The organism is Acidithiobacillus acidisediminis, assembly GCF_023277115.1.
Classification (GTDB): Bacteria; Pseudomonadota; Gammaproteobacteria; order Acidithiobacillales; family Acidithiobacillaceae; genus Igneacidithiobacillus; species Igneacidithiobacillus acidisediminis.
In genome coordinates, this window is record NZ_JALQCS010000001.1 from 2,098,818 (window position 1) to 2,560,190 (window position 461,373).

General features: G+C 57.4%; 454 protein-coding genes, 7 tRNA genes, 1 other RNA gene, 5 pseudogenes and 1 riboswitch (2 of these 468 running past the window's edge). Of the genes and pseudogenes, 192 read left to right on the plus strand and 275 right to left on the minus strand.

Annotated features, from left to right (window positions below):
* The 8 genes from M5D89_RS10530 to M5D89_RS10570 all read left to right on the plus strand — a co-directional run.
* Positions 1-866, plus strand: the 3' portion of a protein-coding gene (locus M5D89_RS10530; RefSeq protein ID WP_248885786.1) for a TolC family protein. It extends 445 nt beyond the left edge of the window; 866 of the gene's 1,311 nt are visible here — the last part of the coding sequence; its start codon lies off the left edge, out of view; it ends in the stop codon at positions 864-866.
* The gene (locus tag M5D89_RS10535; RefSeq protein WP_248885787.1) at positions 863-2,305 is read left to right on the plus strand and encodes an efflux RND transporter periplasmic adaptor subunit; all 1,443 of its coding nucleotides are present in this window, start codon (positions 863-865) and stop codon (positions 2,303-2,305) included. Before M5D89_RS10530 ends, M5D89_RS10535 begins: the two co-directional genes overlap by 4 nt.
* A complete protein-coding gene (locus M5D89_RS10540) occupies positions 2,298-5,408 on the plus strand; it encodes an efflux RND transporter permease subunit (protein WP_248885788.1) in 3,111 nt (1,036 codons plus the stop codon). The genes M5D89_RS10535 and M5D89_RS10540 overlap by 8 nt, the downstream gene beginning before the upstream one ends.
* A 68-nt stretch (positions 5,409-5,476) precedes the next feature.
* Complete coding sequence (locus M5D89_RS10545) at positions 5,477-6,172, plus strand: AIM24 family protein (RefSeq protein WP_248885789.1); 696 nt, start codon at positions 5,477-5,479, stop codon at positions 6,170-6,172.
* 57 nt (positions 6,173-6,229) lie between these two features.
* Positions 6,230-6,976: a cytochrome b/b6 domain-containing protein gene (locus tag M5D89_RS10550; RefSeq protein ID WP_064218772.1), complete on the plus strand. Its 747-nt coding sequence runs from the start codon at positions 6,230-6,232 to the stop codon at positions 6,974-6,976.
* A 128-nt stretch (positions 6,977-7,104) separates the two neighbouring features.
* A complete protein-coding gene (locus tag M5D89_RS10555; protein ID WP_041638090.1) occupies positions 7,105-7,467 on the plus strand; it encodes a copper-binding protein in 363 nt (120 codons plus the stop codon).
* Between the two features lie 115 nt (positions 7,468-7,582).
* Positions 7,583-7,891, plus strand: coding sequence for a hypothetical protein (locus M5D89_RS10560; RefSeq protein ID WP_163057233.1), 309 nt, complete (start codon positions 7,583-7,585; stop codon positions 7,889-7,891).
* A 562-nt stretch (positions 7,892-8,453) separates the two neighbouring features.
* On the plus strand, positions 8,454-8,660 hold the full coding sequence (locus M5D89_RS10570; RefSeq protein WP_014003705.1) for a cation efflux protein: 207 nt from the start codon (positions 8,454-8,456) through the stop codon (positions 8,658-8,660).
* Between the two features lie 337 nt (positions 8,661-8,997).
* On the opposite strand, the gene ltrA is transcribed toward M5D89_RS10570, so the two are convergent.
* Both ltrA and cadR read right to left on the minus strand, forming a co-directional pair.
* Positions 8,998-10,338: a group II intron reverse transcriptase/maturase gene (gene ltrA, locus M5D89_RS10575; protein WP_346347717.1), complete on the minus strand. Its 1,341-nt coding sequence runs from the start codon at positions 10,336-10,338 to the stop codon at positions 8,998-9,000.
* 523 nt (positions 10,339-10,861) lie between these two features.
* Positions 10,862-11,356 carry a Cd(II)/Pb(II)-responsive transcriptional regulator gene (gene cadR, locus M5D89_RS10580; protein WP_248885790.1) on the minus strand — a complete coding sequence of 165 codons (495 nt, stop codon included), beginning with the start codon at positions 11,354-11,356 and terminating at the stop codon, positions 10,862-10,864.
* A gap of 99 nt (positions 11,357-11,455) precedes the next feature.
* Here cadR and M5D89_RS10585 point away from each other — a divergent pair, with 99 nt between their 5' ends.
* The 6 genes from M5D89_RS10585 to M5D89_RS10610 all read left to right on the plus strand — a co-directional run bounded on the left by M5D89_RS10585 (position 11,456) and on the right by M5D89_RS10610 (position 17,399).
* Positions 11,456-12,412: a cation diffusion facilitator family transporter gene (locus M5D89_RS10585; protein WP_064218663.1), complete on the plus strand. Its 957-nt coding sequence runs from the start codon at positions 11,456-11,458 to the stop codon at positions 12,410-12,412.
* A gap of 516 nt (positions 12,413-12,928) precedes the next feature.
* The gene (locus tag M5D89_RS10590) at positions 12,929-13,513 is read left to right on the plus strand and encodes a cation diffusion facilitator family transporter (protein WP_248885791.1); all 585 of its coding nucleotides are present in this window, start codon (positions 12,929-12,931) and stop codon (positions 13,511-13,513) included.
* A 373-nt stretch (positions 13,514-13,886) separates the two neighbouring features.
* Positions 13,887-15,263, plus strand: coding sequence for an NRAMP family divalent metal transporter (locus tag M5D89_RS10595; protein ID WP_163057237.1), 1,377 nt, complete (start codon positions 13,887-13,889; stop codon positions 15,261-15,263).
* Positions 15,264-15,273: 10 nt separating this feature from the next.
* On the plus strand, positions 15,274-15,489 hold the full coding sequence (locus M5D89_RS10600; protein WP_064217748.1) for a hypothetical protein: 216 nt from the start codon (positions 15,274-15,276) through the stop codon (positions 15,487-15,489).
* Positions 15,490-15,632: 143 nt separating this feature from the next.
* On the plus strand, positions 15,633-16,460 hold the full coding sequence (locus M5D89_RS10605) for a hypothetical protein (protein ID WP_215861471.1): 828 nt from the start codon (positions 15,633-15,635) through the stop codon (positions 16,458-16,460).
* 735 nt (positions 16,461-17,195) lie between these two features.
* On the plus strand, positions 17,196-17,399 hold the full coding sequence (locus M5D89_RS10610; RefSeq protein WP_248885792.1) for an EexN family lipoprotein: 204 nt from the start codon (positions 17,196-17,198) through the stop codon (positions 17,397-17,399).
* Positions 17,400-17,899: 500 nt separating this feature from the next.
* Here M5D89_RS10610 and M5D89_RS10615 read toward each other — a convergent pair whose 3' ends face one another.
* The 4 genes from M5D89_RS10615 to M5D89_RS10630 form a co-directional block, all read right to left on the minus strand.
* Positions 17,900-18,145, minus strand: coding sequence for a glutaredoxin family protein (locus tag M5D89_RS10615; RefSeq protein WP_014003716.1), 246 nt, complete (start codon positions 18,143-18,145; stop codon positions 17,900-17,902).
* 20 nt (positions 18,146-18,165) lie between these two features.
* The gene (locus M5D89_RS10620) at positions 18,166-18,372 is read right to left on the minus strand and encodes a CopZ family metallochaperone (RefSeq protein ID WP_064218044.1); all 207 of its coding nucleotides are present in this window, start codon (positions 18,370-18,372) and stop codon (positions 18,166-18,168) included.
* 62 nt (positions 18,373-18,434) lie between these two features.
* On the minus strand, positions 18,435-18,830 hold the full coding sequence (locus tag M5D89_RS10625) for a DUF302 domain-containing protein (protein ID WP_215880204.1): 396 nt from the start codon (positions 18,828-18,830) through the stop codon (positions 18,435-18,437).
* A 27-nt stretch (positions 18,831-18,857) separates the two neighbouring features.
* Positions 18,858-21,368: a heavy metal translocating P-type ATPase gene (locus M5D89_RS10630; RefSeq protein ID WP_248885793.1), complete on the minus strand. Its 2,511-nt coding sequence runs from the start codon at positions 21,366-21,368 to the stop codon at positions 18,858-18,860.
* A 622-nt stretch (positions 21,369-21,990) separates the two neighbouring features.
* Here M5D89_RS10630 and M5D89_RS10635 point away from each other — a divergent pair.
* The 7 genes from M5D89_RS10635 (at position 21,991) to M5D89_RS10665 (ending at position 29,254) form a co-directional block, all read left to right on the plus strand.
* Positions 21,991-22,368, plus strand: a complete 378-nt coding sequence (locus M5D89_RS10635; RefSeq protein WP_248885794.1) for a hypothetical protein — start codon at positions 21,991-21,993, stop codon at positions 22,366-22,368.
* 184 nt (positions 22,369-22,552) lie between these two features.
* Positions 22,553-24,364 (plus strand): LPD7 domain-containing protein, encoded by a 1,812-nt coding sequence (locus M5D89_RS10640; RefSeq protein ID WP_248885795.1) that lies wholly within the window; start codon positions 22,553-22,555, stop codon positions 24,362-24,364.
* A 77-nt stretch (positions 24,365-24,441) separates the two neighbouring features.
* Entirely contained in the window at positions 24,442-25,602 is a 1,161-nt protein-coding gene (locus tag M5D89_RS10645; RefSeq protein ID WP_248885796.1) for a hypothetical protein, read from the plus strand.
* Complete coding sequence (locus M5D89_RS10650) at positions 25,599-25,874, plus strand: hypothetical protein (RefSeq protein WP_248885797.1); 276 nt, start codon at positions 25,599-25,601, stop codon at positions 25,872-25,874. The genes M5D89_RS10645 and M5D89_RS10650 overlap by 4 nt, the downstream gene beginning before the upstream one ends.
* A 134-nt stretch (positions 25,875-26,008) precedes the next feature.
* Complete coding sequence (locus tag M5D89_RS10655; RefSeq protein WP_248885798.1) at positions 26,009-26,335, plus strand: helix-turn-helix domain-containing protein; 327 nt, start codon at positions 26,009-26,011, stop codon at positions 26,333-26,335.
* A gap of 10 nt (positions 26,336-26,345) precedes the next feature.
* A complete protein-coding gene (locus M5D89_RS10660) occupies positions 26,346-27,659 on the plus strand; it encodes a type II toxin-antitoxin system HipA family toxin (protein ID WP_248885799.1) in 1,314 nt (437 codons plus the stop codon).
* Positions 27,660-27,952: 293 nt separating this feature from the next.
* Positions 27,953-29,254: an ISNCY family transposase gene (locus tag M5D89_RS10665; protein WP_346347697.1), complete on the plus strand. Its 1,302-nt coding sequence runs from the start codon at positions 27,953-27,955 to the stop codon at positions 29,252-29,254.
* Here M5D89_RS10665 and M5D89_RS14480 read toward each other — a convergent pair.
* Positions 29,236-29,739, minus strand: coding sequence for a type II toxin-antitoxin system PemK/MazF family toxin (locus tag M5D89_RS14480; RefSeq protein WP_431307164.1), 504 nt, complete (start codon positions 29,737-29,739; stop codon positions 29,236-29,238). The genes M5D89_RS10665 and M5D89_RS14480 overlap by 19 nt on opposite strands.
* Positions 29,740-30,092: 353 nt before the next feature.
* Between M5D89_RS14480 and M5D89_RS10675 the strand changes: the two genes are divergently transcribed.
* The 10 genes from M5D89_RS10675 to M5D89_RS10720 all read left to right on the plus strand — a co-directional run bounded on the left by M5D89_RS10675 (position 30,093) and on the right by M5D89_RS10720 (position 37,861).
* Entirely contained in the window at positions 30,093-30,887 is a 795-nt protein-coding gene (locus M5D89_RS10675; protein WP_248885801.1) for a L,D-transpeptidase, read from the plus strand.
* Positions 30,841-31,671 (plus strand): hypothetical protein, encoded by an 831-nt coding sequence (locus M5D89_RS10680; RefSeq protein WP_248885802.1) that lies wholly within the window; start codon positions 30,841-30,843, stop codon positions 31,669-31,671. Before M5D89_RS10675 ends, M5D89_RS10680 begins: the two co-directional genes overlap by 47 nt.
* A 222-nt stretch (positions 31,672-31,893) precedes the next feature.
* Positions 31,894-32,256: a transglycosylase SLT domain-containing protein gene (locus M5D89_RS10685; protein ID WP_248885803.1), complete on the plus strand. Its 363-nt coding sequence runs from the start codon at positions 31,894-31,896 to the stop codon at positions 32,254-32,256.
* 70 nt (positions 32,257-32,326) lie between these two features.
* The gene (locus M5D89_RS10690; RefSeq protein ID WP_248885449.1) at positions 32,327-33,535 is read left to right on the plus strand and encodes an IS4 family transposase; all 1,209 of its coding nucleotides are present in this window, start codon (positions 32,327-32,329) and stop codon (positions 33,533-33,535) included.
* A gap of 262 nt (positions 33,536-33,797) precedes the next feature.
* Positions 33,798-34,100, plus strand: a complete 303-nt coding sequence (locus tag M5D89_RS10695; protein WP_248885804.1) for an HU family DNA-binding protein — start codon at positions 33,798-33,800, stop codon at positions 34,098-34,100.
* 62 nt (positions 34,101-34,162) lie between these two features.
* Complete coding sequence (locus M5D89_RS10700; RefSeq protein WP_248885805.1) at positions 34,163-34,507, plus strand: hypothetical protein; 345 nt, start codon at positions 34,163-34,165, stop codon at positions 34,505-34,507.
* Between the two features lie 48 nt (positions 34,508-34,555).
* Complete coding sequence (locus M5D89_RS10705; protein WP_248885806.1) at positions 34,556-35,533, plus strand: hypothetical protein; 978 nt, start codon at positions 34,556-34,558, stop codon at positions 35,531-35,533.
* 12 nt (positions 35,534-35,545) lie between these two features.
* On the plus strand, positions 35,546-36,103 hold the full coding sequence (locus M5D89_RS10710; RefSeq protein ID WP_248885807.1) for a hypothetical protein: 558 nt from the start codon (positions 35,546-35,548) through the stop codon (positions 36,101-36,103).
* Between the two features lie 81 nt (positions 36,104-36,184).
* Positions 36,185-36,619, plus strand: coding sequence for a hypothetical protein (locus M5D89_RS10715; RefSeq protein ID WP_248885808.1), 435 nt, complete (start codon positions 36,185-36,187; stop codon positions 36,617-36,619).
* Between the two features lie 12 nt (positions 36,620-36,631).
* A complete protein-coding gene (locus tag M5D89_RS10720) occupies positions 36,632-37,861 on the plus strand; it encodes a hypothetical protein (protein ID WP_248885809.1) in 1,230 nt (409 codons plus the stop codon).
* A 58-nt stretch (positions 37,862-37,919) separates the two neighbouring features.
* On the opposite strand, the gene M5D89_RS10725 is transcribed toward M5D89_RS10720, so the two are convergent.
* Positions 37,920-38,282: a hypothetical protein gene (locus M5D89_RS10725; protein WP_248885810.1), complete on the minus strand. Its 363-nt coding sequence runs from the start codon at positions 38,280-38,282 to the stop codon at positions 37,920-37,922.
* Between the two features lie 422 nt (positions 38,283-38,704).
* Between M5D89_RS10725 and M5D89_RS10730 the strand changes: the two genes are divergently transcribed.
* From M5D89_RS10730 to M5D89_RS10765, 8 genes are all read left to right on the plus strand, one after another.
* Entirely contained in the window at positions 38,705-38,926 is a 222-nt protein-coding gene (locus tag M5D89_RS10730) for an antitoxin MazE family protein (protein ID WP_248885811.1), read from the plus strand.
* Complete coding sequence (locus M5D89_RS10735) at positions 38,926-39,249, plus strand: type II toxin-antitoxin system PemK/MazF family toxin (protein ID WP_248885812.1); 324 nt, start codon at positions 38,926-38,928, stop codon at positions 39,247-39,249. The genes M5D89_RS10730 and M5D89_RS10735 overlap by 1 nt, the downstream gene beginning before the upstream one ends.
* Positions 39,250-39,548: 299 nt before the next feature.
* Positions 39,549-42,020 (plus strand): DNA methyltransferase, encoded by a 2,472-nt coding sequence (locus M5D89_RS10740; protein WP_248885813.1) that lies wholly within the window; start codon positions 39,549-39,551, stop codon positions 42,018-42,020.
* Positions 42,017-42,217 (plus strand): hypothetical protein, encoded by a 201-nt coding sequence (locus tag M5D89_RS10745; RefSeq protein ID WP_248885814.1) that lies wholly within the window; start codon positions 42,017-42,019, stop codon positions 42,215-42,217. The genes M5D89_RS10740 and M5D89_RS10745 overlap by 4 nt, the downstream gene beginning before the upstream one ends.
* A 61-nt stretch (positions 42,218-42,278) precedes the next feature.
* The gene (locus M5D89_RS10750; RefSeq protein WP_248885815.1) at positions 42,279-42,701 is read left to right on the plus strand and encodes a hypothetical protein; all 423 of its coding nucleotides are present in this window, start codon (positions 42,279-42,281) and stop codon (positions 42,699-42,701) included.
* Positions 42,702-43,076 (plus strand): hypothetical protein, encoded by a 375-nt coding sequence (locus M5D89_RS10755; protein WP_248885816.1) that lies wholly within the window; start codon positions 42,702-42,704, stop codon positions 43,074-43,076. It abuts the gene before it with no gap.
* An 89-nt stretch (positions 43,077-43,165) separates the two neighbouring features.
* Positions 43,166-43,459, plus strand: coding sequence for a hypothetical protein (locus M5D89_RS10760; RefSeq protein WP_248885817.1), 294 nt, complete (start codon positions 43,166-43,168; stop codon positions 43,457-43,459).
* Positions 43,456-43,686, plus strand: coding sequence for a DNA-directed RNA polymerase subunit alpha C-terminal domain-containing protein (locus M5D89_RS10765; RefSeq protein ID WP_248885818.1), 231 nt, complete (start codon positions 43,456-43,458; stop codon positions 43,684-43,686). Before M5D89_RS10760 ends, M5D89_RS10765 begins: the two co-directional genes overlap by 4 nt.
* Before the next feature lie 106 nt (positions 43,687-43,792).
* Here the strand turns inward: M5D89_RS10765 and M5D89_RS10770 are convergent, their stop codons facing one another.
* Positions 43,793-44,278, minus strand: coding sequence for a hypothetical protein (locus M5D89_RS10770; protein ID WP_248885819.1), 486 nt, complete (start codon positions 44,276-44,278; stop codon positions 43,793-43,795).
* A 144-nt stretch (positions 44,279-44,422) separates the two neighbouring features.
* A complete protein-coding gene (locus M5D89_RS10775; RefSeq protein WP_248885820.1) occupies positions 44,423-47,383 on the minus strand; it encodes a hypothetical protein in 2,961 nt (986 codons plus the stop codon).
* A gap of 69 nt (positions 47,384-47,452) precedes the next feature.
* Between M5D89_RS10775 and M5D89_RS10780 the strand changes: the two genes are divergently transcribed.
* The 24 genes from M5D89_RS10780 to M5D89_RS10890 all read left to right on the plus strand — a co-directional run bounded on the left by M5D89_RS10780 (position 47,453) and on the right by M5D89_RS10890 (position 67,427).
* On the plus strand, positions 47,453-49,756 hold the full coding sequence (locus M5D89_RS10780; protein WP_248885821.1) for a DNA topoisomerase 3: 2,304 nt from the start codon (positions 47,453-47,455) through the stop codon (positions 49,754-49,756).
* Positions 49,756-50,055, plus strand: coding sequence for a hypothetical protein (locus M5D89_RS10785; RefSeq protein ID WP_248885822.1), 300 nt, complete (start codon positions 49,756-49,758; stop codon positions 50,053-50,055). The genes M5D89_RS10780 and M5D89_RS10785 overlap by 1 nt, the downstream gene beginning before the upstream one ends.
* A 61-nt stretch (positions 50,056-50,116) precedes the next feature.
* Entirely contained in the window at positions 50,117-50,962 is an 846-nt protein-coding gene (locus tag M5D89_RS10790; RefSeq protein WP_248885823.1) for a BRO-N domain-containing protein, read from the plus strand.
* A gap of 22 nt (positions 50,963-50,984) precedes the next feature.
* Positions 50,985-52,355, plus strand: coding sequence for a hypothetical protein (locus tag M5D89_RS10795; RefSeq protein ID WP_248885824.1), 1,371 nt, complete (start codon positions 50,985-50,987; stop codon positions 52,353-52,355).
* On the plus strand, positions 52,355-52,810 hold the full coding sequence (locus M5D89_RS10800) for a 1-acyl-sn-glycerol-3-phosphate acyltransferase (protein ID WP_248885825.1): 456 nt from the start codon (positions 52,355-52,357) through the stop codon (positions 52,808-52,810). Before M5D89_RS10795 ends, M5D89_RS10800 begins: the two co-directional genes overlap by 1 nt.
* The gene (locus tag M5D89_RS10805; protein WP_248885826.1) at positions 52,800-53,075 is read left to right on the plus strand and encodes a hypothetical protein; all 276 of its coding nucleotides are present in this window, start codon (positions 52,800-52,802) and stop codon (positions 53,073-53,075) included. The genes M5D89_RS10800 and M5D89_RS10805 overlap by 11 nt, the downstream gene beginning before the upstream one ends.
* Positions 53,076-53,118: 43 nt before the next feature.
* A complete protein-coding gene (locus tag M5D89_RS10810; protein ID WP_248885827.1) occupies positions 53,119-53,865 on the plus strand; it encodes a hypothetical protein in 747 nt (248 codons plus the stop codon).
* The gene (locus M5D89_RS14260; RefSeq protein WP_283102987.1) at positions 53,862-55,556 is read left to right on the plus strand and encodes a DUF3363 domain-containing protein; all 1,695 of its coding nucleotides are present in this window, start codon (positions 53,862-53,864) and stop codon (positions 55,554-55,556) included. Before M5D89_RS10810 ends, M5D89_RS14260 begins: the two co-directional genes overlap by 4 nt.
* A gap of 6 nt (positions 55,557-55,562) precedes the next feature.
* The gene (locus M5D89_RS10820; RefSeq protein ID WP_248885828.1) at positions 55,563-56,312 is read left to right on the plus strand and encodes a S24/S26 family peptidase; all 750 of its coding nucleotides are present in this window, start codon (positions 55,563-55,565) and stop codon (positions 56,310-56,312) included.
* 91 nt (positions 56,313-56,403) lie between these two features.
* Positions 56,404-56,946, plus strand: a complete 543-nt coding sequence (locus M5D89_RS10825) for a hypothetical protein (RefSeq protein WP_248885829.1) — start codon at positions 56,404-56,406, stop codon at positions 56,944-56,946.
* Positions 56,943-57,524, plus strand: a complete 582-nt coding sequence (locus tag M5D89_RS10830; protein WP_248885830.1) for an HAD family hydrolase — start codon at positions 56,943-56,945, stop codon at positions 57,522-57,524. Before M5D89_RS10825 ends, M5D89_RS10830 begins: the two co-directional genes overlap by 4 nt.
* An 18-nt stretch (positions 57,525-57,542) precedes the next feature.
* Complete coding sequence (locus tag M5D89_RS10835; protein WP_248885831.1) at positions 57,543-57,851, plus strand: hypothetical protein; 309 nt, start codon at positions 57,543-57,545, stop codon at positions 57,849-57,851.
* On the plus strand, positions 57,826-58,233 hold the full coding sequence (locus M5D89_RS10840) for a hypothetical protein (RefSeq protein WP_248885832.1): 408 nt from the start codon (positions 57,826-57,828) through the stop codon (positions 58,231-58,233). The genes M5D89_RS10835 and M5D89_RS10840 overlap by 26 nt, the downstream gene beginning before the upstream one ends.
* Positions 58,233-58,904: an SGNH/GDSL hydrolase family protein gene (locus M5D89_RS10845; RefSeq protein WP_248885833.1), complete on the plus strand. Its 672-nt coding sequence runs from the start codon at positions 58,233-58,235 to the stop codon at positions 58,902-58,904. The genes M5D89_RS10840 and M5D89_RS10845 overlap by 1 nt, the downstream gene beginning before the upstream one ends.
* Positions 58,905-59,771: 867 nt before the next feature.
* The gene (locus M5D89_RS14485; protein ID WP_431307174.1) at positions 59,772-59,933 is read left to right on the plus strand and encodes a prepilin-type N-terminal cleavage/methylation domain-containing protein; all 162 of its coding nucleotides are present in this window, start codon (positions 59,772-59,774) and stop codon (positions 59,931-59,933) included.
* A 290-nt stretch (positions 59,934-60,223) separates the two neighbouring features.
* Positions 60,224-60,538, plus strand: a complete 315-nt coding sequence (locus M5D89_RS10850) for a hypothetical protein (RefSeq protein WP_248885834.1) — start codon at positions 60,224-60,226, stop codon at positions 60,536-60,538.
* Complete coding sequence (locus tag M5D89_RS10855; RefSeq protein ID WP_248885835.1) at positions 60,538-62,559, plus strand: AAA family ATPase; 2,022 nt, start codon at positions 60,538-60,540, stop codon at positions 62,557-62,559. Before M5D89_RS10850 ends, M5D89_RS10855 begins: the two co-directional genes overlap by 1 nt.
* Positions 62,549-63,586 (plus strand): metallophosphoesterase family protein, encoded by a 1,038-nt coding sequence (locus tag M5D89_RS10860; protein WP_248885836.1) that lies wholly within the window; start codon positions 62,549-62,551, stop codon positions 63,584-63,586. Before M5D89_RS10855 ends, M5D89_RS10860 begins: the two co-directional genes overlap by 11 nt.
* A gap of 60 nt (positions 63,587-63,646) precedes the next feature.
* A complete protein-coding gene (locus tag M5D89_RS10865; protein WP_248885837.1) occupies positions 63,647-64,531 on the plus strand; it encodes a thioredoxin fold domain-containing protein in 885 nt (294 codons plus the stop codon).
* A complete protein-coding gene (locus M5D89_RS10870; RefSeq protein ID WP_248885838.1) occupies positions 64,531-64,956 on the plus strand; it encodes an endonuclease domain-containing protein in 426 nt (141 codons plus the stop codon). Before M5D89_RS10865 ends, M5D89_RS10870 begins: the two co-directional genes overlap by 1 nt.
* A complete protein-coding gene (locus M5D89_RS10875) occupies positions 64,953-65,579 on the plus strand; it encodes a lytic transglycosylase domain-containing protein (protein WP_283102988.1) in 627 nt (208 codons plus the stop codon). Before M5D89_RS10870 ends, M5D89_RS10875 begins: the two co-directional genes overlap by 4 nt.
* 22 nt (positions 65,580-65,601) lie before the next feature.
* Positions 65,602-65,790: a hypothetical protein gene (locus M5D89_RS10880; protein WP_248885840.1), complete on the plus strand. Its 189-nt coding sequence runs from the start codon at positions 65,602-65,604 to the stop codon at positions 65,788-65,790.
* Between the two features lie 171 nt (positions 65,791-65,961).
* Positions 65,962-66,288 (plus strand): hypothetical protein, encoded by a 327-nt coding sequence (locus tag M5D89_RS10885; RefSeq protein WP_248885841.1) that lies wholly within the window; start codon positions 65,962-65,964, stop codon positions 66,286-66,288.
* A gap of 29 nt (positions 66,289-66,317) precedes the next feature.
* Positions 66,318-67,427 (plus strand): hypothetical protein, encoded by a 1,110-nt coding sequence (locus tag M5D89_RS10890; RefSeq protein WP_248885842.1) that lies wholly within the window; start codon positions 66,318-66,320, stop codon positions 67,425-67,427.
* Between the two features lie 135 nt (positions 67,428-67,562).
* On the opposite strand, the gene M5D89_RS10895 is transcribed toward M5D89_RS10890, so the two are convergent.
* Positions 67,563-68,876 (minus strand): RNA-guided endonuclease InsQ/TnpB family protein, encoded by a 1,314-nt coding sequence (locus M5D89_RS10895; RefSeq protein ID WP_248885843.1) that lies wholly within the window; start codon positions 68,874-68,876, stop codon positions 67,563-67,565.
* A 22-nt stretch (positions 68,877-68,898) separates the two neighbouring features.
* Between M5D89_RS10895 and tnpA (M5D89_RS10900) the strand changes: the two genes are divergently transcribed.
* Positions 68,899-69,315, plus strand: coding sequence for an IS200/IS605 family transposase (gene tnpA, locus M5D89_RS10900; RefSeq protein WP_248885844.1), 417 nt, complete (start codon positions 68,899-68,901; stop codon positions 69,313-69,315).
* Positions 69,316-69,350: 35 nt separating this feature from the next.
* Here the strand turns inward: tnpA (M5D89_RS10900) and M5D89_RS10905 are convergent, their stop codons facing one another.
* The 7 genes from M5D89_RS10905 to M5D89_RS10935 all read right to left on the minus strand — a co-directional run bounded on the left by M5D89_RS10905 (position 69,351) and on the right by M5D89_RS10935 (position 77,859).
* On the minus strand, positions 69,351-69,602 hold the full coding sequence (locus M5D89_RS10905; RefSeq protein WP_248885845.1) for a type II toxin-antitoxin system YafQ family toxin: 252 nt from the start codon (positions 69,600-69,602) through the stop codon (positions 69,351-69,353).
* Positions 69,602-69,862: a type II toxin-antitoxin system RelB/DinJ family antitoxin gene (locus M5D89_RS10910; RefSeq protein ID WP_248885846.1), complete on the minus strand. Its 261-nt coding sequence runs from the start codon at positions 69,860-69,862 to the stop codon at positions 69,602-69,604. The genes M5D89_RS10905 and M5D89_RS10910 overlap by 1 nt, the downstream gene beginning before the upstream one ends.
* A 174-nt stretch (positions 69,863-70,036) precedes the next feature.
* The gene (locus M5D89_RS10915) at positions 70,037-71,935 is read right to left on the minus strand and encodes a type IV secretory system conjugative DNA transfer family protein (RefSeq protein WP_346347718.1); all 1,899 of its coding nucleotides are present in this window, start codon (positions 71,933-71,935) and stop codon (positions 70,037-70,039) included.
* A gap of 473 nt (positions 71,936-72,408) precedes the next feature.
* Positions 72,409-74,049: a hypothetical protein gene (locus tag M5D89_RS10920; protein ID WP_219616416.1), complete on the minus strand. Its 1,641-nt coding sequence runs from the start codon at positions 74,047-74,049 to the stop codon at positions 72,409-72,411.
* A 25-nt stretch (positions 74,050-74,074) separates the two neighbouring features.
* Complete coding sequence (locus tag M5D89_RS10925) at positions 74,075-75,676, minus strand: TnsD family Tn7-like transposition protein (protein ID WP_283102990.1); 1,602 nt, start codon at positions 75,674-75,676, stop codon at positions 74,075-74,077.
* The gene (locus M5D89_RS10930) at positions 75,673-77,352 is read right to left on the minus strand and encodes an ATP-binding protein (RefSeq protein WP_215886072.1); all 1,680 of its coding nucleotides are present in this window, start codon (positions 77,350-77,352) and stop codon (positions 75,673-75,675) included. The genes M5D89_RS10925 and M5D89_RS10930 overlap by 4 nt, the downstream gene beginning before the upstream one ends.
* Before the next feature lie 351 nt (positions 77,353-77,703).
* Positions 77,704-77,859, minus strand: a complete 156-nt coding sequence (locus tag M5D89_RS10935; RefSeq protein WP_248885847.1) for an HTH domain-containing protein — start codon at positions 77,857-77,859, stop codon at positions 77,704-77,706.
* Between the two features lie 610 nt (positions 77,860-78,469).
* Between M5D89_RS10935 and M5D89_RS10940 the strand changes: the two genes are divergently transcribed.
* The 5 genes from M5D89_RS10940 (at position 78,470) to M5D89_RS10960 (ending at position 82,837) form a co-directional block, all read left to right on the plus strand.
* Entirely contained in the window at positions 78,470-79,585 is a 1,116-nt protein-coding gene (locus M5D89_RS10940) for a DUF262 domain-containing protein (RefSeq protein WP_248885848.1), read from the plus strand.
* Complete coding sequence (locus M5D89_RS10945; protein WP_248885849.1) at positions 79,575-80,018, plus strand: AAA family ATPase; 444 nt, start codon at positions 79,575-79,577, stop codon at positions 80,016-80,018. The genes M5D89_RS10940 and M5D89_RS10945 overlap by 11 nt, the downstream gene beginning before the upstream one ends.
* Before the next feature lie 45 nt (positions 80,019-80,063).
* Positions 80,064-81,020 carry an IS5 family transposase gene (locus tag M5D89_RS10950; RefSeq protein WP_004871535.1) on the plus strand — a complete coding sequence of 319 codons (957 nt, stop codon included), beginning with the start codon at positions 80,064-80,066 and terminating at the stop codon, positions 81,018-81,020.
* A gap of 148 nt (positions 81,021-81,168) precedes the next feature.
* Positions 81,169-81,861, plus strand: a complete 693-nt coding sequence (locus tag M5D89_RS10955) for an AAA family ATPase (protein ID WP_346347719.1) — start codon at positions 81,169-81,171, stop codon at positions 81,859-81,861.
* Positions 81,862-82,015: 154 nt separating this feature from the next.
* Entirely contained in the window at positions 82,016-82,837 is an 822-nt protein-coding gene (locus M5D89_RS10960) for a hypothetical protein (RefSeq protein ID WP_248885850.1), read from the plus strand.
* 166 nt (positions 82,838-83,003) lie between these two features.
* Here M5D89_RS10960 and tnpC (M5D89_RS10965) read toward each other — a convergent pair.
* The 25 genes and pseudogenes from tnpC (M5D89_RS10965) to M5D89_RS11085 all read right to left on the minus strand — a co-directional run bounded on the left by tnpC (M5D89_RS10965) (position 83,004) and on the right by M5D89_RS11085 (position 107,576).
* Positions 83,004-84,634: pseudogene (gene tnpC / locus M5D89_RS10965) on the minus strand (IS66 family transposase).
* Positions 84,635-84,683: 49 nt separating this feature from the next.
* Positions 84,684-85,031, minus strand: a complete 348-nt coding sequence (tnpB, locus tag M5D89_RS10970; protein ID WP_248885851.1) for an IS66 family insertion sequence element accessory protein TnpB — start codon at positions 85,029-85,031, stop codon at positions 84,684-84,686.
* Entirely contained in the window at positions 85,022-85,351 is a 330-nt protein-coding gene (gene tnpA / locus M5D89_RS10975) for an IS66 family insertion sequence element accessory protein TnpA (RefSeq protein ID WP_215861331.1), read from the minus strand. The genes tnpB (M5D89_RS10970) and tnpA (M5D89_RS10975) overlap by 10 nt, the downstream gene beginning before the upstream one ends.
* Before the next feature lie 629 nt (positions 85,352-85,980).
* A complete protein-coding gene (locus M5D89_RS10980) occupies positions 85,981-87,219 on the minus strand; it encodes an MFS transporter (RefSeq protein WP_346347720.1) in 1,239 nt (412 codons plus the stop codon).
* Positions 87,220-87,647: 428 nt separating this feature from the next.
* A complete protein-coding gene (gene ppa, locus M5D89_RS10985; protein ID WP_064219009.1) occupies positions 87,648-88,181 on the minus strand; it encodes an inorganic diphosphatase in 534 nt (177 codons plus the stop codon).
* Positions 88,182-88,246: 65 nt separating this feature from the next.
* Entirely contained in the window at positions 88,247-89,506 is a 1,260-nt protein-coding gene (locus M5D89_RS10990; RefSeq protein WP_064219008.1) for a class I SAM-dependent methyltransferase, read from the minus strand.
* 100 nt (positions 89,507-89,606) lie between these two features.
* A complete protein-coding gene (locus M5D89_RS10995; protein WP_248885853.1) occupies positions 89,607-90,470 on the minus strand; it encodes a prenyltransferase/squalene oxidase repeat-containing protein in 864 nt (287 codons plus the stop codon).
* A 14-nt stretch (positions 90,471-90,484) separates the two neighbouring features.
* Entirely contained in the window at positions 90,485-92,596 is a 2,112-nt protein-coding gene (locus M5D89_RS11000; RefSeq protein ID WP_248885854.1) for a proton-conducting transporter transmembrane domain-containing protein, read from the minus strand.
* A complete protein-coding gene (locus M5D89_RS11005; protein WP_064219005.1) occupies positions 92,596-93,321 on the minus strand; it encodes an NADH-quinone oxidoreductase subunit B family protein in 726 nt (241 codons plus the stop codon). The genes M5D89_RS11000 and M5D89_RS11005 overlap by 1 nt, the downstream gene beginning before the upstream one ends.
* Entirely contained in the window at positions 93,321-94,898 is a 1,578-nt protein-coding gene (locus tag M5D89_RS11010; protein ID WP_248885855.1) for a hydrogenase large subunit, read from the minus strand. The genes M5D89_RS11005 and M5D89_RS11010 overlap by 1 nt, the downstream gene beginning before the upstream one ends.
* Positions 94,895-96,376: a proton-conducting transporter transmembrane domain-containing protein gene (locus M5D89_RS11015; protein ID WP_163055419.1), complete on the minus strand. Its 1,482-nt coding sequence runs from the start codon at positions 96,374-96,376 to the stop codon at positions 94,895-94,897. The genes M5D89_RS11010 and M5D89_RS11015 overlap by 4 nt, the downstream gene beginning before the upstream one ends.
* Complete coding sequence (locus M5D89_RS11020; RefSeq protein ID WP_064220303.1) at positions 96,366-97,046, minus strand: hypothetical protein; 681 nt, start codon at positions 97,044-97,046, stop codon at positions 96,366-96,368. The genes M5D89_RS11015 and M5D89_RS11020 overlap by 11 nt, the downstream gene beginning before the upstream one ends.
* Complete coding sequence (locus M5D89_RS11025; protein ID WP_064220304.1) at positions 97,046-98,008, minus strand: respiratory chain complex I subunit 1 family protein; 963 nt, start codon at positions 98,006-98,008, stop codon at positions 97,046-97,048. The genes M5D89_RS11020 and M5D89_RS11025 overlap by 1 nt, the downstream gene beginning before the upstream one ends.
* Before the next feature lie 16 nt (positions 98,009-98,024).
* Positions 98,025-98,549: a hypothetical protein gene (locus M5D89_RS11030; RefSeq protein WP_248885856.1), complete on the minus strand. Its 525-nt coding sequence runs from the start codon at positions 98,547-98,549 to the stop codon at positions 98,025-98,027.
* Positions 98,546-98,833 (minus strand): DUF211 domain-containing protein, encoded by a 288-nt coding sequence (locus tag M5D89_RS11035; RefSeq protein ID WP_038471914.1) that lies wholly within the window; start codon positions 98,831-98,833, stop codon positions 98,546-98,548. The genes M5D89_RS11030 and M5D89_RS11035 overlap by 4 nt, the downstream gene beginning before the upstream one ends.
* Positions 98,834-98,856: 23 nt before the next feature.
* Positions 98,857-99,126 (minus strand): hypothetical protein, encoded by a 270-nt coding sequence (locus M5D89_RS11040; RefSeq protein ID WP_064220305.1) that lies wholly within the window; start codon positions 99,124-99,126, stop codon positions 98,857-98,859.
* On the minus strand, positions 99,110-99,520 hold the full coding sequence (locus tag M5D89_RS11045; RefSeq protein ID WP_064220306.1) for a HEAT repeat domain-containing protein: 411 nt from the start codon (positions 99,518-99,520) through the stop codon (positions 99,110-99,112). The genes M5D89_RS11040 and M5D89_RS11045 overlap by 17 nt, the downstream gene beginning before the upstream one ends.
* The gene (locus M5D89_RS11050) at positions 99,517-99,834 is read right to left on the minus strand and encodes a DUF190 domain-containing protein (protein WP_064220307.1); all 318 of its coding nucleotides are present in this window, start codon (positions 99,832-99,834) and stop codon (positions 99,517-99,519) included. Before M5D89_RS11050 ends, M5D89_RS11045 begins: the two co-directional genes overlap by 4 nt.
* 10 nt (positions 99,835-99,844) lie before the next feature.
* Positions 99,845-100,222, minus strand: a complete 378-nt coding sequence (locus tag M5D89_RS11055; protein WP_248886469.1) for a fluoride efflux transporter FluC — start codon at positions 100,220-100,222, stop codon at positions 99,845-99,847.
* A 15-nt stretch (positions 100,223-100,237) separates the two neighbouring features.
* Positions 100,238-102,199, minus strand: a complete 1,962-nt coding sequence (locus tag M5D89_RS11060; protein ID WP_248885857.1) for a proton-conducting transporter transmembrane domain-containing protein — start codon at positions 102,197-102,199, stop codon at positions 100,238-100,240.
* Entirely contained in the window at positions 102,186-102,980 is a 795-nt protein-coding gene (locus M5D89_RS11065) for an NADH-quinone oxidoreductase subunit B family protein (RefSeq protein WP_248885858.1), read from the minus strand. The genes M5D89_RS11060 and M5D89_RS11065 overlap by 14 nt, the downstream gene beginning before the upstream one ends.
* A 9-nt stretch (positions 102,981-102,989) precedes the next feature.
* The gene (locus M5D89_RS11070; RefSeq protein ID WP_248885859.1) at positions 102,990-104,471 is read right to left on the minus strand and encodes a hydrogenase large subunit; all 1,482 of its coding nucleotides are present in this window, start codon (positions 104,469-104,471) and stop codon (positions 102,990-102,992) included.
* Positions 104,472-104,479: 8 nt separating this feature from the next.
* A complete protein-coding gene (locus M5D89_RS11075; RefSeq protein ID WP_248885860.1) occupies positions 104,480-105,943 on the minus strand; it encodes a proton-conducting transporter transmembrane domain-containing protein in 1,464 nt (487 codons plus the stop codon).
* Position 105,944: 1 nt separating this feature from the next.
* The gene (locus tag M5D89_RS11080; RefSeq protein ID WP_248885861.1) at positions 105,945-106,625 is read right to left on the minus strand and encodes a hydrogenase; all 681 of its coding nucleotides are present in this window, start codon (positions 106,623-106,625) and stop codon (positions 105,945-105,947) included.
* 9 nt (positions 106,626-106,634) lie between these two features.
* A complete protein-coding gene (locus tag M5D89_RS11085; RefSeq protein WP_248885862.1) occupies positions 106,635-107,576 on the minus strand; it encodes a respiratory chain complex I subunit 1 family protein in 942 nt (313 codons plus the stop codon).
* A 51-nt stretch (positions 107,577-107,627) separates the two neighbouring features.
* A riboswitch (Fluoride riboswitch) is annotated at positions 107,628-107,691 on the minus strand.
* A 280-nt stretch (positions 107,692-107,971) separates the two neighbouring features.
* Here M5D89_RS11085 and eno (M5D89_RS11090) point away from each other — a divergent pair.
* Positions 107,972-109,267, plus strand: coding sequence for a phosphopyruvate hydratase (gene eno, locus M5D89_RS11090; RefSeq protein ID WP_248885863.1), 1,296 nt, complete (start codon positions 107,972-107,974; stop codon positions 109,265-109,267).
* Positions 109,268-109,342: 75 nt separating this feature from the next.
* On the opposite strand, the gene M5D89_RS11095 is transcribed toward eno (M5D89_RS11090), so the two are convergent.
* Positions 109,343-111,529: a Mu transposase C-terminal domain-containing protein gene (locus M5D89_RS11095; RefSeq protein WP_248885864.1), complete on the minus strand. Its 2,187-nt coding sequence runs from the start codon at positions 111,527-111,529 to the stop codon at positions 109,343-109,345.
* A 3-nt stretch (positions 111,530-111,532) separates the two neighbouring features.
* Complete coding sequence (locus M5D89_RS11100; RefSeq protein ID WP_248885865.1) at positions 111,533-112,378, minus strand: TnsA endonuclease N-terminal domain-containing protein; 846 nt, start codon at positions 112,376-112,378, stop codon at positions 111,533-111,535.
* Positions 112,379-112,560: 182 nt separating this feature from the next.
* On the opposite strand from M5D89_RS11100, the gene M5D89_RS14490 reads away from it, so the two are divergent.
* Positions 112,561-112,734, plus strand: coding sequence for an NrdR family transcriptional regulator (locus tag M5D89_RS14490; protein ID WP_431307165.1), 174 nt, complete (start codon positions 112,561-112,563; stop codon positions 112,732-112,734).
* Between the two features lie 6 nt (positions 112,735-112,740).
* Here M5D89_RS14490 and M5D89_RS11105 read toward each other — a convergent pair whose 3' ends face one another.
* The 9 genes from M5D89_RS11105 to M5D89_RS11145 all read right to left on the minus strand — a co-directional run bounded on the left by M5D89_RS11105 (position 112,741) and on the right by M5D89_RS11145 (position 120,698).
* Positions 112,741-114,180, minus strand: a complete 1,440-nt coding sequence (locus M5D89_RS11105; RefSeq protein ID WP_248885866.1) for a ParB/RepB/Spo0J family partition protein — start codon at positions 114,178-114,180, stop codon at positions 112,741-112,743.
* Positions 114,177-115,280 (minus strand): ParA family protein, encoded by a 1,104-nt coding sequence (locus M5D89_RS11110; protein ID WP_248885867.1) that lies wholly within the window; start codon positions 115,278-115,280, stop codon positions 114,177-114,179. The genes M5D89_RS11105 and M5D89_RS11110 overlap by 4 nt, the downstream gene beginning before the upstream one ends.
* A 13-nt stretch (positions 115,281-115,293) precedes the next feature.
* A complete protein-coding gene (locus tag M5D89_RS11115) occupies positions 115,294-115,593 on the minus strand; it encodes a hypothetical protein (RefSeq protein WP_248885868.1) in 300 nt (99 codons plus the stop codon).
* Positions 115,594-115,596: 3 nt separating this feature from the next.
* Positions 115,597-116,880 (minus strand): TraB/TrbI/VirB10 family type IV secretion system protein, encoded by a 1,284-nt coding sequence (locus M5D89_RS11120; protein ID WP_248885869.1) that lies wholly within the window; start codon positions 116,878-116,880, stop codon positions 115,597-115,599.
* A 3-nt stretch (positions 116,881-116,883) separates the two neighbouring features.
* A complete protein-coding gene (locus M5D89_RS11125) occupies positions 116,884-118,089 on the minus strand; it encodes a TrbG/VirB9 family P-type conjugative transfer protein (RefSeq protein ID WP_248885870.1) in 1,206 nt (401 codons plus the stop codon).
* A 17-nt stretch (positions 118,090-118,106) separates the two neighbouring features.
* On the minus strand, positions 118,107-118,802 hold the full coding sequence (locus tag M5D89_RS11130; protein WP_248885871.1) for a VirB8/TrbF family protein: 696 nt from the start codon (positions 118,800-118,802) through the stop codon (positions 118,107-118,109).
* 58 nt (positions 118,803-118,860) lie between these two features.
* A complete protein-coding gene (locus M5D89_RS11135) occupies positions 118,861-119,985 on the minus strand; it encodes a carbon-nitrogen hydrolase family protein (protein ID WP_248885872.1) in 1,125 nt (374 codons plus the stop codon).
* A gap of 98 nt (positions 119,986-120,083) precedes the next feature.
* On the minus strand, positions 120,084-120,407 hold the full coding sequence (locus M5D89_RS11140) for a hypothetical protein (RefSeq protein ID WP_248885873.1): 324 nt from the start codon (positions 120,405-120,407) through the stop codon (positions 120,084-120,086).
* Positions 120,408-120,419: 12 nt separating this feature from the next.
* A complete protein-coding gene (locus M5D89_RS11145) occupies positions 120,420-120,698 on the minus strand; it encodes a hypothetical protein (RefSeq protein WP_248885874.1) in 279 nt (92 codons plus the stop codon).
* A 177-nt stretch (positions 120,699-120,875) separates the two neighbouring features.
* On the opposite strand from M5D89_RS11145, the gene M5D89_RS11150 reads away from it, so the two are divergent.
* The 4 genes from M5D89_RS11150 to M5D89_RS11165 all read left to right on the plus strand — a co-directional run bounded on the left by M5D89_RS11150 (position 120,876) and on the right by M5D89_RS11165 (position 122,856).
* Positions 120,876-121,178 (plus strand): hypothetical protein, encoded by a 303-nt coding sequence (locus M5D89_RS11150; RefSeq protein ID WP_248885875.1) that lies wholly within the window; start codon positions 120,876-120,878, stop codon positions 121,176-121,178.
* A 9-nt stretch (positions 121,179-121,187) separates the two neighbouring features.
* Positions 121,188-121,388, plus strand: coding sequence for a hypothetical protein (locus M5D89_RS11155; RefSeq protein ID WP_248885876.1), 201 nt, complete (start codon positions 121,188-121,190; stop codon positions 121,386-121,388).
* Between the two features lie 2 nt (positions 121,389-121,390).
* Positions 121,391-122,179 carry a hypothetical protein gene (locus tag M5D89_RS11160; protein WP_248885877.1) on the plus strand — a complete coding sequence of 263 codons (789 nt, stop codon included), beginning with the start codon at positions 121,391-121,393 and terminating at the stop codon, positions 122,177-122,179.
* A 173-nt stretch (positions 122,180-122,352) separates the two neighbouring features.
* A complete protein-coding gene (locus M5D89_RS11165) occupies positions 122,353-122,856 on the plus strand; it encodes an EAL domain-containing protein (RefSeq protein ID WP_248886470.1) in 504 nt (167 codons plus the stop codon).
* Here the strand turns inward: M5D89_RS11165 and M5D89_RS11170 are convergent.
* From M5D89_RS11170 to M5D89_RS11230, 13 genes are all read right to left on the minus strand, one after another.
* Positions 122,829-123,095, minus strand: coding sequence for a hypothetical protein (locus tag M5D89_RS11170; RefSeq protein WP_248885878.1), 267 nt, complete (start codon positions 123,093-123,095; stop codon positions 122,829-122,831). The genes M5D89_RS11165 and M5D89_RS11170 overlap by 28 nt on opposite strands.
* Before the next feature lie 349 nt (positions 123,096-123,444).
* Positions 123,445-123,720 carry a hypothetical protein gene (locus tag M5D89_RS11175; RefSeq protein ID WP_248885879.1) on the minus strand — a complete coding sequence of 92 codons (276 nt, stop codon included), beginning with the start codon at positions 123,718-123,720 and terminating at the stop codon, positions 123,445-123,447.
* Positions 123,721-123,843: 123 nt separating this feature from the next.
* Entirely contained in the window at positions 123,844-124,074 is a 231-nt protein-coding gene (locus M5D89_RS11180; protein ID WP_248885880.1) for a hypothetical protein, read from the minus strand.
* Positions 124,075-124,190: 116 nt separating this feature from the next.
* Positions 124,191-125,786, minus strand: coding sequence for an IS66 family transposase (gene tnpC / locus M5D89_RS11185; protein ID WP_248884013.1), 1,596 nt, complete (start codon positions 125,784-125,786; stop codon positions 124,191-124,193).
* A 50-nt stretch (positions 125,787-125,836) separates the two neighbouring features.
* Entirely contained in the window at positions 125,837-126,190 is a 354-nt protein-coding gene (tnpB, locus tag M5D89_RS11190; protein WP_248884014.1) for an IS66 family insertion sequence element accessory protein TnpB, read from the minus strand.
* Positions 126,191-126,193: 3 nt separating this feature from the next.
* Complete coding sequence (gene tnpA / locus M5D89_RS11195; RefSeq protein ID WP_248884015.1) at positions 126,194-126,523, minus strand: IS66 family insertion sequence element accessory protein TnpA; 330 nt, start codon at positions 126,521-126,523, stop codon at positions 126,194-126,196.
* A 256-nt stretch (positions 126,524-126,779) separates the two neighbouring features.
* Positions 126,780-127,061 carry a hypothetical protein gene (locus M5D89_RS11200; protein ID WP_248885881.1) on the minus strand — a complete coding sequence of 94 codons (282 nt, stop codon included), beginning with the start codon at positions 127,059-127,061 and terminating at the stop codon, positions 126,780-126,782.
* Positions 127,062-127,128: 67 nt separating this feature from the next.
* Complete coding sequence (gene trbL / locus M5D89_RS14265; RefSeq protein WP_283102991.1) at positions 127,129-128,991, minus strand: P-type conjugative transfer protein TrbL; 1,863 nt, start codon at positions 128,989-128,991, stop codon at positions 127,129-127,131.
* A 10-nt stretch (positions 128,992-129,001) separates the two neighbouring features.
* Entirely contained in the window at positions 129,002-129,787 is a 786-nt protein-coding gene (locus M5D89_RS11210; protein ID WP_248885882.1) for a TrbJ/VirB5 family protein, read from the minus strand.
* 254 nt (positions 129,788-130,041) lie between these two features.
* Positions 130,042-130,479, minus strand: coding sequence for a Panacea domain-containing protein (locus M5D89_RS11215; protein WP_248885883.1), 438 nt, complete (start codon positions 130,477-130,479; stop codon positions 130,042-130,044).
* Positions 130,480-130,735: 256 nt separating this feature from the next.
* Complete coding sequence (locus M5D89_RS11220) at positions 130,736-133,384, minus strand: DEAD/DEAH box helicase (RefSeq protein ID WP_248885884.1); 2,649 nt, start codon at positions 133,382-133,384, stop codon at positions 130,736-130,738.
* Positions 133,385-133,386: 2 nt separating this feature from the next.
* Positions 133,387-135,183, minus strand: coding sequence for a site-specific DNA-methyltransferase (locus M5D89_RS11225; protein ID WP_248885885.1), 1,797 nt, complete (start codon positions 135,181-135,183; stop codon positions 133,387-133,389).
* Positions 135,111-135,347 carry a hypothetical protein gene (locus tag M5D89_RS11230; protein ID WP_248885886.1) on the minus strand — a complete coding sequence of 79 codons (237 nt, stop codon included), beginning with the start codon at positions 135,345-135,347 and terminating at the stop codon, positions 135,111-135,113. The genes M5D89_RS11225 and M5D89_RS11230 overlap by 73 nt, the downstream gene beginning before the upstream one ends.
* A gap of 106 nt (positions 135,348-135,453) precedes the next feature.
* Here M5D89_RS11230 and M5D89_RS11235 point away from each other — a divergent pair, with 106 nt between their 5' ends.
* Positions 135,454-135,684 carry a hypothetical protein gene (locus M5D89_RS11235; protein WP_248885887.1) on the plus strand — a complete coding sequence of 77 codons (231 nt, stop codon included), beginning with the start codon at positions 135,454-135,456 and terminating at the stop codon, positions 135,682-135,684.
* Here M5D89_RS11235 and M5D89_RS11240 read toward each other — a convergent pair.
* The 13 genes from M5D89_RS11240 to M5D89_RS11300 form a co-directional block, all read right to left on the minus strand.
* Positions 135,627-136,652, minus strand: coding sequence for a hypothetical protein (locus M5D89_RS11240; protein ID WP_248885888.1), 1,026 nt, complete (start codon positions 136,650-136,652; stop codon positions 135,627-135,629). The two genes, M5D89_RS11235 and M5D89_RS11240, sit on opposite strands and share 58 nt — an antisense overlap.
* Positions 136,653-136,711: 59 nt before the next feature.
* Positions 136,712-136,954, minus strand: coding sequence for a hypothetical protein (locus tag M5D89_RS11245; protein WP_248885889.1), 243 nt, complete (start codon positions 136,952-136,954; stop codon positions 136,712-136,714).
* 31 nt (positions 136,955-136,985) lie between these two features.
* Positions 136,986-137,954: a hypothetical protein gene (locus M5D89_RS11250; RefSeq protein ID WP_248885890.1), complete on the minus strand. Its 969-nt coding sequence runs from the start codon at positions 137,952-137,954 to the stop codon at positions 136,986-136,988.
* Positions 137,955-138,045: 91 nt separating this feature from the next.
* Entirely contained in the window at positions 138,046-138,660 is a 615-nt protein-coding gene (locus tag M5D89_RS11255; protein ID WP_248885891.1) for a hypothetical protein, read from the minus strand.
* Positions 138,641-139,015 (minus strand): hypothetical protein, encoded by a 375-nt coding sequence (locus M5D89_RS11260; RefSeq protein WP_248885892.1) that lies wholly within the window; start codon positions 139,013-139,015, stop codon positions 138,641-138,643. Before M5D89_RS11260 ends, M5D89_RS11255 begins: the two co-directional genes overlap by 20 nt.
* Positions 139,016-139,023: 8 nt before the next feature.
* Positions 139,024-139,299, minus strand: coding sequence for a hypothetical protein (locus tag M5D89_RS11265; protein ID WP_248885893.1), 276 nt, complete (start codon positions 139,297-139,299; stop codon positions 139,024-139,026).
* Between the two features lie 38 nt (positions 139,300-139,337).
* Positions 139,338-140,084, minus strand: a complete 747-nt coding sequence (locus M5D89_RS11270; protein WP_248885894.1) for a hypothetical protein — start codon at positions 140,082-140,084, stop codon at positions 139,338-139,340.
* An 88-nt stretch (positions 140,085-140,172) separates the two neighbouring features.
* Complete coding sequence (locus M5D89_RS11275; protein WP_248885895.1) at positions 140,173-141,435, minus strand: type II toxin-antitoxin system HipA family toxin; 1,263 nt, start codon at positions 141,433-141,435, stop codon at positions 140,173-140,175.
* The gene (locus M5D89_RS11280) at positions 141,416-141,694 is read right to left on the minus strand and encodes a helix-turn-helix transcriptional regulator (protein WP_248885896.1); all 279 of its coding nucleotides are present in this window, start codon (positions 141,692-141,694) and stop codon (positions 141,416-141,418) included. The genes M5D89_RS11275 and M5D89_RS11280 overlap by 20 nt, the downstream gene beginning before the upstream one ends.
* Before the next feature lie 58 nt (positions 141,695-141,752).
* Positions 141,753-142,529, minus strand: coding sequence for a hypothetical protein (locus M5D89_RS11285; protein ID WP_248885897.1), 777 nt, complete (start codon positions 142,527-142,529; stop codon positions 141,753-141,755).
* Complete coding sequence (locus M5D89_RS11290) at positions 142,529-145,105, minus strand: VirB4 family type IV secretion/conjugal transfer ATPase (RefSeq protein WP_248885898.1); 2,577 nt, start codon at positions 145,103-145,105, stop codon at positions 142,529-142,531. Before M5D89_RS11290 ends, M5D89_RS11285 begins: the two co-directional genes overlap by 1 nt.
* The gene (locus M5D89_RS11295; protein WP_248885899.1) at positions 145,102-145,485 is read right to left on the minus strand and encodes a VirB3 family type IV secretion system protein; all 384 of its coding nucleotides are present in this window, start codon (positions 145,483-145,485) and stop codon (positions 145,102-145,104) included. The genes M5D89_RS11290 and M5D89_RS11295 overlap by 4 nt, the downstream gene beginning before the upstream one ends.
* 5 nt (positions 145,486-145,490) lie before the next feature.
* Positions 145,491-145,886: a hypothetical protein gene (locus M5D89_RS11300; protein ID WP_248885900.1), complete on the minus strand. Its 396-nt coding sequence runs from the start codon at positions 145,884-145,886 to the stop codon at positions 145,491-145,493.
* Between the two features lie 274 nt (positions 145,887-146,160).
* Here M5D89_RS11300 and M5D89_RS11305 point away from each other — a divergent pair, with 274 nt between their 5' ends.
* Both M5D89_RS11305 and M5D89_RS11310 read left to right on the plus strand, forming a co-directional pair.
* Positions 146,161-147,093, plus strand: coding sequence for a glycosyltransferase family 2 protein (locus M5D89_RS11305; RefSeq protein ID WP_346347740.1), 933 nt, complete (start codon positions 146,161-146,163; stop codon positions 147,091-147,093).
* Between the two features lie 59 nt (positions 147,094-147,152).
* The gene (locus M5D89_RS11310) at positions 147,153-148,865 is read left to right on the plus strand and encodes a hypothetical protein (protein ID WP_248885902.1); all 1,713 of its coding nucleotides are present in this window, start codon (positions 147,153-147,155) and stop codon (positions 148,863-148,865) included.
* Between the two features lie 8 nt (positions 148,866-148,873).
* On the opposite strand, the gene pilV is transcribed toward M5D89_RS11310, so the two are convergent.
* The 11 genes from pilV to M5D89_RS11365 all read right to left on the minus strand — a co-directional run bounded on the left by pilV (position 148,874) and on the right by M5D89_RS11365 (position 160,012).
* Positions 148,874-150,445, minus strand: coding sequence for a shufflon system plasmid conjugative transfer pilus tip adhesin PilV (pilV, locus tag M5D89_RS11315; protein WP_248885903.1), 1,572 nt, complete (start codon positions 150,443-150,445; stop codon positions 148,874-148,876).
* Positions 150,446-150,458: 13 nt separating this feature from the next.
* Entirely contained in the window at positions 150,459-150,956 is a 498-nt protein-coding gene (gene pilM, locus M5D89_RS11320) for a type IV pilus biogenesis protein PilM (protein ID WP_248885904.1), read from the minus strand.
* Positions 150,935-151,183, minus strand: a complete 249-nt coding sequence (locus M5D89_RS11325) for a hypothetical protein (protein WP_248885905.1) — start codon at positions 151,181-151,183, stop codon at positions 150,935-150,937. Before M5D89_RS11325 ends, pilM begins: the two co-directional genes overlap by 22 nt.
* A 20-nt stretch (positions 151,184-151,203) precedes the next feature.
* Positions 151,204-152,160: an ATPase, T2SS/T4P/T4SS family gene (locus M5D89_RS11330; protein WP_248885906.1), complete on the minus strand. Its 957-nt coding sequence runs from the start codon at positions 152,158-152,160 to the stop codon at positions 151,204-151,206.
* 74 nt (positions 152,161-152,234) lie between these two features.
* On the minus strand, positions 152,235-152,741 hold the full coding sequence (locus M5D89_RS11335; RefSeq protein WP_248885907.1) for a hypothetical protein: 507 nt from the start codon (positions 152,739-152,741) through the stop codon (positions 152,235-152,237).
* 82 nt (positions 152,742-152,823) lie between these two features.
* A complete protein-coding gene (locus M5D89_RS11340; protein WP_248885908.1) occupies positions 152,824-153,927 on the minus strand; it encodes a type II secretion system F family protein in 1,104 nt (367 codons plus the stop codon).
* Positions 153,927-155,579 (minus strand): GspE/PulE family protein, encoded by a 1,653-nt coding sequence (locus tag M5D89_RS11345; RefSeq protein ID WP_248885909.1) that lies wholly within the window; start codon positions 155,577-155,579, stop codon positions 153,927-153,929. Before M5D89_RS11345 ends, M5D89_RS11340 begins: the two co-directional genes overlap by 1 nt.
* Positions 155,580-155,583: 4 nt before the next feature.
* On the minus strand, positions 155,584-156,285 hold the full coding sequence (gene pilP, locus M5D89_RS11350; RefSeq protein WP_248885910.1) for a type IV pilus biogenesis protein PilP: 702 nt from the start codon (positions 156,283-156,285) through the stop codon (positions 155,584-155,586).
* Positions 156,286-156,302: 17 nt separating this feature from the next.
* Positions 156,303-157,685, minus strand: a complete 1,383-nt coding sequence (gene pilO2 / locus M5D89_RS11355) for a type 4b pilus protein PilO2 (RefSeq protein WP_248885911.1) — start codon at positions 157,683-157,685, stop codon at positions 156,303-156,305.
* Positions 157,685-159,316, minus strand: a complete 1,632-nt coding sequence (pilN, locus tag M5D89_RS11360; protein ID WP_248885912.1) for a PilN family type IVB pilus formation outer membrane protein — start codon at positions 159,314-159,316, stop codon at positions 157,685-157,687. Before pilN ends, pilO2 begins: the two co-directional genes overlap by 1 nt.
* Positions 159,317-160,012: a lytic transglycosylase domain-containing protein gene (locus tag M5D89_RS11365; protein ID WP_248885913.1), complete on the minus strand. Its 696-nt coding sequence runs from the start codon at positions 160,010-160,012 to the stop codon at positions 159,317-159,319. It lies immediately after the preceding gene.
* A gap of 95 nt (positions 160,013-160,107) precedes the next feature.
* On the opposite strand from M5D89_RS11365, the gene M5D89_RS11370 reads away from it, so the two are divergent.
* On the plus strand, positions 160,108-160,485 hold the full coding sequence (locus M5D89_RS11370) for a hypothetical protein (RefSeq protein WP_248885914.1): 378 nt from the start codon (positions 160,108-160,110) through the stop codon (positions 160,483-160,485).
* Here M5D89_RS11370 and M5D89_RS11375 read toward each other — a convergent pair.
* The 4 genes from M5D89_RS11375 to M5D89_RS11390 form a co-directional block, all read right to left on the minus strand.
* Entirely contained in the window at positions 160,434-160,859 is a 426-nt protein-coding gene (locus tag M5D89_RS11375) for a hypothetical protein (RefSeq protein ID WP_248885915.1), read from the minus strand. The two genes, M5D89_RS11370 and M5D89_RS11375, sit on opposite strands and share 52 nt — an antisense overlap.
* Positions 160,856-161,698 (minus strand): toxin co-regulated pilus biosynthesis Q family protein, encoded by an 843-nt coding sequence (locus tag M5D89_RS11380; protein WP_248885916.1) that lies wholly within the window; start codon positions 161,696-161,698, stop codon positions 160,856-160,858. Before M5D89_RS11380 ends, M5D89_RS11375 begins: the two co-directional genes overlap by 4 nt.
* 99 nt (positions 161,699-161,797) lie before the next feature.
* The gene (locus M5D89_RS11385; RefSeq protein WP_248885917.1) at positions 161,798-163,840 is read right to left on the minus strand and encodes an ATPase, T2SS/T4P/T4SS family; all 2,043 of its coding nucleotides are present in this window, start codon (positions 163,838-163,840) and stop codon (positions 161,798-161,800) included.
* The gene (locus M5D89_RS11390) at positions 163,833-164,318 is read right to left on the minus strand and encodes a hypothetical protein (RefSeq protein ID WP_248885918.1); all 486 of its coding nucleotides are present in this window, start codon (positions 164,316-164,318) and stop codon (positions 163,833-163,835) included. Before M5D89_RS11390 ends, M5D89_RS11385 begins: the two co-directional genes overlap by 8 nt.
* A 205-nt stretch (positions 164,319-164,523) precedes the next feature.
* On the opposite strand from M5D89_RS11390, the gene M5D89_RS11395 reads away from it, so the two are divergent.
* Positions 164,524-165,357, plus strand: a complete 834-nt coding sequence (locus tag M5D89_RS11395; protein WP_248885919.1) for a Fic family protein — start codon at positions 164,524-164,526, stop codon at positions 165,355-165,357.
* Between the two features lie 31 nt (positions 165,358-165,388).
* Here the strand turns inward: M5D89_RS11395 and M5D89_RS11400 are convergent, their stop codons facing one another.
* The 3 genes from M5D89_RS11400 to M5D89_RS11410 form a co-directional block, all read right to left on the minus strand.
* Positions 165,389-165,760: a hypothetical protein gene (locus M5D89_RS11400; protein WP_248885920.1), complete on the minus strand. Its 372-nt coding sequence runs from the start codon at positions 165,758-165,760 to the stop codon at positions 165,389-165,391.
* Entirely contained in the window at positions 165,757-166,446 is a 690-nt protein-coding gene (locus M5D89_RS11405) for a tetratricopeptide repeat protein (protein WP_248885921.1), read from the minus strand. Before M5D89_RS11405 ends, M5D89_RS11400 begins: the two co-directional genes overlap by 4 nt.
* 191 nt (positions 166,447-166,637) lie before the next feature.
* The gene (locus M5D89_RS11410; RefSeq protein ID WP_248885922.1) at positions 166,638-167,642 is read right to left on the minus strand and encodes a hypothetical protein; all 1,005 of its coding nucleotides are present in this window, start codon (positions 167,640-167,642) and stop codon (positions 166,638-166,640) included.
* Between the two features lie 132 nt (positions 167,643-167,774).
* On the opposite strand from M5D89_RS11410, the gene M5D89_RS11415 reads away from it, so the two are divergent.
* Positions 167,775-168,326, plus strand: coding sequence for a LexA family protein (locus M5D89_RS11415; RefSeq protein WP_248885923.1), 552 nt, complete (start codon positions 167,775-167,777; stop codon positions 168,324-168,326).
* A 169-nt stretch (positions 168,327-168,495) separates the two neighbouring features.
* On the opposite strand, the gene M5D89_RS11420 is transcribed toward M5D89_RS11415, so the two are convergent.
* The 4 genes from M5D89_RS11420 to M5D89_RS11435 form a co-directional block, all read right to left on the minus strand.
* Entirely contained in the window at positions 168,496-168,933 is a 438-nt protein-coding gene (locus M5D89_RS11420) for a hypothetical protein (protein ID WP_248885924.1), read from the minus strand.
* Positions 168,934-169,080: 147 nt separating this feature from the next.
* Entirely contained in the window at positions 169,081-169,440 is a 360-nt protein-coding gene (locus tag M5D89_RS11425) for a hypothetical protein (protein ID WP_248885925.1), read from the minus strand.
* A 163-nt stretch (positions 169,441-169,603) separates the two neighbouring features.
* Positions 169,604-170,374: a metallophosphoesterase gene (locus tag M5D89_RS11430; protein ID WP_248885926.1), complete on the minus strand. Its 771-nt coding sequence runs from the start codon at positions 170,372-170,374 to the stop codon at positions 169,604-169,606.
* 1 nt (position 170,375) lies between these two features.
* Positions 170,376-170,810 carry a DUF3037 domain-containing protein gene (locus M5D89_RS11435; protein WP_248885927.1) on the minus strand — a complete coding sequence of 145 codons (435 nt, stop codon included), beginning with the start codon at positions 170,808-170,810 and terminating at the stop codon, positions 170,376-170,378.
* 330 nt (positions 170,811-171,140) lie between these two features.
* Between M5D89_RS11435 and M5D89_RS11440 the strand changes: the two genes are divergently transcribed.
* Together M5D89_RS11440 and M5D89_RS11445 are read left to right on the plus strand one after the other, a co-directional pair.
* Positions 171,141-171,959, plus strand: a complete 819-nt coding sequence (locus tag M5D89_RS11440; protein ID WP_248885928.1) for a transposase — start codon at positions 171,141-171,143, stop codon at positions 171,957-171,959.
* 462 nt (positions 171,960-172,421) lie between these two features.
* Entirely contained in the window at positions 172,422-174,998 is a 2,577-nt protein-coding gene (locus M5D89_RS11445) for an EAL domain-containing protein (RefSeq protein ID WP_248885929.1), read from the plus strand.
* A gap of 106 nt (positions 174,999-175,104) precedes the next feature.
* Here the strand turns inward: M5D89_RS11445 and tnpA (M5D89_RS11450) are convergent, their stop codons facing one another.
* The 3 genes from tnpA (M5D89_RS11450) to M5D89_RS11460 all read right to left on the minus strand — a co-directional run bounded on the left by tnpA (M5D89_RS11450) (position 175,105) and on the right by M5D89_RS11460 (position 177,816).
* Positions 175,105-175,536, minus strand: coding sequence for an IS200/IS605 family transposase (tnpA, locus tag M5D89_RS11450; protein ID WP_248885930.1), 432 nt, complete (start codon positions 175,534-175,536; stop codon positions 175,105-175,107).
* Positions 175,537-175,938: 402 nt separating this feature from the next.
* The gene (locus M5D89_RS11455) at positions 175,939-176,436 is read right to left on the minus strand and encodes a DsrE family protein (RefSeq protein WP_248885931.1); all 498 of its coding nucleotides are present in this window, start codon (positions 176,434-176,436) and stop codon (positions 175,939-175,941) included.
* A gap of 18 nt (positions 176,437-176,454) precedes the next feature.
* The gene (locus M5D89_RS11460) at positions 176,455-177,816 is read right to left on the minus strand and encodes a porin (protein WP_248885932.1); all 1,362 of its coding nucleotides are present in this window, start codon (positions 177,814-177,816) and stop codon (positions 176,455-176,457) included.
* A 181-nt stretch (positions 177,817-177,997) separates the two neighbouring features.
* Between M5D89_RS11460 and M5D89_RS11465 the strand changes: the two genes are divergently transcribed.
* On the plus strand, positions 177,998-178,477 hold the full coding sequence (locus tag M5D89_RS11465) for a DUF302 domain-containing protein (RefSeq protein WP_248885933.1): 480 nt from the start codon (positions 177,998-178,000) through the stop codon (positions 178,475-178,477).
* A 515-nt stretch (positions 178,478-178,992) separates the two neighbouring features.
* Positions 178,993-179,205, plus strand: coding sequence for an IS66 family insertion sequence element accessory protein TnpA (gene tnpA, locus M5D89_RS11470; protein WP_248885934.1), 213 nt, complete (start codon positions 178,993-178,995; stop codon positions 179,203-179,205).
* 49 nt (positions 179,206-179,254) lie between these two features.
* Here tnpA (M5D89_RS11470) and M5D89_RS14495 read toward each other — a convergent pair whose 3' ends face one another.
* From M5D89_RS14495 to M5D89_RS11615, 31 genes and pseudogenes are all read right to left on the minus strand, one after another.
* Complete coding sequence (locus tag M5D89_RS14495; protein ID WP_431307175.1) at positions 179,255-179,638, minus strand: CZB domain-containing protein; 384 nt, start codon at positions 179,636-179,638, stop codon at positions 179,255-179,257.
* Positions 179,639-179,719: 81 nt separating this feature from the next.
* A pseudogene (locus M5D89_RS14500) lies at positions 179,720-180,265 on the minus strand (methyl-accepting chemotaxis protein); the annotation flags it as partial.
* 87 nt (positions 180,266-180,352) lie between these two features.
* Complete coding sequence (locus M5D89_RS14275) at positions 180,353-180,553, minus strand: GDCCVxC domain-containing (seleno)protein (protein ID WP_283102993.1); 201 nt, start codon at positions 180,551-180,553, stop codon at positions 180,353-180,355.
* On the minus strand, positions 180,550-181,140 hold the full coding sequence (locus tag M5D89_RS11485) for a cytochrome P460 family protein (protein ID WP_248885935.1): 591 nt from the start codon (positions 181,138-181,140) through the stop codon (positions 180,550-180,552). The genes M5D89_RS14275 and M5D89_RS11485 overlap by 4 nt, the downstream gene beginning before the upstream one ends.
* Before the next feature lie 113 nt (positions 181,141-181,253).
* Positions 181,254-181,595 (minus strand): DsrE family protein, encoded by a 342-nt coding sequence (locus M5D89_RS11490; RefSeq protein WP_248885936.1) that lies wholly within the window; start codon positions 181,593-181,595, stop codon positions 181,254-181,256.
* Positions 181,592-182,893 (minus strand): MFS transporter, encoded by a 1,302-nt coding sequence (locus M5D89_RS11495; protein ID WP_248885937.1) that lies wholly within the window; start codon positions 182,891-182,893, stop codon positions 181,592-181,594. The genes M5D89_RS11490 and M5D89_RS11495 overlap by 4 nt, the downstream gene beginning before the upstream one ends.
* Positions 182,890-183,240 (minus strand): ArsR/SmtB family transcription factor, encoded by a 351-nt coding sequence (locus tag M5D89_RS11500; protein WP_215873274.1) that lies wholly within the window; start codon positions 183,238-183,240, stop codon positions 182,890-182,892. Before M5D89_RS11500 ends, M5D89_RS11495 begins: the two co-directional genes overlap by 4 nt.
* Positions 183,237-183,974: an MBL fold metallo-hydrolase gene (locus M5D89_RS11505; RefSeq protein WP_248885938.1), complete on the minus strand. Its 738-nt coding sequence runs from the start codon at positions 183,972-183,974 to the stop codon at positions 183,237-183,239. The genes M5D89_RS11500 and M5D89_RS11505 overlap by 4 nt, the downstream gene beginning before the upstream one ends.
* Positions 183,975-184,164: 190 nt before the next feature.
* A complete protein-coding gene (locus M5D89_RS11510) occupies positions 184,165-186,948 on the minus strand; it encodes a putative bifunctional diguanylate cyclase/phosphodiesterase (RefSeq protein ID WP_248885939.1) in 2,784 nt (927 codons plus the stop codon).
* Positions 186,942-189,218: a putative bifunctional diguanylate cyclase/phosphodiesterase gene (locus tag M5D89_RS11515; protein WP_248885940.1), complete on the minus strand. Its 2,277-nt coding sequence runs from the start codon at positions 189,216-189,218 to the stop codon at positions 186,942-186,944. Before M5D89_RS11515 ends, M5D89_RS11510 begins: the two co-directional genes overlap by 7 nt.
* Before the next feature lie 192 nt (positions 189,219-189,410).
* Complete coding sequence (locus M5D89_RS11520) at positions 189,411-190,184, minus strand: PilZ domain-containing protein (protein ID WP_248885941.1); 774 nt, start codon at positions 190,182-190,184, stop codon at positions 189,411-189,413.
* A gap of 243 nt (positions 190,185-190,427) precedes the next feature.
* Complete coding sequence (locus tag M5D89_RS11525) at positions 190,428-192,077, minus strand: hypothetical protein (RefSeq protein ID WP_248885942.1); 1,650 nt, start codon at positions 192,075-192,077, stop codon at positions 190,428-190,430.
* The gene (locus M5D89_RS11530; RefSeq protein WP_248885943.1) at positions 192,074-193,894 is read right to left on the minus strand and encodes a TnsD family Tn7-like transposition protein; all 1,821 of its coding nucleotides are present in this window, start codon (positions 193,892-193,894) and stop codon (positions 192,074-192,076) included. Before M5D89_RS11530 ends, M5D89_RS11525 begins: the two co-directional genes overlap by 4 nt.
* Positions 193,895-193,897: 3 nt before the next feature.
* Positions 193,898-195,223: an ATP-binding protein gene (locus M5D89_RS11535; protein WP_248885944.1), complete on the minus strand. Its 1,326-nt coding sequence runs from the start codon at positions 195,221-195,223 to the stop codon at positions 193,898-193,900.
* A 303-nt stretch (positions 195,224-195,526) separates the two neighbouring features.
* Positions 195,527-197,674, minus strand: coding sequence for a Mu transposase C-terminal domain-containing protein (locus tag M5D89_RS11540; RefSeq protein WP_248885945.1), 2,148 nt, complete (start codon positions 197,672-197,674; stop codon positions 195,527-195,529).
* Positions 197,671-198,513: a TnsA endonuclease N-terminal domain-containing protein gene (locus tag M5D89_RS11545; RefSeq protein WP_248885946.1), complete on the minus strand. Its 843-nt coding sequence runs from the start codon at positions 198,511-198,513 to the stop codon at positions 197,671-197,673. The genes M5D89_RS11540 and M5D89_RS11545 overlap by 4 nt, the downstream gene beginning before the upstream one ends.
* Before the next feature lie 102 nt (positions 198,514-198,615).
* A complete protein-coding gene (locus M5D89_RS11550; RefSeq protein WP_248885947.1) occupies positions 198,616-198,825 on the minus strand; it encodes a hypothetical protein in 210 nt (69 codons plus the stop codon).
* A 174-nt stretch (positions 198,826-198,999) separates the two neighbouring features.
* Positions 199,000-199,506: a single-stranded DNA-binding protein gene (locus M5D89_RS11555; RefSeq protein WP_248885948.1), complete on the minus strand. Its 507-nt coding sequence runs from the start codon at positions 199,504-199,506 to the stop codon at positions 199,000-199,002.
* Positions 199,507-199,574: 68 nt separating this feature from the next.
* Entirely contained in the window at positions 199,575-199,841 is a 267-nt protein-coding gene (locus M5D89_RS11560; RefSeq protein WP_248885949.1) for a TraR/DksA C4-type zinc finger protein, read from the minus strand.
* A gap of 9 nt (positions 199,842-199,850) precedes the next feature.
* Entirely contained in the window at positions 199,851-200,018 is a 168-nt protein-coding gene (locus M5D89_RS11565; RefSeq protein WP_248885950.1) for a hypothetical protein, read from the minus strand.
* Between the two features lie 78 nt (positions 200,019-200,096).
* On the minus strand, positions 200,097-201,785 hold the full coding sequence (locus tag M5D89_RS11570; protein ID WP_248885951.1) for a DUF4942 domain-containing protein: 1,689 nt from the start codon (positions 201,783-201,785) through the stop codon (positions 200,097-200,099).
* 54 nt (positions 201,786-201,839) lie between these two features.
* The gene (locus M5D89_RS11575) at positions 201,840-202,469 is read right to left on the minus strand and encodes a uracil-DNA glycosylase (RefSeq protein ID WP_248885952.1); all 630 of its coding nucleotides are present in this window, start codon (positions 202,467-202,469) and stop codon (positions 201,840-201,842) included.
* Entirely contained in the window at positions 202,462-202,833 is a 372-nt protein-coding gene (locus M5D89_RS11580) for a hypothetical protein (RefSeq protein ID WP_248885953.1), read from the minus strand. Before M5D89_RS11580 ends, M5D89_RS11575 begins: the two co-directional genes overlap by 8 nt.
* Positions 202,830-203,015, minus strand: a complete 186-nt coding sequence (locus M5D89_RS11585) for a hypothetical protein (protein WP_248885954.1) — start codon at positions 203,013-203,015, stop codon at positions 202,830-202,832. The genes M5D89_RS11580 and M5D89_RS11585 overlap by 4 nt, the downstream gene beginning before the upstream one ends.
* Before the next feature lie 373 nt (positions 203,016-203,388).
* The gene (locus M5D89_RS11590; protein ID WP_248885955.1) at positions 203,389-204,906 is read right to left on the minus strand and encodes a UvrD-helicase domain-containing protein; all 1,518 of its coding nucleotides are present in this window, start codon (positions 204,904-204,906) and stop codon (positions 203,389-203,391) included.
* Between the two features lie 146 nt (positions 204,907-205,052).
* Entirely contained in the window at positions 205,053-205,454 is a 402-nt protein-coding gene (locus M5D89_RS11595) for a HEPN domain-containing protein (RefSeq protein ID WP_248885956.1), read from the minus strand.
* Complete coding sequence (locus M5D89_RS11600) at positions 205,451-205,807, minus strand: nucleotidyltransferase domain-containing protein (RefSeq protein WP_248885957.1); 357 nt, start codon at positions 205,805-205,807, stop codon at positions 205,451-205,453. Before M5D89_RS11600 ends, M5D89_RS11595 begins: the two co-directional genes overlap by 4 nt.
* Positions 205,808-205,880: 73 nt before the next feature.
* Entirely contained in the window at positions 205,881-206,819 is a 939-nt protein-coding gene (locus M5D89_RS11605) for a phospholipase D-like domain-containing protein (protein ID WP_248885958.1), read from the minus strand.
* 247 nt (positions 206,820-207,066) lie between these two features.
* Positions 207,067-207,279, minus strand: a pseudogene (locus tag M5D89_RS11610) (transposase); the annotation flags it as partial.
* Positions 207,267-207,392 carry a hypothetical protein gene (locus M5D89_RS14280; RefSeq protein WP_283103195.1) on the minus strand — a complete coding sequence of 42 codons (126 nt, stop codon included), beginning with the start codon at positions 207,390-207,392 and terminating at the stop codon, positions 207,267-207,269. The pseudogene M5D89_RS11610 and the gene M5D89_RS14280, both read right to left, overlap by 13 nt.
* Positions 207,393-207,896: 504 nt before the next feature.
* Positions 207,897-208,802 carry a hydrogen peroxide-inducible genes activator gene (locus M5D89_RS11615; protein ID WP_248885959.1) on the minus strand — a complete coding sequence of 302 codons (906 nt, stop codon included), beginning with the start codon at positions 208,800-208,802 and terminating at the stop codon, positions 207,897-207,899.
* A gap of 129 nt (positions 208,803-208,931) precedes the next feature.
* On the opposite strand from M5D89_RS11615, the gene katG reads away from it, so the two are divergent.
* The gene (gene katG, locus M5D89_RS11620) at positions 208,932-211,121 is read left to right on the plus strand and encodes a catalase/peroxidase HPI (RefSeq protein ID WP_248885960.1); all 2,190 of its coding nucleotides are present in this window, start codon (positions 208,932-208,934) and stop codon (positions 211,119-211,121) included.
* A gap of 150 nt (positions 211,122-211,271) precedes the next feature.
* A complete protein-coding gene (locus M5D89_RS11625; protein ID WP_248885961.1) occupies positions 211,272-212,069 on the plus strand; it encodes an EcsC family protein in 798 nt (265 codons plus the stop codon).
* On the opposite strand, the gene M5D89_RS11630 is transcribed toward M5D89_RS11625, so the two are convergent.
* The gene (locus M5D89_RS11630) at positions 212,051-213,220 is read right to left on the minus strand and encodes a TDT family transporter (RefSeq protein ID WP_248885962.1); all 1,170 of its coding nucleotides are present in this window, start codon (positions 213,218-213,220) and stop codon (positions 212,051-212,053) included. The two genes, M5D89_RS11625 and M5D89_RS11630, sit on opposite strands and share 19 nt — an antisense overlap.
* 114 nt (positions 213,221-213,334) lie before the next feature.
* Here M5D89_RS11630 and M5D89_RS11635 point away from each other — a divergent pair, with 114 nt between their 5' ends.
* From M5D89_RS11635 to hflD, 5 genes are read left to right on the plus strand one after another with little or no spacing between them, the layout of a single operon-like run.
* On the plus strand, positions 213,335-214,231 hold the full coding sequence (locus tag M5D89_RS11635) for a LysR family transcriptional regulator (protein ID WP_248885963.1): 897 nt from the start codon (positions 213,335-213,337) through the stop codon (positions 214,229-214,231).
* Positions 214,228-214,926, plus strand: coding sequence for a DNA/RNA nuclease SfsA (gene sfsA / locus M5D89_RS11640; RefSeq protein WP_248885964.1), 699 nt, complete (start codon positions 214,228-214,230; stop codon positions 214,924-214,926). Before M5D89_RS11635 ends, sfsA begins: the two co-directional genes overlap by 4 nt.
* A 22-nt stretch (positions 214,927-214,948) precedes the next feature.
* Positions 214,949-215,758: a type I methionyl aminopeptidase gene (gene map, locus M5D89_RS11645; protein WP_248885965.1), complete on the plus strand. Its 810-nt coding sequence runs from the start codon at positions 214,949-214,951 to the stop codon at positions 215,756-215,758.
* Positions 215,759-215,817: 59 nt separating this feature from the next.
* A complete protein-coding gene (gene glnD / locus M5D89_RS11650; protein ID WP_283103160.1) occupies positions 215,818-218,280 on the plus strand; it encodes a [protein-PII] uridylyltransferase in 2,463 nt (820 codons plus the stop codon).
* Positions 218,271-218,939, plus strand: a complete 669-nt coding sequence (hflD, locus tag M5D89_RS11655) for a high frequency lysogenization protein HflD (protein ID WP_248885966.1) — start codon at positions 218,271-218,273, stop codon at positions 218,937-218,939. The genes glnD and hflD overlap by 10 nt, the downstream gene beginning before the upstream one ends.
* Here hflD and M5D89_RS11660 read toward each other — a convergent pair.
* The 8 genes from M5D89_RS11660 to M5D89_RS11695 all read right to left on the minus strand — a co-directional run bounded on the left by M5D89_RS11660 (position 218,922) and on the right by M5D89_RS11695 (position 225,796).
* Positions 218,922-219,608 carry an endonuclease III domain-containing protein gene (locus tag M5D89_RS11660; protein ID WP_248885967.1) on the minus strand — a complete coding sequence of 229 codons (687 nt, stop codon included), beginning with the start codon at positions 219,606-219,608 and terminating at the stop codon, positions 218,922-218,924. The two genes, hflD and M5D89_RS11660, sit on opposite strands and share 18 nt — an antisense overlap.
* Positions 219,605-220,441 carry a 23S rRNA pseudouridine(2605) synthase RluB gene (rluB, locus tag M5D89_RS11665; protein WP_248885968.1) on the minus strand — a complete coding sequence of 279 codons (837 nt, stop codon included), beginning with the start codon at positions 220,439-220,441 and terminating at the stop codon, positions 219,605-219,607. The genes M5D89_RS11660 and rluB overlap by 4 nt, the downstream gene beginning before the upstream one ends.
* Before the next feature lie 75 nt (positions 220,442-220,516).
* Positions 220,517-221,827, minus strand: coding sequence for an NAD(P)/FAD-dependent oxidoreductase (locus M5D89_RS11670; RefSeq protein WP_248885969.1), 1,311 nt, complete (start codon positions 221,825-221,827; stop codon positions 220,517-220,519).
* A gap of 145 nt (positions 221,828-221,972) precedes the next feature.
* Positions 221,973-222,494 carry an SMC-Scp complex subunit ScpB gene (gene scpB, locus M5D89_RS11675; protein WP_248885970.1) on the minus strand — a complete coding sequence of 174 codons (522 nt, stop codon included), beginning with the start codon at positions 222,492-222,494 and terminating at the stop codon, positions 221,973-221,975.
* Entirely contained in the window at positions 222,484-223,263 is a 780-nt protein-coding gene (locus tag M5D89_RS11680) for a segregation and condensation protein A (RefSeq protein WP_248885971.1), read from the minus strand. The genes scpB and M5D89_RS11680 overlap by 11 nt, the downstream gene beginning before the upstream one ends.
* Positions 223,247-224,452 carry a tryptophan--tRNA ligase gene (locus tag M5D89_RS11685; protein WP_248885972.1) on the minus strand — a complete coding sequence of 402 codons (1,206 nt, stop codon included), beginning with the start codon at positions 224,450-224,452 and terminating at the stop codon, positions 223,247-223,249. The genes M5D89_RS11680 and M5D89_RS11685 overlap by 17 nt, the downstream gene beginning before the upstream one ends.
* Positions 224,449-225,111, minus strand: coding sequence for a site-2 protease family protein (locus M5D89_RS11690; RefSeq protein ID WP_248885973.1), 663 nt, complete (start codon positions 225,109-225,111; stop codon positions 224,449-224,451). Before M5D89_RS11690 ends, M5D89_RS11685 begins: the two co-directional genes overlap by 4 nt.
* Before the next feature lie 7 nt (positions 225,112-225,118).
* A complete protein-coding gene (locus tag M5D89_RS11695) occupies positions 225,119-225,796 on the minus strand; it encodes an L-threonylcarbamoyladenylate synthase (protein ID WP_248885974.1) in 678 nt (225 codons plus the stop codon).
* A 17-nt stretch (positions 225,797-225,813) separates the two neighbouring features.
* On the opposite strand from M5D89_RS11695, the gene M5D89_RS11700 reads away from it, so the two are divergent.
* The 3 genes from M5D89_RS11700 (at position 225,814) to M5D89_RS11710 (ending at position 229,593) form a co-directional block, all read left to right on the plus strand.
* Positions 225,814-226,482, plus strand: coding sequence for a 7-cyano-7-deazaguanine synthase (locus tag M5D89_RS11700; protein ID WP_248885975.1), 669 nt, complete (start codon positions 225,814-225,816; stop codon positions 226,480-226,482).
* 18 nt (positions 226,483-226,500) lie between these two features.
* Entirely contained in the window at positions 226,501-227,322 is an 822-nt protein-coding gene (locus M5D89_RS11705) for a ferritin-like domain-containing protein (protein WP_248885976.1), read from the plus strand.
* Between the two features lie 120 nt (positions 227,323-227,442).
* On the plus strand, positions 227,443-229,593 hold the full coding sequence (locus M5D89_RS11710; RefSeq protein ID WP_248885977.1) for a mechanosensitive ion channel family protein: 2,151 nt from the start codon (positions 227,443-227,445) through the stop codon (positions 229,591-229,593).
* Here M5D89_RS11710 and proB read toward each other — a convergent pair.
* On the minus strand, positions 229,580-230,719 hold the full coding sequence (gene proB, locus M5D89_RS11715) for a glutamate 5-kinase (RefSeq protein ID WP_248885978.1): 1,140 nt from the start codon (positions 230,717-230,719) through the stop codon (positions 229,580-229,582). The two genes, M5D89_RS11710 and proB, sit on opposite strands and share 14 nt — an antisense overlap.
* A gap of 425 nt (positions 230,720-231,144) precedes the next feature.
* On the opposite strand from proB, the gene putA reads away from it, so the two are divergent.
* Positions 231,145-234,222: a bifunctional proline dehydrogenase/L-glutamate gamma-semialdehyde dehydrogenase PutA gene (gene putA / locus M5D89_RS11720; protein WP_248885979.1), complete on the plus strand. Its 3,078-nt coding sequence runs from the start codon at positions 231,145-231,147 to the stop codon at positions 234,220-234,222.
* Positions 234,223-234,230: 8 nt separating this feature from the next.
* On the opposite strand, the gene M5D89_RS11725 is transcribed toward putA, so the two are convergent.
* The 5 genes from M5D89_RS11725 to M5D89_RS11745 all read right to left on the minus strand — a co-directional run bounded on the left by M5D89_RS11725 (position 234,231) and on the right by M5D89_RS11745 (position 240,666).
* Complete coding sequence (locus M5D89_RS11725) at positions 234,231-237,302, minus strand: error-prone DNA polymerase (protein ID WP_248885980.1); 3,072 nt, start codon at positions 237,300-237,302, stop codon at positions 234,231-234,233.
* Entirely contained in the window at positions 237,286-238,698 is a 1,413-nt protein-coding gene (locus M5D89_RS11730) for a DNA polymerase Y subunit UmuC family protein (protein ID WP_248885981.1), read from the minus strand. Before M5D89_RS11730 ends, M5D89_RS11725 begins: the two co-directional genes overlap by 17 nt.
* A 9-nt stretch (positions 238,699-238,707) precedes the next feature.
* Positions 238,708-239,334 carry a translesion DNA synthesis-associated protein ImuA gene (gene imuA, locus M5D89_RS11735; protein ID WP_248885982.1) on the minus strand — a complete coding sequence of 209 codons (627 nt, stop codon included), beginning with the start codon at positions 239,332-239,334 and terminating at the stop codon, positions 238,708-238,710.
* Complete coding sequence (lexA, locus tag M5D89_RS11740; protein WP_248885983.1) at positions 239,334-239,942, minus strand: transcriptional repressor LexA; 609 nt, start codon at positions 239,940-239,942, stop codon at positions 239,334-239,336. The genes imuA and lexA overlap by 1 nt, the downstream gene beginning before the upstream one ends.
* A 73-nt stretch (positions 239,943-240,015) precedes the next feature.
* The gene (locus tag M5D89_RS11745; RefSeq protein ID WP_346347721.1) at positions 240,016-240,666 is read right to left on the minus strand and encodes a trimeric intracellular cation channel family protein; all 651 of its coding nucleotides are present in this window, start codon (positions 240,664-240,666) and stop codon (positions 240,016-240,018) included.
* A gap of 129 nt (positions 240,667-240,795) precedes the next feature.
* Here M5D89_RS11745 and M5D89_RS11750 point away from each other — a divergent pair, with 129 nt between their 5' ends.
* The 15 genes from M5D89_RS11750 to M5D89_RS11820 all read left to right on the plus strand — a co-directional run bounded on the left by M5D89_RS11750 (position 240,796) and on the right by M5D89_RS11820 (position 256,840).
* Entirely contained in the window at positions 240,796-241,536 is a 741-nt protein-coding gene (locus tag M5D89_RS11750; protein WP_248885985.1) for an SDR family NAD(P)-dependent oxidoreductase, read from the plus strand.
* A 4-nt stretch (positions 241,537-241,540) separates the two neighbouring features.
* Complete coding sequence (locus M5D89_RS11755) at positions 241,541-243,349, plus strand: ABC transporter ATP-binding protein (RefSeq protein ID WP_248885986.1); 1,809 nt, start codon at positions 241,541-241,543, stop codon at positions 243,347-243,349.
* A gap of 196 nt (positions 243,350-243,545) precedes the next feature.
* Positions 243,546-243,797, plus strand: coding sequence for a hypothetical protein (locus M5D89_RS11760; protein WP_248885987.1), 252 nt, complete (start codon positions 243,546-243,548; stop codon positions 243,795-243,797).
* 114 nt (positions 243,798-243,911) lie between these two features.
* Positions 243,912-244,310 (plus strand): tetratricopeptide repeat protein, encoded by a 399-nt coding sequence (locus M5D89_RS11765; protein ID WP_248885988.1) that lies wholly within the window; start codon positions 243,912-243,914, stop codon positions 244,308-244,310.
* 68 nt (positions 244,311-244,378) lie between these two features.
* Positions 244,379-244,463 (plus strand) — tRNA-Leu (locus tag M5D89_RS11770).
* Between the two features lie 82 nt (positions 244,464-244,545).
* Positions 244,546-244,830, plus strand: coding sequence for a hypothetical protein (locus M5D89_RS11775; RefSeq protein ID WP_248885989.1), 285 nt, complete (start codon positions 244,546-244,548; stop codon positions 244,828-244,830).
* A gap of 284 nt (positions 244,831-245,114) precedes the next feature.
* On the plus strand, positions 245,115-247,049 hold the full coding sequence (locus tag M5D89_RS11780) for a PrkA family serine protein kinase (RefSeq protein WP_248885990.1): 1,935 nt from the start codon (positions 245,115-245,117) through the stop codon (positions 247,047-247,049).
* Between the two features lie 30 nt (positions 247,050-247,079).
* Complete coding sequence (locus M5D89_RS11785) at positions 247,080-248,381, plus strand: YeaH/YhbH family protein (protein WP_248885991.1); 1,302 nt, start codon at positions 247,080-247,082, stop codon at positions 248,379-248,381.
* Complete coding sequence (locus M5D89_RS11790; RefSeq protein ID WP_248885992.1) at positions 248,374-249,855, plus strand: SpoVR family protein; 1,482 nt, start codon at positions 248,374-248,376, stop codon at positions 249,853-249,855. The genes M5D89_RS11785 and M5D89_RS11790 overlap by 8 nt, the downstream gene beginning before the upstream one ends.
* 57 nt (positions 249,856-249,912) lie before the next feature.
* Positions 249,913-250,125, plus strand: coding sequence for a DUF3311 domain-containing protein (locus M5D89_RS11795; RefSeq protein WP_248885993.1), 213 nt, complete (start codon positions 249,913-249,915; stop codon positions 250,123-250,125).
* 4 nt (positions 250,126-250,129) lie between these two features.
* Positions 250,130-251,671: a monocarboxylate uptake permease MctP gene (mctP, locus tag M5D89_RS11800; protein ID WP_248885994.1), complete on the plus strand. Its 1,542-nt coding sequence runs from the start codon at positions 250,130-250,132 to the stop codon at positions 251,669-251,671.
* A gap of 137 nt (positions 251,672-251,808) precedes the next feature.
* The gene (folD, locus tag M5D89_RS11805; protein ID WP_248885995.1) at positions 251,809-252,672 is read left to right on the plus strand and encodes a bifunctional methylenetetrahydrofolate dehydrogenase/methenyltetrahydrofolate cyclohydrolase FolD; all 864 of its coding nucleotides are present in this window, start codon (positions 251,809-251,811) and stop codon (positions 252,670-252,672) included.
* Complete coding sequence (gene ppk1 / locus M5D89_RS11810; protein WP_248885996.1) at positions 252,669-254,750, plus strand: polyphosphate kinase 1; 2,082 nt, start codon at positions 252,669-252,671, stop codon at positions 254,748-254,750. The genes folD and ppk1 overlap by 4 nt, the downstream gene beginning before the upstream one ends.
* The gene (locus tag M5D89_RS11815; protein WP_248885997.1) at positions 254,743-255,390 is read left to right on the plus strand and encodes a nucleotide-binding protein; all 648 of its coding nucleotides are present in this window, start codon (positions 254,743-254,745) and stop codon (positions 255,388-255,390) included. The genes ppk1 and M5D89_RS11815 overlap by 8 nt, the downstream gene beginning before the upstream one ends.
* Positions 255,380-256,840 (plus strand): CYTH and CHAD domain-containing protein, encoded by a 1,461-nt coding sequence (locus M5D89_RS11820; RefSeq protein ID WP_248885998.1) that lies wholly within the window; start codon positions 255,380-255,382, stop codon positions 256,838-256,840. The genes M5D89_RS11815 and M5D89_RS11820 overlap by 11 nt, the downstream gene beginning before the upstream one ends.
* A gap of 15 nt (positions 256,841-256,855) precedes the next feature.
* On the opposite strand, the gene M5D89_RS11825 is transcribed toward M5D89_RS11820, so the two are convergent.
* The 10 genes from M5D89_RS11825 to xseB form a co-directional block, all read right to left on the minus strand.
* The gene (locus M5D89_RS11825; protein ID WP_248885999.1) at positions 256,856-257,158 is read right to left on the minus strand and encodes a hypothetical protein; all 303 of its coding nucleotides are present in this window, start codon (positions 257,156-257,158) and stop codon (positions 256,856-256,858) included.
* 20 nt (positions 257,159-257,178) lie between these two features.
* Positions 257,179-259,782 carry an aminopeptidase N gene (gene pepN / locus M5D89_RS11830; RefSeq protein WP_248886000.1) on the minus strand — a complete coding sequence of 868 codons (2,604 nt, stop codon included), beginning with the start codon at positions 259,780-259,782 and terminating at the stop codon, positions 257,179-257,181.
* A complete protein-coding gene (gene dsbG / locus M5D89_RS11835) occupies positions 259,779-260,624 on the minus strand; it encodes a thiol:disulfide interchange protein DsbG (RefSeq protein WP_248886001.1) in 846 nt (281 codons plus the stop codon). The genes pepN and dsbG overlap by 4 nt, the downstream gene beginning before the upstream one ends.
* 101 nt (positions 260,625-260,725) lie before the next feature.
* Positions 260,726-263,326, minus strand: coding sequence for an ATP-dependent chaperone ClpB (clpB, locus tag M5D89_RS11840; protein WP_248886002.1), 2,601 nt, complete (start codon positions 263,324-263,326; stop codon positions 260,726-260,728).
* 42 nt (positions 263,327-263,368) lie between these two features.
* On the minus strand, positions 263,369-264,541 hold the full coding sequence (locus tag M5D89_RS11845) for an MFS transporter (protein ID WP_248886003.1): 1,173 nt from the start codon (positions 264,539-264,541) through the stop codon (positions 263,369-263,371).
* Positions 264,535-265,632 (minus strand): chorismate synthase, encoded by a 1,098-nt coding sequence (aroC, locus tag M5D89_RS11850; protein WP_248886004.1) that lies wholly within the window; start codon positions 265,630-265,632, stop codon positions 264,535-264,537. The genes M5D89_RS11845 and aroC overlap by 7 nt, the downstream gene beginning before the upstream one ends.
* Before the next feature lie 3 nt (positions 265,633-265,635).
* A complete protein-coding gene (gene folE2 / locus M5D89_RS11855) occupies positions 265,636-266,397 on the minus strand; it encodes a GTP cyclohydrolase FolE2 (RefSeq protein WP_248886473.1) in 762 nt (253 codons plus the stop codon).
* Positions 266,398-266,468: 71 nt separating this feature from the next.
* Positions 266,469-268,337: a 1-deoxy-D-xylulose-5-phosphate synthase gene (gene dxs, locus M5D89_RS11860; RefSeq protein ID WP_248886005.1), complete on the minus strand. Its 1,869-nt coding sequence runs from the start codon at positions 268,335-268,337 to the stop codon at positions 266,469-266,471.
* Positions 268,334-269,239 carry a farnesyl diphosphate synthase gene (locus M5D89_RS11865; protein WP_248886006.1) on the minus strand — a complete coding sequence of 302 codons (906 nt, stop codon included), beginning with the start codon at positions 269,237-269,239 and terminating at the stop codon, positions 268,334-268,336. Before M5D89_RS11865 ends, dxs begins: the two co-directional genes overlap by 4 nt.
* Before the next feature lie 3 nt (positions 269,240-269,242).
* The gene (xseB, locus tag M5D89_RS11870; protein ID WP_248886007.1) at positions 269,243-269,506 is read right to left on the minus strand and encodes an exodeoxyribonuclease VII small subunit; all 264 of its coding nucleotides are present in this window, start codon (positions 269,504-269,506) and stop codon (positions 269,243-269,245) included.
* Between the two features lie 140 nt (positions 269,507-269,646).
* Here xseB and M5D89_RS11875 point away from each other — a divergent pair, with 140 nt between their 5' ends.
* Positions 269,647-270,861, plus strand: a complete 1,215-nt coding sequence (locus M5D89_RS11875; protein ID WP_248886008.1) for an MFS transporter — start codon at positions 269,647-269,649, stop codon at positions 270,859-270,861.
* A 58-nt stretch (positions 270,862-270,919) separates the two neighbouring features.
* Positions 270,920-271,609, plus strand: coding sequence for a histidinol-phosphatase (locus M5D89_RS11880; RefSeq protein WP_248886009.1), 690 nt, complete (start codon positions 270,920-270,922; stop codon positions 271,607-271,609).
* Here M5D89_RS11880 and smc read toward each other — a convergent pair.
* On the minus strand, positions 271,575-275,042 hold the full coding sequence (smc, locus tag M5D89_RS11885; RefSeq protein WP_248886010.1) for a chromosome segregation protein SMC: 3,468 nt from the start codon (positions 275,040-275,042) through the stop codon (positions 271,575-271,577). The two genes, M5D89_RS11880 and smc, sit on opposite strands and share 35 nt — an antisense overlap.
* A 55-nt stretch (positions 275,043-275,097) precedes the next feature.
* On the opposite strand from smc, the gene queF reads away from it, so the two are divergent.
* The gene (queF, locus tag M5D89_RS11890) at positions 275,098-275,523 is read left to right on the plus strand and encodes a preQ(1) synthase (protein WP_248886011.1); all 426 of its coding nucleotides are present in this window, start codon (positions 275,098-275,100) and stop codon (positions 275,521-275,523) included.
* On the opposite strand, the gene M5D89_RS11895 is transcribed toward queF, so the two are convergent.
* Together M5D89_RS11895 and M5D89_RS11900 are read right to left on the minus strand one after the other, a co-directional pair.
* Positions 275,417-276,268 carry a M15 family metallopeptidase gene (locus tag M5D89_RS11895; RefSeq protein WP_248886012.1) on the minus strand — a complete coding sequence of 284 codons (852 nt, stop codon included), beginning with the start codon at positions 276,266-276,268 and terminating at the stop codon, positions 275,417-275,419. The two genes, queF and M5D89_RS11895, sit on opposite strands and share 107 nt — an antisense overlap.
* A gap of 14 nt (positions 276,269-276,282) precedes the next feature.
* A complete protein-coding gene (locus M5D89_RS11900; RefSeq protein WP_248886013.1) occupies positions 276,283-277,536 on the minus strand; it encodes an NAD(P)/FAD-dependent oxidoreductase in 1,254 nt (417 codons plus the stop codon).
* Positions 277,537-277,721: 185 nt separating this feature from the next.
* Here M5D89_RS11900 and M5D89_RS11905 point away from each other — a divergent pair, with 185 nt between their 5' ends.
* From M5D89_RS11905 to eno (M5D89_RS11935), 7 genes are read left to right on the plus strand one after another with little or no spacing between them, the layout of a single operon-like run.
* Positions 277,722-278,984 (plus strand): NRAMP family divalent metal transporter, encoded by a 1,263-nt coding sequence (locus M5D89_RS11905; protein ID WP_248886014.1) that lies wholly within the window; start codon positions 277,722-277,724, stop codon positions 278,982-278,984.
* Between the two features lie 42 nt (positions 278,985-279,026).
* Positions 279,027-280,490 (plus strand): MFS transporter, encoded by a 1,464-nt coding sequence (locus tag M5D89_RS11910; RefSeq protein WP_248886015.1) that lies wholly within the window; start codon positions 279,027-279,029, stop codon positions 280,488-280,490.
* Positions 280,491-280,535: 45 nt separating this feature from the next.
* Positions 280,536-281,456, plus strand: a complete 921-nt coding sequence (locus M5D89_RS11915) for a bifunctional enoyl-CoA hydratase/phosphate acetyltransferase (RefSeq protein ID WP_248886016.1) — start codon at positions 280,536-280,538, stop codon at positions 281,454-281,456.
* A complete protein-coding gene (pfkB, locus tag M5D89_RS11920) occupies positions 281,453-282,418 on the plus strand; it encodes a 1-phosphofructokinase (protein WP_248886017.1) in 966 nt (321 codons plus the stop codon). The genes M5D89_RS11915 and pfkB overlap by 4 nt, the downstream gene beginning before the upstream one ends.
* A 12-nt stretch (positions 282,419-282,430) precedes the next feature.
* Positions 282,431-283,342: a beta/alpha barrel domain-containing protein gene (locus tag M5D89_RS11925; protein ID WP_248886018.1), complete on the plus strand. Its 912-nt coding sequence runs from the start codon at positions 282,431-282,433 to the stop codon at positions 283,340-283,342.
* Between the two features lie 2 nt (positions 283,343-283,344).
* Complete coding sequence (gene pyk / locus M5D89_RS11930; RefSeq protein WP_248886019.1) at positions 283,345-284,817, plus strand: pyruvate kinase; 1,473 nt, start codon at positions 283,345-283,347, stop codon at positions 284,815-284,817.
* Positions 284,801-286,096 carry a phosphopyruvate hydratase gene (eno, locus tag M5D89_RS11935; protein ID WP_283102997.1) on the plus strand — a complete coding sequence of 432 codons (1,296 nt, stop codon included), beginning with the start codon at positions 284,801-284,803 and terminating at the stop codon, positions 286,094-286,096. Before pyk ends, eno (M5D89_RS11935) begins: the two co-directional genes overlap by 17 nt.
* 25 nt (positions 286,097-286,121) lie before the next feature.
* Here eno (M5D89_RS11935) and M5D89_RS11940 read toward each other — a convergent pair whose 3' ends face one another.
* On the minus strand, positions 286,122-287,501 hold the full coding sequence (locus tag M5D89_RS11940) for a dihydrolipoyl dehydrogenase (protein ID WP_248886021.1): 1,380 nt from the start codon (positions 287,499-287,501) through the stop codon (positions 286,122-286,124).
* 107 nt (positions 287,502-287,608) lie between these two features.
* On the opposite strand from M5D89_RS11940, the gene glgP reads away from it, so the two are divergent.
* From glgP to M5D89_RS11965, 5 genes are all read left to right on the plus strand, one after another.
* Positions 287,609-290,134 (plus strand): alpha-glucan family phosphorylase, encoded by a 2,526-nt coding sequence (glgP, locus tag M5D89_RS11945; protein WP_248886022.1) that lies wholly within the window; start codon positions 287,609-287,611, stop codon positions 290,132-290,134.
* 3 nt (positions 290,135-290,137) lie between these two features.
* Positions 290,138-291,016: a PfkB family carbohydrate kinase gene (locus M5D89_RS11950; RefSeq protein WP_248886023.1), complete on the plus strand. Its 879-nt coding sequence runs from the start codon at positions 290,138-290,140 to the stop codon at positions 291,014-291,016.
* 78 nt (positions 291,017-291,094) lie between these two features.
* The gene (locus M5D89_RS11955) at positions 291,095-292,252 is read left to right on the plus strand and encodes a CmpA/NrtA family ABC transporter substrate-binding protein (protein WP_248886024.1); all 1,158 of its coding nucleotides are present in this window, start codon (positions 291,095-291,097) and stop codon (positions 292,250-292,252) included.
* 284 nt (positions 292,253-292,536) lie between these two features.
* Complete coding sequence (locus M5D89_RS11960) at positions 292,537-293,940, plus strand: MFS transporter (RefSeq protein WP_248886025.1); 1,404 nt, start codon at positions 292,537-292,539, stop codon at positions 293,938-293,940.
* A 74-nt stretch (positions 293,941-294,014) separates the two neighbouring features.
* Entirely contained in the window at positions 294,015-295,256 is a 1,242-nt protein-coding gene (locus M5D89_RS11965) for an alginate export family protein (RefSeq protein WP_248886026.1), read from the plus strand.
* Between the two features lie 24 nt (positions 295,257-295,280).
* Here M5D89_RS11965 and M5D89_RS11970 read toward each other — a convergent pair whose 3' ends face one another.
* Together M5D89_RS11970 and M5D89_RS11975 are read right to left on the minus strand one after the other, a co-directional pair.
* The gene (locus tag M5D89_RS11970; protein WP_248886027.1) at positions 295,281-295,784 is read right to left on the minus strand and encodes a GNAT family N-acetyltransferase; all 504 of its coding nucleotides are present in this window, start codon (positions 295,782-295,784) and stop codon (positions 295,281-295,283) included.
* Positions 295,781-296,053 (minus strand): type II toxin-antitoxin system TacA family antitoxin, encoded by a 273-nt coding sequence (locus tag M5D89_RS11975; protein ID WP_248886028.1) that lies wholly within the window; start codon positions 296,051-296,053, stop codon positions 295,781-295,783. The genes M5D89_RS11970 and M5D89_RS11975 overlap by 4 nt, the downstream gene beginning before the upstream one ends.
* Positions 296,054-296,357: 304 nt before the next feature.
* On the opposite strand from M5D89_RS11975, the gene M5D89_RS11980 reads away from it, so the two are divergent.
* From M5D89_RS11980 to M5D89_RS11995, 4 genes are all read left to right on the plus strand, one after another.
* On the plus strand, positions 296,358-296,621 hold the full coding sequence (locus M5D89_RS11980) for an addiction module protein (RefSeq protein ID WP_248886029.1): 264 nt from the start codon (positions 296,358-296,360) through the stop codon (positions 296,619-296,621).
* 139 nt (positions 296,622-296,760) lie between these two features.
* A complete protein-coding gene (locus tag M5D89_RS11985; protein ID WP_248886030.1) occupies positions 296,761-297,531 on the plus strand; it encodes a J domain-containing protein in 771 nt (256 codons plus the stop codon).
* Entirely contained in the window at positions 297,528-298,130 is a 603-nt protein-coding gene (locus tag M5D89_RS11990; RefSeq protein WP_248886031.1) for a restriction endonuclease, read from the plus strand. The genes M5D89_RS11985 and M5D89_RS11990 overlap by 4 nt, the downstream gene beginning before the upstream one ends.
* On the plus strand, positions 298,123-299,361 hold the full coding sequence (locus M5D89_RS11995; protein WP_248886032.1) for a tetratricopeptide repeat protein: 1,239 nt from the start codon (positions 298,123-298,125) through the stop codon (positions 299,359-299,361). The genes M5D89_RS11990 and M5D89_RS11995 overlap by 8 nt, the downstream gene beginning before the upstream one ends.
* A 599-nt stretch (positions 299,362-299,960) precedes the next feature.
* On the opposite strand, the gene M5D89_RS12000 is transcribed toward M5D89_RS11995, so the two are convergent.
* Both M5D89_RS12000 and cas6e read right to left on the minus strand, forming a co-directional pair.
* Complete coding sequence (locus tag M5D89_RS12000) at positions 299,961-300,284, minus strand: type II toxin-antitoxin system prevent-host-death family antitoxin (RefSeq protein ID WP_248886033.1); 324 nt, start codon at positions 300,282-300,284, stop codon at positions 299,961-299,963.
* Between the two features lie 100 nt (positions 300,285-300,384).
* Positions 300,385-300,990: pseudogene (gene cas6e / locus M5D89_RS12005) on the minus strand (type I-E CRISPR-associated protein Cas6/Cse3/CasE).
* Between the two features lie 5 nt (positions 300,991-300,995).
* Between cas6e and M5D89_RS12010 the strand changes: the two are divergent.
* From M5D89_RS12010 to M5D89_RS12045, 8 genes are all read left to right on the plus strand, one after another.
* Positions 300,996-301,154 (plus strand): BrxR family transcriptional regulator, encoded by a 159-nt coding sequence (locus M5D89_RS12010; RefSeq protein WP_248886034.1) that lies wholly within the window; start codon positions 300,996-300,998, stop codon positions 301,152-301,154.
* A 245-nt stretch (positions 301,155-301,399) separates the two neighbouring features.
* Positions 301,400-303,838, plus strand: a complete 2,439-nt coding sequence (gene nirB / locus M5D89_RS12015) for a nitrite reductase large subunit NirB (protein WP_248886035.1) — start codon at positions 301,400-301,402, stop codon at positions 303,836-303,838.
* A 12-nt stretch (positions 303,839-303,850) separates the two neighbouring features.
* Positions 303,851-304,171, plus strand: a complete 321-nt coding sequence (nirD, locus tag M5D89_RS12020) for a nitrite reductase small subunit NirD (RefSeq protein ID WP_248886036.1) — start codon at positions 303,851-303,853, stop codon at positions 304,169-304,171.
* Positions 304,168-306,930 (plus strand): nitrate reductase, encoded by a 2,763-nt coding sequence (locus M5D89_RS12025; RefSeq protein WP_248886037.1) that lies wholly within the window; start codon positions 304,168-304,170, stop codon positions 306,928-306,930. Before nirD ends, M5D89_RS12025 begins: the two co-directional genes overlap by 4 nt.
* Positions 306,927-307,943: a DNA-binding protein YbiB gene (ybiB, locus tag M5D89_RS12030; RefSeq protein WP_248886038.1), complete on the plus strand. Its 1,017-nt coding sequence runs from the start codon at positions 306,927-306,929 to the stop codon at positions 307,941-307,943. The genes M5D89_RS12025 and ybiB overlap by 4 nt, the downstream gene beginning before the upstream one ends.
* A 12-nt stretch (positions 307,944-307,955) precedes the next feature.
* Positions 307,956-308,753 carry a uroporphyrinogen-III C-methyltransferase gene (gene cobA / locus M5D89_RS12035; RefSeq protein WP_248886039.1) on the plus strand — a complete coding sequence of 266 codons (798 nt, stop codon included), beginning with the start codon at positions 307,956-307,958 and terminating at the stop codon, positions 308,751-308,753.
* Positions 308,750-309,109 carry a sirohydrochlorin chelatase gene (locus M5D89_RS12040; protein ID WP_248886040.1) on the plus strand — a complete coding sequence of 120 codons (360 nt, stop codon included), beginning with the start codon at positions 308,750-308,752 and terminating at the stop codon, positions 309,107-309,109. The genes cobA and M5D89_RS12040 overlap by 4 nt, the downstream gene beginning before the upstream one ends.
* A gap of 5 nt (positions 309,110-309,114) precedes the next feature.
* Positions 309,115-309,684: an ANTAR domain-containing response regulator gene (locus M5D89_RS12045; RefSeq protein ID WP_248886041.1), complete on the plus strand. Its 570-nt coding sequence runs from the start codon at positions 309,115-309,117 to the stop codon at positions 309,682-309,684.
* A 32-nt stretch (positions 309,685-309,716) separates the two neighbouring features.
* Here M5D89_RS12045 and ligA read toward each other — a convergent pair whose 3' ends face one another.
* The gene (gene ligA / locus M5D89_RS12050) at positions 309,717-311,726 is read right to left on the minus strand and encodes an NAD-dependent DNA ligase LigA (protein ID WP_248886042.1); all 2,010 of its coding nucleotides are present in this window, start codon (positions 311,724-311,726) and stop codon (positions 309,717-309,719) included.
* A gap of 166 nt (positions 311,727-311,892) precedes the next feature.
* Between ligA and M5D89_RS12055 the strand changes: the two genes are divergently transcribed.
* Genes M5D89_RS12055 through mutS form a run of 3 tightly spaced genes read left to right on the plus strand, consistent with a single transcriptional unit; the run spans position 311,893 to position 316,223 of the window.
* Positions 311,893-312,591 (plus strand): Bax inhibitor-1/YccA family protein, encoded by a 699-nt coding sequence (locus M5D89_RS12055; protein WP_248886043.1) that lies wholly within the window; start codon positions 311,893-311,895, stop codon positions 312,589-312,591.
* Between the two features lie 45 nt (positions 312,592-312,636).
* Complete coding sequence (locus M5D89_RS12060) at positions 312,637-313,680, plus strand: sensor domain-containing diguanylate cyclase (RefSeq protein ID WP_248886044.1); 1,044 nt, start codon at positions 312,637-312,639, stop codon at positions 313,678-313,680.
* Entirely contained in the window at positions 313,677-316,223 is a 2,547-nt protein-coding gene (gene mutS, locus M5D89_RS12065; protein WP_248886045.1) for a DNA mismatch repair protein MutS, read from the plus strand. Before M5D89_RS12060 ends, mutS begins: the two co-directional genes overlap by 4 nt.
* An 82-nt stretch (positions 316,224-316,305) precedes the next feature.
* Here mutS and M5D89_RS12070 read toward each other — a convergent pair whose 3' ends face one another.
* The gene (locus M5D89_RS12070) at positions 316,306-317,607 is read right to left on the minus strand and encodes an ISNCY family transposase (RefSeq protein ID WP_346347697.1); all 1,302 of its coding nucleotides are present in this window, start codon (positions 317,605-317,607) and stop codon (positions 316,306-316,308) included.
* Between the two features lie 128 nt (positions 317,608-317,735).
* On the opposite strand from M5D89_RS12070, the gene ssrA reads away from it, so the two are divergent.
* Positions 317,736-318,102, plus strand: a transfer-messenger RNA (tmRNA) gene (ssrA, locus tag M5D89_RS12075).
* Positions 318,103-318,309: 207 nt separating this feature from the next.
* On the opposite strand, the gene vapC is transcribed toward ssrA, so the two are convergent.
* Together vapC and vapB are read right to left on the minus strand one after the other, a co-directional pair.
* Positions 318,310-318,717 (minus strand): type II toxin-antitoxin system tRNA(fMet)-specific endonuclease VapC, encoded by a 408-nt coding sequence (gene vapC / locus M5D89_RS12080; protein ID WP_248886046.1) that lies wholly within the window; start codon positions 318,715-318,717, stop codon positions 318,310-318,312.
* The gene (gene vapB, locus M5D89_RS12085) at positions 318,714-318,944 is read right to left on the minus strand and encodes a type II toxin-antitoxin system VapB family antitoxin (RefSeq protein ID WP_248886047.1); all 231 of its coding nucleotides are present in this window, start codon (positions 318,942-318,944) and stop codon (positions 318,714-318,716) included. The genes vapC and vapB overlap by 4 nt, the downstream gene beginning before the upstream one ends.
* 170 nt (positions 318,945-319,114) lie before the next feature.
* On the opposite strand from vapB, the gene M5D89_RS12090 reads away from it, so the two are divergent.
* Together M5D89_RS12090 and M5D89_RS12095 are read left to right on the plus strand one after the other, a co-directional pair.
* Positions 319,115-319,297: a hypothetical protein gene (locus M5D89_RS12090; protein WP_248886048.1), complete on the plus strand. Its 183-nt coding sequence runs from the start codon at positions 319,115-319,117 to the stop codon at positions 319,295-319,297.
* Positions 319,298-319,430: 133 nt separating this feature from the next.
* Positions 319,431-319,667, plus strand: a complete 237-nt coding sequence (locus M5D89_RS12095) for a type II toxin-antitoxin system ParD family antitoxin (RefSeq protein WP_248886049.1) — start codon at positions 319,431-319,433, stop codon at positions 319,665-319,667.
* 236 nt (positions 319,668-319,903) lie between these two features.
* Here the strand turns inward: M5D89_RS12095 and M5D89_RS12100 are convergent.
* Positions 319,904-319,979, minus strand: a tRNA-Ala gene (locus tag M5D89_RS12100).
* Between the two features lie 93 nt (positions 319,980-320,072).
* Between M5D89_RS12100 and M5D89_RS12105 the strand changes: the two genes are divergently transcribed.
* The 3 genes from M5D89_RS12105 to M5D89_RS12115 all read left to right on the plus strand — a co-directional run bounded on the left by M5D89_RS12105 (position 320,073) and on the right by M5D89_RS12115 (position 326,080).
* Positions 320,073-321,527 carry an exonuclease domain-containing protein gene (locus M5D89_RS12105; protein WP_248886050.1) on the plus strand — a complete coding sequence of 485 codons (1,455 nt, stop codon included), beginning with the start codon at positions 320,073-320,075 and terminating at the stop codon, positions 321,525-321,527.
* A gap of 93 nt (positions 321,528-321,620) precedes the next feature.
* Positions 321,621-323,735, plus strand: coding sequence for an HAD-IIB family hydrolase (locus M5D89_RS12110; RefSeq protein WP_248886051.1), 2,115 nt, complete (start codon positions 321,621-321,623; stop codon positions 323,733-323,735).
* Positions 323,732-326,080 (plus strand): sucrose synthase, encoded by a 2,349-nt coding sequence (locus tag M5D89_RS12115; protein ID WP_248886052.1) that lies wholly within the window; start codon positions 323,732-323,734, stop codon positions 326,078-326,080. Before M5D89_RS12110 ends, M5D89_RS12115 begins: the two co-directional genes overlap by 4 nt.
* Here the strand turns inward: M5D89_RS12115 and M5D89_RS12120 are convergent.
* On the minus strand, positions 326,064-327,461 hold the full coding sequence (locus M5D89_RS12120) for an MFS transporter (RefSeq protein ID WP_248886053.1): 1,398 nt from the start codon (positions 327,459-327,461) through the stop codon (positions 326,064-326,066). The genes M5D89_RS12115 and M5D89_RS12120 overlap by 17 nt on opposite strands.
* A gap of 206 nt (positions 327,462-327,667) precedes the next feature.
* On the opposite strand from M5D89_RS12120, the gene M5D89_RS12125 reads away from it, so the two are divergent.
* From M5D89_RS12125 to acs, 3 genes are all read left to right on the plus strand, one after another.
* Positions 327,668-327,892: a hypothetical protein gene (locus tag M5D89_RS12125; RefSeq protein WP_248886054.1), complete on the plus strand. Its 225-nt coding sequence runs from the start codon at positions 327,668-327,670 to the stop codon at positions 327,890-327,892.
* 10 nt (positions 327,893-327,902) lie between these two features.
* Positions 327,903-328,910: a L,D-transpeptidase gene (locus M5D89_RS12130; protein WP_248886055.1), complete on the plus strand. Its 1,008-nt coding sequence runs from the start codon at positions 327,903-327,905 to the stop codon at positions 328,908-328,910.
* 297 nt (positions 328,911-329,207) lie between these two features.
* Positions 329,208-331,139, plus strand: a complete 1,932-nt coding sequence (gene acs, locus M5D89_RS12135) for an acetate--CoA ligase (protein WP_248886056.1) — start codon at positions 329,208-329,210, stop codon at positions 331,137-331,139.
* A gap of 27 nt (positions 331,140-331,166) precedes the next feature.
* Here the strand turns inward: acs and M5D89_RS12140 are convergent, their stop codons facing one another.
* Positions 331,167-331,550 carry a DUF4168 domain-containing protein gene (locus M5D89_RS12140; RefSeq protein WP_248886057.1) on the minus strand — a complete coding sequence of 128 codons (384 nt, stop codon included), beginning with the start codon at positions 331,548-331,550 and terminating at the stop codon, positions 331,167-331,169.
* Positions 331,551-331,732: 182 nt separating this feature from the next.
* Between M5D89_RS12140 and M5D89_RS12145 the strand changes: the two genes are divergently transcribed.
* On the plus strand, positions 331,733-332,920 hold the full coding sequence (locus M5D89_RS12145; protein WP_248886058.1) for a multidrug effflux MFS transporter: 1,188 nt from the start codon (positions 331,733-331,735) through the stop codon (positions 332,918-332,920).
* A 72-nt stretch (positions 332,921-332,992) separates the two neighbouring features.
* Here the strand turns inward: M5D89_RS12145 and M5D89_RS12150 are convergent, their stop codons facing one another.
* The 3 genes from M5D89_RS12150 to M5D89_RS12160 all read right to left on the minus strand — a co-directional run bounded on the left by M5D89_RS12150 (position 332,993) and on the right by M5D89_RS12160 (position 334,937).
* Positions 332,993-333,613: a ferritin-like domain-containing protein gene (locus M5D89_RS12150; protein ID WP_248886059.1), complete on the minus strand. Its 621-nt coding sequence runs from the start codon at positions 333,611-333,613 to the stop codon at positions 332,993-332,995.
* A gap of 87 nt (positions 333,614-333,700) precedes the next feature.
* A complete protein-coding gene (locus M5D89_RS12155; RefSeq protein WP_248886060.1) occupies positions 333,701-334,399 on the minus strand; it encodes an anti-sigma factor in 699 nt (232 codons plus the stop codon).
* Positions 334,386-334,937: an RNA polymerase sigma factor gene (locus M5D89_RS12160; RefSeq protein WP_248886061.1), complete on the minus strand. Its 552-nt coding sequence runs from the start codon at positions 334,935-334,937 to the stop codon at positions 334,386-334,388. Before M5D89_RS12160 ends, M5D89_RS12155 begins: the two co-directional genes overlap by 14 nt.
* A 147-nt stretch (positions 334,938-335,084) precedes the next feature.
* Here M5D89_RS12160 and M5D89_RS12165 point away from each other — a divergent pair, with 147 nt between their 5' ends.
* A complete protein-coding gene (locus tag M5D89_RS12165; RefSeq protein ID WP_248886062.1) occupies positions 335,085-335,705 on the plus strand; it encodes a hypothetical protein in 621 nt (206 codons plus the stop codon).
* Positions 335,706-335,736: 31 nt separating this feature from the next.
* On the opposite strand, the gene alaS is transcribed toward M5D89_RS12165, so the two are convergent.
* The 5 genes from alaS to thiL are packed head-to-tail and all read right to left on the minus strand — an operon-like array spanning position 335,737 to position 341,794.
* The gene (gene alaS / locus M5D89_RS12170) at positions 335,737-338,376 is read right to left on the minus strand and encodes an alanine--tRNA ligase (RefSeq protein WP_248886063.1); all 2,640 of its coding nucleotides are present in this window, start codon (positions 338,374-338,376) and stop codon (positions 335,737-335,739) included.
* A 19-nt stretch (positions 338,377-338,395) separates the two neighbouring features.
* On the minus strand, positions 338,396-338,863 hold the full coding sequence (locus tag M5D89_RS12175) for a regulatory protein RecX (protein WP_248886064.1): 468 nt from the start codon (positions 338,861-338,863) through the stop codon (positions 338,396-338,398).
* Complete coding sequence (gene recA, locus M5D89_RS12180; RefSeq protein ID WP_248886065.1) at positions 338,860-339,900, minus strand: recombinase RecA; 1,041 nt, start codon at positions 339,898-339,900, stop codon at positions 338,860-338,862. Before recA ends, M5D89_RS12175 begins: the two co-directional genes overlap by 4 nt.
* A gap of 33 nt (positions 339,901-339,933) precedes the next feature.
* The gene (locus M5D89_RS12185) at positions 339,934-340,800 is read right to left on the minus strand and encodes a CinA family protein (protein ID WP_248886066.1); all 867 of its coding nucleotides are present in this window, start codon (positions 340,798-340,800) and stop codon (positions 339,934-339,936) included.
* Complete coding sequence (gene thiL, locus M5D89_RS12190; RefSeq protein ID WP_248886067.1) at positions 340,790-341,794, minus strand: thiamine-phosphate kinase; 1,005 nt, start codon at positions 341,792-341,794, stop codon at positions 340,790-340,792. The genes M5D89_RS12185 and thiL overlap by 11 nt, the downstream gene beginning before the upstream one ends.
* A gap of 384 nt (positions 341,795-342,178) precedes the next feature.
* On the opposite strand from thiL, the gene gluQRS reads away from it, so the two are divergent.
* Positions 342,179-343,048, plus strand: coding sequence for a tRNA glutamyl-Q(34) synthetase GluQRS (gene gluQRS, locus M5D89_RS12195; protein ID WP_248886068.1), 870 nt, complete (start codon positions 342,179-342,181; stop codon positions 343,046-343,048).
* Positions 343,045-343,575, plus strand: coding sequence for a DUF4124 domain-containing protein (locus tag M5D89_RS12200; protein ID WP_248886069.1), 531 nt, complete (start codon positions 343,045-343,047; stop codon positions 343,573-343,575). Before gluQRS ends, M5D89_RS12200 begins: the two co-directional genes overlap by 4 nt.
* A gap of 78 nt (positions 343,576-343,653) precedes the next feature.
* Here the strand turns inward: M5D89_RS12200 and M5D89_RS12205 are convergent, their stop codons facing one another.
* From M5D89_RS12205 to M5D89_RS12220, 4 genes are all read right to left on the minus strand, one after another.
* The gene (locus M5D89_RS12205; protein ID WP_248886070.1) at positions 343,654-344,067 is read right to left on the minus strand and encodes a type II toxin-antitoxin system VapC family toxin; all 414 of its coding nucleotides are present in this window, start codon (positions 344,065-344,067) and stop codon (positions 343,654-343,656) included.
* Positions 344,064-344,291 carry a type II toxin-antitoxin system Phd/YefM family antitoxin gene (locus M5D89_RS12210; RefSeq protein WP_248886071.1) on the minus strand — a complete coding sequence of 76 codons (228 nt, stop codon included), beginning with the start codon at positions 344,289-344,291 and terminating at the stop codon, positions 344,064-344,066. Before M5D89_RS12210 ends, M5D89_RS12205 begins: the two co-directional genes overlap by 4 nt.
* Before the next feature lie 211 nt (positions 344,292-344,502).
* Entirely contained in the window at positions 344,503-344,922 is a 420-nt protein-coding gene (locus tag M5D89_RS12215) for a tetratricopeptide repeat protein (protein ID WP_248886072.1), read from the minus strand.
* The gene (locus M5D89_RS12220; protein WP_248886073.1) at positions 344,919-345,158 is read right to left on the minus strand and encodes an HP1242/YdcH family protein; all 240 of its coding nucleotides are present in this window, start codon (positions 345,156-345,158) and stop codon (positions 344,919-344,921) included. Before M5D89_RS12220 ends, M5D89_RS12215 begins: the two co-directional genes overlap by 4 nt.
* Positions 345,159-345,237: 79 nt before the next feature.
* Here M5D89_RS12220 and M5D89_RS12225 point away from each other — a divergent pair, with 79 nt between their 5' ends.
* Positions 345,238-346,293, plus strand: a complete 1,056-nt coding sequence (locus tag M5D89_RS12225; RefSeq protein WP_248884234.1) for an IS5 family transposase — start codon at positions 345,238-345,240, stop codon at positions 346,291-346,293.
* 205 nt (positions 346,294-346,498) lie between these two features.
* Here M5D89_RS12225 and M5D89_RS12230 read toward each other — a convergent pair whose 3' ends face one another.
* The 7 genes from M5D89_RS12230 to M5D89_RS12260 all read right to left on the minus strand — a co-directional run bounded on the left by M5D89_RS12230 (position 346,499) and on the right by M5D89_RS12260 (position 354,807).
* Entirely contained in the window at positions 346,499-349,828 is a 3,330-nt protein-coding gene (locus M5D89_RS12230) for a pilus assembly protein (protein ID WP_248886074.1), read from the minus strand.
* A gap of 152 nt (positions 349,829-349,980) precedes the next feature.
* Positions 349,981-350,613: a pilus assembly PilX family protein gene (locus M5D89_RS12235; RefSeq protein WP_248886075.1), complete on the minus strand. Its 633-nt coding sequence runs from the start codon at positions 350,611-350,613 to the stop codon at positions 349,981-349,983.
* Between the two features lie 2 nt (positions 350,614-350,615).
* Positions 350,616-351,758, minus strand: coding sequence for a PilW family protein (locus tag M5D89_RS12240; RefSeq protein ID WP_248886076.1), 1,143 nt, complete (start codon positions 351,756-351,758; stop codon positions 350,616-350,618).
* A gap of 1 nt (position 351,759) precedes the next feature.
* The gene (locus tag M5D89_RS12245) at positions 351,760-352,176 is read right to left on the minus strand and encodes a type IV pilus modification PilV family protein (RefSeq protein ID WP_248886077.1); all 417 of its coding nucleotides are present in this window, start codon (positions 352,174-352,176) and stop codon (positions 351,760-351,762) included.
* A complete protein-coding gene (locus M5D89_RS12250; RefSeq protein WP_248886078.1) occupies positions 352,173-352,721 on the minus strand; it encodes a GspH/FimT family pseudopilin in 549 nt (182 codons plus the stop codon). Before M5D89_RS12250 ends, M5D89_RS12245 begins: the two co-directional genes overlap by 4 nt.
* A gap of 21 nt (positions 352,722-352,742) precedes the next feature.
* Complete coding sequence (locus M5D89_RS12255) at positions 352,743-353,999, minus strand: type II secretion system F family protein (RefSeq protein ID WP_248886079.1); 1,257 nt, start codon at positions 353,997-353,999, stop codon at positions 352,743-352,745.
* A gap of 31 nt (positions 354,000-354,030) precedes the next feature.
* Positions 354,031-354,807 (minus strand): PilZ domain-containing protein, encoded by a 777-nt coding sequence (locus M5D89_RS12260; RefSeq protein ID WP_248886080.1) that lies wholly within the window; start codon positions 354,805-354,807, stop codon positions 354,031-354,033.
* 236 nt (positions 354,808-355,043) lie between these two features.
* Here M5D89_RS12260 and groES point away from each other — a divergent pair, with 236 nt between their 5' ends.
* The 11 genes from groES (at position 355,044) to M5D89_RS12315 (ending at position 364,436) form a co-directional block, all read left to right on the plus strand.
* The gene (groES, locus tag M5D89_RS12265) at positions 355,044-355,334 is read left to right on the plus strand and encodes a co-chaperone GroES (protein ID WP_248886081.1); all 291 of its coding nucleotides are present in this window, start codon (positions 355,044-355,046) and stop codon (positions 355,332-355,334) included.
* 48 nt (positions 355,335-355,382) lie between these two features.
* On the plus strand, positions 355,383-357,032 hold the full coding sequence (gene groL / locus M5D89_RS12270; RefSeq protein WP_248886082.1) for a chaperonin GroEL: 1,650 nt from the start codon (positions 355,383-355,385) through the stop codon (positions 357,030-357,032).
* A 121-nt stretch (positions 357,033-357,153) separates the two neighbouring features.
* Entirely contained in the window at positions 357,154-357,384 is a 231-nt protein-coding gene (locus M5D89_RS12275; RefSeq protein WP_248886083.1) for an AbrB/MazE/SpoVT family DNA-binding domain-containing protein, read from the plus strand.
* Positions 357,374-357,712, plus strand: a complete 339-nt coding sequence (locus M5D89_RS12280; protein ID WP_248886084.1) for a type II toxin-antitoxin system PemK/MazF family toxin — start codon at positions 357,374-357,376, stop codon at positions 357,710-357,712. The genes M5D89_RS12275 and M5D89_RS12280 overlap by 11 nt, the downstream gene beginning before the upstream one ends.
* An 82-nt stretch (positions 357,713-357,794) precedes the next feature.
* Positions 357,795-358,463 (plus strand): ABC transporter ATP-binding protein, encoded by a 669-nt coding sequence (locus M5D89_RS12285; RefSeq protein ID WP_248886085.1) that lies wholly within the window; start codon positions 357,795-357,797, stop codon positions 358,461-358,463.
* On the plus strand, positions 358,460-360,955 hold the full coding sequence (locus M5D89_RS12290) for an ABC transporter permease (protein ID WP_248886086.1): 2,496 nt from the start codon (positions 358,460-358,462) through the stop codon (positions 360,953-360,955). The genes M5D89_RS12285 and M5D89_RS12290 overlap by 4 nt, the downstream gene beginning before the upstream one ends.
* Entirely contained in the window at positions 360,945-362,051 is a 1,107-nt protein-coding gene (locus tag M5D89_RS12295) for a lipocalin-like domain-containing protein (protein WP_248886087.1), read from the plus strand. Before M5D89_RS12290 ends, M5D89_RS12295 begins: the two co-directional genes overlap by 11 nt.
* Positions 362,052-362,131: 80 nt before the next feature.
* Entirely contained in the window at positions 362,132-362,572 is a 441-nt protein-coding gene (locus tag M5D89_RS12300; RefSeq protein ID WP_248886088.1) for a hypothetical protein, read from the plus strand.
* Complete coding sequence (locus M5D89_RS12305) at positions 362,562-363,326, plus strand: HesA/MoeB/ThiF family protein (RefSeq protein ID WP_248886089.1); 765 nt, start codon at positions 362,562-362,564, stop codon at positions 363,324-363,326. Before M5D89_RS12300 ends, M5D89_RS12305 begins: the two co-directional genes overlap by 11 nt.
* A complete protein-coding gene (locus M5D89_RS12310) occupies positions 363,302-363,631 on the plus strand; it encodes a hypothetical protein (protein ID WP_248886090.1) in 330 nt (109 codons plus the stop codon). The genes M5D89_RS12305 and M5D89_RS12310 overlap by 25 nt, the downstream gene beginning before the upstream one ends.
* Positions 363,621-364,436 (plus strand): endonuclease/exonuclease/phosphatase family protein, encoded by an 816-nt coding sequence (locus M5D89_RS12315; RefSeq protein ID WP_248886091.1) that lies wholly within the window; start codon positions 363,621-363,623, stop codon positions 364,434-364,436. Before M5D89_RS12310 ends, M5D89_RS12315 begins: the two co-directional genes overlap by 11 nt.
* On the opposite strand, the gene M5D89_RS12320 is transcribed toward M5D89_RS12315, so the two are convergent.
* Positions 364,345-364,833 carry an LEA/WHy family protein gene (locus M5D89_RS12320; protein WP_248886092.1) on the minus strand — a complete coding sequence of 163 codons (489 nt, stop codon included), beginning with the start codon at positions 364,831-364,833 and terminating at the stop codon, positions 364,345-364,347. The two genes, M5D89_RS12315 and M5D89_RS12320, sit on opposite strands and share 92 nt — an antisense overlap.
* 45 nt (positions 364,834-364,878) lie before the next feature.
* On the opposite strand from M5D89_RS12320, the gene M5D89_RS12325 reads away from it, so the two are divergent.
* Together M5D89_RS12325 and M5D89_RS12330 are read left to right on the plus strand one after the other, a co-directional pair.
* Complete coding sequence (locus tag M5D89_RS12325) at positions 364,879-366,006, plus strand: MlaE family ABC transporter permease (RefSeq protein ID WP_248886093.1); 1,128 nt, start codon at positions 364,879-364,881, stop codon at positions 366,004-366,006.
* Entirely contained in the window at positions 366,003-366,776 is a 774-nt protein-coding gene (locus tag M5D89_RS12330) for an ABC transporter ATP-binding protein (protein WP_248886094.1), read from the plus strand. Before M5D89_RS12325 ends, M5D89_RS12330 begins: the two co-directional genes overlap by 4 nt.
* Positions 366,777-366,864: 88 nt before the next feature.
* On the opposite strand, the gene M5D89_RS12335 is transcribed toward M5D89_RS12330, so the two are convergent.
* The 14 genes from M5D89_RS12335 to rpoE form a co-directional block, all read right to left on the minus strand.
* Positions 366,865-367,503, minus strand: a complete 639-nt coding sequence (locus M5D89_RS12335) for a flavin prenyltransferase UbiX (RefSeq protein ID WP_248886095.1) — start codon at positions 367,501-367,503, stop codon at positions 366,865-366,867.
* Complete coding sequence (mpl, locus tag M5D89_RS12340) at positions 367,500-368,852, minus strand: UDP-N-acetylmuramate:L-alanyl-gamma-D-glutamyl-meso-diaminopimelate ligase (protein ID WP_248886096.1); 1,353 nt, start codon at positions 368,850-368,852, stop codon at positions 367,500-367,502. Before mpl ends, M5D89_RS12335 begins: the two co-directional genes overlap by 4 nt.
* A gap of 6 nt (positions 368,853-368,858) precedes the next feature.
* Entirely contained in the window at positions 368,859-369,437 is a 579-nt protein-coding gene (locus M5D89_RS12345; RefSeq protein ID WP_248886097.1) for a hypothetical protein, read from the minus strand.
* Complete coding sequence (locus M5D89_RS12350) at positions 369,434-370,210, minus strand: thiazole synthase (protein WP_248886098.1); 777 nt, start codon at positions 370,208-370,210, stop codon at positions 369,434-369,436. The genes M5D89_RS12345 and M5D89_RS12350 overlap by 4 nt, the downstream gene beginning before the upstream one ends.
* A 41-nt stretch (positions 370,211-370,251) precedes the next feature.
* Positions 370,252-370,464 (minus strand): sulfur carrier protein ThiS, encoded by a 213-nt coding sequence (gene thiS, locus M5D89_RS12355; protein ID WP_248886099.1) that lies wholly within the window; start codon positions 370,462-370,464, stop codon positions 370,252-370,254.
* Positions 370,465-370,482: 18 nt separating this feature from the next.
* Positions 370,483-371,430 (minus strand): GDP-mannose 4,6-dehydratase, encoded by a 948-nt coding sequence (locus tag M5D89_RS12360; protein ID WP_248886100.1) that lies wholly within the window; start codon positions 371,428-371,430, stop codon positions 370,483-370,485.
* A gap of 56 nt (positions 371,431-371,486) precedes the next feature.
* Positions 371,487-371,560 (minus strand) — tRNA-Cys (locus M5D89_RS12365).
* Positions 371,561-371,596: 36 nt separating this feature from the next.
* Positions 371,597-371,671, minus strand: a tRNA-Gly gene (locus M5D89_RS12370).
* 67 nt (positions 371,672-371,738) lie between these two features.
* Positions 371,739-372,098, minus strand: a complete 360-nt coding sequence (locus M5D89_RS12375; protein WP_248886101.1) for a DUF4845 domain-containing protein — start codon at positions 372,096-372,098, stop codon at positions 371,739-371,741.
* Positions 372,099-372,171: 73 nt separating this feature from the next.
* Positions 372,172-372,966, minus strand: a complete 795-nt coding sequence (gene lepB, locus M5D89_RS12380; protein ID WP_248886102.1) for a signal peptidase I — start codon at positions 372,964-372,966, stop codon at positions 372,172-372,174.
* 29 nt (positions 372,967-372,995) lie between these two features.
* Complete coding sequence (gene lepA / locus M5D89_RS12385) at positions 372,996-374,804, minus strand: translation elongation factor 4 (RefSeq protein WP_248886103.1); 1,809 nt, start codon at positions 374,802-374,804, stop codon at positions 372,996-372,998.
* 61 nt (positions 374,805-374,865) lie between these two features.
* Positions 374,866-376,260, minus strand: a complete 1,395-nt coding sequence (locus tag M5D89_RS12390) for a DegQ family serine endoprotease (protein WP_248886474.1) — start codon at positions 376,258-376,260, stop codon at positions 374,866-374,868.
* A gap of 207 nt (positions 376,261-376,467) precedes the next feature.
* Positions 376,468-377,100: a sigma-E factor negative regulatory protein gene (locus M5D89_RS12395; protein WP_248886104.1), complete on the minus strand. Its 633-nt coding sequence runs from the start codon at positions 377,098-377,100 to the stop codon at positions 376,468-376,470.
* Positions 377,090-377,722, minus strand: coding sequence for an RNA polymerase sigma factor RpoE (gene rpoE / locus M5D89_RS12400; RefSeq protein ID WP_248886105.1), 633 nt, complete (start codon positions 377,720-377,722; stop codon positions 377,090-377,092). Before rpoE ends, M5D89_RS12395 begins: the two co-directional genes overlap by 11 nt.
* A 95-nt stretch (positions 377,723-377,817) precedes the next feature.
* Here rpoE and nadB point away from each other — a divergent pair, with 95 nt between their 5' ends.
* The 4 genes from nadB (at position 377,818) to M5D89_RS12420 (ending at position 381,136) form a co-directional block, all read left to right on the plus strand.
* Positions 377,818-379,452, plus strand: coding sequence for an L-aspartate oxidase (nadB, locus tag M5D89_RS12405; protein WP_248886106.1), 1,635 nt, complete (start codon positions 377,818-377,820; stop codon positions 379,450-379,452).
* 79 nt (positions 379,453-379,531) lie between these two features.
* Entirely contained in the window at positions 379,532-379,834 is a 303-nt protein-coding gene (locus M5D89_RS12410) for a hypothetical protein (protein WP_248886107.1), read from the plus strand.
* A 22-nt stretch (positions 379,835-379,856) separates the two neighbouring features.
* Complete coding sequence (ygfZ, locus tag M5D89_RS12415; protein ID WP_248886111.1) at positions 379,857-380,783, plus strand: CAF17-like 4Fe-4S cluster assembly/insertion protein YgfZ; 927 nt, start codon at positions 379,857-379,859, stop codon at positions 380,781-380,783.
* A gap of 5 nt (positions 380,784-380,788) precedes the next feature.
* Positions 380,789-381,136: a hypothetical protein gene (locus tag M5D89_RS12420; protein WP_248886113.1), complete on the plus strand. Its 348-nt coding sequence runs from the start codon at positions 380,789-380,791 to the stop codon at positions 381,134-381,136.
* Position 381,137: 1 nt separating this feature from the next.
* On the opposite strand, the gene cydC is transcribed toward M5D89_RS12420, so the two are convergent.
* The 7 genes from cydC to M5D89_RS12455 form a co-directional block, all read right to left on the minus strand.
* Entirely contained in the window at positions 381,138-382,904 is a 1,767-nt protein-coding gene (gene cydC, locus M5D89_RS12425) for a thiol reductant ABC exporter subunit CydC (protein WP_248886114.1), read from the minus strand.
* Positions 382,894-384,651: a thiol reductant ABC exporter subunit CydD gene (cydD, locus tag M5D89_RS12430; RefSeq protein WP_248886115.1), complete on the minus strand. Its 1,758-nt coding sequence runs from the start codon at positions 384,649-384,651 to the stop codon at positions 382,894-382,896. The genes cydC and cydD overlap by 11 nt, the downstream gene beginning before the upstream one ends.
* Positions 384,652-384,712: 61 nt before the next feature.
* Positions 384,713-385,831: an FIST signal transduction protein gene (locus M5D89_RS12435; protein ID WP_248886116.1), complete on the minus strand. Its 1,119-nt coding sequence runs from the start codon at positions 385,829-385,831 to the stop codon at positions 384,713-384,715.
* Positions 385,832-385,977: 146 nt separating this feature from the next.
* Positions 385,978-386,053, minus strand: a tRNA-Ala gene (locus tag M5D89_RS12440).
* A gap of 165 nt (positions 386,054-386,218) precedes the next feature.
* Positions 386,219-387,127, minus strand: coding sequence for an extracellular solute-binding protein (locus tag M5D89_RS12445; protein ID WP_248886118.1), 909 nt, complete (start codon positions 387,125-387,127; stop codon positions 386,219-386,221).
* 112 nt (positions 387,128-387,239) lie between these two features.
* Positions 387,240-388,244 (minus strand): class I SAM-dependent methyltransferase, encoded by a 1,005-nt coding sequence (locus M5D89_RS12450; protein ID WP_248886119.1) that lies wholly within the window; start codon positions 388,242-388,244, stop codon positions 387,240-387,242.
* A 19-nt stretch (positions 388,245-388,263) separates the two neighbouring features.
* On the minus strand, positions 388,264-389,043 hold the full coding sequence (locus M5D89_RS12455; protein WP_248886120.1) for a sulfite exporter TauE/SafE family protein: 780 nt from the start codon (positions 389,041-389,043) through the stop codon (positions 388,264-388,266).
* Between the two features lie 84 nt (positions 389,044-389,127).
* Between M5D89_RS12455 and M5D89_RS12460 the strand changes: the two genes are divergently transcribed.
* Entirely contained in the window at positions 389,128-390,039 is a 912-nt protein-coding gene (locus tag M5D89_RS12460; protein WP_248886121.1) for a D-alanyl-D-alanine carboxypeptidase family protein, read from the plus strand.
* Here the strand turns inward: M5D89_RS12460 and M5D89_RS12465 are convergent, their stop codons facing one another.
* The gene (locus M5D89_RS12465; protein WP_248886122.1) at positions 390,040-391,572 is read right to left on the minus strand and encodes a DHA2 family efflux MFS transporter permease subunit; all 1,533 of its coding nucleotides are present in this window, start codon (positions 391,570-391,572) and stop codon (positions 390,040-390,042) included.
* A gap of 100 nt (positions 391,573-391,672) precedes the next feature.
* Between M5D89_RS12465 and M5D89_RS12470 the strand changes: the two genes are divergently transcribed.
* The 3 genes from M5D89_RS12470 (at position 391,673) to M5D89_RS12480 (ending at position 392,959) form a co-directional block, all read left to right on the plus strand.
* A tRNA-Glu gene (locus M5D89_RS12470) sits at positions 391,673-391,748 on the plus strand.
* Positions 391,749-391,936: 188 nt separating this feature from the next.
* Positions 391,937-392,776, plus strand: coding sequence for an energy transducer TonB (locus tag M5D89_RS14350; protein ID WP_248886123.1), 840 nt, complete (start codon positions 391,937-391,939; stop codon positions 392,774-392,776).
* A 12-nt stretch (positions 392,777-392,788) separates the two neighbouring features.
* Positions 392,789-392,959 carry a hypothetical protein gene (locus tag M5D89_RS12480; RefSeq protein ID WP_248886124.1) on the plus strand — a complete coding sequence of 57 codons (171 nt, stop codon included), beginning with the start codon at positions 392,789-392,791 and terminating at the stop codon, positions 392,957-392,959.
* On the opposite strand, the gene trxA is transcribed toward M5D89_RS12480, so the two are convergent.
* Entirely contained in the window at positions 392,956-393,336 is a 381-nt protein-coding gene (trxA, locus tag M5D89_RS12485; protein WP_248886125.1) for a thioredoxin, read from the minus strand. The two genes, M5D89_RS12480 and trxA, sit on opposite strands and share 4 nt — an antisense overlap.
* Positions 393,337-393,421: 85 nt before the next feature.
* Here trxA and xseA point away from each other — a divergent pair, with 85 nt between their 5' ends.
* Complete coding sequence (gene xseA / locus M5D89_RS12490; RefSeq protein ID WP_248886126.1) at positions 393,422-394,771, plus strand: exodeoxyribonuclease VII large subunit; 1,350 nt, start codon at positions 393,422-393,424, stop codon at positions 394,769-394,771.
* Position 394,772: 1 nt separating this feature from the next.
* On the plus strand, positions 394,773-395,609 hold the full coding sequence (locus M5D89_RS12495; RefSeq protein ID WP_248886127.1) for a hypothetical protein: 837 nt from the start codon (positions 394,773-394,775) through the stop codon (positions 395,607-395,609).
* A gap of 17 nt (positions 395,610-395,626) precedes the next feature.
* Here M5D89_RS12495 and M5D89_RS12500 read toward each other — a convergent pair whose 3' ends face one another.
* From M5D89_RS12500 to M5D89_RS12520, 5 genes are all read right to left on the minus strand, one after another.
* The gene (locus M5D89_RS12500) at positions 395,627-396,334 is read right to left on the minus strand and encodes a hypothetical protein (protein ID WP_248886128.1); all 708 of its coding nucleotides are present in this window, start codon (positions 396,332-396,334) and stop codon (positions 395,627-395,629) included.
* Between the two features lie 66 nt (positions 396,335-396,400).
* Positions 396,401-397,375, minus strand: a complete 975-nt coding sequence (gene motB, locus M5D89_RS12505; RefSeq protein WP_248886129.1) for a flagellar motor protein MotB — start codon at positions 397,373-397,375, stop codon at positions 396,401-396,403.
* A gap of 3 nt (positions 397,376-397,378) precedes the next feature.
* Positions 397,379-398,239, minus strand: a complete 861-nt coding sequence (gene motA / locus M5D89_RS12510; RefSeq protein ID WP_248886130.1) for a flagellar motor stator protein MotA — start codon at positions 398,237-398,239, stop codon at positions 397,379-397,381.
* A gap of 11 nt (positions 398,240-398,250) precedes the next feature.
* A complete protein-coding gene (locus tag M5D89_RS12515) occupies positions 398,251-398,751 on the minus strand; it encodes a flagellar basal body-associated FliL family protein (protein ID WP_248886131.1) in 501 nt (166 codons plus the stop codon).
* A 50-nt stretch (positions 398,752-398,801) separates the two neighbouring features.
* Positions 398,802-399,212 carry a hypothetical protein gene (locus M5D89_RS12520; protein ID WP_248886132.1) on the minus strand — a complete coding sequence of 137 codons (411 nt, stop codon included), beginning with the start codon at positions 399,210-399,212 and terminating at the stop codon, positions 398,802-398,804.
* A 126-nt stretch (positions 399,213-399,338) separates the two neighbouring features.
* On the opposite strand from M5D89_RS12520, the gene M5D89_RS12525 reads away from it, so the two are divergent.
* The 3 genes from M5D89_RS12525 to ppk2 all read left to right on the plus strand — a co-directional run bounded on the left by M5D89_RS12525 (position 399,339) and on the right by ppk2 (position 402,681).
* Positions 399,339-400,241, plus strand: a complete 903-nt coding sequence (locus M5D89_RS12525; protein ID WP_248886133.1) for a GGDEF domain-containing protein — start codon at positions 399,339-399,341, stop codon at positions 400,239-400,241.
* Positions 400,242-400,439: 198 nt separating this feature from the next.
* Positions 400,440-401,852 carry a GGDEF domain-containing protein gene (locus M5D89_RS12530; RefSeq protein WP_248886134.1) on the plus strand — a complete coding sequence of 471 codons (1,413 nt, stop codon included), beginning with the start codon at positions 400,440-400,442 and terminating at the stop codon, positions 401,850-401,852.
* A 55-nt stretch (positions 401,853-401,907) separates the two neighbouring features.
* Positions 401,908-402,681 (plus strand): polyphosphate kinase 2, encoded by a 774-nt coding sequence (ppk2, locus tag M5D89_RS12535; protein ID WP_248886135.1) that lies wholly within the window; start codon positions 401,908-401,910, stop codon positions 402,679-402,681.
* Positions 402,682-402,709: 28 nt separating this feature from the next.
* Here the strand turns inward: ppk2 and rnr are convergent, their stop codons facing one another.
* The gene (gene rnr, locus M5D89_RS12540; protein ID WP_248886136.1) at positions 402,710-404,941 is read right to left on the minus strand and encodes a ribonuclease R; all 2,232 of its coding nucleotides are present in this window, start codon (positions 404,939-404,941) and stop codon (positions 402,710-402,712) included.
* Positions 404,942-404,979: 38 nt separating this feature from the next.
* Here rnr and M5D89_RS12545 point away from each other — a divergent pair.
* The 4 genes from M5D89_RS12545 to M5D89_RS12560 all read left to right on the plus strand — a co-directional run bounded on the left by M5D89_RS12545 (position 404,980) and on the right by M5D89_RS12560 (position 407,131).
* A tRNA-Leu gene (locus M5D89_RS12545) sits at positions 404,980-405,066 on the plus strand.
* Positions 405,067-405,202: 136 nt separating this feature from the next.
* Positions 405,203-405,700, plus strand: coding sequence for an AAA family ATPase (locus M5D89_RS12550; protein ID WP_248886137.1), 498 nt, complete (start codon positions 405,203-405,205; stop codon positions 405,698-405,700).
* Positions 405,701-405,749: 49 nt separating this feature from the next.
* Complete coding sequence (locus M5D89_RS12555) at positions 405,750-406,310, plus strand: HdeD family acid-resistance protein (protein WP_248886138.1); 561 nt, start codon at positions 405,750-405,752, stop codon at positions 406,308-406,310.
* A 17-nt stretch (positions 406,311-406,327) separates the two neighbouring features.
* Positions 406,328-407,131 carry an META domain-containing protein gene (locus M5D89_RS12560; RefSeq protein WP_248886139.1) on the plus strand — a complete coding sequence of 268 codons (804 nt, stop codon included), beginning with the start codon at positions 406,328-406,330 and terminating at the stop codon, positions 407,129-407,131.
* Positions 407,132-407,227: 96 nt separating this feature from the next.
* On the opposite strand, the gene M5D89_RS12565 is transcribed toward M5D89_RS12560, so the two are convergent.
* The 32 genes from M5D89_RS12565 to M5D89_RS12720 form a co-directional block, all read right to left on the minus strand.
* On the minus strand, positions 407,228-407,503 hold the full coding sequence (locus M5D89_RS12565; RefSeq protein WP_248886140.1) for an EscU/YscU/HrcU family type III secretion system export apparatus switch protein: 276 nt from the start codon (positions 407,501-407,503) through the stop codon (positions 407,228-407,230).
* Positions 407,487-408,560 carry a flagellar hook-length control protein FliK gene (gene fliK / locus M5D89_RS12570; protein WP_248886141.1) on the minus strand — a complete coding sequence of 358 codons (1,074 nt, stop codon included), beginning with the start codon at positions 408,558-408,560 and terminating at the stop codon, positions 407,487-407,489. Before fliK ends, M5D89_RS12565 begins: the two co-directional genes overlap by 17 nt.
* A gap of 59 nt (positions 408,561-408,619) precedes the next feature.
* The gene (locus M5D89_RS12575; protein ID WP_248886142.1) at positions 408,620-409,426 is read right to left on the minus strand and encodes a flagellar brake protein; all 807 of its coding nucleotides are present in this window, start codon (positions 409,424-409,426) and stop codon (positions 408,620-408,622) included.
* A 25-nt stretch (positions 409,427-409,451) separates the two neighbouring features.
* Complete coding sequence (gene uvrB / locus M5D89_RS12580; protein WP_248886143.1) at positions 409,452-411,473, minus strand: excinuclease ABC subunit UvrB; 2,022 nt, start codon at positions 411,471-411,473, stop codon at positions 409,452-409,454.
* Positions 411,474-411,561: 88 nt separating this feature from the next.
* Complete coding sequence (locus tag M5D89_RS12585; RefSeq protein WP_248886144.1) at positions 411,562-412,851, minus strand: HDOD domain-containing protein; 1,290 nt, start codon at positions 412,849-412,851, stop codon at positions 411,562-411,564.
* A gap of 66 nt (positions 412,852-412,917) precedes the next feature.
* Entirely contained in the window at positions 412,918-413,661 is a 744-nt protein-coding gene (locus M5D89_RS12590) for a flagellar motor protein (RefSeq protein WP_248886145.1), read from the minus strand.
* Positions 413,661-414,383: an RNA polymerase sigma factor FliA gene (gene fliA / locus M5D89_RS12595; protein WP_248886146.1), complete on the minus strand. Its 723-nt coding sequence runs from the start codon at positions 414,381-414,383 to the stop codon at positions 413,661-413,663. The genes M5D89_RS12590 and fliA overlap by 1 nt, the downstream gene beginning before the upstream one ends.
* Positions 414,384-414,389: 6 nt before the next feature.
* Positions 414,390-415,256, minus strand: coding sequence for a MinD/ParA family protein (locus M5D89_RS12600; RefSeq protein WP_248886147.1), 867 nt, complete (start codon positions 415,254-415,256; stop codon positions 414,390-414,392).
* A gap of 16 nt (positions 415,257-415,272) precedes the next feature.
* Positions 415,273-416,409: a flagellar biosynthesis GTPase FlhF gene (gene flhF / locus M5D89_RS12605; RefSeq protein ID WP_248886148.1), complete on the minus strand. Its 1,137-nt coding sequence runs from the start codon at positions 416,407-416,409 to the stop codon at positions 415,273-415,275.
* Between the two features lie 24 nt (positions 416,410-416,433).
* Positions 416,434-418,488 (minus strand): flagellar biosynthesis protein FlhA, encoded by a 2,055-nt coding sequence (gene flhA / locus M5D89_RS12610; RefSeq protein ID WP_248886149.1) that lies wholly within the window; start codon positions 418,486-418,488, stop codon positions 416,434-416,436.
* Between the two features lie 3 nt (positions 418,489-418,491).
* Positions 418,492-419,622 carry a flagellar biosynthesis protein FlhB gene (flhB, locus tag M5D89_RS12615; protein WP_248886150.1) on the minus strand — a complete coding sequence of 377 codons (1,131 nt, stop codon included), beginning with the start codon at positions 419,620-419,622 and terminating at the stop codon, positions 418,492-418,494.
* 3 nt (positions 419,623-419,625) lie between these two features.
* Positions 419,626-420,417 (minus strand): flagellar biosynthetic protein FliR, encoded by a 792-nt coding sequence (gene fliR, locus M5D89_RS12620; RefSeq protein ID WP_248886151.1) that lies wholly within the window; start codon positions 420,415-420,417, stop codon positions 419,626-419,628.
* Positions 420,414-420,686 carry a flagellar biosynthesis protein FliQ gene (fliQ, locus tag M5D89_RS12625; RefSeq protein ID WP_248886152.1) on the minus strand — a complete coding sequence of 91 codons (273 nt, stop codon included), beginning with the start codon at positions 420,684-420,686 and terminating at the stop codon, positions 420,414-420,416. Before fliQ ends, fliR begins: the two co-directional genes overlap by 4 nt.
* Positions 420,687-420,699: 13 nt before the next feature.
* A complete protein-coding gene (gene fliP / locus M5D89_RS12630) occupies positions 420,700-421,371 on the minus strand; it encodes a flagellar type III secretion system pore protein FliP (protein WP_248886153.1) in 672 nt (223 codons plus the stop codon).
* Between the two features lie 23 nt (positions 421,372-421,394).
* On the minus strand, positions 421,395-421,925 hold the full coding sequence (fliO, locus tag M5D89_RS12635; RefSeq protein WP_248886154.1) for a flagellar biosynthetic protein FliO: 531 nt from the start codon (positions 421,923-421,925) through the stop codon (positions 421,395-421,397).
* Positions 421,925-422,359 (minus strand): flagellar motor switch protein FliN, encoded by a 435-nt coding sequence (gene fliN / locus M5D89_RS12640; protein WP_248886155.1) that lies wholly within the window; start codon positions 422,357-422,359, stop codon positions 421,925-421,927. The genes fliO and fliN overlap by 1 nt, the downstream gene beginning before the upstream one ends.
* 2 nt (positions 422,360-422,361) lie before the next feature.
* Positions 422,362-423,375: a flagellar motor switch protein FliM gene (gene fliM / locus M5D89_RS12645; protein WP_248886156.1), complete on the minus strand. Its 1,014-nt coding sequence runs from the start codon at positions 423,373-423,375 to the stop codon at positions 422,362-422,364.
* A gap of 10 nt (positions 423,376-423,385) precedes the next feature.
* On the minus strand, positions 423,386-424,654 hold the full coding sequence (locus tag M5D89_RS12650; RefSeq protein ID WP_248886157.1) for a flagellar hook-length control protein FliK: 1,269 nt from the start codon (positions 424,652-424,654) through the stop codon (positions 423,386-423,388).
* A 48-nt stretch (positions 424,655-424,702) separates the two neighbouring features.
* A complete protein-coding gene (locus tag M5D89_RS12655) occupies positions 424,703-425,149 on the minus strand; it encodes a flagellar FliJ family protein (RefSeq protein ID WP_248886158.1) in 447 nt (148 codons plus the stop codon).
* Positions 425,146-426,531, minus strand: coding sequence for a flagellar protein export ATPase FliI (fliI, locus tag M5D89_RS12660; protein ID WP_248886159.1), 1,386 nt, complete (start codon positions 426,529-426,531; stop codon positions 425,146-425,148). The genes M5D89_RS12655 and fliI overlap by 4 nt, the downstream gene beginning before the upstream one ends.
* On the minus strand, positions 426,528-427,271 hold the full coding sequence (locus M5D89_RS12665) for a flagellar assembly protein FliH (RefSeq protein WP_248886160.1): 744 nt from the start codon (positions 427,269-427,271) through the stop codon (positions 426,528-426,530). The genes fliI and M5D89_RS12665 overlap by 4 nt, the downstream gene beginning before the upstream one ends.
* Complete coding sequence (fliG, locus tag M5D89_RS12670; RefSeq protein ID WP_248886161.1) at positions 427,272-428,276, minus strand: flagellar motor switch protein FliG; 1,005 nt, start codon at positions 428,274-428,276, stop codon at positions 427,272-427,274.
* Complete coding sequence (fliF, locus tag M5D89_RS12675) at positions 428,260-429,963, minus strand: flagellar basal-body MS-ring/collar protein FliF (RefSeq protein ID WP_248886162.1); 1,704 nt, start codon at positions 429,961-429,963, stop codon at positions 428,260-428,262. Before fliF ends, fliG begins: the two co-directional genes overlap by 17 nt.
* 20 nt (positions 429,964-429,983) lie before the next feature.
* On the minus strand, positions 429,984-430,307 hold the full coding sequence (gene fliE / locus M5D89_RS12680) for a flagellar hook-basal body complex protein FliE (RefSeq protein WP_248886163.1): 324 nt from the start codon (positions 430,305-430,307) through the stop codon (positions 429,984-429,986).
* A gap of 54 nt (positions 430,308-430,361) precedes the next feature.
* Positions 430,362-431,714 (minus strand): sigma-54-dependent transcriptional regulator, encoded by a 1,353-nt coding sequence (locus tag M5D89_RS12685; protein ID WP_248886164.1) that lies wholly within the window; start codon positions 431,712-431,714, stop codon positions 430,362-430,364.
* On the minus strand, positions 431,711-432,898 hold the full coding sequence (locus M5D89_RS12690) for a sensor histidine kinase (RefSeq protein ID WP_248886165.1): 1,188 nt from the start codon (positions 432,896-432,898) through the stop codon (positions 431,711-431,713). Before M5D89_RS12690 ends, M5D89_RS12685 begins: the two co-directional genes overlap by 4 nt.
* Before the next feature lie 8 nt (positions 432,899-432,906).
* Complete coding sequence (locus tag M5D89_RS12695; protein ID WP_248886166.1) at positions 432,907-434,013, minus strand: sigma-54 interaction domain-containing protein; 1,107 nt, start codon at positions 434,011-434,013, stop codon at positions 432,907-432,909.
* Between the two features lie 8 nt (positions 434,014-434,021).
* Positions 434,022-434,567 (minus strand): PilZ domain-containing protein, encoded by a 546-nt coding sequence (locus M5D89_RS12700; RefSeq protein ID WP_248886167.1) that lies wholly within the window; start codon positions 434,565-434,567, stop codon positions 434,022-434,024.
* Positions 434,568-434,600: 33 nt separating this feature from the next.
* Positions 434,601-434,978 (minus strand): flagellar export chaperone FliS, encoded by a 378-nt coding sequence (gene fliS / locus M5D89_RS12705; RefSeq protein ID WP_248886168.1) that lies wholly within the window; start codon positions 434,976-434,978, stop codon positions 434,601-434,603.
* 15 nt (positions 434,979-434,993) lie between these two features.
* Complete coding sequence (gene fliD / locus M5D89_RS12710; protein ID WP_248886169.1) at positions 434,994-436,928, minus strand: flagellar filament capping protein FliD; 1,935 nt, start codon at positions 436,926-436,928, stop codon at positions 434,994-434,996.
* Positions 436,929-436,937: 9 nt separating this feature from the next.
* Complete coding sequence (locus M5D89_RS12715; RefSeq protein WP_248886170.1) at positions 436,938-437,291, minus strand: hypothetical protein; 354 nt, start codon at positions 437,289-437,291, stop codon at positions 436,938-436,940.
* 96 nt (positions 437,292-437,387) lie between these two features.
* Complete coding sequence (locus M5D89_RS12720; protein ID WP_248886171.1) at positions 437,388-438,989, minus strand: flagellin N-terminal helical domain-containing protein; 1,602 nt, start codon at positions 438,987-438,989, stop codon at positions 437,388-437,390.
* A gap of 192 nt (positions 438,990-439,181) precedes the next feature.
* Here M5D89_RS12720 and M5D89_RS12725 point away from each other — a divergent pair, with 192 nt between their 5' ends.
* Positions 439,182-439,391, plus strand: coding sequence for a hypothetical protein (locus M5D89_RS12725; RefSeq protein ID WP_248886172.1), 210 nt, complete (start codon positions 439,182-439,184; stop codon positions 439,389-439,391).
* 12 nt (positions 439,392-439,403) lie between these two features.
* On the opposite strand, the gene M5D89_RS12730 is transcribed toward M5D89_RS12725, so the two are convergent.
* The 3 genes from M5D89_RS12730 to M5D89_RS12740 are packed head-to-tail and all read right to left on the minus strand — an operon-like array spanning position 439,404 to position 440,712.
* Positions 439,404-439,859 carry a VOC family protein gene (locus M5D89_RS12730; protein WP_248886173.1) on the minus strand — a complete coding sequence of 152 codons (456 nt, stop codon included), beginning with the start codon at positions 439,857-439,859 and terminating at the stop codon, positions 439,404-439,406.
* 3 nt (positions 439,860-439,862) lie between these two features.
* Positions 439,863-440,357, minus strand: coding sequence for an arsenate reductase ArsC (locus tag M5D89_RS12735; protein WP_248886174.1), 495 nt, complete (start codon positions 440,355-440,357; stop codon positions 439,863-439,865).
* 28 nt (positions 440,358-440,385) lie between these two features.
* Complete coding sequence (locus M5D89_RS12740) at positions 440,386-440,712, minus strand: ArsR/SmtB family transcription factor (RefSeq protein ID WP_248886175.1); 327 nt, start codon at positions 440,710-440,712, stop codon at positions 440,386-440,388.
* A gap of 94 nt (positions 440,713-440,806) precedes the next feature.
* Here M5D89_RS12740 and M5D89_RS12745 point away from each other — a divergent pair, with 94 nt between their 5' ends.
* On the plus strand, positions 440,807-442,117 hold the full coding sequence (locus tag M5D89_RS12745; protein ID WP_248886176.1) for an arsenic transporter: 1,311 nt from the start codon (positions 440,807-440,809) through the stop codon (positions 442,115-442,117).
* Between the two features lie 2 nt (positions 442,118-442,119).
* Here M5D89_RS12745 and M5D89_RS12750 read toward each other — a convergent pair whose 3' ends face one another.
* The 14 genes and pseudogenes from M5D89_RS12750 to flgB form a co-directional block, all read right to left on the minus strand.
* A complete protein-coding gene (locus M5D89_RS12750) occupies positions 442,120-444,843 on the minus strand; it encodes a glycosyltransferase (RefSeq protein WP_248886177.1) in 2,724 nt (907 codons plus the stop codon).
* A 243-nt stretch (positions 444,844-445,086) separates the two neighbouring features.
* Positions 445,087-447,540: pseudogene (locus M5D89_RS14505) on the minus strand (methyltransferase domain-containing protein); the annotation flags it as partial.
* A gap of 36 nt (positions 447,541-447,576) precedes the next feature.
* Entirely contained in the window at positions 447,577-448,869 is a 1,293-nt protein-coding gene (gene flgL / locus M5D89_RS12755) for a flagellar hook-associated protein FlgL (protein WP_248886178.1), read from the minus strand.
* Positions 448,870-448,880: 11 nt separating this feature from the next.
* Entirely contained in the window at positions 448,881-450,893 is a 2,013-nt protein-coding gene (gene flgK, locus M5D89_RS12760; protein ID WP_248886179.1) for a flagellar hook-associated protein FlgK, read from the minus strand.
* Between the two features lies 1 nt (position 450,894).
* A complete protein-coding gene (locus tag M5D89_RS12765) occupies positions 450,895-451,245 on the minus strand; it encodes a hypothetical protein (protein ID WP_248886180.1) in 351 nt (116 codons plus the stop codon).
* Positions 451,246-451,295: 50 nt separating this feature from the next.
* On the minus strand, positions 451,296-452,258 hold the full coding sequence (gene flgJ / locus M5D89_RS12770; RefSeq protein WP_248886181.1) for a flagellar assembly peptidoglycan hydrolase FlgJ: 963 nt from the start codon (positions 452,256-452,258) through the stop codon (positions 451,296-451,298).
* A gap of 2 nt (positions 452,259-452,260) precedes the next feature.
* Positions 452,261-453,391, minus strand: a complete 1,131-nt coding sequence (locus tag M5D89_RS12775; RefSeq protein ID WP_283103002.1) for a flagellar basal body P-ring protein FlgI — start codon at positions 453,389-453,391, stop codon at positions 452,261-452,263.
* An 18-nt stretch (positions 453,392-453,409) separates the two neighbouring features.
* Positions 453,410-454,132: a flagellar basal body L-ring protein FlgH gene (locus M5D89_RS12780; RefSeq protein ID WP_248886182.1), complete on the minus strand. Its 723-nt coding sequence runs from the start codon at positions 454,130-454,132 to the stop codon at positions 453,410-453,412.
* Positions 454,133-454,144: 12 nt separating this feature from the next.
* Entirely contained in the window at positions 454,145-454,930 is a 786-nt protein-coding gene (gene flgG / locus M5D89_RS12785) for a flagellar basal-body rod protein FlgG (protein WP_248886183.1), read from the minus strand.
* A 19-nt stretch (positions 454,931-454,949) separates the two neighbouring features.
* Positions 454,950-455,696, minus strand: a complete 747-nt coding sequence (gene flgF / locus M5D89_RS12790; RefSeq protein ID WP_248886184.1) for a flagellar basal-body rod protein FlgF — start codon at positions 455,694-455,696, stop codon at positions 454,950-454,952.
* A gap of 13 nt (positions 455,697-455,709) precedes the next feature.
* On the minus strand, positions 455,710-456,951 hold the full coding sequence (gene flgE / locus M5D89_RS12795; RefSeq protein ID WP_248886185.1) for a flagellar hook protein FlgE: 1,242 nt from the start codon (positions 456,949-456,951) through the stop codon (positions 455,710-455,712).
* A gap of 10 nt (positions 456,952-456,961) precedes the next feature.
* Positions 456,962-457,657 carry a flagellar hook assembly protein FlgD gene (locus tag M5D89_RS12800; protein ID WP_248886186.1) on the minus strand — a complete coding sequence of 232 codons (696 nt, stop codon included), beginning with the start codon at positions 457,655-457,657 and terminating at the stop codon, positions 456,962-456,964.
* 2 nt (positions 457,658-457,659) lie between these two features.
* Complete coding sequence (flgC, locus tag M5D89_RS12805) at positions 457,660-458,070, minus strand: flagellar basal body rod protein FlgC (RefSeq protein ID WP_248886187.1); 411 nt, start codon at positions 458,068-458,070, stop codon at positions 457,660-457,662.
* A 23-nt stretch (positions 458,071-458,093) separates the two neighbouring features.
* Entirely contained in the window at positions 458,094-458,507 is a 414-nt protein-coding gene (flgB, locus tag M5D89_RS12810; RefSeq protein WP_248886188.1) for a flagellar basal body rod protein FlgB, read from the minus strand.
* Between the two features lie 261 nt (positions 458,508-458,768).
* On the opposite strand from flgB, the gene flgA reads away from it, so the two are divergent.
* The 5 genes from flgA (at position 458,769) to fliW (ending at position 460,989) form a co-directional block, all read left to right on the plus strand.
* The gene (flgA, locus tag M5D89_RS12815; protein ID WP_248886189.1) at positions 458,769-459,476 is read left to right on the plus strand and encodes a flagellar basal body P-ring formation chaperone FlgA; all 708 of its coding nucleotides are present in this window, start codon (positions 458,769-458,771) and stop codon (positions 459,474-459,476) included.
* 87 nt (positions 459,477-459,563) lie between these two features.
* Positions 459,564-459,875 carry a flagellar biosynthesis anti-sigma factor FlgM gene (locus tag M5D89_RS12820; RefSeq protein ID WP_248886190.1) on the plus strand — a complete coding sequence of 104 codons (312 nt, stop codon included), beginning with the start codon at positions 459,564-459,566 and terminating at the stop codon, positions 459,873-459,875.
* A gap of 3 nt (positions 459,876-459,878) precedes the next feature.
* Positions 459,879-460,268 carry a flagellar protein FlgN gene (locus M5D89_RS12825; RefSeq protein WP_248886191.1) on the plus strand — a complete coding sequence of 130 codons (390 nt, stop codon included), beginning with the start codon at positions 459,879-459,881 and terminating at the stop codon, positions 460,266-460,268.
* Entirely contained in the window at positions 460,268-460,516 is a 249-nt protein-coding gene (locus M5D89_RS12830; protein ID WP_248886192.1) for a carbon storage regulator, read from the plus strand. The genes M5D89_RS12825 and M5D89_RS12830 overlap by 1 nt, the downstream gene beginning before the upstream one ends.
* Positions 460,513-460,989 carry a flagellar assembly protein FliW gene (fliW, locus tag M5D89_RS12835; RefSeq protein ID WP_248886193.1) on the plus strand — a complete coding sequence of 159 codons (477 nt, stop codon included), beginning with the start codon at positions 460,513-460,515 and terminating at the stop codon, positions 460,987-460,989. Before M5D89_RS12830 ends, fliW begins: the two co-directional genes overlap by 4 nt.
* Here the strand turns inward: fliW and M5D89_RS12840 are convergent.
* Positions 460,969-461,373: the 3' portion of a flagellar brake protein gene (locus M5D89_RS12840; RefSeq protein WP_248886194.1), read on the minus strand. The gene runs 327 nt beyond the window's last position; 405 of the gene's 732 nt are visible here — the last part of the coding sequence; its start codon lies off the right edge, out of view; it ends in the stop codon at positions 460,969-460,971. The genes fliW and M5D89_RS12840 overlap by 21 nt on opposite strands.

A 461,373-nucleotide genomic window follows, 5' to 3' on the forward strand; every position in this document is an offset into this window, starting at 1 on the left:
TACTATTGCTGCGCCGCGCCTGGCTGCAAGCCCTTTATACCGAAGATGCCGTGGCAACGGTCCAGCATCAGGAACAGTTGGAGGCCGAGAGTGTGCAAGCGGCACTGGCGCTCTACCGGTCCGCTCAAGGGTCACAGGCCGAGGTACTCCGTGCCCAACTGGCGCGCGACAGTTTGGCCAATGACATCACCAAATTGCAGGCAGAGCAGGCAAGCGATCTGGCGCAAATCGCCCAGATTCTGAATCTGTCGGAACCGCCGTCCATAGAAAAGCAATGGCCGAATCTGCCGCCACCACCCACTCTTGCCGAAGTGGAAGCCCGGCTTTCCGGCCAGCCCCTCCTGCGGGCCGCCCGGGCGCAAACCCGTGTCGCGCAAATGGGCGTGCAGGTAGCCAAAACCGGCTATTGGCCGGACGTCACGGTCAGCGTCGGTTATGGCCAGGATTTCCACCCCGGCAGCCCCAACTGGCTGTCAGCGGGGGTTAACCTGAGCCTGCCGATATTCCCGGGGGATCGCCAGGACCAGGACGTTGCCGCCGCCAGGGCCAAGGCCCTGCAGGCGCAATATCGCTACGACGATCAGCATCTGGCCCTGACCCAGCAGGCGCGCGCCACCTTCGCCCGCTACGCAGCCCTCAAGACCGAGTTGGAGCGCACCGATCAACGCCTGCTGCCCAACGCACGAAATGCCTTTTCCGCAACGCTCGCCGCCTATTCGGCGGGGCGCGCCGGACTGAACGCGGTGTTGCGCACCCAGAAGGAAGTGCTGGACTACGCCCTGACCCGCCTGCAATACCGCCGCGACCTGGCCCTCAGCGCCGCAGAGCTGGATTTCCTCACCACCCAAGGAGAGATGCAACCATGAAGTCACGCAACTGGATCATCGGTGTCGGCTTACTCGTCCTTGGCGTAGCCCTCGGGGCTGGGGTGGTGTGGTGGTTGCGGGCCCCTGCCGCGGCACCGAGCGCCAACGTCGCCGCAACCCATCCTCAGGAAAGTACCCCCAAGGGACGGCACATCCTCTACTGGGCCGCACCCATGAACCCCAAGATCCATTCGAATCATCCGATGAAGGACAGTATGGGGATGGCCTATATCCCGGTCTATGCCTCCAGCCCGAACGCAAAAAAAGAGTCCGGTCTCAGCATCGATCCGCGCCTGACGCAAAACTTGGGGGTACGCCTCGTGGCGGTGCAGCGCCGTCAGATGGGGCATGCCATCCACACCGTGGGCACCGTGGCGGTGGACGAGAACCGGGTCTATTCCGTCACTCCGCGTTTCTCCGGCTGGGTGACACGCTTGAACGTCCGCGCCGTGGGTGACCCCGTGCAGCGCGGCCAGGTGCTCGCCGAGATATATTCTCCCGAGCTGTATAGCGCCCAACAGGAATATCTCATTGCCCGCCGCCAGGGTGGAGCGACGGAAGACCCGGCACTGCTGGCGGCAGCCAGGGCGAAATTACGGCTGCTGGGCATGCCGGAAGGCCAGATCGCGGCGCTCGCCCGGCGCGGCACGGCGGAGCGGGACGTGCCGCTCATGGCGCCCGCGTCCGGGGTGGTCGAAACCCTCAACGTGCGCCAGGGTGGTTACGTCTCGCCGCAGACGAATGTCTATGCAATCGCCAATCTCGACCGGGTATGGGTCAATGTGGCGCTCTACTCCTATCAGTTGCCCTGGGTACGGATCGGCAACCCCGTGCGCTTGCATCTGCCCGCCTATCCCGGCAAGACCTGGGAAGGACGTTTGAGCTTCCTCTATCCGACCCTCGACCCCAAAAGCCGGACGGTGACGGCCCGGCTGAGCTTTCCTAATCCCGGGGGAAACCTGCGCCCCGGCACCTATGCCGACGCCACTATTCTGGCCAGCCCCGAGGAGACCCTGGCGGTCCCCAGCAGCGCCGTACTGCGTACCGCTCAGGGGGATTATGTGATGCTGGGTGAGGATAATGGACATTTTCTGCCGGTCCAGGTTGCTCTGGGGCCGGAGGCCGACGGCTGGGTGGCCATCAACAAGGGACTCAAGACGGGGGACCGGGTAGTGGAAAGTGCCCAGTTCCTGCTCTATTCCGAATCCCAGTTCCAGTCCGTCAAGGCCCGTATGTTAGGGGGCAACACGGCGTCCACCACGAGTGCCGCGCCGGGCGTAGGGGTTTCCCAGCCGCAGAACATGACTCAGGGCCGGAAATCCTCTGCACTGGCCGCTCCCGCCGGGAATGCTGGTGCCCCGCCAACGCCACCGGCCTCATCCGGTCCGGGCGCCATGGCCGGGATGAACATGGGTCAGGGAGGTCAACCCCATGATTAGAGCGATCATGCGTTGGTGTATGGAAAACCGCTTGCTGGTCATGATCGCCGTTTTGGTGTTGATCGTTGGCGGTACGTTGGCAGTGATCAATATTCCCCTGGAAGCACTCCCCGACATCTCGCCCACCCAGGTCATCGTCAAGACCTCCTATCCGGGTCAGGCGCCGCAGATTGTTCAGGATCAGGTGACCTACCCCCTGGAGACCACCCTGCAGGAGGTACCCGGTGCCCAAGCCGTGCGCGGCTACTCCATGTTCGGGGACTCCTATGTCTACGTCCTCTTCAAAGGGGGCACCAGCATCTATCAGGCCCGCAATCTGGTACTCCAATACCTGAGCCAGGTGCAGTCCAAGCTGCCGCCGGGGATCACCCCGGCCCTGGGGCCGAACAGTTCGGGGGTGGACTGGATCTTCGAGTATGCCCTCACCGATCCCGGCGGGACCTTGAATCTGGCCCAGCTCACCACCTTGCAGAACTGGTTTCTCAAGTACGAGCTGCAGGGCATCTCCGGCGTCGCGGAGGTGGCCACGGTAGGGGGCATGGTGCAGGAGTACCAGGTGGTGGTGGACCCCCAGAAACTCCTCGCCTATAACCTGACTCTGCCGGAAGTGGAGGCCGCTATTCGGGCGGCTAACGGGGAGACCAGCGGCTCGGTGGTGGACATGGGAGACGCCAGTTATATCGTCCGCACCTCGGGTTACATTCGTTCCCTGAAAGACCTGGAGGATGCGTCGCTGGAGGTGCGCGACGGCGTGCCCATTACGCTGCAGGAGGTGGCCCGGGTGCAATTGGGCCCGCAGTTGCCCAATGGCATCGCCGAACTCAACGGCCACGGCCAGGTGGTGGGCGGTATCGTGATGATGAACCAGGGCGGCAACGCCTATGCCCTCATCCACCAGATCGAGCGCAAGCTGAAGGACATCCAGCCCTCCCTGCCCAAGGGCGTGCAAGTTGTCACGACCTATAGCCAGGCCCCGCTCATCCAGCGCAGCATTCATACCCTGACCGGCAAGCTGCTGGAAGAATCCCTGGCGGTGGCGCTCATTTCCCTGCTCTTTCTGCTGCGCGCGCGTTCGGCGCTGGTGGCCCTCGTCGCCCTGCCGCTGGGAATACTGGCCGCCATCCTTATCATGTGGGGCATGGGTGTCCCCGCCAACATCATGTCCCTGGGCGGCATCGCCATCGCCATCGGCGTGATGATGGATGCCCCCGTGGTCATGATCGAAAATATGCACAAGCACTTGGAGCAAACCCCCGGTGTCGATCCCTGGGCGGCGGCAAGGGCTGCGGCGGAGGAGGTCGGTCCGGCCCTGTTCTTCTCGCTGATCATCATCGCCGTTTCCTTCCTGCCGGTCTTCGCCCTGGGCGGCGAGGAGGGCAAGCTCTTCGCGCCCCTCGCCTTTACCAAGACCTTTTCCGTGGCCGCCGCCGCCATCCTTTCCATAACCGTGGTGCCCATTCTCATGGCATGGTTCATCCGCGGTCGCATCCGCCCTGAAAACAAAAACCCCCTGAATCGGGTCCTGGCTTTCCTCTACCGTCCGGTCATCCACGGTGTCCTGCGCGCTCCCTGGATCATTTTGGTCCTCGCCCTGCTGCTCACGGCCACCCTCTACTACCCCTGGAACCGTCTGGGGTCGGAATTTATGCCACCCCTGAACGAGGGGACGCTGCTCTACATGCCGGTCACCCAGGATCCGGCAGTCTCCATCGGCCAGGCGGCCACGCTCCTACAGCAGACGGACCGCATCCTGAAGACCTTCCCCGAGGTGGAGACGGTCTTCGGCGAGGCCGGAAGGGCACAAACGGCGACCGATCAATCGCCCCTGTCCATGTTTGATACGGTGGTGAATTTGAAAAATCCCGACCAGTGGCCAGCCGGGATGACCATGCACAAGCTGCAAAGCAAGATGAACAAAGCCTTGCAAGTCCCCGGCCTGTCGAATATCTGGACGCAACCGCTCAAGGGACGGGTGGATATGCTGACCACCGGTCTCCAGACGCCATTAGGCATTAAAATCGGCGGAACGGATCTCGATACCCTGAACCGCCTGGGGCAGGAACTCCAAACGGTTTTGCGCAAGGTCCCTGGGACCCAAAGCGCCTATGCGGCCCGCGTCACCGGTGGCCGCTACATCGTTGTCCACACCGACCGCGCCAAGGCCGCCCGCTACGGCCTTTCGGTGGCGGATGTGAACCGTCTCGTGGAGACGGCCATTGGCGGCGAGGTCCTGACCACCGCGGTACAAGGGCTGGAACGCTTCCCAGTGGATCTCCGTTACCCCCGGGAACTGCGCCAGTCCCTGTCCACCCTGATGGAAAGCCGCATCGCCACGCCCGACGGTGCCCAGATCCCTCTGGCCCAGGTAGCCGATCTCCGGATCGAGGGCGGGCCTGCCATGCTTACCAGCGACAACAGTCGCCTGAACAGTTGGATCTATATCGACCCGAAGCCTGGCACCAACATCGGTGCCTATGTACCCCGCGCCAAAGCGGCCATTGCGAAAGCCGTCAATCTCCCAGGAGGTTATACCGTCTCCTGGGTAGGCCAGTATCAGGTCATGGAGCAGGCCGCCAAGCGCCTGGAGCTGGTCATTCCTGCCGTCATTCTGCTGATCGCCCTGCTCCTCTACTTCAACTTTAAAAACTGGGTGGAGGTAGCCATCATCCTGCTCACCCTGCCCCTGTCCCTGGTGGGAGGCTTCTGGCTCACCTACTGGCTCGGCTACAAACTCTCGGTGGCGGTGGCCGTGGGCTTCATCGCCCTGGCGGGAGTGGCGGCAGAATTCGGGGTAGTGATGCTCCTCTACCTGGATCAGGCCCTCATCCGGCGGCAAGCTCGTGGCGCTTTGCAGACCTGGCACGACCTTCGGCTCGCCGTCATCGAGGGGACCATGCTGCGCCTGCGGCCCCTGGCCATGACCTTGACCCTGGTGGTGGGTGGCCTCTTACCCATCATGTTCAGCCATGGCGCCGGCGCCGATGTGATGAAGCGCATTGCCGCGCCCATGGTGGGCGGCATGTTCAGCGCCGCGTTACTGGCGCTGCTGGTGATCCCCGCCCTCTACGCCCTGTGGCAAAAGCGGCGATTGGGCCTGCGGTGATGATGGCGCGCGAAGTGCAGAAGGAGAAGTTCGTGGCAACACTAACGAAGCGTAGGCGTGGAGGATCGATGATGGAACCGAAATTATTGACATCGGCGAAGGTGGAAGGTGGGGGGCATGCTGGGATCCGCTTCCGTTTGGAAGGGGAATTAACCCCGATATTGACGTTGGACTTGGACCCTTTGAGTTTTGTGCTCTTCGAGCATCACACCCTATTGTGGAAAGACCCGAAAACCGTCATTTCGGCCACGTCGCCAAAAACCGTACGAAGTTTCTGGGGCCGTCCGTCGTGGCTGATGATGGCATCCGGACCCGGGTCACTGAGTCTCAGCCGGGATTGCGTCGGCAAGATATTCGGGGTGAAGCTGCATGACGGAAATACCTTGTTGGCACCCGCCCCGCACTTTCTGGCGGCGAGCGGCGCGGTCCACATTGAGAGCTTCTCCGGCGGAAGCGACGGACCTTGGGTTACCGGGGACACCGCGCCAAGCGTTGATCGCTTTTCCGTGGCGGGCGACGCGGAGGGGTTGGTTTGGTTGCACGGTCACGGTGATATCTGGGAACTCACACTGGCAAAAGGGGAGTCTTTGGACCTGGATCCGGGGGCATGGATCGCTCGTGATCCCTCAATCCAATGGGAACCCATCGGACTGGGATCGCTTTCTACGGATATGGCCGCAGGAGCGAACTGGGGCATATGCCGCGCACAGGGTCCCGGGACCATCTGGATGCAAAGCGGCGGAGTCGGCCCTGCGCGATGGTGAGGGCTGTTCCACGGATATTTGTGGCCTGGTCAATGATACGCAGATCCTGGAGGAAGTATGAAATCGACAACGGATAACCGTTATATCCTGCACCCTGTCTGGGACCCGCTGCTGCGGGCACTGCATTGGTGGATGGCGCTTGCCATGATGGCGCAATTCACCTCAGGCGCTACCCTCCTGGCCTTGGGTAACGACATGTCTGACACCCTGATGGGGAAGATCGACATCATCCATTATGTCGGCGGCTATGCTTTCGCCGCCGGGCTGGCGCTGCGCATCCTCTGGCTCTTTGTCGGCCCGCCGACGGCGCGCTGGCGCGACCTCCTGCCCCTGACGTCAGCCCAGCGCCGCATCTGGCGGGAAACCCTCGCCTGCTATCTGAGCGGCTTCCGCCGTCCGATTTCCCCCTATCGGGGACATAACGCTTTCGCTGGCCCCGCCTATCTCGCCTTTTTCCTGATTGCCGTGGCGCAGATCGCCTTGGGAATCAGCCTCTCACTTATGCCGGATAGTGAAGCGATGAACTCCCCTTTGATGGTGATGCATGAATGGGGTTTCTTTCTGCTGCTTGCCTTCGTCATTGTCCATGTGGCGCTCGTGATGGCGCACGAGATCGCGGGCCGCCACGGTTTGATATCGGCCATGATCCACGGCCACAAGGGATTCACCGAGTCGGAACACCAAGCCCTTCATGCCGATTGGGACGCTGCGCTCAGTGTCCAGGCGGACCCGAGCGGCGGGACGGAAGAGCTGGACGATATTACTTCAAATAACGGAGATGTCACAAAAACCAGGCATGAGTGATGGATAGGCGAGTGGTACGGACGCGCAATTTCGCCGTGGGCGGAAAGGAGGGACACCGGAAATTATTGCCATAACCAAGTGTTTAAACTTTGACAAACGAACAGTTCAACAACAGCAAGGAGACGAACATGAAACGTTTTTATCTCACCCTCATCCTGGCGTGTTCGGCGGCGGCCACGCTTCCGGCATATGCGGCCACAGGCAACATGCCGGGTATGGACAATATGCGCACCGTGTCGGGCCAAGCGACCAAGGCCCAAACCTTCATGGGGCAGGGCAAAATCAACAGCATCAGTCCTGATGCGAACTCGGTCAATGTCGCCATGGGCCCCGTCAAGGCCCTTGGTTGGCCCAGTATGTCAATGAATTTCCTGCTCCAGAACACGGCCATGCTCAACAGCCTCAAGACTGGAGAGATGGTGAATTTCGTCTTCGCAAAGGATACCGCCGGGGGGTACGTCATCACTAGGATCACGCTGGTCAGACAATGAAAACACGAAGTAACTGTAATCCGGCCCATCGGGGAATACCACGGGGATATTATCGAGTTATATCATCCACTGGATCGCTACTAAATTCATCTGAATCAATACAGGAGGATTCGCCATGACATTAGAAACATCCCACCAGGAGACATACAAAGAAATACGGATCATGACAATCAGACTTCGCCATGCTGCCCTGCGGGGTTTTATGATGACGATTCTTATGACCGCACCATTATCTGCCTATGCACGCGAAGATCATGCGCCAACCAATCCGAGGTATGAGACAAAAATACTGACAGATAAAGCAGAATATTTAACGTACACCATGATTGTACAGATCAAGGATGGTCACTGGAAGGAAGTCGTTAAGGACGCCCAAAAGGTTGCCGAGATTGGCAAACGAATACAGGCAATAAACACTTATTGATGTGGCCACCAGCGCCATTAGACCTTCGTGACGAGCAGGAACGCTAGCATCTATCAGCCGGGGATGGCTTGGTGTAACGGGACGATGCCTTTGTGGGCGAGGGACGGTCGGGCGGGAAATTGGTCGTGGCGCTGAAAGGTAAAACTCCCGTCATTTTGGCCGTCGAAAGTTCAGGAAAGAATGCATGCTTAATTCTAAAAACAGCAGTTCCCTTTCGCTGAAATCATGAGATTCACCTGATAGGATGGGTTTTTCGTTGTGAAGATGGTTACCCAACGGCTGACCACTTGGCGGTTTGCTTCTCATGGTCTTTGGGGGTGGAAACACACTTGGACGGGCACGGACTGCTTGCGGTGCTACTGCAGAACCGCAAGCCCACCGTCATCGGGTAAAGGCTGCGCGGGATACAGCCAGCAGTGCGCTGCCGCTTGTTGGCGTAAGGCAAAATCACCATAACGGATTTTAGAGTTATTTTGGTGAGGTATTCGGGTATATATTCGTCGAACAGCCGGTACAGAGGTTACGCTACCGCCAGGTACAGCAAACTCAAGGGATACCACAAATGGCTAATTGCTGTGAAGACAAAAGCTGCGAGATCGCCAATGTCGGTGTCTTACTAGCCGCCAGCAGCATTTACCTGCTTGTGCTTGCCTCGCGCTGGCCGGACATCATCGTCGGTGCCCTTATCTCCGGCGTGTTTCTCAGCTCCGCGCTTAATGTCCTGCGGCAATCCTTGCAAGCGCTACGTGCGCCCGTTTCATCCCGTTAAGGCGTGCAGCGGTTCGGCTTGCTCGGACAAGCCGTGACCGAAAGAAATCAGACAACAGCTTTGGACAAGGGGTTAACCGGGCTTTACGTTCCGGGCTCCCCCAAACCCCAATAGCGATAACTCCAAAAGCCAGCTTGAAAACCAAGGTTTTGTGACGGCATGGGCACCCGTTCCCGATGGCGCCCGGTGTCCGCCACTGGCACCCGCATCGTCACCAACCCTTAACCCACGACCACCCTCACACTCCCAATATGCACCATCTGCATGAATGAAGGCCTTAGTCGGAGTAGGAATGTCAGTCACCCAACACCCCCTCCACAGATCCGTACGTGCGGGATTACCGCATACGGCTCCTGCCTCGGGTCGTGACGATCAGACGCTGGTTCGGGTAGGGGTGGCAGATGGAGGGTGTGGGCAACCAATGCGCAATCAAGCGATGCATTCGACGCCATGGCAGGTGATGGGTCTGGCTGCGGCGGCACAAGGTGCGATGCCACAGCCGCCCGACCTGGATGCGGAATACGCTCAGCCGCTCCCCGTTGTCGGGCACGCCGAAGTAACGGCCATGGCCGGCCACCACCGCGCGCAGGTACTGGCCCTGCTCTTTGATGGGTCGGTGCATGCGCCGCATGAGCTCCAGCTTGACCGCCTGCAGTTTGGCTCGCAGGCGTTTGGCATTGGTCAGCCGCAGTACCATGAACTTTCCCTTCCGGGTTTTCCCGCAGCAATGCGTGAAGCCCAGGAAGTCGAAGGTTTGCGGCTTGCCCTGTCCCCGGCGGCCTCGGTTGTCGCGGGCGAAGCGCCCGAACTCGATCAGCCGCGTCTTGTCGGGGTGCAGCTTCAGCCCGAACTGGCCCAGCCGCTCGGCCACCGCGCGCTCAAAGCGCTCGGCATCCCCCCGGAACTGGAATCCGGCCACCCAATCGTCGGCGTAGCGCACGACGATCACGTCGCCTCGGGCATGGCGCCCCCTCCACTGATTCACCCACAGGTCGAACGCGTAGTGCAGGTAGATGTTGGCCAGCAGCGGGCTGATGCTCCCGCCCTGGACCGTCCCCAGCTCACTCTGCGTGATTCTACCCTCTTCCAGCACGCCCGCGTGCAGCCATTTCTTGATCAGCCGCACCACGCGCGCGTCAGCCACGCGGTGCTCGATGAACTTGACCAGCCAGTCGTGCTCGATCGTGTCGAAGAACTTGGCTATGTCCGCATCGAGTATCCAGTTCACTCGCTTGGCCCCCACCCCTACGCTCACGGCGTCCAGCGCGTTGTGCGCGCTGCGCCCCGGCCGGAAGCCGTAACTGAACCCGAGGAAGTCCTGCTCGTAGATGGCGTTCAAGACTTCGACCGTGGCGCGCTGGACGATCTTGTCCTCCAGCGCGGGCACGCCCAGGGGGCGCTTGCTGCCGTCGGCTTTGTCGATGTACACCCTCTTGACAGGCTGGGGCCGGTAGCCCCCTCGGGCCAGCCGGTCGGACAGCTCCAACAGATTGCTCTGCAAGTCCCGCCCGTACGACTGCCAGGTCTGGCCGTCCACCCCGGCAGCCGCGTCGCGCTTGAGCGCAAGGTAGGCCGCCTCAAGGCGTTCGACCGCGTAGATGTGGTGCAGCAGTCCGGTGAACTTCGCACCACGGCGGCCTCTTGCCGTCTGTCGTATGCCATCGAGCGCGGTTCCCATGTCGTATGTCCGCATCGATCTGCGGGACATGCGCGCCGCGATGGCATTTCCCTTGGCCCGCCGCCTTCCCTCCACCACCTCCGCCACCTCGGGAGTTGCACCCGCAGCTTTGTTCGGCAGCTTCTTCGGTACTACGCAGCAGTCCGACTTCCCACGCCTGTGGCTCATCGTCGTACGCCCTTGGGCTTCACGATGCGCTCTGCATTCGTCGCTTCCCAGCGCGATGCAGAAGGACGCGGGATCTCCCGGTTCCCGAGCAAAGTGTTTCCGCGCGTGCGCGGGGTCTGTGACCGCGCGGGGTCCGGCGCTGCCTCGCCAATGCGGCAGCGCCGGTGTGGCCTTCGGCTTATCTCCACAGCCTCGGCACCCCGGACCTCCCGCACCAGGCGGTGCGGGGCATGTATTACGCGGCTCAATACCCGGCCTGCGCGTCCCCCTGTCAACGCTTCGCCCACACCCTTGCGGTTGTTGACGCATGACTCGGGGCCGCCGTGGCTGGCTAAGCCTTCAACGTATGACTCTTTCATTCACAACACTTTGCCGGTTTTGACCGGCGCACGGAGATTTCTATGACCTCCGGGCTGTTCGGGGCCGAACCGCCGTGGCACACACACCCTTCCCCTTGGGCAGCGGTCACCAACTCATGCAGGATACCGCATTCGGCGGTGGTATGCCGCCCGTGGCAGCATCCGCGCAGTTGCTCAAGCTGCCTCGCCAGCGCTTGTAGCGATTGGAGCCGTCCCTGTACATGAGCCAGATGCGTATTGATCAACCGATCCACGTCCAGGCAATCGTCCAGCGGATGATCCAGCAGATGCAAGAGTCGCTGCACGTCCGCGAGTGGCATGTCCAGCGCCCGACAGTGGCGAATAAAGGCAAGCCGTTCCAGATGCGCGGGGCCATAAGCTCGATAGCCGTTCGCCCGCCGAACTGGCGCGGGCAAGAGGCCTATCCGTTCATAATAACGGATGGTCTCTGGATCCACGCCCGTGGCCTGCCTAAGTTCGCCAATTCGCATATCATCCCCCCAAAAAGAGCAGTATAAATCCTTGACCATGTAGTGACTACAAGGTTTTTAATGGCAATTCATTCGGATTTTTGCAGAGAAGGATGATGTATGGCACACGATTCTCATGACCATGCCGGCCATACCGCTGGTCACCATCATACCCACGCGCATAGCCATGCCCACGGTCCGGCAAACTACGGCCGCGCTTTTGCCATCGGGGTGGCGCTCAACCTGAGCTTCGTGCTGGCTGAGGTCGTGTTTGGGATGATTGGACATTCCCTGGCTTTGCTGGCGGATGCCGGACATAACATGAGTGACATCCTGGGCTTACTCATGGCTTGGGGCGCCACGGCACTGTCTCGCCGCCAGCCCTCGGCGCGCTTTACCTACGGGCTGCGCAGCTCGTCTATTCTGGTGGCTCTGGCCAATGCCGTATTCCTTTTGGTGGTGACTGGCGGGATCGCCTGGGAAGCGATTCAGCGCCTGCTGCATCCCACGCCCGTGGCAAGCGACATAGTCATTGGCGTCGCAGCCTTCGGAGTGGCGATCAATACTGGGACCGCCCTGCTGTTCATGGCGGGGCGCAAGGGCGATCTGAATATCCGGGCGGCATTTCTGCACATGGCGGGCGATGCCGCTGTATCGCTCGGGGTGGTCCTGGCGGGGATCGGGATGCTGTTTACTGGCTGGTTTTGGCTGGATCCCACGGTCAGCCTGCTCATCAGCGCGGTGATCGTGATCGCCACCTGGGGCTTGCTGAGGGACTCCCTCAACCTGACCCTGCACGGCGTGCCCGAAGGAATCGAAACCCAGGCGGTACGCGCCTATCTCGCCGCCCTGCCGGATGTGGCGGCGGTACATGACCTGCACATTTGGGCCATGAGCACCACCGAAACGGCGCTGACCGTGCATCTGGTCATGCCCAACGGCTACCCCGGAGACGCGCTCCTGAACCGGATCGGCAATGAATTGCAGAGGCGCTTTCGCATCGACCACCCCACCTTGCAGGTGGAGGCTGGCGATCCGGCCCACCCGTGCGCACTGGCGCCGGATCATCGGGTTTGAGATTTTCCGGAAGGTTTATGCAAGGATCCAAGAATATGGCTTCGAGAAGATTTCTTTTCCACAATTATAGATACTCTGAAGACCAATGTCCTCATGGGATTAGGAAAGAGACAGGATATGCCATCAACACCTTTGAGGATCGGCTTGTCATAAACTCCGGTACTTGGTATTCAAGCGATATCGCCGACCGGCTGATCATATCGCCAATGCAAGCCGATGTTCGGCCCTTCAAATCCTCATCACCTGTACCTAATCAGTACAGATCGTTGAACAGGTATTTCTTCGGTATGGGGGGCTATGGCCTGAATCAAAACTATTGAGGAAAAGGTCATGAACCCGACTGGAGCCCGAGGACCCACCCCCGAAGAAGCCCAAGACCGCCTCGCCCGCTTCGGCTCCCACCAGAAACATCGAGGAAGCAGAATATTTAACGTACGCTACCGCTAGGTACAGCAAACTCAAGGGATCCCACAAATGGCTAATTGCTGTGAAGACAAAAGCTGCGAGATAGACGCCATGCGCGACAGTCACAGGCGTGTACTGTGGATCGTGCTCGCCATCAACGCTGTCATGTATTTCGTGGAAGGCTCGGCGGGCCTAATCGCCCATTCAATTTCGCTGCTGGCGGACGCGCTGGACATGCTGGGCGATGCCTTGGTGTATGGGTTCAGCCTCTTCGCGGCGGCACGGTCGGCGCGCTGGCAGACAGTTGCTGCCTTGGTAAAGGGCGGCTTCATGCTCGCCTTTGGGCTTGGTGTGCTGGGGACTGTGGCCTACAAGGCGTTTCACCCCGTCATGCCGGGTATAGAAACGATGGGAATCGTCGGCATGCTGGCACTCATCGCTAATCTTGCGTGTTTTTTTCTTCTGTACCGATCCCGTGGCCACAACCTAAACATGAGTTCCAGTTGGCTGTGCTCTCGAAATGACTTGATCGCCAATGTCGGTGTCTTACTAGCCGCCAGCAGCATTTACCTGCTTGCCTCGCGCTGGCCGGACATCATCGTCGGTGCCCTTATCTCCAGCGTGTTTCTCAGCTCCGCGCTTAATGTCCTGCGGCAATCCTTGCAAGCGCTACGTGCGCCCGTTTCATCCCGTTAAACCGTGCAGCGGTTCGGCTTGCACGGACAAGCCGTGACCGAAAGAAATCAGACAACAGCTTTGGACAAGGGGTTAACCCGGTTTTACGTTCCGTTGCTCCCTAAACCCCAATAGCAAAAACCCATGGTTGACATCTCCGTTTTCTACCGGTACAAAGGCCCCTGAATTCTTCACACAGGAGGGCCAGCGACTTGGACAGTGACCCTAGTTGCTTTCACAAAGCACCGTTGCAGTTCGTAGATCGGGTCATCCTGGCATAGTTGCTGTTGCCATCACCCGATCCTCGGGTGATGGAATATTTCCATTCGTTATCGTTGTTTTGTGCGCGCCGCCGTGAGTGCGTCCCAGTCGCATGCCCGCAAAGGAGCATACGATGGCGACAGAGGTACAAACCAAAAATATCACTAACCTGTTGGCATCCCTTCCCGATGATCAGCGCCACCGGGTGGCTGACCGCTGGCGGGTCCACCAGCAACGGGAAGCATTGATTCAGCGCCCTTCCTTTTGGAAACGGTTCTGGCTTTTTCTCACCCTCATCGGGCCAGGAATTCTCGTTATGATCGCGGATAATGATGCTGGTGGGGTGATTACCTATGCCCAAACCGGCGCCGCCTACGGTATCGGATTTTTCATTCCGTTTCTCATCCTCATGGTCCCCGTGGCCTATGTGGTGCAGGAGATGACCGTCCGTCTTGGCGCAGTGACACACCGCGGGCATGCCGAAATGATCTGGGGTCGTTATGGCCCTTTTTGGGGCGCCTTTTCCCTCTTCGATCTGGTCGTCGCCAACATCCTCACCCTCGTTACAGAATTCATCGGTATCACCATAGGGATGAAGATGTTTGGCGTGCCCGCTGTTTGGAGCGCATTGGGCGGATTTCTCATCGTTGCAGGAGTGCTTTTATTTTTGCGTTATCACACCTGGGAACGGGTGGCGCTTTGGGTTGCTGTTGGAAACTTGATTTTTGTCCCGCTGGCCATTGCTTCCCATCCACACTGGGGACAGGTGGTAAAGGCCTTGGGGAGCTGGCACATCCCTGCGGGTATCGCGGTAAGCGGCTTTGTTTATGTGATTCTCGCAAACCTGGGCACGACGATTGCGCCATGGATGCTCTTTTTCCAGCAATCGAGCGTGGTAGACAAAGGCCTGACAGAAAAGGATATCCCCATTGGCCAGGCCGACACCGCCATTGGCACCATTCTGATGGGGCTGGTCGCCATAGCCTTGGTTGCCCTGACAGGATCTTGGGTGTATGGGTTGTCCGGCGCGGGAAATTTCGGAATACACCGTATCATGGCAGCTCTTGCACATAGCCCAATCGGGTCTGTCGGTACCGCGCTCTTTGGGCTGGGACTGGTCGAGGCCGGTCTGATTGCCGCCATCGCGATTACCGCAAGCACTTCCTGGGCCGTGGGCGAGGCGCTTAAACTGCCGCGAAGCATCAATTTACGGCCTCAACATGCACTCCCGTTCTATTTGTCTGGGCTTCTAGGTACGGCTTTGGCGGCCTTGATCGTCCTGCTCCCACATGCTCCTTTGGGATTTTTGAACCTCACCGTTCAAGTGGTCGCCTCCATCTTCATGCCAGCGGCAATGATGTTCCTGCTGCTATTGCTGAACGACCCTGAAATCATGGGTCAGCATGTGAATCGTCCTTGGCAGAATATGGCGGCATTCAGCATTGTGGGTTTACTGATGGTCGCCGACGGTCTCTATGGATTTACGGTGGTTTTCCCTCACGCACTTTAGGAGATGGCACATGCAAAATAAAGACTATTATCCTGACCCCAAGGAAACATTGGATGTCTCTGATGACTTTGCAAGCTTTCTTCAGGCAGAAGGGGGCGGAGAGTTGGCGCCATTATCCCGTGCACCCGTTCAAGGTGCGGTGAAAACCGCGTTTTGGGGGCTGCGGCTCTACATCGTCGCCATGCTGATACTGGTGGCGATTGGTTTTACCCGCGGGATGCATTGATTAGGGTGCGGGCTTATTAAGGAGGTGCCACAAATTGGGCAGTAAACGTTATATTTTATATTCATATACGAAAATTGTCTGTTTCTAAGCATAACCGCTGATTCGTGGGAGTGCCCTGGCAGGCATTTTGAAAAGGAACCAACATGAATAAAATAAATTTTTTCCCTATTACCGCCTTGCTGGCAACGCTTATCATGAGCATCCAAGCCGTACGTGCAGATGATGCCGTCCAAAATCCCTGCACCGGACCATCCGCATTACTCGCTCTGCTAGATCGGCCCACGGTGTCTGACAGCGCGTGCGTGGTGCAATACGGCCAAGCCGTACTGGAAGCTGGTTACCAACACGCCAACCTTACGGGAACCGGAGGCGGCACTGCCGATAATTTCCCCGAGGCGGAATTGCGCTTTGGCCTGCCGGGCCACAACGAATTCGTCCTGCTGCCGCCCAACGACAATCTCCAGCAGGTCCCAGGCAGCCCACATCTCCAGGGGTTCTCGGCCACCACGGTCGGCATCAAGCACGAATTGGGCTATACCAAACACTGGCTGGGGGCCGTGGAAAGCTTGTTTACCCTACCCTCCGGGAGCCCGGCGTTTGGCAGCCGGGGGACAGGAGTAGCCTTTAACGGCATCGTTACCTATGCCCCAAGCGACGACACCGGGATATCCTTGCAATTGGGCGTCACATCTCAGACCAATCCCGCACTCGCAGGAGGTGGTCGCTTCACCAGCGTTAATCCGGACATCACCTTTACCTGGTTGCCCTTGTGGAATCTGCAGTTCTATGGCGAGGTCTACGGACAAAGCCGCACGGGGCCGGGCCTGTGGTCCGGTTTTGATGCGGACGGCGGTGTGCAGTACCTGCTGACCCCCTCCTGTGAGATAGACCTCGAAGAAGGTGTGCGCCTGAGCGGAAACCTAGGTGGATTTACCCATTACTTCGGGGCAGGGATGGGTTTCCTGTTCTGATCCGTTAGGGTCCTTAAACAAAAGGGTATCAGATGTCCTGACAATGCAGCCGCCCCTCGCTCGCCGTAACAAGGCATTGCAAAGCGATGGGGGTGCGACAATTTGCCGCATGTAACCGTATCCGTATTAACTGTAAGATAATTTACCTGGGACGAGGAATCTGGTGTCTGTCAGCGATAAACAGCGCGGCCTAACTTTAACACTGTCTTTGGTATCGTGCTGAGGTGAAGGTTAAATTCCAGATCCAACCTGGGAGGTGGACGGTCCTGCTACTGTGGCCAAATATGCTGAACTCCTTCAATAACCCAGGTGTGCAAAGCGAATTTTCGATCAACTGATGGGCATCATACCGATGGTCGCTGGTCTTTTACGGTCAAGTAACATCTTCCGATGCTGGATCTGTGGAGCGGGCGGGAAGGGACCCACATCCATGCTCCAAGTTGCCAGGATTCTGGATGTACAGTGTTCACAGTGTAGACAATACTGGAACCCTCCCCGTGGGGCGCTGTGCGCACGCAGTGAATATCCAAAGTGCGTTGGGGGTGGCGGTGTTCGTCGCGTCGGTTATCCTCCATCACGCCATGCCGCCATCTGACATGCGCCAGCTTGCGTCATCGCAGTCCATCTCGATAGTTAGCCCCATCGAGGTAGTTAAACTAACCATCACTGCACATGATAGCGCTTGAGCCAAGAGTGAGAGCGACTGATCGCATGATAATTGGAAAGGACGCCGTCATGAATAAGCTCCTCGTCGCGCTGTTCGTAATAACCGCCCTTGCAGGGTGTTCGCGTTCCAATAATCTGGATGATAGCCATACCGTGAAATGGTACTTGGCGCACGATGCCGCCGCCTACCCCTCTTTTCTTGTTGGTTTTTTGGGGTCGGCGAAGTCAAATAATAACCACCCGCCCTCTGCGCCCAGGAAACCTGAAGCGTAAAAGACCTCGTAAGGTGTCTAGTATCACAATGCCAACCCCATCCCCGGCGACGCAATGCATAGTGGAGCCCAGCACCTGCCTCCAACGTGTCGAGACATACCCCTCGTGCAACCCAGGTAGTGGCTCTCGACAACCCAATACGTACAGGAACGCGCCGAGCGGTCCCGTAGCAATACAAAGCCCCACTTGAGAACCTTGGACTCTGGTGTGGCGCGAATATCAACCGCAACAAACAGTACTGATAACGCGGTAAGGATAAACCACAAAAGCATCACGCCATTAAACATTTCCCCTCCTCCTGCGCCCATCCCCTTGAGCCACGCCCAAGTGATCGTTGCCGACAGATAGCACTTACATCTGGATCTGGAGCATCTCCAACCACCTTGCCCGAGTCAGAAGGCGCAATATTAAACGAGGAGAAGCATCCAGCTTGCTCTACGGTCCATCCTATGACCGTTTGTAGTCATTCATGTGCTTTTATCCCCATGTTCAGTAAAGTTTTAGGTCCCGGCCAGCAATTCATCAAGCCGTGGCTTCTGATGAGCAAATGTTCCCCATAACGCCTCGCCAGCGATCACCGTGATTGGCGCGACCCGCACTCCGTAGCGTGATTTGGCTTCCTCAGCCACGCCGGGAGCAGTCACGTCACGTTCCTCGTATGCGACATCGTGTTCCTTGAGGTAACGGCGCACGGCGGCGCAGTCGGGGCAGCCGGGACTGGTGTAGAGCAGTACCGGATCAGACATGACGGTCGGTGTGCGGGGCTTCAGCCCCGCACCTCCGCCTCATAGCCTTCTTCCTTGACCGCAGCGATCAATGCGGCGGTGCTTGCCTGACCATGCACTACAGCTTCTCCTGGCGTGAGAGTGACGTCCGCTTTTTCAACGCCGGGCACGCCTTCCAGCGCCTTCGTCACGGCCCGCACGCAATGCCCGCAAGTCATGCCGGTGATCTTCAGATTGATATCGCTCATGGGTTTTCTCCTGTTGAAAATGAAGTGAAAGGGATTACTCGATACGCTCCTATAAGTATTATTCAACCGCGCACGGCATCAGCTACACGCTGGAGTTTGTCGCGCACCTCGATGCCGAGCGTGGTAATTTGCGGCTTGTCCACCATGCCGAGTACAGCGGCAGGATCCATGAACACCACGCTCACCTTGCCATCGTCGTCCTCACGCACCACTACGTTGCAAGGCAGCAGGGCGCCGATGTCGGGCTCGGCCACCAACGCCTGATGGGCGTAGTGCGGGTTGCAAGCGCCAAGAATGACATAGGGCCGTCCCTCAATGCCCAGTTTGGCCTTGAGCGTGGCGGCCACGTCGATCGTGGTGAGCACGCCGAAGCCTTCAACCTTGAGGGCTTCGGTGACCTGCGCCACGGTGGTATCAAAATCGCCCTTGGCGGGTACGCTGAAAACGAACTGACTCATATGGATTCTCCTCGTTTGAACGATTGCTCAGGAATGAGCGGGTTCGAGTGCGGTATTCGGTACCGCGCCCGGCGTTACCGTTGGCACATAAGCCTTGAGCCGTTTAAGGCGCAGGCTGTTGCTGAGCACGAAGACGGAGGACAGCCCCATGGCTACACCAGCCACCATCGGATTCAGATGGATGCCGATAGGCACGGCCACGCCAGCCGCAACCGGGATCAGCAGAATATTGTAGAAAAATGCCCAGAACAGATTGCCACGGATATTGCTCAGTGTGCGCCGTGCCGCCGTCAGTGCCGTGACCACCTCGCCGAGCTGCCCGCGCGTGAGGGTCACGTCTGCTGCTTCGATGGCGATGTCCGTGCCTGAGGCGAGTGCAATGCCGACATTAGCCTGTGCGAGCGCTGGAGCGTCATTGATACCATCGCCGACGAAGGCGACCTGTCGGCCCTGTTCCTGCAACTGGGTGACGACTTTCGCCTTATCCTGGGGTAGCACCTCGGCGTGCACCTGCTCGATCTGTAATTGCCTGGCAACAGACTGAGCGGTAGCTCGCGTATCACCAGTGACCATGGCTACCTGCAGCCCACGCGCGCGTAATGCCTGTACCACCATATACGCTTCCGGTTTGATGCGATCGGCAATGGCGAGCCACCCGATCAGCGTTGCGTCGACCGCGACGAATACCACCGTGCGCCCGTCGTTCTCTATTTGTGCCGCAGTCTCGGCGTTATCCCCCAGCAGTACATTTTCGCGCTCCATAAATCGTCGGGCGCCGACACGCACCATACGGCCTTCCACTTCACCTTCGATCCCATAGCCGGCAATAGAGCGGAAATTGTTGACTGTAGGCAAGTGAATGCCGCCCTCGCCGGCCGCAGTGACAATAGCCCGCCCGAGCGGATGTTCGGAAGCCGATTCCAACGCTGCAGCCAGACCCAGTGCTGTCGCGGGATCGGGGCCACCCTGATCAACGAGGGCGGGACGGCCTTCGGTCAACGTGCCAGTCTTGTCGAATAGTAGGGTGTCGACATGTGATAGCGTCTCCAGTGCCTCGCCTTTGCGAAACAGCACGCCGAGTTCCGCCGCACGTCCGGTGCCCACCATGATCGCCGCTGGCGTTGCCAATCCCATGGCACAGGGGCACGCCACCACCAGCACGGCGACTGCCGCGACCAGTGCGATGCTGACATTGCCCGTCAAGGCTATCCAGACGCCGAAGGTTGTCAACGCGATGACCAGCACGACTGGGGTAAACACCCGTACCGCACGGTCGGTCAGCCCCTGAATCGGAAGTTTGCCGGTCTGTGCGCTCTCTACCAGATGGATGATATGTGCCAGTACGGTGTCGCGCCCGACGGAGGTGGCCTCTACGACCAATCGCCCATCCTGGCAGATGGTGCCACCCACTACGGTGTCATCCATGGTCTTGGCCGAAGGCAGGGGTTCGCCGGTCAGCATAGCCTCGTCTACATGTGCGCGCCCCTCGACTACGCGTCCGTCCACTGGAATGCGTTCACCGGGACGCACCACGATGCGCTCGCCAGTGCGCAGCCGCGATACCGGCACCTCTTGCTCGATACCATTCGCATCGAGCCTATGCGCGGTTTTTGCCTGCAAGCCGGCCAACTTGCGAATGGCCGATGAGGTGCGGCCCTTGGCCAACCCCTCCAAGTACTTGCCAGCGAGTACGGCTGCGATAACGACCGCGGCTGAGTCGAAATACACATGTCGTGCATCGAGTGGAAACCATGCGGGCGCCACCAACACCAACACACTGTAAGCCCAGGCCGCGCCGGTGCCGGTGGCCACCAGGGAGTTCATGTCTGGCGACAGGTGGCGGTACGCGATCAGGCCTGGCCGGAAAAACCGCCGACCGGGTCCGAACAAAACGATACTGGCAAGCACAAACTGCACCCACTCCCAGAAATGCGCAAAGGGACTCGCGACCATCAGCGCATGATCAAAGGCTGGGACGAATGTGGCACCCATGGACAGCACCAAAATCGCCAGGGCCAGCACCGCAGCTACGATGACATCACGACCCATGGCGCGCAAACTCACACGGCGCTGGTCTGCCTCGTTGACATCCTGCTCCCCGTCTTCCTGAACAGGATGCGCGGCGTAACCCGCCTCGCTTACGGTGCTGGCCAATTCGTCCGTACTGATCATCGCCGGGATGTAGCGCACATGCGCACGCTCAGTAGCCAGGTTAACCACAGCCTCCAGTACTCCGGATTGCTGCCTGAGTGCACGTTCTACGCGGCCCACACAGGAAGCGCAGGTCATGCCCTCTACCACAAGATCTATCTCATCGGTCACCGGTACGTAGCCGGTCTCGCGGATCGTCTCGGCGATACGTGCGGCATCGAGTTGCTGTGGGTCGAAAAGTACCTCGGCGCGCTCAGTCGCCAGGTTCACATTGGCCGAGGTTACGCCGGGCAGTTTGCCCAGCGCCCGTTCCACCCGCGCGCTACAAGAGGCGCAGGTCATCCCGTCTATGCCAATCTCAAGGTGTCCACGGGTTTTGTCATCCATGAATATATCTCCTCGGGTGATGCCCGCTGTGTACAGTGTATCACGTCTTAAAGAAGGATTCCGAGAAACTATATGCAACCCACTATCCGTCCATCATAAACCTTGAAGCTTGCTACAATGTCAAGAGTATTTGATTGCGTTTAGCTCTCGCAAACGAAACTCCGACAGTCTGCTAGGGCAGGAGAGCGATGAGAGAGCAGCGATTGAAGGTGCGTCGCAGGCTGCAAAACTGATCCACGGGACCACAGGTCCGGCGGCACGACCCATGATTGTGCTGATTCCTCTGATCCGTCCGTGAATGATCGCGCGCGCCAATTCAGCCAGGAATCTGGGCTCATTTCGGGATTGTTTGAGGCTATGCCGAAGGAGTGGTTGAGTGACCAAGCCAAGATCGATCTGCAGATGACCATACTCTGTTCGCATCTGGAGAAGGGCCACGTTGTCCAGAATTTTGTGGATGTGGTGAGTAAACATACCCAGGATGGGGCATCTGGTTGCGCTGCTCATGTGTCATGGGTATAGCGCAAGCACAAGGGATTCCTGCCGACAGACGTCAGGATGAAACTTTATTGTTCTAGGAATGCGCTATTCTCTCAGAGACACATCGACTCAGGATGGAACATTGTTTTTCCCGTTAAATCCGGAGAGCAATAAATCAATAAGTTACATATTTTCTGGGATGATACTTTTTTGTCCGTTAATATCATCCCCTGCCAATATGACGGCGGTGGATGACCCGGAAGGACTGGGGGAATACCAGCTGGCCATCGATCGTTTGCTTCGGGAGGAATCCCCTTCCCTGATTTACCTGCGATCTGACGATCCAGAGGATTTGTCGGTCGTACGTAAAGCGCTGGAGTATCTGGCATGGACGGGTGGGGAGATTGCGGTCGCAGAGCAGATCCCGGAGGAAGAAATTGCCGAAATGTTTGGGGTCTCTGTTGCGCATTACCGTGCGGCGGTCAAGGATCCAGACGGGCCGGTTGTTTCTTTTGGGTGATCTGCTTCTGTGGCGTGGCTCGCCGTACCCTTTCATCCCTGCTTTCACGGGGCAGACTTTAGTGTTAGGCCAGAAGCAGTGGGATAATTATTAGCGGCATTTTGCCGCCGGTCAACTCTGTCCAGATATACCAGTAACCTGTCGCTATACCCATGGGTCAGACTTTGGGTTGAGGCAGCGGGCAATGTTTATCGAGTCCCCGGATGGTGGTGTAGATTTTGGTTATCTACCCAAAGAGGTGTCGAGGATCATTCGACGCCAGGCAGGACCAATTCGCTTGCTGGAGAGTGACCTTCGGCATATTGAAGAGCGGCATTCTAAGGAAATCATGCAGGCCGGGTATGAAAATGCCATTGAATTTGTTCATCAATCAGCGAACAGTTATAACGCTATATATCGCGGGAAAAAAGGAACGCTGTTCCTCGTTACCGATTTTGATGGAGAAATTCCGAAAAATGTAATAATTCGGTTGACGCCAATGCCTGATATGAGCATTGATTATTGGGCAGTAAAAACTGCGTCAATCATGAGAAGGGAATATTTTAACAAGAGAGAGCTGCTCTTGTTGCGCGACTCGCCATATCACACGCAAACCTTGGATACCAAGGTCCCCTTTAGCGCTAGGCCAAGAGCAGATATTGAGATCGTAGAACATCCCGAGGCGGACGTCAACGGGGTTTATAGAAAACTTCTGGAGCAGGCCGGGCCCAGCCTGCCTCTCGCGAGAGATCCCTTCGACCCTGGGACAGAAAACCCACTTCCGCTACGCGACGCACAAATTGCGAGATCTCTCCTGGAAGAAACGCCATTTGACGCTGGGCCAGAAGCGGATGGTTCGATTCTTGACCGCAGCCATCGGGATGTCAAGCGCCCGAGAGTGGGCGAATTGGTTGCCGATGCAGAGCGATTCCATCCCCCTCCAAGCGGCATACCGCACTCAACCCATGAACAAAGTTTTCTTTCCTTTGCAACACAGGAGCACCAAACCATGGCAACACAACCAGAACCCCTCTTTTCCCATGGCCCCCTGTCCATCGTCGCCAGTGACGATGAACAGAAGTCGGGCATTACGGTCCTGCATGACGAGTGGGACAATGGCGAGTTCATTTCCCAGGAAGACCCTCTCCACAAGGAATTCCTGAATCTCATCCAGAAGAACAAAAACAGTCTGGGCTTCGTTGCCAACCAGATCCAGGCGCGCCTGGAGCAGGTAGGGCGATGGGCAGGACTATCTCTTGAAGATGAGGGAGTCATTTTCGGACCGGCGCGTGGTGTCCAGGAGATTGAAGCAGAGGTGAAATCTTCGGAAGAAGTTGTGGCACCCGCAGAGGGTCAGGTCAAAAGGCCTGTTCCTGGCGAACAGGAACCATCTGTGTCCACGGAATCTAGCGAGAGCCTGGCAAAGCCAGAAAAAGCCGAAGAAGAAAAGCAGACCGAGATCCAGCCTGCTGGGCCGGAAACATCTGCGTCATCTGATCTCTCTGAAAAAACGGCAAAGTCTCAAGAACAAGAGTCAGAAAAAACCAATGCAGACATCCTGCAAAACTGGCCTGAAGGTGCAGCCGAAAAAGGTCAGAAAGCTGAAGAGAAGCAAAAGACTTTTGTGCACCTGGAAACTCCTAATATATTGCTATCTCACAACAAGAGGCCCTTGGTCCTCGACTATGGTTACCAGATTACGGTCACTAACCGTGCCCTGTTCGGTATTGGTCGAGAATCGCAAAAAAAGCGCGAAAATGCCGTGGGAACGGCTTTGAGTGCCGCGGTCGAGCGCTTTGGGGAACCCGTCCATGTTGTCGGTAACAAGGCATTCTTGAAGCAGACTGCAGAGATGGCAGTGAAAATGGGCATCAAGCTGGAGCCTGGCGACGAACAGGCGCGGAAGATTTATCAAGAGGCTCTGGATCGGGCTGCCAAGGAAAAAGGGAACGTGCTCTCCCCTGCCCGTTCCGCACCGAGCAAAAGCAAAGAGCAGGACTTGGGCATAGAGCGGTAATGGTATACCCGCTATCCGGGTCTATACCCAATTGCAAGGGGATGGGCCCGGCGTAATTCAGATGCAGGAGAACAGTCATGCCAGTACGAATGATGCAGCGTAACAACCTGGTCAACGGGTTCATCCCCGTTGGAGATGAAAAGACCAACGAGGCCCTGGCGCAGGCCAAGGCGGAATTGGGCGATGCAGTGTGGAAACAGGGGTACTCCAAGGAGTCCGAAAAGGTCGTTCGCGATGCTTTGAAGGCCAATGGGGTCCGCTATGAGACCGAGTTGTCCGGCAAGCTCACGGGTATCGACCTGGCCGAGACGCAGGCTAATGGCTCCACCTTCAAGAAATTGCGGGTGACGCTGGAAAACGGTGCCGACAAGACCATCTTGTCTGCGGATCTGGACAGTGAGTTTGCCCAGCGCCTGATCGCCAAGCTCGACAATGCCATCGAGAAGAATGCCGGTCAGCAGGTGACCATCGGCGGCTTTGCGGAGACCGTGGAGCGTGACGGCAATACCTTCGTCAATCACATTGCCACGATGAAGGACGCGCAAAAGCAGGAGATCACTGCTGCCAAGGGGCACTTTGAGCAGGCGCAGGAGCGCGTTGCCAAGGCGCAGGAGCCTATGCGCCAGGCGGGTATGGGCGAGAACAAGGAGGTCATGAGCAAGATCGCGAGCGCGACCCGCGAGACCTACTTCGCCGAGGTCGTGCAGGGTCTTGCCGAGCGCATGCAGGAGAAGGGTATTGCCCCCACGCAGCAGTTGCCCCGTCTGGAAAGCCACCAGAAGGATGAGCAGGGCACCTGGCGCACCGTCGGTTTCTATGTGGACCAGGAAGGCAAGGCCCATGGCAGCTTGCGCATCAATAACCAGGAACAGGGACTCGACGAGCGTCACAAGCTGGAGTTCCGTGAGCGCACTTCCCAGTCAGGGATTCCGATGCTGGCCGCATCGGTCACCCGGGAAGATGGCAGCAAGCTCTATGTGAACGTTCTGCCCGGTGAGAACGGCACGACCGGAGAGAAGTTCCTCTCCGCGGCTTTGGGTCATAAGGGGCCGGAGCAGGATGCCGAGTTCCAGCGCATCGAGGGCAGGGGTGGTGGCTTCAAGCCCAATGAGGCGATGATTGCCCGCGGTGACCAGGATCGCACGGCGCAGTTCGTGAAGGAAAAGCTGGGTGTTGATGTTCTCGAAAACACCCGTGCGAAGACCCAGGAAAAGGCTGTGGCTGGAGTTGAGCGGTGAAAAACGAGCAATCCCTGGATCAGTGGGTACACCAGGAACTGGATCGTACCCGTTATGAAGGGCGCCGCAAGCGGCTGGAGAAGCTGCTTGCGGATCTGCACAAACACCAGAGCAGCATGAGCCTGCCGGTTGGCTCGCCTCAGCGCCTCGTGGCCGAGCAAAACGAGCGCAAGGTGCTGCAGCAGGCCATGTCCATGGGATACCAACCACCCGAGCAACAGATCAAGGATCTGGGCTTGCATATTGGCTTGGAATTGGGATTGGGGCTTTAACGAGTAACGGCACTTGGCGGGCTTCGTGCCCGCTTTTTTTGTTGGTGACTCTCCTTTTCCCCTGCGCTGCTCTTGATATAATCAACCAAATATGGTTTATTTTGACTGATATTTTGCCATATTTTGGTGATTCCGTGGATATCCCCTCCTCAGCAGAGCAGTCGCTGATCCGTCTGGCAGGGCGCCTGGAAAACGCCCGCAAGAGGCGGCGGTGGACGCAGCAGAAAATGGCCGATCTTCTGGGGATTGGCCTCAACACCTACCGGCGGATGGAATCCGGCTCACCAAGCGTGTCCATTGGCAGTTGGCTACATGCCCTCTACCTGATGGGCACCCTAGAAGAAGTGGATGGACTTCTGCTTTGGGACAACGACCGGCTTGGTGCAGCATTGGCCCGACAGAAAAAAGCGGTAAGAAAGGGAAAGGCAGAGAGCATCCACGATATTGCTGATCGACTCTAGCCGGGGAACTATGTATCGGGACATATTCGTTTTTGCACATCTGGATACCGAGAAGCCGGTCATTGCAGGGGTTCTGCGCTACGATGAATCTGGTGGGCTGGGGAGTTTCCGCTATGCGAACAGCTATGTTTCCAGAGCGGATGCCCTGCCGATTTCCATACAGCCAGGCCTCATCGAGCTTGGTTCAACCGTGATTACCGAAACCAACAACCAGGGACTTCCCGGGCCTATACGGGATTCTCTCCCGGATTACTGGGGCAGACTGGTGTTCGCCAGCAGGATGAAGATCCCAGCGGAGAAAGTGAGCAACGTCGACCTGTTGCTCTCCCCTATTCCTGAGCGATTTGGGTTTCTGGACTTTTCGGATAGGGCAGATCGCTGCCCAACACCATCCGCACCTGTCGTGATCCCCGTTCTGGAACACCTGGACGCCTTGATCGAGGTGGCAGAAGCCCTACAGGAAAACCGGAAGCTGAACCAGCAGGAAGAGTGGGCGATCGCACTGCTTGCGCAAGGCACCAGCCTCGGTGGCGCAAGGCCAAAAAGTGTCATCCGCGACAATGGAGAGCTATGGCTGGCAAAGTTCCCGACAAAAGACGACAGGTATGATGTCTGTGGGGTGGAGTTTGCGACGCATGCCATGGCAAACGAGCTTGGGATTCGTGTGCCAGAGGCAAAACTTTCTGCATTCCCTGATGGTCGGAGAATTTTTCTGACCAAACGTTTCGATCGCGACAGCCAAGGCAGGCGGCTACCAGCATTAAGCGCCTTATCTGCTTTGGGTCTGGACGAATCAGAAAATGCTCTTGGTTCCTATCCAGCAATCGCCAGAATTCTGCAGAAGCTTGGTGATACGCACGGCAGACAAGAGTTGTTCAAAAGAATGGTTTTCAATGCAGGCATTCGCAATACGGATGATCACTTGCGAAACCATTGCATTCTCTATTCCCGTGCACACTCTGCCTGGAATCTGTCCCCTGGCTTTGATATCAATCCGGGCATCAAGAGAACCGGTATTGGTGAGCAGTTCAACCTGTCCATTGGAATAGGCAAGCATGGTAGATCTGTCACAGCAGAAAACCTCTTGTCTTCTGTTACAGACTTTGGGCTCACAGAAAAAGAGGGCAAGCAGATCATAGGTGACGTGGCAAATGTCCTCTCCAGGTGGAGGGAGCATTTTGCCTCTGCCAAAATTGATAATGGCACGATGGAACTGTTCTCCGAGACCTTTCTTTCCGGGCAAAAAATGCTTAGGGAATGTCTTTCGACGTCGGTGATGCTGAACCGCAAGCATCCCGGGGTGAAACCATCCGGCATCGAATAGCGCCAGGCAGCCGCTGCGCCATGGGCGTATCAGTGCTGCCATTGCTCACCAAAAGCAAAGGCCCCGTCACTGATGGCGGAGCCCCGTTAGACACCACGCTGGATTGCAATCTCCGTGTGCGTAGCGGCCTCACAAGGAGGACTTGTGCCCGATGCCGAAGCAGAGCGGGAACCCTGGCACTGTATATGCTCAGAGGTAACCTGTCAAGCTGGTCAGCCCAAGGTGTTAGCCCCAAGCAGTAATGTCCCCTTTGTCCAATTCTAGAATGTCCCCTTTTGCGTTGTGGGGGCGGCATGGGCGAGGAGTACAACACGATGAGCTATCGAGAGATGGATCGACTGGAGTTGCTGCAGGCTCTGATGGGTAAGCAGCTCCGGCAACGGGAGGTCGCCGAGCGGCTGAGTCTGAGCGTGCGCCAGGTCAAACGCCTTGTCGCACGGTATCGGGCCGAAGGGGCCGCCGGGCTGGTGTCCCGGCAGCGCGGCAAGCGGCCCAACAACCGGATTTTGGACTCGGTCCGTGAATCCGCCATCCAGTTGGTGCAGACGCACTACGCAGACTTTGGGCCAACGCTGGCTCGGGAGAAATTGGAAGAACGACATGGCTATCAGCTCTCTACGGAGACGTTGCGCCAGTGGATGATGGCCGAAGGTCTGTGGGTGGCGAAGCGGCGCAAGGCGGCCCGTATCCACCAACGACGGCCCCGACGCCCTTATCTCGGTGAACTGGTACAGATCGACGGCTCGCCCCACGACTGGTTCGAGGAGCGTGGCCCCCGCTGTACCCTCATCGTCTTCATAGACGATGCTACTAGCCGCCTGATGGCTTTGCATTTCGTACCAGCCGAGACTACCCAAGCGTATATGGAGACGCTGCGAGCGTACCTGAAAGCGCATGGTCGCCCGGTAGCCCTGTACTCCGACAAGCACAGCATCTTTCGCGTCAATCACCCCGATCAGGAGGGAGTACCCACCCAGTTCACTCGCGCCCTGCAGACCTTGGATATCCAAGCCATCCACGCCAACAGCCCGCAAGCAAAGGGGCGGGTCGAACGGGCCAATCAGACTCTACAAGATCGCCTGGTCAAGGAGCTACGCCTGCAGGGCATCTCCGATCTGGAGGCTGCCAACGCCTTCCTGCCGGAGTTCCTGGCCGATTACAACCGGCGCTTTGCTGTCTCCCCGCAACATCCCCAGGATGCGCATCGTCCCGTACTGCACAACCCAGAAGAATTGTCCCTGATCTTCTGCCTGCAGCACACCCGCAAGCTCTCCAAAAACCTGAGTTTTCGCTTCCAGAACCGCGAATACCAACTCACGAATTACAGCAGTGGCTACCGCCTACGCGGTGCCAGTGTAACCGTCTGCCAAGCCTTCGACAGCAGCATTACCTTGCTGTATCAGGGACAGCCCCTAACCTACCGGATCCTCGCCGAGGGTGAGCCCCCCATCCCCTTGGACGATGAGAAAAGCCTGCACTTACGTATTGAGCAAGCTGTGAAGGAGCAGGCCCAACGGAGCCACTGGAAACCCGCGCCCGACCATCCCTGGCGACGATACCCTCAGTCTAAGCCCGCTCACACATCCACCCCCTGAACTCCCTCCAAGGGGACATTCCTGTCTTGCTCAAAAGGGGACATTCCTGCTTTGGGTTGACAGCTGGTCAGCCCAAGGGCGTGAAGCATACATTCTTGAATTTTAAGCAAATCAGATTCATCGATCACTCTAACATCGTACTTTCTTTCCCCTGATGCGTCTTTCCTGTCGAAGGGCAGGTGGAGTCTATCGAACGATACGGTGTACAGCATGTCTGCCTTCACCCAATGAAACGAGGCGTCATACGGTTTTGGGAGAACGGGATCTACATGCAGCTTGAAATGGTAGGGAGCTACTGGGTTCGGGGCCGTGGTGCTCAATGGAACAATTGTGCACAGACGGTCGCGCCGGCGAAGGCGCGGAGAAACGACAACGGCGGGGCGACGTTTGACCATCTCGGGTTGGACGAACCCGCTGAAGTCGCAGATGACAATGGTGCCTTGCTCAGGATGAAAATGGATAGCCATGCGCCATTTTTCCGTCATTCGCAAGAAATGGCAAGTATCGACTCCTTTAGGGCACTGCGGCGACACCACGATCCACGCTGCGCCATGGGCGCTGGCTATACCACCATGGATTGGTTTTCTCGGAGTTCATGGTGGAAAGACGTGTACTCAAGACCCTGCTTTTGGCGAGCGTTATGGCGCTTGGTGGATGCCTTGCGCAGTCGCCAGAACATACGGCTGCCCGAGTTGTTCATGGGCGAACGGTAGCCGCAACGCCTGCGGCTTCGCCGTCTGTCCCTATCCAGCGACCCTCTCCATCCTTTTCCCCATCCCCTGCCCCACACGACTTCTCCGATGTTGTGACGAGGCTGCAGGACCTGGGATACCTGCCGTTGGTACACGCACACATTCACGGCAAAGACAGAAACATCCGGCACGATGCCTGGCTTTGGCCGGTGTCGACGGCTCTCCAGAATGCAGCGGATGAGTACCCATGGAATGCCGGGAATCCGTTTATTCGTGGAGCGGTTATCCAGTTCGAGCGTGCCAACGGGATTCTGGGACCAAAGGGGGTTTCCGAAGGGAAATTGCACAAAACGGTCATGCAGGCGCTGTCCGAGAAGCATGCCAATCCGGATCCTTGGCCGTACGAGTGGGTGTATGTGACCAAGGCGAACGGTACCCGACAGCCAGAGCAGTTGCATGTCTGGGAGCACGGAAAGGGCTGGATCTGGCATACCGTAGTGAACACTGGTGTGTTGGGTTCCACCCAGGATGGCACGTGGCCCATCTATCAGCGGCTCCCCAAGACCACCATGCGCGGAGTGTTTCCGCAGCCGATCTCCTGGGCTTCTTACCACGGGCTGGCCGGACAACGGGTCCCCCAATGGGCAGGAAGCTCATTGATGCAGCCAGCCCGTGGCACCGTTGGCGGCAGCCCTGTGCGTTGGGTACCCTACAACGATCCCGGCATCCTCTGGGTGAACTACTTCGACGATGGCCGCGGCATCCACTACTACCCCAGGGCTGCCTATGGATTCCCGCAGAGCGCCGGTTGTGTCGAGGAGCCGTACCATGCGGCGCCGGTTACCTATCGCCTGCTGCATTACGGGGTTCCGGTGACCGTAAGCGGAGCGCTTTTTGGGCTTGCTATACCTACTCATGGTACTCAAGCCAAAAAAAATTGAACCTGGTTGGGCGCGCCGATGGACGCTGCAGTCGATCGATCTGTTCCGCAGGTCGCCGGCGCTTGCCCTGAGTGTCGGGCTAGCCTTTGTGCTGATCAATGTATTTGTCCCGCAACCGTTGGTGCTGAATGTGCCGGCCATGGTCTTCATGGAGGGACTGCTTTTTTGCTCCCTGCGGGCGGCAGATCAGGATAGCGGCAATGCATGGTCAGCCACATGGCACTATTTTCGCCTGGTTGTGCGGGATTTGGCACAGCTTGCGCGGGACGCATTCCTTTGGATGCTGTTGATATCGATCGCTGTCGGGGTCTTTTTTGCTCTCTATAAATCAGCAACGCATGGGCTTACGGCAAACCATGCCGACCATGCGTTGTACAAAGCACTCCCCTGGTGGATGCGGCAAGGGTTGTCGCAAGAGAATGGCATGGATCTTTTGGGGATATTCCTTCCAGGAGTTCTTCAACTTGTGTTCCTGACGATGAGCGTAGGAAATCAGCCTGTAGCACATTATAACGTTGGTGTTCAGTCTGCAGTATTAAATTTCGGGGTTTGCAGTGTATTTTGCCTCTCCGGGATGGTTTTGTGTGAGTTTTTGCTTGTGGCATTCCCTGATGTGGCATCTCCTGTTGCTGGATACCTGTTATTGATCCTTTACACGGCTTTATTCTGGTGGTTCGGAACGTGGGGTTATCTATGGTGCAGGGAAATGTTTGATGGGCACACCGAGAACTCCAAGGAAACGGTGCGAAAGAAAGCGTTTGTCTTTTCTGAGAATTCAGCTTGATATCAGGAGTTTTTATTGATAAGATTGCAACCAATAAGTAACAAAGCTTCTTTGCTGGCAGCCATTTCTCTTATTTTTTCAAGCAATCAACTGCCACAGGATCATCTTTTGGGATCAAGTAGCGCATTTTTTTCCTGCTACAGTCCTGGTTTTTTTCTTCGCGAGAACCCAGACCGCGTAGATGGAGGCTTGCGCAGGCTCGCCGGTCCATACGCGGTGGCAGTGAAGAAAGCTGCAGAGAAAGCACACGTCCCGCCGAAGCTCGTGGCTGCGGTTGCGTATGTTGAGAATGGCGGCGATTTCCATGGTTCGGCGACCAGGGTGTCGCCAGCCGGAGCGATTGGCGTCATGCAGTTGATGCCTGGCACGGCCTGGGGTTTTCTGCATGTCAATCCCTGGAGTGTCCGGCAAAATATCGAGGGGGCGGCCAAGTACCTTGCGTATCTCCTGCACCAGTTCCATGGTGACCAGCGGCTTGCGGTGATGGCCTACAACGCTGGCCCTACTGCCATTGCACATGGCTATCGCCCCTTGGCAGCGGTTACGTATGCGCAGGAGGTCCTGCAGAAGGAAAGGCTTGTTTAGGTTCAATACTGTTTAGATAGATTACTTTCTGTCAGAATGCTCTCCTGTTCTGTTACTTGGGGGCATGACGATGGCACGAACCAAAGCACAACTCTCTTCGGGCGCTCGACTAGCGGACTATCTGACGGTGGGATATCTGGCAATGCGCTGTCCTATCAGCAAGGTGCGTGAGACCCTGGCGCAATATGAGGTGGAAAGCCAGCGGCGACGTGGATTGCCACACGAAGTATTGGTCTATTTTGTGCTGGCGATGGTGCTGTATGCCAACGTAGCTTATGAGGAAGTTTTGCGCCTGGTAATCGAGGGATTACGATCCGTTCTTGGGGATGATGGGCTGGCCCAGGCCGTCGTCAGCAAAGGGGCCATATCCCAGGCGCGGACCCGCGTAGGGGCAGGACCGTTGAAAACGCTCTATCAACAGCAAGTCGGTCCACATGGTCCCGAGGGCATGACTGGGGTGTGGTACCGAGGCCTACGGATCATGGCCATAGACGGCTCCACGCTGGACATGCCTGATGAAGCCCCCAATGCAGAGCGATATGGATATCCACCCTCTGCGCGAGGTGCATCCGCCTTTCCCAAGCTCCGCTTTGTCGCCATGGCGGAATGCGGTACCCACACTTTGTGTTACGCCGAGTCGGGTCCCTATGCACAAAGTGAGAGAGAACTTGCCCGCGCTGTCATGGCTCATGCCGACGCCTCTATGCTGGTGACAGCTGACCGCGGCTTTTACAGCTACGACTTCTGGAAGCTAGCCCATGCCACCGGTGCCAACCTGCTGTTTCGCCTGAGCAGCACCCTCACCTTGCCCCGTGAACAGGAATTGCCAGATGGATCCTACCTCAGCACGATCTATCCCAGTGGAGCGAACCGAAAGCAGGATCGCCAGGGTATCCGTGTGCGGGTCATTGAGTATACCTTACAAGGTATCCCAGACGCCGAGCCGAGCTATCGACTGATCACCAACTGGATGGATCCGGTACAAGCCCCGGCACAAGAATTGGCAGCACTATACCATCAGCGCTGGAACATCGAGTCCAGTTTTGATGAACTCAAGACCCACCTGGCGGATCGTCGTGTCGCGTTGCGGAGCAAGCGTCCGGAATTGGTCGAGCAGGAGTTCTACGCTCTTCTGCTGGTCCATGCTGCCATCCGCCACCTGATGACCGAGGCCGCAGCACAAACAGATCAAGCGGCTCAGGATCTATCCTTCATCCATGCGGTGCACGTCCTTCATCGCCGTCTACCTGCGGTCGGCGCTATTCCCCCCTCAGGGTAGGGCAGACTGGCTTCTGGGCATCCTGAAGGAAATCGCCACGGTTCGCGCCGTCACGAGCCGGGGTAAGCGCAATCCACGGGGGGTCCGCAGAAAAATGAGCAGCTATCCGATCAGGGATCGCGGCGATCCTCTCAATGTCGACTGTAAACCAGACCCAATGGTGATCGCTAAATAAACAGTATTGTGTTTAGGTTTTTCTGCATCGCAACGGAACGTCGCTATACCAACGCGAGCAATGTAGCTCGTTTTTGGAGTTTGTTCGATGGAAAAAGAAAAAGAGGTTGTCACCCAGGCAGAGCTTGTCGAATTTCTGGCAGAGCACCACGATCTGCCAAAAGCCAAAGCGCTGCGGGTGCTCCACAGTCTGGTCGATTATTGCACGGTGTCTCTGGCCCAAGGCAAGCGCGTTCGCCTGGTTGGTCTGGGGACACTGGAAACGCACGTTTCGCCGGCACGTACGGCACGCAACGTCCTCACCGGAGAGCCAGTCCAGGTGCCAGAAAAGCGCCGCGTCCGTTTGCGCGTATCCAGTGAGATGAAGCGCGCCATTAACAGCGGCAAGTGAACAAGCCATCTTCCTGGCCGCATGGCCGGTTACCAGACGCTTGCTCAATCCAGGATGCCTGGGTGGTGAGCTATGCCGGCTGGTACCGGCATTTTCTGGCAATGCAAAAAGTTCATGATCATCACGCCTTGCGTTGGGCGGAAAACATGGCCGACGCAATAGTGGAGGGGGATTGGTTTTTTCCCTATTCGTCGTCTCCAGATCGTTACCAACGCCTCAAAGAGGGCTTTTCCAGGATGAAAGAACGGTTTCGTGCGGACCAGGAAAAGTGGTTGCGAATAGCACGCGAACATACGGAACTGCCAGAAGCGGAGGCTGCTTTGGATGCAACCGCACCTTCACCGATACCAGACCGTCAATCCCCGCCGGCAACGCCAAAAATTAGACAGATGGATTTGTTTGGCTAGGACTGCCACGGATAGCTGCTATACCCAAAGGTCAGGCAGGAGAAGGTTATGTTGCTACGATTCATTGCGCAAAATTTACGGATTCCGGATCCGGCATCGTCAACCGAAGGCCGATTCACTCAGTGGTACATGGAAGGGCTGACTCGGGAAGAGTCTGCCCGTCTACCCATGGATCAAGCCGATCAAGGGAATGGGTCCAGAGAGCAGGACTTCCCTCCCCTATCCATTCCGCGAAAGGCCTCTGTTGAGGAACCGATGCCGGCAGTTGAGAGTGGCGACGTGGCCCGCAAGCGTTTGGGGGCTTCCCGGAGGTATTCAGATGGTCGGGCAGCAAAGAAAAAGCGTCTGCCAGCTTTCCTTATGGTTTCCGCTATCCCTGTGGCTTTTGGCGCTGCAGGTGTGGCAGCGTATTTCTATGATCCCGCGTTGATTCCGATGGTTCAGGAGAAAATCCAGGCATTGGTCGGCGGGTCGGGTGGTCAAGTGCCGCCGGCGCATGTCCTGGCTCCCAAAGTGGCGCCGGATATTGCCTACAAAAAGCCTGATACGCCACACTTGCCGATGGAGAAGGCCCCTGTTGGGGTCAAGCCTGTCTCTCCGACATCCTCTGTGGTGTCGGCCATGCTGCCAAAAGCAAAAATGCTTTTGCCGCCGCTAAATGTTCCTACACCAGATCTTGGCAATCCAGCGATGGAAACGACGTTACCGCCAGGTGCCAAGATACTGGCCACCACGCGCTCTGTAGCGAATCCGCCTGCAGTAGCGCCCCAGAAGCCGGTAACAGGTTCTTCACTGCCAGAACGCGCCGCAGTGCCTGCTGCTGATGCTCAAAAACCCATTGCAAAATCGTCTGGTGGATCTGGTCAAGCCATCTATAAAACGGCTCCAGTACCGGTACAGGCCCCGGTATATCACCCCGTCTATCACCCGGTTTGGCATCCGGCGCCATCTCCAGTGGTAGCGCCACCTCATGTAGTCCGTCATGCGTCAAGCAGGGCAAGAGAAGCCATAGATTCGGTATTTTAATTAGGGGACTCCATGTTGTCAGAGAAAAAAACGGCTCAGCGAAAGCCGAGCAAACGGGATCGTGCTGGCCGTGTGTTACCGATTTCCCAATTGACCATAAGCATTCTGGAAGCCCGCCTTTTTCTGGAGCAAGGAGTTCCTCCGGTACCCCCTGGGGCCTTGCACCGCGGCCCAATGGTTGGTTTGCTCATGGACGCAGTTATCCGTCCTTCTGTGCGAAACATGGAGTTTTTGGGGGTGGATGTCGACCGGCATGCGGTCGTCATCCGCAATGCTCCGTGGATGGTGGCCCAGAGTGAAAAACCCAGCGTCCCCGACGACTATGTCGATATGTTTTCTGCGCCTGCTGGCTGGATCGTTGGATGCCTGCTGTTCCGCTATCTGGTGGCGCTGACGGATGACAGTACCTTTGCGCATCGCAGTTATCGGAATGCCGCCAAAGGCCAGTCTCTGATAGTGGATGTGGATGCCGGGCAATCGACGATCCAGATCCATCTACCGCGGGAAGTGGCGCTGGCGATCGGCCATGCAGTAGCGTCGCATTATATCCTCGGCAAGAGCGTACCTTAGCAACCATTTCCATTGCCGCCCTGTATCACCCTGGCCTGTCGCTATACACAAGGGAGTATAGGCAGACCGAGGGTGTCTCCGATGTTGCAGACCGACTTTGACGCATTATCCGCTGCTGCCGCGGCGCGCATGTTTTCTTCCCTGTTGTGGTTCTCGCAGTGCACGAATCCGGTTGATGGGCTTTCCGACTTTGAAAGCCGGTCAAGTGAGTTGCTGGCTGACATCGAGGCTGGACTGTCCAAAGGCAATCTCGATGGGGAAGCAGGCGGATTTGCCTGGCAGTTCGAGCATGCGGCGAGGGGTGCTTACGACCACGATGTCGTTGGTGTCGCGGCTGAGCAGATTCTTCGTGATTTGCAGCGGGCTTTTGATGGTCTGCCGCAGGATGCGGCAACGGCCATTTTGGGATGGTTACGGGAATACGGATCTACGGCGCATGGCCAGGCCTGGCTTTTGGAGCAGGCGGCTTCGTTATTGGTGGCGGATGGCATCGCTTCTTCGGATGCAGTGCACTAAGGGGGATTGGCCATGCTGCAAGATACGGTTGGCGTTGTAGGGGACCAGAAGTCTCTCCCAGGGGCCATTCGCCAGGGCGGGCAATCTGGGATGATAGGTCGCATTCTGGAAAGAGCCGAGAGCGCTGGGTACCCAGCTGCTGCGTTGGAGGATCTGCGGTCTCGGGCCGATATGTTGCAACGGGTTGCGAGGATTGCTGAAATCGATGTGGATGCGGAGGCAAAGCTCGTATGGGAGCGCACTGCCGAGATTCGCAGGCAACGTGCAGAGCTGGAAAAAAAGGCCGCAGAAAAGTCCAAGGACCCCGTCGATCGCCTTTCTGGCCTGCAGCGCGCGCAGCAACTGGAGTTGCAGGCGAAGAAATTGGAGAACCCTGGTGTGGATGAGGGCTTCAAGGCTCGTGCTGTTGCTACCGAGTTATCGATCCGGCTGAACGCCAGGATGCGCGGAATCCGTTTCTCTGTGTCAGATGTGGAGCCCTCCAGTTTACGGATTTTCGAAAAGTCTTTTCAGGATCATGCCAAGGGCGTCCAGTCTTTGGGATCGTCGCGCGCAGAGGCGGAGCATACGGCGCGGATGGCGTTTTTGCAGGCTATGGCTGAGGTGGATGCGATGCCTGATGATCCGACTGGGTTGCGGTCTGCGATTGTGCAATATCGCCGCAACACCACCAGGGACTTTGGTCCGGAGTCCGGGCACATGAAGGATCAGCCTTTGGAAGCGACCCCAGAGATCCAGGACATGGCGGCGCCAGTATTGGATGGTGATGAGGACGTGCGCAAGGGATCGCGGGAAGTGTCGCGCTTGCGCAGTGCGTTGGATCTTGCTGCTGCGGTGGAGTTGTCGGACCGGCATTATGCGGTGTATCGAGTTTTGGCGGCGAACACGCACTTGTTCGACTGGAAGATGAAGCAGAACGATTACGGGATCGATCAACTGGTTTTTGTGAAAAGGCAGGGTGCGGATCGCGGGGAGAATATTGCGCAGAAGGTCATGGAAGATGTTGGTGGCTATTCTGGCCGCGGTGCTGCCTATCGGGCTGTACATGAGACCATCGATCGTGTTTCCGAGGCTTTGGAGAAGCTAGGACGGAATGTATCGATCGATGGCTTGACGCAGGATCAGCGTGCGCAGGCTGCGGTTCGTCTGACGGCGAGTCGCGAGCAGATCAACGCTGCGGCAAAAAGCGTTGTCCGTTCCGGTGGTAATCGCAAGGTACGCCAGCGCGAAGAGATCGAGTAATTCGAGTAATCAGGCGTCTCCCACCTGTGATGTTTCCCGCCCTTGTGGCGGGCTTTTTTTAGCTGTTGTTGTCCGCTTCCTGTACCAGAAAGAGTGTGGTTCTTCCTTTTCTGGCGAATCCTGGCTTGAGGATTCCGGTTTCTGCGATCTTCCGTACACAGATTTTGGCGTATGGCCTTGTGCATCCGGCCATGAAAGCCAGGGTCGATATGGGTCCATCGAAGACCCAGTATCCTTTTTCCATCCTTGTTTGGGCGAGTATTTCCATCAGCACCTGCACTGACTTTGTGGTGAAGGTGCCGGTGTTGATGTAGGACAGCATGATGAGTCCCTGTAGCTCTTTGGGCATCAGGATGTGATGGGCCAGTGCCCGACGCCGCTCACGGACTTTTTGTTCTACCGTCATTTGATACCGGTGCATGGGTAAGTGTTCGCCTCCTGGAGGTGTGGTCCCCAAAGTGGGTATAAAAATATACCCGGTTTCTGAAACCGGGTATATAAATATACCCAGTTTGTAAGACATTGTATTCACATCTTAGGTAAAACGTAACGCAAGATAAAGGGAGTACAGAATGGTATAGCTCGCATGGAAAGCGGGCCGGTGGTGCCCACGCGCTTGGCCCGGGCCACGGGGTGGTGCTGTAATTTGTCGCCTATCCCGCCCACGGATCTGCCCCGTGCCATAATCTGGGCAGGGACAGGACCAAACATTCACGCCTGTCCAATTGGGCAACCGCCCTCCCCTTACAGCGCATGTCGAATCGCCGCCCACAACAAATTCTTGTTGCATGTAACGACTTTGCCGAGTAACATGTAACACGCAACTCGTTAGGAGGCTTTGGAATGGCAACGCACGTTAATCAGCGGGTTCAAAAGCACCGCGATGCACGGCGAAAGGCGGGGCTTCGTCCGGTTCAAATCTGGGTGCCGGATACGCGCCGCCCAGACTTCGCGGAGGAGTGCCGTCGCCAATGCCTGCTAGTAGCTCAGGCTGACAGTGCCGACACCGCCATGCAGCAGTTCATGGATGAAGCCTTGGCAGATGTGGACGGCTGGACGGAATGATGCGTGGTGACTTTGTGACCATCGCCATGCAGGGCGACTTTGGCAAGCCACGCCCAGCGCTTGTCGTACAGGCCAACCAGTTCAGCGAGCACAGCAGTGTTACCGTGCTGCTGGTTACCAGCACGCTCGTGGCCGCGCCGTTGCTGCGCGTCACGGTTCAGCCGAACGCAGAGAACGGCTTGCAGAGGCCATCACAGGTGATGGTGGACAAGGCGATGACCGTGAAGCGGGACAAGGTTGGGCCAGCCTTTGGGCACATCGATGGGAATACTCTGGTGGATGTCGATCGGTGCCTGGCCGTGTTTTTGGGGATTGCGAAATGATCCTGTGAGCCGATTTGGTGACGGCTCTGCTTTAAGCTTTTGATACATATTGGCTTGCCCACTGCGATGCAATTTTCCGTATTTTAGTAGGTAAACCCAATTATAACAATAAGTTATCCAGAAACCGGGACAATCAGAACAGCAACCCAGCGCCTGCCCCTTGGCAGGTGAGGGAGTTGTTGCCATGAACTACTTCGATTAGTCGACACCCTGCTCCCTCCCCCGCTTCGTAACCCAGCGTCTTGGCGCCATGAACCCTTGCTATACCCAGTCGTGTGCATTTTTGGGTTGAGTTGGCAATGCAGAAAATCCGACTGGGTCACGTTATCGACCGGCTGCGCGAGATGCCGGACGGCTCCGTGCAGTGCGTGGTGACGAGCCCGCCGTACTTTGGGTTGAGGGATTATGGTTTGGAACCCGTAATCTGGGAGCCCGTCCAGTATTCCCCCATGCCTGGGATGCCAGTAATGGCCGTTCCTGGGCACGCCAACCCCCAAGCGTATGCGACCTGCGAACACGATTGGGGGGAATGGTCCGAGTCGCACGATGTACGGGAGAAGCCGATCAGTGGCAAGACCCGTACCACGGATCGCAGCTACGGCGATGCCTCTCGCCGTTTCGATGGAAACCACCAGAAACACTCCCATGGGCGGTTCTGCCGCATCTGTGGCGCGTGGCGTGGCTGTTTGGGTCTGGAGCCATCGCCGGAACTCTATATCGGGCATCTGGTGCAAGTCTTTCGGGAACTGCGCCGCGTGCTGCGGGAGGACGGCACGCTCTGGCTGAACCTGGGAGACAGTTATGCCTCCGGGAATATGGCTACCCGAGACACCGACAAGAAATTGTCCGCCAGGGGTATGGATCTCCGCCCCTCTGATCCCCCCGGCATCAAGCCAAAAGATCTCATGGGTATTCCTTGGCGGGCAGCCTTTGCGTTGCAGGCGGATGGGTGGTTTTTGCGAAGTGACGTTGTATGGCATAAATGTCTTTCTGGTGGCGTGACAGTTTATGCCAAAGACAACGAAAGAGTATTTTCAACAACAATAAAAGATCTAGTCCGCCACGATCTCGGTAATGTTAGTTTGTGGGATGGGGGAAAATGGAACCCAATCATTTCTGTAACGGAGACTGCTACCAACCCGGAAAGAAAAAACAGGAAGCACATGGAATATCTGGAAATCGTATTACGATCTGGTGAGAGGATTGGATGTACCGAAAATCATAGATGGCCGACGCATCGCGGAGTGCTAGAAACAAAAGAATTACAGGTTGGTGATATTCTGGAATCGTGCGAGCTTCCTGATTCATCATACGACGTTCCAGGATTTTTGATTGACGACGCATTCTGGCTTGCTGGTCTTTTTCTTGCTGAGGGAAGCTATAGTGCGCAAACCTTACAAATTTCATTAAACGCAGACGAATCCTGCTGGTTTGAAAGAATATCCAATGTTGCAAGACATTACGGGAGCTCTTGCAATAAATACCGGTATGGGAACGGTCTACATATTAGTATAAATGGAGGAATAACAAAAAACGTATTGGAGTCAATCGTGGTGTATCAAGGCTCCTATGGATCGCATTTGCATCACAATGTATGGATGTTCCCCAATCGCTTACTACGGTTGATTGCCAGCGGTTATCTTGATGGTGATGGTGGTTATGATGAACAGAATAATCGTTATCGTCTTGGTTTTGCTAGAAATTATTCATTAGAAAGGGATTTACGAACTCTTGCCGCAAGGCTTGGCGCAGTTCTTACATTGAAGCCCACGTTAAGCATATCCACAAATAATGGCAAATCTTTCCCATGTTTCAGAGGTGAATGGCGATGGACGAAGCCGTCTGGCATGAGTTACAAGCCAAGAACAGAGGTTGTCGCTATTGCCAGATCCAGAGCAAGGAAGTTTTACGATATAGTCCTCAAAAACGATCCGCATCTTTTTTCGTTATCTTCTGGTGTGCTTACCCATAATAGCAACCCTATGCCAGAAAGCGTCACGGATCGCCCTACAAGATCGCACGAGATGCTGTTCCTGCTGACGAAAAACCAACGGTATTTCTATGACCATGTAGCGATTCGAGAGCCGCATAAGTCGGATTCCATTGCCAGAATACACCGTGGCCGTGCTGAAAATCACAAGTGGAAGAACGGCCCCGGAGATCAGAGTATCGCCAACAATCTGTCTAAAGCATTACATCCAGATGGTCGCAACAAACGCGACGTCTGGCCGATCTCCACCAAGCCCTACAAGGGCGCTCATTTCGCCGTCATGCCGCCAGATCTGGTGGAGCCCTGCATCCTGGCCGGCACACCGAAAGCGGGGCGTTGTCCGCATTGTGGCGCGCCATGGCGGCGGAGGATTGAGAGAGTCGCCTGCCAGCCTGACGAGGTTCCACCATCATATTGTGGGTCCAGTTTCCACAAAGGGAAGTCCAGAGACGCACGGGTCCACATGGCCGAAGTAAGCGATAAGCCCAGAACCGCCGGAACGCGAACCATAGGTTGGGAGCCCACTTGCCAATGTCCAGAGCACCAACCAACTCCCTCTGTTGTCCTGGACCCGTTTGGAGGGTCCGGCACGGTTGGAATGGTCGCACAGCGATTTGGCAGGGATTGGTTGCTGATAGAAGCGAATCCAGAGTATGCGGATTTGGCAAAGGACAGACTGAGCCAGCCTTCCAAAACCGCAGGCAGGTCAACCGTCAGGTGCGCAAAAACAACAGTAACGAAACATCAACAGGTTTTGTCTTTGGAGATCTTTTCATCGTGAGCGAAAAACCATCTGACCCGCAAACCATCCGCGAGATCACCAAGCATTGGCTGGACGCCATTCCGATGGAGTGGCTGGAAGCCGGTCATGCGCAGGTCTGCCAGGACAAGGCGGCACTGGCCGAGATCCGTGTGCTGGCCGCTCAGGGGTATCGGAGAGCGAGGCTGTTCCTGGCTAATTATTGTGAGGTGTCCTGATGTTCTTTGACTTGAGTTGTAGTGCCAGACAAATCGTTATCGCCCAGCAAAGGAGTTTACCGTGAAAAAGAATCTTGTGTTGACCTCTGTCGTTGTGATTGCCGCAGCATCCCTGTCTGGTTGCAATTTCGGTGAGAGCAATCATCTCCTTGGAAACTGGAAGCTGGAATCCATTTCCGTGTCCAGCAATGCACCCGCCGAATACGCCAAGGTTGCCGCTTTGCTTTCCGCGCAATCGAAGGGAGAACGGCTCACCTTCACTCCGGAGAAGATCGTGTACCACATGCACGGCAACGTCATGAGCTTGAAAGTCTTGAAGTATGAGATCAAGGACGGCGGGCACAAGGTGGTGGTCGTGCAAAAGCAGCACAAGCTAGGCGCGGATGTGGTCGAATACCAGCCGGCGATGTTCCATGATGATTACCACAAGGTGGATCTTACGTCTGGCCTGCTGGTGATGCATCTGAAGCGGGAGCATGATTGAATGAACTGGCAAGAAATTCAGAAAAAATTATTGGAAAGCGGATGGCTCCCGATGGAGTCAGCGCCCAAGAATGTCCCCATCTTAGGATTCTGTATTCATGAGAGTGACCCGGATGTAGATGGAGCGGGAGAAGGTAAAATCTCTACGTATGCTGCACATGCCGAAAGTTTATCGCACGTTCCTGATGGTCCGCACGTTTTGGTATGGGGTGGTGAATATGAAGAAGTTGATTGGGATTCTGGCGCAGGATTTATTATCCCAGCCTGGTGGTTCCGATTTGGCAGCGACTTCGAGGAGCCAGCCGCTCCAATAGCTTGGAGGCCGGTTTTTGATCCATCGAATATCTGCATTTTGCCCCATGGTGTGGCAAGGTAAGCATTGCGTCTCTCTGATATCTGCAACCAGACCAGAACTTGCAAAGGTGGTATGATCGATCGGCGCAAGGACAAAGGACCGATGCACCCGTGGAAGAACAGAAAGATTTTCCAACCCTGTTTCGTGTAGTTGGCCGCCGGCAGCCGCCGGAGGACCATATCTACCCGCTGGACACCCCGGAGCAACGGGAGGCCTACTACGCGCATTGGGCGAAGCTCACGAGGCGCAACGCGGCCTTGCGGCCGGCGCGGATCCTGCAACCCGGGGAACCCAGGGTAAAGCGGTTCCGCACGCTGGAAGAAGCCAATGCTGACCAGGAAGAAGCCATGATGCGGGTCATGGAATGGATGCAACGCAGAGGGTCTAAGGAATTTCCCGGATGAACGATATTCTTTCCAGTTCTATAGATGAATTAGAGCTTACAGTCCGCACTACAAAAAACCTCAAATTTTCTGGCATTTACCGCGTTGATGAATTGGTTCAAAAAACAAGGGTGGAATTATCCAGACTGCCAAATATCGGGGCAAAATCGCTTTCTGATATTGAACAGGTTCTGGAGAAATACAATCTTTCACTTGGGATGAAAATCACGGAGTGCCAAGGGAAATAGCCGTCCTTTTGGACGGCGACGCTCTCATCCCATCCCCTGAAGAGGATCGGTATTCCCGCGCCGTTCTATAAAAGACGACCAGAACAACTCTTGACGCAGGTATGGCTTATGCTATCCGTGTGCTTCGGAAGTTGTTGGATTTTGTCCGTGGGTCTTCCCGAACCTGGCGCATTCTCCTTCTCGCCCAGGACTCCACAGGAGTTTCCCGGATCGCGCGGTCTGCTGCGATACCGCCCAGGAGATCTCCTTGTGGTGGGGCGATGAAGGCCATCGTTGTCTCGGGATATCTTCCCCAGGCACGATGGACCAGATCTCCGAAAACCTTTCCTTTGCGATTGCGCAGGTCTTCTTTCGAGTACGCGCCGCCAGCGATGATCAAGGAGTTCCTCTGGAGGATGATCAACGCCACGCCAGATACCCGAGCTTCTGTTCCCGCCGTGGAAAACAGGACGAAATAGTCCGGACGGGCGATTTGCCCGATCCTCTCCGCTTTCTGCCCAAACAGGACGGGTTGGCTATCCAGAAAATCCGACAGGACGCGCTGCCCGGTTTTCGGTTGTACCGGCAACCAGGAAAAATTGCGTTGTTCCATGACGCCTCCCTCTGGTGAACTGCTCACCACTGCAACAGGTTGGACCATCATACAAAAGTAAAGGTTGCAAAACAAATCGCAACATTATGTTTTTGCGGAATTCACGCAAACAGGAGATTTGCTGCTCTGGCACTTGGAGGTCGATCAAAAAAGCTCGATCTGAGGGTTCGTCTTTTGGGGTAGCTCGTTTTTACCGAAAAGCGACGTCTGCTCAGGCTTGGCGGACAGGCCCTTGCCTGTCAGACCGGGCTCGCGTGCGAGAAGATCGCGCAGCGGCTTCATGTCAGGCAGGCCGAGCGTTGCACTGAGTGCGGCATCGATTTCCGCGCGCACGGGATCGACGTTGAGCTTGGCCAATGCTTGCAATTCCAGGTGGCCCAGACGGTCGTAGTCCTCAGCCAGCCTGGATAGCGCATCGGCTGGCAGGTTGCGCACATCGAGGACGGGCATGGCTTCCCACTGCGGCTGTTTGATCTGCATCCAGGCACCTTGGGTAACAACCCGTCGGGAGAGCATCAACAGCAGGGATGGTGTTGAATTGAGCCACAGCAGAAGGGCTTTTCCCTGTTGCTCATCCAGGCTCGTGCTCAATGCCCACCATGTATTACCAAGAACCGCCTGCCCGAAACCGACCGCCAGAACACGATGGGTGTTCGTCCGCACTCGTTCCACCAGCAAGATGCGTCCGGCTCGCGGCCAAAGGCGAGTCGGCCCGTAATCTGATCCGCGGGGGGAGTCAATCCATGGGGACAGCCACGAATTCGGTTTCTGCTCGATCGTTGTGACGGTTTTGGCGTCGTGGTTCCAGAAACATGGGTATGGAGACCATTCGTTTTCCGAAACCTTGAAACCCTCGTGGATTCTTTTCCGATCGGGTCCAAGCGCCCCCAAATCTTCGATTTGGCAAAGTGGAAGAGGGGTGGGATTGTTGCCCGGAACGGCGAGTGCACCATGCTTGGACAGTTGAACCGCAACGCGCAGCGTCCAGGTCTGTGCGAACTGCACGCCAATCCATTGTTCTGCACACTGAGACGGGGGCATGGAGACGAGTTCGGCGAGTTTGCGCCCGTCGCTTCCTATGATTGAGGTCACCGATCCGGTCTCCACTTCCGCCGCGGGCGTTGCCGTGATGCGTGAGGCCACGTCCATGGCTTCGTAAATCGTGGTTGGGTTATACCAAAGATTCACGTAAAGCGTATGCCCTGGACATTCGTCACGCTTGAGTTTGCGCGCCACGAACATGATCTCCGACAGATCGGTGTTCTCGGAAAAGTTCGGACGTTGCGCGTCATGACTCACGATCACGATTTCGAGGTGGTATCCATCTGCGATGAGTTTGCGGCTCTCACCCCAGGCTTCGCCTGTGGCCAGCGCGGCAGGCAGGATGAAGGCCATTCGCCCGCCCACGCGCAGATGCTTGTCGGCAATGGCCATGAAAACGCTCCCAAGACCCGCTGTGACAGATGCTTTGAGGTTTTTGGCTCGCCGTTTGAGTTCACTTTGCAGTTTGTCGCGCTCATCGTCCGGCAGGCTGCCGAAAAGCAGATTACCCCCCACGGAGCGCACGAACGGCGGGTTCATTACACACAGATCGATGGTGGGTACTTCGGCATTCGTGTAGTGCTCGGAAGCGACGCCCGTCTGCTTGACCTCCATCTGGCTATTGTCGAGTGTGAACTGTGTCTGCACCTTGCGATGTCCGATAAAATCCAGACTCCCCAGGCGCAGGGTTCGGCCCTCTACGCCCATCGGCATAGTGAACAAGTTCATTTTGCGATACGTTACCTCTGGCGCGAGCATTCCCAGAGTCGATGCGGTGAGATGTACTGCAGAGGGAAGCACGTCGTAACCGTAGATGACGTTTTCCATCAGTGTTTCATGCAGGTGTTTGAGGTCTGTTGGCTGGATACTCCGATTGGATGCTACGCGCTCGATCACGAACTTGTCGGTGATAGCCTGGGCGGTTGCCATCAGCAGCGTTCCAGTACCGCAAGCCAAGTCCGCAGCGGCAAAATCGGCCAGCTTTTTCGGTGATCCAAAATCAATATCCCATTTCTGCGCAAAGGTCAGTTTGAGCAGCATCGTCGCCGACGACGTGGCCGTGTAGTAGGTTCCAAGGTATTTGGCGTGATGCAGCAGCCAGTGATAGATGCGCCCCATCAAGTCGTGCCGGAGGGCGGACTGGTTGGCGCAGATTGATTTGGCTTCGTCCTTGAGCCATCGAACCGCCGCAATGGCCCCTTGCGTGATCGGGACTTCTTCGAGAATAGCTTCGCCGATCTGAAAAATCGGGACGTAATTGATGCGCGTCCAGATCCAGTGCCAGTGTTTCTTGATCTCGTTGATGGGATCTGCCGCGTTGTCGTAGACCCGCAGGGAGTCGATGCGTCCATCCGCGTTCGATGCTGCTAACTGTTCCTGGAAGATCATGGCATTGGCCAGCACAAGCGCAGATACTTTGGCCGCCGTTTCGCGGCGCGCATTGCGCTCATCCGCAGTCTCTCCGCGCTTCGGTGGCATGCCCAGAGCGTCGGAGAGCTTGTCACATACACCTCCCGCACCGGCCCACAGATCGGCTATGGATTGGATGCGTTGTGAGAGCCTCTCCGCAGAAGATGCAACGATGTCGTCTTTCGTCATCGCCTCGTGCGCGCGACGCAGAGAGGCAAGCACTTCATCGGGGCTGCCTTCGGCCCAGTCTGTCTCTCCGGTCTCGGAAATGACCAAGTGCTTCAACCTGCTTTTCGACAGCGAGGCCTCAAGCTCCGTGACGCGAACCGTCCGAAGTTGCTTTGGGTAGATCAGCGCTACGGCGATGTGACATACCCCTCTGCGAACGCGCTGTCTGGCGTCGTTGAGCACGACATTTTCTGCGTCGGGGACGTCTGCATACTTACCTTCGATTACAACGCGCACGCCTCCGAGAAGAAACATTACATCTGGTCGATGTTGACCGCCCCGATGAATCGTTTCGGCATCAGCGTTTACGCCATGCTTACTCAAAAGGATTGCAAGCTGTGTATTGATGGTTTCTTCGCGGTGTCGGATTGCCTGAACCATTGATCGTTTTATTCCAATATTTCCAAAAAAGAAGAGAAAAAACACGCCAAATCTAAAAGCTATACCATAAGTGAAACAGCTATACCCCTGCAACTTCGCCAGCAGGGGTTTTTCATGTCCACCGTCATCATTGCCGAGAAGCCCAGCATGGCGCGCGCCATCCGCGAAGGGCTTGGGAGCGCAGCCAGCCGGTACGAAATCACCAATGCCTTTGGGCACATTCTGGAACAGGCGGGGCCAGACGAGTATTTGCCCGGAGACGTGCCAAAAACCGCCAAGGGCAAAAAAATGTGGCGGATGCAGGATCTGCCCATTATCCCTGACCGTTGGGTGAAGTACCCAAAGAAAGACGCCAAAGAACAGCTGGGAAAGATTGGTGCGTTACTCAAAAGTGCAGACACGGTTATCAACGCCGGCGACCCGGACCGTGAAGGGCAATTGCTCATCGATGAGATCCTGGAGCACTTCCACTATCGCGGCAAGGTCCAGCGCGTGTGGCTGAAAGCCCTGGATGCCGAGAACGTGCGCAAGGCCTTTGCCGGTCTGGAGTCCAACGAGAAGTATCGGCCACTGAAAAACGCTGCCGAGGCCCGCAGCCAGTCGGACTGGGTGGTGGGCATGAACCTGACGCGGGCGGTTACCGTGAAGTCCGGTTCCCTGTTCACCATTGGCCGTGTGCAGACCCCTACCCTGGCGCTGGTCGTGCGCCGCGACCTCGTGATCGAGAACTTCGTGCCCCGGGACTACTTCGAGGTCTTTGCCCAATGCCAGCATCCCAAGGGCGCGTTTTTGGCGAAGTGGGAGCCCAAGAGCACCGACGGTCAGGGCTTTGATGAGGAAGGTCGCCTCATCGACAAAACCCTCGCGGAGCAGATGGCGGCCAAGGCCAAGGGTGCTGGGTCCGTCAAGAAATTCGAGGCCAAGGAACAAAAGCAGTCGGCTCCCCTCCCCTTCAGCCTTTCTGCACTGCAGAAGGTGGCTTCCAGTCGGTTTGGCATGAGCGCCCAACAAGTGCTGGATACCTGCCAGTCTTTGTATGAGAAGAAAATCACGACCTATCCGCGTACCGACTGCCGCTATCTGCCCGAAGAGCAACTGGCGGATGCGCCAAAAATCCTGCGCTCCCTGCCGATCCCGGAGGGCGTTGCATCCCTGGTCAACCCCCGGCAAAAGCACGTGGCCTGGAACAACAGCAAGATCACTGCGCACAACGCCATCATCCCGACGGGCCAGGCAGCCTCCGGGCTGAGTGCTGCGGAAGAAAAGCTCTTCGAACTCATCTGGAAGTCCTATGTTGCATTGTTTCTGCCGGAATACCGATACCGTTCTCTGTCGGCCACGGTCGATCTGGGAGGCGAATCCTGGAAAGCGACGGGACGGCAGGATATGGATCTTGGCTGGAAGAAACTCTATGCCGGGGCTTCTCTGGAAGACGAGGACGATGGCGAGGATGGCAAGGCGCCACTGCCTGCGATGCAGACGGGCGATGCCATCCAGGGCAAGGGCGGCCAGGTGCAGGCCAAGCAGACCAAGCCACCGGCACGGTTCACGGACGGCAGCCTCATTGAGGCCATGTCCAACATTCACAAATTCGTCGAGGATCCACAAGCCAAGGCAAAACTCAAAGAGACCTCCGGCCTGGGGACGGAAGCGACCAGAGCGGCCACCATCGAGAAATTGCTGGACACGGACTATCTCAAGAAACAGGGCAAACAACTGATCTCCACGCACAAGGCGCGGACGTTGATTGCCTATCTGGAAAAGCACGGTCTCGCGTCATTCGCTGATCCGGTGACCACGGCCCGATGGGAAGATGCACTGACCAATGTGGCCGAGGGGAAAACCGCGGCGGACCGCTTCACGAACGCGGTCGCCGACAACGTCAAAAAGGCCATAGATATCCTGAAGAACACCACGGCGGTATTGGAAGGTGGCAAGTCGGTCCCTACCCTGCCCTGCCCCATTTGCGGTAGTGACGCGACGATCCGGCGGTTCCAGTCGAAGAAAAACAAGTCGGTGTTCTTTTGGGCCTGTTCCAACAAGGAGGCACATCCTCTCCTGAAAGACGATAACGGCAAGCCTGGGGAACCCTTTGCGCCTCGCGGTTCGGAGCCTGCGGCAGATTCCGGTCCGGAAGGACCAGAGTGCCCACACTGCAAGGGAACCCCTACCCGCGGGCGGCAAACCAGCAGTGGCAAGGACTATTTCCGTTGTCCCTCCTGCGGTGCCGCATTCTGGCCGGACCGTGAGGATCCCCAGAAGCTGGGGGGTGAATGGCCGAAGCAGGAGAAGTCTTCTGGCCCCAGATCCTGGGGAGGATCATCCAGAAAGGGAGCGGCCAAGCCGGGTGGCAAGCCCAAGGCTTCGGCGGGGGGTAAAAAGCCGGCTTCCAGCGGGACCCGCGGGAGGAAATCCTGATGCGCCGCGTATCCAACCTCGCCTTTAACCGCAAATTCACGGAAAGAACGGGAGTCGTAGGCTTTGGTGCGGGATCCGGTGTGCAGATCCGCCGTGATCGGGATAACCCCTACGATGCCGATGCCGTTGGTATTTTCCTGGCGGATTGCCCCGCGGTGCCTTTGGGCTGGCTGTATCGAAAGGATAGCAACCGCGATGCGGTGCTACGCCGGCTCGACGCCGACGGCACGCTCGATGGTCGCCTGGAAGTCCAGAGAAGGGGTGGCAAGGAACAGAAGGTGGTGGTTTTCTGGTTGTGATCGTGGTGCCATGGCCTCTGGCTATACCCCTGTTGAATAGGTCCAAAAACAGGAGTCCAGCATGTCTCAATCGATTGTGCCGTTTGATTTTCAGGGGAACCGGGTTCGTGTCATCGTTGATGAACAGGGTGAGCCGTGGTTTGTAGCAGTGGATGTATGTCGGTGTCTGGGTCTGGATAACTCAACTAGAGCAATTGAAAGGCTTGATGAAGACGAGAAATCGCAAGTCATTGATCCTTCTGTACTGAATAATAATCAGGGTACTGGAATCAATATTTTACTGAATACCATAAGTGAGTCTGGCCTGTACTCTTTGATCCTCACCAGTCGCAAGCCCGAAGCCAAAGCCTTCAAGCGCTGGGTCACCCACGAAGTCCTGCCCTCGATCCGCAAAACAGGCAGCTACTGCATCCCGCAGTCCCGCCCCTTGCCCGAAGTGCTGCGGCAGGAAGCGGACTGGAACCGTGCCGTGGCGGAACTCGCGAAATCCTATTCGCAGATGTACCTCTCCCTTGGGGTGCGTGGGCCTCGCCGCGTGCTGGCCATCGAGAACGCCATGCGGGAACGCCATGGCATCGAGATGGGCAAGGTGGCTCCCCTGCCCGGCCCGCAGACGGCGGACAATCGTTACGCGGTGATCGTCGAGGACCGCATCATCACGCCGACCCAGATTGGCGCCGCCCTGGGGCTCTCGGCCATTGCTGCCAACCTGCTGCTGGAAAAGCACGGATTCCAGGTGCGCCAAGGCAAGGATTGGGTACCGACGGCAAAAGGCAAGCCGCTCTCGGAATGGGTAGATACCGGCAAGCGCTATCATAACGGCGCCCCGGTGACGCAGCTACGCTGGAAAGAGTCGGCCATCCTTGATGCGCTGCAGGCAGAGCAACAGCAGGAAAGCCTTTTCTGATTCTCTCCCGGAGGGTGCATAGGTGAGCATGCACACTCTTCCGCAGGAAACCATGCCCTGCCATGTGCCCGAGTCTTTTTATCGCCGAACCGCACAGGCGCATCGCCATCCCCCGCTGCTATACCAGAAAGAACCCCTTTTGAGGAGCAAGCGCGTGGAAGCAAAGGAATTGGTTAATGTGCGGTTTATGAATGACCATGCCGCCGAGATTGCTCGCCTGGCCAAAGAGTACGGTTTCCCCAAGGCCATGGTTGCCCGTTTGGCAGTGGAGCATGGGATGAATCCTGGACTCGGGTCGCTCGAAGAGCATCTGGCGGCTTTGCGGATCGAGCAGTACCAGGCAAAGGCTGAAGAAAAGTCTGCAGGACAGAATGCCGAAGTGCCGCCCGCTTCTGGTGGTGTGGATAGCCTGTTGTCTACCGTTCTTTCTGATTTGCAGAACCGCATGACGGAACTGTCCATGCAGTGGGCGGCATTTCTGGAGAAGCAGGCGGAAGCTACCAACATGACCATTGGCGGGCATGCCAATGGCGGGCCTGCCGCTGGCAGTCCTGCCGATGGCAGTGCTGAAAACCTGGAAGAAAAGGCGACGGATTCCTTGCCTTTGCCACTCGAAAGCATCCCCTCTGTTGAGGTTCCGGTGCTGAGTGACGAGGATTTCATGGATGAGGATGCTCCGGCAACGAAGGAAGACATCGATGCTCTCCGGGAGATGATTTCCGGTCTGCGGGAGTACCTGAATGATCTGGATTCGCTGGTCCCACACGCGGAGCCGGCCATCGATCCGGTGATGATGGCAGACATGCGTGACCGGCTCTTGCAGATCTGGGAGCGGGTCAACAATCCTGGTTCAGCCTCTGTCGATGCCCCGGACAGCGAGAACGTTGTGACACTCGTGTCTGCGTCCATGGAAGACCTTCGTAACGCTTTGAACAGCCTCGTGGACGCCATGGCGACACAGTTGCCGGAAATGATCTCGGAAGCGGTGGCGCAAAAGATGTCGTCGACTGCCGCCACTGGTGGCGACCTCCCCTCTTCTCTGGAAGGCCGGCTGGAACGGATCGAATCGCTTTTGGGTGATTTGGCAGATAGCCACTTGGCCGGTGGCCATTCGCCCGCACCGGCATCCGTGGTCGACCTGCAACCGCTGGAATCCCGTCTGGACCGCCTGCGTGACAACATGCAAACCCTGTTTGCCGAAGTGCAGCGCATGGCGCCACACGCCAACGACGATTCTGCTGAGCGGATCGCCGCTGTGGAGGAAAAGGTGGATCGGGCCATGGAGTTGCTGCATACCTTGATCGAAGAGTCCGGAAAGCCTTTTTCTCTGGAGCCCAGCAAGGGATTTGGCAAGAAATTCGTCGGCAGCCTGCGGGTCGTCAAGGAAGATTGATGCCTGCGGAGCGATTTCCGATGCGAGAGACAGGGCGCGGATTGTTGATTCTCGCCCGTCCCCATGTATCGCTCTGGGATGGGCCCCGCGTTGCCTGGTGGTTGTCCAAAGCATACGGGGTCCGCAACGCCGTGTTCCCGGTTGACCCTGATTATGCCCGGCATCCCCTATGGGCACGGCTGCTGCGCCGGTACGGGGATTGGGTTGGCGGGCATCGGATGGTGCCCATGGATACCCATAGCCCCTTTGGCTTGCGCCATCTGGCGAAAGCCCTGCATTGCGGGCAGACGGTGGTACTGTTCCCGCAAGGGACCGGGATCAAGAACCCTGGCCGACCAGATTTACCCGGGCATTCCTGGCTCATAGAGCGGGAGCGCCCGCGGGTGGTTCCGATAACCATTTCCCGATTCATTGCTGTTGACCGGCATGCGGAGGATTTCTTTCATGCCAGATAAGGAATTATCTCCAGAGGAAGCAAAAAGGGCATTGCGGTTACTGGAAAATCCACAGTCCTTCTTCCCGTTGTACTATGCTGCCTTGTCGATCCAGTCTGCCGAACAGGCAGCGGACTGGCTGGGCACCAGTGCCGGCAACGAGCCGGAATTGTTTGTGAAGTCGCAATTGCTTGCGGGAATCCGGGATACGTCCTGTACGGACCTGCGGGGATTTGTGCTGTTCCAGCTTCGCCGGCTTCTTCCCCATGCAGAAACCGTCCACTAATCCCTCCGGCTCACGGGGGAGTACGAATGAGCGCCTGCTCCCGATGCCCTTGCGCCAGTTGCGTGGGGAAGATGCGGCTGGCGTATCGGTATCAACCAGGGTGCAGTCGAACAGCCGGCGGGGGCGGATCATTGGTCCCGATGGCGAACCCATCCCGCTCAAAATTTCCCCGGAAGAAACGGTTTGGCAACCGCGCTGGAAATGGGTGGGCAAGCTTCTGGGCCGTTCCGTGCCGGCGGGCCAGGACCCTTCTGTGCAAGCCCTCTTGCGAAGGGTCTACTGGACCGTGGAAGTCCAGGAGACCACAGAAGCATTGCAAGGCAATGCGGCTGCGCCAACCACGACTGCAGAGTCCCCCCAGACGAAATCCACGAGGGCCGCGCCTGCTTCAGGCGGGCCTGCTCAGGCCGCGCCTGTTCCGGCAGAACCCGCCAAGGCAGAACCCGCCAAGGCAGATTCTGCCAAGGATGCCGAGGCTTCGGAAGAAAAATCTGTCTCCAAGGGGTCCATCAAGGAATGGGCGATGCCGTTGCTGGTGGTGTTTCTTGGAGCGATCCTCATCTTCGCCATGGGCACCCTGCTGGGGTATGCCCTGGCGACGGGGCATGCTGCCCCGAATTTCCTGGCGGCGATCGTCTATGCGCCGACAGGATCGTTGTTGCTCCTCCTGGGCGGTCTGGCCTGTCTGGTGCAGGGGCACGAAGAATCCAAAGTCCGGTATTTGTGGCTGGGTAGCGGCTGGATCCTGTTGCTGGTCTTTGCCTGGAGTCTTCTGGGGGGGTACTTTTGAGCGAAAAACGCTCTGAGACTTCGGTTTCCGGGAAGTCTTTCGTCCGCGGCAAGACCATCGACGACGATGAACACCGTGGCCGACCCCAGGCCGCGCGTGTCATTCGCCGGATTACCGCCGAAAGGCGCGCCATGTCGGCGAAAGTCTCCGGGCGCGTGTCCAAGGGTGGTGGCGGACGCCTGTTGCGCAGGCTACCAAAAGGCCCTGCCGACCAGCAGGCCGCCCGGCGGGTCATGATCAAGCTCAGTTATGCGCCGAATCGGAAGGCTGGCCAGTGGGCGGCGCATGGCAGTTACCTGGAACGCGAAAATGCGCAGGTCGAGGGAGAAAAGGGCAAGGGATTCGACGCTTCCGAAGATGAGGTGTCCATCCGTTCGCGCCTGCATGCCTGGCAGATGGCTGGGGACCCCAGACTGTTCAAGGTGGTCCTTTCGCCAGAAGACGGTCAGCGCCTGAATCTTCCGGAATTCACCCGCGAGACCATGACGAGGCTCGCGCCACACCTTTCCGAAAACCCCGAATCCATCGAATGGGTAGCCATAGACCACCACAATACCGGCCATCCGCACGTGCATTTGTTGATCCGCGGCAAGGATGGACTACGGATCCAGAGAGACCTGATCAAGACCGGGATGCGCAATCTGGCCTCGGAAGTAGCGACGGAGCGCCTGGGCTACAAGTCGCCTGCTGAGCAACTGCAGTCCCGGGAAAGACAGGTCGAAGCCAGAAGCCTGACCAGCATGGATCGGGATATCGAGCGTCTTTCCAAGCCCTTGCCGGACGGCAGGGCGGTGTGGATGGAGCAAGTCAAGAAACCCAATGATCGCGGGTATGCCGAACAGAAGCAGCTTCTACGCAGGCTGGAAGCGCTCGAAAAACTTGGGCTTGCGGAAAAGGTCGGTTCTTCTACCTGGACGCTGGATGCCGGATGGACGAAAGCCTTGCGCGATCTGGAAGTGGTGCGCACGCGCACCAAGATGATCGCTGAGTCCCGTGCCCTCATGACTGAGCCACGCTGCCCGCCGCAGGTGACCAAGCTCAAGCCTGGTGAGCGGCTGGTAGGACGGGTGTTGGGAACGGGGCTCGATGAACAGTTTGACCGGTCCTACGTCATTATCGAGGGTACGGACTATCGTGCGCACATTGTCTATCAGAATGCGGCCATCGAGCAGGCCCGTGCCGCGCAGGATCTGCAGTTGCGGCATTTGGTGGCGATCGAGGGGAAATCCTTTGTAAACCGTGAGGGCAAGCCCATCCAGACCCTTTCGGTAGAGGATTATGGCCTGGTGATACCGGACAAGGCAGAGCCTTTTCGTGCCCCCGCAGAAGCCCTGGATGCAGCGCTCGACGCGGGCCAGCAGCCGGCGGGTGCGGAACAGGCAGCAACGGGATTCCAGCGGTATTGGCACGAACAGCTACTGGAACGTTCCAGGGAGCGACAGAGGCAAGCGGAAAAGGCCCGTCTGGAGCAAGTGCGGCTGGAGCAGGCACGCCTGGAGCAGGATCGCCTGGAACAAGAGCGCATCGAACGGGATCGACAGGAAAAGGAGGCGCAGGCTCGCCTGGAGCAGGCTCGCATGAATCAGGTTCCCGCATCGCCAAAGCCTTCTGCGCCAGAGACCCAAAAACCTGGTGTGGGCAGAAACGGTGGCCGTGGCAGCGGTGGCCGCGGGGACGATGAACTCGAATGATGTTTCTTGAGGATCCTTCCCCTACCCGCCAATCGCTATACCCAGACAAGGTTTTGCTTCCGGGTATTTTGGGATATGGCTTTTTTCCGCAAGTTGCCGACGGTTTTCATCTTCGTCCTGTTACTGGTCATTGGATCCCTGGCGGGGCTTTTGGCCTACGCCAGAGTGGAGCACTGGTCGTTGAACAGCACGACCTGCATGCCTCTGGGGTTCTACCAGCGAGGTCCGATCCCCAGGGAACTGAAAGATGGTGACCGGGTGTATTTTTGCCCGGAGATCGGGAATCCCCTGCATTTGTCCTTTGTGGGGTTCCCTGCCTTCCAGAAGTCGGTCAAGGCTGGCGAGAATCCGGCCATGGCGCAGGCCATCGATGGCATGTGGCTGGAGCGCACACCCCAAGGGCACTGGCATTGCCCTCGGGATCTCGTACCCTTTGCCAAGGAGGTCGTTGCAACTGCCGGGCAGACCGTACAGATCACCAAGTCCGGGGTGGTGGCCAATGGGCATTTGTTGCCCAACAGCCAGATCGTTACCAAGGTCGACGGGATGCCCGTGGTGCATCTTCCCATCGGCTTCCGGATGGTGATCCCCAAAGGGTACTTTTGGGACTATGCCCCCGGGACGTTCGCCTACACCAGTGCCTATTACGGGCCAGAGCCGGTCAAAAACATCCTGGGGGGCTTGCGCCCTGCCCTCGTCATTCCGGGGAGCCAATACTGGTACCCAGACCATATCCAGAATTCCGGCGAGCACTAAAGCATGGGAATGCCATGGTCGCCATGCACCACTGGCGCCATGCGTCCCTGCTATACCACTACAGGAACGATGTAGAACGGAGGACGTTATTTTGCACACGCCAAAATCCATCCGGGGGATCCCGGCAATATTGCTTTTGTCCATGCTGGCCGGCTGTGCGGTGAACCCGCCAGCCCAGAACCCAGTAGAAACCCATCCAGCCGCATCGGTGCTGCCTGCCGGGCAGTCGCCTGCCGGGCAGGCCTCGCCCGCCATCCCTGCCGTTCATCCGGCGCAGAAGTCTGCCGCGGATTTCTGCACGGCTTTGCAGGGCCAGACGCAATCCTGGTTGCGAAACCTGGTCGATACGGACAAGAAGCTTGCGGCAGATTGCCTGCAGGGAAAGGGTCTCTGTTGGCGGTTTCTCGCCCATACGATCGGGCGGCAGATCATGGGGATGCAGGCGGCGCCCGCAAGCTGTCCGGAAACCGTGCATCTGCAACAACTGGGCACGGCGTATCTGAACAGCGTCCAGGCGGTGGCGGTGAACTGCGGGGCCCGTGGTGGGGACCTAGCCTGCCTGCAGGGTAGGCAAGTGGAAAAGGCCATGGCTGCCAGGAAAAGGCTGGAAGCGGCCATTGGGGGACAGCCATGAGGGGTACCGTGGTTGCCCTGGATCTCGACGGGGTCCTGCTCAATTTTGAAAAGTCCTGGCGGCAATGCGCCGAGTGGGTATTGCGCCGTACTTTGCCGGATCCCTACGAAGACTACGATCTTGCTGACCGGTACGGACTTTCCCGGCGGGAAGTGGAGAAAGTCTGGGGCGCATTCCACCGGGATAACTGGTGGGAGCGCATCCCGATGTACGAGGAATCGTGGGATGTCATCGAAGAGCTGGAGGCCATGGGCTGCAGCCTGTGGGCGGTAACCAATGTCGATGCGCGGCATCTCGATGCCCGATCGGTCTCATTACAGGGTGCGATCCCCTACGGCAGGATCATCACCCTGGGTGCCGAGGCCACACCGGAGGACCGTGTAGGGGTGTTGCGGGATCTGCGGGCAGTCGCCTTTGTCGACGATCAGAGCAAAAACGTCAATGCGGCACAGCCGCATGTGGCCTGCACGGTGCTTCTGGACCGCGGTTACCGGTGCATGCCGGAACCAGCGCTTGGGATTACGGTCATCGACGATCTGCGGGATTTCCCGGAGACGATTTTTGGGATCGTTTCCTGATTATATAGAGGTGGTAAAATGGGGAAATACACCAGGCAAGACTATATTCGAGCAGTAATTTGTTCCCTGGAGATGCCGGCAATCGTTCTCGCGGTTGCCGTTCTGGCCGAGTTCATCGGATGGCTTTTGGTAACGACATTCCCAAGATTTTTCTTGGGCACAACGTCATTGCCGGAAAGTTCCCTGGGAATGTTCCTTTTGGTCGTGACGTGCGGCATTGTTGGATTTCTGGTTTTGGTTCTGTTGGTAAAGGCTTATGATTTTCTGTCTGGTTACTGGCAAGACTGCCTGCAGGAAGCCAATGAAGCCAATGAAGCCAAAAAATGAAAAGCCTCACTCCGTGAGCGATCTGACCAGATGGCTGTTTATTGTACGAACAATCCTCATTCCCGCTTTGTTCTTCAAGGCCTGGATATATGGATTTGGCTACAGCTTTGTTTATAGCTACAGCATCGTTCTGTCAAGGCTGTCTCCATGCCTGTCCGATTTTTCAGAATGGGGATACACGCACCATCCCCTGGCACTAACTGCCATGGCTGGGGTGCTGGCTGCTTTGGCAAGGCTGCTTTTGCTTGTGCTCCCATGGGTTTTGGCCACGTTGTTTGCTTACGTGGTAGTCCTCGGGCTGTACTGGATCAGCGTGTGGACAGGAATCGTGCCGCCATGGTCTGCACGCTTCACACTTTTCCGCGAAGAAGGCGAACTCTGATGCAGAAAAAGGCACTGCTTTTGGCCACTGCCCTTCTGACCATTGCCACACAAGCCTTTGGCGCAGACATCACTGGCGCCACGAGCAACCGGGTGGCGATGCATCGCATCGTGCAGGATCGGGCAGTGGCGCCCCAGGCGGACTATGCCTGGGACCGGCCCTATTGCCTGCGCTATCGCAGCCAGCATCCGGATCTGTTGATCCTGGGAGACTCCATTTTAGATGGCTGGTCCGGGTATCTGTTGCACGTGTTCCCGCGTGCGTTGATCGATGCACGGGTTGGCCGGCAGTTTTCGTCTGCCATCCCGATTTATCGGGCGTTGTTGGGCTATCCGGGAGTGCGGGCCATCCGCACGGTGGTGGTGGAGTTGGGCACCAATGGTCCCGTAACACCGCAACAGGTAGCCGGATTCCTGCAGCTTGCAGGCCCCGGGAGAACGGTGGTGTTCATCGTGCCGCAAGTGCCGCGTCCGTGGGCGCGTGAAGTGCAGAGCCTGTATGCCTCACTGCCGCAACAGTATCCCAACGTGCGCCTGGAATACTGGAACCGGCTGAGTTCCCTGCCGGACGGTCAGGAGAACATGGCGTATTTCTGGGGGGATGGCGTACACCCCAACTGGGCAGGGATACAGGTGCTGGTGAATGGTTTGCAGGGGGTGCTGGGTGGATGAGTATCTGAACTGTCAAGGATTCCTTGACGGTTGCCATCTGCCATATATAGGCAAGGAATGTAGCGATCAACAGTGGTTTTGGAGAACCTGACAATCGGTTTGCAAAACATGGTGTTGCTCGAAGAGTCTGCCTTGCGCGTGCAGGGATGGAAGGAAGGAGACACGCAGATTCATGACGTACGTGACCGTCGGCCCTGTGCGTGCAGGGATGAAAGGGATGAAGAAGTAGCGACAATTTTTGGCGTTGCCGTTTGCCCTGCGCATGCAGGGATGAAAGAGGCGGGGATTGGCCCAAAGGCGGGGTGACACCTTACGCCCTGTGTATGCAGGGATGGAAGGATCTCTCGCGTTTTCCCGACGCCCGTGGTCGGGTCTGCCCTGTGTGTGCAGGGATGGAAGGTTGCAGTTTGTCAGGGGCGGACTTTTGGAGTTGCCTGCCCTGTGCGTGCAGGGATGGAAGGTCAATCTTGACATGTTCTAAGCTGCCGGATTCCGTCTGCCCTGTGCGTGCAGGGATGAAAGGCAAGGTGAAATGGGCATGAGTGGCGCTCTCATCGTCTGCCCTGTGTACGCAGGGATGAAAGGTTTGTGCGGATAAAAGCCCAGCCAGAAGGGTGGTCTGCCCTACACACGTAGGGATGGAAGATTGGGTGCTAGGCACGCCGGCCGGCTGCTTCTGTCTGCCCTGTATGTGCAGGGATGGAAGGATATGGGGGAATGATTGTGCAATTAATGGTGGCTGCCCTACGCGCGTAGGGATGGAGGTGAGGCTATCGGAGAATCCGTGGCAAAGGGCGTAATGTGCCCTGTGTATGCAGGGATGAAAGTGAGCCGCCATCGCTTCGCCTGCCTCGCCCTTAGTCTGCCCTGTGTACGCAGGGATGGAAGAATCAGGCCGGTTTCACCCTCATCGAGTTGATGAGTGCGCCCTGTGTACGCAGGGATGGAAGGTGCCAGTTTCCGTTGTGCTTCTTGCCCGTTTCGTGCGCCCTGTGTAAGCAGGGATGGGAGAAACAGGCATCGGCTTGACAAAAATGCCGGTTCGTATAAACATACATCCTGAGTTTACTGCCTAACGGCTTTGAATCTATCGAGGTTTTGGCCGCTGGACCAGCGTAGCGAATCAGCGGCCATTGTTTTTTGGGTTGGTCACGTTGGCGGGTCGTCTTGTCCCAGCCTTGCAGCATACGGGCGTCCCAAAAAACGGCAAATGACCCAATTTGCCGTTTGCCGTTTCTCCAGACCAATCCAGGTCCCCGCCCCTCGCCATGCCCTGATGCTATACCCATGCAGTTCCGGTTTGCATGGGAAGGTGTGGCATGGCGTCGGTCAAGATTGCGGAGTTGCTGGAGAAGTACAAGGCGCTGGAAGAGCGCAGCAATGCCTTGCGGGTGCAGGTGGCGCGGGATGAAGCCCGGCGCGAGAGCGACCAGCGACAGTACGACGAGATCCTGCAGCAGTTGCAGGAGCGGTTTCAGACCCGCGATCTGGGCGCCATCCGCGAGAAAATCGAGCAGGAAAAGCAGGCCATCCATGCGGAACTCCTGGCTTTCGAGGAGTCCCTCTCCCGCGCCGAAGTCCAGCGGGAAACCTGCCAGAAGGCACTGGCCGAGATCGACGCGGCGGCATCCTGATGATGCCGGTGTTCCGTCCAGACGAACGTCTGGGGAAATTGCTGGAGGACGTGCATCGCCTGCGTGGCCGGATCGATGCCGCACGGGAAGAAAAGTCGCGCATCCTGCACGCCGTGGGTGTAGCCCGTGCACGGGTCGCCAAAAAAGACGAGGTGGAAGCGGTCCTGGAAGCCCTGGAGCGCCGTTTCCACGAAAAGAGCATGGGGGTTCTGGAATCCCTGCTGACGGCATTTCTGTCCGATGTGCTGCCGCGGGAAGGCGGGAAACAGCGCGTCGAGATGCAGATGAGCACCCAGCGCGGACTTCCAGCCCTGCAGGTGCAGATCAACAATGGCGGCGAGTCCGAAGATGCCTTGCGCGGACGCGGCGGTTCGGTGGCGAACGTCCTGTCCGCGGGGCTGCGGTTCATCGCCGTGGCGCGTTCTTCCGGCATGGCCGGCACCAGGATGGGCATGCGTCCCTTTCTGGTGCTGGATGAAGCCGATTGCTGGCTGTCGCCGGAACGGGTGGCCGACTTTGCCCGGGTGATCGACCAGCTTTCCCGAGACTTGCACTTGCAGGTGCTGGTCATCAGTCACCACGACTCCCGCCTCTTTCACGGATTCCCCGTGCACCTGGAGCGCGTGGAATCCACCGATCCAGAATCTGGGGACCCCTACCCTTCCGTCCGGGTCCGTTATGTGCCGGATCGCATGGAAAGGCATGCTTCCGGATGGGAGCATGATGGAAACGGCAAGGAATACCCGCCACTGAAAAGCATTACCCTGAAAAACTTCCTGTCCCACAAGGACACGGTCATTCCGCTTTCGCCGGGAGTGACGGTACTGACCGGCGACAACGATGTCGGGAAAAGCGCTGTGGCAGAGGCCTTTCGTGCCGTGGCCTACGACGTTTCCTCGGACGCCTTGATCCGCCACGGCGCCGATCGCGCGGAAGTCACCATCGACCTGCTGGACGGCACGGCGGTGCAATGGGTCCGGGTGCGCAAAGGCAACCCCAAAGTATTGTACCGATGGCTGCGCAATGGTGAGGTGGAACAGGAAACCCCAGCCGGACGGGACATGCCGGAATGGGTTTCCCTGCGGCTCGGGATCGGTCTGCGTGACGATCTCGACGTACAGATCGGTGACCAGAAGTCGCCGGTGTTCCTGCTGAACGAAACGCCGGCAAAACGTGCGGCGATCCTCGACATTGGGCAGGAATCCCAATACCTGCGGACCTTGCGGGATCGCTGGAAAAAGCAGCTGGACGAGGACCGCAAAACCATCCGCGATGGCGAGAACCGCCTGCGGATCGTGGAAAGGATCCTGGAGCAGGAGGGAGCCATGAATTCCCTGCTGACCACGACCGAAAGTCTGCAGTCGGCAGCGACACCTCTTGCGCGTCGCCTGGCCGACGTGGAATCGGATGCAGGCCGCCTGGACCGTGCGCAAGCCACATCTCAGCGCATGCAGGTCTGGAGAGCGCATCCGGTCGGGGTTCCGGAATGCCCGGACCGCACGGCAGCACTCGGGCGCATCGCGGATGCCGACCGGTTGTTGCCGAAAATCGCCACACTGCAAGCCCGCCTGCATGCCCAGAGGAGCCTGCCGGACAGTGCGGCGATACCGGATTTGCGGCCCATGCAAGTCCGTATCGAGGCCCTTGCCGAATCCGTACGTATCGGGCGGAATCTGCACGGCTTCCGCTTGCGGGTACAAGCCTGGGCGGCTGGCGTGCCGGTCGACACCCTCCAGGAAATCGAAGAGCGCCAGCGGCGGATCGTGGCCAGCTTCGAGGGGGTCAACGCCGCCATCGACCGATGGGGGGAGATGGCCAAGGCGGCACAACGGTTGAAAGCCGACAGGGAGGCCATAGAGGCCACCAGCAAGGAACTGTCTCTGGCTGTTCAGGAGCAGGAAGCGCTCTTGTCCGGCATGGAGATCTGCCCATTATGTGGGTCCCCCATGGATGCCACTGCTGCGCATGGCATGCACCAAAACGGGCACCACCAGGATTCCGGAGCGCAGCATGTCGAATAAGGGATTGTTGTTCATTGGGGACCCGCACTTGTCTTCCCGCAGGCCTGGGCGGCGAACCGATGCGGATTTTGCCGGCACGGTGCTGGGCAAACTGGACCAAGCATTGATCCTCGCGCGGGAACAGGAATGGGTGCCCGTGGTCCTGGGCGACCTGTTCGACCGCGGGGACGATAACAGCCTGTCCATGCTCACCCGTCTCTTGCGCCTGTTGCGCACGCACAGGGAACAGGGGGGAGAGATTCCTTTGTGCCTGGTCGGTAACCACGATTTGCGGGATACCGATCTCGCGGACGACACGGCCATGGGCCTGTTGCGGGAAACGTCGTGGATCCGCATCCTGGAGACGAAGCACGATCCAGAGCCCGTCACGATCGAGGGAGTCGTTCACCTGTTGCCGGTTTCGTATGGCAAGAGCCGCGATGCGCTTTCCAGCATCGCAAAATCCCTGAAGGCAAAGGACCGCCTGCCGGTCATTGCCCTGACCCACGAGGACTTCGATTTCCAGGGCGCCTATCCTGGGGCGTCGATCATGGAAGAAATCCCTGGCGTGGACATGGTGGTCAACGGGCACATGCACAAGCCAGCGCCCTGGGTGAAGCGTGGCAAAACGCTCTGGTGCAATCCCGGCAACATCACCCGGATGAGCATCGATTGCGAAGGCTATCCGCCTTCGGTGTGGTCGTGGACCCCGGATATGGGAACCACCAAGGGACTGAACCAGCACGTGCTGGTCCACCAGTCCGTGGTGTTCGATCGCACGGGCTTGCGCGTGGCGGCCAATGAGGGCGCCTTGCGCGAGGCCATTGGTGAAGCTCTCGATGCTGGCGCGGAGCAGGCCTTGCAGCAATCGGAGCGGGAAGCGGGCAGCGATTTTGCGGCACTGCTGAAAAACCAGCAGTTCGGCACGGTGACCGAGGATGCCGGCATCCTGCGCGAGGAACTGGATGCCGTTCTGCGCGAACAGCGAACGGATGACGTCACGGCGGGGATACTGCTTTCCCTGTTACAGGGAATCGCGGGTGGATGAACCGCTAACGCCACGGACCCATGCTATACCCTCCAGAAAACATTTTTCTGGGGGTGTCTTTTGGGTATCCGATTTGTGCCGTCTGGCAAAAAAATCCTCGCTGGTGCGACGATTGCCGCGTCCCTGTCCGCAATCGGAATCGTTGCGTTTGCCGATGGTTCGGCGGGTTCACAGGCACGCCCAACGTCTGTCGATCATGTCGTTTATTCCCGCATGGTCCAGAAGCTTTCCCATGGCTCCCTGCGCCTGGTCGATACCTTCAATGGGCCGGATGGACTGACCGGACTGGTGGCCGAGACTGCTTCGGGCAAGGGGCAAAAGACTCTGGCCTGGGGACTGGATGGGAAACTGCTCATTGCCGGTCCCGTGCTGGACGCCCAAGGGCAGAACCTGAGCCTGCAGGCGGCAAAGACACACGGGCTGTTGCCGAAGCCCATCGCTGGCGGAAAGCTTTCCCGGGCCATGCTGGACGCCCCGGGCTTTACCGTTGGGAGCAAGGGTCCACTCACTGCCGTCTTTCTGGATCCCAACTGCATCTTCTGCCACAAGTTCTGGAATGAGGCCTATCCGCTGGCAAAAGCCGGGAGAATCCGCGTCAAGGTGGTCCCGGTGGGCTTTCTGAAGCCGACCAGTCTGTCCAAGGCGGCAACGATCCTGATGCAAAAGGATCCTGCCACCGCCTGGGCACAAAACGAGGCGAAGTTCGATGTGGCTACCGAAGAAGGTGGCACGGTGCCGGCAAAAACGCTGGACCCGAAGATCGTCAGGGAAATCCAGGCCAATACGCAATTGCTTGCCCAGACCGGTGAGGTGGCGACGCCAACCATCGCGGCCTGTGCCAATCCCGGGGAAAAGACTCCACAAATCTTCCACGGCCTGGCGCCGGACATGCTCGGCAGCCTGGCCAAAGGTGGATCGCTCTTGCCTTCCGGTAACTGTTCCTGATGGGGAGAATCACTCTCCAGCATCTTCCCCCTGCCCTGCGTGCCCAGGTTCGCGCGGAACACGGTTTGGTAAGGGAACGGAAGACGGCAGGAGAAAAAAGTGTTTCCCCTTTTGCGGAACGGTTGGGACGCGCTCTCGAAGACCGCTTCCCTGGACTCGTCCAAAGGGAGTACCGGCCACTGGAAGACCGCAGGTATCGCATCGACTTCGCTTTTCCGCAGTCGATGTTGGCCATCGAGTTTGACGGCTACCGCCACCACGGCTTTTCCCGTGAGGGCTTCAGGCAGGGGCTTGCGCGGCAGAACGCCCTGGTACTGGCTGGCTGGAGGGTGCTGCGGTACACCCTTACCGATGTCCGCGACCGCATGGACGGGATCCTTGCAGATATCGAAAAGGTGCTGCGCACGGCAGGGCTGGTTCCTTGATTCCTTTCGATACGCTCGTTGCACAATGTGCCCCGCAAGTGGCGCCCAGAACCATGGCCGCCATCGTGCGGGTCGAGTCCGGCGGCAATCCGCTGGCGATGTGGAACAACAGCACCGGCCAGCGGATCTTGCCCACCACTCTGCAACAGGCGCAAGCCTGTCTGGCGCAGGCGATGGCGGCAGGGCAAAAGGTGGATGTGGGCATCGCCCAGGTGGATACGGAGAACTTCGCGGCCTATGGTTTGAATCTCGACAATGCCTTTGACGCCTGCACCAATCTGCGTGTGGGCGCGGAAATCCTGGCGTCCAACTACCGTCATGCGGTGGCACGTTTCGGCCCCGGTCAGGTAGCCCTCTACCATGCCTTTGAGGGCTACAACTCGGGGCATCTCTGGGGAGACAGCCACTATGCCAACCTGGTATTGCGATCCGCCGGCATCCCCGTCCATGTGCAGTCCTCTGGACGCATGGTATTCCGCAAACTCGCCTACGTTCTCACTTGGGCGGCCCCCATAAGCTACGCAAAACCTTCCGGATCAGTAGCCAAAACCGTTGCTGCTGCCCCGGACACATCCAGCGCCATGGTGCTCCGCCAGGGCGCGGCGTATGTGATGCGGTGGTAATTTCCCTTTTGGAGAATCCGATTTGGCAAACAAAAACCACGGACTGGAGTCCGCACTTCTGCAATTTCTGAAAAACCCGCGAAAAGACAGCGAAATCCGGGCACAGTTCGGCCTCAAGGGCTTCGATGCCCTCAACAACCTGCTGCGCACAGGGCAGATCCGGTATCTGCAGGAAGGCAAATACCAGGTGTCCGCAGCAAACCTATCCTGAGCCGCTCCGAAGCGGCGCCATGAGTCCCCGCTATACACAACTGGGCAGACAGCACGTCTTGGCAGACAGCATGTCTTGGCAGACGGCACATCGCCCGCGCCGGAGTCGTCCTCGTGCATTGACGAGACAATCCGCGCTTTGGTCAGGATGGTTCATTGTGGGGTTCGATCTATGTCTTTTGCACGCGATTACCGCTATCAGGCTGCGCGGGATACCAGAAGAAGGTTCGGAAAGGCCGGGCTTGCCCTGATGGGAAGTTCACTGCGGGATTTCCGCCGCAAAAAGCTGGAATCTCTCCATCTGCAGGTAAACGACCAGGTCTGCTACGACTTCGGCGGGAAGATTCTGGATCTGCGTGTTACCGCCATCGACGGATTCCGCATTGTCACCCAGGACGCCGAGGGGCGCGTGTTCCGCTTCGGCGGGGTCGATGCCTTCGCACCCGGGGTCTGGGAAGGTAACCACAGCACGGTAAGTGCAGAACTTTTCAAGCGGTAATTCCGAGAGAATTTTTTAGGAGATTTTTGGTGGAACGACAATTTTCCGTACAAACGCTGAAAACCTGGGCGCAGGCGTCGAGCCTGCTGGTAAAAACCTCATCGATCCCCATTCTGGAGCATATCCTGATCGACCGGGGATCTGTGGTCCTGGGCAGTCAGGATTCTACCCTCGAATGGCGGATGGAAGATGCCGATACGGTTTCGGAATGGAACCCGGTTGCCATTCCTGCCCGCGATCTGGAGCGCATCGTAAAAGTTTTCCCAGAGGAAGGGGTGGTATCGATACGGGAAGATGGGACCGTCCGTTTTGGGAAGTCCAGATTCCACCTGCCGATCCTTCCGGGCAAGCAGTACCCAGTACAGGGCTGGCAACTGCCGGAATCCTGGATGACTTGCCAGAAAGCGGACTTTGACCGCTTCGCGCCATCCCTGCGCCGCTTTGCCGGCGTAAAGGATGCAAGAATCTTCCTGAACGGGATTCACTGGGCGCTGTCTGGCGGGAAACTGCGTATGGAAAGCACCAACGGACATTGTGCGGTGCGTGTCGAGATCCCCTTGCACGGGAATCTCGATTTGGGCCAGGAATCCGCGCCTCTGGATGCCATTCTGCCAACCGATGCGTTGGCTTCCTGGGGCAAGCTCTTGCAGACGCAGAACGTAGACCAGTTTTCTTTCGGGATGAAAAACGGTTTGTTCTGGTTGCAGGCGGGGAGTTTGCGCTTGCGCTTGTCTCCTATCGATAGCCGGTACCCAGATTTGGGGCATGCCTTACCCAAAGCGGATGGAAGGCCGCTGGTTTTACGTTGCGGGATCGATGAATTGCAGACGGCGCTGTCTGTGGCGGAAATCGCCCTCGAATCGGACAGGACCTTGCTGCTCGATCTCCAACCGGAAGAATTGTGTATCACCGGGCGCAGCCAGGAAAAGATGGCGGAAAGCCGTTTGGGTGCATCCTGGTCTGGCCCTGCGCTTCGCAAGGCCTACGACAACAAGTATTTGCGCTCGATGGTCGATTCATTCCGGGAATGGGAACCGGAAGAAACGGAAATCGAATTGCGGATGGGGCAGGATGACATGGATTCCTGCGTCGTGATTACCCCGTACGGGGAAATGGTGGTCATGCCGATACGGGTTTAACTTCGGCAATCAATGTGGTTGTAAATGCTCTTTGCCATGCTGCCAACTCCGTGACACTCTCAACCCGCTAAAGCGGGTAAGCTTCTTGCTGAATGACGCGGTTCAAGTGCATGCAATGAACTACTCCCGCCAACCTTACGGTATGGCGTGAGTTTCGTGCTTCATCGCAGGAGCCGGGATGACTCCCGGTCTTACCCCGCTCCACACATCGGACAGTTCCTGCCCGGCCCCTTGCGGGGAGCAAAGGCCAGTATCACCGGCCAATCTCTGTTGCAGCCAACGCAGCAACACCAGAGCCGCGTTCTCGTCTCGGCTGCAGGTAACGCCACAATGCGGACACTGATGCTGCCGGTCTGAGAGCGTTTTCCTCTCTTCCGGCAACTCCCAGCACGCATGACAGCGTTGGGTTGGCTTGATCTCCCGCGTCGGCGCTTCCTCATACCACGACCCAGCCTCTTCCGCTTTGGTCTTGGTCATCTGGAGGAATGCCGACGGGGAAGATGACAAAATCTCTCGATTCAGCCCCTTTTTCCGGGAGCCCTTGCCGGATTTCGTCATGGACTGCACGTTCAGAGCCTCCGTCGCCAAGGCTCCAAAGCGTTCCACCAGCCACGCGCTGGTTTGGTGCAAGAAGTCCTTACGGCTTCTGACTATCTTGGCATGGAGACAGGCCAGCGCATGTATGGCCTTGCGCAGACTATGAGAGACTGGAAATCCTTTCTTCCGCCCGCTCATTTTCTGGGCAGCGACGACCTTGCGGGAAACTTCCTTGCTCAGGCGTTTCAGTTCCGCCAACTGGTTGCGCAGATGGCGCGGATTCTTCACCGTTTCGATGCCATGCGGGGCGGCGATGGTCAAGAAGTCTGCCACACCCCAATCGAAAGCGCCCATCTCTGTCCCGCATTCGCGGGGAATGGCCTCGACTTCCAGTGTAACCGACGCAAACCATTTTCCCGCTTTGTGCAGTATCTCGCAGGTTACCGGTGTGCCTGGCGTTCTCGCTTTGCCACGGATCGGTACCAGGCCAAACCCTTGCAGATACATCTTGCCGTGCTTGCCATTTTCGCCCGGATGCAGATTCCAGCCATCCCCGTGAGTCTTGTATCCCCAACCGGGATACCGACGGAGACTCTTGAATCGCGGAAATCCGGGTGTCTCGCCATTCTTCACTCGGCGAAAAAAATGTTGGAAAGCCAGATGCAGGCGCTTGAGTGTCACCTGTTCGGATTGAGCATTGAGACTGGCCAAGGCAGGTACGGTTTTGCGCCATTGGGTGAGCACTTTGCATTGGTCCGCAAAAGACAATCCTTTGCCCGTTTCCCGGTACACATGAATGCGCTCCTCCAGCGCCGCGTTATACAGGCGTTGGTGCAGGCCCAGCGTTTCCTGCAGACGAGCCTCCTGCTCGACATTGGGGTACAGGCGATAGGTGACCTTGCGATTCAGCATGACTCCATTATACTCGGTTACCATGACGACGCAAACACTAAGTACCCTGCATCATTGTGTTTACAACCTGAACTATCACTTGGTTCTGGTCACGAAATACCGCCGCCGGTGCATGACCGGCCCCATGCTGGACCGATTGGAAGTCATCTGCCGGAACACCGCCGTCAAGTGGGAATGCGCGGTGCTGGAGTTCAACGGCGAGGCGGATCATGTGCATTTGCTTCTGGCGCTGACGCCGAAGGTGCTTCCCTCGGCTTTCGTCAACAATCTCAAGACGGTTACCAGTCGGCTGCTCCGCAAGGAATTCAGCGAGCACCTGAAAAAGGTTTACTGGAGCAAGCCAGTGTTCTGGAGCCGGAGCTACTGCATCCTGACCGTGGGCGGCGCACCCCTGTCCGTGCTCAAGCAGTACATTGAGCAACAGGAAAGGCCGGAATGATCGCCCGTTGGGCGATAGCGCCGCTTCACCACCACCTAAATCGCTGCGCGATTATAGGCGGAGCACTGCGGCGCGTTTTGGTAGATCAGCAACCAATCCGGCTCGATATGCGCATCCCGAAAACCGCGCCAACCGCCCTTCAGTGGGTGATCGAGGTAGGTTGTAGGCAACGGCTTGCCCTCGATGAGCAAGCCCAGCAAGGTCTTGAGCTTGTCCATGTCCTTGCCGCGCTTCTGCGCCTGCTTCACGTCGCGCTTGAACTGGCCGGAATAGTCGGGCTGTCGCATCAGATGCCCAACTGGTTGAACAGGTCGTCAGCATCCTTGGCGTGGTGGACATCTTCGCCGCGCTCGCTCTTTTCCAGCGTGGCCGCTGTCAGTGCGTTGGGTACGCGCATTTCAAACGGCAATGCCTTCTCTTTAGCGATCTTGGTCAGTGCGATGCGCACCACATCGGAAACAGTCAGACCCATGCCAGCCAGCACGGCGGCAGCTTCGTTTTTCAGCGTTTCATCAATCCGCGCCCGGACAAATGCAGTTGCAGCCATGATTTAGCCTCCTATCAACATTGAACCTACACTGTAGCTCAATAGAGCAACGAACGCTAGAGACTCATGCCGGGCGAGTTCTGAATCTCCCCACGGCTAAAGCCGGGGGAGATTCAGCGGGAGCGGCTTATCAAGGACGGCTACCAGCCCGCCGCCGTGGATGATGCCGCCGTGCTATCCGCCCATCATTGCCCCCAGGCCCTGCTTGTCCATGGACCGGTCGATGCGGGTCTGGTCCTGCCTCCAGGCGTCCTCTCCCCCGCTGCGCGCCAGCAGTTCCGGCGGTAGCCTGGAGAGCATGGCGGCGATATTGCGGACATTCTGCGCCGACTCGGCAACTTCTACCTCTCCGCTCACCAGACCGTCTTCTGGATCCGGATCGTCGCTGCTTTCCGACGTTTCCCGTGCGGCAACGCCACCACCAGAAGATCGCGCAGACGCTGTTTGCGTTGACGCCGCATAAGATGCTGCAGTCTCTCCCGAAGTCCCGGATGATGCTTCGGACAGGGAATCCAATGGATCCCCGTTTTGTTCTCCATTGGTGCCACCGGACTGCTGGTCTACAGAAACAGAAGAGGCAGAGGCTGCATTCCCTGCATCATTTTCCTCTCCCATGAAATCGGAATCGTTCAACTGCGGGGCAGTTTCTGGTGGTACGACTTCCGCCTTTTCACGTCCCAGCAATTGTGCGTAATAGGCACTGCCTCTCTGGCTGATGGCATCGGACCTTTTGGGCGGTTTGATTTTTGCACGTTTTATGAAGGCCTCATTCTTGAAATAGAGGATCTGCCGCCCATACACGGGCGCAAAGCCCGCCACCATGACGATCATGTCGCCAGCCTTGACGATGTTGGGACCATTCTTGATCGGTCCCTGCAAGCGGAGCACTTCGTCTGGCGTGAGCAGATCGCGCCCCTGGTAACTGATCGAGCGGCTTTGCCCTTTGGGAGAGGGAAGAAAGCCGCCCTCAAAACTCAGGTTCGAGTTTTCCATGGCAACCGTTTTCTTTCCTAGAGTCTTGGAAAGCCACTCCGCGGTCGTCACATCGTTGGGCGCATAAAAAATGCGGAGGTGGCAGTTTTCGATGATGACCGAACCGCCGGCCTTGCCATAGCCATGACCCTCGTCCTCCAACTGCGACTTGCTCTGTGTGATGAGAAAGAGCTTGACGTTGTAGCCGGCAAAAAAGGCGATGGCATCCTGGAAGATGTCCATCTTCCCCAGGGAGGGGAACTCATCCAGCAACAAGAGCAAAGGATGCTTCCCAACGCACATCATGCGGCCACTTTCTTCCTTGAGCCGGTCTTCGCTGGTGAACTTGGAGGCAACCAGATTCAATACCAGCCGGATCAATGGTTTCAGGCGGTTTTTGTCTTCCGGACTGGTCACCAGATAGAGGGAGACCGGATCATCGGCATCCTGCAGATCCAGGATGTGAAAGTCGGAGTATTCCGTCCACTCGGCGACAATGGGGTCACGGTAGAGTGACAGGAAGCTCATCATGGTCGATATGACGCCCGACTTTTCGTTTGCAGCCTTGTTTTTCATTTCCTTTGCGGCCTGTGCGATGGCCGGGTGCACCTCGCTGTTTCCATAGAGGCTGTTCCAGGATTCCAGGAGATTCTTGTTGGCGGGCCGGTGTTTGGTTTGCATCATCTTGTCAAAAGCCTGATCGACGTCTTCCAGTTCGGGGTCGTTCAGAAACGCCGCGACCCCGCGCATGGTCTTATCCGATTCGGCATAGAGGACGTGCAGAATGACGCTGGTGAGCAAGGCAAAGCCCGTCTTCTGCCAGTGGTCATTCAAGCCCTTGCCGTCCGGGTCGACGATCATGGTGGCAATGTTCATGACGTCCTTGACCTCGAATGCTGTCCCAATGCGCACTTCTTCCAACGGATTGAAGTGGCAGCATTGCTCTTTGGTCCCCCGGTCGCCGTTGTTGGTTTCCACCCCGGTCAATGGGTCTGCGACCATACCGAATCCGGGGTTGAATTTGAGGATCCTTTGGCCGATGGATTTGCGCCATCCGGCGGTCAGCAGATAGTTTTCGCCCTTGATGTCGTGGACGACCACCGACTCCTGCCATCCGCCCAGGTGTATAGATAAAAAATAGTTGTATACTTGCAATCTTTTTATAGTCAACAAGTTGGAATTTTTCACCCTCCAGAAAAAAATAATAATGTTGTATACTCAGAAATTTCACGCGCACGCCGGTTGAAGAATAATGTTGTATACTGACTGGGAGATGGGCGGTCGCCATGAAAAGCATCCATCCCCTTCGCCACCGCACGCCTAACCAATGTGACCAAGTCTGCTGCGTATTGCCTGGAACGTCCAGACCTGCACTATAGCTTTCCTGCGGCAGGTGCAGGTGAATCCTGAGCAAACCCGGGACAATGCACAGGGATCCCAAGCTCGGTCTAAATGTGTGGGATTCAGGGGCTGCTACTATTATTGTATGCGCTCTCGCCACTCTAGTCGGGCAGGAACTACAGCGGTAGTCGTACGCCCTCTACAAGGAAATGATGCTCTCCACACCCAGAGGATCACCAACCCCCAAAGGAAATGCTTAACTCGTCCAGCTGCTTCATAATACCAGGCAGCTTTCTGACCAACCGCAAGCCATATTCATAGCCATCTGTCTGCGTATGTTTAGCCAACGCATATCGGATTCGCCCTGCTTGATCCTTTAAAAGCTCCCTGCTGAGAAATCCATTGGCGGCAATACAGTCCTCCACCAATTTTCTGACGACCTTGTCCACCACCACATCGGGCTTAATCAGCTCAAAAACCACCGTAGAAATGCCCTGCCCAGAGGACTGATCCACATCCAGTATATAGCCGGTAGCATCCGCATATTTTAGCGTAATCAACAAATACTCTATAGGCTCTTCGTCGCCCTCGCCAATCCTGGATCTTGCCAAACCAATTTGATATTCAAACTGCAAACGTAAGTGGGCTTCCTGAACACATTCCATTGCGGTGATCAGCTTTTTAAAATTAGGGGGTATATCACCTGACTTATCGCCCCCTGTAAATTCTCCGGCATCCACGTCGCCGCGGCTTCCTTCGTCCTGTAAACTCACAGGCCGTATTGCTTTCGTTCCCATGTCACCCGTCGATGAGGTCCGGTCAGAGCCTCCTGTCAGTTTATTTATGACTACGACCTTTTCTCGTACTGACTGGGGAGTGACGACGGTCAAGCAGCAATGCTCCGCTCGTTCTGTGTAAAGAACGATGGGCCGACCCAAGTGACTGGGTGATGAAACCACATTCTCCACGAGGGTTTCGTCCTCGGCATCCTCCGATACAGGTTTCGATCCCGACACAGAGCGCTCATCCCCGAGAATCCCTTTTTTTAACCTAGGGTGTGAGTATTCAATTTCATGAAAAGGTAAGTTGCCACGATATTTCGTTCCCAATATCTCCAGGACGAGTAACCGATTATTCCAAGTGACTCCACGCACCTTCCAACTGCTGTTCTGTCCTACAGGAGGCCAGCATTCTAACTTTGGATAATTTTTATCCTCTATTTTTAATGCCTTCGCTGCACGTCGGCTCCACACAGCGCGCCATTGATCCGACCATTCCCGATCAAAAAGTATCTTTGCTACTGAAATAATAAAATCTGGTTTTATCATATTTTTAGGAATAAAACTGGAAAATTCTAGAGTCACTTTTCCATCAGAGTGCCAGGCCCGCACAAAGTCGGAGAAACTGTCCGGCTGCAACAATGCATAAGACAAAAATCTAGATTGCGCAAAAAATGACCTTGCTATTTCTATGCATGGGACTAGCATTATTTGATCTTCGTTCTCAATCTTAATACATAACTCATCAAGATTTGATTGTGTATTAAGGGGATAGAAATTTTTTAAAACAACCCCCCCGACACGCCGCAAACCAAATCTCGCGTCATTGAAAAGGCGAACAATAGATATTTGTCCTGCATCTGTAGATCGTGTTTTTGGTCTGCCATTTTCGAATAACATACCCAGCCTGAGGTATGGCAGCATGCCCCACGGCAGAGAGATATCATGACTTTTCCCACTTTCCACGCCACGAAATACAGCGTCGACGCACCAGCCACGATCATCACCAGCCCTATAAGGTGAGCGTAACCAGTGCAATGTCGCTAGTTCGCCCTGCCCAAACGGCCAGTCAGCAATAAGGAGCTTCCTTGCCATACTATATTTGAATGCTAGCCATAGATTAACCAACCAAATCCTGAATGCGTGCTGCCACAGCCGGAGAGTAGCCGGGGCGCAAACCTGCCACCCTCACCAAACGCCAGGACTTAAGTTCCACCGCCTCGGATTGGAGTCTGCAAGCGACGATACCCAGTCGGCGCATCTGAAACTGTTCTGTGGATTCTACCCATTGTCGGAGTTCATCTGCCGTCACGGGCATCTTATCCAGATGACGTTGTATCAGTGTTCGACAACCGATGTGGGTCCCTATAGCCGTCACCGTCACCTGCTTAGGCCGGGCTTCGCTTAGAATTTCCTGCGCTGACCGCCGTACTTCGTTGGCGAAATGTTGATCTCTCTGGTTCCAGTCAACACGCAGGTCCTGAGCCTTAGAACGCGGTAGCGGTGCAGGAAGATGGTCATACAGCCAATCGCGATCATTCCGATATAGCCAGCCAAAAGCCGCCTGGTTGGCCGATCGCAGCTGCTTTCTGCAAACGCCTGAGGAACGTCGTACGATGGCAAGCCACTCACGTCGGCGTTTTCCCAATGGGCTGTTCTGAACCAAAGCTGATCCTTTTGATATTTCAGAACCCACTCTGTCCACGGCCATGGATACCGGTTGGTGGTGCTGCGCGTGTATACCCGACAGGTTGAGCGGATTCGGCACGACTATCTCCGGCTGTATTTGAAGGCATGCACGGTAAAAAACCTCTGGAGTGCTGCAGAGCCATTGAATTAGAAGCAAATGATGTAAAGGGTGCGCAGAATTACGTCGCTTCCGCACCATGGCCGCGAGCCATCCTTGGTGGCCTCCGTTGACAAGGGGGCATCCGACTTCCTGGAGAAAATCTTCACCATAGTAGTTTAAAAATGCCTGACGAAATGCTTCTTGTCGAACATGCCCTTCACCAGTTATCAGACCCCGTAATTTTAGGAAACGATGATATGCATGAACAATTCTACCAAATCCTAATGTGGGTAAATTATTTTGAAGAATCCAGGAGACCGCATTAGCGACGGTAATGTGCCTTTCGAGGTTGTCATGTGACGGATTTCCTGTGCGGACAACGGAATTATAATCTAAGGCTATGAACGCATGTTTATTAACTGGCGCACTTATCACAGCGTCAGAGTCGCTAAGTAGTGAACCGTGTTTATGACAGACCCGCAAGTTAGCTATCTGGTGCGCACGATGCCAGTAAGGTTCTCCGAATTCAGTGATGTCAGACTCTTTGCAAACCGGACAATAGCGTAGGAAACGGGGCGATTTAATAGAGCTGGCCATTACTCCAATTGAGCAGTGAATGGTTCCGCCTTGATCACTGGCTGCCATGTCTTTAGCAATCTTTCCGGCAGAATAGTCCGTTAGAAATGGCTGATAAAGTGGAAATAGTGTGTGATTGCGTATCAGACTCGCCGGTGTATGTGAGCTGCCCCTCGGTAACCGGCCACATAAGGCAGCAAGTCGAGAAGGGAAATCGTATACAGCGCAAGCCTGGCGACAACCAAAAAGGTCCTCTACCGTGTGTCGGAAGTCATTATTCCTACTCATAATATGATAGCGTGCACATATGCTGTAGAGCAACTCGTCAGGGTATGGCTCAGGGAAGAAGGCTATCATTTGTTAGTCCAAAATTCTTCTATTGGCTTAATGACCCCAGCGTTATTTAGCGCCTGATGGGGCGTGATTTTCCCCTTTCGCGCGTTAATCATTTCAGTCAACACTTTTTCCACTGCCGGTTTTTGCGTTTCTTGGTGTTGGTCCTTGCGTGACGGATTTCTCTTTGTACCTCTTGACGGAGGCCGAACGCCGACGGCTCGCAACAGGGCATCCTTTATTACCGGTGCCAGTTCTGTTTCGTCGGCATGCTGCTTCAATGCCTCTTCAGCACATTGGTGGGCCATGTCGACAGGGAACCCCGCTTCCAGCAAAACCTCGGCGACGCGCATCAAAATTTCGTCCGGTTCCTTATGAGCATTTTGTTGCTGTGCGACACGCTGAGCCTTCATCGTGTCAAGCGTTCCTTCGAGTGCTACCCGTTCGCGTGCTCCACGTAAATATTGTTCGAGGTCACTGATGGGCGGCATGATATCCTTGATCCTACCGAGTGCGGCAAGATCTCGCTTCTTGAGCGCCTCAAGAATTGGCCGAGCGAGTTGCAGGCTGTCTCTGGCAACATCACCAATCAGTTCCGGTGAGATTGTTTCATCTTCCTGTCCTATCACTGCCCATTGGGCCAGCATATAGAGTTTCACCGCAATATCTACAATGCCTTGTGATTCCTGGTATAAGGCATTGCGGATCGTCGGCGTTAGCGGGGTCTCCGATTTGGTCCACTGGTAATGCCAAACGCCTTCAATAAAGAAATCCCAAACATCATCCTGAGGCAAGTTGGACCAGACGAGATCTCCTTGTCCCGCACTACGGCGCGCCTGTGCAAATTCACCACTCAGCAGCGGAAGCGCTTTAAATGTCCCTACCAGCACAACAGGAACACTAAACTGATTGACCATTTGGCCAAAGAAATTCAACATCTTGGCTGCACCGCCGCTACTGGCTTCATTCAGTCTTTGGATCTCATCAATGACCAAAACCCCTAGCCCCAGTACTGCAGCCACGTTAGCCATTTCTGGAAGCAATTCGTCGACGGATCGCCGTCGGTTATTACCGAACTTAGGGTAGTAGCGGGTCCCGACAATCTCATCAACGGCTTGAAAGAAATTTAGGCAGAGCCCCCTCAATGATCCATCCTGGGGACACTCAAGTTTCAGCCAAACCAGTTGGACACGATCAAGCGCGTGACCTCCATATTTGCCGGAGTGCTGGATTTGCTGAGCGTAAAGGGAGAGTACGCTTTCAACGGCGGTCGTCTTACCCACTCCACTGGTACCAATTATGGCAAAGCCCGCTGCGGTAGAGCGGACGAGGGGTTGATAATCGGGTTTTCCACGATCCCAATCGAGATCAGGGAAGCCAGAACGAAGCTGTTTGATCCACTCGGCAGAGATCGGGTTGCGGGGTGAATAGCCGTTGCGAAGCATCCGCGAAAACCGTTGCTCAAGCTCCAGGAAAATGGGCAGCGGTTCTACATAGTTCGCAATCCGTTGCACTGCCTCCAGACGTTTACTCGCTGCTAATTCGCGCTCACTTTGGTGATATACCGGGTGCCGCCGCAGAAGACTTGCCACCTTTTCCATAGGCAAGACGGGCGGCAAAGCTTCAATGAAGGGATTATGTCGATACATGGGGTCTTCGCTAGGCGTGTAAACTGCCTGCTCCTTACTGCCGGTCAGCATGCAAAGCGCTCCCAGTTGTCAGCTGCTTTGGCTAGCAGCCAGCGTCTAAAATCGAGCGATCTCCAATGCGATGCAACGCATGTCATCAAGCCTTGAATCTCCGGCGAGGTGCCCATCTTTACCCAGTAAAGCCTATATCATACTTGCCGCTGAGTCATTAATATCCTTTTTGAATGCCTACAGCACGGTGCGATCTCATTCTAAATCGCATTAGAAATAGATTTAATTATGCATTTCCCCACCCAGCGATGGATTAACCCGTTCATGGTCCCTCCCAAGGGCACGGAGAACCGCAACCAACTGCTCCCCAGGCGCCCCCCAGGCTGTCAAAGCCGCAACTGTGAACTCTACTCAACTGCGTGCGCCTTGGTCCTGTAATGTGGCGATATCCCTGTACAATGTGCGCAAACTGATCCCGAGCTCCGTAGCGAGACACGCTCCAGTAACCGCGAATCGATGCCGGCGCAAAATTTGGATTAGGGCGAGGAGGCGCTGGGCTCGTGACATGAAGATTCCAGGCAGTTACTCACACTTGTATGCCAAAGGCTTTCCAGAACCCTTGTTGACCAACGCTCGTGACCGAAATTTTTCGCTGTCCTGCGGGCTTTCGTAGCCACCCGTCTTCTTGGAATCGCATCATCAACGCGGCTCCCAAGGCACCACCGATATGCGGACGACGCTCGCTCCAATCGATACACCGGCGTGCGAAAAGCCGGTGTTGACGTCGCAAGTTCGGAAGATCCAAGCCCAAGGCGGCAAACCCACGCTCACCAACCTCTGAAACCGCTAAGGGTTGTCCGACGCCTGCCCGATAAGTCCCGCAGCACCAGTCGCGCGTGGGCAGGCATCAGACAACCCTTAGCGGAAGCAGACCTTCCCACCGAGATCTGGGACGAATAGTATTAGTCACACGGATGTTCGAGGATAGATGATGACGTTACGAGCGACATGAGCTAGCGCGTTGCGGACGGCTCTCGACTACGAGGGAGATCAAGAGATGAGAAATGAGGCCTGCATGCGGTATTTGTTAATCCCTTCTCAGCCCTTAAAAAATGGCGCATCATTGATCTGTTTATACAAGAAATCAAAAGTGGCCTGATCTATATTCGGAGTATGCATGGAAACAAGCACAGCCAGCAATGATCAGACTGGCGGGCAGTCCGAACAATCCATTGATGGTTACGATGCTCCCATCCCTGGCGGATGGGAGGGCTATCCCCTAGATGAACTGGCGATTCGGGATGAACGTCGCTCAACGTCAGATGTAATCCGGCGTATCAAGAATGAGCGCTTTGTCCTTGATCCGGATTTTCAGCGGGGGTTCGTTTGGGATAAAAATAAGCAAAGCCGGCTGATCGAATCTATCCTTCTACGCATTCCTTTGCCTGTCTTCTATGTTGCTGAAGACGACGGCGGACGCCTTATCGTGGTGGATGGAAGGCAACGCCTCTCCACGCTATTACATTTTCTCGACGACAAACTGGCCCTCCAACTCAAGGACCGACCGGAACTAGACGGCTGCCGATTTAGCGAACTAGATGTGCGTTTACAGAATCGGGTGGAGGATTGTCAATTACTTTTCTATATAATCGATCGCTCGGTGCCTGAGCGGGCACGATTGGATATCTTCGAGAGGGTCAACGGGGGAGAGGTTTTGACCCGTCAGCAAATGCGTAATGCAATATACAACGGCCCAGCAACTGCGTTTCTGCGCAGGGAGGCTGAGACAGGACTTTTCTTGGAAGCGACCGGCGGTAGTCTCAACTCTGGAAAAATGCAGGATCGAGAGATGATCAACCGGTTTTGCTCTTTCCGGTTGCTGCCATTGGACACATACCGGGGTGATATGGACGAGTGGCTTGCTAAGGGTTTGCAGTTCATGAACAATGCCAGGCAAGACGAAATGGAGAAGCTAAGCAGTCGATTCCGACGAGCTATGAAAAACAATCTTTTGGTATTTGGCCGCCAAGCATTTAGAAAACACCATTCCCAAGATCAGCGGCGTAGCACACTCAATGCGTCTTTGTTCGATATTATGAGCACGCACCTTGCCAAGTATTCCGAATCAAGAGTAGAGGAGAATGCCGAAATACTTCGTAGAAGGTTTTTTGAGCTTATGGACGATGAAAGATTCCTCAAAGCTATTAGCTTTAGCACTAACTCAACTTTGGCGGTAAACACACGCTTTAATATCGCTCAATCAATATTTAAGGAAGTGTTTGATGTTGCGTGAAATTCACCTTTCTGGATTCAAGTGTTTTGATACACTAAATCTGCCGTTAGGGCGACTGACTCTGCTAACGGGGCAAAATGGAGGCGGTAAGTCCTCGGTCATACAGGCGTTGGTTCTACTATCTCAGACTTTTACTTATCAGGAATGGGGGCGTTCTTTATTGCTTGACGGCCCAGAACTAGCTTTGGGCAACGTGACTGATGTGCTCAATCAGGAAACGGCTCGCGATAGTTTAGCCGTTGGCATATCCTCTGATGAGCAGAAGGTAAAGTGGTCATTTAAGACCAATGATAGGCATGCACTTTCCATTGAACTGGAGCAATTGGAAGTGGACAACTTACTGATTTCAACAGAGCCAAACACCGCCATACGTTGGTTGATGCCGTTACCCTACGCCGAAAACTCGCCCGTCGTAAAGGAGTCTCTGATTTAGCCATCTGATACAATGGGCTGACCGAGTAGCGAGGAGATGCTATCCATGTCCGGACAGATAACCTTTGCCGAGGAGCCCAGCCTGTCGCGACGCCGCAAGCAGACCAAGCGAGAACGCTTTCTGGCCGAGATGGATGCCGTGGTTCCCTGGGCCAGGCTTGTGGCCTTGATCGAGCCGCACTACCCCAAGGGGGGCAGCGGCCGCAAACCTATGCCTTTGGAGCGGATGCTGCGGATCCACTTTCTCCAGCAATGGTTCGGCTACTCCGATCCGGGGATGGAAGAGGCCCTGTACGAGGTTCCTCTGCTCCGTCAATTCGTCGGTATCGACTTGGGTCGGGACTTCGTTCCCGATGAGACCACGATCCTGAAGTTCCGCCGCTTACTGGAGCGCCATGCGCTTGCCCAGGCCATCTTTGCCGAGGTGCAGTCCGTGTTGCAGGAGAAAGGGCTCTTGCTGCAGGAAGGCAAGACCGTGGATGCCACCTTGATTCACGCCCCGAGCTCCACCAAGAACCGAGACCGCAAGCGGGATCCAGAGATGAGTTCCACCAAGAAAGGGAATCAGTGGTATTTCGGGATGAAGGCGCATGTGGCAACGGATCTCCAAGGTATCGTACAGGCGGTGGACTTCACGGCGGCCAAGGTACCGGATCATCAGCGGCTGGAGGGGCTCCTTACCGGAGAGGAGTCGGTGGTCCTCGCTGACCGGGGCTATGACTATCCCCAGGTGCATGACACGCTGGTGGCCCGAGGCATACGGAACGCGGTAGCGCGGCGACGCTATCCTGGGCAGAAAACCGGCTTGGCGGCCCTCAAGCGCTACAACCGCGCCATTGCCCGGATCCGTGCCCGGGGAGAACACGCCTTCCGGGTGCTGAAGTGCCAATTCGGTTATCAGCGAACCAGATATCGGGGTCTGGCCAAGAACGGTGCTCAACTGACCACGCTCTTTGCCTTGGCCAATCTGTACATGCTGAGGAGATATCTCCTGGCCGCGTAGGGAGTGGTGTGCCCAATATCCAATAATTCTCCAGAAAATGGGGGAATTTGACGGATAAGTGACCTGATAGCAACGTGCTTAGGTCAATACTGGGGACAAGGCGCACCTTTTTAGGCTAGGTCAGAGCTTCCTAAACGCCCTGCACCATTTGAATTGGATCACCGCCGAGCGCGCGGGCCCGCGAGAGTTGCTGCCATTAAGAATCTCAAACGATCATGCTCGAGTTGGTCACCACGGCGAACTGGCAGCCGGACTTCTTTATTGGCGTGGGCAGGACGTGGTCGACTCTTCTCTTCTTTTACACGACACTCCACCAACGCTATTTAATCAGGTCCGAGGGTATATGCAGCGTTTCTTTCCGGGGTGCGACCTTCGGGTCACTCCCATCGACGGGGTAAGCGCTGTTAGTCTCCGCCTGCGTTCCGATAATCGCTCTGATTTTCAGCGGCCGCAAAACGTTGGCTTTGGTCTCACACAACTATTCCCGATCATTGTTTCTCTGCTAGCTGCCCAAGGAGGGGATATGTTGGTGATCGAAAATCCAGAGGTGCACCTTCACCCCTACGCGCAACAGGAAATCGGAATGCTGTTAGCGGAAACAGCTGCGAGCGGCGTTCAGGTGATATTGGAAACACACTCAGATCACGTGCTTAATGGCATACGCCTAGCGGTTAAGCAGAGAAAGTTGCCAGCTACTGACGTCCGTATCCATTTTTTCGCCCATCGGCCTGGTCAACCTGCCATTCCAGAGTCCCCCGCAATGGATGATGATGGAAGGCTAAATTCATGGCCGGAAGGATTTTTTGACCAATTCGATTTTGCTCTTGCGAAGTTGATGTAAGGCGCTAATGGATGTAATCCTCGATGAATCCAGTCTTGCCCCCTGTGTTGATTGGAGCCCTGCCCGACGCATCGAGATATTGGGCTCTGCTCTGAAAGCTCTCGGACAGATAGGATGCTCTCACATTTTGCGCTCAGTACGCGGTGCGGCCGACATGGATATCGGAGAATACCGCGGATTACGAGAATGGTGTTTCGATTGTCGGACAGATCACGATTTGGGGCGGTTCGTTGCCTGGTGTCTGAACAAACAACCTTTTATTGATGGTGCTGATGGTCTTTTCGCTGCTGCCGAAGGCGAGCGTGCCATTGAAGGCAAAGTGTGCGGTACAAGAGTCGTTGGCCTAACTTTCGCAGCGCTCACCGGCGCCCCCGCCTTGGCGCTTGGCAGCACGGTGTTGCCCTCATGTACGTCGGTTACTGTCGAACTCGTCACACTTGACGTTGATGGAGAATTCCAAGAAAAAGTAAATGTCTGCTGCCTAGTAACTGAAGATGACGTAAGACAGCAAAGCAATCTCATCATAAACAACTTAGAGCAATCTGTATTGAACGGCGTGAACTTGCTGGATCAAGCAGACACACTTTTTCAACAACTGCGTTTTGGCCCCAGGGCCATAAGGCAGATTAAAGATCTCAACGGTAACGAGCCGGTATTTCATCAATTATTCCGCCATCTTCGTGCATTAAATAATGGCGCAATAACATGGCCACCAGAAGGGGTTAGCTTTTCCCCTGCCGATGCGATCTCGTGGAGTAGAGAAGACATCGCCACTCTGAGCCATGGGGTCTATGGCCCACAACGTGACTTCCCAATGCCAAATGGCTTCAGGCAACGCCGTTGGAGCTGCCATACTAAGCTAAGTGGCGGTGCTGGAGCCCGGTTATATTTCGATGCCGAAAGAATCGGCGGAACAGCCGTGGTATTGATCGGTTACTTCGGCGACCACCTACCTTCTGTTCAGTTTCCCAGTTAATTTGCAACGGTAATAACCATGCCGGATTTCCGAGAATAGTTAAATGATTGTTGATCGCAACAACAAAGCCCCAACTATTTGTTTATATCAACTCTTAGTGAGCCCATCCTATGACCGCAATCAGTCGTAAGCGTTCAGCGAACCCACGCTTGCGGGTTGGCGCCGATCAGGGTAATGCGGTTTTTTTCCAGTTCCACGGCAAGAGTTCGTGGAGCCGTTTATTGGGCCATGTCGGTAGCTTTTCGAGCATGTCACAGAGGTACGCGAAGGGCTCGATGCCGTTGAGTTTGCAGGTTTCGATGACGCTGTAAAAGGATGCGGCACGCTCGCCACCGGCATCATTTCCAACGAATAAGAAATTCTTGCGACCAATCGCAACGCCCCGCAGTGCCCGTTCCACTGGGTTATTATCGATGCTGAGCTGACCTTCTTCGAGGTAGAGGGTGAGTGCCTTCCAGCGGTTCAGGGCATAACCGATGGCTTTGGCGATACCACTTTTAGGCGCCACTTGCATCTGGGTTTCGCTGAGCCAGGCGCGGAAGGATTCCAGCAGCGGGCCAGCTCGCTGCTGGCGGGCTTCGGCTTTCTGATCCGGCGGGGAGGCTTTGATGTCGGCCTCGATGGCATAGAGTTTGGCGATCCAGGCCAATGCCTTCTGCGCCACCGGACTCGGACCCCGCTGTTCCACGTCATAGAAGTGACGCCGCACATGCGCCCAGCATCCGGCTTCGATAACTTGTTCCTTGCGGTAGAGGGCATCATAGCCCCATAGTCATCGGTCTGGAGTATCCCTTTCCAGTCGCCCAGGAAGTGTTGCGCGTGGATCCCCTTACGGTCCGGGGCATAATCAAAGACCACGACGGGATGCGGGGCATCCGCCTGACTGCGATACACCCAGAGGTAGGCCTTGTCCGTCTTGCCGCTACCGGGATGGAGCACCGGTAAGGGGGTTTCGTCGGCGTGCAGGATAGTGCCCTCCAACGAGGCCATTTTGCAGGCTTTAGCGAGCAGGCTGATCCAGTACTCCCCCTGGCCCAGCCAGCTGCAGAGGGTGGCGCGGGAGATCGGGACACCCGCCCGCAAGTACTGGGTTTCCTGCCGATATAAAGGCAGGTGATCCACATGTTTCGCCGTCATCACGTGGGCCACCAGGCGCGCCGTGGGTAAGCCCTTGTCGATCACCTGTGCCGGTAATGCCGGACTTTCGATGGTACCGCAGGGGCGGCAGGCCAATTTGGGGCGGATATGACGAATCACCTGGAAGCGTCCAGGGATATAATCCAGTTTTTCGCTAATCTCTTCCCCGACGGTTTCCAGGAGGCCGCCGCACTGCCCGCAGGTACAGGTCAGAGGATCGTGATGCACTTCCACTCGGGGCAAGGTGTCGGGCAGCTGCATGCGGCCGGGGTGGCGGCGGGACGGGCGTGCAGGCGCTACGGGTGCTTCGGTTCCTGGGCGGGAAGCCGTCACCGCCGCACTGTCTTCCAGAACGGTTTCGAGGATACTTTCCATCGCGGCGATTTCGGTATCCAACGCTTCTTCCCAGAGGCTGATCTGGTCAGGAGAGAGTTTTTCCGAACGGCGACCGAATCGCCAGCGCTGCAGTTTGGCGATGGTGCTTTCCAGGCGGGCGATGGTTTCATCGCGCAGGGCGATAGCCTGTTCCTGTTGGGCGATATACCGGGCGCGTTCTGCCCATTCCGCTTCCTTTTCCTGTTGCTTCTGCAGCAGGCTCAGCACCAGATCGCGCAGCGCTTCTGGCTCTGTAGGAATGGGGGTGGAAGTCCTTGGATTCATGGAAGAATAGTACCCAAAAATGGGTATTTATACAAGCAATTTCCGTCACTTATAGCAAGGTAGGCAGGCATTTTTCCAGGGCCGGCAACGGGGTCCACGGCCGCCCCTCCACCAACATCGCCCACTGTGCTGTGGAGAGTTCCACGGCGCCGGTATCGGCTCTGGGCCAGTGCAGTCGCCCCTGATCCAGGCGGCGGTACAAGAGCCAAAAGCCCAGACCATCCCAGAGCAATAGTTTCAGTCGATCGCCGCGGCGGTTGCGGAAGACGAAGGCGTGGCCGCAAAAGGGATCGGCAGCCAGCACCCCTTGAACCTTGGCCGCCAGACCATCAAAGCCCAGCCGCATATCCACGGGTGCTGCCGCTAGCCAGATGTGACTGCCTGAACTCAACCACATGGGCTTTCGAGGACACGCACCAAGGTTTGCAACCAGCCGGTATCCATCGGTGCCGTCAGTTTCAGACTGCGGCCCGACAACAGCATAATCTCTACCAGCGAAACAGACGGCCGGACCGGTGCCAGAGTGACCGGCAAAAACCCTTCGGTCCCATGGACCATCGGCCGCGGTTCTACCGCATCGGCAAATCGCTTGCGCCAGTAATGCAGGGTGGCTACGGCGATCCCTTCCTGCGCACAGTAATTCTTGGCGGAAAGGCCGCTCGCCTGAAACCCGTCTACTTGTTGCCGCCAATAAGCGGTCTTCTCGTCCTTCGTCATAGCCATCCCTCCTCGCTGAACGCGGATCAGGATCGGTCAGGCCAGAAAATTTGGGAAGGTGGGTTGCTTAAGCGCTTACAATCAGTCTGCTGCCGACCATCAGGTGTCAACGGCGCTAAGGCAGCGGAAGCGGTCACTAAGAAAGGGGGGAATGTTACATGGTGCGACTAGAAATAGGCGATATTTACTGGGTATAGAAAGATAGGCTGATTGATACTTTTAGGGCCAAATCCAACCCCAGAAGCGTCCAATAAACCAGAGTGTCACAACACCTTTGTTTTGCGATATGATTACGTGTTTCTATCAATCTATTTTGTTCTATTTTTGACGATATATCTGGGTTGTGTTTGCCCGCAGGGGAATAAAATAAACAGCCAGGACTCAAGTTATTAGTTGTTATAGAAGTCATTCTTCTTTAGCTTTTTTAAGGACAGCGATAACTACTCCGCCAATAATAATCTTCACAAAGAGAACCAATATCAACAAATATATGATGTATTTAAAACTGATATCTATCCCCAATAATTTAAATGAAAAATATATGATCACCCCGACAGCCGGGGTGATGCTAAAAAACAAAAAATACTTTATTACCTTCGCTGTGTCTTTTGACATTCCTCTTTTCATCTTTATTTATGGGTTTCTTTTGCTGGGCTTTTTCGGTTGCTGCAAAGAAATACAACCAAAACCGTGACCATGACGCCAGCGATGATCATAAATCCGCTGCGATAACCAGTCCATGCGATTAAAACTCCTGCCATTAATGGACCACAGGCATGTCCCGCATCCCATAGACTACCGAATACGCCCATGGCCGCACCGAAGTCCCGGCTCCTGACGATATCTCCTATCATTGCCGTCGTCGCCGGCGTCACCATGGCCGTGCCTAATCCAAATAACGTGCTTAGGCCGAGTAATGGCAGGAACTGCCCCATATAGGGGATGGTTGCCAGTACCGTTGCACACAGACCGATCCCAGCGACGACAAAAGGCCTTCTCCCAACGCGGTCAGAGGCCACTCCAAAGACTGGGCGGAAGAGAATCGACGCTATCCCCTGAGCGCCGAACAAGAAGCCGATCTTCAGGATGGGGATATGCTGATCCTGCGCATACAGCGGTAGATACGCCTGCAGCGTACCTACGCCGAAATAGAGGGCGGCTTCTATCAGACTCACCAGACGAATAGCCGGATCGCCGGTGATCTGACGCACACCTTGGGCGGCTACGCGGAGGACTTCGCCGGTAGACCGCCGACCATCATGAACCGGCGCATCCCGTGGAAAAGGCAGGATCGTCAAAAGCGCAAGAAGGCCAATGCCTCCCGAGACGACGAAGGCCGCGGCAAAACCCAGATGAGCGAGTGCAACGGCGCCAATTACCGGTCCCAATACGACCCCGGCATTTTCGGCTGCCCCATAAAGACCGAGCCTGCGCCCACGCTGCGACGGAAAGGACTTGGCTACCTGCGCCGATGCGGCGGGGGCGTAGAGCGCCGTGGATAGACCATGGAAAAAGCGAACAGCCAGCAATTGCGGCCAAAACCACACCAGCAGATACAAAAACGGCCCTACCGCGGTCACCATCATTCCGGCCAGCATCAACCGCCGAAAACCAAATTGATCCGCTAGACTACCTGCAGGCAGCTTAACAAAGATCCCGGTGATGGTCACCGCCGCGACCAATAGGCCAATGACCGCCGTTGGCGCCCCCAGATGCCAGGCATAGAGGGCGGTCAAGGGACTGCGGATCATTTCGTAGCTTAGCCGCCCCCCAAAACCCGCGCCGCACAAGAGCGGGAACCACCATGATGGACCATCCGCCCGAGGCGGCGTGCGCGCGCCCTCTGACCTGCCGCCATCATCGGCCATGGGCGCACCTGGAAAAGCGGTCGTGCCTCACCTGCGGCATAGAGGGTTTTCCCGGAACCTCCCAGTTGCCAACATAGTGATATCTTTCGGCCCGTCCTTTACCCATCGCCGACGAACCAGATGATCTCATCCAGAATATCCCGTCCGCAGCAAGACACCCGATAAGTGCTGACCAAGATGCTGCGTGGGCTAGAGATCTGACAGTTGAATGGGCGTTCCGGTAGCACATGCGCGGAATCATTGGGACATATCCACAGATGTATGCTATGTCCCACATAATTCCTATGCCTTCCGCAATACACGCAGGGCTAGGGCGACCGATTGCTTGAGTGTCATGTCTTCGCCCCTCTCCCGATACAAAGGAACAGTTCGGAACACCAGGGCTACCCACGGAGCAGATCCAGACCGTTGGCATCTTCACCACCAAGTCAGGCATGCGTGGCATTGGCCCGCGCAAGATCAGCCAGGATCATGGCGCGCGCATCTTCCGCACCCTGCCAGCCTTGCAACCTTACCCATTTGCCTTGTTCCAACTCTTTGTAATGTTCAAAGAAATGGAAAATCTCGTCGCGTAGATAGCTGGGTAGGTCACCGATATCCTCTATATGATCATATCCACCAGCCACCTCGTGGTGAGGAACGGCGATAATCTTGCAATCAGTACCATGCTCATCCTCCATAAGCAGAACGCCGATGGGGCGCGTGCACATGATGGCGCCTGCCTGTACCGGCTGGGGGGATACCACCAAAATATCGGTAGGGTCCCCATCTGTAGAAAGCGTATGGGGAATAAAGCCATAATTCGCCGGGTAGTGCATGGCGGTAAAAAGGAAGCGATCAACCAGAATCACTCCGGAGGATTTTTCGAGTTCATATTTGACGCTCGAGCCCTGTGGAACCTCGATCACGGCGTTGACGTCATCCGGCACATGCCGGCCAGTCGCTATATTTTTCAGATTCATGATTCACCTTTCTGAATAAATGGAACCCGTATGCTTCGGCCGATTCCGACCGACGCGGGGGCCGGTTAAAGGTCACCCCACTGAGGTTCGGCCAAGCGGAAGCTGTCGTCCTGGTATTGATAGCGCCGCTCCCATGGCCGAGGCGTGAGTTCCGATCGGGTCTGTTTCACCGCCAGCACCTGATGCAGTGCTAACCAGTTACGCCAGAATGCATAGGCGCAACCTGCCATGTAGATGGCCCAGATGCGATAGCGCTTCTCGCCGATCATGGCAAGCGTCTCCGCCTTGCGCCCCTCCATCCGCCGCACCCAGTGGATGAGGGTCTGGGCGTAGTGGACACGGAGATTTTCCACGTCCAACACCTCCAGGTGTTGCCCCGCCATGTCCCGCACCACCCGCCAGAGATGGGGGATTTCGCCGTCGGGAAAGACGTATTTATCCATGAAATCGCTGCCCGAGTGATGGCCGTCCTCATCATCCTGTTGGCTGGCGGTGATGCCGTGGTTCAGGGTCCAGCCGCCCTCCTTGAGCACTCGCTGGATGGCTCCGAAATATTCCGGCAGCATGGCCCGGCCCACGTGCTCGAACATGCCCACCGAGGATACTTTGTCAAAATGCTCCCGCTCGGGGATGTCGCGGTAGTCCTGCAGACGAATCTCCACCCGATCGGCCAGGCCTTCCCGTTCCATGCGTTCCTTGGCGTAGACGTATTGCTGCTCGCTCAGCGTCACACCCACCCCCCGAATGCCATAATTTCGGGCCGCCCAAGACAAAAGCCCACCCCAGCCGCAGCCTATGTCCAGAAGTTTTTCGCCCGGCTGGAGATGGAGTTTGCGGCAGATATGATCAAGTTTTTGCTCTTGGGCCGTATGGATGTCCTCCTCGCCCGTCTTGAAGTAGGCGCAGGAATAGACCATGTTGCGATCCAGCCAGAGGCGGTAAAAATCATTGGAGACGTCGTAATGATAGCGGATGGCTTCGGCGTCCTTGGCCTTGCTGTGGGCGGTGTGATATTTGCGGAAGATGCCGCCCTTGGATTTTTTGGCCGGGAAGGAGTCGCCGAGTTGCTCGGCCACCGCTAGGATGTCCTGATAGCGCCCCTCGATACCAATACCCCCTTCCACATACCCCTCACCCAGCACGTCCAGAGCGCTGCCCATAAGTATGCGCGAGATGAGCTTGGCGGAATGCAGATGCATGGTAACGCGGATGTCCTGGTTGAACGCGTATTCATGGCCATCCCAGAAGAGGATGCGCAGAAACAGCGGTTTTCCGTTAAGACTATTTTTGATGTGGTCCAAAAAGTTGGTGCGTAGATCTTTCACGTTGAGACTCCTGTCCTTTCAAGCCGAATGGCAGAAATACCCGCTCATCAGTGCGAATGTCTGCCCCTAAGTTAACTACTGTCGAACACCCCCCGATCGTTCAAGCTCCCGTCAACGTCTGTAACAGCGGGTTACGGGATAAGCCCGCGGCAATCATCACCGCATGAAAAGTGCCCTCCAGGGTGGCAATGGCGCCAGCGCGGCGTCCGAAACCGCCATTCACTGGCTGGCATGCACGCACATAGGCCATGATGGCCTGCGGATACAACGGCGCGATGTGGAGATGCACCATCTGTAGTAATCCCCAGAAGATGGCCTCCAGACGGGTGCTGGCGCCATCGGGGCTGAGACGCAGGCCGAAAGTGGCATCTTCGCAGGCGTGCAGGAAGCTTTGATCCCGCGGGCGATAAGGCTGGCCCAGAAGCCGCTGCAAGGCCCAGGCGTTGCCGCTGTCGATCAGGTTGGGGTGACTGCCGAAGCCTCCGGCGGCGGCCTCCATGCTGTGCAGAATCGCTTCAGCGCCGCTACGCATGATTTCGGGCAGGGGCGCAACCGGGGCGAGCAGGCGCTGCAGTTGGACGCAGCGCTGCCAGTCCCGCAGCGTCTCGCTGTCGACTGTGTCATTGCGCCCTGCGGCCTGCGTCGCCCAGTTCAGTAAATTGGGACGCGGATCCCAGAGCGGGGCAGCGGCCAGCAGACTCAGGGCGCGCACACCAAAACTGGCATTGGTCAGGCTGGAATATCGCCCCTGATCATCTTGCAGGGATTGCAGCCAGCGGATCAGCTCGGTGCTGCGGGGAATGGCCATGCCCCAGAAGCGGAGTACGGCAATGGCGTAATAGGTATCCGGCGCGGTGGACTCTTCCACCCCCCAGACCCGGTAGAAGCAGAAGCCGCTATCTGCCGACTGACGACTCAGCACGTAGTTTTGCGCCCGTTCCCAGATCTGAGTGTCGTTCTCCATGATCGAGCCTCCCATCAGCGTCCCGTCCCACCGACCATAATCAATACCAGCACCATGACCAGCAGAATGTACGCGGCATAGGTGTTTACCCGGCCCTTGTGCATGCGGGCAAGGCGGTTCGCCACCGTAAACGCCGCGCTGATCATCGGTTTCAGTACCAGTCGATCACTGATGTTGGTAATGACTTGCCGGTGACTGCGGGTGAGGACGAAGGCGCCCTGGCGTTCCTCGTCTTCCTCGATGTGCGGATGTAAGAGCCCCTGAAAGACGACACGCACCGGCGCGGCGAAAGTGGTGGCGGTGTAGGTCATCTCCGGGCGCAGCCGGGTCAGGCCGGCATCCCAGAGGGTGCTGCGGGTGATCCGCTTATGCCGCAGACCCCGCGCCAGCAGCCAGACGCCGCCGAGCATCAGGGTCAACACCACAAAAGTTAGCATGGTCGACATGGCGTAGACGACCGGTGCGCTGGTCTGATCCAGATGCATGACGACGAGGCTGCGCAGGGGCAGGAAAACGGCGCCGACGCTGGCGCCGATAGGGTCCAGTGCGTGCCGCACGGCGAGGGGAATGCTGGACTGCGGGCGGAAGAAGTCTGGCACCAGCGAAGCGGTAGGGTTGGCGCCGACCAAGGGAGCGGCCAGCCGTCCCAACACCGGAATGATGAGAGTGGCGGCCAAGCCCAGCAGCAGGCTGAGCACGGCCAGCATCCCCATCGGGATGATCACGGTACATGGGGCCTTGTGCGCCTGTGCGGCACGTTCCGAGCGCGGCAGGCCCATGAGCGCACTACCGGAGAGCATGATGAAGCAGGTCAGCGCCAGACCGGAGGTGAGGGCGAGCAAGGCGCCGGACAGGGCAAAAGTAATACGTACCGGGATGTCAGGAATTTCCACCACCCGCAGCAGGGACTCCAGCAGCAGCCATTCACTGACAAACCCATTAAAAGGCGGGAGTGCCGCAATGGCAAAGGTGCCCACCAGAAAAAATCCTCCGAGCGCGGGCAGCCGCTTCATCAGTCCGCCCAGATCATCGAGATTGTGGGTGCCCGTGGTAGCGTCGATGCCGCCCGCCCCCAAAAAAAGCAGGGTTTTGAAGGTGGAGTGATTGATCATGTGATAGAGGCCCGCGACCATGGAGGCCCCGCCCAGCAGTGGATGACCGTAGGCGGCGAAGGTCAGCCCGGCACCGATACCCGCAGTGGCGATGCCCATGTTTTCTACCGAACTCTGCGCCAGCAGGCGCTTCATGTCCTTTTCCACCAGCGCGTAGATGATGCCGATGAGCGCGGTCAGGGCGCCACTGCTGAGGATGATCAGCCCCAGATTGGGGGCATGCAGGGCAATGGGGGCATCGATGCGCAAAAAAGCGTAAAGGCCGAGATTCAGTGTGGCGCCGGAGAGGATCGGCGAGGTAGAGCGCGGTGCGGTGCCGTGAGCAGCGGGTAGCCAGACATTGAGCGGGATGATGCCCGCCTTCATGCCGAAGCCGAAAAAGGCCAGCAGTCCCGCGACGAGGATGAGGGTGGGCGAGAGATGCGGTATCGCTGCGGCGATACCAACCAACTGCGGGGTGCTGGCGGCAGAAGCCAGCAGCAGCAGGCTCACCAGCCCGGCGAGGCTGCCCAGCTCGGAGAGGGCCAACGTCAATAATCCCGCCGCCACCGGTTTGCTCTGTCGGGTTTCAAAGGTGATCAGTCCCCAGATGGCTATGGCTGCCAGTTCCCAGCAGAAAATAAAGGAGACGATGGTCTCGGCGGAAAAAAAGCCAATCATCGCCGCCAGGGTGAGCATGACAATGGCGAGGAAAAGGGCACGTCTTCCTTGAGGAAAAGTGCTGGCATCCCGTGCGACGAAGGGCAGGGCAACGGCAAAGACCGAAGCCGTAATCAGGATGAGCAAGCCGCCGAGGGGGGTCTGTACGAAGTCGAATGGCCCAATGATGGGCAGGGCTAACTGAATCAGGGGTTGCGCCGCAGGACCACCGATGGCGATGACGCCCTCACTGCCCATGAGTACGCAGCCTGTGGTCATGGTACTCCAAGCCAAGACGGACGGGATACGGCGTCCGGGGAGCAGGGCCAGCAGCGGGCCAGCGGCGAAGAGCAGATAGGCGATGATATAGAGCATCAGGGCTGTTCCTTCAGGGCCGTCGGTATGGCACGCCCGACCACCGTCAGCAGTCCGTGCAGAATAGCCAGCGGTGGTGGCGGGCAGCCGGGAATCCATACATCCACCGGGATGATTTTTTCCAGCCCACCGGCACAGGCGAAGCTCTCCCCGAAGATGCCGCCATTCATAGAGCAAACGCCCATGCCCACCACCCGTTTCGGTTCAGGCATGGCGGCGTAGGCCTTGCTGATGGCGGTGCGCATGGCGTCGGTGATGGGACCGGCGACCAGCAGCACATCGGCATCCCGGGGGCTGGCGGTGATAAAAATACCCAACCGGTGCAGGTTGTAGGCGGGCGCATCAATCAGCCGGACTTCGTTGACGCAGGCGCCACAGGCCCCGGCGTCGATATAGAGGACATGCAGGGAGCGCCGGAAGCGGCTGCCCAACGGGGGCAACCCAATCCCGCCGGTACTGGTCCAGGTAAAGTCCTCCGACCAGTGCAGCGCGTTGTCGCCGTGGCGGCAGCGTTGACAGTGAATGCAGCGCGCAAAGTCCACGGCCACTCCTGCAGCGACCGCCTTTAAGGCGTCGGTTGGGCAACCCTGCGCCAGTGCCTCGGCATCGGCTACTTGACCTGCACGCGGCCGCCCCGGCGTGATGCCCGGCGTCTGTTCTTCCGTTGCGGGCCAAGGCGTCGTTTGAATGCCACGTTTTAATCCGTAATAGGGCCAGAAGCTCATCAGCGATCGTTCTCCGCTATGGAAAGACCCCAAGTGGCCAGGATGATGGGGAAGTCCTGAAAAGCCGCACCTTCTACCGCCCGTTCAAAAGCATGCCAGTTGCGGAAGCCAGGGGTTCCGAGGCGCAGGCGCAGCACCTGGCCATCGGCAGCGCAGCGCAGCCAGTGGAAGGTTGCTCCTGAGGGTGCCTCTACCCAGGCGAGGGCATGACCTTCCCGAAGGGGGCAGGCAATTCGCACTGGGCCGGTCGGCACGTCCTGAAGTGCCTGGAGGATCAGGACAGTGCTGATCTGGCTCTCGGCAAAAAGGACCCGCAGCCGGGCATAACCATCTCCCTCATGCTCCACCGGGATGTCCATGGGCAGTGTCTGGTAGTTGCCGTACGGCAGGGTACGACGCAGGTCGATGGCCCGTCCCGAAGCACGGGCGATGGGACCGACCACGCCATAGGTGTGGGCGAGCTCCGGGCTCAGGGCGCCCATTTCCTCAATACGGTCGAGAAAACTGGAGCTGTTTTCTAGCAGACGCTCCAGTTCTCGCATGCGCCCATTCAGCGTCGGCAGGGTCTCGGCCAATAGGGTGAGCTGCGCAGGATCCAGATCAAAGTTCAAGCCACCAAGCGTCAGCAAACCGAAGAAATAACGATGTCCGCAAAGCCGCGCGCTGAGCCGCAACAGGTCTTCGACAATTTCCTGGGCCATGGCCTTGGCCACGGACAGTGCCGTGGAGCCGGCGATTTCCGCAATATTGGCCGCGTGATGACGGATGCGTTCCAGTTCTGCGATGATCAGGCGCAGGCTCTGGGCGCGGGCGGGCACCGTGCAATCGCCTATTCGCTCTGCTGCCTGACAATAGGCCCAGGCGTGAGCGAAAGCGGAAGCCCCGGCAAAGCGTTCGGCCAGCAGCAAGGCGCGATCCACCGTCTGCCCTTCGGCAATCTTCTCGACGCCCCGGTATTTGTAAAAGAGGCGAGTGTGCAGATAGCGAATCTGCTCGCCCGGGGTCTCCAGCAGCCACAGGCCGGATTCGTTGAAATCCCCCCAGACCGGACCGATGGGGAAGAGGATGGAGCCCTCCTCCTGGAGAATTTTCGGCGGTACCCAGTTTGCTCCGGAGCCATGCACGTCGGGCCGTCGACGACCATCGAAACGGTGTCGCATGGGGTCGAGGCCCTCCGGCCAGTCGTCGTCATGCAGTACAAAGTCGCCGAGGAAGGGATGCCCGCTGAAACGCAGGCCGTATAAATCCCAGGCCTCGCGCTCGTGCCAGTCAGCGGCGTGGACGGTGTCACTGATGGCGGGCAATTCCTCCCCCGGACGTACCAGAATTTTCAGTTCGATCAGGCAACCGTCTTCCGGCAGATAGAAAAGATAATGCACGGCGAGGGGGGCTTCGGCTGAGGTTTCTTCCACCAGCAGAGTGGCAAATTCCGCCTGCCAGTGGTTGACCAGTGCAGTGGTCAGGGTGACGAGTTGATCGGCCTTACAGCCGAGTTGCAGCCAGCCCGCATAAATCTCGCGTACCGTGACGTCCGTCTGCTGCTGCAACCAGTCACTGATTTTCGCACCAGCCGTCATCCGTGGACTTCCAGCAGGTATGCCGCCTGGTGTACCAGATGGGCGAGGGGCGGTGGCAGATAAAAGCCGAAAATAAAGACCGGAATAATGGCCATGGCCATGGCCGCCAGGCTAGTACTCGGCAGGCGCACCTTAGGCAGCGGTCGGCCATCGGCTGTGGTGGCGGGCTCCCCGAAGGCGATGCGCGAGGCTTGGTAGGCCAGGGCGATGAAGGCCAGCACGATGAAGGCGGTGAGCAACCCGGTGGGCAGATACTGGCCGGTGCTGAAACCCGTATAGAGAATCTCGAACTCCGACAGAAAGAGCGCGAAGGGTGGCGCCCCGGCAATGGCCAGGGTACCGATCACCAGAGCCCAGCCCACCGCGGGTGCGCGACTGATGAGGCCACGCACCTTGGCGATTTCCTGCGTGCCGAAGACGATCCCCGCCAGTCCCGCCGCATAAAAGCACAGCGACTTGGTAAAGCCGTGGGCGAAGAGCTGATAGACCGTGCCCTGCTCGTGGACGGCGGCGCCGATGCCACAGGCGGTCAGAATGATCCCCATGTGCTCGATGGTGGAGTAGGCAAACATCCGCTTGAAATCATGGACCTGCAAAAGCATGAAGGCGGCGCTGCCGACGGTGATGAGTCCCGCCGTCATATACCATGCCGCCGGATCATGAATGCCGGGGTTGGATGCCAGCACCGGATAGATGCGCAAGAGCATGTAGAGGGCAGCACTGGTCTCGACGCCGGAGAGCACGGCACAGACCGAAGCCGGAGCCTGGCTGTGGGCATCGGGCAGCCAGGTATGCATGGGCACCAACCCGGTTTTGGCGCCGAAGCCGATCAGCCAGAGGACAAAAGAGAGGAGCAACAGGGGCGCAGGTATTTGCGGAGCCGCCTTCAGTAGTCCGTCCCAGGTAGGCGGCTGGCCGACGGCGTGGGTGCCGTAATAGAGCATCAGCACCCCGAGCAGGGCGATCATCGCCCCCATACTGGTCAAAACCACATACTTCCATGCCGCTTCCAGCGCCTCGGCACGGTCCTCATAAGCTACCAGAAAGGCCGAGAATACGGTGGTCAGTTCAATGGCAATCCACATCAGAGCAAGGTTGGCAACCAGTGGCACGGCTAAAATCACCAGCGCGAAGATGTTCATCAGGGGGAAATATTCCCGGTAACGAGGTGGCGTTCCTGCGGGATGTTCCTGGCGGCGTGCCCGGAGATAACCAATGGCATAGAGGGATGAGGTAAAATAAACGAAGCTCACCGGCAGCAAATAGAGTGCCCCGAGGGCATCCAGCGCAAAGAGGCCATCCGTTCCGGTCAGCAGGCCATGGCTTTCCACCTGTAGCGCCGCCAGTATGGCGAGTATCGGAGTGATTGCCGCCGCCAGCAGGGTCATATAGGGTGCGGCCCGCCGATTCAATAGGGCGAGCAGCGCCCCGACGAGGGGCATGAGCAGGATGAGTGCCGGTAGCCAGCTAGCGCTCATGGAGTGTATCCATGCCGCCCACCCGCGTGGTGCCGGTCACCCGGCGGATGCTGCGAATCAGCAGGCCGATGACCAGCGCAACAATCGGCACGTCCACCGCCGCGGCAATCTCGGCAATGACCGTCAGATTGTGGACGATGGCGATGGAGCCGAAGAAAGCCCCGTTTTCCATGATCAGGAGGCCCATCAACTGGGCGACACTTTCCCTGCGCAGGGCGACGGTAAAGGCGCCCCAGAGCACCATGATCAGGCCGGTGGGCAAATTCAGCAGCGCAAACGGAATACCATGGAGGATCGGCAGTACCGGCGCCACAGCGAACCAGCCCACCAGCGCAAGTATCGCCGCCACCAATACCGATGCCGAAATGCTCAGGGCCTGATCCACTTCGCGCCGCCCATAGATCTCCTCTCCGGCGGCCCAGCGCAGTACCAGCGGCACCGCGATGACCTTGGTGCTGAAGGTGATCAGCGCCACCCAGAGCAGATTGATGGCCTGCAAAGCATCGGCCAGCACCAGCGCCGAGGCCGTCAGCGCGACGGATTGCCACATGAAAAAGCGCAGGGTCCCCAACATCTGCCGGGATACCATTACCCCGAGACCGAGCACGACGAAGAGGGCGGCGATGGAGCCGTCCAGGCTGAGGGCGATGGAACTCACGGTGGCATCCATCAACCGATTCCCACGAGGCGCACGCTGACGGCAAAGAGGCAGATCACGAAGGCCACCGACAAAAATTCCGAAATCCGGAAGAGCCGCAGTTTGGCGAGGGTGGTTTCGATGAAAGCGAGCACAATCACAAAGGCCAGCAGCTTGATGAGCACCAGGCCGATGGCGGCGAGTATCGCCGTCCATTGCGTACCCTGTGCGAGCCCCCACGGCGTCACCAGTACATTGACGAAGATCATGGCCAGCACCATCAGTTTGGTTGTCCCGCCCCATTTTATGAGTGCTGCGCTGGTACCCGAATATTCGAGGCCTTTGGAGTGACCGATCATGGCGATTTCTACCTTGCCTGCGGCGCTGTCCACCGGAATGCGTCCCTCATCCGCGAGAATGAGCAGGAAAAAGGCGAGAATCACCAGCAAGTGCGAAGGTTGCAGCATACTGCCCCACGAGGCCCCCCAGGTGGCATTCACAAAATAGGGGATGGTGCTGTTCGCTATATAGGACACACTAAAAAACACCATGATGAACACCGGTTCGGCCAGAAAACCGACCATATGGGTGCGGCTGGCGCCCACTGCGGCGTAGACATTGCCCGTGTCCATGCCCGCCAGCGCGACAAAAAACCCGGAAACAGCCATCAGAAAGCCCACCGCGACCATATCCCCCATGAAGGCAAAAAAGAGGGGATAGGCAGTCAGCGCCGGAATCAGCAGCACCACAAACATTGGCATGACAAAAGCGACAATCGGCGCAAAACGGAAAACCCAGGTGGACTCCTCGGAGACGACTTCATCCTTGCCGAATAGCTTCCAGATATCTCGATAGATTTGCCAGATGCTCGGCCCGCGTTTGCCCTCAATGATTTCTTCCAGGCGATGCAAAACGCCTTCGACGAGAGGAGCAAAAATCAGCAAAAAAGCGACCTGCACGAGGTTTAATGCGAAATGCGTCCACAGGGCTGTCATGGGTGCCGCCCGCAGATCATGAGAAACCCACCTTGTAGCCCAGCACCGCCAGCACATTGCCAATACCCATCAGGCCCAGTGCCCACTTCCAGCGCGCGCCTTGTACCCAGTAACCGAGTACCAGACCTACACCCATCAGGGTGAGATTGGCAACAAAAAGTGGCAGATAAATCCACCTCGGAAAGATTACGGCCAGCGTCAGCGGTATCGCCGCCCCGCCGAAACTGCTGGCGGTAGCAAGGCTCGCCATAAACCAGGAGTTACGCAAGGTTTGCAGGCCCAGGTCGCTTTTTTGCAGCGCATGGGCAGAAGCCATATTCAGTTGCTTCGCCATGCGTACCAGATCATTACGCAGCCCGGCGTATTCCGCTACCCATAAGGGCAGGAAGCCCGATGCAGAGGTAATAATGCCAATACGAAAGGCCTGCCAGACGTCGATGCCGCCCGTCATCATCTTTTGACTGGCGAGTACGAGCGCCGTGCAGGTTCCGTCGGCAAGACCGAGCACTATGGGAAATATCTCCCGGCGCGATATTTTCATTTGCTGGCCCGTCGCCGGTAATCGACCATGCGATCACCGACGACAATTTCCTCGACACCATGCACGGCAGCACCACTTTTTTCGATGGCCGCAAGCAGACCGGCGTAATCGATATTGTCACCTTCCACATTGATCAGTGTGCCGACCGTTTCCTGATCGACTTCTTCCACCGAAATATTAAAACCCTCCACACCGCTGACTTTTTCGATAGCGGCGGCAATATCGAACAGACTGGGCTGAGCAAAAGCCTTATCGACATCCAGTACGAGCCTTCTGATACGCATTTTATAAAGTGCTCCCCGTGATTCTAATGTAGCCGTCCCATGCGGACAGCACGTACTACCCACTCAATATCTTCGACAATATTTTCAGGTTCACAAGGTGTCCGATAATGACCAATCAACAGGCAGGGTCCAGCAAAGCCTGGGCCGGACAGTACGGAATCCTTCAAAGGCACAACATGGGCTGATCCGTTGTGGCATATCCACAGCGCTACGCCGATACGCGGGTATTCACTGGCTTTACGGACGACGCGCTCTGCCAGTGCATCCACTGACTGTTTAAGTCGAATGGCCATAGTGATCTGCTCCCTTCTTTGCCAGCAGTTCTCCTGCAGCAACGCGTATTGCATGGGCTTCATGTTGCTGTAATTGCCGTAAGGCAGCGGTTTTCTCGGCGCCGTCCGGCAGCTTGGCTATGGCCTCGACAACGGCCATTCCCTGCACCACATCAATAGGCCAGTTCATGGCGCATTCCGCCAGCGGCCCTGCCGCACCGGCACGTCTGTGATTCTGCAAGCTGAGAATGGCCCCCATTCGCACCTCGGAATGGGGATTTTTCAGCGCCCAAATCAACCGGTCGTAGTACGGTATGTGGCGTTCCCAGCTCTCAACATCTTGCCCGCAGGTCGGGCAGATGATCGAGCCGATGGGTATTTCCGCATAACAGAGCGGGCAGTAATGATGGTTCATTCGCAACCGCAATCGGCTTCCCAGCGCAGAATATGGCCCGGTGGCACCATTTCCCGCAGGTGCGGCATCACGATGTCCACCGTCTCTGGTTCATCAAAAAATTCCAGCACCAGCGGCAGATGGACGTTGAAATGCATAATGTCATCAGCATAAACCTCGCCTTTGTTACCAAAACCCGCGATACCGCGAAAGGCGGTAACACCATGCACCTTGTACTGATCGTGGAGCATGCGGAAAATATCTTGCATAAGATTATGCCCTTCATGTTTATCGCCTTCTTTAATGTAAATACGTACTACAGATACGGTTGTCATGACTCACCTCTCAAATACTGCGCGAAATCCATGCCCCGGCAAATGTCGCACCCAGACATAAAATCATTGTCGAAAATACATAGATCAGGCCCTTAGCCGGCTCGCCATTTTCAAAAAGTACCAGTGTTTCCACAGAAAAAGTTGAAAAAGTGGTGTAGGTACCTAATCCGCCAGTAAGTATGCCTGTGCGTAATTCTGGACTCACAGAGATACGATCCAAGGTCTCAAAAAACAGAAACCCCATGAGAAAACAACCCATCACATTGATACTCAGAATCGCCCATGGAAAACCACGGCCAAACACGGTCTGCACCAGCAAATTTTGACCATAGCGTGCCCAGACGCCAATCAGGGCAAAAAAAGTAACATATCCGAATGTTGCGAACATCATTACTCCTTCCTATTACAAATAAAAGACGCTGCCCAGAATGACGATCAACAGTATCCCGATATAAGCGAGATAGGCGTTGAGTGAGCCGTTTTGCAAGGTCAGACCAATCCGGTCGCTGAGATTCTGCACCAGGCGTACTGCCGGGCGAAACAACCAGGGTCCAAAGACGGGGGCCTGACTGTAATTGAAGTGCACCTCATGAACGAAATAATGGCGGTCCGTATGGCTTTTTTCGGTATTGGTGCTGGGCCGGTACACAAAGCTATAAAATTCCCGCAGTGCATTGGAAAAAGCCAGCGCAGTCACCGCATTGTCCGCCGGTATCCGGCGCAGACCGTGACCCCATACGGGTACCCGGCGGCGGCCGTGACAGCGCTGGCTCCAGCCCAGCAAACCCAGGGGAATCAGTGCCAGTAATACTCCCATGAGCAGCAACAAAGGGGGCGAAATAAAGGCGAAATGAGGAGTCAATGGCACCAGTATCGGGCCGCGCACCATGGCGGCCACAGCGGCGGGAACGGCGGGCCAGCCGTCCCGGACCAGTGCCGCTAATGTCCATGGCAGCGCCACGGCATAGGCCAGCACCAAAAGACCCAGACCCAGAAGCGGCCAGCGGCCCGTGACTTCGGTCGGGTTTTCCTCCCGTCCCAGCAGGCCGATGCCGAAGACTTTGACCATGGTCGCCAGGGCAATGGCAGCGGTCAGGGCCAGGCCAGCACCGCTCAGCGCCAGCGCTACCCGGGCGGCAGAAGAAGTCAGATGGAAATCCTGAAACACGGTTTGAAAGAGGTACCATTCGCTGGCAAAACCCGCCATGGGCGGCATGGCGGCGAGACTCATGGCCCCGAACAGGGCGCCGATGCCTAAAGTCCAAGGGGCGAGGGCCAGTACCCGGCTCTGCGCGATCTGATAGTTGCCGCGCACCGCCGCCACCCGATCGGCGCTGAGCATCATGGCACCCTTGGCCAGACTATGGCCGCCGAGATGAATCAGGCCTACCGTCCAGGCCAGAGTCGTCAGCATGGACAGGCCGTCGGCCCGGAACAGGGAGGCGGCACCCAGCGCGACCACCGCCAGCCCCGCATTTTCCGCCGTAGAAAATGCCAGCAGGCGTCGCCAGTCTTCCTGTTGAAAGGCGTAGAGAATAGCGAGGATGGCGGATACCGTCCCCAGGGCCACCAGCAGAATGCCCACACCGGTGGCGGCGCTGACCGGCAACCAGTCGAGCATGGCCCGTCCCAGGGCGAAATACGCGACGTTCAGCACAATGCCGGAAAGCAGTGCCCCGGAAGCGCCGCTACCGCTGCCATAGGCTCCCGGATACCATTCGTAAAAGGGCAGAATACCGAGCTTGGCGCCGAAGCCGATGATAAACAGCACCGCCACTCCGAAGGCCGCCGTGCCATAAGTGGACCAGCTCGCTGCCCAGACGGCAAACTGCGTATCGCTCGCGCCGAGCAGCACTAGGCAGAGCAACAACGCCACCGCGCCGATTTCCAACAGGGCCAGCATATAGAGACTGGCCTGCCCGCCGCGTTGAGTTTCCTGCAGGCCATCGGCGAGGAGCATGACCGCGCCGCCGAAACTCAAAAACTCCCAGGCCATCAGAAAAGAGACACCCTCCTGCAAACCGGCAACGCCGAGACTGCCCAGCAGGGCAACGGCCGCGCCGGCCATCCAGATGGTGGGGTTTTTGGCGCGACTGGGGGAGAGAAAGGCCGCCAGCGCCGCCAGTCCACCCCAGAACAGCAGCCAGGCCGCAGCGGGCTGGAGCTGCCAGGTCACGGCAATATCGCCCAGCGACCACAGCGCCCCGGTCGCCGAACCGTCCGGCAGGCAGGAGGCGTTGCCAATCAGCATCGCCAGTGTACCCACAATCAGGGTGATCCGCGCCAGCCAGCCCTGCCGCAGCACACCGAGGGCAATGGTCAGAACCAGGAGCAGAGCAGCGATGCAAAAACTATCCAGCACCATAATGGCCTCCCTGAACCCGTTGCGGCATCCGTTCCAGCAGCAGGAGCAGTGCATGAATAAGTGCCGCTGGATTGGGCGGGCAGCCCGGCAGCCAGACATCCACCGGCAAAAGTTCATTCAGTCCAGAGCCACCCGCGTAGCCACCGTCCATGGGCGCACCAGAGACCGCGCAGGTGCCCGTCGCGAGCACCATGCGCGGTTCCGGCATCGCCTCCCAGGTGGCCAGCAGCGGTTCGCGCATGGGCGCCGTTACCGGACCCGTCACCATGAGTAAATCCGCAAAGCGCGGCGATGGGGTAAAAAATATGCCCAACCGATGGAGGTTGTAGAACGGATTGTCGAGGGCGCTGATCTCGGACTCGCAGCCATTGCAGGAGCCCGCATCCACATGACGAATGTGCAGGCTGCGGCGCAGGCTCCGTGCCACCCGCGTGCCCAGTTGCTGTCCTTCGGGGCCATCCAGTGCCGCAGTCCAGATCAGGTCTTCGCGCCGCCGCACGCCGAAGGCCCAGTCATAAGAGCTGGTCATCGCCCCTTCCGGACAATCCTCCACGCAGCGCTGACAGACGATGCAGCGCCCGTAATCGACCACCACTGTGCCGTTGGCGACGGTGATAGCGCCCGTGGGGCAGGCGGCGGCGCAAGTATTGCAGTCGCTGCGACAGGCAGCCGGGTCCCAGCGCGGCATACCCAGCACGCCCTCCTGCCCGTCGGGACCGCGCTGCGGCCAGCGGGTCGCGGCTTTACCCGCTTTTAATCCTGTCCAGGTCCATACCGGCATTTTGTCCTCCTAACGGTCGCAACCGGCGATGGTGAGGCCAAAACTGGCCTCATTGATGGCGTAGTCCATCATGTTGGTGCCATGCACCGTGAGCGGGAACACCCGCCAGTTGGAAAATGAGGGTGATTTGATCTTCACTCGTTCGAGACGGCCATCGCGGATCCGCACGCTGTAATACAGCGAGCCGCGCGGCGTTTCCGTCCAGCCCAGGCCTTCCTGCTGTCCCTGTGGCACGGTGTATTCAGCGCGCACCGGACCCACCTTGAGGCGTCCGGAGGCCTGCATCAGCAGGGCGATAGCCTCGCGCAGGGATTCCGCGCGAACCTCGCTGCGGGCCATGGCGTCGCCCTTTTCGCGCACCGGCACATTAAAGCGCAGGTGGCTGTAGGCGGCGTAGGGATGGTCGCGGCGCAGGTCCCGGTCCAGTCCGGAGGCACGGGCCACCGGCCCGGTAGCCCCCTGATCAAAGGCGGCTTCCTTCGATAAAATTCCGGTGCCCATCAGGCGGTCGAGATGGCTGGCGGTTTGGTGCAGGCGGGTCAGATAGGCTTCACCCTCGTTGACAATGTGCTCCAGCGCACTCGCCAGGTGTTCTGCCCGGAGGTCCCGGCGCAACCCGCCTATGGTCAGCAGGCTGCGCAGGAATCGCGACCCGGTCAATTGCGCGGCCACCTGCTTCACCCGCTCCTCCAGCAGAAAGCCCGTCGCCGAGCCCACTTTCAGCGTCGTCGTCTTCGCCAGCAGGCCGAAATAGTGGAAGTGATTGTAGAGGCGCTCCAACTCCGCAAGAATCACCCGCAGCAGTTGTGCTCGCGCGGGTACTTCGATACCCCAGGCGGACTCCACGGCCTGACAATAGGCCAGGGCATGGCAGACACTACCGACGCCCGACACCCGCTCCGCCAGGAAAACGGCGGCGTCTGCCGGTTGACCGGCAAAGCGTGCTTCCATCCCGCGATGTTTGAAGAACAGCCGGGGATGGTAGTGGAGGATGGCCTCGCCGATGTAAGAGAAGTGAAATTCCCCCGTCTCCACCACATCGGCCCGTATTGGCCCCCAGTAGAGATCTTGCACCTGGTCTCCCCGCACTTCCGGCATGGTGGGTGGTGCATACGCACCGCTGAGGTGGCCTTCCGGCCCCTCCCGCCCCAGCGGCGGGCGCGGCAGCGAAAATCCCTCGTGAATCACCAGGGGATAGGGCTCAGGATGCCCCGTAAAGGTCAGACCACCGAGATCCTGCATCTCCCGCTCATACCAGCCGAGCAGGGGGGCGACGGCGGCCAGGGACGGCCAGGTTTCCTCCGCACGCAACTCCAACAGCAGAAAAGGTGCCCGGTTGCCTTGGCTGATCAGATAGCGCACAAGACAGACACCATCCTCCCAGTCATGCCAGGCCATCTGAAAGCGCATCCCGGCGGCTATGCAGTCGGTGGCGACCGCCGTGAGCTCCGCTGCCGATATCTGGCGCCGTTCGCAATCGTTATAGGTCATGGCCGCACTCATGGTTGCACCCGAAAAGCCTGCTGAAAGAAATGCCACAGCCCTTCCGGCCACCACAGCCCAAGTACCAGAATCGGTACAAAGGCCAGCCACATGGGCAGGGTATTCCAGACGGACAGCCTGAGGGTTGGGGCCGCGCCGGGCTCCGGTTCCGGCCCCCAGATCATGCGCCGGAAGTGGTTCATGAAGGCAATAAAAATAAGGATCAGCAGAGTCGCCATCAGCCACACGGCCCACGGATTGGCACTCAGGATGCCGCCGCGCAGAATGGTGATTTCCGAGAGGAAAAGCCCGAAAGGCGGCGCTCCGGTAATCGCTACCGCCCCCAGCAGCCAGAGCGCGCCACTGACCGGGTAATAACGCAATACCCGTCGCATCTGGCTCATGGACTTGGTGCCATAGGCGCGCATCATGTTGCCAGCGCCGAAAAACATCATGGATTTGGTCAGGGAATGGTTGATCATGTGATACATGGCCCCGGCGAAGGCCAGGGGACCGCCGAAACCGAAGCCGATGGCCAGCACTCCCATGTGTTCCAGGGAGGAATAGGCGAGCATGCGCTTGGCCCCATCCTGCCGGACGATGAACATTCCGGCGATGAAGAGTGAAATGACGCCCAGCACCAGCAGTGCCGTATGCCCCATCACGCTATAACCACCGCTATCGACGATGGACAGAAACCGGTAGATGCCGAGCAGGGCGATATTCAGCAACGCCCCGGAAAGCATGGCGGAAACCGGCGCCGGGCCTTCGCTGTGGGCATCGGGCAGCCAGGTGTGCATGGGTGCCAGACCCACCTTGGTGCCGAAGCCCACCAGGGTGAGCAGAAAGGCGAGAAAGAGCAGCGTCTCCGGCACCTGCGGCGCCACTTCCCGTAGATTAGCCCAGGTCAGGGCATAGGTCGGTCCTAAGGTAAAGGTGCCACCCCAGTAGAAGAGAATGATGCCGAGCAGCGCCAACGCCAGACCCGCGGAAACGATGATCAGATACTTCCACGCCGCCTCGATACACTCCGCCTCGCGCTCAAAGCCCACCAGAAAGGCGCTGACGATGGTGGTGAAGTCGATGGCAATCCAGAAGATCCCGGGGTTGTTCATCAGCGGCGCGATCAGCATGGTCAGGGCAAAACTCGCTTGCAAGGCATAATACTTATGGAGCCGGGGTTTTTCTTCCGGCAGCAGGCGCATGTAGCCAATGGCATAAATGGATGCCAGCAGATAGACCAGACCCACGCAAAACAGTACCCAGGCCCCCAGCGGGGTGAGCAGGATCAACTGGGCACCGGTCACCAGCGTCTTGTCGGGCACCGCCACCAGCATCGCCAGGGTGAGTCCGAAAACTACGACGGAGTTGCCGAAGTTGATGTACTCCGCCCAGTGTGGACGGCGGATCGCCAGCATCAGCAGGATGGCCACTGCGGGTATGATCCACAGTGCTGCGATGAGTGCGTCGAAATTCACCATCTCAGCCCACCAGCTTTTGCAGGCCGCGGCTGCTGGTGGTTCCGGCGTGTACTTTGAGGAGGCGCACCAGCATGCCGAAGGCCATGACAATGATCAGCAGATCGAAAATGATCACCAGCTCCAGGAGGTCCGGCATGCCAGGCACCAGAATCTGCGAGCCGAGAAAAATGCCGTTCTCAATCACCAGCAGCCCCAGAATATGGCTGATGGCCTCGGAGCGCAGGATCATCATCAAAAAGCCGATGAGTTTGAGGCTGAACATGCAGGTCAGGGCCAACACCGCGATATTGTCGGTCAGGTGTAGCGCCACTCCTAGTTGTCTTGCGACTTCATAGGAAAAAATCACCAGCGCCGCGCCGAGGACCATGCTGGAGGAAGGCTTGAGCAGCGGGGTGAACTCGCGTTGAATATCCAGCCGGTTGACCAGTCGCAGCACCAGATAAGGGAGCATGGTCCCGCGAAAAATCGCCGTCAGAACAGCGATGATGTAGAGTTCTGGATAATGCCCGTAATAGCCGATGGAGGCGGAAATGGCCGCGATGGTCCAGGATTCCGCCGCAAAAGCATAAACATGATTCTTCAGCCAATGGGATGCCAGCATCACGAAGGACAGCACCAGCGCCAGAATCGCCAGCAGACTGAACAGGGAAGCGGCCAGGGGACCCAGATGAAAGATCAGCATCGCACCCTCCTAAAGCTGATCAGCCACGATGGCCAGCACGGCAAAGAGAAAGGACAGCGCCAGCGGCTCCTGATAACGGTAGAAGCGTAGTCGCGACTGCAGCGTGTCCACGGCCACCATCACCAGCCCCACCGCGCCATATTTGGCCAGTATGATAAGCAAGGCGAGCAGCACCGAACCCAGGCTGCCCGTCGTGGACAATCCCCACGGAAAGAAAAAGACGTTGAGAAAAATGGTGTAGAGCAAAAACTGCTTCATCCAGCTTGCCCACTTCAGCAGGGCCAGCAATGGCCCGGAATACTCCAGAATCCGCGCCTCGTCGATCATGTAAATCTCGTAAGGGATGGTGGAGTGGATGGGCAGGCGGTCCGTTTCCACCGTCAGCAGGATGAAAAAAGCGAAGATCAGAAAGATATGCGCCGGGCTCCAGTAGGCTACCGGATGCTGCGCCAGCAGGTGATTGGCGACGAAGGGCAGCATGGAGTGATCGAGAAAAGTGATACCCACAAAGACTAGGATCAGGGTTGGTTCGGCGAGGATGGCGAGCATCACCGCGCGGCTGGAACCCAGTCCACCGAAGGGCTGACCCGTATCCAGCCCGGCCAGCAGGATGAAAAAGCCACCAAGGGTCAGGATGAGTCCGCCACCGAGGATATCCCCCATATCGGACAGGGGCAGGGGGAAATTGGTCAGCACCGGAATCAGCATCGGCACGATGAGCATGGCGGTAAAAGCCACCACCGGCGCCCAGAAAAACACCCAGGACGCAGATTCCGGTATCAGCAGAGTTTTGTGGAAAAGTTTCCAGAGATCCCGATAGGGCTGGAAAATGGAAGGACCCTGTCCGCGCTGAACGCGCTCTTCCATGGTGACCATGAAGCCGTGCAAGAGCGGTGATAACAAAAACACCGTCAAGACTTGTCCACACTGCAAGACGATATCGCCGAGCATGCCTTCCCCTTTATATGGCTTCCAACTCCCCACCGCCCGACCTTGCGGTCAGGATCAGTAGCAGTCATTAGCCTATAAAGGCGGTTATTGGGCGGACTCCATCGCCACTCGAATTGCTTATGGTAGTAAAGAGTGATGGCCGGGTCAAGCAGTAAAAAAGTAATTTAAAATAACGTGTTACAATTAACATATAGTGCTTCATTCAGTTGTGCCGTTACTCGCACGTTCGAGTGCTTTTCGGAACTGGGTTTCCATAGATTAGTGATGATGACATGCTGCGCGAGATTCACAGTGCAGTTGACCTACCTCAATTAACCCATGTTTGACACCCTACTAATTTTTCTCGTTTACTACCGATAGTTGCGCCACGCAAAATCGGCGAGACAGGAGCATTTATGGACAGCCGTATTGAAGACATCATCGCCCGCGAAATTTTGGACTCACGAGGGAATCCCACGGTGGAAGTGGAAGTATTTCTGGTCGATGGAACCCGCGCCCGCGCGGCAGCACCTTCCGGCGCCTCCACCGGCAGCAAGGAAGCCGTCGAGCTGCGCGACGGCGATGCTCACCGCTATGGCGGCAAGGGTGTAGAAAAAGTCATTCGGAACATTGAAGAAATCATCGCCCCGGACCTGCAGGATCTGGATGTCCGGGAACAAAAGGCCATCGACGACACCCTCATCGGCCTGGACGGCACTGAGAACAAAAGTCGGCTGGGCGCCAATGCCCTGCTCGGCGTTTCCATGGCCTGTGCCCGTGCTGCCGCTGATTACAGCGATCTGCCCCTCTATGCCTATCTGGGCGGCCCCGGTGCCACCCGTCTGCCCGTCCCCTGCTTCAATGTGCTCAATGGTGGCGTGCATGCCCACTGGCAAGGCGCCGACTTCCAGGAATGCATGCTGGTACCCTACGGTGCCGGCAATTTCCGTGAAGCCCTGCGCTGGGGGGCGGAAATCTACCATGCCCTGCAATCTGTTCTGCTGGGAAAACATCTCTCGGTCGGCATCGGTGATGAAGGCGGTTTTGCGCCGATGGTATCCTCCAACCATGAATCCTATGATTTGTTGCTGGACGCCATCCGTAAGGCGGGCTTTGAACCAGGCCGGGACGCCGGCATCGCCATCGACCCCGCCTCCTCGGAGTTCTTCAAGGATGGCACCTACCAGCTACGCACCGAGAAGCGTGCCATCAGCAGTGCCGAAATGGTGGCCTACTACGAAGAGATCGTCCGTAACTACCCTGTGGTCCTGCTCGAAGATGGTCTCGCCGAAAACGACTGGGAGAGCTGGAAGTTGCTGAATGAAAGGCTCGGCGGCGTCATCGAACTGGTCGGCGACGATATTTTCTGCACCAACCCCAAAATCATCGCCCGCGCCATGGAAGACAATATTGCCAACGCCACCCTCATCAAACTCAATCAGATCGGTACGGTGACCGAGACCATCACCGCCACACGGCTGGCGCAATATCACGGCTGGGGGGCCTTTGTCTCGCATCGCTCCGGCGAAACCACCGATGATTTCATCGCCGACCTCACCGTCGCCCTGGATACCGGGCATCTGAAGTCGGGTGCTCCGGCGCGTGGCGAACGGGTGGCCAAATACAACCAGTTGCTGCGGATCGAGGAAGAACTGGGTACCGCCGCCAGCTTCGCTGGTAAACACGCGTTTTGCAGACCGATCCGTTTCTGAGCACTTCCCGCACAAGTACCTGTACCAGGAACTGGGATTGGTACGGCCCACCTGAGCGAACGCGGAGCCCTCCGTTTAATCGCTCTTCCGCGTTTGCTTCAGGATATTTAAAAACCCTCTTTTGCGCGACTCAACCGTACTCGAAGAAGCGCTTGCATTTGACTGCGAACCGCCGCCGATTTTCCTTGGTGTACCAGGGTGTTCCGCTAGTTCCCATGCTTCCGCCTTCCGGACACGTTCTCGTTCTTCCCGTCGATTCTGACGGATATCCTTTACACGCTTATGGTTGCTCTGGTCAGTGGACACAGCACCCTCAGTCAGATTTTCCTGCGCTGTCACAACCGCATCTACTTGGGCCATAAACTCAGCCCGTTCTTGCAGAATATCCGTTTTGATCTCCGCTTTTCGGAGCTTGCGATCCGCCACGTAGTCCTGCACTTCCTCAACCATATACCCCGCGAAGTCCTGATTCTTCTCCAGTAGGTGGCAAGCTTCAATACCGCCTTTGGGCTGAACAATATAGATCATCTCAATATTTCTTGGATCATACGCCACCGAAACCTTCCATGTGCGCGTCGCCCTTGCACGTATGAACCATTGTTCGCGAATAGCGATCTCGCTGGTGTAATATAATCCCTGCCATTTGATGCCTAAATGGGTTACGGAGGCTTCGCCTCTTGGCATTAGGGCCAGCAACACGGCCTCCTGAGGTCGGGTTCGTAAGAATCCGCTACGATGCTCAATTCCCCAGTTCCAGAGGGTGCGCGGAAAAGGATCCACCGCGGACTGAATTTGAAATTCATCATGGCGATACCATTCCATCCAGTGCATTTTATTATAACTCAGCGTATTATAGATCATAATTTCTGTGAACGCGTTAAGATCCAGTTTTGCGTCTAAACGATAGTCCAGATCACCACGTTCTCTTGCGACACGCCGCACGGCCCCAGGTACCCAATGGATCACTCGTTCATTGGCAATTCGGAACTGCTGCTCCACTATACCCTTCCAGTCGGCACGAAAGGGCGGCGCATTCGCCACCGTAATGTTTAACGAATCTGTCAGTTCATCGGCGTGCCTACTCAGTAATTCGCCGCGATCCGCAAGGATCTCCATAGGAAGATTCTTGCACGGCCAGTCCTCATCCGATATGGAGATTCCATATTTGCTGCAAAACGCCTTTTTATCGCTCGCCGCATTAGCTAACGCCATCATCGCACCTAACCAGCTCGGTCCTTCAAGCCCCACATACAGTCCGGTGATCATGCGACTCAGGACATCGATAACAACATACACTACTGGACGGCCAATAATTTGAGACCGATTCAAGCCGCTCACCAAGTATACGTCCGCTATGGTAGCATCGATTTGGTATATGGAACCCGGGCCAAAAGCCATTTTCGTGGAACTACCCAGCACAGGGCGCCGCTTGAGCGCAAAGCGTCTCGCGCCCTCTCTCTTGGTAAACGAAGCTTCGATGTCCTGCTGTTTCTTGTACCAGTATCGGAATTGCTCCAATGTGGGTAACTGGTGAGAGGGCGGTAAAACGGGTACACGTACGCCTCCCTTTACTTCAAAGCCAACATTGAAATAATTGCTCAGCATTAGGGAATATGCGCGCTTCAGTGTAGGGGCTTTATTGGTATCAACATAAAGGCGAAAGGCTACTGAAAATATTCTACGGATGCTGTCATCGACATTAATTCCCGGCGGGGCATCCCGCAACACCGTCGCCTTTGTTGGTCGCCCCCGCTTAGATGCACTATTGGCAGATTTTTCTTTGCCTGGTCCTCCACTGCGTTCGTAGCTCGGCAGAAGGGCATTTTTCACCATACCACCCCACCAGAACCTGCGAAGATATTTATAGACCGTCATCTTGTGAACGGAGTGCTGATTTGCCGCGTCAGCTACCAAGCCGCCACGGATCGTCTCATCGTAAATATCCGGTACGCGGCTCACCATATCTTCTATGACCTTCCAGGCAGCATCGCGACGCTGTCTATGCTTGAGGAGAAAAGACTCCGGCGGGTGCAATCTATGCGCATAAGGATCCGCTACCCGAATGATGGCAGAACCGTTAGCTAGCGCCTCCTCTATATCCGCCAACCTTTTCCAGACGGGGAGGGCGAGCGGTTCATCCAATTGGATGCTGACCAGGTCGGTTGCGGTTGGGTTCACCCAAAGAATGCGTTCCACCAGAGGCGTGGAGTCCTCTTGTTCACTGATCCACTCCACGATCATACCCACCGAAAGGTTCGACATACCCTATCCCCCCGGAGCCATTTCCGTTGACCCGTGCCCGCGTATGAGAATATGTAGGTTTTCCTCAGTCTTGATCGGTTGATGCAGATCGATATCCCAGCGCCTCGTAGCTATCAGATATTTAGCCACTGCCAGACTGGTGCCATTTTCAAAACCTAACCGCCCATCACAATCTAACGCCGCTTGGAATAGTGGTATCGACTTATCGGATAATGCTCTGTGGAGTTCTGCCTCAATCCGTTCTATTTGGGGTACGGCAACCGCTGGTAGATTGTCTGTATCCCAACAACCCTGAAGGCTTCTTAAGTTCCCCACCAATGATTGAGGTATTTCGCGTTCGGTAACGATGCCCCAGTCTACTCCCTGAGTCTCCCAATATATCCGCTCAATTTCAAATTTTTCAATGACTCGCGGAGAACCAAGATCGGCTGATGGCTTCAGCGTGCGAGCCAATCGCCGCTCTCCGTCGGCAGACGTGACAATGACCAGAAAGTCGGTTGTCATCACGATAGGCTCCCCGGTTTTAGGATCTTTGGGGTGAGGGATGCTCAACATATCCGCGATCTCAAGCGTCGTCTCGATGGGGGTCAAAGGAAATTGCTCACGAATGTCCATAACACAACTGGCTCGTATATCATCCAGCATGAGGAAGTAGCTCAACTCCAACTGGGAGAGCAAGTGGTGCACACGGCCCGTTTTTCGGCCTTTTATACGGACAGACAAGCCCCGAGAAGGTACGTCGCGCACGGTGAGCCACGGTTTATAGCTTTTCTCACTGCCTTGGCCACGTCCTTCTTTCAGACGGCGCGCAATGGCTCCTGACTCGGATCTACGAGAACCTTTTGACATGAGCCTCCACCTCCAATTGAAATTTTACGCTTCACCTGGGGATGAGTATAGATCTTTAATATCGAGTCTACATCTTTATTTTTTAGTATACAACTTTATTATCTAGTATACGTCTTTATTTTATTCATACAATTGCGGGCTTTTTTGGCAAAATGTTTTTTGGTTCCGGAAGATGTGCTGAAATGGATTGTCAACACGAAGAAACAAAGGTTGTGGAATCACGAAAAAAAGAAGACGGCAGGGTTTGCCGCCGTCGGGTCTGTGAAATCTGTGGGCACCGGTTCTCGACAGTCGAGATCCCTGTCGAAGAATATCTGAAGTTTTGCGAATTCAAGAAGAATCTGCCAACAGACTGATTTTTTTCAGGACAGAATCGCCATCCGTACGTTTTCCTCGGTCACCGGCCCGGCAATGCCCGCCCGATCCAGAAGGATCCGCCAGACCGACTCCGGTAAGGCAATGCGGATAGGCTTGTCTTCCTGTGGCGCAATGGCTCCAGACGCTTCTTCTTCCATGGTGGTCTCGGAATCGTCGACATCGTATCCAGGATGGATTTCCTCCTCATCCGTGCCTTCCTGTTCGGTTTCAGGCACGGTTTCCGGTTCGAAAACCGTATCGGTTTCTGATTCGGTTTCTGTGACGATGGGATGCGCCGCAACGTCTGCCGATTCTGGCTCCGTCTGCGGACTCCATCCATCTTCTGGTGTGCCAGGATTTGCCTTGGCAGGCTCTGGCTCAGCGGGCTCTGGCTTGTCAGACAATAACTCGCCAACGGGCACTTGCGAGTCAGATACAGACGCACCAGTAACCGGCTCACCGACAGCCCGGGAACCATCTGGGGAACCGGCGGCTGACCGCATTCCGCCATCGGTACCCATTTGCCCTCCCGCACTTTCAGAAGGTATGCTCGAAGCACCCAGGGTCGCTGCGGGTTCCCGCAATGCGGGCTCCTGCAACGCAGGCTCCTGCAATGTGGGCTCCCGCAAATCCACCGTAGAAAAAGCATTTTCCTCACGGATTTTCTGCGCTTCGATATCCATCAACAGCGATCGGGTAATGTGGTACCCGTCCCGAAGCCGTGAGGTCAATTCATCCAGCCAGTCGTCCCGGCCGTTTTCCATCCAGGTCAACAGCCGGCTGATCTCTGCGCTGGATACCCGGTCCAGGTCCGTATCCAGGCGCTTGGCAAGCAGCTTTGCTTCTTCGCTGGTTCTGGCCAGCACGACATTGATCCACCCGCGGCTGCGCCCCAGCCGTTTGGATAGCTCTTCCTTGGAAAGCCCTTCGCTATCGAGCAGGGCGCGGATCGCGGCGCCAATGTCCTCGATGCGCATATCTTCCCGCGCCAGGTTTTCGACCAACTGCATTTCGAGCCGCTGGCTGCCATCCACTTTGGGCTGTACTACGGCGGGAATGCGCGTGAGGTCGTATTCCTTGCGCGCACACGGTCTCCCGGCGTCTCTGGCTATTCTTGCCGCACGCCAGCGCCGTTCGCCGGAAACGATCTGGTAACGGCCATTGTCCATGGCCTGTACCGTGATCGGCTGCAAAATCCCGTACTGGAGAATGCTTTCCGCCAGTTCCTCCAGGCTTTGACCAGACTCGCCTGCCTCCATGCTGCGTCGCGGCTGGTCTGGGTCCGGCTCCACCAGATCGAGAGGCAGCCGCAAGGCCACCAGGTCTGCAGCGGGATCTGCCGCGGGAGCAGGGGCCGGTTTCTTCCCCAGGGCCTCCCGGGTGATGCTACGCATGGACTCCAGATCGATTCCGGCCAGGAGACTTGGCTTGACTTTGGCGTTCACGCAGCACCCCCTTCTCCGTCGTCTGTGTCGTCTGGATCGAATGTGTCCGAAGATGACGCTTCCGAGCCCAACTCGCCAGCCAATTCGGTCAACAAATCGTCCTCATCCTTCCCTTCCACGGGAACCTGGGGGCCCTCACCAGAATCCGGTTCGCCGGAAGCCGGTTCGCCAGAATCGGGCGATTCGTCCAGACTACCAGCCTCTCTTGCCGTTTCCTCTGCTTCCACAGGCGCGTCAAAGGTCCCACGGCGTGCCTCCTGCGCTTCCAGAATGGCATCCGCTTCTTCGGGGCTTGGGTCCTCCCCCCCATCGGCTTCTTCCCCTTGGCTTTCCGCGGTATCGGACAGGTTCCGCAACAGGCTGTAAAAAGCCTGATACCAGGCATCCTGCTGTTCCTTGTCCCGGCAGGCGGCCCAGTAGGGTTTGCCGATGCGCAAGGCGCTGCGTACATCCTCGCGTTCGAACAGGATCTGTGGCATGACGATCTGGGCGAGATTGCTTTGCAGGTCTTTGGCAATGGCCCAGTTTTTGGTGGAGTTCCCTTTCAGGCGGTTGATGAGCACACGCACGGACAGTTCGCTGTTCAACTGGATCACTTCCCCCAGACAGAGATCCATCATGGAGGAAAGCCCTTGGGTGCCCAACGCATCCGGGGTGACCGGGACGACCAGGGAATTGGTGATGAACATGGGGGCCATCTGCCGGACATTGGGGGCCGGCGGGCAGTCGATGACCACCACATCATAAAGCCCCTGGCCGCTATCCAGGTGCCGGAGCTTGCCCAGTACCCGGATGGCTTCCTTCATGTCGTTGTCCACGGCATCCAGGAGATAGGAAGCCTGCAGAAAGTCGAAACCGAAAATGGCGGACCTTTGCAGTGGTGCGGGCTTGCTGTCGTCCCAGAGGTCCAGCACCGTTCCCTCGCTCGTCTTGTGCAGGTCCCCGTCTCCAGAGACCAGAAAAGTCGAACTACCCTGCTGGTCCAGATCGACCAGCAGGGTGTTGAGGCCAAGTTCATGGGCCAGGATGGCCATGTGCACGGCGAGGGTCGTCTTGCCCACGCCACCCTTCTGGTTGGCAAACGTGATGATGTGCGTCATAGGGGAAATCTCCTCAATGGACAGGGCGGTCTGGATCGTGCCGCAGGATGTTTTGCACAATGGCAGAGACACTGGTGTGTTCTGGCAGTTGTGCGATTTTTTGCGCCGCTTCCCAGGAGAGCCAGATGGCAAAGGGTTCGTAAGGCGGGTCTGGCACCTCGCGGTTCGCCCGCCGCAAGCCCATGTGCGTCAAGTCCTGCATGGAGAGGGTTTCCAGCATGTGGGAAACCCGCGCCGAGCGTTCCTGCGGGGCATCGCGATAGCGCTCGGCAATCTGGTCGCGGCGAAGTCGTGGAATGATGCGGATCTTCAAGGTTTATCCTCCATAGGGATCGAGTTCCGTTGGGGCAGCAGGCTCGCCGCTGGCCGTCGTGCCGACAAAGTCCGCACCGTGTACGTAGGGACCTGGGAATACCAAATCCTGGGTTACCACCACGTTGAAGGCGTAGCCGGGACGGATGGTGATGGTTGGCGCGATGTTGATGTACTTCTGGAACATTTGCGCCTCCGCCTGCCCAAAGGTCTGCGCCAGGGCCTGCTCACCATCCTGCAATGCCTGGTTACCCGTCACCCCTGTGGTATTGGTGGATGTGCTGGTCGGGCTCGCAATCGACATGCCCACGTCGATGAAGGACAGCAGGAGCGCGTTCTTGAAGATTTCCCAGGTATGGTTGTTCACCAGATCCTTGAAGCCCGCATAGCCCCGCGGCGAACTGCCCTCCATTTTCCCAAGCTGGATGTACGTCCCATTCGGAAACTCGATGCGCGTCCACATGACGCCTACCCGGTCCTGTCCCATGGCTGCGCCAGACGCATAGGTTCCAACGAGCTTGCTGCCCGCTGGAATTAGCACATAAGCCCCATTCAGGCTGTTGTAGACCGGGTGGTCGACTACCGCGGTCACCTGCCCGGAGATATCGGACTTGATGCCCGTGGTCAGCAATGCGGGGATGACGGAACCCTGCAGGAGTTCATACGGACTGACTTCCTTGCGCACCAGGTGTGTATCGTACACGGACCCCTTTTTCTTTGCCTTTCCGGTCATCAGGGCAATGGACTTGGCCATTGCCAGTTCCTGATCGGGATTGGACAGGATGGATTGTGCCACGGCTGTTGCTGCCTGTTGTTGCCCGTTGCCCCAGGAAAGCGTACTCCCGCCCGTGCCACCGCCACCGCCAATGGCGGCTTCGAATGCCTGTTGCTGCGGGCTGGGAGTCGCAGGCTGGGCGGGTTGCGGCGCAGTCTGCGGGGCTACCGTGGATGGCGTTGCTCCGGATTCGGCTGGGGTGGAAGCGCCAGAAGCAACCGGACTCGTAACCGGCGCTTCTGGAGCGGCCAGGCCTGGGTTTTGTTTCGGTGGTGGCGCGACATCCGGCGCCCGATGTGGTTGCATGGTCTGCGTTTCACTGCCACCAGAAAAGGTTGGCAGATATTTGACTGCCAGAAACCCAATACCACCAATGGTGGCAACCGCCATGACCGTTGCTGCAGCGATTTTGCCGGATTTCAGGTGTGCGCCGAGTCTTTTTTTGTCTGGGACAATAGACCCGCGCACCTTTTTGCCGCCACCTTCTCCTGTTGGAGTGCTGTTGTCGGCCATGAATCAGTTCCCCTCGTGCACGATTTTCACCACCTTGCCGGAATCGCCTTTACCGGCAATCAGCAGGATCTTTGGCGGTACACCATCGACAATGTAATAACCATCGCGAAACTGGGTGTTGATGATGGCGTTTTGTCCGGCAGCGTTTTCTGCCAGAATCGACGGAATGCCGCCCTGGCTACCCTGCCCTGGCTTGAACTGGATGAAGGTCTGTTTGCCATCATCAAAGACCCGTTCCGGCAGGATGGCCCCGCAATCGCTGTTGCTGAACCATCCACCCCCGGCGCAGCGCATCTTCCAGCGGAAGTCCAGGTCCGCCGCATTGATGGAGGGGAGAGGCGCCACGGTCTCCGCATCCACTTTTTTGTGGAAGGACTGGCTTGTCGCCTGATCCGCCTTCCAGGTGTGCACGATGGCATCCGGGTAATAAAAGCCGATCATCGGGGTGTAGCGATTGGCATCGCTGACCACCTCAATCACATAATTCATTGGCTTGCCGCTTGCCGATGTGCCGCTGATCACGAGGTCCCCATGCAGGCCGGCAAACTTCGGGGTTACCGCGACTTCCGGCTGATCACCAGCCATCAAGGTATTTACCTGCCAAAAAGCCGGAGACAGCCCAATCCCTTTATTGGGCTTCATGCCCGCCTGCAGCACGATGAGTGAGGTGTGCAAGGGCGCGGTGACCAGGGTCGGCAAGGACTGCCCATAGGCATAAAGCACTTCGCCGTTTGTGCCGGCAATGGGGGGCAGGTTTTGCATGCGCCCGGATTGATAGGCCTGCATCAGGGCAATTTCTGCGGCATGTTTGCTGCGCTTGGAAATCACCCCTTCCGGCGGGGCCTTGATGGCCTTTTCCCAGATCTCCGTGGAGCTTCCCCGATGAGGGACGGCTGAGCCGTCGGTCCCCGTAGCCACCACATCCGGCTGGCTCACGGTCGGCACTGCTGGGGTATTCATGCTGGTGGATGGGGTCGGCAGGTATGCCATCTTTTTTACGGGTGGCACTTTCCCGGGAATGCCGGCAGGTGCGCCACTCTCTGGGGCACCAGAAAGAACTGGGGCGACAGAGGTGGCGGACTCCGTATTGCCAGGCGCTCCGGTCGATCCAGAGGTGCCAATAGAGGGAACGTATGGACCGGCAATGGCGGCCTGGACACCCAGGCAGGCGAGGGAAACCGCAACGGCAACAGTTCGGAAACGGCGCATAAAAACTTTCTCCTGCGTCATGGAATCTGGTTCCAGGTAAAGGACACGATGAAAATTCCGAATGGATCGACTTTCAGGACTTTTGGGTTACTGGAAGGCGGCTGGATCCGGTATGTGACCGTTCCCTCGTAATCTTTCTGGTACTTTATGCTTCCGCTCGCGCTGTATTGCGTTTCCGTCCACTGGACCTGCATGGTGCCACCCTTGGCCGTGGAGTTGCCGACGGGCAGAACAGACGTAATCTCCACGGTTCTTCCTCCTTCATTTTTTGAGAAGTTGGAATAGGGGTTGTGCCTTTGGAAATAGGATGTCAGTTGCTGGCTTTCCCGATTGCCGACGATGTCGTAGGTTGACTCGTAGATCTGCTTTTCGGCGGCAACGACCGGCAGGCGTTCACGAACGTCACGAACCCAGTTGGCAATGACGTGGCGCACCACGGGCAGATCGTAAGTGCCCGCCTGTACCTCCTGCGCCAGATGTACGGCTTTTCCGAGATGATCTACCTCGACCACGTAGGGCACTACGTGCACGCGGTCGGCCTCATAGACCATACCGGCACCGAAAATCGCCGCGATGCCAATGGCGCCAAAAGCCATCATGCGCCAGTTTTTTGCTTGTGCGACATAATCGCCATAGCGCTCCATCCATTCGCGCCTGGCGGCCAGGTACCACTCCGGGTCTTTCTTTCCGCTTTTTGCTTCTCGATCTGCCACGTCAAACCCCGCATGAAAAGTTCTGCCTTGGTATAGCAGAGCAATTCCCAGATATGGGTCAGGCGTTCTCGGCCTCGATCTCCGGCACGCCCATAAGCCGGCCCCACGCCCAGGCGGTATTGCGCTGGATGGTTGGGATACCGGTTCCCTGTGCCCACCATTCGTTATTGGTGAGCAACACCACCTGCGGATGCTGGACAATTCCCTCAAGCCACACGAAGGGCAACAACTGGTCATAGCAGATGGACGCCCAGGTTTGCACCCCGTCAATCTTCTTCGCTGGAGTCCACCAGGCGGCTTCGTAGCCAACATTTTGCGACCGGACATAGCCCGTACCTCTCGACCACGGATGCCACATCGAGACCGGCACGGGGAAGGTCGAGTTGAACAGGATATGCGGCTTCCCGCTATGCCGGAGCGCCACAATGGAGTCGGTCATGAGACCGGGCTTGCGCGGCACAGAGAAGCCGACCAGCCAGGTCTGGCCTGGTGGAATGGATTGCTGGATTTGCCACTCATTGCCCAACCAAGCCGTTTCCAACGTTTCCGGCAGCAGGAGCACTTTTGCACCTTTCGACTTCGCCAGCGTTTGCCGGATGATGTCCACCCGCCGTTGCAGGGTGTACGCCAGACTCACTTTGCCTGGGCCCACATCGAGGTGTACGCCGGTCCAGCCTGGCGGGGCCTTGGCAGGCTGCCAAGCCTTTGCGACAGGCTGGACGAGCACGGCGAGGTTGCAGAGTCCCGCAATGACTGCGATAGAAGTCCAAAGCGAGTATTCCCACCAAAGGACCACCAGAAGCACCAGACCAATCACCAGTGCCCCAGGGTTCCCCGCACCAGGAAACAGCACGCCCAGCGATGCCAATGGGGAAAGCCAGTCGAAGAACGACAAGGGCGGAATCAGTGCATCGAAGAGCAGGACCAGCAGGGCTTTCCATGACCGGTTGGCAAAGGTCCACCCCATCGAGAGCAGGGTTGCCGATCCCAGCCAGAGGAAAGCGCCTTCCCATACCGGCGCATGCTGCCCGAAAAACACGGACACTCCGCGCAAAAGGCCAATGCTTCCTGCGGCATAATAGGATAGCGCTACCGCAAAGCGCATCCACCGGCGGTCTTGCCGCAAAACAAACAAAATCATCAGAGGCGAAAGGGCTGGCCCCAGCCAATGTACGGGGGCCATCCACGAGGCCCCGCACAATGCAGAAAGCAGCGGAGACAGAAAAACCAGAACGGATCTCCATCGACAGGGTGGAGACACGGATATCCCGGGGCTGGTGTTCAAAATTCAACTCCGTGCATAGGAAAATCCAGGATGGAACCGAGATCCCGAGAAAAGAGTCCGGCAATGGAATATGCATCCAGCATACTGGAAACGACGGGTATCGACTCGCTGTAGACTTTCCCCTGAAAACCCGAGGACATAGGTACAGCAGCGATCGTTGCCGAGAACGCTGTTCTCCCGGATGCAGACTCAAGGTCCGCTACGAGATATTCGAATGAATCTTGATCACAGTATTCGCGCAGATGCATGATCGGCTCATCGCCAACGGAGTCTCGCGCTGCGGCAACCAGATTCCCCGGGAAATTTTCTATTCTGCACATGATTTCCGGACCCTAATGAATAACTTGACGAGTCTGGAAAACCGCCTCCAGATCGATTCTCGACCACTTCTTCTCCAGACGGTCCAGCGCCGCTTGTGGAGAAATGTCGAGAAGCACCAAAAGGGCCCCGGCAAAGCTGCCACGCAGCCACTGCCTGGCCTTTTCTCCATCGGGGCAGAAAGATTCCTCCACCGCCTGCAACAACACAAGCGCAATCAGATCGCGATCGGACTGCGTTTCTGGGATTTTCGCCAGATCGCGGCTTGCATCCAGGTATGTACTGTCTCTCAAAAAGTCCTCCTTCCCACCGTGTGGTCTCGAGAGGGTATAGCCACCAGTGCTGGCGCTGCCGATCACCACGGTGAAAGCCACCCCCTGTATGCCGGTACCGATAGGCGTGGCATGCCCGCATCCATGAGGCAGCGCGCTATACCGTAGCGGGTGCTACGGAGTGTTGAGGGGGCAAGTTTGCGTACAGAAGGCCTGGCGATCGACAAGGAAGTCAAAAACACCGCGGGCAATTCTGTATCACAGCCGTCGTACGGCATCCGCGCCTCCGGCTGGGTTGCCAGCGCCATCACCATTCTCTGTGCGCTGGTCCTCGCCATCGATCATGCAGCCCCCATGAAATGGCTATTTCTCGGCTGGAGCGTGGCGAACACCCTCTGGGTGCTGTACGGATGGGGAATCCGCTCGGGTTCCGTGCTCTCCAGCCAACTGGTTTTTTGCCTGATCGACGTGGTCGGGATGGTTCACTACTGGATTTTGTAAGGAGCCCGCATGCTGCCGCTGGAAGATCGCATCAATTACTGGAAATCGTTGTTACGGCAAAAATGGACCGGGAATTCCTATCTGGATTCCGCAACTTTTGGAGAATTGCAAACCGCCTTGCGCGATGCGCTGGTGTGCATCAACGACCAGGTCAAAAAAGAAAACAAAAAGTCTGCCGAACCACTTGCTCCCCATCATGAGGATCGATAATCGTGTCCAGCAAAAACTCCGCAACACCGCCTTTTTATCATGCACCCAATCCTTCCCCGTATGGCCGGTTGCAGGCTTTTTACGAAAAAGTGTTCAAGGAGATGGAGGGGGCTATCGAGAAACACCAGACCTTCGGGAACTGGGCCGTTGGCGGAATCCCTCATCTCTCTCCCGTGGCGACCCAAAAGGCATTGGGGCTGTGGTATGCCCAAGGGAGCATCCCAGGAATACCGATCCCCGGGGCCATGAGCATCGCATTGTTGCCCGGAGATACCCGCGTTGGTCTCTTTTTGCCGGATGAGGCCCTGCAGTCCCGGCAGGTAGAATCCTGGCTCGAAGATCGTGTTGCGCTGGCGTACGACGGCAACCACCCGCGGAAAATCCGCGAGGCCAACCGGATGCTTTTCGACCGCACCTTCCCAGACGCCCCCTTCGATGCCCAGACCCTGAAAGCCGCGCTGTCCGACCCGGAAGGCCCAGAATTCCTGCTGATCTTTCAGCGTCTGGCCTATATGGTCACCACCATCTGGGTGACCGCGATCCGTGTTCTCTATGCCGATGGGCGGGTCCGCTCAGAAGAATTCGTGGTGCAATGCCAGTCCCCGCTTTCTCCGGAAGATCTCTCCGGGCTGCCATCGGGCATGCTGATCCAGACCCATGCGATGGAAAACGGTCTGTTTTTCAGTTATGTACGCGCCATGGCAACCGCCGAACAGATTGCTGCGCATCTACGGGCACGTGGTCTGCCCGATCTGGTAGTAGAACCCATCATCGAGGGGGGCGTGTGCTAGGCCCCATACCCAACGACGCGGAAGTGGACGATATCGCATTCCGGCGTGAGCCCATCGTTTGCTTGCAGGATGGCATTGTGGCCGGAGAAGAATGGCTACTGGACCATCCGCTGCCACACGGACGCCATTCCGCCTGGCTGCGGGTGTTGATGTCCATGGCAGAAAAAGTGCCTATGGCGACGCTTCCCGGGAAAAACCGGTGGATAGCCGTTAATGCGAATTCCGAACATCTGGCAAACCGGCACTTTCAACCGGTCTGGATTTCGCTTGCAAGGCGATGTGCAGAAAATAGCCTTGGGTTGGTAATTGAGTGGACAGAAAACCAGCCTGTGTTGTTAGAAGGATTTCAGTTCATGGACGGACTGCGACGGGAGTATGGCGTGCAGATCTCCATCGACGATGTGGGTTCTTCGGGTGCCGACGGGCTTTGGCGCATGACCCAATCCGCCCCGGACTGGGTCAAGATCGATGGAGAATTCTTTCATCGGGCGCTGCACGACGCCTGGGCGCGGGACGTGATCGCGGAAATCGTGCGCCTGGCCCGCCTGCGTGGCGCCCGCAGCATCATCGAGTGGATCGAAACCCCAGACCAACTCGCCTTTGCCAAAGGTATCGGCTGCGAATATGGGCAGGGGTTTCTCTGGCGCGATCAGCCGTCGCAGGCCATCGCACCCTGATTGGCGATTTTCAGAAACCAAAGCATAGTGAATCCTTCACTTGCGTGTTGGTGACGCTTCGGCCCTGCCGGGTGAATCATGGCATACAAACGCTCCGGTATACCGTCCGCCAGAACGTGCAACGCCTCAAAAACCAGGTGGCAGTCGCATTCCTCTCCGCGATGGTCTGGATCGGCAACGCCATGCTGGCGCAGCAGTTCTCGAATCTGGTTTCTTTCCGACTCATACAAAAATTGCATAATGACACACTCTCGTTTTTAGCGAATCGTCCACTCCGGTTTTTCGGATCGTTGCGACTGGAACTTCTCACGGATCGCCAGGCGCAGGTTGTTCTGCGAATCCGCGTTGGTCAAGGCTGTTTCCTCGCTGATCTTCCCGCAACATATCCCCCAAGGATGCATCCCTTGAGGTGGTATAGCGTCAGGGGTGAGGGATAGGGTGGAGAGCAAAAAGCTGAAGCCCCTGCACATCGATGTGCAAGGGCTTCGTAACTCCTTCTGCTCATGGCAGACGAGCTAGAAAAAAACTATACGCTTTAGCCATTACAAAAACAAAGAGACCTGTCCGGTTTTCTAAGCAGTTTATCCCCTATTTAATGCTTTTCTCGATGCTTTTCTTGTACTTAGGCTTATGCTTAGGCTTGTACAAATCATTTAATTTGTCGGCTTCCATGGTCAACAAATTGCCGGTCGAACGCAATGTCCCACCCTTCGTGATTATGGTTTGTTGACTGGAATTTGGACCAAGGAAATCATGAGCAACAATTTGGCTTTGCTTCTCGTTCTCCGTTTCGTTATGCGCAGCGTAACTCAACGCAGGAAAAACCAAAAACGGAATAAGGATGAGATACTTCCTGCTTTTCATCGGTACCTCCAATTGTGAGTCTTGACACCTATTGCACGGATTGTCTCGTCAGCAGTCCCTGCCCGCAAGTAGGGAGAGCCAGAAGGGACGAAAAAGGAACCCCGCCGAGGCGGGGTGACTTCTCTAGTGATACTTGCCGTTATAGTCGAAACGACTGTCCAGTCGGGCGAGCATATCCTGCTGATTCATGGCTTCCTGCTGGGAAGCGCGACTGACTTCATTCGTATTGGATGACTGAAAATTGAGGTGCTCCGCTCCTTCGTGATACGAGAAAGCCCATTTCAGAATCGGTAATAGCATAGGCCCAGCGATAAAAATGACGACCAACCACTTGCCAACAACAGGAATACCCATGTAAAGCGGCAATGTCACTATGGCAGTAACCGGTCTCTCAGCGGCGTTCTTCCCCCCTCCATTGGCATGAGGCAGGATGGCTTATTGCCTGGTCGGGATTGAGGTGGGCGGTGGAATCAGCGGTGTTGCTGGAAGCGGTGCAGATCGGAGCGCAGGGGTGCCTGGGCAAAGTGCTCTTTCCACAGACGAGGGGTGAGTTGGGCCACGTCCTTGGCCGGATGCTGACCGACCCGCTGCAGGACGTCTACGAGATAATCGTAGGGATCGATCCCCTGCAGGCGGCAGGTACTGAGCAGACTCTGGATGATACCGAGATGCTCTGCACCAAGTTCAGTCCAGCAGAAGAGCCAGTTTTTTCTCCCCAAGGGAATGGGTCGGATCTGGCACTCGATGTGGTTGGTGTCGATGGGCACGTCAGGTTCTTCCAGAAAGACCTGCAGCGGCCCCTTGCGACTGTGGACGTAGGCGAGGGCCTTGGTGAAGGGATTGCTGGGTAGCAAGGCCGTATCCGTCAGCTGCTGTTCGACCCAAGTGAAGAACTGGGCGACCCGGGGGCGGCTATGGGTATAGCGATAGTGCCGCTTGTCCGCACCGCTCAATCCTTGGCTGCGAATCTCATCTTCGACGCGATAGAACGCCCGGATCTGCTCCAGGGCCTCGGCCACCCTTTCCGGGGCGTGGGCCTCGGCACGCACGAACTCCCGTCGGCTGTGGGCCCAGCACTGGGCATGGATCAGCCCCGCGTTTTCTTTCTGGAAGCGGGCATAAGCGGCATAGCCATCGCTCAGGAGCACCGTACCCGGCGCCAAGGGGCCCAAGAGCTCCCGGATGTGGATGGTGCCCCGGCTTTCGGCATAGGGAAAGCAGATCTCCTGGGCATCGCCAAAGACCGGCCAGAAGTACCCTTGGTGCATCTTGCCCTTTTCCCGGCGTCCCGCCTTGATGGGGGTCTCGTCCATAGTCAGCACGCGAGACTGGCGAATGCTCTCAAACTGGGCCGTATAGATGGGGGACAGGAGCAGAATGGACCGTTGCACGAGATCGGTGAGCCAAGAGCGACTGACCCGCAGGCCTTGGGCCACCATCCGCTGATGCTGCCGATAGAGCGGCAAGTGGTACAGGAACTTATCCGTCAGGATTCCCGCCAGCAGGCTGACATCGGCCCGGCTGCCGTCCAGAACCCCCATGGGAGCCGGGGCGGTGTGCAGGGTCTCCGATTCCCGGAGCTTGACCACCGGCCGCTCGTATTTGAGGACGACATAGCTGCCTGGCCGCTGGGCCAGGCGGTAGCTGACCTTGGTATCGATGATCTCGCAGGCGTCGGGATCGAGGCCTGCGATCTCGGGAGCCGGGAGGGTGATGGTTTCGGTAGGTACCCGGCTCTCATCGAAGAAGGGCAGGCTTTCGGCCCGATCTTCCGGCCGTTTGGGCGCGGCGCGAGTATGGGCGGCGACGATACGAAGAGGCGCAGGTGCGACTTCCGCCGGAGAAAACTCCTGACCGAGACTCAGCTGCTCGACCGGAGGCGGAGGGACGCGCCGTTCGCTCTTCTGGCCGAAGAACTGCTGGCGGAACCAATCGAGCTGGCTTTGGAGCCCTTGGATTTGGGCTTCAAATTTCTTGTGGATGGTGGCATTGATCTCGACCTGCAGCTGCCAGGCAGCGAGGGCTTCGGGGTAGTTTCTGGGGGTGGGAGATTCTGCCAAATCCATAGCAGAATCATAACACTAACTGCTTAATATCGCAAGCATTTCAGCGGGTTTCAGGAGAATTTTTCTCCGTTTTGGTGCCGATAACGGCGCCTTTTTTGGACGCCATCGATGCCCTCCAACAGGAGTTTGAGACCGGTCCAGTCGATCTCCGCTTTGGGGGGATGCCGCCACGACCAAAAGCCACCCCGCTCCAGGCGCTTGGCCCAGAGACAGTATCCCGTTCGATCCCAATACAGCACCTTCATCTGGGTCGCCCTGCGATTCACGAAGACGAAGCAATGCCCGGACAGGGGATCCTGGGCGAAGGTCGGATGCACCAAGGCCGAGAGCCCGTCGAAGGACTTACGCATGTCCACCGGCACCCGGCAAAGAAAGACCCGGATGCGTCCTTCCGGAAAGAACATCCCTCAGCCTCGCCGAATCGAGAGGACGCAGCCACCCCCCAGGTCGAGGCGAATCTCCAGGGGCAGCGCCCGCGCTGCAGATGGTGGCACAGCACCCAGGCCCAATTCCACGAAGGCAGGAGCCATCGCCTCCCCATCATCCCCGGGAGCTACCACGCCACCGCTCTCCAGGCGCAGGCGACGCCGCCAATAATAAAACTGCGGCAGGGACAGTCCGTGTTCTGCGCAGAACTGTCGGGCAGAAAGGCCACAAGCCTCGTATTCCTGCATCCGTTGCTGCCAGACCTCCGTCCGGGCCTGAACCTTGCCGCTATCTTCTGGGGTGTTTTCCATGACGCCAATCCTTTACAAGAACGATGGCGCCATGCTGGGCAATGCCTGCTCAGAAGGGAAGAACGCCGGTCAGAGATCGCTTACCTATGGCAAGCAACCAAACGAGAAAAATCTTGATCTTCATTTCAGCCATCCTTTCGCAGTGTTTCGACACCCATTGCGCGGATTGTCTCGTCGGCCATCATCGCGTATCACCAGAATGGCTCACCCAAGATCAAGCACAAAGAACCCCGCCGAGGCGGGGTGGTGTTGGTTTTTACCAGCGATGCCAGCTGTCATACTGGCCCATGCGAACCATGTTATCGCGGCGGGCCTTGTCTGAATCGCTTTCATTCTTTTGGGGGAATCTGTGGGGATTGTAGCTACCGAACATCGGCAACACAAAAACGACTCCCAAAGCGCCCAAAATGACGACCCCAAGAACTACATACGCCAGCATAACACCTACGCCGTGCAGGGAAGCAGTATTCAGCAGAGCATGGATCAACACAGGAACAGTGAAGAACAGAACCAGCAGAATGTACTTAAAATTTTTCATGGCGACCTCCGAAACTGTGAGCCTTGACACCTATTGCACGGATTGTCTCGTCAGCCATCATCGCGCATCACTCACTGTGTTTCAAGTTCAAAGGACCAGCAGTAAGGCTAGTATTTTCTGCTTTCCCAGGGGACACCAAACTTTCTGCGATACGGTGCGCTTCAGAAGCCTGTCCATGATGCTTCAAGAACTTGTCTACATTTTCCTCGATCTTCTCACCGCGTGTCTTCTCCCTCGGCGCATTCGCCTTCTCCATTGTCTCGCGGATACCGCTCAAGTGCTCGTTCATGGGCGCTATCGCCTGTTTGAGTGCCTGATGGAAAGCCGCCTGCTCGGGCGTCATGGTAGGCGTGTTGCCGGTGCCACTACCGCCACCACCGCCTGTGGTGCCGGTATCCACAGTGCTCGTGGTGCCACTGCTTGTGGCCTCGCCACTTATGGCCTCGGCGCTCGCGCCTGCATCACTATTGCTGGACGCAGTCCCGTTACTGGACGCAGTCCCGTCGCTGGACGTCGATGCCTTGGCAGGCTGAGATCCTGCGGATGGCAAGGGATTGGCAGAAGCATTGCCAGACTTGGTGACGCCAGCTTTGGTAGGCTGGCTACCGGACGCAGTCCCGGTATCCCCGGGCGCCAGCACCGTATTCTCCGGCAAGCCTGCCAGGGGGTTCTCTTCCACCTGCGGCGCATCCACCGCATTTTCCAACCCAGGGGCTGACGACATCCCCTCTCCGGCAACCGGACTGATTCCCGCACCGGCCCCGCCGGCGGCACCAGCCCCGCCGGCACCGGATGCGCCAGACATCATGCCGGCGGCTCCGCCGGCACCACCCGCGGCACTGGCCGCCTGTGCCCCGGTCATGGCGCCAGCAGCACCACTCGCACCACCGGCAGCCAGGGCAGCACCACCCGTAGCAACCGCCGCCGCCGCAACCGCACCCGCCGCAACCGCAGCACCCATGAGATCACCACCAGACATCGAAGAGCTGCCCGTCATGACGCTCGCCGCAATGCTCGGCAGCTTCTTGGTCAGCCAGGCAATGAGCAGCACAAAGATCAGGACATCGGCATACGCTATCAACGTGGAATCCACATGATTTGATATGCCTGTAATGCTTTCATTGGAAACCTGATTCAGGATATTGGTGATGATGCTTCCTGCGTGGTGCTGCAAAAATCCTATCCATAACAATAACACCAGAAACCTGATCCCCACAGACAATGCATACTTGAGGTATCCTTCGGCATGTTGCACTGTCCAGCGGCTACCTGAGAAGCCCAGCATAATGACGCCAATCGAGGCAACCATCGTCGCCTCGATCTGGATGGCCAGATATTCGAGGGCCAGATAGATCATCGCTATAAGCGCCACAATGGCAACGATGATGCCTACGGCAAGACCCAGGAAGTCCACCAGTAGGGTATGCGGGCCGTTGGTAATCGTATTCCAGATGCTCTGCAAAACGTTACTATGCTGAGGCTTTATTTTCGGCCCAGCCAGGCAGGACGTAAACACATTTCCCGCCGTCGTGAAGATCCAGGAAAGCGCACCGCCGGTAGCACCACCGGCACTGGCCCCGGCACCCTTGAATCCATTTTCCACCATGGAAATCAGCGGAAATGCGTTCATGAGAACCGTGTAGAAAAACCCTACCGTCAACAGTTTCTTGATGAAGGAGGTGAAAATCTCGTGCACATCCTTACCGCCAATGAGCCACTGTGCAACCAGATATACAAAGTCGATGCCAAAAAGCACATAAAATATGCCTTCCGCAATGGACTTCAGACTTTGATACCAGTTTGTGGCCTCTCCATTGAAATCACTCAGAATCGTAGAGGCTCCAGAACCATTGATCTGCGCGGCAGCCATGGCATCCGGAGCGACCAGAAGCATCAGGAGAGAAAGAACGATGACCCAGTAGCGGCGCATATTGATCTCCTTACCCTAATTGATTGGCTTCACTGCTTAGCAGATTGCCGGTTGAATTCAACGTGCCGCCTTGCGTGGAAATGGTCCCGGGATTTTGCGATGTCCCAAAGAAATCGTTGGCAACCTGCTGGCTTTGCTGTGCCTCCTGCGTATCGTTTGCCAACTGCGCCTTTTCCCAGTCCGCTTCCGTTGCCGCCTGCACCTTCAACAACTGGTTGGTCTGGGTGAGCGACGATACGGTCGCCTGCCCGACGGCAACGGCCCCTTGCAGCAAGGCGTTGCGGCTATTGGGATTTTGCATGGCATTGGCAATGGCCTGCTGCGCTTGCGCCTGGTTGGTGAAGGCACTGGGGTTCATGCCCGCCTGCTGGATCAGGGTATTCAACGCATTGTTGAGGCCCTGGCTGATGCTTTCGTAGTTCTGGCTGTACTCGGCCGTGATCTGCGGATTGAAACTCGCATTCAGGTTCTGGAACTGGTTGCCAATATTGATGGCATTGGTTTCCAGCTGTTGGGCTTGGCCCACCATCCCGTACAACTGATCCACCGGCTGCAGCACCTGGTTCATCAGACTCTGCGGCAGGGTGGTCATGTTTTGCACCATGTTCTCGTACTGCTGGATCTGCTCGACCAGCCGTTCGGCGCCAGAGATTTTGGCCTGAATGGCTGTTGCTTCCTGCACGATCTGCTCGGGGAGCGTCGCTCCGCCAGTCATGGCACCACCAGCAAAGGCGGATGCCGGAGCAAAGGGCAAGGCGAGTGCCACCAAGGTAGCAAGAAAACGACGTGTGTGCATGGCTGACCTCCCGAAAACCACATAGGACTTCTTGTGGTATAGCGGGGGTCAGAAGGGATGCGGAGCAGACAGAGGAGGAGGCAACGAAAGCCTTGCGGGATGCGCTATATTCACCCCAGCCAAATGGCCCATCCAAATCTAGACCTGCTGATCGCCAGGAAAAACGCTGATTCCCTGAAGCACCAATATGCGGATGCTTAGTCGGACAAGGATCGGCAGATCTGGAGGGTTGCTTAGGCTTCTTCGCCATCGCTCTAAAGCGAACTGTAATATTCTGCCATGCTGGAGTGGGTTATTTCATTTGTGCAAGAATCTCCAGGGGCATATTCTTTACGAGCATCTTTCCAAGGGGACTCCGACTGGGTCAGATCAATCAGCCACTGGGCAGATTGATCGCCATAGTATTTGAGAACAGCATCAACAGTCTCAAGCTCGACTGGAGTTAAAGCGCCAGCATCACCGTTGATCTCACCAGCATTGACAACATATTTGCCACGGTGCTGAGAATCCAGGTCCGGGCACACAGGGCCATTAGCCCAAGCTTCTATTCTTTCCTGAAACAGAGGCTTTTCATCCCACACCAAAGACCAGGCTTGCGAGTAGTACACCAACTTCTGAAGCTTCATGGTTGTCATGCGACCATGTTTTTGCAGGATATAGGCGGCAACATCACTCACATTCGCCATAGCCATCCCCTCCGCATCCTCTGTTTGCCTGCCCGAGCACCCCTCCGACTCTTTTGCATCGGAGAACAGGTTGGCGCTGAACCGTATCACCTTCCCAACTCTGGGATAAGTATGGCAGTTCGCACTACGACCGAAACCACGGAGCCAGTCTGCCGGAGTTTGCGGAGGCAGTCTGGCGGCCCCGAATCCTGGCACGGCCTAGCCCGGCGCGACGGTTGCGGGGTTTATTTGCAAGCGGCGTGACGGGCGGTCAAACAACTGTCTAGCAAACGGTAACAATCTGATCTTTCCAGCCATCCTCAAGCAGCATCGTAAAGGTAATTTCACTCTGCTCATGCTCTAGATGGAGCTCCCCGGCTCTCACTGCCGTCTTCGCACACTCAGTCAGCAACTCAAACAGCTTGCGCTTGTATTCCGTATCATCATTGCCCTTGAGGTGTTCTCCCTTGGTTTCCAGCACTGAGAAACGAAACTTGCCATCTTCCGTGCCATGCACGCAGGCAAGCAGGTCAGGGAAAACGCGCTGGCGCTGCCAACCCTGAACACTATAGGAACGTGAATTTACTGCGATACGGTGCCACCAATAAATACTCTCCTGGTCATCCAGATACCAGGCGGTATTCTTCTCCAGCTCGTTAAACTCTTTGAGATACACCTCCTCAAAGAAATTACGCTCCAGGGGCTCGCCGTTTTTCTTTCTTAACAATGGATCGGTATCCAGCACATCCAGTTCCAGGGTTTCAGCCAATCGCCAGTTCAACTCCGGGTCATTGGATGAAACCAGGCGCAAACTAATTTCACCGGATTTCAGTTTGCTACGAAACAACGCCTCGGAAGCCTCGCTCACCTGCTGGCGCAAGTCCTGTTTCATTACCTGTAACAGATCCAGGCGGTTCGCATAGATGCGCTCTTCACTCACTCCACGTTTTCGCAGGCTCTCCAGGGTCTCTTCCAGGATACGCATCCCCTGCCAAGGATTAGGCACAACGTCCAGCAACTGGCGCACCAGAAACGGAATATCCAGTCCCTCATCCGGCATACGCTGGCGCTCTTCCTGCGCCAAATCCAGCACCGTCTGGCCACCCTCCTTGCCCTTTTTATCAATATCAATACGGGCTATGGTGCGCTGTAGCTTTTCATCCGCCTCTACGTTGACACTTTCGGCCTGAAGAAAGCGAAAGCACTCCCAATCCAGCTCACCCAAAATATCCCGGTCATAATCCAGGGCACGATAGCCTGCCGGGCTTCCGTCTTTGTGTAGCACGCGAGGCAAAAAGATCGGGGGCAGATTGGCGAACTTATTTTTTCGGTTAATGGTCTTGCGCTTTGCCGCCTGCTTCTGGCTACTCGAACTATCCCCGGCCTTTACGGATGAGGCCAGATCCGCCATACCTTCATCCTGCAAGCCCTTGCGCACACCGTTCACCGCCTCGGTCACATCCTGGTCAAAGGTGTACACGTAACACTCATCCAGGGCCTGATAGTTCGTCAACTGGGCATGGGGCTGGCGCAACACTCGGCCTATCATTTGCGTTAAGGCCGTATTGGCCGTGGTCTTGGAAAGTATCGCCAACACATAGGCAAAGGGACAATCCCAACCCTCCCGCAGGGCATCTTTGGTGATGATGTATTTCACCGCACAGGTTTCCACCAGCAGATCATCATCGCCCAGTTCGTCAGTCTCGGAGGTTTTAAGGCGTATCTCCTCCTCCTTTGCGCCTAGCTGTTCCAGTAAATATTGTCGCGCATCTTCCGCGTGCACAAAGGCATTATCCCGTTGTTCCTTACCGGTACGCTCTACCCGCACCAACATGATGGGGCGAATATAGCGCCCGGTTTCGTTTTGCAGCGCCTGTGCCTCTTTGTGCAATTCATCCAGCCAGGCGTGGGCAACGGAAAGTGTATGTTTCCAGCCACCCTTGTCTTCGTTGATTACATTGATGGGGAGCTTGATCATCTCCTCATCTTTCAGGTCGCGCCCCGGCACATTCACCAGCACATTGGACTGATGCTTGCCATTGGTATTGGGAGTAGCGGAAAGCTCAACAATAAAGCGCGGATTGAACCCGCATAACGTATCCCGTGCCGTATCAGAATATGCCTTATGGCCTTCATCGATAATCACGACCGGCTGAACCAGGCGCAATACATTGCCCAGGCTCATCTTCACTGATCGTACACCTGGGAGCACACCATTGGCATAGCCAAAGTCGGCCAAGTCGTTTTCATCCAGATTGGGCACAAGATTCAGTAAGGCATTATTCGCCTCGCTATCATCTTCAATGGGAAAGAAGGAAGTGAACCGGCCACTATCCCGAAACAGGCGCAAGGTCTCCTTGGACTTACGTGCCGCCGAAGGCAACATCAACAACATCACGCAAAGTTGCTCTTCCACGTCACGCCGGGTAAATGCATCATTTTTTTCCAGCATCTTGACCCGCCCACCGGAGGCACGCTCCAGCATCTGACGGTAAGGGTGTTCGCGGTTGGCCAACTGCTTCCAGGTCTGTTTGTAGATGGCATCCGACGGCACCACCCACAACACAAAGCCGGTTTGGCGCTTAAAGTAATCCGCCTGAATGCGCTCTATCGTCGCCGTCGCCAGCAGGGTTTTGCCTCCACCGGTCGGCACCTTAAAACATACATTCGGAATGGAGCGATGCAGGCCGTCATAACGGGAGAGATACTGCGCTACGACGGCGTTACCCTGGTTATCGCGCAGATAGGGCAACACCCGCTCATTATTGAGCTGGTCCCACGCCTCCCGTGGGTAGTTGGTCAAGCTCGCTTCCTTGCCCCGGCTGCGCTGGAACTCCACAATGGCGACCGCATCATCGCGCTTTTCCGCCAGCACAGCCAGGTAACGGTCGGTTTTGCGCAATACTCCCTGTTGATACTCCTTTAGCTCCATGCTCAATCCCCCAGGATACGGTGAACGGCATAGGGCAACTGGCAGAACTCGATGCGCTGTTTGGTGAGTTCCTTCTGGCTCATGAACTTGGCCACGGCAAAGACGATGGCACGTTTACCACCCTTGTTACCTTTGGCTATCGCCTCCACCCGCTCGGCATTGAGCGCCGCCTCGTTGGAGCGCAGCCATTCCTTGTCGGGTTGATAGAGAAGATGAATACGGAACAACTCGGTTTCACCGATAAATCCATCCGCCGCCGGTTTGGCAACATTCTCTAATGATTGGCCGGTGGCGGTGTAGAACACATAACGGGCCAAGGCCTCGTAACCAGGCAAGCCTTCACCGGTCAACAGGCTTTCAATATCGATTGGCTCTCCCAAAGTACAGAAGGTAAAGCTGCCACCCAGCGCCGGCGTCTTTTCGGTGATCTTGCGCTCACCTGTCACGGTCAGCACGCCATCCTTAATCTCTTTTTGGATCTTGTCGTAATCCCCACCCTGAAGATTCTCTATCGAGGCAATGCGCTCCAATACCTTTTGCTGCTTCTTCTCAAATGTGCTCCATGTGATGTTTTCGCGGAAGAGTTCTTCTTTTTGGTTGCCTTTAAAAGCATAGCCGTTTATTGCACGGCGTACGCGCTCGGCGGTAATGGTGTCGGCGTAGTCTTCACATTCGACGAGGATAAAGCGGCGGTTGCCATCGTCTTTTTTATTGGCTTCGAGGACGGCGTGGGCGGTTGTGCCTGAGCCTGAAAATGAATCTAATACAATTGAATTCTCATCCGTCGCTAATGCTAATACTCGTCGAATTAACTCAACTGGCTTTGGTGTTGGAAATGGAGACTTCCCATCAAACATTTGTTTCAAAGTACTACTTGCATGTCTTGTACTACCAACTTCAGAGGCGTGCCATATAGTTTCTGGCGCTCTTTTATCCTGATCCTTTAAATATATTTTTCTTATAACCTTTGTTTCATTTTCGATAAAACTTGCCTCACCTGAGGCTATTTTCTCTCTAAACGTTTCTTCTTTCCATCGCCAACCATTTTCAGGCGGATCAATATATTTACCCGATGGAGTTTTCAATTTGTATTTAAGATTAGGGCGATAAAGTGAATTTCTTACATCACCAAGCCTCCAGTCGCCGTTCGGATCATTATCCGGATTGGAATAATTCACATTATCGCTTTCTGTTCTATCTAGCCCATCAAAGGAAAAATCCTCCTTGCCATAAACAAGGATGTGATTATGATGAACCGAAAAAATATCACTATATCCTTTACCTTGTACTGAATGCTGCCAAACGATATTTGCAACGAAGCTATCCACACCAAAAACTTCATCCATCATCATCTTAAAACGATGCGATTCATTATCATCAAGAGTAATCCAAATACTACCTTTCGATGACAGCAGTTCTTTTAGCAACTGCATCCTAGGCCACATCATGCAGAGCCACTTATCATGCCGCTCCAGATCATCCTTATCCACCGGATTCGCAGACTTTTTCAACCATTCCTTCATCAGCGGTGAGCGCACATTATCGTTGTAGCACCAACCTTCCTCACCAGTGTTATAAGGCGGGTCGATAAAGATGCAATCCACCTTGCCCGCATGGGTAGGCAACAGCGCCTTGAGCGCCTCCAGGTTATCGCCGTGGATAATCAGGTTGTCATCGAGCGAGGGCTTCTTGCCCTTCTCCGGCAGCGACTTTTTGGCCTCTACCTTCAACTCACGAAACGGCACACTGAGGTGGTGCGAATAAACAAACTGCTTTCCCTTGAATTCCAGTGTGGGCATTTATTTTTTCCTTCGAGTGGGCCGTTAGTTGCCGAATTGACGACAGTGATGCTGTGCTTGGCGCAATAGTCCCGAATCAGCACCTCCACCATATTGGTGATACTGCGGTGCTCCTGCTCGGCGGCAGTGCGCAAGGTCAAGGTGGTGGATTTGCTGGCGGCCATGGCTCCCCCTTGTCGGATATGGCGAATACTGCAAATGTACTGCAATGTACACTAACATCCCATATAATCCAACGGAATCTATAACCGCACGGCTTAGGAGGGAATCATGGCCAGCCAATACCAACACCGTCAATTCTTCCGCCGGGTGCCCAATGCGCTGCTGGCCCGCTACTTCGAGGCGCGGGAGGTGGATCTGGGCGTGGTATTCGGGGATCTGAGCGAAACGCAGGTGGAGCCCCTCTTCGAGGCCTTCACCACTCTTCCGGAGGAGCAGCCGCCTCATCCTTCTGTCCCTTGCGCCGCTGCAATCTCCTTCTGGATCACCTGCACTTCCTGATTGTACTGCAGGAGAGATTGCGTAATCGGCGCCATGTAGCCGGCAATGCCGGTCTCATCAGACGCCAGGGCTGCAACCAGTTGCTGGCGGACCTGGGTGTTCATCTCCGGATAGAAACCATCGTCGATCGCTGGCACTGTCCAGGTGCTGCCGGTTCCCAGGGGCTGCACCATCTGGGCAAGATCCGGTTCATCGGCAATGGCCTGGTTGGCTGCCTGCATCACCTGCCCTTTCAGGGGAATCCTGGGCAGGCTGGCCGTGCCGGTTGGGCAGATATCCTGGAGCCTGGCATAAATCGAGTTTGCTGGCACAAAACTCGCCCAGCCGATCGGCGCACCATTGTTTGGGCCCGGGATGTACTGAACGGCGGACAGATTGGGCGCATCGCCAATGCCCGCCTGCCAATGGGATATGGGCAAGGGCTGCAAGGTGCTGTTGGGGCCCATGGCGTTGCCCAACTGCTCCCCTGTGGTGTTCAGGAGCGTCGTGAGGCTGTTCAGGGCCGAGAGCAACGGGCCTTTTTGCGCCATGATCTGGTTGGCCAGCGCGTTGCCCTGCGGATTGCCGCTCTGTACCAACTGCACCAGGTATTCCGACAGCTGTTGCGGGTAATCCATCGCCACCGCCTGGATCGCGTAGGCTTCGGCTTCCGCATCCCCGGCGATATCGAGTCCGCCAGTCACCAGATTCTGGGTAACGCTATCCCATCGGGTGTTGTGGCATTGTTCCCAATAGCCATACAAGGTCTGCTTTCTTGGCCCTGGCCCTGCCCACGTGGCCGCGGCATACGGCGCCAACTGTCCATAGGATTGCGCGGCAGACTGCAACACGGGCCAGGTCTGCGCCATGGCATTGAGCGCGCTGGCATTCTCACCCAACGCCGGGGGGACATCGGCTTGCGCCATGCTGCCAAAAGACAGTGCGGCCACAACCGCAACCAAAACGGACCAACGAGCTTTCCCGAGCATAGGCCACCCACGTGATTGGAGAACTATCTTCGGTATAGCGTGGGAAGCCGGAGATCCGGCTATCTTGCGGACGGCAAACAATCCGCCCGATCAAAGTAATCCTGAAAACACAGGCATTCCCTGGCATCATAATCGAAGAAGGCATAGGCCAGCACTTCCAGCGCGCGAAGTGCAGGGTAGTCCTGCGGCAAGTCGGCCTGGTTGATAATCAGGATTTTCTGGTTGTCTATCGTCCACCGTTTCGAGGTCGGCAGATGGTCAGAAATCAGAATCCGGTAAGCATGGGCATCCGGGTCTTCCACCCGGAGTCTGACGCCAGATTGCGCACAAAGATCAGTAATCGATGTCAGGCCCTTGGCGCGGTTTTTTGCCGCCCCCATATCCGGGAGAGGATCCCGTAACACGATTGGGGCGGGAAGATTCAGGTTCATGGGCGGTTTCGACATAATCCAATCCTCGCTTTGCCATGCCCCGAAGCTGCTTCGCCAAGTGGACATTGGACTGTGCAATGTCCTGGAACAGTTTCGGGGTATCTGCTATTTCTTTCAGCCTTTTCCTGTCCTCGCCCCGCAGATGATCCAGCGCAGCAGGCTTGCGATCCTCGCTTTCCGAAAGCAGGGCCAAGATCTTTGCGATGTCTTTGGCATCCTTGTGTCCTTTTGCGGAATGCTGACGGTTCTCGAAAGCCCTGAGCTTCAATACAAGAAGATGCTCACGGCATGCGCAACGAATCCCCTCTATCACCTCTGAGAATCGGTTCGCGTCCTCATACGGAACCGCCAAATCGTTGCTTTTCTCGACATAAATATAGAAGTCCACGCCATTCTTGATCAGTTGGTGTTTCCCCAACCTGGGATTTCTAGTGACTTCTTCAATATCCTTGAGCATGGAGAAGTCCTGCAACCCCATGTAGAAATCGGCGTCATGGCTCGTTTGCAAAAACTGTTGGCCCAGAAATTTTTTGGTCTGCAGCCAGACGGCAGCCCCACCAATGACCACGATTCCTTCATAATCTGCGCAAAGTCCACGCACATCCGAAAGAATCCCATCCCAAAAAGACGTACCAGCCGTATCCGTACCGATAACTTTCTCCGGCAAACCATTCTTTACCGCTGCAGCCGCCATACGGATGCCGAGCGAAAGCTCTCCTGCACCTATTTCGCGAAGCGTGCAAATGCTGTCTTGATCGAGGCTCACATTGACGCGACGCAGGCCCACCACTTGATCTTTCGTCTTGCGACCCTGCCCGCGGCCTGCGCCACCGTGGGTGGATTTTTGCTTCTCCGGTTCTCGCTGTTTCATCAGTTGTATCATACACAACAAACAAGAGAAAGCGACCCCCCGATGTGGCACGCTCTCACAACCCACTTCGGCTCAGGCATCTGAAATCCTTCTATTCTTCGTCGATCCCAGACCCTCTGCGGAGTTTTTGAGGATCTTGCCGCAGCAGCACCTTTCGGAACCTGGCGCTAACGCTCTTTGTCAGGTTCTGCAGTTCCTGTGGCGTGCAGCCTGGGATTTTGGGGATCAGGTGCTGAATCGTTTTTTCCTGCACCAGTCCATGCTCGATCATGGCGTCCAAAAACGGGCCATCTTTTGGTCTTCCAGCCATTGCCTTGGCAAGGAAAAGATCCGCCGGGTGCATGCAATGACCAACGATACCGTTGGTATTGGGGCTTTCGAGGGGATAACAACGAGCTTGCCAACCTTCCGGCGCACGGGCAGTCTCCACAGAAACGCCCTGCGCATAATAGCCAAAGGATTTGTGGAAATAGGATTCTTCCCCCAATGTCCCATCGATGAGGTTCGATTTTTCCTCATCGTTGTCGATGGGGATGATGTCCGCCTCGCTGGAAAGGGTAAATACCCCAGGCCATTTCCGGGGCGGTTTGCCAGCCCATTTGCGCAACCAGGGCAAAATCGACTGACTGCCAATAACAAAAACTGCTTCGTCTTTCAGAATAACACCTGAAGACCGGATTAAATGCTCAAGCTGTTCCTCGGTCATCCCAGGTTCCCTCGCGCCACTGCCGCTCGAAATCTAACAAAACCGCCGTACGCTCTTTGGTCGTGAGCACCATCGCAAAGGGCGAACTGCTGCGCATGTCTATCGCGTGTTGGGAGGTCGAAAGCATGAGATCATACAGCGACTCCCGATCCAGCTTCGTGGTGATGGCACGCCCCAGGCGCTCCACCCACTCTTCCAGCCAAATATCCTCGGGTCGTTCCCGGGAGAAACGTTGCGCCCAATCGTGGGCTGCACGTAGGTACGGCAAGGGTCCCCCTGACGAGTGGTCCGCTGCCGTGATCTTTTTGTGGATTGCCCGGAACAAAGCCAGGCTCTTGGCGTCGTGACGAAGCACTCTCAACCTCACTGCAAAGGCGTCTGAAACCGGAACCCCTGAATCTCGGCCACCAGGTTGGTCAGCATCTCCCGGTTCAGATCGATGTGTACGCCACGCTCTTTCGTGCCATACAGCGTCACCCGCACAAAATCCTGGTCCTGGTGCTGCCGCAGCCACTCCATCGCTTCCAGCAACACGGGCCAGACCGCAGGGAAGATCTGCATTTGCAGGGCGGGTTCCGTGTTGCCATCTTCATCCTGAACGACCAGGTCCAACTGCAAAATAGGCAAATCCTGGCTCATCTCAGATCCATTCCTCCGATATCCAAAATTTCCCGGCGCTATTGTCTGGAAGCCCAAAACAGCAACAAAGTCCGATCCCGCCGGCTCCAATCCAGATGGTACAGCCAAAGGGTTAGCGGGACCACCGACTCGAAAACCGCGAATACCAAGAGGAGCAGCAATTCCCAAAAACCACTGGCGGTGAGTACCCTTGGTTTCGCCAAATAGGCGAAGTACAAAACCACAGCGGCAGAGGCGAGAAAGCCTCCCAGGAAAATCCCTGCCCTGAAAACCGTCTCCAGCGCATCGCGATCCAGCCAAAACCACCAGGGGAATCGCCCTGCCGGCCAGTTCCCGGGAGGCTTGGGGTGCGCTGCAAGCCATTGTGCCTTTCGGAGGCGGATATCGAGCGGCACTTTCTTTTTCCAGAAGCAAAAGGTCTCCCAAAGAAACGCCGTCAACAACAGCGCTTGCGAGATGGCCCAAGTCACGAATGCTACCCAAGCCGGCCAGGGTCCCAGACTTTTGAGATACAGCCCGGCAACCGACAAGGAAGCCAGAACGGTCCAGATCAGCAAGGTCAGCCAAGAAAACACCGACAGGTAGACCATGGCTTGCTTGAGCCAAAGAGGAAGCACATCGGGAGAAAAGGTCGCCCGGTAGTGATCGATTGCCCACAGGTCTTGCAGATTTTTGGGAAGATCGGCGTCCTTGAGCAGAAGACGCAGCAGCGAATCCCCATCCGGGAACCAAAAGAATTGGCCCATCCAGAAACTCCCAACCAGAAGCAACAGTACCAACGCCATACCAATTTTTCTCCCGCCCCCTGTCTATGCCAGACAGGGTATAGCGGCAGCCCGTGGCGGCCAGAGTACCTGCCTCCCCTGCCAGGGATCACTCGATTTCGATATCGGGTTTCCGTTTGGGGGCAATGAGACCAAAGGAAGCGCTCTTTTTGTCTCTCCCAATGCCCCATTCCTCCAGCATCTTTTCCCGCATCTGGGAACTCAACAAATCGAAAGATTCCTTTGCAGTCCGAACCATGCCGCTCCATATCCTGTCAATGGTCTGATCTGGACGGTTTACCCCGCAAACTCTCAAGCCAAAATCCAGGAGTTCTTTTTTGAGTGGGAAATTTTTCGTGCCGCCAAGCTTGAGTGCCAGGGTCCTGTCGACAATCTCGCGGCCAGTCCGCTGATCAAAGCCGGCATACACGGTGGTGGTGACAACGTCGTACACTGGCGCGAGCCTTGGCGATGCACCATGCGGATGATCGTACAGGAGACCAAAGTTCTTGAGGTGCGCGTCGCCATTGCGAACAAGGACAGAAAGCGCAACCGAAGCAAAAAAGGTCTGCAGATCCTCCGCCGCATTCTCTTTCCCGAAAAACTGAATGGCCTTGGCAATCTGCTCATAGCTTCCCTGATACTTGTAGTTGCCAAAGGCATCGGCATTTTTGCCCATGAGAACCGCCATGTCCTCAAACCCCTTGTGCGCCCCTAGCGCATCCAGGTCAAAACGCTCTATGGCAAGCAGTTGGCGATCGGAAGACAACCAGAAATCCGGCACGGGCAGACCGGCATGCTTTGCTGCGGTGAGGCAGAGAAATTCGTTTACCGCCAACTCCGGATATTCGGAGCCGCCAGATTTCACGATCAGGTTTGCCGTGTTTCCGGTAAACCGGATGTTGTCCGCATCAGGAACGAGAAACTTGGGTTGTACACCCGATATACCGGAGTCGAAGTATTGCTCTGCTAAAAAGGCAAAGACCTCTACGGATGGCAGGGAGAGTATCTCTTTGAGCCGGATCGATGGCTTGCTTGCAGAGCGCGGACCTTCCGGTTCCTGGAATGCCAACCGGCCAATCTGTTGTTGGCCGGTAATCGCCAGCAGGGTCATATCGTCCACCGGGCCCAGCTTTGCCAGCCGTTGTTGCAGATTGTAGGCAAGCCAACCTTCCGGGAGATTCATGGAGAATATCGGAGGGAGCACGTTGGCATTGTAGCTTTGCGCACGCAACGGCATGGTCAAGGACACTTCGCATGCCGGCTGGACCCCGCGGTCGTAGTTGAAGACGAACTGGGATTCCTTGTCCAGGCACCCGGATGGGCCCTGGGGCGTGGACACCATCAACCGCCTAACCCTCGCCGTCTTCATCGCCAAAAATCTCCTGCAGACGTTCGTACTCGACCCGACCATAGGCCCGGATCTCCAGACCTTTGCCCAAAGCCATGAGGACCGCCATGAGCACGTGGATTCCGACGTTATCGCCCTTTTCCAGGGCAACGATGCTTTTGCGATCGCGCCCAATTTTCCGGGCAAGCTCCTCTTGCGACCAACCGCGCATCCTGCGCTCTGCGCGCAGGGCCCTGCCGAGTTCCAATGCGTTGCCGATGGGAAGCTTCCTGTCCGTCATAAAGGACAATATGCCAATTTATTGGATAAATGTCCACTAAGTCGGTCACTGTTGGCGGCTACTCCATCCAAAATTTTTGTGCGGCATTCCTCAGCAACACCTCTGAAAACTTCCCATCGCCTTTCCATGTTGCCAATTTCACCAGCCCATCCATCGGCATGATCCAGCCTATCAGCATCCACAAGAGCAGGATGAACCACGATGTGCCCGCCAAAAAAGAGGGCTTCGCCCCTACCCATGACAAAAACCCAAACGCAAATCCAGCCAAGGCCAGGAAAAGGAGTACAAATGGCCACGCAGATTCAAGCAATCGAAAAACCGTATCACTCGTGGATACCCCATATAGCCACCATCTCGGAAGTTCAGAGGGTTCGCCGCTTTGCGCATACCGCCAAAGAGCCAGATCGTGCCTGGATCGGAAATCGGCCACACGTTCTTTCAACCTTCCACTTTTGATGGTGAACCGCAGAAGAAGAGTTCCCGTAGTAACCAGCATTGCTAATGAGATCACGAACAGAACCGCTATCGACACAAATATAGAGGTTACTCCTTCGGCATGTAAGCAGGCCACAAACATGAAACAAGCGAAGGAAAAATAAGAACAAAAAGCCGAAACAGCGTACAAAATGCGCATCCACCAATGGGTATCAGGCTCACCAAAAACGCTTAACGCGAACTCTTGTGCCAGTGATCTTCCGCCCGCCCGGCCATCTTTGAGGAATGCGTCGCTCCAAAAATCGTGAAGAGTTTTCCGCGTCAACAGCCACTGCTCCGACAGGATTCGTATGGAAAGTGCCAGCATAGCCAACCAGTAACACAGAATCCACACCTTCATCAGTTGACCCCAAACTCCCGATACAGCGTCTCCAGATATTGCGTCCACCCAGCTATGGACTTTTGCGGCAAGCGCTCGCGCAACCATTGCATGGGCCAGGTGGCACCGAATTGTTCCTTGAGTTCGATCGCGCGCTTCACGTCCCGCGGATCGGACACTGCACAAAAGGCCAGCGCTACCGGCCCGAAGGCAAAGGACACCAGACGCTGGCCCTCGGGACTCGTCACATAGTAATCGCGTTTCGGCGTAGCCGCGGCCAGCAATTCGATCTGCCGGTCGACCAGGCCAAAAGACTGGTACATCTCCACCAGATTGGGCGACGCGGCTTCCTTGTTGGGCAGGAAAATCTTGGTCGGGCAGGATTCCTGAATGACCGGTAACAGAGGGTTGTCTCTCAAATCCGCCAGGGATTGCGTGGCAAACACCACCGCCGCATTCTTTTTGCGAAGGACCTTGAGCCACTCGCGGATTTTTGCGAGAAACATCGGGTTGTCCAGCAACGACCATGACTCATCGAGGATGATCAGCGTCGGGCTGCCGTCCAGCATCGACTCGATACGATGGAACAGGTACAACAGAATCGGAACCACAAGGCCCTTGGCAGTCTCCCCTTGCGGCAGGCTGTCCATCTCGAAGGTGAGAAAGCGACCGTTCATGTCCAGCCCGTCGTGTCGGGCATCCAGGATATCTCCATACTTGCCGGTGCCGGTGTAGACCCCGATGGCTTCCTTGAGATGCGGATCCTGCAAAAGGTTCACCACATCCGAAATCGATCTCCCCTCTTCCATCGAGAGCCCTTCCACCGCACGATGGATCACCGCGCGGGTAGCCGCCGACACCGGAACGTTTTGCAACACGGCCAGGCTTTCCAGCCATTCTTCGGCGAAGATCCGGCCAGGCACTGTGTCGATCCGCTCCAGCGGGGCGAAGGTCAGTTTGCTGTACTCCCCGCCCAGATCGTAGTGCTGGGCGAAGGAAGGGGAACTGGCGCCAACGGCTTCCGTCAGGGCAAGCAGAGAGCGGCCCTTGTCAAAGGCGATGACGCGGGCACGCGGGTAGCGGAGCCATTGGGCAGCTATGAGTGCCAGCAAGGTGGATTTGCCACCACCGGTCGGCCCCAGAATCGCCGTGTGGGCCAGGTCAGAAACGTGCAGATTCAGACGATACGGGGTGCTTCCCGTAGTCTTGGCAAACATCAGGCAGGGCGCACGCCTGCCCTTTGCAGGGTGCAAACCCTTCGCAGGGTGCAAACCCTTCGCAGGGTGCAACCCATCCACTTTCATCAGATCGCTCGGGCAGTCCGGGCTCCCTGCCCAGACGGCTGTCTTGGCCGAAATGTCGGCGAAGTTCATGGTGCTGATCACCGGACGGCGGACATTTTCCCAGGTGTGCCCGGGCAGGCTTCCCAAAAAGGCTTCGACGGCGTTGACTTTCTCCCGCTTTGCCACAAAGCCTGCATTGTTGATGAGGCTTTGCACCATGCGTACCTGCTCTTCCAGTACCTTGTGATCTTTCCCGCGCAAGATCACCGTGAAGGTGAAAAAGCCCATGCGCACGGCGCCACTGGAAACATCCCCGTCGGCAAGTGCCGTCTCCTGCTCCATGGCCTGCTTGAAGGGATCGGCGCGGTCCTGGCGCAGCTGACCCTGACTCATGGCACCACTGATATAGTCGCGCAGGGAGAACTTGGAACTCGCCCACTTCTCGCGATAGCCCGCAATCAGCTTTTTGGAACCCTGCTGGTCCTGCAGGATCATGCGTGTCGTCATGCGCAGGGGAAAAGGCAGGTTGTGCAGATCCTCGATCAGGAGCGGATGCGTCCTGTCGGGGAAGCCCGTCACCGTCACGATTTCGACATTCTCTCCATCGATCGACGGCTCTGTCCCCGCGATAAAATCGTGGTGGCCCAATAACACATCCAGATAGGCAGGGATGGTCGGGGGATTGACGGGATGCGTCTGTCCCGTCAGACATTCGTGGTAATGGGTGAGCAATCCGCGGGCATCCAGCGGCACCAGCAAAAAGCTTTGGCGCAGAATCCCCAGGGCAGACTGCAGACTGTCTTCGAACTTGCGCAAGAGGATATCGAAGCTGTCCGGCTCGTGATCTTTTTTGGATTCAATGAACATCTGTCCGGCGGAGACCTCGGACTCTGGCGGGGTCTGCCAGGTGAATACCGCAACATACCGGGACAGGAAATGCTCCCCCTCCTGCTCGAACTGCAGGCGCCGCTCGGCGTCGATGAGGGCCGATACGGGATCAGGGAAGTGGCACCGGTCGGGATCGATATAGCCGTCTGCAGCCACACGGATGGCCGACCAATGCACGCTCCATCCCGCATCGAGGCGGGCAAGAGCGGAATTCACGACGGCGGGCAGCCGGTCGATGCCGGAATGGGACAGGCTTTCCCGATCAGGACCGGAAAATTGCACCCCGGCAGAAAAGGAGCCGTCCTTGTTCAACAAAACGGCACAGGGCTGATTCAGCACATCGATTTCCCCCGCCAAAATGGCGGGGTTCAACAGGTCCGGCAACGCGAGTTCGGTCTTGCTACGGAATTCCTTGATATTGATCATCGAACGGGTTCCCCTTCCGTGTTTTTGGCAGGTTTCTTTTTGGCGGTCATCCGGGAAAGCAGCTTTGCGGTAAGCGATGGCGACTGGGTCTGCGGGATATCCCGATAGGGCGCGTCCAGACTCGCGGCATCCCCATAAAATGGCTGGTACTTGCGTGAGCGCATCACCACATCGATCATTTGCGCATCGTTTTTGGCGAGCATCTGTAAAACCGCCTGAGCCGCAACGAACAGCACCACGGCGACGATGATGCCGGGGATGGACATGGTAAAGAAGTATACCATCATGGCAAAAACAGCATTCCACATCGTTGCCCTGCGTTCGGCCCCCATCAAGAGATGGGGGCGAACCAGAGACTGGTACAAACGGACTTCGCGCATGCGCCTTACAGTCCGAGACCGTGTGCGATCAGGGCAAGGGTCGACACATGCGCACCCATCGTCGCCGCCGAGATTCCCGCCTGCTGACCAAACCAGCCGTACTGGCTGATGAGGAAGCCGCCGCCAGCCGCGGTACCGACACCCATGGCCGCCTTACCATAGTCATGCTTGAACGCATGGACGGCACCATAGCCAATACCCCCAGCGACACCGACACTGCCGATGAACGGCATGAAGTTACTCTGGACGAAGTTGCTGATTGCTCCAAAAGGACCGCCGCTCGCAGCCATTGCCACATCGGCCACCATGGCCGCACCCACACCAACCAGAACAGGCAGCGCCGACTTCCAGAAACCGCGCCCCTTGCCAACCTTCTCCCGCACAACCATCTGTTGTCCCATACAACCCCCTTGATCTTCCCAGTAGCCAGGCGAAACGCACGCCTCTACTCGGTATAGCGAGGGGGGAATGGGATACGGGCGGGGCTGCCGGCACAGCCTTGGATGGTGTAACATGCTGCTTGGTGGCACCAAGAGGATACAGAAATGGGATGGCGGCCAGACAAAACTATGGCCCGATGCCTCTTGGGCTCTCCATTCTGCAATCGTGGAGCCCAAGTGATACAGAAAAAGGAAAATAACAGGTTTGTTCAGTGATCAACAGCGTACATCAGGTATCATGATTTCCATCATCATCCCCTGCCACAACGAGTCGGAGAACCTTTCCGCACTCTACACCCGCATATCTACGGTCATGGAGCAGATCGGCGAGCCATGGGAAATGGTCTGTATCAATGATGGCAGCAAAGATGACACCCTGGCGCAACTGCTAGCCCTCCACCGGGAGGATCCCCGCGTCGTGGTGATCGATCTCTCCCGCAACTTCGGCAAGGAGGCGGCGTTGACCGCCGGACTGGATCACGCCCGCGGCGATTGCGCCCTTCCCCTCGATGCGGATCTGCAGGACCCGCCAGAGATCATTCCGGAACTTGTGGCAAAATGGAAGGAGGGGTATGACGTGGTCAACGCCGTCCGCCTTTCGCGCGATGGGGAATCCTGGTTCAAGCGGGCCAGCGCCCATGCCTTCTACCGGGTCATCAATCGCATGAGCGACGTGGAGATCCCTGCGGATACCGGGGATTTCCGTCTGCTCTCCCGCTCTGCCCTGGAAGCCCTCAAAAAGCTTCCCGAGCGGCGGCGCTTCATGAAGGGCCTGTTTGCCTGGGTAGGCTTCCGCACGACCAACGTCTACTATCACCGCGAACCCCGCTATGCGGGAAAGACCAAGTGGAACTATTGGCGGCTGTGGAATTTCGCTATGGAGGGAATCACATCGTTCAGCCAGGTGCCCTTACAACTAGCTGCTTATCTGGGCTTTTTTGTCTCCTTGCTCGCCTTCCTCTATGCCATATGGCTAGTGATCAGCACCCTAGTCTATGGCAACCCGGTGAAGGGATATCCGTCCATGATGGTCACGCTTCTGTTCCTAGGCGGAGTACAGCTTATGGCCTTGGGCGTGATCGGAGAATACCTTGGACGAATTTATGAGGAGAGCAAGCGGCGGCCGGTTTACTTGGTACGACAGGTGTACCACTCGAACAGGAACTAAGAGGTGATGGCAGTATTCGACTCCTGTGTAGAACAAAATTCTTAACAAAGGGTGAAAGAGTGAAATATTGGCTATTGTGGGCAGCGTTTGCGGTACTTTCGGTCGCAGTACTTGTCAGCAGTCTGGGAACGGCGTTCCAGACGCTGCCGCTAGATTCGGATACTGCGGAAATGGCAATAATTGCCAACGGAATTACTAATCATGGGCTTGATTGGCTCATACACTGGCAGTTTCCACCAGACAATCAAATACTAAGCCTGTTGCCTGTTGCTACACTATATTATTGGATTTTTGGAACATCACTAACCGCAATCATATTGCAAGGATGGTTAATTTTTTTTGCAAACGCAGTAATAACGTCTGTTATAGTGAAAGATGTCACAAAATCATTGTTCTCTGGATTTATGGCGTTTTTTCTGGCCTTAGTCGCAAATCCACAGACAGTTGGCTCACCGACAATATTGGCATTCCCGATCAGTCATAACATCGCATGGTTCTGGGCACTGCTTGGAGCATACGGACTCATTGGATATATAAGCGGACGATCTAATGGTCTATTATTGGTTGCCCTGACGGTTATCATTGGCACTATCTCTGACCCATGGTTCACAGCAGCCTTCACGATTCCCGCTATGATAATTTCGTGGAAAGCAAGGCGGTGGTTTCACACAGAATTACACCGAAAATCCGTTGTAATTAAAATAATTGCCATTTGCTTTGTCTTTGGTGAAATCGTCAGCATGGCCTTGCATTACTTTGGCATCTTCTTGCCTAATGGTGACCCAATAGCTTCACTGGGACTACTAATAAAGCACATCCCGATCTTGGCGAAAAGCCTTTTATTGATGTTCTCTTTTACCCCTATTCCCAACGACGGCCCATTTATGGTGCTGTGGGTATTATATGCTGTAACTGCAGCGATGACGGCATTCATTCTATTCCGCTTAAAGGTGGCAGAAGACAATTTCACGCGAATTACGATTCGGTTTTTCATGCTATCAATATCTACAATTTTAGTTGCCTTCATAGTTACCGGTTTTGCGCAAAACATAGGTGCATCAAGATTTCTTGTTAATGTTTACTATTCGGTGATTGTCATTATATCTATATCGGTGCATAGATGTTGGGCAAACATCCGCCACGAAAACAAAATTCAGAATGCTTTCTGTATTGCGCCGGGCATAGCGCTGATGTGTTATATCATGCTAACTGTCCACCTTATTGTAGGAACTGGCATGCGGTTCAACGTTAGCAAAAACGAGCGAACTCTAAATATTCTTGTCCACTTTTTGGAAGAAAAGCATCTCAATTACGGATTCGGTCCTTACTTTCAAAACGTCAATACAATGTTGCTCAACGTTGTGTCGAGCGAAAATGTTACAGGAGTCCCTGTCTCTTGCAATATGGGATACATGACCCCGTTTTTTGGTGGTGGCGGCAATAAACTATGGCTATCACCAGATAAGTCAGTTATACATAATCAGTTCGTCGTATTTCGCCGTGGAGACGTACGCTATAATCAATGTATAAAAAATAACGCCGGAATTCCTAACAAGGTCTATCACATTGATAACTGGACGATATTTGGGTATCACAAAAACCTGACTCCGATGACGTTAGAAAACGTCAAAATTAAACATGAAGCATGGGTAAGATATAATATAAAGCGCAACAGAATCGGAATAACCAAAGTCTGCAAACAGTTAGGGATAAACCAGCGTTGGATACAGAGCGCATATGGCTGGTTACTCGCACATGGTATTGGAAATTAAGAACGCTTTTATGAAAAGTTTCCGCACACCCATGCAACTGTGGTTGGAGCGTTTCCATTACTAAAACCTGTAGCATATGCCTGCCAAGAGTATTGTCCATTGGAATAAGGGCCTCCAGACGGGTAGACTGCAGCATATCCATTGTAAGTCCAAGCAGAACCCATCAAGTAACAAAGATCCCAATTTCCAAGGTTGAATGCCTGTCCATTGTCGCTGGACGCACTTCCAGTGGTTCCGATATTAAAATTGGTACCCCCCATCGCTTGCCAAGACCCATTATTACACGTCAGCACCTGCCCACTCCCATTGGCATTCGCCGCGATCGCGCCATTCGGCGAACATCCCCAGCCGATGTTGGCCGAGCCGCCCGCTGTGCCCAGGGTCGCGTCGTAATTGGCTTGTACCTGACCGCCGGCAACAATATTGCCGTTCGACCAGATATAATTCGACCCTAGGGCATTGTTGGCGGTGAAGGTTCCAGCCACTGCGCCGTTACCCTGATTATTGATCCATCCCGCGGCCCCGCCATTTACCGTAATGGCATTTTGCGCATTCACGTTACCTGTGCTGTTGACGTAGCCCCCCTGAACCGTGCCATTCGTCACGATGGACGCCCCGCCATTTTGCGATTGCATGTACGCATAGTTCGCCCCATTTAGCGAACTGGTAACTACCTGGCCGCCACCCCCTATGCCTCCATTGAAATCGTTCATGTACGCATTCAGGCTGCCGTTCTCTCCTGTGCCAACCGTGCCATTTGCGTATATGTCCCAGGAATGAATACCGCCACCCCAACCGCCAGGGAAACCTTGGCCCGCCTGTTCGTCAACTCCCAGTTGTCCCTGTAGACTAGCCGGACTACCCCCGTGTGCTGCTCCGGGGTTTCCCAAAGTAACATCGTCGTTGACGTTCACATTTTGGGCATTATTGACATTGTTGTTCCCCATATCCAGATTCGTCTGCATCTGGTTGAGTTGTGGTTGCCCGGGAACCGCAACACGGTACAGATAATCGTTCTGCACCTGCCCGTTGCTGTACTCGATGAGAGCAGCCAGGTGCCCCGGCTGGGCCGCCGTGTAGGCAGTTGGCACTTTCCAGCCCGCATACACACCACAAGCCTCACCCGCAGCACAACCTGGAACCGCCGTGTTCCCGGTTCCGCCGCCAACGACACCGCCTGGGCTGCCTGCAATCTGCGCTGCAAGCCCCAAGGACTGCGTATTGACAGCCTGCCCCCCCGTCGAGAGCACCAATGCCTGCAACTGACCAGCGGACGGCTGTAATACCTGCACCTCCCAGGTTTGGTTGTATGGATTGTTCGCCTGGAAACCGTTGGGCAGGTATCCCGTGTTCACCAGCATGGGGATGGTGATCGTGACCGGACTGGTGGCCGTCGCCTGTCCCTCGATGTTTGCGGAGTACGTGGTGATGTACCCCTCGGCGGCTTTCTGGATACGCGCCATTTGCAGGGCTGCAACCGTCGCCATGGTCTGGCGGCTCTGGTAGTTCAGGTAATGCACACCCAGAGGCGCCATGATGGCAAGCCCAATCAGTACAAAAACCATCGCTATTGGATTCATGACCGGTTACCCCCTAGTTGTTCTCGTTGCTTGGATACTGAACCATCCAGGCCAGATCGCCATTGGCAGCGCCTGCAGGTGCCGCGCCGATCCCGATGCCACCGCATTCGGAAAGTATCTCGCCATTCTGGACATAGCCATACGCACAATCATTCGTTGTCTCATCGCTGACCATGCCCATGTCATTCGACGTGGCGGAATCCGTCCAGACGACCAGATCTCCACCCTGATCCTGTGCTTGCCAGTTCGGCGGGAAAGCCACACCGCCCATATACGGAGCCAACTGCTGTGCCGTATAACTCCCCCCGGATGGAGCATTCGCTTCCGCATAGGCCAAGGTAGCCCTGCTGACCGCGATAAAATCATAAACGTTGGAAGCGCTGTCCTCAGAACTTCCATCAGCAGGCTGTTGGCTGTACACCGGCACGATCCCCGAGCGTGAGGGAATCTGCAGGGAGGCCCCCATGAACAGCAAGAAGGACAGGAACATCAACGGAAAGACATAGACCATGCCGACACCCTCAGACCGATTGCAAGGAGAGCCACACGGCGATCCGCAGGGGTCACGATCAGTCGCACCATTCTCCCCGTCCCGTCCCGCCAGGCCGACCAGGCAGCCAAAACCGCAGAGAGAAGCCACCCCAAGGACATCCACCACGCACCTTGCCAGACGAACCAAAGAAAGCCGGCAAAGCTCACCAGAGCGCAGGCAACGTCAAAGGATCGCCAGGATGCCATGCGGGAAGCCCCTCTCCGGATCATCGGAGTATCCCCGTGCCAGCGACTCTCTGCCCGCCAGGGATTGCGCCACCCATGACGGCACGATTGCGCTGCATTTCGATGTCCTGCTGCAAACTGGAGAGATTTCCTTCCCGAATCTTGATGCGCATGGCCTCATCCTCGACAAAGAATGGCTGCACCAGGAGTACCTTTTGCCTTCCTGCCGGACTCATGCGCACATCCAGCCGCAGCGTCACCACGGCCTTGAGGGATTGCGCAATGCTGTCGAAACCGGCCAGCATGCCGATCTTGAGGATGGCCTGTTGCGGATTGTCCGCGTGTACGGTGCTGACGACGAGCATGCCACTGGCCGCCGCAAGACAGGCAGCCTTGGCCGACTGTTCTTCGCGGATTTCCCCGATATAAAAGGTATCCGCGCCACTGCGCAAGGTATCCATCAGCACCCGCATGACTTCGGAGTCCTCACCAATCTCTTCCTGATAGCACTGCCCTGCCCCATGAGCCCCCTGCAAATCGAACTCCACCGGATTTTCCGCCGTCCAGGTAAAACCCCCGATTCTTTCCAGGCGATCCATCAACAGGGCACAGGCCGTCGTGGTCTTCCCGGACCCCGGCCCACCAGAAAAGAGCACAAAGCCCGCCCGGAGTCTGGGATCGCGAAGACTCTGCACGATGGGCGCCGGCAGGCCCAATTCGTCGATTTTGCGTAATGCCGAAGAAATCTTCCGTGCCACGAACACGGGACCATACGGTGTATGGCGCAACTGCACCCGCAATCGCATTCCATGAAACTCTATGCGAAAACGGCTTCCGCTTTGTTGCAGAAGCGTTTCCCGGAGCGCCTGGACTTCCGGCCACAGCGCATTGGGCACCTGGTTGACCGCCAAATCCTCCGAGAAACGCTTGTAACGGCAGGCTGCTGGTTCCGACTCGATGGCAATATCCGAAAAATCGAGATCGGCAAGACCTGCCATAAAAGCGCTCCTTCATTGATGAACCGTGAATATAAGTGGTGTGGTCAGATTGCTCTGGCAAACCACATCTGCACTTACTGTCCGTTACTGAACACAAAGCCCAGCGAGGTCACCCCGCCGCTGCCGCAAGCGGATTGCGCCTGGGACCCCGTCGGTGTGTTGTTGGCATTGCCAACAGCGGTGCCATCAACCAACGTCGATACGGTATCGACCTGTGAGACAATCTGCTTGCAGATGGACGCGCTGAGATTGACTCCGCTGACTTCCACCTCGTACTCATAGTTGGGCAAGCCAGCCCCACCAGACTGCACATTGAAAGTCCCGCCAATTGGCGTGGTTGCCTGCAAAGCTTCCGGAATGACGCACTGTGGGTTCGCCGTGCCAGACCCACAGTTTGAACTGACCCCCGAATAATTTCCCTGCACACCAAACACCTTGTTGACCGCGCCCTGAATCGTCGTCACGTCCTGCACAAACGTGCCCGCCTCACTACCGTGCAGCAGGGAGATGCCTGCAACCACGCCAGCGATTACGAAGAGCACGAAGACGATGCCGACGAACACCATCGTAATCGGGTTCATAACCTACAACCTCCTTTCTGGGACCAAAAAAAACACCTCACCTGCCGGTATAGCCAGACCCATTCCGGATACACCAAACCTCTCAATGCGCAGCCGCCGTGAGCACGCTCTGCAACTGCGTCATTCCGGCAACGGCCAGCAAAAACACCCCGTTGACTCCCACAGTCGTGGAGATTGTCAGTAATGACACCATCCCCATGATCTTTTCCTCTGTCTCGTCCAACCATTCCCGCGCGAGCTTCTCGACCAGTTGCGGGAAGTCCGCCGCGCCAGAGAATGCCGACAAATCATCGGCCACGATGCGATCAGGGAAGCCGTATTCGCCATCGATGAAAGCCTTGCCGATCTCCGCACCGTTTTTCACCCGGATGGCGGCATCATGCAGTCGCTCTGCCATCCACGGGGTGGCCATCTCCGCCTGTAACTGCAAAGCTTCCGCTTGCGGAATGCCGGCACGGGAAAGCTTGGAGAAAGCCAGCATCCATTGCGCCCCTTGCAAGCGCCGATACAGGCTCCACGGCGGAATCGACTCCACCACACGGCGGGACCTCCCCGCCCAGCGCGGCAAGGAAATGAAGGCGGCCACAATGGAAATCACAAAGAGAATCAGGAATCCATAAAAAAATGGACTCACCGCCATATCGCCCAGTGGCACCATGAGCCTTGCCAAAAAGGGCCAAGTGTTTGTCGGTGCGATTTCTGCAATCGGCGGCACCATCTGGGTACCGATCAAATACAGCAGATACAACAACAACAGGGACATGACGCCCGGCTCGATCAGGGCAAAAATGATGCGCGAGATGACCTTGGCAATGATGCCGCTTCCCTGCAAAACACTGCGCAACGCATCCGGAAGCTCTCCAGATCCCTCACCTGCCCGGATGATGGACAACTCCGATGCCGGCGCCCAATCGGCAAGCGCCTGCGAGAACATTTCTCCATTTGCCAGGCGGTCGTGAATCTCGCTGAGGGCGATCGCATCGGCATCCATGAGGGCGAAGAATCCATCGGGATCCTTGTATCGGCCCTTCACTTGATCGAGCAGCCGTTTCACCGCCTGCCTGGGAGGCGTGCCGTTATCGACATACACCGCCAGGCGCCGGTAAAAAGCCCCACGCTTTTTGGTGCCCCAGCTTTTGTGGGCGAGCGCCTTCAGAAAATCTTCGAACCAGACCGGCACAGCCATTACAAATCCTCCCGGGTCAAAGCCCGCAGAGCCTCCGGTCTGGGTTCGATAGGGCCCAGCATTTCCGCAACGAAGCGCGGATCCGTTTTGCCTGCCAGCACTTTCAGTACGGCATGGGCTTCCATCGGTATTTCTGCGTCGGGACGTGCCAGATAGCTTCGGCGCGCAGCCATTGGTCCCTCATTGACCATGGCAATCAGCAGATCCTCATCCGTCGGCACCACTTGCGAAACCACGGTACGGCCAGCAATGCCGGTACCCCGGCAATGCGCGCATCCCGGACCCTTGAGCCGCACCCCTTCCAGGGGAAACTCTGGCGTTACCCAGGTCTTGATGGCCTCCCAGTCCTCGATGTCGACCCCTTGCGCCCGAACGGACTGTTCATCGGCAGGGATGGCGCAGTGTTGGCACAAAGTCTTTACCAGACGTTGCGCTATCAGGGAGGACAACATCTTGGGATCCTGCAGGTAGAATCCGTCCACCCCCATGGCCACCAGACGTTGCACAATCATGAACGGATCGGAGACGTGCAGCGTCGTCCATACCTGGTGGCCGGTAATGGACGCATTGATCGCCTCTTTTGCCACCTCCAGACCACGGATTTCGCCAACCACCACAATGTCCGGGTCCTGGCGAAGGGCAGTTTTGAGCTTGCCCGAGAACGCCCGGTTCTTTTCCTCGTCGGTATTGGCGTTGGCGATCAGGTATTGCCAGACGTAATCCGTGCCAAACACATACTCCACAGGATCCTCGATGGTGATGATCCGCACCCCATGGCGCATCCGCAGGATGCTGTGAATCATCTGCGCAAGCGTCGTGGACTTGCCGGAACCCGTTGGGCCGGTAAACGGATTGATCCCCATGGTCTGGCGTGCCAGACGATACAGAATGTGCCGCTGGCGCTTGGAGTACCCCAACTGCTCCAGGAGATCGGCATCCTCTCTCGGTTTCTCCAACCGATATAGAAGCCGCGCAGCCAGGTTCATGCCGTCATACAACGGCGCCCGCGCCAGGCGTATGCCGGATAACCCCAAATCTTCGCCAGCGTCGCTGCGTAGCAGGGCCGGATTGACGATGACGGCATGCTGATCTTCCGTCTCACGGAAAGAAGCATCGGAAACCGCGGCCATGCCCTGGAACATGGCGCGGATCATCTGCGATCCCTCGGAGAAGGGGAACTGCATACGATCCTCGACGGTTCCGCGCACCCGGAACTGCACCGACATGTGTCCCTTGCCGGCTTCACCATGCAGGGAAAAGTGAATATCGCTGGCCTTTTCCTGTACGGCCTGTGCGACGATGCGGCGCACCTGCCGGACGGCAGAAAGATTGGCTTCCGAGGATTGCGCAACACTACTGCGCACCTGCGCCAGGGCCTCCATATCGCATTCCACGATGTCTATGGTGAACCCCGCACGCGCCAATTCGGCCCGCCAGGACTGGATAACCGGCATCCCATGCCGACCCTTCAGGATATACAGGCGATTCCCGTCGATTGCGGCATACTCTTTCGCAGCGTCCGGGAAAGGATGCTGTCCAATCGCTTCGTCGATAGTCTTCGGACCTGCAGATTCCTGGGGTTCCGCAGAATCTTTTTCCCCAGATCGTAGGCGACCCTGCTGAAAGCGGCGCAAAAATTCGTTATCTGCCATTCGATTATTCCTTTGGCATGGGCGGAGCGCCAACAGGAGGCAGGTTTTGCGGAATGCCCTGGGTGACATTCGGCGGCAGGAAAGAATTGCCACCACCACCGCTAGATGGACCAGCGAAGGTGTTGCCAGATGGCGCAACGGAAGCGCCATCGGAAGCCACAAACGGCAACAGCAGACGCTTGCCCTGATGATCCAGATACACTCCGCTGCCCGATATCGCGGCGACCTTGCCCCAGGGAGCAACGCTGGCGCCGACCCGCACCGCCACCGTACCGCCGCCAGGCAAGGCAAGATCGGCAACATCCCCGTTACTGCCCCCAAGGATGCTCACCACCTTGGGGAGCCTGTGATCTCCAGAATCCCCGTTCGGCATGGAACCATTCGGCATCGCCGTTACCGGCATGGCTTGCGGATAAGCAGTCTGGTTACTGCCCAAGGATTTCCCTTCTTTTACTCTCTTGATTTCCACCTTGAGCTTGGCGATTTCGAGTTTTTCCTTGAGCAGGGACGCTTCGCTCTGCGCATTGGCAAGCGCCCCGAACGTCGCCGGAGACACGCTGGCGGGGATAGAGACCGAACTGCCAGTGTTGCCACCAGCACCAACCGGAGACGCGAATCCCATCCCGGTCCCCGACAAAAAGAACACTGGCCCGGCACACAACATCGCCAGACGCAATGGTAAAATATGGTTTTTTGTGCGAGACATCTTTTGCTCCTTTGCCCTCATTGCATACCGCCAGAAGAAACCACATCTGTGCCGGGAACACGCGGTACATCATTTTTTGGTGAACGAACGGCAATGGCTGACCTTGGTGCCGAAAAAGCCGCATTTGGGCTATACAGATCCCCAATGGCCTTCAAGGTAATGGCGCCGGTTTTCGATGGCGTGAACAGCAGTTGGGTGAATCGCAGCCCTGGAATATCCCAAAGGCTTTGATTACCCCATTGCGCCAGAGGGCCCTTCAACACCACATTCATCGTTTCCCATGGTTTTTCGCTTTTCGCTGGCTTTGGTGCGGGTCTCTCCCCAGGCAAGGTTTTTTGCACAGGCGCAACCGGAGCGCTGAGGCGGATATCCAGAGCCAAAGCCTGCGCAACTCCATAGGCAGTTTCTTCGGCACGTTGGACCGGCAAAGTCTGCCCGTCACCAGAAGCCGCTATGGACCCAACCCGCAGTGTCTGCAGAACGGTTTTGCCACGCTCCAGCAACTGTCCTTTGGGTCGATACAGGGCCGTCGCCCCGGGCGACCAGGACCAGGTCTCCTGTGCAAGCACCTGCCCGTTGGAAACACGACAGGCAATCGACTTCAGACCCCAGCCCTTGTCCGATAAAGGAATGCCTTGCGCAAAGCCCATGCAATCCCGGAGGAATGCCGAGGGAAAGGGCTGTGCCGCCCAGGGGAGCACACGGTTTGCCGCGCGGCGTGCAGCCATGGCACGCTCGATGGCGATGCGCTGTTCTTGCGCCAATAACTGCGATTTTTCAACCTGTTCTTCGTGTATGTGCCAAAAAACCAGACCGCCGGCTGCGGCAGCCGCCAATGCCCCACCACCCAAAATGGCGGGCATGGCCGGATTCTTCCGGACATCGACGACTGGCGTGATCTTTGGGCCTTGCCGCAGAATCTCCGCAATTTCCTCCAATCCGCCATCCCGAAAAACGGAAGGCTCTCCATAAGCGGCATGCTGCCGCCGCAAGTTGTCTACAGCTTCCCAATCACCAACCGCGTCGCCATCTGGCAATATCTCGTAGCTGTCCCGAACGGCAATGTACCAGTACAGCCCATTGCCCAGATCGAAAATGCCCAGCCACGGCTCCTGCAGAACATCGGCCATAGCCGCCGCAAGAGAATAGGCAGTTCCCCTATAGACCTTGTTGAGCGCGGCTTTCTTGCCGCCTTCGGTCAGGAAATCCGCGCCCGTCAACGGGCGGGAAAACCCGGACTGCAGGGACCGGCTTTTGGTTCGGCGTTGCGCCACCCAAAAGTCCGTCCCGCGAGCCCCAGCCAGCAAGGTTTTTCGCGATGGCTTTCGGTCCTCATGCCGCCAATACATCCCGGCGACGAAAACCCGTTTGTCACCAGGAATCTTGATCAATCCTGGCATCAAAGAATCCTCGCCGTAATCACAATGGCGATCATCTGCCTGGAGAGGCTGGCATCCGCGCCTCCACCCAAGAGCGGGAAGTACGGACTGCCTACGCCATTGTGTGTCGTGCTGTCATCATTCTGGGAGAACCCGGTCAACAACAATGTCTGCCCCGGCTTCAACTTCACCGACTGCTGGAAGGTAGAGCTGTCAACCGTCGGAACCTGAATGCTGCTTCCATTGCTGCTGATAGTCTGTATGCCAACCAGATTGCTGATGGTCATGTTCATCCCCAACAGAATCTTCCCATCGACCACCTTGGGCAGGAACATCGCGGTAAAGCCCGTCGTAACCGTTCCCGGAATCAGCCCGCTGGTCGTCCCCACATTGGCGGTTGCCGTGGAACTGCTCTCCGCCAGATATCCCGTCTGCTGCGCCACCTGAATCGGCGCCGGCTCACCATTCAACGAAACCGCTGACCGGCTGAACACCTGCGTGACGTGCCCCAAGGTCGATAACGCCTGGACGGCGACACTGCTGCCCTGCCACTGACCCAAGGCGCCGGTGGCCGTACTCAGGATATTTGCCCCCAAAGAAAGCGGCGAAACGCTTCCCGTCGTCTTGGGCGGGGCAACCCCTTGCAGGCTCACGCCATACTTGTTGGCAATGGCGTTGAATGCACCAGACAGGTTCAGGCCATAATTCTGCTCATTGTTGAGGTTCACATTATAGACGTGCACCGTAATCGCCACCTGACGGGTAAGCTGACGTGACAGGCCTTGAACCCAATCGTGGATTCTGCGCACTTGTGGCGGAGTGCCCGTCACCGTAACGGTCCCCGTAGCCGGGTCCGTTACCACCTGCCCGCCACCAGCAACCGTTTCTGCTACCTTGTCCAGAGTTTTCCAGACATCCACTTTGGATGTGTTGGTAATGCTGGTGGTGCCGGTAGACTCATTACCGCCACTACTACCGCCACTTCCGCCAGTAGACCCCATGGAAGAACCACCAAGGCCACCAGAAGAACTGCTACTGCTGCCACTCGCACCGGCAGAGGCAACGATCGATCCGGAAGATTCCGTAGCCCAATCCAGTGCCGGCAAAGAAAAAGACCTTGTTTCCGTGCGGAAAATCTCAACGGCACCATTACGGTAATGCCACCAGACACCGTTCTTCGCGGTAATCATGTTCAGCAGACCGGAAACGCTTCCCTGCCAGTCCAGAGGGATCTCCACGGCGTGCGACTGACCAGAAGTCCCACCTATGCCACCGGACTGGCTTGGCAAGGGCGGAAGAAAGGTTCCGGGTTTCCCCTCGTTGGCGGCGGCAAGATCCTCCACATGCACGGGGATCCCCGTGATCTCAGAAATTTTTCCGGCAATTTGCTGAATCGTCAGCGGATTGGCAGAAACCAGGGTGATGTTCCGCCGCAAAATCTCCGGCGTGGATTGCCGTACATCAACCGCCGCGCCCATCAGATACGGCGTATCCACCGTAGTCACCACAGGAGGCGGTACAGGCTGCTGATATTGGGCGATTTTCGCCTCGGTCGATTCCTGCATCTGGTGAACCTGGTGAAAAGTGGCGCAGCCAGAGAGTGCAACCACTGCCAGCGCCAGAGCGGATTGCAACGTGTTTTTCCTGCGCATCTACTGCACTCCTTTGTGTGAATACTGCTCAAATCGGGAAATCACCGCGGGGACGTACTGTTGCGTCTGCCGGAAAGGCGGGATCCGGTATCCGGCGTCCACCACCGCCTGGCCTCCGGCGTTGTACCCGGCAACGGCCAGTGGCCAGCTTTTCAGCCGCAATTCCAAATGCCGCAGATACCTGGCGCCAGCAAAGATGGCGTCCCTGGGATCAAAAGGGCTGCCCTGCCCGAATCGTACCCAGGTGCCAGGCATGAACTGCATGAGGCCCTGCGCGCCTTTGTCGCTGACCGCATCAGGATGGAAACCTGATTCCTGCGCGGCAACCGCCAGAATCATGGCAGCAGGGACCCCGGTCGCCGCCGATGCCTGATTGGCCCAGCGCACGAACCGCGAGGGGATGGCAGGCAAAGCTGTGGGGTACACAAAGTGCCCACGGGCAGAAATTCCCCGCCCTCCATCTGCATACAGCTTCTCCACCGCCAGAATCCAGGTGCCAGCCGCAATGCCCCAACAAGGGCTCTTGCGGACGGCGCTTGCCGAAAAACCATAGGCAGTCAGTACCGGCAGCCATTGCTGTGGGATACCCATGGGTCCGACGCCGGATTTGGCCCGCCCTGCCGCCGTCATTACCCGCTCGATGGCGGAGACGGGGACGTGGTAGGCAGTCGCGGCTTCGTTCAGGCAGGCGAGCATACGTTTGCCTTAGACGAGAAATTGGCGGGGCACTCCCCATCACCATACAATGAAGCCCCTTTTAACCACATTGCATAGATCAAAGGATTGTCCCCATGAAAGTTTTTATTCGTTATCTCATCAGCTCCACCGCAACAGTCATTGCGATTTCCCTCTCCGGTTGCGCCAGTCACCATTCCAAATACAACGCTTGCGCCAAATCCAACCAATGCGTATCTCATATGATTAGCAAATTTGGACAGGCTGCAGCCACCAACATAGCTGCTCCAGACGATATAAATGTAATGAAAGACTTGCATTCTGCTGATTTCCTTCAGTCAGTACGTTTCTGGAAAGAACAGGAAAAACATGACACCCAGCTTTGGGTTAAAGCCAGTACATTGTGTGATGGGCTGGTGAACGGTCACTCCACTTATCGCAGTCATGACGTATTTTTCCCTGTTGGATGCGCTATGCTGCCTGGAGGATTGTGAGTAACCACTATGCCAAAGCGATAACCATCCCCAAGAGAAACCAGATGACTGGCAGGAGTGGCGATCCAGCGGTGGATAGACCACACCATTTGTCGTCTTTTTTGCACGTCGATTCGAACGTAACGCATGCCGCGAATCCGTTTCCCGTGATGCGTTGGCGTTATGATTATTCGTATCTTTTCGTTTCCAAAGTAAAAAGATTCCAGTCCAATGTTGTTAGCACCAATCGACACTTGAGAAACGCTGCCAAAATGATTTATTGGAGTAGAATGCATGAAGATCATGGTGCCAACGTTGGCGTTTGCCATCGCCAACGCAGGAACCATCATCAAACCGAGCGCCATACCACATATAGCCTTTCCCAACATCGTCATTCCCCACCCCCAGCGCCACTGATCACCACGGTATTGTTCGCCGTATGAAACACCGCATGGACGTTCGCGCCGTTGGCGGAGAGCGCCTGGATGACCTGGGAAACCGCTTTCCGGAAGCCACCGCTGAAAGTGGTGGTGTTCGGAACCGTCCAGTCCTCCGGCACCTGCCACACTACCGTCCAACCGGATTGCTCCGCCCACTTCTCCAGATCCGTCAAAATGAGGTCGCCGCGGTTCAACACGAATACAGGGCTGGCTCCGGCGAGAGATGGCATGGCAACGACGCTGGCCGGTCCCACATGGAAATTCGGCGGCAAGGATTCAGACAGGTGGCCGGAGGACGGCAAAGGCTCTGTCACCTGTTGCGGCATGGCCGAAGCTGGCGAAAGCTTCTCCTGCTGGTAACCGGCAAGCTTTGGCGCGGCAGAAACCGTAACCGGGACCCGTTCTACGGGTGGCGTCCACAACGTCAAAATCTGCTGATTCCACCACAGCGCGCCGTGCAGCCCTGCCTGGCGCAATTCCTCGCGCAAAGCCTGCGTCCAGTGCTCCTTGACCATGGAACCCATGACCACGATCGGAAACTGCAGACTTACGCCAGGCTTGCTGTAGACCTTCCAGCCAGCCGGCAAGGTCTGCCGAAGAGCAGCACGAACCGTCACCGTGCCCTTTCGCAAGTTCTTCGCCGCATGCGCCACACCAAAACCATGCACCGCAAGTGTCGGCTGTGTCTCCAGACTCTTGCGGAAACCCGACAGGTCTGGTCCTGGCGGAGGGGCCGACACGGTAATGGCCGGCGGCGTGGCGACGCGCAGTGGCGGTACGAGAAACTGATACATACGGGTCTATCCCCTCAAAAGCAGTGAAATCCGAATCCGGTTTGGTATAGCCAAGAGAAAAAGCGATATGAGATAACCAACCACCACAACCGGGACGGGCTAGATCTTCCCCTCGCCCAAAAACAGCATGTCGGATATGCGACGCCCGGCAGGAGCTTTCGAATCACGGGCAATCTGCACCACCACGTCCACCGCTTCCTGGATCAGGTGCATCTGCGATGGGACACCCGCTTCCTGGCAAAGCTGGTCTAATCTGGTGAGTGCACCGGTCGGGTTGTTGGCGTGCAGCGTGGCAAGCCCGCCTGGGTGGCCAGTGTTCCAGGCCTTGAGTAGAGCCAGCGCCGCCCCGTCGCGCACCTCGCCCACAAAGATGCGGTCTGGACGGTAGCGCAAGGTCAGCTTCAGCAAGCGGGTCATGTCGATGCCGGCGTCTGGGTCAGTGAGCATCTGCACCGTATTGGGTGCGTTACATACAAGCTCGCGCCCGTCCTCGATGATGACAATTCGCTGGTCTAAACCAGAGATTTTTGCTATATGGTCGGACAGGGCGTTCAGGAAAGTGGTTTTTCCTGAGTTATGATGGACTATAAAATCGCCATCCACATAAAGATGGTCACCATCTATCTCAAACCCATAGTATTCACCATACCCATGCGGCTCAATGGTAAACGCTGAACGGCTCCAGGAAGATGCTTTCTTGCGAACATCCGCCTGTTTTCTCGGTATCCGCGTTGGTATTTCGTGTAGATTCCCAGATAGTGTCAAGCTGAAACCCATGTGGCCAGCCTTCTTGGATTTCGTCAAACACTTCTTGATGCAAACTCCAAAGGAAAGCGATTCAGCCAAAAAAGCAACGTCTTTGGCTAGTACCGGGGATGCCGTGTAATAATTAAAGGAATTGTTGGGGTCGTAGTGCCCATCGGTATCAAGCAGACCAGCGAGAAGTTGTAACCTTACCTCCCTGTCGGCAGCTTTATACTCAGATGGGATAAACTTCTCCCAACCCCGCTTATTCATCAAACCAAGAGCGCGCATGTCCATTACAAGCCTGTTTGCGCCTTTCCGACCATGCTTGCCCTCTTTCTGCACCAAGAAGTAAGAGTGCTTTCCATTTTTCCAGTGGGTAGTAACCCTCACTTTCAAATCGTACTTCTCTGCTTGCCTGTATACCTCATCAACAATCTCTTGGTCGGATTTCGTCACCTGAACAGAACCGAGCAAGCAACCATCGCCAATCAAGACGCCAAGAAAGTATGGGTCCACGATAAGCGGCTTTGATGCTCCAAACGACTCAATCCCTGTCCGGCGTAGCTTATAGGCAATGCTGTCTAAAACCAGACACCGTAAGCGTTGAGAACGTGGGTGTTGTGATATATGCTTGTAGGCTTCCTCAGCAGTTATCTCCAACTCATGAAGATTGCCTCCAACTATGGACTTCCCACTTAAAGGCAGAATATGTCCTGCGTTGACCACGAACGCATCACCCTTGCCCGGTTGTATCCGGTACATCTGGTCTTGGCCTCGATGTAGGCGAACAACTGTCCGTGGCCTGCTGTCCGGCCCCATAACCTTATCGCCAACCACAACATCCTCTACAGGCTTGATAGACCCATCTGCCATCAAAATAGGATGTCCTTTTGCGTGGCAGCCCGTCCCACCACTCACCAGGATATTCTTCCGCCCATCGATGGCAGCAACGAGTTTCCCGCGCTGTTCTTCGGTCAGAATCCCGGAACTAACGTAATCGTCCAGCGTAAAAATCTTCGTTGCCGGCAACCGGATGGCAAACGTCGGCGTTGGCGTCAAAGGCGGAATACAGCCCGCAAAGCGCGCCCGCCGGAACTCCGGTGGCATGGCGCCCTCGACAATCGGCTTGTCACGCCCCACCGTGGTTTCCCGGTAACTTGCCATGAGCCCCAGCAAATTGACCGCCTTGGCCGCCGGCATCAAAGTCAACTCGGTGATACCCTGACCATGCCGCTCGACCAAAACCCGCCCATCGTCGTTCAGCATGATTTCGACAGCAGAAGGATCCTCAAAAACCGCGCAAATCTCCGAACCCAGAATCCGGCGCATCTGCTCGATCAGACGCGCATGCTGTTCCGCCTTTGCCTTGTCTATGGCGTGCAGGGCATCACTCATTAGGGGCTACATCCACTACGTTCGGAAGCCGCTCCAACGAAAGCCGTTCCTCCAAAAGCTGCGCGATCTTCCGCATGGCACGGGGACGACTCCCATCAAAACCAGTGGCTGCTACCTGCTTGATGAACCGGTCGTACCGGGTCAGCGCCGAAGACTGCACCGCCTCCGCCTCGTCCAGCGTCGGCTCCGGCAGATGCAACAGCATCAGCTTCACAAACAGATCGAACATGGCCACCAGGGTATCCAACTCCGACAGCACAGCCTCGATATCCCCGCGACCAGCCAGAATGGTTGCCACCATGCGCCGCTCAAAAGAGCGCAAGTCACTGTCCTTCTGCTCCCTGGCCGCTTCGATCCCCCGAAGCGCGTAATCCGTCACCAGAGCGTTCTTCGAGACACCACGCTCCTTCGCCTCCGCCTCGATATGCTGGGCATAGCCGCCCAACAGCTTCACATTCGCATGTAACATGGCCGACATCGCCCATACTCCTCATCGCTATCACCGGTTTGGTATAGCGAAGCGGAGGGGGGATGCGGGTATATGATTCCTTTGCTGCACACGCATTCGTGTATAGCAGGGGGCCATGGCGCGGAGCCTGGCTGCCGATGACCGGGCTTCTCGAACCGGAAAGAAAAGCGCAAAATCTCTCGCAGAGTGAGGGACAGTACCTGTGGAGGATGCCTTGCCAAAGTTCACCGACGAACTGGATCCAGATATCCGGAACATCCTGCTCGCGCAAATCCGCAATCTCTGGACCCATGCCAGCACTGCCCTGGAGGGGAATAGCCTAACCTTGGGAGATACCGCCTTCGTTCTGGAGGAAGGACTCACCATCAGCGGCAAGCCCATCAAAGACCACGAGGAAGTAATTGGCCACGCACGGGCGATTGACTTGATCTATGGCATGCTCGACCGCAATGCCCACATTCGGGAACCAGAGATTTCCGCTCTGCACAAAGCCGTTCAAACCGAAGTGGTTATGGACATCTACCAGCCTGTCGGAGCCTGGAAAAAGGAGAGCAACTACACCAACTACATCGACCAGGACGGCAAACAGAAATGGCGGGAGTATCCAAGACCTGAATACGTCCCACACCTCATGGCCGAATGGATGCAAAAGCTCAACAGCCAGGATACGCAAAGACAATGCCCAGAAAAAAACTATGCGGATCTGCATTTGGAATTTGTTTGCATACACCCGTTCGCCGATGGCAATGGACGCATGGCACGCCTGCTTTCCAATGTACCCATCCTACGCTCCGGACTCCCGCCAATCGTGGTGCCGAAAGAAGCACGCAGGGAATATATCAAGACCCTGTCCGACTACCAGCAGACCGTCCCAAATTTGGCAGATCTAAAGCAATTGTCTGACTTGCCCAATAATCCACAAAGAGAACGGTTCCACACACTCTGCAAGGGATTCTGGAAACCAATCATGGAACTCCTGCAGGAAGCAAAGAAAAAACAGTTAGAGCGGGATCGAAGAAAAAAGAGAAATGCGGTAGAGATAGAATAAGCGTTCCACACCTACCATCTGTTTTGTTTCTTCATTGTAGTTGGATATTTTTTAGGTCAGCGAATATCTTCTTGTTTGTAGTGAGCACTTGAGTGGAAAATTCCCGAGTTATTTCCGTATCAAGCCGATAGTCGGCTACGATCCGGTTGGTGTGCGCTACACGAAGACGAGTAGCAAGGAGCTTCAACTCACGGTTAAGACTGGTTTTGAACGCTTCCTGCAATGCCACATGCGAGCCAATGTCGGAAAATTGTGGTAGCCCCATACACTTACTGACATCTATACCCAAAGAATATATTGCATAATACGACCTGGAGATAATGTTTCGGTAATTGATTTCAGAATCGGCTAACTCTGAAGATTCTATGGCAAGATCCAAAAAATCTTGAGGTGTCACACTCACGATGGCAACCCCATAAAAGATACCACCAACCGATCAATATCAATGTGCTGATCCAACAATGATTCTGCCAGATCATAATCTAACGCGGCCAGCGTCTCTGGATCGACAGATCCAAGAACATAATGTACTATCCTGTCGTCCAATACGAGTATTCTGGCCCCGCCAATCAGATGGCCTCTATCGACCAGCATATTGCCGGCAATCTGCACAGCGCGAGACACCACTGAATCCGTTAGACCAAAGCGTTCTGAGGCTGCCGGAATATCCCGCTCCTGGTGGTTCACGGAAGAAAAATTACCAGCAAGCTGATATTTCCCCATACGAAACAACTCGGTGGAAATCATATCGTGCATCTGCGGATATTCAGACAATTGAAGAAAGACCTTTTCTGCCTCTTCAAAGAGGCCAAGGCTTAACAGACTGGAACCGTAATTCCACAAAACCGTCTCTTTCATGCCACCAGCATTCAATGCGCATTCAAACGCTTTAATGGCTTTGTCCTTCTGCATCCGGATGGTTTCCAACATGCCCTCAAGCATCAACCCACCCGAAGGGTTTACACGCTTCACTGAACCAATTTCTTTTTCGGCCCTTGCGATCGCCAATGTGTCGCCCTTCCTTCGGTCATGTCGAAGACCGCTCAAATACTCAATTAATTCATTGGTTTTCTCAGCGGGATTAGGCATATAGCCTCTCTTCGGGCTGGGGAAGGAGAACGATACAGTTCAGAGGCGCAATCACAGGGTAATTCTAGAACAGGGGATGGCCGCAGGCAACCACCACCCTATGTGAACCCTATGTGAGGGAAGAAAGCGATTCCCCTACCCTGGCGCGCTTCGCTTTCCCTCACGAAGCGATCTAGCAGGTGTAACGTCTCCTAGTGCAACCTCACTGGTGGGACTGTACCCCCTGTCGACACACTCCATAGCACCGTCACTCCCAGATCACTCAGTGCCGCCATGAGATGGCGCGAAAACCGCTCCCGGTCGATTGGCGGACCATCATGCTGCAATCGGCTAAGCCGTCTCTTTGGCTGCTTTTTTACCTGAACATAGACGTCGATCCTGCCGTCCTTCAATTCCTCTAGGAGTATCCTGGAGCCCTTCACGTCAATGTCGTCCTCGGTGATCCAGCTTCGCAGGGCTTCACGAATATGCAGGCTCATGTTCACCATCATCTGCTCGACCGGATCGGCCATGCCGCCCGTGTCGAGATCCAGGAATTTCATCAGTGGCGCCATGTAGCCCATGCTATTGCTCTCCCAGCCGACACTCTTCACCATAGCCTGCCGCAACCGCTCCAGATTCGGCCACTCCAGGTATCCGTTACCAGAAAGCTCAACACGCCCCACCAGGACGTGCAGGTCTGGAGTGAAGTTCACCCAATACTTCCAATGGTGCGGCGCTGTCTGATCCGGAGTGTTGAGGCGGAAAAAGGTCACAGGATTTGTGTCGCGCAACCGATGGATGCTCTGCGGTACGGGAAACCACACCACTTTGGCTCGACCCACGAGCACTCCCTCATCCTTGAGCACTTTCGCCAGATGCTTGCGCTCCAAAGGCGTACAGGTGCCTCTCCACGCTGGTAGCAGAGGGAGTCCAACAAGCGCCGTATGCTTGCCATTGGTGTACTCCTTCTCGCAAGACATGCTCATTGTTGCCTCCCATAAAAAACGCCAGGCGTCGACGAGACCATCGGCCCGGAGCGTCTCAAATAGGGCATTGAGGACTTCATGGTCGCCAGACTCAAGGATGTTGTACATCTCCATCATGAGACGAGGAGAGGCTTCTTCCTTGGCTTCCTCATTTTGCCCTATCAAATCCCTAACCAAAGGCATAAGCACATCTAGCCACTCCTGAACACGGGAATTCCGTTGGGCCATGGATCCTCCTACAGGTTTTTTCGGTATTCTACCACAATTCCCGAAGTAGCGGACTTTGCAGGAGGGGTAAACCTCGACAAATCCAACGCCTCAGAGTCACAATGAAGCATCCCCGATCCAACGGAGGTTCCCATGCTCGATCAGACGGTCATTGAGAAGCTTGCCCGGGTAGGACTCACCGTCTATCGACCTGATCCGGACGCCGGGCATCATCCCCTGTCCTTATATCTCTCCCGCATCCCTGCCGGGTTTCCCTCTCCTGCCGATGACCACATCGAGCGCAGCCTGGACTTACATGAACACTTGCTGGCCCATCCTGACGCTTCCTTCTTTCTGCGAGTCTCTGGTGACTCCATGCTGGAATATGGCATCCATGATGGGGATCTCCTCATTGTCGATCGCGCGGTGCGGGCCAAAGACGGGATGATCGTCGTGGCCGCCCTGGACGGGGAACTGACGGTAAAACGCCTGGGACAACATGACGGGCGCCCTGCCCTGCTCCACGGGAATGACCGCTATGCTCCCATTCCCATCCGCGAGGGCCAGGGTCTCGTGGTCTGGGGTGGTGATCCACGTCATTCACAGCTTTACGCAATGACCCTGGCTCTGGTGGATGCCCTGGGCCCCACCGGCCCGCTTTCCGTGCGAGCTATACCATTCTGTACTCCCTTTATCTTGCGTTAGTATTTTTCCTATAAAATATTACAAAATGTTGCAAGGTGGGTATAAAAATATACCCGGTTTCGGAAACCGGGTATAAAAATATACCCACTTTGCCCTCCAGACGAAGAAAAACCGGCACATGGCCGGTTCGGTGCTGCTTGAGAAAGCAGGAACCCCAGAGGGGTTACGACTAGAAGATGCTGTTGATGAGATCGTCGCCGATTCCGAAGCCTGCACCCATTTCAATGGCGCGGCCAAAACCAGAGTTCAGGAAGTTCGACAGGAACCCACCGCCACCTTGGCCCTGCTGCATGGCTGGCTGGCCATACCCTTGCGCCTGCGGCATCTGCGAGTAGCCAGGTTGCCATTGCTGACCTTGCCCTTGCATGGATGTTATGTCGTTCTGCACAGCTTGGTGCATGGCCTGCATGACGGCCATTACCTGCTGCTGTTCGGTCTGGATGTTGAGGGCCAATTCCTTGAGGTCCAAAAGCCATTCGCGAGCGTCAGTGTTGCCGCCGTCTGCCGCGGCCTTGAGCTTGCCGGCCAGCGTCTGCAGGCTTTGCATCACACTCTTGGCTTCTTGCTGTAACTGCTGGTACTGCTGGTCTACCAACTGAATATCCACGATTTCCTCTCCCAATATCCGAAAGCCAAAAATAAGTGGGAACCCGCAGGGATCGGTCTGGCATGACGTCACACTTGATCAGGCCTAGCTCTCCCCAGAAACGGGCATATCGTGCTTACGCCCGGGTTCCAGAAAACTACGTTACGTTCACGCCGCTGAGCGTGGCCGCCGGCCACGACGGGCCCTGCCATGCTCTTGCAGGAGCGACTCACCACGGTCCGCCATGGCATCGGTGTCAAAGCCACTCTCTACCGCATCGGCAATAATGGCGATGTAATGGCGATGATCGAGATCAGGAGCAATAACCTTCACAGCGCGCTCGAAACGCTTCTGGTTTTCGAGATTGGTTTTGCCCGCAGCACCTTTGCCCGCAAGCTTTTTCTTCTGCTCCTCGATCTTGGCAAGCGCCGCCTTCTGCTTCTCCAAAAGTTCCATCTTCTGGCGCTCAAGATCCGCAAGACGCTCCTCCGCCGTGCGACGATGCCGCTTCTTCATTTGCTGCTCCATACAATAACCTCCTGGTCAATGAATTTCTTTGGTGGTACCACCTGCCGGCAATATAAGGCAGGCATATCTGGTATAGCAATCATCCATGGCACATACTGACCACAATATAAAATTACCATCGAGGTCAATCTATTCTTGGACCTGATACCAGCGAATAGCCAAATCATTCACCGACCTCCACAATACGAAACTCTGCTTCCCGCCCTTCGTCTGGGTATCCCCAAGGATTGCAGAGCACCCGCGTTTTGCCAATGCGGTAATCCACCGGATCGTGCAGGTGCCCATGAATCCAGACATCCGGCTGCCATTCGAGGATGCGGTCATCCAGGTTGGAGCAAAAAGCGCCGCCAATCGTGGAGTTGGCAAACCTTGGGTGTTGGCTGAGATAGCTTGGCGCATGATGCGTGACCACGAGTGTGCTGCCAGACCACGGCTCCTGAAAAAACAGGTCCAGCCACGTCACTGCCTTTTGATGCACGCGATAAATCGTTTGCGCACGAAGCGGCCCACCATCCTCTTGCCCTATTACGCGAAAATCGGCAATCAGGCCCTCGCAGGTTGGAAGTTGCCAGCCTTCGGCAAAGTCTGACCAAAGAGTAGTACCCAATATCCGTAGCCCATCAAAGGTCATGGAGTCCTGCTCCAGAAGCCAGGCATGTCCACCGTGTTTGACGATGGATCGATACTCCGATATCCGGTCGGGGAACCTGCCGCCGTAATACTCGTGATTTCCCAGGACGAAAACCACCGGCAGCTTTGGGAACCGCTTGCGCAGATTGTGCAGAAACAGGTGATAGCCAGATGGCGCACTGTGCAGATCACCAGCAATGACCAACAGATCAGCACCATGCAAGGAACCAAAATCGCCACAAAATCCACCCAGTAACGGGTAGTGCTCAAGGTGCAGGTCGGATGCGAAGGCAATGCGGATCATATCAAGACCGAACCGCCCATGCCGAATCGCCTGAGCGAGTTGGCAGAACGAGCGACCTCATGATCCGGTCCACCACGGAAAAATAATCGTCGTCGGTCGTATATGAGAAATTGCAGAGGCTTTCGTGGGGTCTGACCGTACTGCACTCGGCCAGCATCTTCATCATCTGCTCGGGGTCTGGCTCGATCATGTGGCCGCCCAGCATCTTGCGGAAAAACTGCGGTATGCCGGACTCCAGATCCAGGATCTCCTGAAGGTCAGCTCCGGGGTTCATGGCCTTCACCTTTTGCAGATCGCCCTCATCCGCTATGTGGACCCTCACCGTATCCCTGGAGAGAAACACCAGGATGCCAACGGAGACGCACTCATCCCTGTTGGGGTATGGGAAGTGCCGAAGAACGGTGTACTTGGCTAGACGCTTTTGTGCATTGCTCATCGAGACTCAACCCCCCTAAAAGCGCAATCTGTTCGTAGGTAATAAAGTTTGATCACAAACAGATCATAACACATTGTTTTTTAGGCACCGATACTCCACCTCGAAAATATAGTTTGATCATGGTGCCCATCAGCATCGTCGCCAGGTCCCGCAACGAGGTAATAAAGTTTAATCACAGCAAGGCGTTGCGGTGAAGACCCGCCAGTCGAAGCCCTATTCCCGCGGTTGGCGTAGCGATAAATTGTTGGGAAGGCCCAACCCACAAGGGTTTTCGGTATAATAGTCTCGTCCGAAAGATTCGCTCACCGGGTGGACTTGCAGGAGGGGCTGATGAAGGAAGTGGCACAAACGGTGCCGCCATTCCCGGTGGCAGCAACCGAAGAATCCATGACCGCCCACTCGGGGCTCTTGCTCTTTGGGGAGTTTACGTTGGGGCAGGGACTCGGGAGTTGGCTCGAACAGCAAATGCCGACACCCGGCAGTGGCCATGCCTACACCGCCTTTGGTCACAGCTTTCCATTGCTCCAGACGTTGGCTGGCGGCGACCACTTGCTGGGAGATCTACGTATGATCCACGGCGATTCGGTTCTACGTCGCTTACTGCCGTTGGCACGGGTGCCCAGTACGGATGCGACGGGAGACTGGCTGCGCCGGATGGGGAGTGGGAAGGGTCTGGCAAGTCTGAGCCGGGTAAATCAGCGGATGGTGGCGCGACGCTTGCGGCAGATAGGGCGCAAGGTCCATACCCTGGACATCGATGCAACCCAAATTGTTGCGGAGAGGCGCACGACCGCGTGGACATATAAAGGCGAACGGGGCCATCTGCCGATGGTCGGCCACTTAGCGGAAGATGGGGTGGTGATCCATGACGAATTTCGTGCCGGAAATGTGGCCCCGGCATGGGGGCATCTTGCGTTTCTTACGGCTTGCGAGAAACGGTTGGCTCGCGGACATCGCATCCCGGCGATCCGGGCGGATGCCGCGAGTTACCAAGCGGAAATCTTCAACCGCTGTGAGGCCACCGGGAGGACCTTTGCGATCGATGGCCGACTGAATGCACCGACACTCGCCGCCATCGCTGCGCTGGCTGAATTCTTTACCGAGATTCGCCAACGCAGTTACGCCGCCGCTCAGGACTCAACTGGCTGAATCTCATCTCCCCACATCTTGTCGCGAATTGCTGTCCAGCGAGGGGAAAGATCGTCCAACAGGCGCAGAAAAGGCATGAGTACCGCGCACCGACAGCATCAAAAACCCGCAGATCCATCTACAGCGAAGCTGCAATCAATCAAACTATAGCAAAGAACCGCAACCCAGAGCATCCAGACACCAAAATCACCCATCATAGCCACTGAACTCCAAATCGCTCACTCCTTTCGCGGAAGTTGGGCCTACACCAGAATTGACAACATCTCGAAAAACCCCGATAAATACTCAACAGCGATTGACGCTCGTTGATCCACTAAAGACGGAGATCCTTCGACAGAATGTGTGATAGGTATGACGGCAACCCGCTGTATACCGCAGGCCTTTTCATTGGACAGCGGCTGGCCGATGTCCGAAACCCCTGATAGACCAGATTTGCCGGTGGCCCGCACAACCAAGGAGCATATGAGGCAGTTTTCTGTACCGCTCTCTGTACTCATTGAGGCGATCCCTGATGCCGTTTTCTGGAAGGATGGTCAAGGTCGATGGCTACTGATCAACCATGCGGCCAAGGCACTCTTCCGCCTGGAAGATTTGTCGTGGGTGGGGAAGACAAACCAAGAGCTTGCCGAGCTGCATCCGGAATTTCGGGGTTCCCATCTTGCCTGTGTGGAAAATGATGAGAAGACCTGGCAAACAGGCAAGCCCATCGTGGTGGTGGAGACCATGGTCGGTCCGCACGGGACTCTGGGCGTTTTCGAAGTCCGCAAGATCCCTGTCTTTAGTCCCCAGGGCGAGCGCGAAGGGCTGCTTGTTCTACGGCGTGACATCACGACACAGAAACGTCTAGAGGAGAAACTGCGGCGACAGGTAGAGATCCAGGAGCAGATCACCCAGTACAACCGGCTCCTTGGCGAGGTGAATGAAACGATTGCCCAGGAAGTCTCTACAGAGGCCCTGTTGCAGCGCATCTGCGAGCTGGCAATTGCTTATACTCCTACTGTGCTGGCTTGGATTGCCCAGCCCGATGCACAGGGATGGTTTCAAAAACTCGCTGCAGCTGGTAGGACTGTTTATTTACAGGCGGTCCGGATTTCCACTCGGGCGGATATTCCTGAGGGCCAAGGCCCGGCGGGGAGTTGCTGGCGAAAGCAAGCCCCAACCTTCAGCTATGTCTCCGATGACAGTATGGCACTTTGGCAAGATCGTGCCAGGCAATTTGGGCTAGTGGCCAACAGCGTCATACCGATCTTCCGCAATGGTAAGATCTGGGGCATTTTTGGGATCCACTTGAGCCAAAAAACCGACTTTACTCCGGAACTACGGGATGTGCTGAAGGAACTGGGACAAAGCATTAGTTTTGGCCTAGATCACCTGGATGCTCTACAGCGGGAACGACGTCTGATCGAAGAGATCAAGGCACAGGCTATCAGCGATGCGTTGACCGATATTCCTAACCGTCGTGCCCTAGATCAGGAGCTGGATCGGGCATTGTCTCGAGCGAATCGTCGTGAGCGTCTCCTTGCGCTGTGCATCATCGATCTCGATGATTTTAAGCCAGTCAACGATACCCATGGCCATGATGTCGGCGATCTGGTCCTAGTCACCATCGCCCGGCGGCTGCAGGAGACCCTGCGGGCCTCGGATTTTATCGCCCGCTTGGGTGGTGATGAATTCGTTTGCCTCTTGGAGGAGTTGGAACGGCTCGACGACTTAGAAGTTAGCCTACGTCATATCATAGCTGCGGTGCAATCGCCGGTTGTACTGGACAGTGGGCAAGAGGTCCGGGTTGGACTCAGCATTGGCGTGGCAATCCATTATGGGGACGATCCAGATGAAGGGCGCGAGCTGTTGCGAGTTGCGGACCAGGCCCTCTATCAGATCAAGGCGCAGAAAACAGATCGTCTACAACCCTGGCTTATTGCCGGGGAAATACCCCTGCTGCGGCACAACGCGGCCCAGGAGATGCTCAAGCAAGGAAGGGTAGAGGCCTGGTACCAGCCCATCCTGAGCCTGCGGGAAGGGCGCATCGTTGGAGTGGAGGCCTTAGCGAGACTCCGCGATGCGACAGGGGAGATTTGGAAACCCGACCGTTTCCTTCCACAGCTCCAAAAGGAAGAACTTTCTACCCTGACGCGCCTGGTTTTGGAGCAAGCCATCCGAGACCTGCGCTCTTTGGATGATCAGGGCCTGAAACTCTGGGCATCCGTGAATGTCGATCCTAGCTCGGTTTCAGAATTCTGCATCACTTGCGTTAAGGAAAGGGTACTTGACGGAACGATCGATCCCCGCCGCATCACGCTGGAGATCCTGGAGGGAAGTGATTTCCAGGAGCAACAAGAAGCGTTAGCGCATTTGCAAAAACTCAAGGAAATAGGCGTCAGGCTGGCTCTGGATGATATCGGCAGTGCCTACTCTTCCCTCCTGCGGATCAAGGATCTGCCCATCGACGAGATCAAGTTGGATCAGAAGCTCGTTCGTACCTTGGAGGATCGTCCCGAAGACCTACCGTTTGTGCGGAGCATCCAGGTGTTGGCCCAGGGAATAGGCGTGGATTTTGTCGTCGAAGGTGTGGAGACGCCTGCCATCCTGAGGGTGTTGTGGGAACTTGGCGTTAATCTCGTGCAGGGGTATGCCATCGCTAAACCGATGCCTCTGGAGCAGCTACGTGCCTTTCTGCAGCATCCGATGGAGCTCCCGCGAGAGAATCCAAGTACCTTGCTTGGGCTCTATGTCGCAGTCCTTCTTCACAAGGATATGGTTACATCCGCTATTCGGCTCTACCCTGGCTTACTGAATTTGCTCACTTTGGAAGACGCTCAGCCCTGCGAAACCTCTCGGCAACTTCGGCGATTCTTTTCCGAAGATCCCGAAAGTCTAGCAACCCTGAACGCGCTGCATGAGGAGTATCATCGAAGCCTTGCGCTGGTGGAACATTCTGCCCTTTCGGGTCAGGCAGGGGCTCTGGACTGGGCTGCGGTCGATGATGCCGAGCAACGATTTCTGCGGGCATTGCTCCACGCCTATCATCATAGAGAGTAACAATCCCCCGGCAAAGCCGGGGGCTTTCGTTCGTGAGCCGCTCAAAGCGGCTTGAATGGGGACGCTAACGCGGCCCCTCGGTCTGGGCGCCACCAGATGGTGGCGATCAACTCCACATGTTCAACTGGTCTACCCGTAGATCCTCTTTTTCCTGATGGCGGATGTATTCTCGAATCATCGCCTCATCCCGTCCTACGGTGGAAACAAAATATCCTCGTGCCCAAAAATGTTGGCCCACAAAATTCCGCTTCCGCTCTCCGTAGGTCCGGGCGATATGGATCGCGCTCTTACCCTTGAAGTACCCCACAACACTGGACACCGCATACTTCGGTGGTATCGAAATCAGCATGTGCACGTGATCCACCATCAAATGACCCTCTTCTATCCGGCACTCCTTATGCCGCGCCAAGACCCGGAATACTTCCCCCAAAGCCTTCCGAAGCTGTCCATACAGCACCTTGCGTCGACACTTCGGAATAAACACTACGTGATATTTGCACTCCCATCGGCTGTGCCGTAGGCTGAATTCGTCGTCCATCGGTCTCTCCTTCATCGTGTGCTTGGCGGCTCACAACGTCGGTTCTCCGATGGGCTCCTCTATATGTCAAACATCTACTGTCACCCCGGCAGAGCCGGGGGATTTCCTACTTTTGGTTAAAAATTGCGTGGCGGTTTCAAGTATAAAATGCAACGCCTGCGCGCAATTCATAGGTTTGTTGTGTTGCGATTTCAGCGAGCTCAGACACCAACAAAATCGCTTTACTCCGGTGGAAACCTCTCTTACCTCATAAGGGTGGCCCATGCGATCCTGAATCTCAGTTATACGCCGAAGTCATGGCACAACAAATTAATGTGCTGCGCGCAGTTTTTGCGTTTTACGCTTGAGCCCAAATAATTTTATTAACGTTCTCCAAGGCGCTCCCTACCATCAGAAGAGGGGTTAAGGTTTTACATAGTCAAATCCACGACTCTCTAATTGCATGATTCTGACAATTCCAGCCGGAACAACAACCGCAGAAGGAACCAACTTTGGCATATGCCCAAGCTTCTTTTTAAATTGGAGCATGGTATTATGACAAGCATCGAACTCTACACCCTCAGAATTCAACGCCGAAATTTTCTGCTTCATAGGACTATTAGCTAACAAAAACTTTAGTCCAGGGCCAAATGCAACTATTACCACCTGAACTTTTTCTTGCCCGAAATAATTTAGAATATTTTGGCTGGTGTTCAGGACCAAGTTCCAACGTGCTGGATCGTCTTGGCTGACCTGGACTACCAGCTTTCGGTTCGCAAATGGGTGATCATGAATAAAGGCAGGATGATCAAAATGAAAATCATGCAACATTGAAACATTAGCCAGAGCTGTTGTTGTTCCGAAGACAATAACCAACATCCCGAGTGTCAGTTTGTTGAACATTTTTTTGATAAGATTCATTGGATTGGCCTCCTCGCCTTAAAAACTAATCATAGCCTGCATGGCAAATTCATTATCGGTTGCAGCGCTCACGGCTGCCCCTGGGCTATTCGGCGCTACACCTGGCGCCTTTAGCGTGCGGAAATAGTATCCCGCCATGAGTTTGGTAAACGGTGTGAAGTGGTACTGTAGAGCTAGTGCCCATGTCTTAAATATTCTCTCCTGACCAGCTGCTTCCAGATTAGGCAGTCGGTTGTAGTAGTCATAGCGGACATCCGCCTCAATCCGTTTGGTGAGAAAGAGCCCACCCTCCACATAATACCCGTTTGCAGTATTGCTAATGTTCGTATACAACTGGTTGTTATATAGCGCTGGTTGCAAGCCCAGTTCTTGACTAAAAGCAGCAGGCGCTGAGATCCAACCGTTGCCTCGCATGTACTCGAACTTTAGACGTCGTCCCCATGGGTGCATGTAACCTTGCAGATACTGGAACCCGGCTCCCTCTCTTTGCATAGTATATGCTTTACCTAGGTAGTCTGGCTGTGCATTTTGATACCAGACCCAAGCGGTGACGTCGCTACGGAAAGGGCCATGTCCTCCAAAGATATATGATCCTTGTAGTCGGGCTGCGTACAGATGGCTATTAGAAAGATTTCCTGCTGAGACGCTGCCATACATTCCCACCATTGCCCCGTAAGCAAACTGCCAGTGGCCCCATGTCTTCCAGTCGAAAAGCTGAATGCCAGGATAGCGAAATGCATTGACTCCGAGGGCTTCAGAAGATGGTACGAGCACGGACCCACTTGGGCCTGCACCATATGGCGATGAAGGCCTTGCTGCGTAAAACGGCTGCAACATCAGCTGATTTATGACCGTGGGAAAAACTACATAGTTGTAGCTCATGTACCCATTCATGGCATCCTCCGCACTTGGCGCGCGGATTATTCCTGCTTCTACGCGCACCCAAGGAATGTAGCCGCTGAAAGTAAAGCGACCATCCTGCAGTTGTGGGGTGTACTGCCCCCTAACATTGGTAGCGCCGTTGTTTCCGAACTCTCCAGCAAAGAAGTAGGAAATGTGGGGATTGATCCAACCGCGGATCATCAATCGGGCTCGCTGAATGATCCCAGTCGTACTTTGTGAAAAATTCGGCCCAACCAAGTTGTCATGTGGCACTGCGGCAATATATCTTTTTAAGGCTGGATTATAGATTTCTGCCGGCGTCCCAGCCATCGCAAAAACGTCTGGCTCGATGAACCCCGAGATCAGCGGCACATTTTTCGTGTTGGTGTCCTGGATCTTAAACCAATTGGCTGCCGAAGCTGTGGTCAGACACATACCCACCAAACTCACGGCTATAGCCACGGCAAACTGACGTTTTGCCGCGACGGAAGCGATCATTTTGTTCTCCTCTTTTTTGGCTTGTATAAATTGGCGATTCGTGTAAGCATTATCTGTGCCATTTGGAAACCACGCTGCTGCCCTTCGTGAGGCACTAAATGGCGCAGTGAAGTTAGGAGTTTGTGTCCCGCAAGGTACAACAAATATACATTATATTATGATTTAATTATTGGAGACGTGTATGAGAAGCTTTGCAAAAATTTTCACAGGTGCTATGGCCACGATGCTTCTGGCGCCTGTAGCGGTTGGAGCGGACTTGTACGTTGAGACGGTGAATGCACCAATCAAGCAAGTTGCGCCAGAATTGACCCAAGCCTTAGCTGCGCATCACTTCAAGGTTGTAATGCATCTGGATATTTTGAAGAGAATTGAAGCGAAGGAAAAAGCGTTGCATATCCCTCATCTCAACAAGGGAAAGTTTACCAATGTGCAGGCCTTTGTATTTTGCAACCCAATGTTTTTCAGTCAGTTGCTGAATAGTGACTGGAAATCTGCTTCCCTCTGCCCGTTGAGTCTAACAGTATACGGCAAGGATGGATCCACAACCATCGTGTACCCTGAACGCACCGCATACGCCCAAAGCACCCCGGCCAACGCAACGGCACAACACATTGACTCTGCAGTCATCTCTGCTCTGAAGTCTATTCCGAAAGCCAGTTGAAATCTGAGATGTACTGGCAATGACATACATTGCTGGGCCTCTCGAAGAGTCATACGCTACTCGCCGGGAGAACGAAGCGAGCAGTCCCCGACAGGCTACGTGGTATGTTGCATCCGCCGAAACGACAGCCGAAGGCTGGGAGTGCAGCAGCGTGCTTTGCCACATGGTGATCGTCGAGTCATAGAAAGATGTGCGCACCCTCTGAACCCCAGCGAGGGCGGGACGGTGCGCTGGTAACCAGGACGCCCGGGCCCAATCGGTTGCGGTAGGGACAGTAGTTACCCACTGCCCCCGCAGAGATCCGTACGCGCGGAATTACTGCATACGGCTCTTTCCTTAGTTCATGACGCGAAACATTTGCGATGGACTGGGATGAGACTGTTTACGGAGTAAGGTATCGCTTCTCTATAGGGCCAAAACGCCGCCAAGACGGTAACCACTCAAACCGCACCGTACTTTCTGTTCTGATTTGGACGTCTTAACCTGCTCCTGAATTCACTAATCAGGAGCGCGACATGAACCAGCGATGTAGCCAGAGCAACTGGCAAAGACTGATCAACGATCAAAAGGCCAGCGGCCTGAGCCAGAAGGCATTCTGTGTCCAAGCTGGCGTAGCAGTGGCGACCTTCCAGTATCGGAAACGCGAGCTGCGGGCCCCCATCGTGGCATCTGACCACGGCTGGGGAAAGGAGACGTTCATCCCATTACTTTCGAGCATGACTCGTTGACACGCTTGAGGTGGTCGCAGGCTTACCTCAGATCTCCAACGCCTTTGGCCTAATCAATGAGCCGGATTGCATCTGCCAGTTTTGCAAGCTGCTGCAGAAACGCCTCACGGGCGGACCTCAGCTTTATCTGGAGTGATCCCAAAGCCAAGGTATCCCCGCGGTGTGCTGCCTCCAGTATAGCAACGGATAGTTCATGAATCTCCCGATGCGGCTTCTCCAGGGGCGCAAATTCGGTCAGGTGTCCAAAATTCTGCCGTCCGGCGCCATCATACCATTTGCCCAGTCGGCATTGATGATAATCTACGGGCAGGGGTAGCTCTTGCGGTGTTATCGCATCGCTGCCTTTCTCAGACTCAATTAACGCAACATCAACAAAGTGGCCATGGGTTTCTGCCGTGGCGTCGAATTGCATGAGGGTGGTCATGATCCGCATGCTGTGGGCCTTCCCTTGCAAGGATTCGACAAAACTCAATACATTACTCGCATGGTCCTGCAGCTCCTGATTATGTTTGGCTATTTCCTGTCCCTGTTCCTGTAGGGCAGAAATTCCAGCGTCAATATCCTCGGTAGATGCGCGAACCCGGTTCGACAGGTTCCGGACCTCATCTGCAACTACGGCAAAACCCCGCCCATGTTCTCCGGCTCGTGCGGCTTCGATTGCTGCGTTCAGGGCCAGCAAATTGGTTTGATAGGAAATCTGTTGTATCTCTTGCAGGATGGATCCAATAGCCTGCAATTTCTGATGCAAGGCCAAAACGATTCGTTCATTGTTATGAATCACGGTAGCGGTGTTTTTGGAGGCGATCGACATACCCTGGGCGGCCGATTCGATCTCTTCAGCAGAATGATCCACCTGGACGGTGACATTGCGCAATGACTCCGCCGTCTTGTGTGCCTTATCTTCCGCTCCCTGCATAACTTGGATACGTTGCACTACAGGATCCAGGATCTCTTGTAGCGTGAAAGGAAGTTCTTCTTCCCGGGAGGGATTAACGTTCGCCGTACTTCCCAGAATCCCGAGAAGATAGGCTGTGATTTGTGTAGCCAAAGTTTCCTGCATGAGTAACGGTCTCCTATCGATATTTATGCAACAACACTCATGAACCTGCGCATGGTTCTCAGCGTTACAACACGAATGCTCAGCGGATCAGACAATGTTCTGCTTTGGTGGGCACGGTACGGTGCCATAGGAACAGAACACACAACAATCACCAGATTTGGGCGAAAGCAGGGCTCCGCAACCCTGGCATTCGTAGAAATGCAGGCAGGAGTCCACGGGCATGGTTTCTGTCTCGCTGTGCCCACACACTGGGCAGGTGATGATCGATTGCAAAGTGATCCCGCTCATTTGGCCACCACCTCGGGATGCTCCTTGAGGAGAGCCACATAGGCCGGGTTCATCTCCTGCTTGGGGAAAAAGGCCTTCCAGGTGCCCACCGGGAGTAATTGCTGCGGCGGTGGGGCGAACACAAAATCTTGCTGCCGGACTATGGTGTGACAGGCGATGCAAGACCCTATCTTTCCAAAGGCGACTACGGTGCCATCAGGCTTGTAGGCAGCCATCACCCAGTTCCGATCCCCTGCATCATACCCGGAAAGCTTCAGCATCGCTGTCACACCGGTCAACTGCTTGTCTACCCCGTAGTTCTCTTTGACCAAAAGACTGTGATTCGCATATCGGGAGACGTGGATGATGCCACCGGCCCGAGCAATGGACTGCACTGCGGCGGGATTGGCGAGATCGGTGGTGAAAGCGTCTACCGTGCGGGAACCCACCTGGAATGGCTGACTCTCTGACATGATGGCGTGGTTCTTCTGAAGAATCTGAATCTCTTGCCAAAAGGCTTGCGCCGTCGGCACGCTCTCCGTGCCGGCCAGCGCGCTACTCAACCCTAACATCCCGACCGCCATTGACAACCCTAGGATGCTCTTCATGGATATTCCTCCTTTGCATGCCTTCGCAACTACACCCGACTCCTACTCCTTGCCGCCTTGAACGATTCAGAGTTGGGAAGGATGGAATCCCCCCGCAGTCGCTCGCAGGCAGGCTAGAAATATGCCAACTCATCGGCCGCACTAATCCAGGCCGACAAGCTTTTCATGGAGCCGGACTGCACACCCGTGGGCAATATGGTTATGCCGTGCCTCTTGAGCGAGCTTCCACAACATTGCACCTCCAGCCCCAAGTCCAGCAGCTCCCGAAAAAGCCCTAGAGTAGCGGCTCCTCCAGCAAGGTTGTCGGTGCCCAGTAATGTTACTCCATCTCCGACCAGAAACAGGCGTACAGCCTTATCCTCCGCCAACATGGCCCCGGCGAGGCGAATGGCCGTATCGGCCCGCGGATTTTCTTCGGCGATACTGCTGTGTAGCACGATGAGTGCGGTAATCATTCTCCAGCTCCTTGGCGCCAGGAAATGGGATGCGTTTCCTCCACTGCCAGGGCGATCCAGATCGCGGAAACTCCGGTGACGCCGGCCGTCAACCAGATCGTTGGCAAGGCGGCATCGGCCCACTGCGCAGCGCCACCCAAAAGCAGTCCGCCGATGGCGTACCCCGTATCCCGCCAATAGCGATAGATCCCCAAGGTCTTGCCACGCGCCGCCGCGGGTGCCACATCAGCCATCGCCGCGATCAGGTTGGGATAGAGTAACGCCATACCCAGCCCCATGACGGCAGCGGCGAGCATCCAGGCGACGAAGTGATGGACCAGAGCAATCCCCAGCAGTCCCAGGGTCAATAACAAGAATCCAGACAGGATGGGCACTTTGCGCCCCACGCGATCGGCAAGGTGCCCGGTCCAAAACTGGCATAGGCCCCAGACCATGGCGTAGCTACCCGTAATCCACCCAATCTGGACGACCCCCTCCCCATGAAAGCGAAAGTACACCGGCAGCATCACCCAGACCAGCGTGTCTGCAATCTTATTGGCCACCCCACCCTGACAGAGCGCGCGATACGTAGGATCTTGAAACGAGACCAGGACAAAGCTCTGCCACCGGCTTTCCGGCTGGGTTCTGGCCGAATCCGGATGGAGTGGATGGGATCCTGTCTGTTCCTGATGTTCGGCCCGGGCCCAGGGCAGGGTATCACGCACCCCAATCAGCACCAGCAAAGCCAAGGCAATCACCAGCAAGGCAAAACCGAGAATCGCCCAGCGGGGACCATAGAGCACCGCCAGATAACCGGTGCCCAAACCGGCGAGGCCTACGGCGATATACCCCATAGCTTCGTTGATGCCCACCGCCAGCCCGCGTTGGCGGCTGCCGGCCAGATCGATCTGGCTGGTCACCGTCATCGTCCAGGTGAAGGCTTGATTGACGCCCAAAAAAACATTGGCGGCAATGACCCACCACCAGTTCGGGGCAAAGAAAATCAGTAGTGGAATGGGTATACCTGCCAGCCAACCCCAAAACAATACCCGTTTCCGGCCCACCCGATCGGAGAGATCGCCGGCAACAAAATTGAGGATGCCTTTCACCAAGCCGAAGGAGACCACAAAACTGGCGAGAAAGAGAAAGGCGTGACTGCTGAGCCCAAAATCCTCCCGCATGGTCGGCAAGACAGTGCGTTCCATGCCAAGGAGGAGGCCGACGAAAAAGACCTGCGCCGTCTGCAGGGCGAATTGTTGGGAGTTCTGCGTGATACCCTGCGGATATCGCGCCGAGGCTGCAGATGGCATGGCATTCATGCCGAATCTTTTTGCGGGAGCTGCACCAGTTCCGCGCGTTGTTGCGTGGTGAGTTCCATTTGTTCCAGAATCAAGCCGCGCACGATCTGACAAGTCTCCAGCACCTTGGGACTCGTCAAACGGTAATGACAGAAGGTGCCGCATTTTTCACAGTGGACCAGCCCCCGCGCCTTGAGGACATTGAGGTGCTGGGAGAGGTTCGCCTTGGCGAGGCCGGTTCGTTCTGCCAACTCTCCGGCACTATATTGTTTCATTCCCAAAAGATGGATGATTTCCAGGCGCTTGGGATGCGCAAGGGCGGCGAATACCTCGGCAAAGAGGGCGAAACGCACGGTTCCTGTACTCATGCCGCACGCCCGAGATTGGCCGCCACGATCTGTTCCATCTGGGCGGGTCGTGGCGGGATGCTGGCCACGAGTTCGCGCACAAAGCTTGCGCGATCCATCTGCAAATAGGGGTCCCAGCGCTTCTCGAAGGCCAGGGTAGAACTGGCCTTGCCTGACAACCCCGCACCACAGACACTCCCTGCCGCGTGTCCGGGGAAGATTTCGAGGGTAGCTGCCAAGGGAAGGATCTTGATCTGCAGGCTCTCATAGAGCAGGGCCGCCATTTCTTCCGGCGTCCCGCCTAGGTCTGGGCGTCCAACGGCGCCGACGAAGAGGGTGTCTCCCGTCAACAAAAACCAGGGCTCGGGGCCGCGCCGCTGGTCGGTCACCAACAGACAGATACTGTCCTGCGTGTGCCCCGGAGTGTGCAGAATTTTGGTCTGGACATTCCCGGTTTCCAACACTTCACCATCGTGTAAAGCGCGGATTGGAAAGTTGGCCAGATCCTGATCGCTCTCGTGCAAGCAGTAAGGCGCCCCAACTTGCTGCGCCAACTGCCGCCCGCCGGAGAGATGGTCGGCGTGGAGATGGGTGTCGATGACATAAGAGATGCGCACCCCTTTTTGCTCTGCCTGTTGCAAAAACCAATCCTCGTCGCCCGCGACGACATCGACCGCTACCGCGAATCCCTTGCCGCCACAGCCATAGAAATAGGACTGCGTACCATCGGCACCACCGCGCTGTTGAAAAAACATGGAGCACCTGTTTCGTTAGTTTCGAAATTTGTAAAATATTGCTGGCACTCACCAGTTGTCAAGGCCGATTCCATCTCCGTTCTACAAATCGAGTATCGTGGCCAGGTTATTGCAAAGGCTCTACATCTGAAATCTTCCTGGCATTTCCCAAATCAGACTTCCATCTTGCAATGCGGGGGAATGCATGTAATTAAAAATAATTCTTAATCCCGCTTGGGGGGAGGGGGGGGGTAGAATTACCATTTGAAAACAATTGGTTGTATTGTTTTACCCAATTTTCGGCTTGATCAGAAGGCATTGGGCGCGCAATGGCATAGCCCTGAAAACACTGACACTGGAGCTGGTGAAGCAGCGCGGCATGATCCCAGGTTTCCACCCCCTCGGCAATCACCTCCAGTCCCAGTAAGCGGGCGCTCGTGACGATCCCAGAGATGATTGCATAGTCCTTGGGATTGTGCAGGATGTCGCGTACAAAACTTTGGTCGATCTTGATGCTGTCGGCGGGGAGCTTCTGGAGATAGGTCAAAGAGGCGCTTCCTGTACCAAAATCATCCAGTGCCACCCGCACGCCCAGTTGCTGACAACTGAGCAGCACCTGTTGAGCTTTACGAAAATCCTGTAATGGGGCAGTTTCCGTCACTTCGATTTCGACCTTCTCTGGAGGAAGTTCCGGATGAGCGTCCAAAGCGGCCTGCAAATCCGAGAGAAATGCGGGGTCGAGCAAATGATGAGCACTGATATTCACGGACACTCGCAGATGGACGCCTTGTCGGTGCCATGACTGGTTTTGACGAAAGGCTGTGGCAAAGACGAACTGGCCAATCCGCCGGGCCAGGCGTGGAGAATCCAATGCACTGGCAAACGCCGCCGGGGTTAACAGTCCCTGCTGTGGATGATTCATGCGTAGCAGGGCCTCTACCCCCACCGGGCCACGCTCGGCCTCTACAATGGGTTGGTAGTGTAGGACCAATTGGCCTTGTTCTAGTGCTTCTTCGGTCATTCTGCAGATCTCCAAACTACGATCCTGAAATAGCTCCATATCCCTATGAAAGAAAACGTAGGTATCTCTGCCCGCTTCTTTGGCGGCGTAGAGAGCAAGGTCAGCATGCCGCAACAGCTCTGCGGGGCTATTCTGGTCTTTTGGGAAACAGGTCAGCCCAAGGCTTGCAGAGAGATACACGGTCATTTCCGGCATCTCCAGCGGCGCCCGTAGGACGTTCAGTATTGCCTGCGCGCGATTTTCTGCCTCTTCGACCGATTGGATCCCGGGGACCAGCAAAGCAAACTCATCGCCGCCCATACGTGCCACTACGTCGTTTTCGCGCTGCCATACCAGCAATCTTTGTGCTACTGCCTGCAACAGGGTGTCACCAAAGCCATGGCCGTAGCGATCATTGAGTTGCTTGAACCCATCCAGATCCAGAATCCCCACCAGCAGGCTGCCTGAGTATAATGTTTGATCCTGATAATGCTCCAGGCACGCCAGGAACATCCGGCGATTGGGAAGATCCGTCAATGCATCATGTGTTGCCTGATAGCGGAGTTTTTCTTGCAACTGCTGGGTCTCTGTCACGTCACGTAGAACCCACACCATACCGGTGTCTCCTCCTTGCTGGTCGTGAATCAGCTCGGCGCTACGTTCAATCCACCGCTCCTCACCTTGATGATCCAGCACCAGAGCAGGCGGTGGCATAGCCGATTGCCCTTCCGATGACTCAGATTGTCGAAGAGCGCAACTCTGACTGCATCCTTGCTTATTCTTTTTGCGATCATCCAATGCAAGGATCTGTGACAGCACTTGTCCATAGGCTTGAGGCACACGAATGCCTAACAGCCGTTCGGCAGCTGGGTTTGCACTGCTAATCCGTCCATCGGCGTCCGTCACGATGACAGCGTCACCGATGCTGCGCAAGGTCACCTCAGCCCGCTCTTTACTTTCCCACAGCGCCTGTGCCACCCCTTCGCGCTTTCGCTCAGCAGATTGCAGGAAGCGATAGCCCGCAAAACTCAGCCCCAGCAGTGCCAACAGCCCCCAGAAAGTCCCTTGAAAGATTTGCCACCAACGTGCCCAAAGCGCCGCATAGCCAATTCCGACGCCGGCAACCATCGGGAATCCAGGGACCCGCACCATGGCGCCCATACGCCACTCGCCGGCAGCCTTTGACAATCCAACAAACGTACCCGACTGCAAGTCAGGATGCGACTGCAGATAGCGGACTGCAATACCAGATTGTGGCATAGCGAAGCTAGTTGCCGTTGGCACTGGAAAACGGGCTTCCAGAAACCCGTCTGACTGCAATAAAAACAGAGAACCAGGGGTTTGGATCGGCAAGCGCTGCCAGGAAGGAAGTCGACCCTGTAGAAGAGGGATCAAGGCCAAGAAGGACGCCCGTCCTTTGGCACCCGACTGCAGGACCGGCACCATCCAGGTTCCGGAATCCCGTTTGCTTGTTTTGAGTTCCACCGGCGGGGCGACACAGAACTTCGTGCTCAGAAGACAGGCATGTAAGGCATCTCGCTGTTCTACGGATAATTGCACTTTGTCTGCAGGCGCCGTCTTTGGATGGATCAGCGCCTGCCATAATCCAGCCAAGGTCTTCCCCTCTTGTCCTGCAGCAACTATCTTCCCGTTCGCAAGAGCCATTCCGACTGCCGCCACATGCGGCTGCATCCGTAGATACTGATGGAGAAGTTTCTGGAGAGGCGATGGAGCAGTCCCTGACAGATCTTGGCTCTGCTGACGTAGCATGAGCAGGGAAACTTGCAATCCATGCAAATCCGCATGCGTGCTCGTCGCCAGTGCCGCGCTCAAGGTCAGTAGATTTGCCTCTTCGTGGCGATAGAGTTCCCGCCAAGTCTGCCATCCCCAATAACATCCGGAGGCAAATATCAGTGCGGCAAATCCCAACCAGAGACGGAATAGCCATCGTGTCCCAAATGATGGAAGGTATGCCTGCACTGGAGTGCTCAACACGTTACTTTCCTCTCCACCAACACCATCTGGAGCTCTGCCGCAGATACCGGCGGAGAAAACCAGTGCCCTTGTGCCTTGTGCACCCCAAGGTCTCTCAGCGTATTGGCCATTTCCTCATCCTCTACTCCTTCCGCCACCACTTGCAGCGACAAGTCACTCGCCACATCCATCACAGCGCGAACATGCTGACACGCCGGGGAAGGTTCTGCCATTCCACGCATCATGTCCCGATCCAGCTTGATCCCATCGCAGGCCAACCCCGTCAAATATTGCAAAGCGGCGATGCCACTGTTGTAATCCTGCAGCGTGAAATGAACGCCCAAACGGCGGGCGGCGCGAATCACGGAGGCCGTAGCCGGTATATCCCGTAGCGCGACCCGTTCAGCGACCTCCAGCCAAATATGTCTGCAGTCCACTGATGGATGCTCTGCCAAGGCTTGCTGCAAAACGCTGACAAAATCAGCATCCTCCAGCTGCACCGCAGACAGGTTGATGTGGATATCCAGGAGGTTTCCCTGGATTTGCCAAGATGCCGCTTGCGCCAGGGCAGTTTTCAGCACCCAATGCCCAACCTCCAGAATCATCCGTGACCGCTCCAACGGCGCCAAAATTTCGCCTGGGCCCAACAGCCCGCGTTCCGGGTGTCGCCAATGCAACAATGCCTCGACACCAGATATCGTATGGTCTGACAGGTTGATAATCGGCTGCCATAGCAACTCAAACTCCTTTCGCTCCTGTGCCAAGATCAACTCTTGGTACAGAGATTCTTCTTGCGGTTGCGTCTCCACGAGATCTCTTCCAAACAGTTTCCAGGTATTTCCCCCTGCATCCTTAGCGGCATACATGGCGAGATCCGCCTGACGAATCAACTCCTCGGCACTCCCATCGGAAAAAGGGTAAATAACCGCACCCATACTGGCACTGACTTGTAGCCGGGTTTGCTCATCTGCTACGGAGCACTGCGCAGCCTGCAGAAGCCGCGAGGCAATACACTCCACTTCCTCAACATTGGCAATATCTTCCAGAATGACCAAAAATTCATCGCCTGCGTAGCGAATCACGCAACCCTCTGCGCGAACAATGGCGCATAACTGACTCGCAATGGTGCAAAGCACATCATCCCCGCAGTGATGTCCTAGCTGGTCATTGATGGGCTTGAATCCGTCCAGATCAAGAAAAAACAAGGCGGCCAGTCGTTGGTGCCGATCAGAACGAGACATGGCGGCACGTAACCGCTCCTGTACGATCCGCCGATTCGGCAGGCCTGTCAGCAGATCTTGCGTGGCCAGACCTTCCATCCGATGCTCCAGACGTTCCCGGTACAGGTTCGCACCCAACAGATCGGCGAGAAGGCGTAAATGATCCCAGTTGGCTTCCGGAATCCGCTGCGGCGCAGGCTGCTGAAACCAGGAGATTACCAAAACACCTGGCATCGGTTCGTCTGCCATGCCGGGCAATGGAATCGCCAGGCTTGCCCGGAGCCCTGCTGTAACGAATTCCTGCATCGCCCACGGGCTACCTGGATAATCTGGAACATAGACTGGTTCACCGCGTGCAAGTGCCGCGCCGGATACCCCTTCCGTTTCAGGAAACTCCCACTGGCCGAGATCCTGATAACGCGCAGACAAACCATGAAAGAACCGGTAACGGAGCATTCCTTCTTCCCGTAGAATCAACCCCGCGCCGTCAGCTTTGGCAATCCCGCAGGCCAGCTGTGCGGATGTCGAAAAAAAAGATTCAAAGTCAACTAGCTGGAGCAATCCACGCAGTTGCCGCAATACCGTGTGGCGCCGCTCTCGCTCTAGACCAAAGTGTTGCACATACTGACAGGCGTCCAGCACTCGCAAGAGATTCGACCAAGAGCTCAAGCCTCTCCCTGGCAAAATTGCGTCCTCTTTTTGTGCGAGCAGCAAAGTGCGCAATGTCATGAATACTTGCGGGAGAACCTGGTCCGGAACACTGGCGGTAGCCAAGCGCTCGCCAATCAGTAGCTGCTCTTCCCAAAATGCTTGTTCATAAGTGCCAGAGAAAAGGCGTCTGAACCACTCGGCAGTATAGGGACAATCTGCAGCTCGATGCGTTGCCTCCGTACACAAGGAGGCAAAACGCTTGGTAATGGTTGTCGTTATGCGAGGAAAATGTGCAGATGCCTCTATTCCCAGTCGACGTAAACTGCGCTGGGCACGAACGGAGAGTGCCAGGTCGTCATGCAACCAACGCAGCTCCTCAGGAAGACCATTTGTCCCCATCCCTTCCTTCAGCATCGCCATCTGCCATCCTTTCCCCATCACGTTGGGTCGGCGGCCGTGCTCCATCAACGATCATCTGGAGATAGGCCTCCAACAGCAAGGTATCCAGTATCTGCTCTGGCGGCATCCGCCAGCGTTTTGCCAGCTCATTCAGGCAATGCCGACGCCAGCGGGCATCTCGTCCCAAATCAAGTGGAAAAATCTTCCGCATAGTTAGAAGGTTTTGCCAGAAAAGCGATCCCGAGCAGAGTTCACCACTTTTTTGATCTGTTCGGCCTTTTTGCATAGGTACAGGTGTTCTGCCTTCCGCTGCTGAGCCTCAGTCAGCTGAAAGTAAATACCATACAAATACGGGTAGATCGGGTGGGTGATGCGCTCCCGGCGTGCTATGGTAGCAACCGTTTCACAGATCCCACACTCCGGAATCTCGAACTCCACCAATACCATCTCTCCAGGCTCCAGGATGTCCTGATCCAGGAACATCGAAGCCCCCCCAGGGCTGAAGTCGTGCAGCTTGCCATAGAGCGTCCTGCCATTCTTGGCTCGCATCAGGATGTTCCCTTCGATCGGCACCCGCCGCTGCTTACGAGCGTTTCTGGCAAGCACACGGGTGGGCAGTTCAAAATGGTGCAGACCTTCACCAGAATACTTCCAGTCTGCGAAGAACCCCAAAATCCGTGGCCGTGCCAGCAGAAAGATGAGCGGCTTCCGTAGCTGCGTCTCTTCACCAAGGGAGGGACCCGCCGGTTCTAGTAGAAACTCGCGCCCTTCCCAGCGCAGAAAATGACATAGGGTACCATTGTCTCCCGAATCCGGGGTGTAAAAAATGGCACTTTGCCCTTCTGCTACCCCCAGGTCTTCCGGGTTCGGCAATAAGAACTCGTGGGACCCTGATAAGAATGCGAGCGGCAGGAACTCGACCAAGGGTAAGTTTCCCCGGCTAGGAAGCAGTAAAGCCAACTCCGTATCGTCTTCACTGAGAGGCAAAGCAAACCCCTTCTGGTCTATTATAAATGTTACCGTGTAGCACTATTGGAACGAGCAAGCTACTCCGTCCTTCCTGAAGTTGCAACTACCCTGACCCGTCGCAGGAATTGGGGAACAGCTGTTCCTTGCGCTCAACGGCTCCGCCCAACGCAACAGCGCCTGCTGAGGCATCTTGCAAAACTGAGGGCGCTGATACATGGCGCCATATTGTGGGCCACTGACGGCAGTAAAGCCCGTTGTTTATTACCATAGCAGGGCCTTTAGCCTCTTTGCCCATCTTTTCACATAGTTCTCATCATTCCCCTTTTTCGTCATCCGGGCGAGCTTGGGCAATCGTGTAACTGTCGCGTAGCTAGACAATTCCCATTCTGTTTTCTCATCCCACCGGCCCGAAAGGTCTACCATATTGTCCAGTAACTGCTTTACCTGCCGCTCCATATCGGCAAGGCTACATTGCCGATTGTAGCGCAGCAGCAACCCCGATAATGCACCCGGAAGATTGTTGTGATCGACATCAAGAACTACTCTGGGGAGCTGGGTCGGAGCTGTGAACACCGCCACCAGGCAAGCGCGTGGGCCATGGCGCGAAATGGCTCCATGACCAGCCTTTAAGGCCACCAGAGAAACCGACAAGGTCACATCGGATTGCAGCATCTCAACTTGCTGCAGCACCTTGACCAGGAGCCCAAGATCGCCGACAGCATCCCTATTCAGAGGCTCCAGCACGGACACTTCAACGGGGGGTAGACCTCCGGCGACAGCTGTTTCCCCCATGCTAACTGGTTTGGTAACAGTCACCGGTGACAAACGAGGGTCAACCGGAAGGCCTGTAGCGATTCTTTTTTTTCGCAATCCACCCTCCTGTTGTTCAGAGGAACTTGGCCTCCTTGATCGCGAGTGTGGAGGAGACAGCACCTTCTTCACCCATGCAAGTGTCTCAAATTCTCCTCGTTTGCCACCCAGAAGAATCAGCGCTTGATTGACATCCTGTTTACTCTCCGATTGGTCATCAACCAGTTCCTCGCAAACCTGTCTGGGGCGGCTGTCGTCCAGGTTGTCTTCTTCCGATTGCTTGCTATCCTCTTCCTCCTTGGTATCTTCTCCCCGCTCTCTTTCCGAAGGGTGCGTCCAGTTGATGATTGATGCCGGCAAGCTACGGCCTGATAAGGCTAGGATTTCGAGGACCAGCCAGACCTTATTGAGAACGACACCACGAAAGGTCACACGACAATTTTTCAGAGGTGGTGGCTCAAACATTAAGCTTCGCTCCCCTTGGCTGAGTCGTAGGACACTGTCCCATGCCCTCCTTCCATCGGGGTGAACCGCCAACCACGCAAACTCTTTGACAAATTCAGGACGAGTCAATGCACGCGGCATACCCGCCTGAAACTCGATCAGGATTTCTCGATAAGAACCGGGGGTTGGGGTGATGGCCAGATCCATCAGGCCCATGGGCTGTAAAATGGTATTTGCCATCACCTTACCGTGGAGAAACAAAAATCGGATCAACTCCATCTCGGGGATCAGAATTGCCCAATCTCTGGATTGGTAGCGAAGGATGCGGTGGCTGCCGCCAGTATGTCCTCCCAAATCGTAATGCCGACGCGTCACTGCATCGTGGATTGTGACGACCTCCGGCGCGGAAAGGTCAGAAATCGTCGCTCTACCCTGTTTTCCACCCCGACGAGTGGTCAGGGCCTCACCCCCGGATACGACGAATCCCGGCATCAGAAAGGGCAACATGCCAAACGGAAGACGTCGGAATACGGTCTCCCCGTTATCGCGAAGAAACAATGCATTAACCCACATCCTATTGTCGGAGCCTTTCGCTATTGAATTGAGCCAACGCAGCGTGAGTTCGCTCCGATCATTGGCAAATGCTCTGACTTTCATCTCTCCCCTCGGTTCTGGGCAGCGAAGAGAGCTGTCTCCACTACCTTTGCACACTGTTCCGGCAGGCCGGCCAATCGGCGTAGCCGCCAGGCTTGGACAGGCAATCCCTGCCGGCACAATTCTGCATCGGCCCAAGCAATGCGCCGACATTGGAACGCAACCTCATTTTCCGTCACCTCGTCCAGGATTGACGCGCACAGCGGCAATTTGTGTAGCCGCTTCCCCAGCCAACCTCGTCGATCCAGAGCGCGCTCCAATGCGGCACGGGTAACCCGAACCGGAGGGAGATGAGCCAACAATTTATCTGCTTCGCCTCGCAAAAACTCTGCAGTTTGGGCGTCTACATGTGCCCAGTTGATGCGCGCTCTGTTGTTTCTCAAGGACCTGGGCAAAGGTGGCTGGGACCCCAGCCACTCCCGGTCATAGCGGTAGAGCCACATATACACTGCAGGCATCCGCTTACGCAGTTCCTTTCGGGTAAGGCTCCGCTCTGCACAATACGCTCGATTCCATCGTTCACGCATGGTCATGCGGTCGGGAGGCGGCAATGTGACTTGCTTTGGCAAGACCTTCCAAGGGGTCGTCAACTCCAGTCGAGCGACGTAACGCAACACTGTCCTGGTGTCGACATGCAAGGCCTTGGCAGTACCGCGCAAACTGGTCCCGGAAATAACTAGTTCGCGCAGTCGGCTCTCGAACAGAGGGCCAAAGTTCAGGATTCTGGGACGACTATCGGGATGTGCCGCTCTGCTGAACGCGTAGCCACAGGTGCAACGGAACACTCCAATGATTTTCCTTTTTTCCGCATGGAGTTGGCATTCGGCGATCATTAGGTGCCCGTAATGCTCGGCGAGCGGATTGCAACAGGGCCAAGGTCCGTCGCCGAATGGGCGAAGCTCCGGCACCAAGGGCCGAGAATCGATCAGCAGACGAATCAGAATATGGCGTAGTGGGGCAAAAGCGTGACGGTGTTTGCGTGTGATGGCTTCCAGCCACCCGTCGGGTATGGCTTCCGGTAAGACATCGATGACCGCCCCAAAGCGGGCATAGTAGGAATGCAGCAGAGCGGATTGATCGATATGGGAGTTACCGCGACCGAACCCCCGCGCCCGCAACGCGGTCCGGTATTCCCGACCCCAGCTGTGCAGTGGAAGCGGATTTGGTGGTGCGATCAAAAGAGCGACGCTGGCCTTGGCGATCTCGAGTAGCCGTGCAGCAACGTTTGCGCGATCTGACCAAGTTGGCAGATTTGGATTGGCTGGGCAATTGTTCTCATCGGCAGCGATGAATTCATGTTGACCAGTATGCGAGAGAATCACCCGGCTATCGACGAGTGGCACGGCATGAGTTGGGCAAACCAGTACGCCAGGAAGTTGATGGTCGCGCCGCCAGTAGAGTTCGCCGTACTTCTCCAGCATCTCCGTGCGGTAAGCCGGACAATACCGCAGCGTGGTAGTAAGGTTCACGGAACTAGCGACAAGCCCCAATCTGATATACAGGGTATCGGCATCCCCGTTTTCACCCATCAGAACACTTAGCGCCCAGTCACGGACATCAGGCGTCGAAAAAGCTGTGAGATAGGGCAGCAAGGTGGTTTTGTGCGCCAACCGTTTTGAAGTCAATTGGCGCCGAGCCGGTAATCGATCAGCGAGACAGTTCAATTCCGTCTGCAGAAACACTCCTGCACGAACACTCCGGTGCCCAAAAAACTCCTCCAGAGCAAGCTTCGGGCTTTGCCATCCGCTGTGGCGGCATGTTCGTGCCAATAGGCTATATAGCAGCTCCTCCGGATGCAGCGCGGGCAGGTACGTCAACATAGATCAGCATGGACCGAATTGTGGGCGGCGGATCAGCCCGGCAGCTATCAGCGATTCTTCGGCATTTCGCCCAACCTCCTGGCCCTTTCGCACCATGTCCGAGATCCTGGATACTGCTAAAGGTTTGCGTGGTACTTGCTTTCCTGATGGGCGTTTACCCTTCCTTGGCACCGCATTCCCCGGATCTTGTAACAAAACAGAGACGAAGCCGATAAGTTCCAGCATCGAAGCATCAGGGTGCAGGGCTCGAACCTTGGCGGCCATCGGTGTGGCAAGGTCTGTTGCCAACCCGGCCTGCACCAAAACACCGATCAGCGGGTCGACATCGCCCGATTCCCCGCCCTTTCCAGAATCCAAGCCCGGCATGGATAGCGAAATGGTCTCCATTTGCGGCATAACATTCTGGAAAACCTGTGAAACGTGGCTATCCAAGGGTCGCAAATCGTCATACTTGCTAATCTCCCGCTGATTATTGGTCTTGAGCGCTCTCATCATTGGTTCGATGATCTTGAGGTGCCTCGCAGATGTCTCGCGGAACAGTCGCGCATCCATCACCTCGGGTGTGTTGCGGAAAGCGCTCTGCTCCATCACCTGAAGTTGCGCCAACATAAACAGCTTGATCAGTACGTCAATGACCCCCTGACTTTCCTCGTATAAAACATAGCGGATCTCGTCTGTAAGCGGCGTTTCTTGCCGCGTCCATTGGTATTTCCACAAGACGTCGACGAAGTGGTCCCATGCTGACTCTGGCCGCAGGCGCTCCCAGACCGCGCACCCGAGGCCATTGGCGCGACGGGCTTGCCGAAAGTCATCCTGGAAGAGGGACAGGGCCCCCATCGTCCCAATCATAATTACCGGAATACCGATGGTATTGATGAGGGTCACCAAGAAGTTCAGTAAAGCATCCCGCCCCACTCCCTTGGCCAAGGTCAGATGTTGTATCTCGTCAATGATGAGCACGCCAAGTGCATGGCGATTTGCGAGTTGCGCCATCTGGGCCATCATCAAGTCCACTGGATTGCGCGTTTTGCCAAACTGGGCAAACGTTCGTGTGCCCAGGGCCAAATCAAGCTCCTGGAAAAAATGCATGCAGAGCTGCTTCGGTGAGCCCTGGTGAGGACAGTCGAGCTTGAGCCAAACCACCTGCTGAAGGCTAAAGGGTTCGTCATGCGTAACAACCTGCGGGTAGTAGCTCAAAATCCGATTGATCGCAGTGCTTTTACCCGCCCCTGAGGCTCCAATGAGCGCAAACCCTTCCGCAGTTCCTCCAACATAATGACGTCCCGCACTGAGATCGCGGGCGAGGATGCGCTCATGGCCATCTTGCAAGCGCCAGATGTAATCTGACTGCAAGGGATTGCGGCTGACATAACCTTGGCGCAACAGGGTGGAAAAAGCTGATTCCAGCCGCAGGTGGTGTTCCAGGGGCTCGAAGAAGCGGCGGAGCCGATACAGGCAATTCATTCGGAGTTGGATTGGGTAGGTCCGCTCCTCAAGGTTAAACTCCGGCGGGTCAGACAGAAACTGCCAAGCATTTCGCTGTGAGAGCTGCGGCGGTAAGCGATTGATGAAGGGGTTGTCCCGAAACTCCGGCAGAAGAGGGGGGGCGGTCGGGGATGAAGCCATGATGATTTACTCCTCTTCCTGCTCGGCTTCGCGAAATTTCTGCAGCATCTCCGTGATATCCGGCAGGCTGTAGTCCTTTGTGGGTGGAGCGCCAGGGAAAGAAACAACCTCGGCAGGGACGTCCGTCTTCATACTTGTCGTGCGCGTTGCGTCCTTATGACGTAAGGCAGCCAGTTCCGCGCGACGGTTACCACGGATGTCCTTGGTTCTTTGGCGATCAGACCGATCAGAAACCAGGGGAAGCCGTGCTTTGGCATCGGCAACGACCCGTTGAATTTGATCGACCAGATTGATACGTCCAGTTGTTTCGCTACGCTGGTGGCTATGAGCAACCTCCTTCGATGCCTGCCGTAATTGGTCGATCTCCCATAGAGTCTTGCATGCATGCTCGCGGCTTTGCTCCATAAGGGTACAAGCGATGAACTGCGGTTGCCCAGACTTCCCCTGCAACCATATAGCATCCATACAACGCGGATCATAAGAAACACGGACCCGCCAATTTCGAATTTGGCGCGCACGTTCAAACCAATGCTCTTGCATGGCAAACGAACAGGAGTAATACAGCCCGAATAAACGGATACCTCTGGCGGTTACCATCGCGTCCGCATGTGGTAACAGGCTAAGGCGCACGATCTCATCCGGGTAGCGACGAAGCCGACCGCTACGGTGCGAAATCCCCCAATTCCATAGCTCGATCGGAACAGCTGGAATTGCATCATGAATTATCTCTGGAGCAAGCGGGTACTCCTTGACCCGATGCTGGGTATTATAGTACTTTACACAATAAATCAGGATCTTGGTAAACTGATCAATATTTAGTTTCGCGTCCAAGCGGTAGTCGTTACCCCCACGCTCCCGATAGTCTGTCTGAATATACCCAGGCGTATAGGCCTTGAATCTCGCAGGCAGCAGGCGAAACTGTTGTTCTACAACCCCCTTCCAGTCGGCACGGTATGGAGCTGAATTCTCTATTCGGACGGCGAAAGTCTGAATCAGCGTTTCGATCATCTCGCCAACCATTTCTCCGCGGTCGCCCAGAATTGCCTCCGGCATGCCTTGGCACGGCCAGTCCGCAGTGTCGATAGCAACACCAAATTGGGCGCAGTAGTCCGTTTTATCGAGCACGGCGTTGCCTAACGCCTGCATGGCGCCGACCCAGCTCGGCCCCTCGAATCCCACGTGTAACCCGGCGATCATTCGACTGAATACGTCTATGACCACATACACCACGGGTCGACCGACGATTTTGTCGGGAAAATAGCGGGAGACGAGATAAATATCCGCAATCGTCGCGTCGATGAGGTAACGCGAGCCCGGGCCAACAGCCTCCCCCGTTGCCGTGCTGGTCAGAGCGCGCATGTCCTTGTCATAGACGCGTGAAGATGCCCGACGACGTTTGAGCGCAAAAATGTCGTTATCTTTCTGATACCAGTAACGAAACTGCCACCAGCTTGGCGCGCCCGAGCGCAAAACCCATTCCTGCTGGCCGGTGCCGGGGTCTACCACCGAATCCGAAAAAGAGGCACGCAGCATCGCGTGGTAACACTCCGTAAGCTCAAAAACCGGATGCATGGCATAAAATCGGATGACGGCCGCCTTGAAAATCGCGCGCGTTTCCGGCGTGACATTGACGGAGTTCCCGTCGTTCTTCGGTGGTCGTCCACGACGCTTGCCAGTGGCAGCGCGTTCCCGGCCACGTGCGCCGGAATTGGCGTAATCGGGCAGCAGAGCGTTCGGTGTCATGCCGCGCTGCCAGTAACGACGCAACAACCGCAACAGGCTGTGATGACTTTCCCCATGAGTGGAAGAAAATTCAGCAAGGATTTTGCCGCGCTTGCGGAGATCAAAGATCTCCGGCTGTCGCTGCAGAACCGGAGCGATCCGAGCAAAGTTTTGGTCGCGCTTAGCCCGTTGTGCAGCAGAGAGCCGGCCTTCATTCTTGTTGATGAGCAAGGGATCTTCTTTGCCTAGTTGGACAGCACCCTCATCCAGCAGGCGAATCACATCGGCGTGACGTCGGTACAGCGGGTTGGAGTGCTCAGCATGAATGTCTATGCAAACATAGCCCGGGTCGCCCGCGTCGATCCACAATACCCGCTCGGTGTGCCCGTCCTCGGAGAATTCCAACAGTTGGTTGAGGGCAAGAAAGCTCATGCCCGGTTCTCCTGGCGTCCGCCAGGCAGCGTGCGGAAGGACGCCATGGTGATCAGCGGGTCGCTCAGCACCACTGACTCCATATCGCAAAGAACCGACTTGGTCGCCAGAAGGTGTCGGAACAGCATCAAACCCTCTTCGCTGCCCAGACCCAAGCGGACTTCCATGTCCCCACAAAATTGTCGCAGCGACAACCAGGGGGAGGCGCTGACTTGTGCCCGCATTCGGCGTCCAGCGTCTTGGTAGAAGCCCGGGTGCGGTTCGACAAGGCCCTCCAGGCGGTAGAAATTGTGAACCCACTCAATATTACGGATCAGTTGGGTCGGAAGAACGGCCGGGGTGACGATGCTCCACTCAATTTCCTTTCTTTCCCAGTAGTGCCTTTCTATTTCCAACTTTTCCAGTGTTCTGGGCTGGTCGAGATCCTTGGCGGATTTTACGGCATAGGCCGTTTGCACCAATTTGCCGCCGGCGCAGGCATCGACCACAAAGTCCGTGGTCATAACCATCGGTGTCACCATACCCGGGAAGCGGGGGTGCGGAATATTGCAGGCTTCGGCAATCTGGGAGGTCGCGGATCGGTCCAAGGGGAACTGTTCCCGAATATCAGCGACCGAATCTTCCCAATCCAAGCAGTAGAAGAGGCTTCGTTCAATGTCAGAGAGCAAATGGTGTATGCGCCCGGTATGAATCCCTCGGAGGCGGGTACTCCGCCCCGTTGACGGCACGTCCTGAATCGCCAACCAGGGTTTGTAGTCCGCGCCGACACCTCTGCCCCGTCCCTCTTGCTCAAACAGGGCAATCCGCTGTTCGTCGATAGTGTAACGGCGTCGGGCCACAGTGCCCTCCCCGGATCGAGACTACCGAAAGTTCACGCTACTCCTCACCATCGGAAATGGCAACAGCTGTGAGCAAACTTTATTGCCCATGTCCAAACTTTATTACCCATGATCAAACTTTATTGCCTGCGAACACAATCCGCTGCCTTCCACGAAAGACAGTGGATTGCGCCCTCTGGTATCCGCATCGGCCCGATAATCCGTCTTGTGCTTCTCCTTGCGGCTATACACCTTTCGGTCCCGCTCCACCTTGGTCGGCAGAACCCCCATCCGCACCTTGAGGCGCGGGAGTTTTCCTCGCAGCTTTTCCATTGTTCACCTCCGTAACCAATTGTCTCAGCCGTTCCATGGCGGATTTGCTATAGGCCAAGTTTACCACAGGCATACCCCACAGATCCTCCTCACCCACAGCACGGATTTTCTCGTCAACCAGAAAAAAGCCACCACATCAAAAAGATATGGTGGCGCGTGCTTGGTGGTGGTGGACTAGAACTTCACGCGAGGGCGAGATGGTACATCAAAAGGCACCACGAACGGGATCTCGTCGTCGAAATCCATGGGAGCGGCATGACCACCACCGCCACCGGAACGGGCAGGCGCGGCAGATGGAGCAGAACCAGCCGATGCGCCCGCACCATCATGCTCACCGCCAGTTCCACCACTGCGTCCGCCAACCAGCTGCAAACGATCGCCGATGATCTCGGTCGTGTAGCGATCCTGGCCTTCCTTATCGGTCCACTTGCGCGTCTGCAGCTTCCCTTCGATGTAGGCCATACTTCCCTTTTTCAGGTACTCGCCAGCAACCTCGGCGATGCGCCCGAAGAGCGCGACTCGATGCCACTCGGTATTTTCTACCTTGTTTCCATCTTTATCCTTGTAGGTTTCCGACGTTGCAATTGCCAGATTGGCAACTGCCTTACCGTCGGGCATATACCGCATCTCGGGGTCCCGCCCCAAGTGGCCCAAAATGATTACACGATTTACACCTGCCATGACTGCATTCTCCTAAAAATGAAACACCAAGACGGTATAGCGCCGACCCATGGCGACAAGAAAAAAGGCTATTCCGTCAGGTATCGGCGGATATCCGAGCCAGGAACATTGCGCCCTGCCTTTTCCCGACGCCCAGCGCACTCCACACAACGAACCGCATGGACAGCTTCTACGCGCGCGGGAGGGATCGTGTCTCCACAATCCAGGCAGTACCGGCCATGCTCATCTTCATCTGGTTCTTCCACATCCACAGCAATACGCAACCGTGCGATTGCCGCTTCCCGTTCCGCTTCCTCAAAATGGGAAGCGATGTCTCCCTCATCCCCCTGTAACAAAGGTGCCTCCTAGTATCGAATGACAAACTTCACCAAAAACAAATCACGCCCTTGCTGCGCCAGGCGCTTGCAGATTTTTGCTGCACGGGTCTTCGGGCGAAGTTTCATCCCCAAAGACTTTGAATACAGACTACCACCAGCAAACTCCCGAATCTCGTATAGCGTCTTGCTTTTCATCAGCGTTCCTCCAAACAATCGTGATGCTTCGCCTATCCTAAGCGCAGATTGTCTCGTCAAGACGGAATATTCCACCAGCTACGCAACATGCTCCAATAAAAGACTGGATTGCGCACCTTCAGCATGATCAATAGAGGCATTCCAATCCATGTGGTAGCCAAGCTCTTTTTGCGTGCTTTCCAGTGCTTCGGAAATTTTTTCTTCTTTGCTTTCCTTGCCCTCCCATCGAGCAAGAGATACCCGCTTCATGGCCTTGTCGGAGATCTTCTCCGCATCCGCATACTGTGCCCAGAAGCCTTCGTTCTCGCCCCCCGGAATCCAGGACCGGGCACGGCCAACCAACAGATTCAGCCGGTCAATGAGGTCAGGGCGCGTTGGGAAGAAATGGATCGTACCGATTCCTGGGTAAAACCGTACATCCATGTACGAACAGGAAACTCTCTCTCCGTCGCGCAGGTTTTGAAAGCTGCTCGTCCCCTCTTCGAATACCGATTCCAGAGAAATTTCCGGTTCCGTTTTTCCGTCGAGAATAGCAAAGGCACGATCCAGATCTTTCAGACTCTGCATTTCGCTCCAACCAAGGCCACGCCTCCACCCCTCCAGAGAGAATCCACCAAGGATGAAACGCTTGTTGCGAATCCGCATGCCTACCCGGTGCTTGGCGTTGGACTTCCAGGGGCGATAAAAGGCGACGTTCTCCGTTCCCTGTCGCGTGATCCGGTCGAACAGGTCCAGGCAGATGTCCAGGTGGATATCGCCTTGCGACTCGGCCAATCCCTGCAGGAATCCATAGATGTTAGGCAAACTGAACTCCAGCTTCGAGATATGGGAAAACTCCGCACGGATTCGATCGACCGCCTTGCGCGTCAGATACTTCTCTGTCTCTGTTGCCATAAGAACCGCCGTCCAAGCCCGCTCTTTCAGGCCTTCGTACGTTTCTGCAAGGTGCTTCTGCATTGATGTCTTGCCAGAAAATCCAGTCTGCACGCGAATATTGGGGCTTTCCTTTTTCTCCGCGTTGCTCACCAGATCGGCAAGCTTGAGTCCCAGCATCCCGCGGAAGTAATCCGCCCGCATCCGTGGGCCCACTGTAGCCAATTCAGCCTGCCAAGCCTCCTGGAAGGCGATCACCAGGTTTTTGATAGTTTCTCCGCGCAGGGCGATTTTCCCGCCAATCTCAAAGTCCACGGCCTCCGGCCCCGCATCTTTTTTGAGTCCATCCAGAAAATCGGTGCTGAAGCAGCCAGCCTCTGGCGTTTTCTTGAGCCAAACAAGGGCCACTTCCACATCGGTTTTGCGCTGTGTATCTGGGTCCAGAAAGGCCGATTTCTCGTATCGCACAGACCCGTTCTTCTCGACCAGCTTCACCAGCCGTTCGCGTTTCTCGCTGAACGGGTTGCGGATCGTCTCAGCATTGAGAATGGCGACGATCTCGCCAGACAGCAGCCCGTCCCATGCATACAGAACGTGCTCCGCTCCATTCCGGAATGGGGGATTCATAATAATGTGCGAATACATACTGAGCCCGCCCATTTCCAGAAAATCCACACCAACCACGGTCCCCTTCTCTCGCAAAGCGGCATGTCGTCTCAAATCGATTTCTGCAGCATGGATACGATCATTCCGCAAGTCGTAGGGCTTCGCATCCAGCAGGTCGCCGTTGCCCGCCGACGGCTCAAGAACCAGAAGGAAATCCCGGTCTTGGAACAAGGACCATGCAGTACGGGCAAGATTTTCTGGTGTTGGGTAAAATTGCAGATTTTCCATCGTTTCCCCGCCATCAATTCTGAGTCAGATTCACCCTTGGCGCGGATTGTCTCGTCAGCCGGGGATCGTTGGTTTTGCCCGCAGGAAACTCGCGGCTTTCCGTACCACTTCCTCTCCGATTGCGCTCCATTTGCGGCCATCTGGAGCATTGCGGTTCCACGCCAGTGGGCTTGTGTGGGGCATGGCGTAGAGCCGTGCCCCACGAGGCCAAGCCGCCCGCAAATCTTCCCGGTACAGGCATGCGGCTTTTTGGGGGTCGTGGCCATTGGCATCCAGTGTCCCAATGTTGCTCTCCAGTTTCGCAATTCCCGTCAGGGCAGCAATGGCTGTAGCCCCGACGGTCAGCACCACTTCTGGCCTTGCATTGGCAATCGTCCCTGCCAGATAGGGCAGGCAATTCGCGATTTCCTGATTCGTCGGCTTCCGATTCCCCTCTGGCCGACAGCGCACGATATTGGCGCACCCATAGTCATAGCCGCGTCGCAAGCCGTATTCTTCCAGCAGGCGATGTAGGGTCCGCCCTGCCCTGCCTACAAAGCCCTTGCCCTGAGCGTCCTCATCGGCCCCTGGCGCCTCGCCAATGACCAGCAGGCGACAGGAACGACCAAAATCTGGCAGGTCCGGCATGACCACTTGGGTGCGAGAAGCACAAAGGGACGGGCAACGAGTGCAGTCGCTAATCATGATGATCTTCCCGCAATGGATGATCGATAAAAAATATGATCCGGTCCAATTCACCCCAGGTTGGGTGCCGCTCCTGGCCGCAGATTGCAACCCAAGAGCACCGTACCGCATCGAACCTGGATGCTTCACTGCGCAAGATGTGCATGGCCGCATCGCTTACCGGCTGATCGCTCCAAACCACCCGCACCAACCAAAGGATTGCGGTAATGCAGAGCAGGGCAACACCAAGGCCCAAAATGACCGCGCTCCAAGGATGCAGAAAATCTCTCTGGTACCCGGTAATGACACCCATACATCCAAGGGTAAAGGTGTAAATCTCAATCCACGGGAACGGCGCGTGTGGGCCGGGAAAGGTGTATCTCATGAAAGAAGCTCCAACAGAGTGCGATGATCCTCTACCGCAATCCACAGCGCGGCTATAGTGAGCCAAAAGCTCTCGGCAAACATGGCAGCATCATTATCCATAAGGCCCTGCATACCTTCGCCCAAGGCCAGAGAAAGGCCAGTCATGGTGCAGAGCAGGCGGAGCAGGACCATCGTAGCCATCTCACAAATCTTTCACAGATGGCCACTTCCGCCGTATTTTCCCTTCTCGGTCACCACCGCACCGCTTGCAGAGGCCTGTTTCCTTGGCGCAGTCTCGGCACAAGATATCAGTGGCCGTGCTGCTGTAGACCTGCTCCTTTCCACAGCACATGCACGGCTCTGTGGTGATAGCTTGCCCACCAATGCAACTGCCGTAGTAGCAGATTTGGCATAGGCCAGACTGTACCCGATTCTGATGCTCTGGGTCCGTGCGCAGCTTGTCGGCAAAGTCGATAGCCCGCTGCATACGGTCTTTCGATGCGCGGGTCCAGGATTCCATATTGGCTGCGCTCATGATCCTGCGTTTACGCTCCATCACAATTCTCCACAGCATTCAAACCCTCAACCCTGCATAATCCGTCGGCTGCCTAAGCGTATGGATTGCACGAGTCTTGGCGACATATAGCAATCGCTTTTCCTCATCACTCTCAAGCCTTTTCTTGTTGAAAAGGCCATCAGAAAGACAGACGGAATCGAACTCCATCCCCTTGCTTTTGTGAGCCGTAATGACAATACGATCACAGGACTTCCATGCATCCTTGTCGCCATCCAGATCCACAGAGGAATCCATGACGGACTGCAGCCCGTCAACGCCATAGTCGTCGACCAGCTTCAACAACATCTTGATATCGTTTCCTTCACTTGACCCCGCGTGTTCTCGTAACTCATCCTCTGACTTGAAAAGCGCGAATTGCCCTGATGGCTCACCATCCACCAGTTTCTGATAATCTCGGAGGAAAGCGCGGATTCCGGCTTTCCCACTAACACCAACCCGCTGCTTGTCAGACAATCCACTCATGGCTCGGTCGATGGCCTCGGCATTGGTGCGCACAATGGTGGCACGCGAAGCCTCAGTAGATTTGCCAGTGAACACTTTTGATGTTCTGTCCGGGCGTCCCTCCAGAAAGTATTTTGCCCCCAAGCTCTGCAACACCTGGTTTGCGTCGTCGGCCACCGCCTGCCCAAAGCGGAAGCTCATGGTCAAAGGCGTCTCCGGTAGATCGAGAGACTGCATGGCGTTCTTCGCCCCGCGCCACTCGTAGATCTGCTGGAATGCATCACCCACATAAAAAACCGGGATCTTCTGTGCCGTCGTCAATAGCAACATCAGTCCGTCAGCATCTTGCGCCTCATCAAACAGGATGTAGTCGTAGCGAAAGCCAGCAGCGTTAAGTTTTGGGGACGAAAGCACGAATTCCCGAAGATAGAGGTCATGCGTCACGGGGAAATCACTTTTAGGATTGAGCATTTCCCCCAATGCCCGCTTGGCAAGTTCTATAGCCTGATCGCGAATCTTGTAGCAGGTTTTGCAGTTTTGCTCGTTCTCTGCCAGCTTCTGGTTGATCTCGGTTTTGAGGCTCTGGTTCTCACCACAAGAGGCAAAGATTGCCTCCAATTCCCGACGCTCAGCGAAAATGGCCTTGCAGGCATCATTCCATGCCACGTGTTCCTTCGTAATCTGTGCATCCGAGGTGCGCAGAAACCTGGAGAGAGTGCCTAATGCCACTTCCCCTATGGCGTAGCTGTAATCTCCGGTGACCCCGAATCTGGAGCGAAGGTAGGAAGCATTCAGGCGCTTGTTCAGTCGGGCGCCGTATTTGCGTCCAAACCCCGCAAAAGCCAGCGAGTGAAACGTCCGTGCCTGGCATGCAGAACCCTCGAACTTCCTTTGTGCCTCTGTGGCGATTGCCTTGTTGAAAGACAGGTAAAGCCCCCGCTTTTGCCCGAGTTCCTGCGCAATCGCGGCGAGAGTGGTGGTTTTGCCGGTCCCGGCCAGGGCAGAGACCTTGAAGCTCTGCATTTTCTTGGCCATGGCAACCGCCTTGCGCTGTTCTTGAGTAAGGGCAAACATTTCATCTCCGCTTCGTTGTCCTGCAGACGTAGTGCAGGCTGCCTACCAGTTACGGTATAGCAACTAGCCATGGCGGCCCGCTCAACTACTGCGCGGATTGTCTCGTCAGAGATGAGGTGGAGACCCCTTGTGATACTAGACGATCATCATTCAATTTCAATATTTTTGATGATCTTCCTCTTGATCTCAGAGATAAACCGGCCTGCACTTGCAATGTGCTCATGCGCGCCTACTTTGTCCAAAGAGTCATAGCTGTAGTCGGCAACCAATCTTGCACTTTCAGCCCTGGTCAGGATTTTACTCATTTCAACGCCAACTTTCCCAGTCTTTACAAAGTGCCTGGAAAACTCAGAGATCAAACCACTATGAGACCTAATATTTTCCGCTCCCTGCACTCTCTGATGAATCAAAGCAGCTTTTGCAGCGTCTAGCATTGCATAGTACGCACGATTTACCGAACCATTATAGTCTTCGGCATTATACAGAGTTATAGCAGACTTGAATGCTACATCAGCTTTGGACATAAGCTCATTAGATAAACTTTTCATAATTGGATACCCTCTCTTTTAATGTTATCCAAAAGTTCTTGATTTGTATATTTGTCTGGATGATCCCAATACTCTACTGGAACCAAAACCGTTGTAATTACGTAACCAGTTTCTAACAAGACTTCTGCAGAAAGATCTGCGAGACGCATACTCAACGCATACACTTGGCTCTGCGGAATGTTGGAAACCAAAGCAACATCAACGTCGCTATCGCTCCGTGCGTCACCACGAGCACGACTGCCAAAAAGAATGGCCTTTTCAAAAGATACCACACCCATCGCTCCATCGATAAATCTTTGGAGCGATTGCAAAAGATCCGGTGGAATATCCTGCCTTGATTTTTTCAGTTCCATAACCAAGCCTGTGACACCAGTAGCCGTCTCTCATTGTACCGCGAAATCAATATTCTCCCTACAAACGAAGTCTTTAGAACCGCGAAAACCAGCCCTTGGCCTTGGCTACCAAGCCACCAACGCCACCACCAGCCATCTTCCAGTCCTGATTGAACTGCGCTTGCAGATTCCCGATGTCGCTCCCGTTCAGCAGCAGGCCCATCTCCCGGTTCTGCTCCAGACTGGTCTGGGTGAAGTTCTCGGAACCAATGAAAGCCAAGGAACGTCCCACGATCATCTTGGCGTGCATGTAGATGGGGCTCTTGGGCAGCAGGCGAACCTGACACCCATGCGCCTTGAGAAAGTCCACATCGCGTTGATCCGCGCTATTGATGCTGGCCGGCAGTATCAGCCGAAGATCCTTGCCCTTCGCCGCCAGGGCATCAAGGATCGGGCGGTAGGGGCCAAGCTCTTCCGACTCAACACTGATCGGTCCTGGCTGATTGATGACCTGCAATAACTGTCCGGCTGAACTCCCGGGAGAAACGACGAGAACTCGATGCGCATAGGCTGGCGCCCTGCGGTTGTTCCAGTCGGCATTGAAAACAGCGTTCGCCGCCTGCACCACGGCGCGGTTGCTCGTGACATAGAGATACTCCCGGTTCTTGTGGAATGCGGACCAATCGAAGTTGGCGGTGCCAACCTCGCATTCATGCCCGTTGCAGACGTACTTTGCGTGCATGAAGGCGTAATGGTCACCATGGCTGGTGAAACGGTACGGGGCCAATTTGAGAGTGGCTCCCGTGGCCTGGATGGCCCGCTCCTCGCGCCGTACCTGCCAGGGTTTCATGCCATAAGGTTTACCCTCTATGATGACGCGCACGTCCACGCCCCGCGCGTGAGCAGACTGCAAGGCCCGAAGGATCGGTTTGTCGGACAGGTAGTAGACTTCCAGACTCACTTCCCGCCGCGCCTGCTGGATCACCTGGATGATCGGCGCAGGACCGGCTTGTGGTTCAATGTACATTGGCATCAAAAACCTCTCTTAATCATGGCAATCCCCAGTATCATCAATCAGATCAAAAGGAATGCTCAAGAACATAAACATCCCACAGAGAAAAACGGCAGCCCCTAACAGACTGCTGAAAAACCGAGCGATAAAATCCACTTGGCGTCTATTGTTCTCGAAAAACGCATCTTGAGGACAGTTCTGGACGGCTTTTGTGCGGTTTTTCTGGTCAATCTGCCCGGTTTCCCGAACTCTGGACGCAGCACCCCCATCACGCCACCCCCAGTCGTGCCATACGCACCAGATTGTAGGCGGTGGACACCAGGGTGAAGTGCAGCCCCACCCGTTCCAATCCACGAAATCGCGTTTTGCGCATCCCGCCCACGGTCTTCATCCACCCAAAGATCGACTCGATCCGCTTGCGTACACGAATGCTGATGCTGTACCCGACATGACGGGTAGTGCGGCCATCTACCGCGGATCCCTTGCAAGGCCCGCGGCAATACCGTGGAACGGCATAGGGAACGCAGAGGCGTTGGCAACGGCGGAAATGGCAAGGGCAAACATGCCCGCGGTGATGGCAGTAGTCTTGGTCATAAAAACTCCATGTTGTCGATGAAAGGTGCTTCTCTACCAAAGCTGGTATAGCAACCGGTCATGGCGCGAAACCCGCTTCACCGATAGCGCGGATTGTCTCGTCAAAGGGTTTTGGGGATGGAGTGATATGCGGATCCGGCCTGTGCCAGACTGTGCCATATTTGTACCATGCACAGCGCGTAAGTGCCTGTTTTGTGGTCTTGAGTGACAGGATTTCGCCGTTGGCAGACGGGCTAACCTGTTGATAAATAAGATATTATATTAGCAAATCACCGATTTGTAATCAGAAGGTCACGAGTTCGATTCTTGTTGCCGGCACCAATAATAACAAATAACTACTCCAATCTCTTTTAAATCATTTCCCTGCCCGTAGACACCTCGTAGACGCTTGGAGCCCAATTCGTTCTGTCAGCGTGCAAGGCAAGATACGGCAGCGACAGTGAGGATCTCTCCCCCTATCGAACTTATCGTTATCCACACTCCACGGCAGATTGAGGCAGCAGCTCAGATCACTTCCACTCCCTGCGGTAAATTCGCTTGGAGAATCGCGGCAAGTTGGTCGAAGATTTCAGATGTCGGGGCACGTCTGCGCCAGACCAGGGAAATGGTCCTTCCCGGCCCGGGCTTGGTGAATGGCCGGATTTCCAGACTATTGCAGCGAGCACCAGACTGATCTGGAACGGCCAGTGCTGGCAGCAACGTTAGGCCGATGCCAGTGCACACCATTTGGCGCAACGTCTCCAAACTGGTCGCACGCACCTCTTCCCGCTCGCTCGAGTACCTGCCGCAGATCTCCAGCAGTTGATCGCGCAGGCAGTGGCCTTCGTCGAGCAACAGTATGTTCTCGTTGAGGATGTCAAGGACAGTCAGGGTATTGCGTGCCCCGAGCCGGTGCCCAGCTGGCAGTGCCACATAGAATGATTCCTGGAAAAGTGACACTACTTGCAACTGTTCATCCGTTACCGGGGTCGCCAGCAGACCGGCATCAAGCTTGCCCGTGGTGAGATTTTCAAGAATCTGGGAGGTCAATTCTTCGCGCAAGAGAAGACGCAGGTTGGGACACTGCCCATGGACCACGTTCAGGGCATGGGGCAGATAGTAGGGAGCAAGAGTCGGGATGACCCCCAATCGCAGCGTTTGAATCACCGGGCCGTGTGCCTGCTTGCAGCGCTTACGGATATCCTCAGCCTGGGCAACAACATGGCGTGCGATAGGGAGGATTTCGCGCCCGATGGGGGTAAGCGCCACGTGTTTCAGGCTGCGATCAAACAGTGTCACCCCGAGAAAGTCCTCCAGTTTCTTGATCTGGGTGGACAGCGTAGACGGGGTGATGAAACAGGCCGCAGCAGCCCGGCCAAAATGCCCGTGATCCGCCAGTGCGACCAGGTATTTCAGTTCCTGCAGTGTCATACGTAATCGTTAGATATTATCTAACACCTCATTCTAAATGTTTCACAATACAACATAACACGGACGACCTACACTAAAAATGCCCTGTAGCGGGATAACCATCAAGACATCTGTAGAGGAGTGTATGCCATGTCCGAGAGTCAATGCCCCTTTCACGTCACCAGCGCCAGTGGTGATGCCCCGAGTAACCATGACTGGTGGCCGAATCAACTGAATCTCAAAATTCTGTCCCAGTTTTCGTCCAGGTCCAACCCCATGGGCGAAGACTTCGACTACGTGAAGGAATTTGCGTCCTTGGATTATGCCGCGCTAAAGAAGGATCTCATGGCGCTGATGACTGACTCGCAGGACTGGTGGCCCGCAGACTACGGAAATTACGGACCGCTGTTCATCCGCATGGCCTGGCATGGCGCTGGTACCTATCGCGTTGGCGATGGCCGTGGCGGTGCCGGCGGCGGCCAACAACGCTTCTCACCCCTGAACAGTTGGCCGGATAACGTGCTGCTGGATCGGGCACGGCGTTTGTTGTGGCCGATCAAACAGAAGTATGGACGCAAGATCTCTTGGGCTGACCTCATGGTGCTGACGGGCAACGTCGCAATGGAAAACATGGGGTTCAAGACCTTCGGATTTGGTGGCGGACGTGCCGACCAATGGGAACCGGACGAGTCGGTGAACTGGGGGCCAGAAACCACCTGGCTGGATGACCAACGCCATGGCACGGATCCTGCCAAGTTCGACAACCCCCTGGCGGCGGTGCAGATGGGGCTCATCTATGTGAATCCGGAAGGTCCCGGTGGCAAGCCTGACCCGATCGTTTCTGCACAATTGGTGCGGGAAACCTTCGCCCGCATGGCCATGAACGACTATGAGACCGTGGCCCTGACGGCTGGTGGCCATACCTTCGGTAAGTGCCACGGCAATGGACCGGTGTCCCATGTCGGCCCAGCCCCCGAGGCAGCACCGATCGAGGCACAGGGCCTGGGGTGGATCAGTACCTACAAGAGTGGCAAGGGCGGCGATGCCATTGGCAGCGGCCTCGAGGGTTCCTGGACGCCTACCCCCACGCAATGGGACATGAGCTATTTCGACGTTTTGTTCGGCAGTGAATGGGAACAGACCGTATCCCCGGCAGGTGCGCACCAATGGACACCCAAGGTGAATACGGATCGGAATATGGCACCCGCCGCCGCGGATCCGACGCGGAAAGTGCCGATCATGATGACCGATGCCGACATGGGCATCCGCTATGATCCCGAGTATGCGAAGATCGCCCGACACTTCCAGCAGAATCCCGAGGAATTTGCCGATGCCTTCGCGCGCGCTTGGTTTAAACTCACCCATCGCGACATGGGACCAAAGACGCGCTACCACGGTCCGGAGGTACCTAAGGAAGACCTCATCTGGCAAGATCCGATCCCGGCAGTGAATCATCCCCTCGTCGACACGAGAGATGTCGCCAATCTCAAGGCACAGATCTTGGCGAGTGGGCTGTCAGTATCTGAACTGGTGTACACGGCCTGGTCGTCCGCCGCAACATTCCGCGGCTCGGACAAGCGGGGCGGTGCCAATGGCGCCCGTATTCGTCTGGCCCCGCAAAAGGACTGGGAGGTCAACCAACCGGCACAGTTGAGCAAGGTCTTGGCCACGCTGGTCGCGCTGCAAGCGGACTTCCATGGCTCAGCGGACTCTGGCAAAAAGATCTCCCTTGCCGATCTGATCGTGCTCGCGGGCTGTGCGGGCGTGGAGGAAGCGGCGAGGAGGGCTGGTCACGCAGTGACCGTACCCTTTACTCCAGGTCGTATGGATGCCTCGCAGGAGCAGACGGACGTCGCCTCCTTTGCGGTGCTGCAACCGGTGGCCGACGGCTTCCGCAACTACCGTAGCCATCGGCACCCAGAAGTACCTACCGAGGCGCTGTTGGTGGATAAGGCGGAACTGCTGACCCTTACCGCACCGGAGATGACGGTATTGCTTGGTGGCCTGCGCGCCATGAATGCCAACTATGGAGCGTCGCAACATGGGGTATTTACTACCCGTCCGGGCACCCTTAGTAACGACTTCTTCGTCAATCTGCTCGACATGGGCAACGAATGGAAACCGATGACGAATGATCCGAACCTGTTCGAACTGCGGGATCGTAAGACGGGTCAGGTCAAATGGACCGCGACTCGGGCGGATCTCATCTTTGGCTCCAATTCCCAGCTGCGCGCTTTAGCAGAGGTGTATGGGAGTACAGATGCCCAGGAGAAGTTTGTGCAGGATTTTGTGGCGGCATGGGTAAAGGTCATGAATTTGGATCGTTTCGATCTGGCCTGATTCGTCGTCTCCGGACACGGAAACGTAGGCCTCTTCGCGCCAGATGTTCCTCCAATCTCGCGTGCAGATTAACACTGCGCTCCACCTGCGCTAGAGTAATTGGGAGTCCAAGAACCCATCCCTTTTCACCAGCCTGGGGGAGTGATCCAGATGGCACAGATTCAACGAATCCTGACCACAGAGGATGAAGCCGAGCTCCGGGCGGCGCGGCGGATTCTGGATAATCCGGGACTGGCGGCGCGCCTGATGGATATGCTGGGCACGCCGATTGAGCTGGGGTTGAAACGTCTTCCCAGTCAATGGCATGAGAAGCTCGGTCGCCTGACCGAGCAAGCCCTGCAGAAGGCTGCGGATGCGGCTCTGTTCTCTCTTGACGACGCGCCCTTTCGTAAAGCATCAACACGTTGGCACAAGGCCGCCGTAGCGACTTCGGGTGGTGTTGGTGGGCTCTTTGGCCTGTCTGCCCTGGCCATCGAGTTACCCATCTCCACTACCATCATGTTGCGCTCCATCATCGACATCGCCCGCAGCCAAGGGGAATCGATCAGCAGCGCCAACACGCGGGCTGCATGCCTGGAGGTCTTTGCCATGGGCAGCCCGCATAGTCGCGAGGATGATCGCGCGGAAGCAGGCTATTACGCGACACGCTTTGCTTTGAGTGGCTTCATTGCGGAAGCCAGCAAAACCGTTACTGGAAGCGGTGGCGCTGTGTCGAGCGCGGCACTGGCGCTATTGCTGCGCAAAGTCGCAGAGCGTTTTGGTGTAGCAGTGACAGACAAAGCGATGGCACAGATGATTCCAGCCGCCGGTGCAATCGGCGGCGCGACGATCAATACCATCTTCATTACCCATTTTCAGGACATGGCGACGGGTCATTTCGTCATCCGCAAACTCGAGCGCAAGTACGGCGAATCATTGATCGCTGAGGCTTACCGCGCCCTTACCTGACGCTGCTGCCCAGAAGAGATGGAACACGATGTGGGCAGACCCGTCTCTTCCGATAGACAAGGGGCACGGAATAGCTGACCGGTCCACATGCCGAGAAAGCTCTTGCGCGTAACCACGATCCAGAAAAACGCGAGCAGGATGGTGAAGATCGCGCCTAGAGGCGCAAAAATCCAGAACCCCGTTTTATCCGCTAGCAGATAGGTTGCTGCATTAAAAACGCCAAGGGGGAAGGTAAAGCCCCACCAGCCCATATTGAAGGGCAATCCTTCGCGCAGATAGCGTAAGGTGAAGAATATCGCCATACACATCCACCACAAGCCAAAACCCCAGAGAATCAGGGCTACCATCAAACCGGCCATTTGCGCAAACTGTGCCATTTGCGCAAGCGCGCCATGAAAACTGGCAAAATCTGCATTACCCAAGGTGATCATGGCCATGGCGCCGGTGCCCAAGGGACCAAGAGTCAGCCAGCTCGAAACCGCCATATCCTGATGCGGCAATTTGTGCAAGGTAAGGCGAAGCAACAGAATGGCCAGGATGCCCATCGCTAACAAGACGGAAATGGACCAAAGAATATAGCTCATGTAAATAACGTTTTCCGCTGCTCCCACCGCCAAGTGCGGTGCCAGCAGGCCCCCACTCGCCGCAGCAACCTCCGGTGGAACGATGGGTAGGAGCCACGCAGCAGTCATTCGCTCCATGCTATGCTGATGGCTGGTAAACATGAAATACGGCACCAGCAAAACCGAAATCAGGGCCAAAAAAACATCCACCCACCAAAACGCCGTCGCGACCGCAAGACTCGCAGTACTGAGGGGCCAGATGATGAAAAATCCATTGATGATGGTGGCGAATCCCATCGGGATGGCACCGATGAACAGCGATTGCAACGGATGGTCAAACAGTCGGCGAAAATCGCGAAAGTAAAAGACTGCCCGGCTCAAAAAGAGTAGGCTGAACAACGCAAAAAAGAAGCTGTTGATGCTCCACAATACCTGAGCCAAGTCCTGCTGGCCCCAGTGCTCGTAGGGAAAGAGCGCCAACATCAGAGCCAGAATACCCGTGCCCATGTTGGCCGTGAACCAGTTGGGTGTAAATTGACGAACGATTTGGCGCGGATCATTGCCCGGCGCAGCAGAGAGAAAGCCCATTGGCAGCTCCAGTCAACGATTGGACGGGAACATTCTATAGCCGATAATATATCAAATCTAATTCATATATTTTACGTTAATGATTACTTATCCTAATTTCATGAAGGTTTGCTCATGGATCGACGCCTTGACCCCAGCCTGCTGCTGATCTGGGCACAGGCCGCTCGCGCTGGCAACCTGCATCAAGCCGCGGAGCGCCTCTTTCTCACCCAGCCGGCAGTTTCCCATCGTCTCAAGCTGTTGCAAGAGCGAGTGGGTGAACCACTCTATCGCCGCACCCATCGCGGCATCAGTCCTACCCCCATGGGCATCGCCTTGTGGCGCATTGCGGAAAGGATTGAGGTGGCTGTTGCGGAAGCCAGCAACTTGTGTACCGACAGTCAGGGGCTACTGACAGGCACAGCGCATCTTGCTGCGAGCCAGAGCAATGCCGAGGTATTACTACCCCGTGTTCTGGCACAATTCCATCATACCTACCCAGCCATTCACCTGCAGGTCTGCTCATTGAATAGTCGCCAGGCGCGGCAGAGCAAGGAGGAATATGATCTGGTCTTTGTGGAGGATGATCTCCCGGCGACGGAGCAGGGCGTCTGGGTACAAGAGACCCTGGTCGAAACCGAGATCGACCTGATCGTGCCCGCAAACCATCCTTGGGCACACACGGAAACAGCCATTACCCTTGAAGATCTTGAAGCTGCGGACCTCATCTGGCGCGAACCCGGCTCGGGTATTCGCGAGGCCGTTCTGCAAGCCAGCAAGGCAGCGGGCATCTCCCTGGCCATTCGTTACGAGTTCAGCGGCCTCGCTGCAATTCGGGAGGGGGTGCGCAGCGGCCTTGGTTTTGGCTTTGCCTCCCGCTACCACGCCAATCTTGCTGCCGACCTGCGTCTGCTCCCCCTCTCGCCTCCCATTCCCCATCGCCTCTCGGTGCTGCACCGCACGGATGCCAGCCCGGCCACCCTCGCCCTCTTGCAAACCTTGCGCAGTCACCTGCAGACTGCGGAGCCATGAAATTACCTCCGCTAACCCCGGCGCGCCTGTTGCGTCGATATCAACGCTTTTTGGCCGATTGCGAGCTTGCGTCTGGCGAAATCGTGCAGGTGCACTGCCCGAATCCCGGCAGCATGCGCAGTTGTGCCGAACCTGGCCAAGCCGTTCTGCTGTCCTGGCATGGCGAGGGCAAACGGAAGCTGCCCTGGACCTGGGAGCTGTATTGGAGTGGCGCCAGTTGGGTGACGATCAATACCCAGCGCCCCAACGCGGTGGTGGCCGAAGCGCTGCAGGAGCAGCAAATCGCCGAACTGCGAGGCTACGCCACCCTGCGCAAAGAGGTGTCGTATGGCATGCGAGAGCGGGTGGATTTCCATCTGAACGACCCAGATCGTGGTCAGGTATTTTTGGAGGTGAAGTCCTGCACCCTACTGGATGAGGACGGGGTGCTCCGTTTTCCCGACGCCCGCAGCACCCGCGCCCTGCGGCATCTGCACGCCTTGGAACAGGAGCTCCGGCACGGACACCGCGCGGTCATGCTCTTTTTGCTGGGCCGTGAAGATGGCCGAGGTTTCGCCCCCGCTGACACAATCGACCCCGAATATGGCACCGCCCTGCGTCGTGGGCGAGACCTGGGTATCGAAATCCTTGCCTACCGCAGCCGGGTCAGGCCTGATAGTATAGAGATCAGCAACGCGGAACCCTTACTCTTTTGATTTATCCGCGGAAGGAGTCCTGATGTTACGCCGAGCCCAAACCCGTCCCCCCGTCGTCATCCACAACGCCGAAGAGATCGAGAAGATGCGTGTGGCAGGACAGCTCACCGCCATGGTCCTGAAGATGATCGCCGGTCATGTTCGTGCAGGAATCAGCACCGGAGAGCTCGATCGCATCTGCCATGAGTATATCGTCGACGAGCTGCAAGGCATTCCTGCGCCCCTCAACTATCAACCCAGCCCCGAATATCCCCCCTTCCCCAAATCGGTCTGCATTTCCGTCAACCATGTGATCTGTCATGGAATTCCGGGGGACCGGATCGTAAAGGAGGGGGATATCCTCAACATCGACGTAACCGTTATCAAAGACGGTTTTCATGGCGACAGCAGTAAGATGTTTCTGGTGGGTGATGTGCCCCTCAAGGCGCGGCGGGTCGTGGAAGTAGCGCACGAAAGCATGATCCGCGGCATTGAGGTCGTCCGCCCTGGCGCCACCCTGGGCGACATCGGCCATGCTATTCAGAGCTATGCCGAGGCGCAGCACTGTTCTGTGGTCCGGGAGTTCTGCGGTCACGGTATCGGGCGCAAGTTCCACGATGAGCCGCAGATTCTGCATTATGGTGAGCCTGGCGCCGGCCAAAGCCTGGTCGCTGGGCAGACGTTTACCATCGAACCGATGATCAATGCGGGTAAACGCCATATCAAGGCCCTTCCGGATGGCTGGACCATCGTGACCAAAGACCACAGCCCATCGGCACAATGGGAGCATACGGTCTTGGTAACGGATACCGGCTATGAGGTCCTCACCCAACTGCCCGGAGATCCACTCTGAGGAGTGCGGGATCACCCTCCGCGATACTATCCGCGCTCTCACCAGCCAGCGCGGAGGTCCTGCGGCCACCCTTTGCGAATCTGGGAAGCCCAACGCAGCGTCTGCGGCAATTCGCCAAGGGCACGGATCGCTATCTCCGCACCCTTTGGCAGCAATTCGCTCCCCCCCCGGGTCTCGCCCTCATCGCCGTGGGTGGCTACGGTCGTGGGATGTTGTTTCCCTTTTCCGACCTCGACTTGCTGCTATTACGCCAGCCAGACTGCGCCGCCGATGATTTCGTTACCCGATTTCTGACTGCGCTCTGGGATCAAGGACAGCAGGTGGGGGCGTCTCTGCGCACGGTGGCAGAAACACTGGACGTTGCACGGGGCGATCTGAGCATTGCGACAACGCTGTTGGAGCGACGACTCGTGGCCGGCGACCAAGCGCTCTGGCGTGAGCTGCAACAACAACTGCAAGAACATCCGCCGTGGTCCATCAATGCCTTTTTTGCCGCCAAGGTTGCAGAACAGGACGCGCGCCATCGCCGTTTTCGTGACACTGCGTATCATCTGGAACCGCAAATCAAGGATGGCCCCGGAGGGTTGCGGGACGTACATCAGCTCCTGTGGCTAGCGGGTCAGATTTGGCACCGGCCCGAACTTGCAGTCCTTGCTCAGGTTGGAATTCTGGACGCAGCCGACTTGCGTCGTTTGCGCGCCGCAGAGGGCTTCCTCGCCAGCGTGCGGGTGGCGCTCCATCAGCGGAGTGGTCGTGCGGAAGACCGCCTACGCCTGGAATTGCAAGAGAGCATTGCGGGCGATCTGGGCTTTCGCAGTGGGCGTAACCGCAGCGCCGCCGAGCGCCTGATGCAGCGCCTCTATCAGTCCTTTGCCCTGATTCAGGGCTTGGCTGCGGTGGCGGAAGAAGAAATTGCCGAATTTCTCGCCACCGGCACGATCCACAACCATGTCGTCGAGCCGGCTGAATCGCCCAGCGCCCTGCTGCGGCATTGGACGCAATGCGCCAGCACGGACCAAGAACTATCCGCGCAGGCATTACACGCGGCACGGCGCCAACAGCCACTGTGGAATCCGCAGTTGTTCAGCGATATCGGTTTCCGCGCGACGTTTTTGCAGGCCATCGTCGATCCACTACGGGCCAGCCGAGTGCTTGGCTGGTTACACAAGGCAGAGCTCCTGGGGCGTATTCTTCCCCCGTTTCGCCGTATTAGCGGCCTCATTCAGCATGACCTTTTCCACGCCTATACCGTGGATCAACATACCCTCTTTCTCATCGGTCAACTTGCCGACCTGTGGCGCCATACCGAGGGACGGGCATTGCGCAACGCCTGGCGGGAGATCGACCAACCCGCGTATCTCGTGCTTGCAGGTATTTTTCATGATATTGGCAAAGGACAAGGGGGCGATCACTCACACATTGGTGCGCGCGCCTGGCGCAGCTTTGCTCGGCGCCTGCAGATTCCTGAAAGTGAACGGGCCCTCGTTGCCTGGCTGGTCGAAGCGCATCTACAAATGTCCTCGACCTCGCAACGCCGTGATCTCGATGACCCCGAGACCATCCATCAATTCGCGCAGATTGTGGGTACACGCAAGCGACTTGCGCACCTGTTTCTGCTGACGGTAGCGGACATGCGCGCTACCAACCCTGACCTTTGGAATAGTTGGAAGGCCAGCCTGCTGTATAAATTGTATGAACGTACAGATGCGTTTCTCGCTTCCGGCACCACGCCGGATGATCGTTTAGAGGCCGCACGGCAATGCATGCATCGGCTCGGAGAGGAGTTCTCTGCAGAGCAACGCGGGGGACTGGAGCGCTTGTGGCGCGCCCTACCCGCTGGCTATTTTTTACGCTACGACAGCGAAGAGCTGCTCTGGCAAGCGCAGGAAATCCTGCACCGCGAGACAGACTATCGGATTGCGATTCGCCCACACCGGCTGCAGGGGGAGCAGATCTTCATTTTTGGACCAGACCGTCCAGCGCTCTTTCAGGACATCGCCGGAGTACTTGATCGTCATTCCTTGAGCATTTTGGACGCCCGCATCGATACCAGCGACAACGGTCTGGCCCTCGACACCTTCCAAGTACTGGATGAGACCCGGGCGTTCCAACGTTCGACCGCCGCCCACGCCGAGCTTGCCGACGAACTGAGTGCAGCACTCAACGCTGGACTGTGCAGCGCCCCGCGCTTTGGCTTACGTCATCACGACGCGCGTCATCGCTTTTTTTCTGCGGTGCCGCTGCACCTCCATCTCGACAATGCCGCGCTCCTCGACGACACGCTGCTCGAACTGCACAGTTCCGACCAGGTGGGGCTACTCTATTCGGTCGCTGCGGTGATTGCACGCTTAGGCTTTAGCGTGGTGGGGGCTAAAATTTCCACCTTTGGCGAGCGCGTGGAGGACACCTTTTTTATTCGCAATGGCAAGGGCGAAAAACTCAGCCGGCGAGAACGACAAGTGTTGCAAAGCACACTGGAAGAACGATTACGCGACCTGAACGGCAGTCACTCATGCCATTGATCAACCCTCTCTTACCGGATCCCCGACGCTTGTCGGACCGCTGCCTGGCCTTGGCCGGTATGCTGCGTGCCGCCCTGGAAGTTCAGGAAGTTGCACGCCGCGGACGCAGCGATAATCATCTCTTGCTGCTGAGCATACAAAGTATCCTCGCCATTGATGCGCGGGATAGCGTCACTGCAGTAGCCGGTCTGGAGGGACTACAGCGACCGCTGCAGGCGCTCTGCCCGCTGTTGCACCGTGGCCCAGGGCAGGCAGATGAGGCCGAGATCCTGCGCTATACTCTATCGCTGGCCAAGTTGAGTGGGCGATTACTGCGCAATCAAAAGGCGCTGGGCCGAGTACAGCGGGGAATCGAACAGGCGCGCCGCCAGGTGGATCACTTTGGCGAACTGCTCCACCCCAGCGTCCTAGCCGGTCTTGCCGATACCTACGCCGAGGGCATTGGCACCCTCTCCCCCCGCATCATCGTCTCCGGCGAGAGTCGTTTCCTTACCCGAGATGAGGACACGACCCGCATCCGCACCTTATTGTTGGGTGGAATCCGCGCCGGAGTACTGTGGCGTCAATCCGGCGGAAAGATCTGGACGACGCTACTGGAGCGACAAAAGTTATGTGAATGCAGCCGGGATTATTTGCGGCAATTACCTGGGCATGGCTGATCGCGCATAAGCACAATGACTGACAAGTGGGCATTGCGTACAGCGTGGTCGCTTCGGTCGGCAGCATTCCTTGCCCAACGTAACCAGTAATGCATGGAACTCATTGCGAATACTCGCGTCCTCCGCTGGCAAATTACGCTCTATGCTTGCCTGTAAGGATGCGTACGAGACGTTTTCGTCTACCCAGCCCAAGCGACTGCCAATCCTTCGGGTATAGGCATCCACCACCATGATCGGCAGACCCAGGGCGTAGAGCAGTATCGAGTCTGCGGTCTCTTCCCCTACGCCATGCACCTGGAGCAACCGTTTGCGTAACTCCGCAACCCCAGCCCGTTCGCGCAAATGCCGCGGTTCCTCCGCACAGCCCTCTGCCAGCAGAAACTGGCACAGGGCACGCAAACGACGGCCTTTGACGCGATAGTACCCAGATGGACGCAGGCATGCTTCGAGGGTCGTATCATCGCTGTCGAGAATCGCTTGCACCGAAAGAAGCTTGGCGCTACGCAGTTGCGCGATCGCCTTCTCGACATTCGTCCAGGCGGTATTTTGGGTCAGAATGGCCCCCACCATTACCTCGAAAACTGTCTCAGCAGGCCACCAGTGTTGCGTCCCCCACTGCGCTCGCAGCTGCGCATACAAGCATTGCAAATCGCCGGGCTTCGTAGTCATCGGTTTCTTGGTGTCCGACGGATGCGGCGATCCCCTGTACTTTTCGCTGCGGGGCTTGGGCGCCGCGGCGTCACGGTTCGCGCTGCCACCCCCTCTTCCTGCCAGTCGACCTGGGCAAAGAGCAGGTCACGCTCCTCATCGGGTAATTCCTCAAAATAGCCACTCTTCAGGTGCCGTGGCATATCAATCGGCCCATAGCGCACGCGTATCAAGCGACTGACAGCCAGATTCAGCGCGGCGAAGAGGCGGCGCACCTCGCGATTCCGCCCCTCTTCCAGAGTAACGTGATACCAATGGTTTGCTCCTTCACCGCCTGCATCTTCAATTTCCAGAAATTTGGCGGGACCATCCTCCAAGTTTACGCCCGTGCGAAGTTGATCGATCTGCGCCTCGCTCAGGCGCCCAAGCACGCGCACCGCATACTCGCGCTGCAGGCCATGGCGCGGGTGCATCAGGCGGTTGGCTAGGTCGCCATTATTGGTGAGCAACAACAAGCCCTCGGAATTGAGATCGAGACGTCCGACGGAGATCCAGCGGCTCGCCCGCAAACGGGGCAAGCGATCAAAGACCGAGGGCCGACCTTCCGGATCACGACGACTGCAAATCTCCCCTGCGGGTTTGTGGTAGCGCAGGATACGCAGTCTGCCCTGGGTCCAAGACGGAACCTGCAGCGGTTTGCCATCCACCAGAATCTGCGCACGCTCATCAACGCGATCCCCGAGCTTGGCGATTTGTCCGTTGATGCTGATGCGGCCGGCCGCTATCCACTCCTCCAGCGCCCGGCGAGAACCCAATCCATAGCGTGCCAAAACTTTCTGTAACTTTTCGTCCATTGCTTCTGCCTCCCGGCAGTAAAAAAATCGGCCCCACCACGCAGGTGAGGCCGACACGACTCATGTCAAGGTTGCTTACGAGGCCTTGCGCTGTTCGATTTCCGTCTCTTCCTTGAGGCGGGTGATCCCCATCATCTTGAAGAGTACACGCTCGTAGAACGGCTCGGAAACACCCATCTTCATCTTACGAATGAAATATTTCTCGAAGGCTACCTTGGCAAGATGCACCCAGCGCCCATAGGCAAAGACGTCGACCTTGCGCGGCTTGATCTGCGGCAGAGCGACGAAGGCGGCACCACGATCACCCATATCGGCGAAGCAGACGGCATTCCAGGTACCCATGGTCTTGTCGCCCTTGCGACCCTCGATGTCGGCCTTGATATTGTGCACCGAGGCACTGACCATGGATTCGATCATGTAGCCGGTCTTGGGCGCACCAGTGGGAACTGGCGTCGCCTCTACCGGTGGGATTGCGATCGCAATACCTACCGCATAGATGTTCGGGTACCTCTTGCTGCGCTGATTCTCATCAACGATGACAAAGCCGCCAGGATTACAAAGTCCTTCGACATTCGCGACGGCGGGGATGCCGCGGAAGGCAGGGATCATCATGCCAAACTTTGCTGGTAGGATGAATTCCTTGACGGTTTCGCCCTTATCGTTGACTTGGGTGATAAACATCTCACCATTTTCGACCTTGTTCACCTTACAATTCGTGTAGGCTTTGATCCCTTCTTCTTCCAGTCCCTTGGTCAGGATCCCAGTGGAATCCCCGACTCCGGAAATACCCAAATGCCCAATGTATGGCTCGCTGGTTACGAAAGAGAAAGATGGGATCTTGTCGCGCATACCGCGCTTTTTCAGATCCGAGGCGACGATCATGGCGTACTCATATGCCGGACCAAAGCAGCTCGCTCCGGCCATGGCACCAATCACGATGGGGCCAGGATTCTCCAGCAATTCTTGATACTTGCCGTAGGCAAGCTCGGCGTGATCCGTGGTACAAACCGACTGCACAGGCCCTTCGTGTGGATCGGAGCCGGGGACGAGTTCAAAAGCGAGACGCGGCCCAGTAGCTATCATCAGATAGTCGTAGTGTACAGAGCTGCCATCGCCAAGGGTAATCGTCTGCGCCTCAGCGTCGATCTTTTCCGCGGTCTGGGCAATGAATTTGATTCCGCGGCGTTCCACATAGGGCCTGATGGGAAAGGTAATGTCTTCACGTTTGGACCAGCCCACGCCCAGCCACGGGTTGGAGGGAACGAACTGAAAATAATCATTGGCGTTGATCAGCGTCACCTCGTGCGCCGCGCCCAGTGCATGCTTCATTTCGTACGCTGCTGGCATGCCACCCGTGCCTGCCCCCAAAATCACTACGTGTGCCATGGTCTTGCTCCTCAAAATCTGCCTAATACCACTTCGGGTTTGTCTGCGAAAAGGATGATTTCATCTCCTCAGCTTCCAGCCGAACTATTGATCAGGCGGCATCTGCAGTCAAATCAGCACTTTCTAACCTTTTCATCATATTTGCTTATGATTCGGACGGTTCCATTTCCAGAATGGCATCCGGCAGCTCTGCGAGGGAAGACAGACCGAAGTGGCGCAGAAATTCCGCAGTGGTGCCCCATAATGCGGGTCGCCCCGGGGTATCGCGATGGCCTTTGACTTCGATCCAAGCAAAATCCTGGAGTTGCTGTAAAATACCGTTACTGAGCGCGACGCCACGCCAGTGCTCGATTTCGGGACGCGTAATGGGCTGGTGATAGGCAATGACGGCGAGGGTTTCCAGCACTGCTTTGCGCAACGGTCGGGGTTTCTCCATCTGCAGGTCTTCCAGCAAGTGCAAGTAGCGTGGCCGCAGATGCGCCCGATAATGCGTGCCTTGCCTATGGATTTCCACTGGCCCCCATCCCTGGGCACAGAGTACATCGAGGGTTTCACGCCAGAGCGGGTGTTCCGCAGCAAGCAGTCGCTCCAGCTCCTCCTCACTGACCCCGTCTCCGCGTAGGAACAAGATGGCCAGCAAAAGCTCGCCGAGATCCTTAGTCTCCATCACCCTTTTCCACCGCAATCACCTGCCACTCCGTACCTAGCGAGAGCAGACGCAAGGCCTGTTGGCGGAGTAATTCGAGAATGGCCAGCAAATTCAGACCCAGCTGCACCCGGTCTGGTCGCGGTGGCAAGGTGTCGCGAAAATACAGCGGTCGATCTGCTACACGGCAACGCTGCAGCACGTCCAGAATTCTCTGTCGCAGATCCAAGGAGCGCTGTGGGAGCGGCGGCACACGGCGGCGCTTTTGCTGCGACCGCAGGGAAAGCTGCCGCAGTAATCCGGCGAAATCTTCCAGTGGAAGCTCGGGTGCTGGTGTTGGCAATGCATCATGGGCCAGTGGCGCGAGCAACAAAAAATCCTGTCCTGCTCGGGGTAGCGTGGCAAGACCAGCTGCTTCGGCCTGCACCTGCGCCAGCAGGGCCAAACGCTGCGCCAACTCCTCGCGTGGATCCATCGGCTCCCCCTCATCCACCGGCGGCAAAGGGAGCAACATTCTCGCTTTGATTTCGGCGAGCCAAGCCGCCATGAGCAGATAATCTGCGGCCAGCTCCAGATCCTGACGCCGCGCCTCCTCCAGATAGACGAGATATTGCCGAGTCACTTCCGCCACTGGGATATCCCGAATATCCATCCGGTTCCGGCGAATCAGCCAGAGCAAGAGATCCAGCGGACCCGCAAACTGCTCGAGGAAGAGCTCCAGGGCATTGGGCGGTATATACAGACCGTCGGGCAGGCGGTGCGCCGCGGCAGCCTCAGGACTGACCGCCATCCAGCCCCATGACCTCGCGCACCCGAATCAAGGTTTGTTCAGCGCGGGCACGAGCCTTTTCTGCACCATGCTCCGCAATCTCGCGCAGACGCTGCGGCTGGGCCGCCCATTCTTCCGCCTTGGCACGGATCGGCGCCTGTTCCGCCAGCACTCTTTCCACCAGCGCACCCTTACAGTCGACGCAGCCGATCCCAGCGCTGCGACATCCTTCCTCTACCCACGCGCGCGTCTCGGCGCTGGAATAGACTTGATGAAAAGGCCAAACCGGACAACACTCGGGATTCCCCGGGTCCGTGCGACTTACGCGCGCAGGATCGGTGGGCATGGTCAGCAGCTTTTTTCGTACCACGTCCGGCTCTTCGCGCAAACCAATGGCATTCCCGTAGGACTTCGACATCTTGCGTCCATCCAGTCCCGGCATTTTCGCGGCCTCGGTGAGCAACGCCTGCGGCTCGACGAGAATGGCACGACCCTTGCCCTCCAGGGTTGCCAGTAGCAGCGTTCGAGTCGCCTCATTGATGCTCGCAGCACTCTGCAGGAGCTCCTGGGCAGCCGTGATGGCTCCCTCCTCGCCGTGTTCCTGGTATTGTGCTTTCAACTGCAGGTATTGCTGTTTCAAGCGCTTGCCAAGGGCACGCAGCCCCGCCTCTACGGCCTCGCCGTCCGCCGCACTCCGTCCATACAAGCTATTGAAGCGTCGCGCCAGCTCTCGACAAATTTCCAAATGCGCCACCTGATCCGCCCCCACCGGCACCCAGGCAGCGTCGTAGAGCAGGATATCGGCACTCATCAGGGTCGGATAGCCCAGAAAACCGAAGGTTGCCAAATCCCGGTCACGCAACTGTTCTTGCTGGTCCTTGAAGGTCGGCACCCGCTCCAGCCAGGACAGCGGTGTCAACATCCCCAGCAACAACGCCAATTCGGCATGCTGCGGCACCCAACTCTGCACGAAGAGGGTGGCCTTTTCTGGATCAAGGCCGACAGCCAACCACTCGATCAGCAATTCCCAGGTAGACTCGCGGATTCCCTGCGGGTGCTCGTAGTGAGTGGTGAGGGCGTGCAGATCTGCAACGAAGTAGAAGCAATCCTGCTCCTCCTGCAAACGGCACCAATTTTTCAGCACCCCATGGAAATGGCCTAGATGTAGACGCCCGGTAGGACGCATCCCGGAGACGACCGTGGCACTCATGCGAGCCCTCCCAAACGAAAAAAGAAGCCCTGAAACAGCTCAAAGGCTGGCCCGAGGACCGTCCACAAGATACCCGTAAAGAGCAAGACGATCAGGATGATAAAGCCGTAGGGCTCCACCCGCGACAAGACCTGGGAGGCATGCTGAGGCAAAAGCCCGACCGCGACCCGGCCACCATCCAGGGGCGGGATGGGAATGAGGTTAAAAAGGAACAATACGCCATTGATGAGAATCCCCGCCTGCCCCATCAACTGCAGGGGTTCGGCAAAATAGGGTAGGCTGGCGGCAAAATGTACCCCGAGCCAGAGCACGAGGGTCCAGAAGGCTGCCATGAGGAGATTTGCCACGGGTCCCGCAATGGCCACGAGGACCATGTCTCGTTTGGGATCGCGCAGTCCGGCGAAATTCACTGGCACCGGTTTGGCGTAACCAAAGAGAAAAGGCGAGTGAAACAACAGCAGCATGGCGGGAAGGAGGATCGTACCAAAGGGATCGATGTGTTTCAGCGGGTTCAGGGTCAAGCGGCCCATCAGCATCGCCGTGGGATCTCCCCTCTTCCACGCCATCCAGCCGTGCGCCACTTCATGCACGGTAATCGCAAAGAGTACCGGAATAGCCCAGATACTCAATTGACGGAGGATGTTCTCGATATCGTTCATGCTGCGACTATACCCTTTCCTCGTCGGCATTTCCGCCTGTCTGCAACGGCACACCCAACAAATCCGGGTCGCCCAGCCCGCGCCGGAGCAAACGTGGGGGCCAGGTGCACAAGTCAATCACCGAAGAGCATGCCATCGCTCCCTTTCCGGCGAGCAGGATAACGTCTACTCGGCTACCAACTTTTTCTTGAATGTCTTCCGGATCACTGAGCGGATCCGGCTCTCCCGGGAGCTGAAGGGTTGAACTCATGAGCGGCTCACCCAAATCGGCCAACAATGTCTGAAGGATGGGCGCATCGGGTACGCGCACGCCAATGCTACGCCGCCGCGGGTCTGCCAAGCGCCGGGGAACATCGTGCGTCGCCGGAAGAATGAAGGTGAATGGCCCCGGCAACACCCGTCGCAAGATACCAAAGCTCCGATCATCCAGCTTGGCGTATTCTGTCAACTGCGAAATACTCGAAAAGACCAGCGACAGATCGTGATGTACATCCAACTGGCGAATTTGCCGCAGACGATCTTGCGCTGCCTTGGCGCTAATCCGACAGCCCAAGGCATAACAACTATCGGTGGGATAGACGAGAAGACCATCAGCGCGTGCCTGCTCCACGGCTCGACGGATCAGTCGAACTTGCGGATTCAGCGGATGCAGATCCAGAATCAGGGCCAAAGAGTGCTCGTCCATAAGGAGAAAACCGCAGCATGATAGACCAGGTGCAACATCTGCTACCAGCGCCCCAGCATCAGGAACGCGTGCTCCTACTGATGAGTGGTGGGGTCGAAAGTAGCACCTTGCTTCGGCTGCTGGATGCATCCGGATATCTGCCGGTACCCCTATTTCTCGATTACGCACAACGCGCTGCAGCGCAGGAGTGGAAACGGGTGATCGCGCAATGTCAACGCCTGGGAATCACCGCTCAGCGCCTTCCTCTGGCTGACTTGGGCGAGGCGCTGAGCGCTCTGCGCCCACATCGCTTCCATGTGCCCATTCTCCATCGCAACCTCGTTGCCATTAGCATCGCTTCCAGCGCTGCCGCTGCGCTACACATTCCCATGCTCTGCCTGGGTATCTCAGCGGATGATGCCGCAGTCGATGCGAGCTCACGCCGCGAAATGCTGACACCCTTGGCGCAGTGTCTTGATGCCCTGGGGCGGAAACTACTGCTGCCATTCCAGCAGTTACGCAAGGTGGACATCGTACGTCTGGGGCAAGACTTGGGGGTAGACTGGGATTTGTCGTACAGTTGCCTGCTTGGAAGGGCGCAGCATTGCGGAAGTTGTCCGCAGTGCCTGAAGCGGCGGGAGGCTTTCCGGGAAGCCGGTCTGCAAGCTTCAGACGTACGTTACGCCCGCGATTTGTCATCACGATAAAAAGGAGAACTGCTTCGCATGGCCGATAAAACCCGCCATCCCCGCTGGTCTCTGCAGGATATCCCCTTCGCGCAGGTGGAAAGGGCGGCGATTGCCGATAACACCGATTGGTTTTATCTCTTGGCTGGCGCGTCTTTCGTGGAAACACTTTCCGACCTGTATGCCCAAAATTTATCCTCCTACTATCAAGGAAATAAAGCTGCGCAAGCCTGGCTTCGCGACCATTGGGAAAAAGAAGAGGTGCAACACGGTCATGCACTCCGTACCTATGTCTTGACCGTCTGGCCGGATTTCGATTGGGATGCGGCCTATCAACGATTCGTGGCGGCTTACACCCCACTATGTCGGACCGAGACTCTGGGACCGACACCGGCCCTGGAAATGGCAGCACGTTGTGTAGTCGAAACCGGAACGGCCAGTTTCTACACCATGATTCAGGGCGCCAGTCCCGAGCCCATTCTACGTGCACTTGCAGGCCGCATTCGTGCTGATGAGGTCCAGCATTACAAGTATTTCTTTCGCTTTTTCCGCGACTACTATGCGCGCGAGAAGGTATCCCGCTGGCGCCTCATCCGTGGGCTTTGGCAACGGGTTGCCGAGGCCGACCTGGAGGACAGCTATCTCGCGATACGTTGTGCCTACGAAATCCGCAATCCGGGCCAGGAGTTTACTCCCGCAGACTTCCGCGCCTTTCGCCGGCGCCTGCGGGAATGGATCCGCGCGCACTACCCCTTTGAAATGGCGATCAAGATGTTGCTCAAGCCAGTATCTTTGCCTCCACTTCTTCAGCGCCTGATCCTGCCGCTGCTGAAGACTGGAGCTCGCCTTGCCATAGCCTAGGCCATGGATTTCCGCTGCAAAGAGAGTTGTCCTAGATCATCACTCCTGCAGTTTTTCGCGATCTGTCTTCTCTGTCTCCTCACACTCTACTCGGGGCGGACGATAGCGAGTGAAAACCACTTGTTCCACGACGATGCCAGTGTACTGCATGCCATCCATCAGGCACTGTCTGGATCAGTCAGTACCGTACAGCTTCAACGCTGGCAAGGCCAAACCCAAGGGATTGTTCACTCTGCCTACGCCTGTATGCAGAGTCAGGAGGCATCCCTCACCGAAATCAACAAATCCCTACAGATCCTCGGGCCCACCGTAGCCGGCGAACCCACCAGTCTCACGCAGCTTCGCCGGCGGCTGGAGTCCCAAAAAACATCTGCCAGCGGTGAGCTCGCCGCCTGCAAGGTGCTGTACGTTGGCGGCAACTCCATACTCAGTGACATACGCGCCAAGGAAACTCGCATTCATACGCGCAAACTTCTGCAACGCGGACCATTTTTCACTCAGCAGATTACCGAGTTGGAAGATTTTCCAAAGGCGGACTGGGAAAAGGAAAAGGCGTTTTGGACCCGCTCTGACCATATTTCGATAGTGAACCATCACGGGTTTCAAGGGGCATGGGGAATAGGGATAGCCCTGTATGTTCTTGCCATCGTTCTCCGCCGCCATTCGCAAAGTCGGCTGCGGGAGCTTTATCCCCTACCAGCGATTTTTCTTTGGGCGCTGGCAAGCTATCTTCTCGATGCATGGTATCCCATCACCATTCTCATCCTACTCACGCTCCTTGCGTACAACGGAAGTACTTGGCTAGCTCGATCCATGCTCCGTCATCTCGCCGAAATTCCCACTCGCGCTCAGCGTGAAGCGGTGTTGCTGCGAGTATTCTGGCGACCGTTGCGATTTGTCATCACGTTTGGCACCTTTCTCCTTTCCTACCAATCCCTCGATCCGCAAGGCAGCACGATCATTACGCAACACACTCTGCTGCTCACCCTAATCCATACGGCCTTGCTGGGGAGCGTCATCTGGGTGCTCTGGCGCGCTCGCCGCTTTACCTTTCTCAAGGATTGGCGCTGGCTGCAAATTCTGCTCTTTGGTACAGCAATCCTACTCATCCTATTGAATTTCATTGGCTATCTAGAACTTGCCGCATACCTCACCAGCGGCTTTGTCATTAGCCTGGTTGCTATCCTGATCGCTCGGGTGATTACTTGGTTTGTTGACGACATTTGGGGCGATGACGAGAATGAGGAAGGGGAATTACCCCGTCTGTTACGTCAGCATTTGGGGCTTGGCGAAAGGGGTAGTTCGTGGCTATCGTGGCTACGACTACTGATCCACACGGCATTGTGGATTTCTGTTTTAGCCATTTGTCTCCTCGCTTGGGGATTGACCAGCAGTGGTTTTACCTTTTTTTGGCAATATTTTATTCACGGATTTACTATAGGAAATTTTCACATACAGCCGTTCCGCTGGCTCATTGCCATCGCACTACTTATTTTTCTCTTCAATGTTAACCAATGGATACAGAATCGACTATCCTCAGCGCGAGGAATATTTCACCACTTTGACGCCGGATCGCGTCACTCCGTTCTCGCCATATTTCGCTATATCGGCTTTGTCGTTGCCATTTTACTCTCGTTATCAACGGCTGGCGTCGCACTACACAATCTTGCGATCATCGCCGGCGCCCTATCGGTAGGCATTGGCTTTGGTCTGCAAAATATTGTCAATAACTTTGTTTCCGGCATCATTCTATTACTGGAGCGCCCTATCCGCGTAGGAGACTGGGTAAAGGTTGGCACTACGGAGGGATATGTACAACGCCTCAGTATTCGCTCCACCCTCATCCTGACCTTTGATCGCACGGAAGTCTTTGTGCCTAATTCGGAACTGATCTCCGGCCAAGTCACCAACTGGACTTACAGCAACAATGTACTGCGCTTGATGATTCCATTGCGTGTCCATCATCAGTCGGATGTAGATGAGGTGCGCGGCATACTGGAGAACGTTGGCCAACAACACCCGGAGGTCCTGCAGGATGATCCGCGCGGGATTCCTCCGACAGCGTTGCTGCTGGACGTGACTGAAAATGCTCTCGTTTTCTATTTGCGCGTCTATATTGCCGATTGCAACAACAGTTTTATGATCCAGACAGACCTACGTGCCCAAGCCGTAGAGGCGTTGCATCGCCGGGGCATCCGTCTGGCACATCAGCAGCAAGATCTGTACTTTCCCGAACGAGCAACAGCCGTTGGCGGTCCTAATTCGACTTAGAAGGACTGCGCACCAGATTATCCCGATGTATGACGACGCGATAATCATCATCAACCGCTTCACCCGTCTCCAGCAAAATGCGCAGATGTTGCAGTAATTGTGCATCGAGATTGACCAGACCTCGTGCAATTTCCAATCCCTTGCCGTCCACGCAACTGACCAATTCACCGCGACGAAATTGCCCTTCCTGCCCTTGGATGCCAAAAAGCAGCAAACTCGCCCCATCTTCGCCAACCGCTACCACCGCGCCAGGATCCAGGTAGAGTTTACCATGCACTCGAAGGTGATCGGAGAGCCAGCGTTTGCGTGCACCGAGCACGGGCACTTTGGCTTCGAGGAGCGTTCCCACATCCTCCTGTGCTGCGAGCCGCAGCAATATGTTTTCCTCGAGGCCACTGCCAATAATGGTGGAGGTCCCAGAGCGTGCGGCGCGTGCCGCCGCCTTCACCTTGGCAAGCATACCGCCTGTACCAACAGCAGAACCACCGGACCCGGCTAGCCGCTCCAGACGCAGTTCCCCGGCACGAGCACGGCGAATCAGCTTGGCGTTCGGGTTTTCGCGTGGATCAGCCTCATAAAGCCCACGCTGATCCGTAAGCAAGACAAGTAAATCCGCGTCCCATAGGTTGGCCACCAGTGCTGCCAGGGTATCATTGTCGCCCAGCTGTATGGCGCGATGGGAGATCGCGTCATTCTCATTCACGATGGGGAGCACCCCATGTTCGATTAAGGTACGCAGAGTCTCACGCGCATTCAAATAACGGGAGCGATTTCGCAGCTCTTCATGCGTAAGAAGCACTTGGCCGCAGTGCAGAGGAGGATGATTTTCTCGCTGAATTTGATGCAGTATTTTTTCATATCCATGCATCAGAATGGATTGCCCCACACTCGCGGCAGCCTGACGATCCGCCAGCGCGCTGGGCCGGCCCGACCACCCCATACGCCTGGCGCCAACTCCCACCGCACCAGAGGATACCAGCACAATTTGATAGCCCTGATGAATCAAAGCCTGCATTTGCGCGAGCCAACCGGCTACGCGATCCTCAGCCAACCCTCCCACCCCATTCATGAGCAGACTACTGCCGATTTTGATGACCCACTTTTTGCCAAAAGCAGGCCGAGACACTCCATCAGCGCTCATGTTGCCCCGGCGCTATCGAGACCCCAGCGATAAATCGGGAAATCATTATTGAGCATCACGCCTTTTGCTATCCGCTACATAATAAATCGATCATCTCACAGAAAACTTTATCTGTCAACAGAATTTCTTGTAATTTTCCCCAAAGATATATTCAACAAATTTAATCAACCTTTCGGTTTGTGCTATCCTTTGTATCGAAACGCAGCTCATGGCAACCGTCAACCTCACCTCAGTTTCATCGCAATAGCATCAAGAGATGGTTCGACAGTTGCTCTCGCCGATACGAGTAGGCTGCATCACGATTGCGCTTCGGCATACATCATGCATGCATTTATAGGGGAAAATCTCTGATTCATTCCGTGGAGAACAAGATGTTTGAGGAAACAAAAACTGACAGCGATAATTGCGCTATGGCGAATAGACTCGCCGCGCGGCCAGTGCTGCGGCTTCCGCCTGCGGTGCGCAGCGAGCAACGTTGTGTTTCGGAAGCGCTGGAACGCCTAGGGGAAATTTCCTGGGATGCGGTGGTAGAACTCGCCACGCCATGGATCAGCGCGGCACGGGAGGCGCAGAAACACAATTCTCTGAGCATGGAGTCACTGCTGGCCGAATATCCCCTCGACAGCGCCAGTGGACTGGCGTTGATGCGCTTATCTGAGGCGCTGCTGCGCGTACCGGATCGCGCCACTGCAGCAGCCTTGGCGGCAGACCAGCTGCGACGGGGTTTTTCCACACTTAGCACCAGCCTGGAAAACGGGCGGTCATTGATTACCCCGATGTTGCGCATGGCAGCGCAGTGGCTTCCCGATCCTAGCCAAGGTCCATTAGCAAAACAGACCCTGCGTGCGCGGACAATCGTCAATGCCGCAACCCAGGCGGTACGTTTTCTTGGGCATCAATTCATTCTGGGAGAGACCATTGAGCAGGCGATTGTGCGCGCGGACAACAAGCGCAAACAGTCGCAGGTATGGCGATTTTCCTTTGACATGCTTGGCGAAAGTGCGCGTTGCGATCGAGATGCAGAACGGTATCTTCAAGCGTATCAGCAGGTTCTGGAACAGCTTGCACAAAAAAATGAAAAGGGTGGACCGCGGGAACGGGATGGCCTTTCCATCAAGCTTTCCGCGTTGGAACCCCGCTTCGAGGCGGTGCAACGTGACCTGATCCTGCCCAGGCTTCTGCCCAAACTGGTGCATCTAGCCAAGCTCGCGGCGCAGGCACGGGTGGGACTGACGATCGATGCAGAGGAAAGTGAGCGTCTGGAATTGAACTTGGAGACTTTGGAGGCCTTACTGGCCGCTCTCGCCGAGGAGCCGGACTGCACAGGCTGGGAAGGCTTGGGCGTAGCCGTGCAAGCCTATCAAACACGGGCGATCGAGACTGTCGATGCCGTGATTGCTTTAGCGCGCCGTTCCCAACGGCCCCTGATGCTGCGTTTGGTCAAAGGGGCTTACTGGGATGCTGAAATCAAACGCGCACAGGAATTGGGCCTATCCGGCTATCCAGTCTACACCCGCAAACATCACAGCGATCTTTCCTATCTGGCCTGCGCACGCAGCATGCTGGATGCCAGCGGCGAAGGTTTGATTTTCGCGCAGTTTGCAACGCACAACGCAACAACCATAGCTGCAATTCTGCTGATGGCCGAGGATCTTCCGCGCGCCAGTTTCGAGTTGCAAAAACTGCATGGCATGGGCGACAGCGTATATGCCGAAGTACTCCAGAAGCGCAACATCCCCGTACGAGTCTACGCCCCGGTCGGCATCCACCGCGACTTATTGGCCTACCTCGTGCGGCGCCTGCTGGAAAATGGCGCAAACACCTCCTTCGTCCACCAACTCGCCAATCCCAAGACGCCACTGTCCGCCCTGCTCGCCAACCCCTTTCTTGCGGACCGCGAATCGTCTCTCCCCTTCCCCGTCGACATCTACGGCGAACTCGCCGGCCGCGCGCGCCGGAATCCGCTGGGGATAGACGTTGCGGAAGAAGGGCAACGGTCCGCATTGTTGCGTGCCTGGACGGCGTTGCCGAAACCCCGCTCCCAAGCCGCAGATCATGATGCGACCATTCCGGCACGGATGCGTGCCTTACAGGAGGGATTCAAGCGCTGGAATGAGCGCGCCCTCCCAGAGCGTTGTGCTTGTCTGCTGCGTGCCGGGGATCTTCTGGAACAGGCACGTGATGAATTTATCGCCCGCATTGTCTGGGAAGGCCATAAGAGCTGGGTAGATGCCACCGCAGAGGTCCGTGAGGCCATTGATTACTGCCGCTATTACGCCCTGCTCGCAGAGGAGCAGCTTGCCGACCAGGCGCTACCAGGACCAACCGGAGAAGCAAACACCCTGCGGATGACGGGGCGTGGATGTATGCTCTGTATCAGCCCCTGGAATTTTCCCCTCGCCATTTTTGCCGGCCAACTTCTTGCCGCCTTGGTCTGTGGCAATAGTGTGGCAGTCAAGCCAGCGGAGCAGACAAGCCAGGTCGCCAAGGACTTCGTGGAGCTGTTATGGCGTGCGGGCGTTCCACGCGATGCGATCGATTTATTCCATGGCCCCGGCCATAGTCTGGGTGCGGAGTTGGTGCGCGCGCCGGAGGTGGCCGGGGTACTCTTCACCGGATCGACCGGGGTAGGGAAACAAATTCAGCGGAATCTCGCCGCGAGCGACGGCGCCATCGTTCCGCTGGTTGCGGAAACCGGCGGCCTCAATGCCATGATCGTGGATGCCACGGCACTACCAGAGCAGGTGGTCGATCATGTCGTACTCAGCGCCTTTCGCAGCGCCGGACAGCGCTGTTCGGCCTTGCGGATCCTGTTTGTGCAGGAAGAGATTGCCGACGAACTGGAAGAAATGCTCGCCGGCGCCATGGCCCTGCTACAACTTGGCGCACCAGAAGACTTTGCCACTGACGTCGGTCCTGTAATCGATCAGCGCGCACAAAAACACATTATCAGCCAGCTGCAAAAGCTGACAGAACGGGGAGGTCGACTCCTGGCCCGTACTCCCTGGCCACAAGCTGCAATGATGGGAGACCCCTCAGTCTCCGCCGGAGCAAGTCTTACCGATAGCCTTGGGCGCGCTCTCCACTATATTGCCCCCAGCCTGTATGCCGTGACCTCCGAACAGCTCCTGGCGGAGGAAATCTTTGGTCCTGTTCTACAACTGGTGCGTTGGTCTGGATCCTGGCAAGCCGTAGTAGAGCAAATCAATGGCTACGGCTACGGCTTGACCCTGGGCGTACAGACGCGCATCGACAGCCGCGCGCAGACGATTACCCGCGGCGCCCGCATCGGCAACATCTATGTCAATCGCGGTATGACCGGGGCGGTCGTCGGGGTACAACCCTTTGGCGGCATGGGGCTTTCCGGCACCGGGCCAAAGGCCGGGGGACCCCACTTTCTACCGCGCCTCTGTCAAGAACAAAGCATCAGCATCAACACCGCGGCGGCAGGAGGAAATGCCAGTTTGCTCAGTCAAGCCCGTTGGTAGCAGGTCATTTAATGAAAATCGCGTGAAATACCGGTTAACAGCGGTGGTATACGCGCGCTCAGATCCACGAGTTCCTCGACAATGATGTTGTGCACATAGGGCCCCGTCTTTTCCAGGCGTCCCTGAATGGCCAGCAATCTACCGCGCAGAATCTGCCGTCGCCACTGTTCGACGCGTTGTGGCCAGACAATGAGATTGGCACGACCCGACTCATCTTCGATGGTCAAAAACACGGTTCCATGGGCTGTGCCTGGACGCTGACGATGAGTCACCATTCCTGCCAAGCGCACCTGCGTACCACTAGAGCGACGCAAGGACTGGGCAATGCTGTCGTACCCGGATCGCTGCAAACGTGTACGCAGAAATGCCAGGGGATGTGGCCCAAGACTCAGACCCAGCTGCTGGTAGTCTTCTACACAGAGTTCCTGGGCAGGGGCAGGTGGCAAGCCTGATGCCTTGACTGATGGCATCGGTGGGAGTGGCAAGGCAGCATTTTTGCGTAGCGCCAATACCTGCCACAACGCCTCGCGACGATTTCCCAACAAGGGATCAAACGCTCCGGCACGGGCAAGCGTTTCCAAACTACGCCGCCCTACTCCAGCATCATGAAACAAAATGGCAGGGTCCAGGGCAGCACTCGTAGCGCGCCAAGCCAAGCAGCGCTCAGCTTCTTCACGCGGCAAGCCTTTGATCTGATGCAAGCCCAATCGCAAGCGTTGCCCACGAGCACGACTTTCCCAATGACTGCGCTGGATGTCCACTGGCAGCACCGTCACCCCTTGTCGCTTGGCCTCTTGCACAATTTGTGCGGGCGCGTAAAACCCCATGGGCTGACTATTCAGCAAGGCGGCGGCAAATATGGCGGGGTGATGGCACTTGATCCAGGCGGAAGCATACACCAGGAGCGCAAAACTGGCGGCGTGAGACTCCGGAAAACCATATTCGGCAAAGCCACGAATCTGCTCGCAGAGTTGCTGGGCAAACTCCACCGCATACCCTCGCGCCGCCAAGCCTTGCAACAAGCGCTCCTGATACGGGCCTAGATTACCCTTGCGTCGCCAGGCGGCCATGGCGCGGCGCAGGCCATCGGCAGCGTCGCCATCAAAGCCTGCCGCGTCCATGGCAATCTGCATTACCTGTTCCTGGAAAATAGGGATACCCAGGGTACGCTCGAGAACCTTTTGCACCTCGGGGCCAGGATAGGAGATTTTTTCCCGTCCCGCCCGGCGCCGTAGATAGGGATGAACCATGCCCCCCTGAATCGGACCTGGACGAATAATGGCCACCTCGATTACGAGATCATAAAAACAGCGCGGCCGTAGCCGGGGTAGCATACTCATCTGCGCCCGCGACTCTACTTGAAATACCCCAAGACTCTCCGCGCGTTGCAACATCTTATAGACCGCAGGGTCTTCGCGAGGAATTGCCGCCAGGTCGCTGCCCAGATCAGTAAGCGCGCGCCGCAAGACACTGAGCATCCCCAAAGCCAGCAGATCCACTTTGAGAATTCCCAGCAGATCCAGATCGTTCTTATCCCACTGCAGTAGCGTCCGCTCGGGCATTCGTGCGGGCTCGATAGGCACCAGACTCGATAGGGGGGCTTGAGAAAGCACCATCCCACCAACGTGCTGCGACAGATGGCGGGGCATACCGACCAAGGCGTTCACGACGATGATCAAACGCTGAATGGCCGCACTTTGCGGATCAAAACCGGCTTCCTGCAAGCGTTCCGGCAGTACTTTACGGCCATCCCACCAAGCCAGATGGCGACTGAGCTGATCCTGCTCAGCGGGAGAAAAGCCCAAGGCACGAGCTGCATCACGCATTGCACTACGCGGACGATAATGAATGATTGTCGCGGTCAAGGCGGCATGTTGCCGACCATAACGGGTAAAAACAAACTGAATCACCTCTTCCCGGCGCTCATGCTCAAAATCTACGTCGATATCTGGCGGCTCGCCGCGTTCCCGGGATAAAAAACGAGAGAAGAGCAAATGGGCACGGGCAGGATCCACCTCGGTAATCCCCAAGGCATAACAAAGCACGGAGTTGGCCGCCGAACCACGCCCCTGACAGAGGATGGCGCGACTCTTGGCAAAACAGACAATCTCATACACCGTCAGGAAATAATTAGCATAATCAAGTTCGGCAACAATGCGCAGCTCTTCTGCCAATTGTTCTTGCACTGCTGCTGGAATTCCTGCAGGGTAGCGTTGCTGCAAACCTTTTTCAGCCTCCTGCTGCAGATATTGCTGCGGACTGTTTTGCTCTGGGCAGGCACCCTGCGGATAGATATAGCGCAATTCTGCCAGAGAAAAATGGCAGCGCTGCACGATCTGTACAGTCTCAGCAAGTAAATCTGCTGGATAGAGTTGTCCCAAACGCTGACGCGAACGCAGGTGGCATTCCCCATTTTTCGGCAGCGCCCAACCCAACTCCTGTAGCGGCTTGCCTTGACGAATAGCCGTTAGCACATCCAGTACAAAGCGCTCTCCACGGCGCGCCATACGCGCTCCCGTACAAGCCACCGCAGACAAGGAAAAATGCTCTTGCCAGCGGCGCAATCCCGCCAAATGCTCCTGGTGATCACCACTACAACGCAAAGAAAGACCGAGCCATAAGCGCTCTCTTCCCCAGGAAGAACAAAGGGATGCAATGTATTCTCCAGCCTGCTGCGGCTCTTGCCGGTAATCTGGAAGCACAATCGCCAAAAGCCCCACGAGGGGGAGCAAATCAGCCAAAAAAGCTCGATAGCCCCCCTTTTCTGCCCGACTGCGAGCCAGCGTGATCAACTGCGCCAGAGCGGTATACCCTTGTCGATTCTCGATCAACAAGATGGTTTCCAGCCCCTCTTCCAATCGCAGCGTTGCGCCCAGGAGTAAGGGCAAAGCAATCGACTGGGCATGGGTGTGGGCACGCGGCGCACTATACAGCGCACATTCCTCGGTAATGGCCAAGGCGGCGTAGCCCAGTTCCTTGGCACGATCGAGCAAGTCTTCTACTTCTGCCGTAGCCTGTAGAAAGCTAAGATTGCTCAGACAATGCAGTTCGGCATAGGACGGCTCAGGCGAAGTAGCCATGCAGGAAATAGTGGCCGGAGCGGCGATCGCGAAAGACCCAGCACTCTGCCCCATCGATACGCCGCCAACGAAAGTAGTCCCGGCTACAATCCCTGCCATCCCACCAACCACCCTCAATTCGTTCCAATTCTGCGGGCTCAGGTAAGAAAACCGGTGTGATTGCCTCCGGTTGAGGCAGCAACCACAAGGGACGCGGTGGGCAATCTGGCAGGGGAAAATGATCTTGTGGTCTATCAGGGGCCAGAACACGCCAAGCATATTCCGGGCGATGATCGGCATGGACCTGCACGCGATACACCTGATCCACGCCCAACCGAGCGCGCCAACGATCGAGTAATCGTCCTTGTTGCCGCGCCAAATCCTGCTCCCACAAACTGCCCTGCTCTCCTATCCAGTCTTGCGCATCGAGGGTACGCAGTTGTAGATAACGTATGGGAAAATCCCAGGAATATCGCAGCAATTTCTCTTGCCAGAGCTGCAGAAAAAACTCCGGACTGGTTAGCGGATCGCGGCTATGCAGCTGGGCGCAATATTGCTCATCAGCCCGTCCCCGCAAGCGCAACTCCCAGCCAGAGCTGGCACGGTGCCGCAAGCGTAAGCGTAACTCCTGAAAAGCACGGCGCAAAGAAAAACGCAATTCTTCCCAACTACTAACTTCCTGCAATAAAGGGAAAGAAACCAGAAACTCTTCCTGTACAGGCCAAGCATTCCGGGGGTCGGCTTCCTCACCCCGCATCCGGGCAAAAAAGCGTTCCCACTCGGGACCAAAGCGAAGCGCTCGCTCCTGCGGATCAAGCCGCATCCAATCCGCGCAAGTCTGCAGTCCTAAGCTTTGCCACAGTGCCCGAAGATGATCCGGCGCGGGAAACAATGAGAGGGGAAAGGCATGCCAACAATCGGCAAAGCTTTCCTGTGCAGGGCATTGGCACAACGCAGCATCGCTACATTGCCAAGCGAGCAATGCCGCCGCCAGGGGCGTAGCGGCCAACCCCAGGCGATAACTCAACCTCTCTCCAGCAAAATCGTAAATCGCCTGTAGTAATGTCGCAGCGTTTTCCCGCCATAGTCGATTGCCTTGCAGTTCCACCGCCAATACATGCGGCCACTCCGTGAGGGCTACTACCTGCGGCCCCCAGGCATACAGGAGCTGAGCAGCGCGATCCAGAAGGTTATGCTCCTGCTCTGCTGCGCGCGCCACCATCTGGATCTCTGGTGCCAGGGCCTTGGCTTGTGCCGTACTCATTCCGATCTGCAGGCCCTGCCTGACAGCTCCGCGATCCATCTGCCAAACACGCTGTCGGGCATCCGCAACCCACACCCCGGGCAAACGACCATCCAGATTCCAGAGCTCTGCCGCCAGGGCCGGGAAAACCAGCGCCAGCCACTGCTGCGCCATGTGCCCAGCTCAAATCGCCAACGGCAATTCCAGATTGGCCGCGGCAACGCCCGCACCGCGCCGCTTTTCCACCTGGACCTGAGTTTGCCCCGCCGCTGGCTGCAAGCGTAAGCGTAAGGCGGCAGAACTCCGGCTACTCACGGCGTCACGATAAAAGAAAAAACCCAGGCTATTTCCTGCCTCAGCGGCCAATTGCAAACGCCGCTGCGTGCTATCTTCCAGAGTGGGAGGCCAAGCCAGCACTGCACTACAGGTACCGGAACGCAGGGCCGATTCCAGCGCCCAAAGTTGATCCTGGCGCTGACGTGGATGGAGCACAAGCATGCGCTCCAGACGGACCCCCGCCGCCGCCAAGGCTGGCGCATAAGGAACATAGGGAGGTAGACACCACAGTACCCAGCGCTTTTCCTGCTGACTCAATGCGGCGATAGTCGGTAGCAAGAGGCGTAATTCCCCAATTCCATGGACTTGGCTATGAATCTCCGTGATTGCGCCCCGTGGCCAACCACCGAGCATATCGCGTAGGGCTGGGTGTCCGGGATCCTGCAGGTGCTTGCGTGCATCTACATCAGCGGATTGAGCGCGCCATAGACGCTGGGGATGACGGGCTAACAGTTCTTCGACAGCAGTTTTCATCACAGACCTCCTAAGCGCAGCAATCCGATCACCAGACCTTCCAGGCGGAGATCTTGCGTACGCAAATCGACTTCTATGGGAGAAAAATCCGGGTTTTCCGGCAACAAAAATACTTGGTGACCATCTTGACGCCAGCGTTTGACGGTAACTTCTCCATCCACACGTGCTACGACTACCTGGCCATTTCGCGCTTCGCTGCTTTGCTGTATGGCCAACAAATCGCCATCCAGAATTCCCGCATCGCGCATACTCATCCCCTGTACTCGCAGAAGAAAATCGGCTCCAGGAAAGAGTTGTGTGTCTACCGGCAAGCGCTTTTCCTGCAGACTCTCTGCCAGGATGGGCTGACCAGCGGGCACCCTGCCAATCACCGGAAGACCCGTTTCTTCCAGAACCTGATGCAGGAGTTGGATACCGCGCGCCCTTCCTTCTTGCAAACGCAAATATCCTTTGCGCGCCAGGGTCCGCAAATGGCTTTCGGCGGCGTTGGGAGAGCGGAACTGAAAGGCTTGCTGCAGCTCCGCCCGAGTGGGTGGCAAGCCCTGCTTGGCAATTTGCCCTTCAATCCATTGCAAAATCTGATGTTGCCGACGAGTCAAAGGTTCCACGCGATCCCTCTCCATACTCATTAACTGTATTTTTATACAGTATTCTGGGCAAATGCAAGCGCCCGCCTACCCTCTAGCGTGGATGCGGGAGAGACCACCGCCGATAGATCGCGAGGGTGCGCAAGGCAAACGTACAAGCAGCCCCAAACAGCAGACTGATCCAGGAGGGCAACTGTAGCCAGTCGCCGCAAAGCACCAGGACAGAGCCCAATAGGGCCGCGGATGCATAGATTTCGCCACGCAGCACCACAGGTACTTGTGCTGTCAACACGTCGCGCACCATGCCTCCTCCGATTCCACTGATCATCCCCAGTACCGCCGCCATCTCTGGCGCCAAGCCGTAGCTCAATGCCTTCTGTGTACCCGTTACCGCGAAAAGTCCCAAACCAGCAGCGTCAAAGAGCAGCACTGGGTACTGCAAGCGCTCAAAATATCGGTGAAAGAAAAACACCAGCACCCCAGCGCCAATGGCCAGAGCGATTCCATGCCAGTTTTGGATGGATTGCGGCGGGATGGCACCCATCAAAAGATCACGCAGAATGCCACCCGATACCGCGGTGACCACTGCCAGCACGAGAATGCCAAAAATATCCAGACTGGCACGTACCCCGCGCATGGCCCCACTCACCGCAAATACAAAAATTCCAATAAAGTTAAATAGTTGCAGGAATAAAGAGAAATGCATGATAAGACAATACACGGGAAAGTGCGTAGGGTAGCGCATATCCCTACCTACAGAAACATGGCCGCAGACCATGATTACCCAGCAGGGCTGTCGATTATTTGTTAGAATCCATCCCCTATCCCACGCGAAGACGATTGTCTTGGCTATGAGAATCAAGGAGCCTATTCCATGAGCAAACAGCAAAAAACAGCAGTCGTTACTGGTGCTTCCTCGGGCATTGGTGCTGCTACCGTAAAACTCTTGCATACAGAAGGCTATCGGATCGTCCTTGGCGCGCGCCGGATGGACCGTTTGCAACAACTGGCCCAACAGGTGGATGGAATCCCTCTCGAGCTCGATGTGACCTCTACGGCGTCCGTCACCGCCTTTGCCGCCCAGATCGATTTTCCCGTTGATGTCCTGGTGAATAACGCTGGCGGCGCGCTGGGCAAAGAAACTGTAGTGGAATGCAACGAGGAGCATTGGCTGCAGATGTATCAGAGCAATGTCTTGGGACTTGCCCGCGTCACCCGTGCACTCTGGCCTCATCTACAGCAGTCCCCTGCTGCTACGGTGGTCAATATCGGCTCCGTTGCCGGAGAGGAAACCTATGTCGGTGGCGCCGGCTACACCGCCTGCAAACATGCCGTACGAGCAATCACCGAGACCATGCGCTTGGAATGGTTGGGCCAGCCCATTCGGATTACCGAGATCGATCCCGGCCTTGTCGAGACGGAGTTCTCCCTGGTTCGCTTCGCGGGCGACCGCAGCGCCGCCAAGGCCGTCTATCAGGGCATGACACCATTGGTAGCAGAAGACATCGCGGAGGCCATTCGCTGGGTCCTTTCCCTACCCGAGCATGTCAACATCGATCGCTTGGTCATCAAACCCCGCGATCAGGCCCGCGTAGACAAGGTCGTTCGGCGCTAAGCCAATGGCAGCCAATCCCTGGCAGCGGCCCACAAGCAAGAATTGGCACGCCCTTTTCTCCCTCTTTCCGTTCTTGCGGCCACGGGTATGGCTATTGTTCTTTTACGCACTCGCCCTGTTACTAAGCGCGATGGGCACCCTCGCCCTGCCGCAGGGGGCACGCTACCTTCTGGACCATGGCTTTCACAACGCCCGCATCCTGTTATTGGCGAGCATTGCGCTACTGCTCTTGGGGATTTTTACTACTGCAGCACGCGCTGCGCGGGAGGCCCTCGCCACCTGGATCGGACAAAAGGTAGTCGCCGACTTGCGCGAGCAAGTCTTTGCCCATGCCCTGCATTTGCCCGCGATATTTTACGAAAAATTTCGCACGGGCGAGGTGATTTCCCGCCTGAGCAGTGACGTTACCATCCTCCGCTTCGGACTGGCGGGGGTTCTTGGAGGTGCATTACAACATGGCCTGACCCTGATTGGTTCGTTGATCTTGATGGTTGTCACCGCGCCCATCCTCGTGCTCCCGGTGATTGTCATTGTACCCCCGCTGGTTTGGGTCAACCTGCGTTCCGGTCGCTTGCAGCGAACCTATAGTCGACAGGAGCAAGATTATCTAGCCGACCTTTCTGCGCACACTGAGGAAAGCATCAACGCCATTCGTACGGTACAGGCACTGACGCGGGAGAGCGCGGCGAGGACCACCTATCAGGAGGGAATTGCTGGCTTACTGCAACAGGTGCGTGGACGGATTCGCGTACAGGCGGTCGCGTCGCTGCTCAGCGGCTTTCTCATCTTCCTCCTACTCGCTGGGATGCTCTATCTGGGCGGCTGGCGCATTCTGCATCACCGCGGCAGTCTGGGCGGCCTTACCGCCTTCCTCATCTACGCCATGTTTGCCACCTCTGCGCTCTCCTCTCTTGGCAGTCTGTGGGGGCAACTGGGACGCCTGCTGGGCGCCATTGAGCGCCTCTTATCTCTGCTGGACCAGAAAACCGAAGAAACTGTCGAGGAAACAGCACATATCTCAAGCCTGGAGTACGAGGAGCATAGCAAGCCAGCGGCGCTCTCTTTTGAACAGGTGTTTTTCTCCTACCCAAGTCGGCCCGACATCGCCACTCTGGAAGCCATCGACTTGCGCATCGCACCAGGCGAGCATCTTGCCCTAGTCGGCGCATCCGGAGCAGGGAAAAGTACATTTTTTGAACTGCTACTACGCCACTACGCACCCACTCAGGGACGTATTCTCCTTGATGGTCAGGATATTGCAGCGCTCCGCGTGCATGACCTACGCCAGCAGATTGCCATTGTACCTCAGCATCCGGCCATCTTTTCCCTTAGCGTGGCGGACAACATCCTGCTCGCTCGTCCCGGTGCCTCGACAGCAGCCTTGCGCGCCGCCATGCGTGCAGCGCGGGTGGATGAGTTTGCCGATCAACTCCCGGAGGGAATTGATACCCACGTAGGCGAGAAAGGGATTACCCTCTCTGGCGGCCAACGCCAGCGGATCGCCATTGCCCGTGCCCTGTTGCGAGACCCGCGGATTCTCATTCTCGACGAAGCCACCAGTGCTCTCGACGCCGAAAATGAGCGATTGATCCAGGAGGCGCTGGCCACGCTCATTCGTGGACGAACCACGTTGGTTGCGGCCCACCGACTGGCTACCATTCGCGATGCGGATCGCATTGTCGTGCTGGAATCTGGCCGCATCACCGCCATTGGCAACCATGCCCGGCTGCTCGCGCAATCCCCGGTGTATCGCCACTTCGCCAGTTTACAGTCTCTTGACGAGCAACCAGAGTCCATAGCCGCATCGTCGTGATCTGACAACAATATTACAAAATATTTTCAAACGGTTAAGGGAAGGCCCCAATCCACGTCGGGTCATCGCAACAATAATGCGATCTTCTAGCCGAGCAGATAACGTATATCCCATTGTTTTGTTTTGTTTTTTATTGTTGGCACAGCGTTTGCTTAATCCGGATGCAGTTCACTGTTACTTTTTGAGGAGAAATTCCATGTCTGTCAAAACTTCCGCTATCGTTGTTGCCTTGGCTTCCTTGTTTGCCGTCTCCAGCGCCTTCGCCACCACCTCTGCTGCTACTTCGGCAAAGCCTGCAGCGAAGGTGGAAACCCACAAAGCGCCGATGAAGAAGGAAATGAAGAAGGTCGAGCACAAGACTCCGGTCAAGAAAGAGATGAAGAAAGTCGAGCACAAGGCTCCGGTCAAGAAGATGGAAGCCAAAAAAGCTGAGGCCAAGAAGAGCTAATAGCTTTAATCAAGCGGCAACAAGCTGGGGGCCAATTGGCCCCCATACTTTATCCGGAACTCCCGTGCGGTATGATAGCCTAACGTAAAAGCAATTGCCGGACGTCAAGCGACCATGACCCACAAAGCCATTCACATTTTTCTTGCCGCAGCCTTCCTCGTTGCCACCCCTGTCTGGAGCCTTGCTGCGGATCACACCCTGAGCAATGCAAAAATTGCCCATCTGCAGCGGTCCGCCAAACTCGGCTACGGACCCGCGCAGTACGAGTTGGGCTTGGCCTACGCCGCTGGTGATGGCCTCCCCCAGAACCTGCAACTTGCGGCATTCTGGTGGCAAAAAGCGGCAGAGAATCTAGATGGCGCCGCGCAATTACAGCTCGGTACAGCCTACGCCCATGGCTGGGGCGTGCAGAAAAACATGGATCTGGCCATTCACTGGTGGCAAAAGGCAGCACAGGACGGCAACCACGTTGTCGCCGATCAAGCCCGCTTGCTGCTCGATCAAGCAGCCTGACCGATCAAGCCCCATCAGGCGGCGCAAGCGAGGACAAACCCAAAGCCTGCTGCTATACTCCTGAGCCTGCCCAAGTGGCGAAATCGGTAGACGCAAGGGACTTAAAATCCCTCGGCTTATGCCGTGCCGGTTCGAGTCCGGCCTTGGGCACCACCGTTTATGACCATGGCGACTCGGGAACGATTTTGCGCGCCATTAGTCCCATTTTGTAGGGTGGGGTACTTGGGAGCGGCGAATGCAAGTACGCATGGTGGGTATGAAAAAGTTGGCCTGGTGGCAAAAGCTGGGGGTTTTTGTTGCGCTACTCGCCTTTTCTGCGATTGCCCTGCTATTTTTTGCGGTCTTTCTTGGCCTCCTTGCTGCGACGCTGGTGTTTTCTAGCCTTTGGGTTCTTTGGCGGCGCTGGCGTCTGCGCCACACTCAACATCTATACCAGGATGGGACTCTACGTGCGGAGTACCGCGAGATTCGGCGTGGGGAAGAGCAGTTTCCTAGGCGGAATGATTCCGCAAGCGAATAGTTCCCGTCGCACTATGTTAGTGCATTACTCGCGTCGCCCGCAAAAGGTATCGCACCGTTATGGCGCAGCTTTCTCCTGGAGCTGTCCGTAAGCGCACAGTCCTAGCGCATTTTGGCTTCTCCTTCTCGCTCCCTGCCCAATATTGGGGTCTTCGCGGTCCAAGAGTACCTGGCACAGATATGCTGCTCTCCCAGTGCGACAGGGATTGATAGGGAAACGTCCAGCCCATTTCAACGTCTAAGTTTTATGACCAGAGGGAAGCCCAAGGGCAAGGAGTGTGTAGTATGACTCTGTTTGACAATTACCAAGAGCGTTTCTTGCAACAGCAAGAAAGTATTCTCTCTCTGGACGAGTATTTGGAGCTCTGCCAGACCGAACCATTGGCCTACGCCAGTGCAGCCGAACGGATGTTGGCTGCCATCGGCGAACCCCGGATTCTCGATACCCAGGCAGACCCGCGTTTGGCGCGCATCTTCATGAACCGGAAACTACTGACCTATCCGGCGTTTGAAGACTTCTATGGGATTGAGGACGCCATTGAAAACCTGGTGGCGTACTTCCGCCACGCCGCACAGGGGCTGGAAGAACGGAAGCAGATTCTCTATCTGCTGGGCCCGGTGGGTGCCGCCAAGTCCTCCCTTGCGGAGCGCCTCAAGACACTGATGGAACAACACCCCATTTACTGCCTGGCAGCCCACGGCAAAGTTTCGCCGCTTTTTGAGTCGCCCTTGGGTCTATTCGATCCGCGCGAAGATGGGGCCATTTTGGAAGACCGCTATGGCATTCCGCGGCGTGCCCTCCATGGTGTCATGTCTCCCTGGGCGGCAAAACGTCTGCGCGAATTCAATGGTGATATTCGGAAGTTTACGGTGCACCGCTTACTCCCCTCGCAATTACATCAAATCGGCATCACCAAGGTGGAGCCTGGCGACGAAAACAATCAGGACATCGCCAGCTTGGTAGGCAAGGTAGATATCCGCAAGCTGGAAGATTTTTCCCAGGACGATCCCGATGCTTACGCCTACTCCGGCGGTCTGAATGTCGCCAACCAAGGGGTGCTCGAGTTTGTGGAGATGTTCAAAGCACCCATCAAGATGCTGCATCCGTTGCTGACTGCGACGCAGGAGGGCACCTATAACGGTACGGAAGGCTTTGGCGCCATGCCCTTTCAGGGGGTTGTGCTCGCCCACAGCAACGAATCCGAATGGTCGGCGTTCCGGAATAATCGACGCAATGAGGCATTCCTCGATCGTGTCTATATCGTCAAGGTGCCCTACTGCCTGCGCGTTACGGAAGAAACGCGCATCTATCATAAGCTCCTCGAAAACAGCGCCTTGGGCAATGCTCCCTGTGCGCCGGATACCCTCGATATGCTCGCCCGATTCTCCGTGCTCAGTCGTCTCAAGGAACCGGGCAATAGTAGCCTGTGGTCAAAGATGGAGATTTATGATGGCAAGACCCTGAAAGACAAGGACCCGAAAGCCAAGAGCCTGCAGGAGTATCACGACGCCGCCGGCGTGGATGAGGGAATGGATGGGATATCGACTCGTTTTGCCTACAAGATTCTCTCTCGCACCTTCAACTATGATGCCGATGAGGTTGCGGCAAATCCGGTACATCTGCTGCACATCTTGGAAACCCAGATACGCTCAGAACAGTTCCCCGAAGATCAGGAAAACCGGTATATCGGTTTCTTGAAAACCGAACTGGCACCACGGTATGCCGAGTTCCTTGGCCTGGAAATTCAGAAGGCATACCTCGAAAGCTATGGTGAATATGGACAGAACCTCTTTGATCGCTATATTCAGTATGCAGATTTTTGGTTGCAAGACACGGAGTTTCGTGATCCCGATACCGGCCAGTTGCTGGACCGCGCATTGCTCAACGAAGAGTTGGAGAAGATCGAAAAACCGGCAGGCATTGTGAATCCCAAGGATTTCCGCAATGAAGTGGTAAATTTTGTCTTACGCGCCAAGGCCGCCAATGACGGCGTTGGACCCGCTTGGACCAGCTACGAAAAGCTACGCTCGGTCATCGAAAAGAAGATGTTTGCCAATACGGAAGATCTTCTTCCGGTAATTTCTTTTGGCAAGAAAAGCTCTTCGGAGGACGAGCGCAAGCACCAGGATTTCGTCAGCCGCATGACTGCGAAGGGCTACACGGAAAAACAGGTCCGTCTGCTGGTCGACTGGTATATGCGCTATCGCAAGCATCATTGAGCTTGCAAGCAGGCGCGTGGAGGGTTCTGCATGAGCAGCATCATTGATCGTCGTCTATCGGGATCACGCTCCGACGCGAATCGTGAACGTTTACAGCGACGCGTGCGGGGGCGATTGAAGGAAGCCGTCGAAAAGATGGGGCGCGCCGGCGCAATCGAGTCGTTGAGCAAAGGCGACAAGGCGGTGGTCATCCCGGGCAACGATTTGCACGAGCCCAGTTTTCGTCGCGATCCGAGCCAGGGTTCCTGGGATCGCGTTTTCCCCGGCAACAAGAGCTTTCATCGCGGCGACGAAATCCCGAAAGGCGGCGGCGGTGGACAATCCGGTCGAGAGGGCGCACCCGACGGGGAAGGGGATGACGTCCTTGGCGTTCTGTTGTCTCCAGATGAGTTTCTCGACCTGCTCTTCGACGGTCTTTCCCTCCCCGATTTACGACTGGGAACCGGCGGTGAGATAGAGGCCGAGCAGTGGCACCGCAGCGGCTTCGTGCGCGACGGCAGCCCCTCCCGCATGCATGTGTCACGCACCATGCGCGCGGCCCGAGCCCGGCGTCTTGCCTTGCGAGCGGGCAAGCGCAAGGCGTTGGAAGAGTACCAAAAAGAACGCGACGTTCTGCAGCAAGAAATCATCGCGCGCCGGAAGAAAAAGGCTGATGTCAGTATTGAAGAAGAACGGTTACGGCAACTTGACGAACAGATTTCCGTATTGCAGCGCAAAATCCGCGCGATACCCTTCATTGACGATTCCGATCTTCGCTTTGCTCATATCGACCGACAAATGCAGCCCCGCAGTCAAGCGGTGATGCTTTGTGTCATGGATGTCTCTGGCAGCATGGGAGAAACGGAAAAGGATTTGTCCAAGCGCTTTTTCCTCCTGCTATACCTGTTCCTGCAGCGACAATATCGGAATGTACAGATTGTTTTTATCAAGCATCACAGTGTTGCTCAGGAATGCACGGAAAAGGAATTTTTTGCCGCCCGCGAGGGTGGTGGAACTTTGGTCTCCCCTGCCTTGGTGCTGGCGGAAGAAATCATTTCTGCACGTTTCCCCGCGAGCGACTGGAACGTATATTTGGCGCAGGCATCAGACGGCGACAATTACTTTGCCGATAATGTCGTGGTAGAGGAAACGTCCCAACGTCTATTGGAGGAGTTACGCGGCTTTTATTATCTGGAGGTGAACCGCGATGATGAAAGCCATCTCCTGCAGCTCTATCAAGAACTCCAGGAGCAGTATCCGCAATTGGTTTGCACGCGGGCACAGCAGCGTGAGGATGTGTATCCATTGTTCCGTGAACTGTTTTCCAAATCGCAGGTGAAAGAACATGTCTAATCTGCTCTTTACCGATAACGATTGGTCTTTCTCCCGCCTCGACGCGGTAGACCGCGCCTGCGCCAAGATCGCTCAGGAAGAACTGGGGTTAGACACCTATCCCAACCAACTGGAGTTGATCAGTGCTGAACAGATGCTGGATGCCTATGCCTCCATTGGCCTGCCGGTATATTACGCCCATTGGTCGTTTGGCAAACAACACGCACTGGAATCGGGGCAATACAAACGTGGCGAGATGGGGCTTGCCTACGAACTGGTGATCAATAGCAACCCTTGCATCAGTTATCTCATGGAAGAAAATACCATGACGATGCAAACGCTGGTCATTGCTCACGCGGCATATGGCCACAATGCGTTTTTCAAAAACAATATATTCTTTCAGCAATGGACAGACGCGGAAGGTATCCTCGACTACCTGAGCTTTGCCCAATCCTATATCGCTGCCTGCGAGGAGCGTTATGGAGTCCAGGAAGTCAGTGCTGTGCTCGACGCTGCCCATGCCATTGCAAAAAATGGCATAGATCGGGCGCGTCGTCCGCGCCGCCTTTCCGCCCGCGAAGAGGAAGCCAGACGTCAGGAGAGGGAAACCTATCTCGAGCAACAACTCTCTGCACTCTGGAGCACGCTGCCACCGCCAACAAATGATAGTCCCAGACCAGAACCTTCGCGTTTCCCCGCGGAACCACAGGAGAACCTGCTCTATTTCATTGAAAAAAATGCGCCCCAGATGGCCAATTGGCAGCGGGAAATTTTACGGATCGTGCGCAAGATCAATCAATATTTATATCCGCAAGGCCAGACCAAGATCATGAATGAAGGCTTTGCCTGTTTCGTTCATTATTACATCATGCATCGCCTGCATGAAACCCGGCAGATCTCTGATGGCAGTCTACTGGAGTTTTACGCCAGCCACACGGCTGTCGTTTTTCAGCCCGATTATGATGATCCACGTTACAACGGCATCAATCCCTATGCCCTGGGTTTTGCCGTTTTCCGTGATATTCAAAGGATTTGCCTGCAACCCACGGACGAGGACCGACGATTTTTTCCCTTCGCTGGGGATCCAGACTGGAAAAAGCAAATTCTCTTTGCCATGCGCGAATTCCGCGACGAGAGTTTTCTGTTGCAATATCTCTCGCCGAAAGTCATCCGCGACCTGCACCTCTTCGCACTGCACAGCGATCCAGATGCGGATGTCTATCGCGTCTCGGCGATCCATGACGATGCCGGCTACCGCGCGATTCGGGAGCATTTGGCACAGCAGGTTGCGGAGAGCAGCCGCCCGCCCAACATTGTGGTTGATCGGGTGGATCGCTGGGGCGACCGCCACCTGGATCTACGCCAACTCGATAATGCAGCACTGCTGGAAGGCGAGACGCGGAGCACCCTGCGCATGATTCGTCGACTGTGGGGCTACGACGTGTTTCTGTACCCGCACGACGCAGATACCCCCTGGTCTGCCCAAGACCACTGAGCTTTCCCCAGTTTTTTGCTATGCTCAGCCGCTGCAGACGCAGTGGTGAGACTCTACATGAAGCAAAAACGGACGCCTCCTCGATTGGGATGGCAAGGGCTGATCTACCTCTCGATCCCCTGCATTGCTGTGCTGGCGGTTCCCCTCTATAACCGCGCCAGCCCGAGCCTGTTTGGCATCCCCTTCTTCTATTGGTGGCAAATTGTTTGGGTTCCGCTGTCGGGTGTCTTTCTCTTTCTCGCCTACCGGCGTTACCAGACGAGAGATTGAGTAGATGCAGAAGCCTACCGCAATCATCGTCTTTGTTGCCTTTTTTCTCTTCATTGCCCTGCTGGGATTTCTTTCCGCGCGGTGGCAGCGCGGCGACCTGAGTCAGTTACACGAATGGGGACTTGGGGGTCGGCGATTTGGCGCCTGGATCACCTGGTTTCTGATCGGCGGCGACCTCTACACCGCCTATACCTTTATCGCAGTGCCCGCGCTGGTATTTGGCGCCGGTGCACTGGGCTTTTTTGCCCTGCCCTACACGGTATTGGTCTATCCCTTGGTCTTTGCGGTGTTGCCCCGCCTGTGGGTGATTGCAAAGCACCACAATTTCATCACCACGGCAGATTTTGTGGCCGCACGCTACGATAGTCCCTTGTTGGCTTTGGCCATCGCCATCACCGGCATCATCGCGACCATGCCTTACATTGCTCTGCAATTGGTGGGTATCGAGGTGGTCATCGGCGGCCTCGGTTTTCCCACCCAAGGGATTGTGGGCGAATTACCGCTGATCGTGGCCTTTGTCGTTCTCGCCACCTTCACCTATACCAGCGGCTTACGTGCTCCGGCCTCCATCGCCATCGTCAAGGATGTATTGGTCTACATCACGGTGCTGGCATTGGTCGTAGTCGTACCCTGGAAACTCGGTGGCTTCGGCAAAATCTTTGCGGCCATTCCTAGCCACCAGCTCTATCTTCCCGCCATCCATGCCGGCAATTTTGGCTTGCAGTCCTTTTATTTTAGCTTGGCCCTGGGCTCGGCCTTGGCCCTTATGCTGTATCCGCATGCCAGCACCGCCGTGCTCTCGGCCAAGGGCCCCAAGACCCTGCGTCGCAATTGGATTTTCCTGCCGGCCTATTCCTTTGTGTTAGGGCTGATCGCCCTGCTTGGCTATATGGCCTATGCTGCGAAATTGCCAAACAATCCGGCGCTCGCCCCCTACTTTCACCAGTATGGACCGCAATTCGCCATGCCTGGCCTGCTATTGCAGTATTTTCCCGGTTATTTCGTAGGTATTGGGTTTGCTGCGGTAGCGATAGGCGCCTTGGTTCCCGCGGCGATCATGTCGATTGCCGCCGCCAACCTGTTCACCCGCAATATTTACCGTGCATATATTCGCCCTAACTGTGATGCACGACAGGAAACGCAAGTCGCAAAACTGGTTTCTCTGGTGGTGAAATTTGGTGCCCTTTTGTTTATTTTGCTGCTCCCCATGCATTTTGCCATCCAATTGCAACTCTTGGGTGGTGTCCTGATCTTACAAACCCTGCCTGCGATCGTCGGTGGTATTTATACACGCTGGTTTGATCCTCGGGCATTGCTCCTGGCTTGGGCCATTGCCCTGGCTTGGGCAATTTGGGCCGCATCGCTGACCGGCTTTCAAAAGTCGGGCTACGCGTTGCATCTGTTGGGGTGGGTGATCCCCGGGTATATTGGCTTGTATGCATTGCTACTGAATTTTTTGGTGGCGTCTCTTGCTACGCTGGCCCTGCGTGCGAGCGGGCGTCATTCCGTACGTGACCATACCGATACCGCGGCCTATCGAGAGTAAAAGTTTGCGCTTGACAATGGCTATCCACCCCCGAACAATCTCGATCACTATTCCATACCTTACCCATAGAGGGATTGCATGCACGCCCTAGATCGCCCACTTGCTCCGCGCCTTCCGGTTTCTGAGGAGGTCGGCAAATGACCGCGATCCGAATCGATGGCAAGGCGGTTGCGCAACGGCTGCGCGAGCAAAGCAGGGGTGCGGTGGAAGCCTTCCGCGCCCGGCATGATCGGGCACCCGGCCTTGCCGTGATTCTGGTGGGCACCGATCCCGCCTCGCAGATCTACGTACAACACAAGCAAAACGCCTGCAAACAGGTGGGTATCGAGTCCCATGCTCAAATTCTCGCCGGCGATAGCGACCCCGCACAGTTACTGGCGGAAATTGCGCGTTGCAATGCCGATGATCATATCGATGGCATTCTGGTTCAGCTCCCTTTGCCCGCACAGTTCGACGCCGAGGCGATGATTGAAGCCATCTCCGTCCACAAGGATGTCGATGGATTCCATCCCTACAATGTCGGGCGCTTGGCGTTGCGTGCGCCCACCCTGCGCTCCTGTACCCCCGCCGGGATCATGACGCTGCTGGCGGAATATCAAGTCCCGGTCAAAGGGCGGGAAGCGGTCATTGTTGGCGCCTCCAACATCGTCGGGCGGCCCATGGCGCTGGAATTGTTGTTGGCGGGAGCGACGGTAACGGTTTGTCATCGCTTTACCGAAAATCTTGCCGCCCATGTCGAGCGCGCCGATATTGTTGTCGCTGCGGCGGGCAAGCCAGGACTGATTCGTGGATCGTGGATCAAACCGGGAGCAGCGGTGATTGATGTCGGCATCAATCGTTTGGCAGATGGGAGCTTGGCCGGAGATGTCGAGTTTGCCGAAGCGGCGGAGCGCGCGGGATGGATCACCCCGGTCCCCGGCGGCGTTGGCCCGATGACCGTCGCCACGCTGCTCCAAAACACCGTGCATGCCGCGCAAACACGTCTCGAGGGCAAGGTATGACGGAGACCCCTACCCCCTCTCTCAGCGACCCCAGTCTCTATTTCAATCGTGACCTGAGCATCCTGGAATTCAATCGTCGCGTCCTCGCCCTCGCCGATGATGATCAGATCCCCCTGCTGGAACGATTGCGTTTTCTCACCATCGTCTCCAGCAATCTTGATGAATTCTTTGAAGTGCGTTTTGCTGGGGTCATGCAGCGGCGCAAATATGGTGCTGGCCCCCTGGGTCCGGATGGTTTGGGTCCGGAAGAGGAAATGCGAGCCGTATCGGCGGTGGCCCATCAAATCATTGCCGCACAATACCGATGCTTGAATGAACGGCTCATTCCCGCCCTCAGTTCTGAGGGAATTCACTTGCTGCGTCGGCGCGAATGGAAGGCGGCACAGAAACGCTGGGTGGCGGAGTATTTTCGCGCCGAGGTTCAGCCGCTTCTAACGCCGTTGAGTCTGGATCCGGCGCATCCCTTTCCCAAGGTCCAGAATAAGGGACTGAATTTTGCCATCGTGTTGGAAGGGGATGACGCCTACGGCCGGCACAGCCCCATCGCCATCGTACAGGCGCCCCGCATTCTGCCCCGCATCATCCAATTACCCAAGGAAATCGCAGGAGCGACGGATTTTGTCTTCCTCTCCTCGGTAATCCACGAAAACATCGATAGCCTGTTCCCGGGCTTGGAAGTCAAGGGCTTCTATCAGTTCCGCGTTACGCGCAACAGCGAGCTTTTTGTCGATGAGGAAGAAGTCGACAATTTACTCGATGCGATTGCCGACGAACTCACTACCCGGCCTTTTGGCGAAGCCGTGCGCTTGGAGGTGGCCAATAACTGCCCCCCTGCCGTCTACGAATATCTCTTGCGCCATTTTGACCTGGGGGCAGAAAACCTCTACACCTTGAGCGGTCCAGTCAATCTCTCCCGCATGGCGGCCATCATCGACATGGTGCCCCGCCCGGATCTGCTCTATCCCACCTTCCTGCCCGGAACGCCAGACCGTTGCCTGCGCAGTGAAGAAATCTTTACCCAACTGCAGCGTGGCCCACTCCTGCTCCATCACCCCTACCAGAGCTTCTCGCCGGTGATCGATTTTGTGCGTCAGGCCGCCGCCGATCCGCGGGTATTGGGCATCAAGCAAACCCTCTATCGCACGACGAACGATTCCGCCATCATCCAGGCCCTCATGGATGCTGCCGTGGCAGGCAAGCAGGTAACGGCGGTAATCGAACTCAAGGCGCGCTTCGATGAAGCCAACAACATTCATCTTGCGGAGGAGCTGGAGAGCGTTGGCGTACAGGTAGTTTATGGCGTCGTCAAACATAAGGTCCATGCCAAGATGATCCTCGTCCTGCGGCGTGAGGACGATGGTCTGCGCCTCTATGGTCATTTAGGGACGGGCAATTATCATCCTCGCAATGCCCGTATCTATACCGATTTCAGCCTCCTGACCGCAGATCCGACCATTACCGCAGATATGAATGCCTTGTTCATGCATATCACCGGGATTGGTCAGGCGCCGCGTCTGAAGCAACTGCTGCAAAGCCCCTTCACGCTGTTCAGCGGCATGCGCGAACGGATTGCGGCGGAAACAGCCCTCGGTCCGCGCGGACGCATTCTCATCCGCGTCAATGCTCTCATCGATCCTGATTTGATTGGCGATCTTTATCAGGCTTCCCAGGCCGGCGTAAAGATTGATCTCATCGTCCGGGGCGCATGTGCCCTCCGACCGGGGATCCCGGGTGTATCAGAGAATATTCGCGTCATTTCCGTTGTGGGTCGCTTCTTGGAGCACAGCCGGGTATTTTATTTCGGCGGCAACGGGAGCCCGGAGATCTGGATTTCCAGCGCTGACTGGATGGGGCGGAATTTGTTCCGGCGCCTGGAGGTTGCCGTTCCAATCCGCGACCCGGACCTCAAAAAACGTATTCAGCGGGAGGGCTTGGACTACTATCTCAAGGATCACTGCAACGCCTGGGAGATGCACAGCGATGGTAGCTACCAGTCACTGCGACGTATCGATGATGATTGTTTCAGCGCGCAGCAGGCCTTACTGAATCAATACGCGCGAGGGACCAGTGGTGGCTAAGGAACACTGCCGCATCTTGGTGCTGAATAGCAAAGGTGGGGCTGGGAAGACCACGCTGTCCACGAATTTGGCCAGCCTTTTGGCACTACGCGGTTCGGTGCTGCTGGCCGATCTCGACCCGCAAGGCTCGAGCATTGCCTGGGGCAAAAGGCGCCCCGAAGCGTTGCCGAAAATCGTGCTCATGGACGACCCCGAGCGGGATTTCCGAGGCTATCCCGCCAGCGACTATGTCGTTTTCGATGCGCCCGCGGGGCTCAAACGTAGTCGTTTGGAGGATATGCTGGGAGAAGTCGAGGTCCTGCTGGTACCCATTACCCCATCCCCCTTCGATATAGACGCCAGCAAGCTCTTTCTGCAACGTCTGGACGAAATCAAACGCTTTCGCAAAGGCAAGGTACGCATGGGCGTAGTTGCCAACCGCGTCAAGATGCGCAGCCAGGCGGAAAGGCTCCTGACGCAGTTTTTGCAGGAGCTCGATCTCCCCTTGGTGGCCACCCTGCACGACAGCCAGATCTACGTACGCGCCGCCCTGCAGGGCACTGGCTTGGCAGACCTGCGCGCCGCCGAGGCACGCAAGGAATTGCCGCAGTGGGCGCGAATTCTGCGCTTCGTGCAAACGGGAGAACTCTATGGAGCGTGAGATCAAACTCGAAGTCCTCCATCCCGAGCTGTGGCAGGAAATCCTTCTCCATCCGCTGATTGAACTGGACAAGACGCCCGCGCAAAAGCTGCACGCAATCTATTACGACAGTGCAGATGGGGCCTTGCGCGCAGCCGGGATCGCCTATCGGGTCCGTCGGGAAGGACGACGCTGGGTGGCAACGGTGAAGCTGGCCGGGACTGCCGAGGGGGGATTGCACCAGCGTCCAGAGTGGAACGTCGCAGTACGCAAGCACGATCCTGATCTGCAGATCTTTGATGCCGAACCACTCAAAACCTTGCTCGCGCCCTTTTTGGGCCTGCACTTGCTGCCGGTATTGGAAACCGTCTTCCAGCGGCGAGAGAAAGAAATTTCCTATCACAGTGCGCGGATCTTGCTCGCGGCGGATTGGGGGAAAATCCGGGCTGCGGGAAAGACACAGCTCATTCACGAGATCGAGCTCGAGCTTGCCGAGGGAGAGCTTGCCGATTTATTGCAATTGGCCAGTGCGCTCTGCGCTAGTTTGCCACTCTGCCCCGATGACGCCAGCAAGCTCGCGCGGGGTATGGCCCTGCTGGGGGAAGCCGCGCGCGTCGACACGTCGAAGGTACCTGTCCTGCGCGGACGCGCGGCAGCCGGGAGCACACTCAGCGCGGTCCTGATCGCGGCAGCACACAGCATCCTCAGTGGCCTGGTCCAGCGGCAAATGGATAGCAGAACCGACTTGCATGCCCTACGTAAGGAGGTGCGTGCCCTGCGTGCCCTGCTGCGCTTTTGCAAGGGTATGGACCCTGACGACCGACTACGTGGGGTGCGCAACGGCCTTGCGGTATGGTTTCATGAACAAAGTTTGCAGCGCGACGTTGATTCCCTCGCCGAACACTGGGTGGCTATTGCCCCGCGCCTCGGGCAAATCTCCAGCCCCTTACCAGAGACATTATCCTATTCTCGCCTGTCTGGCCGCGACCCGCGGGTAGATTCCCGCGCACGTCTAGCCGCAGAACTCCTCGTCCTCTGGTCTCAACTCTTGCGCCATCCCTTGGCCGACGACGAAACCGTACGCAGCTATGTGGAAGAGCGATTGCAGCGCATGGACGAACATTTGACCTACGTAGATCCCGAGCAGGTCGCCGAATTTCATCGCCTACGTATCGCCCTCAAGACGCTGCGCGATGTGCTACTGTCTTTGCAGGAACTGTGGCCAGCTAAGGATACCAAGCCTTATACCAAAGCCCTGCATGCCGTACTCGAGATCGTCGGCATGATCCGGGATGCACAGATCGCACAACAACACCTGCCGCAACTAATCAGCGGCGGCAATGCTGCGAGCGACTTGGCCTTTCATGCCGGAATTTTGCTCGGTTATTTACAGGCGCGACGGGAACGGGAGAGCAAGCGCTTGCGCAAACACTGGGAACGCTTTCGCCAGGCCACCCGTCCCTGGACCTGAGCGGAACACAGGACCTCAGCAGTCGTCCAGACCTTCCCGTATGCGCTCGACCCGGCGTGCCAACAGGGCGATATGGTGCGCCAGACAATATTCGTCATGGCTCACTTCCCACTCCCGCGCCTGCTCCTCGTCGACCTGGAGATCTGCACAGAGTTTGCGCAACGCCTCACAGTTGTTGCTGTCGAATAAAAATCCAGCTAGTTCAGTCACTTGATCATTCTTGTTGTTCGCACCCAGGACTGCATAGGCCGCATCCAGGCATGTATCGTCTCTTCTGGCCAAGGCCTGTTGTAATGTCTCGTCCCCTTCGATCTTCATTTTCATCTCCTTTTGCTTGACTATGCGAGCGAACGCTCCAGAATTTCCCCCAAATCCCGGGAGAGATTTTTTTTGCTGCGCAAATCTGCCATGGCGGCAAGCATTTTTTCCTGGCGGTTTTTGTCGTAGCGTCCCCAACGGCTAAAGACCGTGGCCAGGCGTGCGGCCGTCTGCGGGTTCAAATCGTCCAGTCGTCGCAATTGCTGGGCATAGAAGTGATAGCCCGACCCATCTGTCGCGTGGAATACCGGCAGATTCGCGGCAAAGGCGCCCAGAACGGCACGCACTCGGTTGGGCACGCGCCAGGAAAATGCCGGATGCGACAAGAGTGCCTCGGCGCGTTGGAGCGTATCTGCCGCTACCCGCCCCAGTTGTAGGGAAAACCAACGATCAACGATGAGCGGATGATGCTGCCACTGTTCATAAAAATCGTCGAGCAGGGCTTGGGCATCGTAGTCTGGAGTAAAGGTTAGCAGCTGTAGCGCCGCAAGCCGGTCGGTCATGTTGTCCGCAGACCGGTACTGGCTCTCGGCCCAGGCACGTGCCTGGTCTCCCTTGTCGCCAGCCAAGGCATAATACAAGGCCAGATTGCGCAAACGACGCGCGCCCATGGCACGACCATCGCGCCGGTATGGTGCCGCCAGCCCTTGATAGAGACGTGCCCAGTCACCGCCAAATTCCGTACCCAGTTGCGACCGCAGCGCCTCCCGCGCTCGGTGAATGCCGTCCACATCGACACAATCCATCTGCTGTCCAATGGCCTCTTCTGTCGGTAGGCTCAAGAGCTCGGCGGTGAACGCCGGATCCTGCTCGGCCTGGGCCAGGGCAGCAGCAAAGGCCGCGCGCAGTTCCCCTGTCACCGGGGTTGCAGAGGGCTCCTGCACGGCGGACAGGAGCATTTTCTGCGCGATGCGTTGCAAGCTGTCCCAACGATTGAAGGGATCATCATCGTGTTGCGCGAGAAAGGCATCAACTACCTCCGCATCACTGCGCTTGAGCTGTACCGGCGCGGAAAAGTCGCGCAGCAAGGAAGGTAGGACCGGCGCAGAAAAGGGGCCAAACACCCAGTCTTGCGCAGCATCTTCGAGGAGAAGCACGGTTTCTCGCTCTCCCGTCGGCAAGAACGCCGGGCGTCCATCCGCAAAAAAGAATGCCAGCCGCACCGGGATGGGCACCGGTAGTTTCTTCTCTTGGCCCGGCGTTGCCGGGGTATGCTGCTGCAAACGCAGCAGATATCGCCCGGTGCCCGCATCAAAGTGCCCATCTGCTTGCAAACGCGGCGTGCCTGCTTGGGCGTACCAGCGCAAAAAGCCGGAAAGATCGCGCCCACTGGCCGTGGCAAGGGCATCGAGGAGCTCTTCGATCCGCACCGCCTGCCCATCGTGACGCTGAAAATACAGATCCGTGCCTGCGCGGAATGCCGCTGCACCGAGCAGGGTGTGCATCATGCGGATCAGTTCTGCCCCTTTCTCATACACGGTGGCCGTGTAGAAGTTGTTGATTTCCTTGTAGGATTCAGGGCGCACCGGATGTGCCAGAGCGCTGGCATCCTCGGCAAATTGGGCACTGCGCAAGCGGCGCACATCGCCAATCCGCTGCACGCCGCGAGAATTCATATCGGCAGAGAATTCCTGATCGCGGAATACCGTCAAGCCTTCCTTGAGGCTCAGTTGAAACCAATCGCGCAGGGTAACGCGATTGCCGGTCCAATTGTGAAAATATTCGTGCGCAATGACCGATTCGATCCCTTGGTAATCACTATCGGTAGCCGTTTCGGGACTGGCCAGGACATACTTGGAATTGAAGATGTTCAGGCCCTTGTTTTCCATAGCCCCCATATTGAAGCTGTCCGTGGCAACGATCAGATAGCGATCCAGATCATATTCGCGCCCATAGACCTGCTCATCCCAGGCCATGGCCTTCTGCAGACTCTGCAGGGCTTGCGCACAGGCATCGCGATCCCGCTCCGCGACATAGAGCTCCAAGCCAACCTGCCGTCCAGACTGGGTAATGAAATGATCCTTGGCGCAATGAAAATTCCCGGCAACCGCGGCAAAAAGATAGCAGGGCTTGAGAAACGGATCTTCCCAACGAGCCCAATGCCAGCCATCGGGCTCTTCCCCCGTCGCTATACAGTTGCCGTTAGAGAGCAGAATGGGGCAAGACGATTTCGGCGCGTGCAGAGTGACGGTAAAACGCGCCAGGACATCCGGTCGATCCAAGTACCAAGTGATGCGGCGAAACCCCTCCGCCTCGCATTGGGTGAGAAAGACTTCATCTGCGTAATACAGGCCAGATAGAGCGGTATTCGCTTCCGGTTGGATATGCACTCGGCTTTCGAGGGTAAAGGCATCCGGAACCGAATGAATCCATAATCTACCATCCTCTAGCGTATATCGATCCGTCGCCAGACTTTCCCCATCCAGAGACAGGGAGAGCAGTTCCAAGCCTTCTCCATCGAGAAGCAGATCTTGCGTCTGCGGATCCACGCGGCGTACTGAGAGCCGGGAGTGGACCTCCGTCAGCGTGGGCCGCAGAAAAATATCCAGAGCGACTTGATCAATAGCAAACGGTGCTGGCCGATAGTCCTGACGATGAATGGTGATCGCGCTGGAGTCCATCATTGACACTTACCCTCCGCGTCGAAGCTTCCGATCCCAGAGAGGAACTTGCCCAAATTCTGCGCCATACCATGGCTGATTTCCGCCTTTCCCTTTTTGCTGCAATAGAGAATCGTGGGTGTGGCAACCTCACCGCTGTCTTGCAAGAACTGGGTGTTTTTCTGCAGCTCTGCCAATACGGCGGGACTGGGATTGGCATCTGGGTGAATGGCGCCCTCTTCGGTCTCTGTATTGAACCCCTTTTCATTCTTCGCCATCGCTGCAATCGGGTCCTTGGCCGACAGAATTGCTGCCGCCTTGCCTTCACTGGAGGGCTTCAAGAAGGCAACGACCACATAGCGCACCCGCAACTTTCCGGCGGCAATCAGGGGTTTGGCATCCTCGTAGAACTTATGGCAGAAGATACAGTTGGGGTCGACAAAGGCAATCAACTCCGGTCCCTTGGTCCCAAGCACGAAAGACTTGGCTTGACTGGCGGTCTGCTCCGCCAGCTGCGCTGCCGGCTTGGGCTTGGGTAATAGCCCCGCCTCCTCAGCATTCTTGCGAATCACGTTCTCACCCGCGCTGTTGATGATCGCCTGGGCCAGGATCAGATACTTACCATCCGGGCTGGCATAGGCAAGGGACTTGTGGCCCTGATCTTCCACCACGATTGCCGTCAATCCGCCTGGCCCAGCCAACACCTTGTCCACCTGGGCCTGATCGTGGGTGACGGCACTCACCAACTGCTGCGCGGCACTTTTCGAGAGTACCTTACCGGAGCCGTCCTGTCCTGGTACCGGGTGACTCCCTGCACAGCCGGAAAGAAGCAGGGCGGCGGCTAGGACAAGAACGCGTACACGCATAGGAATACTCCTGGATCACTGGGCAAAAAAGTAATGGCCATCATACGCAATTCGCCCGGACTGGCGCCAGTCGCGGGCGAAACTGCCTCTATGACCAAGAATTACGACAACGGTTCAGCGTGAAAAGCGAAGGCATCCTCCTCCAGATCGACGTGAATCAGCTCGCCGCCACGGTAGTCGCCCCGTAACAGGCGCTGCGCCAGCGGATTCTCGATCTCCTGCTGAATGGCGCGCTTGAGCGGCCGCGCCCCGTAGACGGGATCAAAGCCAATCTCCGCCAGACGATCGATCGCGGCATCGCTAAGCACGAGATCCATATCGCGTTCCCGCAGACGAGCCCGCAGCCCCTGCATCTGGATCTCGGTAATGGCACGGAGCTGCCGCGCATCCAACGGATGAAAAATGACGATTTCGTCGATCCGGTTGAGGAACTCCGGCCGGAAGTGAGCCTGCACCACGGCCATCACTGCCGTACGCATGGAATCCTCATCTCCACTGCGGCTGTACTCCTGAATCCGATCGGAGCCGAGGTTGGAGGTCATGATGATCACCGTGTTGCGGAAGTCCACCGTCCGCCCCTGGCCATCCGTCAATCGCCCATCATCCAACACTTGCAGGAGGATATTGAAGACCTCCGGGTGGGCCTTTTCCACCTCGTCCAAGAGCACGACGGAATACGGTTTACGGCGCACCGCCTCGGTCAGATAGCCCCCCTCCTCGTAGCCCACATATCCGGGGGGCGCACCAATGAGGCGGGCGACAGAGTGCTTCTCCATGAATTCGCTCATGTCGATGCGTACCATCTGCTCGTCACTATCGAAGAGGAACTCCGCCAGTGCTTTGCTGAGCTCGGTCTTGCCCACGCCGGTGGGCCCCAGGAAGAGAAAAGAGCCATTGGGCCGCCGCGGATCGGAAAGGCCAGCGCGAGAACGACGGATGGCATTACTTACCGCCTGCACCGCTTCGCCCTGCCCGACCACCCGCGCCTGCAGCCGTTCCTCCATCTTCAGTAGCTTCTCCTTTTCCCCTTCCAGCATCTTCGCTACCGGAATCCCGGTCCAGCGGGCAATGACCTCAGCAATCTCCTCTTCCCGCACTTCAGTACGTAACAGGGTGGGGGCCTTGCTCGTCGCTCCCGCCTCTTGTTGTTCAGCTTGCTGCAGTCGCGCCTCCAGCTCGGGGATCAGACCATACTGGATTTGTGCCATACGGTCGTAGTCCGCCGCGCGGCGCGCATTGTCGAGCTCGATACGCAGGCGATCAATTTCCTTCTGAATCTGCGAAGTCCCCTCGATGACCAGCTTTTCCGCCTTCCAAACCTCTTCCAATTCCTGAAATCTGCGTTCGGCCTCGGCAATCTGCTCTTCCAGAACTTCCAGGCGCTTTTTGCTGGCTTCGTCCTTTTCCTTCGCCAAGGCCACCTTTTCGATATTGAGCTGGATCAGACGACGCTCCAGCTCATCCAGGGCCTCGGGCTTGGAATCGATTTCCATCTTGATGCGCGACGCGGCTTCATCGACCAGGTCGATGGCCTTGTCGGGCAAATTCCGATCGCTAATGTAGCGATGCGAAAGCTGGGCCGCCGCGACCAACGCCGGATCGGTGATGCGCACCCCGTGGTGCGCCTCATAACGCTCTTTCAAGCCGCGCAGGATAGCGATGGTGTCCTCAACCGAAGGTTCATCGACGAGCACCCGTTGGAATCGGCGTTCCAGCGCTGCGTCCTTTTCGATGTATTGGCGGTACTCGTCCAGGGTCGTGGCACCGATGCAGTGCAGCTCGCCCCGCGCCAGGGCGGGTTTGAGCATATTGCCGGCATCCATCGAACCCTCGGCCTTGCCTGCCCCTACCAAAGTATGAATTTCATCAATAAAGAGAAGGATTTGTCCCTGACTTTTCGCGAGATCATTCAATAACGCCTTCAAGCGTTCTTCAAACTCCCCACGAAATTTAGCGCCAGCAATCAGTGCGCCCAGATCCAGCCCTAAGAGGCGCTTGTTGCGAAGAGAGTCCGGCACCTCACCGTTGATGATGCGTTGCGCCAACCCTTCGACAATGGCGGTCTTACCGACCCCAGGTTCGCCAATCAAGACGGGGTTGTTCTTGCTGCGCCGCAATAACACCTGAATGGTGCGCCGAATCTCGTCATCGCGGCCGATGACCGGGTCCAGCTTGCCTTGGGCAGCCCGCTCCGTGTAATCGATAGTGTATTTTTCCAGCGCTTGCCGCTGTTCTTCGGCGTTCGGATCGTTGATCTTTTCCCCGCCATGCAAGGCGGTAATCGCCGCTTCGAGATCCTTGGCCGTTGCCCCGGACTCTTTCAGCAGGCGTCCTGATTCCCCTTTATCCTCCAACAGGGCAAGGAGAAAATGCTCCGTGGAGATGTAGCCGTCGCCGCGCTTCTGGGCGATCTTGTCGGCCAGATTGAGTAGATTGACCAGATCACGTCCAAATTGTATCTCTCCCGGCTGGCCTCCCTGGACCTTGGGCAAATTGTTGACTGCGCGCCCAAGCTCGTTGCGCAGGGCATCCACCCGCACCCCCGCTTTACTGAGCAAGGGGCGAGCGATTCCACCGTCCTGGTCGAGAAAGGCAGTCAGTAGATGTAAGGCATCGACCTGTTGCTGATCATTGCCGAGGGCGAGGCTTTGCGCCTCCTGCAGGGCTTGTTGAAACTTTGTGGTGATTTTATCACTGCGCATCTGGCGACTCCTTTGTCGGATGATGTGCAGGAGATGGGCGCCTCAGGCGAATTTTTCAAGAGCCGGCTGGCGACGAAACATCCCAAGCAAAAACAAAGTCGCGACAGCGGCGAGGATGCCGGCAGCCAAAAAGGCGCCACTTCCACCCCAACGCGACCAGGCCCAGCCCGCTGCCAGCGCCCCGATGCCTCCACCCAGGCCATAGACCAGGCTGGCATAGAGGGCCAAACCGCGGGCCCGCAGGGCGCGGGGAAAACGCGCAAACACCCAGTGAATGGCGGCCAGATGAAAGGCGGCATAACTTGCCGCATGCAAGACCTGAACGAGTACGATCCAAGTGAAATCCGGCCACCAGGCAATCACCATCCAGCGCAAGGCGGTCAGGATAAATGCGGCAACAAAGACCAGCGTGGTGCCGAGCCGGCGCAATACTCGATCGCCGAACCAGAAAAAAACCACTTCGGCGAGGACTGCAAGCGCCCAGAGCAGACCAACGCTGAGACTGTCATAACCATGCGCCTCGACGTAGATGGAATAGAATGCGTAATACACGCCATGACTGGCCTGCTCCAATAGTCCCGCGAGCAGAAATAACCACAGGCGTGCGTCACGCAATTCCAGCCAGAAGAGCGGTGCCTTGCCTGACTGCTCGGCATCGTGCGGATCAACGGCAAAGGGTAGACCACGGCTCACCCACCAGGTGAGCAGCAGAAACAGCGCTATCCCCGGCAGAAAGCTGCGCAGCCCCCAGCGGGCCAGCAACGCACCCATCCCCAAGGAAAGGGCGATAAAGCCGAGGGATCCCCAGAGACGGATACGGCCATAGCGTCGTCCCTGCTGTTCTGCCCAGGCCATGGTGATGCCATCCACCAAGGGCAAGGTTGCTGCCCAGAAAAAAGAAAACAGTAGGGTGATGAGAAGTAGCGGCAGAAAATGTGCGCTGCCGCTAAAAAGCAGGAGAAAACTCATGAGGGCTGCAAGGCCACCCCAGGGTATCAGTCGCCTGGCCGGCTGATAGTGCAAGAGCCAACCCCAAAGGTTTGGCGCCAGCACCTTGCTGAACTGAACAGCTGCCGTCAACACACCGATGGCAAATGCGTCCTGACCTTCGCTGCGTAGCCAAGGGCCCCAATAGGGCATGAAGGCGCCCAGGGCACAAAAATAGAAGAAATAATACGCAACGAGGGATTGTCCCTCGTAACGTCGATTCAACATTGCGTGGGGATGGGAGGAATTGGCGCGACGACGTCGGCATTCTGCGCCCGCTGGCGCAGATAGTGATCCATCAGGGTAAGGGCCAACATGGCCTCGACAATGGGCACGGCGCGAATACCCACACAGGGATCGTGGCGCCCAGTAGTGACGATTTCAATGGCTTGCCCATATAGATCGATACTGGGCCGGGGGATACGAATGCTAGAGGTCGGTTTGATGGCGACTGAAAACCGCAAGTCCTGGCCACTAGAAATGCCCCCCAGCACCCCGCCGGCGTGATTACTGGCAAAGCCGCCCGGGGTCAGAGGGTCCCCATGCTCGCTACCACGCTGCTCCACGACTGCAAAACCATCACCAACGGCGACTGCTTTGACTGCATTGATACTCATCAGAGCCTTGGCGGCATCGGCCTCCAGACGATCAAAGACAGGCTCACCCAAACCGATGGGCATGCCAGTCACCCGCACATCGACACGGGCGCCGATGGAGTCGCCTGCCTTGCGCAACTCGTCCAGATACCCTTCCATGCGGCTTGCCGCCTCGGCATCCGGGCAGAAAAATGGGTTCTGATCAATCTGCTCTTCTTCGAACACCTGCGCGCGGATCGGCCCCATCTGCGCCAGCCAGGCGCGGATCTCCGTGCCCAGACGCTCACGCAGGTACTTCCGCGCGATGGCACCGGCCGCAACCCGGGTCGCCGTTTCCCGCGCCGAGGAACGCCCGCCACCGCGGTAATCGCGCAGGCCGTATTTCTGCAAATAGGTATAGTCCGCATGACCCGGACGAAAACTGTCCTTGATCTTGCTGTAATCCTGGGAGCGCTGGTCGGTATTGCGAATCAGCAGGCCAATCGGCGTCCCCGTGGTTACGCCCTCGAAGACCCCAGAGAGAATTTCCACCTGGTCGGCTTCCTGGCGCTGCGTTGTGTGGCGCGACTGCCCTGGGCGGCGGCGATCCAGTTCGTGCTGAACATCTGCCGCGCTGAGAGAAAGGCCTGGCGGACAGCCATCCACCACTGCGCCAATAGCCGGGCCATGGCTCTCACCAAAGGTACTGACGCGAAAAAGCTCACCGATACTGCTACCAGCCACGGGTTATTTTTCTCCCTCGATGTAGGCGTAGGCAGAATGGTTGTGGATCGATTCGAAATTTTCCGAGGCAACCGAATAACGCCGTACCCGCGGGTCATTTTGCAAGCGCAGGGCAACGTCACGCACCATGTCCTCGACAAATTTGGGGTGGTCGTAGGCGTATTCTGTCACATACTTTTCGTCCGGTCGTTTGAGTACCCCATAGAGCTGTGAGGACGCCTCCTCCTCGACCAAGTCGATGAGGTCCTCGATCCATAGCGTTTTGCTTGCCTCGACCTGCACGGTTACCCGCGAGCGTTGATTGTGTGCGCCATATTCCGAGATGCTCTTGGAGCAAGGACAGAGGCTGGTAACCGGGACATGGACGATCAGAGAAGAATGGGGATCCTGACCGGCGATCTCGCCATTCCACTCCACCTCATAGTCGAGATAGCTTTCTACGCCAGAAACGGGTGCCTTCTTGCGGACGAAGTACGGGAACTGCAATTCAATACGCGCACTCTCCGCCTCTAAGCGCTCCTGGGTTCGGTACAGTAGCTGATCCAGGGTAGTGACACTCAATGGCTCCGTCTGCTCCTGCAGAATCTGCAGGAAACGGGACATGTGCGTGCCTTTCAAATGGGCTGGCAAGCCAACATACATATTGCAGAATGCCGCCACGTGCTGGCTGTGGCCAGCGCGATCAACGACCTGCAGCGGGTGACGCACCGCTTTCACCCCCACCCGCTGAATGGGGATGGCACGTGGATCGGCGCGCCCCTGCACGTCTTCCAAAACATCTGCAGCACAATCTCTCACAAGAACCTCGGCGAATGCTTGACTAGTTTAGTCAGATATTACGCGCCACCTTCCCGGGCGGCAAGGCGCGCGAGCAATTCCTCGCCAGATCGACGAATCCCTTCTGCATCCAGCCCCAATTCCGCGACCCACAATGCTGCCTCGCCGTGTTCGATGAATTGATCCGGTAGGCCAAGGATTTTCAGGAGGGGCTGCTGCCCCTGATCGAGGAGAGCCTCGGCCACGGCACTGCCCGCCCCCCCCATCCGCACGCCCTCTTCCACCGTCAGGAAGGCATCATGGGTGGCAGCAAGCTGCTGGAGCAGCGCCTGATCCAAGGGCTTGACGAAACGCATGTTCACCACCGTGGCGTCGAGCTCATGACCGGCCTGCAGGGCTGCCTCCGCCCGCGTACCGAAGGACAGAATGGCGAGGCGCTTTCCCTCGCGCAGAGTTTCTGCGCGCCCTACTGGGATCTGCCGCTGCAGATCACCGTCGCCAATATTTCCGTGGGCCGCTCCGCGCGGATAGCGCACGATCACTGGCCCAGGGTGGGCGTAACCCGTGTTCAGCATGTCGCGCATCTCTTGGGCATCCTTGGGGGCCATGATGACTACGTTGGGGATGCAACGCGCATAGGCGATATCGAAGGCCCCCTGATGCGTTGCACCGTCGGCACCTACCAGACCTGCCCGATCCACGGCAAAGAGCACCGGTAGATTTTGGATGGCAACGTCGTGCAAAAGCTGGTCATAGGCACGCTGCAGGAAGGTCGAGTAAATGGCCACGACGGGATGATAGCCCTCACAGGCCAGCCCGGCGGCGAAGGTCACGGCATGCTGCTCGGCAATACCAACGTCGAAGTAGCGTTCAGGAAAAAGTTGCTCGAAGCGCACGAGGCCCGAACCCTCGCGCATGGCCGGCGTGATGGCGACCAGTTTTGCTTCTTTGGCCGCCTTGTCGCAGAGCCAGTCCCCAAAGACCTTGGTATAGCTGACGGTAGAGGACTTGCGCATGGCGCCGCTGACGCGATCGAAGGGTGTGACCCCATGATAGGTGCAGGGGTCCTTTTCTGCCGGCGCATAGCCTTTGCCCTTGCGGGTGATCACATGCAGTAGTCGCGGCCCGCGGATCTTTTTCAGGTTTTCGAGTGTCGGAATCAGGACATCGAGATCATGGCCATCGATAGGCCCGTAGTAATTGAAGCCCATTTCCTCAAAGAGCAAGCCCGGCGAAACCAGGCCCTTGACCCCTTCTTCTGCCTTTTTCGCCAGCTCGCGCAGCGGCGGCACAAAGCTCAGGGCCTGCCCGGCACCCTCCCGCACGGTGTTGTACAGGGGATTGGACAAGAGACGAGTGAGATACTGCGACACCGCACCGACGTTGGGCGAGATCGACATCTCGTTGTCGTTGAGCACCACCAGCAGATCGGCATCCAGAACACCACCATTGTTGAGCGCCTCATACGCCAAGCCGGCGGTCATGGCTCCATCACCAATGATCGCCACTACCTGGCGACGCTGGTGATCAAGGGATGCCGCCACCGCCATTCCCAGCCCGGCACTGATCGAGGTACTGGAATGCCCGGCACCAAAGGCATCGAAAGGGCTTTCATCCCGCTTCAGAAAACCCGAGAGGCCGTCCTTCTGGCGCAGGCTCGGAAATTGTGGACCCCGGCCGGTCAGGACCTTATGCGGATAGGCCTGGTGTCCTACATCCCAGATCAGACGATCCTCTGGAGTCTGGAACACTGCATGCAGGGCCACGGAAAGTTCCACGGTCCCCAAGCCAGAAGAAAGATGGCCACCGGTTTCGCTGAGAGTTTCGATGAGGAACTGGCGCAAGCGCTTCGCAACCTGCTTGAGCTCGCCACGGGACATGCCACGTAAGGTTTCCGCATCTGGAATTTGCTGCAACAAAGAATTCATCGGTTACGCTCGACAATCAATCGGGCCAAGGCGCGGAGATGCTCCGCCTCACTGCCCCAGGAATCCAGCTCACGTAGCGCTTCTTCCAAAAGGTTGCGGGCGTAGTCTTGTGCCTGCTTGAGGCCCAGCAAAGAGACGAAACCAGGTTTCTCGCGCTCGCGGTCGGCACCTTGCTTAGCCTTACCGGTTTGGCTGATGTCACCGATTTCGTCGAGGATGTCATCTTGCACCTGAAACGCCAGTCCGACGCGATCGGCAAAGCGAATCAGCGCTGCACCTTGGCGCGATTGTTCTGCCACGGCTGCAGCCGCAAGACCCAGTTGAATCGCACAGCGGATCAACATGCCAGTTTTGAGCAAGTGCATTTGCTCCAGGGCCGGTTGCGCCAACTGATGCCCCACCGCGGCCAGATCGATGGCCTGCCCACCTACCATGCCATGGGAACCCGCTGCTTGCGCCAGCGTCGCAATCATCTGCAGCTGTAGAGGGGGCGGCAGACCAGCAGGTTCCGCCAAGATCCGAAAGGCTTGGGTAAGCAAGGCATCACCCACCAGGATAGCAGTCGCCTCGTCATAGGCCTTGTGGCAGGTAGGCTGCCCACGACGCAGGTCGTCGTTATCCATGGCAGGCAGATCATCATGCACCAAGGAATAAGCGTGGATCATTTCCAGCGCCGCTGCGGGCCGGTCGAGCAGAGACTCGTGCACACCCAGCGCGAAACCCGTTGCGTAGACCAGCAGAGGCCGCACCCGCTTACCACCGCCCAAGGCGCTGTAACGCATGGCCTCATGCAATCGGGCTGGGAATGCATTTTCTGCGGGCAAGTAGGTGGCAAGACACTGCTCCGTCCGTGCCACAATGCGCTCACGGAAGGACGCAAAGGATTCCGGCTTGTTTGTCATAATTCAGTCCTCCTCGGCATCGCTTGCCATGGGAGTCGCTTCGCCACCGAGGAGGATTTCCACCTTTTGGCGCGCCTCACTTAGTTGTCTTTCCGCCCGCTGTGCCAGCTTCATTCCTTGTTGAAAGAGGGTGACGGACTCTTCGAGACCCAACTGTCCCCCTTCCATTTTTTCTACGACGCCCTCCAAAGAGCGTAAGGTGTCAGAAAAACTTTCGGGCGGCGGCTGGTCTACTGCTTGCTCTGGGGAATCTTTGGATACAGTCATGGTCGCAATTAAACACTAGGCCCCGGCCTTGGGGCAAGCCACTGTATGCAGCGATTCGGTCTTGCTGCTCCACTCAGGATACCTACTGGACGGTATGCTTTGTGAACCGTAGACTACGCGCTTCCGTAATCGGAGTGTCTATGTCCAGCATCGTCCGCGAAAAATCCCTGCCGCAGCGCCGGCCGAAATCCCCCACCCGCTTCGATGTCCTCGGCGCGATCAGCGTGTCGCACTTCTTGAACGATAGCATCCAGTCGCTGATGCTGGCGGTATATCCCCTGTTTCGCAGCAACTTCCATCTCAGCTTTGCGGAAATTGGTCTGATTACCCTGGCCTATCAGCTGACCGCGTCGATTATTCAGCCGCTGGTTGGACGTTATACAGATCGCCACCCGCTGCCGTGGTCCTTGCCCTTGGGTATGGTGTCCACCTTTGCTGGTCTGCTGCTCCTTTCCATCGCCCCCAATTACGGCATTCTGCTGCTGGCAGCGGCCCTGGTGGGATTGGGTTCTTCGGTATTTCATCCAGAGTCTTCACGAGTTGCACGCATGGCCTCGGGAGGACGTTTTGGCTTGGCCCAGTCCATCTTTCAGGTGGGCGGCAATGTCGGTACTGCGGTGGGTCCGCTTCTCGCGGCCTTTCTGGTCATGCCCAATGGACAACACAGTTTGTCCTGGTTTTCACTCTTTGCCCTCGCTGCCATCGTGATCCTGAGTTTTGTTGGGCGCTGGTACCAGCATCAGCATCGACAACCAAAAAAGATGGCAACCGTAGAGACGCCGACCCTACCCAAGAGTCTGGTGCGCCGCAGCATGGTCATTTTGGTGGTATTGATGTTCTCCAAGTTCATTTACTTGACCAGCATCAGCAGCTATCTGATTTTTTATTTGATGCACCGCTTTGCCATCCCGGTACGCGAGGCACAATTGCATCTGTTCATTTTTCTGGCGGCGGTTGCCGCTGGCACCCTGCTCGGCGGGCCGATCGGAGATCGCATCGGTCGCAAACGGGTCATCTGGGTTTCCCTACTGGGCATTGCGCCTTTCACCCTCGCCCTACCCTATGTCGGGCTGACCCTAAGTGCGCTGCTGACCATAGTCATTGGTTTTTTGTTGGCCTCCGCCTTTCCCGCGATCGTTGTCTACGCGCAGGAATTGGTGCCGGGTAAGGTCGGCGCGATCTCTGGCCTTTTCTTTGGTCTTGCCTTTGGCCTGGGTGGCATCGGCGCCGCAGTGCTGGGCCAACTGGCGGATGTCTGGGGCATTGATACCGTTTATCAGATCTGCTCCTTCTTGCCGTCACTGGGCGTTCTGGCCGCATTCCTGCCCCACCGACCGCAAGAGCAAGCGGCCTAGGTCTGCCAGAAAACCCTGTTATACTTGCCACGCCGATTGGAAACGATACGAGGAACGCATGGCCCTGGCCATTTTTGATCTCGACAACACCCTGCTCGCCGGAGACTCCGATCATGCTTGGCTGGAATTTTTAAGCACCCTCGGCATCGTCGATGGTGAGGAGTTGCGCAAGGCCAATGATCGGTATTACCGCGATTATCTGGACGGGAAACTGGATATGCAGGATTTCCTGCGCTTTGTCCTCGCACCCATGGCGCAGCATCCCCGCCGCCTGCTGGACGAGTGGCATGGCCAATACATGCGGGAGCGTGTCCTGCCCATGATCACCGAGGCCTCTCGCGCACTGGTGCACAAACACGCCGTAGCAGGAGATACGCTGCTGATCATCACGGCGACCAACCGCTTTGTGACGGGTCCGATTGCCGTTGAACTGGGCGTGCCGACCCTCCTCGCCACCGAAGCGGAATGCGACGAAAACGGTGAATTCACCGGACGCTCCTTTGGTATTCCCTGCTTCCAAAAGGGAAAAGTGGAGCGTCTACGGCAATGGCTGGACGCCCGCGGAATGCCCTGGGAAGAGAATCTGGCAAGCGCCTATTTCTACAGCGACTCCCACAATGACCTGCCTTTGTTGGAATTGGTCGGCAATCCAGTGGCTGTCGATCCCGATCCCACCCTCGCGCAGGTGGCGGAAGAGCGCGCCTGGCCCATTCTCAGCCTGCATGGTCCTTGTCACCCACTACACTGAGTGATTCCTCCGCGAGGATAGCGGCGACATCCACGGCGACCGTACTGGATATTCCGGGTTCCGTCATCGTCACTCCTATGAATTGCTCCGCCACCTGCAAAGTCAGATGGCGGTGGCTGATGAGCAGAAATTGCGTCTGCTGCGCCAACTGCCGTAGCAGACGACAGAATCGCTCGATATTGGCGTCGTCCAGCGGTGCATCGACTTCGTCGAGAATGCAGAAGGGAGCCGGGTTCAAGGCGAAGATGGCAAAGACCAGAGCGATGGCCGTGAGTGCCTTTTCGCCGCCGGACAATTGCTGCAGGGTACCGTTGCGTTTTCCTGGCGGTTGCGCGCGCAGGAGCAATCCAGCCGCCAGCGGATCCCCCGCACAGCGTTCGAGACCGGCCTGACCGCCACCAAAGAGTTCGGCAAAATATTCCTGCAGCTTCTGGTTCACCTGCTCCAAGGTGTGCTGAAAACGTTCCAGGGTCTCGGCATCCATCGCCGCCATGGCACTCTCCAGACTGATCAGCGCCTGATCGACGTCCGCGACTTGCTGCGCCAGATCCCCCTGACGACCCTGCAATTCGGCGAGCTCCTCTTCCGCGGCCAAATTGACATTACCAAGGCGGGCAAGGGCCGCCTGCACGCGCTGCAATTCTGCTTGCGGCTGGTGGTTTTCCGGCATTGGACCGGGATTCTCCCCAAGAATCGCGGCCATTTCCTGAGCATGTAGCAGAAGTTCCTGGCGACGCTCCTCGAGATGATCAGATCGCGATTCCTGCTTGGCCTGTTCTATTTCCTGCTGGCGTTGCTGTGCCTGGAGGGCTTGTCGTTGCTGATCCAGGGCGCGTTGCCGCTGATGTAGCTCGTCGCCCTGCCCCTGCAGGGAGATGAGTGTTTGCTGGGCCGCCTCGCGCTGCTCCCGCTGTGCTGTGCGGCGTTGCTCGGCGCCGGGGAGCGCTCCCTGCCAGCTTTCCCAGTCCCGCTCACGTTCCTCCGCCTGCTGTGCGATCCGCCGCTCCTCTTCAGCCAAGACCTGCAGGCGTTCTCTTGCACTGGTCTGTTCATTTTCCAGGCGCTGGCGTTCGAGTGCCCTGCGTTGCCCTTCCTCGCGCAAACGACCATAGCGTTGCCGCTGCTCCTGCTGCGCGCACTGGCGTTCCGCCACCGTCCGCCGGCTCTCCTGCTCCTGCTGCTGCAGGCCGGAGCCACGGGCGCGTTGACGCTGTAGTTCCTGATCGAGCGCTTGGTGACGCGCCTGGAGGCTTTGCAACTCCTGCTCGAGACGCTGCAATTCGTCCGTTTCTTCCCGCGCGCGCTGCGCCTCGGCCGCAAGGATGCTTTCCCATTGCCCCAGTTTCTCCCGCGCCTGCACGAGTTCCTGCTGCGCCGCCTGAGTCTGACGGCGCAAATCCTGCTCCTGAGCACGGACCGTGCCCAGACGCCCGCGCGCTACTCGGAGCGCCTCTTCCGCGGTCTGCACGCGAGCCTCGAGATCCGGCAGGATACTCGCAATTTCCTGAAGTTCCCGCTGAACCCGCAGCCAACTGGCATCATCGCCCTCCCGCCCCAAACGCCAGAGGCCCGATCTGGAGCGCAACTCGCCCCGCGGCGTGATCCACTGCTCGCCTGCGCACAACTCTTCCATGCGCGCCTCGGCAAGCAGCAGATCTGGGATGCAACGCAAACCCCAGAACCACGGCAGCAGCGCGCGATGCCAATCGGCATCCAGCTGCAGATGGTGCCAGAGCGCGTCGTCAGGCAACCCCTGCGCCTGTAGCCCCGGCGCTGGGCAGAGCCAACTCCCGCTTCCCTCTACCCCGTCGATGGCATCCACCAGTAAGGCATGGAGGCGATCGCCAAGTACCCACTCAACACACTGCTCCCAATCTGGATGAACGCGCAGGATGGCGCTCAGGGACGTGGCCGTGCTAGGCCGTTCCTCTTTTTGCAGTCCGCGACAGAGGCGCTGCAAGGCCTCGCGCTGGGCACGCAGATGCTGTGCCTGATCGCGCACTGTCTGCCATTCGTCTTGCAGTTTTTCGCTGTCGCCCACGAGCGCGACGCCAAGCTGCTCTGCCGCGAGCAGATCTGCCTGAACCTGTTGGGCACGCTGCTCCGCGTGATGGAGTCTTGCTTGTCGCTGCTGCAGTTCTCCCTCCTTTGGCTGTGGACGATTGGCAAGGCGATTCCGCCGTCCCTCCATCTCGATAATGCGCGGTTGTATCTCGCGCCATTGGGTCTCCAACACGTCGACCTGCCGACGCCAGTCCTGCACCTTGTCATGCAGGGCGGTCTGTGCGGCCTCGGCGGCGCGGAGCTGTTGCTCCAGGGCATCTCGCTCAGAACGCAGTTTGCCTTCTTCCTCCGCGTGTACCCGCTCCTGCTCTGCCAGGACCTGCAAGCGAGCCTGCGCCTCCTCGAGCTGACGGGTCCGTCTTGCCATTTCCTCGTCATGGCGCACCCGACTCTCCTGCACCTCCTTGCGCGCCCGCGCCAGACGTTTCCCATCCTCCTGCAAACGTTGCCATTCCTGCTCTGCCAGCGCCTGTTCCGCTTGTGCGGCATACTGCGCTCCCTGGGCCTCGCGCAGCTGCTCTTCTTGGCTCTGCATTGCCTTGCGCAGGGCATCCAGAGAACTCAGTACCGCCATCTCCTCCGCTTGGTGCTGCTGCAACTGTTTTGCGCCAATCTGCAATTGTTCTTGCAGATGCGCGCGTTCGGCGTCCAATTCCGCCAGATGGAGCGTCAGTTCCCACCACTGCCAGCGCCGCTCTTCTGCCCGCAGCGCACGCAGGGTACGAGCTTGTTCTGCCTGACGGGTGAGGCGCTGGAACTGCTGCTCCATTTCCCCGTGGATGTCCCGCAAACGCTGCAAATGTTCGCGCGTTTCGGCGATTCGCTGCTCGGTTTCACGCCGTCGCTCGCGGTACCGACTGATGCCAGCGGCCTCTTCTAGCATGGCGCGCAAGTCTTCCGGCCGACTTTCGACAATCCGCCCAATGGTGCCCTGCTCAACGATGGCATAGGCACTCGCGCCCAGACCTGTGCCGAGAAAGAGATCACCCACGTCGCGCCGGCGACAGCGCGCATCGTTGATGCGATATTGGCTGTCGCCATCACGGGAGAGCTGGCGTTGCACCCGAATTTCCGCGGTGGCCGTCCAGGGTGCCGGGGCCTGACTGGCGGCATTGTCGAAGAGCAACTCGACTACCGCCTGTCGCGCTGGCGCATGCTTGTCTGCACCGTTGGAAATCACATCGGCCATGGCGCCACCACGCAACTGGCGCGCCGAGGACTCGCCAAGAACCCAACGAATGGCATCAATGATGTTGGACTTGCCGCAACCATTCGGGCCAACGATGGCCAAGGGGTTACGCTGGATGTCGATGCGGGTCGCGTTGCGGAAGGATTTGAAACCGTGCAGGTGGATGGCGGAGAGACGCATGGACGCCAGTTTTTGCTATCATGGTGGCAGAATTCGCAATCTTGAGGAGATCTTGATGCCCAGTCAACCAAGCCGCGAGCTGCAGAGCTTCCCCAACCCGCAGCCCCATCGGGACTATCTGGTGCATATGGACTTGCCGGAGTTTACCTGCCTCTGCCCGCTGACCGGGCAACCCGATTTTGCCCATTTTCTGCTCGATTTCATTCCCGACCAGCGCAACGTTGAGCTCAAGTCCCTCAAGTTGTATCTGTGGAGCTTTCGCGACGAAGGGGCTTTCCATGAAGCGCTGACCAACCGCATCGCCGATGAATTGGCGCAGCTGCTTGAACCGCGCTATTTGCGTCTGCTGGGCCGTTGGTATGTGCGCGGGGGTATCAGTACCGATGTGCTGGTGGAACATCGCCAGCCAGGCTGGGACAATCCGCATCTGCTGGCACAGCTTGGCCCGGCGCCGTGGACTCGGCATCAGCCGGGCTACTGACGCGTCCGTAGACGGCATGCGGGGCGCCTCGGCGCCATGCCCAGAGCTGATCCCCCAGAGAGAAGTGCCACCATTCTCCCGGGTGCTGCACAAAACCTTGCACAGCGAGGACATCGCGTAGGCACAAGCGGTTTTGATGCGCCTGGGCACCGGCAGAAGCGGCTGGCGCGCTAGCGAAGTACTCGGGATCAGCCCGATCACTGAAGTCATCGATCGGCCCCCCCATCGGGACTGCCGCGCCAGCCTCATCGAGCAGCGTGCAATCGAGGGCCGCCCCCGTACTGTGCGGTGGCGGGTGGAGGGGGTCTGGATTGGCAATACCCCAAAAGCGATAGACGCACTCGGCCAATTTCTCATACAGGATGGGATCCCGTCGCAGCAATTCCGCCGGCGTATTGCAGGCATTCACCGCTAGGAGCGCCTTTTCGCCCTGCTGTTCCGCCTCTTGTTGAAATTGTCGCCAGACCATGTAGGCCTGCACCTCGAGGGGGCGCCAGGCATCAAAAATAGCGATCTGCCAACCGGGGAAGCGTTGCTCCAGATCGGCCTGTGCTCGCTCCAACGCAGCGATGACTCCCGTCCGTAACCGCCAAGGAGATCCTCCCGCGTAGGGGGCGCCAGCAAGGAGATAGGGGTGCGGCATCAGACGTGGGAGGCGCGGCGGAATTTCGCGCAAGGCTTCGCCGTTGTCCCGAATGGGAATCCGCCCGTAGCTGGCATGTATCCCTTCACTGCCCGTTGCCATTGCCTGTTCCTCGCTTAATTGTCGAAGCGCTCTGGTCGGTAGGGCCAGGGGTCAACAAAGGGGTGGGCATCCTGTTCAAGCATCTGCGCGACCAGGCGGCCGGTACTGGGGCCCATGGTCAAGCCCTGATGACAATGGCCGAAGGCCAGGAACAGGCCCGGCTGCCGCTGTAAGGGACCAATGATGGGGAGCATATCGCCGGTACAGGGACGGTGCCCCAGCCAAGGCTGCGCATCCAAGGCCACACCCAGGCCTGGATACAGTCGCCGGGCAGCAGCCTCCGCCAGTTGCAACGGACGCGCGGAGGGCAAGTCGTCGCGACGGGCAAACTCCGCCCCGGTGGTCAAACGCAGGCCTCGCCGCATCGGGGCCAAGACATACCCCGCTTCGCTATCGAGTACCGGCAAGGGCAGATCACTACCGCCGCTACTGCTGTAATGCTGATGATAGCCCCGTTTGACGAAGACCGGGGCCTGATAACCCAGGGGCTTGGTCCAGTCCGCCGTCCATGCACCCATGGTAAGAATCAGCCACGGCGCCTCACTCTGCTGGTGGTCTCCCTGTACCCGCCAACCCTGTGATGTTTTTTTCAACCCATGAATGCCCTCGAGAACGAATTCCCCGCCCTGCTGTTGAAAGGTTCGCAGATAGGCTTGGGATAGTGCTATCGGTTCACTCAAGGCGAGGGGTTGCGTCCAGTGCACGGCGCCCGCCAAGCCGCTTCGTAACATTGGCAAACGCCTCTCCAACTCTGCCGCGTCCCAGGCTGCATATTCCACATCGAAATGCAGCCGTTTGTACGCTGCCGCCTCGAGTTCAGCCTGCAGGTGCTGTCCCTCCTGAAATACCTGTACCCAGCCCCCCGGACGATACAACTCCGAAGCGTTAGTGAGAGCGGCCAGGGCCAGGTGATCCTCGAGGCAATGGCGAATGAGAGCACCGTAGGCCTTGGCGCTCTGCTGCAGACGATCTGGCCGGGAAGCGCGCCAATAGCGCAGAAAAGCGGGCGCCAGGGGTGGCAAGGCCTTGAAGCGATACTGAGCGCGACTGCTGCGATTACCCGCATATCGCCAGAGCTCGTGGAGATCGCGGGGAAAGGGCTGCGGAAAGACCGCCTCACGCTGGATAAGCCCGGCATTACCGTAGGAGGTGCCCTCCCCCGCCGGTTGCCGATCCCACAACTGCACCTGCCAGCCACGGAGCTGCAATTGCAGGGCAACGGACAACCCCACGATACCCGCACCCACGACGATCACGGACTTTGCCATCGACTTGCCCCAAAGCAGAAATCCCGTTGCAAGCGTAGCACAGGACGCAGGCGAGAGCGCCTTACCTGCAGACAGCGCCAGGTCAGGACTCCAAAGACCCAGGCAGGAGACCATTGACTTCTCTTTCCGTTTTGATAATCATTCGCGTTATCATTTTTACGAACGTTAGATGAGGTACGCAGAATATGGCAACCGTTGGGGCACCGCGCACGGCAACGCCAGCGAACAAACGCCGACTTGGCACTTTCCTGGCTGTACTGGGTCCTGGCTTGGTGGTCATGCTTGCCGATACCGAGGTCGGCAGCATCATCACTGCGGCACAAAGCGGAGCCCAGTGGGGTTATCGCCTGCTCCTGCTGCAGCTGGTGCTGATGCCGATCCTGTACGTTGTGCAGGAACTGACGGTACGCTTGGGAATTTTTACCGGCAAAGGTCATGGCGAGCTGATTTCCGAGTGCTTTGGCAAGGGCTGGGCCTATCTCTCCGTCAGCGGATTGAGCATCGCCAGTGCCGGCGCCTTGCTGACAGAATTTTCCGGCTTGGCCGGGGTCAGCGAACTTTTTGGCTTGCCCCGCGCCGTGGGCGTGGTTCTGGGCGCTGGCGCCCTGCTGTTCATCGTCATCACTGGCTCTTACCGCCGGGTGGAGCGCATCGCCCTGATTTTTGGCGCCTTCGAAGTCGTGTTTTTTGGTATTGCCTGGGCCGCACATCCCAATCTGAGCCAGCTTTTGCATGGCCTGACCCAAGTGGAACTGGGGAACCATGACTACATGATGCTGGTCGCTGCTAATATTGGTGCAGTCATCATGCCGTGGATGATTTTCTATCAACAATCAGCCGTGGCCGACAAAGGGCTGCAACCAGCAGATTATCCCCTCGCCCGTTGGGATACCGGCATTGGCTCGGTGGTTACGCAGCTGATCATGGCTGCGGTCTTGATCGCCGCCGCTGCCACCATTGGGCGCTCCAATCCCAGTGCGCCCTTGAATACGGTGCAGCAGCTGTCCGAGGCGATTACACCGTTTTTGGGTACAGTCTGGGGAGGGATCGTCTTTTCCTTGGGCATCGCGGGCGCTGGTATGATTGCCGCCATCGTCGCCACTCTGGCCGCGGCGTGGGGTTGGGGCGAGGTGACCGGGTTCAAGCACTCCCTGGAGCACCATCCCCGTGAGGCACCGTGGTTTTATGGTACCTACACCCTCGTCTTGATTGCTGGCGCCGTTGCGGTGATCTTCATCCCCAATCTCGTAAGCCTGGACATTGCCGTAGAGGTGATGAATGCCCTTCTGCTTCCCCTGGTGTTGGGTTTTTTGATTGCCTTAGCGGTGAAAGCCCTGCCCAGGGAACATCGTTTGCGGGGCTGGTATTTGTGGCTGGTGCTGGCCTTAGGTGGCATCAGCGCGGGACTCGGAGTGTACGGTGGCATTACCAGCATTCCCGGTCTGTAACGACGGTTTGCCGCAAATGAGGGAGCATTTTATGCTCCTCCGATGACGAAACGCAGGGCCAATACGCAGTTACATCCCCACCATCAGGCAATGGCGGGGATTCTCGATGCGGCAAGCCTGTCCGCGGTGCATTACCGCCTCTGGCTGCTCGCCACTGCCGGTCCGCTACTGAGCGGTGTCAGCATGATGGTGCTGGGCATCAGTTTGCCCCTATTACAGGGCAGGTTCCTGCTCAGCCCGAGCCTCATGGGCCTGGCAGCGGCAAGTTTGATGGGTGGGACGGTCATCGGGGCGCTCCTCAGTGGGCATCTGGCGGATCGCTTCGGGCGCCGCCCCCTACTCATTGCCAATGCCCTCGGCCTGCTGTTGGCAGGCATCTGGCTCAGTCTCACGCCCAATACCGTCCTTTTGATCGTCGGCGAGCTGTTACTGGGCATTGCGGTGGGCGGAGATTTTCCGGTGGGGAGCAGCTACATCTCCGAATTCATGCCACAGAATCATCGCGGTCGCTTACTCGCGGCATCCATGGCCTTGCAACCCCTTGGCATGCTGCTGAGCGCCGGAATCGCCCTGCTTCTTCTGCCCCAGGGTGGCACGGTTTGGCGCTGGCTGATGGCCTCGCAGGCTATCCTCGCCCTGCCCTATTTTTTTGGCCGCTGGCGTCTACCGGAGAGTGTGCGGTGGCTGATGGCGCATGGAAAAAATCAACTCGCGGCGCGGGAACTGACCCGCTTTGCGCCCCAGCGCAGCGCTGAATTACAACGGATGGCAGCCGAACTCGGCCGCAAGAAACACGAGGTCAGCAAGATTCCCCTGCATGTCCAGGCTGGCTGGCGCATCCTGTTTTCCGCTGAGTACCTGCGCCGCACGCTGCTCGTTACCATGCCCTGGTTCTTGATGGATATGGCCACCTACGGGATTGGTCTGTTCACGCCCCTGCTATTAGGCTCCATCAGCGCAGTGGCCACGGGGGTTGCGCCGTGGCACAAGGACTGGATCAACACCTTGCATACCGGCGGTATTGATCTCTTCCTGCTTGGCGGCGCCATCACCGCACTCTGGCTCGTACCGCGTTTTGGCCGCATGCAGGTACAGATTCAGGGCTTTTTCGGCATGGCTGCAGGACTGGTTCTGGTTTGGCAAGCCTCAGCCGCACACTGGCCCTTCGTCGCCCTGCTGGCGGGCTTCGCGCTGTATAACTTCGCCATGACAGTGGGTCCCAATGCCACCACTTTCATCTTACCGACGGAGATGTACCCCACCCAGGTGCGCGCCTTGGGCGCGGGCTTTGCCGCTGCCTTCGCCAAGATCGGTGCCACCCTGGCCGTTTTTCTCCTGCCGATACTGCAGCAGGATCTAGGGGTGGAGATCCTCCTACTAGGGATGGCCCTGTTGAGTCTGCTCGGCGGCATCTTGTCCTATACTTTCCGCGTGGAGGGTCATGGGCTAACCTTGGAGGAACATCATGGGCCGTTACTCCTACGCTCTCGCCAACTGGACCGATGATACGGGCCTTACGAGCAAAACGCTGTTCACATAACGGAGAATTGCATGCCTTATTCTCATTTTGACGCGATCCTGCAGCAGGTTGCCCCCCTCGACGACATTCCTGTCGCGGTGGTGGATGCGGGGCAAAAGGAGGTGCTAGAAGCCGCCTGTGCCGCCAAGGTGCAGAGCATCGTCGAGCCGATACTGCTGGGCAAGCAAGTAAAAATCGAAGCGCTATTGCAAGAATTGCACGCCGAGACGGGCTCCTGCCCGTCTTTTCGCATCATCGACCTCCCCAACAGCGAAGCGGCGGCGGAAGAGGCGGTGCAGATGGTCGAGCGCGGAGAGGCGGCAGCGATCATGAAAGGGCACATCCATAGTGATGCCTTTCTCCATCCGATCCTGGCCAGATTGCGCACGGAACGGCGGCTTTCCCATGTCTTTGTCGCCGAGCTGAGCAATTATCCCAAACCGCTGCTGATCACCGATGCCGCCATCAACATCAGCCCCGATCTGCTGACCAAGGCGGCGATCCTCCAGAATGCCATTGATCTGGCGCGTATCCTGGGCGTGGAGCAACCCAAGGCGGCGGCCCTGTCGGCGGTAGAGACGGTCAACCCGGCCATCGTCTCGACAGTGGATGCCGCCTGCCTGGCAAAAATGGCGGAACGGGGACAGATTCAGCACGCCATCGTCGATGGCCCCCTGGCCTTCGACAATGCCATCTCGGCACAATCCGCTGCCATCAAGGGCATTCAGAGCCCGGTCGCGGGGGCGGTGGACATCCTTCTTGTACCCGATCTCGTCTCCGGCAACATCCTCGCGAAGGATCTGGAATACCTGGCCAACGCCAGCTTGGCGGGTATCGTCATGGGCGCCAGGGTGCCCATCATCCTCACCTCCCGCGCCGATCCGCCGCGGGCGCGCCTGGTTTCGGCGGCGCTGGCAGCCCTGCTGCATTACGCTCAGGAATCCGCCGCATGACTGCCGATACCGCGTGCCACCCTTGTGCGGATATTGTCACCCTGACCCTGAATCCAGCGGTGGACGTCAGTTACGAATTCGATCATCTGCAGGCCGATCAGAAGACCCATGCCGACAGCACCCGCTTCGATTCCGGAGGCAACGGCATCAATGTCGCCCGCGCCCTGAAGGAGCTCTTTGTCTGTGCCCACAGTTGCTGCGTGGTGGCCGGACACATCGGTCGCCTGTTGCAGACCCTGCTGCGCCACAGTCTGGATGATCCCCACTGCATCGAGGTCATCGGCGAGACGCGGATCAACGCGACACTGCTACAGCGGGAGCCGGCACGGCAATATGAGGTGACCGGCCCTGGCCCTCTGCTCTCGCCCATGGCCTTACAGGAAGTGCGAGAAAAGGTGGCGAGTCTGGCAGGAACCGGCATCGCGGTACTGACCGGTTCGCTACCGCCAGGGGTGCCCCAGGATTTTTACGCACAGATGATCGAGACGTTACGGCACCAGGGCGCGCGAGTAGTACTGGATGCCCATGGCGAGGCCTTGCAGCACGGCATTGCCGCACGACCCTTTCTGATCAAACCCAATGCCTTCGAGCTGAGCCAACTCGTGGGTCGGGACCTGCCTCGTCAGGAGGATCTGGTGCAGGCGGCGGTCCTGCTCCAGCGGCAAGGGGTGCAGGTTGTCTGCGTCTCTCTGGGGGGGGACGGCGCCCTGCTGGTAGGGCCTGAGGGTATCTTTCATGCCCGTGCCCCGGCCGTCCGCGTCCGTTCCACGGTGGGGGCCGGGGACTCCATGGTCGCAGGCCTGGTCGCCGCCTTTGCCCAAGGGCAACGCCCAGAAGAGGCCTTGCGCCTGGCTATCGCCTGCGGCAGCGGTACGGCTGCCCAACCCGGTACAGGGATCTTTTCCCATAATGACCTCGATCCCTTGTTACGAGAGATCGCGGTGGAGACGCTCAACGTCTGAAAGGAGAACCGTATGAACGCACAACGCAACGCCCCTCTGGGCATTAGCAAGACCGCTGCCAGCCGCTGGCAGGAAAATTACGAACGCATGACCCAGGGCTCTGGTCATTTGTTCCTGATGGCTGGGGACCAGAAGGTGGAACATCTCAATGATGACTTCGTTGGCGGGCAAGTAGATGCAGCGGATGCCGATCCGGAACATCTCTTTCGCATTGCCAGCCGCGCCCCCGTGGGATGCTTCGCCACCCAGTTGGGGCTGATCAGCCAATACGGGCGCGATTATCCCGAGATCCCCTACCTCCTCAAGCTCAACAGCAAGACCCATCTCCTTCCGGGCGCTGAACACGACCCGCGTAGCCGTCAATGGCAGAGCATGGCCCAGGTTGCAGAGTTTTTGGAGCACGCTGAAGTGCCCGTAGTGGGGGTAGGCTACACCATCTACCCCGGTTCTGAATTCGAGGCGGAGATGATGACCGAGGCCGCCCAGCTAATTCATGACGCCCATCAGCTGGGGTTGGTGACGGTGATCTGGGCCTATCCCCGGGGGAAGGCAATTGGCAAGCGCGAACACGACCCACATCTGATTGCCGGGGCGGCCGGGTTGGTAGCCTGCCTCGGGGCAGACTTCGTCAAGGTCAATCCACCCCTCAACAACGCCGGCGTTGCCGAAGGGAAACTGTTGGGCGAGGCGGTAGCCGCGGCGGGCAGGACCCAAGTCGTCTGCGCCGGCGGCTCTGAGGTTGCCGGAGAGGCCTTCCTGCGCCGTCTGGACGAACAGTTGCGCGAGGGCGGCACGGCGGGTTGCGCCACGGGCCGCAACGTCCATCAGCGCAGCGAGGCCGAGGCCATTGCCCTCTGTCGTGCCATCCACAGTCTGGTGGTAGAGGGCAAAGGGCTGGACGCCGCCTTGGCAGCGTTGGGCTGAGCATGGGTCTCTTGCCCCGCCACAAGAGCAAGATCGTCTGCACCATTGGTCCCGCCTCGGACAAGGCGGCGGTCCTGGAGGCCATGATCCGCGCTGGCATGACGGTGGCGCGGATCAACCTCGCCCACGGCGATATTGTTGAACACAGACAGCGTATCCGCCGTATTCGCAGCGCAGCGGAGCGAGTCGGCAAACGGGTGGCCATCCTGGCGGACCTGCCCGGACCCAAGATCCGCATCGGCCAGCTACCTCAGGCCATCATCCTGAAAAAAGGCGAACGAGTTACCTTGGGGCCGGGAGCATACGCTACAGGAAACGGGGCGACGCAGATCCCCTTGGAACTACCCGAGCTAGCGCGCCCCCTGCGCCGCGGGGATGACATCTTCCTTGCCGATGGCTTTCTGCATCTGCGGGTGGAGGCTCACGGGCCGGACAATACCATCCACTGTCGCGTCGTGATCGGTGGTGAGTTGCGCTCCCACAAGGGCGTCAACCTGCCCGGACTGATGCTGGCGGGCAGCGCTCTCACCCAGCAGGACCGTGAGCTACTGCGCGCCATTCTGCCCTGCGGGGTCGATGGCATCAGTGTCTCCTTCGTCGAAAATGCCGAGGATCTGCACAACGCCCGCCACCTGGCTGCGGAACTGGGCTATGCACCCTTTCTGGTGGCCAAGATCGAACGCCAGCGGGCAGTGCGCCATCTGCCAGAGATCCTGGATGCCTGTGACGGCATCATGGTAGCGCGGGGGGATCTCGGCGTAGAAACGCCCATTCCGAGCATTGCCCGGCAACAGAAACGCATCATCCATCAGGCCCGGGAGGCTGGCAAAGCGGTGATCACCGCCACCCAGATGTTGGAATCCATGGTACAGAACGCTCGTCCGACCCGAGCCGAGGTGACGGATGTCGCCAATGCCATTCTCGATGGCAGTGATGCGGTAATGCTCTCGGAAGAATCGGCCATGGGACAATATCCCGTGGACAGCGTGCGCATGATGGCCCGTATTGCCCGGGATATCGAAGGGTCGGAATTCTCCCCGCGCGGGCTGCCTTGCCCCAAAGGCAGCAACGTAGCCGTGGAGGCCGTGATTGCCTGCGATGTGCGCTCGGCAACCCAGATGCTGCGGCCGATCTTCATTGTCACCCCCACAGAAACCGGCGCCACGGCGGCACGCATCGCCCGCCTGCGTCCTGACGCCTGGATCCTGGCCCCCAGCCGCCATCCGGAAACCTGTCAACGCCTCTGTTTCTACGCCGGCGTCTACCCCCTCGATTTGGATCCGGGCAGTGACGGGTGGGAACCTGCTGTGCGCAGCTGGCTGGCAGAACAGGGCTGGCGGCAGGGGCGCATCCTCCTCACCCAGGGACCGAGCCTGGGTCACCCGGGGGGCACCAATCGTCTCGAGGTCATTGACCTCGCCATCCCGGAATACCCCGTCTACAGCAATGGAGATGCCCATGGAAAGCCTGATTGAAGACATCATCGCCCGCGAGATTCTGGATTCTCGCGGTAATCCCACCGTCGAGGCGGAGGTTTTGCTCACCGATGGCAGCCGTGCTCGCGCCGCCGTGCCCTCGGGTGCCTCGACGGGAAGCCGTGAGGCCCTGGAACTGCGTGACCAGGACCCGGCGCGCTATGGCGGTAAAGGGGTGCGGAAGATCATCGAGCACATCGAAGAGGAAATTGCCCCCAATCTCATCGATCTCGACGCCAGTGCCCAGAAGATGATCGACGATACCCTGCTGGGTCTCGACGGGACCGCCAACAAGTCACGCCTTGGGGCCAATGCGCTGTTGGCCGTTTCCTTGGCCTGCGCGCGCGCCGCCGCCGAGAGCAAGGATCTGCCTCTCTACGCCTACCTGGGTGGCCCCAGTGCTACGCGCCTGCCCGTGCCCTGCCTCAATGTCCTGAATGGCGGTGTGCATGCTCACTGGCAGGGGGCGGATTTTCAGGAAACCATGCTCGTGCCTTATGGTGCTGATTCCTTCCGCGAGGCCATCCGCTGGGGCGCGGAGATCTACCACACCCTGCAGAGTCTGCTCCTGGAAAAGCACCTGAGCGTGGGCGTTGGCGACGAGGGCGGCTTTGCACCGGCGGTGCAGTCCAATCACCAGACCCTGGATCTCTTGCTCAGCGCCATCGAAAAGGCGGGCTTCACCCCTGGCAAGGACTGTGGCATCGCTATCGATCCGGCATCGTCGGAGTTCTACCGCGATGGGAAATATCAACTCCACACGGAAAATCGCGCCGTCAACAGCGAGGAAATGGTCGAATACTACGTCAAACTGGTCAACGACTACCCCATCGTCCTGCTGGAAGACGGTCTGGCCGAAGACGATTGGGCGTCGTGGAAAACCCTCAATGCCCGCCTCGGCGATCGGATCGAGCTGGTGGGGGACGATATCTTCTGCACCAACCCCGAGATCATCGCCCGCGGCATTGCGGACAATATCGCCAACTCGGTACTGATCAAACTCAACCAGATCGGCACCGTCAGCGAAACCTTCGCCGCCACGCGCCTGGCCCAGTTCCATGGCTGGGGAGCCTTCGTTTCCCACCGCTCCGGGGAGACCACCGATGACTTCATCTCCGATCTCACCGTCGCCCTCGACACCGGGCACCTCAAATCCGGCGCCCCCTGTCGTGGCGAGCGGGTGGCGAAATACAACCAGCTCCTGCGCATCGAGGAAGAACTGGGTACCGCTGCGACCTATGCGGGCGCCCGGGCCTTTGTCCGTCCGCCCCGCAGCTAAACCTCAGCTCGACCCGGCCCCTGCCTCAAAAAAGGCTACGGGCCGCCTTGCCAATCCCTTCCGCCGACATCGGGTGTTGATCGGCAAAGCGCGCCAGATCATAGGCTGTCGCCCCCATCTGCAGGGCGGTGCCAAGCTGGCCGATCAGGTTGCCCGCATCGATACCCACAACCCAGGCACCCAACAAGCGCAAGGAGTCTGTCTCGAAGAAGAGGCGGATCTCCCCCTCCGTTCGGTCCAGAATCTGGGCACGGGAATCTTCGGCAAACGCGTAGTGCCCCTCGAGCAGATCTTTCCCTTCCACCTTGGCGGGGGTCATGCCGATGTACGCCGCTGCTGGAAGGGTGAAGATCGTCGTCGGCACGGTATGAAAATCGGCATAATCCTGGGGCACATTGCCGGCCAGAATGTTGTGCGCCGCCACCAAAGACTGACGTACTGCAGCGTGAAACAAAGGCACTCGACCATTCACGTCGCCAGCCGCATAGATATGGGGATAGCGGGTCTGTAGGCTCGCCGCGACCTGGATGCCATGCCGATCGTGGGCAATCCCCAGGTAATCGCAGCCCTCCGGCACCACGGGGGAGCGACCCACGGCGAGGAGCACCACCTCGGCCTGGGCATGTTCCTCTGGCCCTCCGCGCTTCCAGACCACCGTCCGCAGCGCACCCTGTGCCTCGATGCGTTGCACGTCCACGTCGGTCAGAATCTGCAGGGATGCTGGCAATAAGGGCTGCAGCAACGCGACCATGCCGGGGTCCATGCCGTTCAGGATCTGCTCGCCTTTCTGCAACAGGGTCACCTGACTACCGAGCTGAGCAAAAAAGGACGCCGTTTCGAGACCAATATAACCGCCGCCGATGACGATCAGACGCGGGGGCAGCTTGCGTAGCGCCGGCTCCGGCTTGTAGAGGTCATGACTGGTCAGACAATATTCTGCCCCAGGAATGGGCGGCACAAAGACGTCTGAGCCACTGGCAATCAAAATGTGCGCACAATGAATCTTCTCGCTGCCTTGGTCATCATTAATCTGGACCGTGTGCGGATCCAAGATACGGACAACGCCCTTGCGCAAGGTAATATTGGGTGCTGCGGCAAGCTCCTGGGCATGCTGATCATAGCGGCGTTGCTGTACTCGATCTTTGTGTTCGATGATGGCTGCGTAGTCTGCCTTGACCGTCATCAAACCAAGTTGCGGGTGGAATCGCTGGACGTCGGCAGTCAAGTTGGCCATCTCGCGCACTGCCTTGGATGGGACACAGCCTTCGTAGAGGCAATTGCCGCTCATTACTCCCTTGGGGTCGACCATCAGCACCTTCCGCCCCGCCCGCGCGAGACGAAAGGCTGCGGGATAGGCCGCGCCCCCTGCCCCAATGCACAGTAGATCCACCTGCCGCTCGCTCATTCCTGATCTCCTGATCTGATTATACACTATACACCATAGCATTCTTTGCCATGCGCTGCTGACGGTCTGTTCTACACTTACAGTGCGAGTATAAGGAGGATTCGACCATGAAAATTACGCCGTCCTATGTATTGCCGGACATGCCCGAGGCCTTGGACGGATTGACGGAATTGGCGTTGGATTTGCGTTGGTCCTGGAGCTATCGCAGTGATGTGCTCTGGGAGCGCCTCGATCCAACACTCTGGGAACGGACCAGAAATCCCTGGCTTTTATTGCAGAATCTGGAGGCGAACACGGTTGACCGTCTCGCCCGCGATCGCGAGTTTCTGGACCTGTTACAAGAGCAACTGCAACGACATCGGCAAGAAAATCGTGGGGAGCATTGGTTCCAAAAAACGTTTCCGGCGTCCTCCCTGCAGCAGGTAGCCTATTTCAGCATGGAATTTGGCTTGTCTGAAGCCCTACCCATCTACTCCGGCGGCCTGGGTATTCTAGCCGGAGACGTCCTCAAAACCGCCAGCGACCTGGGAGTACCCATGGTCGGGATCGGAATCCTCTGGCAGCAGGGATATTTTCGCCAAAGCCTCGATGCCTGTGGCCGGCAGCTCGAACTCTACCCCTATAACGACCCCACACAGCTGCCCATCGTCCCCGTACGTGACAGCGAAGGCCAGTGGTTGCGTCTGGAACTGCCTTTTCCCGGCCGCAAGGTGAATCTGCGCGCTTGGCAGGCACAGGTGGGCGGGGTTCCGCTCTACCTGCTCGACAGCAACGACCCACTGAATAGCCCCGCCGACCGCGGTATCACGGCAGAACTTTATGGCGGTGGTTCGGAAAACCGCCTGCAACAGGAGATTTGCCTGGGGGTCGGCGGCTGGATGTTGCTGCGCCACCTAGGCATAGAGGTCGATATCTGCCATCTGAATGAGGGGCACGCCGCCTTTGCCATATTGGCGCGCACATACAGCCACATGCAAGATCATGGCAGCGACTTTCAATGTGCCCTGAACGCCACCCGCGCGGGCAATGTATTCACCACTCACACGCCGGTGGCGGCGGGCTTTGATCGCTTTGCACCAGAACTCATCACCCGCTATGTCGAAGGGGCACCGGCAATCTTCGGGGTCGATCTGCAACACATTCTCGCCTTGGGACGGGCCAATCCCGATGATGTCCAGGAACCCTTCAATATGGCCTGGCTGGCGATCCACGGCAGTATTGAAGTCAACGGGGTCAGTGAACTGCACGGCGCCGTGAGCCGCCAACTTTTCCAAGCGCTCTTTCCGCGCTGGCCAACGAACGAAGTCCCGGTTTCCTCCATTACCAATGGCGTGCATGTTCCCTCCTGGGATAATGCCGAGGCCGATACCCTGTGGAGTCGGCACTGTGGCGAGCAACGTTGGCTGGGAGATCTGCAAGAGATCAGCAGCAAGTTTGCGCAGGTGACTGATGCCGAGTTGTGGCAACTGCGGGCACAGGGACGCCAACATCTGATTGAATTTGCCCGTCGTGTCCTGCAACGCCAACTCGCCATAGCGCATTATCCGCAGCAGGAAATCGACGCCGCCTGCTTGGTTCTCGACCCCAATACCCTGACCATTGGTTTTGCGCGTCGCTTCACCGCCTACAAACGCCCCAATCTCCTGCTCAGCGACCCTGATCGGCTATATCGCATCCTCAGTGATCCCCGTCACCCGGTGCAATTGCTGATTGCTGGCAAGGCCCACCCGCGCGATGGCGACGGCAAGGCGATGATCCAGGAATGGACGCAGTTCATCCGTCGCCACCCTGACATTTTTCACAAAGTCGTGTTCCTTGCCGACTATGACATGCTGGTAGCAGAACAACTCGTGCAGGGGGTCGACGTCTGGATCAATACCCCGCGCCGCCCCTGGGAGGCGAGTGGCACCAGTGGCATGAAGGTCTTGGTGAATGGTGGCCTGAATTTTTCCGAACTGGATGGCTGGTGGGCGGAGGCATATAGCCCCGATGTCGGCTGGGCCTTGGGAGATCGGCAGGAGCACCCAGCGGATCCGGCCTGGGACTTGCAGGAAGCCGCCCAACTCTATCAGACGATCGAACAAGAGATCGCGCCGCTCTTTTATCAAGCGCGCGATGATAATGGTTGTCCCTGTGCTTGGGTGGCGAAAATGCGGGCCAGCATGGCCAACTTGACGCCGCGTTTCAGCAGCCACCGCATGTTGCAAGAGTATGTTCAGAAACTTTATCTACCCGCCGCAAAACGCGTCCGCGAGCGCGCATCCTTGAAAACGTTGCAAGACATTTGTACGTGGCAGAACCATCTACGCGCCCACTGGCACGGATTGCGTTTTGGCGAGCTGCATTGCGACGACAGTGGAGAAGAATTGCAGTTTCAGATGCACGTCTATCTGGATGACATTCCACCCGAGATGGTCCGGGTAGAGCTGTTTGCCAATGGCTTGGAAACTTCTACGCCAGAGCTGCATCCCATGGAGCGTCACGAGACCTTGAGTGGCGCTGTGCATAGTTACAATTATCGCTGCCAAATTCCGAAGCGCCGCCCGGTTTCAGATTTCACCCCGCGTATTGTACCCCGGCATCCGCTCTGTCTGGTGCCGCTGGAAAACAATGCGATTCTCTGGTACCGATAAAGCATGCAAGAGCCGTGGATCCTCTTTGGCGAGGTACTCTTTGACGTCTTTGCCAGTGGCAAGCGCCTGGGGGGCGCCCCCTTCAACGTCGCCTGCCACTTGGCTGGACTTGGGGCGACGCCGCTCTTCGTCAGCCGGGTGGGGACAGACGCCGATGGCGATGCGGTCTGCACCCAGTTGCGACGCTTGGGGATGAGCAATATCGGGCTACAGCGAGACTCCCATCTGCCTACGGGACAGGTTCTGGTGCATGAGGATGCATCCGGACACCAGTTCGAGATCCTCCCCGACCAGGCCTATGACGCGATTGAGCCTTCCCTGCTGGGCACGGCTCTGGCGCAAAAACCCTCCCTACTCTATCACGGAACCCTGGCCCTGCGCGGTGCCTCCCGCCATGCCTGGCGCTCATTGTGCGCGGAGATTCCGCAGCGTTTTGTGGATATCAACCTGCGTGCCCCCTACTGGGATCGCGCCCTACTGGAAGAGATCTTACCAGAAACACAAACGCTCAAGCTCAATCGCGAAGAACTCGCTATCGTCAGCGAGCTGTTCGGGTATCGGGAAGCGGGCATCGAGCCCCGTCTCGCCGCTATCGCGCGCCAGTTCGACATTGGCGAAATCCTCCTGACGCAAGACAGCGACGGCGCCACCTACTGGAATCCGCAACAGGTTCTGCACGCCCCCTCCCACGTCCGCAACATCCTCAATACGGTCGGCGCTGGCGACGCCTTTGCAGCAGGTTGGTTGTATGCCCGTGCCCAAGACCAAGACCCGCAGGCGGCGCTGCAGTTTGCGAACCGCATGGCTGCAGCGGTCTGCGCGTTACCCGGTGCACTGCCGGAAGACGCGCAGTTTTACACTCAATTGCACGATTTTTGCTAGATCATGATTGACAATGGCGTCCTCGCTTCTGCCCCGCGGAAGCGAGGTTTTCTTTTTCAGGCTGGCGAGGATCAGAACATGAAGGACGATGAGATTTCCCTGGGCTATGTGGCGTTGGTCGATTGCGCGCCACTCATCGTTGCCCAGGAGCTGGGTTTCTTCGATCGGGAAGGTTTGCGGGTGCGCTTGCAGCGCGAGCCGTCCTGGGCCAGCCTGCGCGACCATCTGCTCTTTGGCGACCTCGTTGCCGCTCACGCCCTGGCGCCCCTGCCCATGGCCGCCACCCTGGGGGTCGCTTCCCCCAAAATCCCCGTTATTGCTGGCCTGGTCCTGTCCCTCAATGGCAATACCATCACTGTCAGCAACGCCTTGCACAACCTGCTCTTGCAGGCTGGCATGCACAGCGCGGGCGATCCCCTGGCCGTCGGCAGTGCCCTGCAACGGCTGCGGCGCGAGGCCCCTGCCCGCTTTCCCCTCCGCTTTGCCGTGGTCTCGCCGGTATCCAACCATCACTATCAGTTGCGCCACTGGCTGCGCAGCACGGGCCTGGACCAGGAGGCCGATGCACAGATCGTGGTCGTCCCGCCGCGCTATATGGTCGATGCCCTGCGCAATGACGAGATCGACGCCTTCTGCGTGGGTGAACCCTGGGGCAGCCTGGCTGCCATGGAGGGGGTCGGCCACCCGGTCGTCAGCAGTTATGCTTTGTGGAACAATGTGATGGAAAAGGTCTTGGCGGTACGCGAAGACTGGTCTGCCCGAGAACCCGAGCAACATCAGGCCCTCCTGCGCGCCTTGTTGGCGGCTGGCCGCTGGCTCGACCAGGACGCCCAACGCCTGCAGGCTGCCCCCTGGATCGCCCAGGCCATTGAGGTGCCAGTAGCGGCCGTTTCCGCTGCCTTGGGTGGCGCGGTACCGGGCTTGCCAGCACAGGCGGATTTTCATGTATTCCACCGCTACGCCGCCCAATATCCCTGGCTAGAACATGGGCTCTGGCTCGCCCAACAGATGCAGCACTGCGGCCAGTGGCCTGCTGGCGCAGTGCCAGAGGCCGTCGTCGCACAAGTATATCGGGGGGATCTGTACCGCGAGGCGGCAGCAGCGGTGGATGCGCCCCTACCCATCAACGAAGACTCGGGATTGGGGAGCCATGCCTCAGGGTGGAAATTGGCGGGCCGGGAGCGGGACATTCCCATGGGTGCGACGCAATTCTTTGATGGGAGCAGACTTTCCTAGGGGCATCAAAACGCTCTGCAACCGCCCATTATGGGGCCCCAAATGAGGGCAAACGCACTATCATTGTGCTCTCTATCGCCATCCCCCACATACGCTGCTACGTCTTGAGAACCTAAAAAATCCCTATTTTTATGGTCTGTCTGGCCTTTTCCGCGTGATGGCATGACTTCTGCTTAATCTACTCTAAGCATCATTCAACGCAGAATGATGATACGGGACGAAGGCGTCCCTGATCGGCAACGGTCAGGGACGCCTTTTTTATTGGTCGATGGCTGGAGGAATTCATGCAACCCCTACTCTCCCAACTGCGTGCAGGAAACTGGCACGCCCTATTCGCCAGTTTTCTGTATTTTGATACGGGTTTCACCGTCTGGCTCTTATATGGCCCACTGGCACCGTACATGATGCACAGCCTGCATCTTTCGCCTATGCAACAGGGCTATCTGGTAGCCGTGCCGGTCTTGGCCGCGGCGATTTTGCGGATTGGCTTCGGCAACCTATATCAGGCGGTGGACGGTCGCTGGCTAGCCTTGATCGGCATCGCCCTTTCCGCCATCCCCCCACTGGTCTTGGCTCTGTACCCCGGCGCACTGAGTTACGAAGCCTTGATTCTCCTTGGGGTACTCCTGGGTGTGGGCGGAGCGAGCTTTGCCGTGGCCTTGCCCATGGCCGGCAGCAATTATCCGCCCAAAATCCAAGGCACGGTTTTGGGCTTGGCCGCCGCAGGCAACATTGGCGCGGTACTTGATGGCTTCCTGTTTCCGCCCTTGGCGGATGCCTACGGCTGGACCCATGCCGCCGCGGCGGTGCTGCCTTTGCTGGGCTTGGCCGCCCTTACCCTCTGGTTCTGGGGCAAGGATTGTGGCGCCAAGACCGGGAAAGTCGCCCCAGCGGCCTGGGGCTGGGGGCTGACGCTCTTCGGCCTGATGATACTGGCCGTTGCCACTCCCCTGGGCTGGCTAGGCTTGCACGGCAAGGCCGCACTGCTGATGCTGCCGTTCTACGGGGTGATCCTCTCTCTGCTCTTTCTGCCGCGCCGCTACTTTCCCGTATTACGCGAGCGGGATACCTGGGCGTTGATCCTGGTCTATGCGATTACCTTCGGTGGATTTGTCGGCATGTCGGCCTTTGTCAGCCTGCTCTTGGTCTCCCTCTATCATCTGCCCAAAATAGATGCGGGGATGCTGATGGGGCTCTTTGCCTTTACCGGTGCCATCCTGCGGCCAATGGGAGGACTGATTGCCGACCGCATCTCCGGAGCGCGGGCTTTACTGATCTTTCTTGCGGCAATCTGCGTCATTGATACCAACTTCGCCCTCTGGACGCCTACGCTTGCCATAAGCATCGGCTTGTTTTTAGTGCTCTACGCAGCTTTTGGTCTGGGTAATGGCGCCACCTTTCAGCTCGTTCCCTTGCGTTGGCCAGAAAAGACCGGCCTGATGACCGGCATCATCGGTGCTGCCGGTGGCGTGGGCGGTTTTTATCTGCCGGTGGCACTGGGTATTGCCAAAGAACAAACCGGCAGTTACCACTGGGGCTTTGGGATCTTTGCCGGGCTCAGTGGAACCGCGCTATTGCTCGTGCTTACCCTGAGCCCATACTGGCTGCATTGGTCCCGGCCCGCACATAGTCCGCAGCCTGTGGGGCACCCCCAGCAGATCAACCAGCCGAACCCGGCCACCGACTGATCCCCTTCCCGATTTCTCTTCCTGCAGCGGCGTCCACGCCGCTGCCCAGCCCCCCTTTGCCTCTGGAGTGCACCATGACCAAAACCTTCCGCTGCCATCCTGTGCTGTTTACCGCCCTTGCCTCTGTCCTCGCCCTGTCAGCGACCAGCGCCTTCGGGGACACCCTAGCGAGCGCCATCCGCGGCGGCAGCGTCAGCCTGGATTTCCGCCCGCGTTATGAGTTCATGTCCCAAGCCGGAAAACGCGATGCCAACGCCTTTACGGTACAAACCCTACTGGGCTTGGCGAGCAAACCCATCGACGGCTTCAGCGCTGACCTGCAGTTCATTGATGTGGCGGGTATCGTCAATGACTACAACAGCTTGCGAAATGGTAAAACCGCCTATGCAGTGATTCCCGATCCCGAAGAGGCCAACGTCAACCAGGCTTACCTGCAGTACCAGGGCCTAGGTGGGCTGACGGTGCGGGCGGGGCGCCAAGAGATCAATCTGGACGATCAGCGCTTCGTTGGCGCGGTCGGCTTTCGGCAAACCCCCCAGAGCTTTGATGCGGTCTCCGTCGCTGAAAATCCCACGTTCAATATTGGGCTATATGGCGCCTACATCTGGCGCATCAAAAACATTCTCAACGAGAATGTGCCCGCCAAGACCTTCCTGGGCGAAGCGCACTGGCAACCCTCTCCTCTCTTCCATGCCCAGGCCTTTGGCTATTGGTATGGGGATCAGGCCAAGAGCATCATTCCGGGTGCGGCGGCCTGTTTTCTGGCGGGAAATGCGCAGGTCTGCAATAGCCAGACTCTGGGGGTCCGGGTGCAAGGCAGCATTCCTGTCGCTGCCAAAATGCAGATTCCTTATGATGCCAGTTATGCCAAGCAGCTTCCCTATGATGCCGGGAGTTCCTTGATCAATGCCCAGTATTATCATCTGAGTAGCGGCCTGCGCTGGTCGGGAATTGGGCTGCTGGCCAACTATATGGTCATGGGCAGCAACCACGGCCACTATGGCTTCCAGACGCCCCTGGCTACCAAGCACGCCTTCAATGGTTGGGCAGAGGTCTTTCTTACCACGCCCACGGCGGGGTTGCGCAGCCTGTATTTTACTCTGGAAGGCAAAGTCCTGGGCACCGCCCTACAGGCCACCTATTATGATTTCCGCAGCGCCTATCAGAGCGAGGCCTATGGCCATGAAGTGGACCTCTCCGCTATTCATCACTTCAACCCCCACTGGAGTGCCGGCGTGCAATATGCGGATTATGTGCGCAGTCACTACGGGGTGAATACGCAAGGCGCGTGGGTCTTTGTGACGGCGGCTTTTTGAGGAACCCCCCGCAGAGGATAGCCATCAACGCAACAGGCCCTTGAGATCTTTGAGCATGAGGAAGAGATGGTAAGGATCGGTGGGGCTCGGCTCGAATTCCCACCTTTCGTACCAGTAACGTGCAGCATCGTCCTTGGCATGTACCAGCAGGCAGCGAATGCCAGCGATCTCGGCGGCTTGGGCGGTACGCAACAGCGCATCCTTGAGCAAGGCTCGACCCAGACCTTTGCGCTGATGCGCTCCGTCCACCGCAAGCCGGGCCAGAATCATGACCGGAACCGGATGACACCCAAGCCCCTTCACAACCCTTGACGGCGCCGCCATCGGATCGGCGCTGCCGACCGCGAGACTGTAAAAGCCGACCACCACTTCACCAGTACAACACACGTAGGTCTGCGCGCTGTTGGCCCTCTGGTTGACGAGCGCGTAGCGTTGCAGGAATTGATTCAGGGCAGCATCGCCACAATCGAAAGCCTCAACCTGATCAGACGCAGCCAACTTGCGAACTGGTGCGTAGCCATTGCTCAATCCAGCAGTCCAGGCTCGTTCAACAATTTCTTCAAACGCGGCTTGCTTTGTACTGGCCTATCCAGCGCTTCTTGGAATGCCTGCCATTGCGTCTCATCAAGCACGAACTGACGGCGACTTGCCAGCGCCTGCTGTGCCGCCGTCACACCGGCGTCGAGCAAGAACTCGCTCACATTTTTGTGGCAGGCACGCGCAGCTTCCTGCAGCAGTTGTTTGACCAGCGTGCTTGCACGAACGTCAATACGCTCAGTCTTGGAAATATTCACCATATTCTCGGCGCCTCCCGGACAGACCTTGGATATCTGTATTGTAGGTGTCCTGATATCGTCCTGACAACAAGGGGGCTTTTTTATGCCGCCGCCCGCCCCTCGAATAAGTTGACCAGAGAACTGTCGATTTGGCTGACCTCACCCACCAGGGTGCCAACGATTGCTGTGTAGAGGGCCAAGTTTCAATCCGCGCCCGGCGATTAGGCCGGGCGATACGCCCAGTGCTGAAATGCAGAAGGCGGTATTGGGTCGACTTCGTTCACAGTGCTAACATCCTCATGAGTCAATCGATTGAGAGTGGAATATGGCCATCACCCTCGCAGACATCGAAGCGCAGGCGCTGCAACTGACAACCCGCGAGCGCAGCGAACTCGCCCATCGCCTAATTGTGAGCCTTGAAGGTCCGGTAGAAGATACACCGGAAGCGATTGCCCAAGCCTGGGACGAGGAAATCGCGCGGCGCGTGGCAGACATGGAAGCAGGACGCACGCAGTGGATACCCGCAGAAGAGGTATTCAAGGAAATCGACAAAAAGATTGCCGCAGCGCGCAACCGGATTCGCAGATGATTTGCTATGACGGTAGAACTCAAAATAACCCCACTCATCGTACTGTCTCATCTTGCTCGGTATTTGGCCTTGCCCAAAGGCAGCAGAATTAGCAGGTCAGAGTCAAGATCTAGATGCTACAATAATAGGGAGATCATTCTTGCTACCTGAAGAATTGGAACTTGAACGCCTAGAGCGCGAGCTATCCTCCATTCGTGATATCGTTGCTGATAAGGAACTGGCATTGGAAACGACTAAATGCGACCTCGCCCGTTTCCGAGCTTGTTATCAATCAGAAATAGTAAATCTGTATGTGATGATTGATCGGCTTGATGCCATCATTGCAAGGATTGATGCGGGCGAAAATCCTGATGATATAGAAGCTCAAGCGCGAGCAGAAGAAGCAAAACGTAAGGCTGAAGAATCGGCAAGGGAGGCAGGGGCTAGTTCAGAAGAGATGAAACAGCTATCCGGTCCTCCCAAAGAACCGACACGAGAGGTTAAGCAGGCGTTTCGCACGGGGGCAAAGATGATGCACCCAGACCTTGCTACCGACCAAACAGAAAAGGAACGACGCCATACCTTTATGACCAGGTTAAACCTAGCCTATGAGCGGTGTGACTTGGCAACCATCCAGACCATAATTACGGAATTCGGAGAGGACCCTGAAAGTATCAGGGGTGAAGATGTTGGATCTAGGATGATAAAGGTCATCAGAAAGCTCGCACAGATGCGTCGTCGCATTGATGAGATTAGCGGAGAACTTGAGGCCATCCATGCTGATGATTATTATATGCTGATGAAAAAGGTTGAGGAGGCCGATGCGGATGGCGGCGATGCTCTCGCAGATCTTTCTGTGACACTTATGCAGCAAATATCAGAGCGCAAGATCACTTTAGAAGAGTGGCGCCAGAAGCAGGCCAAATCATGAATAGATTATGGATAATTATCGTTTTTGGGTTTGTAGCCTACTTCTGCATTCGATACTACCAGAACCGTCGAAAAAAGAAGTTGAAGGTTATGGTTTGTGAACCACCAACACAGCAGAAGATTAACCCCATTGACCAAACGATACAGTTTTTGAACGCGCGCATTGAAAAAGCTGATTGTATTAGGGCAGAGGCTGAAATTTGGGCGAAGAGATGGGGCGACGCACGAATGCCCGTGATCGACGCCATGAGCGGAACAGAATTTGAGGACTATCTCGATGGACTTTTCACCGCCATGGGCTATTTGGTAAAGCAGACACCCGCCACAGGTGATTTTGGTGGAGATTTGATCCTAACCAGAAATGAGCGACGCATCGTTGTGCAAGCCAAGCGTTGGCAAGGAACGGTTGGGGTAGATGCAGTCCAGGAGGCGCTATCAGGAAAATCCTTTTATGGCTGCCAAGATGCCTGGGTTGTTACCAACTCCACATTTACAATAAAGGCTAGTGAATTGGCATTCAAGACTGGTGTATCCTTAATAGATCGAAAAGGCCTTTCAAAAATGATTGGTGACCTTCAAGGCAAGGTGAAACATGACTGACAATAGTATGGTTGTGAAACCGAGTGGAGGCCTAACAACAGATAACAAGACTTCGACGTTAGCCTCTCGTGGATTGGCGGATTTATATAGACTAAAGGAAGTAGAATCAGAAATTATAATATCTCATCGGCAACTAGATATATGGTATGATGAAGGTATAAAATATTTCAAGGTAAGGGATTATAATAATTCTATAATATTGCTGCGAAAAGCGGCAGATCTAGGACACATCGGGGCACAATATAGTATTGGATACTGTTACGGAAAAGGATTTGGCGTTCCCCAGGATCACGAACAAGCTGTAGCCTGGTACCGCAAGGCAGCTGAGCAGGGACATTGCTGGGGTCAAAGAGAGCTCGGTAACTGCTATAGCCTTGGGCAGGGCGTATCTCAGAACCACGAACTGGCAGTAGTTTGGTACCGAAGGGCAGCAGAGCAAGGAGACGTGAATGCGCAATTGTATCTGGGAATTTCTTTTGAAACTGGTGAAGGCGTGCTTCAGGATCATGAGCAAGCTGTAGCCTGGTACCGAATGGCGGCAGAGCAAGGAGATTATCACGGGCAATTCAGGCTGGGGGGTTGCTATGATTTGGGTCTAGGTGTACCTCAGGACTGCGAACAGGCTGTAGTCTGGTACCGCAAGGCAGCTGAGCAGGGACATGCGGGCGCGCAATATAATCTAGGTTTGTGCTATGCGGGTGGAGAAGGCGTTCCTCAGAACCACGAACTGGCAGTAGTTTGGTACCGAAGGGCAGCAGAGCAAGGAGACGCGAATGCGCAATTGTATTTGGGACGTTCTTTTGCAAGTGGTAAAGGCGTACCTCAGGACTACGAACAAGCTGTAGTCTGGTACCGCAAGGCAGCAGAGCAGGGATACGCGGTGGCGCAAAATCATCTAGGTGTGTGCTATGCGAGTGGAGAAGGCGTTCCCCAGGATTATGAGCAGGCTGTTGCTTGGTTTCGAAAGTCGGCAGAGCAAGGAGATGAGGTCGGACAAATGAGTCTGGGGTATTGCCATCATTATGGTCTAGGCGTACCTCAGGACTACGAAAAAGCTGTAGTCTGGTACCGCAAGGCAGCTGAGCAGGGATACGCGGAGGCGCAATATGATCTAGGCGTGTGCTATGCGAATGGAAAAGGCGTTCCTCAGGACGACGAGCAGGCCGAAGCTTGGTACCGCAAGGCGGCAGAGCAGGGACATGTCGCGGCGCAAAGCAATCTCAACGGTTGAGACAAGGACGCCCCTGCAACAATCAAAATGGCGGCTGAGATAACCTGACTATTCCTCGGACTACGCGCCATTGCCAAGACATAACCCTGATGGGATGGGCCCACGCACCGAATGTCTTCTTCCTATATATTTATGATACAGATTCTTCCAAAGTAAATCTCTTAGTGTCAGCCTATTAAGGAAGGAGTTATTGACAAAATAATGCCCTATTCTATCAACCAGAGATATATTCCAACCTATTTAATAAAGAGGAAATATACTATGTCAAAACATTCCATCACTCTACAGAGAAGCGGAATTAATGGATTCTTGTCAACACAAACAATTGGAACAGATGCGCTTAACGCTCTACACACGATTTCAATTATAAATGACGTACAAATCGTTCGCGAGTCAAATGACCAAGTCGAACTAACCTATTCATTAGTCGGCGACGGTAACCCTATAAATATAGGCGATATTTTGGACAAGTTCGGTCTTGCCCGCGTCGATACCGAATAGTTTTGGCTTCCCGGAATCTAGGCGCCTTCAGTGAAGCCACATCCATTCGCTCAACACGAGCCAGTGCAATCAATGGCCCGGTGTCGGCGACGATCAGCCTATTCAAAATCAGCCAGCTCTGCTTCGAGCTCACCGGGTTCGGGCCGCGCTATCGCAATGTTCAGGCTCCCCAGCAAGTCGATAAACCCGGAGTGGCTCATGCCCGCCAGCTTGACCGCCTGCCCGAGACTGATCCGGGATTCTTCGAACAGCCGAACCGCCAGCGCCGTATTGACCCCACTTTGCAGCAGGCGATCGTCGAAAGGCACTGCCACAAACACCGGCTGCCCATGCTTGGTGACAATGGAAAGCTTGCCCGCCTCGGCCTCGCGCACCAGCTCGCCGGTGCGGTCGCGCAGGTCGCGGATGGTGAAGGTTTGCATGACACCTCCTTGAGAATATACAAACACTTATGGGCATATTAGACTTTCTGTAGACCAGCGCCAAGCTCCGGGTCTGATATGGACTGGATCAGACACAAGCTCAAGACACCGGCACCACCGACAGCAACCCCAGCCCCATTACCTTACCGTGGCCGATGCCGGATTCCAGCGCGACGCGGAATCGCACCGGGTTGGCCACGGTCAGACGACCTTCGAATAGCGCCGAATACACCCGGATCGCGTTGCCGCCATGCTGCTTGCCTCTGAGCAAGGTCTCGTTCGTGGTGCGGACATCGGGAAATGCACGGCCCTCGGGACTCTGGCTGAAATCAAGGTAATCGGGTATGACGGATTCCGGCAAGGTAAAACCGTGCTGCTCGCCCTTGCGCACCAGCCATTCACGCTGCGGGTCGGGGTTAACCAGTCCCTGCCGCTTGCCCTACACGGTCTTGCAGGGGTTGGCGCGCAGGCGAAAGCGAAAAGTCTGCCCGGCTTGCAAAGCATCGAGCACGAGTTTTTGCACGAGGTCAATGCCGGATTCGGCCTGCGCCAGCCAATCGGGGGCGGGAATCCGCGACCAATCGGGCATGGCGCGGGATTGAATCAGGACGCGCGGACAACCGTCGCGGTTGGTTTCCGGTTCCTGTCGCCACAACAATGCGCCCGGCGGGCACGCGGTTTCCGGCGGAAAGAACGCGCGGCACAGCCGGAATGACCCCGCAAGGGGTCAGAGAGATTCGCATTCGCCGACCCCTGATTCAGTACTATTTGCGCTTGATGCAGATCGAGCCAAGGTGCCTGCACGAGACCCCGCAGGTTCAGCAGATTGTCCTGCTCACCCCCAAGGAGGCATTACCCCTCTGGGACTAGCTCGCCCTCCGTAAACACCCAAATCGCACCATAGCAGTGCGCAATGCACCACGCCCTGCACCACCACACGGCGCCGCAGCCGCCCGCCAATTTCCAACTAACTGTTTTCTATGAAAAGACAACTTGGCATCTAAATTGCTCCGATATCCATGAAACAATCTCCCTGATTGTTGGCATGTGACACGGCAAAGGCGTCGTCAGCATTTATGGCTGACTACGCCTTTTTTCTTTGGAGAACGGGCACAATGGGCAACACGGCACGAAAAGCGCGCTTGGTGGTGATCGGGAACGGCATGGCCGGCATTCGCACGGTGGAAGAGCTGCTGAAGATGGCGCCGGAGCTCTACGACATCACGGTCTTTGGTGATGAGCCCCATCCCAACTACAACCGTATTCTGCTCACTCCGGTACTGGCGGGGGAGATGCGCCTGGAAGACACCATCCTCAATGATCACGGCTGGTATGCGGAACATGGCATCACCCTGCGCACGGGCAGCCCCGTAGTACAGATCGATCGGGTGCGGCGTCAGGTCATTACTGCGGCAGGCGAATGCACCCCCTATGATCGCGTCCTCATTGCTACTGGCGCGGCGGCGGCCATGGCCCCCATTCCCGGCAACGATCTGCCCGATGTCTACAGCTATCGCGACATGCGCGATGTCGAAGCCTTGACCCAGGTCAGTGCGGCGGGGGGCGACGCGGTCATCATTGGCGCCGGCCTGCTCGGCCTGGAGGTGGCTCACGGCCTGAATGCCCGGGGGATGCGGGTAACAGTGGTACATCGCCGCGCCTGGCCCTTGGACAAACAGCTCGACGCCCGAGGTGGCGCCATGCTGCAACAGGCTATGGAGGCACGGGGCATCCACTTTTTGCTGGAGCGGGAAAGTGCTGCCGTACTTGGCGCGGATCACGTCGAAGGGCTGCGTTTTCAGGACGGTAGCGAGATACCCGCCCGCATCGTCGTGATGACCGTCGGTATCCGCCCACGCATCGACCTTGCTCAAGCTGCGGGCCTGGCCTGCGCTCAGGGCATCCTGGTCAACGATACCCTGCAAACCTACGACCCGCGCATCTATGCCGTTGGGGAGTGCGTACAGCACCGGGGCATGACCTACGGCCTGGTTGCCCCCCTTTTTGAGCAGGCCAAGGTCGCGGCCAATCACTTGGCCGAGTATGGGCGGATGCGCTATGAGGGTTCGATCACCAGCACCAAGCTCAAGGTGACGGGGATCGAGTTGTTTTCTGCCGGAGATTTCTTGGGGGGTGAGGGTAGCGAGGAGATCACCCTCCTCGACGCCCACCAAGGCATCTATAAAAAAGTGGTTTTGCAGGACCATAAGATCAAGGGCATTTTGCTCTATGGGGACACCAGCATCGGGCCCTGGCTCTTTGAACACCTGCGCGACGACACCGATGTCTCGACCCTGCGCGAGCACCTCTTGTTTGGCGAAACCCATCTGGGCGATGCCGGCCATGCGGGCGCCAGTCAGGCTGCTCGACTGTCCGACACCGCCGAGATTTGCGGCTGTAACGGAGTGAGCAAAGGCCAGATCGTTCACGCCATCCGCGAAGGGCTCTTCACCCTGGAAGAGGTACGCAAGTGTACCAAGGCCAGCGCCTCCTGTGGTTCCTGCACCGGCTTGGTCGAGCAGTTGCTGGTCAGCACTCTGGGCGGCGTTTACGACAGCAGTCCGCGTAAAAAGGCCCTCTGTGCCTGCACGGATTTTAGCCATCAGGAAGTACGCGAGGCGATTCAGAAGGAGAAGCTGCTCTCTACTCGCGCAGTCTTTCAGTTTTTGCAGTGGCGCCATCCTGGCGGTTGCGCCACCTGCCGCCCGGCGGTCAACTACTATGTGCGCACCGCCTGGCCCGCCGAGGGGCAGGATGATGCCAGTTCCCGCTTCATCAATGAGCGGGCCCACGCCAATATCCAGAAGGACGGCACCTACTCCGTCATCCCCCGCATCTATGGCGGCGTCACCACGCCCGCCGAGCTGAAACGGATTGCTGAAGTGGCCGAGCGCCATGCCGTACCCATGGTCAAGTTCACCGGTGGGCAACGCCTGGATTTGCTGGGGATTCCCAAGGAGAAATTGCCGGCCATCTGGGCCGAATTGGACATGCCTTCGGGGCACGCCTACGGCAAGGCCCTGCGCACGGTGAAATCCTGCGTAGGTCAGGAGTTTTGCCGCTTTGGCGTGCAGAACAGCACCCAGCTGGCCATTGATCTGGAAAAGAACCTGGAGCGGATGTGGGCCCCGCACAAGGTCAAACTAGCGGCCTCGGGCTGCCCGCGCAACTGTGCCGAGAGCACCATCAAGGATGTGGGGGTGATCGGCGTCGATTCGGGTTGGGAAATCTATGTGGGCGGCAACGGCGGCATGAAGGTGCGGGCTGCGGATCTCCTGGCCAAGGTCAAAAGTGAGGCCGAGGTCATCGAGATCAGCAAGGCCTTTTTACAGATGTACCGCGAGGATGCCCAGTACCTGGAACGCACCGCTCCCTGGGTGGAGCGCGTGGGCCTGGAGCGGATCAAGGCACGGGTCATCGACGACCTGACCCAGCGCAAGGAGCTGGCGGAGCGGCTGGACTTTGCCATCGCCCAGGAACGCGATCCCTGGGCCGAGGCCATCGCCGGCCGCTTGGACATTCATGCCGCACCCCTGCGGCGCATTTCGGCCTAAGGAGCAAAGCACATGTCCTGGTTCCCTCTTGGTAAGGTCAGTGAAGTCCCCCTGGGTGGCGGTCGTTATGTAGATACCCCGGCGGGGCAGATTGCCGTTCTGTGCAACGAAGAAGGCGCCCTCTTTGCCGTCCGCAATCGCTGCCCCCATCGTGGCGGCCCCCTCTCCGAGGGCTTTGTGTCAGGCAAAACGGTATTCTGCCCCCTCCATAATTGGCAGATCGATCTGGAAAAGGGCGAGGCCCTGCCACCCGATGTCGGCTGTGTGCGCACCTTCGCACTCAAGACCGAGGGCGACGAGATCTGGTTGGATCTGCCGGAGATTGGGTCGTGAACGCGCCCACCCAGACCAGCAAATCCGTCTGCCCCTACTGTGGTACCGGCTGTGGTGTGCTGATCGAGCACGACGGGCAGCAGGTTCTGGGCGTGCGCGGCGACCCGGAGCACCCCGCCAATTTTGGCCAACTCTGCAGCAAGGGGATAACCCTGGCGCAAACGGTGCACGGCCCGGGCCGCGCCCTCGTCCCGCTGCAACGCCAGCACGGCGAAGGCTGGCAAGACCATAGTTGGGACGATGCTCTGGCCGCCATTGCCCGGCGCTGGGCGCAGCTTTACCGGGACCGGGGGCCGCAGGCCTTGGCCTTTTATGTCTCCGGGCAGCTACCCACCGAGGACTACTACGTCGCCAACAAACTCGCCAAGGGCTTTCTCGGCACCAACCATATCGACACCAATTCCCGACTCTGCATGGCCTCGGCCGTCACCGGCTACAAACGCAGCTTGGGCATGGACTCCGTGCCCTGCAGTTATGAAGACCTGGAGTTGACGGACTGCCTCTTCATCGTCGGCGCCAATGTCGCCCATGCCCATCCCATCCTCTTTCGTCGCATCGAGGCCGCCAAGGCTCAGCGGCCGGAGCTGCGCATCATCGTTGTCGACCCACGTCGCACAGCCACGGCCAGCCTGGCAGACCTGTTTCTCCCCATTCTCCCCGGCAGCGACGTGGCCCTTTTTCACGGCATCCTGCATCTGCTGATCTGGCAGGAACAGATCGACCCCGATTTCATCGCCCAACACACCCAGGGCTGGGCGGAACTCAAGCAGCGGGTGCAGGAATACACCCCCCAGCGGGTGGCCGAGATCTGCCAGATCCCCGAAGCTGATCTCCGAAAGGCGGCGGACCTTTTTGGTGCCGCGTCCAGGGTACTCTCCCTCTGGTGCCAAGGGCTGAACCAATCGGCCCACGGCACCGACAACAACGTGGCGCTGATCAATCTGCATCTGGCCACTGGGCAAATCGGCCGCCCGGGCGCCGGCCCCCTCAGCCTGACCGGCCAGCCCAATGCCATGGGCGGGCGGGAAACTGGCGGCATGCCGGCCCTGCTACCGGGGCATCGGGAAATCGCCAACCCCGCGCATCGCGCCGAGATGGCCCAGATCTGGGGCATCGATGCCCTGCATCCCGAACCCGGTCTCACGGCAGTGCCCCTGTTTCAGGCCTTGGGCCGCGGCGATGTGGCTGCCCTCTGGATCGTCTGCACCAATCCGGTGCTCTCCCTCCCCGACCGCCAAGCCGTGGAGCGTGCCCTGAGTAGCGCAGAGCAGGTGGTGCTGCAGGAAAGCTATCTGGATGGCGAGACCATGCCCTTTGCCCATTGGGTACTGCCCGCCGCCAGCTGGGGCGAGCGTGAGGCCCTGGTGACCAATTCCGAGCGACGTATCTCCCATCTGCACGCTGCTGTCCCCGCCCCGGGGCAGGCGCGCCCCGACTGGCAAATCTTTTGTAATTTTGCCCACGCCTTGGGTAGCGCCCTGGACCAGTTGGCCGTGCCCCTACCCGACGCCCAGGACCGCTCTTGGCAACAACGCGCCGCGCGGATGTTCCCCTTTACCGATACCGCCAGCATCTTCGCTGAGTATCGGCGTTGCACCGTGGGGCGAGACCTGGACATCAGCGGCCTGGACCTCGCCCTGCTCGATCAACGCGGACCCCAACAGTGGCCTTTCCCCCAGGGCGCAGTGGCGGGACAACAGCGGCTCTATACGGATGGTCATTTTCCAACACCCAGCGGTCGCGCCCAGTTCTATGCTCCGGCCCACCTAGGCGTGGTCGAGGAAGTCGATGCCCGCTACCCTCTGCGTCTGACCACTGGCCGTCTGCGCGACCAATGGCACAGCATGGCGCGTACAGGCCGCGTCGCCAGCCTCTTTGCCAGCGCCGAAGAGGCCTATTTGCACATCCATCCCCAGGATGCGCAGCAATTTGCCCTGCAAGACGAGCAACTGGTGCGGGTCACGAGCCGTCGTGGTCAAGCCCTCTATCGCCTGCGTTTGGACGACACGCTGCAACGCCGCTTGCTCTTTGCCCCCATGCATTTTGGTGCGCGCCATGCCCCGGCAGCCTTATGTAACAGTGTCACCTTGCCGGCCATCGACCCCTATTCCGGTGAGCCCGAGTTCAAGCACAGTGCAGTACGCATCGAAGCCGCCGCCCTCCCCTGGGAGGCCGCCGCCCTTTTGGTCGCCGCCAATCCCGACGAGGACTACGGCCAGCGCCTGCGCCAGCTGGCGCAGGGGTTCCCCTATGCCCGTATCACGCCCTTGGTTGGCAACCCCCAGCCGGCGCTGCTGCTGCAGGTGGCAGCGGAACGCGCCCCCGACCCCACCCTCGCCCAACACTGGGACGCGGCCTTGGACTTGCTGGGGCCAGACAGCCTCCTCTACGAAGACCCCAGCAACGGGCTCAGCAAACGCCTACGGATTCAGGCGGGCCGCCTCACCGCCCTACGCTTGTGGGGTGGCCTGCAGACCTTGGACTGGTTGCGCCAGTTGCTCCTCGAGGGCAGTTCCGTAGAGGCCTTTCGCTTGGCACTCCTGGCACCGCGGGTACCCGCCAACCTGGGAGCCTGGGAACGTGCCCATGGCATCTGTGTCTGCAAGGGCGTGGATGAAAGGCGCATTCGCCAATGTCTGGACAGCGGGGCCAACACCCTGGAAGACGTCATGCGCCTCTGTGGCGCCGGCACGGAGTGCGGTTCCTGCAAGCCGGAGATTCAGCAATTACTCCAGCATCGCTTGGCGGAGGCCTCATGAAGCACTGGAAGCAGATGTTGAGCCGCGTCGCCCGCGGCCGCGAGCACGCCGAGGATCTGCCACGGGAAGAAGCCGCCGAGCTTTTCGGGGCTTGGCTGGATGGCAAGCTGCCAGAGCTCTTTGCCGGTGCCTTCTGGGTGGCCTATCGCATCAAGGGCGAGAGCCTGGACGAACTGCAGGGCTTTCATGACGCCGCACGGGCCCGGATGACGCCGCTGCAGCGCAGCAACCGCCTGCGTCCGGTGGTGTTTGCCAGCTACAATGGGACACGACGGCGCGCCAATCTCCTCCCCCTCCTGGCCTTGACCCTCACCCGCTGTGGCGTACCGGTCTTGATCCATGGTCCGGACTTGGACGCCCCGCCCAGCGGCCCCTCTCCAGACCATTCTCCAGCAGGGCGCGTTCATAGCGTAGAAATCCTCCAGCAGCTGGGGTTGGCGAGCCCAACCAACCTCGCCCAGGCCGACACCCTGCTGCAGATGCAGGGCCTGAGCTATCTGCCCCTTTCGGCCTGGCAGCCCGGCCTGGCACGCCTGCTGGCCCTGCGCGAAACCCTGGGTATCCGCTCCAGCGTCCACACCCTGCTGAAAATCCTGCACCCCTTCGCCCCCCAAGACGCCATCGTCAGCGCTGCCGTCACCCATCCGCCCTATCTGGACCGTCTGCAAGCCTTCTTCGTCCAGACGGGCATCCCTGCCCTGTGCTTTCGTGCCACCGAGGGCGAGCCCTTTGCCAACCCCCAGCGCCGCCCCGATCTCTTTGTCTGTCGCCAAGGCCAGAGCGAGCTGTTCTTGGGCAAGGACGCCTCCCCACTAACACAGTTGCCGGAACTCCCCGAGAACAGTGCGACGGCCACCGCCGCCTTTACCTGGGACGTGCTGGAAGGGCGCAGCGCCCTTCCCCGCGCCCTGGCCGAACAAGCCGCCACCCTGCTGCAACTCAGTGGCCGCTGTAGTGACCTTGCCTCCGCCCGTGCCCTGTTGCGGCACACATTTGCGCGCATTGCCGCGTAAAGGATCTCCGCCATGCTGACTTCGACCGCTTCTCCCTTGGTCTCTCTGGTGGGCGCTGGCCCTGGCGATCCCGATCTCCTGACCCTGCGCGCCGCGCGCCGTTTGGGCAGTGCCGAGATCCTCTTTTACGATGCCCTCGCCAATCCCGACATCCTCAGCCTGACCTCGGCACAGTGCCAGTGCATCGATGTGGGCAAACGCGGTGGCCAGCCCTCTACCCCCCAACTGCGGATTCATGAACAGATGATTCGCGCCGCCCGGCAGGGCAAGCGCGTGGTGCGTCTGAAGGGTGGCGATCCCCTGCTCTTTGGCCGGGGCAGCGAAGAATGTCTGGCCTTGCGCGCCGCCGGTATCGATTACGAGATCGTCCCCGGCATCACCAGCGGCATGGGCGCCGCCGCCTACGCGGGCATCCCCCTCACCCATCGCCAACTCAGCCGGTCTGTCCTGTTCTGTACCGGACAGCAGGCCCGAAATTCTGCCCCCATCGATTGGACCCGCTATGCCCAAGCCGCCGATACCTTGGTCATCTACATGGGAATTGCCCCCATCGCTGCCATCTGTGCCGACCTGCAAGCCGGGGGCATGGCGCCCGACACCCCAGCTGCAGCCATTCAGTGGGCCACCTTGGAACAACGCCAACTGCGCTGCACCCTGGCCGAATTGCCGGCAGCCGTCGCCCGCACCAGCCTCGGCAGCCCCGCCATCCTGATCATTGGCGCGGTGGTAGAGCTGGGCGATATCCTCGCCTGGCTACCCCAGTCGGAGCCCGTCCCGAGCGTGCCCTCGGTGCACGCCCGCAGCCAATGATCCAGCCCGTACAACTGCTCCTCGCCCACGGTTCCCGCGACCCGGAATGGCGTCGCCCGTTTGAGACCATGGCCGAGGCCTTACAACGCGCCCACCCGGAGCGCAGGGTCTATCTCTGCTACTTGGAACTGTGGACGCCCAGTCTGGCGGAGGCGATCACGATGGCCTACGCGGAGGGGCAAAGACGGTTCCGCATTACGCCACTGTTCTGGAGCCGCGGACGCCATCTCCGCGAAGATCTGCCCGAAATCGTCGATGGCGTATTGAGGGAGTTGCCCGGTTGTGAGATCGTCATCGATCTTCCTGTGGGCGAATCCGAAATCGTGCAAGCTGCTGTACTCCGTCTGCTGTCCTGATTGTCATGTACCGCATTGTCCTGATTGATGACGACAACGCGCGGGCGCAGATCCTGCGCGATGCCCTGACCACGGAGGGACACCAGGTGCCCGCAACCCTGTCGTGGAAGGCGCTGTCCTGGCAGCGGGTCGAGGAATGCCAGGCGGAGGTGATCATCGCCGATGCCAGCTCTCCGGAGCGCGATGTCCTGGAGCACATCGTTTTCCTCAGCGAAACCCTGGAGTTGCCCGTCGTGGTGCTGGGTGCGCCGGAAGATGAAGACACCATGCGTCGCGCCATCCGCGCTGGGGTGGCCGCCTATGTCGCTCACGGCATCGCCGCCCGGGACATCGCCCCCATCCTGAAGGTCGCCGCTTTCCGCTATGCCGAATATCGGCAACTCCGGCAGGAGCTGCACAGCACGCGTGGCGCCCTGCAAGAGCGCAAGATCGTCGAGCAAGCCAAAGGCATTCTCATGCGCGACTTCCAGATTGATGAAGCCGAGGCCTACAAGCGCCTGCGTCGACTGGCCATGAATCAGGGGAAAAAGCTGGGTGACATCGCCGCGACGATTGTCGAGATGGACCAGCTATAATCATTCGCTGGACCAAGATCAGTGAAAAAACGCTATTCCGCGACCATCGCGGAAAAACCTTCTTCCTCCAATATCGACACACCGAGTTTTTTCGCCTGTGCCAATTTGCTTCCGGGATGTTCGCCAAGCAGAAGAAAATCCGTTTTCTGCGACACCGCCGACACGACCTTACCACCTCGCTCCTCGATCAGCGCCTTTGCCTCTTCCCGCGTCCAGCGCTGCAAGGTACCGGTAAGAACAAATTGTTTTCCAGACCAGATTCCCGTCTGTTTCGGCATGGCAGCCGGCCAATGAATCCCTGCCGCCAGCAGTGCGTGAATCACCTCCTGGTTGTGCGCTTGCGCAAAAAAATGCGCCACCGCCTGGGCGACAATTGGCCCCACATCAGGGATCGCCTGCAGCGATTCTTCACTGGCCAGCATCAGGGGCTCCAGCGCGCCAAAGTGTTCCGCCAGGGCGCGGGCCGTCGTCTCGCCAACCTGCGGAATACCCAGGGCATAGAGAAATCGAGGCAAGGTGGCATCTTTGGAGTGTCGGATCTGGTCTTGCAGCTTCTGCGCCGAACGCTCGCCCATGCGGTCCAAATCCGCTAGCGCTGCCGTATTCAGGTGATAGAGATCCGCGACCGTATGCAGGAGCCCCGCATCCACCAACTGCTGTGTCAGCTTTTCCCCCAACCCTTGAATATCCATTGCCTTGCGCGCGGCGAAGTGGAGAATCGCACCGACACGCTGGGCCGGGCAGAACAGGCCGCCACTGCAGCGGTAGGCCACTTCCTCCCCCAGGCGCAAAACCTCGGACCCACAAGCTGGACACTTTGAGGGCATCTGCCATTCGGCCGCTCCCGCCGGCCGACGCTCGGTGAGCACCTGCACCAGTTCGGGGATCACATCTCCGGCCCGCCGCACCAATACCGTATCGCCGACACGCACACCCTTGCGCCGTACCTCGTCCAGATTGTGCAAAGAAGCCCGGCTTACCGTCACCCCGGCCACTTGCACAGGTTCTAGGATGGCCACCGGGGTAATGACTCCGGTTCTACCCACGGAGGCAAGAATGTCGCGCACCACGGTGACTTCTTCATGAGCGGGAAACTTGTAGGCGATGGCCCAGCGTGGCGCGCGTGCGGTGAACCCCAGGCGCGTGCGCAAGGCCAGATCGTCCACCTTGAAGACCAGACCATCAATCTCAAAGGCGAGTCGCTCCCGTTGCTCTGCCATACTCTGCTGGTAGGCCTCAGCCGCCGCCAAACTGTCAATGGCGCGAACCAACTCGCTCGGCAGCGCGAAACCCCAGTCCTGCAGGCGCTGCAGGATCGCGAGATGACTATCACCCAGGTCGTCACTGCTTTCGCCCCAGCCCCAGGGAAAAAACGCCAGAGGGCGGCGCGCGGTAACCCGCGGGTCGAGCTGCCGCAGGCTGCCAGCGGCAGCGTTACGGGGATTGGCAAAAGGCGCCTCGCCCTGTTCCTCGCGCTCCTGGTTCAAGCGCGCGAAGGCGGCGGTCGGGATCACCACCTCACCGCGCAATTCGAGCACGCGCGGCCAGCCCTCCCCGCGCAGTTGCAAGGGCAGATTGCGAATGGTGCGGACGTTGTGGGTAACATCCTCTCCATGCACTCCATCGCCACGGGTGCCCGCCTGCACCAAGACACCCTGTTCATAGCGCAGGTTCACCGACAGGCCATCGAATTTCGGCTCGGCGCTCAAGCGAATCGGAACCTCAGTCCCGGAAGCCTTGTACAAACGTTGCCACCAGTCCGCAAAGCCCACACTGTCGAACACATTATCGAGGGAAGTCATGGGCACGCGATAGTCGACCGTGGCAAAGCCTTCGACGGGGGCCGCACCGATCCGTTGCGTGGGGGAGTCCGCGCGCCGATACTGCGGGCAACTGCGCTCCAGTTCGACCAGCTCGCGCAGATGCGCGTCATACTCTGCATCGCTGAGGATGGGCGCATCCTTCTGGTAATAGGCCTGATTGGCTTCTTTCAGCAAGGCACACAGGGCGTCGATACGTTGGTGGGCGGATTCGCTGTCCACAGGAAGGTCTCTCCAGAAGGGAGGAAGCAGTATAGCATCCTCGACTAGGCGGAAACTTTATTTCCACCATATAATCTAACTGGATGAATTTGCGCAAGGACTTGGTAAACGGGTTGCGCGCCCCCATAATGACCTTGGAGTGAGCGGTATTTATCAGGAGCAGACGATGAATTACGACCAAAAGCCTTACCAATTCCCTGACGGCATGAGCCCTTACGGGGATAACGCCCCGGCCCTCAGCCGTGGCGGTCTCATGGCCAAGACCTATGGCCTTCTCGCGGCCACGCTTGGGGTGTCGGCCATCGCCTCCGTCTATGGCATGAGTTCTCCCTTTGCCTATCAGCATCCCATTCTGCTGATGATTGGCTCCTTCATCCTGCTCTTTGCGGTGCAATACACTGGTGCCCACCGCAGCCCGTTTGCCGTGCCCTTGGTCTTTGCTTTTGCGGCAGGTATGGGGATGATGATGGGACCGGGCATCGCCATGTATCTGCGCATGCCCGATGGACCACAGATCATTGCTACTGCCCTCGGCACGACGGCGGTGATGTTCATCGGTCTCTCGGCATACGCCATGACCACCCGCAGAAACTTCAGCAACATCGCCGGCTTCCTGATGACAGGACTGATCCTCGCCATTCTGGTTTCATTGCTGAATATGTTCCTGCTGCACATGCCCGCCCTACAGTTGGCCATTGCCGGCGTGCTGGTCATCGTTTTCAGTGGCCTGATCATCTTTGATACTCAGCGCATGGTGCAAGGCGGCATCCAGGAGCCAGTGCTGCTGGTCGTCGGCCTGTATCTGGATATCATCAACCTTTTCATGGCGCTGCTGGAGATCTTTGGCGGTACCAGCCGGAATTAATCAAGCCCAAGACCGAGGCTCACGCCTCGGGACTTGGCTGATTTTATGCCTATAGTGGATTACCCTAACCACAGTGGTCGTATCGACGCGGAGTGCTCGGAGATTCTCCAGTCCCTGGTCGATGCAGTTACCCAGAGTGAGCGATTCGAGCAGTTGGTGCAGAGTCTTCTGCGTTTACTGGCCAAGATCAGTGAATTTGAAAATACCTTTTTAACCGTTATTGATCATGGAGAGCAGTCGCAGAAGGTTCTGTACTCCTTTGCCACTGGGGATTTTGGCCTGCCGGTGGGAACCTCTTCTCCTTGGGAGGAGACCCTGTGTAAGCGTTGTCTCGAAGAGCGGTTGCAAACGGCGGTTGATGTGCCAACGCACTGGCCCGATGCAACGCTCGCCTTATCGCTGGGAATCCGCAGTTATGTCTCGGTACCCATTCTCGTCGAACCACAAGGACTGACCGGCACCCTGTGTGCTATCGATCGTCAGGCAAGCTCCCTGCAACCACCTCAATATGCACTCCTGGAAATGATGGCCAAGCTCATTGGTCGACAATGGGAGCATGATTTGCTCATGCGTCGACTGGAAGCGGAAAATCTCTCTCTACGCGGCGATGCTCACGAAGACTCCCTCACCGGCGTTGCTAATCGGCGGGCACTCCTGGCCGACTTGGGTCGCACCCTGGCGAATGCCGCACGCAAAAACAATCGTGTCCAACTAGCCTTCATTGACCTCGATCATTTCAAGGAAATCAATGATCAGCATGGGCACCAGGTTGGCGATGCATTCCTCCGCCAAGTAGCGCATCGCTTGCGCACAAGTTTACGACAGGGAGACTTCCTCGGTCGCTATGGCGGAGATGAGTTCGTTGTCTATGGCTGGGCGCCGGAAGCCACCGACGATGACCTCTCCTCGTGGCAGCAGCGCATCGAGAACTGTGTTGAGGGCATCTATAACATCGGGCCGGTGAATATTGCCTATCGTGGCGCGAGCGTGGGGGTTGTTCTCTCCCAACCCGATGAAACTGCCGAAGATCTTCTCAATCGTGCAGATCACCTCATGTATTACCGCAAGATCCTTCGACGCTCAAAATGAGTGTTGTTCCAAGCCACACCCCCGTCATGCGCCAGTATCTGGCCCTCAAGGCGGAGAACCCCGATGCCCTGCTCTTCTTTCGTATGGGGGACTTCTACGAGCTTTTCTATGCCGACGCCGAACGGGCTGCCGCCCTGCTGGGCATTGCCCTGACCACCCGTGGCCAGAGCGCTGGCGCACCGATCCCCATGGCGGGCGTTCCCATCCATAGTGCCGAAGGCTATTTGGCGCGTTTGGTTCGTGCCGGGCTCACGGTCGCCATCGCGGAACAGATTGGTGATCCCGCCCTGGCCAAGGGGCCGGTGGAGCGATCCATCTCTCGCGTACTGACACCGGGCACTCTGGTGGATAGCTCCTTGCTCGAGCCCGAGCAAGAAGCCCTGCTTGCCGCGATCCACGCTGATGCTGGGGGTGCCTTAGGGCTGGCGATCCTGGCTGTGGCGAGCGGCGAACTACGGGTTCAGGACTTTACCGACTCCGCCAATCTCGGCGACCGCTTGCGTCAGCTTCAACCAGCGGAAATTCTGGTGCCGGAAGGAATCCAGGGATGGTCAGATCTGCCGATGGAAAGATGCCAATCCCTTCCCACAAGCGCTTTTCAAGCCAATAGTTGCGAGCGCATCCTCGGGCGCTATTTCGGCTCCCGTCTGGGAGGCTTTGGCGTCAACAGTCACCCCCTCGCTCTGCGCGCTGCGGCCGCGCTCCTCGACTATGCCGAGTCGCGACTCAAGGCGCCGCTCAGTCAGGTACAGTCCATCATTCCCGAACGTCCCAGTGAAACGCTGGGCATGGATGCCAATGCCCTGCGTGCCCTGGAGATCTTCTCTGGCCGCGATAGCGAGGGACCCAGCCTGTGGAAGCTGTTGCAACATTGCCAGACGGCCATGGGGGCACGGCTCCTGCGCCGCTGGATGTTGCGCCCGTTGCGCCAGGGAGAAGGCCTCTTCGACCGCCACCGCGCGCTAGCCAGCTTGGTGGAGGGAGCTCGTTACCGCGCTCTGCAGCAAGCCTTGCACGGCCTTGCCGATGCTGAGCGAGTCCTGACCCGCATTGCCCTGGAGCGTGCCAGTCCACGCGATCTTGCGCAATTGCGTGAATTTTTGCAGCGCCTGCCTGCAATTCAGGCGGCTGTGGAGGGACTGACAGAGCATGGCCTGCCTGCTCGACTCTCCCTGCAGCAGGTCGACTTTTCGGCTGTACACCAGCTCCTGCATCGGGCCTTACAGGACGAAGTCCCGCTGAGTCAGCGCGATGGCGGCTTTCTACGCGACAGCTACGACGAGGAGCTGGCCAGTCTTCGCCATATCGAACAACACGTCGCCGGCGAACTGGCCGCCCTGGAAGAGTACGAGCGGGAACGCAGCGCTATTCCGCAATTGCGCGTGCAATTCAATCGCGTGCATGGCTATTTTTTCGAGATTCCGCGCAGCCATGCAGGACCAATTCCACCCGACTATCAGCGTCGTCAAAGCACCAAACATGCCGAGCGCTTCAGTAACCCTGCCCTCAAGGAAATCGAGGATCGCGTCCTGTCGGCAGAGAGCCGGGCCCTGGCGCGGGAGCGAGAATTATTTGTCGAACTCGTCCGCGTCCTGCACCCGCAAATAGAGAAATTACAGACACTTTTACAACAGATTGCGGAGCTGGACCTGCTGGCCAATTTTGCCGAGCGCGCGCAAAGCCTACGCTGGCACGCCCCGGAGTTTTGTGACGAACCCGTCCTGGAAATCGACGCTGGCCGTCATCCTTTAGTAGAGGCCGAGTTGGGCGCCCATTTTGTTCCCAACGACCTGCATCTGAACGCAGAGCGACGCACGCTACTCATTACCGGCCCGAATATGGGCGGCAAGTCGACCTTCATGCGCCAGAACGCCCTCATTGTCTATCTGGCGCACATCGGTGCCTGGGTACCGGCGCAACGCGCTCTCTGCGGCCCCATCGACCAGATTTTCACGCGTATAGGCGCAGCCGACGATCTGGCCGGCGGCCGCTCCACCTTCATGGTCGAAATGCAGGAGACTGCGCAGATTCTGCATCAGGCCACTGCGCAAAGCCTGGTCATTCTCGATGAAATCGGTCGCGGCACAGCCACCTACGATGGCCTCGCCATTGCCTGGGCCAGCGTCGAGAAACTGTTACGCCTCGGCAGCCTCACCCTCTTTGCCACCCATTATTTTGAGCTTACCGAACTGCAGCACCCCAAGCTTGCGAATGTTCATCTCGATGCCATTGCGAACGCAGATCAAGTGACTTTTCTGCACCAGCTAGAGGCTGGGCCAGCTACCCAGAGTTACGGCCTGGCGGTTGCGCGTTTGGCCGGAGTGCCCGAGGATGTGCTGCGGCAGGCGCGCGAGCGTCTGGCGACATTGGAGAATTCCACACCCGCCCCGGCGAACGCCCACAATCATCAACTCTCCCTGTTCAGCGAGGCAACGCATCCGGTATTGCAGCTGCTGGCCGAGATCCGTCCAGACGAATGTACACCGCGCGCCGCCCTCGATATCCTTTATCGACTGCGCGAGTTATGGGAGAAGACTCCCTAAGCACGCAAGCTTGCGGGGGCTGTCAACCCAAAGCAGGAATGTCCCCTTTTGAGCAAGACAGGAATGTCCCCTTGGAGGGAGTTCAGGGGGTGGATGTGTGAGCGGGCTTAGACTGAGGGTATCGTCGCCAGGGATGGTCGGGCGCGGGTTTCCAGTGGCTCCGTTGGGCCTGCTCCTTCACAGCTTGCTCAATACGTAAGTGCAGGCTTTTCTCATCGTCCAAGGGGATGGGGGGCTCACCCTCGGCGAGGATCCGGTAGGTTAGGGGCTGTCCCTGATACAGCAAGGTAATGCTGCTGTCGAAGGCTTGGCAGACGGTTACACTGGCACCGCGTAGGCGGTAGCCACTGCTGTAATTCGTGAGTTGGTATTCGCGGTTCTGGAAGCGAAAACTCAGGTTTTTGGAGAGCTTGCGGGTGTGCTGCAGGCAGAAGATCAGGGACAATTCTTCTGGGTTGTGCAGTACGGGACGATGCGCATCCTGGGGATGTTGCGGGGAGACAGCAAAGCGCCGGTTGTAATCGGCCAGGAACTCCGGCAGGAAGGCGTTGGCAGCCTCCAGATCGGAGATGCCCTGCAGGCGTAGCTCCTTGACCAGGCGATCTTGTAGAGTCTGATTGGCCCGTTCGACCCGCCCCTTTGCTTGCGGGCTGTTGGCGTGGATGGCTTGGATATCCAAGGTCTGCAGGGCGCGAGTGAACTGGGTGGGTACTCCCTCCTGATCGGGGTGATTGACGCGAAAGATGCTGTGCTTGTCGGAGTACAGGGCTACCGGGCGACCATGCGCTTTCAGGTACGCTCGCAGCGTCTCCATATACGCTTGGGTAGTCTCGGCTGGTACGAAATGCAAAGCCATCAGGCGGCTAGTAGCATCGTCTATGAAGACGATGAGGGTACAGCGGGGGCCACGCTCCTCGAACCAGTCGTGGGGCGAGCCGTCGATCTGTACCAGTTCACCGAGATAAGGGCGTCGGGGCCGTCGTTGGTGGATACGGGCCGCCTTGCGCCGCTTCGCCACCCACAGACCTTCGGCCATCATCCACTGGCGCAACGTCTCCGTAGAGAGCTGATAGCCATGTCGTTCTTCCAATTTCTCCCGAGCCAGCGTTGGCCCAAAGTCTGCGTAGTGCGTCTGCACCAACTGGATGGCGGATTCACGGACCGAGTCCAAAATCCGGTTGTTGGGCCGCTTGCCGCGCTGCCGGGACACCAGCCCGGCGGCCCCTTCGGCCCGATACCGTGCGACAAGGCGTTTGACCTGGCGCACGCTCAGACTCAGCCGCTCGGCGACCTCCCGTTGCCGGAGCTGCTTACCCATCAGAGCCTGCAGCAACTCCAGTCGATCCATCTCTCGATAGCTCATCGTGTTGTACTCCTCGCCCATGCCGCCCCCACAACGCAAAAGGGGACATTCTAGAATTGGACAAAGGGGACATTACTGCTTGGGGCTAACACAAGCTTGCGGGGGCTTTCGGAACCTTTCGAGTGGGGGTATAGTCCAAGACTGTGAAAGGGGGCGACCGGCTTCGACGCAGGTCGCGAAGCCTTCGGTGCATGCAGAGCTGCGGTTTGCTCTTTAAACTGGTCGCAGATTCATAATTGCCAACGACAGCAATTACGCCCTCGCTGCGTAAGCAGTGAGCCCTCTGCCCGGGTTTGTCCATGGGTTCGGTGGCCGCAAGGCCTGCGGGGGGTCGACGAAACATGGAATCGCGCCGGATCTGGTCGGTGGATCCTGCGTTAAAATAAAGCCGAATCGCTGGGAGCGCATCCTGTTTGTCGGAGTCGCTCCGGGTTAAAACCCAATAGACAAACTACGCATGTAGATCCGGTGGTCTAGGTCTTGCGGACGCGGGTTCAATTCCCGCCGCCTCCACCACATACAAGGGCTCGGATCATCTCCGGGCCCTTTTTCTTGTCTGAAATCCCCGCGGGACGCGGGGTCCCGGCCACCTGTGCTGTGGGCACTGGAAGCGTTAGATCGCTTCCGCAAGGGGATGGGGCAGTACCCTTTGCCAATGGTGATCCTGGCGAGGCTGGCCGTGTCGCAGCAGGATCAGGGGCGTTGCATTGGCTTCGGCATTCCCTATCGCACGTTCAGCCAATCCATGACACGCAAACCTGGAACACGCTCAAACTCCCGCATATTGTTGGTCACGACAATCAATCCCAGGCTTCTCGCGTGGCCGGCAATCATCTGGTCATAAGGACCGATGGGCTTACCAATCCTGGCTAATTCCGCGCGGAACTGCCCCGTATGCTTGGCGGCTTCGCTTCCGTATTCGAGCACTTCCAGCCGGGCAGCAAATCCTTCAATCACGGACAGGTTGTCTTCAGGTGCCTGGGATTTCTCGGCGCCATAGACCAACTCCATCCAGGTGACCGTGCTGATGGCCATTTGCCCATGGTGTCGCAGGAATTGGTCACGGATCTCTGGCGGCTTGTTCTTGATAGTGAAAATACAAATGTTCGTATCCAGAAGATATTTGATCACAAGGGTTCCCGTGTCTGGTCACCGGCTTGTTCACGGTTCTCCATAAAGTCGGCACTGACCCCTTCTCCGTCAAACCAGCTCTCCCAAGATTCACCAGCCGGAACCAGTATGCGCATGCGACCTATAGCGACTACGTCCACTCGCTTTACATCTGCCGGAAACGCAATCGATTTGGGCAGACGTACCGCTTGGCTGCGGTTGATCTGGAAAACGGTGGCTTGTTCCATGGTAGACCCCTCATGTTGTATATGGCACAAGGATATCCATAGAGGTGCCCGTTGTCAATTAGGTGTGTTTCGATTTTCGCGGATGGAGACAGAAACAGTCGACCTCATAACGGACCCGTCCATCCTCTCTCTAATCTATACCCAACCAGTACGGGTATGGAGTTTGAGACATGGGACGACCGGTAACGGTAAAAATGAAGTTTGCGGGACCCTATGCAGGCTGGCTGCGTATCGAGCGCCGCCAAGCAAATCCGTTCCGTCTTATCCTTCCAGCTCAGCTTTTCCAAGACTTCGTCCACCAGCAATTGCCCCTCGCGGTCTGGATCGCCTGCGTTGACGACACTGGACGCTAATCGTCCAGGAAGCCCCTCAATACATCCTGGCACAGGGAGAAGCGTTACAGGGCATGGATGCCTACTTTCGGTGTGGTGGAATACGGTTCTTGCCGACTTTTGCCAAAGCACCCACACTTGCGCCATGAGCACGATGAATATCTCCCTCCCCGACACGCTGAAGTCCTTCGTGGATGAACAAGTCAGCCAGAGCGGCTACGGCACGAGCAGCGAGTACGTGCGCGAGTTGATCCGCAAGGACCAGGATCGCCTGCAACTGCGTGGCCTGCTGCTGGCCGGTGCGGCATCCAACCCGGCGGCACCTGCCGATGCCAGTTACTTCGGGGGCCTGCGAGATCGTGTGCGCCAGGCTGCCAACGCCAAGGCGTGAAGCGCAGACTAGTCGTCCCGCGTGAGCAGGCCGACCGGGATCTCGATGAGGTCATTGCCTACTGTCTGACTAAAACCCAAGAGGCCATGGCAGCCTCCTGCGGATCTGGGTTGTCGCTGGCAAAGTGACTTTGAGCAATGGCCCCTAGAGCTGAGCGCTATGCCTGTGAAACCCTTCACGGATGACTTCTCGCGGACTAGCAGAACCTGGGAACATATCCGGGCCTTCAAGTTTTTTGGTGGAGCGGAGGAGGATCGAACTCCCGACCTTCGCATTGCGAACGCGACGCTCTCCCAGCTGAGCTACCGCCCCAATTTGAGTGGCAGATGATATCTGCAACGCCTTGCCAATGCAATCACCGGTATTTTTCCTTCTCATTCGGCAAATCCCCGCTACACTAGACGCATGACGAGACTTCCTCCCTCTCTCTCCCGTTTACTGACGGATTTGGGCCAGCCCATCGCCTGCCTGGACCTGGAGACGACAGGAGGGAATCCACAACGAGACGCCATCCTTGAACTCGGTATCGTCACGCTGTCTATGGAACGCGGACAGGAAGAATGGAGCCAGCTCTTGCATCCCGGCTGTGGACTCTCCCCCTACATCACGCAACTGACGGGGATCTATCCAGACATGCTACGGGGCAAGCCACGCTTCGAGGATATCGTTACGGAGCTCGAGCAGCGGCTGCGCGGACACATCATCATCGCGCACAACGCCCGCTTTGACCTCGCCTTTCTGCGCCAGTCCTTTCTCCGCACGCAAGTGCCCTTCAAAACCAAATCTCTGTGTAGCGTCAAACTATCACGGCGGCTGTTTCCCAGTGAGCGCCGTCACGGGTTGGACGCGATCATGGAACGCCTGGCCATTCCCTGTGCCGATCGTCATCGCGCCCTCGGCGATGCCCGGGTAGTAGTAGATTTTCTCCGTCAGATGGCGGAGCAACGTTACGACGACCTGCTGCATGCCTGTCGCATACAATGGGACCAGAACTGTCTGCCACCGAACATCGACCCCGATGTCTTGGAACAATTACCGAATCGCCCTGGTGTGTATCTTTTTTATGGGCATTCCGATCTACCGCTCTATATCGGTAAAAGCATCCATCTGCGTCGAAGAGTACTCGAACATTTTCGCAATGATTTTCGTCAAACGCGAGAGCTGCAGATGTCCCAACAGCTCGAGCGCATTGAATGGATAGAAACGAATAGCGAGCTTTCCGCGCTGCTCCTGGAATCTCGCCTCGTGAAAGAAAAGCATCCCCTCTACAATCGCCAGTTGCGCAGAAAAAAGGAGCTCTGCACTATTTTCTGGTTAGGCCCCGAACAGGAGAAACCCACAATACTGTGCGGATCAGAGCCAAGACCTGGCGTCTGTTATGGGGTATTTGCCAACCGTCATCAGGCGCGTGCTGCACTTCGACATCTGGCCCAGGAATGGGGACTTTGTGATCACCGTCTGGGGCTGCAAAAAGGCTCTGGTGCGTGCTTCGGCCAGCAAATCAAGCGCTGCCAGGGCGTTTGTGTGGGTCAAGAATCCCTCGCCAGCCACGACCTGCGCTTGCAAGAGGCTTTGCAGAAGCTGCAAATCCAGCATTGGCCTTTTTCCGGGCCCATCGGGTTCATCGAGGAGAAAGACGGTTCTTGCATTCACGTCTTTGAGCAGTGGCGCCACATCGGCATGCTGGACGCTAGAACAAAGGAAAAGACCGCACTGAAGGATATGCCCGCATTTGACCTGGATACCTATCGCATTCTGCTTCGCTATATCGGCAAATCCGAAACACAAATATTGGAACTGGACAACGATTGGCGCCCGTTGGAGCGCCAGAGCGCCGATTATGCTGTGCAACCCGACTAGCGGATTATTGGAACTATCCCCATCTTTCTGCTATCTATAAGTATGATGGGAACGCAAAAATGGCGTCCTGGTGACCGGAATTTGTATCTTTGCATGTTGAGCGTGCACGGGCGGATTCGCGCGCAGGAGCCAGAACTTGGTATTGACCCGGACACCGGTGGCCAGATTACCTATGTACTCGATCTGGTACGGACGCTGGCCGAGAGCCCACTCGTCGAGCGCGTGGATTTGATTACCAGGCAAATTGTCGATCCTGCACTTCCCAGTATTTATAGAACGGAGAGAGAAGAAATCGTGCCGAAGGCACAGATTGTTCGGCTACCTTTTGGCCCACGAAAATATCTGCGCAAAGAAAGTCTCTGGAAATATCTCGATACTCTGGTGGATCGGTGTTGGAATTATCTGCGTGCGCAAGAACGCTTACCCGACTTCCTGCACAGCCATTACGCCGACGCTGGCTATGTAGCGATGCAACTTTCTCAACTGCTGGGGATTCCCCTATTGCATACCGGGCATTCCCTCGGGCGGATAAAAAAGGAACGCTTGCTGGCTGCAGGTCGCCGTCCGCCAAGCATTGAGCGCGAGTTTCAATTAGAACAGCGGATTGCCGCGGAAGAACAGATCCTCCAGCAGGCAACCCTGGTCATCGCCAGCACGAATCAAGAGGCAACCGAGCAATATGGGCGATACGACGCGCACCCACCTGTAATGGTCATTCCCCCAGGGGTGGACCTGACACGCTTTGGACCGCCTAGCACGAGCACCATATCTGAGCCTGCGGCGGTACAAAAATTTTTGCGCCACCCCAAACGTCCACCCATCCTGGCCATTGCGCGCCCAGACGAGCGCAAGAACCTCCTGCAACTTCTTGACTCCTTTGCGCAGGACCCGTGGCTGCGGGCGCATGCGAACCTGGTACTGGTTCTCGGCCAACGCGACAGCCTGGGGGCTCTACCACGCGCCGCTCAACGGGTGCTGACGCGCCTTCTCTTCGCCATCGACGATCATGATCTCTATGGCTCCGTTGCCATTCCCAAGCATCACGAAGCCGAAGATATACCCACCTATTACCGCTGGGCAGCGCGTCTGGGCGGGGTCTTTATCAATCCCGCCTTGACCGAACCCTTTGGCCTCACGCTGCTTGAGGCGGCGGCCTCTGGCCTGCCGATTGTGGCTACAGCAGATGGCGGGCCTACGGATATCATTGCCAATTGTCACAATGGCCGTCTGGTCGACCCCCTGGATCCATCGGATATTCAGGGCGCACTGCGAGAGGCGCTGCAAGATCGCAGCCTCTGGCTCAAACGAGCGCGTTCGGGTCTGCGCGGCGTACAGCGTCATTATGGCTGGAAAAATCATGTTGATACCTACCTGCATCGCCTGAGCAAGATTCGTCAACGCTATCGTAAACGGGAACGGCGATTAGCGGTTTTGCGCCAACCCGTACCCGGGAGTTCCGACTGGCTCGGTGGGCGTGAACTCTTGATCAGCGATATTGACAACACCCTCATCGGTGACGCTGACGCCTTGGCACGCCTGGGTGATTGGCTATTGGAAAACCGGCACCAGGTTGCTTTTGGTATCGCCACTGGCCGTACCCTGAAGGGCGCATTGGAGGTGCTGCGGGCTGCCAACGCACCCACACCGGAACTCTTTATCACCGATGTCGGTAGCGAGATTTATTTTGGCAAGGACCATACACCGGATGCGGCCTGGGACAGCCATATTCGTCATCTTTGGCAGCGCGACAGCATTGTCAGCACCCTGCGCGGAATCCAAGGATTACGCCTACAGGAAAACAGCGCGCAGCGCGCCTGTAAAGTCAGTTATTACGTGAACCCAGAACATCCCGATTCCGTGCGTCACGCAGAACAGGCGTTACAGGAAAAAAATCTACGTGCCCAAATGATCTTTTCCCATGGCCGCTTTCTCGATGTCCTGCCAGTGCAAGCATCCAAGGGGCACGCATTACATTTCCTAGCTTACCGCTGGGGAAAAAGCATGCAATCGTTTTTGGTCGCCGGGGATTCAGGAAACGATGCAGAAATGCTACGTGGAGATACGCTGGCCGTCATTGTCGGTAATCACAGTCCAGAATTGGAAGAATTGCGGGATCACCCTAATTGTTACTTTGCCCATGGAGCCTATGCTGCCGGAATTCTTGAAGGCATTGCCCATTATGGGTTTCCAATAAAGGAGCAGGAATGATCACAGAATTACGTGAACTGGTTGAAACAAAACGCCATGAGTTTTACTCCTTCACCCGCACCCTGCTGAATTACCAGCGATTATTTCTTCTCAAAACCGACATCTTCACTGCATGGCAAGAATATTTTTCCGACCTCTCTATTGCTGTAGCCGAGGAGGCTACCATTCAGGACCCCTGGATTTTCATGGCGTTCCGCCTGGCTCCCGGGGAGTGGCAATATCTCCGTCTACATGCCGAAAGCATCTCAATAGATGAAATCACTGTCGAAGAATATCTTCATTTCAAAGAAACTTGCATCAATCCTGGACAAAAGTTAGATGCCTCTCTCACAGTTGATTTTGGTCCCTTCAACAATGATCAGAGGCGGCCACACAACCAGGAATCCATTGGTCAGGGCCTGTTGTATATGAATCGCCAACTTGCTGGAGATTTTTTCAAGGATGCACAGAAAGGTCAGGAAAAGCTCCTGCGCTTCCTCACGGTGCATCAATTGAACGGGCACCCGCTGATGCTGACGGGCACCCCTCCCAGCTTTGATGAGTTACAAAAAACGATTCAATATTTACGGACTCTGCCAGCCACGACCCCATGGGAAGAGATCGCTGAAGAAATGCGCCGCCGAGGTTATGCACCGGGCTGGGGCAACACTGTCCGACGCGTGCGCGAAACCATGCAGATATTGCTTAGCATACTCGAAGCGCCTGCCGCCGATCTGCTCGAACAGTTTATCGATCGAATCCCCATGATCTCGACGGCGTTGATCGTTTCCGTGCATGGCTGGTTCGCACAGGACCGTGTCTTGGGGCGGCCCGATACCGGCGGTCAGGTCGTCTACATCCTGGATCAGGTGCGCGCGCTGGAACAGGAAATGCGTATTCGCTTGGCAGAACAGGGGCTGACGGATCTGGTCCCGCGCATCCTCCTTGCCACCCGCCTCATTCCCAATGCCGATGGGACGACTTGTGACCAGCCATTAGAAAATGTAGTAGGAACCAACAACGTACAAATCCTACGCGTCCCCTTTCGCAGTGAAAACGGACGCATCATCAACGACTGGATCTCTCGCTTTGCAATCTGGCCCTACCTCGAACGTTATGCACTGGACCTGGAAAATCAAGTTCGCGCCGAGCTGGGCCGGACGCCGGATTTGATCATTGGTAATTATTCCGATGGCAATCTTGTGGCAAGCATCTTGAGTGAGCGGATGAATGTTACCCAATGCAATATTGCCCACGCACTCGAGAAATCGAAATATATCCTGTCCGATCTCTACTGGCAGGAGCACGAGCAGCAGCACCATTTTGCTTGCCAGTATACGGCCGATCTCATCGCCATGAATGCCGCTGATATCATCATCTCCAGCACCTATCAGGAAATTGCGGGCACGCAAAACACCATGGGGCAGTATGAGAGCTATGCGGACTTCACCTTGCCTGGTCTATACCGGGTCATCAATGGCATTGATGTCTATGACCGAAAGTTCAATATCGTTTCACCGGGCGCAAATCCGTCTTACTATTTTTCTGGACAAGAAGCGGAGAAACGGCTATCCAGTCTGCATCCGGAGATTGAGGAGATGTTGTTCTCCGCACCGCCGGGACCCGACATTCGCGGGCAGCTTATCGAACCAGAGAAGCCGATCCTCTTTACCATGGCGCGTTTGGATCGCATCAAAAACATCACTGGACTCGTTGCCGCATATGGCCAATCCGATCGCTTACGTGCGCTTGCCAATCTCGTCGTGATTGCCGGTCGCCTCGATGTGGAGGGCTCCGGAGATGCCGAAGAGCGCGAGCAAATTCAGCAGATGCACGATTTGATCAGCCACCATGAGCTAGATGGTCAAATTCGCTGGATTGGTCGTCTTCTCGATAAAAATCTTGCTGGCGAGCTCTATCGCTATGTTGCGGATCGGAAAGGGGTGTTCATACAGCCAGCCATCTTCGAGGCCTTTGGTCTGACGGTAATCGAATCCATGAGCTGTGGGCTGCCGGTCTTTGCCACCCGCTTTGGTGGTCCTTTCGAGATCATCGAGGATGGCGTCAGTGGATTTCATATTGATCCCAATAACACTATCGAAATGACCGATAGGATTGCCGATTTTCTGGAAACAACACAAAATGACCCGGCGCAATGGCAAGCGATGTCCGAGCAAGCACTTGCGCGTGTTGCCGAGCGCTATACTTGGGAATTGTATGCGCGACGCCTGATGACTCTGGCGCGGATCTATGGTTTCTGGAAATTCAGCTCCCGCTTGGAGCGGCAGGAGCTGCGGCGGTATCTACAGATGTTCTACCACCTCCAGTGGCGCCCTCTCGCGCAGCAGGTCAGGGAGTCGATGTAGCGGCGGCGGCCACCGCCACCGCAGGAACGGCGTCATTTTGCAGATGATGCCCTGACAGCCATCCTGCCAAAACACCCAGGATCGCCATCCCCGAGAGCACGGGATAGCCCAGCCAGGAGATCAAGGGTCCACCGAGAAAGGTACCGATGACCGTAGCAATCGCCCCGCTCGCGTTGAATAAACCCATGGCAGCGCCCTGACTGAATGGTGTCAGGCGAGCCGTCAGCGTCATCCCGGAAATACTCTGCAACGGCCAGGCTAGAATAATCAAAATGAATCCAAGCAAGCCCATGACACTTTTCGGAAAAGGCAGAACAAAGACAACAAAGAGAAAACAGAACCCCAATAGCCGCAGCAACAAAGACCAACGATACACTCGGCCGGCGCCAAAGCGTCCCGCCAGTTGCCCGCCAACGGAGTAGAGCACCAAGGCAATTGCCGCAGTAATGGCATAGGCCGACGAGGTCAACGCGGGAGAGACGGCGTAGGCCTTCTGCATCGCCACCGGGAAATAGGAGAAGAATGCAGCCACACCAAAGGCAACAATGAACCAAGAGAAAAGAAAGCGTCCAAACCGCGTGTGCAGGACCTCGCCGGAGCGCAGAATGCCGCGCAGAGACAAATGGTGGGAAAACCGCAAGATGCCGCCACCCGGCAACATCGGGCGCCCAAACTGGGCAAGGAAGCGCCAGTCGAGGCGACGAAGGTTGGCACCTAGACGTTCTACTGCGTTGTTCTGGGAGGCCGCAGGCAAGCCACGCGCACCAAACCACAGCGCTGGCACGATCAGCGCCGCACAGGCAAACAGACCCAAACGAAAATTTGCCACAAAAATCCCGGCAAGCAGTAGACCCAGGACTTGGCCACTGCCGTTATAGGTCTGCAACCAGCCGAGACGTGGTTCCCAGTGCGCCGGAGGATCGAACTCGACAACGAACAAGCTGGCCACCGTCGCTGCGGCAGACGTACCCATACCAGCGAGGAAGGCGAGTCCCGCCCAGATCCACACATTTGCCAGAAACGGCATGCTTACCGTCGCTGCGGCGAGGAGCACAAAGCCAGCAAAAAAGACCAGGCGATGCAGGTGAAAGCGATCGACCAAGCCCCCCCAGAGGGGCGACGTCAGCAGGCCGAGATTGAAACCACCCATGACATAGGCAACCCAGCTGAGATGGTGGGTCAGCGCGACAATCATCAGCGGCAACAAAATTGGCAAAAGCCCGGAGGAGACAGCCCCGAGAACGCCATAGGCCAAAAACCAGGTGGAGAACCATCGTTTCGGCTCAGCCAACACCTGACGCAGGTGCTCCAGCTGATTCTTAGCCCGTAGCAAGCGCCCCAGGGACGAGCGCAGCGCCCTATCTAAATCCTTCTCCTGCATAAGACCTCCCTGTCCATGGACCCAGGTACCAATAGACGATAACGACGACTTATAAGGTTTATGAATGGATCCAGCGCTCATAGTTCCCCGACGGCACGACCTTGGCTTGCGTTGCAGCCGGAACCAATGCACCGGACGAATGGTCCATGAGGTATCATGCAACCAAAAAAGGATGCCGCACTATGTTTGGATTTGGGAAAGAAGAGATGCCAGCAGTGAATTGTCCGGCCTGCCAGACTGCCATGCAGGATATGGGTTCCCATGGGATTCGCATGGGCGGGTTGACGGGAATACTGGGTGCGGGCGCGGCAGCTTTAGGGGGCCAACTCGCCGATGACGCGGAAGAGGCGTTCGAGAAAAAAATGGCGGTACGGGTATTTGTTTGCCCGCAGTGTCATGAGGTTTCCTTAAAGTACCAAGGCGGGTTGTAAACTACCGAATATGCGGACTCCGTATCGCATCGGTAAGCCCCTCGCTCTTTTTTGCCTTTTACCTGTCATCAGCTTTTGTGCTGCCGGTGCAGCACAGGCTGCGACTGGGGCTCGCACCAGCGGCAACAGCGCCCACTCCTGGCAATGGGTCTGGCAGAAGCTCGCACGCCATGGCTATGTCCATGTCGTCTATGGCACGTATCTGGAGCGTTATGGTGGTCTGCGCAACATAGCCGCATGGGATATTTCCATCCCGAAAAAATTACAACAATTATCGAATTCCTGGGGCTACTCGCCGCTCAATCCAGAATTTCGTAGCGGCATCATCCAATTCGAACGTGCCACCCATCTTCTGCCATTTCGGCAGATTTCTCGCGGGCGGGTAAGCACAGCCCTGGTCACTCGCCTGGAGCTCGGTAACATCCCGAATAATCCCTATCCGTTTCAGTGGGTAGAGGTGCGGAAAAGCCATCACCCAGAACGGCTGCAACTCTGGCAGGTGCCCGCTAGCACGGGCAAGCGGGTTCATTGGCGCGGCGCGTGGAAATATCATTCCGTGGTCAATACTGGGGTGTTGCATTCCACCCCCGATGGAACCTGGCCGGTATACCAACGCCTAGCGGACACCACCATGCATGGGACCTTTCCCATTCCGGTAAGCAAGGCAAAATATCTCAGCTTGTCGGACAAGCAGCGCGGCCATTACCACGGACATTTGGTCTACTGGCAAAAATATGTCGCTCCCAATGTGCGTTTCGTGAATTATTTCTACAATGGCCGAGCGATTCATTTTTACCCTCGCAAGGGCTATGGCTGGCCACAAAGCGCAGGCTGCGTCGAAATGCCCTACAAGAATGCCCACCACTTATTTCAATTGCTGCACTACGGCGATCTGGTCTCGATTGTGGGCCACTATCAGCTTATGCCAGCGGCAAAGGAAAAGCTTCTCCTGGCACAGCAGCGGCTGCGCCAGCAGATGATTGCCGACATCCATCATCAAGCCATGGGTTCTGCATGAATCTACCGAGCAGCAAGCTATTCTCGGCAATCCTTTGCTGTGCTTGTGCCGTGTCCGACCATGGCTTTTTGGCGTTCACGGGCGAAACGCAACGGCAGCAGGCCAGCCTCGTCGTCCCCACCTAGCGCAGCAGCACCGTGCACTTGCATTTGCCGCCAGGGTATCAACCCGCATTTACAAAACTTTGTTCCCGAGCCAGCCGCAAGGTCATTCTCTTGCAGCGACCCTGACCCGGTTTGCCAGCTCGGACGCTTCGTCTTACCATCAAGCGCATAATCTGGTTAAGACGACGACGACATGACGACTTCCATCGATTCCCATCTCCAAGAAGAACGCCTTTTCCCCATACCCGAGGCCTTTGCCGCGCGGGCGAACATCGACCACGGCGAATATGAGCGTCTACGCGCCGAATGGCAGCGAGATCCGGAACAATTCTGGGCCACCCTCGCGCGAGAGCACCTGCTCTGGGAGCAGCCCTTCGAGCAAGTTCTCGATGAACGCGAGGCGCCGTTTTATCGCTGGTTTGCCGATGGCAGTCTCAATGTCGCCGCCAATTGTCTCGATCGTCACCTGCAGGGAGCGCAGAAACATAAGGCGGCGCTGATCTGGGAAGGCGAAGATGGCAGTGTCCGCACACTCACCTACGCTCAGCTTTGGCGCGAAGTGAATATCTTTGCCAATACTCTGCGCGCCCAGGGGGTAAAGGCGGGCGAACGGGTGGTGATCTACATGCCCATGGTCATGGAAAGCGTGGTCGCCATGCTGGCCTGTGCGCGCATCGGCGCCGTGCACTCCGTCGTCTTTGGCGGTTTTTCCGCCGAAGCACTCAAAGATCGACTAGAGGATACCGGCGCCAAGATCCTGCTCACCGCCGACGGGGCCTACCGTGGCGGCAAGATCGTCCCGCTCAAGCGGCACGCGGACCAAGCGCTGCTGCGCGAACACGAACACCAGGTCGAGCGCGTAATGGTCCTGCAACATACCGGTGCCGAGATCGATATGCTGGATGGCCGCGATCTATGGTGGCACGAAGCGGTGATCGGGCAATCCGCGCACTGTCCCGCAATCCCCTTTCCCGCCGAACATCCGCTCTTCATCCTCTATACCTCTGGCAGCACCGGCAAACCCAAGGGCATCCTACATAGCAGTGCCGGCTACCTGCTGTGGGCCAAGCTCACCAGTTACTGGTCCTTCGACCTGCGCCCAGACGACGTCTACTGGTGCACCGCCGACATTGGCTGGATCACCGGCCATAGCTATGTCGTCTACGGCCCCCTCGCCAACGGGGCGACGGTCTTCCTGTATGAGGGAGCCCCCATGTACCCGCAACCGGATCGCTTCTGGACGATGATCGAGCGTCACGGGATCACAGTCCTGTATACGGCGCCAACGGCGGTACGGGCCTTCATGAAAATGGGTGACGCCTGGATTCAGAAACACGATCTCAGCAGCCTGCGCCTGCTCGGCAGCGTCGGCGAGCCCATGAACCCCGAAGCTTGGGTCTGGTATCGCGACCGCATCGGGGGCGGTCGCAGCCCCATCGTCGATACCTGGTGGCAAACCGAGACCGGCGGGCACATGATCGCCCCCTTACCCGCAGTCAGTGCCAACAAGCCCGGTTCCTGTGCCCTCCCTTTACCCGGAATTTCCGCCAAGGTCGTCGATGAGCAGGGCAAAGAAATCTCTGCCGCAGATCAAGGCGGCTATCTGGTAATCGATCAGCCCTGGCCGGGAATGCTGCGCGGCATCTGGGGCGATCCGGAACGCTATGTGCAGACCTACTGGGCAAAGTTTCAGAACCGTTACTACATCGCGGGCGACAGCGCGCGTCGCGACAGCGACGGCTATTTCTGGGTGATGGGACGGATCGACGATGTCCTGAATGTGTCTGGGCATCGCCTGGGCACGGCCGAGATCGAATCGGCCCTAGTGGCGCATCCCGCCGTCGCGGAAGCCGCTGTGGTAGGCATCCCGCACGAAATCAAGGGGGAAGCCATCTCGGCCTTCGTCATCCTCAAGGCCGCGCATCAAGGGGATGATCACGACCCGTTAGGGGCAGCACTACGGGCGCAGGTGACGGATCTAATTGGTGCCATCGCGCGCCCTGATGATATTCACTTTGTGGAGAGCCTACCCAAGACGCGATCGGGAAAGATCATGCGGCGCCTGTTGCGCGCCCGCGCGCGTGGGGAGGAAATTACCCAGGATATCAGCACCCTGGAAGACTGACGCGCCGCAGGGCGCGTCTCTCCACCATCATCCCAACTGCTGCAAGGCACTCTCTGTCCGTTTGGCAAAAGCCGGGTCCGTTTCTGCCTTTTTCAATAAGGTTTCGTATTTTACCGGTGTCAAATGGTGATGCGCGAGCACTGTTGTAATCTGCTTATCGTAACCCGCAAGCTTCATTTTCTTTGAACTTTCACTCATTTTCTTATTTTCGATTACTGCGTGCGCTTTCATATCTATGGGCTGAATTTGCTTCACCGCAGCAGCAAAATGATGCAGCTCCTGAGCGTTTACCGGAACCTGCGCTGCGGCTGGTGTTGTTTGCTGGGCTGGCATCTGCTCTGCTGTGGCAGCCATGGCTAGGCCGCTTGCCATCATCAATGCCGTTGCTACAACGATAACGCCTTTTTTCATAACCACTCCTTTCACTTGCCGTCGCTAAAATCAAATTTACCGTAGCAAACGGCCCCTGCAATTGTCAAAATTAAAGTATGAATCTTTATATATTTCGGGAGTTCTCATTTTATGGCATGAGTTCATAGCTAAAAAACAGGAACATACGCTATCATCACCATTTTATGAATGAGACTCCCTCTGTGACGTCCGCATTGCATTCACGCCGCACCATCTTTCTGCTTGGTAGTCTTAGCGCCTTCGGCGCACTCTCCATTGACATGTATCTGCCCAGCCTGCCGACGTTGCAGCAACACTTTCAGGTGCATCAGCTCAGTATTCAGCTTACCCTGGCCGCCTTTTTCCTCGGTTTTTCGGCTGGGCAGGCAATTCTCGGACCCATCAGCGATCGCTTCGGGCGGCGCACACCCTTACTCGTTGCCCTTACCCTCTACGTTGGCGCATCCATCGCCTGCGCGGTGGCACCCAGTGCCTTATGGCTTGCGATTTTTCGTTTGCTGCAGGGCATTGGTGCCTGCTCTGGACCGGTCATAGGACGCGCCTTGGTGCGCGATCTGTTTCCACCGCAAGACGCGACGCACATTTTTTCCCGGATGATTCTGGTCATGGGGGTCGCGCCAATCTTTGCCCCCCTGATTGGTGGCTATCTTCTCGTCTTTTTTGGCTGGCAGGCTATTTTTGTCCTGCTCGCCTTACTCGGTGCAATGAGCCTGGGGGTAAGTGCGTTGCTGCTACCTGCAGGTCACTCTGGCGATCCCAGCCACTCCCTTCATATTTTCGCTATTTTTTCCCGCTTCCGTGATCTGCTGCGTGATCCAAACTTCCGGCCTTATGCCATCATTCTCGCCGCCAGCTTCTCCGGCATGTTTGCTTATATTGCCGGATCTCCGTTCATTTTCATTCAGCTACATAAGGTGCCTGCAGATGATTTTGGCTGGATTTTTGGTTTCAATGCTCTGGGTTTGATCGCGCTCTCGCAGTTCAACCGGTTCTTGCACCGACAATTTTCCGCGCGCACCATACTGCGATTGGCCTTATGGATTCAGGGCGTTGCTGCAGCACTGCTATTTCTGGCCAGTCTCCTTCCGGAAACGGGTCTCGCTGGCCTCCTAATTCCCTTGTTTCTGTACGTCGCCTGTATTGGCTTAGTATCGCCCAACAGCACCGCCCTCGCTATGCATCAGCAAGGCCAGCAAGCGGGCACCGCTTCTGCACTGTTGGGCAGTCTACAGTTTGCCAGTGCCGCAATTGCCGCCATAGGCGTCGGCCTCGTCAGTATTCCCAGCGCTGTCCCCATGTCTGTCGTCATTCTATTTTGCGCCATGGTTGCCGTGTTGACTGGGCGCATATTAGCTCGAACCGATTCCTGACCCAGCTTCGACATTGGTAGCCAAAGAACAAAAAAGGGCGCCGGAGCGCCCTTTCTGGTGTCAGTCGCGCACTTAGTCGTTCGGCATGGCCGAAATGAATGCGGCTGGCACCGGATTCATGCCAAGCGCGTAGCGCAGCGTGGCAAAGTGCATTGCTTCATCGCCTTCGATATTTGCCGCAGCATGCGCCAACTCCGGATTACTGAACTGCTTCACCGCCCCCAGATAGGCCTTCGCCGCGCCGATCTCCAGTCCCGCCGCAAAATGCAACACATCAGACTCATTTTTCAGTTTGCCCACTGGGAAATTCCATGCCTTGGCCAAATCGCCCATGGATGCCGTGAGCGGCAACTTGGCAGCAACAGGTTTACCACCCATTTTCTTGATGGTTTCCGCCAGCACATCGGCATGCGCCTCGTGATCTTTCTGGAACTCTAAGGCCAGCTTGAGCGCACCAGGCTTCAAGAGTTTACTATCTGCGCCCACTTGGTAGGCAGCAATGGCCTGGTGTTCAGCGTTCAAGGCGAAATTCAGGATCCCCAGATCATGACTTTCACTGTTCGAGGCCATACCCGCTGCCCGTGCAGTAGCCGGCAAAATCAGGTTGCCGGCAGCGGCAAGGCCCAAGCCAAAGAGGGCACTTTTCTTGAGAAAGTCACGACGATTTGCGCCAGATTGCATATTTTCCTGCATGGTAATCTCCTGCCTGTGACAAAAAGAAAGCGATGAACAATGCCATCACCGCTTTCTACGCAGAGCCATAAATTTCAGATGCAGCCCTCAATTGGATATCAACGTTGCCTGGAGCAGGATCGGGCCAGTGGGCTGACCGGTTGGAGAGCCGCCAGCCGGCTCCAGGGTTACCGCCAGAAGATGGGCATGACGCAGGTTCATGTGGTCCGGTACCGGTAACACAGGGGTCTGCCCCGCTTGCATCGGCAATAGCCCCATGGAAACCGGCTTCTTCCCCGGCACAATCGCCCAGAGCTGCAGAGACTTGTCTGCCGGGATCACGGTATGCCGCAGCGTTACCAAGCGCATGTGGTGCGCACTGGCATGGAATACCCAGGTCGCCTGCCCCTGACGGTTATTGACCACAGCAAGCATCGGCATTTGCGGCGCACTAGGCCATAACCAGGTCACGACGATGGCCACAGCAAGAGCAGCGCTCACGCCCTGCCACAACGCCAAACGTCGCCACCACGGTAAACGCGGTGCGGAGTTCGTCCGAGAAGGGACCAGGGCGGGTGCTGGCAATTGCGCCTGAATCCCGTGCCATACTCGCGCCGGAACTGGCCGGCCCTGCGCTGGGAGCAATGCGGGCAAGAGAGCGTCCTCCCAACGACCCACCATTTGGGCAAGAACCACATCTTGTTGCAGCAAACGTGCGAAACGCAGGCGTGCCCTGCCATGCAAGTGACCAACAACATAGGCAGCGGCCAATTGTTCCGCCAATGGTGGGTACTTACGTAGATTCATGCTGCAAACAATCCTTTAACAGTAACAATCCGCGACGAATCCAACTCTTCACCGTCCCCAGGGCGGTACCAAGCTGCAGCGCCACCTCCTCATAGGTCGAGGCGCGATAAAAGGCTTGCACGATGGCCTGCCGCTGGTCGACGGACAGCCGCTGCAAACAGTCTGTTAGCCGCTTTCGTTCCGCCGGATAGAGCGCAGACATCTCGCCATCCTCACCCCACTCTTCCCGATCCCAGTCCGGCTCATCCCAGCCGGGTTCATCCTTGGGCAGGCGCCGCAGCAGATCAATCGCCTGATAGCGAACGATCGCCGCCGCCCATGCCAGCGGAGATCGGCCCATTTGGTAGTCTGCGGCCTTCAACCAGATTTTGACGAAGGCATCCTGCAGACAATCTGCCGCCCTGCTCTCCTCTCGGAGAATACGCAAAGCAACCGGGTAAAGATGCGCTGAGGTCTCTTGATAAAAGCGCTGGAAGGCCTGTTGATCGCCTCGGGCAACGGCCTGCAGCAACTCCTCGAGATCCGTCGCGGCAATCACGCCGTAGCACCAAAAAATTCACATTTAATCACAGTTCGTTGCTCGCTTCTGATCCGCAAAGCCGTATGCTGCAGAGAGGTTGATCCTACGAGCATAGCGCAGAAGCGCGCCCATTGACCACGACAACACGGTATACCGGAGGGCATCATGACCAGAAAGCTTTCTCTATCTCTCGCCCTGGCGAGCGCAGCGCTCCTCTCCATGAGCAGCCTCGTAATGGCGGACCCCATTGATCTGCAACTCAACATCGGCACGCCAGCCTACTATCCGCCAGCAGTCGTCGCCACCCCACCCCTCATGGTCTGGCTCTCGAATCTCGGCGCATATGCCGCTTATGGCAGTAGCCAACCGATTTTCTATGTGGGCTCAAACTACTATTACTACTACGGCAATAGATGGTGGGCAGGTCCCGGCTTTCGTGGACCTTGGCGCCCGATTGCTGCGCCACCACCAGGGCTACGCCGCTGGTCTCCAGGAGAATGGGGGCGGGTGCAACGCGATGCGCAGTTTCATGCTCGCGACCCGCATTGGCGACATTTCCGGCCCCAAGCACGGCCAATGCCCCCAATGCCACCGCAATATCGTCCACAGTATGGGCATCCGCCACACCCACAAGGTCCAGGACGTGGCGAATATCCCGGAGGCTGGAACGGCCCCGGCAATCGAGGGCATGATCAAGGCAATCAGGGACGCGGCGATCATGGGCATGGTCAAGGCAACCAGGGACGCGGCGATCATGGGCATGACCAACCTTGGCAGAATCATTGACTTGGGCTGCGGTGTACTCCGCAGCCGTGAGCTAGGAGACCATTCTCTCCTGTAACCACGCCTTGGCCTGGGCCATCGCCGCGTCGAGCCCTTCTGGCTTGCCGGCCCCGGCCTGGGCCATATCCGGGCGCCCACCCCCCTTACCGCCCAATGGCTGGGCGACGACATTCACCAACTCACCGGCCTGTACCTTGCCATGCAGATCCTTGCTGACAGCGGCGAGGAGGGCAACCTTGTCGTCCGCAACCCCCGCCAGCACAATGATGCCGGAGCTGATTTCCGAGCGCAGACGATCCAGGACCTCACGCAAGGCCTTGGCGTCCATGCCGTCCAAGCGTTGCAACAGCACCGGAACATCATGAATCCGTTCTACTTTGGTGGCCAAGTCGGCACCCGCCGAGGCCGCCAGCTCCTGCTTGCTGCGTTCCAGATCCTTTTCCAACTGGCGCAGGCGCTCCAGAGTCTGCGCCAAGCGTTGATCCAATTCTGCCGGTGCCGCCTTGAGCAGTGCTGCCGCGCCCCGCAAACGTTCCTCATCCTGCTGCACACTGCGCAGCGCCGCCTCCCCGGCCACGGCCTCGATGCGCCGTATGCCTGCCGCGACCGCCGATTCGCTCAGGATCTTGAAAAATCCGATCTCTCCCAAGGCATGGACGTGGGTGCCGCCGCAGAACTCTAGCGAATGCTCGCCCATCAATACCACTCGCACCTCTTCGCCATATTTTTCGCCGAAAAGGGCCATCGCCCCTAAGGCTTGGGCTTCTGCCAAGGGCAAGACGCGGGTCTCGGCAACGACATTGGCACGAATCGCCGCGTTCACTTCCCGCTCGATGGCCTGTAGCTCTTCTTTACCCAGGGGTTCGGGGTGGCTGAAATCAAAGCGTAGCCGCTCGGCGTCTACCAGCGAGCCTTTCTGTTGCACGTGCGTCCCAAGACGACGGCGCAGCACGGCATGGAGAAGATGGGTCGCGGAGTGATGGGCGGCGGTGCTGGCGCGCGCCTCTGCATCAACACTGGCCTGCACGATATCGCCGACGCGAATCGTACCTTGGGCAAGCCGCCCGATATGCACGTGCTGACTGGGCACGGGCTTTTGCGTATCGTCGACGCGGAACAGCATTTCCTGACCATGAAAGAGCTTGCCACAATCACCGGCCTGTCCCCCGGATTCCCCATAAAATGGGGTCTGATCGAGGAGAATCGCGCCCTCCTCCCCCGCCTGTAACTGCTCCACAGCGCTGCCATCGCGTACAATGGCGAGTACTCGTCCGGCCCCGTCGCAGCCGCCATAGCCCAGAAATTCCGTAGCCGGTAATTGCATCGCGAGATCGTGATAGATCCTTTCCGCCTTCACCGCCCCACTGCCTGCCCAAGCGGCACGAGAGCGCTCCCGCTGCTCCGCCAATGCTGCGTCAAAGCCCGCCATATCCATGTCCAGGCCACGCTCGCGGGCGATATCGGCGGTAAGATCGACCGGGAAGCCATAGGTGTCGGAGAGACGAAAGATCACCTCGCCCGGAATCGGCGCGTTGGCGGGCAGCCTGCCAATGGCTTCATCCAACAGATCCAGGCCACGTTGCAGCGTTTCGCGGAACCTCTCTTCCTCGCGATGGAGTTGGCGCTCCACCTCATGTTGCCCTTGGCGTAGTTCTGGATAGGCATCGCCCATGGTCGCGACGAGCGGCGCCACGAGATGATAAAAAAATGCCTCTTCGATACCGAGCTTGCGTCCATGTCGCACCGCCCGCCGGATGATACGCCGCAAGACATAACCGCGCCCTTCATTGCTGGGCATGACTCCGTCGGTAATGAGAAAACTGCAGGCCCGGATATGATCCGCCAGCACGCGCAGGCTGGTATCTGTTTCTGGACTCTGTCCGTAAGGCGTCTGGGCAATCTCTGCCGCCGCCGCAATCAGAACCTGAAAGATGTCGGTATCATAATTGTTGTGTACGCCCTGCAGTACGGCAGCCAGGCGCTCCAGGCCCATGCCGGTATCTACCGAGGGCTTGGGCAGCGGCGTGAGCGTGCCCGCGCTGTCGCGGTCAAACTGCATGAAGACCAGATTCCAGATTTCAATATAGCGGTCGCCATCGGCCTCCGGGCTGCCGGGAGGGCCGCCAGGGATCTCGGGACCGTGATCGTAGAAGATTTCGGAACAGGGGCCACAAGGCCCGGTATCCCCCATGCTCCAGAAATTGTCCTTGTCGCCACAGCGCGAGAAGCGCGCAGGATCGATCTGCATCTCTTCCAGCCAGATGGCTGCTGCCTCGTCATCCTTTTCGTAGACCGTCACCCACAGCTTTTCCGCTGGCAGGCCCAGGGTCTCGGTCAAAAAACGCCAGGCAAATTGAATGGCCTCGCGCTTGAAGTAATCCCCAAAGGAGAAATTGCCGAGCATCTCGAAAAAGGTATGATGCCGGGCAGTGTAGCCGACATTTTCCAGGTCGTTGTGCTTGCCGCCGGCGCGCATGCAGCGTTGGGTGGAAACCGCGCGCAGGTACGGGCGCGACTCCAGGCCGAGGAAGGTGTCCTTGAACTGCACCATGCCCGCATTGGTGAAGAGCAGCGTCGGATCATTGCGCGGCACCAGGGGACTACTTGGCACGATTTGATGCCCCTGGCCGGCAAAGAACTCCAGAAAGGCGGAACGAATGGCTGCTGACTTCATGTGACTCCTTCCGTATCAACTACGAGGCGTAATCCTCATCCGAGGCAAGATCCGCGCTGGCCAGGGCAGCACGAATCAACTCGGCAGGAAAGCCACGCCCCTGTAAAAACCGCGCTCGCCTTGCCCATTCCTTGGCATCCGCAGGCGCCTGATCACCAAACCGCTTGTGTAGACTCTGCCGCGCCCGCGCCAGCCAATCCACTTCTTCCAATAATTCGCGATCTTCTCCAGCCCCGCTCGCACGCCAATCTCGCGCCACCAGTATAGGCCCCTGCCCGCGTGCCGCCCGACTGCGCATGCGTGCAGCGCGATAGCGAGCATCACTCAGATAGCCATGCTCTGCCAAGCGTTCCAGGACAAGATCCACGGTCTCAGCCGCAAAGCCGTTTTGCCGCAATAAACGCGAGCGCAGTTCCAGGCGGGCATACTCACGGCGCGCCAAAAGACGCAAAGCCGCCGCCTCGATGGCTGCCTCGCCGTCACTCATTCCCCAACTTCAGCCAGGCCCGGCACCTCTTCGGCGAAGGCCAGCGGATGCCCAAGGGCCGCAGCGCGCACCTTGTCTTCAATGGCCTTGGCGACCTCCGGGTGTTCCTTCAGATATTGCCGCGCATTTTCCTTACCCTGGCCAATGCGCTCCGTACCGTAACTGTACCAGGCACCGCTCTTTTCCAGAATGTCGAACTTGACGCCGAGATCCACCAGCTCCGAGAGGCGGGAAATGCCTTCGCCGTAATAGATGGCAAACTCCGCCTCGCGGAACGGCGGCGCGACCTTGTTTTTCACCACTTTGACGCGGGTATCATTGCCGAGCACCTCATCGCCTTTTTTGATCGCCCCAATGCGGCGAATGTCGAGGCGCACCGAGGCATAAAACTTGAGGGCGTTGCCGCCAGTCGTAGTCTCCGGGCTGCCATACATCACGCCAATCTTCATGCGAATCTGGTTAATGAAGATAAGCAGGGTATTGGTCCGCGAGATATTGCCCGTCAGTTTCCGCAGCGCCTGGCTCATGAGCCGCGCCTGCAGGCCGACGTGGGAATCGCCCATTTCCCCCTCGATCTCTGCCTTGGGGGTCAGCGCCGCCACCGAGTCCACCACGATGAGATCGACCGCGCCGGAGCGCACCAGCATGTCGGCGATTTCCAGCGCCTGCTCGCCGGTGTCGGGCTGGGAGATGAGCAGGTTTTCCAGATCCACCCCCAACTTTTGCGCATAGGTCGGATCAAGGGCGTGCTCGGCATCGATGAAGGCGGCCGTGCCTCCGGCCGCCTGGCAGCTGGCAATGGCGTGCAAGGTCAGCGTCGTCTTACCCGACGATTCCGGGCCATAGATCTCGACAATGCGCCCGCGCGGTAGGCCACCGACCCCCAATGCCAGGTCCAGTCCCAAGGAACCGGTAGAGTAGACAGCAATATCTTTGATGGCACTCTGTTCGCCCAGCCGCATGATGGCGCCCTTGCCAAACTGCCGGTCAATCTGGGATAGGGCTGCTGCCAGAGCCTTGCTGCGTTGATCATCCATCTTGCCATCTCCTGATTGGGGTGTCTCGGCATTCTACCCGAGGGGCTCGTTCAGACCAATCGTCCCGAACTCTTTCCTCATCAGGTCAAGCAGACCACCCAGGGCCACAGTGCCGGCCGCTACCTGCACCGTCCAGCGGTCACCGGCAAAGCAGTGGGTCGTCACCTGGCGCTTGTCCCGCAGCGCCCAACCGATGCAAACGGTGCCAACCGGCTTGCCCGGCACCGCTCCGCCCGGCCCGGCGATGCCACTCACCGCCACGGCCAGATCTGCATGGCGTAAAGCGCCATCGAGCATCTCCTGCACCACTGCTTCCGATACCGCCCCATGGGCACGCAAGGTGACAGGCGAAACGCCTAGCATCTCCTCCTTGGCGGCATTGCTATAAACCACATAGCCCTGACGCAATACTGCGGAGGAGCCGGGAAGCGCCGCGAAACGCGCGGCAATGCCCCCCGCCGTACAGGACTCCGCCGTTGCCAGAAGCAACCCCTGCTGCTGCGCAGCCTGTAACAGGGCCCATTCCGGGGGCGCCAAGGCCAGATCGAGACCAGTCCCATCCGTCACCCACAACTCGCCCGGCAAGGGCGCCCAGGCCGGGGTCACGGCAAAGCGCGTTTGCGGCAGGCTGGGCAACGGCCAGCGCCGCTGCAGATAGGCGGCAAGACCTGGCCAATTCAGGGGGTCCAAAAACTGTCCACCCGCCGCCGTCCAGGCATCCCTATTGGTAAAATCTCCCAGGGCCAGATCCTGCGCACCCGGTGTAGGCAATGGCTCCAGCATCTGCACCCGCGTTTCTTGGCCCGCGAGTGCCAGCCAGGCCGCTACCCGCTGCGCAATCGGCAGGGCCTGCGAGCGCCAGGGCAAATACAGCGTGATCGGGGCCAATTCATAAGACATGCTCATGCCCCTGATGGTGCGGTAACGCCTGCCGTTGCCCATGCCAGAACAATTCCAACCCGGCAGAAGCAGGCAAAATCTCGCCTACTCGCCGCAACGGGGTTCGCGTTTCTTGGGCGGCCTGCATCAGGGCGCTCCCCAGCGCAGGCGCGGCGCAAAGTATCAGCTCGTAGTCATCCCCACCGGTGAGGGCAGTACCCAGCAAGCGTTCCCAGTCTCCTGCCACCCAGCCCGCCAACTCGGTACTAAGTGGAATCTCCTGCGCATCAATGCGCGCTCCTAACCCCCCGGCGCGTAAGAGGTGACCGAGATCGGCAAGAAACCCATCCGAAACATCCTGCGCACAACGCACCCCCAACTGCTGTGCGGCTTGGCCGAAGGCAATGCGCGGCATAGGGCGCAAACGGCGTTTTTCCAGCCATGCCGAACCTGCCAGAGGCTCGCTCTGCTCCCCGCGCCGAGCGGCGAAGGCGCGTTCCAGGGCGAGTGCTGCATCACCCAAGGTGCCCGTCACGTAGATGTCGTCACCCACGCGCGCGCCAGCGCGGGTCATCGCTGCCCCTTCCAGGGTACCGAGAGCCGTTACCGTCACCGTCAGGAGTCCGTCCGTTCCCACGGTATCCCCACCCACCAGGGCAAGGCCCCATTCCCGCGCCAGCTCTTGCCAACCCGCCACAAAGCCATTCAGCCAAGTCGGAGTCGCCAATCCTTGCGGCAAGGCCAGATTGAGCAAGGCCCAGCGGGGCAATGCTCCCATGGCAGCGAGATCGCTCAGGTTCGCCGCCAGGGCCTTCCAAGCCAAATCGGCAGGGCCCACCTCCGCAAAAAAATGCCGCCCCGCGACCAGGGTATCGGTGCAGGCGACCAGCGCACGCCCGGCACAATCCAACACTGCGGCATCATCGCCAATGCCCAGGAGGATGCCATCCGGCGCCTGCCCCTGGCCCAGAGCATCACGCAACCCCGCAATCAGCGCAAATTCGCCTATGGACATCGGGCCTCCAAATGGTGATTTCCTCGAATTAGAGCGCATCCAATTGCATGATGCAAAGCCATGCAGCTCCGCAAAGCAGGCCGCAATAGGCAACAAACAAAGCCCTTGTTCACATTGACGTCCGGAACAGGCAATCGCAGAATGGCTCTATCAGTCTGAGGGTGTTTGCCGTGGAAAATGGCGGTTACGTACATAGCGGAGGGCAAGAACAGCTGCGTCAAGCTCGTCAGCTGGCGCAGCAGCGCATACGCGTTTTGCGCGAGCGTTTTTTGCCAATCTTGCAAAAAACCACTCAAAGGCATGACTTTTTGAGCGATGATCCTGTCACCCAGCCGCTGCGCCAACTACCATAAGCTCTCTTTGCGCAACCAATCTCGGAAGGTTGTGACAAATCGCGCAGACGCCATCACTGGCCGCTTCGCGCCGAGCCCCAGCGGCGCCCTGCATGCGGGCTCCGCCCTCGCCGCCATTGGCAGTTACCTCAGCGCCAAGTCCCAGGGAGGGCGCTGGCTCTTGCGCATCGACGATATCGACACGGGACGCTGCCGGCATGGGGCCCACGATCAAATCCTGCGCCAATTGGAGTCCTTGGGACTCGAGTGGGATGGACCCATCCGCTATCAATCGGCGCATGGCGACCAATATGCTGCCGCGTTGGCCACACTGCAACAGCGAGGGCTCGCCTATCCCTGCGCCTGTACCCGCCAGGATCTGACCCAGCGCCCTTGTCACTGTCGAGAACAGCCACCCCAGTCGGCGCGGGCCTGGCGCCTGGATATCCGCAAGCTGCCCCAGACGCCCTGGACAGATCGCTATCTAGGTATACAGGCTGTTGCAAACCCCGAGGTTCCACCAGTGCTACTGCGCGCCGATGGACCGATTGCCTATCTGCTAGCCTGCGTCGTTGACGATGCCGAGCAAGGAGTGAGCGAGGTCATTCGCGGCGCCGACCTGACGGAAATCACCCCCCTGCAACAATATCTGCAACAAGAACTGGGTCTTGCCACCCCGGAATATGGCCATCTGCCCCTACTGTGCAGCACGGACGGAAAAAAGCTGTCTAAGAGTGCGGACGCCGGGGCTTTCGATCCCGCTGCGGCGTGGGAACAGAGCCTGCAGGTTCTGGGCTGGAAAACGCCCGCCTCCCTGCGTGGCGCCAGCAGCGTAGAATGGCGGGAATGGGCCCTCACCCGAGCACAGGACGAACCCCTGGGCAGGGCGGGAACTACTCACATCATGGGGGTGCATAAATGAATAGCATCCAACGGCTGCAGCGAAATGGGCGCATTCTCGTGAGCGCTTGCGTACTGGCGTTGCCTTTCCTGCTCCAGCAGGCAGATGCGCTGCCCATCTATCGCTGGGTTTCGCCCAGCGGCGTCGTCAGCTTTGGCGATCATGTCCCCAAGGGCGCCCAGAATGTGCAGAAAATCGGCGAGCAAAGCCCCCCTCCTCCCATTCCGTCCACTACGGCACCGCCCAAGGTGCAGAGCTCCCAACACCGCGAACAGCAGGCGCAACAGCAAGTCGCCAAGGACGAAGAACTGGCAGCCAAACTGAATCTACTTCGCGCCCTGGAAAGCTATCTCGGCCAACGACAGCCGCAAGTGATTCATGAGGACCGCGGCCCATCCCTCTTTCTCTATCCGCCATACCCCTACCCGCCGCGCCCGCCACTTCGGCCCCGGCCGCCCCGCCCTCTGCCAAGCAAACCCGTGCCGGACAATGGTCTGCCGCAAATTCCACCGTGGTATACCGGACCCTGGCCGCGGCAAGGACCGTGAGGGCGCTCAGTAAAAGCTGTTACCTACGGTATTTTGCGCGCGGGTGTTCCTGGCGCCGCAATCTGCACCTCGATTTTTCTAGAAAATGGCAAAGCCAAAGCTGCTTGCCGCTGTACGGAGCCTGTTATCTAGCGTGGCGAGTCTAGCGCCCAAGCGGCGTACAACCGCCAGGTGCAGCGCATCCCCTGCACGTAAGGCGGCGGGCGATTCGATAAGAACTGCCGCGGTGCGAAAATCTGCAGGCTCAATTTCTACCGTTTCAAGTTTCATGGATGCAAAACGCTGGAAGTTGGTGAGCGCCTGCTGACGAGTCAGGCTGTCGATGGCCCCGGTCCGCTCTTTAATGCCACCAACACTGGCCATTTCGGTCAACGTCCAGGCGGAGATCAATAGCCTCTCCTTGCAATGACTTTCGAGCCGACGGGCCAGGTCCGCGGCACCCGGCTCCCTAAAAAAGATCGCACCCAACACCGAAGTGTCGAGATAGATCACAGCATATCCTGTTTACGCATCTCCTCAACGGTCATACCGGCCCTTGGTGGTGCCGAAACCCACAGCTGCAAGTCAGACCAGTCGAAGCCCTTTGATCGCGATTCGGGAATCAGGCGTGCCACCGGTTTGCCCCTACGCGTGATAATTACCCCTTCCCCCGCCTCAACTTCGTCGAGCAGAGCAGACAGGTGTGCTTTTGCATGAGCTACCGTCATGGTTTTCATCAACAATCCTATAACTTGGTCATACCAAGAAGTATATTCTGCGTTGTTGGTCAACCTGTAAAGTGCTAGCCGTGTTCAAAGCTCGAAGTCCGGCTCAGCGTTCCGTGATTACTCAAACATAGTCTCCACACCCTCTGAGAATCTGCCACCTGAACCGCGACGAAGCATCGACTAAAGCCCACGTACCGGGCGCAGACGGATAACAGAGTGCTCAGTAAAAGCTGTTGCCTACGGTATTTTGCGCGCCGGTAAAGTCTGCTCTCGCAGCGCGACGATACCAAGCAAAGGACTGCGCGGGATTTTCTGGAACGCCCAGACCAACCTGATAGGCAAAGCCCAGATCGTAGGCAGCCCGCGCGTCATTTTGCTCTGCCGCCTTGCGCGTCCACTGCAAGGCCTGGCGATCATGGTGGGTATGCACCTCGAGCTCCCCCATCACCGTTTCTGCAGCAGGGCTGCCAGCCTGCGCGGCTTGTCGCAACTGTGCCAAGTCTGCAGCATTCCCCGCCGCCGCCCCCTGCCACAGTTGCAGGGCGCTACCGTAAGTCATCCCCAGAGCACTCAGCGCAAACAACAAGCCCCCCAGCGTGCATGCTGCCCAGGCGAGACCCCGCTGTGGGGAGACTCTCATGCCCGCGTCGCCATCTGGTAAAGCTCATCCTTGAGCGCCAAGCGCTGTTGCTTCATTGCCTGCAGTTCCGGCGAATCCGACGCCGCGTCATTGCGCTCCACGTGCTCGATGCGCGCCGTTAGCTCCTTAAACTCGTTCAGACGCCGTTGAAAGTGCGTATTCCCCCCCCGCAACTCCGCAATGCGTTGCGCCAGCTCTGGAAACTCCGTGGCAAAATCTTGATGTTCCGATTGCATCAGAATCGTGTCCTCCCTAGGACGGTGATGAAAAAGTCGGTGGTATACTGGGCAAAATGGTGCAGCGGGGGTTGGAAAGATGCGTGGAGCGAAGGTAGAGACCCAAGGGTTGTTCAGCTACGTTTCCCCGGAGCAACGGGTGCCCCAGGACCATCCGCTGAGAGCGATCCGAGCTATCGTGGATCGCTCCCTGGCGGAGATGGATAGCCACTTCAGCACGATGTACTCGACCTACGGTCGCCCCTCCATTCCCCCGGAGTTTCTCCTGCGGGCGCTACTGCTGCAGGTGTTTTACAGCATCCGCTCGGAACGGCAGCTGATGGAGCAACTCAACTACAACCTGCTGTTCCGTTGGTTTGTCGGTTTGGGAATGGACGACGACGTCTGGGTGCCCACGGTCTTTACTAAGAATCGCGATCGGTTGCTGGATCATGGGACGGTACGGGAATTCTTCCGATCCGTACTGGAACAGGCCCGCGGCCAGAATCTGCTTTCCGAAGAGCATTTCTCCGTCGATGGCACCCTGCTGGAAGCTTGGGCTTCGCAGAAGTCCTTCCGGCCGAAAGATCCCGAGGACCGTGAGGGCGATGGTTCCGATTTCCGCGGCCAGTCGCGCAGTAACGAGACTCACGCCTCGGTGACCGACCCCGATGCCCGGCTCTACAAAAAGGCGCCCGGCGAAGCTTCCCGCTTGGCCTATCTTGGGCATGTGCTCATGGATAATCGGCATGGATTGATTGCCGGAGAGCAGGTCACCACCGCCGACGGTACGGCGGAAGTCGACGCCGCCGTCCAACTCGTGGACGATCTGGGCGGGAACCAGCGCATCACCCTCGGTGCCGACAAGGGCTATGACCGCCACGGCTTCGTCCAGAATCTCCGGGATCGGAATGTGACCCCTCATGTAGCCCGCAAGCGAAAAGGCTCGGCCATCGATGCCCGGACTACTCGCCACCGGGGCTATGCCATGAGCATCCACGTCCGGCGGCGGATAGAATCCATCTTCGGCTGGATGAAGACTGTGGGAGGGATGCGGAAAACCCGATTCCGTGGTTTGGAACGGGTCGGTCTGCACTTTTCCTTGGTCACCGTCGCCTACAACCTGGTCCGCATGGTGCGGTTGGGGGTGGCCTGATGGGAGTACTGCGTCTGGAATCCCAAAATGGCCCCAAAAAGACTGCAACAGCGGGCAAAACAGGCCTGATAGGGCTGCCTATTCGGCAATTTTTGACCAAATCCGATAGCGCCAGGGCGTTTCTACGGATTTTTTCCGCATCCTCCTAGAGTCAATCTTCGGATCAAACGTGATGCGTCAGCCTACCGCACGTAGAAGCAATCTGTCACTGCGTCAAATCGAGTCGCCAAGCCACTGGACCGCCGACGGGCAGGCCCCCGCCTAGAGCCGACGCAAACCCCGAAGTTCCACCCGTAGTATTCTGACTAGCAGCTCCCTGCAGCAGCGTCTTTCCATTGAAAATACTTACAGTGGGCGTATACGCCGATCCCCTTCCAACCACAAAACCCTGGAGGATCGCAGTACCGGATGGAGTCGTGAAAGCACCAGATGGGAAAACGCCATTGGTCAAACCATAAATGTAGTACGCTGCTGTGCTATAGCCACAGCTCCCGGCAGCCGCTGGTATCGTAACAGGAACAATAACATTACCACCGCTTATAAGGGCTTGATCACTAACTGTGGAACCTTCAGGTAGGGGAGAGATGGAATTACTCGTCACCGACCCACTCTGAGCCGAGTAAGTCGCACCGCTCCAAGAACCGGCTCCGCCACTGTACGCGGTCCAAACTGGAGCCCAAGTACCATTGCTCTGCTTGAATAGCGTAACGCCGTTCGGACCCTGTACGCGCAGATAATTTGCTCCCTGGTAGAAAGTTCCGCCGATGAATTGCACGTTACTCTGAAGAGCTGGGCTTGCCCACGGAGCATAATTACCCACAGGAGAAAATTTTAAACTTGAGTTTATGGCGCTAGCGTTTTTTGCTGTTAATATACTCAATAAATCGCTGTTCGACATTTCATAAACGTTACCGTTGGCATCCCCCAGATACAAATTTCCGCTCGCATCAATGTATGGTGTTGCCGTATTGGGAAAAGGCAAGGACACCAGATAGCTAACTCCGGAACCCACGTTGAGCACATCCAGATAATTCCCCGAGTTTGTATTCAAGGCAAACAGCGCCCAGGTAGTACCAAAATTAGTGGCGCTCGGGTTTTGTATCTGGTAATACACCGGCGCACTGGGCTGCGGCTGCGCGTAGCCGGCATAAGTATATTGGTTTACCACGGAATTCAGTTTTGGGGCAGTAGTACCACCAAGCTGCAAATCATAAACAATGCCGCCGTTATTTGCTACGCCCACGACGTAGGTATGCCAGGCAGAACCGTTATAGGCGTCAATCGTGGAGAAATCCCCCATGTTATTGCCTTGCCAGAATGTCTGGAAATTCTGTAAAGCCGGGAGCAAAGCCCCAGGCATCCAGCCCCAAAGCAAGGTGGGAGCACCACTATTATTGTAGCCCAAGGCATAGAGAAAGCCATCGTTGTCAGAAAAAAGTACGGCGTTTTGCCTGCCTGCGTGGTTTGCAGCAAAGGTCAGATAAGAGCTACCCGCACTCAACAGGTTCGCGTTATCCGGCGGCACGAGCACAGCTGCTGGCGCACTGCTTGGCAAACCAATGTACCAACCGGAATCTCGTCCTCCCAAATATTGGCCCTTGCTGAATGATGGATCAATCGTGTAATCGACAATGTCGCTAGCGGTCAAACCGGTCGGAAGAACGCCGAAGGCCGCGGAGTCTGTAGATGCAACAGTAGAAAAGTTCTCCGGCGCCCCCCCGCTATTGCCGCTCGAACTCCAGGGAGTGGTGTAGAGCTTGGTCGACCTCAAGTTCTGCGTCATAATCTGGCTTGCCGTCCAGCTTGCAGTGCTGCTTACCGCGCCAGTGCTCGTAACTGGGTACGCATACAAGTCCCCCTGACCTGTGACTGGATTCACATTTTTCAGCAAGAACTCCAAAGATCCGACAGTCACCGTTGGCGGTGCGGCATACGAAGAAACTACACTTTTCCCAAGGATATTGGCCACAATGCTATTCAAAGCAGCTTGCACGCCCGCCTGCGTATTTGCGGAATAATAGCTCGAAGTACCACCGGCCTGTGCCATCGCATTGAGAACAGCTTGACCCTGTAAAGCAACCGCTTGCTGCGCCGGAGTCGCGTCCGTCGCGCCTGGATTCACGGCGGACCCCACCCCCAAAACATATGTTTTGACGCCATTGGCTGCCAAAGCCTTTATGCCACTAACAGCCTCAGATACCGCATTACTTTGAGTCATCCCAAAATTTGTAGCGGATGCGCTTCCAAGCGGCGGATAAATGTGGCCATTAGTCCCCATCGTTGGCTGACCATCTGTGATGAAAATAACATACTGTTTACCGCATGTAGCTGGAGGTGCTGAAATAGTTTGGGAAATCTGAGAAGATGTACCCGTGAGATAGTTCATCGCTGTCGCGAATGCCCCAGCGACCGGTGCATAGCCCGCGCTTGCACTGACGGGATATTTCGATGAAGCATACTGGGTACTTGAATTGTTGGAGAAAACCTCTGGAGCAAGCGCGCCCTGTAATGCAGAAAGCTGCGCTGTACTCCCCACTTTTATAGGAACCACTATATTCCCATGGTCCGCAAGGACCGCGTTATTATTAAACGCATACCCTCTTTGAGAATACCACGTATCGTAGGAAGACGTAATGTATCCAGCACTGGTCGGATTCAAATTGATTGTCGGGTAATAAGAAACAATAGGACTTTTATTGGTGATTTGATTCTCGTAAGCGCTCAACCCCTGAGAGATGTTGCTACTGTACTTTTCAAAGACCTTGCTCAGAAAGTTGCTACCAGAAGACCCCTGCTTATATAAAACATCATTAATAACCGGATTATCTGAACTGTCGTACACGTATAAATAAGGATCAGAAATTGAGCCATTTCCTTTTCCAAAATATTTTTGAATTAATTGGCAATCGCGACTATCACTGTTATAACAAGGGTTATTTACAGTTAGACCATATCCCGACGGAGAAGTTTGAGAAGATCCAAATTTAAAATCATTGGTATACAGATTTACTTGCCGACCCCCTAGGTCAATATTATAGGGATTTGGCTGGCTACTCATATAGTAAACATAGGTATTATATAGATATGTTCCTGTTTTTGTCTGGGAGTAAGTATACGCACCAAGATAGGTTTCTAAACCAAACTGAATATTATTAGCATATAACGGGGTTGACAAAACATTCCTGAGAGGGACCTCTACACCATTTAACATGGACGGAGAATTATCAACGTAGCCATTATTTCCGATAGTCGCGCAAGCGGAGACAGCGGCAGATGTCAATCCACTGGCGCCACAGGACACTGTAAATTGATTAATGGTACCTGCAGAACCCAATGCTGGAGGCGTAAATCCGCTGGTCGAATAGTAGGGTGGCGAACTAGAGTTGGCATTTTGTGAAACCGTACCAGATCCCGTCATGATTGCGCCAGACAAATTAGCGGACCAAGCCGGCGTTCCTCCGCTGGCGCTAGCGTATCCCTGGGTAGCCTGTAGTACTCCCGCCATCCCCTGGGAGTTATCGAGGATGATCAGCACCTGGGGTTGCTCGGAAGGCGGTATATTTAGCCCGCCGGTAGCGTGTGCGACTGGCATCAACCCTTGTAGAGGCAGGAGATTGATACTCACTGCCAGCACGGCTGCCAGCGCTTTGCGTGCTCGCGGGAGTCTGCGTCTTGCGAACCCTACTTTCATGATGCCACCACCTTTCGGATAACTGATTCAATGGTAACGCCCAAGCCACCACCATTACTTCTCATTACGTGCACAAACACCGTGTAATAACGCGACTGTATTTCACCGCCAGTGTTGCCAGCTTGCGATTGCTCATTCCCATTTTGCTGCGTAGAAAGGCCTCCAGAAGGAAAAATCACATACTCCACCTGATAGCTAAATGGGCCATAGGCCACCGTGCCAATAGAGTGGCAGGTATTATTCGCCACACAGCTTGTCCAGTAAGTTGGGTCTGTAGGAGCTTGAATGGGAGCCGTACTACCGGTGACGGCAGTACTAAGGTAGCCAGAGGTAGGCATGCTCATAAAGAATCTGGGAGCTAATGCAGTAGAGCTCGCAGTTGCTATTATTTCCGGCCAATTGGGCAACCCATTCAGCCAAGAGGATGCATCGTGCAATCCTTGATCCGAAGCTTCTTGCGCTGAATTCTGCACTGCCAAATTAGATGCAATCAACGCATTATTTTTATTCAGATATAGATAGGCAAGCAGAGCCAAAGTTACGGCAAATATCAACACCAATACTACCACCAGAATAGCGCCCCGTTCCTGGTTTTTCGCATCTGATTGGTGCAGAAATACATGCTGCATCGTCACTCCCCCTGCCAGATGCCGTTACGCACTGGGATGATGCTCTGGAACAAATGATATTGATAATGTCGGCAGTTACCCTGTAAGCATCCAGGTCCACCGCTGGTGGGCACCGTGTAGGTGTTGCCCAGCAGGTCAAATGTTGCTGGGCTTAGACTATTGGGCAAGTACTGGCTACTGCGGATCAACATGGCGAGCTGCACAGCCACGATCTGCTGGGTGGCAGACGGCGTATATGCCGAAGGCGACACCCAATTCTGAACTGATCCATTGGTCCCCAAACCATACTGCAACTGCAGGTCCACGACACCTCTTGCCAGAGGCTGCGGATTGGGGGCGGTGGCCTGGATCCCCGTATATTGCGTCATATACAGGGTAGGTGTACTACCTGCCGGACTCTCCATGATCTGGAATGTCTGAAACAGAAAATCCTGCGAGCCTAGATCGTACAAATTCGCACCATCAAAGGCACTGCTGCCAATAGTGCCAGCGCTGGTAGTATTGACCAAACTGAACAGTTGGTTGGGGTTGGCTTGGAAGCAGGTGGAATTTCCTTTGCCGGAGTTAAAAACTACTGTCCCGTTTCCTTGTGCATTTCCGCCGCCAGTTACCGTACAACTGTTGTTTAGGGTTCCCTTGCCAGCCACATTGGTCATCTGCCCAATCACACAAACCCCTATCCCGGGCAGCGCAATCAGGGCAATATCACCGGGATTTAGAGGTCCTGTATTGGCGACGGATAAATTGCTACCTTGCTGACTTTGCACCGTGGTAGCAGGGGCACCGCCAAAACTGCTTCCTCCGATGACCGTACTGATTTGCCAAGTGTCCACTCCCGACACGACTTGCGCCGATGCAGTAATGCCAGTAAGCGCATTGGCTTGGCTGGTTAAACTGCTAATACCAACCACCCCATTCGGGCACTGACCGTAAGACGGCAGCCCATAACCCGCCGACTCGATGGCCTGGCGCATGATGGCTAGGGCGTTGCGTCCGCGCTGCCACATCTCGCCATTGGCGGACTGCTGCCCCACGCTCTGGCTGGTCTGCAGGAAAAAGGTGAAAATCGCGGTCGCCAGGAGTCCTGCTACCACCAGCCCTACCAGGAGCTCCACCAAACTGAGGCCACTTTCTCGATTCTGCATCTCAGTACCCCACGATACTTTGTGTGCTGTACACGTGGCCACCGGCCCAGCTCACAGTCACGGCGGCAGAACAGGGGCACTGCCCATTGCCATTCAGAGAATTGACAGACAGTGAGACCTGAGTTTGCGCCGGCATACCATAGGCGCTCATCACCTGAGAGACGGGACTCAGGAGGCTGCTGCTCACCTGAGTAGGGGTTGCCGTGGCGCCATTCAGGCTCAGCGCATTTGCACCATTGGCACGCAGAATACCCATGGCACTCTGGGCGATCTCATACCCAGAGGTCAGATCCTGATTCTGCTGCGCACTAGAGAAGGTACCGAGGTAAATACTAAGTATTCCCAAAGAGCCGATGGCAAACACCGCCAAGGCGACCATCGCCTCGATCAAGGTCAGGCCAGTTTCCGTGTTTTTCATGATTGGTTACACACGCTGCTGGTCGGTGCGCTGGTAGCACAGTTGCGAACATTGCCAGCGCCACTCAGGGCAACCAGCCAATATCCAAATCGCGCGGCATCGCCGGTGGCATTGCCAAAGGTAATGGCAGCGCTGCTCACGGTGCCATTGCTATATACCATCCCCGTTGGAGTAATGCTGAACGTCGCGCTGGTAACTACCTGACACACCGTATTGGGAAACTGGCTGGCAAACCGGCTCGCCGGCATCTGCGGTACCTGTTGCTGTACGTTCAGTGCCGCCGGAGTGACTGTCCAGGAACAGCCCTGCGCTCCTCCTCCTTGCACCTGTACCTGCACGGGGTAGCCGCTGCGTATGGCGTAGCCTTCGGCCCAGGTGATGTCCTGCTGCAATCGTCCTGCCGCCCCCTGAATCCGCGCGCGAATCATCCAGATATTGAACTGTGGAATGGCCACGGCGGCGATGATCGCCATTACCGCGATGATCACCATCAGCTCCACCAGGGTAAAGCCGGAGGCGCTGCGTGTCGGGACCAGGGCCTTCACCCGTGCCCCCGCTTGCTGCGCCTAGCCGCCATGCGTTACCACCGCGCCCATCTTGAAGATGGGCAGGTACATGGCGACGACCAGGGTGCCGACAATGATGCCCAGCACCACCATGATCATCGGTTCCATGAGGGTAGAAAGGCGATTGACGGCCTCATTGACTTCGTTTTCAAAGAAGTCCGCGACTTTGCCGGACATCGTCTCTACCGCGCCGGTTTCTTCGCCAATGGCGAGCATCTGGGTCGCCATCAGGGGGAAGACACCATCCTCCTTGAGCTTGGTGGAGATGCGCCCACCAGCAGCCACATCGGCGCGGGCATTGAGGATACTCTTTTCAATGATCGCATTGCCGGATACGCGGGACAGAGTGTCGAGGGCATCCAGAATCGGCACGCCAGCGGCCTGCATGGTCGATAAGGTGCGGTTGAAACGTGCCACCGCGCCCTTCAGGAGAATGTCGCCCAGGACGGGGATCTTGAGGGCATAGCGATCGACAAAAATCTTGAATTTATCACTGCGTCGATAGGCATAGCGAAACAGAAATACCGCAGCGATGGGGGCCACAACCACGATATACCAGTGCCCTTTCATCCAGTTGGAGATATTGATGACCACCTGCGTCAGCAGTGGCAGGGTCGCACCAAAGCTCTTGAACAGGTTGGCAAACACCGGAATGACGAAGATCATCAAGATTACCACCACCACGATCATCACGGTAATGATGGCTGCGGGGTAGAACATGGCAGACTTGACCTTCTTGTTTAGGGCCAGGGTCTTTTCCCGATAGTCCGCCAGACGCAGCAGGATGGTGTCGAGGATACCGCCCTGCTCGCCCGCCGCCACCAGCGACACAAAGAGGCGATCGAAATACTTGGGATAATGCGCCAGGGATTGGGACAACGATTCACCTTCGTTCAGGTGGCGCAGAATTCCCTTCAGCATCTTGCGCATGCCCGGTTGGGCAGTGGCGGAGATCAGCAGCTCAAAGCACTGCACCATGGGCACGCCAGCGTTGATCATGGTGGAGAGCTGCCGCACCATAACCACCAGATTGGCTTCCTTGATGCCCTCGCCACCCAGTAGCGGCTGCGGTGCTTTCTTGACCACTATGGGGGTCAGCCCCGCACGACGCAGGCTGGCCTTGACGACATTGGCAGAGGCCGCGGTCATCTCGCCCTTCTGCCGGTTCCGCCCATCTGCGGTCTTGGCTTCCCAGACGAAGTCGACGAGCTTGACCTCTTTCGTTTGCCGTTGTTGACCTTTCAGGGCGGTCGCCATGCTCTTTCTCCTGTTACATCCTGTTCCCTACTTAGTACACATCCCCTGGATTGTCCAGGTGCTGATTCCAGTGCCGCAATTGTGGATATTCCAGGCACAGGTATAGATGCTCTACCTGTTTTTTCTGCGCCTTGGTGAGCAATAGGCGCACTCCGACCAGATCGCCCAGGGTAGCCGAGCGGGCCTCCCGCCGCACCGTGGTAACTACCGTTTCGCAATGGCCGCAGTCGACCACATCGAACTCCACCAAGGCCGCCTCACCGGCATCCAAAGGGCAATTGGCGAGGAAAAAACTGGCCCCGTCCAGACTTAGATCATGCAGTGAGCCAGCAATGGAGTCGCCGTTGCGGCGGCGCAGGACGATCTGACCATCCAAATGGAGGCGCCGACGCAAGCGCGTCTTGCGCTGATAGAGCAAGGCAGGTCGACGAAAATGATAGATGCCCTGCGAGTCGATACCTTCCAGATCGCTGAAAAACGAGTAGATCCCGCCGCTGGTTTCGACAAAAACTAGTACCTTGCGGTAGTCCCGCCAGACTGCGCTACTTTGCGGCCGCAAGAGCAGGCCGCTTTGATCACAGCCAAGAAAGGTAAAACTGTGCCCGGGGTCCTGCGGGTCAGCGGCAAAAATCACCGCGCCGCCGCCGCTGGTCTGGCACAGGCTGTCAGGTAGAAAGTCGACCATGCTGCGATCGAACTCTCCCACCAGGAGAAGGTGATAATCGGCAATGTTCATGCCCTTGCGTAGGGGCAAGAGGGAGACCAGGGGCGTGTGGTCGAGGGTTAAATCCGTTGTTTCAGGGCTCATCTTCTTCCTCCGGTTTGGTGAGCAGGCCCGCCCAATGTTCGAGCCGCAAACCGAAGCGCGCATCTTGGCACGGTAGAGGGCCTGGTCAGCGTAGCGTAGCAGATTAGCAGGATCTTGCACGCGCCCTTGACAGCCCATTCAAGATGTCTATGATTAGCACTCGTCGAAGGTGAGTGCTAACACATTGGCCTTCGTTGTTTCTGATTTTTGGCCCAACTTTGATGAGGAAAGCTTCTATGAAACTGCGTCCGTTGCATGATCGCGTGGTCATCCGTCGCCTGGAGGAAGAGCAGAAGACCGCCGGCGGCATCATCATTCCCGATACCGCCAAGGAAAAGCCGGTACAGGGCGAAGTCGTTGCCGTGGGCAATGGCAAGATCCTGGAAGACGGCAAGGTACGGGGCCTGGATGTAAAGGCCGGTGACCGCGTTCTCTTTGCCAAGTACGCCGGTACGGAAATCAAGGTGGAAGGCGAGGAGCTGCTGGTGATGCGCGAAGACGACATCATGGCAGTGGTCGACAAGTAAGCCACCCGTCCCCTACAACTTTCTCATTCCTTTTGAAGAGGTGATTCCATGCCTGCCAAACAAGTAGCTTTTGCTGAAAATGCCCGCGAGAAGATGCTGCGCGGCGTCAACATCCTGGCCGACTCGGTCAAGGTAACCCTGGGCCCGAAGGGCCGCAACGTGGTGCTGGACAAGTCCTTCGGCGCCCCCACCATCACCAAGGATGGCGTGTCCGTAGCCAAGGAAATCGAGCTGGCCGACAAGTTCGAGAATATGGGCGCGCAGATGGTGAAGGAAGTCGCTTCCCAGGCCTCCGACGAGGCCGGTGACGGCACCACCACTGCTACCGTGCTGGCTCAGGCCATCATCCGTGAAGGCGTGAAGGCGGTTATCGCCGGCATGAACCCCATGGACCTGAAGCGCGGCATCGACAAGGCGGTCATCGCCGTGGTCGAGGACCTGAAGAAGCAGTCCAAGCCCTGCAAGACCCAGAAGGAAGTGGCCCAGGTGGGCACCATCTCCGCCAACTCCGACGACTCCATCGGCAACATCATTGCCGAGGCCATGGAAAAGGTCGGCAACGAGGGCGTGATCACCGTGGAAGAAGGCTCGGGCTTCGAGAACGAGCTGGACGTGGTCGAGGGCATGCAGTTCGACCGGGGCTACATCTCCCCCTACTTCGTCAACAATCAGGACAAGATGGTTGCCGAGTTGGAGAACCCCTACATCCTCTTGCACGACAAGAAGATCTCCAACATCCGCGACATGCTGCCAGTGCTGGAAGGCGTGGCCAAAGGTGGCCGTCCGCTGTTGATCATCTCCGAGGACGTCGAGGGTGAGGCCCTGGCCACCCTGGTGGTCAACTCCATGCGCGGCATCATCAAGGTCGCGGCGGTCAAGGCCCCCGGCTTTGGTGACCGGCGCAAGGCGATGCTGGAAGACATGGCCATTCTCACCGGCGGCCGCGTCATCAGCGAGGAAGTGGGCATGAAGCTGGAAGGCGCTAGCTTGAGCGACCTGGGCGAAGCGAAGAAGGTGGTGATCAGCAAGGAAAACACCACCATCATCGACGGCGCTGGTCAGCAGAAGGAAATCAAGGCTCGCGTTGAGCAGATCCGTCGTCAGATGGAAGAGGCCACTTCCGACTATGATCGTGAGAAGCTGCAGGAGCGCGTTGCCAAGCTGGCGGGCGGTGTTGCGGTGATCAAGGTCGGTGCTGGCTCCGAAATCGAAATGAAGGAGAAGAAGGCTCGTGTCGAAGACGCCCTGCATGCAACCCGTGCGGCGGTGGAAGAAGGCATCGTCCCCGGTGGCGGTGTGGCCCTGGTCCGTGCCCGCAAGGTGCTGGACAAGGTCAAGACCGACAACCACGACCAGGAGATGGGTGTGGCCATCATCCGTCGTGCCATCGAGGAGCCCATGCGCCAGATCGTCGCCAACGCCGGTGGCGAAGGCAGCGTGGTGCTGAACAAGGTTCTCGAGGGCAAGGACGGCTACGGCTACAACGCGGCCACGGACGATTACGGTGACATGTTCGAGATGGGCGTCATTGACCCCACCAAGGTCACCCGTACGGCCCTGCAGAAGGCCTCCAGTGTCGGCGGCCTGATGATCACCACCGAAGCCATGGTCACCGAACTGCCGAAGAAGGAAGACAAGGCAGGCGGCGCCCCGGACATGAGTGGTATGGGCGGCATGGGGGGCATGGGCGACTTCTAAGTCTCCCCGCCTTAGCGGTATAGGAACGGGCCGGCCCTGCGGGGCTGGCCCGTTTTTCGTACTGGGATCGAAGCTGCTAGACTTGGCGTAAGGAAGTAATGATTCCTTACTGGAGGATACAATGGTAGCGATAGCCAAGATCACCGCAAAAGGGCAAACCACCATTCCCCGCGCGGTGCGAGTCGCTTTGCAGGTAGCGCCGGGCGATCTGGTGGCGTGGGAGGTAGCGGCTGATGGCAGCGCCATCGTACGCCGAGTGCAACCCCTGGATATTGAATACCTGCGTGCCCTGGAAGGGACGCTGTCCGAATGGGCTGGAGAGGCAGACGAAGAGGCCTACCGTGACCTTTGAACAATTCCGCATACTGCGCGTCCCATTCCCCTTCACGGACCAAAACGCGACGAAAAACCGGCCTGCATTGGTGCTTTCCAGCGCAGAGGTCTTCAATCGCCCCGCCGGACATTCCGTACTGGCCATGATCACCTCCGCGAAAAATTCCGCATGGCCACTGGACTGTCCCATCACCGATTTGGACAGCGCCGGTCTCTCCGCTCCCTCGGTGATCCGCTGCAAACTGTTCACCTTGGACCATCGCCTGGTGCGTGGCGCGTTGGGATTTCTGACAGACGTTGACGCGCATGCAATCAATGACCGCCTCCGGCAGCTATTCCAGCTGTAGCGAAGGCATCCAGCAGAACTCGTTTTGCGTATTGCAGCAAAAGGCCGTAGGGTGAGCTCATGTTCTTAAGGTCTGCAGTGGTATGAGTCTGAGCCTGCGCGGGGTGGGCAAGCGTCAACCGGACGCGCCGGAGCGCTGGCTCTTCGAGAACGTTTCGCTGGAACTGCAGGCGGGCGATTTCGTTGCGCTACGCGGTGAAAGTGGGTTGGGCAAGAGTACGTTATTGCATATCATTGCCGGCTTGGAACGCAAGGATGCCGGTGCGGTGCATCTCTGCGGACAGGATGTCGATGCCCTCAATGACGACGCCCGCACGCTGCTACGGCGGCAACAAATCGGTTTCGTCTTTCAATCCTTTCATTTATTGCCACAGCTCTCGGCACGGGAAAACATCGCCCTGCCCTGGCGTCTGAACGCCCTGCCCCGACGCGAATTGCAGGATCGGATTCAGGATCTGGCCGAGCAGCTCGGAATCGTCCAGCGCCTCCACGCCTTGCCGCGCGAATTATCCGGGGGCGAGCAACAGCGGGTGGCGGTGGCGCGGGCGTTGATCCATCGTCCAGCCCTGGTATTGGCGGACGAGCCAACGGGCAGTCTGGACCCGGAGCGGGCCGGGGATGTGCTCGCCCTGCTGGGGCAATTGGCGACAGCGGCGGGAGCGGCAGTGCTGATGGTGACCCATTCTGCAGAGGCCGCAAGCATCGCGCAGCGGCGCCTAGAAATGCGGCGCGACGGACTGCACGCGGCGTGAGTTTCTGGCGGATTCCTTGGCGGGCTGCCGTCTGGCTGCCGCTACGCGCCCATCCCGGGGCCTCGCTCCTGGCGATAATCGGGGTGGCCTTGGGCGTGGCCTTGGGTCTGGCGATTGCCCTGATCAATGTGCAGGCCGTCGATAATGTCTCATCCGGCTTACGCCGTGTGGCAGGGCAAGCGGACTTGCTGCTGACACGCCCCGGCACCAGCCTGCCGCAAGACTGGTATCCTCGCCTGGCGCTGGCGCCCGGGGTGGCGGTGGCAGCACCTGAGCTGCGGGTCTTGGCAACGACAGACTCCGGGAAGCCGTTGCCGGTCTGGGGCATCGATGCCTTTCGCAGTCTCGCCCTGGGCCAGCCACTGGTACCCCTCAATCTGCGCAACCCCTTTTCCCTCTTCAACCCGTTACATCTGGTTTTGGATGACAGCGCCCTGGCCGCGCTTCATACCCAGCCCGGCAAGCAGCTTCGCCTGCGGGTAGCGGGGGTACCGCGCAGCTTCACGATCATCGGCAGCATCCCCGATCCAGAGCCCGGACAGCCTGTAGCCATTACCGACATTGCCACCGCACAGTGGTTGTGGGGGGAGGAGGGTCGCTTGTCGCAGATTGCACTGCGCCTGACGCCGGGCACCGACCTCGCGCAATTCCAACGCCATTGGCAGAAGCAACTTCCGCCTGGGGCCGTTCTGCGCACGCCCAAAGATGCGGGATCGGTGACAGCGCGTGCGTCCCTGGCCTACCGGGTCAACCTGCTGGTGCTGTCCTTGGTCGCCCTGTTTACGGGCGCATTTTTGGTCTACACCACCCTCGCCTTCACCGCGATCCGCCAGCGTCGCAGCCTAGCCATCCTGCGTGTTCTCGGCCTGCGCGAGCGGGAAATGATCCTCGCCAGCCAATTGCAGGGATTAGTCCTGGGGCTCCCCGGCGCGCTGCTCGGGGTGCCCTTGGGCATCTTCGTGGCGCAGCTTGCCTTGGCCAAAATGGGAGGGAATCTGGGGGCGGGCTATTTCTCTGGCGCTAACTCGGTTTTGCACGCCTATCCGGGGCTCTGGGCGAGCTTTGCCCTGGCCGGCCTGGGCGCTGCCCTCTTCGGCGCCTTCTGGCCAGCCTGGAGCGGTCGCCATTTGCCTATAGTACGGATTCTGGGCAACGGCAGTGAGGAGGAGATCGCGTCGGGGCATCTCGGCATCGCCCTGCTCTTGTTGATCGTGGCCGGGATTGCCGCCCTGCTGCCGGCCTGGGGCGGCATTCCCTATGCCGCCTATAGCGCCATCGCCGTACTGCTGATTGCCACACTGTTCTTGTTACCAGGCCTGCTTGCCCTCCTCTCCCGGCTCCTACCTCTGCCGCAAACGGTCCTGCTGCGACTGGTGGCCGAACAGCTGCGCGGCAATCCAGGCCGCGCCAGCCGCAGCCTGGCTGCCATTGTGGTGGCCTTTAGCCTGGTCGTGGCGATGGCGGTGATGGTGGGCTCCTTTCGCGACTCTGTGGCCGACTGGCTGCGCGATATTCTCCGCGCCGATATCTATGTGCAGGCAGGCGCCAGCAAACAGGAATGGCTTCCGGCGGGGTCTGGAGCACAGCTTTGCCACTTACCGGGGGTTGAGCGCTGCTCCCGCCTGCGCCAGACAGAGCTTGCCCTACTACCCCAGCGACCGCCCGTCACCCTGCTAGCCCGCGGCATGGACCCTCAGCATCCCGGACGCACCCTGCAAATCCTGCGCTCGGCACCTGCCGACCCGCAGGGTCCGCCGCCGATCTGGATTTCTGAGATTCTGGCGGGCTTGAGCCACTGGCGGGCTGGGCAGGTTGTTACTCTGCCCATCGGCCCACACGGCGAGCACGTGCGCATCGCCGGCATTTACCGCGATTATGCCTACCAGGAGGGGGCGATTTCCGTTCCCATCGACACCTATCGGCGCTGGACAGGCGATTCCAGAATCAATGGTGTTGCCCTCTGGTTGGCACCTGGGGCAAAACTCGACAGCGTACTTGCAGAGCTGCGGCAACAATATCCAACCAGCTCGCACTGGCAAATTGCTACCCCAGGAGAAATCCTGCAGCGGAGTCTGCAGATCTTTGACCAGAGCTTCGCCGCTACCTATGCCCTGGAGGCGGTCGCTATCGTCATTGGCCTACTGGGGGTAAGCAATGGCTTTGGTGCGCAGACCCTGTTGCGACGGCAGGAATTTGCCCTGCTGCGCTGCCTGGGCTTGCGGCGGCGCGACGTCTTGCGTTTGTTGTTGGGTGAGGGGATCCTCCTCTCCCTGTTTGGGATCGTGCTGGGCTCGGGCCTCGGTCTGCTGATCAGCCTCATCCTAATTGAGCGGGTGAATCCCCTCTCCTTTCACTGGCAGATGGGTTTCCATTTGCCCTGTGTGCAGCTCACCATCATGGCAGCGGCCCTGCTTCTGGCCAGCACCTTCACCATGCTGTGGTCGGCGCGCAAGGTGATGGGCCAACAAACGGAACTGTTACATGACGAGTAAAAGGCTCCTGCCGCTTTGCATCCTGGCCCTGCCCTGGGTGGCGCTGGCTGCGCCAGCGCCGGCGCAACTGCCGCAGCTACCTACCCCACAAGTTCGCGTCAGCCCGAGCGACCCGCTGCATTTTCCCAATGCCTATGGCAGCCATTCGCTCTTCCCCCTGGAGTGGTGGTACATCACCGGCCATTTACACAGCAAGAGTGGCCAGCAACTTGGTTTTCAGATCACCTTTTTTCGTCTGCGTCCGCCGACGGTCTGGGATAACCCCAGTGCCTTCAATCCCCGGCAAATCTATTTTGCCCAAGCGGCCATCAGCGACCCCCGTATTGGCCATCTGTTGACTGCACAACGCATCGCCCGCGGCGGTTTGGGGCTTGCCGGAGCTGACAAAGATCGCACCGATGTCTGGATCGAGCACTGGTCTTTGCGCCAGAAGGGCAAAGAGATTCTGGCGCGGATCGATGGCCGTCAGATTGCCTATGATCTGCACTTTCATCTCACGCAACCGCCCTTGCTGGAGGGGCCAGAGGGGGTGAGTCAGAAGGGGCCCGATCCACAAAACGCCAGTTATTATTACAGCATCCCGCAACTCGCGGTGGACGGTTCGCTGCGCATTGAACATGAAACGGAATCCGTCCAGGGCACGGCCTGGCTCGATCATGAGTGGTCCGCGGCATACCTGCCGAAGAAGGCAGTCGGCTGGGATTGGATGGGCATCAACCTGGCCCACGGTGCGGCCCTGATGCTGTTCCAGATGCGCAAAGCGGATGGCAAGGCATTATGGCTGGCGGGAACCTGGCGCCACGCAGATGGAACCGTGCAATATCTCCGTCCTGGCCAGATCCAGCTCCATCCCTTGCGCTTCTGGCAGTCACCTCAGACTGGCAACCGCTATCCTGTAGCCTGGCAGGTGCAAATTCCCGGCCTACACTTCGATCTCGAGCCCTTGATGAATAACCAAGAATTCATTGCTACGCGCAGCACTGGCAGCGTGTACTGGGAGGGTGCCGTCCATGCGCTAGCCCAAGGGAAACAGATCGGGACAGGTTATCTGGAACTGACAGGCTATGGTGGTCGTCTGCAGATGGGATTGCAGTAGAGAAAGTTGCGTTAGTGTAATAGACCCTGCGTAGTTGGGCGGGGGATGCACTTTTGCCCGCGCTGCACTACCATTTCCCTATGCCAGCCAATTCTGATTCTCTCCTGGAACGTTTTTTCACCCGCTTTGCCCGGCGCAGCATCATCGTCCACGCGGGTTTTCCCGAGGGCTACTTCAGTGAACTGTTGAAACAGCCGGGGGGCGGCGGCCACTTCCGCGTCGACATTCGCATCGCGCCGAGCAGCCCCCTCTCTCCCATGGATTGGGTCGTGCATCGCCAAGTCCTGCCACTGGATCTCCCCGTGCCCCTCTTCATCAAAGTGGACGAGGATGGCATGTATCTGCGTCATCTCGTGCAAGGCAAAGGTCCTGGACACCCAAGCGAGCTGCTGTGGATGATGGACTGCATTCGCGAGCGTTATCACTTCTACCTGCGCCGGGAGGGTGGCAGCTTGGTGGCAAAACCGGGCATGGACGTCAGCGATAATCGTATCGACTATGACTTCTACAATGAGTCCTGAGCTGGACGATGCGGCGCTATTGCGCTATGCCCGACAGATCCTACTGCCGGAGATCGACCTTGCCGGTCAGCAGCGGCTGGCTGCGGCGCGAGTATTGATCGTTGGCATGGGAGGACTCGGTTGCCCTGCTGCCCTCTATCTCGCGGGTGCGGGAATTGGCACCCTGGGCCTATGTGACCCCGATACCGTGTCCCTCAGCAATCTACCGCGACAGATTCTCTTTACGGAGGCCGATATCGAGACCGCGAAGGTCGAGGCCGCCGCCCAGCATCTGCGGGCAAGCAACCAGGGTGTGCAGATCCAGACCTATGCGCAGGCGGCGACTACGGAATTCCTGCGCCACCATCTGCCGGACTATGACCTGGTGCTCGATTGTAGTGACAACTTCCCTACCCGCCATGCGGTGAATCGGGCCTGCTGGCAGCGCAGCACGCCGCTGGTCAGCGCCGCCGCCATTCGCTGGAGCGGGCAACTGGCGGTTTTTGATTTTCGTTCACCCAACGCCCCCTGCTATGCCTGCCTGTATCCGGAAGGGAGCAGTGAGGAGGAAGAAGATCGCTGCGCCACGCTGGGGGTGATGGGCGCCCTGACCGGCATGCTCGGCAGCCTGCAGGCACTGGAGGCGATCCGTCTGCTCGTCGGCCAAGCGTCCCCACTGTCTGGCAAGCTGTTGCTGGTAGACGCCCTGGATCTGCACTTCCGCACCATTACACTACACAAGGATCCGCAATGCCCGAGCTGCGCCCAAGCCTGACGATTTCCCGAACCTTGGCGCAGGCGCTCCTCACTGCGCTGCAATCCGGCAAAGGGGACGGCTGGGTTGCGCAGAGCGGGAATCAATATTCCCTGTACTTGGGCAGCGACAGCGACTGGCCCACGCTACAGCGAAGCCTGCAGGCAACGCAGGAGCGGCCCTTTGCTCGTTTTGGCCGGATATCGGAACCAGTGGGCACGGCGCTCTGGCGATTTCGCATGGCGGAGGCAGAAAAGGGCGTGCTCACCCTGGCCGTCGAGGATCAGGAAGGCAAACCCTGGGATTTAGCCATCCATGGTGACTGAGCAGCACAGCTTTTTGGTTGCCACCCAAAATGCCCAGGTCGGCATCGGTTCTCAGCGTCAGCATCATGTGCTGTCCCATAGCTGGCGCTATTTGCTTCCGCATCAACAGAGTCTGCGCAATCTGGAAGTAATCGCCGCCAGTGTGAGCGGCATGGATATCGTCGGCTTAAATGAAGTGGATGCAGGTTCCTTTCGCAGCCGATATCTCAATCAGGCAGCGTTTTTGGCCGAGCGCAGTGGTCTGCCCTATTGGACCCAGCAGCGCACGCGCGACTGGGGAGACATTGCTCAGCACAGCAATAGTCTGCTCTCGCGCTGGCCCATCCAAGAGGTGGAGCGGCACGCCTTCCAGGGTACCCTCAAGGGGCGCGGCGTATTGCGTGCGCGCATAGAGGTCGGGGGGAAGCCACTGCAGGTGCTGATCACCCACCTCGCCCTAACCAAACCCGGCCGCCTCCGCCAGGTCCGTCAGCTCCTGCCCTTTCTGCGCAGCAGCACACCCACCATTCTGCTTGGTGATCTGAACTGTGGGCGGGCCTCAAGCGAAATGCGCTTGCTGCACGATGAGGGCGGCCTGCAATCCCCCGACACGCAACCAGCCACCTTTCCCAGCTGGTCGCCACAGTGGCATTTCGATCATATCTTGATTAGTGAGGAACTGCGCTTTCAATCGGTGTGGACCTGCGCCGAACAACGCGCCGACCATCTTCCCCTCATGGCGCGCCTGCAGTGGCGGGAAGACTCGGCAAATGCAACACCCCACGTACGCGAATCGGAACCCGTATCGGCACCAGGGTATCGGTAAGCAGATATCCTTGCAGCTCGTAGGGGATGCTTCCCTGCGCCGACCACTGCGACCAGTGCGTTGCGCTGGCAAACAAATTGGCATGCACTGGGACACTGACCTCCTTGCTGGCATATGGCGGGATCTGCAGCGGCTGGCTGAGGAGCCCCTGAGCGATCTGCTGTCTATCAACCAGGAGGCGCAGCTCTCCGGCACGAAAGGCCAAGGCAGACGCGTTGGGATTGCTCACCAGCAGACGCACCAGAAAGGTTTGCGAAAATAGATTCAAATGTTGAATCTGCAAATTTTGCAGGGTCACTTGCGGGCGCTGCTGCGCTGTCGCGCAGGCCGAGAGACTCAGCATCAGAGTCAGCGACAGTAAAAGACGACGCAGATTTGGGGAAAGCCTGTGCAGCATGCATAATGATCCGCAGCCCAATGATTTGCGAGTATAGCCCAGGACATGAGCAGCGCCAGCCCAGAAAAAGCAAGCACCGCAAGCTGGCATCTCGATAATGATACGCTGTACCTGCAAGGCGCCTGGACGCTGCTCCAGCTTTCGGGCCGACTGACACGGGTGCAAGAGGAGCTGGCGCGGCTGGGTGCCGGCAAAGACTGGAACCTGGAGCAGGTCGACAAACTCGATAACCTCGGGGCGCTTTTGCTCTGGCGCTGCTGGGGACGGCATTTCCCCGAGCAGCTGCAACTGCGCGCGCAGCATCGCCCTTTGTTCGAACGACTGGCGCACATCCAGCCCCTGCAGCCCAAGCACCGTGTTCCTGGACTTTTCGCCGTCCTCGACCAACTTGGGCGGCATATCGTAGCTGTTTTGCAGGATTTATGGGGGCTCTTCCTGCTCTGGGGCAATCTCCTGCAGGAGTTTTTCTATGCCCTTGCGCGCCCGGCCCATTTTCCCTGGAAAGAGATTTCTGCAACCATCGTCAGGACCGGCCCGGATTCCCTGCCGATTCTTTCTCTCATCGGCTTTTTGATTGGTATCGTCATCACCTACCAGTCGGCACCCACCCTGGCCAGTTATGGGGCCAACATTTATGTGATCAGCATTGCTGGCATCAGCATTCTGCGCGAGTTTGGCCCAATGATTGCCGCCATCATCATTGCCGGGCGCTCGGGATCGGCTTTCACCGCACAGATCGGCGCGATGCGCGTGACCCAGGAACTCGATGCCCTGCAGACCTTTGGGGTGTCCCCAGTGCAGCGGCTGATCCTACCCAAGGTGATTGCCCTCGCGATCACCATGCCCTTGCTGGTGATCTGGACGGATCTGGTGGGGATCTTTGGCGCGCTCCTGGTCTCCAATTTCAGCCTCAATATCAGCCCCGATTTTTTTCTGCGCGAGCTGCCGGTGATGGTACCCTCCTTCAATTTCTGGCTGGGGGTCGTCAAGGGCGTGCTCTACGGTATCTTGATCGCCTGGGTGAGCGGCTACCACGGCCTGCGCGTGCAGCCCAACACCAATAGCTTGAGTCGAGAAACCACCAACTCCGTAGTCTTGTCGATTACTCTGGTCATCGTCATCGATGCCATTCTCGCTATTCTGTTTGCCGATGTTGGCCTGGCTCCCGCATGAGCGACGAGATCGTTATCCGCTGTCACGAGTTGGGCACCCGCTTTGGTAGCCGCTGGATTCATCGTCACCTGGATCTGGAGGTACGGGCGGGCGAGATTCTCGCCATTGTCGGCGGCAGCGGCAGCGGCAAGACCACGCTGCTGCGCAGTATCATTGGCCTCAATCCCATTGCCGAGGGCAGGATCGAGGTCCTTGGCCAGTCCCTCCAGCAGTTGGATGGCAGGGCCGGACGCGCCCTGCGGCAGCGCTGGGGGGTCTTGTTTCAGTTGGGTGCCCTGTTCAGCGCCCTGACGGTATTCGAGAACATTGCCTTCCCGCTGCGGGAGTGGGGCGGTTTTCGTAAGGAAGACATCTGTGCCCTGGTGGCGCTGAAATTGAACATGGTCGGTCTGCAGCCCGAGGACGCCGATAAACTGCCGGCGGAGCTGTCGGGCGGCATGGTCAAGCGCGTTGCCCTGGCCCGTGCCTTGGCTCTGGACGCGGAGATCCTGTTTTTGGATGAACCTACCTCCGGGCTCGATCCCATTGCCGCTGCCGACTTTGATCAGTTGTTACGCCAGATCCAGGCAGACATTGGCTTGACCGTGGTGATGATCAGTCATGATCTGGAGAGCATTGCCGCCACCGCCAATCGCGTTGCGGTGCTCTCCGGCGGCAAGGTACTCAGCATCGGCCCGTTGCAGGAAGTCGCGCAAGTGGACGATCCCTACGTACGCGACTTTTTCCATGGCACGCGTGGCGAGCATTTGCTGCAAGACGTGCCAAAGTAGGAATGATTTGCCGAAACTGACCAGCATTATGCTAGCCTCTGCATCACAACTGCAATGCAGGCCAGTGTGCTTCCCCAAGCCGCTTTGGTCAATCCCCTGCTGGGATGGTTGCAGTAGCCCCCCAGCGCGGACCGATATGCCGTTCAATGGAGAGTTGATCAAGGATACGCGCAACCACAAAATCGACGAGGTCGTCCATGCTTTGCGGACGATGATAAAAGCCGGGGCTGGCGGGTAAGATGCAGACGCCGAGTCGTGCCAGCTTGAGCATGTTTTCCAAATGAATGGCCGAGACCGGGGTCTCTCGCGGTACAAGGATGAGCTTTTTGCCCTCCTTCAACATCACATCGGCGGCGCGTTCGATGAGATTGTTGGAGATACCCTGCGCGATTGCGGCTAGACTGCCGCCAGAACAAGGGCAGATGACCAGCGCTTCTGGCGCGTTCGAGCCGGAGGCCAACGGCGAAAACCAATCCTCCGGGGCATAGGCGGTCAGTTTCCCGCTGCTCGATCCCAGCTCGGCCCGCAGACTGGCGGCTAACTCTTCTGGACGACTAGGCAACTGCAAGCCGAGCTCCTCCCGCAACACCACCCGCGCTGCCGCCGAGACGGCCAAATGCACGTCGGCATCACTGGCGAGCAAATGCTGTAACAAACGTAGGCCATAGAGAGCGCCCGAAGCACCGGTCATGGCGAGCCCCAAGCGACGACGTTGGACACGGCTCATTGGCGTTCCTCCAAGGCGGCGAGCAAGCGCTCATGGATACCACCAAAAGCACCGTTACTCATCACCAGGATCTGGTCCCCTGGGGTTGCGTAGTTGGCGATGTCGGCGACGAGCTGCCCAATATCCTGATGCACATGCGCCGTTGCCGAGACAACCCGTCTGGCGTCCCAGGTGATTTCCTTCGGCGCATACAAAAAAATTGCATTCGCCCCGTGCAGGCTGGGGCCGAGGGTTTCGGCATGAACCCCCAACTTCATGGTATTGGAACGGGGCTCCAGTACTGCGAGGATGCGGCGCTCGGGCCCGACGTGGCTACGCAGGGCAGCCAAGGTCTTGGCGATCGCGGTAGGATGATGGGCAAAGTCATCATAGACAGCAACCCCCTGTACTTCTCCGCGCAACTCCAGACGACGTCGCAGACCGCGAAATTCTCCCAGGGCGGCGCAACTGGTGGCCACCGGCACCCCGGCATGGCGGGCAGCCAGGACGGCAGCAAGGGCATTCTGCGCGTTGAACTCCCCCATGGCCTGCCAGCGCACTTCGCCTTGCCATTGCGCCCCGCTCCAGATCGAGAACTGGCTGGCATCGGCAGACTCCAGTCGAAGCTGCCAGCCCTCCGTATCGGCAAACAGCAGATCAGGCGTCCAATGGCCCCGCTGCCAAACCCGCTCCAAGGCGGCGTCATCGGCTGGACGCAGAATCAGACCATCATCGGGCACGGTGCGGAGCAAGTGATGAAACTGGGTCTCGATCGCTGCGAGATTCGGGTAAATGTCGGCGTGATCATACTCGAGATTGTTCAAGATCAGGGTGCGTGGATGGTAATGAACAAACTTGGCCCGCTTGTCGAAGAAAGCAGTGTCGTATTCATCTGCCTCAATGACGAAAAAAGGGCTCTCCGTAAGTCGCGCCGAGCTGGCAAAATTGTTGAGTTCCGCACCCACCAGAAAACTGGGTTGTAAGCCGGCATATTCCAGAATCCAGGCGAGCATGGCGCTGGTACTGCTCTTGCCGTGGGTGCCTGCCACCGCCAATACCCAACGCCCCTGCAGAATCTCTTGCGCGAGCCATTCGGCACCGGAGCGATAGGGCAAGCCCCGACGTAGCACGGTCTCGACCAGAGGATTTCCGCGCGACAGGGCGTTGCCAATGACGATCAGCTCCGGAGGCGGATTGGGGAGATCGCGATCGTATCCCTCCTCCACGGCAATCCCCTCGCGGGCGAGGAGATCTGACATCGGTGGATACGCTTGCGCATCCACTCCCGTTACGCTGTGCCCCGCCGCGCGCGCCAGTAGGGCCAGACTGGCCATGAAGGTACCGCAAATCCCGAGGATGTGGATACGCATGCCGAGCTAGTGCATGGTCCCGGGCTTGGGGCCGTCGAGACGCTGGTCAAAAATCTGCCCGGCAAGTTCATACAGCGCGTTGAGTTTTTCCTGTGCTTCACGAAAGCGCTTTTGCAGCTCCGCTTCGGCGCCCAGCACGGGATGCTCTTCCAGGGAGCGATTGAAGAGCTCACGGATCATGCTCAAACGCTCCACCACCTCGAAATAGGACCACGGGTCGGGCGGCTGGGCATTGGCGGCGCTCAGCTCCTGCTGGTAAAACCAAACCAGCGAGGCACGGGTAACGGCGCGGGCCGCATTGCTCTCGTCGACCTCGACCATCTGCCACTCGAAACTGATGGGATCCTGCCAATCGAGATAAACGCGCCAGCGCATTCCCTGCTCGTCAAAGACATGCTCCAGGCGCGTGCCCACGCCACGATCCGCGAGACGGGCAATCAAGCGCTCCGTCTCCTCCCAGTCTTCGGCATAGGCAGGGGGGGTGCCCAAGGGGACCTGATCCATGACCAAGCGCTCGATGGACTCCAAATAGTCGCGGTCGAGGGGGGCTTGGCGCGCATACTCCAAGGCATCTTCCGGGCTCAAAAGAAGGTTCCTTCCAAGGGACTGCTGGCATTGGCATAGAGACGGCGCGGCATCCGCCCCGCCAGATAGGCCTTCCGTCCAGCCTCTACCCCCAAGCGCATCGCCTCGGCCATGAGCACCGGATCCTTTGCCCCAGCAATGGCCGTGTTCAGTAAAACCCCATCGCAGCCGAGTTCCATGGCCTCGGCCACATCCGATGCCGTCCCCACTCCGGCGTCCACCAGAATCGGCACCGTCGCCTGCTCAAGAATGATGCGGAGGTTGTAGGGATTCCGAATCCCCAGCCCGGAGCCGATGGGCGCAGCCAAGGGCATGACCGCGACACAGCCCATTTCCGCGAAGGCCTTGCAGGCCACCGGATCGTCATTGCTGTAGACCATGACCTCGAAACCCTCGGCAATCAGGGTTTCAGCGGCCTGAAAGGTTTGCCGCATGTCCGGAAACAGGGTCTGCGGATCGCCAATTACTTCCAGCTTGACCAGGGTCCAATCCCCTAACTCCCGCGCCAACCGGCAGGTGCGAACGGCGTCTTCTGCGGTGTAGCAACCGGCGGTGTTGGGCAGGATGGTAAAACGCTCGGCCGGAAGATGATCGAGAAGATTTTCCTCTCCCGCATGCTGGCCGAGATTCACCCGACGCAGGGCAACGGTGACAATCTCTGCGCCAGCGGCATCCAACGCCGTGCGGGTTTCCTGAAAATCCTTATATTTTCCCGTTCCCACCAAGAGACGGGAGTGAAAACTGCGACTGCCAATCTGCAACAGGTCTGCCATGACATCTCAACCTACAGCGAAAACCAGCAGATACTATACCGCTATCCGCCGCCCACGGCACGAATGACCTCAATCTGATCGCCCTCCAGCAAGACGGTGCTTTCCTGTTCACTGCGCGGCACCACGCCGCCGTTGCGCTCCACCGCCACCCGCTTGCCCGTAAGAGCGAGCATATCCAGCAAGGCAAGCACATTGCTTCCCGCCGGAAGCATCTGCTGCAATCCATTGACCTGAATCGTGATTTTCTGCGTCATCGCTATCCGCCCAATCATTCAAGGCATAAGAGCTCTTTGCCTGGTCACAGCCCCACCCACTGGTACTATGCCAGGCTCCTCGCTTTCAAACATCCACTCCAGTACGGAACGCAACGGAGTGCTGGGACTATGGCCAATGCATCGCCGTAGCCGGTCGGCATTCCCCAGGAGTCGCGGGACTTCGTTGGCTCGGACGAAGGCCGGGTTCATTCGTACGTCCAAATGATGCCCCGTAATCTCCGTCGCCATCTCCAGTACCTCGCGCAAGGCATAAGCCCGGCCCGAGCAGATGTTCAAGGTCTGCCCTGTGGCATCAGATGCCTGCAACAGATCGGCGTAGCAGGCCGCGACATCTCGTACATCCGAGAAATCCCGTGCTACGTCCAGATTCCCGAGCTCCACAGTCTCTGCCTTTCGGCGAAAGTGGGCGACGATCTTGGGGATGAGAAACTGGAGATCTTGCCCGACCCCCGTATAGTTGAAGGGCCGAACGATCACCAGCGGTAAGCGACGGAAGCTACTGCGCAGCATCTGTTCCATCGCCCATTTGCTGCAGGCGTAATGATTGACCGGATTGGGACAGACGGACTCATCAATCAGCTCAACCTCAGGCGTGCCGTAGACATTGGCCGAACTCGCCACCACCACACGTTCGAGCTTGGGCAGGTCCTGCAACGCGGACATAAGGTTCAGGGTGCCGAAGAGATTGATATCATAGAACGCACGCGGGTCGCCATGGCCCACAAAGGCTATCGCGGCCAAATGGATCACATAATTGGGCTGCAACTTTTGCACCACCCGCCGCAGACTTTCGGCATCCGTGAGATTCGCAACCCACTGCCCCGGGTCTACACCGGCAAGGGAGCAGAGCCCAACCACGCGGTAGCCACGTTGTTCCAAGACTTGCCGAAGGTAGCGCCCGGTAAAGCCGGTACTACCAGTTACCAATACTGTGGCAGATTCCATATCATTACGCTTGGTGGGAATATTCCAATGCAAGTTTCGCAACTAAATGATTTTATTGGAGGCTAGGCCCGGAATCGAACCGAGGTACACGGCTTTGCAGGCCGCTGCATAACCACTCTGCCACCCAGCCAGAAAGAAAAAGGGAAAGAAGCCTTTCCCTGGTAGTTGGAGCGGGAAACGAGGCTCGAACTCGCGACCCCAACCTTGGCAAGGTTGTGCTCTACCACTGAGCTATTCCCGCAACGTGTCGCGCATCTTACGGCGTGCTTCCCCCTTCTGTCAACCAGAGCGAGCGGCGCTGCCAGACTTCAGCTATGGGTGTGGAAACGCAGCAGTAGACTGATATTCCCGACCAAAGGCACCACGCGTTCATAGTTGGCCACGATCTGCACCGGCGCGTCACCATTTTTGATGATTTGGATATCCTGAGGGTTGATTTTGATCATTGCGACATTGAGGCGATCTTGCAGGTCATAGACAATCTCTCCGGCAGATTCCGAGGGGCTTGCATGACGTGCCTGATCCTGCAGGATATTTTGCAGCGAGAGATTGTCGTAGTAAATGGGGCCCACCTTCACCACTAAGCTCACGGCGATGGCCAACGCCACAATCCAAAAGATTGCCCCAATGAGGCCAATACCTGCCTCGCGGTTCTGTATGCCCAACATTGTCTTCCCTCGCGCGGAACCCGTACTTGGCAATTAGACGGAAGCCAAAGCTTTGCAATCTGGAGCGTGAGATTTAGTTCTGCGGGCCATCGAGGGCACGCCCGATTTGATGCCAGCGGACAGACCAGGTTTCGGCGTCCCAGGAAAACCAAATGAACATGGCCTTACCAACGATATTGCGGCGCGGCGTACAGCCCCAAAAACGGCTATCATCACTATTATCCCGGTCGTCCCCCATCATGAAATAACAATTGGATGGCACGGTATACGGGCCAAAATCCATATGCGCTTCTGGGGTATCGAATTCGATGATATGGAAGGTATGGCCGCCTATGGTCTGTGCATATTCCTTGGTGGGGATGACCATACCACTCTCGCCCTGCCCTTCCGGTCGATAATTGAAGGTGCCGACATATTTTTGTGGAACCAGTTTTCCGTTGATATAAAGGTCGTTCCCTTTGACTTCGATGGTATCGCCAGGCAATCCGATGACCCGCTTGATGTAATCGATACGCGGGTTTTTGGGATAACGAAAGACCATGATATCCCCGGCCTGCACCGGGTTACCCTGGGTCAGATCGGTGTGGATCAACGGTAGACGTAGGCCCCAGGTGAATTTGTTGACCAAGAGAAAATCGCCGACGCGGATGGTAGGCAGCATGGACCCCGAGGGCACCTGGAAGGGCTCTACCACAAAGGCCCGCACCAGAAAGACTACCAACAATACGGGAAAAAAACTGCGCGCATAATCCACCACGACCGGGACCTTTTCCTCGGCAGTACGGCGGCGACGCAGCAGGAAGCGATCAACAAACCAGATCAGCCCCGTCGCCACCACCGCCAAAAACAATCCAAGGGTAAAATCCATGCGCCTTTCCTCGTTCCGTCGTTACGCGCTCAGCTTCTCTTATCGCTTTGCAAAATGGCCAAAAAGGCCTCCTGGGGGATTTCTACCCGACCCACCTGCTTCATCCGCTTTTTCCCCTCTTTCTGCTTCTCGAGGAGTTTGCGCTTGCGGGTAATGTCACCACCATAACACTTGGCCAATACATCCTTGCGCATCGCCTTGACGGTTTCCCGGGCAATGATCTTGGCGCCGATGGCTGCCTGAATGGCCACCTCAAACATCTGTCGGGGGATCAGATCCTTCAAACGCGCTGCTAGTTCCCGCCCACGACGCTCGGCGAAGTCGCGATGCACGATCCAGGAAAGAGCATCGAGCTTTTCGCCATTGATGAGAATATCCATTTTCACCAGGGGGCCGCCCTGAAAACGGGAGAATTCATAGTCCATGGAGGCATAGCCACGACTGACGGATTTCAACCGATCAAAAAAGTCGAGGACCACCTCGTTCAGAGGCAGTTCATAGGTAACCATCACTTGACCGCCGGTAAATTGCAGGTTGATCTGCCGCCCCCGGCGCTCCTCGCAGAGGGTGATCACCTGACCGAGATAGCCATCGGGCGTGAGGATGTTGGCCCGGATCATCGGCTCGCGGATCTCGCGGATGCGGTTTACGGGGGGCAGATCGGCTGGGTTGGACAAGTGCAGAATTTCGCCGTCGGTGCTTTCGACTTCGTAGACCACCGTCGGGGCGGTACTCAGCAGATCGAGCTGGTATTCTCGCTCCAATCGTTCCTGGATGATTTCCATGTGCAGCAGGCCGAGAAAGCCGCAGCGAAAGCCAAAACCCAGTGCCTGGGAGGTTTCCGGTTCAAACTGCAGAGCCGCGTCATTCAGACGCAGTTTCTGCAGAGCCTCGCGAAAACGCTCGTAATCTGCCGAATCGATGGGATACAGGCCGGTAAACACCTGCGCCTGCACTTCGCGGAAACCAGGCAGAGGCGCATCGGCGGGCCGCGCTGCATCGGTCAGGGTGTCGCCTACCCGCGCGCCTTCGATACTGCGGATGCCAGCAATGACGAAACCCACTGTGCCGGTCTCCAAGGCGGGGATCATCAGCGCCTTGGGGGTAAAGACGCCCGTCTTCTCGACGACGTATTCCTTCCCACCGACCATGGTGCGGATGCGTTGACCACTGCGCAGACTGCCGTTGACCACCCGCACCAAGACCACCGTACCGACGTAGTTGTCGAACCAGGAATCAATGATCAGCGCCTGCAGGGGTGCCTCGGGATCGCCCTGCGGTGGAGGAATATCGCGCACCACCTGCTCCAGGATCGCGCGGATGCCCCGTCCTTCCTTGGCGCTGGCCAAAATGATATCGGTAGCTGGCAAGCCAACGATTTCCTCGATCTCGCGTTGCACCCGATCGGGATCGGCCGCAGGAAGATCGACCTTATTCAAGACTGGGATGATCTCCAGGTCGTGCTCCATGGCAGTGTAGCAATTGGCGACACTCTGTGCCTCCACGCCCTGGGACGCATCCACCACCAGCAACGCCCCCTCGCAGGCCGCCAGGGAACGACTGACTTCGTAAGAAAAATCGACATGCCCCGGCGTATCAATCAAATGAAAGATGTAGTCTTGCCCGTTGTCGGCATGGTACTGCAGGCGCACACTCTGCGCCTTGATGGTAATGCCGCGCTCACGCTCGATATCCATACTGTCGAGCACCTGGCTCGCCATCTCCCGCTCACTGAGAGCGCCACAAAGACGGATGAATTGGTCGGCGAGGGTGGATTTGCCATGATCGACGTGGGCGATGATGGAGAAATTACGAATTCTTTCTTGCGCTGTGCTCATGCACCCAAGTCTCAATAGAAAAGGGGATGGCGAATTGCCATCCCCCGAAATGCCTCATGAATCACCGAGGCAGCGAAAGAACAACGTAAAAATTCCCTTCGCGGCGATGAATGAGCACGGGGACCGGTTGCCCCGCCGGCAATGCCGCCACCATCTTCTGCAACTGGCTCACGTTCTGCACCGGCTGCTGTGCCACCTGCAAGATCACGTCACCTGGACGAATTCCTGCCAGCGCCGCAGGCCCATTGGCCACCCCAAGCACCAAGACGCCAGAAGACACGTCGAGCTGCTGCCGGGCGGCGGCGCTGAGCGGACCAACCTGGATCTTCATGCGCGCCACGCTACCCTTTTGCTCCGGCGCCTTCTCCTGCTGCGCTTCGCCCGTCTGGTCTTCCATCGTACTGGGAAGGCTCTCTACCGTGATGGGCAGCGTCATCGCCTTGCCATCCCGGATAATCCCGACCTTGGCCTGGAAACCCGCTGGCAAGGCCCCTACTAGCGGTGGGAGCTGCGCGGAGTTATAGATCGGCTGACCGTCGAAGGAGACAATGACATCGCCGGGCTTCAAGCCCGCCTTCGCGGCGGGTCCACCGGGCTCTACCTGAGAAACCAGCGCGCCCATTGGTTCCTTCATATGGAAGGATTGTGCCAAATCCATGCTGACGTCCTGCACCATGACGCCCAACCAGCCGAAATGCACCTTCTGATGAATTTTCAGTTGCTTGACGGCATCCATCGCAACATTGATGGGAATCGAGAACGACAGACCCATATATCCACCACTATTGGTATAGATCTGGTCATTGATGCCAATCACCTGCCCCTTCATATTGAATAGAGGGCCGCCGGAATTACCGGGATTGATCGGAACGTCGGTCTGAATGAAAGGAATATAGGGATCATCCGGGAGGGGGCGCGAGGTTGCGCTGACCACACCCTGCGTGACACTGTTTTCAAAACCGAAGGGCGCGCCTACGGCCAATACCCATTGCCCCACCTGCAGGCGGCCGGAGTCGCCAATTTGCACCGTCGGCAAGTTTTTGGCGTCGATTTTGAGTAGGGCCACGTCGATACGGTTGGAAAGCCCAACCAGCTTCGCCCGATACTGTTGATGATTGGTCAAACTGACAATGATTTTCTGCGCGCCACGCACCACGTGGGCGGCCGTGACGATATAGCCATCAGGGCTGACGATAAAACCAGAGCCCAGGGACTGCACCTGATATTTTTGCGCCGGAGCACCCTGCCCTCCCGGACCCATGAATGGCGCAAAGAATTGGTTAAATGGGGAGTTCGGCGGAAATGGTGACTGCGGTTGGCGGGCTTCCTTGGTCTCGGTGGTACTGATATTCACCACCGCCGGACCATAGTGCTTCACAATGGGCGTAAAATCCGGCAAGGCAACCAGATCCGCTCCTGCCGCCAGCGCCGCCGTTGGTGCAGCCGCCATGCCCATGAGTGCCAGAGCAATAGAAATTGCGCCGAGTGAGCGCCGCAAACGCCAAGTATTCCCTTGCACAGAACCTCCAGTAGTTCGGCACACAGGCCGATTCTTATCGCAAATATTCGGAAAGTGGCACCCGCGCCCTAGTTTTGGGAGGCGCCACTTGCTCCCGCTGCAGAGCGTAGCGAGAGGAACCGTGCTTGTCCAGAAAGCGGATTATTAATGTTGATGAGTGCCAGCACCCGTATAAATTCCTTCCTGTGCGCGAAAGTCCACCGGCAGCAGACCCGGAGCAGAGAACTGCGAGAAACCCACATTTTCCTCGTGCGCCCAACCGAGGTAGCGCTCCGGCACTGGACGCCAGATACGTTGAATGTCGCGCTGGATGGTGACATCCGCACGCATCAGCGGACCCGATGCTACAGAAAAGCGCACTGGGCGCAGGGAGAAGCGTTCACTGGCGGCGCTGGCCGCGGTCATCGGCACTACCGCCGCTGCGTTACCCGCTGGAGATCCCCCATGCCAAGGCGTAAAAACGAAAAGGGAGGCCGACAAAACGGTAACTGCCGCAACAGAAGACCAACCCAGCCAGTGGCTCCCACCGCGCCGCACGCCCTGGACCTGAGGCATTTCTGCGGCAATCGCCTCCTGCACCCGAGCCGCAAACCCGGGACGGGCAAGGGCTGCACCCACGCGCCCCTGTTGCAACAGGAACGATACGCGGTATTGCGTTTCCCAAGCATCCCGAAGGGCTGCTTCCTGTTCCAGACGGTTGGCCATGCGACGGGCGGACAAGGTGCCCAGTTCCCCATCCATGAACGCCATCAAGGCTGATTTCGTTTCATCGTTCATGACTGCTCTGCTCCAACAACGGCGCCAAAACCTTGGCAATCGCCTCACGTGCCCGGAAGATTCGAGAACGTACCGTCCCCACCGGACAATCCATTACCTGCGCAATTTCGTCGTAGCTCAGGCCTTCCAATTCCCGCAGACTCACGGCCTCCCGCAGATCCGCCGGCAACGCCTTCAGCGCGGCATCGATATGCTGGGCGATTTCCTTGCTAAGCAGTAAGCCCTCGGGAGTATCGTACTCTCTTAGTCCATCGGCGCTGTCAAATTGTTCCGCTTCCTCGGTATCGACATCGGCGATGCTGACCTTTCGCCCTTGGGCCACGAGATGGTTCTTGGCGGTGTTGACCGCAATTCTGTACAGCCAGGTGTAGAAGGCGCTGTCACCACGAAAGTTATGCAGGGCGCGATAGGCCTTGACGAAAGCCTCTTGCGCCACGTCCTCCGCTTCTTCCGGCTGGCGCACAAAGCGTCCGATCAAGGCAATCACCTTGTGTTGATATTTTCGCACCAGCAAATCGAAGGCTTGTCGTTCGCCCTTCTGTACGCGTTGCACGAGGAGAAGATCTGTCTGGGCACCACCGTCCTTGCCGGCATCGGCGGACTGCCCTGACGTTTTGCTCATTCGGCATTTCCTTTTGCATGATTCTGCTGGCCCACGCTCCAGCAAAAGGCCTCGCGCCTTTCACCAGTGTGGGCGTCATCGTATCATGAGCAACCATGCTGCATACAGATTTTCTCATCATTGGTGCCGGAAGCGCCGGGCTTGCCTGCGCCTTGGAGCTCGCCCAGATCGGGGCAGTCCTAGTCGTCAGCAAGGACACCTTGGAACTGTCTGCCAGCGCCTGGGCGCAGGGCGGCATCGCCGCAGTTTTGGCAGATGGCGAAGATTCCGTGGCACAGCATGTTGCCGATACCCTGCGCGCCGGTGCCGGGCTCTGTGAGCCCACCCAGGTAGAAGAGATCCTCGCCGCAGCGCCAGCGGCCATCGCCCGATTGCTGCACTGGGGAACCGAGTTTGATCGCTTGGGTGAGGACTGGCAGCGCACGCGGGAGGGCGGACATTCCGCGCGCCGAGTTCTGCATCGCGCCGACCATACCGGGCGCAGCATCATCCAGGCCTTGCTCCACGCTGCGGCGCTACACCGCAACATCACCCTGCTTCCCAACACCATCGTGGGGGCCCTGACGCAGGCTGCAGGCCGCGCCACCGGCGCCTGGATACAGACAGAGAATGGCCAATGGCAAGACCTGCGGGCACGCGCCGTCATCCTGGCAAGCGGCGGCCTCGGACAGGTCTATCTTCACAGCAGCAATCCCAGCGTGGCCACAGGCGACGGATTGAGCCTCGCCTGGCGTGCCGGCATCGAAATTCGCGACCTCGAATTCGTCCAGTTTCATCCTACCACCCTCTACCAACCCGGCGAGGCCGCCTTTCTGCTCAGCGAGGCGCTGCGTGGTGAGGGGGCGCTACTGCGCCTTCCGAATGGCGAACGCTTCATGGAAAAATATGACCCGCGCGGCGAGCTCGCACCACGGGACGTGGTAAGCCGCGCCATCGTTCGCGAAATGCAGCAGCACGGCTTGACCCACGTAGAACTCGACATGCGCCATGCCTCGCCCAATCTCCTCGCGGAGCACTTTCCGACCATCACCGAGCATTGTCGCAGCCGCGGGCATGATCCAGCGACCACGCCCCTGCCAGTGGTTCCTGCGGCGCATTACAGCTGTGGCGGGATCCGTGTTGATGGCGTCGGCAGAACCCAGCTTCCGGGCCTATATGCCATTGGCGAGGTCGCCAGTACAGGGTTACATGGCGCCAACCGGCTGGCCAGCAATTCGCTGCTGGAGTGCATTGTCTGCGCCCATTCGGTCTATGCCGATCTTGCCGGGCAATCGACCCTACCACCACTGTCGGCCGCGGAAACCCCACAGCAAACGTTGGCGCCCCCGATAGCGGTGGAACTCCTCAGCAGACGACGCCAGGCGCTCCAGGACCTCCTCTGGAATCAGGTCGGCATCCTCCGCGAACAACGCGGCATGGCGGATGCCTTGGCGCAACTGCAGGCTTGGGAGGACGAATTTCCCTGGCCCTCTGGGACCCTGCCGTCCAGCAGAATGGCATTGGAATGGCAGAGCCTGCTGCGCAGTGCTCTATTGATCACTCAGGGCGCCCTACAACGCCACGAATCCCGCGGCTGCCATTACGATCAGGACTTTCCGGAGCTGTCTGCCCAGGCACAGCATCTGCGTCAGCGGCAGGATTGGGATGGGACGCGGACCAGTGCCGTCGGGCATGGAGACGCCAGCGACGCCAACGCGGATCCATTGCCGCAAAGCGCGCCAGAACCGTGAACTGTTCGCCATCTGCGGACAAAAAGCGAAGCAGCAGGAAGCGGTGTGCATAGACACCCCCAGACAGGACCAAGCCAGCGTGCCGCTCTCCGTTCAGCAAGCGCAGTTCCACTTGATCGCCGCCACGATGCAGCAGCAAGCGCGGCATCAGGCGACGGCGGCGCATCGTCCACGGGCAAGAGCGGACGCCCCAGATCCCCGCCAGCGCAGCCAGCAGGAGCGCCGCACGCCAGTCCACCGCCAGGGTCAACAAACTGGCGAGCCCAGCCACGAGGCAAGGGAGAACATACAACAGCCACTGCAGCTCGCGTCGGCCCAAGGCCAAGGCAGGCAGAGATTGGTGCGGGTCGACACCCGCGTTATCATGACCCTCTTTCATTGACTTCTTCGCGGAGACTAAGCCCATGGCGGAAATCCAATACGCTCCCCTGTCCGAACATTTGGCAGCCATCCAGGTCCATGGCCCCGACGCAGAAAAATTTTTGCAGAGCCAATTCTCCAACGACCTCTCGCGCCTGCCAAGGGGTGAGGGGCATTGGAGCAGTTACAGCACTGCCAAGGGTCGGATGATTGCCAATTTTTTTCTGCAGCGCGAGGAAGCAGGCCTTTTTCTGTTTCTCGCCGCTGACCTCGCAGAAGAAGTCGGGCAACGTTTGCGCAAATTCCGGCTGATGGCCAAGGCAGAGATCGAGCTCAGCCCCCTGAGCTTGTGGGGCATCTGGGGCAAGGATCTCGACCCAAGCGCTCTGCAATCCCAGCTACAGGCGGCAACTGGGGCGGCAGGCACGGCGCTCGTGGCGGCGCTCCCCTGGCCACAACCGGCTGCACTGCTTCTGCTGCAGGACGGCACCCTGCTCGCGCCAGTGGCTGAGTCGGCGGGAGCCAACCATGCTACCGCCAATGACTGGTGGGCTGCCGCGATCCATGCCGGGACGGCCTTTATTTCCGCCGCAAGCACGGAGCAAATCATTCCCCAGGAGTTGAACCTAGAGGTACTGGGCGGGATCAACTTCAAGAAAGGCTGTTATCCCGGCCAGGAGATTGTCGCACGCTCGCACTACCTTGGCGCACTCAAGCGGCAGTGCTACCTGATCCACAGCGACAGCGCTCTCGCCCCCGGTCAGGAAATCTTTGCTCCCAGCATGGGCGAGCAGGCCGTAGGGCTGGTGATCAACGCGGCGCAGCAAGGGAGCGGAAGCGTGGCACTGGCGGTATTGCGGGCAGCCAATGAGCAGGAACCCTTGCATCTGGGCGAGGTCGATGGACCGTCGCTACACCTGGGTAGCCTACCCTACGCCCTGCCCCTTTCGCAGCAGAAGCTGGAGAACTAACGTAAATGTGGGGCCTGATCACCGGAGTCGTCAGCTATTTCCCTTTTGCCTGGGTTGGCCATCGATACTTGGACGACCACGGCATGCCACCGGGATTCAGCCGCAAGCTCCTCGTATTTTTGCTCGCTAGCGTACTATCGTCCGGGCTGGGCTACGGGGTTTCACGCCTCACCAGCAGTCCGCAACATGTGCGGGAGCAGGCGGCAATGCAGCAAAAAACCATGCAGCTTTTGGGTAGCACCCTGCATTGTGTGAATGACCTAAGCAACCCCAAGTGCCAACAGAATGCCGCAACGGCGCACCAGCTATTGCATCAGATATTGGGCACCGAGCTCGGAAAATCACAGGGCTAGATCAGGCATCAAATAGGGTACCGCCGAACTGGGCAAAACGATGCAAGAGGCTATCCCCTCGCGCCACTAGATCGGCATAGGCTCCGCTCTCCCGCACCTGGCCATCCGCCAAGACATAGATTCGATCCATGTCCTCCAGCCCAAGGAGTCGATGGGTGATGTAGATCACCGTGCGCCCCTGCATCAGGGCACGCAGATCCTGCAGAAACTTGGCCTCGGTAACCGCATCCAGACCCTCGCTCGGCTCATCCAGGATCAGGATTGGGCTATCCTTGAGCACCGCGCGGGCAATCGCAATACGCCGCGCCTGCCCGCCCGAGAGATTCACCCCTCCCTCACCAACAATGTTGTCCAGCCCCTGCGGCAATCCCTCAACAAAGTCTGCAAGCTGGGCCTGGCGCAGCGCTGCCCATAGTTCTTCTTCTTCCGCATCGCCCTTGGCCAGCAAGAGATTGTCCCGTATCGTGCTGTGGAAGAGATGGCTGCGCTGGGAAAGCAGCGCAAAATACTGGCGCAATTGGTCACCGGGATAATCCCGCAATTCTCTTCCCCCCAACCGTGCCGAGCCGCTCTGGTAGTCATAAAAGCGCAGGAGCAGATTGGCAATGCTGCTTTTACCGGCGCCCGTCGCTCCCAGGATGGCAACACGTTCCCCCTGCCCTATGCGCAGGCCCAAGCCCCGCAGGGCATCCTCACGCGCCGTGGGATAGCGCAGATGAAGGCCCTGGATCTCGATGTCGAAATGCTCCGGGGCAGGCACCGCATCCACTGCCTCGTGAAATGCGGGCGGGGTATCGGCCACTTCAAAGATCCGTCGTGCCGCCTCCCGCGTCTGACCCAAAAACTGGAAAGCCAATGGCAAGGCCAATACCGCCTCGAAGGCCGCCATGGTCCCGAGAGCGAACATGGGTAGTTCCGCGTGGGGTAGCGTATGACGCGCAACCAGCGGTATGGCCAGCAGCAGGATCACCCACAAGGTGAGATTGGCCATGAAGCCCATCCCTGCCGTGCCGATGCCTGCCACCCCAGCCAAGCGCCGCTGGCGCTCGAGCAAGGCGGCATTTTCCTGCAGAAACCGTCCCTGGACGCGCTCAGCGGCATTGGCGGTGAGAATCTCTCCCATCCCCTGCAGGGCGTCGATCACCTGGGTACGCATCTCCGCTTGAAGCCGTGTCACCTCGCGACTGCTGCCCGCCCCCAAGCGCTCGCTGAGGAGGGGCAACAGTAAACCGGTAAGGGCCAGTAGAACGAAGAGTGCCAGGCCCACGGACCAGGCATAGAGGGCAAAGAAACCTGCCATGAGCAGGGTCGCCAAGCCTGCCACAAGGAAGGGGGTGAAAACGCGCAGATAAAAGTTGTTGAGGGTGTCGATGTCCGCCACCAGGCGGGAGAGAATATCGCCGGAGCGATAGCCCTGCAGCCCCGCTGGCGCCAATGGCTCGATGCGGGTATAGAACCAGACTCGCAGCCGCGACAGGAGGCGAAAGGTCGCCTCATGGGTGACGATGCGTTCCAACCAGCGGGAAATCACCCGCGTGGTGGCGAAGGCGCGCACCCCCGCTGCCGGCAGGAAGAAATTGTACTGGTTCAGTGTCGCCCAACCCCCCAGACCGGCCAAGGCAGCACTGGCAAGAAACCAGCCGGACAAGGTCATCAGGCCAAAATTGGCGAGGATGGTCAGCAGACTGAGCAGCGCGCCGCCAAGCATCCACCAGCGATAGGGCGCAAAGAGGCGCAGCAAGCGCCAGAGATCACGATTATTTGCCATGCCGCCCCCGATACGCCTGCACCAAGCCAGCGTAAGCCCCCCCCTGCGCCAACAACTCCCCATGGCTGCCGCTCTCCTCGATCCGGCCACGATCCAGAACGACGATACGTTCGGCGCGCTGGGCGGTAGCAAGGCGGTGGGCAATGACGATCACGGTGCGCCCTTGCCGCAGCCGCTCCAAGGAGTCCAGGAACAAGGATTCGCTCTCCATGTCGAGATTGGCGGTAGCCTCGTCCAAGAGCAGCAGACGAGGATTTTTGAGGAAAGCACGAGCCAGCGCCAGACGCTGAATCTGCCCGCCGGAGAGGCCCTGCCCCAGGTCACCGATGCGAGTATCCCAAGATTGGGGTAGATGTTCGATAAACTCGAGCGCATGGGCATCCCGCGCCGCCTGATCTAACTCGGCATCGCTCGCCTCTGGCCGCGCGAGGCGGAGATTATCAGCGATACTCCCGTAAAAGAGACGCGGACTCTGGGGAATCCAGGCCAGTTGCGCGTGCCAGGACTCCTTCTCGATGCCGGACAGATCCTGCCCATCCACCAGAATGCGGCCTTGTTGCGGCTGAACAAAGCCGAGCAAGGCATTGGCAAGGGTGCTCTTGCCCGCGCCGCTGGCACCGACAATAGCCGTATAGCTGCCCGCCGGAAAATTGACCGTCAGGCCAGCCAGTGCCTCCTCATATTCCGGCGCGTAGCGAAAATGGAGATCCTCGATCTCGATTGCCAGCGGTGCAGACGAAGCCGGCAATGCCTGGCCGGCGCCCGCTTGCGTCGGTGCCGGCGCGTCCAGGATTTCAAAAATCCTCTTGGCGGCGGCAATGGCACTCATGCGCGCATGATAGTGGGTAGAAAGACCCCGCAAGGGTGCAAAAAACTCCGGCGCCAGCAGCAGCACAAAAAAGGCCGCATAGAAATCGACACTGGCATGCACCTGCAAGAGTCGCGCCCCCAGCGACACCGCTACCAGGGCGATGGAGAGGCTGGCGAAAAACTCCAGCACCGCCGAGGTCAGAAAGGCCACGCGCAGACCCGCCATGGTACTGCGGCGGTAGTTTTCGGAGATATGGGCGACAATTTCGATCTCGTCCTTGGCGCGGCCAAAGATCTTGAGCGTCGTCAGCCCTTGTAAGGTATCGAGAAAGTGCGCGCTCATGAGCAGGAGCTGGCGCCACTGGCGCTGATTGATCGCCTCTGCCGCGTAACCCACCAGGACCATAAAAAACGGAATCAGCGGGCCACTGATCAGTAGGATCAGGCCACTGATCCAGTCCACCGGGAAGACAAAGACCAGAATGGCCAGCGGCACCAGGCTAACCAGGGCCATCTGCGGCAGATAACGAGAAAAATACGGCTCAAGCGCCTCAACACCCTCGATCAGGGTACTGGCAATGTCTCCTGCCCGCTCCCCCGCCAACGCCACCGGCCCGCGGGCGAAGAGGTGTTGCAGCAATTCCTGGCGGAGCTGGGTCTTGATGCTGGCGCTGGCCCGAAAGGCGACAATTTCTCCCGCCCAGGAGAGCAGCGCGCGCAAAACAAAGAGGCCGAGCAAGGCCGCAAGAAAACCCGATACCGCGGCGAGGCCCAAGCCATGAAAAGACACGTCGTTGACAATATGGGCGAGGATCCAAGCCTGCAGAATAATCAGGAACCCAGCCAGAAGGCCAAGACCGATGGCAAAATAGAGCGCACCCCGCGCGCCCTTGCCCGTTTTCATCAGTCGTTGATCAATGCGTTCCGCTTTTGCCACGGTCTCCGCCTTCTATTGAGAGGCCCACAGTATAACATATGTGAGCGTTTTCTGATGAACCCTACCCCAGGAACAAGGTCAGGACGCCCGTGTACCCATAAATGCGATCGCGATAGATTTCCCCATTGGCGAAAAAGCCCACCAGTGGCACGTCGCCCAGCTCTGCGGAAATCAGTTGCAACTCAGCAGAGTTCTCTCCGAACAAACTTTCCCCGCGTCCCAGGCAGGACACATAGACGGCACCGCGAACCGTGTGTCCTGCGGCCAGCGCCTGCAGATCGGCAAGCATGCGCTGCATGTCCGTCCGCGCACTGTCATCATCCCGCTTGCAGAAAAGGAGTTGCGCGCCGGACTCGACATAGTCACCGATCGCCACCAGGCCATTTTGCTCATCGACGCCAACCAGGTTGCGCACCAGGTAGTCGCTTTGATCGGAGTCGGCCTGCGGCAACGCAGCAAAAATAAAACCCGAGGCACGGCGAATGTCGCGCGCCAGGACCTCTCCCACTTCCTCGTACAACACTTCCAGAGCAGGGCGCCGATCCAGCGTGGCAACGATATTTCGTTCCGCCTCCTGTATACGATGCGCTGGACCGATTGGTGTGCAACCCTGGCTCAAACGCGTGCGAAGCGCAATTTGCTCCGAAAACGCCACGCCACTCAGGCCACCGTGCAGCACTCGTCCCGCAATCTGCGCTCCCTGCGCGCGGCTGCTGCTCGCGCCGCCCAGGATAAACCCCGTGGCACAGCGCGCCGCCAGGTGCCGTACCTGCTCGGGTAAATCTTGGCAGTGCGGATCGCCATGGACGAAGGCCAACGCCGCCTGCCGACCATCCTCCAGGGACAGGGCCTCACTGCCATACGCATCCATGCCAGCAAACAGGCGATATTCGCCCTGCGGCAAGTCGGTGAACATCAATGCCAACGCTGGTTCATCGAGGTATTCGGTGTTCGTTGCCGCTACGCCAATACCCACAGACCCGACCCAATCCTGTACCCCTGTACGTTCTTGTAGCGTCGTCAGAATCTCCGGCAGGGCGCCTTCAAAGGATTCATTGATATACAGAAAGCCCAGAGTGGCGGGAAAATCTTGCCAGCGCGCAAGCTGCAAAGCTTGCGCCAAAGCATCCTGCCACTGATCGGCGCGGGCATGACCATAGGGAAAGGGGCTGTGCATCATCGGTATCCTGCATGCGGCACGAGGGCCTATGTGCCACTATTTTACGGAGCTGGCGCGATAGACACAAAGATGCCCAATTACGGCAACATAGAAGCACCGCCAAATAAAATGGGCCACGAGATTCTCTCGTAGCCCATTGTTTCGATTGGTGGAGCCAAGCGGGATCGAACCGCTGACCTCTTGAATGCCATTCAAGCGCTCTCCCAGCTGAGCTATGGCCCCAAATTCTGGTCGGCGTACTATTCCAGAAGCCACCATGCCTGTCAACCAGAGTGCGCGGCGTATGTTGGCCCCAGGCGTTCGACTGCATGGCGACAGCGCGCGCCGCTGGCGGAAATCCAGAGGGAAATAAGGTTTCGTTTCCTGCGGACCAGGTAAGGTTTGCGTTTATCCTAGATTGTTGCCCTTGGGTGCACTATACCCGTCCTCCCGAAACATCTTTTGTCCCTGCGGGCTTTGCAGGAACTGGATGAACTTTTCTCCCAGTGCAGGATGGGGAGCGTTGCTGGGCACCACCGCGTAGAACACCAAGGGCTGTGGCGTGACGGTCTTCTCCTTGCCATCGACATTCAAGCGAAAGCTCGCCTTGTCGTACCAGGACTGCTTGTAACTCGGGTCACTCAGGTTGATCTCTACGGGTAGTTTTATGTAGGGCAAATGTAGGGATTTTACGGCGCTGAGGTAGCCGGAAGATGCCGCCATCTGACCGCTCTTCAGGCGTGCCAGGAGAGACATTTCCGTAAAGATCTGCTTGGGATTGTCGATGGGCCCGAGAATTTTCTGGGCGAGGCCGGGCTGGTGGTAATACTTTTCTGCCAGCTGCAGGGTGAAGACGATATTTTGTCCCTGCGGATCGGTCTTGGGATCGGTGCGCCCAAAGGTGGCGCCGGGCAACTCCAGCACTTTGTACCAAGGCATGTTCCCGGCAGCAAAGTCCTTAGCGAAAGGGCTTTTCGGGCTGTAGGCAATGCACATCTGGGTGCTTGCCACCGGATAGGCCTTTTTGGCCAGCCCAGCTTTCATCAGTACTTCGATGGGTCCGGGGGTGATGGAAACAAAGACATCCGGGTTGAGTTGATGCCCGGCAATCAGATGCGCCAATGCATAGGCCCCCTGACCATCACCGCGGTACTCTACATGCTCCTGTTTGGCAAAGGCGGGCCCGAGGTGCAGGTTCATGACATTGCCCATGGAACCAGCAAAAGTCACGAGCATGGTCTCGGCATCGGCAGCAACGGGTACTGACAATACCGCGAGGCAGGCCAGGGCGAGGGGGTAATCATGTAATTTGCGCATACGATAGTCTCCATCACGAGGTTATGTTTAACAGTATATGACGATACGTATGCGACGGATAATCAAATGGCAAGATGAAGCAATAAAATCCGAACCATGCACGCCCCGCTATTCACTCCGTTCGACGGCCGACGACGACCACATCGCTGCCGATAGGGTGGATCTCGGGTTTCAGTCCAGCGGCGCTCAGGGCAGCCGCGATTTCTGCCGGACGCAGAAAATGGTTACCCTGCACGTGCTCCGTCAGATTCTGAAAGGCCATGCCGCGATAGGCCGGCTCGCGCAGAAGCGACGTATCCTCGGGCCAGGCAGGCTCCCAGATGACCAGGGCACCACCGGGTCGGAGCTCTGCCTGCAGCCGCGCAATTAGCTCTCCCCGTTCCTCCCAGACATGATGCAGGGCGCGGTTCATAGCGATGAGATCGGCTCGTTCTGGCAATTGAAATTGGTGGATATCCCCTTGCGCGAACTGCAGGCGGTCCCCCAAGCCCTCGCTGGCGGCGAGCTCGCTGGCCTGACGCACATTTTCCGCAAAACCGTCCAACCCCAAGCCACGCAACTGTGCGCACTTGCCGAGCAGAGCACGCAGGTACCAACCATTACCGCAACCCAGATCCACCGCCAATCCCTGACGGGCGTTCATTTCCGCGAAGAGCGGGATGGCTGGGACGATTTTGCTCTCAAAGGTAGTGCGAAAATTATGCTCCAGCATGGCACCAAACCAGGGCAGAATGGTTTCTCTCTCCGCCAGCACCTTCTCGCCCGGACGCTCTCCCGTGCGCATCAAGCCTGCAGCTCGCTCTGCCATGTGTGCACTCAACACCGTACCGACTGCAGCAGCCATCCGGCTATCTGATCGCTCGGGCCGCATGCTGTCACCATCTTCACTCAGCTTGTACGCTTCGCCGTCGCGATCCAGCCAGGAGAAGGCAAAGGCGGCATCACACCAGCGCTGCAAATAGCCAGCATCCAGACCAGTTGCCTGTGCCAGTTCTGCAGCCGTCGCTGCGTGCAAACGATGCAGCGTAGAAAACAACCCATTCACGACACCAATAAACGCAATATGCAGAGACATTGCCCCGGCGGATCTGGCCCGCAGTTCTTCCGCAGAAATCATCTTTTGCTCCTTTTGTAGATCATAGAAGATATTTGATACCCACAATGGCAAGCACCACCAGAGTAGCACGCAAAAATAACTGCTGACTGATACGAAAATGCAGATGATTCCCCGCCCACAGCCCGAGCAAGGTGGGTGGCGCCAAGAGCACAAACCCGAGCGCCAGCGGTCCCGTCAGCAAGGCGAGGAAGACATACATGAAGGCGCGGATAACGTTGTCCGTCAGGGCGATGCCCTGAAAGGTGGCACGAAAGGCACGCTTGTCGAGATGCCGCATCTGCAAATACGCGACGATGGGTGGACCACCCCCACCGTAAAGACTACCGATCACGCCGCCGAAAGTGCCAAGAGGAAGCCCCCAGGGCAGCGACAAACGCGGTAACCGCTCCGGCTTTAGCAGGGTAGCGTAGGCAACATAGGCGAGAATAAACAATCCCAAAAAACGGGTTAGCGCTTGCGCATCGCTGTCGGCAAGAATAAATGCGCCGACCAGCAGCCCGAGGAAACTACCGGGAACCAGCCAACGCAGTTCCGGCCAGCGAATCTCGCGAAAATCATAGGCACCCAACAAGATGGAGCCCAGCAGGTCGAGAAGTAAGACTACCGGCACCACTTCCTTGATCGGGAAGAATAGAGTCAGGAGCGCGACGGAGATCAGGCCCGAGCCGAAGCCAATTACGGCACGGACATAAAAGGCCAGAAAAACAATAGCCGCCGCGATAGCCCACAATCCTGGTTGTGCCCAGAGACTACTCGCCGTCAAACTGTTGGTGACCCCTTGTCCACTCAGTAAATACATGGATCTCTCCGAGAAAAAACTATTGAAAAATAGAGAAAACCGCCTAAACTCTAAGCCATCACTTTAGCATAGAGCAGGCCCGCCATGATCCCGATGCAGCGGCAGATTCGCAACACTCTGTATTTCCTCATCCTCGCCTGTGCCTGTCTGCTCGCGCCGGTGAGCCAAGCGCAGGCGCAGAGCGTTTCCTCTCTGCCCATCATTGATGCCCGGTCCTACATCCTCATGAATGCCGCTACCGGGCAAATCCTCGCAGCAAAGAACGCCTATCGTCCTTATGCCATAGCGAGCCTCAGCAAACTGATGACCCTGTACCTGCTTTTTCAGGATATCGACGCCGGGCATTTGCAACTGCATCAGGAATACACCCCCTGTCCTGCCGCCCTGCAAACGGGTGGCTCTTCCATGTTTTTGCGCGCTGGCCTACCCTTCACCCTCGGCCAACTGATTCTCGGCATGACCGTACCCTCTGGCAATGACGCTGCCGTGGAGGCTGCTCAGCTTGTCGGCGGTTCGGTGCCGCACTTTGTGGCGACGATGAATGCCACAGCAAAGCAACTGGGCATGCTCTCCACCACCTACAACAACCCGGATGGTCTGCCGCATCCCAACAACTATTCCAGTGCCTACGATCAGGCCGTTCTTGCTCGTTCGATCTTGCAACGCTTCCCCAGCTTCCTGCCTTTCTTTGGCCATGAAAACTTTACCTATGCAGGCATCACCAGCCCCAACCCCAACCTACTTGTCGGCCGCGTTCCCTTCGTAACCGGCATGAAGAGCGGATATACCGATGCCGCCGGACACTGCCTGGTCGTCACCGGCACCCAGGGAAACATTACCCTCATTGCCGTTGTACTGGGGGTACCCTCGTTTACCGATGAGGGCCGCGGCTTTTGGAAAGCCTCCTGGGCCGGCCTAAAGCTCCTGGATTGGGGCTTTGCTCGCACCCTCTGGCTCCCGCAAGGGGGTCTCGAGGATGCCGCTGCGAAGCGTTAATCAATGCCCAGGCGCCCGCTGCGGCTCTCCCTCCGCCGGCTCCGGGGGGCGCCGCAGCAATAGCACCAAAGGAATCAACACCAGAAAGCTATAAAATGCCAAGATCAGCGCGTCGAGCACACCGCGCATCCCGGCTTGTGGCAATACCACAACATTTCCCAATACCTGCCAAGCGTGCGGCCCTTCTCCCATGCCCATTGCCACAATGAACCGATGAAATGCGGGATTGAACGGGTTGAGATGCCCACCTATCTGATTCCAGCCCATCTGTTTGCCCTCGGTCATCACCGTCGAAACGATGGCGATGCCGATACTACCGCCTAAGGTACGCATCAAATTGAAGATACCCGAGCCCTCTGCCTGATCTTTCTTGTCGATGGTAGAGAATGCCAAGGTAAAGAGGGGGATGCTCACCAGACCCAAACCCAAGCCACGGACAAAAGACGGCCAGATCACCCACGACATGCTGATATCGAGGTTGTATTTCGTCGTATACCAACTGCCGATTGCCCCAAAAAATATGCCCAAGAGCACGATGTTACGGGGATTGACGTTACGTGCCAAAAGACGCCCAGCAATCATCATGGCAATCATCGCCCCCACGCCTTGCGGCGCCATGACCAAGCCCGTAGTGAAGGCTTCGTAATGAAACAGGTCTTCGAGCATGATGGGTAGAATCACCATGGCGCCAAACAGTGCCAAACCAAAAATACCGATACCCGCACTGCCGATGGACAGATTCACATCTTTGAGCAGGCGCAGATTTACCACCGGATGCGCAACCGAAAGCGAGCGCCAGACAAAGAACAGCAGCCCAAGGGCTGAAATCAGGCTAAGAATGATAATGGTGTGAGAACTGAACCAGTCATCTTCGTTGCCCAAGCTGAGAACGCCCTGCAACGCGCCAAAACCCAGGGCCATGAGCGCAAAACCCCACCAATCCACTGGACGTGGATGATCGCTCCGACCGATGTTGGGGACCACCTGCAGCAAGACAAAAGCAAGAATGCCGAAGGGAATATTGACGTAAAAGACCCAGCGCCAACTGAGCGTATCCGTCAACCAGCCGCCCAGGGTTGGGCCCAGAATGGGGCCGAGCATGATGCCCATCCCGAGAATGGCCATCGCCTGACCGCGCTTTCGCGCCGGATAGGCGTGCAACATGATGGTCTGCCCTACCGGCGCGAGGGAGGCACCGAAAAACCCCTGCAAAAGACGCCAAAGTACGATCTCTGGTAAACTATGCGCTTGGCCGCATAGTGCGGACGCCACCACAAAGCCGGCAACACTCCACAACATCACCCTGCGCTGTCCAAAGCGTTCCACCAGCAGCCCCGTAAGTGGCAGCAGAATCACATTGGCAATCATATAACTGGTGAGCACCCAGGTGATCTGATCGCTATTGGCCTGCAAAGACCCCCGCATGTAGGTGAGGGCAACATTGACGATGGTCAGATCGAGAACCTGCATGACCACCGCCAACATCACCGCCACCGTAATGGCGACCACGGAAGTGTTTTCGGATTCGCTCATTCGGTCCTCCCCGAGATCTGAGCCAGTCTACTGACCGATCGGTCGGTATGCAAGATCTATTGCACTGCCAAGCCTTTCCGGGTAAAGTGCGCGCTTCCAGGTCCCCATCGTCTAGCGGCCTAGGACACCGCCCTTTCACGGCGGTAACGGGGGTTCGAACCCCCCTGGGGACGCCAAGAATCTCAGCATCCGAGCAAGTCTTCGGGTGCTTTTTTTATGCGCAGCAACAAGCCATGTCTTGGGCGAAAACCATGCGGCCAACAGACGAGATATATGAACAAACGTAAGCCGATCTTTACTCCGGGCGGCGGATGTTCCACTCTTGCATGATGTGGAACACTCTGAATTTCAAGCGGACGGCCGAGTGAGCGTCGGCGATCACTTCTATTTCCTCGTTCCCGAGGGAAAGCCCCACTGGAGTGACAGCTTGCTGCCGTGGCTCGTGCCTGCCGCGCTCCTGATTGCCCTGCTCCTCTTCCTGATGCTCTACAAAATTCCTTCGAAACACTTGGCTCTGCATGGTCAGCAAGAAAAATACAAAACGTTCCAGATCATGCCGCAGCCTACTCAACCACTGGCACCCAGCCGAGCGGCGCCAGCGCAGCCCGCTCCGCCCGTAACGCATCCGGCTCGGCCCCAAACAAAGCCGCAGACGCGCCCGCTCCCTCGGCCCAGACCCGTACCGCAGCCGCGGGTTCGGCCGACGCCACCAACGACGCAGCAGCGCGCGCCCATTCAGGCCTTGCCACCGAGTCGGCCTGCGCCGAGCAGCGTGGCACCTGCGCCACCCTCAGCCAAACCCCATATTGACCTTGGGCGTTTGCAAGAGCAGATCAGCAACGCGGCACGCAGCGCTACCGCGGCCCCCGCCTTACCAGAATTTCACAATCCGGAGACACCGGCGGCAGATTTTTATATTGCAGGCTGGATCCAGAAGCTGGAGCGGATTGGTGACCTCAACTACCCTGGGGAAATGGTGGGCAACCTCAAGGTCAAGGTGGTGCTCAATCCGCAAGGCGGACTGCAACGCATCATCATGATACACTCTTCAGGGAATCCCAAGCTCGATGCAGCTGCCGAACAGATTATCCGTCTGTCCTTCCCTTATACCGCATTTTCCGAGCAATTACGGAAACAGACGCGTCGCATCGAGATTCCGCTCAACATGCACTTTCTGGGCGTGCGTCGCGTGAATGTCTGGTAACAAGGAGAGCGTGTGCAAAAGCGCAACCGATCGACTCTATTGATGTTTTTATTCTTGCTGCTGTGGGCTGCGGCCATGGTCGCATTGGTGGTCATTGGCTTTACCAACATCCAACCGGCCGGTATCGGGAAGGGCGGGACGGTAGCCTCGCACCAGAGTGCTACCAGCCCCGCAAAATCCTAGTGTGCGCCGCCGTCTTCTTGCTGTTGCGCGGCGATTTCGGCCCGCACCTGCTCCATATCCAGCCCCTTGGCCTGCTCAATCACCTGTTCCAAGGCGCTAGCCGGCAATGATCCCGCTTGCGAGAAGATACCAATCTGTTGGCGAAATATGGTCAGCATGGGGATGGAGCGTACCTGAAACGCGCCAGCCAATTCTTGCTCTTCGTCGGTATTCACCTTACCAAAGATCACATCCGGGTATTTTTCTGCCGCTGCCTCGAAAATCGGCGCAAATGCGCGACAGGGCGCGCACCAGGGAGCCCAGAAGTCGACAAGCACCATCTCGTTACCCGTCACGATCTGCTCAAAATTTTCCTGCGTCAGTTCTACAACGGCCATGAGGCCTCCGTGCGTAGTGAAACCTGAGTTGACCATAAGACCTGCTCCCCGTAAGGTCAAGGCAAAGGCCTAGCAAAGAGGACAGATGAGCGAATTTGGCGAGTTGGAACCCATCCCCGTTCTACGGGTAAGCGACCTGAACAGCGCGGTGCGCGAGATCATCGAAGGGAATTTTCCCGCTTTGCGCGTGGAAGGGGAGATTTCCAATTTCGCTTGCCCGAGCTCCGGACACTGGTATTTTTCTCTCAAGGATGTCCATGCGCAGGTGCGTTGTGCCATGTTTCGCAACCGTAATGGCGTACAGCGCTGGCGCCCGCGGGATGGAATGCAGGTGCAACTCCTCGCTCAACCGACACTGTATGAAGGGCGGGGCGAATTCCAGCTCATTGTCGAACAGATGCAGGAACTGGGGGCGGGAGATCTGGCCGCAGAGTTTCAACGCATCAAGGAAAAGCTCGCCGCCGAAGGACTCTTTGCGCCAGAGCACAAGCAGCCACTGCCAGCCAACCCGCGTCGAGTAGCGGTCATCACTTCGGCGACCGGGGCGGCCTGGCACGACATCCGCGTCACCCTCGCCAAGCGCTGGCCCTTGCTGGAATTATTGCTCTACCCGGTGCAGGTGCAAGGAGATCAAGCCGTGGCACAGATCCTTCTCGCGCTGCACACAGCGAATCAACGGCAAACGGAGGACTTGATCATCCTCGCGCGGGGTGGCGGCAGTGCCGAGGATTTATGGTGCTTCAACGACGAGCGCCTGGCCCGCGCCATCTATGCCAGCACCCTCCCCGTCGTGACGGGAATTGGTCATGAGATTGATTTTTCCATTGCCGATTTCGTTGCCGACTGGCGCGCCGCCACACCAACCGCCGCTGCCGAACACATCAGCCCCGATCAGGTGGAATGGCAGCAACGCATTCGCGTCCTGCAGCAACAGTTGCACCGCAGTATGGAGCGGCGTTTGCGCGAGGCCACGTTAGGGCTGGACCATCTCCGCTCGCGCCTACGTAATCCGAGCGCCGGTCTAAGCCTGGAAGAGGCCCGGCTACGGCAGCTACAACAACGTTTGCAGCGGCAAATCCGGCGCGATCTTTCCCGCTGTGAGGAGGGGCAAAGAGCACTGCGCTCTCGCCTACAACGACTGGATCCGCGATATCTCTTACAGCCGCAGCGCGAACGGATCCTCAGCTTACGCCAACGCTTGCAGTTTGCGGTACAACAACAGCTCAAACGACAGGAGCAAGAACTGGAGCGGCGACGTTTGCATCTGCAGGGACTGGATCCCCACGCGGCCTTGGAACGCGGCTATGCCATCGTGCGAGACAGCGCTGGCGGCATACTGCGCGAAAGTACCGACACCGTGCCGGGAGCTACGATCCAGATCCAGTTGTGGCGTGGGCGCCTCAGTGGCCGTGTCTTGCAGACCATGGAGGATTGACTTGGCCTCTACCTTGCAACCCCACTCGGTTCCGCCCGGCTGGTTTCTGCGCTGGTCAAAGGAATCCTGGGCTTTGCAGAAGGAAGCGCCGACTGCCTTCACCTTTCTCTCCGGATTATTGATCCTACTGAATCTTAGTCATCAGCCCCTGATTCTGACGATTCCGTTTGCTTGCCTGGAAACGGCGCTCATCTTCGCTACGGCAATGGAGGTAGAGCTTGGCAACTGGCAACTGCGGGACTTGCTGCTCGCGTTTCGCGACCTACCGTGGTTTTCCCTGATTCGTCTCGGGGTTGCCATAGCCTTGTTGGTCTTCGTCATTCTGTTATTGCTATGGTCCCTGCACCATTACCTGCAAGGCATTCTGGCGCAGGACCATATCTCCTCAGCCGCCACGTTAAAGACGTTGCATAATCATTCCTGGGAACACCTGCCACTCTGGTTGCAGAATTTACTCAGTAACAGTCTGGGAAATGCGCAAACCTTGCTGGGCAATGTCTTCCTGATGCTTTCTGTTGGCGCAGTCGTGCTGGGTCTCGCTCGGCAAGGCTATCTCGCTTTGCTTGCTGGATTTCTGGCGGTGTTGCGCAATGTCCGCATCTGGCTAGTCTTTCTGCTCGCCAGTCTGCTCCTGCAGGGAGGCATCAGCTATCTAGCGAGCATTCTCCAGCAACCCGCTGCCGCCGCCCTGATTGCTGCGCTATCCGTGATGCTTTTGCTTTGGGTAGGTCTCTTCGGCTGGTGTTTTGCCAAGGAGGCGTTCGGATTACCCAAGCAACGACAGACACAGCGGCAGCGGGTGCGAAAAACCCAGATCGTCATGAATCCGCAGCACTGACCGCAGCACGCTACCGACTAGGCAATCGGACCCAGAATTCCGTGGAAGAACTCCGTCAATTCTTTCATGGCTTGCGGATCATCAAATTGAAAAGCAAAGCCAAGCAGCACAAACTCGGGCTCTCGACTTGCCTTTTTTCCCCCGCCAGGAACCTCCAAAGGAACACAGCGGAGCAACTCTGCCAACCCTTGCCATTGCTGTTGATCCTCCCGGCGTAGCGTTACCGTTCCGCGGTCCCCCTTGCAACAAGAGCCCGTATCTGCCAGCTGTCCACTAGACATATAAATACTGGCGAGGAAACCACCGAGACCGATATCCACCACATCGCCGCGCACCGGCGCCTTGCTGCACTCGCTATGCCAGCTCGCGAGCACCGCGCCTTTCAGGGTATAGCGTAAATACTTGCGCTCTTGCCGCACCTGCACAGTGCTCGGATAGGAAAATAGCCAGTAACCAGGCGCTTCTTCTCTGCCATTTTGGAGGAGAAAATGCAGCGAACGGGTCGGTTCATAATGCCCCACCAAAAGGTTCCGGGCGGTTCCCTGCAAATTCTGGCAGAAAATCGTCACGCCCTCGCGCGACAGGCGCGCAACGCGACCAATCCCATGGATTCCTTGGGTCATTCCTTGTAAGGCTACCGCGCTGGCGCTTTCCTGCAGGTAGAGCAAATAGTCGATTACCGCATCACCGCTCAGGCTGCGCTCTTCCTGATCAGGCACATCCATCGCCAGCCTCCTCCCTCAGACCGCAGTTTTCGCCTTGCACGTCCGCGAAGATAACACGCCCCCAAATCAGGAGGAAACGGGGGCTACTGTGGATGGCGTCGCCGGTGCGGAACGAGTTGTACCAGCCAGATTATGCAAGGCCGCATCCGCCGTGGCGGGCGCGCTCACATTCATGACCGCCTGTTGATTGCTGACGATCCGTTGCGCGGCCTCATTACTCAACACCACAATCGTTACCCGCCGATTGAGAGGTGAGTCCGGGTTCTGCCGGTTAAAAAGCACCGCCGACCCCATCCCCATGACCCGCAAAATCTTCTGCTCCGCCAATCCATGTTGCACCATGATTTGCCGCACGGCATTGGCACGCCCCGCCGACAAGTTGAAATTACTATACCCCCGCCCGTTGTTCAGATAGCGTAGGGCATCCGTGTGGCCGGTAATACTCACCCGATTAGGGAGGGTATTAAGGGTCGGAGCAATCGCCTCAAAAATGGTTCGCGCATAGGGTTCCGGTTCGGTACTGCCATTCGGGAACATGGGACGCTTGGCACTATCGACCACCTGGATGCGAAGACCCTCGGGAGTAATATTAATGAGCAGTTGATTGCGGAACGCAGCAAGCGCTGGATTTTCCCGGATCTGTGCCTCCAATTCCTGCTTCAAGTGGCGCAAATTCCGCTGATCAATTTCGCGCGTGCTCAGACTTGGGTTCTCCGGACTAGTCAAAAATTGATGCTTTTGCCCTCTCTGAACTTGACCAACGGTTTTATTCAGATTACTGCCGCCACCATTGAGGATAGAATTGGATGACCCAGTCCCCGGACCGCCCATAAGCGATACCCGCTCCGGATTCTTGAACCAGTTGGCAATTCCTTGCAAGGTCGCTTTGGTCGTTGAACCCAACAACCACATCAGCAGAAAAAAGGCCATGAGCGCGGTGATAAAATCCGCATAGGCAATCTTCCACGCGCCGCCGTGGCTGCCACCCCCCTTTTTAATCCGCTTGATGACAATGGGTTGCTCTTTCTTGCCCTCTGCCATGGCCTATTTTCCTTTCATTTCACGCAGATGGGCATCGAGCTCCTGGAAACTTGGGCGTTCGGTGGAGTACAGGACCTTCCGTCCAAATTCCACCGCCACCTGGGGGGGATAGGCATTCATTGTTGCCAACAACGAAACTTTGATGGTTTCCAGCATTTTGCTACTTTCCATGGCGCGATCTTCCATCCGCGCAGCGATCGGCGACACGACCGCATATCCGAGCAGAATACCGAGGAAGGTCCCCACCAATGCCGCAGCAATGAGTTCGCCCAGAACTGCAGGCGGTTTATCCACCGAACTCATCACATTCACCACCCCCATGACCGCCGCGACAATACCAAAGGCCGGCATGCCATCAGCAGCGCGAGTGAGCGCATGGATGGGCGCCTCCAGTTCCCGGTGGTGGGTATCGATCTCGACATCCATGAGATTTTCCATCTCAAACGCACCGAGCGTTCCGCCGACCATGAGTCGCAAATAGTCCGTAAGAAACTCCAGGACGTGATGGTCTCGCAAAATGATGGGGAATTTTTTAAATAGATCACTGTTCTGCGGGTCATCTACATCCGCTTCGATAGACATCAGTCCGCCTTGCCGAATGCGACCAAAAATCTCATTCAACAGGCTTAGTAATTCCATGTATGCGGCGCGGGAGTACTTGCTCCCCTTCAAGGCCAACGGCAACATCTTCAGCACGGCCTTGAAACTTCTCGGAAAGGTCGACGCAAAAAATGCGCCGAAGGCACCGCCAATGATCATCAACGCCTCGAAGGGCTGAATCAGGGCAGCAAGCTTGCCACCTTCGGCCATAAAGCCACCAAAGATCGCACCTAAGGCAATGACGTAGCCAATGATCAAGAACATGATATTTCCCGTTACTGAACGACAAAACTACTGAAGTACGCGCCAACAATGGGGGGAGAAGATTTACCTGAAGGATCGGGCAAAGCGCCACCATCGGTTCGCAAAATCTGGTTCACTTCCCCTTTGATTTTCAGCAACAGTTGACTGCGAACTGCGGGGTCACTCACCTTATCCGCCTGCTGAGATGCCAGCAACTGCAGTATTTGGTTTCTGATTTCTGGCATATATGCCTGAATTTTTTTATCCAGATCCTGATCATAGGTCTTCAGCTCTATCTTTACCTGAATATAATGCGTACCACCATCCGTACTCTGCAAATTGGTCACCAGAGAGCCCAGGTCAATGAACTTGGTCTTTTGCGCCTGCTCCTGCAATAGCTGCTCCTTGCTCGGAGGAGCGCTTGGCCGCAACAGGAACCACCAGGCACCCCCTGCCGCAATCAGGAGTAACAAAACCGCAATGATTGCCAGCAGAATCAGTTTTCCCTTTCCTGCCTTTTCCTTCTCCGCCATTTTCTCTGCCGACCTCCATCAACCGGGATCTCATTTCCCAAACCAACTATTTACTGAACCCTGCTCAGCGCATCCATACTCGGCCCGGGCTCATTCGACACCTCGTCCTGCCACACGCGAGACAAGGCCAAAAGGATTGCCGGACACTGGGCCAACGCTGATGGATCCGCGAAAATACGGGTGTGCGCAAATCTCAGCAGCAGTAGCCTACATAGTCGATCGGCAAGATTTTGCCGCTCCTGCGACCAAGACTTGGGCAAGTGGCTGAGCTGGTACTGCACGATTCTTTCTGCATGCGCGAGCGCGGGCCAAGGCTCCAGCGCTTCCCTGCGCCCTCCGCACGCGCGCACCCGCCGCAGGCTCTGCTCAATCCCAACGATCAGATACGGCAGGGGCACTGAAGCGCTGTGTTGCCAGGAACTTCTTCCCGTTTTCTCGCCTACCCGCAAGCGGTTTGCCACGTCTCACCTCAAGATTGCAGATCCCACTTTCTATAGCGGCACGTCATGTAGATTTCTTGAATGCCCAACTGAGCCAGGCATGATTTATGCTGAAGTCTCTCCAACATTCGCAGGAGAGCCTGTTTTATGCAGACCGGTACATGGCAAACGTCCAAAAAGCTCGCGTTGGCAATAGACAGTCGAGATACCTATCAAGAAGCATTGGAAAATCTCCTCCAGGCCTGGAACCTGTATTGGTCGGACTGGCTGGAGCAAAGGGAAACAGTTACCGCGGCACAGGCTTTGTTGCGCGCCCTGCATGATCCCGAGGCCAATCTCGCAGAGGAAGATCGTACGAGTTGGTCCGCATTGCAGCAGACTTGCCATGAGCTGCTGCATGAATTACGCGCCAATAGCGCGTCAAATAATCGACAGGGCCTTTTCAACCTGGAACTCATCCGGGCGACCACGCAATTTCAGAACACGTGCTGGAATGCATTGTGCGAGCGCCAGCGCGCCCACAGCGAAGAGGATGCATTGACGGGCCTACCGAATCGCCGCCGCTTGGCGAAGGATCTGCTGCGCGAGGAATCTCGAGTTCGGCGCGGTGCCACCGCGTGCATTGCCATCATTGACGTCGATCATTTCAAAGCTTTCAATGACCAACATGGACACTTTGCTGGTGATCAGGCATTGCGTGCCCTGGCGAAATTTCTACGCTCAGCTCTGCGTCCTTATGATGGGGTATATCGCTATGGTGGCGAAGAATTCATCCTCCTTCTGCCCGGGATGAAAGAGTCCTGTGCCCTACCGAATGCCAATAGACTGTGTCAGCGACTTGCTGCCGCACGCCTGAATTTTGACGATGGGGTTCCGTTCCAACTCCGCATCTCCATCGGGATTGCTGCCATCAGCCCAGAAGTTCCTCTCGAAAGTTCTATGGCCGCGGCGGACGCGGCGCTATACCAGGCCAAAGCCAATGGCCGCAACCAAGCTGTCCTGGGGCATGCCCATACTTTTGCAAACCAGAGAGATATCGTATCCTCGTAATAACCTCCACCTGAACTATTGGCACCGCTTCTCATGACCGAACATGATCCAAAAGAAGTCGGCATTTCTGTTCTGAAAGCGCTATTGCAGGAGAACCAAGCAGCGACCCCAGAAAACTATCGACTTTTCTACAACCGCATATATGGTTTAGAAACTGCCGGCTCCAAGAGCGGCATATCGCAGGACTGGGGAACTCTCTTGAAAGAATTTCTTTGCGAATGGGATCGCAGTCAAGCAGGGCTGAGCCACCTACAAAAAATCCAGCAGCGAAATGAGATACTGACGCTAAAACGCGAAGATCTCCTCTATACAGCGATGGCACAGCTCGTGCAGCGCTGGCAAGGTCTGGCAAGCCGCCCAAGTTCTGATTCCGCTACAAGGGTCGAGGACACTCCTCTTCTGCATCAAGTCTGGACCCGCGCCCTACGTTCGGGTTTTGCTGTTCCTCTGCGCGGCGATGCGGAAGGCCTAAATGACCTGGAGAGCATCGACCAACTCCTGGCAACGTCGGGCGATGCGGTCGAAGATCTGATCCCGCTTCTACGTAAACTCTGGGAGCGCCTGGATCGGGCGGAGGCGAAAAAAGACCGAGTTCAGGAGATCTATCAGCGCGCCCTGGATCTGCTGTTTTCTGGGAGCGCGGAATTATGCGCCAAGGACCCCTGGTTCAGCGAGCAACTGAAAATACTGCACAAGGCATTTCATCAGGAGCCAACATCCGTTCAGCAGGCGCAAGAACTTCTGTCCGGGCTGACGGAATTGCTCTACCGGCAAGAGCAACGCCGTGCCCCGGTCAGCGAGATGGACCAAGCCTTACAGGATCTTCTCCAGCTCGTCTTCCAATACGTCGAGGCCCTGACGGAGGGAAGTAGCGATACCTACAACGAGTTTGTGCGCCTGAGCACGGAAATAGAACGTAGCGATGATCCCCAGCACATTCGTGGTCTGGTTGCTACCCTGATTGAACGAAGCCGCAGCTTGCAGGATATGCTGCGGGAGTCCCGTGATGCACTGCGTCAGGCCCGCAGCCAACTGGAAGCTGCACGTGGCCGCGTGCGAAACATGGAGGAAGAAATTTCCCAGTTGAACCTCTTGGTACATGAAGATCCCTTGACGCATTTACTCAATCGCCGCGGACTGCATCTTGCGTTTGAGCGGGAAACGGCTCGAGCAGACCGACACCATCTTCCATTCAGTATTGCCATTCTGGATCTTGATCATTTCAAGAAGATTAATGATCGCTATGGACATGAAACTGGGGATCAGGTCTTGCGGCATTTTTCTGCTTTACTGCGTCAGAGCTTGCGGGCCGAGGACAGCGTCGCGCGTTATGGAGGCGAGGAATTCGTTATTCTGATGCCTGGCACTCGATCTGAACTGGCGGTGCAAATTTTGGGGCGTTTACAGGAAAATTTGCGCAATCACCCCCTGGTCAATACAAAACAGGCGCAAATCCGTGTGAGCTTCAGCGCCGGAATCGCCGCATGGCAGTCTGGCGTCACCTTGGATGCCGTTCTCTTGATCGCGGACCAGGCCCTGTATCGCGCCAAACAAGAGGGACGGGAACGGATTTATCTGGGCATGGATCCACAGGCGAGCCGCCCTGCTTGACGAACACAGATCTGGGATCTACAACTAAAAAGACCAGTGCATCCAAGGAAAAGAAATGGGCAAGAAAACAGGGGAACCTGCTCCCTATAAAGAGGAGTTGCATCGACTTCAGGTAGAGTTGGTCAAGTTGCAACGACACATCATTGCGCGCGGCGACAAGATACTCATCCTCCTGGAGGGCCGAGACAGCGCTGGCAAAGATGGCAGTATCAAGCGCATCACCGAACATCTGAGCCCCCGAGAAACCCGCGTTGTCGCCCTACCCAAACCCTCCGATCGCGAACAGAGCGAGTGGTACTTTCAACGCTACATTGCCCACTTGCCCGCAGCTGCGGAGTTCGTATTGTTCAACCGTAGTTGGTATAACCGCGCCGGAGTCGAACGGGTCATGGGCTTCTGCTCCGACAAGCAATTGGAAGAGTTTTTCCAGGAGGTCGGTGTTCTGGAAGGGATGCTGATGCGCTCCGGCATTCACCTGCGGAAATTTTACCTCGACATCAGCCGCAAAGAGCAGAAGGCGCGTCTGGCGGCGCGGGAGGATGACCCGCTCAAACAGTGGAAAACCAGCCCCATCGATCTGCAGGCGGTGAAGCATTGGAAGGACTATTCGCAGGCGCGGAATGAGATGTTTGCCCGCAGCCACAGCACCCTTTGCCCATGGACCATTGTACGTGCCGATGACAAAAAGGCGGCGCGCCTGCAAATCATCAAGGAAATCTTGCTGCGCCTGGACTACGACGGCAAGGATACGACCCTGGTCAGTCCAGATCGCAGCCTGATCTTTGACTACGACCCAACGTACGTGGAAAACGGCAGCATCGCCCCCTGATCCAGCGGCGCGCTGCACACAGCCAAGCTCAGGACCGGCGGCGGCGCGTCTTCTCCCCCTGCCCCTCCGCAAGTACCCGCTCAAATTCGATCTTGCGCTCATCCAGATTCACCTGCACCAAGCGGACGCGAATTTCCTCTCCTAATTGGAAGACCTCGCCGCTACGCTCGCCAACAATGCGATAATGCTTGGCATCAAAATGATAGTAATCCGAACCTAGGGTACTGATATGGACGAGGCCCTCGACATAGGCCTCCCGTAGGGCGACAAAGAGCCCAAAACCGGTGACTCCAGTAATGATGCCGGTATATTCATTGCCAACCTTATCGAGCATGAATTCACATTTCAGCCACTGCACGGCCTCGCGCGATGCCTCATCGGCACGGCGCTCAGTCATGGAACAGTGTTGACCCAGGTCTTTCAGCTCTACCAGCGACGGTGCCTTGATCGGCCTGCCGGCCGCAGCCGCATCCAGCATCTCCTGGATTCCGCGGTGTATCATCAGATCGGGATAGCGACGGATCGGCGAGGTGAAATGGGTGTAGGCAGGGTACGCAAGACCAAAATGCAAGCTGGTGTCGATGGTGTAATAGGCTTGCGACAAGCTGCGTAAGATAATGGTTTGGATCAGATTGGCGTCGGCACGCTCACGGGTTGCCTCGATGATCTGCGCCAGATCCGCACTGCGCGGACGCACTGGCAGCCGTACCGGTACCCCGAGCTCACCGAGAAAACGGCGCAGGTCTTCGATCTTGTCGGCATTGGGTTCCGGATGCACCCGGTAGAGCATGGGAAACTGGTGGATGCGGAAATATTGAGCGGCGCAGACATTGGCGGCAAGCATACATTCTTCGATGATGCGATGGGCAACATTCCGTTGCAGCGGCACGATGGCATCGATACGCCCCTGCGCATTGTAGAGGATACGACTTTCCTGGCTGTCAAACTCTATCGTGCCCCGCTCTTCCCGCGCCTTTGCCAAGGCCCGGTATAGGTCATGCAAGGCATGCAGATGCGGCAGTAGTTCTGCATCCACTCCTTCCGCCGCATGCTCGCCGGACAACAGCTGCGCCACCTCGTCGTAGGTAAAACGACGCTGCGAACGCATCACGCCGCGCGCAAAGCGAAATCTCTGCACCTCCCCCTGCGCGCCAATTTCCATTTCGCACACCATGCAGAGTCGATCGACATGGGGATTGAGGGAGCAGAGCCCATTGGAGAGCACTTCCGGCAGCATGGGAATGACGCGGCGCGGAAAATAGACAGAATTGCCTCGGTGACGCGCTTCCTGATCCAGGGCCGAATCCGGCTGCACGTAGCTTGCCACATCGGCAATCGCCACAAAGAGCCGGAATCCTTCCTCTCCCAAGCGTTCAGCATAGACCGCGTCGTCAAAATCTTTGGCATCCGCGCCATCGATGGTCACCAAGGGCAGATCGCGCAGATCGCGCCGCCCTTGCTTCATTTCTTCCGGCACCTCCGGCAGGATCTGCGCCGCCTCCTGCTCTAAGGCTTCCGGCCATTGGAACGGCAGGCCATAGCTGCGCACGGCAATCTCCACTTCCATACCTGGTGCCATGTGCTCGCCGAGGATCTCGACGATACGCCCCTCGGGCAGATTGCGCCCATCGGGATAGCACTCGATTTCTAGCACCACAATCTGTCCATGCGTTGGCGCCAACTCCCCCGCTCCCGTCACCACAAATTCCTGGCTGAGGCGACGATCTTCCGGCAGCACATACCGACTTTCGCCATCGGCGTGATAGCGACCCACGACCTGGGTCAGGGCATGCTCCAGAACCCGCACCACAGAACCCTCGAGGCGGCCACGACGATCCTCACCAATGACCCGCCCGAGAATGAGATCACCATGAAAGACCTTGCGCATCTCTCGCGGTGAGAGAAACAGATCCTTGCCTCCATCGTCCCGAGACAGGAAACCAAAGCCATCCGGGTGGGCGATCACCGAACCACGAATCAATTCCATGGCCTCGGCAATGCCGTAGGCACCACGCCGGTTGCGCAGCAACTGGCCGTCCCGTTCCATGGCGCGCAGTCGTCTGCGCAACGCCTCTTGATCTTCCTCAGCTACATCCAGGTCTTCAATCAGATCTTCCAGGCGCGCAGGCTGCCCCAGACCCTGGAGATAACTCAGAATGAACTCTCGGCTGACGATTGGACGCTCATATTTTTCTTTTTCCCGCTCATACATGGGGTCCCGTTCTGGGAGGGACAGGCTGGGCGACTCTTGCTCCGGCATTGACAAAAACTCCTTGCTAATGGATGATGCGCGTTATTGCCGAGGTGGCGGAATTGGTAGACGCGCTAGGTTCAGGTCCTAGTGAGCGAAAGCTTGTGCTGGTTCGAATCCAGTCCTCGGTACCACTCTCCTAAGAATTTTTTTGATCGATTCATTTCAGGTTGTTCAGGTTTCCTTGCCTTACTATCCACCAAGGCGAGACTTTTGTCCATGCGTTCGCCCGCAGTGGCCCGTGGATACTTAACCCATAAAGACTAGACGATGAATACGGAAATATTGGCAATTTTCACGGTAGGAACCAGCGCGTCAGGAAAATCTACCTGGGCTCGTGGCCTGCGAGAGAGCTTTCCGGGGCTACAGATCGAGATTCTGGAGCGCGATCAATTACGCCAGGAATTACATGGCAAGGAAAACCATACCCCGTTTTCCTGGTCCGATTGGGATAGTCGTCGCGAGGGCGAAATTCAGGAACGCTGGCTCGCGCGGGTGCGGAGCCTGCTGGATGCCGACGTGCTGGTCTTGGCGGACACCCACATCGACCCTGCACAATTGGCGCGCGAGGCCAAAGTCCTGGCAGGCTTGGAGGTTCGGGAAATGACGCTGAAATACTTTCCCGCCCAGCCATTGGTGGAACTGATTCGTCAAGATCAGAATCGCCCCTGCCCGGTGGGCGCCGCAGTACTGCGCGAACAGATTCAGCGGCTGCGGCCAGAAGAGGAGTACTGGCAGGCATTGGAGGCAGAAAGCGCTCAGCAATAGCCGGCAAAGCTGCTAGACTCAGGATCATCGCCACCGGGAGTCGCGTACTATGGAACTTCGGCCACCAGATCTCTCTACCGTCCTGCGGGAAGAACAAAAACGGCTGGGCAAATACACCAAGCCAGTAGCCTTTCTCCTGATCATCATCGGTTTTATCGGCCTCGTCAGCCCCGTCTTTCTCTCCACCCTGACGGTTGGACTGGTCGCAGCCATCCTCATTCTGGGTGGCATCTTTTGGTCCATCCACTTGTATGGCGATCAGCAACGGCATTTTTCCGATTGGTTGCGTCCGCTGTTGTTATTGATCACTGGGCTGATCATCGTCTGGGAACCCGCCGCCGGAATCGCCAGTCTCGGGTTGCTGTTCATTTTGTATTTTCTTTTGGATGCCTACCGCAACTTTACCGCGCATCAGAGTTCCGGCGGCATTGGGCGGCCCTGGTTCATTTTTAGCGGCATTATCGATGTATTCATCGCCCTGTTGTTTTTATTCACCTGGCCGCGTGGGTCGTTGGTGCTGGTCGGGATTTTTGTGGGCATCAATCTACTCTTTGATGGCATCGCGTTGCTGCTTCTAAGCCGCTTCCTGACGCCGGGAAATGACAAGTAACTACGGGAGCGGCGCGCATGAAAATACATTATATTGCGCTCATTCTCGCCGTAATTGTGGCTATCGCTGCTTGCGCTCGCGTGCCCGAGGGAGGTCAGGCAGCAACAACCATCCCAGACCAGCATAACAGCCAGACCGCGCTGGATTGGCAAGGAAGTTATGCAGGAAACCTGCCCGGAGCGGACGTCTCCGCAATCCGGGCGACCGTAGTCCTGCGCAGCAATGGGGAATATATCCAAACTCTCCAGTATGCTGATCGGTCAGGCCTATTTCGCGAGACAGGAAAATTTCACTGGCTGGCGGGGGGCAACGTGGTCGTGTTACGCGGTCCAAATGGTGGGGGCAGTCGCTTCCAAGTGCAGGAAAATGCCTTGCTTCCTCTGACCCAGGAGGATCAGCCTCTATCTGTCGGCAATCAGCAATGGCCTTTGCACAAAGTGGGAGATTTCACTAGCACACAGGAACTTTACCAGAGCTTTCGCTGGCAACTGCAATCCTTACCTGCTAACCATATAGAGGTCCATTCTGCCAGCAAGGCGCCATACCTCGTTTTTTCGCCAGCAACGCAGCACTTGAGTGGATGGGATGGATGTAATCGCATTGCTGGTGCTTACACCGTCGGAAATGATCAACACCTACATTTTGGACCCATCATCTCCACACGTATGGCATGTGCTGGTGTGACCATTGATCAGCCCTTTGCCATAGTACTCGAACATACCGCTGCATTTCGGACGGAAAAAGAACATCTATTGTTATTGGGTGGCGATGGCGCGGTACTCGCGCGCTTCCGTGCACTATCGCAACCAGAACCGCATTAGCCATCGATTTCCATAATCCATAGTGATGGTGTGCGTGGTACCGAGAAATTGTGCAATACCCCGCGGCGCAGAAGGTGCGGCTGCAGCTCCGCCCGGTCAGCGAGCCGCGTGCTCCTGCTCCAGCCGATACACCCAAGCCAGCAACTCCGCCACCGCTTGGTACAGTTTTGGCGGGATTTCCCGGTCCAAGTCCAGTTGCATGAGCAGAGCCACCAGCTCCTGAGACTCATGGACGTAGACCCCAGCAGACTTGGCCGTGGCAATGATCTGCTCGGCGATCAGGCCTTGCCCCTTGGCCACCAGGGTTGGCGCCGAGGCCCCAGGACGGTAGTGCAGTGCCGCCGCGCTTTTTTGCTTATTCTGCTTGCTCACTAGCCTCCTCGACCGCAACCTGCGGGTGCAATCCATAGGCTTGCAGAGCGTCTAACAGTTCCTGCTTCCTCGCCTGCAGCAATGCCAATACCGATGGCGTTGCCCGAATACGCATGTGCAAGGCGTCGGCGCGGATGCGCAGATGGGCGTCCAGCTTTCCCATCGCTGGCAAATCCAGCTGCACCCGACTGTCCCAGGAAGCCCCTTGCTCCTCTTGCTCCGCGTGACCGCCGCGAGAATCTTCTTGCCGACGCCCGATGGTCCAGGACACGCTCTGACCCGGCCATGGTGAAAACGTCCACAGCATCTGCTGCTGCAGGAGTGCCTGCCCTTGCTGTTGCAACAGCGGCTGCAGGGATGAGGGTAGTGCAGGCGATAACGCGGCAGATAGTGCGGCGACCTGGGTATAGGCTCCCAGGGCTTGCTGTCCCTGCCAAGAAGGCGTCTCCGTCGTGCCAAAGATCGAGCTGCTGCCCTGCAGCAAAGTCCGCCCCACATTCTCCCCGCTCAGCAGCGGACTCAACCTGCCTTGTGGCTCCTGTAACAAGCGCTGCAGAGGATAGTTTCCCTGCGCCCAAGCCTTCAGATGTCCCTCATAAAAGAGACCACTATTCTCCACCCCTTGCTGTAGTGACGCAGCCAAGAGGGTACTGAATTGCTGGCCAGCGGGATCGAGGCGAGGCAGCGATAGAGCCGCTGGTGCTGCGCCCTCACCCACCGCAGAGGCAAACAAGGTTTGGGTCAGCAAGGATAGCGACGACTTTGGCAAACTCTGCTGCGCTTGTGGCTGCAACAGCAGGAATTTGGCTTGTTCCTGTCCGCCGAGATAAATCAGAGAGAGTTGCTGGACGTCACTGGGCCAGCGCTTAGGGAGCTGCAATAGAAAATCCTGTCCCAGGATACGAACCAGGCTTTGCGTACCAGAACGCCCAACAATCAACCCAGAAAGCTGCGTCCCCGGCGCCGCAAAATTTGCCGCCGGTCTGCCTGTCGGCAGCGTCTGCCCTTCACCAATGCCGCCGAGCTGCGCCAGAATCGGAACGGGGTAGGTGGACATGGCGGCAGGCTAAGGCGTGGAGAATGGCTGATGGAAGCCATCAACCCGCTGGAACAACATCAACCCTGCCACCAACGGCGCAATTTTGCCCCCAGACCGAGAGGTTTCTGGGGCACGCCGGCCTTGCCACTCGTCAACCCCAATCCCAAGGCTTTGAGAATCTCCCGATCACGAGTCTGCACATATTGGGCAATCATTTCCCGGGAAGTCAGAGCAGTACCATCAAATTCGACACCAACGATCAGGGCATCACCTCGCGAACTATGCAAATCGGTGAAACGAACCATCCCTGGGAGCGTGATCTCTCCTCCGTGGCGCAGCTGAAATTGAACCTGAGGAAGGAATTCTCCCGCCTGCACCGGAAAATCTCGTGGTGCCGGCCGAAAAAGCGCACGCAATCCGCCCACGCTGATATCTTGCATGGTGCCGAGCAAGCGAGCGGCACCCTGACGGGTGATGGTGACCTGGTCTGGATCTTCAATGGCGGGCGGCACCCGGTACACTTGCCGCCGCTGCATCTGATACACGTTTTCAGGAAAGTCGATGACGAGTTCGTCATCTCCGCGCTCACGGAGCGTCGAGCAAAAACCCGTGATGACCCCATCTACGCGCACGAGCACCGTAACACCAGCGCCGACGCTGACCTGCTTGGGCAGGTCCACGGGAGGATCCAGGACCAGGGTGTTGGGGTTCACTCGTGGCAGGAGCATGGAGGTATAACTGTGCTCTCGCTCATCAAAAAACAGGGTACAGAACAGGTGCTCGTGCGCGACTCGCTCCAGCAGATGCAGCGCCTTACTCCCAGAGCCAAGCTGAAAATCCTTGCAGAACAATTTCTGTCGCAAATCCCGCAGATTTTCTGACATTTTCCCTGGCCCTCCCTTGTCTGGCTCAAAGGCTAGCACAGGTCGTCTCTGTCCCAAACAATCTGGACTGCAGACGATGCACCTCATCGCGCAAGCGCGCGGCCTCCTCGAACTCCAGATTGCGCGCATGGCGGTACATTTTTTCCTCCAGGCTTTTGATCTGCTTCGCCAGCTTTTGCGGATCATCGCTTTCGTAGTGGGCATCGGGCTCGGCCACCTTGGCCCGACCCTTGCCAGAACGGTGGTAGACGCCTTCGATGATATCTGCCACCGGCTTGATGATCCCTTTCGGCGTAATGCCATGTTCCGCATTGAAGGCCAATTGCTTTTCGCGCCGACGCTCGGTTTCGCGGATCGCGCGCTCCATGGACCCGGTCACCACGTCTGCATAGAGGACGGCACGACCCTCGAGATTGCGGGCGGCGCGGCCAATGGTCTGCACCAGGGATCGCTCCGAGCGGAGGAACCCCTCTTTGTCGGCGTCCAGGATAGCGACCAGCGCGACCTCTGGCATATCGAGCCCTTCACGCAGCAGATTGATACCGATCAAGACATCAAAGACACCGGCACGTAGATCGCGAATGATCTCTACCCGCTCCACGGTCTCGATATCGGAATGGAGATAGCGACATTGGATTCCCAACTCCTGCAGATAATCGGTGAGGTCCTCGGCCATCCGCTTGGTCAGGGTAGTGACGAGAATCCGCCAGCCACTGGCAATTACGCGATGAATCTCGCCGACTAGATCATCGACCTGGCCCTGTGCTGGTCGAATTTCGACTTGGGGGTCGACCAGGCCGGTAGGGCGCACGAGCTGCTCCACCACGCGACCCGAGTGTTCTAGCTCGTAAGGACCCGGGGTGGCGGAGATAAACACGGTTTGCGGCATGAGACGTTCGAATTCCGCAAACATCAAGGGCCGGTTATCGAGGGCAGAGGGCAGGCGAAAGCCATACTCGACCAGAGTTTCCTTGCGTGAGCGGTCGCCCTTGTACATACCGCCAAACTGCGGCACGGTGACGTGGGATTCGTCGATGAAGAGCAGCGCGTTGGCCGGCAAATAGTCCATCAGGGTCGGCGGCGGCTCACCGGCAGCACGCCCAGACAGATAGCGGGAGTAGTTCTCGATACCGGAGCAGTACCCCAGCTCCGCCATCATCTCCAAATCGAAGCGCGTGCGCTGCTCCAGACGTTGCGCCTCCACCAGCTTGTTGGCCTGCTGCAGAAGCTGCAAACGCTCGCGCAACTCTTCCTTGATCTGCTCGACGGCCGCCAAAACGGTTTCGCGCGGGGTAACATAATGACTCTTGGGGTAGACCGTGTAGCGCGCGAGACGGGTGATGATTTTGCCGGTGAGCGGGTCGAACAACGACACGCGCTCGATCTCATCCCCAAAGAGCTCCACCCGCACCGCCTCGTCTTCATTTTCTGCGGGCCAGATATCGATCACATCTCCATGCACGCGAAAGGTACTGCGTTTCAGCTCAAGAGGATCACGACTGTATTGCATGTCCGCCAGACGACGCAGAATGGCGCGCTGTTCCATCTGATCCCCTTCGCGCAGATGCAGGATCATGCGGTGGTAGGCGGCCGGGTCACCCAGGCCGTAGATGGCGGATACCGTCGCGACGATGATGACGTCGGGTCGCTCGAGCAGGGCTTTGGTCGCTGACAGGCGCATCTGCTCAATGTGGTCATTAATGGAGGCATCCTTCTCGATGAAGGTGTCCGAAGAAGGCACATACGCCTCGGGCTGATAGTAATCGTAATAACTGACGAAATATTCCACGGCATTGTGCGGAAAAAAACTGCGCAGCTCGGCATACAGTTGCGCCGCCAAGGTCTTGTTCGGGGCCATGACGATCGCCGGTCGCTGCGTCTGCGCAATCACGTTGGCCATGGTAAACGTCTTACCCGAGCCGGTAACGCCCAGCAGGGTCTGGAAATATTCCCCTGCCGCCAACCCCGCCACCAGCTCGGCAATCGCACTGGGCTGATCACCCTGCGGCGGAAACAGACTCTCCAGCTTCAGCAATCGCTTTTCCATTTGCCCCTGCTCCCCTAAGCCCAAGTAGCTTAGCCCGACTGCGGCAGCAACAAAAGCGCTATCGGGATCGGCAGACAGATCAACCAGATCAATCCAGCGTGGAAAGCATTTTCACCAGCTGGCGATAGAAGCGCTCAAAGGCAAGAAATTGCGGCTCCAAGTCTTTAGGCTCTGCCGTGTTCGAAGCGACAAGCAAGAGCCCTGAGGGCCGACCGAGCAATGTCAGCAGGCCCGCCGCGCCGGCCTGACCTAGGCGCAAAACCTTAGCGCCATTCTCATCGCAAATTTCCACCCTTTTCCAGCCGCTACTGAGCAGGTCATCCGGAACAATCGCATCAAGTGCCCAAGGCTTGGCAGCGCCCTGATCCGATCCAGCACGGAACTTTTCGCGCCAGCCCTGCGCCGTCAATATCGCGAAAACCGCCTGATCCCAATTTGCCGCCCGCCATAACCCGTTGACTGCCATCTGGACCAAGCTGGAAAGATAACTGCCAGATTTTGGTAACGCGTGCATATCCGCGAGGACCCGCATTTGCAGAGACACACTACCGACGATTTGGTTACTTCCAAGTGCCGGATCGTGCAAAAAATCACGCGGCAGCACTGCCAGGGCGCGCTCTCGATTTTCCCGCAAGGCCCGCAGCAACTCGCGTGGCGCTTGTTGAAATAACGGCTGTAGCCTCAACAGCTCCTTTTCCAATGCGGAGGTGTCATCGTCTCTCATCAGCTCGATCAGCAGTTTCGCCTGCGGGACCAGGCGAATTCCCGCGCAGTTGGGCAGTTGGCGCAGACTAGACAATCCCCACTGCGCGAGAAGCGAATGATCGACCTGACTGAGCGTATAACCGAGTATTTTCTGTTCCGCCTCGTTTTCCTCGTAACCGTCGTGCAGTGCCTGATGCAGGCTATCCGCCTCTGCTCCACCCGCGCACCAAAATGCGATTCGACCAATCTGACTGAGCAGCCCGGCAAGGAAATAGGGTTCGGGATCGACCCGGAATTTTTCGGCCAGGAACCGTGCCTGCCCTGCCAATTCCAGGCTGCTGCGCAGTAGTGTAAATACCCGCTCCTGATAACTGGCTGCAACCGTACTCTCGAGGACCATGGCGGAGAAACAAAGAGCACGCACCTGCCCTAAGCCTAGGATCATCAACACACGCGGTAAACTATTGAGCGGCGCCCTACCAGTACTGTACATCACGGAATTGGCCAGGCGCAGAACTTGTGCTGTCAGTGCCGGATCTCGACTGACGAACTCGCCGATTTCCGCCAAACTACGCGTTTCATCATTGGTGCTGGCTAAAATTTGTCGGATATTCGCTTTCAGCAGTGGTAGCTCTTCCCGGGCCAGCCTTTCAGCCATTTCCTTTGCGCTCATGATTATTTCTCTTTTCTACCCGAATGGTTCATAACCGCCAATAACATCAGAATCTGCGCTACCTGCTCAGTGGACATAGAAACTTTGTAAACGTGCCTCAATGATCTTTGGATTTTCCCCCTCGGCAACACCGACCAGTCCTTCGATGGTCATCTCGCGCAGGTAGCTACGCTCATGCACAATTCCCTTGATTTTATTCGACACGGGCAAAAAGAAAATATTGGCAGCGCCGACCCCGTAGATGGTGGCCACAAATGCGGTGGCGATCCCTGCCCCAAGTTTCGCTGGATCGGCCAAGTTTTCCATCACATGGATGAGGCCGAGCACTGCCCCCAGGATTCCAATGGTCGGCGAGTAGCCACCGGCGGATTCAAAGACCTTTGCGGCCTGCCGCTCCGCTGCATCACGGGCCTCCAATTCCACCAGCAGCGTATCGCGAATTTTCTGCGGTTCAGCCCCATCAACCAGCATCTGCAAGCCCTTGCGCAAAAAGGGGTCGACCACCGTGTCGAGACTGCTTTCCAATGCCAGCAATCCATTCTTTCGCGCCGTATGACTCCAGCTCAGCAATTGCTCGATCAAGGGCTGCGGATCCAATGCCGGCGCTTTGATCACCCAGGGTAGCATTTTCAACGAACGCAGAAAGACTGGTAGTTTGTATTGGATCATCACCGCGCCGGTCGTACCGCCGATGACAATGCAAAACGCCGTGAGTTGGATGATGGAGGCAACATTCCCGCCATCGAGAAATTGCCCGAGCAAGATGCCACCAATGGCTACCAGCAGGCCAAGGATGGTCAGGATATCCATTATGCCTCTTCCTGCCAGTCCAGGAGGGAGGAACGCAAGCGCAGCACGGCCTGACGCAAGATCTGTGAGACGCGGGATTCCGTCAGATCCAGCACCTTGCCGACCTCCCGCAAAGTCAGGTCTTCCTGATAATACAATGCCATGACCAGCTGCTCCCGTTCGGGTAGCTGGCTGATCGCTCGCTGCAAGTCCTGCTGAAAATGTTGCGCACTCAGGAGACCAGGGAGATCTGCACTGGTGTCGCGGAGATACTGGGCCACGAAACCTTCGCTTTCACTCGCCAGATCCTCCAGATATAACAATTGTCCACCGCCTTCCCGGATGGCCTCCTGGTACTCCATCAAGGACCAGCCCAGGCTCTGGGCCAGCTCTTCTTCACTGGCAGGACGCCCGAGCTGTTGCTCTAGGTGGCTCATGGCCTTGGCAATTTTCTGCTCGCGCTGACGGGCGCGGCGCGGCAACCAATCCTGTTCACGCAATTCATCCAACATCGCGCCGCGAATGCGAATCCCGGCATAACTCTGGAATGCCGTTTCGTTTACGCTGTCTTCCTTCTGCTCCAGGGCGTCCAGCAAACCCATCAGGCCAGCCTGCACCAGATCGCCCAGATCGACACTTGCGGGCAAGCGCGCCCGCAGCCGCTGCGCAATCCGCTGGACCAGCGGCAGATATTCTGCAACCTGGGCACTGCGAATCGCGTTTTCGACGCTGGGATCAGACATGCACGCTCATCCAGATTGATCTTCCTCGAAGAGGAGGCGCGTGGAAAACAGGCCCCCGCCAGCCGGCATGGCTGGCGCAGGCCAGGTGAGGATAGTGTCCGCTAGGGCACGGTAGGCCTTGGCCGCCGCACTGTCCGGGAAACGTTGCAACAGCGGTTGCTGGGTCCGTACAGCACTGCGCAGGTAAGGGTCCATGGGGATATTCCCCGCATGGCGCAGCTCCAGCTCCAAGTACTGCCGAGCGACCGCCGCCAAACGCGAAAAGAGCTTTTCACCCTCCACCGCATCGCGCACCATGTTGGGAATGATCCAGAAGTTCTGCAGCCCGTGATCCCGCCGCATGACCTTCATGTAAGCGTAGGCATCCGTGATGGACGCTGGCTCATTGGTGACCACGACCAGGACATGGTCAGCAGCCTGGGAAAAGCGCAATACATCCGAGCCAATCCCTGCCGCAAGGTCCAGGATCAGGTAATCATAACGCTTCTCCAACGCGGCAAGGGCGTCCAGTAGCCCAGACTGCTGCCGGACATCCAAGTTGGCCATATCCGCGATCCCACTCGCGGCAGGCAGGATTTCTATTCCCTGCGGACCCGGAAGAATGATCTCCGCCAAGGTCTTCTCCCCCGCCAATACATGCGCAAGGTGGAAGCGCGGGCTCAGACCGAGCAATACATCAATATTGCCCAGGCCAAGATCGGCGTCAAAAAGGAGCGGCCGCTTCCGCCGCGCCGCCAGGGCCAGAGCCAAATTCACGGCGAGGTTGGTTTTGCCCACGCCGCCCTTGCCACTGGCAATCGCCAGAACTCTGCTCAACCCCGTCTGCATGCGCCGCAAACCCTCGGCCTGATCACCCCAGTCGTTCATCGCCATTGGTGGCTCCATCATCTTATGCTTCATGATAGCGGCTGTCTGTCGCCGCGGCGAGGGTGGACGACTGCAGCCCCATGCTGTCCAGCAAGCGCTCCCAATCGAGGGCGTGGATATCCTCGGGGACTTTCTGCCCATCGCTGAGATAGGCCAGTGGCAATTTCCGCGCCGCCAGCCACTCCAGCACCGCACCACAGGCGGGGGCTTCATCGAGCTTGCTGAGGATGGCCGCTCCCAAGGAAAGCTTGGTATAGGGCTGCAAAACCTGATCCAGGCTATATTGTGCGAGACTTGCGGGAAGCAGCAGAAACCGTTGCAGGCCATTCCCGAGTGCATCCAGCCATTGCAGTTGTTCGTCGAGACGCCCGTCGCGCGGACTGAGGCCCATGGTATCGATAAATATCCAGCGGCGCTGATGGTGCTTTTGTAATGCCGTGAGGAGGTCCTCTGGTCCACGCAGCACTTCTACCGGAACCCCAAGAATCTTGGCATAGATGTTGAGCTGTTCCACGCCGGCGATGCGGTAGGTATCACTGGTGAACAGGGCGACACTTTCCGGCCCATGCTGCAGGACTTGCTGCGCAGCAAGCTTGGCGACACTCGTCGTCTTGCCTGCCCCGGTAGGACCGAGAATGGCGAAGATTCCGCCGTCCCCCAACGGATTTGCGAGGGATCCGATCTGCCCCTCCAGCACCTGGCGCATCCCGGCTCGGGCGCCTAGCTCCGCCGTGGCGGATTCCAGTTGTGGCAGGAGCTGAGAGGAAAATCCCAGATTTTTCAACCATTGCGGGTCGCAACTGGGGGCGCTGTTGGCTACCGCCTGCGCTCGCCCCCAGCGTTTTTCGACCAAGGCCTGCAGGGCCTGCAGCTCTTGCCGAACCGGCTCCACAGCTCGCGTGGGCTGCACCCCCTTGCTTTCTCTCTCATCCTCCAGACGCGGCGACTCGGCACGGGGCTTCTCTTCCTGGCGCAAGGCCTGTGGCCAGGTCACCGCCGGCGCCGCGACGGCTTCTTCGTCAAAATCAATGGCAGCGACAATCTCCACCCCCTCGGCGAGATTACGGTTGGAGAGAATCACGGCATCGGCGCCCAAGCTTTGCCGAATCTGCCCCAACACCTCCCGCGTGTTGCTTCCCTGAAATCTGCGAATCTTCATCGTTCATCCATCCTCGCAAAGCCCTTAGGCGCCTAACGTGGCCACTACCCGAATGCGTTTGTTGTCGGGAATTTCGCCGTAGGAAAGTACCCGCAGACGGGGTGCAGCCCGCGCCAGAAACCGCGCCAGGAAGCCGCGCATCGGCCCCATTGCCAAGAGTACAGGCTGCATCCCACCGGCCTCCATCTGCTGCATCAGCGTCCCCGCCTTTTCCAACACCCTCTGTGCCAGGCCAGGCTCGATCTGCTCCCCTTGGCCGTTGCGCAGCCCGTCTTGCAATAACTGTTCCAATGTTGCGTCGAGTACCGCCACCGGGAGCTCGTTCTGCCCCGCAAAGAGATCCTGGACGATGTAAGGCCCCAGGGCCTGCCGCACCGCGGCGGTCAGGGCGTCGATATCCTGACTTTCAGCAGCGTGCTCCGCCAAAGTCTCGACGATGCTGCGCAAATCGCGGATGGGCACCGATTCCCGCAGCAAGTTCTGCAAGATCTTTTTGAATTTGTCGGCAGAGAGAAGCTTGGGGATGACATCTTCCACGAGCTTAGGCGAGCGTACCGCCAGGTGGGAAAGCAAGCCTTCCACCTCTTCCCGCCCCAGGAGCTCGGCCGCACGTTGCTGTAGCACCTGATGCAGGTGCGTCGCGATCACCGTTGCCGGATCCACGACGGTGTAGCCCAACGCTACCGCCTTGTCGCGGGAACTGGCATCGATCCATACCGCGGGCAGACCAAAACTCGGGTCCTGGGTCGGTGTGCCTTCCAACTTGCCGAGCACATTACCGGGATCAATGGCCAAGAGGAGATCGGGCAGGACTTCGCCGCTCGCCACCTCCACCCCCTTCATGGTGACGCGGTAGAGCGTGGGGCGTAGCTCGAGGTTGTCGCGTACGTGTACGGCGGGGACCAGGAAACCGAAGTCCTGGGCATATTTTTTTCGCACCCCGCGAATGCGCGCTAAAAGTTCACCCCCGCTGCCCTTGTCTACCAGGGGGATCAAGCGGTAGCCCAACTCCAGACCGAGGGGATCGACGGGCTCGACGCTATCCCAACCGACTTCCTCCGACTCCGCAGCCGGACTGGGGGCGGTCGCGGTATCTTCTTTTGGGCGCTGACGCCGACGCCACCAGGCAAAGCCACCCAGCACCATCGCCGCCCCCAGGAACGGCAGATGGGGCATGCCCGGAATGATGCCCAACAGTCCGAGAATGATTGCCACCACAATCAAGACCTCATCATTGCGTAACAACTCTCCCAACAACTGTCTGCCCAGGTCGCTGCCCATATTGACCGTACTAACGACGATGCCGGCGGCGATGGAAATGACCAGGGCGGGAATCTGGGCGACTAGGGCGTCGCCAATGCTGAGCAGGGTGTAGTCGTGGGCGGCGGTGTTGAGCGATAGGCCATGTTGCCAGACACCGATGATCAGGCCGCCGATCAGGTTGATGAAAAGGATGAGGATGGCGGCAATGGCATCCCCGCGAACAAATTTGCTGGCACCGTCCATGGCGCCAAAAAAATCCGCTTCCTGGGCGATCTCCTGACGCCGCCGCTGGGCCTCCTGCTGATCGATCAGCCCCGCGTTCAGATCCGCGTCGATGGCCATCTGCTTGCCCGGCATAGCGTCCAAGGTAAAGCGCGCGCTGACCTCCGCGATCCGCCCCGCACCTTTGGTAATCACCACAAAATTGATGATGACCAGGATCGCAAAGACGATAATACCGACGGCATAATCACCACCCACCACAAATGCGCCGAAGGACTCGATCACCACCCCCGCTGCCCCCGGGCCATTCTGACCATGCAACAGGATGATCCGGGCGGCTGCGACATTGAGGGACAGGCGCAGTAAGGTAGTCAGGAGCAGTGCCGTCGGAAAGGCGGAGAACTCCAACGGCCTGGTCATATATAGACTGACCAGGAGGATGATCAGGCCCAGACTGATGTTGAAGGTAAAGAAGGTATCCAAGAGAAAGGTGGGCAGCGGGATGATCAACATCGCCAGGATCATCACCACCAGAATTGGCGCCGCGAGGGTATGCCAATTGATACGGCGCAACAGACGCAGCAGGGCTTCCATCGCTCATCGTCCTCCCTGGTCGAGTTCTGCCGGAACAGACCATTCCTGCGGCAGCTCCGGGATCTGCCCCGGGCGTGCCAGTCGGATCTGGTACAAATAGGAGAGCAACTCCGCTACCGCCCGGTAGAGCTGGGCGGGAATCTGTTGCTCGAGTTCAACGTGGTGATACAAGGCACGTGCGAGCGGCGGGGCCTCCACCAGAGGAACGCCATGCTCGCGCGCGATCTCCCGGATCCTGGCCGCCACCCTGTCCGCCCCCTTGGCCAGCAGAACGGGAGCAGCGTCCTTTCCTTCGTCATAGCGCAGGGCTACCGCATAATGGGTGGGGTTGGTGACCACGACACTGGCCTTAGGCACCGCGGCCATCATGCGCCGCCGCGCCATCTCGCGTTGCAGAGTGCGAATACGGCGCTTGACCTCCGGATTGCCCTCCTGTTCCTTCATTTCGTCCTTCACTTCCTGTTCGGTCATTTTCAGTTTTTCGTTGTAGGACCAAAGCTGAAAGGGGACATCGAAGGCAACGATCAACAAGGTGCTGGCCGCCATGAAGAGAAACAACAGACCGAGCATCGCAAACAGGTGCAGAATGGCCGCCCGCGGATCTTCATCGATCAGACCGAGCAAGGCACGGCGCTGGGCATAGACCAAAGTGGCGCCGACACCGCCAATCACCAACGCCTTGAGCATCGCCTTTACCAGCTCCAGGAGGGCATTGCGGGAGAACAGCCGCTGTAGCCCGGTGAGGGGATTGAGATGGGAAAAGTCGGGAACCAAGGCCTTGCCGCTGAAATTCCACCCGCCCAAGGCCATGCCGGCGAGTAGCACAATCACCGTGAGTATCAGCAAGAAGGGCAAGAGCCAGTGCAAGGCATAGGCCGCCATATGCAGCAGGTGTTGCAGCAGATCGTGCTGGTTCAACATGGTGGCTGAGGACAGGTGCAGCCCAGCATAGAGAAACTGCTGGCTGCCGATATCCAGACGGGTACCGAAGAGATAGAAAACCCCTCCCGCCACCAACAGGACCGCGCTGGTAGAGAGCTCACGAGAGCGCGGCACCTGCCCTTTGCGCCGCGCCTCCTCGATGCGTTTTCCCGTCGCCGCGTGTTGGCGTTCCTGCCCGCTGTCTTCTGCCATCGCTTAGCCTCGCGCCGCCTGCAGCAGCACCTGATTGCTGAGCTGCAGAGAGAGATTCAACAAATGCTGTACCAGTATCGGCATTGCGGGCATCAGCAAGGCCAGGGCGACAAATCCCAAGATGATCAAGAGCGGGAAACCAATGACAAAGAGATTGAGCTGCGGTGCCAATTTGCTCAGCACGCCAAGAGCAATATTGATCAGCAGCAAGGCACCCAAAACCGGCAAAGCGATCGCCAAGCCCAGCGCAAAGACCATCCCCGCTGCCGCCACCAGGCTATGCCAGGCATTGGCGTGCAGCTGCAACTGCGTGCTCACCGGAAAAATCGTAAAACTGCGATCCAGTACCACCAAGGTAAGCAACTGCCCGTTCAGCGCCATGAAGAGCAAGAGAACGATCAGGTTCAGAAAATTGGAAATGGTAGGAATCGCCACCCCGGTTTGCGGATCGAAGAAGGTACTGAAACCCAGACCCATCTGCAGACTGATCACCGAACCAGCAAACTGTACTGCGCTGAAGATCAGGGTCACGGCAAAGCCGATACTGACCCCGATCAGGATCTGTTCCAGCAACAGCAACAAGCCATCACCGGATAGAAACTCCACGGGTGGCATCTCCGGCAAGGCCGGGGTCAGGGCAACACTGAGCAGCACCGCGAGCCCCACGCGTACCTGGATGGGAATCTGGGTGGCGCTGAATACCGGGGCCGTACTGAGAAAGGCCAGGATGCGCACGAAGGGCCAGAAAAAGGCGCCAATCCAATGCTCGATCTGGCTGCTGCTGAGGGCAATCATTGGTTGATCAACTGGGGGATCTGGTGAAACAGATGGGTGGTATAGCTCATCATCAATTGCAGCATCCACGGCCCGGCGATCACCCCGACCAGGGCCAGTACCAGCACCTTGGGGACGAAACTCAGGGTCATTTCATTGATCTGCGTTGCGGCTTGAAAAATGCTGACCAGGACGCCTACCACCAAGGCCACGCCAAGCAAAGGCAGAGAAAGCCAGAGCGCTGTCCAGATGGCGTGCTCGGCAACGCTGATTACACTTCCCGGACTCATTGTCGCCCCCTCCTTAATGAATAAAGCTCTGCACCAGGGAGCCAATCACCAGATCCCAGCCATTGACCAACACAAAAAGCATCAGCTTGAAGGGAAACGAGACGGTGACCGGTGACAGCATCATCATGCCCAATGACATCAATACTGCCGCTACCACCAAGTCAATGATCACAAAGGGGATAAAGATCAGAAAGCCGATCTGAAATCCGGTCTTCAATTCCGAGGTGATGAAGGCGGGGATCAACAGATCCATGGGCGTATCGTCGGGGGCGCGCAATTGCTTGTGGCCGGACAGTTTCACGAACAAGGCGAGGTCGTCCGGACGGGTCTGGGATAGCATGAAGGTTCGTAGCGGTCCTTCGGAGCGCTCCATGGCCTGACTCAGATTGATCTGGTTATTGGCGAGCGGTTGCAGTGCCTCGGTGTTGAGCTTCTGGAATACCGGCGCCATCACAAAAAAGGTCAGGAACAGGGCCAGGCCCACCATCACCTGCGACGGTGGCATCTGGGTCGAGCCGAGGGCCTGTTTGAGCAGGGACAGTACGATGATGATGCGGGTGAAGGCCGTCATCATCAGCAGCATGGCCGGCAAAAATACCAGAACGGACAGAAAGAGCAGGGTCTGAATACTCAGGCTGTACTCCGTGCCGCCACCAGGAGCCGGACTGGCCGTGACGCCAGGCAAACCCGCCGCAACACTTGGACCCGCTAGGAGGAGGACTCCTCCGAGGAAGAGCCCGAGGTGGAAGAAGACGGCTCTTCCCGCACTGAACTTTGTCGATCGTTTTGCCATGTCCCTTGCTTGCGCCTCTCCATTGCTTGCCGCAGCCAGCCGGAAAAGGCTGTACTGCCGGAATCGAGCGGCAGCGGTTCTGTCAGGGCATGCAAGAGGGAGATCCCGGCTGGCGTAGCCCCAAGCAATAACTGCTGCTTGCCGACCTCCACTAGCAAGAGGCGTTCCCGCGCCCCCAACGGCAGGGAGGCGAGCACCCGCATGGGACTGCCTGCGCTTCCCATGCTACCTGGTTGCATGCGTCGGAAGAGCCAAATCAAGGCAAAAAATACCAGCAAGACCAAGATCAGGGCGAAGATCAAACGGAGAATGGCCCAAGAGGAAAAGACGTTGGGCGCAGCCGCTGTGGCAGCGAAGGCAGGCAGCGGCAGGCCAAGCAAAAGAAGAGAGAAATGTCGGAGTCTTGACAGTCGCAACGACGACTCCTTGACAGGCAAGTGCTGCATCAGCGCAACTTCTTTGCCCGCTCCGCCGGACTGATGATATCGGTCAGGCGGATGCCAAACTTGTCGTTGACCAGAACCACCTCACCCTGCGCGATCAGATAACCATTCACCAGGACATCCATCGGTTCACCAGCGAGGCGCTCGAGCTCCACCACGGAGCCCTGCGCCAACTGCAGGAGATTACGGATCTGAATGCGGGTTCGCCCCAGCTCTACCGACAGGGTAACGGGGATATCCTGAATCATGTCGAGGTTGGGGGCATTTTCCCGCCGGCCACTATCCTGCAGGGGCGGCATGGACACCGGCTGCGTCGCAGCACTCTGCGCGGCTGCCGACGGGTCCTCGGCCCCCTGCTCCGCCATGGCCGCTGCCCAATCCGCCATTACATCGTCAGCAGCGTTTTGGCTCGTCGTGTCCTTTTCTTCCTCGGCCATCTTCATTTCTCCCACGCCGCCATGGCGCTCAATCCCTCATCGGTTTCCGGCGCCAACGCATGGTCGAACTGTATCGCATATTTCTCTCCATGGGCACCGTAGCAACCAGAAAAAACCGGAATTCCTTCTACCCGTGCCAAAAGCTGATCGGGTAGTTCAATGGGAATGACGTCACCATCCCGCAACTGCAGAATCTGCGCAACGGTCAATTGCTTGCGCACGAATTCAATCTGCAGCTCGAGTTCCGCTTCCTGCATCTCGGTATTCAGCGATTGAATCCAGCGTTTATCCACTTCCGAACGATCGGCCATGGTACCTGCGGTAAGCTGATCGCGTACCGGTTCGACCATTCCATAGGGCAAACAAATCTGTAACGATCCTGCCCCTGATTCCAGTTCTACCTGAAATTCGGTCGTAATCACCACCTCCGTCGGTGTCGCAATGTTCACGAATTGCGGGTTGACTTCCGAACGTTGCAATTCGGGGGACAAATCAATCACCGGTCGCCAGGCAGTTTTGAAATCCTGCATCGCCATCCCCAGCAGCTTATTGATAATCCTGGTTTCCAGCGGAGTAAAATCGCGGCCTTCGATACGGGCATGGAAACGTCCATCACCACCAAAATAATTGTCGATCACCGAAAAGATCAGGCGCGGATCAAAGACAAAGAGACATAAACCGCGCAATGGTTTTAACTGCACCATATTGATATTGCTTGGCACTACCATACTGCGAATGAATTCGCTGTATTTCACCAGTTTTACCGAGCCAATGGAGATTTCTGCGCTGCGCCGCAAAAAATTGAATAAGCTTACCCGCCACAAGCGGGCAAAACGCTCATTCATCACCTCCAGGGTTGGCATGCGTCCGCGGACGATGCGATCCTGGTTGGCCAGGTCATAGGGGCGAACGCCGCCCTGCTCGATATCCTCCTCGGGAGTAATATCGACCTCGCCTTCGTTCATTCCCTGAAAGAGCGCGTCGACTTCATCCTGACTCAAGATTTGCTGACCCATGCTTCCATTCCTAGACAAAAGTGCTCAGCAAACCCTGATGCACGGTCGCTGAAGGCAACGACGTGATGCCCTCCGCCAGGGTTTCCTCGATCTTCCCGCTCTGCGGCTCATTCCGCCTGCTCCCCGTCCACCCAGAGCTACCCGACCCCACACTCGCCTGGCCAAGCTGCAGACCCATGGCCGCAAAACTTTGCTGCAATTGAGGCACGGCGGCGGCGATTGCCTCGCGCACCTCGGGATGTGCGGACAAAAAGACCGCCGATGCCTGACCGTTCTGGCTGACTCCCAATTGGACCACCAAGGGGCCCAGATGCTCTGGATGGATATGCAGGATCGCCTGTTGCACCCCGCCTTGACTCATCCACTGTAGCCCTTGCCCCAGGGCCTGCCCCCAGGCAGGTTGCTCCTGCAGAGCAGGAGTGAGCTGCAATTGTGCGGGTGCCGCCCCCTGCTGGTTGGACTGCGGCATCTGCACCAAGCTTAGCAGCGGACTTGCACCAGACACGAGGTTGGTACCGGGGTCTGCCAACTTGATCTTTTCCAGATTCTGCCCCTGACCGGGCGACCCGGCTTCCGTTGCCAGCAAGGAGCGAAAGGAAGACTGTGGGAGCGTAACCTGCACGGGCAGATCCGCTGTGGCAGCATGGCCGGGATGCGGATCTGGCATCTGTAGTGTGCCGGCATCCCGTAGCAGCTGCCGAGAGGGCAGAGACTTGTCGCTGTGGGCCAAGACCTCTTTCTCCGCTGTTATTCCAGCCCCCTGGTTTGGATAAGTTGGGAGGAAGCCGAGCACGCTCGTAACGGGCTCGGCAGTGCTGGATTGCTTGCCCTTTTTCTCTCCCTGCTGGTTTGCTCGTGGCGTCAGTTCCTGGGTCGACAAGATCGGCGCGATGGCTCCCGGCGCCGTGCTGGTTGCAGCGGGAGGCGGGACACCGGCGAGCAATTCGGACTGCTGCGCCGCCAACGCGGCCTTATCTCGGACAAGCAACGGTCCACTGTTGGGCGTGCCCGCCGCGGCGGAGCGCGCAGCGGGCTTCTTCCCGGCCGTATCTGTACCCGTCGCGGGACGCTGTACGGATTCCCCAGGCGAGCTCTGCTCTGACGTTTTGTTTGGCCCGCTCAAGGCTGAGTGATCGTCCTTCGCTACAGGTGCTTGCGTGTGCTGCGACAGGATCTGCGCAAAACCACTACGGGCGCCGCTACCACCGGGGTTCGCCGGCGGATTTGTGGAGGCTGCAGGTTCCGGGGTCGCTGGCGCAACGACAGGTAGCATACTCATTGGCTCATCTCCCTATCCATAGCGAATTTCTAGCAAGAATCGGTCCGCCTAGAAACTCGTGCGCATCTGTACGGCGCGCGCCGCCCACGCATCCATCTCCTTTTGCATCCTGCTCAGCTCCGCCAGCTGTTTGGCATCATCCAGACGCTGCAGCAGATGCGCAAAACCATGTTCCTTTGCCTTTGCCATCCGCCACTGCTCCTGCAATCGCAGCAGACGCTGTTCCTGCTCCTGGATCAAGCGCTCCTGCTGCTGTAACACATCCGCCAATTGCTGCAGGAAGCCACGCCAGCGCAGCACCTCCGCACCGGCGATGCCGGCACACTCCCGCGCGGCATAATCTTGCCGGTACTGGCGCAGATACTCCTGCAGCAAGGCGTATTTTTCCTGCAGTTGCTGCAGGAGCCGCTGCTGCGCGAGCAAGGAACGGCGCAGTTCCTGCTCCTGCGTTTGGGCAACATCCTGCAAATACCGTAGGGTACCTTCGCGGCTCACCCTTGCGCCTCGCTTGTGGCAGGCACGACCGGGCCGTCATCGAGCAGCGCGAAGAGCTCGTCTCGCGAGCGCTGCAGGGATACTGATTCGTGCTGATCCTGACGAAGAAATTCCTCAATCCGTGGGTAGAGCCGCACGGCTTGGTCGAGCACCGGGTCCATTCCTGGGGCATAGGCCCCGACCGCAATCAGATCACGTTGCTCGCGATAGCGTCCATACAAGCGCTTCAAGCGCTGCATCGCCTGCATTTGCCGCGCTGAGCCAATGTTGGGCATCACCCGGCTGATGGAAGCTTCCAGATCAATGGCCGGATAATGTCCCTGCTCCGCCAAGGAACGGGACAACACGATATGCCCATCGAGAACGGCTCGGGCACTGTCAGCGATAGGGTCCTGCTGATCATCCCCCTCCATCAGAACCGTATAAAATGCGGTAATACTCCCGCCATCCCGATCACCATTGCCTGCTCGCTCCACCAAGGCCGGCAAACGGGCAAATACCGAGGGCGGATAGCCGCGCACTGCGGGGGGTTCGCCAACCGCCAGGGCAATCTCTCGCTGCGCCATGGCATAGCGGGTGAGGGAGTCCATCAAGAGCAGCACCTGCTGACCGCGATCGCGATAATACTCGGCGATAGCGGTGCACAAATGGGCACCGCGAACTCGGGTGAGCGCCGGCGCATCGGCCGGGGCGGCAACCACCACCGAACGGCGCCGACCCGCTTCGCCCAGGATATCCTCGATAAACTCCTGCACTTCTCGCCCGCGTTCACCAATCAGGCCAACGACGATGACGTCGGCCTCGGTATTGCGCGCCATCATTCCCAGGAGCACGCTCTTGCCCACGCCGCTGCCGGCGAACAATCCCATCCGTGCACCACGGCCAACGGTAAACAACGCATTGATTGCACGCACTCCAACATCCAGGCTCTGGCGAATGGGAGCGCGGGAAAGCGGGTTGATGGCCTTGCCCGTCAGCGAGACGGCTTCCGCATCCACAATCGGCCCCTGCCCATCGATGGGCGAACCCTGCCCGTCGACAACACGCCCCAGCATGGCGAGACTCGCGATTCCTTGGGCTTCCCCAGCCAGCGCTTGAATGCGCGCGCCCGGCGCCACCCCATGCAGGTCACCAGCCGCCATCAGCTGCAGGCGATCGTCGCGAAAGCCGACGACTTCTGCGTCTACCGAGCGACCTTGGGCGGCACGTACCTGACAGCGGGTGCCGATACCGACGGCGAGACCCTCGGCCTCCAAGACCAGACCGACAATGCGCAAGAGGCGGCCACTGGGCAGAAGGGGCGCCGGACGCTCCGGCAAGCGCTGGCGCAGCTGACGCAGATGCGCCTCCCAGCGATCCTGCGGGAGAGACGCAAGGCTCATACTTCAACCCCAGCAAAGAGGGTATCCAAAACTTGGCGCCAACGCGTCGCGAGGCGCAGGTCGAGCTCCGTCGCTGACGCCTCAGAGCGCTCCTGCCAGCGACGATCCGGACGCAGAGTAGCAGCATCCAGGCCGGTCTGTACGATCAGCGAACCACGCTCTAGGGTATCATCTGCCTCGCACAACACCCCTGCTTTGGCAAGCTCGGGCATTTGCTCGGCAATCAACTGGCAGTCTTGTGGATGTAAACGCAGAATCGGCGCCCCGCTGCCGATAGGAACGGCTGCCAGGGCCTCACGGACCAATGGCAGAAGGAGCTCGGGGCGAGCCTGTAATTCCTGCCGGATGACTTGCTTGGCAATTTCCAGAGATAGCGTGAGCAGGGCCTGCTCTACCCCGGCGCTGAAACGCTGGATCGGCTCCGCCAACTCCTGCACGAGGCGCTGGAAGCTGGCAATATCCGCACTGGCGGCCTGCAAACCCTCCTCCCGACCGGCAAGCAGCCCCGCCGCATGCCCGCGCTGCCGTCCCTCTTCCTCCGCCCGCGCGACCATCTGCTGGAATTCTTCTGCGGTCGGCAAACGGACATCCTGCACTGCGAGTTCTTCTCCCGCCTCCACCGCCGGTGGCGGCTCTTCGGCTGCGACCGGCTGGCCGAAGGCGCGTACCGGCGGCAACTGCCAGCGCTGTACTTGGGAGATCTGCTCGCGCTGGATGATTTCCGCATCGCTACTCGGCATTTACAGCATCTCCTCGCCGCCACCAGTCAAGTTGATCTGACCGGCTGCATCCAGGCGCTGCGCGACCTGCAGGATGGACTTCTGTGCCGACTCGACCTCACTGAGGCGTACCGGACCCTTGGCGTCGAGGTCGTCACGCAGCATCTCGGCGGCACGCTTCGACATGTTAGAAAAAAACTTTTCCCGCAATGGTCCCGGTGCCCCCTTCAGGGCCACAACCAGGCCATCCGACGGCACCTCACGCAGCAGGACCTGCAGACTGCGATCATCGAGCTTGGCGAGATCATCGAAAACGAACATCTTTTCCTGAACTTTTTCAGCAAGCTCTGGTTCGGACTCGCGAATCTGCTCAAGGATGCTCCCCGATCGGCTCGTCTCCAGGCGATTGAGGATCTCGGCTGCCGCCTTGGGACCACCCAAGGTCGCCACCTGTAGCGACTGCGAATCGCCGGAAATCTGCTCTTCCAGAATTTCGTTGAGTTCACGAATGGCGCCGGGCTGCACGGTTTCCAGGCTGGCAAGGCGCATCATGGCCTCACCAACGGTTCGCTCCGGCAAAAAATGAATTACCTCGCTGGCCTGCTCCGGCTCCATGTAGGCCAGGATCATGGCCAGTACCTGCGGGTGTTCGAGCTTGATCAAATCGGCGACGGAACGGGCATCCATCCATTTCAGATTTTCCAGCCCGTTGGCTTCGCCGCCATGCAGAATCCGGTCGATGATCGAGCCCGCCTTGTCGCCGAGGGCCTTGGTGAGCATGCTCCGAATGTACTGGTCACTTCCGATCCCCAGCGAAGTCTGATGTTCCAGGCGGGCGCGGAAATCGGACAGTACGGTGCGCGCCTGATCAGTACTGACCTGTGCCATTTTTGCCATGGTGGCACCGAGTTTTTGCACTTCGCGCGGACCAAGGTGGCGCATCACCTCAGCGGCCTCATCCTCTCCCAAACTGAGGAGCAGGATGGCGCTGCGCTCCATGCCATTGAGATCAGCTCCCGTGCTCACCGTTCAACCATTCCTTGACGACTTGAGCGGCGCGGGCAGGATCCTGCATCACCAACTGCCGCGCCACATACAGATCTGTCTTGAGCGGATCCGCTGGCAGCTCCACCTCTTCCTCTCCCGACATCGCGCTCGCTGCGCCCCTACCATATCCCGGAACCTGTCCTTCCTGACCCTGCACCGCAACTCCAGAAGCTGCCGACATCGCCTGCTGGCGTTCCTGGCGCTCGCGCAACAACCGCAAGACGGGTTTGATCAGGCCGAGGAAGAGCAAGAAGGCAAGCAGGAGGATGGCAAGATAGCGCAGCGCCCCATGCGCAAGGCTCAAGAACCACGACTGTTGCCACCAGGGTAGGACCGCGTTCTCCTGACTGCTCGCAAAGGGCATCTGTACGACTTTCACCGAATCGCCCCGCTTGGCATCATAACCGATGCTCTCCTCCACCAATTGTTGGATCTGCTGGATCTGCGCACTGGGCAACGCGGCAAACTGCTTATCTGTTCCACCCGGTAGCGGCTTTTCATCAATCAGCACCGCCACGGAAATCCGCTTGACCGAGCCTACCGGACTGACCGTGTGCGTAATCGTCTTGTCGACATCATAGTTGGTGGTGGTGCCGCTGCTACTCTGGGTAGGCGCCAGGCTTTTCAGCGTCGGAGCCAGGGCGATCAGCCCGGCCGGTGACAAGGTGGAGACCGTCGGCGCGCTCAGCGGCGCGATCGCTACCCCCGGAGGCTGGTTCGAAAGGGCGCCCGGAACACCATAGGGTCCCTCACCGCCGGTGCTGCTACTGCTGTGCACCTGCTGGCTGAGCACCTGATTCTTGCCATAGGTCACCGAACTGCTCTCGCTCTTAGCAAAATCAACGTCGGTAGAGACAGCTACATGCACGCCATTATTCCCGACGATTGGCGCGATGATCGCCTCGATGCGCTTTTGGTATTCGGCGTCAATGGCCTGCTGGTAGGCGAATTGCGCTGGCTGCAGGCCCAGGGACTGTTCCGCATGACTACTGAGCAAATCCCCATGTTGGTCGACTATGGTAACGTTTTTGTCTTCCAGGCCTGGCACACTGGCCGCCACCAGATGGAGGATTCCCGCCACCTGGGCGGCAGAAAGTTGCCGTCCCGGATACAAGGTGAGCATGACCGAGGCCGTCGGCTTCTGCTCCTGATCCAGGAAGACCGATGGTTTTGGAATTGCCAGCTGCACGCGTGCATGCTCGACTTCGCTCAGGGAGGAAATGGTGCGCTCCAGCGAACCCTCCAAGGCACGCTGGTAATTCACATGTTCGACGAAATCGCTGGTGCCCATGGGCTCGTGGTCGAGCAGCTCAAAGCCCACGCTATCGCCATGCGGCAATCCGGCAGCGGCGAGTTTCATGCGCGTGCTGTAGACCACATCGCTGGGCACCGTGATGACTGTGCCGCCATCACCGATGCGGAAGGGGACATTCAGCTTTTGCAGTTGGGCAATGACCTGCCCACCATCCCGATTAGAAAGCCCTGCATAGAGCACCTGATAGCTGGAGGAACCATGCCAAAGTGCTGCCACCAGCAAAACGGCAAGAACGGCAGCACCAGCCACAAGAAAGGCGAAGCGACGATTCGCTGGCATCGCCTGCCAGTGCTGTTGCCATTGCCGCGGATCGAGGCGCACGCCAGGCGAGGTCAGGGCTTCATCGGCCATAGGATTTCACTCCCCGCGACTCAGGCAGAGATGTTCATGATGTCCTGGTAGGCCGAAACCAGCTTGTTGCGTACCTGGAGCATGGTTTGAAAGGAGAGATCTGCCTTCTGGGAGGCGACCATGACCTGACTCAGACTGACCCCGGGATCGCCACTCGCAAACTGATTTTGCAGGGTATTCGCGGAACTCTGCTGAGCATTTACGCCATCCACCATTTTTTTCAGGGTGTCGGCAAAGTCGCCCACTCCGCCCGTACCCTGAGGATTGGTTTTCAATCCCTGCGCCTGCTCGCTCAGGGCTCGTAACTGACTGAGAAGGCTATCCAGCGACTCTACACTGCTCATGACCCTATCCTTCCTGGGAGTGCTTTCCCAACATGAAGCAATATCCAGGCCAAACTATCGAAGATCGAAGCCCAGCTCACGCAAGCGCTGCAGCTTATGCCGTAAGGTACGCGCGCTGATTCCCAGCAATTCTGCTGCCGCAGCGCGGGAACCACCGCTTTTGGCCAAGGCATCGACAATCAACTCGCGTTCATACTGCTCCTTTTGCGCGCCCAATGCCAATTCCTGCGCAGATGGCCGTGGATCCTCCCGGGTCATCCGCTCTGCCGCGAAGCCCGGCAAATCGAGGTCCTGTGCCTGAATTTCGTCACCGTCCGCCAAAATCAAGGCACGTTGCAACGCATTTTGTAGTTCCCGCACATTGCCGGGCCACGGATAGCTACACAAGGCCTGTTCTGCCTGGGCAGACAAAGTACTGTGACGGACCGCCAAGGTATTTGCCGCCTCACGCAAGAGGAAATGGGCCAAGGGCAGAATATCTTCCCGGCGCTCGCGCAGGGCCGGAATCTGGATCGGGAAGACCTGCAAACGATAAAAGAGATCGGCACGAAACTGTCCACTCTTGACCGCCTCGTCGAGGTCACGGTTGCTGGTGGCAAGCACCCGGATATCCAGCGCAATTGTTCGCTGGCCACCGACCCGCTCCAGTTCTCGCTCCTGCAATACCCGCAATAATTTTGCCTGCAGTGGGAGAGGCATTTCCGTAACCTCATCCAGCAACAGCGTACCACCCTGCGCTTGCTCGAATTTGCCCGGGCTGGCCTGGGTAGCACCAGTAAAAGCGCCCTTCTCATGCCCAAACAGGGTCGCTTCCAGCAGAGTTTCCGGGATGGCAGCACAGTTCACCGCCACGAAGGGACCCTTGGCACGCGGACTGTGACGATGCAGATAGCGCGCCAGGACTTCCTTGCCAACGCCACTTTCGCCGGTCAGCAGGACGGTAGCATCACTGCGGGCAACCTTATCGGCACGTTCCAGACATTGCCGCATCCGCGCTGCCTCGGCAATCATTTCACCATTCCAGCTACCGAGGGGCGCCAGATGTTTGCGCAGCTTTTGCTCCAGGTCGTTCATTTCGAAAGGCTTGACGAGATAGTCTACGGCACCGCCCTGTAGGGCACGCACCGCCTCTTCGATCGTCCCCCAAGCCGTCATCATCAATACCGGCGGCGCATCCCGCCGCTCGCGCAGCGTGGCGAGCAAGGCGTAACCATCCATAGGTTGCATCTGCACATCGCTGAGGATCAGATCGGCAGCATAGTGCTGCAACTGGGTCAAAGCCGCCTCGCCGTCCGGCGCATGCTGAACCTGATAGCCGCGATCCTCCAACGCCTCTTGCAAGGCCTCGGCAAAATCCGGGTCATCTTCCACCAAGAGGATGCGGTAACGGGCGGGGTCGATTTTCATGGATTCTCCTGCCGACTCGCCAGGGGTTGAGGCACCCGTGCCAGCGGCACCTGAAGAACAAAACACGCCCCCGGATGGGCGTCTTCGACCTGTAATTCCCCACCCATGCTGGTGACGAAATTGCGCGCAATGCTCAAGCCCAAGCCCGTACCTTCCCGACGCATACTCACGAAAGGCTGAAAAATGCGCTCCCGTTCCCCTTCCGGCACACCAGGACCCGCATCCGTAACCCGCAGCACCCAGAGCTCGGCCTGCCGCGAAGCAAGTGCAGATACGACACTGGCTTGCGGGGCAAAACTCAAGGCATTGTGCAACAGGTTCCCAATCACACTCACCCAAACGTCGGCCGTTCCCGCCAAAATCCAGTCATCCTCGCCAAGAGCCATCTGCAGTTCGACGTTTTTTTGACGGGCCAGGGGAACAAAGATCCGCTCCAGGCCGGCAGCAATTTCTCCCACGCGCACCAGGCTATCGTTTGTGGGTACCGAGCCGCGCAGAAATTGCAACATCGCGTCGATGATCCCCTGCAGATGCCGCAGCCGATCCAGGGCACGCACCTGTTGCCGCTGAAAATGCGCGGCGTCCCGCTCTGGCTGTAACTGTCCAACCGCCAGTAGTGCTGTAGCCAGCGGGGTCCGCAGTTGATGTGCAAGTCCCGCCATGGTTTCCCCCAGGGCGGCCAGTCGTTCGCGGCGCTGACTGGCTTCCTCACGCTCCCGAGCAACCGTCACATCCTGCAGCAACAAGACTCTGCCCCCCTCACCAGCGAGGGGAGTCACGGCGATGGCCAGACGACGGCGACCTGCACTGTCCTCCAGCAGGCCATCGGTTCCGCCTTCCTGCAGAGTCAAACCGGGCAGATCCGGCCAGGTCCAACGCCGCTCCTGGGTGCCCAGCAAGCGCTCGGCGGCAGGATTCATTTGCAGGATCTTGCCCTCGGGGTCCAAAAGCAGCACGGCACCGGGCAGCATTTCCAGAAGCATCGCCAGCCGCTGCCCCAGTGCCTCCTTGGCCAGCAGCTCCTCCCGCAACCGCTGATTCGCAGCCGCCAACTCACTATTCAGTCGGTGCACCTCTGCCTGCAAGGTGCCGTAGGCGTCACTCAATTCCCGCGAGGCGTTGTTGAACAACTCGAAGGCTTCGAGCAGCCGGGCGGTATCCTGTGGGCTCGGGCTGTTGGACACGGGCAGAGTCACTCGCGACCTGGCTGAATGGCGTATTTCCGTAATTTTTCCACCAGGGTGGTGCGGCGCAGGCCGAGGCGCTCTGCAGCCCGCGCAACCACCTGATCGCAGAGCTCGAGCGCCTGCAGAATCAAGGATCGCTCAATTTCCTCGAGGTAATTTTTCAGATCAAAAGGGCTATCGGGCAGTAGATGCCCGTCTGTTGCGGCCACAGGAAGATCTTCCGCCACCCCTTCGCCGTCGTCCATGGCCCACACGCTACGCAGCGCATCCTGCTCGTCACCCCCACCCATCTGCGCACAGGCCAGCTGCAGTGGGAGATCGATCATGCGGACTTCTTCGCCCGCGCGCAGAATGCTCAGGCGCTCGACCAGATTTTGCAGCTCCCGGACATTCCCCGGCCAGAGATATTCGCGCATTGCCTGCTTTACCTCGAGGGAAAGCATAAAGGGCGCGAAGCCCTCCTTTTCGCGCTGCCGCACAAAATGTTCCATGAGCAGGAAAATATCGTCGCCACGCTGCCGCAACGGTGGTAGATCCACGGGAAAAACATTCAAACGATAGTACAGATCCTCACGGAACAAGCCATCCCGAATTCGCTCACCAAGATCCCGATGGGTAGCGGCGATGACGCGCACATTCGCCACCTGTGCCTTACTCCCACCAACCCGCTCGTACTGGCGTTCCTGCAACACGCGGAGCAATTTCACCTGCATCGGCGGCGTCATTTCGGCCACTTCATCCAGAAAGAGGGTGCCCCCTTCTGCCTGCTCGAAACGTCCTTTACGCGTCAGCAGTGCGCCGGTGAATGCCCCTTTTTCATGGCCAAAGAGCTCGCTTTCCATCAGTTCTGCGGGAATGGCACCACAGTTGATCGCGACGAAAGGGCCATCGGCGCGGGCGGAATGCTGATGCAGACACTGCGCCACGACTTCCTTGCCGGTTCCGGATTCTCCGAGAATCAATACCGTACTATCAGTGCCAGCGACTCTACCCAAGAGTTGGGTCACATTGCGTAGTGCTTCACTCTGTCCAATCAGGCCACAGCGTTCCCGGGACAGGGCGCGGCGATCGGCATAATTCTGGGATGCGTTGTTGTCGACGACGCTGGCCATGCAGCTCCTTAGTTTTTGCGAATCGACGCGGACTCGCGTAAACGCGCAATTTCTCGCCGATGATGACGAAAAATTAGTCGATCTAGCAGTTCTTGCACTGTCGGACTCAAGTGAAAACGCAACTGCCATTGGGGGATGGTCGATTCTCCCGGAATGCGCTCAAACCCTTCGCCGGGCAGCAGGAGAGGCAGTGCGAGACCGGGGCGAAGAAACAGTGCGGCACAAGAGAATGGCTCGAGTGGATGTACGTCCTCCGGCAGTTGCAACTGCAGGGAATCGCCGCGCAGGGCGCAAGGGTACCGGGGAGGCAGTGGTTCGCGCGCGCGAATGCCCGCGCTCAACAACGTCAACAAAAGATCGGTTTTGATCTGCAGGTGGGCGAGGGTCGAGCGATCGTCCTCCTCACTGCCACTGCGTTCCTCATCCCAGACCAGCAAGGCCCGCAAGAGAGTAACGTTATCGTCCATGAAATTGGCAAATTCGTCTCCCTGTCCTGACCACGGCCGAATCTCGACAGGCAGAGTAGCGGCAAGGACCACAGCAGATCCGTCCATGTTCTCTCTCCAGTTTCGAGAGAGAATAAAGCCTCAACCGCGTTCGAGCAAACCCCGCCAAGCGTCACGCAGATCCTCGAGTACTGGGCGACAACTCGCAAGCGCATCGAGATCGTCGAAGATATTCGCCCAGGCCAGTTTCTCGAGGACAAAGCGGTAGAGGCTATCGAGCCTATCCGCGATTTCTCCGCCCCGCTCGTGGTCGACGCTGGCAAGTAGATGCGCGGTCAGCTGATAGGCCTTGTCCATAGCCTCTGCCTTATCGGCGACCCGCTGGTTACGAATGGCCAGATCTGCCCGTCGTATATATTCAAGAACACCCTCCAAGCCCAGCAATACCAGTCGATCCGTGGATACGCCCTGCTGCCCGATTTGCCGATAGGCTTGTACCGCGTGGCTTGCAGCCATCATTGCTTAGACTCCTTCTCAACCGCCAGTGGAAGAACTGCTGCTACTGGAAGAACTGGAATAGAACGCATTGAGATACTGGCCAGTGGACTGCAGACCCGATAGCTGCGTCTGCATCGCAGAAAACTGCTGTTGCAACAAGGCCGTCTGATTGCTGGCCGACTGCTGCAGGGTAGCAATCTGGGCGTTCAAACCACCAATGGTGGAATTGATGCCGTTCTGGGCCGCCGTGATGAAACCATTTTGCGCGTTCAGAGCCTGACTCAGCAGGGTATTCATTTGCTGATAGAGCCCCTGACTCAGGGAAACCGTGCCAAGGTTGCCAGTCTCGTTGCCCAAGACCTGAATTTGCAGACCCATCGCGTTACCTGGCCCCGTCACCGTCAGGTTTTGCCCAACGCCGCTGGCTAACTGGCCATTAACGGTACCCGCCACATTGGTCCCTGAAGCCGCCAGCGTGCTGCTGCCGAGACCCGTACCGCCTGAGGCAACACTGGATTGCACCGTAAAGCTCTGGGCAGAACCATAACCCGCAGATTGCAGCTCCAACTTGCCGTTGTCATTGCTCGCAGTGATTCCTGTCAGGCCGCTCTGCTGCAGGGTCGCGTTGATGGTGTTGACCACACCTGCCAGCGTACTGCCGGAGCTGAGGGGCACCACCACCGACTGGGAGCCGGAGCCAAAAGTCAGGCTCTCGCTTTGGGTCAAGCCGCTGGCGGGGAAGCTCGAAGCCGCGATGATCTGGGCCTGACTCGCTGCCTGGGAGATGTTGATGGCATAGCTCCCCGCCTGTGTGGAGCTGCTGGCACCGACGTACTGCACGCTGCTGTTGCTGGTCTGCCCAGTCTGGCCAAAGAGCCCGACCACATCCTGGTAGTCCGCCGTCAGAGCCGTCTGCAAGGTACCGGTGTTCAAGTTGATGGTACCACTGCTGCTCAGGCCCAAGCCCACGGAACCTAGAGAGTTATAAGCGGCGCCTGAACTCAAGCCCACCCCAGGATTGGAGACCAAATTGAGCAACTGCGTGCGCAGACCATTGACCGCCGCATTGCCAAGGAGCGGCCCACCCGAACCTGCCTGGGCGTTATAGGCCGTCAGCTGATTGATGGTGCCCATGGTCTTGTTAAAGGCGCTCACAAAACTCTGCACTGTGGTCACAAAACCCGAGTTACTCGCACTTACCTGCAGGGTCGTGCTGCCACTGCTGGCCTGTAAAAGATTGAGAGACACCCCTGGGATAGCGCCAGAAATGGTATTGCTGCTGCTGGTCACGGGCAGTCCGTTGATGCTAACCCCAGCATTCTGGGCCGCCTGGCTCAGGCTCATACCCCCTGAACCAGTACTGCTATAGCTCAGACTGCCCAAGGCCCCTGTCGCTCCACTCACCGAAACCGTGAACGATTGATTGGCGCCGGTATTTGCGCCCGTGAGGGTGAGGCGGTAGCCGGTACCATCGTAGATCACCCCCGCATTCACCCCCACATTGGCCTGATTGATGGCCTGCGCGATGCCATCCAGGGTGTCATTGCTGTTGCTAATCTGAATGCTCTTGACTGCGCCACTACCAATCTGAATCTGCAGCGAGCCTGTCCCAAGCCCACTACTGGTGCTGGAAAAATTGCTGGAATACACACTCTGCGCTTGGGCCAACACAATATTACTGAGGTTGTAACTGCCTTGCTGGGCATTGGCGCTGGCCGTTGCCGAGGCAAGAGAGCTGTTTGTCACCGTCGCACTACGGTTATTGGTACTACCAATATTTTGTAAGGAACCCAACGCCGACTGCAGACTGGACAGGCTGCTCTGCAAAGTACCCCAAGCGCTGAGGGTGGTTTGCTGCGTCTGCTGCTGATTCTGCAGCAAGGTGATCGGAGCCTGGTAAGCAGCGCTGAGATTGGTGATCAAACTCTGCACGTCGATACCGCTGACCAACCCAGAAAGAGAAGTAGACATACAGACTCCTTACGACTTTTGCTGCAGCAAGTTCCCCAAGGGGGAGGAAGATTCTGCCGCCTTACTGATCTGATCGGCGGGTACATAATAGGAAAATAACACTTGTTTGGTAGTAATGTCAGACAATTTGATTAATACCTGATTGGGATGGTCCCCATTGGGATCCAAACCGGCTTCCAATTTGAATGATGACTTCGATTGTGCCACCTTTTCCTGCAATTTTTGAATCGATTTCTGTACCTGCTCGGCATTCACCGCGCCAACTTTCTGCTGCGGATCATTGCTCTTTTGCGATCCGACCGATGCAGTGTAGCTGCTGGCGTTCCCGGCCGGATTGACCAATATTGCCGCATCCTTGGTCATACCGCTTACACTGGCATTCACAATTGGACTGTCCATGATTCAACCCCCGCTGCCAAAAACCCCCCGGGCGTCCCCGGGAGGCAAACGCAACACCCGTTACGGGATGAGCTTGAGATAGCTCTGCTGCAAAGCATTTTCCTGAGCCAAGGTCGAGATACCCGCCTGTTGCAGGATCTGGTACTTGGTCAACTGCGAAGTTGCCTGAGCGATATTCGCATCCTGGACCGTGGACTGGGCCGATTGCAGGTTCGTTGCCGTGGTCTGATCATTACTGACCGATGCCTGCACCCGGTTCTGAATGGCACCCAATGCACCATTCTGCTGGTTCAGGTAGTTGATGGCCTGATCGACGATGCCGATGGCCTGCTGCGCGCCAGCTGCCGTGCTTACGTTGATGGTAGCTACCTGGGAACCGCCAGCGCCGGATGTCAGGCTGGCTGCCTGAGAACTGAAGCCAATCAAAGACCCACTACCAATCGAGTAAGAACTAGACGATTCGAACTGCACAACGCCTTGGATAAGCGCATTACCGGTACCACTACTAATGGTTCCCGACGACGCTATTTGGGCTCCAGTGGCCCCATTCAATGCCGTCAAAGTACCTGTGGAGCCCGAAGCCAAACCAGTCCCAGATAGCGCGCCACCTGTCGTCACACCTGCGGAAATATTGATGTTATTCCCATTGGCATTGGTAAGAACCAATTCCGTCTGGCCACTGACGACCTGAGTGCTCGCAGAAGTTCCTGTGATTGCCGCTTGGTTATTGATCGCAGTGACCAAAGAACTCAGATCCGGCTGTCCGTTGCTACCATTGGTCACATTGGCAGAGATGTTGACCGCGTTGGTAGGGGCACCGCTGCTACCGTTACTCAAGGTAAACGTGTAGGTCCCGGCAGACGCCTTGAAAGCCACACTGGTGTAGGCTTGCGCGGATACGCCAGTCTGACTCGATACCGCGTTGACCGCAGATGCCAGATTGGCTGCTGACTCTCCGGATGACGTAACGCTTACGGCAGCGGTACCTACACTGCCAGCAATGCTTAAAGTACCCGAGCTGAAGTTACCATTGCCGCTAACACCAAATGAGAACGCGCTACCGGCCGCATATCCACCATCCACATACGCACCACTCGCTGTATAAGCGCCGGCAGTAGAACTACCTGATGCCGCAACCGTATAATTCCCCATCGCCGAGGTCTGGGTATTGCCTACCGCAACATTGATGATCTGGTTGGAGTTTGCGCCCACCTGGAAGGCAGCGCCCGCAAAGGTTCCGTCCAGAATGTTCTGCCCGTTAAACTGTGTCTGGGTAGCGATGGTCTGCACCTGGGCCAGCAACTGGCTTACCACGCCCTGCAGGGCCTGACGGTCAGAGGTGGTGTTGGAGGCATTGGCCGCCTGCACCGCCGTGGTACGGATCTGCTGCAAGAGACTGGTCTGGTTCTGGATCGCACCGGTAGCAGTCTGGATCAGGGAAACGCCCTGGTTACCATTGGAAACCGCCTGATTCAAACCATTGATCTGGGTCTGAAACCGCTGGGAAATGGCATAGCCCGCTGGATTGTCCTGAGGGCCGTTGATGCTCTTGCCTGTGGACAATTGCTGCAAGTAGGTATTCAAACTGCTCTGCGTACCATTCAGAGCATTGAGGGTGCTTAATGCCCCCACGTTGGTGTTGATGATTCCTGCAATAGCCATGATTGCTCTCCTTAGCTAAAAATGAGTGGCTTCCTTGCCAATATTGTGGGCACCTATGACGACCCACAGTCACATTAACGACACAAGGCGCAAAAACTTGAATACCATTCGCCCTCCGCAGCTTGAGCACTGCTTCCCGTCCGGCTACAGTTTTGATGACGGCCATCCTGTAGGGACGGCAGCGGGGGAATCATGAGCGTGAAGCGAGTGCACCAAGCGTTGAGCGAAAACGACTACATGTTGGCAGACGCCGAGCAGGTCGAGGCACGCCTCTTCAGCCGCGAGGGGGACGGCTGGCGCGCGCAGACCTTGGACCGCGAGGACCGCATCCTGCTCGATTGTGGCGGCCTATCCCTGCCCCTGTCACTGGATGCCCTCTATGAGGATACGGGACTGCTTTGATACGGGACTGCTTTAGGGCGCTGTCCGAGGTACCAGAAAGGTCGGCTCCTGGTCTGCGGGCATGGCCCCAAGCTCCTCGGGGGTCATCCGCGCGTAGACCTCCAGTAGATACCCGCTGGGATCCCGCAGCCACAGCTCGTGCAAGGGGGTTCCCCGCCAGGTACTGCGGGGCGGCTTGACGATTTCCGCCCCCGCCGCCAGCGCGCGCTGGTAGCTCTCGATTACCGCTGCCCGATCCCCCACCCCCAGACCCAGGTGATAGAGACTGTAGGTATCCAAGGCCTCTCCTTTATCGTTGACCAGCAGCACAAAATTCAGGCGTAGATGGGGAACGATGAAGGTACTGTAGCGGGCCGTGTGGTCCTTGGGCTCTACGCCGAAGAACTGGCGGTAGAACGCCGTACTGCGCCCGAGGTCTGCAACGCGAATGCTGAGGTGAAACTCTTGACTGTTGGGGATCATTTCCATGGTTCATGCCACTCCGATCTGAGCAATGCGCGCCAATTCCTGTCCCAGGCGTGCCGGATCTTCCGCCAGCCACTGGGCTACCGGCAGCGCCAGCAGGGCCTCGATGCGCTGGCGCAAGACGGTATACGCCTGACGAAACGCCGCATCGATTTCCTCCTTTGTCCCTGTTGCCTTGGCTGGATCCTCCACCCCCCAGTGGGCCCGCAGGGCAGGCCCCAGGTAGGCTGGGCAAGTCTCGCCGGCGGCACTGGCACAGACCGTAATGACGATATCTGGCGTCTGGGCAAGGTCGTCCCAGGACTTGCTCGTGAGACCCTGGGGTGCAAATCCCTCCTGCTGCAAGAGGGCGATGGCGCGGGGGTGTACCTGACCCGTGGGATGACTGCCGGCGCTGATGGCATGCAGTCGTCCCTGGGCCAGACCATTGAGGGTGACTTCGGCAAGGATGGAGCGGCAGGAGTTGCCGGTGCACAGAAACAGGATTTCGGGAACTTTCATAGGGAGACTCCAGGGCAGAACGGGGGAATCAGGGAGTACAACTCTGGGTACCGCTACAGCAGTTGTCGGTCAGATACGCGAGGAGCCCGCGAATTTCTGGCATCTGGGCGCGGTATCGCTGATAGCGGCCCTCCCGCTGCACGGCAACGAGCCCCGCATGTTGCAGGCTCTTCAGGTGAAAGGACACGGCGTTGGCGGGCTGCCCCATGGCTGCGGCGATGTCGCCCGAGACCATACCGACGGGCTCCTGCTCCACCAGCAGACGAAAGATCTCCAGACGCTGGGGCGAAGCCAGGGCCTCCAGTTGGGCGACCCGCTGCAAAAGCTCTGGCGAAAGGTCAGGGTTATCGGGCACAGCACCCTCCAATCATTTCAATGTTATTTGAAGTATTGACATATTCGTCAGCATCGTCAAGACTGCGCCCATCGTATCCACCGCGAGATTGCCCATGTTGGCCCTGGCTATTTTTCTGCTCACCCTGACGTTGGTCATTTGGCAACCCCGCGGCCTGAACATTGGCTGGTCGGCCCTGGGCGGCGCCGTCCTGGCACTGGCCACGGGGGTGATCCAGTGGCGGGATATCCCGGTAGTCTGGGGTATTACCTGGGACGCCACCTTTACCTTCGTCGCCCTGATCATTATTTCTCTACTGCTGGACGAGGCGGGATTCTTCCACTGGGCCGCCCTGCACGTTGCCCGCTGGGGAGGAGGCCGCGGTCGTCGCCTCTTTCCCCTCATCGTGCTCCTGGGTGCGTTGATTGCGGCGGTCTTTGCCAATGATGGGGCGGCGTTGCTGCTGACCCCCATCGTCATGGCCATACTGCTGCAGTTGGAATTCAGCCCCAAGGCGACTTTCGCCTTTGTCATCGCCACCGGCTTTGTGGCCGACACCACCAGCCTGCCCTTGATGATCTCGAATCTGGTGAACATTGTCAGCGCCAATTACTTCGGCATTTCCTTCGATCGCTATGCCCTGGTCATGCTGCCCGTGGACCTGATCGCCTTTCTCAGCACCCTCCTGGTGTTACGCTGGGCCTTCCGCCGCCAGATCCCGGAACACTACGCCACGGCCCATCTGCCCCGGCCAGCGTCGGCCATTCGTGATCCCTTGGTCTTTCGTGCCAGCTTTCCGGTGCTTGTCCTGCTGCTCGTGGCCTACTTCGTGACCGCTCGCTGGCAGATTCCAGTTTCTGCGGTGACTGGCGCCGGGGCCTTGGCACTCCTGGCCGTGGCCGGGCGCTGGTGGCGGGGCGGCAGCGGGGCGGTCCTGTCGGTACGCCAGATTGTCTGGGAGGCGCCATGGAAAATCGTTATCTTCCTGCTCGGCATGTACCTGGTGGTCTATGGCCTGCGCAACGCCGGGCTGACGGCCATCGTCGCCCAGATCCTGCAGACGCTCGCCGGACATGGCCTGCTGGTTGCCACCCTGGGCACCGGCTTCCTCGCCGCGGCCCTGTCATCCATCCTGAACAACATGCCCGCCGTTCTGGTGGGTGCCCTCAGCATCCACCACGCAGATCTGGCCCAGAGTACGCCACAGATCCACGAGGCCATGGTCTACGCCAATGTGATTGGCTGCGATCTGGGACCAAAATTCACCCCCATCGGCAGCCTGGCCACCCTGCTCTGGCTGCATGTCCTGGACCGCAAGGGGGTGCATATCGGCTGGGGGCAGTACATGAAAACGGGCTTGCTCCTTACCCCACCCGTGCTTGTGCTGACTTTACTGGCTTTGGCGGGGTGGTTGAGCTGGATCTGAGCTCAAGGCAACCAGGCGGCGATCCAGTTGTCCAGATTCTGCTCCAAGAGCCAATGGGTCCGCACCTGCTCCCGCAATCGGTCCCCCGCCGCAGCGAGGGCCGCCCGATCGGCAACGGCCTCGCGGATGGCCTTGATCCAGTCACGGTAGCGGTTGCTCACCCGTGTCACCGGAAAGTCTCCTTGATACGGATAAATGTCTGAGCAGACCACCGGATAGCCCAGAATCCCGTACTCCAGCAGACGCAAGTGGCTCTTCGCCTCGTTGAAGGGGTTATCCTCCAGGGGGGCGATGGCCAAATCTAGATCCAGGCTCGCCAGCTTGGCCGGGTACTGAGGCAAGGGCACCCCTGGATGAAACTCTCGCACGTAAGGCTTGAGGGCTTCGGGGCAAAGACCAAAGAAGACCCAATCCACTTCCTCGGCCAGGTCCCGCACCACGTCGGCAATCAGCTCCAGATCACCCGTGTGCCCGACCCCACCGGCCCAGCCTACCCGCGCCTTGGCACCATCACGACGTCGGGGCTGTAGTTTGCCCCAGATGGCGTATTCGATGCAGTTGGGCTGTACCCGGACCTCATCGGCAAAGCCGGCATAGGCCTTGGCCAGGGGCTCCGTGGCCACCACCAGCCGGTTGCATAGTCCTGCTGCCTTGCGGAAACGCTTGGCGATATCCTTGTGGATATGGGCCTTGTGTAAGCTCTTGACGGGCAGGTTGGTGATCAAGTCGTCGATCTCGAAGACCCGAAAGGCCTTGCTCAAGGCCTTGTGGCGTTCCAGGGCCTCGATCTGGGGCCACTCCATCTGCCGTTGCAGGACGATGCTGTCCGGAGACATCCGCTCCATCTCCGCCACATCAAAGATCCGCATAGTCTCCCAGCCCTGCACCCTACCTGCCTGTTGCAGGGCGCGCATCGGGCTGATGATCCGGTATTCTCCGCAACCCTCTCGGTCGGCAGGATGCACCAGAATCCGCGGCCGGGGCCGCCAGTCCGGACTCCAGGTCAGGGCGGCCTGATCCTCGATCAAAAATTCGGTACTCGCTAAGCTCAATTGCCGGTTGTAGGCCGGATCAAAGGCCAGTTGCGGCAACCACTTGTGGTAGAACGCCAATTTTTCGCCAGCGAAACGCTTTTCCTTTTCGGGGCTGGGCTTTTTCTCCACTTCTCCGCGCTGGCTGGCGGAGCCTTCGTGCAAGAGCATGGCCCAGGGGGTAAAGACGATCTTTTTGCCCGCCTCCCGGACCTTCAGGCAGAGGTCCACATCGTTATAAGACACCTGAAACTTTTTCTCATCCAGCCCGCCCACTGCCTCGTACAGGTCCTTACGGATGAGCAGGCAGGCTCCGGTCACGGCGGAAAGATTCTGGGTCAGCATGGCCCGGCCAAAGTAGCCCCGATCCTCGGGCGCGCGACCAATGAAGGGGTGCTCCGCCGGCCCCCGCATACCAAGGATCACCCCCGCATGCTGAATCTTGCCATCGGGGAAGAGCAGCTTGGCGCCGACGATACCCACTTCCGAGCGCAGGGCATGGCTGACCATCTCGTCCAGCCAGTCCTCATGCAGGGCCGCTGTATCGTTGTTGAGCAACAGCAGGAGCTCGCCCTGGGCCGCGGCAACCGCCCGATTGTTCATGGCCGAGAAATTGAAGGGGCCAGGATGACGCAGCACCCGCAAACGCCCACCAAGTTGTTCCTCCTGGGCCGTGAGCATATCGAGATAGGTGCAGGTTTCCGGATCATCGCTGTCGTTGTCGATGATGAGAATTTCGTACTGGGGATACCGGGTCTTTTCGATCAGGGACTCGACGCAACGCTGCAAGAAACCCAACTGGTTGCGGGTGGGGATGAGAATGGAGACCAGCGGCGTGCTGCTCAGAGGGTAGCGCACCCGCGTCGAGGGTGGGAAGGGACCGGGCTGCACCTCGGCTGCAACACCACAACGCTGCAGGTGTCGCTCCAGTGCTGCCTTGCTCGCCGCAAGGATTTCTTCAATCGACTTTGTGCAATGCCCACCCCCCTGCAAGCGATGGTAGAGCAGTTCGGGAATATGACCGATGCCCGCGTCCCCTATCCGCTCCCAGGCCCGCAGTACAAAATCATAGTCCTCGGCGCCATCGGCTGCCGGCTCAAAGCCGTCCAGCTCCACAAACAAGGATTTCTTGATTACCAGCAAGCCCCCCACATAGGGCAGGCTGCGCAAATAATCCAGGTTGAAATCCGGTTTGCAGTGAGCATTCCCATGCTGCCCGTCAGGAGTTACCGAATCCTCGTCGGTATAGAGCAACTGCCACTCCGGATGCTGCTGGATGGCTTGGGTGATCCGAAAACTCGCGTCGGGGGACAGCTGATCGCCGGCATCCAGCAGGGCAAGCCAGTCGCCATCCAAAGTGAATAGCTCCTGATTGGCGCTCTCGAGCCAGCTGGCGCTCCTCGTCTTGGCGTCCAAGGATTGCATTTTTACAGGCTGCCACTGCGCCGCGATGCTGGTGCTGGTAACTTCCCTGTTCCCATTGGCGTTGCCCAAAACGCCAAACGCGAGGTTCGGAGTCGTCGGCGCTGCTGCAAGGGCTTCTTCGGCCCACTGGCGTTCTTGGGGGAGCCAACGATGCTGGGGCAGCCAAGCGATGGGCTGAGGAGAGGAGTTACGCGCTACGCCAGAAACATCCTCCGCTGATTGTCCGGAGACAGAGGAATCGCCGTGCAGAATACGTTTCTGCCATTTCAAAGCAAGTAATGTGGACCACCAATCATCCTGATCTGCGCTCTGGTTCCACCGCGCGATATGTGCCTGTGCGCGTTGACCAATTGCAACTCGCTCCTCTGGGTGTCTACATAACCATCTAATCCACGCACTCGCCTCAGTGAGGTCGGGTTCGGCCCACTGCGTACCTGGAGGAACAACAGGTGCCTGATAAACCGGTTGAGATCCGCGCACATCAACCAGTCGATAATTTACGAGACACGCTACACGCGCATCCATATAGGCCATATTTCCTGACCATGCGGTTGCTATGACAGGCCTCCCAAGCGTCATCGCCTCGAAAGGGCCTAGTCCGAAGCCCTCTGCCCTATGCAACGATATGTAAACATCACATAAAGCCATGAGGGAAAGAACTTGTGTATACGGAAGCGATGCAGTGAGAATATGGATTCTGGGATGAGAATGAAATAATGGCAGCAGAGGCTCTATCAACCTTTTAGACTCAACAGAATCGTTTGCGTTGATTTTTATAATGAGCCAGGCATCAAGGTCTCCATCTTCCATCGCGGCGCAAAACGCCTTGACCACTCCGGCGATATTCTTTCTTTCTTGATCGCTCCAGGGCTCAAACGCGGTCAAAAACAGGACACCTGTTTCTGGCAACCCAAACGTAGCACGCTGAGACGGCTCCCAAGGCGGCAACCTCATCGGAACCGGTGCATTCACCAATCTTGGACCGGGACAGGAAAAGGAAAAGGCAGCATGAATGAAGGGTGTGGCCGCCAAAACAGCATCTAAGGAACGAAGAGAGTCACACCAAGCCGGTGGTATTACGGGCAACTCCCAGAACACCATAGCCGCATTAAACCGGCCTGCTAATTGCAGATCTTCATTATGCCGATCAACAAGCCAACCAATAGTTTCTGGCGGAAGAACGAACACATTTATATCATACCGAAGATCTCCAAGACGCTCGACACTCCGCAAACCAGAAGGAACCGCTTCTTTACCGCCTCGACCTAATCCGGGATCGAGATCAAATAGGGATACAGGAACACCCAGGTTAGTCAAATAGGATATCAGATAGCGGGCAGAAACTCCCAGACCCAATCTTCCACTCAAATAACCGATTACATTTATTCCCACCCTTCCTTCTGCACCCCAAGATGCTCTGGCGACATCACTATCCTGGAATATATCTCCACATAATCCAACAGGAATAAATTCCTCAGGCAATTTTTCAAAGCGAGAACCTTCCTCAAGGCCGTCCTCAGGCAGGTAGATTTCTCGGAACTCGTCCCCTGAGCCAGACTGCAGATTATTGTATAATTCCACCTTATTTTTTCGAAATTCATAGCTGTGAAAAACGCAATCAAAATGCAATATACATGCGCTATCCTGGGCAAGAGCTGATTTGGAAAAAACAAAACCAGGAGTATAAATCTTTGATACATACTCTACCCGACTCTTTCTAAAAAGCCTCCACTGCCAATCAAGACCAATCTTAGAACTAACAATAGTCTCCAATGATCCGTCTCTGTAACAACACCATTTTCTACTAAAGCCTACACAATCAATGTCCTCCGGAAAATCACCCTCCCTTAAATAGGCCAATAATTGCGGAGAAAGTAGTTCATCGTCATCCAGTCTAAAAATCCATTCATTTCTGGCGAGACTGGAAAGATGCGGTACAACCTTATGCTCCGCGATGCAACCATCTTCGTTAGCAACAACAACACTCTTTACCGAATATCTACTCAACACGCCTAAAGTCCCGTCTGTCGTCTTGCTATCAACCCCGACAATTACATCATCAAATATATCCGATATAATACTTAGCGTATGAGAAATGTATTTTTCAGAATTCATTGTTGGTATTATTATACTTACATTCATAATGCGGTCGCTTTGGATAATTTTAGATTCATTATCTGAATCCACACAAGAATCATGCTTCCGTTTATAATAGCTATTAACTCTAACGTCAAATTTCCGTGCAAGCGTTTCGGTGGAGACCCCAAAATCTCTCTCAAAAATTATATTGAAGCTATTCAATACCTCTTTATGTGAGCCTTTTTGTCCAACAACTGCATAATCCGGACTGACCCCACCAAGAACTTCAAGCAACCCGATGTCATCACGCACCGCCATTCCTTGACGTTCTTGAAGACGAAGGACTTTGCTTCGCCTAAAGCCGCTATATTCTACCAGGAAATCTAGGAGCAATGGCGGTATGGGCCGCTGATGGGTGGGGTCAAGGTAGAAATTACAAGCCCCCACCATAAGATTTTCCGGATTGGGAGTTTCCAAGATCAACAGACCACCAGGACGTAGCACTCTGAGAGCGTGCGCCACCAATTCCTGCAACCGTGGAAAAGGAAGGTGTTCCGCCACATGAAACGCGGTAACAACCGCCACGCTTTCATCTGCACAACTCTGTAGATGCGCCAATATATCTTCCTGCTTTGCCGGTAAGTGCCTTTCCTCACAAGCCTGAAGCATCCCCAAATCCTGATCCACACCAACCGCACGAAAACCCCACTCACTTACCAGCTGCAACCACTCTCCCCGCCCGCAGCCAAGATCAAGGGCTTCCGCGTCGGGGTATATCGTCAGCAGGGGTTTAACAAAGGGTTCATACTGCACCAAACGTGACATTATCAATTCTCTGGAGCCACGATAGCGCTCCTCGAAAGCGCGATAAAAGTCCGAGGTGTTCATAATATGGAATTCCCTACTCAAGAAATTAGCGCGTGGTCACGAAATATAATTAAACAAACTCAATCCCTGCACCTGCACAAAGGCCTTCTGCGCAGCCTGCAGCGCCGTCGAACTCTCCTGGAACTGAGTGATCACCTGCGGGTAGCTAATGTCTGTCAGGCTGCTTTGGGTGGTCTGAAACTGCGTCGTCAGGTTGCTATTGAGGGAGCTCACCGACTGTGCTTCCTGCAGGTTGGAGCCGATCTGCGCCTGCACACTGAGGACCTGGGTTTGCGCCTGACTGAGATTTTGCAGGACATTACTGATGCCTTGGGCACGCTGGGCATTCGCGCCGGGCGAACCACTACCCGCCTGGAAGGCCTCGATGAGATCGCTGAAGGTCTGGAACAGGCTCTGGGGCTTGGCCGCTGCCAGGGTAAAGCTTTGGGTCTGCCCGTCGGCGGGTTGCCCCTGTGCCTGAACCGTCGCCATGGGGCTGCCATCTGGGCCCGGAATCGTAATGCTCTGGCCTGGCGTATAGACTCCAGAGGACACCACACCGGAACTGCTCAGAGCACCGCTACTGCTGGCTACCCCGCTGCTGACGCTATAGCTCAGCGCACCACTGGCGTTGGCACTGACACTCACCTGATACTCCACACCCTGGGCCACGAAGGCATTGTTGGCCGCACTCGTATTGATTACGGAGCCCGGACCCAAGGTTACCGTCCCCGAACCCCCACTATAATTGCTGCCACTGGGTGTAACGCTGAACGTGCCGTTGCCATCCGGAATATTCATGAATACCTGATTGCCGGGCTGCGACACCCCCATGTTCAGGGATGGCCCAATCTGCAGGGTCTGCTGACTGCTATCCCCTTGATAGACGACCTGACCGTTCCCTTGCAGGGTGAACGGCTGCCGATTGGTCAGAGAGCCACCGTAGAGATACGCGCCGTTGCCATCCTGGGTATTGGCCAACTGCACCAGCTGCTGCAGATTCCCTTGCATCTGCGTGACTGCGTTCTGCAAATCGTTGCCGTTGACAGTGGCATTATTCATTTGCACCGCCAGCTGTTTGACCTGATCAATCAGCGTTCCCACGCTCTGCAACGAACTACTACTGAGCTGCAGGTTCTGCTGCGCGTACTGATTGCTTTGCTGATAACTCTGCAGATTGGCAATGCGCGCACCCAGATTCAACGACTGGGAATAGGCCGTTGGGTTATCCGCCGGGTTGGTCAGGGCATTACCGGTGGAAAGCTGCTGACTCAACTGATTGAGGGTGCTTTGTTGTTGCAGCATACCGCTGAGCCCGGCCTGAAAGATCTGTTGGGTGCTGACACGCATCTTGGCTCTCCTTACAAGGCCTGGATCAAGGACTGAAACAAGGTATTGCCGACGGATATCGCCTTGGCCGCCGCCTGATAGGCCTGCTGATAGAGGATGAGGTTGGCCGCCTCTTGATCGAGGTTGACGCCGGAATAGGACTGCTGCGCCGATTGCGCTGAGCTGAGTACCGCGGACTGAGCCTGGGCCGTGCTCTGCGCTTGATTGGCCTGGGTGCTGACCTGACTGAGGAGTTGCGCCGCCTGGGCGTTGGCATTGTTTCCCCCAGCAAAGACCCCCTGCGTCGCCAGGGCTGCCAGTTGCTGCGCATTGCCATTGCTGCCCGCACCGCCGGGACTGAGGGTAAAGGTATCCCCCTTACCCACCAAGGTTCCCGAAAGGGTCATCTGATAATAACCGCCCGGGGGATTGTTGGGATACGCAATATCGATGGCGGTACCCGAACTGCCTAGAGCCACCGTCCCACTGGCCAGGGTGCTGCCGCCCGCGCTGATAGTGAAGCCGGCGGAACCACTGCTGGCGCCAGCAGCAAATTGCAGCTCCAGATTCGGCAACGGAAAAGCGAGTCCGCTGAGCACCACCGCACCAGTACCACTCGTGCGCACATACTGCCCCGCCGAGAGGGTCATGTTGCCGGCATTGGTGTTCACTAGGCTACCACTGCTGAGGCTGCCAGGACTTCCTACATACAGGCTGGCCGCGGCAATCTGACTGGGATCGGTCAGGACCGTTTGCATACCCGTCGCCCCTAAGCGGGTAGGCTCCACCAGATAACGATCGCCCGTGGCCACCGTACCAGACACCTGCAAGGAAAAGCCTTGCCCTGAGAAATTCAGGGTGGTCGTGCCGCTACTGACGGTACCCGACGTTGTGGCCAGCACGTTACCCGTATTGGCATCGGCCAACTGCCAGCCGCCGCTGGTCTTGCTCAGCAGATAGTCGCTGCCGGTGAGATTGGCGGTGGGACCGATACTGCCCGAGATCACCGCCGCCAGCCCACCGCTGCTGTTCTGGCTATTGGCAAAGACCTGCACTGGCCCGGTCTGGAACAGGGCGGATCCGGAGCTTCCCTGCAGAGTCAATCCCTGCGCCTGTTGCGCATTGACCGCAGCCGCCAAACCATCCGCCAGGAGCCCCAGACCATTTTCCGCCGGCTGCAGCGACTGACTGCGTAACTGCAGCAGTCCGCCCAGCACGCCACCCGTCAGATTCTTGGTAATGTCGGCGCTGCCCTGGGACCCCACATAGGCCACATCGAGGTTCTGTTGGTTATACTGGCTTGGCTGGGTCTGCAAGGAAAAGGCCTGGTTGCCCGCCACCAGCACCTGTCCGTTGGACAGAAAGACATTGATCTGAGAATTGTTCTGCCGCACCACCTGTACCCCAACCTGGCTGTTGAGCTGGGTGAGCAGCTGATCCCGCTGATCGAGTAGGTTATTCGGCTGCCCATTCCCCAAACCGGCGGAATTAGCGATTTGTTGATTCAACTTCGCAATCTGGCTGCTCAACTGATTGATGCTGCTGACACTCTGCTGCATCTGCTGGTTGATGCCTTGGCCAATGCTATCGAGCTGCTGTCCAAGGGACTGAAAGGTGCTGCTGAGGGTCTGGGCGTCGCCGAGCAGCGCCTGGCGCGACGGGATATCACTGGGATTGGCGGCCACCTGGGCTGCCCCCGAAAAAAACTGCTGGATTTGCGTGCTGACGTTGCCATTGTTGAGCACCCCCAGGACCTGCTGCAATCCCTGGGATAGCGTCGAGGCTCCGCTGGAACCAGCACTGGCAGACCAGACCTGCCCCTGCAAGAAGCTACTGTAGAGCCGCTGCACCTCGCTGATCTGCGTGCCGTTGCCATAAAATTGTCCGCCGAGGAAACTGGGCGAGGTCGTAGACTGAATGACATTTTCTTGGCTATAACCGGGCGTATTGACGTTGGCAATATTGTTGCCCGTAACCTGCAATGCCTGCTGTGCTGCCTGCAAGCCGGTGAGAGAGGTATTGATCAGACCCGATACGCCAGACATCTCACGCACTCCCCAAGGAATGACCGCGCCCGATACGATCAGCAAAACTTGCCGTAGAAGATTGGCTCTCCGGCTCCAGACGCGCGCGGATCTCTTCCATCCCAACGCGAAGGGCATGTTCAAAAGCAACGACGATCTCTTGCAGGTCTAGCACCGCAGCAGCCAGCTCTGGACTGGCCGGGCGCTGCCCTGCGGCGGCCCGCAGGGAGAGCAACTGCGCGAGCAGTTCCTGCTGTCGCAGCAATTGCTTGGGATCGCTCGGCTCCCCCGCCTGCAAAGCTGTCCGCGCTTGCGCAAGCAGGGCCGTGAGGCTTTGCAGTGTCTGCAGTTCTTCGCGATCTTTGGCTTCCATGCCCTTCTCCACTTCTCCTGCCATCTATAACGTCACATTGCTCCGAAAACTCAAGGGGTAAGCCCCGTACCGGCCAGGGCGGCCTGCATGACGGGTCCCTGCGCCAGAGCCGTCATCTTCGCGGCATAGTCGGGATCCGTGGCATACCCGCCATTTTGCAGGGCCTGCGCAAAACCGATAATGTTATTACCCTGCCCCAAAGCCGCGCGATAACGGGGACTATTGAGCAATAACTGGGTGTAATTTTCCACACTGGAAGCTACATTCTGATAAGCGCGGAAGCTTGCATCTTCCGTAGTATTTACGCCAGAAACAAATTCATGGGTAAGATTTTCTAGAGTATTGCCGCCCCAGCCTGTACCCGCCTTGATGCCAAATAGATTATTTCCGGGGGCATGTGCGCCCCAGCCGGTTTCCAGGGCGGCCTGGGCGAGGATTGCGACGGGCGACACATCCAGTTCCACGGCTGCCTGCCGCACCGCGGGCAAAATATTTTCGACAAAGGCACGCGCGCGTTGCAGGAGATTTTGACCCGGCTTCTGCCAACTGGCGGGTGTCGCTCCATTCGCTGGTAAACCGGCGTTATTCGGGGCGGCTGGAATGGTAACCGGAGTAGTCGCTGCCTCCGCCTTGGCCGCGGTCTTTGCATCCCAATGCAGGTGATAGCGATTGGCAATCTCTTTCGCGAGGGTGCTCGCCAGGCCAATTCCCGAGCCCTGCGCCACCGTTTGCGCGATTTGCTGCGTAAAGAGAGACTGGAACATTGGCCCACTGCTTTTGCCCAACAGGTCTGGGCCAAAACTGGTCTTGCTCATCGATTCCAGCATTTGGTCGAGAAGCATGGCCTCGAATTGCTTGGCCGTAGCGAGGATGGCGGCGGGGTTCTTCGCGGCGGCTTCCTGATGCAACTGCTGCAATTGCGCAAAGCTCAGGGCGCTTCCCGCCGCAGTCTGGGCTGTGCCAGCGCTGAGCGGAACGGCCTGGGCCGATGCCTGCAGGGCAATGCCGGCCATGCTCAGATCACCTCCAACTGGGCATGCAGGGCGCCAGCTGCCTTCATCGCCTGCAGGATGGCGATCAGATCGGTGGGCGTGGCGCCAACGGCATTCAGGGCACGCACCACCGCCTCCAGGCTTACCCCCGGCTGAAACATCAGCAACTTGGCCTGCGGTTGCTTGACCGTGACATTGGCCTGCGGCACCACCACTGTCTGCCCCGCCCCCAGGGGATTGGGCTGACTCACCAGATATTTCTGCGAGATGGTGACGGAGAGATTGCCGTGGGCGACAGCACAACTCCCCAGGGTCACGTTCTGCCCCAAAACCACCGTACCGCTGCGGGCATCGATGACCACCTTGGCGACGGGGGTTTCCGGATCGACATTGAGGTTTTCGATCAGGGCCAGAAAATTGACGCGCTGACTCGGATTGCTTGGTGCCCGCACCTGCACCACGCCCGCATTCAGGGCTTCGGCCGTGCCATAGCCCAGACTGCGGTTGATCGCATCGACAATGCGTGCAGCAGTGGTGAAACTGGGGGTGTGCAAATCGAGTTGGAGCGGCCCGCCATTCGTAAAGCCGCTGGGCACTGCCCGTTCCACATTGGCGCCATTGGGGATGGTCCCTGCCGTAGTGATGTTCACCTGGGCGGAAGCGCCATTACTGCTGGCGCCAAAGCCGCTGACGATGATGCTGCCCTGGGCCACGGCGTAGGTCTGCCCATCGGCACCCTTGAGCGGCGTCATGAGCAGGGTGCCCCCCGCCAGACTGGACGCATTGCCCACCGCCGAGACCGTCACGTTGATAGTCTGCCCCGGCTGTGCAAAGGGGGGCAGGTGCGCGGTTACCATCACCGCCGCCACATCCTTGGGTTGCAGATTATTGGCTACCGAGGCCGGTAAATTGATGCCCAGACGCTGAAACATATTGAGCAACGATTGTGTGGTGTAGGGCACCTGAGTGGCCTGATCGCCAGTGCCATTCAACCCCACCACCAGCCCGTAACCCACCAGCTGATTACTGCGCACTCCGGATACCATAGCTAGGTTGCGGATGGTTTCTGCCGATGCCGGGGCCATCGCAAAGATCGTCAAACTGAACAAGGCAAAGCCAAGGGTCCAGAGGGGTAGGCGAAGGTAGCGATGCATGGGGCGATCTCCCGTGGCTCAGAATGGCCAGAGGGAAAGAAAGAATCGTGCCAGCCAAGGCATCCGCGCGGCGGCATAGATGCTGCCGTCACCGCTGTACTCCACCCGCGCATCGGCGATCTGGGTCGAGAGCACCGTATTCTGTGGCGTCACGTCGGCAGGCCGCACCACTCCGGCCACCCGAATGAACTCATGGCCGCCATTCAGCAGCACCTCCTTGGAGCCTTCGATCACCAGATTGCCATTCCCCATCACCCGCACCACGGTCGTCTCCAGCGTTGCGGTAAAGGTATTGCTCTGCGTCGTGGCACCCGTTCCGCCAAATTTTTGGCTGCTATTAGCCCCCATCGACGGGCTGATCTGCGAGCCGCCGATGTTGCCAAAGGCCGGGGTCAGACCAAAGAAATTGGTCAGCGCCGCGCTCAGGCTATCGGAGCGATTGATTGCCGTGTTCGTATTATTGGAGGCGCTGGCATTCTCCTGGATCAGCACTGTGATGAGGTCACCGACACGGTTGGCGCGGTTATCGGCAAAGAGGGACACATTGGTCTCCGGCTGCCAGATGGCACCATTGGCCGGATGCGCGTTCAAGGAAGCGGGCTCGGCCGGGATCGGCAAGGGCTTGATCGGCTCCATGCTGGGATGCTCCATCGTCGCACAGGCACTCAAGCCAAGCGCCAGCAGGACGATCGGAATGAGGCGCCCAAGGCTACGCCAAAGTTGCCAAATCTGTGCGCGCATCAGCAAGCCTCCTCAAATATTGTTGATGGCGTAGCCCAGCATGGCGTCAGAGGTCGACACCGCCTTGCTGTTGATTTCATAAGCGCGCTGGGTCGATATCATATTCACCAGCTCGGAAACCACATTCACGTTGGAGGATTCGAGGTAGCCCTGTTGCACGGTGCCCAAGCCATTCAGGCTCGGTTGACCGGTCTGGGGCGCGCCAGAGGAGCCGGTCTGCAGGTAGAGGTTGTCGCCGATGCTCTGCAGACCGGTCGGATTGATAAAATTGGCCAGCTGAATGGTGCCCACCTGCTGCGGTGCCGCCTGTCCGGGCAAGACCACGGAAACCGTACCATCCTCGCCAATGGTAATGCTCTGGGCGTTGGGGGGAATGGTGACAGGCGGCTGCAGAAGATAGCCGTTGGCGGTCACCAACTGGCCCTGGTTGTTGAGCTGGAAGGTACCATCGCGGGTGTAGGCAATGGTGCCGTTGGGCTCCAGGATCTGAAAGAAACCCTGGCCGTTGATGCCCACATCCAGAGAATTGCCCGTTTGCGTCAGATTCCCCTGAGTCATCAAGCGTTCCGTGGCCACCACCCGCACCCCCGTTCCCAACTGCAGACCGGAGGGATACTGGGTCGTTTGCGAGGATTGGGCGCCTGGTTGGCGCAGGTTCTGATAGAGCAGATCCTGAAATACCGCCCGCGACTGTTTGAACCCGGTGGTATTGACGTTCGCCAGGTTGTTGGCGATGACGTCCATCTTGGTCTGTTCGCCTTCCAGACCCGTAGCGGCAACATAGAGCGAGCGCATCATAAGAAAAACCTCCTCAGCTTCAAGTGAGCACGAGTATCTGATTGGCCGTGTTACGGTCCTGATTGATGGTCTGGATCAATTTGGTCTGCATCTCAAATTGACGACTGTCTTCCAACATCTGGATCATGCTGTGGATGGGATTCACATTGCTCCCTTCCAAGGCACCACTCTCCAGGTATACCTGTGGGTCTTCCGGTGCGGCTTTGCCGTTACTATTCAGAAACAACCCATCTGCCCCCTTTTGCAGACCCTTTTCCGGCGGATTGACCAGCTTAATCTGGTTGATGGCAAGGATACCATTCGGTTGATTTCCCTGAGGAATCCCGGAGATAGTGCCATTACTGCCGATGGTCAGACCGGTCATGGATGGCAAGGAGATGGGCGCGCCATTGACCCCCAACACGGGATGCCCGGTGGCCGTCTCCAGAATTCCCTGCCCATTCACCTGCAGATTGCCGTCGCGGGTGTAGGCCTCTTTGCCATCGGGCCCCTGCACGGCGATCCAGCCCTGACCGTTGATGGCCACATCCAGAGAGCGTCCGGTATGCACGATCGGCCCGCTCTGGAAATCCCAACTCTGGTCTGTGGTAGCGGTATATACGCGGGTCGGCAAGCCGGCACCAGAACCATAGACGGGGAGCGCACGGGACTGGGCAATTTCGGCGCGAAAGCCGTTGGTATTGGCATTGGCGAGATTGTTTGCCACCACCGATTGCCGCTGCAGGAGTGTTTTGGCACCAGTCATCGCAATATAGAGGGTATCCATGGTGCCCTACTCCCTACAGGCTCAGGAGGGTCTGGACCACGGTATTCTGGGTCTTGATGGTCTGTGCATTGGCCTGATAGGCCTGCTGCGCCACAATCAGATTCACCAAGTCCTGCGATAAATTGACGTTAGACTGCTCCACGGCCCCAGACTGCAGCACACCGAGATTGGTGCTGCCGGGACTACCCTGTAGGGGTTGCCCCGAGGCATAAGTCTCTGCCAAATAGTTGTTACCCAAGTTCTGCAAGCCATTGTTATTGGCAAAGCGCGTCAGGCTGATCTGGCCCATGACTTGCGATTGACCATTACTGTAGCGCGCGAAGATATTGCCGCCGGAATCGATGGAGAGGCCGGAGAGCTGTCCAGGCCCATAGCCATTGCTGGTGGCACTGATGACCGCATTGGGCGAGTTGTAATTGGTGCTGCCGCTGTAATTCACATTGATCGTCGTCGATGCAGCGCCATCCGCCCAGGAAATTCCAGAGGTCGAGAAACTTTGGGAGCCCACCTCGGTTCCGAGAGAATTGAATTGCAATGTTCCCAATCTACCCGACGTAACACCACCTGACGTGGTGGTTCCGGTAACCGAGTAATCAACATTCCAGGTTTGCCCCGAACTTCCTGGTGTGCTGGGTTGGAGCTGATAATAGGTGGTCAGTAGCTGCGGCGTACCCAAACTGTCGTAAACCGTTGTCGTGGTCGAGTAGTTATAGCTAGAGGGATCATTGATGTTTAGCGGGATGTTAGGAGATGTATTGGTGGAATTGAGATTCAGATTGATGTTGAGACCCGAGGTTGCCTGCGGTGGCAATGCATTCTGGCTGATCGTCAACGGCCCACTGGCACCCGTCAGTTTGCCATTCTGCGCCTGAATTCCAATGAGTTCGCCGCCATTACCGTCGACAATCACGCCGCCGGAATTGAGCTGAAATTGCCCATTACGGCTGTACACCGTGGAACCATTATAGTTGAACTGAAAAAACCCGTTGCCGTTGATCGCCACATCCAGCGGGTTACTGGTCGTTTGAATATTTCCCTGGGTGAATTGCTGCGCTACTGTCATCACCTGGGTGCCAATACCTACCTGCCCATAGGTCGGTGCGGAGTTGGCCATAGCCGCGGCATAGGCATCTGAAAATTCGGCATTGGACGATTTGAAACCGACGGTGTTGGCATTGGAGATGTTGTTGCCCAAGACCTGTAGATCGGTTTGCGCAGCATTGAGACCACTAAGAGCCGTATTGAATGCACCCATCTTCTTCTCCTCAAATAATGTTTTGCACCGAACTGAATGGCACCGAGCCTTGCTGACCGGAGAGCTGCAGGGTTGGCCCGGAACTGCCCAGGGTCACCCCCGTCACCGTCCCCGTTGTGTAGGGCGTAGCAGTTACCGCCTGTTGCCCATTGCTGGCCTGCACCGAGAACTGATAGGCACCCGCTGGCAAAGGGGTGCCCGCGGCATCCTCACCATTCCAGGCAAAACTCTGCATCCCCGTGCCCTGCGGCCCCTGGGGGAGGATGGCCAGGGTCTGGCCAGCGCTGTTCTGCACCAGAACATCGACCGCGCTTGCGGCACCGTTCAGGTCGTAGGCACCCGTCGCCGTACCGCCGCTCAGGGTGAGGGTGTTGCCCGCAGTGGTCACCGATTTGCCAATCAGGCTGGCCGCCTGCAGGCCCTGGTTCTGATTGATCTGATCCATGAGTCCACTGAGAGAGCCCTGAATGGCTTGCACACCATTGGCAACGCTGAACTGCGCGAGCTCTGCCGAAAGAGCCTGGTTGCTCAGCGGGTTCAAGGGGTCCTGATTGGTCAACTGAGTAACCAGCAAGTTATAAAAAGTATTCTCACTGGCGAGGCCACTCGCCCCGGAACTGGCTGAGCCCGAACTTGTGGCACTGCTACTCTGCAGCGAGGCGTAAAAGGGATTCACACTACTGGCCAAAGAATTGACGCCACTCATGATCAGGCTCCTAGACTCAAGGTCTTCTGCAAGAGGATTTTCGTGGTATCCAGGACGTTGACATTCGCCTGGTAGGCGCGTGAGGCCGAGATCATATTGACTAACTCATCGACGGGGTTCACGTTCGGCATCTTCACATAACCTTGACTATCGGCGAGGGGATTGCCGGGTTGATAGACCAATTTGAATGGTCCCGGCTTTTCGACGACGCCGGCCACTTGCACACCGTCCACCCCCGCCGGCGCGGTACTGAAGGGCTGCGCTGCAAACACTACCTCTCGAGCGCGATACGGCTGCCCATTGGAGCTGGTAGCGGAGTTGGCGTTGGCCAGATTGCTGGCTACCACATTGAGGCGGTAGCTCTGGGCCGTGAGGCCGGAGCTGGCAACATTAAATACAGAAAACAAAGACATGAGCATTCCCCCCGAGGAATCAATTACTGGGTCGTGCCAGTGATGGCGGACAAGAGGACCTTGATCTTGCCCGTCAAGAAAGTGACGTCTGCCTGATAGCGCACCCCATTTTGCGCAAACTCCGACTGCTCGCGGTTCATATCCACCGAGTTGCCGTCCAAGCCGACGGCACTTCCCCGCTGGTATTGAACGGCGCTCGCCAGCGCCAAGGAGCTGGGGGAAGAAGTAAATTGCCGAGCTTGATCCGCTTCAAGCGCCAACCCACCTCCCTGTCCGGCTTGCACCGCCTGCAAGGTCTTGGTGAAGGGAATATCCACTGCCTTGTAATTAGGCGTATTGGCATTCGCGATGTTGGCAGCCAAAAGCTGTTGCCGATAGCCGGATACGCGCAGGGCATCCGCCAAAGGATCCAGAGTTTGGTTCAAGAGACTGGTCATAGCGCAAGCCCCCGCAAAAGATAACGTCGCCTACCAAGCAATCACCGTGCCTACTCTCCATACGCCCCGTAATCCTGCCATTCCTCAACCCTTCTGTAGATCCGGCGGCGGCAAGTTTCCGCCGCTGGGCAATCTCGGCAAGGTTTTGCCGCCCCAGCATTGCCGCAGGCGGCGCCAGGTCAGGCAAAGCCATGGGGCGGCGCTGGCCTGTGATTTGCTTGCTACTGCCCATAAAGCTGTTCTGGTATTGCTGAGGCCATCGTGTACAGAATCTTTCCCCACTGGACCATTTCCGTCGCCATTACCCTGGGATGTCTGGGACTTGCCAGCAACGCCATGGCAGGCGAAGGAGCGGCGTCCATCAAAGGCGCGGTAATGGCCTTTGTACAAAAGCACCTGCCGGAAGCAGCAGTCGGTAGTGAAATCCGGGTCGACGTGCCGGCAACGAGTGTCAGCTTTCCGACCTGTACGGCTTTACAACTGGCTTACTTCGGCTACGCCAATCCGTTCGGCAATCAAACCGTTGCCGTCCACTGTCAGAGCCCGCAGAGCTGGACCCTCTATGTGCCGGTACAGATCCAGCAGGGGCGCCAAATTCTGATCGCAGCCCATAGCCTGAGCGCCGGCACCATTCTCAGCCGCGCAGATTTTGACGTCAGCGAGGCCAATCCGGGCGAGCTCTCCGGCACCCCGGTAAACACTCCCGAACAGGTCATCGGACAACGCTTACGCTTTGGCGTGATGGCTGGGCAACCATTGCTGCTATCCATGTTGCAAAGCCGAAATCTGGTACATGCTGGGCAAATGGTAACGGTCATTGCCGAGGGGGATGGGGTACGGATTGCCACCGTGGCGCAAGCCATCGAAGATGGACGTGACGGACAAAGCATTCTCGTACGCAATGTGCAATCGGGGCGGGTTCTGCATGCCATTGTGACGAGCACCGGTAATGTGCGGGTATCCTTTTGAGTGGGCGAGAGAAAACGTTTCTTGCACGATTCAAGAGATTCTGCAATTGTGCCGTTATTGTGGTGACGAAGTGAGAGGAACGCATTCATGAATCCCATCCAAGCAAATAATCGCATCACGCCATTGCCGAGCGACACGCCGCGTAGCAAAAACGCGCCTGCGAAAGGTCCAGCTAATACAACAACGGGAGGCGCCACGCAGGAACAGGTGACCCTCTCCCCGGCTGCACAGGCACTCCTGCACGCCAGTGGCAACAACAAGGAATCCGGTCATCTTGAGGCCCTCCGCGCGGCCATAGGCAACGGCAGCTTTACCATCCTACCGGCAAAGATTGGCCAGGGCCTCGTCCAAGACCAAACCCAGCTGCTACCCGGCAAGCCCAACAGCCAGCAGAGCTAATCCATGCCCGCCAGCAGCGAAATCCTGTCGCAACAAATCACTCGTCTCGAGGCGTTACGACAGGTTTTGCACGCGGAGTCCGAGGCTCTGCTCGGCAGCGACTGGGCGCGGGTGCAGACAATCGCGGCGCAGAAGGTACAGCTTTTCCGCGAGATCAGCGTCCTCGAAACCCAGCGTCGATCCCAGCGTGGCAGCGCCGAGGAAATGCGCCAACGCCACTGGCTGCTCCAGGAAATCGCCCAGATCAATCGCCGCAACGGGGCGAGCATCCAGGCCTTGGGACAGTTTCAACAGGAAGCTTGGCGGGTCCTTTTTGGTGCCGAGAACCAGCTCTATGACGATGATGGCCAGATCGGCAAAGGCAAGAGTGGTCATCGATTGGGAAGCGCCTGATGCTCGTCCTGACGCGCAGAAAGGGACAGGCGATTCGCATTGGGGAGGATATTCGGATCGTTATCACGCGCATCGAGGATGGACAGGTTCGTATTGGTATCGAAACCCCCAGCGGCGTCGCCATTCTCCGGGAGGAATTATTCGAAGCCATACGCAGCAACAATCGTGATGCAGCCCAGAATCAACTGGACCAGCTCGATGCCTGGTTGACCGGGCGTGGCACTGACAAGGTGCGGGAGAACTCATGAGTAGCAAGCAATACCCAACTCGCTTTGGCCTTCTGCCCATTGCCGAGAAGCAGATTTGGCACTGTGAGCCAGCGCTGTCTGGCTTTGCGGAGCTGCGCCATTTTGCGTTGATTCACGTCGACCAGCAGGGGCCTTTCCTGTGGCTGCAATCCCTGGAAGATCCCTTGATTGCGTTTCTGCTCTGTGCGCCCCAACATTTCGGCCTACAATACGGTGCTCCGCAGGCCGCCTGCGCCGGGGGCGTCAATATGTTGATGGTGATCCTGCCGCAAAATGCAGCAGAAGACCTGCGGGCGCATCAGTTGGCGCCCCTCTATTTTTGCCCCAATCAACGTAGCGTCCAGCAATGGATAGTAGAACAAGCGCAGGAAGCCCCACGGAACGGCTCAGATACGCCGCCGGCGGAGCTCTTGGCTCATGTTGTGCCTCTGAGCCTAGACACCGCAGCCCCCTCAGAGACGAGCGCGATGTAGCGCTTCCCGATCATGGCGCAGGGCATATTGGATCAGCTGTTCCTGTAATGCCAAAGGGGGGGCAAGAAATTCCACTCCCAGTTCTTGTACCGCCCCATTGCTGCTCCGCCGTGGGCCACTCAGATGCCGCAGGGTCGCCGCCAAGGCGTACTGCTTTCCTGCAAAAGCGAAGTTCAGCATGGGCAAACGCTCTTCGACACTGAGGGCATAATCCTTTGGGGTAGACACGCGTAGCCGGAGTCCACCCGCGCCGAGGTCGAGCACTTCCATTGCCAGGGCCTGGGCACCCTGACGCTGCAGACTGCCGCGGCAACCGGCCGGGGCTGGGGCCCGCAAGAAGGCCCGCCGTTGCCACTGGTACACTTGCTCCGGCATCGCCAGATG

Coding starts and splice junctions, on each gene's coding strand:
- M5D89_RS10535 (WP_248885787.1), top strand. CDS start 863: ATGAAGTCACGCAACTGGATCATCGGTGTCGGCTTACTCGTCCTTGGC.
- M5D89_RS10540 (WP_248885788.1), top strand. CDS start 2,298: ATGATTAGAGCGATCATGCGTTGGTGTATGGAAAACCGCTTGCTGGTC.
- M5D89_RS10545 (WP_248885789.1), top strand. CDS start 5,477: ATGATGGAACCGAAATTATTGACATCGGCGAAGGTGGAAGGTGGGGGG.
- M5D89_RS10550 (WP_064218772.1), top strand. CDS start 6,230: ATGAAATCGACAACGGATAACCGTTATATCCTGCACCCTGTCTGGGAC.
- M5D89_RS10555 (WP_041638090.1), top strand. CDS start 7,105: ATGAAACGTTTTTATCTCACCCTCATCCTGGCGTGTTCGGCGGCGGCC.
- M5D89_RS10560 (WP_163057233.1), top strand. CDS start 7,583: ATGACATTAGAAACATCCCACCAGGAGACATACAAAGAAATACGGATC.
- M5D89_RS10570 (WP_014003705.1), top strand. CDS start 8,454: ATGGCTAATTGCTGTGAAGACAAAAGCTGCGAGATCGCCAATGTCGGT.
- ltrA (WP_346347717.1), bottom strand. CDS start 10,338: ATGGGAACCGCGCTCGATGGCATACGACAGACGGCAAGAGGCCGCCGT.
- cadR (WP_248885790.1), bottom strand. CDS start 11,356: ATGCGAATTGGCGAACTTAGGCAGGCCACGGGCGTGGATCCAGAGACC.
- M5D89_RS10585 (WP_064218663.1), top strand. CDS start 11,456: ATGGCACACGATTCTCATGACCATGCCGGCCATACCGCTGGTCACCAT.
- M5D89_RS10590 (WP_248885791.1), top strand. CDS start 12,929: ATGCGCGACAGTCACAGGCGTGTACTGTGGATCGTGCTCGCCATCAAC.
- M5D89_RS10595 (WP_163057237.1), top strand. CDS start 13,887: ATGGCGACAGAGGTACAAACCAAAAATATCACTAACCTGTTGGCATCC.
- M5D89_RS10600 (WP_064217748.1), top strand. CDS start 15,274: ATGCAAAATAAAGACTATTATCCTGACCCCAAGGAAACATTGGATGTC.
- M5D89_RS10605 (WP_215861471.1), top strand. CDS start 15,633: ATGAATAAAATAAATTTTTTCCCTATTACCGCCTTGCTGGCAACGCTT.
- M5D89_RS10610 (WP_248885792.1), top strand. CDS start 17,196: ATGAATAAGCTCCTCGTCGCGCTGTTCGTAATAACCGCCCTTGCAGGG.
- M5D89_RS10615 (WP_014003716.1), bottom strand. CDS start 18,145: ATGTCTGATCCGGTACTGCTCTACACCAGTCCCGGCTGCCCCGACTGC.
- M5D89_RS10620 (WP_064218044.1), bottom strand. CDS start 18,372: ATGAGCGATATCAATCTGAAGATCACCGGCATGACTTGCGGGCATTGC.
- M5D89_RS10625 (WP_215880204.1), bottom strand. CDS start 18,830: ATGAGTCAGTTCGTTTTCAGCGTACCCGCCAAGGGCGATTTTGATACC.
- M5D89_RS10630 (WP_248885793.1), bottom strand. CDS start 21,368: ATGGATGACAAAACCCGTGGACACCTTGAGATTGGCATAGACGGGATG.
- M5D89_RS10640 (WP_248885795.1), top strand. CDS start 22,553: ATGTTTATCGAGTCCCCGGATGGTGGTGTAGATTTTGGTTATCTACCC.
- M5D89_RS10645 (WP_248885796.1), top strand. CDS start 24,442: ATGCCAGTACGAATGATGCAGCGTAACAACCTGGTCAACGGGTTCATC.
- M5D89_RS10660 (WP_248885799.1), top strand. CDS start 26,346: ATGTATCGGGACATATTCGTTTTTGCACATCTGGATACCGAGAAGCCG.
- M5D89_RS10665 (WP_346347697.1), top strand. CDS start 27,953: ATGGGCGAGGAGTACAACACGATGAGCTATCGAGAGATGGATCGACTG.
- M5D89_RS14480 (WP_431307164.1), bottom strand. CDS start 29,739: ATGACGGAAAAATGGCGCATGGCTATCCATTTTCATCCTGAGCAAGGC.
- M5D89_RS10690 (WP_248885449.1), top strand. CDS start 32,327: ATGGCACGAACCAAAGCACAACTCTCTTCGGGCGCTCGACTAGCGGAC.
- M5D89_RS10695 (WP_248885804.1), top strand. CDS start 33,798: ATGGAAAAAGAAAAAGAGGTTGTCACCCAGGCAGAGCTTGTCGAATTT.
- M5D89_RS10705 (WP_248885806.1), top strand. CDS start 34,556: ATGTTGCTACGATTCATTGCGCAAAATTTACGGATTCCGGATCCGGCA.
- M5D89_RS10710 (WP_248885807.1), top strand. CDS start 35,546: ATGTTGTCAGAGAAAAAAACGGCTCAGCGAAAGCCGAGCAAACGGGAT.
- M5D89_RS10715 (WP_248885808.1), top strand. CDS start 36,185: ATGTTGCAGACCGACTTTGACGCATTATCCGCTGCTGCCGCGGCGCGC.
- M5D89_RS10720 (WP_248885809.1), top strand. CDS start 36,632: ATGCTGCAAGATACGGTTGGCGTTGTAGGGGACCAGAAGTCTCTCCCA.
- M5D89_RS10725 (WP_248885810.1), bottom strand. CDS start 38,282: ATGCACCGGTATCAAATGACGGTAGAACAAAAAGTCCGTGAGCGGCGT.
- M5D89_RS10730 (WP_248885811.1), top strand. CDS start 38,705: ATGGCAACGCACGTTAATCAGCGGGTTCAAAAGCACCGCGATGCACGG.
- M5D89_RS10735 (WP_248885812.1), top strand. CDS start 38,926: ATGCGTGGTGACTTTGTGACCATCGCCATGCAGGGCGACTTTGGCAAG.
- M5D89_RS10740 (WP_248885813.1), top strand. CDS start 39,549: ATGCAGAAAATCCGACTGGGTCACGTTATCGACCGGCTGCGCGAGATG.
- M5D89_RS10755 (WP_248885816.1), top strand. CDS start 42,702: ATGAACTGGCAAGAAATTCAGAAAAAATTATTGGAAAGCGGATGGCTC.
- M5D89_RS10765 (WP_248885818.1), top strand. CDS start 43,456: ATGAACGATATTCTTTCCAGTTCTATAGATGAATTAGAGCTTACAGTC.
- M5D89_RS10770 (WP_248885819.1), bottom strand. CDS start 44,278: ATGGAACAACGCAATTTTTCCTGGTTGCCGGTACAACCGAAAACCGGG.
- M5D89_RS10780 (WP_248885821.1), top strand. CDS start 47,453: ATGTCCACCGTCATCATTGCCGAGAAGCCCAGCATGGCGCGCGCCATC.
- M5D89_RS10785 (WP_248885822.1), top strand. CDS start 49,756: ATGCGCCGCGTATCCAACCTCGCCTTTAACCGCAAATTCACGGAAAGA.
- M5D89_RS10790 (WP_248885823.1), top strand. CDS start 50,117: ATGTCTCAATCGATTGTGCCGTTTGATTTTCAGGGGAACCGGGTTCGT.
- M5D89_RS10800 (WP_248885825.1), top strand. CDS start 52,355: ATGCCTGCGGAGCGATTTCCGATGCGAGAGACAGGGCGCGGATTGTTG.
- M5D89_RS10805 (WP_248885826.1), top strand. CDS start 52,800: ATGCCAGATAAGGAATTATCTCCAGAGGAAGCAAAAAGGGCATTGCGG.
- M5D89_RS10810 (WP_248885827.1), top strand. CDS start 53,119: ATGCCCTTGCGCCAGTTGCGTGGGGAAGATGCGGCTGGCGTATCGGTA.
- M5D89_RS10830 (WP_248885830.1), top strand. CDS start 56,943: ATGAGGGGTACCGTGGTTGCCCTGGATCTCGACGGGGTCCTGCTCAAT.
- M5D89_RS10835 (WP_248885831.1), top strand. CDS start 57,543: ATGGGGAAATACACCAGGCAAGACTATATTCGAGCAGTAATTTGTTCC.
- M5D89_RS10840 (WP_248885832.1), top strand. CDS start 57,826: ATGAAGCCAATGAAGCCAAAAAATGAAAAGCCTCACTCCGTGAGCGAT.
- M5D89_RS10845 (WP_248885833.1), top strand. CDS start 58,233: ATGCAGAAAAAGGCACTGCTTTTGGCCACTGCCCTTCTGACCATTGCC.
- M5D89_RS10850 (WP_248885834.1), top strand. CDS start 60,224: ATGGCGTCGGTCAAGATTGCGGAGTTGCTGGAGAAGTACAAGGCGCTG.
- M5D89_RS10855 (WP_248885835.1), top strand. CDS start 60,538: ATGATGCCGGTGTTCCGTCCAGACGAACGTCTGGGGAAATTGCTGGAG.
- M5D89_RS10860 (WP_248885836.1), top strand. CDS start 62,549: ATGTCGAATAAGGGATTGTTGTTCATTGGGGACCCGCACTTGTCTTCC.
- M5D89_RS10870 (WP_248885838.1), top strand. CDS start 64,531: ATGGGGAGAATCACTCTCCAGCATCTTCCCCCTGCCCTGCGTGCCCAG.
- M5D89_RS10885 (WP_248885841.1), top strand. CDS start 65,962: ATGTCTTTTGCACGCGATTACCGCTATCAGGCTGCGCGGGATACCAGA.
- M5D89_RS10895 (WP_248885843.1), bottom strand. CDS start 68,876: ATGCTGAATCGCAAGGTCACCTATCGCCTGTACCCCAATGTCGAGCAG.
- tnpA (WP_248885844.1), top strand. CDS start 68,899: ATGACGACGCAAACACTAAGTACCCTGCATCATTGTGTTTACAACCTG.
- M5D89_RS10905 (WP_248885845.1), bottom strand. CDS start 69,602: ATGCGACAGCCCGACTATTCCGGCCAGTTCAAGCGCGACGTGAAGCAG.
- M5D89_RS10910 (WP_248885846.1), bottom strand. CDS start 69,862: ATGGCTGCAACTGCATTTGTCCGGGCGCGGATTGATGAAACGCTGAAA.
- M5D89_RS10920 (WP_219616416.1), bottom strand. CDS start 74,049: ATGGCAAGGAAGCTCCTTATTGCTGACTGGCCGTTTGGGCAGGGCGAA.
- M5D89_RS10925 (WP_283102990.1), bottom strand. CDS start 75,676: ATGATAGCCTTCTTCCCTGAGCCATACCCTGACGAGTTGCTCTACAGC.
- M5D89_RS10930 (WP_215886072.1), bottom strand. CDS start 77,352: ATGCTGACCGGCAGTAAGGAGCAGGCAGTTTACACGCCTAGCGAAGAC.
- M5D89_RS10935 (WP_248885847.1), bottom strand. CDS start 77,859: ATGTCACGAGCCCAGCGCCTCCTCGCCCTAATCCAAATTTTGCGCCGG.
- M5D89_RS10940 (WP_248885848.1), top strand. CDS start 78,470: ATGGAAACAAGCACAGCCAGCAATGATCAGACTGGCGGGCAGTCCGAA.
- M5D89_RS10945 (WP_248885849.1), top strand. CDS start 79,575: ATGTTGCGTGAAATTCACCTTTCTGGATTCAAGTGTTTTGATACACTA.
- M5D89_RS10950 (WP_004871535.1), top strand. CDS start 80,064: ATGTCCGGACAGATAACCTTTGCCGAGGAGCCCAGCCTGTCGCGACGC.
- M5D89_RS10960 (WP_248885850.1), top strand. CDS start 82,016: ATGGATATCGGAGAATACCGCGGATTACGAGAATGGTGTTTCGATTGT.
- tnpB (WP_248885851.1), bottom strand. CDS start 85,031: ATGTGGTTGAGTTCAGGCAGTCACATCTGGCTAGCGGCAGCACCCGTG.
- tnpA (WP_215861331.1), bottom strand. CDS start 85,351: ATGACGAAGGACGAGAAGACCGCTTATTGGCGGCAACAAGTAGACGGG.
- M5D89_RS10980 (WP_346347720.1), bottom strand. CDS start 87,219: ATGGCCGATGATGGCGGCAGGTCAGAGGGCGCGCGCACGCCGCCTCGG.
- ppa (WP_064219009.1), bottom strand. CDS start 88,181: ATGAATCTGAAAAATATAGCGACTGGCCGGCATGTGCCGGATGACGTC.
- M5D89_RS10995 (WP_248885853.1), bottom strand. CDS start 90,470: ATGGAGAACGACACTCAGATCTGGGAACGGGCGCAAAACTACGTGCTG.
- M5D89_RS11000 (WP_248885854.1), bottom strand. CDS start 92,596: ATGCTCTATATCATCGCCTATCTGCTCTTCGCCGCTGGCCCGCTGCTG.
- M5D89_RS11005 (WP_064219005.1), bottom strand. CDS start 93,321: ATGAGCTTCTGGCCCTATTACGGATTAAAACGTGGCATTCAAACGACG.
- M5D89_RS11010 (WP_248885855.1), bottom strand. CDS start 94,898: ATGACGGCTGGTGCGAAAATCAGTGACTGGTTGCAGCAGCAGACGGAC.
- M5D89_RS11015 (WP_163055419.1), bottom strand. CDS start 96,376: ATGAGCGCTAGCTGGCTACCGGCACTCATCCTGCTCATGCCCCTCGTC.
- M5D89_RS11020 (WP_064220303.1), bottom strand. CDS start 97,046: ATGGATGCCACCGTGAGTTCCATCGCCCTCAGCCTGGACGGCTCCATC.
- M5D89_RS11025 (WP_064220304.1), bottom strand. CDS start 98,008: ATGACAGCCCTGTGGACGCATTTCGCATTAAACCTCGTGCAGGTCGCT.
- M5D89_RS11030 (WP_248885856.1), bottom strand. CDS start 98,549: ATGAAAATATCGCGCCGGGAGATATTTCCCATAGTGCTCGGTCTTGCC.
- M5D89_RS11035 (WP_038471914.1), bottom strand. CDS start 98,833: ATGCGTATCAGAAGGCTCGTACTGGATGTCGATAAGGCTTTTGCTCAG.
- M5D89_RS11040 (WP_064220305.1), bottom strand. CDS start 99,126: ATGGCCATTCGACTTAAACAGTCAGTGGATGCACTGGCAGAGCGCGTC.
- M5D89_RS11045 (WP_064220306.1), bottom strand. CDS start 99,520: ATGAACCATCATTACTGCCCGCTCTGTTATGCGGAAATACCCATCGGC.
- M5D89_RS11050 (WP_064220307.1), bottom strand. CDS start 99,834: ATGACAACCGTATCTGTAGTACGTATTTACATTAAAGAAGGCGATAAA.
- M5D89_RS11055 (WP_248886469.1), bottom strand. CDS start 100,222: ATGTTCGCAACATTCGGATATGTTACTTTTTTTGCCCTGATTGGCGTC.
- M5D89_RS11060 (WP_248885857.1), bottom strand. CDS start 102,199: ATGGTGCTGGATAGTTTTTGCATCGCTGCTCTGCTCCTGGTTCTGACC.
- M5D89_RS11065 (WP_248885858.1), bottom strand. CDS start 102,980: ATGCCGGTATGGACCTGGACAGGATTAAAAGCGGGTAAAGCCGCGACC.
- M5D89_RS11070 (WP_248885859.1), bottom strand. CDS start 104,471: ATGACCTATAACGATTGCGAACGGCGCCAGATATCGGCAGCGGAGCTC.
- M5D89_RS11075 (WP_248885860.1), bottom strand. CDS start 105,943: ATGGTGAATTTCGACGCACTCATCGCAGCACTGTGGATCATACCCGCA.
- M5D89_RS11080 (WP_248885861.1), bottom strand. CDS start 106,625: ATGCTGATCTTTCATCTGGGTCCCCTGGCCGCTTCCCTGTTCAGTCTG.
- M5D89_RS11085 (WP_248885862.1), bottom strand. CDS start 107,576: ATGCTCGGCGATATCGTCTTGCAGTGTGGACAAGTCTTGACGGTGTTT.
- eno (WP_248885863.1), top strand. CDS start 107,972: ATGGACAGCCGTATTGAAGACATCATCGCCCGCGAAATTTTGGACTCA.
- M5D89_RS11095 (WP_248885864.1), bottom strand. CDS start 111,529: ATGTCGAACCTTTCGGTGGGTATGATCGTGGAGTGGATCAGTGAACAA.
- M5D89_RS11100 (WP_248885865.1), bottom strand. CDS start 112,378: ATGTCAAAAGGTTCTCGTAGATCCGAGTCAGGAGCCATTGCGCGCCGT.
- M5D89_RS14490 (WP_431307165.1), top strand. CDS start 112,561: ATGGATTGTCAACACGAAGAAACAAAGGTTGTGGAATCACGAAAAAAA.
- M5D89_RS11110 (WP_248885867.1), bottom strand. CDS start 115,280: ATGACGCACATCATCACGTTTGCCAACCAGAAGGGTGGCGTGGGCAAG.
- M5D89_RS11120 (WP_248885869.1), bottom strand. CDS start 116,880: ATGGCCGACAACAGCACTCCAACAGGAGAAGGTGGCGGCAAAAAGGTG.
- M5D89_RS11125 (WP_248885870.1), bottom strand. CDS start 118,089: ATGCGCCGTTTCCGAACTGTTGCCGTTGCGGTTTCCCTCGCCTGCCTG.
- M5D89_RS11135 (WP_248885872.1), bottom strand. CDS start 119,985: ATGGCCCCCGTACATTGGCTGGGGCCAGCCCTTTCGCCTCTGATGATT.
- M5D89_RS11140 (WP_248885873.1), bottom strand. CDS start 120,407: ATGTGCAGAATAGAAAATTTCCCGGGGAATCTGGTTGCCGCAGCGCGA.
- M5D89_RS11155 (WP_248885876.1), top strand. CDS start 121,188: ATGCTGCCGCTGGAAGATCGCATCAATTACTGGAAATCGTTGTTACGG.
- M5D89_RS11165 (WP_248886470.1), top strand. CDS start 122,353: ATGGCGACGCTTCCCGGGAAAAACCGGTGGATAGCCGTTAATGCGAAT.
- M5D89_RS11170 (WP_248885878.1), bottom strand. CDS start 123,095: ATGCAATTTTTGTATGAGTCGGAAAGAAACCAGATTCGAGAACTGCTG.
- M5D89_RS11175 (WP_248885879.1), bottom strand. CDS start 123,720: ATGAAAAGCAGGAAGTATCTCATCCTTATTCCGTTTTTGGTTTTTCCT.
- M5D89_RS11180 (WP_248885880.1), bottom strand. CDS start 124,074: ATGGGTATTCCTGTTGTTGGCAAGTGGTTGGTCGTCATTTTTATCGCT.
- tnpC (WP_248884013.1), bottom strand. CDS start 125,786: ATGGATTTGGCAGAATCTCCCACCCCCAGAAACTACCCCGAAGCCCTC.
- tnpB (WP_248884014.1), bottom strand. CDS start 126,190: ATGTTCTTTCCGGAAGGACGCATCCGGGTCTTTCTTTGCCGGGTGCCG.
- tnpA (WP_248884015.1), bottom strand. CDS start 126,523: ATGGAAAACACCCCAGAAGATAGCGGCAAGGTTCAGGCCCGGACGGAG.
- M5D89_RS11200 (WP_248885881.1), bottom strand. CDS start 127,061: ATGAAAAATTTTAAGTACATTCTGCTGGTTCTGTTCTTCACTGTTCCT.
- trbL (WP_283102991.1), bottom strand. CDS start 128,991: ATGCGCCGCTACTGGGTCATCGTTCTTTCTCTCCTGATGCTTCTGGTC.
- M5D89_RS11210 (WP_248885882.1), bottom strand. CDS start 129,787: ATGCACACACGTCGTTTTCTTGCTACCTTGGTGGCACTCGCCTTGCCC.
- M5D89_RS11215 (WP_248885883.1), bottom strand. CDS start 130,479: ATGGCTATGGCGAATGTGAGTGATGTTGCCGCCTATATCCTGCAAAAA.
- M5D89_RS11220 (WP_248885884.1), bottom strand. CDS start 133,384: ATGGAGCTAAAGGAGTATCAACAGGGAGTATTGCGCAAAACCGACCGT.
- M5D89_RS11225 (WP_248885885.1), bottom strand. CDS start 135,183: ATGCCCACACTGGAATTCAAGGGAAAGCAGTTTGTTTATTCGCACCAC.
- M5D89_RS11230 (WP_248885886.1), bottom strand. CDS start 135,347: ATGGCCGCCAGCAAATCCACCACCTTGACCTTGCGCACTGCCGCCGAG.
- M5D89_RS11235 (WP_248885887.1), top strand. CDS start 135,454: ATGGCCAGCCAATACCAACACCGTCAATTCTTCCGCCGGGTGCCCAAT.
- M5D89_RS11240 (WP_248885888.1), bottom strand. CDS start 136,652: ATGCTCGGGAAAGCTCGTTGGTCCGTTTTGGTTGCGGTTGTGGCCGCA.
- M5D89_RS11250 (WP_248885890.1), bottom strand. CDS start 137,954: ATGAAACAGCGAGAACCGGAGAAGCAAAAATCCACCCACGGTGGCGCA.
- M5D89_RS11255 (WP_248885891.1), bottom strand. CDS start 138,660: ATGACCGAGGAACAGCTTGAGCATTTAATCCGGTCTTCAGGTGTTATT.
- M5D89_RS11265 (WP_248885893.1), bottom strand. CDS start 139,299: ATGAGCCAGGATTTGCCTATTTTGCAGTTGGACCTGGTCGTTCAGGAT.
- M5D89_RS11270 (WP_248885894.1), bottom strand. CDS start 140,084: ATGGCGTTGGTACTGTTGCTTCTGGTTGGGAGTTTCTGGATGGGCCAA.
- M5D89_RS11275 (WP_248885895.1), bottom strand. CDS start 141,435: ATGAAGACGGCGAGGGTTAGGCGGTTGATGGTGTCCACGCCCCAGGGC.
- M5D89_RS11280 (WP_248885896.1), bottom strand. CDS start 141,694: ATGACGGACAGGAAGCTTCCCATCGGCAACGCATTGGAACTCGGCAGG.
- M5D89_RS11285 (WP_248885897.1), bottom strand. CDS start 142,529: ATGAAGGTGTGGATTCTGTGTTACTGGTTGGCTATGCTGGCACTTTCC.
- M5D89_RS11290 (WP_248885898.1), bottom strand. CDS start 145,105: ATGATCAATATCAAGGAATTCCGTAGCAAGACCGAACTCGCGTTGCCG.
- M5D89_RS11295 (WP_248885899.1), bottom strand. CDS start 145,485: ATGCGCGAAGTCCGTTTGTACCAGTCTCTGGTTCGCCCCCATCTCTTG.
- M5D89_RS11300 (WP_248885900.1), bottom strand. CDS start 145,886: ATGGGACAACAGATGGTTGTGCGGGAGAAGGTTGGCAAGGGGCGCGGT.
- pilV (WP_248885903.1), bottom strand. CDS start 150,445: ATGAATCCAATAGCGATGGTTTTTGTACTGATTGGGCTTGCCATCATG.
- pilM (WP_248885904.1), bottom strand. CDS start 150,956: ATGGTCTATGTCTTTCCGTTGATGTTCCTGTCCTTCTTGCTGTTCATG.
- M5D89_RS11325 (WP_248885905.1), bottom strand. CDS start 151,183: ATGGCATCCTGGCGATCCTTTGACGTTGCCTGCGCTCTGGTGAGCTTT.
- M5D89_RS11330 (WP_248885906.1), bottom strand. CDS start 152,160: ATGGCAGGTCTTGCCGATCTCGATTTTTCGGATATTGCCATCGAGTCG.
- M5D89_RS11335 (WP_248885907.1), bottom strand. CDS start 152,741: ATGAACCCGATTACGATGGTGTTCGTCGGCATCGTCTTCGTGCTCTTC.
- M5D89_RS11340 (WP_248885908.1), bottom strand. CDS start 153,927: ATGGCTGTGCCGGTCTGGTTCGAAGATTTTCTGAAGGCGCTCGCCCAC.
- M5D89_RS11345 (WP_248885909.1), bottom strand. CDS start 155,579: ATGGCAGATAACGAATTTTTGCGCCGCTTTCAGCAGGGTCGCCTACGA.
- pilP (WP_248885910.1), bottom strand. CDS start 156,285: ATGTCTCGCACAAAAAACCATATTTTACCATTGCGTCTGGCGATGTTG.
- pilO2 (WP_248885911.1), bottom strand. CDS start 157,685: ATGCCAGGATTGATCAAGATTCCTGGTGACAAACGGGTTTTCGTCGCC.
- pilN (WP_248885912.1), bottom strand. CDS start 159,316: ATGCGCAGGAAAAACACGTTGCAATCCGCTCTGGCGCTGGCAGTGGTT.
- M5D89_RS11365 (WP_248885913.1), bottom strand. CDS start 160,012: ATGCTCGCCTGCCTGAACGAAGCCGCGACTGCCTACCACGTCCCCGTC.
- M5D89_RS11370 (WP_248885914.1), top strand. CDS start 160,108: ATGAAAGTTTTTATTCGTTATCTCATCAGCTCCACCGCAACAGTCATT.
- M5D89_RS11375 (WP_248885915.1), bottom strand. CDS start 160,859: ATGACGATGTTGGGAAAGGCTATATGTGGTATGGCGCTCGGTTTGATG.
- M5D89_RS11380 (WP_248885916.1), bottom strand. CDS start 161,698: ATGTATCAGTTTCTCGTACCGCCACTGCGCGTCGCCACGCCGCCGGCC.
- M5D89_RS11385 (WP_248885917.1), bottom strand. CDS start 163,840: ATGAGTGATGCCCTGCACGCCATAGACAAGGCAAAGGCGGAACAGCAT.
- M5D89_RS11390 (WP_248885918.1), bottom strand. CDS start 164,318: ATGTCGGCCATGTTACATGCGAATGTGAAGCTGTTGGGCGGCTATGCC.
- M5D89_RS11405 (WP_248885921.1), bottom strand. CDS start 166,446: ATGCCTAATCCCGCTGAGAAAACCAATGAATTAATTGAGTATTTGAGC.
- M5D89_RS11410 (WP_248885922.1), bottom strand. CDS start 167,642: ATGGCCCAACGGAATTCCCGTGTTCAGGAGTGGCTAGATGTGCTTATG.
- M5D89_RS11415 (WP_248885923.1), top strand. CDS start 167,775: ATGCTCGATCAGACGGTCATTGAGAAGCTTGCCCGGGTAGGACTCACC.
- M5D89_RS11425 (WP_248885925.1), bottom strand. CDS start 169,440: ATGGAGCAGCAAATGAAGAAGCGGCATCGTCGCACGGCGGAGGAGCGT.
- M5D89_RS11430 (WP_248885926.1), bottom strand. CDS start 170,374: ATGATCCGCATTGCCTTCGCATCCGACCTGCACCTTGAGCACTACCCG.
- M5D89_RS11435 (WP_248885927.1), bottom strand. CDS start 170,810: ATGAGCAATGCACAAAAGCGTCTAGCCAAGTACACCGTTCTTCGGCAC.
- M5D89_RS11440 (WP_248885928.1), top strand. CDS start 171,141: ATGAAGGAAGTGGCACAAACGGTGCCGCCATTCCCGGTGGCAGCAACC.
- M5D89_RS11445 (WP_248885929.1), top strand. CDS start 172,422: ATGAGGCAGTTTTCTGTACCGCTCTCTGTACTCATTGAGGCGATCCCT.
- tnpA (WP_248885930.1), bottom strand. CDS start 175,536: ATGGACGACGAATTCAGCCTACGGCACAGCCGATGGGAGTGCAAATAT.
- M5D89_RS11455 (WP_248885931.1), bottom strand. CDS start 176,436: ATGAATCTTATCAAAAAAATGTTCAACAAACTGACACTCGGGATGTTG.
- M5D89_RS11460 (WP_248885932.1), bottom strand. CDS start 177,816: ATGATCGCTTCCGTCGCGGCAAAACGTCAGTTTGCCGTGGCTATAGCC.
- M5D89_RS11465 (WP_248885933.1), top strand. CDS start 177,998: ATGAGAAGCTTTGCAAAAATTTTCACAGGTGCTATGGCCACGATGCTT.
- tnpA (WP_248885934.1), top strand. CDS start 178,993: ATGAACCAGCGATGTAGCCAGAGCAACTGGCAAAGACTGATCAACGAT.
- M5D89_RS14495 (WP_431307175.1), bottom strand. CDS start 179,638: ATGCGGATCATGACCACCCTCATGCAATTCGACGCCACGGCAGAAACC.
- M5D89_RS14275 (WP_283102993.1), bottom strand. CDS start 180,553: ATGAGCGGGATCACTTTGCAATCGATCATCACCTGCCCAGTGTGTGGG.
- M5D89_RS11485 (WP_248885935.1), bottom strand. CDS start 181,140: ATGAAGAGCATCCTAGGGTTGTCAATGGCGGTCGGGATGTTAGGGTTG.
- M5D89_RS11490 (WP_248885936.1), bottom strand. CDS start 181,595: ATGATTACCGCACTCATCGTGCTACACAGCAGTATCGCCGAAGAAAAT.
- M5D89_RS11495 (WP_248885937.1), bottom strand. CDS start 182,893: ATGAATGCCATGCCATCTGCAGCCTCGGCGCGATATCCGCAGGGTATC.
- M5D89_RS11500 (WP_215873274.1), bottom strand. CDS start 183,240: ATGAGTACAGGAACCGTGCGTTTCGCCCTCTTTGCCGAGGTATTCGCC.
- M5D89_RS11505 (WP_248885938.1), bottom strand. CDS start 183,974: ATGTTTTTTCAACAGCGCGGTGGTGCCGATGGTACGCAGTCCTATTTC.
- M5D89_RS11515 (WP_248885940.1), bottom strand. CDS start 189,218: ATGGCGATGCTGAAGGAAGGGATGGGGACAAATGGTCTTCCTGAGGAG.
- M5D89_RS11525 (WP_248885942.1), bottom strand. CDS start 192,077: ATGAAAGTCAGAGCATTTGCCAATGATCGGAGCGAACTCACGCTGCGT.
- M5D89_RS11530 (WP_248885943.1), bottom strand. CDS start 193,894: ATGTTGACGTACCTGCCCGCGCTGCATCCGGAGGAGCTGCTATATAGC.
- M5D89_RS11540 (WP_248885945.1), bottom strand. CDS start 197,674: ATGAGCTTTCTTGCCCTCAACCAACTGTTGGAATTCTCCGAGGACGGG.
- M5D89_RS11550 (WP_248885947.1), bottom strand. CDS start 198,825: ATGGAAAAGCTGCGAGGAAAACTCCCGCGCCTCAAGGTGCGGATGGGG.
- M5D89_RS11555 (WP_248885948.1), bottom strand. CDS start 199,506: ATGGCAGGTGTAAATCGTGTAATCATTTTGGGCCACTTGGGGCGGGAC.
- M5D89_RS11565 (WP_248885950.1), bottom strand. CDS start 200,018: ATGAAAAGCAAGACGCTATACGAGATTCGGGAGTTTGCTGGTGGTAGT.
- M5D89_RS11570 (WP_248885951.1), bottom strand. CDS start 201,785: ATGGAAAATCTGCAATTTTACCCAACACCAGAAAATCTTGCCCGTACT.
- M5D89_RS11575 (WP_248885952.1), bottom strand. CDS start 202,469: ATGATTAGCGACTGCACTCGTTGCCCGTCCCTTTGTGCTTCTCGCACC.
- M5D89_RS11580 (WP_248885953.1), bottom strand. CDS start 202,833: ATGAGATACACCTTTCCCGGCCCACACGCGCCGTTCCCGTGGATTGAG.
- M5D89_RS11585 (WP_248885954.1), bottom strand. CDS start 203,015: ATGGCTACGATGGTCCTGCTCCGCCTGCTCTGCACCATGACTGGCCTT.
- M5D89_RS11590 (WP_248885955.1), bottom strand. CDS start 204,906: ATGTTTGCCCTTACTCAAGAACAGCGCAAGGCGGTTGCCATGGCCAAG.
- M5D89_RS11595 (WP_248885956.1), bottom strand. CDS start 205,454: ATGAAAAGTTTATCTAATGAGCTTATGTCCAAAGCTGATGTAGCATTC.
- M5D89_RS11600 (WP_248885957.1), bottom strand. CDS start 205,807: ATGGAACTGAAAAAATCAAGGCAGGATATTCCACCGGATCTTTTGCAA.
- M5D89_RS11605 (WP_248885958.1), bottom strand. CDS start 206,819: ATGCCAATGTACATTGAACCACAAGCCGGTCCTGCGCCGATCATCCAG.
- M5D89_RS14280 (WP_283103195.1), bottom strand. CDS start 207,392: ATGACCAAGACTACTGCCATCACCGCGGGCATGTTTGCCCTTGCCATT.
- M5D89_RS11615 (WP_248885959.1), bottom strand. CDS start 208,802: ATGACACTGCAGGAACTGAAATACCTGGTCGCACTGGCGGATCACGGG.
- katG (WP_248885960.1), top strand. CDS start 208,932: ATGTCCGAGAGTCAATGCCCCTTTCACGTCACCAGCGCCAGTGGTGAT.
- M5D89_RS11625 (WP_248885961.1), top strand. CDS start 211,272: ATGGCACAGATTCAACGAATCCTGACCACAGAGGATGAAGCCGAGCTC.
- M5D89_RS11630 (WP_248885962.1), bottom strand. CDS start 213,220: ATGGGCTTTCTCTCTGCTGCGCCGGGCAATGATCCGCGCCAAATCGTT.
- M5D89_RS11635 (WP_248885963.1), top strand. CDS start 213,335: ATGGATCGACGCCTTGACCCCAGCCTGCTGCTGATCTGGGCACAGGCC.
- sfsA (WP_248885964.1), top strand. CDS start 214,228: ATGAAATTACCTCCGCTAACCCCGGCGCGCCTGTTGCGTCGATATCAA.
- map (WP_248885965.1), top strand. CDS start 214,949: ATGTTACGCCGAGCCCAAACCCGTCCCCCCGTCGTCATCCACAACGCC.
- hflD (WP_248885966.1), top strand. CDS start 218,271: ATGCCATTGATCAACCCTCTCTTACCGGATCCCCGACGCTTGTCGGAC.
- M5D89_RS11660 (WP_248885967.1), bottom strand. CDS start 219,608: ATGACTACGAAGCCCGGCGATTTGCAATGCTTGTATGCGCAGCTGCGA.
- rluB (WP_248885968.1), bottom strand. CDS start 220,441: ATGGACGAAAAGTTACAGAAAGTTTTGGCACGCTATGGATTGGGTTCT.
- M5D89_RS11670 (WP_248885969.1), bottom strand. CDS start 221,827: ATGGCACACGTAGTGATTTTGGGGGCAGGCACGGGTGGCATGCCAGCA.
- scpB (WP_248885970.1), bottom strand. CDS start 222,494: ATGGAGACTAAGGATCTCGGCGAGCTTTTGCTGGCCATCTTGTTCCTA.
- M5D89_RS11680 (WP_248885971.1), bottom strand. CDS start 223,263: ATGGCGGTCAGTCCTGAGGCTGCCGCGGCGCACCGCCTGCCCGACGGT.
- M5D89_RS11685 (WP_248885972.1), bottom strand. CDS start 224,452: ATGAGTGCCACGGTCGTCTCCGGGATGCGTCCTACCGGGCGTCTACAT.
- M5D89_RS11690 (WP_248885973.1), bottom strand. CDS start 225,111: ATGAACGATATCGAGAACATCCTCCGTCAATTGAGTATCTGGGCTATT.
- M5D89_RS11695 (WP_248885974.1), bottom strand. CDS start 225,796: ATGGACGAGCACTCTTTGGCCCTGATTCTGGATCTGCATCCGCTGAAT.
- M5D89_RS11700 (WP_248885975.1), top strand. CDS start 225,814: ATGATAGACCAGGTGCAACATCTGCTACCAGCGCCCCAGCATCAGGAA.
- M5D89_RS11705 (WP_248885976.1), top strand. CDS start 226,501: ATGGCCGATAAAACCCGCCATCCCCGCTGGTCTCTGCAGGATATCCCC.
- putA (WP_248885979.1), top strand. CDS start 231,145: ATGGCGAATAGACTCGCCGCGCGGCCAGTGCTGCGGCTTCCGCCTGCG.
- M5D89_RS11725 (WP_248885980.1), bottom strand. CDS start 237,302: ATGGCTACTTCGCCTGAGCCGTCCTATGCCGAACTGCATTGTCTGAGC.
- M5D89_RS11730 (WP_248885981.1), bottom strand. CDS start 238,698: ATGGCGCAGCAGTGGCTGGCGCTGGTTTTCCCGGCCCTGGCGGCAGAG.
- imuA (WP_248885982.1), bottom strand. CDS start 239,334: ATGAAAACTGCTGTCGAAGAACTGTTAGCCCGTCATCCCCAGCGTCTA.
- M5D89_RS11745 (WP_346347721.1), bottom strand. CDS start 240,666: ATGCGCTACCCTACGCACTTTCCCGTGTATTGTCTTATCATGCATTTC.
- M5D89_RS11750 (WP_248885985.1), top strand. CDS start 240,796: ATGAGCAAACAGCAAAAAACAGCAGTCGTTACTGGTGCTTCCTCGGGC.
- M5D89_RS11755 (WP_248885986.1), top strand. CDS start 241,541: ATGGCAGCCAATCCCTGGCAGCGGCCCACAAGCAAGAATTGGCACGCC.
- M5D89_RS11760 (WP_248885987.1), top strand. CDS start 243,546: ATGTCTGTCAAAACTTCCGCTATCGTTGTTGCCTTGGCTTCCTTGTTT.
- M5D89_RS11765 (WP_248885988.1), top strand. CDS start 243,912: ATGACCCACAAAGCCATTCACATTTTTCTTGCCGCAGCCTTCCTCGTT.
- M5D89_RS11775 (WP_248885989.1), top strand. CDS start 244,546: ATGCAAGTACGCATGGTGGGTATGAAAAAGTTGGCCTGGTGGCAAAAG.
- M5D89_RS11780 (WP_248885990.1), top strand. CDS start 245,115: ATGACTCTGTTTGACAATTACCAAGAGCGTTTCTTGCAACAGCAAGAA.
- M5D89_RS11785 (WP_248885991.1), top strand. CDS start 247,080: ATGAGCAGCATCATTGATCGTCGTCTATCGGGATCACGCTCCGACGCG.
- M5D89_RS11790 (WP_248885992.1), top strand. CDS start 248,374: ATGTCTAATCTGCTCTTTACCGATAACGATTGGTCTTTCTCCCGCCTC.
- M5D89_RS11795 (WP_248885993.1), top strand. CDS start 249,913: ATGAAGCAAAAACGGACGCCTCCTCGATTGGGATGGCAAGGGCTGATC.
- mctP (WP_248885994.1), top strand. CDS start 250,130: ATGCAGAAGCCTACCGCAATCATCGTCTTTGTTGCCTTTTTTCTCTTC.
- folD (WP_248885995.1), top strand. CDS start 251,809: ATGACCGCGATCCGAATCGATGGCAAGGCGGTTGCGCAACGGCTGCGC.
- ppk1 (WP_248885996.1), top strand. CDS start 252,669: ATGACGGAGACCCCTACCCCCTCTCTCAGCGACCCCAGTCTCTATTTC.
- M5D89_RS11820 (WP_248885998.1), top strand. CDS start 255,380: ATGGAGCGTGAGATCAAACTCGAAGTCCTCCATCCCGAGCTGTGGCAG.
- M5D89_RS11825 (WP_248885999.1), bottom strand. CDS start 257,158: ATGAAGATCGAAGGGGACGAGACATTACAACAGGCCTTGGCCAGAAGA.
- pepN (WP_248886000.1), bottom strand. CDS start 259,782: ATGATGGACTCCAGCGCGATCACCATTCATCGTCAGGACTATCGGCCA.
- dsbG (WP_248886001.1), bottom strand. CDS start 260,624: ATGCGTGTACGCGTTCTTGTCCTAGCCGCCGCCCTGCTTCTTTCCGGC.
- clpB (WP_248886002.1), bottom strand. CDS start 263,326: ATGCGCAGTGATAAAATCACCACAAAGTTTCAACAAGCCCTGCAGGAG.
- M5D89_RS11845 (WP_248886003.1), bottom strand. CDS start 264,541: ATGTTGAATCGACGTTACGAGGGACAATCCCTCGTTGCGTATTATTTC.
- dxs (WP_248886005.1), bottom strand. CDS start 268,337: ATGAATTCTTTGTTGCAGCAAATTCCAGATGCGGAAACCTTACGTGGC.
- M5D89_RS11865 (WP_248886006.1), bottom strand. CDS start 269,239: ATGACAAACAAGCCGGAATCCTTTGCGTCCTTCCGTGAGCGCATTGTG.
- xseB (WP_248886007.1), bottom strand. CDS start 269,506: ATGACTGTATCCAAAGATTCCCCAGAGCAAGCAGTAGACCAGCCGCCG.
- M5D89_RS11875 (WP_248886008.1), top strand. CDS start 269,647: ATGTCCAGCATCGTCCGCGAAAAATCCCTGCCGCAGCGCCGGCCGAAA.
- M5D89_RS11880 (WP_248886009.1), top strand. CDS start 270,920: ATGGCCCTGGCCATTTTTGATCTCGACAACACCCTGCTCGCCGGAGAC.
- smc (WP_248886010.1), bottom strand. CDS start 275,042: ATGCGTCTCTCCGCCATCCACCTGCACGGTTTCAAATCCTTCCGCAAC.
- queF (WP_248886011.1), top strand. CDS start 275,098: ATGCCCAGTCAACCAAGCCGCGAGCTGCAGAGCTTCCCCAACCCGCAG.
- M5D89_RS11895 (WP_248886012.1), bottom strand. CDS start 276,268: ATGGCAACGGGCAGTGAAGGGATACATGCCAGCTACGGGCGGATTCCC.
- M5D89_RS11900 (WP_248886013.1), bottom strand. CDS start 277,536: ATGGCAAAGTCCGTGATCGTCGTGGGTGCGGGTATCGTGGGGTTGTCC.
- M5D89_RS11905 (WP_248886014.1), top strand. CDS start 277,722: ATGGCAACCGTTGGGGCACCGCGCACGGCAACGCCAGCGAACAAACGC.
- M5D89_RS11910 (WP_248886015.1), top strand. CDS start 279,027: ATGACGAAACGCAGGGCCAATACGCAGTTACATCCCCACCATCAGGCA.
- M5D89_RS11915 (WP_248886016.1), top strand. CDS start 280,536: ATGCCTTATTCTCATTTTGACGCGATCCTGCAGCAGGTTGCCCCCCTC.
- pfkB (WP_248886017.1), top strand. CDS start 281,453: ATGACTGCCGATACCGCGTGCCACCCTTGTGCGGATATTGTCACCCTG.
- M5D89_RS11925 (WP_248886018.1), top strand. CDS start 282,431: ATGAACGCACAACGCAACGCCCCTCTGGGCATTAGCAAGACCGCTGCC.
- pyk (WP_248886019.1), top strand. CDS start 283,345: ATGGGTCTCTTGCCCCGCCACAAGAGCAAGATCGTCTGCACCATTGGT.
- eno (WP_283102997.1), top strand. CDS start 284,801: ATGGAAAGCCTGATTGAAGACATCATCGCCCGCGAGATTCTGGATTCT.
- M5D89_RS11940 (WP_248886021.1), bottom strand. CDS start 287,501: ATGAGCGAGCGGCAGGTGGATCTACTGTGCATTGGGGCAGGGGGCGCG.
- glgP (WP_248886022.1), top strand. CDS start 287,609: ATGAAAATTACGCCGTCCTATGTATTGCCGGACATGCCCGAGGCCTTG.
- M5D89_RS11950 (WP_248886023.1), top strand. CDS start 290,138: ATGCAAGAGCCGTGGATCCTCTTTGGCGAGGTACTCTTTGACGTCTTT.
- M5D89_RS11955 (WP_248886024.1), top strand. CDS start 291,095: ATGAAGGACGATGAGATTTCCCTGGGCTATGTGGCGTTGGTCGATTGC.
- M5D89_RS11960 (WP_248886025.1), top strand. CDS start 292,537: ATGCAACCCCTACTCTCCCAACTGCGTGCAGGAAACTGGCACGCCCTA.
- M5D89_RS11965 (WP_248886026.1), top strand. CDS start 294,015: ATGACCAAAACCTTCCGCTGCCATCCTGTGCTGTTTACCGCCCTTGCC.
- M5D89_RS11975 (WP_248886028.1), bottom strand. CDS start 296,053: ATGGTGAATATTTCCAAGACTGAGCGTATTGACGTTCGTGCAAGCACG.
- M5D89_RS11980 (WP_248886029.1), top strand. CDS start 296,358: ATGGCCATCACCCTCGCAGACATCGAAGCGCAGGCGCTGCAACTGACA.
- M5D89_RS11990 (WP_248886031.1), top strand. CDS start 297,528: ATGAATAGATTATGGATAATTATCGTTTTTGGGTTTGTAGCCTACTTC.
- M5D89_RS11995 (WP_248886032.1), top strand. CDS start 298,123: ATGACTGACAATAGTATGGTTGTGAAACCGAGTGGAGGCCTAACAACA.
- M5D89_RS12000 (WP_248886033.1), bottom strand. CDS start 300,284: ATGCAAACCTTCACCATCCGCGACCTGCGCGACCGCACCGGCGAGCTG.
- M5D89_RS12010 (WP_248886034.1), top strand. CDS start 300,996: ATGACCCCGCAAGGGGTCAGAGAGATTCGCATTCGCCGACCCCTGATT.
- nirB (WP_248886035.1), top strand. CDS start 301,400: ATGGGCAACACGGCACGAAAAGCGCGCTTGGTGGTGATCGGGAACGGC.
- nirD (WP_248886036.1), top strand. CDS start 303,851: ATGTCCTGGTTCCCTCTTGGTAAGGTCAGTGAAGTCCCCCTGGGTGGC.
- ybiB (WP_248886038.1), top strand. CDS start 306,927: ATGAAGCACTGGAAGCAGATGTTGAGCCGCGTCGCCCGCGGCCGCGAG.
- cobA (WP_248886039.1), top strand. CDS start 307,956: ATGCTGACTTCGACCGCTTCTCCCTTGGTCTCTCTGGTGGGCGCTGGC.
- M5D89_RS12040 (WP_248886040.1), top strand. CDS start 308,750: ATGATCCAGCCCGTACAACTGCTCCTCGCCCACGGTTCCCGCGACCCG.
- M5D89_RS12045 (WP_248886041.1), top strand. CDS start 309,115: ATGTACCGCATTGTCCTGATTGATGACGACAACGCGCGGGCGCAGATC.
- M5D89_RS12055 (WP_248886043.1), top strand. CDS start 311,893: ATGAATTACGACCAAAAGCCTTACCAATTCCCTGACGGCATGAGCCCT.
- M5D89_RS12060 (WP_248886044.1), top strand. CDS start 312,637: ATGCCTATAGTGGATTACCCTAACCACAGTGGTCGTATCGACGCGGAG.
- mutS (WP_248886045.1), top strand. CDS start 313,677: ATGAGTGTTGTTCCAAGCCACACCCCCGTCATGCGCCAGTATCTGGCC.
- M5D89_RS12070 (WP_346347697.1), bottom strand. CDS start 317,607: ATGGGCGAGGAGTACAACACGATGAGCTATCGAGAGATGGATCGACTG.
- vapB (WP_248886047.1), bottom strand. CDS start 318,944: ATGGAACAAGCCACCGTTTTCCAGATCAACCGCAGCCAAGCGGTACGT.
- M5D89_RS12090 (WP_248886048.1), top strand. CDS start 319,115: ATGGGACGACCGGTAACGGTAAAAATGAAGTTTGCGGGACCCTATGCA.
- M5D89_RS12095 (WP_248886049.1), top strand. CDS start 319,431: ATGAATATCTCCCTCCCCGACACGCTGAAGTCCTTCGTGGATGAACAA.
- M5D89_RS12105 (WP_248886050.1), top strand. CDS start 320,073: ATGACGAGACTTCCTCCCTCTCTCTCCCGTTTACTGACGGATTTGGGC.
- M5D89_RS12110 (WP_248886051.1), top strand. CDS start 321,621: ATGTTGAGCGTGCACGGGCGGATTCGCGCGCAGGAGCCAGAACTTGGT.
- M5D89_RS12115 (WP_248886052.1), top strand. CDS start 323,732: ATGATCACAGAATTACGTGAACTGGTTGAAACAAAACGCCATGAGTTT.
- M5D89_RS12120 (WP_248886053.1), bottom strand. CDS start 327,461: ATGCAGGAGAAGGATTTAGATAGGGCGCTGCGCTCGTCCCTGGGGCGC.
- M5D89_RS12125 (WP_248886054.1), top strand. CDS start 327,668: ATGCCAGCAGTGAATTGTCCGGCCTGCCAGACTGCCATGCAGGATATG.
- M5D89_RS12130 (WP_248886055.1), top strand. CDS start 327,903: ATGCGGACTCCGTATCGCATCGGTAAGCCCCTCGCTCTTTTTTGCCTT.
- acs (WP_248886056.1), top strand. CDS start 329,208: ATGACGACTTCCATCGATTCCCATCTCCAAGAAGAACGCCTTTTCCCC.
- M5D89_RS12140 (WP_248886057.1), bottom strand. CDS start 331,550: ATGAAAAAAGGCGTTATCGTTGTAGCAACGGCATTGATGATGGCAAGC.
- M5D89_RS12150 (WP_248886059.1), bottom strand. CDS start 333,613: ATGCAGGAAAATATGCAATCTGGCGCAAATCGTCGTGACTTTCTCAAG.
- M5D89_RS12155 (WP_248886060.1), bottom strand. CDS start 334,399: ATGAATCTACGTAAGTACCCACCATTGGCGGAACAATTGGCCGCTGCC.
- M5D89_RS12165 (WP_248886062.1), top strand. CDS start 335,085: ATGACCAGAAAGCTTTCTCTATCTCTCGCCCTGGCGAGCGCAGCGCTC.
- alaS (WP_248886063.1), bottom strand. CDS start 338,376: ATGAAGTCAGCAGCCATTCGTTCCGCCTTTCTGGAGTTCTTTGCCGGC.
- M5D89_RS12175 (WP_248886064.1), bottom strand. CDS start 338,863: ATGAGTGACGGCGAGGCAGCCATCGAGGCGGCGGCTTTGCGTCTTTTG.
- recA (WP_248886065.1), bottom strand. CDS start 339,900: ATGGATGATCAACGCAGCAAGGCTCTGGCAGCAGCCCTATCCCAGATT.
- M5D89_RS12185 (WP_248886066.1), bottom strand. CDS start 340,800: ATGTCTTATGAATTGGCCCCGATCACGCTGTATTTGCCCTGGCGCTCG.
- thiL (WP_248886067.1), bottom strand. CDS start 341,794: ATGTCCATAGGCGAATTTGCGCTGATTGCGGGGTTGCGTGATGCTCTG.
- M5D89_RS12200 (WP_248886069.1), top strand. CDS start 343,045: ATGAATAGCATCCAACGGCTGCAGCGAAATGGGCGCATTCTCGTGAGC.
- M5D89_RS12210 (WP_248886071.1), bottom strand. CDS start 344,291: ATGAAAACCATGACGGTAGCTCATGCAAAAGCACACCTGTCTGCTCTG.
- M5D89_RS12215 (WP_248886072.1), bottom strand. CDS start 344,922: ATGAGAGTCTCCCCACAGCGGGGTCTCGCCTGGGCAGCATGCACGCTG.
- M5D89_RS12220 (WP_248886073.1), bottom strand. CDS start 345,158: ATGCAATCGGAACATCAAGATTTTGCCACGGAGTTTCCAGAGCTGGCG.
- M5D89_RS12225 (WP_248884234.1), top strand. CDS start 345,238: ATGCGTGGAGCGAAGGTAGAGACCCAAGGGTTGTTCAGCTACGTTTCC.
- M5D89_RS12235 (WP_248886075.1), bottom strand. CDS start 350,613: ATGCAGCATGTATTTCTGCACCAATCAGATGCGAAAAACCAGGAACGG.
- M5D89_RS12240 (WP_248886076.1), bottom strand. CDS start 351,758: ATGCAGAATCGAGAAAGTGGCCTCAGTTTGGTGGAGCTCCTGGTAGGG.
- M5D89_RS12245 (WP_248886077.1), bottom strand. CDS start 352,176: ATGAAAAACACGGAAACTGGCCTGACCTTGATCGAGGCGATGGTCGCC.
- M5D89_RS12255 (WP_248886079.1), bottom strand. CDS start 353,999: ATGGCGACCGCCCTGAAAGGTCAACAACGGCAAACGAAAGAGGTCAAG.
- M5D89_RS12260 (WP_248886080.1), bottom strand. CDS start 354,807: ATGAGCCCTGAAACAACGGATTTAACCCTCGACCACACGCCCCTGGTC.
- groES (WP_248886081.1), top strand. CDS start 355,044: ATGAAACTGCGTCCGTTGCATGATCGCGTGGTCATCCGTCGCCTGGAG.
- groL (WP_248886082.1), top strand. CDS start 355,383: ATGCCTGCCAAACAAGTAGCTTTTGCTGAAAATGCCCGCGAGAAGATG.
- M5D89_RS12275 (WP_248886083.1), top strand. CDS start 357,154: ATGGTAGCGATAGCCAAGATCACCGCAAAAGGGCAAACCACCATTCCC.
- M5D89_RS12285 (WP_248886085.1), top strand. CDS start 357,795: ATGAGTCTGAGCCTGCGCGGGGTGGGCAAGCGTCAACCGGACGCGCCG.
- M5D89_RS12295 (WP_248886087.1), top strand. CDS start 360,945: ATGACGAGTAAAAGGCTCCTGCCGCTTTGCATCCTGGCCCTGCCCTGG.
- M5D89_RS12300 (WP_248886088.1), top strand. CDS start 362,132: ATGCCAGCCAATTCTGATTCTCTCCTGGAACGTTTTTTCACCCGCTTT.
- M5D89_RS12305 (WP_248886089.1), top strand. CDS start 362,562: ATGAGTCCTGAGCTGGACGATGCGGCGCTATTGCGCTATGCCCGACAG.
- M5D89_RS12310 (WP_248886090.1), top strand. CDS start 363,302: ATGCCCGAGCTGCGCCCAAGCCTGACGATTTCCCGAACCTTGGCGCAG.
- M5D89_RS12315 (WP_248886091.1), top strand. CDS start 363,621: ATGGTGACTGAGCAGCACAGCTTTTTGGTTGCCACCCAAAATGCCCAG.
- M5D89_RS12320 (WP_248886092.1), bottom strand. CDS start 364,833: ATGCTGCACAGGCTTTCCCCAAATCTGCGTCGTCTTTTACTGTCGCTG.
- M5D89_RS12325 (WP_248886093.1), top strand. CDS start 364,879: ATGAGCAGCGCCAGCCCAGAAAAAGCAAGCACCGCAAGCTGGCATCTC.
- M5D89_RS12330 (WP_248886094.1), top strand. CDS start 366,003: ATGAGCGACGAGATCGTTATCCGCTGTCACGAGTTGGGCACCCGCTTT.
- M5D89_RS12335 (WP_248886095.1), bottom strand. CDS start 367,503: ATGAGCCGTGTCCAACGTCGTCGCTTGGGGCTCGCCATGACCGGTGCT.
- mpl (WP_248886096.1), bottom strand. CDS start 368,852: ATGCGTATCCACATCCTCGGGATTTGCGGTACCTTCATGGCCAGTCTG.
- M5D89_RS12350 (WP_248886098.1), bottom strand. CDS start 370,210: ATGGCAGACCTGTTGCAGATTGGCAGTCGCAGTTTTCACTCCCGTCTC.
- thiS (WP_248886099.1), bottom strand. CDS start 370,464: ATGACGCAGAAAATCACGATTCAGGTCAATGGATTGCAGCAGATGCTT.
- M5D89_RS12360 (WP_248886100.1), bottom strand. CDS start 371,430: ATGGAATCTGCCACAGTATTGGTAACTGGTAGTACCGGCTTTACCGGG.
- M5D89_RS12375 (WP_248886101.1), bottom strand. CDS start 372,098: ATGTTGGGCATACAGAACCGCGAGGCAGGTATTGGCCTCATTGGGGCA.
- lepB (WP_248886102.1), bottom strand. CDS start 372,966: ATGGATTTTACCCTTGGATTGTTTTTGGCGGTGGTGGCGACGGGGCTG.
- lepA (WP_248886103.1), bottom strand. CDS start 374,804: ATGAGCACAGCGCAAGAAAGAATTCGTAATTTCTCCATCATCGCCCAC.
- M5D89_RS12390 (WP_248886474.1), bottom strand. CDS start 376,260: ATGGGCATGGCGGCTGCACCAACGGCGGCGCTGGCGGCAGGAGCGGAT.
- M5D89_RS12395 (WP_248886104.1), bottom strand. CDS start 377,100: ATGAACGATGAAACGAAATCAGCCTTGATGGCGTTCATGGATGGGGAA.
- rpoE (WP_248886105.1), bottom strand. CDS start 377,722: ATGAGCAAAACGTCAGGGCAGTCCGCCGATGCCGGCAAGGACGGTGGT.
- nadB (WP_248886106.1), top strand. CDS start 377,818: ATGCTGCATACAGATTTTCTCATCATTGGTGCCGGAAGCGCCGGGCTT.
- ygfZ (WP_248886111.1), top strand. CDS start 379,857: ATGGCGGAAATCCAATACGCTCCCCTGTCCGAACATTTGGCAGCCATC.
- M5D89_RS12420 (WP_248886113.1), top strand. CDS start 380,789: ATGTGGGGCCTGATCACCGGAGTCGTCAGCTATTTCCCTTTTGCCTGG.
- cydC (WP_248886114.1), bottom strand. CDS start 382,904: ATGGCAAATAATCGTGATCTCTGGCGCTTGCTGCGCCTCTTTGCGCCC.
- M5D89_RS12435 (WP_248886116.1), bottom strand. CDS start 385,831: ATGATGCACAGCCCCTTTCCCTATGGTCATGCCCGCGCCGATCAGTGG.
- M5D89_RS12445 (WP_248886118.1), bottom strand. CDS start 387,127: ATGCGCAAATTACATGATTACCCCCTCGCCCTGGCCTGCCTCGCGGTA.
- M5D89_RS12450 (WP_248886119.1), bottom strand. CDS start 388,244: ATGATTTCTGCGGAAGAACTGCGGGCCAGATCCGCCGGGGCAATGTCT.
- M5D89_RS12455 (WP_248886120.1), bottom strand. CDS start 389,043: ATGTATTTACTGAGTGGACAAGGGGTCACCAACAGTTTGACGGCGAGT.
- M5D89_RS12460 (WP_248886121.1), top strand. CDS start 389,128: ATGATCCCGATGCAGCGGCAGATTCGCAACACTCTGTATTTCCTCATC.
- M5D89_RS12465 (WP_248886122.1), bottom strand. CDS start 391,572: ATGAGCGAATCCGAAAACACTTCCGTGGTCGCCATTACGGTGGCGGTG.
- trxA (WP_248886125.1), bottom strand. CDS start 393,336: ATGGCCGTTGTAGAACTGACGCAGGAAAATTTTGAGCAGATCGTGACG.
- xseA (WP_248886126.1), top strand. CDS start 393,422: ATGAGCGAATTTGGCGAGTTGGAACCCATCCCCGTTCTACGGGTAAGC.
- M5D89_RS12500 (WP_248886128.1), bottom strand. CDS start 396,334: ATGGATGTGCCTGATCAGGAAGAGCGCAGCCTGAGCGGTGATGCGGTA.
- motB (WP_248886129.1), bottom strand. CDS start 397,375: ATGGCAGAGGGCAAGAAAGAGCAACCCATTGTCATCAAGCGGATTAAA.
- motA (WP_248886130.1), bottom strand. CDS start 398,239: ATGTTCTTGATCATTGGCTACGTCATTGCCTTAGGTGCGATCTTTGGT.
- M5D89_RS12515 (WP_248886131.1), bottom strand. CDS start 398,751: ATGGCGGAGAAGGAAAAGGCAGGAAAGGGAAAACTGATTCTGCTGGCA.
- M5D89_RS12525 (WP_248886133.1), top strand. CDS start 399,339: ATGCAGACCGGTACATGGCAAACGTCCAAAAAGCTCGCGTTGGCAATA.
- ppk2 (WP_248886135.1), top strand. CDS start 401,908: ATGGGCAAGAAAACAGGGGAACCTGCTCCCTATAAAGAGGAGTTGCAT.
- rnr (WP_248886136.1), bottom strand. CDS start 404,941: ATGCCGGAGCAAGAGTCGCCCAGCCTGTCCCTCCCAGAACGGGACCCC.
- M5D89_RS12550 (WP_248886137.1), top strand. CDS start 405,203: ATGAATACGGAAATATTGGCAATTTTCACGGTAGGAACCAGCGCGTCA.
- M5D89_RS12555 (WP_248886138.1), top strand. CDS start 405,750: ATGGAACTTCGGCCACCAGATCTCTCTACCGTCCTGCGGGAAGAACAA.
- M5D89_RS12560 (WP_248886139.1), top strand. CDS start 406,328: ATGAAAATACATTATATTGCGCTCATTCTCGCCGTAATTGTGGCTATC.
- fliK (WP_248886141.1), bottom strand. CDS start 408,560: ATGTCCACCTACCCCGTTCCGATTCTGGCGCAGCTCGGCGGCATTGGT.
- M5D89_RS12575 (WP_248886142.1), bottom strand. CDS start 409,426: ATGTCAGAAAATCTGCGGGATTTGCGACAGAAATTGTTCTGCAAGGAT.
- uvrB (WP_248886143.1), bottom strand. CDS start 411,473: ATGGAAAAGCGATTGCTGAAGCTGGAGAGTCTGTTTCCGCCGCAGGGT.
- M5D89_RS12585 (WP_248886144.1), bottom strand. CDS start 412,851: ATGAGCGCAAAGGAAATGGCTGAAAGGCTGGCCCGGGAAGAGCTACCA.
- M5D89_RS12590 (WP_248886145.1), bottom strand. CDS start 413,661: ATGGATATCCTGACCATCCTTGGCCTGCTGGTAGCCATTGGTGGCATC.
- fliA (WP_248886146.1), bottom strand. CDS start 414,383: ATGTCTGATCCCAGCGTCGAAAACGCGATTCGCAGTGCCCAGGTTGCA.
- M5D89_RS12600 (WP_248886147.1), bottom strand. CDS start 415,256: ATGGCGATGAACGACTGGGGTGATCAGGCCGAGGGTTTGCGGCGCATG.
- flhF (WP_248886148.1), bottom strand. CDS start 416,409: ATGAAGATTCGCAGATTTCAGGGAAGCAACACGCGGGAGGTGTTGGGG.
- flhA (WP_248886149.1), bottom strand. CDS start 418,488: ATGGAAGCCCTGCTGCGTCTGTTGCGCCGTATCAATTGGCATACCCTC.
- flhB (WP_248886150.1), bottom strand. CDS start 419,622: ATGGCAGAAGACAGCGGGCAGGAACGCCAACACGCGGCGACGGGAAAA.
- fliR (WP_248886151.1), bottom strand. CDS start 420,417: ATGATTGCCCTCAGCAGCAGCCAGATCGAGCATTGGATTGGCGCCTTT.
- fliQ (WP_248886152.1), bottom strand. CDS start 420,686: ATGAGTCCGGGAAGTGTAATCAGCGTTGCCGAGCACGCCATCTGGACA.
- fliO (WP_248886154.1), bottom strand. CDS start 421,925: ATGCAGCACTTGCCTGTCAAGGAGTCGTCGTTGCGACTGTCAAGACTC.
- fliN (WP_248886155.1), bottom strand. CDS start 422,359: ATGGCCGAGGAAGAAAAGGACACGACGAGCCAAAACGCTGCTGACGAT.
- fliM (WP_248886156.1), bottom strand. CDS start 423,375: ATGGGTCAGCAAATCTTGAGTCAGGATGAAGTCGACGCGCTCTTTCAG.
- M5D89_RS12650 (WP_248886157.1), bottom strand. CDS start 424,654: ATGAGTATGCTACCTGTCGTTGCGCCAGCGACCCCGGAACCTGCAGCC.
- fliI (WP_248886159.1), bottom strand. CDS start 426,531: ATGAGCCTTGCGTCTCTCCCGCAGGATCGCTGGGAGGCGCATCTGCGT.
- M5D89_RS12665 (WP_248886160.1), bottom strand. CDS start 427,271: ATGCCGAGTAGCGATGCGGAAATCATCCAGCGCGAGCAGATCTCCCAA.
- fliF (WP_248886162.1), bottom strand. CDS start 429,963: ATGGCCGATGAAGCCCTGACCTCGCCTGGCGTGCGCCTCGATCCGCGG.
- fliE (WP_248886163.1), bottom strand. CDS start 430,307: ATGAGCAGTGTAGAGTCGCTGGATAGCCTTCTCAGTCAGTTACGAGCC.
- M5D89_RS12685 (WP_248886164.1), bottom strand. CDS start 431,714: ATGAAAATCGACCCCGCCCGTTACCGCATCCTCTTGGTGGAAGATGAC.
- M5D89_RS12695 (WP_248886166.1), bottom strand. CDS start 434,013: ATGGCCAGCGTCGTCGACAACAACGCATCCCAGAATTATGCCGATCGC.
- M5D89_RS12700 (WP_248886167.1), bottom strand. CDS start 434,567: ATGGACGGATCTGCTGTGGTCCTTGCCGCTACTCTGCCTGTCGAGATT.
- fliS (WP_248886168.1), bottom strand. CDS start 434,978: ATGATGGCTGCAAGCCACGCGGTACAAGCCTATCGGCAAATCGGGCAG.
- fliD (WP_248886169.1), bottom strand. CDS start 436,928: ATGTCTACTTCTCTTTCTGGGTTGGTCAGCGGTATCGACGTGCAGAGT.
- M5D89_RS12715 (WP_248886170.1), bottom strand. CDS start 437,291: ATGACCAAGGATGCGGCAATATTGGTCAATCCGGCCGGGAACGCCAGC.
- M5D89_RS12720 (WP_248886171.1), bottom strand. CDS start 438,989: ATGGCTATTGCAGGAATCATCAACACCAACGTGGGGGCATTAAGCACC.
- M5D89_RS12725 (WP_248886172.1), top strand. CDS start 439,182: ATGAGCGTGAAGCGAGTGCACCAAGCGTTGAGCGAAAACGACTACATG.
- M5D89_RS12730 (WP_248886173.1), bottom strand. CDS start 439,859: ATGGAAATGATCCCCAACAGTCAAGAGTTTCACCTCAGCATTCGCGTT.
- M5D89_RS12735 (WP_248886174.1), bottom strand. CDS start 440,357: ATGAAAGTTCCCGAAATCCTGTTTCTGTGCACCGGCAACTCCTGCCGC.
- M5D89_RS12745 (WP_248886176.1), top strand. CDS start 440,807: ATGTTGGCCCTGGCTATTTTTCTGCTCACCCTGACGTTGGTCATTTGG.
- flgL (WP_248886178.1), bottom strand. CDS start 448,869: ATGCGTGTCAGCACCCAACAGATCTTTCAGGCCGGGCTCAGCGGTATG.
- flgK (WP_248886179.1), bottom strand. CDS start 450,893: ATGTCTGGCGTATCGGGTCTGATCAATACCTCTCTCACCGGCTTGCAG.
- M5D89_RS12765 (WP_248886180.1), bottom strand. CDS start 451,245: ATGGAAGCCAAAGATCGCGAAGAACTGCAGACACTGCAAAGCCTCACG.
- flgJ (WP_248886181.1), bottom strand. CDS start 452,258: ATGGCCGGCATTGCCCTGCAGGCATCGGCCCAGGCCGTTCCGCTCAGC.
- M5D89_RS12775 (WP_283103002.1), bottom strand. CDS start 453,391: ATGCATCGCTACCTTCGCCTACCCCTCTGGACCCTTGGCTTTGCCTTG.
- M5D89_RS12780 (WP_248886182.1), bottom strand. CDS start 454,132: ATGCGCGCACAGATTTGGCAACTTTGGCGTAGCCTTGGGCGCCTCATT.
- flgG (WP_248886183.1), bottom strand. CDS start 454,930: ATGATGCGCTCGCTCTATGTTGCCGCTACGGGTCTGGAAGGCGAACAG.
- flgF (WP_248886184.1), bottom strand. CDS start 455,696: ATGGATACCCTCTATATTGCGATGACTGGTGCCAAAACACTCCTGCAG.
- flgE (WP_248886185.1), bottom strand. CDS start 456,951: ATGGGTGCATTCAATACGGCTCTTAGTGGTCTCAATGCTGCGCAAACC.
- M5D89_RS12800 (WP_248886186.1), bottom strand. CDS start 457,657: ATGAGTGGCGTCAATTCTTTGGCCAGTAGTGTGAATCCCTTTTACGCC.
- flgC (WP_248886187.1), bottom strand. CDS start 458,070: ATGTCTTTGTTTTCTGTATTTAATGTTGCCAGCTCCGGCCTCACGGCC.
- flgB (WP_248886188.1), bottom strand. CDS start 458,507: ATGACCAGTCTCTTGAACCAAACTCTGGATCCTTTGGCGGATGCCCTG.
- M5D89_RS12820 (WP_248886190.1), top strand. CDS start 459,564: ATGAATCCCATCCAAGCAAATAATCGCATCACGCCATTGCCGAGCGAC.
- M5D89_RS12825 (WP_248886191.1), top strand. CDS start 459,879: ATGCCCGCCAGCAGCGAAATCCTGTCGCAACAAATCACTCGTCTCGAG.
- M5D89_RS12830 (WP_248886192.1), top strand. CDS start 460,268: ATGCTCGTCCTGACGCGCAGAAAGGGACAGGCGATTCGCATTGGGGAG.
- fliW (WP_248886193.1), top strand. CDS start 460,513: ATGAGTAGCAAGCAATACCCAACTCGCTTTGGCCTTCTGCCCATTGCC.